Genomic DNA, 461,373 nt, shown 5'->3' on the forward strand with positions numbered 1-461,373 from the left:
GATAACGAAAAACCCCCGAAGCCGGCAGCGGCTTCGGGGGTTTTTCTGTCCTAGTTCCACAGTGACTAAACTGCTGTCTTTAAGTTTACTGATTTTATCGCTTTCCTACAAGTGCATTTTTCACTAAACTTAACATTTCATCCATTAAACAAGATTCAAACCGTCAATGATTCCTTCAGCTGATCTGAAGAACGCTCCCACATTCCTGCATCATGGTTTTTCAGGAAGTCTGCAAGCACACGCTTTGATTTATCGTCCATGTCCTCGACGATGATTTTTCGTTTCAGCGATTTATCCATCCGGTTAACATGCTCCGGAAGCGATTTGTAACCGCGTCTAATTGACCTGTCGACCATCATTTCACATGCCGTCACACCTGCATAGTGAGGACCGTTTTGAGTGGCTTCAATGGTCACCCAAACAAGCCAGTAAGGTTTGGCATTCGGGACTTCCTCTTTAGTCTTTAAAAACTTGATCCCTTTTTCCACTGCACTTCTTGCATGCATCGCGCCGATATCGACCTCTGCTTCACCTGCATCCACATCGATGATGACCGGAGAAATATTATCGAGCGTCAAAACCCCTGCTCCATATCCGCCATGACCTTCTGTAGGGTCGTTTTTTATAATATTGAAGCCGACCTTTTTCTTTGGTTGTTCTTCCATGTTTGTATCCCCCTTTATCGTTTGTCATTCCTTATTATTGATTAAAAAACAAAAGTGAAAAAAATTGACTCAGGATGCCTCCTACAAATTTAATACCAGTATCCATAATCGGTCTGATTGTATAATCGCCCAGCGGTGTGATGATCAGAATCAAAAAAATAAGGGAGCCATATTGTTCATACTGGGTCATTTTTGCCCGCAAGTCAGCTGAAACAAGATCCTGTACGATCCTATAACCATCGAGCGGCGGCAGCGGTATCAGATTAAATACAAATAAAAGGACATTTAAATTTATGAGTATCTTTAAGAACGGCTCGACGAAAAACGGTAAATCAGGTCCAACTCCTGCTGCAAGCAATCCGTAAAAAATCAAAAACCCCAAAATTGCAACAATCAAATTACTGAACGGACCGGCAAAAGAGACGAGCACTCCTGCCAATTTTGGATTTTTGAAATGAAAACGATTAACCGGTACAGGTCTCGCCCAACCAAATCCGGCTATTAATATCAGCAATGTTCCGATCGGATCCAAATGGGAAATCGGATTCAATGTGACTCTTCCTTCATTCTTTGCAGTCGGGTCACCGAACTTATAGGCCACATAAGCATGGGAAAATTCATGAACCGTAAATGCGATTAACAGTGACACAATGACATATGGAAGCTGCTCCAAAGGATAAACCAAAAACCGTTCTATTTGCTCCAAGAATTGCATCGATAGCTTCTCCCCCATTGTTTATTACCGTTAGTATACATCAAAAGTCCAAGAAGTGAAAAAACTCTGACTTCCGTGTCTTGCAATTCTTTTTCCATTGTGAAACACTACAAGATAAGAGAGGAAGGGGGGGAAAAGAGATGCCATATGTAACAGTCAAAATGCTTGAAGGCCGTACAGACGAACAAAAAAAGGCTTTAGTCGAAAAGGTGACTGCAGCCGTTACGGAAACAACTGGAGCACCAGCTGAAGCCGTGACGATTTTCATTGAAGAAATGTCAAAAAATCATTTAGCAGTAGCCGGTGTCCGTAAAAGCGATTTATAAGCTTTACATAATGGGGAAAAGCTAAGCCGTCAATTCGGCTTAGCTTTTGTTTTTAACTGCTCAATATATTCATATGCCTCATCAATTTCTTCAAGCGTATATTTTTGTTTGCTTTTCAGCGTGAAAATTTTCTCGGTGACTTCCTCTTTTTCAAGCGTGTCGAAGTATAACACCGTTGAAACCAGCTCCAAAAACCGGGCATTCTGTTCGTTCATATCCAATAAGCATGCCTCAAGTGCCGGCATCTCCACTTCCTGTATGGATAGGAAATCCTGGCCGGCATCCGTTATCGAATAACAATATTGATAATAGCCTGCTTTTTTTTCCCTCACTTCATTCAAGTAACCCATTTCGCAGAGCTCTTCAATCCGTAAGGTCAACTCCTCCGAATACGGTCCGTAAAAGTGAAATTGAAACTTTTCATGAAATGGGAAGGAAAGCTTCTTCGCGATATAAACGATTTTTTGCAACTTTTTCCGACCCGAGATTTCACCTGCAGTAGAAATTGCATTGATAATGTTTGCATGATCCTTAAACAAGGCTCGTCACTCCTCACCAAAAATGTACCACTTTAATCCGATAGCTCCAAAAGCTTACGAATCTGTTTTTTTATATTTTTCTTCGTAGATTCATCACGCAATAAATCCGCTGGATAATACAACTTATGATCCGTTCTTCTTTTCCCTGAAATTGCATCGACAATTTCGGATTCACGCGATAATTCACGAATTTCGCCATTATTTTTCAGCAAGTGAATCGGCAGTCTCTCCTCTTCCTCACCTGGCCGGTAAAAATCATACGGCAGATCTGATGAAGAATCGACGACAAGATAATAATCCGGATCGATGCCTGCCTTCTTGAATAGCGTCCTTAATTCCATCAACCTGTTCATTTGACTGTTCGATGGATGGAATTCCACATATTTAAATAGTTTACGGTTAACGAAGCGAGTGCATAAATCTTTTAAAATCGCATCGTTCTCCTCTTCCCATGCTTCGAAATAATAGAGCATCACCGCTTCATCCATTTTCAAGTAGTCCGTTAAAGTCACTTCTCCCTTGAACAATGAATAAAAATGGTGCGGTTCTTGAGCAAACTCATAACCGGATTCATATAAATGCTTCGCCCTATGTAGAATCTTGGTAAGTATGACCTCCGCACTTCTCGTAACTGGATGGAAATAAACCTGCCAGTACATTTGGTAGCGACTCATGATGTAATCCTCAACCGCATGCATCCCGCTTTGTTTTATGACGGCATGTTCTTCCCTTGGCCTCATTACACGCAAAAGCCTTTCCATATCGAAATGTCCATAACTAACGCCAGTGAAGTAAGCATCACGCTGTAAATAATCCATTCTATCGGCATCGATCTGACTTGAAATCAGGCTGACTACTAATTTGCCTTTATAGGTTTTCGCTATGACTTCTGCCACTTTTTTAGGAAAATCACGTCCAACTCTAAGGAGGATCTTATTCACTTCCGTATCGCCGAGGATTATTTGCCGCGTGAATTGCTCATGATCCAGGTCAAACACTTTTTCAAAAGAATGAGAGAAAGGACCATGTCCCAAATCATGCAGCAGTGCTGCGCATAAGGATAGTAACCGTTCCTCAGGTTTCCATTCCGGTCTGCCCTCGAAAACATCATCCACGATTCTCCGGACAATCTCATATACTCCAAGCGAATGGCTAAGCCGACTATGTTCCGCACCATGAAAGGTCAAATAAGTCGTTCCCAGCTGTTTGATCCTTCTAAGACGCTGGAATTCCTTCGTCCCTATTAAATCCCATATAACCCGGTCACGAACATGTATATATCGGTGCACCGGGTCCTTGAATACCTTTTCTTCTTGTAATTTTTCGCCGGAATATTCCATGAACTTCCCTCTTTTTCATAATCTCGATGCACTCATTATAGCGTGTTTTGACAAAAAACCCTAACATCCACCTTGCTAGCAAGAGAGGTCCCTTTGTAAGAAAACGGAAGTTTCAGTCTGATTTTGTCTTGAAAATAAGAAAATAAAAAATCACCGCAGTGTGTTGAATTCTGGGTGATGATCACTTGTTCCATTTATCTTAAGCAAACAATCCACTCTACCTATATATCATGGATCCTACTTTAGTTTTTTATTGATTTTATCTAGTAACTCGTCTTCTGTCGGTGCAGCAACTGGACGGTTATTGACAAAGGCAAAAGACTTCTTTCTGCCAGGACCGCAATAGGATTGACAGCCCACTTCAATTTTCGCGTCGGGATCAAGCTTTTCAAGACGCGGGATCAATGTTTTAACGTTTACCGCCAAGCAGTCATCGCACACTCTGAATTCATTGGACATCCTCCGGTCACCATCCTTTCCATGACAAACTATTTTTCATCCATTTATATGACTAAAGGGTATTTTACCGCTTCTACTTATGAATATCAAGAGGGCTTGATCATGTGAATAGGAAAGGGCAGCCACTGTAAAAGGATGTAATTAAACAAAAAACTAGTATCCTTTTAACCTTTTTGTATAAAAAATCCAGATTTTGTCCAAAATGCTAGTAGAACACTCCATAAATCACTGCCACACGATATTTTATATAGTTACTTATTTTAAAAGTTACCAGAAAGGGAGTATGTAGAAATGAAGGTTCGTCAAGACGCCTGGACAGAAGAAGATGATTTACTTTTGGCTGAAACGGTATTGCGCCATGTGCGGGAAGGCAGCACCCAGCTTAATGCTTTTGAAGAAGTAGGAGATAAGTTGAATCGCACCTCTGCAGCATGCGGATTCCGCTGGAATGCAGTTGTCCGCCATAATTATGATAAAGCGCTTTCCCTTGCCAAGAAACAGCGTAAGCAGCGGCAAAGGATCCTTGGAAAAGATCAAGGAGGGAAAAAACGGCTTCTTTATACACCGCCGTCCCCAACGATTTCCGACATAATGGTTCCCCATGTACAAGAAGAGGAACTAGAGGTGAAATCCGAAGTCGATACAACCAATTATGAAGCAGCAGAGGAATTCGTTATGGCTGAAGCCCTCGCTCCTAAGACACAGCACACGCCAGTGACTCTGGAAACGGCCATGAGCCTTGAAGCCGTCATCGCTTATTTGGAATCCATGAACGTCCGCATGCTTCAAGCTGAAGTATTAAAAACCGAAAATGAAAGATTGAAGCTTGAAATTAAAGGACTGAAAAAGCGAAACGAAGATTTGGAGAATAAAATCAGCCACCTGGAACAAAACAGCGGCTTGATGCAGGAAGATTATGAAACTTTGATGAATATCATGAATCGGGCAAGAAAGCTGGTCTTGTTAGAGGAAGAGGAACGTCCGGCAACGAAGTTCAAGATGGACCGGAATGGCAATTTGGAAAAAATGGCCGAATAATAAGATAATGTGGGGTTCAGTTATAATAGATCAACCACATGCCAAAGGCCGTTTCACCCATGTTTATCTAAAAAAAGGGAGCCGACAAGGCTCTTTTTTTTTCATTGTTTCAAGAACTCCGCCTATCATACAGGCCTTTTACAGTTTCAGTGAATGCTAAAGTCGTATTTAATGAAAAAAACCGATCCTGAATTACTGGAACGGTTTCTTTTATATCAATCCTTTAATGCAGCGAATACTTTATCATTACGTTCCACCACTCTTGTCAAGTATGCCTCATACATCGGCCATTCCTGAACGGAAAGAGTGTCAGAGAATATCCTTTCACTATGTTCCTTCAACACATGCAGGAATCTAAGCATAACGTCCTGAATACTCAATTGCACGCCCAACAATTCCGTTAGGGACGCCATTACCGAAGGGACGATATCAGGATAAGCGAATTTGGTTTCTGCATTTCCTTTAGCTGCATCATAAAAACCCTTCACGAGGCTGGCACGTTCAGCCCCGCTTCCATTGACACACAAATAGATTTGCACCGCTACGCCATTGCGGATCCTACGTTGGGATATCCCGGCAAACTTTTGCCCATTAATACTTAAATCATAACTTCCAGGACAATAGGAACCGACGATTTCCCTTGCCTCCATCGTGACCGGGAAATCGGCAAACATCAATTGGACAAGCTCCCACATGGCATCATATCCACGATTGATTTCAATTTTTTGCTCGTTTTCAGGAAAAATGAGCGACAAATTAAGGACACCCTCATCCAGCACGACTGCCAGCCCCCCGGAATTCCTCACGATGGCCTGAAAACCATGTTCTTCTAAATGATCCAACCCCTTTTTAAGAAAAGGCAACTTCGTATCCTGAATACCCATGACGATGGTTCGATGATGTACCCACGCCCTCGCTACGGCCGCTGATTTACCTGACCCTACGGAAGCACAAAATGTATCATCCATCGCAAAGGACTCCAGGGCTGGAAACTGAGGCCCAACGGAAGATTGATCAATAATCCTCCACTCTTGCTGCATTAATAATGAATCTGTTTCACTCATACGAATCTCCCTCTACATTTAATCCTCAGGCTGCCTATTGATACTGCGCCACAAATCCCTGTGCCGCTGTAATGACAGCCAGTTTATATACATCCTCTTCACTGCATCCCCTCGAAAGGTCATTCACCGGACGGTTCAGCCCCTGTAGGATCGGACCGACCGCTTCGAAGGCACCCAAGCGCTGTACCATCTTATAGCTAATGTTCCCTGCTTCGAGACTTGGGAAAATAAAAACATTCGCATCCCCCTGGATAAGGGAGTCCGGCGCTTTTTTTCTTGCTACCGAAGGAACGAAAGCCGCGTCAAACTGAAATTCCCCATCAAGAATGACTTCAGGGGCCCTTTCTTTTGCCAAATCGACAGCATCGGCCACTTTTAAGGTTTCGGGGGATGTTGCGGACCCCTTCGTCGAAAAGCTCAGCATCGCAACACGCGGTTCGATATCGAACATTTGTGCAGTCTTCGCACTTTCGATAGCAATTTCAGCTAAATCTTGGGAATCGGGGTTTATATTGATCGCACAATCCGCGAACACATATTTTTCTTCATCCCGGACCATGATGAATACTCCCGATGTTTTTTGGACGCCTGGCTTTGTTTTTATGATCTTTAAGGCGGGGCGAACCGTATCGGCAGTCGAATGCGTTGCACCACTCACCATTCCATGTGCCAGTTTCATATGGACGAGCATGGTTCCAAAGTAGTTCTCATCCATTAATATTTCACGTGCTTGTACCCCTGTCGCTTTACCCTCACGGACCTTCACGAACGCTTCAACCATTTCATCCATCATGATATAATTCTTCGGATCATATATTTCGATTGCATCAAGGGAGATTTTCATATCTTTTGCCTTCTCTTGAATCAACCCGATATCCCCGATCAATACCGGTGTCACCAGCTTAGCTTTGGCAAGCCTTGCTGCCGCTCCCAAAATCCGTTCATCCAGACCTTCTGGAAAAACGATCTTTAAATTATGCCCCATGACTTTCGCTTCCAGTATTTCAAATAAATCACCCATTGGCTCTTCCTCCTTTTTTAGATACGTTTTCCCTCTTTCCTTCAATATTTAACCATCCGGTGAAAATCCATAGTCGTCTTCTTTTAAGAATACTCTAGCAGCCAGGTAATTTCCAGCCACTTTGGTACCCAGCCAATCCGCCGCAAATTTGAAAATTGTTTGAACACCGAAAAACAGTGATGGTGTTTGCGGGTTGATATAAATTTCCTTATACTGAAACTATGTTATATTAAAGTTATAATAAGACTTAGGAGTGATCGTAATGAGTGAAGCAGCACAAACACTGGACGGCTGGTATTGTTTACATGATTTCCGTCTAATCGACTGGGCTTCTTGGAAAACGTTATCAAGCGACGAACGCCAATTGGCCATCTCGGAATTCCAAGGTTTACTGGATAAATGGAATATGACACAAAGCGACAATGAAGGCAGCCATGCCCTATATTCCATCGTAGGTCAGAAAGCGGACTTCATGCTTATGTTTGCCCGCCCAACCATGGAAGAATTGAATGCAATTGAAAACGAATTCAATAAAACGAAGCTTGCCGAATATACTGTTCCCGCTTATTCATACGTTTCCGTCGTGGAATTGAGCAATTACTTAGCTGGAGGAGATGGTGAGGACCCTTACCAGAACCCTCATGTTCGTTCAAGACTTTATCCGATACTTCCAAAAGCGAAACACGTATGCTTCTATCCAATGGACAAGCGTCGTGATGGCGATGATAACTGGTATATGCTTTCCATGGAAGAGCGCAAAGGCTTAATGCGTTCCCACGGCTTGATTGGCCGCAGTTATGCCGGTAAAGTAAAACAAATCATTTCGGGTTCTGTCGGTTTTGACGATTATGAATGGGGCGTTACACTTTTCGCAGATGATGTCCTTCAATTTAAAAAATTAATCTATGAAATGCGTTTTGATGAAGTGAGTGCACGTTACGCTGCATTTGGTTCTTTCTTTGTAGGCAATATCCTGCCGGAAGAAAACGTACCTTCATTCCTATACGTATAAGACGATGGGCTTCCGGTTTCCGGAAGCTTTTTTTGCGTCCACTCCTTTTTATTTTTCCCCTGCTGTGGAATAAATCCAATCCACATCCCATACATTTTCAATAGTGATGAATTTATTTTTTCACAGTCCCATTCAGCTTCAGGAAAATTGATCAAGTCAATTCCTGACTCCAGCGAGGTGAAGGAACGTTACTTCTATTCATTGGCCGGCAAGAGAATAAGATTTATATCATGAACGGCAGCCGTTATGCATCGCTTAACTTTCATTGTGTTTTTTTAAGCCACCCGGGGATTGTCCAGAAAACATATACAATACTACCGGTCGCTATAAATCGCACAGTTTCTCCCAGTCCACACTCTTGGATTGTCCAAATTCCACAGCATCAACTAAACCTTGAATTTAGGAGGGAATGCAATGTCACAAAATAATCCTTATGGTAACTACCCGTACGGGGGAAGCCCCTATTATCCCTATGAGAATAATGAGCCTGAACTAAGGCAGCAGAATCCTAGCCCGCAACAAGGTTACCCGCAGCAAGGATATCAACAGCAAGGATTCCAGCCACAACAGCCCACTATGGCAGGCACGCCACAACAAATGCCGATGCAGGTGAGTCCAGCCACTTCCGGACCACAGATACCTGGCATGCTCCCGATCGAAGCGTCATACATCGAGAACATCTTGCGATTGAATAAAGGGAAATTAGCCACTGTTTATACAACATTTGAAAACAACAAGGAATGGAATGCTAAGATCTTCAAAGGAATCATCGAGGCTGCAGGACGCGATCACTTGATCATAAGCGACCCTCAAACGGGAAAACGATACTTAATCCCGATGGTATACTTAGATTATATAACGTTTGATGAAGAAATCGAATATGAATATCCATTTGGAGGCGCTGGGCTTGCCACCTATTCGCCAAGGTGAAGAAAATCCAAAAAAAGAAGAGCCTCAGAATCCATTTGATTTTGAGGCTCTTCTTATATTGGAATGAATTTTTTCATTACAAGTATTTATATGCAGCAATGATCATCAAAACCCAAGCAACCAAGAATGAAACCCCGCCAAGCGGTGTGATGGCCCCAAGGACTTTGATTTGCGTAACGCTTAGAACGAATAGGCTTCCGGAAAATAGGATAATTCCTATTAGCATAAGCCAGCCGGACCAGTTGATCAGCGGACTTGAGATTTTCCCAGCCAATAAACCGATTACCAATAAACCCACTGCATGGAACATTTGATATTGAACAGCGGTTTGCCAGGTTTCTAAATATTTATCAGGAATTTTCCCTTCCAGTCCATGTGCGCCGAATGCACCTAGTGCCACAGCAATAAACCCATTCAATGCACCTAAAATGATGAACAGTTTCAATTATTTCGCTCCCCTTCCCTCATTTAAAAATCGAACAAGGACTCCCCATTGGCTTCATCCATTTTAACCGGTTCTACATTCGGTGTAGCCGGCATAACGGGCTGGGTCAATGTGATTGGCTTCGGCATGCTGATGTTCGCCGCTTTTTCATCCACCATTACTTCACAAAGGGACTTAATGGCGATTACATACCCCTGCACCTTATCCTCTGAATTTGCCTGTTTCGCTTTTAAAACAAGCTCTTCGATTTTATCCAACATTTGTCTTGATGAAATATCCAACTTTACCACCTCGTCTATATACAGGTCAAAACTATCATAACTAGCATAGCAAAAATTAGAGAAGAAAACACCTTGCATATTTCCTACCTCTTAATTGGCTTGGCTTGAAATTTCAAACATGGCTGTCCTGAAGAATGAAAGACATCAAGAGAAGGCTGGTTTGATGTTTTAAATTGAAAAGCACGGCAGCCCTTTGGAAAACTGGGATCCCAAGTTATATAGAAATGGTGGCACGCCATACAATTCACCCGTTTCGTTTTCTTGCCCATATCATCGGTTCGAGATTTTCCAATCAATTGGGGATTCCCCCATTTCCACCAGCATTTGATTTGTTGTGGAAAAAGGTTTGGTGCCAAAGAAACCACGGGATGCCGACAGCGGACTCGGATGTACAGACTTAATGATTTTATGACGGGTCTCATCAATTAATGGGATTTTGGTTTGTGCAGGTTTCCCCCACAGGATGAATACAACAGGTTTCGGACGGTCATTCAATAGGCGAATAACTTGGTTCGTAAAGATTTCCCATCCTTTTCCGCGGTGTGAGTGGGCCTCTCCCTCATGGACAGTCAAGACGGTATTCAATAGAAGCACTCCCTGTTTTGCCCATTCGACTAGGTAACCATTATTCGGAACCTCATAGCCCAGATCTGTGTGTAACTCTTTAAAAATATTTCTTAAAGAAGGCGGGATCCGGACCCCCGACTTAACTGAAAAACTAAGGCCATGTGCTTGACCAGGGCCATGGTAAGGGTCCTGTCCAAGGATGACAACCTTTACGTCTTCATAAGGAGTATAGTGAAGTGCATTGAAAATATCGTCCTGATCGGGATGAATGACCTGCTGACTGTACTCTTGCTTTATGAATCCCCTTAACTCCTGGTAATATTCTTTTTTGAATTCCTCTTCCAATAGAGGCCACCAATCATTTGTTAATAACTGCTTTGCCATCTGCCACAGCCCCTCTCCACTTTTTGAAACTATATTATATCAAACTTCATCGCCTTGCCTTTTTCCATAGATTACGATTTATGTTTCTATATACCCCAAAAGTGGGAAAATAGAAAGTTAGCAAGCTAATTTAACCATGTGGAGGATTCCCTATGAAAAAATGGTACAAAAGAAAACGATTTTATCTGCTTATCAGCATTTTGATCGTCCTTGCACTCGTAATCGCCTATAACAGCTACAAGCCTCTCCCCGATGGTATTTCCTATGAAGGAAAGGTTCACCATGTCGAGGATATCGATTTCATCTATGACCTTTCCTATCACGATGAACAAGGGGATCTACAACATGAGCAGCGAATTTTCAAAACCATAAATCAAGCCATAGAAGAGGCTGATTCTTATATCGTAATCGACATGTTTTTGTTTAATGCTTTTTATGATGAAAAGATAAACTTCCCGAAGCTAACCGAGACTCTGAAGGATAATCTCGTTGAACAAAAGAAAAAGAAACCTGGCCTCCAGGTCATTTTCATTACTGACGAAGTGAATACTTCCTATAATGCCTACCAGCTAGAGGCGTTGGAAACGATGAAGAAAAATGGCATTGATGTCATTGTTACCAACTTAGACCGCCTCCGGGATCCGAATCCTCTCTATTCAGGTGTATATCGGACCTTTTTCCAATGGTTCGGTGAAAGCGGGAAAGGCTGGATTGTGAATCCAATGGCTAAAAGCGCACCAAAGGTCACCTTGCGTTCTTATCTTAGACTGATGAATATCAAAGCCAATCACCGAAAAGTGGTCGCTACTGAAAAAACGGCCATCATCTCATCTGCCAATCCTCATGACGCAAGTGGATTCCATTCCAATATTGCATTCCAGATGGATGGGAATATCATCGGGGATTTTGTTAAAGCCGAAGAAGCCGCTTCGAAATTCTCGGGAGGACCGAAGTCATTTCCTGAATTTAAAGGGACATCAGCAGATAAAGGACCGATATCGGTACAACTGCTAACGGAAGGAAAAATTAATAAACATGTCCTTAAGGCAATTAAGGATGCAAAAAAGGGGGACAACATCCATCTTGCCATGTTCTATATTGCTGATCGCGAGGTTGTCGAGGCATTAACGGATGCAGCTAAACGGGGTGTGAAGGTTCAAATGATACTAGATCCGAACCAAAACGCTTTCGGAAGTGAAAAAATCGGGCTTCCCAATCTTCCGGTTGCCGCCGAATTCGAAAAACTGGGGGATGAAAACATCTCGATCCGCTGGTACAAAACAGCTAAAGAACAGTTCCATACAAAGTTGATGATGATCCAAAGAGCTGATGAAACGGTTATCCTTGGAGGATCGGCTAATTATACGTCACGCAATCTAGATGACTATAATCTAGAAGCGAATGTTGAAATCCATGCTCCAAATGATGCGGATGTCTCCAAGGACGTCGATAGCTATTTTCAAAGACTCTGGACAAATCAAAATGGAACATACACGGTGGATTACAGTGAATACCAGAAGAAACTGCCTGTCTTTAAATACTTGACCTACCGCATTCAGAAGGTGTTCCGCTTCACCACTTACTAAAATTTTCTTTTATATAAATGTTTATCAGTGCCCAAATGAGGTTATATATTACTATAGCTGCACAGCAACTGTAATAAACAAGATTCCAATTACCTATATTCAAGAGAATCTCACTAAATTCAAGGAGGAGTTTATATGTATCAAGTACATGTAGTGGAAAACGGTTTACAAGCAAAGGAAAAAATCGATGAATTAGTTACATCAGGTTATACGAAAGACGATGTATATTTGTTTGCCCATGATAAAACCCGTTCAAAACACCTTACCGAGAATACAAATACAGAAGATGTAGGCATGAAGGAACAAGGTTTCCTTGATACCGTCGGAAATCTCTTTAAATCACGCGGAGATGAACTTCGTAACCGAATGAGCAACCTTGGCCTTAGTGATATGGAGGCAGAACGTTACGAGGAAGTGCTTGACGAAGGAAAAGTAGTCATCGTTGCTTCCAAACAAGATAATAAAGACGGGGTTACACACTAATCCCCGCTGACCATTACCCTATATGGATTCATAAAAAAGCGAGGCTCCTTAACCGGCAGCCTCGTTTTTTATACTCATTATCCCAGGATGCTTTGGTACGTGGCCTTTGCATGGACCATGTCCTTCGTACCGTGAATCAACGCCCGGCCATCCTTGAAAATGACGATACGCTCCCCAGCTCTTTCACAAGAGAGAAGAAATGGATTGAATTTCACCAAATAGCCGCTGCCGTCCAGATCTTTGGCCAGTTTCTCTAGTTGAAGTTCCAAAGGTTTTGGCGGCCTTACCTGTACAGTATCCCTCCCGCAAAGAACAGCCGTTTTCGTTGCATTTTCCAGTGTTAAAAAGGGGTATGTCCTCTGCTCTCCGCATGAGAGACAATCTTTCTTTTTTGCTTTTGTCAATTTAACGGTTTGGTATTGATTTCTCCACAGATCAAAAGAAACAAGTGCAGGCCGTACCGATTCCCAATCTTCAACAAGGATTTTCAAGGCTTCGGCAGTTTGGTGTGCCACTACCATCGTTACAGCTGGTGATATGATCCCTCCTGTGTCACAGGTCATTCCTTGAATGGGGATTGCTTTCAGCAAACAGTGCAAACATGGAGTCTGTCCGGGAAGGATCGTCAAAGTCATGCCAACACTCCCCACACATGCCCCATAAATCCACGGTATATGAAGCTTTTGTGATAAATCATTAATGATCATCCGTGTCTCAAAGTTATCGGTTGCATCCAATATCAAATCAACATCACCAAGCAACTGTTCGAGGTTCTGGGCAGTTGCGTCCATGATGATGGCATTCACTTCAACTCCATGATTGATATCAAATAAATGACGCTTTGCCGCTTCTGCTTTTGGCAGTTTTTCCTCGACATCCTGTTCCGTATACATTTGTTGCCGCTGTAAATTACTGGTCTCGACATAATCCCTGTCGACAATGGTAAGCTTTCCTACTCCTGCCCGAGTGAGGGCCTCGGCATTAGCTGATCCCAAAGCCCCTGCACCAAGAAGCAAGACATGCTTCTTCATAATTTTCAATTGGCCCCCTTCACCAATGGGGGCGAATAAAGTCTGCCTTGAATATCGCTCTTTCACCGTGAATCCTCCCTTCCGAACGCTTTAGCCTCCACTTACTGGTGGAATGAAAGCAACTGTATCCCCATCAGATAGAAGCGTGTCATCATCGGCAAATTCTTCATTGACTGCCGTCATCACGGTTTCTAGACCTTCCAATCGAAAATCTACCTTCATTTTTCCTTTTAGCTCCGCCACACTCATTCCATTTCCTTCTATAGAAAGAGTCTCTTTGCCTAGCTCATCTTTCAATTGGGCAAATAAAAGTACATTAATCATCAATATCCCCCTTTTCCGGTTTCCCCGATGGATATGGAACGGTTTCCAACTGGTTTCCTACCCATGTCTCCCCATCTTCCCAGTGTTCTTTTTTCCAGATCGGGACGATTTCTTTAATTCTTTCAATCGCATACCTGTTCGCCTCATATGCATCATTTCGATGTGGCGTACTTACGGCAATAACCACTGCGATATCCGTGATTTCAAGTTTACCTACACGATGGGTGATCGCCGTTTCTGCATCAGGCCAACGTTCCTTGATTTCAGATCCGATTTGCTCCAATTTCTTGATGGCCATCGGCTCATACGCTTCGTAAATTAAGAAGAGAGTCTTTTTTCCTTTCGTCATTTCCCTCACTGTACCAATAAAGGTCGTTACGGCACCTGCATTTCGCTTGACTACTTTATCAATCACTTCCTGGATGACAATCGGCTCTTTTGAAATATTATAATTCATGTCTACCATCCTTTATATATAATTCAGTTTGATCAATATAACCTGCCTCTTGATAATCTTCCTTCGTATTCATATTGAAAAAAAGGTATTGAAAATGTTCAGGATTCTCGCGATATAACTTAAAGTCTGTTTCTTTCATGACTTTCACCGAAATCTTTTCCAAAAATAGACTCATTTTTAATTCATGTTTTAATAAACACTCCGTCAATACAGGAAGACATCTTTTATGGTAAACAGCAAAAAGCGGCTGGAGCCTGCCATTTATTTCTGGAACGACAGCATCGAATTCAGGTTCATGATGGGAGATGATTTCCTTTATGGCTTCTGCACTCACAAACGGCATATCACAGGCTGCAAGAAACTGAAGCTCCGTTTTCGATGAGGTCAACCCTGCATGCAATCCGCCAAGCGGGCCTTGATCTTTATGTAAATCCGGAATGAGCGGAAGTTGCAAAAAATGATATTCTTCAAAAGTATTCGTAATGACCATAATGTATTCTGATACCTTTTTCAATTCGGATGCCACTCTTGAAATGTTCACAACGCCACCTATGGTCAACAGGGCCTTATTCACTCCCATACGACTTGATTTCCCACCAGCTAAAAGCAACATTGTCCATTCCACAAGAATCCCTCCCTTTTTGGGTTTAATCCAGCATAGAACGGTAAAGCTATACTAAATGTGTCCGCTATATTTAAATATTTTAAATCAACTTTGAAAATAATGACACCTTCTCAAACTTTACTTTGTATATCAAAGGATGGAAAGTGGGGTCCAAAGCAAAAGGCAGGCTACCCGTCCATCCGATTTCCAAAATTTCAGGTCCCAAAAATGACTTATGCGTAACCATTGCACTTCTTTCTCTAAGACACTCATAATAGGGTGAAAACTAAGTTTTACATAAAAGAAATTTTGGTATATTCTAAAAATAGGATATTAACTGGTATGCTGATAATATCGAAAACTAATTCTCCTGAGGAGGTCACATAATGACTATGAAAAGAGCTATGACAGTTGCCGGATCTGATTCGAGCGGCGGTGCTGGTCTTCAAGCAGATTTAAAGACATTCCAAGAATTCGGCATTTACGGTATGTCCGCTTTAACGACAATCGTGACGATGGATCCGAAGAATGGCTGGTCGCATAATGTATTCCCTACACCGGTCGAAGTTTTGGAAGCCCAAATCGAAACGATTTTATCAATCGGCATTGACGCAATGAAAACGGGAATGCTTGGATCAGTGGAAATCATTGAACTTGTTGCCCGTAAAATAGACGAGCTGAAGCTGGACAAAGTCGTAATCGATCCAGTTATGGTATGTAAAGGTGAAGATGAAGTATTGCACCCTGAAACGGCCGTAGCTCTGCGGGAACTGCTTGTTCCACGTGCAACTGTAGTCACGCCAAACCTGTTCGAGGCCGCTCAGTTAGCGGGAACGGCGCCTATCAAGACGATTGATGACATGAGGGCTGCAGCTGAGAAGATTCATGCACTTGGTGCAAAATATGTCTTGATCAAAGGCGGTAATAAGCTGGATCTTGATAAAGCCATCGACCTTTTATATGATGGAAAAGAATTCGAAATCCTTGAATCAGAAAAAATCGAAACGACCAATACACATGGTGCCGGCTGTTCTTCTTCTGCAGCTATTGCAGCCCAATTGGCTGAAGGGAAAAGCCCGCGTGAGGCTATCCTCATTGCTAAAGACTTCATTACCGAGGCGGTTCGCCATTCTTGGAAGATGAATGACTATGTCGGACCTGTCAATCATGGTGCATACCATAAATATGGAATTGCGGAAAAAACACAAAAATAAAACATCAATTTTATGGCTGCTCAAATTCATCGAGCGGCCTTTTTCGCTTTTTTTGCTTTTATTTAGTAAAATGGAAAGAAGGAAAAGCTTATCTAGCCGCCCAGTTAAGGAGGAAATTATAGAATGAAACCTATAGACCGTACAGAGGTGCAAAATGCCATTGATTCTTTCGCAGGACAAGATGTATATCTTCATCTTGAAACGACAAATGGCGCCTATGCCACTCATGTAGATGAAGCTTTCTTTTCGGCAGGTGCCTATATTCGTAATGCTTTTATACAGTATGAACATGGGAAGATAGTTGGGGATGGACCCTACCGCATCGGCTTGAAGCTCAATATTGGCTGGGTATATGCAGAAGGCGTTAACCACTTCGAATTGGATGAACAGGGGAGATTGCTATTGGCAGGCCTTGATTTTTCCGGAAAGCTCGCTGTCTCCATGCAGCTCAGTCCCACTCCCTTTGAATGATGACAACTTGCTTGATATATATCATATGATTCCGATGGAAACTCCCATTCACCGATAACCATACTCACTGTAAGTAGAACGGAAGGAGAAATATACCTTGGAAAAAGAACGCCATGTATTAGTTATATTCCCACATCCCGATGATGAAGCCTTCTCGGTCTCCGGAACGCTTGCCCTTCATAGAGAAGCGGGCACTCCTGTCACCTATTTATGCTTAACTTTAGGAGAAATGGGACGTAATTTAGGAAACCCTCCATTTGCAACAAGGGAATCGCTACCTAAAATTCGTAAAAAGGAATTGATCGATGCAGCAAATGCGATTGGCATCCAAGATTTACGCATGCTTGGGTTGCGTGATAAGACGATTGAATTCGAAGATGATGAAAAGCTGACTTCATTATTTACCGATGCCATCAATGAATTGAACCCTTCATTGATCATTACGTTTTACCCAGGATACAGTGTCCATCCAGACCATGAAGCGACAGCACGTGCTGTGGTTCGGGCAGTGGAAAGGATGGAAGAGAAAGAGCGACCTAAACTTCATTGTGTCGCTTTCTCGAATAACTGCATTGACGAATTGGGACAGCCTGACATCATCCAGGATATCTCTGCCGTCGAAGAAAAAAAGGTAGCTGCATTCACTGCCCACCGTTCGCAAACGCAGGCAATGGTGATCGATTGGAAAGAGAAATTCGAAAATCAGGATGCAGATTTTCTGGACTGGATCCGCAAAGAACGATTATGGACCTATAAATTTTAAGAAAACCGCCAATAGGCGGTTTTTTTTTATGGCATAAAAAAAACGCCTGTCGATTACAGGCGGAGAAAAGGGGGATACTTTGGAAAATCAATCATAATATAAGCATCCCCAATATTCTTCATTTTATACAATCCTATTCAAAAAAATTAGGCGGACAAGCGTTTTTCATGCTGCATTTTCGTTCTTGCCGAAGCTTTTTTTCCATGCGCCAAGAAATAAATGCCAATAAGTATGAATGCAAAGATCGACATTCCCATGAATAACCCTTTGAACCCTGTAAATGGAATAAGGAATCCCAATAGGAACGGGCCGACACCAATACCGAAGTCATACATTGTAAAAAACGTGGATGTGGCTAATCCCATCCGATTTGATGGAGCTTCCTTAATCGAAATCGCTTGACAGCTTGATTGGAACGTACCATATCCGACTCCGATTAAGGCGCCGGCAATCAGAAGCGTGATACCGTGATGGGATTGGCTGAGGATGACCATACCGACGGCAAATAGTAAGAGCGATGGGTAAATGACTGCATTTTCCCCCTTCACATCAAACATACGTCCTGTAAACGGACGGGACGCCAAAAGGAATACAGCAAATACGACGAAGAAAAAGCTTGCCGCATCCATTAAATCCATTTCCTTTGCAAAAGACGTTAAATAGGACAAAATGCTCGAATAGGTAAATCCGGCAAATCCGATAAAAATGGAAATGGGCAGTGCCCTTTTCTCAAAGTAATCACTGATTTTAAATCCTTTTTGTGTTGAAGCTCCACCCTTTTCCCCTTCAGGCACATTCATGAATAATGATGCAACTAAAGAAAATGCGGCAAATAAGGAGGCTGCATAGAAAATGATGGAATAACTGAAATGCTGTGTTATCAGCAATCCAATAAACGGACCGAATGCCATTGCCAAGTTTGTACTCATGGCAAAGTAACCTGTACCTTCCCCGCGTCTTTCATTCGGAATGATATCTGCAGCAATCGTTCCAGTCGCCGTTGTGGCAAGGCCAAAAGCAAAACCGTGAATAAGCCGGTCAATCAATAAGAGGGATAAACCATTCACCAGGAAATAGCCAATGGATGCGACCAGGAATAGAACCAACGATCCAAGCAACATTTTTCTGCGGCCAATCTTGTCAATTTTTTTCCCTGCAATCGGTCTGACAAGCACAGCCCCGAGAACAAAAATACTTGAAGCAAGTCCGGCTTGTGCTTGCGACGCATGAAAGTTATCCATCGTGTAAATGGTCAATGTCACCATCAAGACATAAAAAGTTAAAAATAAAAAAAAGTTCGCAGACGAGACAATCAGGAAGTCTTTCGTCCACAGTTTCGGTTTGTGATTCATTTCAATCCTTCTTCCTTACTATTGTTTTAATTTTTCCTTCAGGAAAATCAACGTTCGTAACGTTGCCTCTCGATCCTCTTCAGCCAAACCGCTCATTAATTGAAGTTCAAATTCTTCAACTACCTTTTTGGCCTCGTGATAAGTCCTTAAACCCGACTCCGTTAACTGTATTCTCCGTTCCCGCTTATCTTTCCCTGGGACTTGTTCAATCAAATCAAGTTCTTCCAACCGGTTTACCGTCCTGGTTACCGTCGGTTTCTCCACATCTAGATATGTGCTTATTTCAACAAGTGTAGAACAGCCAAACTGACTCAGATAATATACAATCGACCATTGGGAATGAAAAAGATCAACCTTGGCCAATTGTTCATTTAACTTTTTGGTAAATGACCTCGAAAATTGTAAGTTATGATGAAAAAAACCATTATTAAAGGACAAAGGTATTCCTCCCGCAAAGTAGTTACCTAGGTAACTATACACCCATTCATTAGAAATGTCTAGCTTTCGGCTGAACGTATAATCGTATGCACACTGTTTCCTAATCTTCTCCATTGCTTCAGGACAAAATTCAGGAGGTTCATGCTTTTAATTGGAAGTTTGGAGAGAAATACTGTGTATTTGGAGTAAATACTCGTGGGTTTGGACGTTACTCGTGGATTTGGAGTCGAATACTCGTGAATTTTACGCTTTTACTCGTGAGTTTGGAGCGAATACTCGTGAGTTTCGCGCTTTTACTCGTGAGTTTCGAACGAATACTCGTGAATTTCGCGCTTTTACTCGTGAATTTGGAGCGAATACTCGTGAGTTTCGCGCTTTTACTCGTGAATTTGGCGGAATCGTATGGTTCAAACCTGGGCCATGTCCTGCTCTTCGTGGTCGATGCTTCAAGGCCATAAACAAAAAGGAAACCCCGCTATTAAAAAGCGGAGCTTCCGATATTCGATCCTTGCGTTGCGGAATGATTTCATTCGAACAAATCCACATCTCGGAGTTCTCATGATAACTTCAGGGCATATTTCCTTTTAAGCTAGATAGTGGCAAACGATAAAGTTTATCATCCTTTTCATCAGGATTTCCTCGGCCGTCTGTATTATTGCTTATGAAATAAAGGAATTCCTCATCAACGAATACATCACGTATCCTTCCTGAGCCTGTAATGATATTAGTCAGTTTTCCGCTTTTTACATCATAACTCTTAAGCGCTTCGCCCCTTAAAGCTGCAAAATAGAGCTTTCCGTCAAAATGGGCCATGCCAGATGGAGCCCATGTATTCTCACCGGAATGAATCAATGGTGTTACCATATCAGGTTTTTGCTCTTCGCCCTCTATATCTGGCCAGCCATAGTTCTTACCTGGATCAATTTTATTTAATTCATCGTGTGCTGAATTTCCGTGTTCACTTTCATATAACTGTCCTGCTGCATCCCAGGCCAGACCCTGTGGATTGCGGTGACCGTATGAATAGACGTATGAATTCCCGAAAGGATTATCTTTCGGAATGGTGCCATCCAGGTTCATGCGCAGAATTTTCCCGCCTAAAGAATCCAGGTCCTGTGCGATTTCAGCCTTTCTTGCATCGCCTGTTGTTGCGTATAGCTTATCATCCGGTCCAATCTTGATCCTGCCGCCATGGTGGTAGTCCCCGCTTGGTATTCCGTCGATTAAGGTCTTCATCTCCTGCCATTTATCATCATTTTTTTCTAAAATGACGATTCGATTGATGGAGTCCCCGTCTTCTTCATAGGTATAATAGGCGAAGGCTTGCCCGCTCTTAGAGAAATCGGGAGCTAGCAAAAATCCAAGCAACCCGGCTTCCGCTTTAGCTGACAATGTCTTTTTAAGATTGACCTTTTGCCGTATCATCTTATCCTCGTCCCATTCAACGATTGTTCCTGCCCGCTCTGACACATACATTGTGTCGCCATTCTTCTGGATCGACCATGGGGCCTGCAGGTTCGTTACCAGCACATCCGGGTCTTCCCCTAAAGTGCCCGTCACTTCATTGTCAGGATTCGTCTGGGGTTTGCTGTCGCCATCATTCATGGTACATCCAGTTAAAATCAATGTAGCCATAAGGAAAAAAAAGAGCGATTTTTTCAAAATCTTTCCCCCTTTGATTCATGAGTTTAATAGGCTGACTGTTTAAGCACCTTTAAAATGGCCTCCGCGACACCGGCTTCATCATTCCTGCCAGTTACTTCATCACACAGTTTTTTAATTTCGAGCGGGGCATTTCCCATTGCGACAGACAAACCTACCCGTTCAAACATGGATATATCATTATAATTATCCCCGATAGCCATCGTTTCCTGCATCGAGCCGGATTTTCCATTCACATATGTTTCTAATGCCGTACCTTTTTGGGCTGTTTCACTCATGATTTCCACATTTTCACGACCCGATGAAGTGACTGTAACTCCCTGTCCTTTCAATTTCGAAGCAATTTGATTTAATAAAGTTAAGTCCTTTGAGAAGCTGAGGATTTTATAATATTCCTCATTCGAACGGCTGAATAACTCGGAATAATCGGAAATGGAAGTTACCTGTCCAAGCTGTAAACGCTGCTCTGCATATTTCCGCATGTCCTCAGGGTCAATGTCAGGATTCGCTGTAACGAATACATCAACCAAAACAGATATTGCATTTTCATAGTCTTTAGAATAAATCCCTTGGCTCGTATATATTTCGAAATAAATCCCTTGTTCTTCGAGGAATTCAGCGACCATTTTGGCAGTGGCAGCTGACATTGGATTGGAAGCGGCAATTTTTCCGTCCTCCGTGAAGATGGCCGCACCATTTACACAGATGACAGGGCAAACGATGCCTGCTTCATCCAAGGCGAACCTAGCTTCCACATAAGATCTTCCAGTAGCAATGATCACTTCCACACCCTCGCTTTGCGCCTTCTGGATGGCATGTTTATTTTCCTCACTGACCTTTTGCATTTTGTTTAGCAATGTTCCGTCCATATCAATCGCAATCGTCTTTATCAATTCAATCGGCCCCTTTTTTCAATATAATCCCTATTTTAACCGAAAGATCGTGGATAAACACGTTTAACAAACCCGTATATATTCTTGGTGTGACTTCAGTCATTAAAAAATCCGATTATGTATATAAATAAACTGCACCTAATTAAGATAGGTGCAGTTTGTTTTCTTAATGTAGTATCGTTTTTCTATCGACATCATTGGCCCGTTCAATAATCTGTTCGTGGATGTCTTTTTGAATGTCGTCGATGGCTGTAAAATCCATTGCCTTTACATAAATCTTTTCGAGTTCGTCATGCAGCTCTTTTGCCTTAGCCAGATTTGCTGTCGCTTCATTCATTTTCGTCCGGTACCTAGTGGAAACATCCTTTAACTGTTCTGCATATATTTCATCTGTTCCTGGCAGGATGGCCGTTTTATATATATCAATGATTTCATCCCCTCCACAACTCGGGAAATATTCATGCGGCGATGTGCTGTCAAATATGGCGATTCCAACCTCCCGGACGATTACCATGTCCAAGCTATGCGGATCGAAACCACAATGATATATTTCTACATCAAAGCCTCTTTGCTCCGCCGCCTTTGCAATCTTCTTCAGCATCGTTGATTTACCGGAACCTGGACGTCCCTTTAAAAAGTAACGTTTTTGTATTCCCTCAGTAATATTGGGGATGAAATCAACTGCACCCTTTGGTGTAGCTGCACCTAAGAATCGGTGACGAACATCCGACTTTTTATTAAGGACGATATCTCTATAAAAGCTTTCTATCAATTTATTGGTCAGCCCATTCAATTTTGCGAAATCAATATTTGCCTTATAAATGTCTTCCCATTCATCATGTATTTTCAATGCTTCAGCGAATAAGGCATATGCCTTATCGAAACTCTTGCTTCTCGCATTCGTCAACTTTATGATAGCCGCTCTTTCAGAAGCCAGCTGCTGGGAATCCCAGGCTGCTCCTAGATTGACATATTCCTCAATGGCCCCTGGTGCCTTCGGTTCAATCACATGCGGGGCGGTCCCATCCACGATCCCGATTTTCAAAGCCGGTATGATGATTCCATCAATGGAATCATTATCGGATGAACAATGTAAATACTCGATGTCAAAGCCTTTATCCAGCCATTCTTGGCCGATTTTTTTCATAATAGTCGATTTACCGGAACCAGGTCCGCCTTTTAATATGAATAATCTTTCCAGACCTTTTAAATTGGAATCATATAAGCTATAAAAACCTTTAGCCGTATTGCCCCCAGCAAAATAATTCATCACTTTTCCTGTCACTTTCACACTCTCCCTCACAATACAGATAACTTCAAGACAGCGTATGATGAAAAGACCCAATAGGTGAATACCTAAAGGCAAACATTTTATTTTATGAGGGCTACAGATTCCGCTTGGGTGACTTCCAGGAATTCTGACGGTTTTAATACGATCTGTGTACCGATTTTCCCTCCACTTACAATGATTTCAGGCAGGTTTGTTGCACTTTCATCGATAAAGGTCGGGTATTGCCTTTTCATTCCGATCGGGGAACAGCCTCCCCGAATGTACCCTGTGTATTTTTGCAGATCTTTAACCGCAAGCATTTCAATTTTTTTTGCACCTGCGGCCTTCGCTGCCTTTTTCAAGTCCAGTTCGGTTGCTACAGGGATGACAAATACGTAAAGCTGCTGCGGTCCGTTATGGGTAACAAGCGTTTTAAAAACGGTTTCCGGCGCTTTTCCGATCTTGTCCGCAACAGTGATCCCGTCGATTTTTCCATCGCGGGCATCATAACTCATCATGCCATACTCTATACGTTTGTTATCAAGAATTCGCATTGCATTCGTTTTACTGGCTCCCATAAGAAGATTCCCCTTATCGTTTTCTACCATCTTACCATTTTAAAGACCTGGCAAAAAGAAAAGCACAGTGCTTATTCATCTGTGCTTTCCCTACAAATTATTCTAAATGGCGTCTTTGGAAATCAGCGATCCTCTTGTAGTCGCCTTCCAATTGCCTGCTCACGGATAAATAAATCGACATTAACTCTTCATACACTTTAACGTTCTCTTCGATTGGGATAAGTTCATTCGTTTCACCAACCATACCCTCAACCTCATCAAGGCCTTCGATTTCGCCTAAAGCATATAATCCAAGAACGGCGGCACCTAAGCTCGAACTCTCAAAGCTTTCAGGAATTGTCACGTTTTGATTGAATATGTCAGCCATGATTTGGCGCCAGAGCTTCGACCGGACAAATCCGCCGCTTGCATGAATCTTCTCGGGAGCACCAGTCAGCTCCTTTACAGCAATAAGGACGCTGTACAAATTATACATGACACCCTCCAGCACTGCCCGGACCATATGGTCACGAGTGTGATGAAGCGCCAACCCAAAGAAGGAGCCCCTTGCATCGGCACTCCATAATGGTGCCCGTTCCCCTGCCATATACGGGTGGAATATCAACCCATCTGAACCAGGTGCAATATTAGAAGCCATATCCGTCAGAATCTCATAGGAGTCCTGTCCCGAAGCCTTCGCTTTTTCGATTTCCATACGGCCCAATTGATCGCGGGCCCATCGGAAGGTGATTCCCCCATTATTGACCGGTCCGCCGATTACCCAATGATTCTCAGTAAGGGCATAGCAAAATGTCCTGCCTTTGGGATCGGTAAGCGGCCGGTCACTGACGGTCCTTACCGCACCGCTCGTTCCGATTGTCACTGCCAGAACACCTGGCTTGATTGCGTTTTGCCCCAAGTTGGCAAGTACGCCATCACTCGCGCCAATCACAAACGGAGTACCAGCATGAATGTTCATTTTTGCAGCTAATTCCTCACTTAAGCCTGAGAGGATATGGGTCGTAGGGACAAGCGCCGGCAGCTTGTCAGCCCCGATTCCAGCGATGGTGAGTGCCTCTTCATCCCACTTCAGGTCATTCAAGTTGAACATGCCCGTTGCAGATGCGAGTGAATAATCCATCACATACTCATTGAAAAATTTATAGATGATGTATTCTTTTATTCCTATAAATTTTTCCGTTTCGTTAAAAATCCCGGGATGCTCATTTCTTAACCACATTACTTTCGTGATTGGCGACATTGGGTGAATGGGTGTTCCCGTTCTGTGATACAATTGCATCCCCTGTTCCGAAGCCTTCAATTTCCCCGCATAGGCAACACTTCGATTATCTGCCCATGTAATACTATTCGTCAGAGGGTTACCGTCTTTACCAATTGCGATCAAGCTATGCATCGCCGAACTGAAGGATATGAAGCCTAGTTCTTGCTTTTCTATTCCGCTTGCAATCATAACCTCGCCTATTGCAATGATGACCGCTTTATAAATCTCCTCGGGATCTTGTTCCGCAACGGAAGGAGTTGGACTGTGAAGAGGATATCCCCTCGAACAAGATTGGACAACCTCCCCCCCTTTAGAAAAAAGAACGACCTTCGTACTCGTCGTACCAATATCGATTCCCATCATATAACCTGAATGTCCCATATTTACATCATGCTCCTTTCTCTTAAACAATTGAATTCAATAGTAAGATTAGGATAAGTGAAACGACTGATATAATCGTTTCCATAACCGTCCAAGAATTTAACGTTTGCGCGCCTGTTAAAAAAAGCTTTTTGATCATCCAAAATCCGGCTTCACCCCCATGCATTTTTAAATGCATGGCCGGCTCCAATAATCAAGATGATGGATCCAGTTGGGGCGAGGCAGGGCGGCCATGAATCTGCTTAGCTCTTCTTTATTAAAACCTTTAGCTCAACCTAATGTAAAGAATGAAACTACCACAGAAACATAAGGGGATGATCGGTTTTCCAATGAAGGCAATCACATCATCCAATATTGAATCTTCACCAAACACAGCACCGAAAGCTCCGATCAACATTAGTAAGAACGGCATTAAAATCATGATCAATGTAATGCCGAAACCTGGGTGCTCACGGTTATGTATATTGGAGAATTGATCCGCTGACCACTCGGGTGCTTGTCCATCCATTCTTTTAGATATGCAGGAACCAAAAATAGGACCAGTTAACATGGGAATTCCTATTTTCACACTTGGCCATCGCCTTTCCAGGCATGGTACCTAAACCGACAATGAGTACTATCTAACCAAAATTATTACCTGCCCCTGTCTGAACAGCATCTGCAACATCCGGAATATCCATACGTGCGATAATCCCTAAAACGACGGAGGCGAGAAGTAACGCAATACATGGGTGCCATTTTACTTTGGCCAAGATAATGATCAAGAAAACTAAACATCTTAAATCAGGAAGGGAAAGGAAAGGAATCCATAAAAGTGGGCTCTCAAAGAAAAAAGCATCGAACCAGTTCATTGTGAACTAAACTCGATACCTGATTCAGTCTTGAAATATCATTCACCAATAAAAAGAGGACCGGATCGGTGCTTGATTTCTTCCTCCAGTTGTTCAGGATAAGCAATGAGGAAGCATGTGGATGGTCCTGATGATTTTGCAATATCGACTTTATTACTTATATGCACGGAAACACCTTCACCACTTTGATCCAGATGCCCCCATTCATATGCTATCCCTTTTGAACCGACGGGAAGTGCCTGAACACCTTCCATTTCACAAAGGCTTTTATATAAAGATAACGGCGCGACCCATTCTTGCTGGTCCATTACTTCTTCTCCAACGAGCGGCCTGCCGATCAGAGCTATTTTCCGTAAAGGATGCTGCTTTTTAACGGATTCATTCGTTCGTTTACCGATGACCATAAGTCCAAGTGCTGATTGAAGAAGCGGCATGTTACTTTCAGTGCTGCCTGTAATGGGGAGATCCTCCATTCCCAATTCATTCAGCCCCTTCCTGACACCCCTGGTCAAGTCCTCCCAGGCCTGATCGCCGCAGAAATTATTTAGAACGACGGACACTGGACTCCCGCCAGCGCCCAAACATTCCATAGCGGCAACCCGAAAGGAATAATATCCAACGACCTCATAAGGGACATGGACAAGATCTTTTTCCTTCAGGCCGATTCCGCCGCTATTATCACTTGAAATAATCAAAGAATCTGATTCGGAAAATGGCAAAATCAATGAATCACTCATTCTGCGAGTCCATCTTTAAAAATCATTTTTTTCAAGACAGGCTCCAAGCGTGGCAGTAAAAGGCCAGCCAATGCTACATTTACCGCCGTCGCTGCCGTCAATCCCGGAACCAATAACGTGTAAAAACCAGGGCTGATCAGAAATGCGAAAGGCAGGGCTAAAATGAAGGCATTACCGATAAAGAAGAGGAAAAATGCGCCTATTTTTTTTCCGTTTATATATAAAATGCTAAACATCCATGTCAGGACCGCCATTTCGACCATGATCAAAAAATGGAATGGCCCAAGTGGCATGCCGCCGAATAACGCTGAAATGATATGGCCAAGGCCAGCTACAATAGCCCCCGATACCGGTCCAAGTATGACAGCCGCCAAAAGGGCTGGAAAACTATCCAAGGCGATACTACCGATCGGGGAAGGGATTTTAATCATTGCCCCTACCGCCGATAAGGCAATGAATATAGCAATTGCACTAATTTTTCTTACATCCATGTTTACTCTTTTTCCTTTCTTTTCCCTCCACGGAATACATTTGCGCTGCGGATATATTCCACATCTTTCACACCAAGACGGAAGTTGATCACACGTGCAACAGCAAAGAAGTAATCCGACAAACGATTTAAATATTGAAGTGATAATGGTGAAACGGCCGCACCAGACTTGATCAATGAAACGACCAATCGTTCCGCCCTTCTTGTAACGGTACGGGCGATGTGAATGGTTGCAGCCGCTTTTGAGCCGCCAGGCAGGATGAACTTTTCCAATTCCGGCGCTTCAAGTATGAAGGCATCTATTCGTTCTTCCAAATAGGTAATGGCCTCCTCCGTCAGCTTCTGTGGGGCCTTCTCGGAAACGGTTGCCAAATCACCGCCGCAGTCAAACAACTCATGCTGGATTTTCTCTAGATCGGCCAGTACATCCGTAAATATCGCTGAATCCAATTCTGTCACCGCAAGGCCGATATAGCTATTCACTTCATCGACCGTTCCATAAGATTCAACACGGATGTCATCCTTATCAAGCCGACCTCCGATTACGCTTGTTTGTCCCTTATCCCCTGTACGTGTATAGATTTTCATCCCAATTGCCTCCTCTACTTTATTTGCTGGTTCATTCCATACCAGATGATATCAACGCGGCTGGATATGGATGCTACATCTTGAAAGACCCATCCGCAGGCATCGCGCCATCTGCGATCTTTTGCTTCGATCGGGACAATGCCTTTGGAGATATCAGAACCGATCACAATGCAATTGTGTTCATCCTTTTCTTTCTCCCATATTCGCCAATCAGCCATGATTTCCTTCCATCTTTTTCGAATCGAATCTGAATCCATCTTTTCTGCATCTTTCTGAATCCATGCATCCAACCCTTGCAATACAACAGTCTTGCCTTGAAAACCAATCAATTCAGGCTGTTCTTTTCGATAACCGGATAACCAAAGGACATCATTTTCCAAACCATACAATTGCTTTACCCATTTAGTTTTTCCATTATAGGCGCCTCCTGTAACAAAGTGCAGCGTTCTCCCCTCCTTAAGCTTTCCCGGTCTTCCCATATCAGCTCATAACCCTTGCCATGGGAAATTCCCCAATCAAAAAAGGACTTTTCCTTCGGCGCATGGCGGACCAGTAAATCACGAATTACCCCTCCATGTGTCATTAGGGCAATTCGGTTTTCCTTACAGGCAATCAAATGGTTCCAGCCATTATTCACACGCTCGGAAAATGCCGGATAGCTTTCACCCCCGGGCACAAGGGCCTCCATGGGATGTTCCAGCCAATTAAGATAATCTCGATCTGTCTTCAACTCCTGATATGTCCGACCTTCCCAACTGCCGAAGTTCATTTCACGGAACAAAGGATTTTTGACTGGAACTGCATTTGGAAACAGCAGTCGTGCAGTTTCCACACAGCGGGGCAAATCACTGCTGTGAATTTTTTCATACTTTGGGTAAGAGCCTCTTAATTCCAGTATCTCCTTTTCTCCTTTGATGCTTAATGGGGAATCGGTCCAGCCTAAGTAGGCCTTTCGCTCATTTGCTTCCGTCAGCCCATGGCGAAGTAGTGTAATAGCCACAATATCAGCCATAACCAAAGCTCAACCCCTTCCACGGATGCCCCCAGTACATCCCCCGTTATCCCACCGAACCAACTGACGATTTTACGTTTTATATAAACCAGGAAAAATACCGCAGCCAGACACATGATGAAAAATAAGGTGACAAGCTTAAGATCGATGATCCAGGCAACCGCCAGACTTACAAGAAGGTACAGCCAATAAATGGGCAAACTGCTTTTCTTTACTGCACTTTGAAAAAAAGCACCGAGCCCCTCTTTTTTAGCCAGCGGCATCCGGATGAGCAAATAACCCATCACGCATTTGCTTAAAAGTGGAAGGGCAATGATCAGGAAGTATGTCCATTCATTTACCCTTTCGACAATTTCATAGATAAATAGAAACCGGGCGGCCAATAGGACTATGACGGAGATGACACCGAATGCACCTGTCCTGGAATCCTTCATGATTTCCAATCGCCGCTCTTTATCCTGATAGGAAAAAAAAGCATCACTTGCATCGATCCAGCCATCGAGATGCAAACCTCCCGTTAATGCCATCGTCAAAAACCAAAGGAAAAAGGCAATCGCAAGCGATGACAATGGGGTCCATTCCACGAGCGCATACAAAACACCGCCCAATATCAAGCCTAGCAAAAGACCTACCAACGGAAAGGTTTGAATGGCACGGTGAATATATTTCTTCTCCATCGGAAGCTGCTTCTTTATTGGAAAAACCGTAAAGAACTGCAGGTTAATTAAAAACCCGATCACTCCGCTCATTCCTGCATGCACCCTTTCTTCCGCAATGGAATTCCCGCTTCTACAAGATAGGCTTCATCGGCCTGCCCGACGATCGTTTGATGAAGCTGGCCCAGTGTTTTTCCGTATATATGAAGGAAATCATCCTGGAAAATCGGTTCCTGCACCAATTCATTGCTCACGACTATTAAACAGCTGGATTGTTTTCTTATCTCATTGATTCCGGTTATTATTTTTGAAAAAACGCTATCTAAAAATTCTTCTTCAAGCGGAATACCAGGGCCAAATAGCTCGTTATCAAGCAGGGTTGTCAGACAATCGAGCAGAATGATGGAATCCTGATCAATGTCCTCCCCTATCCTTGTAATATCCGTTGCGTATTCGGAAGTTTTCCAAGCAATCGAGCTGCTTTCTCTATCCTTCCGGTGCCTAAGGATGCGTTCACCCATCTCCACATCACTGTTACGGCCACAGGCTAGGTAATGCAAGTTCCCATCCGTTTGGAGTGCATACTCCAGGGCTTTTCTTTCTGCGAAGCTGCTTTTACCGGAACGGACACCCCCGGTTATAAAACAGAGCCTTGCCTTACCCACTGTCTTACCCCCTCCATCAATGCTTCGTTATCATGTTCACTCTTCACTGCAAACCGAAGCCACCTTCCATCCAAACCGGGAAAATTATAGGTATGGCGCGGTACGATTCCTTTTTTCAGCAAAAAGGGGAAAAGGGATAAGGATTCATCCTTCACCAAATAAAAATTGACTGTGCTATCAGAGACATTCAACCCTTGCTCCTCATAAAACCGGAATAGTTTTTGCTTTTGCCCTGCAATATAGTCTCTTGTCTTTCTCATATAAGCCTCTTCTGCAAGACAGATTTTCCCTACTTCAAGTGCCACATGGTTGACGCTCCAATGCGGTTTATAATTTCTTACCCGTTTTATGATGTCAGGTGCCGCAAGCAAATAGCCCAGTCTCAAACCCGGAATTGCAAAGATTTTAGTCATTGATCTTAGAATGAGTAAATGTGGAAATATTTTGATTAAAGAAGCATAACTAAAGGCATCCTCAGTAAAATCATAAAAAGCCTCATCCAGGACTACCAGGCAGTCCGCCTTTTGGCATTCAATGATCAATTCCCTAACTGCATCCCGCTCAAATGAAACACCCGTCGGATTATTAGGGGTACATAAGAAAATTGCATCATATTCGGGTAATCGGGGAATCAATCGATCCAAGTCCAATTGCCACTCAGGAGCATCAAGCTGGTGAAAATCGACCTTACATCCTGCTGCCAAACAAGCTTCAGCATATTCCGCAAATGCCGGCTGAATGATTAGCACCCTTTTATTGGCTAATCCGTTCGCTACCAACATGATGATTTCAGCACCACCGTTCCCCATCAAAACGGATTGCTCAGGAAGCGCTTCTTTTTTTGCCATTGTTTTTGTCAGTTCAATGGCATGCGGATCTGGGTATTGAAGGATTCCTTCAAAAAACCCAGACCACTGTTCCTTTATGCATAAAGGCGGACCCAATGGGTTGATATTGGCACTAAAGTCGATAATCGATTCAGGCATCTCGATTTCCATCGCTTCGTAAAGATAATGAGGATTAGAGCCATGAGAAGGTAATGTCAAGAATAAGTCCCCCTAGCCATAGCATCAGCAGAAATAGAAAAGATGACCGATGCATGATGGTAATCGTTTTTGGTATATGTTTTGCTTCCAATCGAACAAGCGGAACTCCCATCCTCGCACGGTCGGAAACAATTCCTTTGTACATATTCCGGCCTCCAAGCTGTATTCCCAAAATGGCAGCAACACCTGCTTCACACCACCCGCTATTCGGGCTTGGATGTTTTTTTGCGTCATTGAATAATATCTTCCATCTGGCACCAAATCCATGATAGCCGGATTCCGAGCTCAGCAACATCAGGAATCCGGTGAGGCGGCTGGGAATCCAGTTGACGATATCATCGAGCTTGGCTGAAGCCCAGCCGAATTGCCCATATTTATCATTTTTGTACCCTACCATGGAATCGCAGGTATTAATCGCCCTGTACATCATCGCGAGCGGCGCACCGCCAAATGCTGCCCAGAACATCGGTGCCGTAATCCCATCACTGGTATTTTCCGCTACGGTTTCCACGGTGCCCCTGACTATTTCGGATTCATCAAGATCAGCAGTATCACGGCCAACGATATAGGAAAGCTTTAGCCTCGCTTCAGGTAAATCCCGTTCATTAAGCGGATTGCAAACATCCATCCCAGCTTGCTTCAAGCCCTTCTGAGCTATCGTAGTGGAAATGACAACAGCTTCCCAAAGGATGCCTGCAAGCGGGTGGATCCGATAAGCCAAATAGACGGTAAGACCAGTAATCAATATCACCGCCGATACGACGATGATTAACATGAAGAATCCATTCCGTTTCTTATATGCCCCTTTATTGAATACCAGGTCCAACTTGCTTATCATCGTTCCTATCCATTTGACTGGATGCGGCCAATTTGGCGGATCACCAATTAATAGATCAAGGAAAAACGCCAGCGTAACTGCCAAAAGATGATGATAAATCATAAATCCTCAATCCGTTTCCGAGTATTCTTTACTGCTTCCACTGTACAATCATAAACACCGCGGCTGATCATCTTCCCTAATGGAGTGATGGTGCCCGCATATTGAAGCTTTGCCCCTCTTTGAGTTGCCGCAATCAAAATGCTGTCTGTCGATGTTCCTGTTGCACATGTATTTGTCACCTTATCCATGACATGCAAATCATGAAGTGCTTTTACCTTTGCCTCGGTCGCAGTAACTATGCTGTGGATGAAAGCCTCTTCTGCCAAATGGCCATTTACGAATATCCAAGTATTTATCGTTCCTGGAGCGGAACTCCAAGAATGCCGGTCTGCTAAAGAAGCGTCGATGGCATTGCCTACACCAGCCGTCACGATAATGAAAACCGAGAAATCTTCAGCTCTAAATAGCTTGAAAGCAACCGTGTCGAGAAAGACGGCTGTCATCATCCCTACCGTTTCCTGAGGTTCAAAACCATGAGTCCTTAAATAGTCGGCCATTTCAACATGATGATCCTCGCAATCATAACCATGATGGACGTGCCTATTCACAAAATATTTATGCCAGCCCGTCCCTGAACCAGTCACTCCAGAAGACATCGTTCTAAGCGGAATCGGAGAATCCAATTGAATCATCTCTTGACCGACTGTCAAATAAGAAACATCGATTTCCAATGGGATAAAATCATGGCCATGCTTTTCCGGAACGATGAACATCTGCGGTTTCGGAAGGGCGGGATGTGGATGTTTTTCGATCGTCGTATGATATACATCCTGAATCCGTTCCTGTTGGAGCACTTCGTTCGGCACATCAACAACCTGAATCTGCCCTTTCTCAAGCAACATAAGCCGATCACAATATAATCCAGCCAAATTCAAATCATGAAAAATTGAAATAACGGTCAACTTCTGCTCTTTTGCCATTTTCCTCATTAAATCCAGAAGATCTTTTTGATAGGAGAGATCCAAGTGGTTCGTAGGTTCATCCAAAAAAAGGATTTCCGGCTCTTGGGCAAGTGCCTGTGCCAGCAAGACCCTTTGTCTCTCCCCTCCTGATAATCGTTCAAAATGAAGGTCCTGAAAATCAGCTACTCCCGTTTGTTCCATAACTCGTTGGACAATCGATTCATCTTCTGCGGACCAACTATGGAACCAACCTGATTGATGGGCATATCGACCAAGTGAGACTGTCTCTTTTACTGTATAGGAGAAAGCTAATGAGGAATGTTGAGGGAGCACAGCAATGACCTGTGCAAGTTGTTTTGACGAATAATCCTTCAAATCCCTACCTCTAATGCGTACGCTTCCGCCTTTATAATCGAGCACCCCGCTAAGCATGCTTAAAAGCGTCGTTTTTCCGCTGCCATTTGGACCAAGAATCCCGAATAATTCCCCTTTATGTACATCAAAAGAGACAGAGTCCAAAACAGCTTTGTTATGATATCCACCTGTTAACCCTCTTACTTCAAGCATCCGTTTTTACCCTTCTCTCCGTCTCTTTAATAAAATCAGCGCAAATGCAGGTGCCCCGATAAGTGAGGTGATCACCCCGATCGGCAGTTCCGATGGGGCAATGATCGTTCGTGCCACAAAATCCGCCAATATTAAGAATCCGCTTCCTACCAACAATGACAACGGAAGTAGATGTTTATGGTCAGGCCCCCAAATCTTTCGGACAAAATGAGGAATGACCAATCCTACAAAGCCAATCGCCCCTGAAACGGCAACGGCTGCCCCTGTCAATGTCGAACCGGCTATCAAGATCCACATTTTCCGCCGCTTAACATTCACACCTAAGTGCTTTGCCCGGTCTTCCCCGAAAGTCATCGCATTCAATTCACTTGTATTCATGATCAAAATCAATGATCCAATGATAAAAAACGGCAAAATGATTGCAATGTAATTCCAACCTCGCATTGAAACGCTTCCCATCAGCCAGCCGATGATTTGTCTTAATTCATCACCGGTCAGCGCAATCATCAATGAAATGAAGGCACTTAAAAATGAGCTGAAAATGATTCCCGTTAAAATGATCGTTTCCACTTTCATCGATCGATCCATTTTTTTTGCGAAAGTAAGTACGCAAAGCATCGTGAGCACTGAGCATAAGATGCTCAATGCCGGAAGAGTATATAAACCGATGAACGGCAGTGAAATATTCAAGAATATTGTCAATACGGCGCCGACCGATGCTCCTGATGAAATACCCAATGTGTAAGGATCAGCAAGCGGGTTCCGGAGCAGTCCCTGAAAAGCCGCACCCGCAATCGCAAGTGATGCCCCGACCAAACCCGCAAGCAATACGCGCGGCAGGCGGATGTTCATCACGATATTCGTAAGCATCACATCCGGATCAGCAGAAATCGGCAAATGGAAAATCTCCTTGCCGATTATTTGTATAAGTACGGGAATCGGTACTGGCACCGAACCAAAGGAAATGCCTATCGTCATCGCGAATAACAAAATGAACAACGCAATCAAATAAGCAAACGCCCATTTAGTTGTCAAATTGGTTCGGATAGACTGATTTGGCAAGTTCCTCTACTCCCTCTATTAAACGTGGACCGGAACGGGTTACCAAGTCTGAATGGACATCAAAGACTTGGCCATTCTTAATAGCATTTACGTCTTGCCATCCTTTTCGGCCCGTCACTTCACTCACTGAATCTTTCGCATAGTAACCATATGTTGTAATGATGACATCCGGATTTGCAGCAATCATCGACTCTTCATCAATTTTTGCCCATCCGTCCAATTCAGCAGCAGCATTATCCGCTGATATAATGTTAAGCATCTCATTCATGAAAGTATTTTTTCCTGGTGTGTATATTTCTGGTGAAGGCGAAACTTCCACTAAAACGGTCTTCCTATCCGCTTCCTTTATGGATTTGGCCTTTTCCTGAATGTCCTTGAGCTTCGTTTTCATATCCGTAATGATTTCTTTTGCCTTATCATGTTCTCCCGTTGCCTGTCCAATCATTTCAATAGACTCATAGACTTGGTCAAAACTTTGTGCATCATTGACTACAAGGACATCTATTCCAGCATCCTTAAGTTGCTGTAAACCCTCATTTGAATTATGGGCACTTGATGCATGTGCAAGAACAAGATCCGGTTTCATGGAGACAATCAGCTCCGTGTTCATTTCCATTCCGCCAACTTTTTCAATTTCTTTCGTTTCTTCCGGGTAATTATCATTATCGGATACACCAACGACATTTTTACCCAAACCAAGTGCAAAGACCACTTCCGTATTACTTGGTATCAACGAAACGATTTTCTTCGGTTTTTGTTCTATCGTCACTTTTTCCCCAGTTGCATCTTTAATCGTAATCGGGAAAGCTTCGTGTTGAGCATGATTCGTTTGTTGCTTTTCTTTTCCTTCATCAGCAGCGTCACTGCAGCCAACCATCAATCCTGCAGTAAGCAACATCAACAGTATCAGACCAAAAATCTTCTTCATTTTCATTCCCCACAATCTTTTCATTTAATTTCTTCCCACCTTAATAAAGAAAACGCATTGTTGGAAGATGCCCCAAAACAAAAAGCACCTCCCGTTAAACGGAAGGTGCTTGCATGGCAACAATATCATTACGGACTCTTTCTTAGGGTCTGCCACACACCTTCCCATCCGCGTAGGTTACAGGTGTACGAATTTTGGCAGGTCTCCTGGCTCATGGTCATCGTCAACGGCACCTTCCCATATCTCATACAGTGGTACACAGCCGTCAGCTCCCATATACAGTGGCGGGACCGCGCTGGCATTTCACCAGCTTCCCTTTTAAGTCATTACGACACCAAATCGTTCATATGTATATAATTTTCACTGCCTTCATTATACACCATGTAAGAATCGATTATTATATGATTTTTCTGAACAAGTTCGAAATGAGCCTTCCACCTTCAATGATTTGAAGCATTTTCAACCAGTGACGCAAACCCATCGACTGATAACCCGGGTGAAATCCGAACCCGATGCAGGGCATGCATCCCTTGGTCCCTTGAAGCTCCCCCAGGTTCGGTGGTGACTGCCATCTTGTATCCCGCTTCTTCTGACAGCGCTAGACTCTCTTCATTATACCGGCCAACCGGATAGGAGAGCACTGTCGTGTCCTGGTCGAGCATACGGTCGAATAGCTCTTTCGACTGAACCATTTCCGCTTCTTGCTGCACTGCCGTCATGCGGTTCAGCTCCAAATGGTTGATGGTATGGCTTTCGATCGAAATCCCATTCCTGCTCATCACCAACATTTGATCTTCAGTCAGGTGATGACCTTTATCAATGGACTTACCGATCATGAAGACAGTTGCTTTCATATCATTTTCCTTTAATATCGGAAAAGCCTCTGTGTAGTTATCTGTATAGCCATCGTCAAAAGTAAGCCAGACGCACTTCTCACTTGGCATCCGATTCTCGGTTAAAACGAGGTATGCTTCTTCAGGGGATAATGTATAGTAACCATTCTCCCGAAGCCAAGCCATCTGTGCTCGGAATTCCTCAATTGGAACCCGAAGTCCATTCCCTTCAGAAATGCTGTGATACATCAAGATTGGAAGCTGTACCGCGGACTTGGCCATTATCCAGTCTCCCGTATCGATTTGGCCATCCAAATCCTGACCGGTCCCATTCTCGGCCGCTTCGACCACTTCAATGTCATCTTCCGCAATCGGTGCAGCCGTTTTTATGCCTATACCCTCTACAATCCTTTGTGAACAACCAGGTAAAATTAAAATCCCCAGCAATGCCACCATCCATAAAACTCTATATCTTTTCACTATCATTCCCCTAATTTTTTCTAGTATAATAGTATCAGAATACTATTCGATAATAAAGTATTCCATTTAAAGAATTAATAGGAAAACAAAAGGGCATAGCTACCTGCTGAGCATTTATGAAGATTTTTTTCATAAGTATGTGCTATAAGCTTGAAAAGTTTGCCTATAAGAAATATAATAAATAAGTCGTCGACTTAAATATATGTCCCAGTAGCTCAGCAGGATAGAGCGACAGCCTCCTAAGCTGTAGGTCGTAGGTTCGATTCCTATCTGGGACGCTAATTTCAAAAACCCTGTTACAATGCAGTTTTCTGCATCGTAGCAGGGTTTTTTCTGTGAATCATGGGACCACTAGACATTAGACAAATTTAATCACAAATTCATCAAGCCATATAAATATCAAAAAATCTGAGCCCTTTACAGGACTCAGATTTTTCATTTTGAAGATAACCACTGTTTATATTTACAAATTCCAATTAGCTATACTTACTTTTCAATTAAACCTATCTCATTGATTTTTTCTTCAAAAACAGGTCCGAAACTTTCAGAATAAGTATTCGTTAAATGTCTATTGTCACGGTAAATTATAACATTACCTATAATGGGCTGGAATTTACCGTTTACTTTGAAGTAATCTGTTAAGTCAATTTTATGCAAGGATTTATTCTCTTTTTCAAATTGTCTCCAAAAGCTTTCGTCTTTCTGATTATCTACTGAATTCATTTTTTTTGTAGTTTCTTCTAGTCCATCTGTTTCTAATGATTCCAGCACGTTAAAGCTATATCTTGGATCATCACGAATCGCTAACACTTCAATACCATATTCATCTTTAACATACTGCAGCTGATCGACCATTTGTTGTTGTATTTTATTATTAGGCGAATCAGAAGCTGTGGCGTGAGAAATGACAAGATCTACATCTGCATCCTTTAGATAATCGAGAACATTATTGACCCAGATACCTTTCAAATCATCATCCGCATAACCTGTTGAAAAACGTGTACCTGAACGAGTCATATTCAATACACGATAATTGTCATCTTTTGTTGCTTCTAAAATGGCACCTAACCAATGCTCTGAATGGGAACTGCCGATCAGGGCAATTGTAGCATCGTAATTTTCAGTTTTGCCATATTCCCCAATTTTCAAGTCACTTTCCTTTAACCCTTGGTTACTGCCGTCCAAATGCGCTTTTGGTAAATCATCAAAGACTTCAGAATATGACGGAATTGGTTCTTGATCAGGTATATCGTCAGGGTTTTTTACAGCTAACGCTCCTGGATAATTTTTATCGTTTATATTATTTTCTAGCTTATTTTTATCTATATATACTCCAATTAAAAGAGATGCAATCAAGAGTACATTCACACTGCCCATTAACCCGATTCTCTTGAATGAGAATTTGTTGTCCTTTGAGCTTCGGATTGGTTCTTCTATAAATCGAGTCATTAAAAACGAAAGGGCAATTGATGAAATGATAATAAGAGTTCCAACGATGAACCCTGGAGTTTCCTGGACATTATAACGGTAGAACTCCAATAATACCCAATGCCACAAATAGATTCCAAAGGCTATTCCACCTAGCTTCACCATTACCGGGGAACCTAAAAAGCGTTTGACACCATATTTCGTATCGCGTGTACCAGACAAAACAATGAATAATGCGCAGGTCATTGGCCATAAGGCAATATACCCTGGAAACATTTCAGATACATTGAAGACTATTCCAGTTAAAATTAATCCGATTAATCCCAGCCAGCCTATCACTGTAGCAATATATTTATTTACCTTGATTGATGATAAATTGATGCAGAGCAAACTGCCTAAAGCAAATTCCCACACACGTGTCATCGTAATGAAATAAGCCCATGGCTGATTGACAGAGGTTAAATATATCGAATATATAAAAGAAGAAACAAATAATATGACTAAAATAGCATTGATTAATGTTTTTACTTTAGTTAATTTATATTTTTTTATTAAAAATAAAATTAAAGTGAATACCAAAAACCAGATGATATAAAATTGTCCTTGTATGGACAAAGCCCAAAAGTGCTCAACAGGCGATTTCATTTGGCTAGAATCTAAATAATCCGTGCTCGAAAATGCCAATTGCCAGTTTTGGTAGAAAAACATGGAGGCAAATACTTCATGTATAGTTTTATCTAAAATTGATTTAGGTAATAAAAACCAACTTAAAACGAGAACAATTGCAAGAATAAAAAATACAGAAGGAAGTAATCTTTTCATTAACTTTGTGACATATGGCAGAAAACGATATTCCCCTGTTCGATTAATTGTGGAAACGATTGAAGTGGTAATAAGAAAACCTGAAATTACAAAGAATACATCAACCCCGCCGGAAACACGATTTAACCATATATGATATACCGCTACCAGCAGTGCCGCAACAACGCGTAACCCTTCGATCTCGGGTCTGAATTTACTCTCAATATTAATTAATGGTTGTTTCATTTGATTCTATCTCCTACTTTTTCGTCATGCATACAATTTAAAATTATATCACTTTACAATAATGATTTGTCAATATAGTAGAAAAGGTTCTTTAAATTTCACGAGTTCAGTGCTTCTCCCAACTTATCAACCAGGCCCCCTTACAGAAAATGTACGTTACCTGGATACGAAGCCCTCTCACTTTTCCTTTCATTGAAATAGAACGTTACTTTATAAAAAAGTAAGTCCACCAGGGGCTAACGAAAACGTGGGCATGCTCCAACTGACCGGGTTTATTAAACTGTCAAATTCAAGAACATCCCCGCAAAAAAAACGAACAATACAATTCAAACTGTTTGATTGTAAATGGAGGTTTGTTTTATTACATGGATTTCTGGATAAAATCATGCTTTTTTTAAAATATATGTTTTAACCTGTCCCATCCGGGTATAAAAATACTGTAAGACATTCTCACCAAAGGAGATGATGTGCATGATGAGTACAATCAGAAGCCAATGGAACAAAGAGAATGACGCAGCGGTGTTTAGTCCCGGTGATCAGCGTTAGAGTCAATGGAAGCGTTAGATGATGATCAAGTATGGGAATTACTAGTCTTCTCATCCAAAGGAGGATGATACGATCATGAGTATTTACAGCCTATGGAATCCAGAGAATGATGAAGCAATTTTCAGTCCGGGTGATCAGAAACCATTCAGTACACTCATACGAGTAGATTCGGATAAAAACACACACACTGACAAAACACTTGAATATGAATTACAAGGCACCGTACTGAATGAAGTTTAACAGAAGCAGATATATGGAAAGGGATGGAGCACTCGCTCCATCCCTTTCTGCCGTCATTTTCATTTATATGAATTTCGCCATTTCAAATAACCCCATAAAAAAAGAGCCCTATCACCATGGAGCTAGAGGTGAAGGACTCCTTTCTTTTATTTATCGAATTTCAGTTTTGCCAAGGCATCCGCCAAGGCAGTATTGATCGGCTCTTCTTTATTTTGCTTTTTCATATAATTGGAGACTTCATTTTTGGATACTTTTTGATTTTTATTTTGCCCTCTTCGTTTATTGTAAGAAGAAAGTTTTTCATGAAAACCGCATTTACAGGTGAATGTCTGTGCTTCTCCTTGACCGCGCATTTCCATCTTTTTGTGACATTGTGGGCATCTAGCATTTGTTACACGTGAAACACTTTTTTTGTGGCCACATTCTCGATCTTGGCAGACAAGCATTTTTCCCTTTTTACTATTCACTTCAAGCATCAGCTTACCGCAATCAGGACATTTCGTTCCTGACACGTTATCATGCTTGAATTTTTGGTCACTATTTTTGATTTCATGGACGATATTTTTGGCGTAGGCGCGCATATCGCCGATGAAAGTCTGTTTTGGCAGCTTCCCTTTTGCAATCGCGGTTAGCTTCTGCTCCCATTGAGCTGTCAAAGCTGGAGATCTCAGGTCTTCTGGTGCCAATTGAAGAAGTTGTTTTCCTTTAGAGGTAACATGAAGGCCCTTTCCCCTCTTCTCAATCAGGAAGCTATTGAACAGCTTTTCAATAACGTCAGCACGCGTTGCAACAGTTCCGATCCCGCCAGTTTCACCCAAGGTCTTGATGAGCTCTTTGCTTTCCCCTGCCATGAAACGTGCAGGATTCTCCATTGCCGAAAGAAGCGACCCTTCATTGAATGGTTCCGGCGGTTTCGTTTCACCCTCTGTTTGTTTCACGGTCGAAATGGTTAAATTGTCACCTTTTTGAACGTTCGGAAGCAGTTGCTCTGCAAGGCCATCTTTAGCTTCTTCCTCATCGAATTGGTGATCATAAACTTCCTTCCAACCTGACTTGAGGACGACCTTCCCTTTTGCCATGAACGTCTCCTGCCCCATTTTTGCGGTGATGGTCGTTTGTTCATATTCAAAAGGCGGCATCAATACAGCAAGGAACCTTTTCACGACCAAATCATAGATTTTCGATTCTTTGTCGCTCAGTTTTCCCGGCAGCGGTGTTTGCTCAGTAGGGATGATTGCATGGTGATCGGAAACCTTGCTATCATCCACGAACGATTTATTGACCTTAATCAGGTTGCGCAGAATCCTCGATGCATACTGGGCATATGGCTTAATGCTTACAGCCTGTAATCTTTCTTTTAGCGTATCAACCAAATCCGTTGATAAAAAGCGTGAATCCGTCCTTGGATAAGTCAGGACTTTATGACTTTCATATAAGCGCTGCATGATCGATAGCGTCTCTTTCGCCGAATAGCCGAATTTCTTATTGGCGTCCCGTTGAAGTTCAGTTAAATCATATAAAGAAGGGGCAAAACTTTTCTTATGGGACTTGTTAACTTCAACGACTTCTGCACTCTTCCCCTTCACGGCTGCAAGAACCTTTTCTGCCTTGTTTTTATCGAATGTGCGGATATCTTTTGATTGGGCATCCTGCCAAATCAGGCGCAAATTAGCTTCTGCAATTGCGGAAACGCCATAATATTTCCTAGGCTGGAATTGTTTTATTTCCTCTTCTTTTTTTGCGATCATCGCAAGCGTCGGCGTTTGGACCCTCCCGCAGGATAACTGGGCATTGTGCTTGGTCGTCAGGGCACGTGTCGCGTTCATCCCAACGATCCAGTCCGCTTCCGCCCTTGCTACAGCAGAGGCAAATAGGTTTTCATACTCCTTGCCATCCTTCAGGTTTTTAAATCCATCTTTGATCGCCTTATCCGTTACAGAGGAAATCCAAAGCCGTTTGACGGGCTTCTTTACATTCGCTTTTTCGAGAATCCAACGTGCAACAAGTTCCCCTTCACGGCCTGCATCCGTTGCAATGATGACATCCTTGACATCCTTGCGGTTCAATTGTGTTTTAACCGATTGAAATTGTTTGCCTGATTGCTTGATGACGACCAATTTCAAAGTAGGCGGCAACATGGGCAGGTCCTCAAGGCGCCACGTTTTATATTTTTCATCATAAGATTCCGGATCTGCATGGGTGACCAAATGACCTAGTGCCCAAGTGACGATATACTGTTCGCCTTCAAAAAAGCCATTACCCTTTTTCCCGCAATTCAGCACTTTAGCTATATCTCTTCCGACCGAAGGTTTCTCGGCCAGTACGACTGTTTTACTCATAATAACATCCTTTCGCTTTTAAACTGGTTCCTCTATTATCTCATATAATTTATGACAGGGCGATAATGCACAGCATGGCATTGATAAACAGATCGAACAGGGCTCCCCGCGCCCACATATATGTAAATTAATAGATTAGATAGCAATCCCGTGCAGATTTTAGTATGATGAAACGTAGGGATTTTTTCAAATTAATTGGGAGGTTCAATATAAAATGAGCTTACTTTCTATAGATAAATTAGCACACAGCTTTGGCGACCGTACCTTATTCAAGGATGTATCCTTCCGCCTGATGGCCGGTGAACATGTAGGCCTGGTAGGGGCGAATGGTGTCGGGAAGTCAACGATGATGAATATCATTACAGGACAACTCATCCATGATGATGGCCGGGTGGAATGGACACCTGGTGTCGAATATGGCTATCTTGATCAACATACAATACTTTCTAAAGGTAAATCCATTCGCGACGTCTTAAGGGATGCATACTTACCTTTATTCGAGCAGGAAAAAGCACTTAATGAAGTTACGGAAAAAATGGGTACGGCCACTCCCGAAGAACTTGAAGAACTTTTGGAACAAATGGGTGAAATCCAGGACAAGCTGGAAGCCGGCGGTTTTTACAATCTCGATATTAAAATTGAAGAAGCGGCACGCGGTTTAGGTTTGGATGCAATCGGGTTGGACCGTGATGTCTCTGCCCTAAGCGGCGGACAACGGACAAAGGTATTATTGGCGAAGTTACTATTGGAACAACCGCAAGTCCTGCTGCTCGACGAGCCAACCAACTACTTGGATGTGGAGCATATCCGCTGGCTAAGCAGCTACTTAAAGGAATATCCACATGCATTTCTATTGATATCGCATGATACCGAGTTCATGAACGGCGTCGTCGACGTCATCTTCCATCTTGAATTTTCTAAACTGACCCGTTACACGGCAACTTATGAAAAATTCCTTGAGCTGGCTGAATTGAATAAAAACCAACATATTAACGCATATGAAAAACAGCGCGAATTCATTAAAAAGCAGGAAGATTTCATTGCAAAAAATAAAGCGCGCTATTCAACGACCGGCCGGGCAAAGAGCCGTCAAAAGCAATTGAATCGCATGGAACGCATCGATCGTCCAGAAACTGCAATGAAACCTACCTTCGACTTTAAAGAATCACGTGCGAGCAGCCGTTATGTCTTTGAAGGTGAAGATCTGGAAATCGGATATGACCGCCCATTGCTACCAAAGCTATCCATGACCATCGAACGGGGAGAAAAAATTGCCGTGGTCGGCTGTAACGGGGTTGGTAAATCCACTCTTTTAAAAACGATTTTGGGTAAAATCGATCCTCTAGGCGGTAAAAGATCACTTGGGGACTTCCTTTTTTCTTCTTATTTTGAACAGGAAGTGAAAGCAGGCGATACGACGCCGATCGATGAAGTATGGAATGCATTCCCGCATCTGGACCAACCGCAGGTACGTGCGATCCTTGCCCGTGTCGGTTTGAAAAACGAGCATATTACACGTCCGATGAGCCATTTAAGCGGTGGGGAACAAGCAAAAGTGCGCCTATGTAAACTCATGCTTACCGAAAGCAATTGGCTGTTATTCGATGAACCGACCAACCATTTGGATGTAGTTGCAAAAGAAGAACTGAAACGCGCAATGAAAGAGTATAAAGGAACGATTGTCCTCGTATGCCATGAACCTGATTTCTATGAAGATTGGGTAACCAAGGTATGGGATGTAGAGGAATGGTCGGCCCAAAATTAATTTTTTCAGGGGATGTCGCAGAAGCGGCATCCCCTTTATTATGAAATAAATAAAAAGCTGACTGAAAATGCTCCTTCAGTCAGCTTTCATTTCCTCAATATGCAGCTTAAACTCGTTCCGCCACCAAGGTAAATGTTTTCGGAAGCCCAATATCATGGACTTTATGATTCGGTTCTTCCTCGAGCACTTTAATAACAAGCCCTGATTGACCTATTGACGTTATCAGTTCCCCGATTGTCCATTTACGCTGCACAACTCTTGAAAGGCTCCCTTTTTCCTCATCCGGCATATGCTTCGAAAAGGCGACCTCATTGTTTTCGATTGCCGGAGCGAAATAGTTGCCTGTTATTTTATGTTTTTTACCATTTGAAGTAATGAGCTTTGTTGAAATCGGGTGAAATTCATGCAGGACGAATCGGCCTCCAGGTTTCAGCATCTTTTTAATTTTTTCAAATAAAGGCTGCAGATCTATTAAGTAGTGAAGGACACCGAGCTCCATTAAAACCAAATCCTGATTTCCTGATTCATGCTCGGATGATAATGAAAGGACATCCGAAACGATATACTCGATGGAGACATTGGCCCCACTGGCCAGCTCATTTGCAAACATTGCATTTTCCTGGGAAAAGTCAACTACTTTCACTTCAGCTCCCAATATGGCGAGGGCAACTGCTTTAACACCGTTCGACCCCATCAAATGAGTGATTTTTTTACCGGATGTTTCTCCCAAATATTTATAAAAAGGGTGCAGTCTCCATTTTGGGTTTTGCTTGATTTTCGATGCCAATTCAACGGGATCTCCATAACGATTGACCAGCGCTAAATAATTATTCTGGTTCCACGCCTGTTCATTTTCCGCTGTGAACCCCTTCTGCTCGGCAGATAGGTAAGCATGGATCTCGGAACTGCATTTTCTCATTTCTTCGTCGTATAGATAACTGTATAACGACCTGCACCAAACCTCCTTATCCCCCATCTTGATGGACAAACGATAAGGGTCCGTTTTAATGGTCGTGTTAAACCGGCAGCGCACAGCGGCAGGAATCCCCTCGACATCCATTAGAAAGGAGGCAGTCTCAGGGCTTCTTTCAGGCTTTGTTGGTGCGTATTCGGAAAAAAGATCTAATGCCTCATTAAAGATATCCCATTGTACATCAATATTGATTTTCTTATACTCACCGATGTCCACTCCTTGCACGAACAGAGCGGATCGACCTGTATATTGGTATGGGATGTTAGCTTGATCCAACATGTTCGCCATTAATGTGATTGAATGATAATAACTTGCCTTCATATGAACCTCCTAAACATCAAAAGAACATGACACTTATTCTTCTATAGCAAATTTCAAACCAGTACTCGTAATGGCAATCAGTTCTTCATCATGGCGGTCTATGCCATAAACGAGTAATGTAACGAGCATATATATCGCTCTGAACCGGGCTAAACTCTCTGTTTCCTTTTCGATTTCACCATAGATATCAAAAAAAACCCTGCGCACTTCTTTGGGGAAATAACTGTATAAAAAGGAGAAATCAATGGCTGGATTCCCGACATGAACATCTCCCCAATCAATGATACCCGCGAGAACGCCTTCGTCATCAAGTATAACGTTCCGGATATGAATGTCTCCGTGAACGAGTGAAACCGGATGCTGAACATCCCATTCACCTAAGGTTTCAACAAAATCCTTAACCGCACTCGCCTGTTCAAAGAATCCTAGCTTTAATAGATTCGAGACATTTTCCATTAGCGATTTCTTACGATAGGATACATCAAGCCTCATCATCCCATCAGGCTGCACACCTAAACGCATGGCCCTTTCCACAGGGAAACTGTGAAGAGCCTTCAAAAAATGGGCAAACCTTTTTGCCGATTCAGCCTTATTTGCCACTGATCCTGCTACAGGCAAGTGCCCCTTTACCATTTTATAACCGGTAAAAGGATACGGATACAGTGTACTTGGTTTCCCAAAAAAGATCGGTTCAGGGATAGCAAGCGGAAAAGTGCCTGCAATGGAAGGCAAAAGCTGATTTTCCACCTGAATCAGCGTAACTGCAATAGGGCGGCGGGGAAAACGGAATACAAATTGCCCATTGATTTGTATGACCGTGTTATCGAAACCCTCCCCAAGTTGCTTGATCTCTTTCAACTCGATTTCCGGAAACTGCATCATGATCAATTTCCCTGCTAGCTCCAGCGAAACCGGATATTCTGCCAACCAAGGCTTTTCCACTACCGTCTCCCCCTTTTACCGGTTTCTCCCTCTATTGGGGCTGCTGCCAGATCCACCTCTAAGATTACTTGGCCCTTGTCTACGGCTGTCTCTTTGATCTCCTCGTGGATTGTCACGCCTTGGACCACGGCTGTCTTCCGACCTGCCTCCCCGTGTATCCTCACGTCTAGGTCCACGGCCGTTTTCCATCCGGCCTCCCCGTGTATCCTCACGTCTAGGTCCGCGGCCGTTTTCCACCCGGCCTCCCCGTGTATCCTCACGTCTAGGTCCGCGGCCGTTTTCCACCCGGCCTCCCCGTGTATCCTCACGTCTAGGTCCGCGGCCGTTTTCCACCTGGCCTCCCCGTGGTTTCTCCCTCTCGATTTCACGATTGTCCGCTTGATTTACAGAACGGTGACTGCCTCGATTCGGTCCTCTCGTATCTATCCGTTCCCGGTGTTTCCTTCCCCCTCCCGAACGCGGTCGGCGGGTACCTTCATCAGAAGAGTCTTCATAGCGTTTCCTCTTTTGCCTCACCTCATCGGGTTGGAACATTTTCACTCCTTCAATCGTCCTTCTTTCGATCTTCATGGAGATCCCTTTTTCAATCTCGCTTAAAAGCTGTAAATCCTTCGTTGCTATGAAAGTTACAGCCAAGCCATTCTCACCCGCTCGGCCTGTCCGGCCAATTCGGTGGATGTAACTTTCTGCATCCTCGGGAACATCATAATTAAAAACATGTGTCACACCTTCTACATCGAGTCCTCGTGCAGCAACGTCCGTTGCCACTAAATATTGAAGCTTTGCGTCTCTGAAGTTTTTCATGACACGTTCACGCTTTGCCTGTGAAAGGTCACCATGAAGCTCTTCAGAGTTGAATCCAGCTGCCTTCAAGGCATCATTCAAAACCGAAACGCGACGTTTTGTACGGCAAAATATGATTGCAAGGTATGGCTGTTCTTCTTTGATCATGTTGATTAATGATGACTGTTTGGCACGATCGGTAGTCTCGATGACAAGCTGCCTGATTTTCTCGACCGTTACTTGCTCGGCCTTCACCGCGGCAGTTAATGGTTTAGTCATATAGCGTTTTGCCAATTGATGCACCTGTTCAGGCATCGTCGCTGAAAAGAGCAACGTTTGGCGTTCCTCTGGAAGCTGTCCCATAATTTCTTCGACCTCTGGTAAGAACCCAATATGTAGCATTTGATCAGCTTCATCCAGCACGAGTGTTCCAGTTTGTGATAGATCGATGGTGCCTCTTCGTAAATGATCTAAAAGCCTGCCTGGCGTGGCGACCACCACGGAGATGTTTCTTGTCAGCTTTTTCATTTGTTGCTCGACATCCTGTCCGCCATATACTGCAAGCACTTGGAGTCCTTCCATTTCATTAGAGAATTTCTTCAATTCAGCAGTGATTTGCAAAGCCAATTCCCTGGTTGGCGTGACGATCAGGGATTGTATGTGGGATGCGGCGGGATCTACTTTTTCCAGGATTGGCAGCAAAAATGCCAAAGTCTTCCCTGTCCCCGTTTGAGCCTTCGCGATGACATCCCTTCCAGCAAGGATATCTGGTATCGATTTTTCCTGGATCGGGGTAGGAGTGGTTATTCCTATTTGCTTTAATATCATGTTAATCGCCGGGCTGACGCCAAGGTCGATGAATTCTGTCATGTTTGGGCCTACTTTCTGAATTTCTTCATTTAATTGACTGATAAATCCACTGAAATGGTAACAGCTTCCTTCACTTAATGTCATATTCCTTAGTCTAAGCTAATTGTTAGTATATCATTATCTATTTTCGAGAAAACCTGTACCTTAAAATTTTTCATCCTATTGTACTTTAGTTGTTTTTCTAATATAATTTATAAGATTATTTAATCGAGCTACTTACTTTAAATTAAAGGGTAAGCATCTCATCCTTGTAGATTAGTGCAAGGATTTTTTGTATATAAAAAAGGAGTGACCGCATGTTTAAATTAAAAGAACGGAATTCAAATATTAAGACGGAAGTACTTGCGGGGCTTACAACCTTTTTAACTCTGGCTTATATCATCGTTGTAAACCCAATGATCCTTTCTGATGCCGGCGTTCCATTCGACCAGGCATTCACGGCAACCATAATCGCAATAATAATCGGTACCCTAAGCATGGCCCTTTTAGCCAATTACCCTATTGTCATAGCACCGGCAATGGGATTGAATGCTTATTTTGCATACTCGGTATTGGGAACCCATGATATTTCATACACAGTTGCCTTCTCTGCAGTCTTTGTTACCGGTATCATCTTTATCCTTTTATCCCTGACCTCTTTCCGCTCAAAATTGATCGAGGCCATCCCAAATAACTTGAAGCATGCAATCAGTGCCGGAATCGGTCTTTTCATTACCTTCATCGGACTTCGCTTGTCAGGTGTCGTCACACAGCATGAATCCAACCTGGTTACCCTTGGAAGCTTCAGGGATCCTAATGTGGCGCTTACATTGGTTGGTTTGGTCATAACGATTGTGTTGATCGTTCGTAATGTGCAGGGAGCAATATTCATCGGAATGATCGTGACTGCCATAATCGCCTTCTTTACAGGCCAATTGGAAATTAACGGTCTAGTTTCCACCCCTTCATTACCTGAAGGGATTATAGTCGCCAATCCAATCACATCCATCGCCGATGTCATTAACTACGGCCTTTATGGCGTCGTCTTCTCCATTTTGCTTGTAATGCTTTTCGACACGACCGGTGCTTTATTAGGCATAGTCCGGCAAGCTGGATTGCTGAAGGATAATAAGCTTGAAAAATCCGGCAGTGCCTTCTTTGCGGATTCCATCGGCACTACTGTTGGCGCCATGTTCGGTACAAGCCCGACCGCTGCCTCAGTTGAATCATCAGCCGGTGTAGGAGCGGGCGGCAAGACAGGTTTAACCGCGTTGGTTGTGGCCATCCTTTTCTTAATGACCGCCTTCTTCAGCCCACTGATAGGAGCTGTCTCAAATGTAGCGGCAATCACGGCACCTAGCTTGATCATCGTCGGAAGCATGATGATTAAAAGCATTAATGAAATTGACTGGACACACTTTGATGAATCATTCCCAGCCTTTTTGGTCATTGTAGCCATGCCATTAACATCAAGCATCGCCAACGGGATAGCACTCGGATTCATCTCCTATCCCATTTTAAAAATGGCAAGGGGCAAATTCCGGGAAGTGCATCCGTTCGTGTACATGTTTGCCGTTTTATTCCTTTACCAACTTATTTTCCTGGCTTGATCATTTTAAGAGGGATCCATTGTGGTTCCTCTTTTTTTATAACTCCTGCAAAAAAAAAGAGGATATCCGACATATCGTCAGATATCCTCCTACATGTTCACTGGTTCATTTGATCAAGGAAATCACCCAGGAGATCGTCAAGATTTTCTTCTTCCGGTTCCGATTCTTCCTCTTGTTGTGCCGGTTGATCCAAATTCCAATCAAAGTCATCCAGATCTTTCTTAGGTAAGTCTTCCTTGACCTCCTCCACTACCTTTTCTTCAGGCTCGGCCTGCACATATAGTTCCTCGTTCAGTTCATTATTGTTCAAAGAGGCAAGCAGGGCCGTAGCGCGTAAAGGATCGGATAAAAGGTGGTACATAATCGTTCCAAGCATAGCTTCTGAGTGGGAATGCTTGAGCCAATCACGCTGAGATTTGCTTAGTTTGTTCGGCATGGGCAGGACAATCATTTCCCGATCCTGATGGGAGGATTGCCCGACTCCATCGAGAACATACTCGGCAATTTTACTGGAAAAATTCCTTCTTTCCGTTTCCTTCAATTTCTGCAGCTGTCTTAACGTATAATCTGATACATCCGAAGGGATACGAAAAGTGATGGCTTGTCCTCTTTTAAGTTCAGAAGAAGCTGTTTTTTTCATTCTCTCACCTATTTAATGGAGCCCGTTCTTTGTTCTTTCTTCTTTTGCTGTGACTGATTCTGTTCCTTTGCATTCCGGCGGCGATTAAAATCCGAAATCAATTTATAATAGGCGTTTGCCATCATCCAAACGCTTTCCCGCTCATCTTCGAAAAAGTCTATATTGTAGCCATCGAAATTTTGATTCAATGTTTTCAAGTAATCTTTCAGGACAATCGATCCCCCGCCTACAAAATAGCAGATTTCCGTTTGGGAATTTTTTTGCCATACGTTGCGCAGGTGACGATATTGCTTTTTGGCCAATTCACCTAAAATGCGGTCGACGATATCATGGACGCTTGTCCTGCTTCCGCGAACCATAATATGATTGCGATCATTTTTCTTCGTGATGATTTCAACGACGTCGCGCCTGCTATCCAGCTCGACACCATGTTTCTTCCTGATTTCTTCACGGATCGATTCAAGGGCTTCAGCTACTCCCAAATTAAATCCTTGTGCCTTGTCATCGTCAACTTTACGATTTTTAATGACAGCGATATCCGTCGATAATCCACCGATATCCTGGATGAGTATTCTTCTATCTATTAATTCACGGTTAATGATATTCAAATCTTTATCCATGACCAAATTTATGTATGCAGCAAAGCCCTCTGGATAGACTTTCACTTCATCAAATTTTATATTAACCTTCATGCCTTGGTATTTAGGGGTAATTAAAAATTCCACCTGGTGGACTGAGCCAAGTAATTTCGAGCGGTACCCTACGTCTTTCCCTTCTTTGACCTCCCGAAGTGGCAACCCTGTTCCAAGCGTATAGTTGGCTTCCACTACGTTATTCACTTTTTTGAATGTATCATTGTCCCCCAACTTTGCAGCGTCCAATGCAAGAGCCGCAAAAAGCATGACTAATGTTTGATCTTCTTCCGATTTACTGCTTCCTAAATCCAATTCGGTAGGATTATCACTTTTTGTCGCCAAGTTCCCAACGCGATAAATCGCATTATTGTCTTGCAGAGCCGGTGAATGGACCCTAATATGAATACCTTCCAATGGGTTTTTTTCATCAAGTTCCTCAATCCCGATGACCGGACGGTCTTCTATGTCTTTTGCAATGACGTTCGGTATATAAAGTTCAGACTCTAGCTTTCCAAAAATAGCCTTGATAGCATCATTTCCTACGTCTACTGCTGCGATTCTAGAACTCATCTAAAAACATCCCCTTTTTATAGAAAAAAATTTTAAGTGAAGCATTCCCTTTAAGGATAGAAAAAGTTGCCACGATAGTCAATCCTTCATAAGTTGTAGCTATATTTGTCGAATTGTTTTCAAATTGTTTACAATAGGAACAAGTATGTATACACCTTATATATAGCCACGTGTACGTGTTTGTAAACATGAATACTTTTTTGTGTACATTACAACTATTTTTGTTTACATGTACACGCTCTTGTAAACAAACCAAATAATGTATTTTCTCACTCTTTCTCCTTACAATAATTAGCGGATTTGGGTACGTTACTAAACGGGCGATTCACTAATGAACTGTATAGAGGTATTCAAAGCTGAGAAAAATACAGAAACTTCCCAAATTCGAGAACACTATTGTCGCAAAGCATTAAATTCCCCTTCGTTAAAATAGATACAAATATAACCACTGCCGCCTTAATTGCAGGCGGCGGAATTACAGGGATTACTCAGCTAAACAAGGAATCAAAGTTACATTGATAGAGGCTGGCGATATCCTTAACGAATCAACGGGACACCCACAGCATGGCCTGATTTACGATTTGCATGTTCTCTAAAACATGGTGAAGGGATATATTATGTAGCGAATGCAGAAGGAATGGACTTACCAAAGACTTGGTTGAAGAATATTCCATTGAATGTAATTTGACTGAAATGGATACCTATATTCACGCAAATTCTGATAACTATAAAAGTAAAATCCCAAAAGAACTAAAAGCCTATCGACACTAGCCATTCGCGGGGATTATACAGAAGAAATCCCTTTCTCCATTCCTTGTAAATCTTCCATTAACCAAGGTACAGTTTCACCCCTTTAAAATATTTAACGGCCCTCCTCTTCATGATTCTGGAAGCTGAAAAAGTTTCCACGATAGTCATTGCTTCATTAATAGCAGCTATAACATTCGAATAATTCACAATAGGAGCAAATGCGCATTAGCCTGATATATAGCCATGTGTACACATTTGTAAACATGTATACTTATTTGTGTGCATTGCATCTATTTTTGTTTACATGTATACGTTTTTGTAAACAAACCAAATAATGTATTTTTTTCACTCTTTCTTCTTACAAAAATAAGCGTATAAATGGGGAAATTGGGCATGGTAATAAATGGACAATTTACTAATGAACTGTATGGAGGTATTTAAATGACTGAAACAAATACAGACCTTCCCCGGTTTCCGGAACCCTATTGGCGCAGTGCGTTAACTTTCCCATCTTTTTCTAAACTAGAAACAGATATAAACACTGATGTTTTAATAGTAGGCGGCGGAATAACTGGAATCACTTCTGCTTATCTACTAGCCAAACAAGGTGTTAAAGTCACACTGATTGATGCAGGCGAAATCCTAACTGGAACGACAGGACACACTACAGCAAAAATCACGGCCCAGCATGGCTTAATTTATGACCAATTGATAACTGATCATGGAGAAGAGAAGGCCAAACTTTATTATGAAGCCAATGCAGATGGAATGAAGCTTATTAAAGACTTGGTAGAAGAACATTCTATTGAATGTAATTTGACTGCACAGGATGCCTATGTCTACGCAAATACAGATGAATATAAAATTAAAATTCAAAATGAACTGAAAGCCTATCAAAAGCTAGGCATTCGTGGAGATTATGCAGAGAGTATCCCTTTCTCCATCCCTTCTAAAGCTGCGGTGATCATGAAAGATCAAGCACAATTTCACCCGTTAAAATATTTAACGGCCCTCATTTCGACCATTCTCGAAAGTGGAGGAGAAATTTATGAACGGACAACGGCAATGAAGATTGAAGACGGCGATCCACCAACCGTTCAGACGGATAATGGACATACAATCAAAAGCAATCAGGTAATCGTTGCCTCCCACTTCCCTTTTAATGATGAAAAGGGCTTATACTTTGCCCGTGTCCATGTAGATAGGTCCTATGTGCTTGGAATCAGGACTGAACAGGAATATCCCGGTGGGATGTATTACAGTGCAGACAGCCCTACCCGCTCCCTTCGCTATACGGAATTGGACAATGGGGAAAAACTTATACTAGTCGGCGGCGATGGTCATAAAACAGGACAGGGAGTCTCGATGATCGAGCATTATGAAGCACTGAAGGACTTCAGTTCCCAATATTTCGATGTGAAGGACATTCCCTACCGCTGGTCGGCACAAGATATTGTGACACCGGATAATATCCCCTTCGTCGGACCAGTGACATCCAATAATCCAAATGTTTTGATAGCTACCGGCTATGCGAAATGGGGAATGACGAATGGATCGATTGCAGCCAAGATCTTAACTGACCGGGTTTTGCAAAGGGATAACCGCTATGCGGACTTGTATGACCCAGCCCGGTTAAAAGGCACGAAGAATATAGTCCAAGATAATGCTGATGTAGCGAAGCATTTAATCAAAAGCAAATTGGCCATCATTCATAAAACGCCTGAAGACATAGGTATTGATGAAGGAGCAATCGTGAAGGTGAATGGAGACAAGGCCGGATGTTACCGTGATCATGATGGCCAGCTTCATATTGTCGATTCCACATGTACGCACATGGGGTGTGAAGTTGCCTGGAATAGCGGCGACCGTACTTGGGATTGCCCATGTCATGGCTCCCGCTACTCCATCGCTGGTGAAGTATTGAATGGCCCTGCTGTTGAACCTTTGAAAAAAATACGCTGATGGTCACAGTGATTTTATCTAATAGTCGACTGGGTCCGCTGTTTTCCTTATACTGAAGTTACTGCATGGTTGAATGGTTGCAAATAACTTTGAAAAGGATTGAATTGAAATGAACGGTAAGAATCGGAAGGACATTACCCCAGGTGCCTCTGTGGACATTGTACTTAAAGCAGATCAACGCAGCGGAAAACTGACAAGCGGCACTGTAAAGGATATTTTGACCAACTCAAGCACTCACCCTCATGGAATTAAAGTAAGATTGACTGATGGCCAGGTTGGCAGGGTTCAAGTCATTCATAAGTAATGCGCACTCGGTCCAGGCCGAGTGTTTTTTTGTGATCATTCGACCGAATTAATGACAATGGGATATTTCAATCATCTTTCCCGTTTATAATTCGTACAATAAGGGTGAGATTATCTCTTTTAAAAAAAGGCTGGTGTCAAAATGCAAGAATACAATGCCCCTGATAGGGTTCATTACCGCAACGATGAACATACATTGAAAGTTTCCGGCTCTGGGACACTATCTGCCGCTCCGGATCAAGCCACAATCACCCTAGGAGTCATAACAGAGGATAAGGACCCCCAAAAGGCCCAGCAAGCCAATTCCCAAGCAATCGCAAATGTCATCGCATCACTTAAATCCGCAGGCATTCCCGAAGAGCAATTGAAAACGAGTGATTACAGAATCGATCCGCAATATGATTTTATTGATGGAAAGGAATTGTTCAAGAACTACAAAGTCCAGCACATCATCCAAGCCCAAACGACCGAAATCGAGAAAATAGGCAGCATAATCGACACAGCTGTCAGAAGCGGCGCCAATTCAATCACCAGCATCCGCTTCTCTTTATCCAACCCAGATGCATACTATAACCAGGCACTTTCTCTCGCTTTAAAAAATGCATACGAAAAAGCACTCTCCATGGCCCGAACACTAGGAATCTCATTGAACCCAGTCCCTAATAAGGTTGAAGAGCTATCTGAAACTATAGCACCGATGCTTTACCAAACAAGTACCTTTTCAAAAATGGCGACTACCCCGATTCAGCCTGGTGAATTGAACATCACTGCCTCAGTAAGGGTGGAGTACACGTACTAACACTCAGTAAATTCCATCTTAAAAACCCCCCCTTGTGAACAATGGGGGGGTTACTTTAAAAGACTACCGTCTTATTTTCATGAACAAGGACGCGGTCCTCCAAATGCCATTTAACGGCACGTGCCAGCACCCTGCGTTCAGCTGAACGACCGATTTTCTTCATATCCCCAGCAGAATCACGATGGTCCACACGTTCAATATCCTGCTCGATGATTGGACCTTCATCCAAATCATTCGTCACATAATGGGAAGTCGCACCAATCAGCTTAACACCTCTGTCATAAGCTCTTTCATAAGGCCGTGCTCCAATGAATGCAGGCAAAAATGAATGATGGATATTGATGATTTTGTTTGGATGGGCCGCTACGAAGTCCGGCGTCAATATCTGCATATACCTGGCTAAGATAATAAGGTCCACCTTGAATTCTTCCAGAAGTCCAAGCTGTTTTGTCTCCACTTCCCTACGTATATCCTTATTTGCAGGAATGTAATAAAATGGGATGCCCATCGATTCGACAATTTGCCTCGTATCTTCATGATTACTGATGACCAGCGCAATATCAGCTAATAAATCTCCGCTTTGCCACTCCCATAGCAATTCCAGAAGACAATGCGGTTCCTTGGAAACGAAGATTGCCGTCCGCTTCAGATCACTCACATGGTTAAATGTCCATTGCATCGAGAATGCTGTCGAAACTTCCTGGAATGCCAGTTTCATATCCGCTGCCCTATCCTTCAATCCCGGACAATCGAATTCGATCCTTGTGAAAAAGGTACCGCCCTCAGGATTCATCGAATACTGACTCAATTCAACAATATTTGCATCATATTCTTTTAGAAAGGCAGTAACTGTCGAAACAATTCCTGGCCGGTCCGGACACTTTATAATCAAACGGCCTCTATCTTGATTCTTTTCGCGAAACTCCTGTAACTGTTCTTGCACAAAGTTGCTAACCATTTTCCCAACTGCCCTTCTTCTATTTTGCTATATTATACTTCAATTCAAGGGCAAAATTAAAGTCAGTCCATACAATACGGAATTTTGTTGGCAGACAAATCCTCCAGTTTTACCCCATCCCATTCATTAGATTTGGTTTCGATAGAGTGAATTTTCAAATCCATCTCTAGACCTGAATCTAACTAAATTTCTTACTCCACCATATAATGTTTGTCATTATTTCAGGAAATTACCGGTAATTTGGAAGGAAATGAAGGCAAAGACCGAGAACCTTTATGAAATGCATAGTGAAGGGGATTCTTGAATGAAATGTCGGCCTGATCTGGATACCCTTTTTTATTTCCGTTTTAAATTCCCTAGTTTATGAGGTTATTTCACCGCCTCATAAGGGTATAGACCATTCTATTAGTTTTTTTCAAAGGGGGAAATGAAATTATCATGAAATCATCAGTTACATTCATTGTATCCATTCTGGCTGTTCTCGGTCTTCTGTCCGGCTGTGCTGAAAAGGACCAGCTGGAGGATGGAAGCAAGCTGATCAATAAGGACCAGTTTGTTTTCGCTGCCTCAGGCGAATTCAAGCCATTCAGTTATGTCAATGATGACATGACCGTAACCGGATTCGATATTGAGGTCGGCGATGCAATAGCAAAGGAACTGGACCTGGAGCCAGTACCTAAACGGATAAAATTCAAAGGTATCGTGGAAGGTGTCAAAACCGGTCGGGCAGATGCCGCGGTTGCCAGTCATACAATCAATGAACAACGAAGTAAACATGTTGCCTTTTCGACCCCTTATTACTACTCAGGTCCTCAAATTTTCGTCCGCTCGGATAGTGATATTAAAACGGTCGAAGATTTAAAGGGAAAGGAAGTTGCGGCTTCTAAAGGCTCCACGTACGCAACCACAGCAGAAAAGTATACAACCAATGTAAAAACCTATGACAGTGATATCACCGCCCTGAAAGCATTGAGCGGAGGACGCCATGATGCCGTCATCACCGACTTCGTAACCGGCAAGGAAGCGGCCAAGGAAGGTTTCGACGTCGAAGGAAGGCAATTGATCGAACGAAGCGAGCAGGCCATCGTACTGCCTAACGACAACCCTCAGCTGCTTGCACGTATCAACGAAGCGCTTGAAAACCTCCGGGAAGATGGAACGCTTGCGGAAATCAGCAAAAAATACTTTGGTGAGGACATCACAACCAAGCCTGAATAAAGATTGATAGAAAGGGAGTCATTACATTGCCAAGTTTTTCTCATTTTTTTGATACATTATTTAACTCCTCGGACGTATTCATCCGAGCCATGCTCCTCACATTGGAACTGACGGTAGTCTCCATATTGGTAGGAATCGTCATCGGATTGCTATTTGCACTTTTAAAAATTTCCAACATAAAAATTCTTGCCTGGATTTCGGATACATATGTATTCCTGGTACGGGGAACACCGCTAATCGTACAGATATTCATACTCTATTTCGGTATCAGCAATCTCTTCTTACTGCCGGACTTCTGGGCGGCGTCACTTGCCTTGGCCTTCCATAATGGAGCTTATATTTCTGAAATTTTACGTGGTACGATCCAATCCATCGATAAAGGCCAAATGGAAGCCGGACGCTCCCTTGGCATGAGCAAATCGCTTACATTAAGAAGAATCATCTTACCTCAAGCCTTCCGTCGCGCATTGCCGCCTCTGGGCAACCAATTCATCATCGGGCTGAAAGATTCATCACTGGCAGCCTTCATCTCCATGAATGAGCTGTTTAACGTAGCGACTACGTTAGGTTCGAATAATTTCGATGAAATGACTTATTTACTGATTGTAGCGGTCTACTACTTGATTCTAGTGGCATTCCTGACCATTATCGTCAATTTATTCGAAAAGAAACTTTCCATTAGTGATCGATAGGGGGAATTGAAATGGAACAAAAAGAAATGATTCGCATTAGGAATTTAAATAAATCGTATGGAAACCTGCATGTACTCAAAGATATTGATATGAAGGTACTGGATAGCGATGTTGTCTGTCTGATCGGGCCAAGCGGTTCCGGAAAAAGCACCCTGCTTCGCTGTTTGAATTATTTAGAGAAAAAAGACAGCGGGCAAATCCTCATTGAAGGAACGGAAATCCAACCGAGTACTGATATTAATAAAATCCGCGAGAAAGTCGGAATGGTTTTTCAGCATTTCTACCTCTTCCCGCATATGACCGTGCTTGAAAATGTCATCGAGGCACCGACTCACGTCAAAAAAGTCCCTAAGGCCCAGGCGATCGAAGAAGCAAAAGAATTGCTTGCTAAAGTCGGCTTATCAGATAAAGCGGATGTCTATCCAAGCAAACTCTCAGGTGGGCAGAAGCAGCGTGTCGCCATAGCCCGTGCCCTTGCCATGAAGCCTGATATCCTACTCTTTGATGAGCCTACCTCGGCTCTGGATCCCGAACTTGTCGGGGAAGTTCTTGCCACGATGAAGGAACTTGCCTTGGAAGGGATGACAATGGTAGTCGTTACACATGAAATGAGCTTTGCACGTGAAGTTGGTGATTGGATTGTCTTCATGCATAATGGGAAGGTTGTCGAAAGTGGCCCACCAAAAGAATTCTTCACCAATCCAAAAGAAGAACGGACAAAAGAATTTTTGCAAACGACAGTCTTTTGATTTCCACCCTAAAAACTGTCTATTAGCGAGAATAATTCGTCCTCGAACTTAAATCACCATTATAAGCAATACAGGCGAGACTTCCTGTATTGCTTATTTGTTTTCTATATTCGTGGGATGGATCGTTCCCTAAGTTGCATGAACCAAGTTTCAGGGATATTTTCGCTCTGATTGTATAAACTAAATACTTGATGAATTGTTTCAGATAAACCCTGATTCCGGCTCGAACATGGAAAAATATCTGTATTTATGGTATATATACAGGTAAAATTAAAAGAAGTATATAAATGAAAGAGGTCGAATTCAGTTGGAAAATAACTCTTCGAATTTTATTAAAAATATTATAAAAGATGATCTAGAGTCCGGAAAACATGATCATGTCATCACCCGCTTCCCTCCTGAGCCGAACGGATATTTACATATCGGGCACGCCAAATCAATCATTTTGAATTTTGGGGTGGCTGATGATTTCAATGGGAAAACTAACCTTCGTTTCGATGATACGAATCCATTGAAAGAAGATATTGAGTTTGTCAACTCCATTAAGGAAGATGTAAAATGGCTCGGTTACGACTGGGATAACCTTTTCTTCGCTTCCGACTATTTTGATGAAATGTATAAAAGAGCTGTGCTGCTCATCAATAAAGGTCTCGCATATGTGGACGACCTTAATGCCGACCAAATCCGTGAATATCGCGGAACGCTGACTGAAGCGGGAAAAGATAGCCCCTATCGCAATAGAACTGTCGAGGAAAATCTTGAACTATTTGAAAAGATGCGCAACGGTGAATTCGAAAACGGGGCAAAAGTATTGCGTGCCAAGATCGATATGAGCTCGCCTAACATCAATTTGCGTGATCCCGTCATATACCGTATCTCCCATACTGAACACCATAATACCGGCAACAAATGGTGCATCTACCCAATGTATGCCTTTGCCCACCCAATTGAAGATGCCATCGAGGGAGTCACACACTCCATTTGTACGCTAGAGTTCGAGGATCAACGCCCTCTTTATGACTGGATCGTTGAAAATTGTGAAATGGAAAGCAAGCCAAAACAATATGAATTTGGCCGTCTTAACCTGACCAATACAGTAATGAGCAAGCGAAAACTGAAGCAGCTTGTCGATGAGGGCTTCGTGGACGGCTGGGACGACCCACGGATGCCTACCGTTTCAGGCTTGCGGAGACGCGGGTATACACCCGAAGCAATTCGTGCATTCTGCCAAGAGATTGGCGTCGCCAAAACAAGCGGTGTCGTAGACTCTCAAATGCTTGATCATTTCGTGCGGGAAGACTTAAAGCTGAAGGCTCCACGGACTATGGCTATCCTAAATCCGCTTAAAGTGGTCATCACCAACTATCCGGAAGGCGAGGTAGAGTGGCTGGATGCTGAGGTCAATCCGGAAGTCCCGGAAATGGGCACACGCCAAATCCCGTTTTCACGTGAAATATATATCGAACAGGACGATTTCCTGGAAAACCCGCCGAAAAAGTATTTCCGACTTTTCCCGGGCAATGAAGTCCGTTTGAAACATGCTTATTTCATTAAATGTGAAGAAGTGATAAAAGACGAAGCCGGTAACGTCATTGAACTTCGTTGCACATACGACATTGAAACGAAAAGCGGATCGGGCTTCACTGGCCGTAAAGTAAAAGGTACATTGCACTGGGTCGAAGCTTCACAAGCCGTTTCAGCAGAATTCCGCAACTACCAGCCTTTAATCTTGGATAAGGAAAATGATGAAGAGGAAGAAAAATCATTCCTGGACCGGGTAAACCCTGATTCTATAGAAATTTTACAAGGATTTGTCGAGCCTAACATGAAAGATGTTAAGCCTCAGGATAAATTCCAATTCTTCAGGCATGGCTATTATAATGTTGATTCAAAACTCACTGCGGCCGATCACTTGGTCTTCAACCAAATCGTTGGGTTGAAAAGTTCATTCAAGTTATAGAATCACAGAAAAGAACCAGATTCCTAGCGAATCTGGTTCTTTTTCATTCTCTGCACGTTATGTCATTTTTTCTCGTAAAGTTTGATCCCTTGCTTGGACAGGGCCTGCTTAAGAGTACTATGTGTCGAAACCTGACTAAAATCAAGACCTAACTGAATCGATGTCTGGGCCACTTCGGGACGAATCCCGGAAATGGTCGATTGAATGCCCAACAGGTTCAGGGTACTTATCAATTGATAGATCTGTTGGGCAACCATCGTATCCAATAGGGAGACTCCCGATAAATCGATGAATAAGTGAGTGACATTTTTGCTAATGCATTTGCTTGGAGTCGCATTCAAAATTTCCTTTGCCCGATAGGTATCGATTTCACCGATTAACGGCAATACCGCAATGGCATCAACAATGGGAATGACAGGTGCGCCCAGTTCATTAATCAGCTCCTGTTGAGCTAGTAAACGTTCTTTTGTCAAAAGGTAATACTGCTCTGTGAACTCACGGCTCAATTGGTCGAAGGCACCATTAATGAGCCGGCCCCACCGGATGATTGTATCCTTCGTTATCCCCGTATCGTTTAACATATAATCAGTGATAAAGGCCCAATATGTTTCACGAACCTTATTAAGCGCTTCCAACACTTCGTAAATGGGGGTGTACGATTCAACCCTGCTCTTCGCGACAAGTGTGGCCCACTGCTCCATCGTTGCAATAAAAGCATTTTTATCTTCCAGTAAAGCACTTGTCACTGTCTTGATGGTCAATGTATTCTGTTCTCTAAGAAGCTTTTCTATTTCCCCATTGGAGTCCATTGAATAGATGGATCCAGACTGCTTTTCCCTTAAAGCCAGCCAGTTTTCCGTAATCTTTGATGAATTATCAAGGATATATCGATATAAATTTTCATCTATTTTATCCATTTGTGTTCCCCTATCTCACTAGTTATTTCATTTTAAAAAGTAATAAAAAGTCTCCATATCCCTCTCTCTCCATTTCACTTTTAGGAATGAATCGAAGGGCCGCAGAGTTTATGCAATATCTCTTGCCTTTGGGACTTGGGCCATCAGGAAAAACATGTCCAAGGTGTGAATCGGCGTCCCTGCTGCGCACCTCGGTCCGGGTCATACGGTGGCTGAGATCCATTTTTTCATTGACACTTGCGGACATGACGGGCTTGGTGAAGCTTGGCCACCCACAACCGCTATCATACTTATCCCGTGAACTGAATAGAGGCTCCCCAGAAACGACATCCACATAGATGCCCTCTTCAAAGTGATCCCAATAAGCATTATCGAAAGGCGGCTCCGTGCCATTTTCCTGGGTGACATGAAACTGACTCTCCGTTAAGGTCTTTCTAAGATGTGCATTATCCTTAGGCCAATTTTCTTTAATGAAAGCATCACGGCCTGACCCTTTACGATACAATGCATAGCGAAACTGATTTTTCCGATAGAATTCTTGATGATATTCCTCAGCCACGTAAAATTTCCCCGAGGGTAGAATACCCGTAACGATAGGTTTCTTAAACCGCCCGCTCATCATTAAATCTTCCTTCGATTGTTTTGCCTCCTGTTTCTGACGTTCATTGAGATAGAAAATGGCTGCCCTGTATTGCTTTCCCCTATCCGCGAATTGTCCTTCGTCATCCGTAGGGTCGACTTGGCGCCAGAATATCTCTAATAACGTTTTATAGGAAATGATTGATGGATCGAATACCACTTGAACCGCTTCAACATGATCAGTCGCACCGGTAATCACTTGTTTATAACTGGGCGCGGCAAATTCTCCGCCTGTATAACCTGATGTCACTGAAATAATGCCATCCATTTCATCAAAGGGAGCAACCATGCACCAAAAACAGCCTCCTGCAAAGACAGCCGTTTCTTTTCCAGCCATCGTCATCCTAAAACTCCCCTTTCACGCTTGTCATTTTATGTATTATATACCAGCAAGCCAAACGCCTTCAAATTCAAAAATTATTTTTCTCTTTTTGCTGCACAAATATAAAAAGAGGCACTTAGGAGTAAACCCAAGTGCCCTTTTGTGTTAGATCTTTTAATTAAAGTATCACGCTTACAATGATCGCTGATAGGATGCTGACAAGAGTCGCACCGTATAACAGCTTCAAGCCGAAACGGGCTACAACATTACCCTGTTTTTCATGAAGTCCTTTGACTGCACCGGCAATGATTCCAATAGATGAGAAATTAGCGAATGAAACCAAGAAAACCGAAACGATCCCTATCGTCCTATCGCTCAAGGCTGCTGATGCTTCCCCTAGGCTCAGCATGGCAACGAATTCATTCGTTACCAGCTTCGTCGCCATGATTCCGCCAGCAGTCACGGTTTCTGATATCGGTACACCCATGATAAAGGCAAACGGTGCAAAGATATACCCCATGATGTCTTGGAAGCTGATTCCGAAGATCATGTCGAACACGCTGTTAATTCCTGCGATTAATGCAACGAAACCAATTAACATCGCTGCCACAGTGATAGCAACCTTAAATCCATCCATGATATATTCCCCAAGCATTTCGAAGAAAGACTGCTTCTCTGCCCCTTCCTCAATAGGGAGAATATCCTCTTCATCCGTTACGGTATAAGGATTGATAATGGATGCAATGATAAATCCACCGAACATGTTAATAACAATTGCCGTCACAACGTACTTTGGTTCAATCATCGTCATATATGCACCGACGATCGACATCGATACAGTTGACATGGCTGATGCACAAAGCGTATACATGCGAGATGGCGGAATGGCTCCGAGTTGTTTTTTCAAGGTTATGAAAACCTCGGATTGGCCCACTATTGCTGATGCAACCGCATTGTAAGATTCCAATTTACCCATCCCATTAACCTTACTTAGAACAAATCCAATCCACTTCATGATGAACGGAAGAATCTTGAAGTGCTGTAAAATCCCGATTAATGCCGAGATGAAGACGATTGGAAGAAGGACATTTAAAAAGAATGGCGATGCTCCTTCATTTACAATCCCGCCAAATACAAATGTGATCCCTTCATTTGCCCATTCTAAAAGTTTTCCGAAACCATCGGCAATCGAATTGATGATCACTAAACCAAACTTCGTATTCAATAATAAATAAGTTAAAATAAGCTGAATGACCACCATGAGGATGATCGGTTTAATTTTAACTTTCTTCCGGTCACTGCTGGCTAATAAAGCTAGTCCAAAAACAATAAGCAGCCCTAAAATTGCAATCAGAAATTTCATATATTCTGCCTCCACTAAGGGTGAATTTTATGATCGTGCATTACTAGTAGGTTACCCTCAAAAAAATTATGCAAACGTTTTCTCTTTTATCCAAAATACATGTACGTACCTCTCTAGAAGTCTATATTAAACTAATATTTTTTTAAGTGCAATTATTATTTCCCTTTTTTGAAATAACAATTAGTGACAATAATGGGTTCATGAATTAAAAAAGAAGGCTCCCCTTCGAAAGGAGCCTTCTCTTTCCTCAAGTATTATTGACTTTTTAGGCTGCTGTTTTTCTGGATATCACCGACATCGCTAATCCAGCGCCTCCAACGATAAAGATGATGGTGGATGCGGCCAAGCCACCTGCCCCTTGATAAAAGCCGATCAATTTCCCTGCAAAAGAGTCTCTGCCTTGGAAACCGCCACCGCTTGGCATCTCTCCTGGAGTCCCGGAACCCTTAGGACCGCCTTGCGGAGTGCCCTGCATATCATTTGATGCCGTTCCCGTAGTTGAAGTTGAATCGTTGGTTTCCGTACTGCTATTAGCCGATTCTTCTGTATCATCCGATTCTGTGCTGCGGTCGGCAGGCTGACCCATCATAGCCTGTCGATTCACGGGTTCATTGCCGCTGCCATCCACATACATCATGACCCCGATGACTGCTTGGGCCATTAAAAGGACCGATGCCAATATTCCAACCGAAAAGTGTAACTTACCAAGTCTTTTCATCAATGGTTTTCGCCTCCGAAAATAAATGTATTTATAAGATGATCATCTAAAAAGACCCTTAATTTTTCCTTAAGCAACAAGGAAAAAAGTAAGGGTCCTTTTCGTATTGGATGGCATTATTGTTGGATTAATTTTTCTTTTGATTTCTCGGAAAAGTGATTTCAAACCGGGTGCGTTCATTCTGTTCACTCGTAACCTTGATGTTCCCTTGATGTGTGCTTACAATCCATTTGGCTATGGATAAACCTAAGCCGGAGCCTTCATTTGCTGAACGGGATTGCTCGACTTGATAAAAACGGTTAAAAATCAAGGGGAGATCTTCCTGCGGAATGCCTTCTCCATTATCCTCAACAGTAAGAATGATGGATGAAGCATTCTTGATGCAGGATAGGGAAATCTCCCCGCCTTCCTCGGTAAATTTCATGGCATTATCCACCAAGATCACCAATAGCTGATGAATTCTCTCTTTATCCCCATGAAACACCACCTGTTCAGGAGCATGGCTAATGATTGATTTCTCTTGAAAAGAAGCTATATCCCTATACTGTTCCACGATATCCATTAGTAAATCATCAAGGAAAAAGTTCGATTTCTTAACCTCGATTTGATTCGAATCCGTTCTGGTCAAGGTTAAAAGTCCATTAACAAGCTTATTCAATCGCCGGACTTCTTTAGAAATGATGGATATATCAACGGCCTTTTCCTCGATGGTCGCGTTCGGTGATTGAAATAGCAAATCAGCCCGCGATTGAATGACAGCAAGCGGCGTGCGAATTTCATGCGAAGCATCCGAGACAAACTGCTGCTGCTGATCCCAGGATTTCTTGACAGGGATCAGGGCCCGTCCTGCCAGAAGATAGCCTGCGCCTACCGCCACCAAACTTCCAATCCCTCCACCAACAAACAAGATGAGCAGCAAGCGATCGAGCATTTCTTTTTCTGTATCCACATTCCTGATGAATTGTACGGTCATCTTTCCATACTCCGTATCGACCTTGGTGGAAAGTGCACGGTACGTGTATCCATTCACCGATATTTCTTCAATCTCTTCAAATCTTTCAGGGTAAAATTCCAATTCATTGACCTTATAGAAATTGTCTGCACTTAGTCTTGGCTCAATGATCGTATCATCCGGCCCCCAAATGATGACGCTCGGTCCCGGTCCTAAGAGAAACTCACCTTGCGGACGTCCGCCTGGCCTGCCTCCATTATTGAAATCCCTGTAATCCTGTTGAAGTGAATCATTGACATCCCTATAAATCTGATTTTCCGTATAAAAATAAATTGTTCTGCTTAAAATGGCTATTAAGACAATAAAGACAATAGAATTCAATATGGTTAGTTGAAGGCGTGTTTTTTGGAACATAATGATCCCCTTATGGTTGTTTTAGCATATAACCAATACCCCGGACGGTTTGAATATCTTTATGGTAATTGAAAGGTTCCAATTTTTTTCTAAGGTGATGGATGAACACTTCCACAATGGCAATCGTCGTATCTGAATCAAACCCCCAAATGCGGTCGAAAATCTGCTCACGGGTCAATATTTTCCCATTATTTTGAATTAGGTATTCCAGTAATTCAAACTGTTTCAAGGTCATTTTAATGACCTTCCCATCAATTAAAATATCCTTTTCTTTTTCCAACAGTTCAATATTACGGTATTTCACATGCTGCTCAAGCGATAAAATGCCACTCCTTCGAAGCAGGGCACGAATCCTAGCCTTAAGTTCCGGTGCCTGAAACGGCTTGACTAAATAATCATCGCCACCCATTTCCAATCCTCTGACACGATCCTCAAGTGCATCTTTTGCCGTCAAAAACAAGACACTTGTATCTATTTTTGCTTCCCTGATTTTCCGTACGATTTCAAATCCATCGATTCCCGGAAGCATTACATCCAAAATGATGATATCGTATATACTTTGCTGAGCCATGAATAGCCCATCTTCCCCATTATCCGCAGTATCCACTTCATACTCATCCGTCAGAATCTGTCGGATCGACTCTAATAATGAAACATTATCTTCTACCACCAAAACCTTCATGCAGGGTACCTCCCAACCGCCTCAATAGTGATATATGTTGATTTTATCCTTTTTCATATGCAAAAGAAAGCGGGCTTTTAATCGCCTGCTTTCTTTCAAATTGTGTGTTCATTCGTGACGCAGTGCCTGGATTGGATTTAATTTGGATGCCTTATTGGCAGGAAATACACCAAACATTATCCCGATTAAAATGGAGAATAAGAAAGCAAACAGTGTTACCGACCATGAATAACTGATCGTTAAGCTTGAAAAAACTGAAATCAATTTTGCGATTCCCAATCCGATTCCAACCCCCAACAATCCCCCGAAGCAGCTCAGGACCATCGCTTCAATCAAAAACTGAAGAAGAATCGATTTCCGATTTGCCCCAATTGCTTTTCTAATCCCGATTTCCTTGGTCCTTTCTGATACGGAAACCAACATGATATTCATGATCCCGATTCCGCCCACCAGTAACGAAATACTGGCTATACCGCCAAGCATGAGTGTGAACGTATCCGACACAGAGCTCATTGTATCCATCAGACCTTCTTGATTGGACACCGAATAATTATCACTCTGTTCTGGGAATGATGTGGTCATCGTACCTTGTACCTGGTACATCGCCCTATCCATGATTTTCTCGTTCTCCGCTTTTAAATACACGGTTCCGATTGTTGTGCTGCCTGTAGCCCTTTCGGCAGTGGTGATCGGTGCAATGATTACATCATCCCCGTTCGACCCCATTGAGGTGCCTACCGATTTCAGCACACCAATCACGCGATAGGAAACTCCGCCGATAAGCACTTTCTGGTCCACAGCTTTTTGATTTTCAAAAAGCGTGCTGGCTGTATCCGACCCCAGGACGACGACCTTGGATCTTAATTCCGTTTCCATATCAGTCAAAAATCGGCCTTGACTGAGCTCCAGATCCCTAACCGATAAGTAGGATGAAGTTGCACCGGTCATTGAAACCTGTGCCGAAGCTTCTCCGTTTTTAGCATAAACGCGTCCTGTGACCACAGGCGCCACTTCCGATATCCCGTTCAGCTCTTTAAACTGTTCAATTGTATCATCCGTCAGCTCTAAGGAGTCGGTATCCGTGACACTTACCGTTATCAAGTTCGTTCCAAGGCTATTGATCTCATCCTGAACGGACTGTGAGGAACCCTGCCCGATCGAAACCAGAACGATTACGGAGGCAACTCCAATTATGATCCCAAGCATGGTTAAAAATGCTCTGACTTTATTGGTTTTGATACTGCGTATAGCCATTATCATTGATTCGCTCAGGTTCAATCCAATCACCTCCGTTCTCAAATAGCTGACCATCCTGTATCCGGACGACACGAGTCGCTTCTTTTGCCACTTCCAAGTCATGGGTTATTAGAATGATTGTTTGTCCCTTTTCGTTCAATTCTTTCAGCATCTGCAGCACTTCTTTACTCGTTTTACTATCCAAGGCCCCCGTCGGCTCATCCGCCAATAGAACGGGCGGGTCACCGGCAAGTGCCCTTGCAATCGCAACTCTTTGCTGTTGTCCGCCCGACAGTTGGTTCGGCAGATGATTCTTCCGGTCACTCAGGCCTACCATATCAAGGCATGCATTGGCCACTTTTCTTCTTTCCTTAACGCTTGCCCCTCTATAAACCAGGGGAAGTTCGACATTTTCCAACGCTGTCAGTTTTGCCAACAGGTTAAAATTTTGAAAGATAAATCCTATTTTAATATTACGAATGGCAGCTAACTCATTATCCTTCATCTTTTCCACTTCTTTTCCATCAAGAAGATATTCACCTATGTCAGGCTTGTCAAGGCAGCCAATCATATTCATGAACGTCGATTTTCCTGACCCAGAAGGACCGATGATCGAAATGAAATCGCCTTTATCGATTGTAAGACAGACATCTTGAAGTGCCTTAACCGTTTCACCGCCTAATTCATATGATTTAGACATGTTCCTAATTTCTATGATGGGTTTCGTCATTTTACTGACCTCCCTTGCCGCTTGGCATTCCGCCACCGTTTGGCATCCCGCCGCTCGGCATTCGCATTTCGCCTCCTTGGCCTCCCCTCATTCCTTCACCACCACTTCCAGTCGAGCTTTCATTGATGGTGATGGGCAAGGAAACAAACTGGCCCTCTTCAAGTCCCGAAGTTATTTCAATATACCTATCATTGCTGATCCCAGTCTCAACCGCTTTCTTTGTACTGGCAGTTCCTTCAGTTGTACCGGATTGTTGTATATTTACATATTTCTCTTCACCATCCATTTGGACTGCTTCAATCGGAACATATAAAGCATCTTTAACACTATTCGTCAAAATGCTCACTTCAGTCGACATCCCAATTTTTATATCGCCGGGTTTGTCAATTTTGATCGTAACATCGAACGAAGAAACTCCATTCTCATATGTACCTTCCTTTGCTACACTGGTCACTTCCCCCGTAAACGTTTCATCTTCAAAAGCACTGGCTTTAATTTCAACCGTTTGTCCTTTTTTAACACTTGGAACATCCAATTCATCTACACTGATCGTGGTTTTCAATTTTTTATAATCCGTAACATGTGCCAAAACTTCACCGCTTGATACACGATCGCCTTCTTCAACATCCATTGTTGTAACGGTACCATCGAATGGGGCAGTTATCGGGTCACTTCCATCCGTGAAGGTAATAAGTTCATCACCTTTCTCAACCAATTCATTCTTCTCTACAAGGACTTCATCCACTTCACCCGTTACAGAGGAAGTGATGTCCTCACTATTGATTGCGGCGACCGATCCGGAACCGCTTATTTGAACTTCAAGATCTCCCTTTTCAACTGTTGCGGTCACCGACTTTGCGATGACAGGCTCAGCACTGTCCTTCATGAAAAACCAAGCGCATCCCCCAATCGCCAGCACTAAAACCGTACATATCATTATCCACTTTTTCATCACTTTTCTCCTTTCAGATTTCCTTCATTGAAACCAGTATCGTGAAAGAAGCTTAACTTTTCCTTAATGGCCATGCGTTTGATTTCCATGATCTTCCGTACGCATGGCACACGTCCTTGCTTGTACGAACAAATTAAAACGGTGTCGAACGAAAAAAGATTTAATTTTAGCATTTAAATTTACAATATATTCTGAAAATTATATACTGATACTGTTATCGGAAATTAGTAATGAAATCTAAATCAATGATGATGAAGGGGGAACCAACTTGGCATCAAACGATTCAATCGCTAAGGAAACCGAGGCAAGCGCTTCCACGGACTACACCAAGATCGTCCAATCACAATCTTTTCAAGAACTGTTAAGGAAAAAACGCAATTTCATCGTCCCGCTATCCATCTTTTTCATGGTCTTTTATTTCACCCTACCTATACTAACTTCCTATTCTAAAGTTCTTAACTCCTATGCTTTCGGGGCAATCAGCTGGGCCTGGATTTTTGCCTTCGCTCAATTTATCATGACCTGGACATTATGCATCCTCTATTCGAAAAAAGCTGCGACATTTGACCAATTAGTGAAAAAAATCGTTAAAGAAGCGAAAGGATAAAAGGTGAATTCACAATGAATATACTTGCTTTTATATTATTTCTAATCATTGTCGGGCTAACATTGGTCATTACCTATTTTGCTTCACGGCGCACCAAAACGACCGCAGACTTTTATACGGCGGACAGCAGCCTTACCGGCTGGCAGAATGGCTGGGCCATTGCGGGGGATTATATGTCCGCTGCCTCGTTTTTGGGGATAGCCGGCATGGTCGCACTCTCTGGATTTGATGGTTTTTTCTATAGCATAGGTTTTCTGGTTGCATATCTGGTCGTTCTTTATATCGTAGCCGAACCGCTCCGTAACCTTGGCAAGTATACATTGGCGGACATGATTGCTGCCCGTTTCAATGAAAAGAAAGTACGCGGGGTCGCTGCCCTTAACACCATTTCCATTTCAACCTTTTATATGATCGCCCAATTAGTCGGTGCAGGTGCCCTTATAAAACTCTTACTTGGAATTGATTATCTTTACTCCGTCATCATTGTAGGCATTTTAATGACCGTATACGTCGTATTTGGCGGTATGACGGCCACCAGTTGGGTCCAAATCGTCAAAGCCGTTTTATTGATGGCAGGTACATTCATCATCTCCATCATCGTATTGGCGAAATTCGACTTTAGCGTGATCGAGATGTTCAAGCAGATGAAAACAGCCACTCCTTTGGGCGGGGATTTCCTCAACCCCGGTAACAAATTCAAGGATCCCTTGGATACCTTATCCCTTAATTTAGCGCTTGTACTCGGTACAGCAGGACTTCCTCACATTCTCATCCGTTTCTTTACGGTGAAAGACGCCATCACAGCCCGAAAGTCCGTAGTATATGCTACTTGGATCATTGGCATCTTTTATATAATGACCATTTTCCTGGGATTTGGAGCGGCAGCTTTTGTTGGCTACGACAAAATCATTGGCGCGAATGCGGCTGGGAATATGGCTGCCCCGCTGCTTGCCGAAGCCATTGGGGGTGACTTCCTGTTCGCATTTGTCTCTGCAGTTGCTTTCGCTACCATTTTAGCGGTTGTAGCAGGCCTCGTTCTATCGGCAGCATCTGCTTTTGCCCATGACTTCTATGGCCACATCATCCGGAAGGGCCAAGCCACTGACAAGGAACAAGTCGTTGCTGCTCGTTGGGCATCGATCGGGGTGTCCGTCCTCTCCATCATCCTTGCCTTATTTGCCCAAAACATGAATGTCGCCTTCCTTGTTTCACTTGCCTTTGCTGTCGCTGCCAGTGCCAATCTGCCCATCATTGTCTTCACGGTATTCTGGAAACGTTTTAACACAGCTGGGGCTGTCACGGGCATGTTAGTTGGACTGGTCAGTTCTTTATTGCTTGTGTTCCTGAGTCCCAATGTCTGGTCACCGGTGGAGGGAGCAGCAATATTCGTCGGGGAGCCATTATTCCCGCTTGCCAATCCAGGCATCATCTCCATCCCGATTGGTTTTATCGCAGCCATCGCCGGAACACTTCTGTCAAGCAAGAAAGCTGATGCAAAAAAATTCGACGAAATTTTGGTTACAGCCAACACTGGGATGAAAGATCCTATATAAGCTAGCTTACTTATTATTTTAAAATACTAAAAAGAGAAAGGAGATCAGGGTTCGGCCTGATCTCCTTTCTCTTTATTTAGAAACATATATCAAGAAGATTCCTGCTAACTTCTCAATCTTAACTTCCTTCTATTGTACTTAGTTACTAACTGGTTCATAACTTCTGCAAAGATCAGCCCCATCGCAATGGCACCAGCCAGCATGAAGACCTTGGCGGCCAACTGAACGGCAACATAAAAATCATTTCCGACAAAATGCTTCATCGCATCATAAGACAAACCTCCAGGCACGAGCGGGATGATTCCTGATATATTGAAAATTGTGATCGGCGTTTTATACCTTTTAGCAAAATACTGACTGATAACCGCAACGATAAATGCAGCCGCTAATGTTGCCATGATGCTGTTTATCTCATTTTCAACCAGAAAAAAGTATAAGATCCATCCTAACATCCCCACGAAACCACATTGTAACAATGAATTTTTTGGTACATTGAAGATGACTCCAAAGGCGGCTGAGGCAATGAAACTTGTAATAAGCTGTGCAATCATCATTCTACCTCCCCTTAAATCATAAGAAAACAAACGCAGCCGATATTCCTGCCCCAATGGCTAAAGCAGTCAAACCTGCATCAACACCCTTGGATAGGCCCGAAACCAAATGTCCTGCAATTAAATCCCTTGCTGCATTCGTAATTAACAGCCCTGGCACAAGCGGCATCACCGCTCCAATGATTATCTTGTCCAAATGACTTCCGACTCCAATCTGGACAAAGAACATAGCTGCTAGACCTACGACTAATGAGGCGATGAATTCAGCAAAAAAACGAACTTCCAGTAACCGGTGCAAATAAAACAGGCATGAGAAACCCATTCCTCCAGCTATACAGGACCAGATGAAATCATTCCACTGGCCTTGGAACATGATTAAAAAGCAGCCGCTCGATATAAACGCAGCAAAGACCTGTACCCACATGGGATACCCCATCCCTGCCTTTTCGATTTGTTTTAACTGTAAATAAGCTTCCTCCGGTGTCATTTCCTTGCTGGAAATGCTTCGGGATATACTGTTGACCAGCGTCACCTTATGTAAATCTGTAGATCGTTGGGAAACTCGAATTAATTTTGAAGCCGGGTGCATGCCATCCAGCGAAAAAATAATTCCTGTAGGGGTCGAAAAACTATGTGAGTCACCGCATCCAAACGCTGCAGCGATTCTTACCATCGTATCTTCCACCCGTGAAGTTTCCGCTCCGTTCTGAAGCATGATTTTTCCCGCAAGTAAACATACATCTATAATTTCATTGTATAGTAAACGTTCATCCATTTTATCCTCTCCATCACTTCCTGCATGAGTTTCCCTCTATAACAGATAACGATCATACCAAGTTAAATCCACCTCATAATAGCCCAATTCCCGTGAAAAGGATATAAAAATATTACCTATTTAATTTATCAATTCCATTAACCGCCACTTCAGACTTCCTTAGTACCAGTATTCCCCTTATTTCTTGCCGAAACCGTTTAGTTAACAGAAAGATTCATTTATAACCATAAATAAAAGGAGTGCGGGCACGAACCCTGCATCCCCTTTTTCCCGTCCAGTATGACTATACGCCCTTTTGAATGAAGCAATCCACGGTTTCATTAAACAAATCGCTTTCTTCCATAAATGGACAATGGCAACTATCTTCAAAGATTACTAGTTTGGAATTCGGAATATTTTCATGCAAATGTTCCCCTGCTGCAACAGGAATTACTTTTTCATGCCTTCCAAAACAGAGAAGTGTCGGAATATTGATTTTTGGCAAGAATTCACGATAGTCTACAATCGATTGGTCAAATAGAATGCTACTGGCAATGGATTCCGGCATTTTGGTCACTTCCCTAAGCATCCAGCTTGCATCCCCTACAGATAATTCATTGTTGAACATGGAAGCAAGGAAGCTTTGTAAAAATGGGGCACGATTCGTTTGAATTTCAGTCATGAAGGCAATCAACGTGTCCATATCAAATGCACCGATATTAAAATCGTGCCACTTAAAATCAGAGGCCAATTCATCCACAATCACGGTTGAATGAATATTTCCCTCACCGAATTGCTTAAGATAATCCCAGACGACAAATGCCCCCATGGACCAGCCTACAAGTATGACATCCTTTAACCCCAGTTTACCTATGAATGCATGAAGATCTTTTGCATAAACGGAGACCGTATTTCCGTAATGTACATGGTTTGACTGACCATGGCTTCTTAAATCAAGTAAGATTGTTCTATATTTCTCTGAAAAGTACGGAAGCTGCCTTTTAAAGAACCGGCTGCTCATCCACACACCATGGATAAAAATAACCGGTCTTCCCTGGCCCTTTTCTTCATAAAACAACCGAACGCCCTCTTCCACCTCAATAAATGCCATTCCATCCCTCCTCCACGATATTTTCAAATCCATTCCCTATTATTTATTGCGTTTCATCTTTTAACATTCCTTCCTATAAAAATATATTGTCAAACCTGATTTTAGAGTTGATAATGAAGTATATTTTATTGATATCTTCATCCTGAAAGGACGGAAATTTAATGAAGAGCTTTATCAAAAACTATCGATCCTCTTTAATATTACTGACTGCCATTATTATCGGTGGGATAGCTGGCGTGGTTTTCGGGGAAAAAACCTCGGTCTTACAGCCGCTAGGGGACTTATTCTTAAATCTGATGTTCACGATCATCGTGCCATTGGTATTTTTCAGCATTGCTTCAGCGATTGCCAATATGAGCGGAATGAAGCGTCTCGGAAAAATCATGGGAAGCATCGTTCTCGTTTTCCTGACAACAGCCGCTTTAGCTGCCGTCATTGGATTTATTGGGACAACCATCGTAAATCCGTTGGAAGGCACGGATACGACAGCCATTAAGGAACTGATGGAAAACAGTTCCCCTGAAGAGACCATCGAAGAAGTTTCTTTCTTCAGTCAGCTGGTCAACACTGTAACCGTTTCCGATTTCCCGGAACTGTTCTCTAGAAGCAATATGCTTCAGCTTATCGTTTTCTCGGTATTAATCGGACTTTCCACTGCACTGGTCGGGGAGAAAGCAAGACCGATTACCGAGTTTTTGACAGCGGGTACAGCTGTCATGATGAAGGTCGTCAAAATCGTCATGTACTATGCTCCAATTGGACTTGGTGCTTATTTTGCGGCGATAATCGGGCAGCTTGGGCCGCAGATTTTAGAAGGCTACGCTCGCACTTTCATTCTTTATCTAGTCTTGGCCTTGATTTATTATTTCGGCTTCTTCACTTTGTATGCCTTTATCGCAGGCGGGAAAGATGGAGTTAAACTATTTTGGAAAAACGCCCTGACACCATCCATTACAGCCATTGCAACTTGTTCTAGTGCCGCATCCATTCCAGTCAATCTGGAATCAGTCAAGAAAATGGGCGTGCCTAAGGATATAGCGGAGACTGTCATCCCACTCGGAGCCAACACTCATAAAGATGGTTCGGTATTCGGCGGGGTATTGAAAATCGTTTTCCTTTTCAGCTTATTTGGAAAAGATATGACAAGCATATCAAGCATTTTAAGTATACTGGCTGTTGCCTTTTTGGTTGGAGCCGTTATGGGTGCCATTCCTGGGGGCGGCATGATTGGGGAAATGCTGATTCTGAGTGTATTCGGCTTCCCTGTTGAAGTCCTGCCGATCATTGCCGTTATATCCACGATCATCGATGCTCCTGCCACACTGCTTAACTCAACAGGAAACACCGTTTGTGCCATGCTTGTCACAAGGCTAGTTGAGGGAAAAAAATGGTTAAAACAAGCATTCATTAAAGAAGCTGTATGATTCTTATAACTGACTGGCTCCTGGTTAAAACAGGAGCCAGTTTTTTCATTTTTTCGACTTTCTTTCAAACAGTACTTTAATTGACAAGGGGTTCCTATCCCTTACATAGAATTAAAGACTGAAGGAGGGATTTGAATGTTAATGAAATGTTTACCTGCCGCAATCCTTATCACGGGACTATTATATATTTTTTTTATACCGGAAGAGCCTTTAATCATTAAAATCATGTTCAAGGTCATTCCCATGTTATTAATTTTGCTCTACGCCTTCACAAATGTGGGAAGACGGGATCGATACCAATCCTTCATACTTCTTGGTCTATTCTTTTGCATGCTTGGAGATGCTTTGTTAATCTGGTTCGTCATCGGGCTTTGTGCCTTCTTGATCGGCCACCTTTTCTATATTTCAGCATTCTTTAGACTGTGGAACTTTTCATGGCTCCGATTTGCTGTGATTCTTCCGATTAGCATTTACTCCACTTGGATTGGACGTGAAATTGTACATTCGTTAATCGAAAAAGGTGAACATGACCTCATCATCCCTGTAATCTGTTATGTAACGGTCATCTCTCTCATGGGCTGGGCGGCATTCATGACCGGCAATGCGGCCGTCATCATCGGCGGGGTCCTGTTCGTGATTTCCGACTCCATTTTATCTTGGAACAAATTCATCGATGATGTTGCCTATTCTGGACCACTGATCATGCTTACCTACTATGCAGCCCAGTTTTGCATCGCTAACAGCATTCGCATGAAACCTTCTTTCCAGTTATCGAAAGATTTGCAAAGTGAACGGCCAAACCTTTGAACCCCGAATACCCGTTCGTTTCACATGAAACAATTTTTCATTAAAAAAGGCATCCACAGCTCTAATGGAACTGTGGACACCCTTTTTCAACCTTTAATTTTCTTAATGAAGACTACTTTTAAATAATCGCCTTCCTTATATTCCCTGCTTGTTTTAAAATCAGCCGGTAATGAGAATTGTTCCATGATCTCATACTTTCCATTCATTTCCTTGAAAGCAACATCAATGAAGCTCTTGAATTTTTTCATGTCGAACGTACTGCAATTAGTTGAGGCGATAATGATCCCATTGTCTTCCGTAATGGAAATGGTATCCTTCAATAGATTCGTATAGTCTTTCCCGGCACTAAAAGTAAACTTCTTCGATTTGGCAAAGCTGGGCGGATCAAGGATGACCATTTCAAATTTCAAAGCTTTCTTCACCGCATATTTAAAATACTTGAAAACATCCATCACCACGATATTGTGAGCTTCAGGATCTATGCCATTCACACTGAACTGCTCGATCGTCTTTGGTAAACTGCGATTCGCCAGGTCGACACTCGTTGTTTTAACTGCACCGCCTAAAGCGGCAAACACGGAGAATGCCCCCGTATAGGAGAACATATTCAACACCGTTTTCCCTTTTGAATATTCATCCCGGATTTTCTTTCTGACATCGCGTTGATCAAGGAAGACACCGACCATTGCCCCATCATTCAGATAAACAGCGAAGTGGACTCCATTTTCCTTTACAAGAAGCGGAAATGCCGGCTGTTCGCCCATGACAAAATCGTCTTCATCCACGTACTGCCCCTTTGTATCAAAGCGTTTCTTCTGATAAATCGATTTAACCTCGACCGTTTCCTGCAATGCCTTAATGATGTAGTCTTTAAAGGAATATATTCCCTTGCTATACCAGCTAATGACATAGTGACCATCATAATGATCAATGATTAAACCACCAATTCCGTCACCTTCCCCATTAAACAAGCGGAAAGCGGTAGTCTCCCCATCTTCAAAAAATGACTTTCGGAATTCGCATGCTGCCTGGATTTTGCCGGTAAAGAAGGCTTGATCAATCTTTTCATCTTCTCTTTGGGTCAATACCCAGCCATAGCCCTTATTCTGTTTACCATAATATCCTTTTGCCAGAAACCGGTTGTTTTCATCCACCAAATGCACCAATGACCCCTCTTCCCTAAGGTCATTAAGGTTGGCTATCGACTCTTTAACAATCAAGGGAAAACCCTTGGCGATTTTACTCACGAACTTAGCTTTCACTTTTATATCTATTTCTTTTCCCATATTTATCATCCTATCTATGCATATGCTTTCCTCCCCATTTTACCCTAATCCCTTTATAAATAAAAACCAGCCCGGTTCCTTAACCAGGCTGGTTTCTAGAAAACTTTGATTATGAAACTTCCAAATGAAGATCTCCTGGCTTAACTTTACCCATCATCTTCAATACCCGATGCAATGCAAGTGTGATTAAAGCTGGCAATACCATACCCACTGCCACATAAACCAGGAACGTGTACAACCCCTGACCAGTTATTATGGCAATCGGGGCAATCATTGAACTTAACCCCATGCCTCCAAGCTCATACGGCACTTGAAAATCGAATGCCAAGGTAGCGATAGGCGCACAGATGATTGCAGCTACAAAAGGCGGAACGGCATATAATGGTTTCTTGATTAAGTTAGGAAATTGAACTTTTGGCGTAACGATCATCTGTGCCAGGAACCCGCCCATATCATTATCTTTATAAGACATGACAGTGAACCCTACAAACTGAACGGTACATCCGATTAGAGCTGCAGCACTGGAAACGGGATCTAATTGCAGAGCGATCGCCAGTGCAGCGGAAGACGCCGGTGTCATCAATAAAATGCTCCATACCAAGGCAATGACCATTGAACCGATTAAGGGAGAACCTTCGACCGCAGCGGTGGTTTGGCTGCTTATCCATGTTAGGAGCGGAGTGGTGACAAGAGCCAGGCCATATCCCGAAACTCCACCGACAAGAACTGCTCCCATTGGGATGGCCATGATGTCCAACTTCGTTTTGCCGATTAGGCGCTTACCTATATATGTTGCAATTACTGCTGCCAAGACAGCACTTAGCGGCTGACCCGTAACAATCGTGAAAGCACCCTCAGCAGTTCTGTGAATGGCAGCACCCCCAACAGTACTTGAAGCCATGGCGCTAAAGATAATTAATGAATTTCCACCTAGCTGATATGCGATGCCTGCTCCTAAAGCCGGTGCCAGCAAGACCTTTGCGGCCCCGCCTATTGCCAGGAAGACCTCCCAATCTAAATATCCCCCTATGGATTCAAACAATAACCCGATCCCTAATGTAACCAAAACAGCGTTGGCTATCCCTGTCGATGCCTTGTACATTCGATCGCTGAAGTATTCTTTCCTGCTCACTATATCTCCACTCCTTATTAATTATCAAAATATTCAATTTTGTAAAATGCAAAAAAAATAAAGGTCTTCATTTTAAAAGCCTATTAAGTATATCGCACCGCTTCCTATAACGTCTGCTCGTATAATAACATGAATTTTCTGATAATGTAAGAAGTATTTTATTCTAATAAAATAAAAGCGTTTTCAAAAATAAAGGTTTAACCCATTATTATACAAGAAAATACTAATATTATATTATCCCAAAATAGATTTTCCTTTTTTAGGATGTGCTACATGGAAGATATTTCGAGACATTTGCGACAAAAAAAAAGAACCCGATTCAAGGATTCTCTCACTAGCTGGATATCTCGCTCTAATAGAGACCCACCTTATTCTTATTGAAAACCTTCCAATGTTGCAAAAGTGTCCTTCAAAAATTGGTAAAACAATTTCTCCGTTGGCATAAGTTCCCTATCAGTTGGAACGATGACCCCTACAGCCCTGGTTACCGACGGTTCCTCCAGCGGCAATTTAACCGTAAAACGTGGCAAGCTATCAATCAAGGAAATCTCAGGTATCAAGGTTATACCCAACCCTGCCCCCACCAGGCCTTTTATAGCATCAGTATCTTTTCCTTCAAATGCCACTTCCGGTTCAAAGCCATGAAGTTTGCAAGCTTTCATGACAAGATCCCTTAAAACATAGCCCTTTGGAGATAGGATGAACGGATTTCCTTTAAGCTCATTCAAGCATAGTGATTTCTTCAAGGCCAAAGGATGACTTTCTGGTAAAAGGGCAACTAAGTTCTCAATAAATAGCGTTTCACCTTTGATTTTCTTTTCATTCGTCGGCAGAGGACCGATCAAGGCCATGTTAATATTACCTTTTATTACCGAATCTATCAGGTATCGATATGAGCCTTGTTTCAAAGTGAACTTTGCCTGCGGATAACTTTCCCTGAATTCGGAAATGACCCTTGGCAATACATAAGAAGCCAAACTGCTGGGAAAGCCAATGCGGATTGTCCCTTTTTCTGGATCCAGACTTTCAGCCATCTCACGCTTGGCACGATCGATTATATCCATAGCTTGTTCCATATTCATTAAAAATGTATGTCCTATAGGCGTCAATCTGATCTTTCGGCCTTCCCGGATAAATAGGGGCACACCTAATTCTTCTTCTAAATTGTAGATTTGACGACTGACTGCCGACTGGGCAACATGCAAGTTCACCGCTGCTTCCGTCATATGTTCACGCTTTGCCACTTCAATGAAATATTCGATTTGCCTTAATTCCACTCTAAGCTCCCTCTTCCATATCAAAACAGCATGTTACTTATCTAATATTCAGATTGTTTGTTTTATTTTTAAATTATATCATGAAAGTATCGTATAAAGACTGATATCTTATTCAATTGTATTTTAAGAATAAATTACCTTAAGGGAGAGAGAACAATGACCACTTCACAAGAAGTCGAGCATACGGAATTACAAGTTGCCAAAGAGTTCGTAAGTCAAGTATATGCACAGGTGAAGGAGCGCAATCCCCACGAAAGTGAGTTCCATCAAGCCGTAAAAGAGATATTCCTTTCATTGGTCCCCGTTTTTGCAAAACATCCTGAATATATGAAAAGCGGAATATTGGAGAGGCTGGTTGAACCCGAAAGAATGATCACCTTCCGTGTTTCATGGGTTGATGACCTGGGAAATGTTCAAGTCAACCGTGGTTTTCGTGTACAATTCAACAGTGCAATCGGGCCATTCAAAGGCGGTCTTCGATTCCATCCCACTGTCAATTCCAGCATCATTAAGTTTCTTGGTTTCGAGCAAATCTTTAAAAACTCTCTTACTGGCCAGCCGATCGGTGGGGGAAAAGGCGGATCGGACTTCGATCCTAAAGGAAAATCGGACGCGGAAATCATGCGTTTTTGCCAAAGTTTCATGACAGAACTAGCTCGCTATATCGGACCTGATACAGATGTACCGGCTGGAGATATCGGAGTCGGTGCAAGGGAGATCGGTTACCTGTTCGGTCAGTATAAAAAGATGCAAGGCAGCTACCATGCTGGTGTCTTAACCGGTAAAGGCATAAGTTACGGCGGAAGTTTGGCCCGTACAGAAGCGACTGGTTATGGAACGGTTTACTTCGTCGAAGAAATGCTAAAAGACAAAGGGTTACAATTCCATGGCAGCACTGTCGTTATCTCCGGATCTGGCAATGTATCCATTTATGCCATTGAAAAAGCTACACAGCTAGGCGCAAAAGTTGTTGCATGCAGCGACTCCAATGGCTATATATATGATGAAAATGGTCTGAACCTTGACACAGTTCGACGTCTAAAAGAAGTGGAACGAAAACGTTTGAGCGAGTATGTCGATGCGCACCCGGAAGCCGTATACCATGAAGGAAGCTATGGCATTTGGTCTGTACCATGTGACATCGCACTGCCTTGTGCCACACAAAATGAAATCGATGAAGAAGCAGCAAAATTACTGGTCAAAAACAATGTGAAGGCAGTTGGTGAGGGTGCTAATATGCCCTCAACCCTCGAGGCCATTGATGTATTCCTTAATAACGGCATCCTTTTTGGACCAGCAAAAGCGGCCAATGCAGGCGGCGTTGCCGTGTCTGCACTTGAAATGGCCCAAAACAGTGCCAGAATGCCTTGGACTTTTGAAGATGTCGATGCCAAGCTGCACGAGATCATGAAAAACATCTATAAAAATAGTGTAGAGGCCGCAGAGGCATATGGTGTGCCTGGCAACTTAGTTGTCGGGGCCAATATTGCCGGATTCCTTAAAGTGGCGGATGCGATGCTGACTCAAGGTATACTCTAGCAATCAGTTGATTTAGGAGGCGGTTCCGACAAGGACCGCCTTACTTTTGTAAAAGAGCGTTTTCACTTTCTTATCCCACTCATTCATTTTAATTCAAGCTGGGTATCCACAATTAGATAACATCAATTGGATTAAAAACATTTCTTTCTTACGACAAAAAAGAGTGCCGGAAAAGTTCCGGCACTCTTTTTGTTGAAAGACAATCATTCTTTTGTGACCAATTTCAATGGAACGGATATTGTGTCATCCACTTTGTCACCTTTTAGGATTTTTTCAGCCGCATTAACCGCTTCTTCACCGATAAGTGCCGGTTGTTGGGCGATTGTAGCTTTTAGTTCACCGTTTTCAACTGCTTTCAATGCATCATCATTTCCGTCAAAACCAACCACGATGATGTCTTTTCCTGCTGCCTTGATTGCTTCAATGGCTCCTAGTGCCATTTCATCATTATGGGCGAATACCGCTTGGATGTCTTTATTGCCTTGCAGGATATTTTCCATGACATTAAGCCCTTTTGTCCGGTCGAATTCCGCCGTTTGGCTTGTCAGGACATCTAACTGCTTGTCCGCAATATTGTGGAAACCTTTCCCGCGTTCACGAGTTGCGGATGCTCCGGATACCCCTTCAAGCTCCACTACTTTCGCTTTATCGCCAAGCTCCTTAACTAGATATTCTGCAGCCATTTCCCCGCCAGCCACATTGTCGGAAGCGATGAATGTTTCAATGTCACCTTCGTCTGAAGAGCGGTCAATCGTGATAACTGGAATGCCTGCTTCATTTGCTGATTGAACGGCTGAAGATATTGCCGCAGAGTCAGTAGGATTCACAAGAAGGACATCAACCTTTTGAAGAATTAAATCTTCAATTCCGCTAATTTGTTTTGCCGTATCATCTTGGGCGTCAACAACTGTGACTTTCATGCCTTTTTCTTTTGCTTCTTTTTCAATGCCATCTTTTAAGGAAACGAAGAATGGGTTGTTTAAAGTAGAGATGCTGACTCCGACTTTCACGTCTTTCATGGAGCCTTTCTTTTCTTTTTTATCATCCGATAAACCAGAGTCCATTGAACAGGCAGCCAAGACCATTAAAGAAAGAACCATGATAATTGATACTATTTTTTTCATTGATTACACCTCTTCTTATGATTTTTTACGGTCAAGTAAGACCGCGATTAATATAACTGCACCCTTTACCACTTGCTGGTAGAAAGAGGATACACCAAGTAAATTCATGCCGTTATTCAAGGTACCGATGATCAGGACACCCACCAGCGTACCGAACAACCGCCCTTTACCGCCTGAAAGGCTCGTTCCGCCTAGCACCACGGCTGCAATGGCATCCATTTCATAGGATTGGCCTGCAGTCGGCTGTGCCGAATTCAGACGGGATGTTAAAATGGCACCAGCGATTGCCGCCATCGTACCGGCCAGACCATATATGGCCACCTTGACTCGGTCAACTTTAATCCCTGAAATACGGGAAGCCTTTTCATTTCCCCCAATGGCATATGTTTTACGGCCAAAGGATGTTTTATGAAGCAGGAACCATAGGATCAAGAAAGCGATGACCATCACCACTGCCGGTACTGGAAGTCCCAGGAAGTAACCTCTCCCAAGCATCTGGAACATTTCAGAATCGCCGATTCCAGTAATCGGCTTTCCATCTGTATACACAAGCGTTAATCCCCGGAAAATCGTCATGGTTGCCAGTGTCACGATGAAAGGGGCCATTTTTCCCTTTGAAACGAGGATCCCATTGATTACACCCATTATTGCACCTAGTAGAATCCCTACTAGTATAGCTAAAATCGGATCTAATCCCGAGACCATCATACCAGCCATAAGTGCGCTGGATAGAGCTAAAATGGAACCGACGGACAAGTCGATGCCACCTGTCAATATGATAAAAGTCATTCCAAATGCAATAAGTGCATTGATGGAGGTTTGACGCAATAAATTCAAAATATTATTCGGTTCCATGAATGATGGATTTAAAACGGTTATTACGATAAATAAAAGTACCAGGGCGAGTAACGGACCAAATTTCTGCCAGATCCCGCTTTTCCCTGTAGCCTCAAGTTTCATCCTAGTTCCCTCCTGTCGCCAGAGCCATAATTTTTTCTTGTGTCGCTTCCTGCTTTAACAATTCCCCAGCAATTTCACCTTCGTGAACCACAAGGATTCTATCACTCATTCCAATGATTTCGGGAAGTTCTGACGAAACCATGATGATGGCTATGCCCCGCTCCGTCAATTCATTCATCAATTCATAAATTTCACGTTTCGCACCAACATCTATGCCCCGGGTCGGTTCATCCATGATTAAAACTTTAGGGGAAGTGCCGATCCACTTGGCTATTACCACCTTCTGTTGATTTCCTCCGGATAGATTGCCGATGACCGTTTCGGCAGAAGATGTCTTCACATGAAGTCGCTTAATCATCATTTCGGCAAAGTTCATCTCATCTTCCGTTTTTACGATTCCGCCAGGAGCAAAACTCTTGAGATTCGGCAAGCCGATATTTTCCCTTACAGAAAAGTCCAGGATCAACCCCTCTTCTTTACGATTTTCCGTAATGAAAGCCAGGCCGTGCCGAACTGCATCAGTTGGTTTTCGTATGGAAACTTTTTTGCCTTCAATGGTAATTTCACCACTGTCTATTTGATCGACACCAAATAGGGCGCGCATTATTTCTGTTCTGCCTGCTCCCATTAATCCGGCTACACCGACAATCTCACCTTGCCGAACCGAGAAATGGATATCTTCAAAAAGCCCCTTTTTAGTTAAACCTTTTACATCAAGGACTATGTCTCCAGCATTCGCTTCACGATGAGGAAACCGATCCTCCAGCTCCCGCCCGACCATTTTCTGAACGACTTCATCGAAATTCGTATCTGCAATTCTTTTCGTATCGACTGTTTTACCGTCACGCATTACGGTGATCCTGTCACAAATGGCGAATATTTCTTCCATTCGGTGAGAAATATAAACAAGCGATACTCCCTTTTTGGTAAGTCCCTTCATCACTTCAAAGAGCTTCTCTATTTCTCTATCAGTTAAAGCGGCTGTGGGCTCGTCCATGATGATGACTTCTGCATCCGTCATGAGCGCCTTGGCAATTTCAATCATTTGCTGTTCCCCGACAGAACAAAGTCCGGCTTCCTTATCAAAAGGAAGGGAAATATTAAGTGTTTTAAAAATCTCGTTTGCACGCGCTTTCATTTGCTTCGTCTTCAGGACACCGAAGGCATTCACCATTTCCCTGCCGATAAAGAGATTCTCAAGCACAGTCATTTCCGGCCAAATATTCAATTCCTGACGGATAAAGGCCATTCCCGCCTCTTCCGCTTCCTTTGAATCCTTGAATGAGGTTTCTTTACCGTTAATCTCAATCGTTCCTTGATCTTGTTTGTGCAGCCCGGTCAAAATGTTCATCAAGGTTGATTTCCCCGCTCCATTTTCCCCCATTAGTGCATGTACTTCCCCAGCCTCTAAAGAAAAATGAACACCTTCCAATACCTTGTTTTGACCAAATGCTTTATAAATATTGTGCATTTCGATTTGCATGCTCATCATCTCATTTCTTTAAAAGAATACTCCAGACTGCAATATGCAATTTGAATATGGCGTCGTCTCCCCGGTCCGGATTATTGCTTTCGCGTTACTTGTCAGCCTTTTAAAATCCTCATGGGAAACATATTCAATCGCTGCTCCGAATTGCTGCTCCATGTATTGATGCTGTTCCGGGTTTTTAACCTTCACTTCTGTGGCAGCGATAACTTTTTCAACAACCATATCTTCGTGAACCGCCCGGACGACATCTTGAAATGATGGTGTTCCAGGCGTCAATGCTAAGTCTATCTTGCAAACTCCCGGAGGTACCGGCAGCCCGGCATCACCTACGACAATATAATCGGTATGACCAAGGTCAACCAGGACCTTGGCTATTGAACTGTTGATGATTCCTTGTCGTTTCATGCTTCAAAGCCCCTCTCGACCTCTAATCTTTGCGGCATGCCACCTTGAGCGCCTAACTTCGTCACGGAAATGGAGGCCGCCCGGTTCGCAAATGACAAACATTCGTCAAAACTTTTTCCTTCTGCAACCGCCACGGCAAAGGCAGCATTGAATGTATCCCCTGCGCCTGTTGTATCCACCGCTTCGACTTCAAAGCTTGGAACAACCTTTTCTTCATGTCCGTCAAAATAACGGACGCCATTTTTTCCTTCGGTAATGAATAATTTATTTGGATACTCAGTCAAGACTTTCGTTCTATCTCTCCCATTGAATAGAATCTCGAATTCATGTTCATTCGGAGTAAGGAATGACGCCTGCTGAATGACAGCCTCGCTTAGCTTGCGGGCGGGAGCTGGGTTCAATAGTAATCTCTTTTGAAGCCTGTTGCACATTTCAGCCAGATATTCCACGGTTTCCTCTGGTATTTCCTGCTGAACCATCACGATATCCGATTCCTCTATCACCTTTTTCGCCTTTTGTACATATTCGGGAGTAATGAAATCATTCGCACCTTTAACAACAATAATGCTGTTATCACCTTCCGAAAGGGTAATGTGTGCTGTCCCGGAAGCGGAACCTGTAACCGGTTCCACATACTCCGTATTTACATGATTTTTTTTCAGGTTTTCTAAGATGATCTCTCCATAGACATCATCCCCTACACATCCAACCATTGACACTTCTGCACCAAGACGTGCCGCTGCAACAGCCTGATTGGCTCCCTTTCCTCCAGGGACCGTGATAAATGACTCTCCTAAAACCGTTTCCCCGGCCATTGGCCTCTTAGTCGATGTCACCACTAAATCCATTGAAGAACTTCCCACTACTGCAATTCTAATCATGTCTTCTCCGCCTTCCTTCTCGTTGTTTGTCTCTCCACAAAAGAAACAGGGAGCTTTTTATGTGTTACTTCCATTTTTTCTTGATCGATCTTTTTAATTAGCATTTCTGCCGCTTGTGCCCCCATCTCATAGGCTGGCTGCCGAATTGTCGATAACGGTGGGTGCAATAACGCCGTGAAGGAGATATCATCATAGCCGATCAATTGTATGTCTTCCGGTATTCGTATTCCCCGTTTTAAAATCTCTTGAAGTGCGGCAGCGGCAACAATATCATTACAAGCAATGATTCCATCCGTTTCCGGATATTTCTCGAACAGCTGCTTCACGCAAGTTTGGCCGCCCTGAAGTGTTAGGGATGAATCCATGACTTGCACGTTCACTTTTGCTTGTTTTAATTCCTCCAGTGCTGCCATGTACCGTTCATATACAGGCTTTATTTCTACTGGCCCCCTAATGAGGACGATATTCGTACTGCCTCTATCCAGCAATACGCGTGCTGCCAGTTTACCGCCTGTTTTTTGATCGGAATAAACAGCTGGTAATTTCTCTCCCGTACGGTCGAGAAGGACTACTGGAATATCCAGATTATCGAAATTTTCATTGGCTTCTTCACTAGTGGAAGCAATCATGCCCACTACATTATTTTGCAGAAAAGTGTCAATATATTCTATTTCTTTATCTCTCTTTTCATCACTATTTCCAAAAATTAACCGATATCCAAATTGCTGCAGATAATCCTCGACACCTCTTGCCATTTCTGGGAAGAAGGGATTCGTAATGTCCGGCAAAATCAAACCAACCAATTTGGATTTACGTTTGTAAAGGGATCTTGCCACTTCATTCGGTTTATAATTTAATTTTTCAACAGCTGCCATGACCACCTTTTTTGTGTCCTCATGTGCATAACCACTGCCATTCATAACTCTGGAAACCGTTGCCACAGAAACCCCAGCTTCCTTTGCCACATCCCGAATAGTTGCCAATATATCACCCTCAATAATTTTGTGTAACCGTTTACACATAGCTTATCACCAAATTATATGAACGGCAAGCCCTATTCCGAAGATAATTTTTAGGTAATTCGAACCAAATAGGATAACATAATCTTATTTATGCGTATATTTTATTAACCATTACCGCTTTATAAACTTTATAACAAAGTTGATTGGAACAGGTGTACGAGACTCCTGCGGGAAAAGCGCGTCTGGGGAGACACCGCGGGCTCCGCCATGGAAATCGAGTGCCTGGAGCGGAAATCAACAGTCAATTTGTAAAAGCCAAAAGAAAACTGGCCCAAAAAGTCTGAGCCAGTTTAACTTTATAGCGTTTTTGCAGGTAACTTTTCATAAAGGGCATTATTCACATGCCCGAATTCAGATGCATGCGGACGGTCTTCACCATCGCTATATCCATATTGAAGCATCCGATTTCTATTCAGGCAGAGTTTCGTTAATTTTGGCGCAAAGAAATTGAAAGTATCGAAACGATCCTGTAACATAGGGAATTTTTTCTGATGCGTAAGGATTGTTTGAGCTACGCCTTCCCAAAAAGCATTCTCATCCAAAAGGGACCTCTTCATCAGGAGTGTTGACAAGTAACGGAAATGACAGATGAATAGTCCCGTGAAAATGAATTGAACCAGCCCCTCGGGAGTCTCACTTCTTAGTACTTTCCTTAAATCATCAGGAAGCTTGCTTAATTCAGGAAGCGGCCGATCACTGACGTTCACATCATCCACAAAATCCTTGATGGCCAAACGGTGAGGCTTGTAATCCTTCAAAACTAAAATGGTATTTTGACCATGCGGCGAGAAGACCAATCCATATTGATAGATAAAATGTAGTAATGGTGATAGGATGACGTCGAATAATTGAGCTGTCCAGGCTTCTGCAGTCAATCCCGATTTTTCAATAAGGCTTTCTACATATGGTTTCCCTTTGCTGTCCACATGTAAAAGGGACGCAAGCGTAATGGGCTTTTCGCCATCTTCCATATAAGTGTATATACTTTCTCTCCAAATTCCACCCAGCATCTCTAAATATTGATAGGGTACATTCTCTAGTTTGGAATAATACGGGTGATCAACATTTAAACTGGCCACTTCACCAGGAAGCACTACTTTGCATTGTTCTTTCAAGAATGAATCATTTTCATAAATGTTCTTTATATACGTTGTGATTTTTGGGGCAATGACCGTGCGTTCAGCTGGCAATCCACGGTAGACCAGCGTATTTAAAATGCTCATCGGCAGTTTGACGTGGTGTTTATCCTTATTCGATACATTAACGAATGTACGGATGGATTGTTGCGGCAGATACTTATCAGGACCATTTCCCAAAGCTACTATCAGCCCTTTGGCCAAGTCATCGGTAAAGTTCTGGATGATTACATTCTTCCACTGCCATTCGTGGACTGGGAGGTAGTAATAGTTTTCTGCGTTCAGCCCTTTTTCCGTCAATATCTTTGCAAATGATTTTTGGGTTTCCCCATCCAGTTCATTCTCCATCAATTGCTTATAGGATAACGTTTCGACTGAATTGAACTCACCCCTCGTTTTATGGACGGCAATCCAAGATAGCTGAACTTCCTTCTGGTTTTCTGGAGCGAACTTCAAATAATCATCATAACCGAAACCGATTCTTCCCTTATTATAAGCAATCCAAGGGTGACCGCTCATTTCTCCTTCAAGTAATGCATAATCCAGTTCGACTAAATCATCTGCATCTTGTTCAGGTTTGGATAGCAATTGGAGATCCGCAAGCAGCGTATGATGGAATTCCTTGATTAAATGTCCTGTAGTTTCTGCAGTCATCCCAATTAATGGCTGGATGTCTAAAATGAATTGAATGGCATCATTGGCCTGTGTAAAGCCTTCCTTTTCACATACCTGGATCGACTCGGCCTGTACTTCATAGCTGTCAAAAAGACGGGGCGATGCCAAAAATTGATAAGATTTCCCCTCATTTATTTTTAACTCATATAGGTTTCCCGTTGCATTTTCGTTCAGAATAGCTGGATGGATCATATCTTCATACATATACTCAGAAATCATCTTGGCCAGCAGGTTTTGGTTTACTATCGACCAATTGTTTTCTGAAACCGCCTGTTCCACCTCATTTATGAACTGCATATAATTCTCCCCTTCCCTTCTCTTAGTAAGCCATGACAGGTGTTTTTACACGGAATGACTGAAATGCACCCTTTGGCTCGGATGGATAAACTTCTTTACCTGCCAATTGATTGATGATAATCGAATTTCGGAATGCTCCCAAGCCTAGATCCGGAGCACCCACCCCATGTGTATGTATCTCGCCATTTTGAATGAAAAGGTGATTCAGTGTAGGGATGTCCGTTCCTACACGATAGTCTTTCGTTATTGCAAGACGCCCTAAATCATCGCGGACTAAATGGTCCTCCATGGTTTCAAGGAATGCTGGGAGGGTTGATTTATAGCCCGTTCCTAAAACGATTGCCTCTGTGTCCACATCAAATTCTCTATCTTCTACCCACTGTCGGCATTTCAAACTCCAGCCATCTTCGGCGGGGGTAACGGCCGCAACTTCCGTCATGGCCCGAAGTTCAATGGAAAGTTCGGCATTTCCAATCGATTTTTCATACATTTTGTCAAAAATTGCTGCAATTGTCGTAGCACTGATCCCTTTATACAATAAATCCTGTTTCGGCAGGATTTCATCCTTCTTTTCCTGTGGCAGCCGATAAAAGAAATCAAGGTAATCCGGAGTGAAGTATTCCAAACCGAGTTTAGAATATTCCATAGGGAAAAACCCCTTGGATCTTGTATACCAGTTTAGCTGGTAGCCATTTTCCTCCTGCTCATTTAGCAGATCCAGAAAGACCTCTGCTGCACTCTGTCCAGACCCGACAACCGTTATGGATTTTTTCTTTAAGATATTTGCTTTATTCCGTAAATAATCGGCCGAATGCAGGATGCTCTCTCCCATATATGGATGAAAGGCCGATGGAACAATCGGGGCGCTGCCAATTCCCATGACTACATGGCGGCTATAATAGACTTCGATCTTTTGTGTTTGTGCATCCCTTACACTGATTTGATAGCAGGGTTCACCTTGATCCCCTATATATTCAACCGCCTCCACCGCTTTTCCAAAACGGCAGCTATCAAGTTGATGGGCAGTCCAGCGGCAATAGTCGTTATATTCTTTTCGTGGAATCAAGAATTTTTCAAGAAAGTAGAAATGATAAAGCCGATCATGCCGCTGTAAATAATTCAGGTAACTATATGGGCTTGTCACATCTGCCATGCTAACTAGATCGGCAAAGAAAGGTACTTGTAAAGTTGTCCCTTCCAACAGCATCCCTTCATGCCAATTAAATTCCCGCTTTTTCTCAAAAAAGACGGCATTCAGCTCCGGGGTTTTCTCCAAAAGGGCCGCAAGTCCAAGGTTAAAGGGGCCTATCCCTATCCCTACCAGGTCATAAATAGATTGTTGCTTCTCCATACTTCCACTTCCTCTCGAAGTTCTCCCGTGTACATGACATAAGTAATGCTGTTTTATCAGGGAGCTCAATTTCTTTAATTGGGGTAAACCCGCACTTTTCAAATAAGTAAATCATCTTTGCATTTCGAATATCCGGTTCAGCCATCACTTTTTTTGTATTCGAAGAAAGCAATTGGTATTTCACCATTGCACGTAAAAATGGTAAAGCCAGTCCTTTTCCTAGATATTCCGGATCACCTATGAGTAAATGTATGCCTTGATCTCCCTCTTCGGATTCATAATAATCTTCGATGATATCGCCTTTTACCCAATACGATTCCCAATAGCTCATGGGAATGGAGTCCAGACAGCCTAAATGGAGTGTTTGATGTGTATCAGCCAATGCTTTTTTTAAATGAACGGCGAATTTTTCTTTTGTGAAATTCAAATTCCAGTAGGGTATCACATGACCTTCATGCATCCATTTATGCAATGTATCCAAATCCCTCTCAAATTCAACTTTGACAAATGAAAGCTGTTGATTGCGGTCCTTCAGCATTTCTTCATAACTATTTTTCATAGACGGCCATAACCCCCTGCGCGAACGGATTATCAATCGTTGTATAAACGGATTGTGTCTCTAATGAACCAACAAGCTCATCCATATCATGGAATCGTGTCAGTAAATTAGCCTTACACGATGATTCACGGGCATGAAGCAACTTTGAAACAACTCGTTTCATCCCTTCATCTTCGCTTTCCCTGCTGCATGTTTCCAGTTGTTCCTGAACGAGCTGTAACAGTTTGTTCTCTGATACTAATCCTTCCGTACCAAAATTATTGATTAAGCCTAATAAGTGATTAAAAAAGAAATAGTATTGCAGTCTTTCTTCAGCGACTTCATCAGAACAAATCGTGAAGCTTTTTTCACTTAGTTCAGGCAAGATCTTCAGCAGCCTGTCCACTTTGGACTCACAATAGTAATACCCTTGATTATCCCGATAGTAAAAAGTGGCTGGATAACCATCTTGAAGTTGAATGATGGAGTTTTGTTGATGGGCTTCCAAAACAATCCCATACTCTTCAAAAAGCCAAAGCATCGGTTTTAATGTCATTGACAGATAGGTTTTGAACCAATCCTTACTTACTTCTTCGGTACTGCGGTTTTCTTCGGCTGATAATTTGCGGATGATCGCTCCAAGCCTTGATGGTGCACCATAGGCATTATCCTGACATAAGCCGGCAAGCAGGCTTGCTTGTTTATCGTTTTCATAAAAAGGGTTTTCCCGGATATCGACATCGAATCCCGATTCTTGCTCGGTTGTTTTGATCGTTAGGTAAGCCGGGTCCTTGATGATACGGAAGGAGGGATGCCGTTCTTTTAGATCGTCGCCCACTTTAGAATCTATTAATTTAGCAATTTCCACACCGCGATCCAATTCTTTTTGCAGATTTGAACGTAAGGAATTAGTGATTTTAACCGGAACGGAAAATTTGTACATATATCTCGATGTGGCATTATATACCGTTCTAAAGGAAGAGGTGGCCGTGAATTTTTTCCCAAGCGGTCCTGCATAAACTAGTGTCCCTTGCTCGATCAGCCTCTTGACCTCTTCTTTTTCGATAAGCACTTTTGCCTGGAGCGGATGTGCCGGGATGATGATGAATTTGCTTTCCTTTTTGCAATACGTGCCTCTGAATTCACTGGAAATCTCCAAGTCACCGGCTAATTCCTGTTTAATGATCTCACTTGCCGATCGGACTTCACTGGAATCCTGGATGACAATCGAAGGTTCTGCCAGGAAGTAGTGCAGCTGAAACTCCCCTTTTAATTCGGGTGAATAGATCCATTCTTCCTTTTCTGAAATGCCCTGCTTGCTTTTCGGCGTCGGGTGGAACAGGTGCCCGAATAAAAGTGACTGCTCTGCTTCGATGTAGGTGAAATCAGGACTTTGAAGTGCATCAATGTCTTCCGTCCTTGCTTCAACATACCGTTGAATATTTTGGCTGCTTAGGATGACACGCAGCATCAATTCATCTTCACTATCGCTCCGGCCCTGCTCATTCAATAATTCTTTAGAAACGATCGAGACCATTGTCACGTAATCTAATTCATGTACTTGCTTGGATGCCGTCTGATAGTAAATCGGGAAGTTGAAAATATGACGCCCTGTTTCCGACCAATATTTAAGCGGAACAAGCAATGCAATATCTTGGGACATGAGCTTACTGACTACTAATGAATCCGGGGTCGCCCCATCCAAATTCGGCCAGTTTTTCGTTTCTTCTAAACTGAAATTTCCGGTTTCCCGGAAATAACAATTCAGAAAGCTTTGCATTGTCGCCCTTTCAGCTATTTGCTTACCATTCATCTTCATTCCTCCATTATCTTGAACATTTCACCTAATACTCGGATTTCGTCTAAAATTCCCTCTATGTGTTCAAGGCTTGTCATTGGATTCAATAGTGTCATTTTTAAATATACCTGTCCGTCAAAACGCGTTTTTGCTAAAAATGCCCGTCCGCTTTTCAGTAATTCTTGCTGAATCTGTTTATTTAATAGATTTACTAACTGATCACTTTCTCCCTCGGGATTATAACGGAATACAACCGCATTCAATTCAGGTTCTTTATTTAATACTGTGAACCCTTCCTGCTTATCGATCTTTGCTGCCACTTCACGTGCAAGATGACAAGTATAGTCGATCATTTCGGCAAAGGTATCCAGTCCAACGACCTTCAATGACATCCAGAGTTTCAGTGCGTCGAACCTTCTCGTCGTTTGAACCGATTTATTGACTAAGTGAACCATGCCCTCGGCTTCATCTTCCTGAGGATTCAAGTAATCGGCGTGATGCTGGATATATTGAAATGAGTTGCTGTCAGAGACAAGAAAAGCACCACAACTGATGGGTTGATAGAATAATTTGTGAAAATCAACCGTAATCGAGTCGGCCCGTTCCATTCCGCTGATTAACTCTTTGTAATCCTTACTTAAAATCATTGCGCCTCCATATGCGGCGTCCACATGCAGCCATATCCCATTCTTCCTTGCCGCTTCGGACAATTCGTGTAATGGATCGATTGAACCGAAATCCGTTGTTCCACAAGTTGCAACGATGGCAAATGGCAGTAAGCCCTGTTCCTCTAAAATCGACATTTGATGATTTAATTCATCTATGGACAGACGGTGATTTGAATCCGTTTTAATCGTGACTACAGCCTGTTCACCAAGCCCCAGCTGTGCCGCTGATTTACGGACCGTAAAGTGTGCAGCCTCGGAACATAAGATCCGCAATTTTTTCGCCTCGACTGGCAAACCTTGCTGCTGAACATCCACACCCCAGAAACGCTTACAATAAGCGTCCCTCGCCAATAGCAGTCCCATATAATTAGATTGGGTTCCACCGCTTGTGAAAATCCCATCCGCTTGTTCAGGTAACCCCACCTGGCTGCACAGCCAATCTATTAAACGCTCTTCAACGAAGGTGGCCGCCGAGCTTTGGTCCCATGAATCCATGGATTGATTCAACGTACCTATAATCATTTCGGCAGCCACGGCAGGTATTAATGTCGGGCAATGCAAATGTCCGATACAAGTGGGGCTGTGTACATTGATGCTGTCGTTAATAACAAACTCTGCCAACTCATCCGCTACTGCTTCCATTGTCTTCCCTTTTAGAGAAGCAAGGGACAGCTCGTTTAATCTTGCCTCGATTTCGTACGGTTTTTTCCCAGAGTATGGTAAATTGTTCCCTTTTAAAAAGTCCGTCAGCTTTTTTTCAATGATTTTTAATGACTGGCTATAGTTATTGAAACCTTCTTCGTTATTCAAGAACAATCGAGAATAAGCAAAATCCGTTTTATTTATCATTTCGATCATTGATCATTCACCCTCTTGCAACAGCTACACGAACAGCTTGTTCAAAAATTGCAGTGGCTTCGCGAAGCTGGGATTCCGTTACGATCAATGGAGGCAAGAACCTCACTACACTTCCATGTCTGCCGCCAACTTCCAGTATCAACCCTCTTTGAAAACACTCCTGTTGAATGGCACTGGCAAGTAGCGAATCAGCAGGATGGCTTCCATTCGCATTTTGCGGTTCTTCAGGATTGATCATTTCCACACCGACCATTAATCCCCGGCCCCTGACATCGCCGATCTGCTTAATATCTTTTTGCAAATCTTTAAGAATATCCTTTAAGATTTCTCCCATTTTAGCGGCATGCTCCACAAGATTCGTCTCTTTCATGTATTTTAAAGTAGCTGTTCCTGCTGCCATTGCCATTTGATTTCCGCGGAACGTACCGATATGTGCACCTGGTGACCATAGGTCAAGCTCTTTGTTATAAATCACCACCGATAATGGAAGACTTCCGCCTATTGCTTTGGATAGTACAAGAACATCCGGAATGATTCCTGCATGTTCAAAGGCAAACATTTTCCCTGTACGGCCGATACCTGATTGAACTTCGTCGATAATTAGGGGAATGCCCTTTTCTTTTGTTATTCTCCTGATTTCCTTAAGCCATGGAATTGGAGCTGGAATGGAGCCTCCCTCGCCTTGTACTGCCTCTAAAATCATTCCTGCAGGCGGCAATAATCCGGACTCAGGATCGTTCAATAGATTTTCGATATACTGGCTGCTGATTTTATGGCTTTCTTCTCCGCCTATTCCAAAGGGACAGCGATATTGATAAGGATACGGCAGGAATTGTACATCTGGGATTAACCCTTGTATTTTTTCCTTTGGCTTTGCATTGCCGCTGATTGACATGGTTGCATGCGTTGCCCCGTGGTAAGCCCCTTGGAAGGATAATATGCTTCTATTGCCTGTCGCTGTTTTTACCAGTTTAAGTGCTGCCTCAATGGCGTCTCCGCCAGTAGGACCACAGAATTGAATTTTTGCATTTTTCCTGAATTCCTCAGGCAGGCATTCAAAAATTTCATCGACGAACTGCTCTTTGATCGGCGTCGTAAAGTCCAAAGTATGCAAAGGGCGCTTGTCCTTAAGAATTTTTTCCATTGCCTCCAGCACTGCCGGATGATTGTGTCCCAGCGCTAATGTTCCAGCCCCCGCAAGAAAATCAATATATCGCTTTCCATCCATGTCTGTTAAGTAAATCCCCTCCGCTTGATCGATTGCCATGGGTAATCTTCTAGGATATGATCGGGCATTTGATTCCCTTGTATTTTGTTGTTCCAGTAATTGATCATTTTTTGTAAGCGTGTTAGTTACCATAGTGTACCTCCATATATTGAATTAATTGAGAATAATTATCATTATCATGGAATTCATTTTACTGATAATGATAATTATTCTCAATGAGTAAATCCACTCATTTTTCTGTCATTAAATCCCAATAAAATTAAGAAAAGGTTAAAACTGGGACCAATTCTCTATTTAACTATTGAATATAAAAAATGTTCTTAAGGTTTTATTAAGAGTCTGTTTATAAAGCTGAACGCAGTCAAAGATCAAGGAAAAGGAGGAACGACAATGAACGGTTTAAAAGGAAGGCGGGAACTCAAACATGCAATCACCAAAGCGGATTGTCATTTATTAAGAAAAAATCTGCAAAACTTCATGGCTAATATGGGAAATATTTAATTCATAGTGTTTATTTCGATAACCTTGATAATAAAACCTTGAGGCAAAAAACAGAGGGATTTTATCACAGGGATAAGTTCAGGGCGTTTCCGCCGAGGAGGCTCACCGCCCGGCGGAAAGCGAGCATCTGGAGGGGAAATCAACCACACCGCTTTACTTGGTAAATAGCAACAATGTATGCGAAAACAACCTTTAAAGAAAACGGTAGGCAAACTGCTTTTCTTCGAATTATCTATAGTCTGAGGTATCCCAAAATATTCAGAATACCTTTTTTATTGAATTGGCGTATGTCCTCTTCCGGGTTACTCCTCCACTTTTTATTAATTTTTAGCTGCTAACCAATATAAAATACCCTTATTTGGTATAAAATAGTAAAATAGAGAGGTAAATGAACCTCAATCAAGAGGGTTATTCACTTGTTTATCAATTGAATTTAGGGGGTAAAGATTTCCATTATTACTTTTTCCGATCGTACAGTTTCACTTTTGTTAAAAACGGGTCGGTGTCAGGGGGGAAACGGATGAAAAGAAATCATACGATGATGCAATTTTTTGAGTGGCATCTTGAAGCAGATGGTTCACATTGGGAGAGATTGAAATTTGCAGCCTCCAAGTTGAAAGATATAGGAATTGACTGCGTTTGGCTTCCGCCAGTTACGAAAGGGCAATCCGTTGGGGATAATGGATATGGAATATACGACGGATACGATTTGGGGGAATTTGACCAAAAAGGTACAGTTCGTACCAAATACGGGACCAAAGATGAATTGCTGCAAGCAATAGCCACCTGTCATAACTACGGGCTTTGCGTTTATATCGATTTAGTCATGAACCATAAAGCAGGAGCCGATGGAACCGAAAAATTTGAAGTGATTGAAGTCAATCCAGAAAACCGTATGGAAGATATCTCAGAACCATTTGAAATGGAAGGCTGGACAAAATTCGATTTTCCAGGCCGTAAAAATAAATACTCTGATTTTAAGTGGAACCATACTCATTTTAATGGTACAGACTATGATGCCGAAAACGACAAAATGGGTGTATATCGAATCACAGGCGAAAACAAGCACTGGAATCAGCATGTCATCGATGAATTCGGAAACTATGATTATTTAATGTTTGCCAACATTGATTACAGCCTGCCGGAAGTTCGTCAGGAAATGATTAGCTGGGGAAAATGGATGGTTGATACGTTAAAGTGTGATGGTTTTCGTTTGGACGCCGTTAAACATATCGATTATGAATTCATCAATGAATTTCTCCAAGAGCTCATCCCTTATACAAAGGAACACTTCTTCATGGTCGGCGAATTTTGGAAGGCGGATGTTAAAGCTTGTCAAACATACTTAGAGCAAACCAAGCATGACCTCAACTTGTTCGATGTTTCCCTGCATTATAAATTTCATGAGGCCTCAAACGCAGGAACTGACTTCGACCTCTCAACCATCTTTGATGATACCCTCGTCCAAACCAATCCGGCACAGGCCGTCACTTTTGTCGACAACCATGACTCCCAGCCTCATGAATCACTGGAATCTTGGGTAAAGGACTGGTTCAAACCATCGGCATATGCACTTACCTTGCTTAGACTTTGCGGTTATCCATGTGTCTTTTACGGAGACTATTATGGAATTGGCGGGCCTTCTCCGGTGCCTGGAAAAAAGGACATTCTAGATCGCCTCTTATATGCTAGATATGAAAAAGCTTATGGAGAACAGACGGACTACTTTGATGACCCAAATACGATAGGCTGGGTCCGGCACGGAGTTGAAGAGCTAGAAGGCTCGGGGTGCGCCGTCATAATCTCGAATGGAGATCACAACAGTGAAAAAAGGATGTTCGTCGGTGAACATCGTGCTGGTGAAATCTGGAGTGATTTAACTTGTCATAGAGATGACCACATCACCATTGAAGAAGATGGTTTCGCGACCTTCCCCGTTCATGGGAAAAGCGTTTCGGTATGGGCCTTGAATAATCCACTTTAAAAAGGAAAGCAAAGAACGGCATGTCATTTCGGATATGCTGTTCTTTGCTGAGGACACCACCGTTAAAGATTTGGAAAATAAGTCTGTATGTCTAACATAGGGAAAGATAATTTTTCCATTCCGTTCAATCATGGTAAGATAAGGGAAAAAGGAGTTGAAGGAAAAGTGAAAAATGAAATCATTGAAAGATTCACTTCTTATGTGAAAGTGGATACCCAATCGAATGAGGAAAATCCATCATGCCCCTCTACACCCGGACAGTTGACCTTGGCAAATGCATTGGTCAAGGAACTTCAATCCATTGGGATGAAGGAAGTGACAATTGACCAGAACGGATATGTCATGGCAACATTGCCAGCCAATTCAAATAAGGATGTCCCGACAATCGGTTTCTTGGCCCATGTCGATACAGCAACGGATTTCACTGGAAAAGATGTAAAACCGCAAGTCGTTGACAACTATGATGGCAACGATCTTACTTTACATGAAAAATTGGATGTCATTCTTTCACCTGATGATTTTCCTTCGCTTAAGAACTATATAGGGCATACCTTGATTACAACGGATGGGACAACCCTGTTGGGTGCCGATAATAAGGCTGGAATTGCTGAAATCATGACTGCCATGGATTATTTGATCCAGCATCCGGAAATCAAGCATGGAAAAATCCGGGTTGCTTTTACTCCCGATGAGGAAATCGGCAGGGGGCCCCATAAGTTTGACGTAGATGCTTTTGATGCCCAATTTGCCTACACCGTGGATGGTGGACCACTTGGAGAACTTGAATATGAGAGCTTCAATGCAGCGTCAGCCAAAATCCTGATCAAAGGGACGAATATACACCCTGGTACGGCTAAAGGAAAAATGGTCAACTCCGCTAAAATCGCCATGGAATTCCATAATGAACTCCCAGTGGCAGAAGCACCGGAATATACGGAAGGTTACGAAGGATTTTATCATCTGATTTCTTTTCACGGTGATGTGGAAGAGACCAAGCTTTCTTATATCATCAGGGATTTCGACCGCCAAAAATTCATTGAACGCAAGGAATATATAACAAAAGTAATCGAAGATTTAAAAGAAAAATATGGGCAAAACCGTATTCAGCTTGAATTACACGACCAATACTTCAACATGAAGGAGAAAATCGAGCCCGTGAAGGAAATCGTGGATATTGCCCACGAAGCAATGGAGAAACTCGATATAAAACCGAAAATTTCGCCAATACGCGGTGGTACGGACGGTTCTCAATTATCGTATATGGGCCTGCCAACCCCCAACATCTTCACGGGCGGGGAGAACTTTCATGGTAAATATGAATTTATTTCGGTCGATAATATGATCCTGGCCACCAAGGTGATCGTCGGCATTGCATCGCTTTTTGAAGAAAAAGCAAAGTAGCTTGATAGAAATGCCTTTATTGAAAAACCCCCGACTCCAATTCTGGGGGTTTTTCATCCAATATTAAGCGCGATTCCAGTGACGGTGCTTGGCAATTGCCTCGATAAAGGCAGTACCACTATTCTTATCCGTAACGGCTACAATGCCTGAAGCTGGATCATTGGAAACGATGCCTGCCTTCGATAAGATCTCGGCACCTTCTTTTCCTGCACCAATCGCTTTGAAATGATTATAGGCTTCATCAACAAAGTAAATTGGTTCCTTGGATGCCTTTAAAGCATCGACACTCTCCTGGCCTCCTGCCACATATACAGCATCGAAAAGTACCGAATCGGCTGTCAGGAATGTCTGATTCACCTCGGCCTGCTGTCCTTCAGAACTTGTAATCACTCCACGATTAAGACTGATGATTTCAGCCGTTATCCCTGCCGATTTAAATGATTCCAAGACTTGATTAACCTCTGACCCGTTGAAACCATCTGCAGCCAAGATTGCCACTTTCCTTGTTGCGGCCGTGTTCACTTTCATTTGCTCCTGGCTTAAAGCCGGAGAAGCCAAATCCATTTTGACCTCGCTTTTATTGGCTGGAGGATTCACGCCCACTCCAATGGCGATCGTTTTAGCTAGCTCGACATCTACATTGCTGAACATCTCGACGATTTGCTGCTGAACGTCCTTACTTTTCACTTTTCCCACTTCAAAGTGGAAAGCCTGAATAATATGCTCCTTCTCCACTTCCGTCATGCTATTCCAAAATAATTTAGCCTGGCTGTAATGATCCTTGAAGCTTTCACTGCGTTGTCGGACCTTCCTGCCATCGACTTTTTCCTGGTAATGTGCATAGCCGCCCTCCCCTTCCGAAGCAGGTTCGGGGGAGTTGCCTGCAAGGGAATTTTTGTGGTAGCTGACCTGTCCTGGATTTATTGACATTCGGTGCATGCCATCGCGCTGATTATTATGAACGGGGGCAACCGTCCTATTAATCGGAAGCTCATGGAAATTAGGTCCTCCCAATCGGGATAGCTGGGTATCGGTGTATGAGAATAAACGTCCCTGGAGCAGCGGATCATTTGAAAAATCAATGCCCGGTACGACATGCCCCGGATGGAATGCTATCTGTTCCGTCTCTGCAAAAAAGTTATCCGTATTTTGATTCAATACCATTTTTCCGATTATTTTCACCGGGACCTGTTCTTCAGGCCATAGTTTAGTAGGATCAAGGATATCAAAGTCGAATTTGAATTCATCTTCCTCCTTAATCATTTGCACGCCAAATTCAAATTCAGGATAATTTCCGGTATCTATCGCTTCCCAAAGATCTTGGCGGTGAAAGTCAGGATTCTTCCCTGCAATTTTCTGTGCCTCATCCCAGACAAGGGATTTAACTCCCAGTACAGGCTTCCAATGGAATTTAACGAAATGGGCCACGCCTTGTTCATTTACAAAACGGAATGTGTGGACACCAAACCCTTCCATCATCCGGAAACTTCTCGGTATGGCCCTATCAGAAAGATGCCACATGACCATATGAGCCGTTTCTTCATTGTTGGCGACGAAGTCCCAAAAAGTATCATGGGCAGACGCAGCCTGAGGTATTTCGTTATGAGGCTCCGGTTTAACCGCATGAATTAAATCCGGGAACTTAATGGCATCCTGGATAAAAAATACCGGAATATTATTTCCGACCAAATCATAGTTTCCTTCCTCCGTATAAAACTTTGTCGAAAATCCCCTTACATCACGAACCGAGTCTGCCGATCCGCGGGAACCTGCCACCGTGGAGTAACGAACGAATACCGGTGTCTTGACTGAAGGGTCTTGAAGAAACTTGGCCTTTGTATATTCTCCCATCGGTTCATATACCTGAAAATATCCATGAGCACCAGATCCACGGGCATGGACAATCCGCTCAGGAATACGCTCATGGTCAAAATGAGTCATTTTTTCCCGGAAATGAAAGTCCTCCATCAAAGTTGGACCACGTGTGCCCACCTTTAAAGAATGCTCATCCTCGGAAATACGCAAACCTTGGTTAGTCGTCATCTTTTTCCCATTATCGTCCACTCGATATTGATCCAGCTGTCTCTGCTTACTTTGCTCATCGATTCTTCCGTTTTCATTTGCTTTTGTCATCCCGCTCATTCCCCTCCATGTCTAAGAATTCAGATTAAATCGTGTTGTATGTATTTATTTGATTCAAAATAATTGCATCATCCTTCCTCATATACCACTCTGTTTTGACGGATAAACAGAATTCGGAAAAAGAAAGTTCACGGTAGGTAAAATTATTTTGGGGTAGGTCGAATTCTTCCCGTCCACAGTTTTGAAACACTGGGGACGGAAAGAAAAACATATAAAAAAGAAGCGGGAAGACCGATATTTCGGTCTTCCCGCTTCTTTCCATTCAACACCTTACTTTTTAAAAGCCTCTGAAACCTTCAAAAGTTTCCCTTTTACTTTCGTATTTTTCATCACTTTCAGGACAAGCGGTCCCTTTTCATTCAATATTTCCACATAAGACACATTGTCCTGGATCGTAATGATCCCGATATCCTCTGCATTCACTCCATCAATCTTTGCGATGGTTCCGACAAAATCTACTGCCCTGAGTTTCTTTTTCTTGCCGCCATTAAAATACAGCTTCATGATTTGTTTATTCAACTGTTCACTTTTATCTTTTTTGATTTTTGGACGAGCATCCAGTTTCGCTTCGAATTCCACTTTTTTATTGGAGACTTCCTCTTTTGAGGGAACAGTCATCTTAGGGATTTCAAAACCGATATATTCTTGAATCTCAGCAAGGAATTTATCTTCGTACGGCGTGACAAAAGTAATGGCTTTTCCTTTTTTACCAGCACGGCCCGTTCTTCCAGTTCGATGTACATAACTTTCTTTTTCCATTGGCAGGTCATAGTTAATCACATGGGTTATATTGTCGATGTCAATTCCACGGGCAGCAACATCTGTCGCAACCAAATAGCGGAATTCACCTCTTCTGAATTCATTCATCACTGCAAGGCGATCTTCCTGAAGCATACCGCCGTGAATCATATCACACGGATATTCCAGTTCCATCAGCTGTTCACATACTTGGTCTACCCTATCCTTCGTCCGACAGAAAATGATGCAGCTATCAGGGTTTTCCGTGATGGTGACGTCTCTAAGCAGGGAAAACTTATCGTCTTCCTTCACTTCAATAAGAGCATGTTCAATTTTCTCCGTCGTTACACCCTTTGCTTTGATTTCAATATCCAAAGGATCTTTCATATATTGCTTGCATAGCTTTTTTATACTCTCAGGTAACGTAGCAGAGAACAGCATGGTTACTCTATCTTTCGGAAGCTCTTTAATAATGGCTTCCACTTGTTCGATGAAGCCCATATTCAGCATTTCATCGGCTTCATCAATGACCAAATGAGTTAAACGTTCCAAGGCAAATGTCCCTTTCTCGATATGATCCAGGACACGCCCCGGGGTTCCGACGACTACATGGCTCTTTTGTTTCAATTCCGCTTTTTGGAGTGCGAAAGGATGCTTTCCATAAACCGCAGTAGCCTTTATCCTTTTAAATCTGCCTATATTCGTAATATCCTCTTTTACTTGTACAGCCAACTCACGTGTCGGTGTTAAAATAAGCGCCTGAGGCTTATTCTCCTCCCAATCGACCATTTCGCAGATCGGTATGCCGAATGAAGCGGTCTTGCCACTTCCCGTTTGGGATTTAACGACAAGATCCTTTTTTTCCAGCGCCACTGGTATCACCTCACGCTGTACTTCTGTTGGACGTTGATATCCCAAGCTTTTTAATGCCCTTACAATTTCATCGCTTAATGTATAATCAGTAAAACTCAATTCATTCATATGACAGCCTCTTTTGTGGTTTAGTATGTTGCTTTATTGTTTCCATAATCGTAATTTCCTTATACAAGGTTCTATTATACGCGATATGCATCGATAAACCTTGAAATAACCCAATTCAATTGCCTTATTTCAATATAATGAAACGTTCGGCTTCATTAAAACAATGGTCATCAGGATATCATGATCTGAGATAATCAAAATGGACCCTGCTTCTTTCAATATGCTAAAATATGTATGATATAAAAGCCGAAATAGGTGTAGTTTCTAAACTGATGTCCAAAAGGAGTGCTGATTTATGATAATCGTAACGAATAGAATCAGAGTCAAAAAAGGGATGGGTGCAGTCATGGCCCCAGGATTTACTGCACCAGGTCCACTTGATACTACGGAAGGCTTCGTAAAAGTTGAAGTATTATTAACGCAGAATTTGTCGGAACACGATGAACTGAGCGTTAATATGTACTGGGAAAACCTTGATAACTTTACCGCTTGGAGAAATAGCGATGCATTCAAGGCTGCACATAAACGGCCTGAGCCAGGTTCCGGTGAAGCGAAAAAAGAATCTCCAATTCTAGGCAGCGAGCTTACAACATATGAAGTCGCCTCGGTAAAGGAAATAGCTAAATAATAAAATCACACAAAAAGAGGCCGCAAAATATGCGGCCTCTCAGACTGTAGACAAACTCGATGAAAATCGAGTTTGTCTATTTTTATGGCTTGTACAATTTGGACCTTGATTTCCACTCCAGTCACTCGCTTTCCGCGGGCGGTCGGGGAGCCTCCTCGGCTTTCGCCTGCGGGGTCTCTCCTAGACGCGCATTTCCCGCAGGAGTCTCGTACCTTCCGTTCCAATCAACTTTGTCTTACCTTTTAGATAGAACCTTTTGCCTGGAGTCATTTTTGTTTTAAAATAGAAGTATTAAAACTTGAGGTGATGAGGATGCTTTCTAAACATGATTCTATTCAGCGAGATCAACTTGAAATGATTACTTTAGATCAACTGGTGCCACCGAACCATTTGGTTCGTAAAATAGAGGCTGCCATTGACTTCACTTTCATTTATGACTTGGTGAATGATATGTATTCAGAGATAGGACGCCCAAGTATTGATCTCGTTATTTTAGTTAAACTGACTTTCATTCAATATACCTTCGGTATTCGTTCCATGCGTAAAACGATTGAAGAAGTTGAAACCAATATGGCTTACCGTTGGTTCTTAGGCTATGGTTTCCATGAAAAAGTACCTCATTTCTCTACATTTGGGAAAAATTATGAACGACGCTTTAAAGATACAGACCTGTTTGAACAGATTTTCTATCGCATTTTAATGACAGCTGCTAATAAAAAGTTAATAAGTGCTGAACACGTTTTCGTGGATTCCACACATGTGAAGGCCAGTGCGAATAAACGGAAATTTGAAAAGAAAATCGTTCGTAAAGAAACACGAGCGTATCAAGGACGTCTTCAAGAAGAAATCAATCAAGATCGTGAAAACCATGGAAAAAAGCCTTTTCCACCAGATAAATTTGATAAAGAAGAGACCAAAGAGATTAAAGAAAGTACAACGGATTCTGAGAGTGGCTACTATGTGAAAGATGAACGAACAAAACAGTTTGCCTATTCATTCCACGCGGCCGCAGACCGCAACGGTTTTGTATTGGGAACGATTGTAACACCTGGAAATATACATGACAGCCAGATCTTAGAGCCACTAGTTGAACAAGTGATTGAGAAAGTTGGAAAACCGGAAGCCGTTGCCGCAGATGCAGCTTATAAAACACCAGCGGTTACAAGCTACCTATTTAACAAAGAAATCATACCGGCTTTACCTTATACACGTCCTCGCACTAAAGAAGGATTTTTCCGCAAACAGGACTATGTATACGATGAACATTTTGATTGTTACCTTTGCCCTTCGGGCGAGCTATTAAAGTACTCAACAACAAATAAAGAGGGCTATCGCGAGTATAAATCCCCCAAACACATCTGTGCAACGTGCTCATTTTTATCTCGGTGTACAGAAAGCAAAGACTGTCAAAAAGTGGTGACACGGCATATCTGGCAAACACATGTGGAAGAAGCAGATCATCTGCGTCATCATCAAGATGTAAAACCTATATATGCGAAGCGTAAAGAAACGATTGAGCGTGTATTCGCAGATGCAAAAGAAAAGCATGGTATGCGTTGGACTACTTTAAGGGGACTTAAAAAATTGTCGATGCAGGCGATGCTTACTTTCGCTGCCATTAATTTAAAGAAGATGGCCAATTGGACATGGCGAGGTCCAAAAATGGCATAACATAGTGGGCTCGAAGAGCCCAATCTCTTAACTTTAGGCGAAAATTTAAATGAAATTTCAAAAGGGGTTCAGAATTTTTAAATTCCGAACCCCTTTTGTCTACAAACTGAGAGGCCGCAAAATATGCGGCCTCTTTTTGTTGTTTTCTCTTAGTGAATTACTGGGCTTCAGCTTTCTTGATTTGCTTGCTTCTAAGCTGGCCGCATGCTGCATCAATATCCGTTCCATGTTCTTGGCGGATTTTACAATTTACGCCTCTCTTTTTCAGCGTATCATAAAATGCGAGAACGGACTCTTTTTCACTTCTTTGGTATTGACTATGCTCATCTACAGGATTATATGGAATCAGGTTGACATAGAGCCGATGTTTTTTGTCCTCAAGAAGAGTGGCGAGTTGCTCGGCTTCTTCTTGGTGGTCATTGACATCTTTCAATAGGATATATTCAATCGTAATTCTCCTATTCGTTTTCTCTAAATAATAATCAAGAGATTTCATCAATTTTTCTATCGGGATACCTCGGTTTATTTTCATGATCTGTGTCCTGAGCTCATTATTCGGCGCATGCAATGAGATGGCCAGATTCACCTGTAATTGGGTATCTGTGAATTCATAAATCTTATTGGCAAGACCGCTCGTCGAAACAGTGATGCGCCTGCCCGCTATAGCAAGTCCCTTATGGTCCATGAGCACCTTCAAAAAGTCCAACATATTTTCAAAGTTATCGAACGGTTCGCCAATACCCATTACAACAACATGGCTTACAACATCCTCTTGTTCCAATTTATCCAGATGAAGTTGAACGTTCATGATTTGTTCCACTATTTCCCCGCTGGATAAATCACGGCTTTTGGCCAATAATCCACTGGCACAGAAACTGCAGCCAATATTGCAGCCCACTTGGGTGGTGACACAAACCGATATTCCGTATTTATGTCTCATCATGACCGTTTCGATAAGGTTTCCATCCTGTAATTTAAACAAGAACTTGATCGTGCCATCCGCTGATTCTTGCTTGACGTGCTCAGTCAAAGTCTGGATGACAAAGTGCTCTTCAAGTAATTTTATGCACTCTTTATTAACATCCGTCATTTCAGAGAAACTTGTCACACGTGTTCTATAAAGCCACTCCCAGACTTGGGAAGCTCTGAATTTTTTATGGCCATGATCCGAAAGCCATGATGTCAATTGTTCGAATGTTAAACCATAAATGGACTCTTTATTCATTCGTTACCCTCTTTTCATTACATTAAGATTTAATATGTTAACCCATTAACCTTACGGGGAGTTTCCCCGGAATTAGTTCCATCATTTATGATATGGTTCATTTCTATTTATCCGAAAAGCCCGATATATCTGCTCCACTAGAACCAGTTTCATTAATTGGTGCGGAAAGGTCATTTTCGAGAAGGAAAGGGCGTAATCACTTCTTGATAACACCTCGGTGCCAAGCCCAAGCGACCCGCCAATAATAAACGCAATTTTGCTCTTTCCATAGGTGGCGAGCTGATCCAAATGGGTGGCCAGCTGCTCTGAAGTAAGCTGTTTTCCATTGATCTCAAGCGTAATTACATAGGTGTCCGGACTGACTTTCGCCAGGATTCGTTCACCCTCCTTTTGCTTAACAATGTCCATGTCCGCTGCACTCAGGTTCTCCGGAGCTTTTTCATCCGGTACTTCGACAAGTTCTATATTAGCATAGGCGCTTAACCTTTTTGTATATTCAGCAATTCCTTGCTTTAAGTATTTTTCCTTTAGCTTGCCAACAGTAATAATCGTTATTTTCATATATATCCTCTAGCTTTCATTATGTTTTTACTATCAATTGTTGGATTTGCCTACCTATTATCATACCTTACAGTGGCCTATAAGCAAAACAAGCATATCCTTTCCAATTTTTAATGCTTTTATAATAAAAACCGCTGCCCCTGAAAGCGGCAACGGTAACTTTCATTATTTTATAATGTGTATTGAAGAAATCGTGCGGACTTAGTTCAGATCCGATGAAGAATTATGTTGATTTTCATACAACCAAAAGCTTGAATCTAAACCATCCCACCCGCCGCTTCATTCTTCGGAAAATGTTAAGAACATGTTAAGAACAGGTTACGAACATGTTATCCACAAAAGTTATCCACATATCCACAAAATCTATCCACATCTTGTATGGGAATATTAGTTCCCTACTAGATATATTGCCACGTTTCGACAATATTCACAGGTTGTTGATAACTGATTTTCTTCTGGAACCAGCGTTAAAACAGGATAAGTTTCACATTCGTATACCACTTCATCCAGCGCCATGTCCACGTGTTCCTGACAGCAATATAATTTCATCTTTCATATCTCCTTTCCCACTCATTATTCCCAGCACTTCTATTCACAATTATCCACAAGTTACTTGAGATCTTTAATTTAAGTATATATCCACAGGTAATCGTAACAAAAAATAAGAAAATCGCAAGGAAATAGAAAGGACAGGGGGCATTTTTCCCCCTGTCCTTTTTGTTTTTAAATTTCGCTGCTTGAAAGTTTGACTTCCGTAGTTTCTTTCTTTCCGTCACGGTAATAAATGATTTTAACTTTATCTCCGATTTTCTTTTCGTTGTAAAGGTATTTTCGTAATTCCACGACGTCATGAATTTTTTCATTATCCATTCCAACAACGACGTCAAATTCCTTCAATCCTGCTTTGGATGCTGGAGAATTGCTTTGAACGCCTGTTATTGCAACGCCAGATGTAACTTTCCTTGGTAACTTTAATGTATTTTGTTGATGATATTGGGAAATCTCTTCTACAGATGCCAAGTTCACACCCAAGAAGGCACGTTTCACTTCACCAAATTCCTCTATATCGTTAATAATTGGTATAACTGAATCGATTGGAATGGAAAGACCGATTCCTTCCACTGCATTTTCCGCAATCTTCATCGAATTTATTCCGATGACCTGTCCTGACATATTGACGAGTGCCCCACCGCTATTACCTGGGTTAATCGCCGCATCGGTCTGGATGACCTCCGCATTCCAATCGACTTGCCCGTCCTCATTGATATCCACCTCTATCGTACGCTCCAAGCCTGAGATGATCCCTTGTGTGATCGATCCAGAGAATTGGAGGCCTAATGGATTGCCAATGGCAATTACAGGCTCACCAGGTTTCAATTTGCTGGATTTTCCGAATTCAGCAATGGTTTTGATTTTATCACCATTCACGACAATGACAGCTAAATCTGTCCATGGGTCACTACCTTGTAGTTCAGCTGGCAATTTAGTGCCATCACTTAATGTCACTTCCAGTTCATTAGCGCCTTCAATGACGTGATTATTCGTGACGATATAGGCTTTGCCCCCATCTTTTTTGTAGACGACTCCAGAACCAGTGCCGGCTTCTGCCGAATTATCCCCGGCGTTGCTCCCTTGACTCCAGAAGTTCGTTTCCTGAATGTTAGTTATCCCGACCACTGCGTCACTGGCCTTATCAACAGCATTGGTGACAGCACTTGTTACATCAAGGGTAAGGTTTTGCTGTGACTGTTCCACAGGCCCATTCTCCGTTGATTTCTCCGTTGTAATTTCGTTATCATCGTTATTTAACTGCCCACTTCCCAGTAAAATAAGTAAGGCCCCGATGATGACGCCCCCCAAGCCTGCTAGAAAATAGCCCATATGGCCTTTTTTCCGTTTATTTTGGTTCTCATCATTCTGATCATAATAACCCAAGACCGCTCCATCCTCTCATTTTAGGAATGAATTATAGCAATTCTATTGTTTGGCATCCTCCCTCAATTATACTCAATTACCGAATTTTTTCTAAAAAAATGTATGCTTTTTTTTAGGGTATACAGCCATTTTCCTTTTACTTATACAGTTCTAACCAAACGATACCCCTTTTAATCCGATTCGTAACTTGCGAATCGAATTTTTTAAAAACAAAAAAGGAATGAACAAGGTACCCCTCGTCCATTCCTTTTATTTATAACGTAACAAGTTCCGTTGGTCTTTTCGGATCAGTATCATATAAGGAAAATTGTTCGCCAACGATGATCCCCTTTGTCTTTAACGTCTGTTCCACCGACATTCTTGCTAGATCCTTCATATTGTTATCAAGGCTTAAGTGGGCCAAGTAAATCCGCTTGGTCTTATCACCGGCCACTTCACTCATTGCAAGGGCAGCGTCTTCATTACAAACATGTCCGACATCACTTAAAATCCGGCGCTTGATGCTCCATGGATATTTTCCCATCCTCAGCATGGACACATCATGGTTACTTTCAAATACATAAGCATCGGCATTCGAGATGATTCCTTTCATCCGATCACTTACGTACCCTGTATCGGTGATGACCACAAGTTTCTTATCCTCATGATGAAAGACATAAAACATCGGCTCTGCCGCATCATGTGAAACGCCAAAAGATTCTATATCAAGACTGCCGAACGTTTTGACCTGTTCCATTTCAAATGTGAATTTTTGTTCGGTTGCAATTTCACCGATTGATCGATCCATGGCATTCCATGTTTTTGCATTCGCATATATCGGGAGTTTATGTTTTCTGGCAACCACGCCAAGACCTTTAATATGGTCGCTGTGTTCATGGGTAACTAGGATACCGGATAGCTTCGACATATCACGGCCTATATCCTGAAACAATGCTTCCAGGGCTTTACCGCTTAAGCCAGCATCGACAAGGAATGATTGATCCCCCGTTTCCACGAAAAGGGCATTTCCTGTACTCCCGCTTGCGAGAACACTAAAATGCATTGTCATCTTTACTCACTCCAGTATTTTTTCTTCTGTATTCAATTCAATGACCTCTCCATCAAAGGCATTCACGAAGAGATCCGTTTCGTCATCAATGACCACCCACCATGTTGGCACAAGTAAATGTGACACAGATGTCGTCTGCAGCGAATTATAAAAACCCAGTTGCACATTCGTGACTTTGCTTTTTGGATCAATATCGCCATTCTGATACAATTCTCCAATAGCATTTAAAGCAGATACCAATTCTTTAGGTTTATTGAATTTTTCAATTCCCTCCAAATACATCTGTTCATAGGAAACGATTTCACCCTTCTTATTCAGATATAAAGTGACCTTCCCCTTACTATTATTATAAAACATCTTCTTATCTGCCACTTGATAGCAGATGATGGTCTGGCTGATTTCATCATAGCTCCAAAAATGATACTCACTACCATTTAAAATATACTCCTTCAGGAATATATCAAGGTCTGCAGCATTAATTTCCGATTTCATGCTAACTGGTATCTTAAATGTACCCACAAGCTTCTTATCATCGATGATTTTTGCTTTTTGGTTTTTTAGGTGCTGTATATCCTTCTTCTCGAAATTCTTGCTTTGGGCAATCAGGAATTGATCCTTCAACTTTTGTTTTGGAAGTGGTATTTCTATTGAAATCTCGTCTTCTTTCAAAAGTTCATCCGTAAGGGGCTCCGTAAAGCTTTCTAATTGGGAATCATTAATCTTTTCAAGGAATTGATAAAGAAGAAAAATATTCAAAACGAAGAATACCATGATGAAAATCGACTTTGTATTATTCCAATCCACTTTGATCGCCTCCTTCTTCAAAAGGCACAATAAACCATTTATCGCCTACACGATAATACCAAGTGGGATCGAGTGTAACTAGTGTTACAAGTTTGGAATCGAGGGATTTATTCAATCTATAACCAATCGAGATGTCCTCCACGCTTTTGAAATCGATATTATCTTTCGATTTCAGCTTATTCAATACTTCTTTTCCGCTTGGTAAGATCACTGCCGCTCCTTCTGACGGGAGGACTGAGTCAAGTGAAAAGTATGGGCGGTCATAACTATAAATTTCTTCTTTCCCCCAAATTTGCTCGATTTCTGTCATTCCCGATTCATTGAAGGCCGGATAACCGTTTATGAATAAGCGGAATACCACTCGTTGTTCATTCTCCGACATATAGGCAAAGCGGTAATTGTTATCTTCCCAGCCGGCATGATCATTGATGAAATCGATGCTTTTTTGCAAAAGGTCACTGGAACGGACAAATGGCTTGCTCTTTTGTGCTGGATTGATATAAGAAATTAAGTAATTCTCTTTATTGACCGTCATAAGTCTTGTTCCATCCGTGTATTCCTCACCGACCGAAACGGATTCCTGGCGTACGAACTTCGGATAATTAAATAACGCATTTTTCAAGTTTCCAATATCCAAATCGTCAATATAATATTCAAGTCTGTTGATCTCCACTGGGTTTTCCGGGACGAACAGCGTCCTTTTGCTGTTTATCGTTTCGGCCGTATATTCAGGGTGCTTATCGTATGAACCCCTATAAAATGAATCCATGAAATTCCTTAGTTTTTTAGAGTCGACCATACCTTGATAAATCTTCTCATGATCATAGGAAACAAAATAAACGGGAGATTCCTTACCGCTGATATCCTTTTGTTTAATGATCATTCGATCAAATGAAAATTCAGGCACTTCCTTATCCGTTATATTCAATACCGTTTTATAAAGGGCGATGGGTATATCATCGGAAAATTCGATTTCAATCGACCCATCTTCATGGACAAAATCGTCAAATTTCCTTTGCAGCCTTTTTACGGATACCTCTTTTAAGCCTCTGAAACGCCATTGCGAAAATTCCTTTTCCATTTCATTCATTTCTGCCGGATTGGAAGTCTGGAAATGCTGCCCATTGCCATGGAAAAGGATACTGACTGGTTTAATGACATCACTGACAATCTGGACATCGCTTTTAATCTTTATATAATTCGATTGGTCAAATTGATCATATTCAGGCTCGTACGTCCAAATGCTCCATGTCAAAAAAATGCTTGTCCCAACCAAAATAGTCAGTATGATACTTTTTGCACGTTCAAAATTCATGACCAATCATCCTCTTCTTCCTGTTCGTAAGGAAGTGTAAAGAACACGGTAGTTCCTTTTCCATCCACACTTTCCGCCCATATTTTCCCGCCATGCGCCACGACCATCTCTTTTGCAATGGCTAAACCAAGTCCTGTCCCGCCTAAGTTACGGGCCCTTGCTTTATCCACACGGTAGAAGCGGTCAAATATTTTATCAATGACGTTTTTCGGGATACCCACTCCTTGATCTGTAATGCTCACAATGATAAAGCCATCAGATGCCCTGACGCGGAAAGTCACTTGACCCCCTTCAGGTGAGTACTTTAAGGAGTTGGAGATTACATTATAGAGAACCTGGGTGATTTTATCTTCATCAATATCCACAAAATAAGCTTCCTTCGGCAAATCACGTTTAAACGTTATGTCATCATTTTTCGACATTTCAAAACGATCGATGATGTGGTCATAGAATTTATTGAAATTCACCCAGCCCGTTTTAAGCCTGTAATCTTTACTGTCCATTTTCGAAAGCTGTAACAGATCATTAACAAGCCTGATCATTCGCTCCGTTTCATTTTGGGTAACGCTTAAAAAGGATGGAGCGATTTCCTCGTCCTTCCATGCACCTTCAGCCAATGCTTCCAGGTAACTTCTCATCGTCGTTAACGGTGTTCGCAGTTCATGTGATACATTGGCAACAAACTCCCTGCGTTCGCTCTCGATTTTTTCCTGCTCTGTTATATCATGCAAAACAGTAATCAAACCATTGACGAATCCCGTTTCCTTTTGAATGACCGAAAAGTTTCCTCTCAAAATGAAAGGCCGATTTTTTTTGCTGTAATCAAGGATAATGGACTCTCGCTCTTCCAGTAAATCCTCAAATTTATATTCTTCTTCAAGACCCAAAACCTCAATGATCGGTTGGTTCATGACGGTTTCACTCGAGACATCCAATAATTGTGCCGCCGGTTCATTAATCAAGTTCACCCGACCGCGCCTATCCGTTGAAATTACGCCATCGGTCATATTGGAAAGTACAGAAGAAAGCTTGCGCCGCTCTCCTTCTGTGCTTGATTGCGACTCTTGAAGCTTTTTGGTCAAATTATTGAAAGTGACGGCAAGCTGACCAATTTCATCATCGCCATATACCCTAACTTTTCTGGAGAAATTCCCTTTCGCCATCACCAGGGCCTGTTTTCTCATATCGGACATCGGCCTTGTGATCGTTCGTGCGAGCAGGATCCCCAAGATGGCCGTAATGGCTAGGGCGATGGCCGTACCCGTCATGAAGATGCTATTGATTTCATCCATCTGCTCAAAGACATTTTCCATCTCTGCTATTACATAGACGGCGCCAATGACCTCCCCATTTGCTTCAATGGGTGTCGAAAGGACCCAGAGCCGCCTGCCTGTTTTCTTGTCCCGAAATATATCACTATCTTCTTTTCCATAAATGAGCGTATTCTTAATAAGGACCTCCGTTGTCTTCTTCCCTACAATATCCTGGTTACTTGGAGCTGAAGTCCCGATCACGCGTCTGCTGCGGGTGTCGATGACACGTACTTCCGAAATATCATTCGATGAATTATCCCGGTCTTTCAATATCGTATCAATCGCTTCTTCGAGGGTTGGGTCTTCCTCTCCCCTCTCTTTTTCCATTTCTTCACCAATACTGTAGGTAAGCAGGTTAACGTGGCCTTTTATTGATTTCGTAAAGTTCCCGACAAGATTTTCTTCCAATTCCCCAACAAAATATACCCCGATTATTTGCATAGCTACGAAAATGAGCAATACATAAATCAGAACAAATTTAAAATGAATTGAGCGAAAAAAACCAACCTTTTTCATAGAAACTACTCCTGTTCAGGGTTACGCAGGTAATAACCGACCCCTCTTCTAGTTACAATCCAGCCAGGATGGCTTGGATTGTCTTCAATCTTCTCACGAAGACGTCTGACCGTTACATCGACCGTCCGCACATCACCAAAATAATCATAGCCCCACACGGTTTGTAATAAGTGCTCCCTTGTCATGACCTGACCGATGTGCTTCGCTAAGTAATGAAGCAACTCAAATTCGCGATGCGTTAATTCAATCGTATCGCCCCGCTTGGATACTACATAGGCATCCGGATGGATAGTGAGCGTTCCTATCGTAATTTCCTTCGGTTCATTTTCTTGATCGGGAACCGGAACAGCTTGCTGACGTCTTAGGTTCGCCTTAACGCGGGCAATTATTTCCCGGGTACTAAATGGTTTTGTCACATAGTCGTCTGCACCAAGCTCCAACCCTAAGACCTTATCAATCTCTGAATCCTTTGCCGTTAACATGATGATCGGCGTTTCATACTTCTTCCTTACTTCCCTGCAAACTTCCATGCCATCGCGCTGCGGTAGCATGATATCAAGTAAAATCAAATCGGGTTGCCGTTCTTCTACCATTTTGAGGGCTTCATTGCCATCATAAGCACAAAAAACTTCATAGCCTTCTTTTTTCAGATTGAATTGTAATATATCAGCAATTGGCTTTTCGTCATCCACTACCAGAATCTTTTTATCCATGTACTTATCTCCTTTATAATAACTGAACTGAATCTATTAAAAACCGTGTCCTTATCCGGGACCTTATTCACTTTTCCTTCTGCTTGCACAACGCCGGCAACCTAATTTTAAGCAAAGTTACATATATATACCCAATAAAAGGGGGGCTGAACACCGGAATGAAAGCAAATTGTCTCTATTCTACTTTATCATTTTATAGGCATTAAATCACCTTTTTCCTATTATTCTCATCTATGTATGAAGCAAAGAAGTCTTCGAATAATTTCGAAGACTTCCATCGATTACTGACTTATATAGTTTAGCGGATTAACGAGAGACCCGTTTTTATATATTTCAAAATGGAGGTGGACACCGGTCGAGTTCCCCGTTGAACCCATCATGCCAATTTTCATGCCTTTTTCAATCTTTTGTCCTGCTTGTACATCTATTGAGTCCAAATGGGCATACACTGTCTTATACCCGTTATTATGATTGATCGTTATCTTATTTCCATATCCTCCGGAGTTTCCGGCAGTTTCGATTATCCCATGATCTGCTGCCGTTATCATCCTGGTGGTTGGCCGGGCAATATCTATACCTTTATGCAGTTTCCCCCAGCGCTGACCCTGCTTACTGGAAATATAGCCCCCATCCGCAGGCCAGGAATATGTACCGCTGCCCTGTGAAGGAATGACCTTGGTTCCTTTTCTGGTGATTTCTGTTTTGGCTTTTTCCGTGACTTCTTTTTTTGCAATCGTTTCACTGATTTTCTTTCCATTTGTTTCGGATACATTATAGGTGAACGCAAGAATCCCCTCATTCCCTTTTTGTTCAGTAATGAGCTCGCCCTTTGGAAGTTCGTCATCCTCCTTCACTTTCTTTTCAAAAGGAATCCTCTCTTCCTTATATATTTCTCTTTCTACCCTTACGTTCACAAAGGGGATACGTTGGGTCACATAGAGCCGCTCGCCCTCTTTAACACCTTTGTTCTCATCCTGTCCCGGATTTAGCTCCAGCAGTTGATCCAGGTCCATATCATGCCTAGTGGCAATCGTTTCAAGATCCTCATCTTCCTTAGCCTCATAGATCATCGTCCCTTCCTTTCCTTCTTCTATCATGGAAAGGGTTTCATCGATGCTCTTGATTTTGTCTGGATATACCATTGTCTCTTTAAATGTGACGGGCAGTGAAAATTCGATGTCCAGAATTCTACTTCCTGGCTCTTTTAACGGACCTGCATCTTTTTCACTTTCCTTTTTACCTGATTCATATTCAGCGTATTCCTCTTCATTCACATATAATAGAGTGATTTTCTCCATAACGGCCTCGGCATCTTCCTTTGACGCAACATAAGCGACCGCCTGATTATCTATGTCGATTTCATACGCCTCTGCCTTCACATTCAACTGATCTTGAATTCCCTTAACAGCCTGTTCCTCTTTTACCTCTTCATCGAATACCTCTTCAGGTACAAACATTAGCTGTGTCTCTTTATCGAATGTAAAGTCCGGATAATCTTCCTGTGCTGCCTCTACCTTATCGGCTACGATCTTTTCAATTTCCGTTTCATCCGTAACACTTCCAACGAACTCATCGTTAAGATAAACATGCTGAATGGTGGTTGTAGTTTCCGATATCCCAGCAGCAGTTGCCCGGTTTCCTGCAAGCATTAAAATGACGGAAACCGTCAACAGGATGATCCCCTTGCCCTTTGAGCTAAACATATATTGTCCTCCTTAACGGCTCAGTCACCAATTAAGAAACTAATCAATTTTATTTCGAGAATTATTAGTCCAATTTAAATATCCACATGCATATGACTGATTTCAATAATGATTTTTATCACTCATAACTCTACCATATTAAGAAAAAAAACAAGAAACAGACTTCATAATGTAATGGAACTGTATAAATGGTGACAACATGTACCAATAAATATAGGAATGGGGTAAGTTCAATAAACTGCAGAAAAAGGAGTGGGCCTAGGCCCAGTAAGGTTATAAGCGAGTTATATGCCGAACTGGACACAATTGGTATATTACAAATTGTTAACAATCTATTAACAAGATTTCATTCAAAATACATCTGGAAACAAAACAAAAAACGCCCTAAAAGAAAGGCGTTTATAAAAGGATGGCTCAGGACGGAATCGAACCGCCGACACAAGGATTTTCAGTCCTTTGCTCTACCGACTGAGCTACTGAGCCAAATATTCTATTTTAGGAAAAATAAAATGGCGGTCCCGACGGGAATCGAACCCGCGATCTCCTGCGTGACAGGCAGGCATGTTAACCGCTACACCACGGGACCAGTAAAGCTTTTATATAAAGAAGTGACCCATACGGGATTCGAACCCGTGTTACCGCCGTGAAAGGGCGGTGTCTTAACCGCTTGACCAATGGGCCGGAAAAAATGGTGAGCCATGAAGGATTCGAACCTTCGACCCTCTGATTAAAAGTCAGATGCTCTACCAACTGAGCTAATGGCTCGTACTAATGAAATGTTTCTTTTCAAGATGTTAACTTCTATTGTGACGACGCTTTTGATAATATCATGGTTCATATAGTTTAGGCAATACTTTTTTTGAAATAAAATTATTTTTTTCTTATTTTTTTCATTTTCCAACAGTCTAATCCATTCATTCGGCATCCGGGACCTCCCGAACGTGACATATAATGGATGGATATTAATAACGAAAGAAGAGCCGGCAAAAAAGCCAGCTCCTTTTCAAGAATTACGCTAGACGCCAAGGACTTCTCACGACATTTGTTTGGTTACGGTCAGGACCGACAGAGAAAGTAGTCAAAGGAATGCCAACCAATTGAGATACGCGCTCTACATAGTGGCGAGCGTTCTCTGGAAGCTCATCCAATGATTTGCAACCTGTAATGTCTTCTGACCAGCCTGGTAGTTCTTCATAGACTGGTTTACATTCGCCAATCGCTTTCAAAGTCGCTGGAACTTCATGAATGATCTCGCCTTTGTATTCATAAGCCACACAAATTTTGACCGTATCAAGACCTGATAATACGTCAATTGAGTTCAATGATAAATCGGTAATCCCGCTGACACGGCGAGCATGGCGAACGACAACAGCATCGAACCAGCCTACACGACGCGGTCTGCCTGTAGTTGTACCATATTCACGGCCAACTTCCCGGATTTGGTTGCCGACTTCATCATGCAATTCTGTAGGGAAAGGACCATCGCCCACACGGCTTGTGTATGCTTTACATACTCCAACCACATGGTTGATTTTCGTAGGACCTACACCAGAACCGATTGTAACTCCACCTGCAACCGGGTTAGATGAAGTGACGAATGGGTATGTTCCTTGATCGATATCAAGCATGACACCTTGTGCCCCTTCGAATAATACCCGTTTTCCTTCATCAAGTGCGTCATTCAATACAACGGATGTATCACAAACATATTTCTGCACTTGTTGTCCGTACTCATAGTATTCTTCCAAGATATCTTCAATCTTGAAACCTTCCGTTTCATAGAAACGTTCAAACATACGATTTTTTTCGACAAGATTTTGAGACAATTTTTCCTCGAAAATTTCACGGTCCAATAGGTCTGCCATGCGGATTCCGTTACGAGCAGCTTTGTCCATATATGCAGGGCCGATTCCCTTTTTAGTCGTTCCAATTTTGTTGGCGCCTTTACGGTCTTCTTCGACTTCATCCAATTTAATATGGTAAGGAAGAATGACATGTGCACGGTTCGAAATACGAAGATTATCCGTACTCACCCCGTGGCTATGTAAATAAGCAAGCTCCTCTACAAGAGCTTTGGGATCAACCACCATACCATTTCCAATGACACAAATCTTATCACTATAAAAAATCCCTGACGGAATTAAATGCAGTTTATAGGTAACGCCGTTAAATTTTATTGTATGCCCTGCATTATTCCCACCTTGATAACGAGCGATGGCTTCCGCATTCTGGGATAGAAAATCTGTTATTTTACCTTTACCTTCGTCTCCCCATTGTGTACCGACTACTACAACTGATGACATCTGAATAAAGCACCTCCAAAGGTTCACGTAATACCGATCATTTTAACCGGTTCTTATCAAACAAACCTATTTTATCAATAATCCAAACTGGAAGTCAATACAAAATCCGAACAATATACTTTTTAGTAAATACTTTGTTCGTAAATATAAGAAAATTCTTTCCGGCTTTACATTTGGTTTTGGATTGTCAATCATTATTGTACCCGTTGATTTATTTTTCTATTATCAAAGGCCTTTTCTTTTTCCAAAAACAGAGAAAGCCCGCCATTGCAAAAATGGCAGGCCGTTCCCTATGCGCCGGGAGACATCGAATCATCATCGAAGCGGCGTTCAAGGTTGACGAATTTATTATATTCTTTTACGAATGCAAGCGAAACCGTGCCTACTGGACCATTACGCTGTTTCGCTATAATGATTTCGATAATATTTTTATTCTCGGATTCTTTATCATAATAATCATCACGGTATAAGAATGCGACGATATCGGCATCTTGCTCGATACTTCCGGATTCCCTGATATCAGACATCATCGGACGCTTATCCTGACGCTGCTCCACTCCCCGCGATAGCTGGGAAAGGGCGATGACGGGCACTTTAAGTTCACGAGCGAGCGCTTTGAGTGAACGCGAAATCTCGGATACCTCTTGCTGACGGTTATCGCCTGAACGACCATCGCCTTGAATTAACTGCAGGTAATCGATCAATATCATGCCAAGGCCATGTTCCTGCTTCAAACGACGGCATTTAGAACGAATTTCACCAATCCTCACACCTGGCGTATCATCGATATAAATGCCGGCATTAGACAAGCTTCCCATTGCCATCGTCAGTTTACGCCAATCCTCATCAGTTAAGGAACCTGTCCGTAAATTCTGGGCGTTGATATTCCCTTCAGCACAGAGCATACGCATAACGAGTTGCTCTGCACCCATTTCAAGACTGAAAATCGCTACATTCTCCTCCGTTTTGGTCGCAACGTTTTGAGCGATATTCAATGCAAAAGCGGTTTTACCAACAGAAGGACGGGCCCCCACTATGATGAGGTCATTACGTTGGAACCCTGCTGTCATTCGATCCAGTTCAGCAAACCCTGTCGGTATTCCCGTGACATCCCCTTTACGGGTAGTCAAAACTTCTATGTTATCGTACGTCGCAACCAATACATCCTTAATGTTTTGGAAAGACCCGGAATTCTTACGCTGGGCCACTTCCATGATCGTTTTTTCTGCTTCCCCGAGCAGTTCCTCGACCTCGTCCTCGCGACTGTAGCCTTCCTGAGCGATGTTGGTCGCTGTCCTGATCAAACGACGCAGCAATGACTTCTCCTCGACGATGCGGGCATAATATTCAATATTGGCCGCGGTAGGCACCGATCCGGCCAATTCACTTAAATAAGAAACTCCGCCAACTTCTTCAAGGTTTTTTGTCGCAGCCAATTCCTCTGTCACCGTAATCAAATCGACAGCTTTTCCTTCGTCATTCAATTTAAGCATCACATTAAAGATTTTTTGATGAGAGCTTCTGTAAAAATCCTCCGGAATCAAAACTTCCGATGTAACGGTCAATGAAGAGGGCTCAAGAAAAATGGCTCCTAGCACAGCCTGTTCGGCTTCTATATTTTGAGGGGGAATCCTATCCTGAAATTGTTCTATCATATCTTAAAACCTCCCATTCTAAGAGGATACCTTTTATATGTTTCTAGTAAAAATGAAAAAAGTGAAAGGACTACGTGCCCAATCACATTTTTCGTCTATCTCTATTTTATCAATTTTTCACAGATATGAAACAGCTAAAATTAGTTAATTTCTTTCACATGCACAGTCAGTGTCGCAGTGACTTCAGGATGAAGCTTGACTGGAAGCTTTGTATGCCCTAAAGTGCGGATGCCTTCAGCAAGCTCCATTTTACGTTTATCAACCTTGATACCGTGTTTTTTCTGAAGCTCCGATGCAATTTGTTTAGTCGTGATGGAACCGAATAAACGCCCGCCCTCACCGGCTTTGGCAGATAGTTCAACCGTCAATTTCTCCAGCTGCACTTTCAATTCTTCAGCATGCTGCAGCTCTTCTGCTGCAAGTGATTCTTCTTTATTTTTCTGGGCTTCCAAAGTTTTCACATTTGAATTATTTGCTTCAACGGCCAATCCTTGTTTTAACAGGAAATTATGTGCATAACCATCTGCAACATTTTTAACTTCCCCTTTTTTCCCTTTACCTTTTACGTCTTTCAGAAATATTACTTTCATTCTTTTTGTCCCCCTTCTAAATATTCATCAATAGCTGCTTTCAATCGACTTTCGGCTTCATCAATGGAGCAAACCTGTTGAGTGGCGGCATTTGTTAAATGTCCGCCTCCATTCAACATTTCCATGATCACCTGTACATTGATATCACCTAGAGAACGCGCACTTATGCCAACTGTATCATCAGATCGCTTAGCCATTACGAAAGAAGCCGCTACGCCATCCATGGTCAATAGGGTATCCGCAGCTTGGGCGATGAGCACCTGATTATGAACCTGATCGGTTTTTGCAGAGGCAATGGCAATTCCCTTTTTATAAAAGGTGACTTCCTCAATGAGCTTCGAACGTTTGATATAGGTGTCCACGTCTTCTTTTAAGAATTTCTGGACAAGTACCGTATCAGCTCCATGCGCCCTTAGATAAGAGGCTGCATCGAAAGTACGTGAACCTGTTCTTAAGGTGAAGCTTTTCGTGTCGACGATGATACCTGCAAGAAGCGCCGTCGACTCCAGCATATCAATCTTTGAGCGTTTCGGTTGATATTCAAGCAGTTCGGTTACAAGTTCTGCTGTTGAAGATGCATATGGCTCCATATAGACGAGCAATGAATTCTTGATGAACTCCTCACCGCGGCGATGATGATCGATGACTACAACCTTATCGATCCTATTCAATAACCGCTCTTCAATCACCATGGAAGGTTTGTGTGTATCGACCACAACCAGCAAGGTCTCATCCGTAATCATTTCAAATGCATCATCAGGTGTTATGAACCGGGAATACAGCTCTTCTTTATTTTTGATCTCTTCCATTAAACGAAGGACACTGCTATCGAGCTGCTGGGTATCGATGACAATATAGCCTTCACGTTCATTCATCTGGGCAACTTTCAAGATGCCGATTGCTGAACCGATTGCGTCCATATCCGGGTTTTTATGGCCCATGACAATGACTTTATCGCTATCAAGGACTATATCCTTCAATGCATGGGAAATGACACGTGCACGGACTCTCGTGCGTTTTTCCATCGGATTGGTTTTGCCGCCGTAGAATTTCACTTTCCCATTCGCTTGCTTGATCGCTACTTGGTCACCGCCCCGTCCAAGAGCGAGATCTAGGCTGGATTGTGCAAGCGTACCTAGTTCCGGTAAGGATGACACGGCAGAGCCGACCCCGATGCTCAGGGTCAATGGTACATTTTGCTTGGCCGTCGTTTCCCTGATTTCATCCAAAATCGAGAATTTGCCCTTCTCAAGCTGATGAAGGATATGCTCGTTGAAGACAGCAATGAATCGTTCCGAGGAAACCCGTTTAAAGAAAACGCCATTATCCCTTGCCCATTTATCAAGAAGTGAGGTAACCAAGCTATTGATGCTGCTTTTACGCTGATCATCCATACCCTGTGTCAAATCATCATAATTATCAAGAAGAATGATCGCAATTGCCGTCCGCTCATCTTCATATAATTTCTCAATTTCCACCTGCTCCGTCACATCAAAAAAGTAAAGAAGCCTTTCATCACGCTTATGGACCACCTTGAATTTCCGATCGTGGAGCGTAAGCGTCTCAGTCTCGATCTCTTGCTTGATCAACGGCACTATCGAGTCCGCAACATCGTATAGCGATCTTCCTGCCAAAGAGTCTTCGCTAAAACAAGAAGCCAGGAATGGATTGGTCCATTCAATGTAATAATCCTCATTAAAGAGCATGATCCCAATCGGCATTTCCAATAACGCTTCCTCGCCCACCTTCTTTAAACGATAGGATAAAGTCGTTATATACTCTTCTGTCTTTTGTTGCTTTTTTTCTACCATTCTTAATGTTAAATAAAATAAACCAGCAAGAATCAATAGTCCAACAAGTGCAATAACCCAATTATAATAAGCCAGTACGCCCAAAAGTAAAACGACTGCGGCCAGCACCCCATACAACGGGGACTTAATCGAGTATTCTTTCAAATATGATGGCATAGTTTCAGCTCCTAAAAGCATCTGTTTTACAAAAAGTCTTCTATTCCTTTTTCTTGATTGTCTCCCTAAAAGGAAAGCCTAAATCTATTATACCTAAAAATCGAACAGCCGTCGTAATAATCGGAATCGGCAGCAGCAAAGAAAAAACCACGATTAAAACAGGTATGGCCCTAACCCATGACTTAACATGAGCGATATAGAATATCAGGGAATAACCTTGTAATAAAATGAAGAACTGCAGTATGAAAAATAGGTTCGTTATGGCCATATATACAAAACTGTTCTTGTCCGTATTCACAAAAAGAGCCAGAAGCATCGTAATTAAATAATACCATAAAAGGCTTTTCGGGAGTCGCAGATCTCGAAAATGGGGCCATTTTAACGCCTTATCACTGAATCTCTTCACAATGGGATGCGCTGCAAAGAAAATCAATAAAACCATGATGACGGACATCAAGACGAACAAACTTGGCATCAGCGTGTTCATCATATCGAGTGATTCATACATCCGCTTTTTGACTTGTTCCGTCGGTGCCTGTCCAAAAGAATCCATTATGCCGATAGTATTTTCGATGGACCCCTCAACCATGTCCATCGATTCTTCTATGTAATTAATATCCGTTATCAATACTGAAGCCGCATATATTAATAAAATGCCTCCCAGGAAAACTAGGACTGCGCTTATGAACATAGGTGCCATCGGTTTGTCCTTTTTCAAAAAATAGCCGATCGCGATTCCCGTTGCCCCCATGAGCAAGGTCAGCGGAACAGACAATATCGTCCCGATGAGGATCGACAATAACGAGGCTACGAATAAGTAACCAAGGCTCCACGATAACTTTTGTTTGATTGTGACAAGAATGAATGGAATGGGTAAAAAGAAAGTAGTGAAAATACCCAATAGTGGGATTTGAATGGTGATGAACAATAAAATGCAATATAGTGCCAGAAGGGCTCCGCCCTCGGCAATCCGTCTTCCGCTATTCATCTTTATTTCACCCCCTGTTATTATTGATGTCTTATCTCCATCTTTATATTGTATCCGTTACGGCCAGGATATTTCAAACATCACATTCTTTTTTAGGATATGATTATTTTTTCTGAGGAAAACGTCCGGATAACTTCCTAATGAAATAAAAAAAACCGCAATTCAGCGGTTTTCAGGCATGGGTGACAGCTTATAAAAAAGGCACATTGAGGATAACTCCTCAATGTGCCTTTTTATTATTCACCAGATACATATGGTAGTAATGCCATAGTACGTGAGCGTTTAATAGCAATCGTTAATTTACGTTGATATTTAGCGCTTGTACCAGTTACACGACGTGGTAAAATTTTACCGCGTTCTGAGACGAATTTTTTAAGAAGATCTACATCTTTGTAATCAATTTTAGTGATTCCGTTAGATGTGAAATAACAAACCTTTTTACGCTTACCGCGTCCTTTACGTCCACCCATTGCCATGATAAATTTCCCTCCCTGCTTTTTGAATTTTCATTTTAAACGGCTGTTTAAAATGGAAGATCGTCATCTGAAATGTCGATTGTCTTACCGTCATTTGCAAACGGATCGTCATCTACACGAGTGTAGTTGTTATTGCTCCGTTGATTCTGATTAGGATTTTGTCCATACGAATTGTTGTCATTTCCGTTATTATTGCCATAACTTCTTTGACCCCCACCGTAAGAACCGCCTTCATTTCTTTCACCCGCTGAACTGCTTCGTGGTTCAAGGAATTGAACGCTCTCAGCCAGAATCTCCGTCACATATACGCGTTTGCCGTCTTGTCCTTCATAATTACGTGTTTGGACACGTCCATCCACGCCAGCTAAACTGCCCTTTTTCAAGAAGTTAGCTACATTTTCTGCCGGTTTACGCCAAACTACACAGTTAATGAAATCCGCTTCACGTTCACCCTGCTGATTCGTAAAACTACGGTTCACAGCTAAAGTAAAGGTAGCTACGGGAACTCCATTAGGTGTATATCGTAATTCAGGATCTTTAGTTAAGCGTCCTACCAAAACTACGCGATTCATCATCAGAATCAACCCCTAGGTTTCAATCTTGTTTCATATGAAGCAAGATTAGAATTTATATTAAATATCGGATTATTCTTCTTCTCTAGTAGCCATGTGGCGAATAATGTCTTCACTGATTTTAGCAAGACGATCGAATTCTTGAATCGCAGCACTTTCAGCGTTAACTTTAAGAAGCATGTAGTAACCATCGCGGAAATCATTGATTTCATATGCAAGACGGCGTTTACCCCATTCTTTTGCTTCTACTTCCGCACCATTATCAGAAAGGATTGTGTTGAAACGTTCAACTAAAGCTTTTTTAGCTTCTTCCTCAATGTTTGGACGGATGATATACATAATTTCGTATTTTCTCATCACTGTCACCTCCTTTTGGTCTAAGCGGCCCAATTGGGCAAGGAGCAATTATTTATAATTACTCACAAGATAAAATTATAGCATAGTTAAAGAGGCTTTGCAACGAACGGTTCGACTTTTAATTGTAATCTAATGACCGTTGATTTACACTTCAGGCACTCGCTTTCCGCGGGCGGTCCAGGAGCCTCCTCGGCCCTGCTTTGCTGGGGTCTCTTACCTTCCGTTCCAATCAACTCCTTTTGTCGACAAACTGAAAGACCCTACTTATGAACGGTAGGGTCTTTGATTCTTAAACGTTAAAACGGAAATGGATAACATCGCCATCGTTAACGATGTATTCTTTTCCTTCCAAACGAACTTTACCTGCTTCTTTTGCAGCACCATGACTGCCCGCTTCAAGTAGATCGGTATAAGAAACCGTTTCGGCACGGATGAAACCACGTTCGAAGTCCGTGTGAATGACGCCTGCACATTGAGGTGCTTTCATTCCTTTGCGGAATGTCCAAGCACGCACTTCCTGTACACCAGCTGTAAAATATGTTGCCAATCCAAGCAGGTTATAAGAAGCACGGATCAACTGATCAAGACCTGACTCCTCGATGCCAAGTTCAGATAGGAACATTTCCTTTTCTTCACCTTCAAGCTCTGCAATTTCTTCTTCGATTTTGGCACAAATCACGATCACTTCGGCATTTTCCTTAGCGGCATATTCACGAACTTGCTGTACATATTCATTATCGTCAGCATTCGCCACTTCATCTTCGCTCACGTTCGCCACATAAAGCGTCGGCTTCGCTGTAAGTAAATGCATGCCCTTCACGATTTTTTGCTGTTCTTCAGTGAACTCGACGGTACGTGCAGGCTTTTCATCTTCCAATGCTTCTTTTAAAGCTACAAGGATTTCATGTTCTGCCACAGCGGCTTTATCTTTTTGCTTAGCCATTTTTCCGACACGGTCGATGCGTTTGACAACAGATTCCAAATCGGCAAGGATCAATTCAAGGTTGATGACTTCGATATCATCGATTGGATTCACTTTTCCGGAGACATGGGTAATGTTATCGTCTGCAAAACAACGGACGACTTGACAAATTGCATCCACCTGACGGATATGGGAAAGGAATTTATTACCCAATCCTTCTCCTTTACTTGCTCCTTTTACAATCCCGGCGATATCCGTGAATTCAAATGCTGTCGGAACGGTTTTTTTCGGTTTTACCAATTCAGTCAGTTTTTGCAGACGGTGATCTGGCACTTCCACGATCCCGACATTTGGGTCGATCGTACAGAAAGGATAGTTAGCAGATTCCGCACCCGCCTGAGTAATTGCATTAAATAAAGTGGATTTACCTACGTTAGGCAAACCGACTATACCAGCTGTTAAAGCCATTTATATTTCACTCCTTCAAGATGATTCGTACATATGGGAAAAGAACTGATCTTCTTTAAAGACCCTCCAATTACCTAAACCTTTCCCAATTATAGATTTCGCTTCCTAAAAAGACAAGTAAATCATGAGAAACGCAGGACTGCTTTCACTCAAAAAAAAAAGCATGATCACTCATCATGCTTTTGCAGAACTTTTTTCATTTTCTTCGCGAATTCACGTCGAGGCAGCATCACGCTATGGCCGCACCCTTCACATTTTATCCGGATATCCATACCGAGCCGTATAATTCTCCACTTATTCACTCCACAGGGATGCGGTTTCTTCATTTCCACAATATCTTTAAGTGCAAATTCCTTTTCTTCCATAACCATGAGCCCCCTAATTCCTATGACTCGCTGCCATTGTACGTAGATTTAATCCCACTTGAATCAAGCGCAGCACTTATTTCAATTCTTAATATCCTACTGATTTCAATGTGATGCATCGGCTTTGTTTCCGCCTTAATCCGAAAGACGATTTCTTCAGGACTAATTTTTTCAATTCCCAAAAATTCAGGTGTTTTGATCAATGCATCGTATTTGCCTTCCATACTGTTTAAAAGATCAATCAGCACCTTTTCGGCACGCTCGATCGATCCATCGTTAGGTATGGTCACATCAACGACAGCCATACTATTTAAAATGGAATAATTCGTGACCTGAACGATGCTTCCGTTGGGTATGAAGTGCAATTCACCTGCACCGCTTTTAATTTTCGTTGTACGAAGCCCGATTTCAATGACTTCCCCTTCAAAATTATTGATTTTAATATAATCCCCAACCGAGAAATGATCTTCAAAAATAACGAAAAATCCTGTAATTATATCCTTGACCAAACTTTGAGCACCAAAACCAACTGCCAAACCGAGAACACCGGCACCAGCGAGTAATGGCATTACTTCAATTCCGAAAATTTCCAGAATCATTATCAAGGCAATGAAATTGATGACATAGGTAATGATATTTTCGAGCAATTTAATGAGTGTCGCTTCCCTGCGCTCCGATACCCGAATGGGACTCCTTAAACGTGCTTTGAAAAATTTATTCAGAATAGTCTTTCCTATTCTAATAATAATACGCGATAACAATAGAACAAGGAAGATTTTAATAATCCCCTCGCCCATCAGCAGCCATATCTTTTCATCCAATATCTCTTTTGTAACGTTATCATAAATGCGATCCATATTTTCCTCCTGCCTAATGCAATTAACTGCAAAACTTTTATATCGTCTATATGATTTTTCCCATATAGACGGATTCCTCCACCCTTCATGCATTGATATAACCATGATGTAGAGGATTTTCTCTATTTTATCAATAAATAATGGTTTTTGTACAAAAAAAATTTGGGTATATAGGTAAAAGAATTAGAAGTTTTTTCCCAAATATTAAAGTAATTATTTACTAGAAAGTATAAATGAAAGCAATTGGTAGAGGATAACGGCAATTCATATCCCCTTCACCTGTTTGCCTGTTCTACAAAAAATTCCCTCATCCAGGATGTTAAATACCGTATATTTTCCCCTTTTTATCCGTATACTGTAATACCAAATAAAGTAAAGGAGTTGAGCCGATGAATCTGAATTCTAGTCTATTTAATAATAATAAAAATAGATTGAGTCGCATCCTGCATGAAGATACGGATGCATCCAAACAAATTTCCCAGGAATTAATCAACCTCCTACCAACCGGAAAGCTCCAACCAATCGTCATCGTCTGCATAGGCACGGACCGTTCCACAGGCGATTCACTCGGACCACTTGTCGGCACTCTGCTTAGTGAAAAAGCTGAAAACGGTTCTTCTTCATTCCATGTTCATGGTACTCTGGATGACCCTATACATGCGATGAATTTACAGGAAAAATTAAATGAAATCAAAAAAATGCACGCCAATCCCTTTATCGTCGGAATCGATGCTTGCTTAGGGAAAATGAAAAGCGTCGGAATCGTTCAAATTGGCCAGGGACCAGTGAAGCCAGGGGCTGGGGTCAATAAAGATCTTCCTTCCGTCGGAAATGCACATATTACAGGAATCGTGAATGTAAGTGGATTCATGGAGTTCATGGTCTTGCAGAACACACGTCTTAATCTTGTGCTAAAAATGGCCAAAACCATTGCCGAGGGGATTTATGAAGCACAAAATCATTATCCAGTAAAACCTTCCATCACCCCTTTCACATGGTCATTCAAGCAAGAAAAAACCCTATGATCGGTTTTTTCTTATCATAAAAAAGAAGGAAAGGGCCAATCCCCTTCCTTCTTTTTTATACATAATACATGAGAGTAACCAGAATCGCGGTGATCATTATGCCCGGAAGCAGATTTGCCACCCTTATTTTGGTCAGACCGATAATATTCAAACCAATTGCCAAAATCATGACTCCCCCAGTTGCTGTCATTTCCAGTATAAAGGAATCCATTAAAGCTGTTGGGATCATCGTATTGATCTGCCTTGAGAAAATTGCTATGAATCCCTCATAAAGAATGACCGGAAATGCTGAAAAAAGTACACCTATGCCAAGTGTACTGGCGAGGACCAATGCTGTAAAGCCATCGATGATCGCTTTTGTTATCAAAACGTCATGATCATTCCGGATACCGCTATCCAGGGCACCGATGATGGCCATCGCCCCAATGCCAAATATGAGCGTAGCCGTTACAAATCCCTGAGATATCGAAATTCCTTCCTTCGCTTTCATCCTGCGTTCAAGCCAATTGCCTAAAGAATTTAGCCTAGCCTCAAGATTCATCCATTCACCGAGGACAGCCCCTCCGACAATACTTAAAATGACAACAAGGAAATTATCGCTTTTTAAGCCCATCTGCAAACCTAAGACCATGACGGCCAAACCGATACCGCTCATGACCGTTTCTTTTATCTTTTCAGGTATATGTTGTAAAAACCTTCCTAAAATCGAACCGATTAAAATGCAGGCACCATTCACCAAAGCCCCTAATAATACCATCTCATCCACCTAATTTTCTGCATATGTCGTCACGATCTTTTCATAAAGGGGATCTAAGAGGATAGGTTCTCTTGATCGATCAAGTTCAAAATTCTCTCTAAATCTTCCTTTGAAAAGAATTCTATTTCTATTTTTCCTTTTTTCTTGCTTTGTTTTATCGTTACGCTCGTTCCTAGTCTTTCACGCAGACTTGTCTCCCGTTGCTTTATGAAGATATCTTTTTTTTCTTGTTTCTTAGGTTTAGTTTCACGTGAAACGGTATCATTCAATTGATGAATATATTGCTCTAGCTGTCTGACATTCATTCCTTCTTTGAGGATTTTATCCGCTACCGGCTTAAGCATCTCTTTTTTCTTTAAACCTAGCAATGCCCGGCCATGCCCCATGGAAATTTCCCCGTCGGAGATATATCTCCTAATCCCTTCAGGCAAAGATAGCAATCTAACATGGTTTGCGATATGGGGACGGCTTTTACCCAGCCGATTGGCTAACTGCTCCTGGGTGAATTCCAATTTTTCCAGAAGCGTTTGATAAGCGACAGCCTCCTCGATTGGATTCAAATCTTCCCTTTGCAGGTTTTCCAAAATCGCCAGTTCCATCATCTGCTGTTCGCTCAATTTCCTCACAACGACCGGAACTGTCTTTAAACCAGCTTCCTCGGCAGCACGATAACGCCTTTCCCCAGCAACGATTTCATATCCCTTAATGCTTTCCCGGGCAATAATCGGCTGTAATATCCCATGTTCCATGATGGATTGCTTTAATTCCTCTATAGCTTCAAGCCGAAAGCTCTTTCGGGGCTGATAAGGATTTGGCCTTAATTCCCTTAATTTGATTTCTCGCACGATTTCATCTTTACTGATTTCCCCACTATTGAAAAGTGCGTTAAGTCCTTTGCCAAGTCCTTTAGCCATTTGATACCACTTCCTTTGCCAGTTCTAAATAGACCTCCGCCCCTCGTGACTTTGGATCATATATAATTATCGGTTCTCCATGGCTCGGTGCTTCACTCAAACGGACATTGCGGGGAATGATGGTTTGATAGACTTTATCCTGAAAGTATTTTTTGACCTCTTCTATGACCTGGAGACCTAGATTCGTTCTTGCATCCAACATCGTCAATAGCACACCCTCGATTTTCAAATCATGGTTCAAATGCTTTTGGACGAGGCGGACCGTGTTCAATAGTTGACTCAAACCCTCCAATGCATAGTATTCACATTGTACCGGAATCAAAACTGCATCGGCGGCCGTTAAGGCATTAAGCGTAAGCAAACCCAATGATGGAGGGCAGTCAATCACAATGTAATCATATTGGCCCTGCACCTCTTCTAATGCCCTTTTTAACCGGACTTCCCTAGAGATGGTTGGGACAAGTTCAATTTCTGCACCTGCCAGTTGAATTGTCGCAGGTATGGCATATAGGTTTTCTACCTTTGTTTCCATGACGACGGTACTGGCCTCGATATCATCAACCAATACATCATAAATACATTGTTCCACATCTGCTTTGTCAATACCTGCACCGCTTGTCGCATTTCCCTGCGGGTCAATATCGACCATTAAGACTTTCTGTCCTATGTAAGCAAGACAAGCACTTAGGCTGACAGAAGTTGTCGTTTTTCCAACACCGCCCTTTTGATTGGCAATGGCGAGAATCTTACCCACGAATTCACCCGCTTTCAACTATCTTCATCACGCTTTTATCTATTGATTTTTACCGTAAATCCATTTATTTCTTTCTATTTTATCATGAATGTTACTGGAAGAAATCGTTTTCTGAAATTCCTCTTAAATTTGAAATATATCTAAAAGCATTAAAAATCCGGGAAAAGTGGAATGTTTTTTTTTGTGGAAATACCAGTTTTGATCGAAAATAAAAAAAGCTTGGCAATCGGAGACTACCAAGCGGGTAAGGATAGGGAATCAAGTTTTTTTCTTGGGTATTTTAATCGTGAACTGATAATACTCCTCGAATTCTTCTTCCTCTGCATCCAAATTTATTCCATTGTCTGTAACCATATTGAGTGATTGGCGTATGGTATTCACGGCAATCCTCATGTCTTTACTAAACGCTTTTCGCTTAGGTTTCGGCTTCTGCACAGTACCCGTCAAGAGCTTGACGACCTGCTCTTCGGTCTGTTTGACGTTTAACCCTTTTTCGATGATTTCCAAAAGCAGTTTAAGCTGCTTTTCAGGACTCTTCAACGGTATCAACGAGCGGGCATGGCGTTCCGTAATTTGCTTTTGAAGAAGTGCATCCTGAACCTCCTGGGGCAGCTTAAGCAGCCGTAGCTTATTCGCCACGGTAGATTGTCCTATTCCCAGTCTTTGTGCCAAAGCTTCTTGTGTTAAACTATGCAGCTCCAATAGTTTTCCATAAGCCAAAGCTTCTTCAATCGGTGTCAGTTCTTCACGCTGAAGGTTTTCTATCAGCGCAACGGAAGCCGTTTCTGTATCGGTGAAATCTTTGATTATTGCGGGTGCCAATTCCCAGCCAAGCTTTTGCATGGCCCGAAAACGACGCTCACCTGCAATGATTTCATACTTTCCCTGACCATAAGTCCTTACTACAATTGGTTGAATGATCCCATGTGTATGGATCGTTTGGGCCAATTCGGCAATTTTATCGTCATTAAAAACGGTCCTTGGTTGAAATCGATTAGGCACAATATCAGAAATGGAAATTTTTCTTATCTCTTCATTATTATTGCTAGGTGTCTCCATCTCTAGTTGCTCTTCTTCTTTTTCGCCAAACCCAAAGAACCGCGAAAAAGGATGCTTCATCTTCCTACACCACCTTTTAAAACTCCCAAATAACATATTCTCTATTTAAAGGACAAGTCCTGCATACATTTCCCGACATGGTTATACATATGGCCCTACACTGTAAAAAACATGTCGACTGGCACCATCAAGGCAATAATTTAGGAATGGACGGCCAGTCATGAAAAATATCGGCAGGCTTGCCCAAAATTATTTCCCTGAATCAGCCAGCATAGGGCACAAGTTTAGAGTGAAAATAATAAGGTCATACATTTATAGTAAAAGAAAATAAGGGCAAGTACCAGCCATATATATCTGAATCATCTACGCTTACTATGAAAACTTACTCATCCTACAGAGGTTATTCAATAGGCTGCTTATTCGGTGTCCCTGGTTTTCTCGGGTATTTTTTAGGAGTCTTCTTCACTTTTTTTACAGTAATGATGTTTCTTTCACTATTTTCTTCTGGCAATGTGAAAGGATGAATTTCTTCAATTTTTCCGCCTAACGTAAAAATGGCCTTCTTCCCAGTATCCATTTCATCTTGTGCACTTGCCGCTTTCATGGCAATGAATGTCCCATCCAGTTTAACGAGCGGCAAACATAGTTCACTTAAAACGGACATCCTGGCTACTGCCCTTGCCATGACAATATCATAGGATTCGCGGTTCTCCTGTTTTTGGGCGAAGGTTTCCGCCCGGTCATGATAGAAGGAAACTCCCTTTAATTGCAAGGAATCCGCAAGGTGATTCAAAAAAGAAATTCGCTTATTCAAAGAATCCACAATCGAGACGTGGATATCAGGGAAACAAATCTTCAATGGAATACTCGGAAATCCAGCTCCAGCCCCAACATCGCAAATTCGATATGATTTGTTAAAGTCAAAATAGAAGGCTGCACTGATTGAATCATAAAAATGCTTAAGATAGACTTCTTCTTTATCAGTGATGGCTGTTAAGTTCATCTTTTCGTTCCATTCCACCAATAATCGATAATAAGTGTCAAACTGATCAAGCTGTTGAGGAGAAAGCTCGATCCCTTTCTCCAGCAGTGCTTGTTGGAACTGTTCAATATTCATGTCTTTTCAATCCTTTTCGGGTATTTCCATTACTGAGATACTCTGGCAATCTTTCCTTGTTCCAAATAAACAAGCAAAATGGAAACATCAGCGGGATTCACACCGGAAATTCTTGAAGCCTGAGCTACTGATAGCGGGTGGACCTGCTTTAATTTTTGACGTGCTTCCGTTGCAAGTCCAGAAATTGCATCATAATCGATATTCTCTGGAATCTTTTTATTCTCCATTTTTTTCAGGCGATCGACCTGTTGCAAGGATTTTTCGATATATCCTTCATACTTGATCTGGATTTCGACCTGTTCCGTCACATCATCGCTCAGTTCGTCATCACTTGGCGCCAACTTCTGAATATGGGAATAATCCATTTCAGGCCGTTTCAATAAATCGGAGGCCCGGATTCCATCCTTTAACTCACTGCCGCCACTTGCAGTAATGATTTCTTGTACCTCTTTGGTCGGTTTGATGAAGTTTGATTTCAGTCGTTCCTTTTCCATTTCAACCGCTTCCTTTTTCATAAGGAATCGATTGTAGCGTTCTTCTTTGATCATTCCGATATTGAATCCAATTTCCGTTAAGCGTAAATCGGCATTATCATGACGCAATAATAAACGATATTCTGCACGTGAAGTCAGCAATCGGTATGGTTCATTCGTGCCTTTCGTTACAAGGTCATCAATGAGAACACCAATATAGGCATCCGAACGGCTTAATATCAGTTCTTCTTTACCCAGTGCATTCAATCCTGCATTAATACCGGCCATCAATCCTTGTCCTGCCGCTTCCTCGTAGCCGGATGTCCCGTTAATTTGGCCAGCAGTATAAAGATTTTTGATTTTCTTCGTTTCAAGTGTAGGCCATAGCTGTGTAGGAACGATAGCATCATATTCAATTGCATATCCTGCGCGCATCATTTCCGCCTTTTCAAGTCCTGGAATTGTTTGCAGGATTTTCACTTGCACATCCTCAGGCAGACTTGTAGATAAACCTTGCACATAAACTTCCTTTGTATTGCGGCCCTCAGGTTCCAGGAATATTTGATGCCTTGGTTTATCATTAAAACGGACGACTTTATCTTCAATCGATGGACAATAACGCGGACCGGTTCCTTTAATCATTCCCGAATACATTGGTGAACGATGTAGATTCTCATCAATGAGCTGGTGTGTCCCCTCATTCGTGTACGTTAACCAGCATGGCAATTGATCCGTTATGAACTTTGTCGTTTCATAAGAAAATGCACGCGGCACTTCATCGCCAGGCTGAATTTCCGTCTTGCTGTAATCTATGGAAGAGCTATTCACGCGTGGCGGTGTTCCTGTTTTAAAACGGACCAAATCAAATCCTAACTGCTCTAAATGTTCAGAAAGCCTGATGGAAGGCTGCTGATTATTAGGGCCGCTTGAATATTTCAGTTCCCCTAAAATGATTTCGCCGCGTAAATATGTTCCAGTCGTGATTACGACAGTTTTCGCACGGTACACCGCGCCTGTTTTAGTGATGACACCCGTGCATACGTTGTTTTCAACAATTAATTCCTCTACCATTCCTTGAATCAATGTTAGATTTTCTTGGTCTTCTATCGTCTTTTTCATTTCTTGTTGATAGAGAAATTTATCTGCCTGCGCCCTCAATGCACGAACAGCCGGACCTTTAGCCGTATTGAGCATCCTCATTTGAATATGGGTCTTGTCGATATTTTTCCCCATTTCTCCGCCTAAAGCGTCAATTTCCCTAACGACTATCCCTTTTGCCGGCCCACCAACGGAGGGATTGCATGGCATGAAGGCGACCATATCCAAGTTAATGGTGATCATCAACGTTTTAGCTCCGACTCTTGCCGCTGCAAGGCCTGCCTCACTGCCAGCATGACCGGCACCAATAACAATGACATCATAACTACCTGCTTCGTACTGCATATCCTTTTCCTCCTTTTACGCTTATTTTCCTAAACAAAATTGAGAGAACAATTGGTTGATCAAATTATCCTGAACGCTTTCGCCAATGATTTCTCCGAGTAGCTCCCATGCTTTCGTGAAATCGATTTGAACCAAATCAACCGGTGTCCCCATTCCAATAGCATCGATTGCATCTTCGATAGACTGTAATGCCTGCCCCAGCAAAGCTATATGTCTGGCATTAGAAACATAGGTCAGGTCTCCCGTTTCTAAAGAACCCTCGAAAAATAAAGAAGCGATGGCCTCTTCCAATTCATCGACCCCTCGATCCTCCAGTAACGAAGTCGTAACAACTTTATGGGATGCCGCCTTTTCCTTAACCTTGGCCATATCGATTTTTTGTGGAAGGTCGGTTTTATTGATGATAACGATGACATCCATACCCTCGACCGCTTGAAATAGTTTCTCATCCTCAGTAGTGAAATCATCGGAATAATTCAATACAAGCAATATTAAATCAGCCTCTTTTAATACTGCACGGGACCGTTCAACACCAATTCGTTCGACGATATCTTCCGTTTCGCGAATTCCTGCCGTATCGACAAGTTTAAGCGGTACACCGCGAACATTGACATACTCTTCGATTACGTCACGTGTTGTACCTGGAATATCAGTGACGATCGCTTTATTTTCATGAACTAAGCTGTTAAGCAGAGAAGATTTTCCGACATTAGGGCGCCCTATGATAACGGTCGCAAGCCCATCCCGAAGTATTTTCCCCTGTTGGGCCGTGTGAAGCAGTTTCTCTATTTCTTTCTTCACATAACTGCCCTTTTCCAAAAATAAACGATGCGTCATTTCTTCGACATCATCATATTCCGGATAATCTATATTTACCTCGACTTGAGCGAGGGTCTGTAAAATTTCTTGACGCAGGTTTTGAATTAATTTCGAAAGCCTGCCTTCCATTTGACCTAATGCAACATTCATGGCTTTATCCGTTTTAGCACGGATTAAATCCATAACGGCCTCAGCTTGAGAGAGGTCGATCCTGCCATTCAAAAAAGCCCGTTTCGTAAATTCACCAGGTTCCGCTAAACGAGCACCTTGTGAGAGAATAAGCTGCAATACCCGATTGACCGAAACGATTCCACCGTGACAATTTATTTCAACTACATCTTCTCTTGTAAATGTCTTTGGACCCTTCATGACAGAAACCATGACTTCCTCTATGATTTCACCTGTTTTGGGCTGGATAAGGTGGCCATAATGAATCGTATGTGATTTCACTTCAAGCAATCCTTTTCCACCTGGTCCTTTAAAGATCCTATCGGCTATTTCTATGGCCTCATCACCGCTGATTCTAACGATGGCGATTGCCCCTTCCCCTAAGGGAGTAGAGATAGCGGTGATTGTATCGAATTCCATGCTTTCACCTCTTATATATTGATGGTTCTATTTTTTTCTGCTAATAAAATCGTCGAATCCCTAAATTACTACAATACCACAGTATATTCATGAAAAAAAGTAGATACTCCTCCACTCCAAGAGTTATCCACATGCAATTAATCCATATTCTGTAACATCCATTCTAACTTATCCACATGTGAATAACAAACATTGCCCGCTTCCCTTTCTTCCATTCCTTTTACGGATCAAGAGAAAATAAAAGGAAATTTGTCAGTTATTGTTGAATTGATACTTTGAAAAAACTTTCGACACAACGATTTCATGGCCTAAAAAAAAGAACCCCTGCTTAAAAAGCAGAAGGTTCATTTAAGTGGAGTAATGACCAAGTGGCGATATGGCTCAGTCCCACTTGATGTTGTTTTTATTTTTGGATAATCCAAGAGGGCATTATGGATGACCTTACGTTCATAAGATGGCATCGGCTCGAGTGAAACAGCTTTACCTGTTTTCATGGCTTTATTTGCCATTCTTTCAGCCAATTGGATTAAGGTGTCATTGCGGCGATTTCGATAATCTTCTGCATCTACAGTAATATTCAAATACTGCTTCGAATACCGATTTGCAACAAGCTGAGCTAAATACTGAAGTGAATTTAGTGTTTGACCCCTTTTTCCAATCAATAATGCAATTTTATCACCTGATAAATGGAAAGTTACGTTCTTCCCTTTACGGGTGACATCAATTTGTGCATCGACTCCCATCTCCAAGCTGACTTCCTTCAAAAACCCAAGTGTCTCTTCAATGGGATCTGCAGGCAATGTCACATGGACAATGGCCTTCCTTGCACCAAATAAACCAAAAAATCCTTTTTTGCCCTCATCTTCTATTTCAATCTCCACGCGATCTTTAGTGCTGTTCAGTTGAGCTAAAGCTAAATTTACTGCTTCTTCGACAGATTGTCCTGTAGCAGTTACCTTTTTCACTTTTTCTTTGCCCCTCCCGCGTTTTCCGCAGCTGCTTTTCTAAGATCCGGACCTTTGATGAAATATGTTTGAACGATACCAAAAAGGTTACCAACTACCCAGTAAAGAGAAAGAGCAGCGGGGAAATTAATAGCAAAAACAACAATCATGATTGGCATGATGTAAAGCATCATGGTCATTTGTGCCGCCATTTGTGGATTGGAGTTCATTCCAGCCATGGACATCTTTTGCTGAATAAAGGTCGTGATACCTGCAACGACCGGTAAAATATAATAAGGATCCGGGGAACCTAAATCAAACCAAAGAAAACTATGTAAAGCAATTTCTTCCGTACGGCTGATTGCATGGTAAAATCCGATCAAAATCGGCATTTGCACCAATATCGGCAAACATCCCGCCAATGGATTCACATTATATTTTGAAAATAGAGCCATTGTTTCTTGCTGTAGTTTTTGTTGTGTGGCAGCATCTTTTGAGCTGTATTTTGCTTGAAGTTCTTTCATCTCAGGCTGAATGGCCTGCATTGCTTTCGAGCTTTTCACCTGTTTGATCATTAATGGGAGTAATGCCAAGCGAATGATAAGTGTAACACCGATGATTCCCAAACCATAGTTCTCGCCAAATGCTTCAGAAAGCCAAATGATCAGGGCTGATAATGGATAGACAATGTATGAATTCCAAAAACCTTCACTCTCCGCAGTAATAGGTTCTTTAATTTCCGTACACCCTGCTAACAACATCATTATCGAGGCTAGTCCAATAATGAGTAATATTCGTTTTTTCAACCGTAATTTCCTCCTAACTGCAATCAATCTTTTTTGAAACAATTGTGAACTGTTTATTAGAAGATTTCAAGGAAAAGCCATCCACTTTTTTCCACAGCTTACAATCGGAATTTTCTATGTCATCTTTCTCAAGTAACCACATGATCCGGGGAGTGCTTATTCGATATAAGGGGACTTTATTGGTTTTTCTTTTTAAAGTTTAATGATTTAGAACGTTTCAGGACATGGATCAAGCTGCTTTTCACCTGGAAAAAGTCCATCTCCGCCGCTGGCTTTCGAGCAATCACAATATAATCCTTACCCTCTTCTATATCTTCTTTCAATTCCAAAAACGCTTGCCGTATGTATCTTTTGATTTGGTTCCTAACCACGGCGTTCCCGATTTTTTTACTGACTGAAAGGCCGATCCGAAAATAATCCTGACCCGGCTTTTCAAGGACATAGACAACGAATTGCCGATTAGCAGAAGATTCACCTTTTTTAAACACAAGCTGAAATTCGTCCTCTTTCTTAATCCTTAACTTTTTTTTCATTTTTACACCTTCATTACATGAATTGAGTCTCAGTAAATCCCTTATTTTGCGAAAAAAGACCACTGAGACTTTTCAGTGGTCTATGCAGATAATACTTTTCTGCCCTTACGGCGACGTGCAGCGATTACTCTACGTCCGTTTTTCGTGCTCATACGTGCACGGAAACCGTGAACTTTACTATGTTTGCGGTTATTCGGTTGATAAGTTCTTTTCATTATATGACACCTCCCTGAGGAATAACAGTTAAAGACAGTCTTTACAATTATATAGATGGAGGTTTCTACTTGTCAACCTCATCCATAAAAATATTTCATTTTTAATGCTCAATGTCCAGTAGGCCTTTTTTTACTACCTAGCCTATTGTAAATGATTTTGCTCCGAACTGATATAGAAATTTTTGGGGAAAGGAAAATTTCCATCATTTTATCGATGAGCACAAATATGAAATTCGCATTGAATCATTCCTCGATCGACACAACATTCGACAAATAACTAGGTATGAACCTGAATCATTTTCAATCTGTCTCATGCAGGTCTTCCGGCTTGAACAACTTGGTTCAAGATAATTAATTCGAGCCTGTAATCACGGTCTGTGGATAAAATTCGACATGTTTTTTTCTATCCACAAACCATTTTATAGACTTTTGCACATAACAATGGCCTGTGGAAAAGTTTTTCCCACAAGCTCGGTAAGTTGTGGATAAAGTTTTCTAACCCATTGCAAGACGCCTGATTTTCTGATATTATATTTGTGTTTTCACTCTGAATAACTTTATCAACAGGGAACGTTTATCCACAGACTGTGTATAACTTGTGGATAGTTTATTCGACCTGTGTATATTAATCTGTCCACAGATGGTGGATATTGTCGAAAACCCTTTTTTCTTCTTTATTATATAATTCTTAAAATACCTGTTGATGAATAAACATTCAAATCTGCACTGGCTTACCAGATGTAGTCTGTACAAAAGTTGTACAGCGCAAGATATAGTTTTTTAGGCACTTCACGTAACACAACACAAAATCCCTTATACAGCTCACCGAACCTTTGCTGTCAAAATTAATATCAAGACGGCAATCGATGAGTTTATTTGTGCCTATACATTTAGATACAATTATTAAAAATTTTTTGCAAAGGAGGGATAAGTTTGGATAACATCGATAGCCTCTGGAACCAGGCGCTCGGAAAGATCGAAAAAAAAATCAGTAAACCAAGCTTTGAAACTTGGCTTAAATCAACCAAGGCTTATTTACTGCAAGGTGATACCTTAACAGTCACCGCCCCCAATGAATTTGCCAGGGATTGGCTTGAAGAACGCTATTCCCATCTTATTTCCGATGTATTGTTTGAACTTACCGGTGAGGAATTAGAAGCAAAATTCATCATTCCCCCTAATCAAGAAGATGATGATTTCACCGTTCCTGTTCAGCCTAAAAAGATAAAAAAACAGGACAAAGAGCATGCTGCATTTCCACAGCATATGCTGAATGCGAAAAATACATTCGATACATTTGTCATCGGCTCCGGCAATCGTTTTGCCCATGCCGCGTCTCTCGCTGTCGCAGAAGCTCCTGCCAAAGCCTATAATCCCTTATTCATATACGGGGGGGTAGGTCTTGGAAAAACGCATTTAATGCATGCAATCGGGCATTATGTTCTTGAGCATAATCCGAATGCAAAGGTCGTTTATTTATCATCTGAAAAGTTCACGAATGAATTCATCAACTCGATTCGGGACAATAAAGCTGGGGAATTCCGTGATAGATATCGAAGCGTGGATGTTTTATTAATTGATGATATTCAATTCCTTGCGGGAAAAGAACAAACTCAAGAAGAGTTTTTCCATACATTCAATGCGTTGCATGAAGAAAGCAAACAGATTGTCATCTCGAGTGACCGCCCGCCAAAAGAGATACCTACACTCGAGGATCGCCTCCGTTCAAGGTTTGAGTGGGGCTTGATCACGGATATCACACCTCCTGATCTGGAAACGCGGATTGCCATATTGCGTAAAAAGGCAAAAGCTGAGGGGCTTGATATCCCGAATGAAGTCATGCTCTATATTGCCAACCAAATCGATTCCAATATTCGTGAACTGGAGGGTGCACTTATTCGTGTCGTCGCCTATTCTTCGTTGATCAATAAAGATATAAATGCCGATTTGGCAGCTGAAGCATTAAAAGACATCATCCCTAGCTCAAAACCTAAAATAATCACCATTTTGGAAATCCAGAAGACGGTCGGTGAACATTATAGTGTCAAACTTGAGGATTTCAAGGCGAAAAAGCGGACTAAATCCGTAGCCTTTCCAAGACAGATTGCCATGTATCTTTCCAGGGAGTTAACGGACTCATCCCTGCCCAAGATAGGTGATGAATTTGGAGGTCGCGATCATACGACCGTTATCCATGCGCATGAAAAAATCTCCAAACTCATGCAAACGGATACCCAGCTTCAACGTCAGGTTAAAGAAATCCAGGACCAACTGAGGGTATAATAGATTCTGGATAATGTGAATAACTGACGACTACTTACACACAGTCTGTCCACATGTGGATAGACTGTTTTTCCTTAGGTTTAGTGGACTTATCCACATATCAACAGGCCCTACTACTATTACTACTATCTTTTTTAATAAAAATTATTAATATATATGCCTATTCGGCAATAAAAAAATTGGAGGATGAAACATGAGATTTATAATCCAAAGAGATCGATTAGTTCATAGTGTCCAAGAAGTAATGAAAGCAGTCACATCAAGGACGACGATTCCGATTCTAACGGGGATAAAAATAAGCGTCACTAGTGAAGGTGTCACTCTGACAGGAAGTGATTCAGATATCTCCATCCAATCATTCATCCCTGCTGAGGTTGATGGAGATGAGATTGTTGAAGTTAAAACTAGCGGCGGTATTGTCCTTAATGCCCGTTTTTTCAGTGAAATTGTCAAAAAGCTGCCGATGGATACTGTAGAAATTGAAGTGGAGAATAACTTTCAAACGATTATTCGCTCAGGTAAAGCTGAATTTAATCTAAATGGACTGGATCCTGAGGAATATCCGCATCTTCCGATCATTGAAGAAGAAAATATTTTCAAACTTCCAACGGACCTTTTAAAGACCCTTATCCGCCAAACTGGCTTTGCAGTGTCCACGTCAGAAACACGGCCCATCTTAACAGGTGTAAACTTGAAGGTTCAAGATGACGAATTGACCTGTATTGCAACAGATAGCCATAGGCTTGCAATGAGAACAGCCAAAATAGAAAATAAAATTAACGGTACCTATAGTGTTGTAATCCCAGGTAAAAGTCTGAATGAGTTAAGTAAAATCCTTGATGATACGAACGAACTCATAGAAATCGTCATTACCGAAAACCAAGTACTTTTCAAAGCTGAAAATTTATTGTTCTTCTCAAGACTGCTTGAAGGGAATTATCCCGATACATCACGCTTGATTCCATCTGATAGCAAAACGGATGTGACTGTTCACACTAAAGATTTTCTTCAAGCGATCGACAGGGCTTCTTTATTGGCGAGAGAAGGAAGAAATAATGTCGTCAAATTGACAACCCTGGAAGGCCGTATAATCGAAGTCTCTTCCAACACTCCTGAAATTGGTAAAGTAATTGAAGAGGTTCAGGCAGAAGCCATTGAAGGTGAAGACCTGAAAATCTCATTCAGTGCCAAGTTTGTAATGGATGCTCTAAAAGCATTGGAAGGTTCCGATATAAAAATTAATTTCACAGGTGCAATGCGTCCGTTTGTCATTCGCCCGCTACATGATGATTCCATGCTGCAATTAATTCTTCCGGTAAGGACTTATTAAGCTAAAATAATATTTCAAAAAAATTAAAGGCTTGTATAGCAGGTCTTTAATTTTTTTATATTTAAATATAGGTTTCCAAAGGGTTTTTAGCGTTTTTTCAATGCTGTACGGAACGCTGAATCGCTAAAAACGAGAACTGAAAAAGCTATACTTTGTCTTAATGGGATTAATTTAGTAAAATGAAATATTAAAGACTACTTAAGAAATGAGTGAGGCATGAAATGGACTCCATAAAAATCAATACCGAATATATTACGCTTGGACAATTCCTGAAATTGGCCGATTTAATCCAAAGCGGCGGAATGGCGAAATGGTTCTTAAGTGAATATGAGGTTTACATTAATGGCGAATTAGACGTGAGAAGGGGCAGAAAATTAAGATCAGGTGATAAAATAGAGATTCCTGGATTTGGCACCTACACAATTACAAGCTAAAACATAAGGGAAGAGCGGAATATGTATATTGAAAATATAAGTTTGAAAAATTACCGCAACTATACCGAATTGAATCTGACTTTTGAGAATAAAGTTAATGTAATCCTCGGCGAAAATGCTCAAGGAAAAACAAATGTCATGGAATCCATTTTTGTTTTAGCCATGGCAAAATCCCATCGGACCTCAAATGATAAAGAACTTATTCGCTGGGATGAAGAGTATGCTAAAATAGAAGGAAGAGTTAGAAAGAGAAATACCTCAATACCACTTGAGCTGACCATTTCAAAAAAAGGGAAAAAGGCGAAGTGCAACCATATTGAACAAAGAAAGTTGAGTCAATATGTCGGAAATATGAATGTGGTCATGTTTGCGCCTGAGGATCTTAACCTTGTAAAGGGAAGTCCTCTAGTCAGACGCCGTTTTATAGATATGGAAATTGGCCAGGTTTCTCCCGTATACCTTCATGATATGAGCCAATATCATAAAATACTTCAACAAAGAAATCATTACTTAAAGCTTCTGCAGACCCGGAAACAAACGGATACGACGATGCTTGACGTGCTGACTGATCAATTTATTCAGTATGCAGCGAAAATTGTCGAAAGAAGGTACGAGTTTCTTTTAAAGCTCCAGCAATGGGCAGAGCCGATTCATGCGGGGATCTCCAGAAATCTAGAAGTATTGAAAATCCAATATAAACCGTCGCTTGATGTATCAGAATCTATGGATTTGACGAAAATGATAGAAGTATACACAGAAAAATTTGATAAAATAAAAACAAGGGAGATTGAACGGGGTGTAACATTGGTAGGTCCTCATCGTGACGACCTGGTTTTTTTTGTGAATGACCGCGATGTCCAGACATATGGTTCACAAGGACAACAGCGTACGACTGCCCTGTCTTTGAAACTTGCCGAAATTGAGTTGATCCATGAAGAAATCGGCGAGTATCCCATTTTATTATTGGATGATGTGTTATCGGAACTTGACGATTTCCGTCAATCCCATTTACTGAATACGATACAAGGGAAAGTGCAAACATTTGTGACGACACCCTCCGTTGATGGAATCGATCATCAAACCCTAAGAGAAGCGTCCACCTTTTATGTGAGTCAAGGAAGTATAAAAAAGGTTAAATGATGAGGTGAATGTATGTATCTCCATATTGGTGAAGACATTCTTGTGAAGACGGATGATGTCATAGCCATTTTAGATAAGAAGCTGCTTCAGGCCTCTCCAATCATGAGTGAATTTTTGGAGAAAAAGTCTGATGTAACTTACCATTTAGCAAAAAACTCGGTTAAATCGATTGTAGTGACGGACAAACAGGTATATTATTCACCGCTTGCGTCGTCCACTTTGAAAAAGCGTTCACTGCAATCATCGCTCTTAATCGATGATATAGATATTCTTTGAATTGTAGCTAAACATTATAATTACTCCTGAAAATTGATAAATGCCAAAAGAAAAGTGTAGGTGATACGAATGACAATGGAACAAAAAGAAGTACAAGCTCAGGCATACGATGAGAATCAGATACAGGTTTTAGAAGGCTTAGAAGCAGTTCGTAAACGTCCGGGGATGTATATCGGCTCTACCTCTGCAAAAGGACTTCACCATCTTGTTTGGGAAATTGTCGATAATAGTATTGATGAGGCACTAGCTGGTTTCTGTACGGAAATCAAAGTGACGATCGAAGAAGACAATAGTATAACCGTTGTCGATAATGGTCGGGGAATTCCAGTCGGTATCCATGAAAAAATGGGACGGCCAGCAGTTGAAGTAATCATGACGGTCCTTCATGCGGGCGGTAAATTTGGCGGCGGGGGCTACAAGGTCTCCGGTGGTTTGCATGGTGTTGGGGCTTCAGTAGTTAATGCCCTATCCACAGTATTGGAAGTTTATGTTCATCGTGAAGGTAAAATCCATTACCAGCAATTTAACCGCGGTATCCCTAAAGAAGATTTGAAAATTATCGGGGAAACCGATCATACCGGCACGACTGTACACTTCGTTCCGGATGGTGAAATCTTCACCGAAACCCTGGAATATGATTTCGATACATTAGCCACACGAATCCGTGAGCTTGCATTCCTGAATAAAGGCTTGAAGCTGATCATTGAAGATAAACGTGGGGAAGAAGTGAAAATCAGAGATTTCCACTATGAGGGCGGCATCAAATCTTATGTTGAGCATTTGAACCGTTCTAAAGAGGTATTGCATGAGGAACCGATTTTCATGGAAGGCGAAAAAGATGGAATTTCTGTTGAATTGGCTCTCCAATATAACGACAGCTATATCAGTAATGTCTTTTCTTTCGCCAATAATATCCACACCTATGAAGGTGGTACGCATGAGTCCGGATTCAAGACTGCCTTGACCCGTGTCATCAATGATTATGCACGGAAAAATGGTCTCTTAAAAGAAGCGGATTCCAATTTCTCTGGTGAGGATGTCCGTGAAGGTTTAACGGCAATCATTTCGATTAAGCATCCTGATCCACAATTTGAAGGTCAGACGAAAACCAAACTCGGAAACTCTGAAGTAAGAACGGTTACTGATTCCATTCTTTCGGAAAGGCTTGATGCCTTCTTATATGAGAATCCTGCAGTGGCCCGGAAAATTGTAGATAAAGGGCAAATGGCAGCGAGAGCCCGTTTGGCAGCGAAGAAAGCTCGTGAATTGACCCGGAGGAAAAGTGCTTTGGAAGTATCCAATCTACCGGGTAAATTGGCAGATTGTTCATCTAAGGACCCGGGTATCAGTGAATTGTACATCGTTGAAGGAAACTCGGCGGGAGGCTCGGCTAAACAAGGACGGGACCGCCATTTCCAAGCCATTTTGCCGCTAAGGGGTAAAATCCTGAATGTTGAAAAGGCGCGATTGGACAGAATCCTGCATAATGAAGAAATAGGGACGATCATCACAGCACTCGGAACGGGAATTGGTGATGAATTCAATATTGAAAAAGCTAGATACCATAAAATTGTCATCATGACCGATGCGGATGTGGATGGTGCCCATATCAGAACACTGATGTTGACATTCTTCTACCGGTATATGCGGAAAATTATCGAGTATGGATATATATATATTGCTCAGCCACCACTTTTCAAGATCCAGCAAGGGAAAAAAGTGGATTATGCTTATAATGACCGCGAGCTTGATGAAATCATGGCGAGTTTGCCAAGTACTCCTAAGCCTAACCTGCAGCGTTATAAAGGGCTGGGGGAAATGAACCCAGAGCAATTGTGGGAAACGACCATGAACCCTGAAACGAGAACACTGCTTCAAGTCAGTTTGAAAGATGCTGCCGAGGCAGATGAAACTTTCGAGATGTTGATGGGCGATAAGGTGGAACCGCGACGTAACTTCATTGAAGAAAATGCAATTTATGTAAAAAATCTTGATATCTGATTTTTGACAGGATGCTTTTTACATCCTGTTCTTTAAATAGTGCACGAACAGTTAAATTTTAGATGAGAGTATAAGCTTTTAATAGGAGGTTGGCTCCATGTCAGAAAATGAAAGATCAGGTGTTAAAGAAATAAATATAAGTACCGAGATGCGGACATCGTTTTTGGATTATGCGATGAGCGTTATCGTGTCGCGGGCTTTGCCTGATGTAAGGGACGGTTTGAAACCGGTACACCGAAGAATCCTTTATGCAATGAACGATCTTGGAATGACTTCGGATAAACCATTTAAGAAATCAGCCCGTATTGTCGGGGAAGTAATCGGTAAGTATCACCCGCATGGTGATTCGGCTGTATATGAAACGATGGTACGGATGGCTCAACCTTTTAACTATCGCTATATGCTTGTAGATGGTCATGGGAATTTCGGTTCAGTCGATGGTGACCAAGCTGCCGCAATGAGGTACACAGAAGCGAGAATGTCAAAAATCTCGATGGAGCTACTCCGGGATTTAAATAAAGATACGGTCAATTTCCAGGATAACTACGATGGTTCAGAAAGAGAACCAGCAGTTATGCCTGCCCGTTTTCCGAACTTGTTAGTGAATGGTTCATCAGGAATAGCGGTAGGGATGGCAACCAATATTCCACCACATCAATTAGGTGAAGTAATTGACGGCGTACTGGCATTAAGCAAGAATCCTGAAATTACAATTCCTGAGTTGATGGAGTATATCCCTGGTCCGGACTTTCCGACAGCCGGTTTGATTTTAGGGAGAAGTGGAATCAGAAAGGCCTATGAAACCGGAAAAGGGTCAATCATTCAACGTGCGAAAGTCGAGATTGAAGAGAAACCCAATGGTAAACAAGTAATCCTTGTTAAGGAAATCCCTTATCAAGTGAATAAAGCAAGATTGATTGAAAAAATTGCCGAACTTGCTCGAGATAAGAAAATTGAAGGAATTACCGACTTACGGGATGAATCGGATCGCAATGGCATGCGCATTGTCATGGAGCTTCGAAAGGATGTTAATGCAAATGTCCTTTTAAACAACCTGTATAAGCATACCGCGATGCAGACCACCTTCGGAATCAATCTGCTCGCTTTGGTGGACGGTCAGCCTAAAGTCCTGAATTTAAAACAATGCCTGCGCTACTACTTGGAGCATCAGCAGGTAGTCATACGGCGCAGGACTGAATTTGATTTACGGAAAGCGGAAGCTCGTGCCCATATTTTAGAAGGTTTGCGCATTGCACTTGATAATTTGGACGCAGTCATTACGCTGATCCGCAGTTCCCAAACGACGGACATTGCCCGTGAAGGCTTAATGACACAATTCTCACTTTCCGAAAAACAGGCGCAAGCTATCCTGGATATGCGTTTACAACGCTTGACAGGTCTGGAACGTGAAAAAATTGAAGATGAATATCAGGCATTAATGGCTATAATTGCAGAATATAAAGCGATTCTTGCTGATGAGGAAAAGGTTCTTGAAATTATCCGTGAAGAGCTTCTTGAAATTAAAGAACGTTTTGATGATAAACGGAGAACTGAAATCACATTAGCCGGCTTTGAAAGCCTGGAAGATGAAGATTTAATCCCAGAGGAAAATATAATCGTGACACTTACGCATAACGGTTATATTAAACGCTTGCCTGCAACCACATACCGCAGTCAAAAACGCGGAGGGCGCGGGATACAGGGTATGGGAACGAATACAGATGACTTTGTCGGTCACTTGTTAACCACATCGACTCATGACACTCTATTATTCTTCACCAACAAAGGTAAAGTCTATCGTTCCAAAGGATATGAAATACCTGAATATGGCAGGACGGCAAAAGGATTGCCGCTTATCAACCTGTTGGAAGTCGATAAAGGTGAGTGGGTCAATGCAATCATACCCGTGAAGGAATTTGCGGACGATTGGTATTTATTCTTCACGACCAGACATGGGATATCAAAGCGTACACCTTTGTCGTCTTTTGCAAATATCCGTAATAACGGTTTAATTGCCCTAGGTTTACGTGAAGATGATGAATTGATTTCTGTCCGACTTACGAATGGAGAGAAACAGATCATAATTGGAACGAAGTCCGGGATGATGATCCGTTTCCCAGAGACGGATGTACGGACAATGGGGCGTACTGCAGCGGGAGTGAAAGGGATTTCCTTAGGGACGAATGATGAAGTTGTCGGAATGGAAATTCTTGAAGATGATGAAGAAGTCCTGATCGTTACGAAAAACGGTTATGGAAAACGGACCTCAGCGGAAGAATACCGTATTCAAAGCCGTGGAGGAAAAGGAATAAAAACATGTAATGTCACTGAGAAGAATGGTGAACTTATAGCCGTGAAAACAGTTACGGGTGTAGATGAAGATTTGATGCTTATTACAGCAGCTGGTGTATTGATCCGAATGGAAGTCGAAGGCATTTCTAAAACGGGCCGTAATACTCAGGGTGTTAAGCTCATCCGACTCGAATCCGCTGATAATGAATATGTTTCGACGGTAGCCATAGTAGGAAGAGAAGAAGAAGAAGAAGAAAAAGACATGGAAATAGAAACGGTCACGACTCCAGATTCTGATTCTGAACCTGCTGTAAGTGAAGAAAATGAAAAAACTGAAAAAGATACGGAAGAATAATCTTTTCACAAAAAAGATCCAGGCAATTAAGCTGGGTCTTTTTTTGTGTTAGATGAACTTCAAACTGATCTTATGAGTGTTCGGATTTGAGTAAAAAGACTTATCATATTAAGAGGATTCAAAATGAAAATGCTAATAAATTGAATTTATTTAGGTATTTAATCATAAAAAAGATAGTTTCTACCAGGTTTTTCAAGTAGAATGATACTCACCAATATTACCGAGGTGAAACGTTTTGCTAGTGAAAACTCGCTATTTAATCGAAGGCTGCATCCTGTCAAAAGAGATTAGAGGCCTTTCGAACAGACCCATAATGTATGAAAAAACAATATTGACCCGGCAATTAATCGAAGCTTTGCAAGCCTTTCTAATAACAGAGGTAAGCGTTGAAAAGACTTTGATTGATGGAAAGAGATTTCTGCCGAAAGAAGTAATGGATCCAGAATGGGATGAAACGGAAGAGTCATCGGGTTTTACGGATTTTTATCTTAAGTCAGTACAAACATATAAACGATTATTTAAAAATTGGCAAGCTGGCAGTAAAGTCGAGGTGGCCATGATTCGTTTAATCATGATTCCCCTTATGGATAAGGCTTTAGAGGAACCAGGAAACATTTTGAAGCTGCACCACTATTGCAATAAAGAAGACTATGTATATCATCATGCTATTTCCATTGGATTAATAGGAGGATATATCGCATATAAAATGAAATGCAATAGGGCTGATGTCTACCAAGCTGCAATTGGCGGGTGTCTGGCTGATTGCGGGATGGCAAAGCTGCCACCAAGGTTATTAAATAAAACGGCAAGCCTGACAGCATCTGATTATGAGGAGATACATTCTCATCCTATTTTCAGCTACAAGATGATTAAAGATAGTTCCATCATTAAGGATAGTGTGAAGATTGCCGTTCTGGAGCATCATGGAAGATTAGATGGAACGGGTTATCCCAAAAGGTTGAAAACAAAACCCATGAACTTATTCTCAAAAATGATTGCGGTTGCAGATGTATTTCACGCCATGACTTCCGAGAGGACTTATAGAAAGAAACAGTCTCCGTTTAAGGTATTAGAAATGATCTTACATGATGACTTTGGTAAATTTGATATTGGGGTAGTTAAAACCTTGTTATCAAGCTTCGCTAACTTTTTCATAGGAAGCAGGGTCAAACTGAACAATGGATTCATTGCTGAAATCATTTTTATTGATGCAGGCTCGGAGACAAGACCGGTCATAAAGGTGATGGATAGTGAGCAAATTATCAATTTAGGGATTAATCGGGAATTACATATAGAAGAAATATTATAATGTTTAAAGAAAAAGTTTACTATTAATAAAAGTAAGCTTTTTCAGCTTGATCAGGAGTGCAGCCATAGTATTTGAAATCTATGAATTCATGTATATTTTTTTATTTTAAAATAACTATTGCTTTTATTCCTGATACTAGATATAATAACTAAGTCGACAGCGAAAGAATAAAGTTGTTGACAAAAAATAATATAGTTGATATATTATTAAAGTCGTTTCCAAACGAACGACAATAAATCGCTCTTTGAAAACTGAACAAAACAAAGCGCCAACGTTAAATTTTAAGTGAGCACACACTATTAAAAAAGCAAATGAGCAAGTCAAACATTTCTTCGGAGAGTTTGATCCTGGCTCAGGACGAACGCTGGCGGCGTGCCTAATACATGCAAGTCGAGCGAATCGACGGGAGCTTGCTCCCTGAGATTAGCGGCGGACGGGTGAGTAACACGTGGGCAACCTGCCTATAAGACTGGGATAACTTCGGGAAACCGGAGCTAATACCGGATACGTTCTTTTCTCGCATGAGAGAAGATGGAAAGACGGTTTACGCTGTCACTTATAGATGGGCCCGCGGCGCATTAGCTAGTTGGTGAGGTAATGGCTCACCAAGGCGACGATGCGTAGCCGACCTGAGAGGGTGATCGGCCACACTGGGACTGAGACACGGCCCAGACTCCTACGGGAGGCAGCAGTAGGGAATCTTCCGCAATGGACGAAAGTCTGACGGAGCAACGCCGCGTGAACGAAGAAGGCCTTCGGGTCGTAAAGTTCTGTTGTTAGGGAAGAACAAGTACCAGAGTAACTGCTGGTACCTTGACGGTACCTAACCAGAAAGCCACGGCTAACTACGTGCCAGCAGCCGCGGTAATACGTAGGTGGCAAGCGTTGTCCGGAATTATTGGGCGTAAAGCGCGCGCAGGTGGTTCCTTAAGTCTGATGTGAAAGCCCACGGCTCAACCGTGGAGGGTCATTGGAAACTGGGGGACTTGAGTGCAGAAGAGGAAAGTGGAATTCCAAGTGTAGCGGTGAAATGCGTAGAGATTTGGAGGAACACCAGTGGCGAAGGCGACTTTCTGGTCTGTAACTGACACTGAGGCGCGAAAGCGTGGGGAGCAAACAGGATTAGATACCCTGGTAGTCCACGCCGTAAACGATGAGTGCTAAGTGTTAGAGGGTTTCCGCCCTTTAGTGCTGCAGCTAACGCATTAAGCACTCCGCCTGGGGAGTACGGCCGCAAGGCTGAAACTCAAAGGAATTGACGGGGGCCCGCACAAGCGGTGGAGCATGTGGTTTAATTCGAAGCAACGCGAAGAACCTTACCAGGTCTTGACATCCTCTGACAACCCTAGAGATAGGGCTTTCCCCTTCGGGGGACAGAGTGACAGGTGGTGCATGGTTGTCGTCAGCTCGTGTCGTGAGATGTTGGGTTAAGTCCCGCAACGAGCGCAACCCTTGATCTTAGTTGCCAGCATTCAGTTGGGCACTCTAAGGTGACTGCCGGTGACAAACCGGAGGAAGGTGGGGATGACGTCAAATCATCATGCCCCTTATGACCTGGGCTACACACGTGCTACAATGGATGGTACAAAGGGCTGCAAACCTGCGAAGGTAAGCGAATCCCATAAAGCTATTCTCAGTTCGGATTGCAGGCTGCAACTCGCCTGCATGAAGCCGGAATCGCTAGTAATCGCGGATCAGCATGCCGCGGTGAATACGTTCCCGGGCCTTGTACACACCGCCCGTCACACCACGAGAGTTTGTAACACCCGAAGTCGGTGAGGTAACCTTCATGGAGCCAGCCGCCTAAGGTGGGACAGATGATTGGGGTGAAGTCGTAACAAGGTAGCCGTATCGGAAGGTGCGGCTGGATCACCTCCTTTCTAAGGATAATTACGAGAGCGCTTTTGTTTTGTTCAGTTTTGAATGAGTGATTCATTCAATTAAATAGCAATCCCGCGATAAGCTTGGGAAGCAGAAGCTTATTATTTATGTGAATGGGCCTATAGCTCAGCTGGTTAGAGCGCACGCCTGATAAGCGTGAGGTCGATGGTTCGAGTCCATTTAGGCCCACCATTCCATTTTCCCAAACGGGGCCTTAGCTCAGCTGGGAGAGCGCCTGCCTTGCACGCAGGAGGTCAGCGGTTCGATCCCGCTAGGCTCCACCAATGAAACAATCACGTTGTGATTGGGACAGCTTGTTCCTTGAAAACTAGATAATAGATAGAAGGCAATTAATTTTTTTCAAAGCATCTGTAAGATCTTTTTTAACGGTTAAGTTAGAAAGGGCGCACGGTGGATGCCTTGGCACTAGGAGCCGATGAAGGACGGGACTAACACCGATATGCTTCGGGGAGCTGTAAGTAAGCTTTGATCCGGAGATTTCCGAATGGGGAAACCCACTGTTCGTAATGGAACAGTATCTTTACCTGAATACATAGGGTACTGAAGGCAGACCCGGGGAACTGAAACATCTAAGTACCCGGAGGAAGAGAAAGCAAACGCGATTTCCTGAGTAGCGGCGAGCGAAACGGAATTAGCCCAAACCAAGAGGCTTGCCTCTTGGGGTTGTAGGACACTCAACATGGAGTTACAAAGGAACGGGGTAAATGAAGCGACCTGGAAAGGTCCGTCGAAGAAGGTAAAAACCCTGTAGTTGAAACTTCGTTCCCTCCTGAGTGGATCCTGAGTACGGCGGGACACGAGAAATCCCGTCGGAAGCAGGGAGGACCATCTCCCAAGGCTAAATACTCCCTAGTGACCGATAGTGAACCAGTACCGTGAGGGAAAGGTGAAAAGCACCCCGGAAGGGGAGTGAAATAGATCCTGAAACCGTGTGCCTACAAGTAGTCAAAGCCCGTTAATGGGTAATGGCGTGCCTTTTGTAGAATGAACCGGCGAGTTACGATTTCATGCGAGGTTAAGTTGATAAGACGGAGCCGCAGCGAAAGCGAGTCTGAATAGGGCGAATGAGTATGAGGTCGTAGACCCGAAACCAGGTGATCTACCCATGTCCAGGGTGAAGTTCAGGTAACACTGAATGGAGGCCCGAACCCACGCACGTTGAAAAGTGCGGGGATGAGGTGTGGGTAGCGGAGAAATTCCAATCGAACCTGGAGATAGCTGGTTCTCTCCGAAATAGCTTTAGGGCTAGCCTCAAGATGAGAGTATTGGAGGTAGAGCACTGATTGGACTAGGGGCCCCCAACGGGTTACCGAATTCAGTCAAACTCCGAATGCCAAATACTTATTCTTGGGAGTCAGACTGCGAGTGATAAGATCCGTAGTCGAAAGGGAAACAGCCCAGACCACCAGCTAAGGTCCCAAAGTATACGTTAAGTGGAAAAGGATGTGGAGTTGCTTAGACAACCAGGATGTTGGCTTAGAAGCAGCCACCATTTAAAGAGTGCGTAATAGCTCACTGGTCGAGTGACTCCGCGCCGAAAATGTACCGGGGCTAAACGTATCACCGAAGCTGTGGATTGACACCATTGGGTGTCAGTGGTAGGAGAGCGTTCTAAGGGCGTTGAAGTCAGACCGGAAGGACTGGTGGAGCGCTTAGAAGTGAGAATGCCGGTATGAGTAGCGAAAGAAGGGTGAGAATCCCTTCCACCGAATGCCTAAGGTTTCCTGAGGAAGGCTCGTCCGCTCAGGGTTAGTCGGGACCTAAGCCGAGGCCGAAAGGCGTAGGCGATGGACAACAGGTTGATATTCCTGTACCACCTATACATCGTTTGAACGATGGGGGGACGCAGAAGGATAGGGTAAGCGCGCTGTTGGATATGCGCGTCCAAGCAGTTAGGCCGGAAACGAGGCAAATCCCGTTTCCATTAAGGCGGAGCTGTGATGGCGAGGGAAATATAGTACCGAAGTTCCTGATTCCACGCTGCCAAGAAAAGCCTCTAGTGAGATGTAAGGTGCCCGTACCGCAAACCGACACAGGTAGGCGAGGAGAGAATCCTAAGGTGTGCGAGAGAACTCTCGTTAAGGAACTCGGCAAAATGACCCCGTAACTTCGGGAGAAGGGGTGCTTTTTAGGGTGAATAGCCCAGAAAAGCCGCAGTGAATAGGCCCAGGCGACTGTTTAGCAAAAACACAGGTCTCTGCGAAGCCGCAAGGCGAAGTATAGGGGCTGACACCTGCCCGGTGCTGGAAGGTTAAGGGGAGAGGTTAGCGCAAGCGAAGCTTTGAACCGAAGCCCCAGTAAACGGCGGCCGTAACTATAACGGTCCTAAGGTAGCGAAATTCCTTGTCGGGTAAGTTCCGACCCGCACGAAAGGTGTAACGATCTGGGCACTGTCTCAACGAGAGACTCGGTGAAATTATAGTACCTGTGAAGATGCAGGTTACCCGCGACAGGACGGAAAGACCCCGTGGAGCTTTACTGCAGCCTGATATTGAATTTTGGTACAGCTTGTACAGGATAGGTAGGAGCCTGAGAAGCCGGAGCGCTAGCTTCGGTGGAGGCGTTGGTGGGATACTACCCTGGCTGTATTGAAATTCTAACCCGCGCCCCTTATCGGGGTGGGAGACAGTGTCAGGTGGGCAGTTTGACTGGGGCGGTCGCCTCCTAAAGAGTAACGGAGGCGCCCAAAGGTTCCCTCAGAATGGTTGGAAATCATTCGTAGAGTGTAAAGGCACAAGGGAGCTTGACTGCGAGACCTACAAGTCGAGCAGGGACGAAAGTCGGGCTTAGTGATCCGGTGGTTCCGCATGGAAGGGCCATCGCTCAACGGATAAAAGCTACCCCGGGGATAACAGGCTTATCTCCCCCAAGAGTCCACATCGACGGGGAGGTTTGGCACCTCGATGTCGGCTCATCGCATCCTGGGGCTGTAGTCGGTCCCAAGGGTTGGGCTGTTCGCCCATTAAAGCGGTACGCGAGCTGGGTTCAGAACGTCGTGAGACAGTTCGGTCCCTATCCGTCGCGGGCGCAGGAAATTTGAGAGGAGCTGTCCTTAGTACGAGAGGACCGGGATGGACGCACCGCTGGTGTACCAGTTGTCTTGCCAAAGGCATAGCTGGGTAGCTACGTGCGGACGGGATAAGTGCTGAAAGCATCTAAGCATGAAGCCCCCCTCAAGATGAGATTTCCCATGGCGCAAGCTAGTAAGATCCCTGAAAGATGATCAGGTTGATAGGTCAGAGGTGGAAGCGTGGCGACATGTGGAGCTGACTGATACTAATAGATCGAGGACTTAACCAACGCTTTTTAAAAAATGAAATACCTTCTTATTATCTAGTTTTGAAGGAACAACGTTCCTTTTATGTTTGGTGGCGATAGCGAAGAGGTCACACCCGTTCCCATTCCGAACACGGCAGTTAAGCTCTTCAGCGCCGATGGTAGTTGGGGGTTTCCCCCTGTGAGAGTAGGACGCCGCCAAGCCATTTCAAAGATCAGCCATCCAGCTGGTCTTTTTTCGTCATTCGGGGCAGATCAATCGGCCAATTGGATGTTGGAAGGATCAAAAGTGGAACCTCTCCGACTTAATCCATTCAAATATTAAAAATGGCACCTTAGCTTGGCTTATTTTAAGGAATTGCACAATGCAAGGGTAATCATCATTGGGCATGGTTTTCATCAGTTCTGCCCACCATTCTGTTTCATAACGAGCTATTATGCTAAGGTTATAAGAAATCAAATAATGGATCAAAAGTTCAGGTAATGAAAAAGCTGACGAATCTTTATTGAGTGATAGCATAAACTGTCTTTCCGCCAAATTATACCGTATTGGGGAAGAAGCATTATGAATAGGAATGCCATCAGTTTTTAAATGCAGTGTCCCATGCGCTTCTGAGATACTGTAAACTTGATTCGTTTTAGCTTTCAAAAATTCTTCCATTCGACTGCTGGACATTTGATAGCTATCCAATGTCGTTGAGGGTAGTTGAAAACCATTCGAAGAGGGTAACATGGTGACGAAATTTTTCTTGGAAATGGACCATGTAAAATTTTGCATTTCCGGTATTTCCTTCATCAGCGTTCCCATGGAAAATTTTTCACCCTCCAAATGCTTGATATGAAATAACTTCTCGGCAATGCAAGTGAATAGTCCGTTCTTTTGCGTTTTAACTTCGTCCTTTAAAAATTCATATTGTTGTTTTTTCTTCTTTCTCGTAGTGACCCCATGGGCAAGCATCGAGGTTGATTCCGGATAGTTGGGATCGATCGTGAGCAGACAAGCCTTTAACAATTGGGCGAATCCATAAAATGTTAGGATCGGTTGTATGGAAAGTGGTGCAATGGCAGCCTGATTATAATATGTTTTAGCATGTTCAAGATGGTAAATAAATGGATAACAATTATCATAACTTTTTATTTCCGCTTCTGCTATTTTTTCATGCGTGTAACATTTTTGTAAAAAAAGTTGTGAGGAAGATGCGGAAAAAAAAGGTGTATATTTATCGAAATTATCATTGTTTTCAGGCATTGCAGCGATCCTCCGAATTAATAGAATAATCAAACTTTTATTTCTCTTCTTGACAGTAGTATGTCCTATTGATAACCTACAAATAATATTTTTAAGCAGGAGGGGAAAATAATGTGGGAAAATAAATTTGCAAAAGAAGGTTTAACCTTTGATGATGTCCTATTAATTCCAGCGAAATCAGAGGTTTTACCGAAAGATGTTAACCTTCAAGTCAACTTAGCTGAAAACTTAAAGCTCAACCTTCCTATCATCAGTGCAGGAATGGATACCGTGACAGAAGCTGAAATGGCAATTGCCATGGCTCGTCAAGGCGGATTAGGTATCATTCATAAAAATATGTCTATTGAAGCACAAGCTGAACTGGTGGATAAAGTAAAACGTTCAGAAAGCGGTGTAATTACCGATCCATTTTTCTTAACGCCGGATCACCAGGTATTTGATGCAGAGCATTTAATGGGTAAATATCGCATTTCGGGTGTTCCTGTAGTCAACAATATAGAGGACCAAAAACTTGTGGGTATCATTACAAACCGTGATTTGCGATTTATTTCCGATTTTTCCTTGAAGATTTCCAGTGTCATGACTGTAGAGAATCTGGTCACAGCGCCAGTGGGAACTAACTTGGAACAAGCAGAGAAGATTCTTCAAAAGTACAAGATTGAAAAGCTTCCCCTTGTTGACGATAATGGAGTCCTTAAAGGACTTATTACGATCAAGGATATCGAGAAAGTCATTGAGTTCCCGAATTCGGCGAAAGATAAGCAAGGAAGATTACTTGCAGGTGCTGCAGTCGGAGTGACTAAGGATACAATGAAGCGTGTTGAAATGCTAGTTAAGTCCCATGTCGATGCAATTGTACTTGATACTGCTCACGGTCATTCAGAAGGCGTTCTTGAAATGGTGAAGGAAATCCGCGGGACATATCCTGAATTGACGATCATTGCCGGTAATGTGGCAACGGCTGAAGGGACTAAAGCACTGATTGAAGCGGGTGCCGATGTAGTCAAAGTTGGAATCGGACCAGGGTCAATCTGTACGACAAGGGTTGTTGCTGGTGTAGGTGTTCCACAAATTACGGCAGTTTTCGATTGTGCGACAGAAGCAAGAAAACATGGTAAAACGATCATCGCTGATGGTGGAATTAAATACTCTGGTGATATCGTTAAAGCCTTGGCTGCAGGCGGACATGCAGTAATGCTTGGCAGCATGCTTGCAGGTGTAACTGAAAGCCCAGGCGAGACGGAAATTTTCCAAGGCCGCCGTTTTAAAGTGTATCGGGGTATGGGCTCTGTTGCTGCAATGGAAAAGGGATCTAAAGATCGTTACTTCCAAGAAGATAACAAGAAATTCGTACCGGAAGGCATCGAAGGGCGCCTTCCATATAAAGGACCTCTTTCAGATACCATTTTCCAACTGATTGGCGGCATTCGCTCAGGTATGGGATATTGCGGTACAGCCACATTGGAAGAGTTGAGGGAAAACTCTCAATTTGTCAAAATGACCGGTGCCGGGTTAAGAGAGAGCCATCCTCATGATGTCCAAATTACCAAAGAAGCACCGAACTACTCAATGTAATGAATTTAACATATAATCGTCATTAAAATTTATTATTAAAATAGACAGAGTCTGCGATTACTCTGTCTATTTTTTTTATTTTTTCTGTGATAAACTAGACAAGGTGTCAAGGGAATTACATAAAGTTTCTTCTATGTTATAGAGATTAGCTTAAAAGTTGGAGGTATTGGAAATTGAAAAAAATCAGCAAGATGACCCTCATTTTCACTTTTGTTTTAGTTCTTGTTATGTCGCAATTTGCCTATCAACCGGGGGAAGCTGTTGCTGAATCTGATAATTTAGGTTTAAAAGCAGAGGCAGCCATCGTCATTGATGGTGTAACAGGACAAATCGTGTATGAAAAAAATGCCGATAAAGTATTAGGGATTGCATCCATGTCTAAAATGATGACCGAGTACATCATAATGGAGTCAATCGAAAATGGGAAAATCAGTTGGGATCAAAAAGTTAAAATAAATAAATACGTACATGACCTTTCAAAAGCACCCAATTTGTCGAATGTTGGGTTAACAGAAGGTGAAGATTATACAGTTAAGGAACTATATCAAGCTATGGCCGTCTATTCCGGAAATGCGGCAACAGTAGCTTTAGCACAGTTGGTTTCCGGAAGTGAAAAGAGCTTCGTTAAGTTAATGAACGAAAAAGCAAAGGAATTAGGTTTGAAACACCATAAATTCGTTAATGCCAGCGGTTTGAACAACTCCGATTTATTAGGACAGTATCCTTCCGGTAATGAAGATGATGAAAATATCATGACAGCAAAAGATACTGCCCTTCTTGCTTATCGTTTAATAAACGATTATCCGGAAGTGTTAAAGATCGCCAGCATTCCTAAATTGAAGTTCCGCGATGGAAAAGAATATCCGAACTTCAACTGGATGTTGCCAGGTCTGATATTTGAATATAAAGGCGTAGATGGACTAAAAACGGGTTCTACTGACTTTGCCGGTTATGGACATACAGGGACGGTTATCCGAGACGGTCAGCGCTATATCACGGTGGTTATGAAGTCCACTAATAAAAACGAACGTTTTGCAGATAGCACTAAGCTTATGAACTATGCTTATGCAACCTTTAAAAAGGAAAAAGTCCTTCCAGCCAATTACCAGGTGAAAGGGAAAGAAACACTTTCAGTAGTAAAAGGTAAGGAAAAAAACGTTAAGATTCAATCTGAAAAGGCAATCGAGCTACTTGTTGAAAATGGTGAGAAAGATAACTATAAAACAGATTTAGTGATCGATAAAAAGAAATTGAATGATGATGGCAAGCTTACTGCACCAATCAAAAAAGGTGAAAAGCTAGGTTACATCACAGTCACTCCTAAAAAAGGAGAAGATTACGGGTACATTAACGGCGATCCGGTTAAGGTGAACGTCGTAGCTGCTGAATCTGTTGAAAAGGCAAACTGGTTCGTATTATCAATGCGAGCGGTTGGCGGATTCTTTGGTGACGTATGGAGCAGTGTAGCTTCTACTGTTAAAGGCTGGTTTTAAGTTTCGCGTATAAAACGGTTGCGTAATGTATAAAATTATAGTACATTATGGAAAACAATCTGATTATATAAGAAAGCAATGACAGGATATAGTAACAAGTACTTCTTTCTATAGAGAGCCGATGGCTGGTGGAAATCGGTGTGAGAGTTTTGTGAATCCCTCCTGGAGCAGAGTATGGAAAGCCTTTCGGGTCAGTAAATACTTTCGGTTAAAAGCCGTTATCGAGATAAGTGGTAGGCGTTTTTCATACGCCTTCAACTAGGGTGGCAACGCGGGTTAACTCTCGTCCCTTCTTCAGGGGACGGGAGTTTTTTGCGTTCTTTGATAAATCAACGAACTATTAAGGAGGAACTGAAAATGTTGGATTTGAAATATGTAAGGAATAATTTTGAAGAAGTGAAGCGTGTATTGCAATTTAGAGGAGAAGATTTGACCGATTTAGGTAAATTCGAGGAACTGGATGTAAAGCGTCGGACTTTGATTGCTGATACGGAAAAGCTGAAAAGCCAAAGAAACGAAGTTTCACAGCAAGTGGCCGTATTGAAACGGGAAAAAAAGGACGCAGATCAGTTGATTGCCGAAATGCGTGAAGTTGGTGACCGTATCAAAGGGTTCGATGATGAACTTCGTGAAGTGGAAGCCCAGTTAGAAACATTACTTCTTTCCATTCCGAATATTCCGCATGAAAGTGTGCCTGTTGGTGAGACGGAAGACGATAATGTCGAAATCCGTAAATGGGGAGAGTTACCGGAATTCAAGTTTGAACCGAAACCACACTGGGATGTAGCTGGAGATCTAGGCATCCTGGATTTTGAACGGGCAGCAAAAGTGACCGGAAGCCGATTTGTATTTTATAGGGGTCTTGGTGCTCGATTAGAGCGTGCTTTAATTAGCTTTATGTTGGACCTTCATGTTGAGGAACACGGATATGAAGAAATGCTGCCGCCATATATGGTGAACCGTGCAAGCATGACGGGAACAGGTCAATTGCCAAAATTCGAAGAGGATGCTTTCCGTATCGAAAGTGATGATTACTTCTTGATTCCTACAGCCGAAGTCCCGGTGACAAACTTCCATCGTGATGAAATCATGAGCACGGACGATCTGCCGATAAGCTATGCGGCATACAGCGCTTCATTCCGTTCAGAGGCAGGATCTGCTGGTCGTGATACCCGCGGGTTAATTCGTCAGCACCAATTCAATAAAGTTGAATTAGTGAAGTTCGTGAAGCCGGAAGATTCTTATGCAGAATTGGAAAATCTCACAGGTCATGCCGAAAAGGTCCTTCAATTGCTAGGCCTCCCATACCGAGTGCTGAGCATGTGTACGGGAGATCTTGGATTCACTGCTGCTAAAAAGTATGATATCGAGGTTTGGATCCCGAGTTATGGGACGTACCGAGAAATTTCTTCTTGCAGTAACTTTGAAGCATTCCAGGCTAGACGGGCCAATATCCGCTTCAGACGTGATGCAAAAGGCAAACCGGAACATGTCCATACTCTAAATGGGTCAGGTCTGGCAATCGGCCGTACAGTCGCTGCACTTTTGGAAAATTTTCAGCAGGAAGATGGCAGTGTTATCATTCCTGAAGTATTACGTCCATATATGCGCGGTGTGGAAGTCATTAAACCGTAAGTTAAAAGGAATCAGCTTCTGATTAAAGAGGCTGATTCTCCCTTTTATCTAAGTTTGAAATTATTTTAAAAAAACTTTATAGAGGGCTTGACTTTAATTTTAATTCCATGTAATATAATAAATGTTGATACGGAGGTATACCCAAGTCCGGCTGAAGGGATCGGTCTTGAAAACCGACAGGGGAGTCAAATCCCGCGGGGGTTCGAATCCCTCTACCTCCTCCATAACTTATTAATAACCACAGCGCATAAATTGGATATCGATAAATTCCGTTACAGATATGTAACGGAATTTTTGTTTTCTAATATATTAAAAAACCACCGGATAACCGGTGGTTTTTCTGTTTTACACATTTCGCAATAACTTGGTTTGCTCCATATATTCGGCAATCCGTTTTATAAGAGGTTCGATGCTTGCTTCATCCTGCATAAGGTCATATTCGTTTATATTTAACCGAAGGACAGGGCAGGCGTTGAATTGATCGATCCATTCTTCGTAACGGCCGTGCATTTCCTGCCAATATTCAATTGGGGTATGCTGTTCCATTGGACGGCCGCGCTCTTGGATCCGGTCGAGGATATCATCCAGCGAACCTTCGAGATAGATAAGTAAATCAGGGTGCGGGAAGTATGGCGTCATTACCATGGCGTTGAAAAGGCTTGTATAAGTTTCGTAGTCCACATCATTCATCGTGCCTTTTTCATAATGCATTTTTGCAAATATCCCGGTGTCTTCATAAATGGAACGGTCTTGGATAAAACCGCCGCCATATTCGAAGATCTTTTTTTGCTCTTTAAAACGTTCAGCGAGGAAATAGATTTGCAGGTGGAAACTCCAACGATTAAAATCATCGTAAAACTTATCCAGATAGGGGTTCGTATCAACCTTTTCAAAGGATGTCCTGAATTGAAGGGCATCGGCTAAAGCATTGGTCATGGTCGATTTTCCTACGCCAACCGTCCCTGCTATCGTAATGACAGCGTTGTTTGGAATATTATATTTCTTTCGTAAGTTCATTTGACTTGACTCCTTTGTGCAGGGCATTCTCTATTTGGCTGATTATCGTTTTCAAATCATCCTTGTTCCCGACAAAATCCAGCTCATCTCCGTTGAATGTAAGAACAGGTATGTCAGGGTGCTGTTTCTCAAATGCTTCCATGAACGTTCGATAATCCGCGGATAACTGCTCTAAATAAATGGAGGATATATTTTTTTCGAATTCACGACCTCTTTTGCCGATTCGGGAGATAAGAGTATCAAGACTTGCATTTAAATAAATCACCATATTAGGTTTAGGCATATCACGTGTTAAAATATTGAATATTTCAAGGTACTTATTGTATTGTCCGTTCTTTAACGTTCGTTCAGCAAATATCAAGTTCTTGAATATATGGTAATCAGCCACCACGGCTTGGTTATTAGTAAGATACTTTTTTTCGATATCTTCCAATTGTTTATACCGGTTACACAGAAAAAACATTTCTGTTTGAAAGCTCCACTCATCAATATCTTTATAGAATTTCCCGAGAAATGGATTTTCATCTACAATTTCCTTCAATAATGAAATTTGAAAATGATCTGCGATAACTTTTGCAAGTGATGTTTTTCCCACGCCGATTGGACCTTCGACGGTGATAAATGGGGTGGATTTCATCCAATCTGTCCTCCTTCATGAGGTATCAAGCTGAAATTCCCGGTTATTAGGTTTTTCGCCAAGAGATATTGTATCACAGACTTGGGACTTTAGTGATATTTTTGTCAGGTTGATAAAGAAAGAGAATGAAAGATTGTTTATTGGAGGTGGTATGAGGTTAGTCCCTTATTCGATTGTGCTTAAAAGTCTTCACCATCTTTTATGGATGCCTTGAGAACATGGTTCATCATCTTTAATGCGTAATGATTATCTTCCTTTGATGCAGAAGCGATGCAATCCTTCGGAATCCATAATTTATATTCCCTCATATAGGCGTCATTGGCCGTGAATAGCACGCAGATGTTGCCAGCTATGCCGGTAATGATCAGTGTTTCCACGTTTAAACGTTTAAGTAGTGTATGGAGTGCCGTCCCATAAAATGCAGAATGTTTGGGCTTGATGAGAAAGAATTCGTCCTGTTGAGGTTTTATCCTTTCGATTAATGAGGCATTTCCTTCATTTTTACATTTATCAATAATTTTATCGAAGTCAGCCTGCCATAAATCATAATGGTCGTTGATATAAATGATTGGAAAACCTTTTTCTTTCATTTGCTTTTTTAATTTCAAAATCGGATCGACGATAAGTTTCGTATGTTCAAGGAGCATATTCCCGTATTTGAAATCAAAATCATTGATCATATCAATGATAAGCAATGCAAAAGAAGGTGATTCAGGTCGATTCATGGTATATCCTCCTATATTGTGAGAATTTACTTGCAGCAATTAGGCCGCATGCGTTACTATTCATTAGAACAAGTAGTATGACCTTTATTTTTGTCTTATATTTGTCTGTTTACTCCTACTTTATATGAGGGGGTTTTTTTATGAAGGATGATGTTTATTACATGAATTTAGCTTTAAAGGAAGCAGAAAAGGCGCAGATGTTGAAAGAAGTGCCGATTGGCGCTTTAATCGTAATAGATGATCAAGTTATTTCGACAGGGCATAACCTGAGGGAAACGGAACAGAATGCGACGGCACATGCGGAGCTGCTTGCGATCAATGAGGCTTGCAAGGAACTTGGCAGTTGGCGCCTTGAAGATGCGACATTATATGTGACGCTGGAACCCTGTCCCATGTGTGCTGGGGCCATCTTGCAATCTAGGGTGAAAAGGGTTGTTTTTGGAGCGCATGATCCAAAGGCTGGCTGTGCGGGGACATTCATGGATCTACTTCAAGATGAACGTTTTAACCATCAATGTGATGTAACAAGCGGTGTATTAGGCGAAGAGTGCGGCTGGATATTGACTTCTTTTTTTAAAGAGCTTAGGGATAGAAAGAAAACTTTGAAAAGAGAGCAAGCACTCAAGATTGCCGAAGAAAATAAATAGGGAAAAACGAATGTTGAAAAAAAAGGTTTGCTTCGTTTGATAAATTTGGAATCAAACTGTTCATGAACAACACTTGCGTTTTTTTTGTTACCTTAGTATAATGAATTATGCGTCGTCATGACGCTGTGAAATTGGTATTACTTTTGCCGTGCTAGACGGGGAGGTAGCGGTGCCCTGTACTCGCAATCCGCTCTAGCGAGGTTGAATCCCTTCTCGAGGTTAGCATTCTGTAGGGCCTGCCTTAAGTAAGTGGTGTTGACGCCCGGGTCCTGCGCAATGGGACTCCATGAACCATGTCAGGTCCGGAAGGAAGCAGCATTAAGTGGAAGTTCTCATGTGCCGCAGGGTTGCCTGGGTCGAGCTAACTGCTTAAGTAACGCTTATGGTTGCTAATCGACAGAAGGTGCACGGCAGTTAATTTACATAAACAAAAAACTCATTCGTATCGGGTGGGTTTTTTTTTATGCCAAGAAGGTAAAGTGCTTGGTACTCTTGAAAAAATGAGGCAATGATGAAATTTCTTTTTAGACTTTGAAATTAAGGAAATCAGTAATGTATAATAAACAAGATGGAGAAAAGAAGGAGGGATTTCCGTGGGGTATCAAGCATTATACCGGGTGTGGCGGCCACAACAATTCATTGATGTAGTCGGGCAGGAACATGTAACGAAAACGTTGCAGAATGCCTTGGTCGGGCAGAAAGTTTCGCATGCCTATTTATTTTCCGGTCCACGTGGAACAGGGAAAACAAGTGCTGCCAAAATTCTAGCAAAAGCAGTGAATTGTGAGCATGCCCCGATAAGTGAGCCCTGTAACGAATGTGCTACCTGCCGCGGAATCACCGATGGTTCCATATCAGATGTTATAGAAATTGATGCAGCATCCAATAATGGTGTCGAGGAAATCCGTGACATTCGTGATAAGGTTAAATATGCTCCTAACGCGGTTACATATAAAGTTTATATCATCGATGAGGTACATATGCTTTCACAAGGGGCTTTCAATGCGCTTTTAAAGACATTGGAAGAACCTCCGAAGCACGTGATTTTTATATTGGCGACGACTGAACCTCATAAGATTCCACTAACGATCATTTCCCGTTGCCAAAGGTTTGATTTTAAAAGGATCCAGCCTCAAGATATAGTTGGCAGGATGTCACAAATCATTGAAGAAACAGGTGTTTCATGTGATGAACAAGCCCTGCATATCATTGCGAGGGCAGCCGAAGGCGGGATGCGAGATGCACTAAGCCTTCTTGATCAAGCGATATCCTTCAGCTCGGAGACGGTTACTGTGGAAGATGCATTGACTGTCACCGGCTCTGTGTCACAGGCATTTTTAAGCCGGCTGGCAAAAGCCATATATGATAAAGAAGTAGCGGTGGCACTTGAAGTCCTTGAAGAATTGTTGGCCATGGGAAAAGACCCGGCTAGGTTCATAGAAGACATGATTTATTATTTCCGTGACATGCTTTTGTATCAAACGGCACCGGCACTGGCAGAATCCTTCGAGCGTGTTTTAATAGATCCCCAATTTAAGGAATTGGCAGAAGTCATCTCTTCTGAATCGATTTACTCCATTATTGAAAGCTTCAATCAAACACAGCAGGATATGAAATGGACAAATCATCCAAGGATTTTCCTTGAAGTGGCACTTGTGAAGTTATGTAATGAGCAAAGGCCAAATCAAAGTGATAACGGGCAGCTTCAACAGCTGCTGCAGAAGATAGAAGATTTAGAGAAGAAATTACTTGAAATGCAGAAAAACGGAATCCCGGCAGCCATGACGGAAAAACCTGCAGAGCAGGCTAAGGCGCAAAGGGCCGTTAAAAAAGCGTATAAAGCACCTGCAGGAAAGATCAATCAAGTTTTGAAACAAGCTACGAAGCCAGATCTTAATGCTGTAAAAAGTAAGTGGGGGGAATTGCTTGAACAGTTAGGTCAGCAAAACCAAAAATCATTGGCAGCTTTATTAACGGAGGCAGAACCTGTTGCTGCGTCTACTGAAGCTTTTGTGGTAAAATTCAAATATGATATTCATTGTCAAATGGCAATGGAAAATAACCGTTTCGTGGAAGTGATAGCCTCGATCATGCAGCAATTGACCGGACACCGAATGGAGATAGCTGGAGTTCCGGAGAGCCAGTGGCAAAGGTTGCGGGAGGATTTCATATCGACACAGCAGTTCGACGGTCCAGAAGAAACGGAATCAAAAGAAGAAGACCCCTTTATAGCAGAGGCTAGAAAATTAGTCGGCGATGATTTACTTGAAATTAAAGAATAATTGGAGGTAAGAAGAATGGGTATGCGCGGCGGTAATATGCAGAACATGATGAAACAAATGCAAAAGATGCAAAAGAAGATGGCAGAGGCACAGGAAGAATTAGGTGAAAAAAAGGTTGAAGGAACCGCTGGCGGCGGAATGGTGACGGTCATCGTGACTGGACATAAAGAAATAGTCGATGTAGTCATCAAACCGGAAGTGGTCGATCCGGATGATATCGATATGCTTCAGGATTTAGTCCTGGCTGCGACTAACGATGCTTTGAAAAAGGCGGAAGAACTGACAAACCAAACGATGGGACAATTCACTAAGGGAATGAACCTTCCGGGTATGTTTTAAGCAAGTTCAAAAGAAACTTCCATTCAGGGGGTTTCTTTTGAAATTTTTAGGAGGAATTCGATGCATTATCCAGAACCAATTTCCAAGCTCATTGACAGTTTTATGAAATTGCCGGGGATTGGTCCTAAAACGGCTGCTCGATTAGCCTTTCATGTATTAAGCATGAAGGAAGATACTGTTTTGGATTTTGCAAAAGCACTTGTTAATGCTAAGCGGAATCTTATGTATTGCTCAGTCTGTGGTCATATTACAGATCAAGATCCCTGTTATATCTGCGAAGATCAAAAGAGGGACAGAAGTTTGATTTGTGTGGTTCAGGACCCTAAAGATGTAATAGCTATGGAAAAGATGAGAGAGTTCAATGGTTTATACCATGTACTGCATGGCAGTATTTCCCCGATGGACGGAATCGGTCCAGAAGATATAAATATTCCTGATTTATTAAAGCGCCTGCAAGATGAAACGGTGCTGGAGGTAATTTTGGCTACTAATCCTAACATTGAAGGTGAAGCGACAGCCATGTATATTTCGCGGTTGCTTAGACCATCAGGCATCAAAGTGACCCGAATTGCCCACGGACTTCCTGTTGGCGGAGATTTGGAGTATGCGGATGAAGTGACGCTATCAAAAGCAATAGAAGGAAGAAGAGAAATATAAGATAGCTGGGAGGACTTCACTTGTTCTTTCGTAAAAAAAAGAAACTTCGGAATGAATTCAATGATTCATTAATCGAAGAGCTTGAACATTTGAAATGGAATTGGCATAATCAAAAATCATTACTCGAAAAAAGCGTTGATCCATCTGAGGAAGTAATCGCCCAAACGAGACTGGCGGAAGTGAAATATTTCTACTTATTCAGGGAAGTTAAAAGAAGGAATGTCCGCTTAAAAAGATGATAAGGAAATGGCTGTGAAGGATTGCTGATCCTCATGGCCATTTTTTTCGGTTCTTAATCCATCGATTTCTTCATATAAGTGTAGTACAAGCTTGCGGGGAGGAATGAGTTTGGAACCAGTTGTCTTTGTTGCCGTAATTGGCGGCCTGATTGTAATGCTCCTCATTATCGGGGCGCCATTAAGGCCTGTCCGGTTTATAGGGCAGGGGATTATAAAGGTCATTATCGGTGCAGCATTTTTGTTCTTTTTGAATACACTTGGGAATCAAGCTGGCATTCATGTACCCATCAACCCTGTTACCTCGGCAGTCGCCGGCCTGCTTGGGATACCGGGAGTTGCCGCTTTGGCGGCCATTGGTTATTGGATCATTTAAAGGATATTGCGTCGAAGTCATTCTGATGAAAACCCCAAGGGATATCTCCTTGGGGTTTTCATCATGCTATAGTTTTTTTTAAAAAAACAAATTAAACCATTGACGATAACTCTTTAACCTGATAATATATTAGGAGTCGCCAATAACGACATCATCAATTGCTCAATCGAAAAACAATTTGAAATAATTGTTGACATTAGATTGGGTGAGTGATAAGATTATAAAGTCGCTTACGAAGTAACGACAATAAAATCGCTCTTTGAAAACTGAACAAAACAAAGCGCCAACGTTAAATTTTAAGTGAGCACACACTATTAAAAAAGCAAATGAGCAAGTCAAACATTTCTTCGGAGAGTTTGATCCTGGCTCAGGACGAACGCTGGCGGCGTGCCTAATACATGCAAGTCGAGCGAATCGACGGGAGCTTGCTCCCTGAGATTAGCGGCGGACGGGTGAGTAACACGTGGGCAACCTGCCTATAAGACTGGGATAACTTCGGGAAACCGGAGCTAATACCGGATACGTTCTTTTCTCGCATGAGAGAAGATGGAAAGACGGTTTACGCTGTCACTTATAGATGGGCCCGCGGCGCATTAGCTAGTTGGTGAGGTAATGGCTCACCAAGGCGACGATGCGTAGCCGACCTGAGAGGGTGATCGGCCACACTGGGACTGAGACACGGCCCAGACTCCTACGGGAGGCAGCAGTAGGGAATCTTCCGCAATGGACGAAAGTCTGACGGAGCAACGCCGCGTGAACGAAGAAGGCCTTCGGGTCGTAAAGTTCTGTTGTTAGGGAAGAACAAGTACCAGAGTAACTGCTGGTACCTTGACGGTACCTAACCAGAAAGCCACGGCTAACTACGTGCCAGCAGCCGCGGTAATACGTAGGTGGCAAGCGTTGTCCGGAATTATTGGGCGTAAAGCGCGCGCAGGTGGTTCCTTAAGTCTGATGTGAAAGCCCACGGCTCAACCGTGGAGGGTCATTGGAAACTGGGGAACTTGAGTGCAGAAGAGGAAAGTGGAATTCCAAGTGTAGCGGTGAAATGCGTAGAGATTTGGAGGAACACCAGTGGCGAAGGCGACTTTCTGGTCTGTAACTGACACTGAGGCGCGAAAGCGTGGGGAGCAAACAGGATTAGATACCCTGGTAGTCCACGCCGTAAACGATGAGTGCTAAGTGTTAGAGGGTTTCCGCCCTTTAGTGCTGCAGCTAACGCATTAAGCACTCCGCCTGGGGAGTACGGCCGCAAGGCTGAAACTCAAAGGAATTGACGGGGGCCCGCACAAGCGGTGGAGCATGTGGTTTAATTCGAAGCAACGCGAAGAACCTTACCAGGTCTTGACATCCTCTGACAACCCTAGAGATAGGGCTTTCCCCTTCGGGGGACAGAGTGACAGGTGGTGCATGGTTGTCGTCAGCTCGTGTCGTGAGATGTTGGGTTAAGTCCCGCAACGAGCGCAACCCTTGATCTTAGTTGCCAGCATTCAGTTGGGCACTCTAAGGTGACTGCCGGTGACAAACCGGAGGAAGGTGGGGATGACGTCAAATCATCATGCCCCTTATGACCTGGGCTACACACGTGCTACAATGGATGGTACAAAGGGCTGCAAACCTGCGAAGGTAAGCGAATCCCATAAAGCCATTCTCAGTTCGGATTGCAGGCTGCAACTCGCCTGCATGAAGCCGGAATCGCTAGTAATCGCGGATCAGCATGCCGCGGTGAATACGTTCCCGGGCCTTGTACACACCGCCCGTCACACCACGAGAGTTTGTAACACCCGAAGTCGGTGAGGTAACCTTTATGGAGCCAGCCGCCTAAGGTGGGACAGATGATTGGGGTGAAGTCGTAACAAGGTAGCCGTATCGGAAGGTGCGGCTGGATCACCTCCTTTCTAAGGATAATTACGAGGCGCTTTTGTTTTGTTCAGTTTTGAATGAGTGATTCATTCAATTAAATAGCAATCCCGCGATAAGCTTGGGAAGCAGAAGCTTATTATTTATGTGAATGGGCCTATAGCTCAGCTGGTTAGAGCGCACGCCTGATAAGCGTGAGGTCGATGGTTCGAGTCCATTTAGGCCCACCATTCCATTTTCCCAAACGGGGCCTTAGCTCAGCTGGGAGAGCGCCTGCCTTGCACGCAGGAGGTCAGCGGTTCGATCCCGCTAGGCTCCACCAATGAAACAATCACGTTGTGATTGGGACAGCTTGTTCCTTGAAAACTAGATAATAGATAGAAGGCAATTGATTTTTTTCAAAGCATCTGTAAGATCTTTTTTAACGGTTAAGTTAGAAAGGGCGCACGGTGGATGCCTTGGCACTAGGAGCCGATGAAGGACGGGACTAACACCGATATGCTTCGGGGAGCTGTAAGTAAGCTTTGATCCGGAGATTTCCGAATGGGGAAACCCACTGTTCGTAATGGAACAGTATCTTTACCTGAATACATAGGGTACTGAAGGCAGACCCGGGGAACTGAAACATCTAAGTACCCGGAGGAAGAGAAAGCAAACGCGATTTCCTGAGTAGCGGCGAGCGAAACGGAATTAGCCCAAACCAAGAGGCTTGCCTCTTGGGGTTGTAGGACACTCAACATGGAGTTACAAAGGAACGGGGTAAATGAAGCGACCTGGAAAGGTCCGTCGAAGAAGGTAAAAACCCTGTAGTTGAAACTTCGTTCCCTCCTGAGTGGATCCTGAGTACGGCGGGACACGAGAAATCCCGTCGGAAGCAGGGAGGACCATCTCCCAAGGCTAAATACTCCCTAGTGACCGATAGTGAACCAGTACCGTGAGGGAAAGGTGAAAAGCACCCCGGAAGGGGAGTGAAATAGATCCTGAAACCGTGTGCCTACAAGTAGTCAAAGCCCGTTAATGGGTAATGGCGTGCCTTTTGTAGAATGAACCGGCGAGTTACGATTTCATGCGAGGTTAAGTTGATAAGACGGAGCCGCAGCGAAAGCGAGTCTGAATAGGGCGAATGAGTATGAGGTCGTAGACCCGAAACCAGGTGATCTACCCATGTCCAGGGTGAAGTTCAGGTAACACTGAATGGAGGCCCGAACCCACGCACGTTGAAAAGTGCGGGGATGAGGTGTGGGTAGCGGAGAAATTCCAATCGAACCTGGAGATAGCTGGTTCTCTCCGAAATAGCTTTAGGGCTAGCCTCAAGATGAGAGTATTGGAGGTAGAGCACTGATTGGACTAGGGGCCCCCAACGGGTTACCGAATTCAGTCAAACTCCGAATGCCAAATACTTATTCTTGGGAGTCAGACTGCGAGTGATAAGATCCGTAGTCGAAAGGGAAACAGCCCAGACCACCAGCTAAGGTCCCAAAGTATACGTTAAGTGGAAAAGGATGTGGAGTTGCTTAGACAACCAGGATGTTGGCTTAGAAGCAGCCACCATTTAAAGAGTGCGTAATAGCTCACTGGTCGAGTGACTCCGCGCCGAAAATGTACCGGGGCTAAACGTATCACCGAAGCTGTGGATTGACACCATTGGGTGTCAGTGGTAGGAGAGCGTTCTAAGGGCGTTGAAGTCAGACCGGAAGGACTGGTGGAGCGCTTAGAAGTGAGAATGCCGGTATGAGTAGCGAAAGAAGGGTGAGAATCCCTTCCACCGAATGCCTAAGGTTTCCTGAGGAAGGCTCGTCCGCTCAGGGTTAGTCGGGACCTAAGCCGAGGCCGAAAGGCGTAGGCGATGGACAACAGGTTGATATTCCTGTACCACCTATACATCGTTTGAACGATGGGGGGACGCAGAAGGATAGGGTAAGCGCGCTGTTGGATATGCGCGTCCAAGCAGTTAGGCCGGAAACGAGGCAAATCCCGTTTCCATTAAGGCGGAGCTGTGATGGCGAGGGAAATATAGTACCGAAGTTCCTGATTCCACGCTGCCAAGAAAAGCCTCTAGTGAGATGTAAGGTGCCCGTACCGCAAACCGACACAGGTAGGCGAGGAGAGAATCCTAAGGTGTGCGAGAGAACTCTCGTTAAGGAACTCGGCAAAATGACCCCGTAACTTCGGGAGAAGGGGTGCTTTTTAGGGTGAATAGCCCAGAAAAGCCGCAGTGAATAGGCCCAGGCGACTGTTTAGCAAAAACACAGGTCTCTGCGAAGCCGCAAGGCGAAGTATAGGGGCTGACACCTGCCCGGTGCTGGAAGGTTAAGGGGAGAGGTTAGCGCAAGCGAAGCTTTGAACCGAAGCCCCAGTAAACGGCGGCCGTAACTATAACGGTCCTAAGGTAGCGAAATTCCTTGTCGGGTAAGTTCCGACCCGCACGAAAGGTGTAACGATCTGGGCACTGTCTCAACGAGAGACTCGGTGAAATTATAGTACCTGTGAAGATGCAGGTTACCCGCGACAGGACGGAAAGACCCCGTGGAGCTTTACTGCAGCCTGATATTGAATTTTGGTACAGCTTGTACAGGATAGGTAGGAGCCTGAGAAGCCGGAGCGCTAGCTTCGGTGGAGGCGTTGGTGGGATACTACCCTGGCTGTATTGAAATTCTAACCCGCGCCCCTTATCGGGGTGGGAGACAGTGTCAGGTGGGCAGTTTGACTGGGGCGGTCGCCTCCTAAAGAGTAACGGAGGCGCCCAAAGGTTCCCTCAGAATGGTTGGAAATCATTCGTAGAGTGTAAAGGCACAAGGGAGCTTGACTGCGAGACCTACAAGTCGAGCAGGGACGAAAGTCGGGCTTAGTGATCCGGTGGTTCCGCATGGAAGGGCCATCGCTCAACGGATAAAAGCTACCCCGGGGATAACAGGCTTATCTCCCCCAAGAGTCCACATCGACGGGGAGGTTTGGCACCTCGATGTCGGCTCATCGCATCCTGGGGCTGTAGTCGGTCCCAAGGGTTGGGCTGTTCGCCCATTAAAGCGGTACGCGAGCTGGGTTCAGAACGTCGTGAGACAGTTCGGTCCCTATCCGTCGCGGGCGCAGGAAATTTGAGAGGAGCTGTCCTTAGTACGAGAGGACCGGGATGGACGCACCGCTGGTGTACCAGTTGTCTTGCCAAAGGCATAGCTGGGTAGCTACGTGCGGACGGGATAAGTGCTGAAAGCATCTAAGCATGAAGCCCCCCTCAAGATGAGATTTCCCATGGCGCAAGCTAGTAAGATCCCTGAAAGATGATCAGGTTGATAGGTCAGAGGTGGAAGCGTGGCGACATGTGGAGCTGACTGATACTAATAGATCGAGGACTTAACCAACGCTTTTAAAAAAATGAAATACCTTCTTATTATCTAGTTTTGAAGGAACAACGTTCCTTTTATGTTTGGTGGCGATAGCGAAGAGGTCACACCCGTTCCCATTCCGAACACGGCAGTTAAGCTCTTCAGCGCCGATGGTAGTTGGGGGTTTCCCCCTGTGAGAGTAGGACGCCGCCAAGCCATTTAAAAAGATCAGCCATCTGGCTGGTCTTTTTTTGCATAATGCAAAGAAAAATCATTGGATATAAAGGGATTATCAATTAAGGAAACTTTTATAAAGACATACACGTATTGAAATTCTTCATCATACATTGTTAAAAGCATCCCCGGTTCTCTTAAACTATTTAAATTAATGTATGCGAACAATGGTTTTTGGGGAGAATGCAGGTATGGAGGTGGAGATGTTGGGGACAACAACAACCAAAACAACGGCAGGGGAAACGTGCGCGGTTTGTGAACAAATAAAAGGGATGGGTATACATCTATATACGACTTTTATTTGTGAGGAATGTGAAAGGGATATGATCAGGACGGATACGAATGATCCCAAGTACCAATATTACTTAAAGCAATTAAGAAAAATCACTAATCCTGAAATATTATCATGAAAAAATAGTATGTGGAAAGTTAAAGAGTCAGAGAAAAAAGAAATGATGTGTTTCTTTAATCTCTGATTCTTTTTTTGGTACTTTAGAAGAATGCTTGGCAAGATGCTCCCATGTTACTGTTTGTTTCCTCCAAACAGACATGTTCGGAAACGTATAATTGCCTTTCAGTCGACGCAATATGAGATAAAATTGAACTTATTTGATAAAATGAAAAAATACTATGATATATGAGGGAAAAGAAAAATGAATCAATCACAGACACCGTTGTTCGATGCAATGAGTGCTTTTCATAAAAAAAGGCCAATATCCCTGCATGTCCCAGGGCATAAAAATGGGTGGGTGTTTAATAAAAAGGGCCAAGCCTTATACAATCTCATTCTTGGTATTGACGCCACGGAGATAAGCGGTTTAGATGACCTGCATGCTCCAGAGGGCGCCATTTTACAGTCCGAGCAACTACTCTCTGACCTATATGGGGTAAAGCGGAGTTATTTTTTGGTTAATGGGTCCACCGTAGGCAACATTGCCATGATTCTTGCTACCTGCCGGGAAGGTGATAAGGTCCTTGTCCAAAGAAACTGCCATAAATCGATTTTACATGGGTTGATGTTAGCGAATGTACAACCAATCTTTTTACAACCAGCTTATTATGAGAAATGGGGCATTGCTGGCGGTGTGGGATCAACATTAATTGCAGAAGCCTTGAGTGTACATCCAGATGTAAAAGCCATCATTGTTACCTATCCTAATTATTATGGTCTTGGTGAAGACTTGACGGAAATGGTAAGACTCGCACATCAAAAGGGGATTCCTGTGCTGGTGGATGAGGCACATGGCGCTCATTTTCAGTTGGGAAGCCCATTTCCTAAGCCGGCAATTTTGGCAGGGGCAGATGTCGTTGTCCATTCAGCGCATAAAACACTGCCGGCTATGACGATGGGGTCATTTCTTCATGTTAATTCACCCTTAGTTGATGTCGATCAAGTATCATTTTATTTACAAATGCTTCAGTCGAGCAGTCCATCTTACCCAATTATGGGATCGCTCGACTTGGCCAGGGCCTACTTAGCTGCTTTTACATCAGAAGATAAAATATCCCTTATTGAAAAGATATCAGACTTCAGAGGGGAATTAGGTGCCTTGCAAACAGTAAAGGTGCTGGAGGCGCCACAAGGCACCTTGGCAGACCCGTTGAAAGTGGTCATTCAATCAACAAATGGTTTAAGCGGGTTTGAATTACAGCAGCTATGTGAAGCCAAAGGCATTTTTACGGAATTGGCTGATCCTCATAATTTATTAATGATTTTACCCTTATTAAAAATGGGTACCGAATTTCCTTTTCATGAAATCGTTCAAACTATAAAAAGAGCCACTGAAGACAGAACTGGAAACAAGGAACCAGATCTTGGGGTCCCATGGACTGATGGAAGGTCAATGACAGGACTTGAAATGCCATACTCCGTCATGAAGCATAGTAAATCAAAGCCTGTCACATTACGGGAAGCAGTGGGTGAGGTATCTGCCGAGATGGTCATTCCCTATCCGCCAGGCATCCCTTTAATTATGTCCGGGGAAATGATTACTCCTGAGCATATATACAATCTGAGGAGACTGCGAGAACTGGGATCAAGGTTTCATGGCGGTTCCTCCCTTTCAAACGGAGAATTGATCGTTTATGAAAGCAGGCATTAAAATGATATACTACAAACAAAGAACCTTGGAGGTACATCGATGAAACGTGGTATTTTTATAACAATGGAAGGGCCTGAGGGTGCTGGGAAAACAACAATTACCCAAATGCTTGGCAAGGCCCTGCAACAAGAAGGCTATCAAGTCCTATTAACGCGTGAGCCAGGGGGTGTTCCCATTTCGGAGCAAATTAGGGAAGTGATCCTTAATAAAGATAATACAGCCATGGACTCGAGGACAGAGGCTTTATTATACGCAGCAGCAAGGCGTCAGCATTTAGTGGAAGTGGTCATTCCTGAGTTGGAACGAGGGGGAATTGTCCTCTGTGACCGATTCATAGATAGCTCGTTAGCCTATCAGGGTCATGCTAGGGGTTTGGAAATAGAAGAAGTTTATAATATCAATAAATTCGCAATTGGAGATATGATGCCAGATGCCACGTTCTTTTTTGATATAAACCCGGAAGAGGGATTGAGACGTATCCAGTCCAATGGGGAACGGGAAGTGAACCGTCTGGATCTTGAAGCCCTCGACTTCCATAAAAAAGTTTGTGAGGGGTATCAGTTCATTATAAATAGATGGAAAGACCGTTTCATTATCGTGGATGCAGGCCGGACAATAGATGAGGTTTTTGAGGAAACGAAAGCCAATTTGCTGAAATTTTTAGCGAAAGCAGGAAACTAAATATACAGGTTTCCATATTATTCAACCAATACTATTCCAGACAAGGACTAGTTGCTATAATGGAGTTAGTAAAAATTCAGAGTAACCGGAGGATGATGAGAATGAAAATGATCATTGCTGTCGTTCAAGACAAGGATAGTCATCGCCTGCTGAATGAATTAGTGGAAAATAATCTCGGAACGACCAAGCTAGCCAGCACTGGCGGGTTTTTAAAATCAGGCAATACGACTTTTATGATTGGCACAGAGGATGAACGTGTTGACAAAGCCATCCAGATCATCAAACAGAATTGTCAGTCACGATCCCAGTTAGTATCACCGGTTTCACCGATGGGCGGGAATGCCGAGTCCTATGTACCTTACCCAGTGGAGATTCAAGTAGGCGGTGCGACCATTTTTGTTCTGCCAGTTGAAAACTTTTTACAATTTTAACGGTTAGTTTCAGGGAGGTTCATTATGAAAATCAACTATGATATCCCTATAAAGCTGGATAAATCGCGTCAGGATGCCAAACAGTTTCAAACCGGAAATGGCAGATTTCAACAAATGGTCCAGACACAGGATCAAAAGATGCAAATCCAAACATTAAACCGTTTGTTAGGCGATATTGAAGGGGCGGGTCAGCGTTTAGTTAGGTCACGCACTTTTAGGGAATTGGCAAAATATAAAGCATTGGTGAAACGGTTTGTTAAAGAAGCGGTTGAATATGGATTGGAACTGAAGCAATCCACGAGCTGGAATGAATATGGACAGAGTAGGCCGTTGAAAACCGTGGAAACGATAGATGTAAGATTAGTTGAGTTAAGTGAGGAAATTCTTAATAAAGAGAAAAGCTCGCTTGAAATTTTGGAAATGATAGGCGAAATTAAGGGTCTTCTGATTAATTTATATACTTAAGTGAGTTGATGGTTTTGGATAAAACATGGCGGGACATGAGTCAAATTCAGCCGCAGGTAATGACGATGCTGCAAAATAGCATAACGAAGAAAAGGGTGGCCCATGCGTATTTATTTGAAGGGGAAAAAGGGACAGGTAAGCAAGAGATAAGCAATGCCTTTGCCAAAAGCTTACTATGTGAAGCCCCGACAGCAGGTTATGAGCCATGCGAACTTTGTCGGAATTGCAAACGGATTTCAAGTGGGAATCATCCTGATGTCCATTTAATAGAAAGAGACGGTCTCTCAATAAAGAAAGAACAAATCAAGGGGCTTCAGGAAGAATTTTCGAAAAAAAGCGTAGAGGCGGATCGGAAGGTTTATATGATTGCCGATGCCGACAAAATGTCGGTGGGGGCAGCCAACAGTCTATTGAAATTTTTAGAAGAACCTTCAGCTGATACTGTAGCAATATTGATGACCGAACAGCTTCAGAGGATTCTGCCGACTATATTATCAAGATGCCAAGTGATTTCGTTCAAGCCATTATCTCCTGAGAATGTGAAACGGAAGCTGATGGAACAGGATGTAGAACCACAGCTGGCTTCGGTTATTGCACACATAACACAGAATGTGGAAGCTGGAATCGGGCTTAGTCATGATGAATGGTTTGTACAAGCTCAAAAAATAGTGGTAAAATTATATGAAGTGTTAAAACTTAATTCCTTGAAGGCATTGCTGTACCTTCAGACGGATTGGTTCACACACTTTAAAGAAAGAGAACAGGTTGACAGAGGTCTTGATTTGTTACTTCTTATATATAAGGATTTATTATACATTCAGTTGGACAAAAAGGACTTCGTTGTGTTCCAAAATAAACTGAAGGAATTTGAAACTCACGCTCTTCATCTTTCCCCAAGACGCCTTGCTGAACATATGGGTTGCATTTTGGAAGCAAAAAGGAAGCTGATGTCCAACACGAATCCACAGCTGTTGATGGAACAGCTTGTGCTGAATTTGCAGGAGGGATCATGATTTGTATGATGTTGTAGGTGTCCGTTTTAAAAAGGCGGGCAAAATATACTACTTCGATCCGGGTGAATTCGCAATTCCTAAGGACGATTTTGTAATAGTGGAGACTGTCCGCGGTGTTGAATTCGGTAAAGTCGTTACAGCCCGAAAACAAGTAGATGAAAACGATGTTGTCCTGCCATTGAAAAAAGTACTTCGGGTCGCTGATGCAAAAGATAAGCTGATTGTAGACGAGAACAAGGCGGCTGCAGAAGAGGCTTACTCTATATGTTGTCAAAAGGTTGTGGAGCATAAGCTGGATATGAAGCTGGTTGATGTGTCATATACTTTCGACAGAAATAAAGTCGTGTTTTATTTTACAGCGGATGGTCGCGTGGATTTCCGTGATTTAGTCAAAGATTTAGCTGCCATATTCAGAACTCGCATAGAACTGCGCCAAATTGGGGTAAGGGATGAGGCAAAGATGCTTGGTGGCATCGGGCCTTGTGGCAGAATGCTTTGCTGTTCCACATTTCTTGGAGATTTTGAACCGGTTTCCATCAAAATGGCGAAGGATCAGAATTTATCATTAAACCCTACAAAAATCTCAGGTTTATGCGGTCGATTGATGTGCTGTCTGAAATATGAAAATGATGAGTATGAAAGTGCGAAGGAAATGCTTCCTGATTTAGGTGAAATGATTAATACGCCTGGTGGCAAAGGCAAGGTAGTGGGGCTTAATATTCTAGAACGCGTACTTCAGATTGAACTAATCGAGCAAGAAAGAGTATTAGAGTATACTCTAGATGAGATTCTAAAAGAGGGAGCCGTTTCTATTCAAGCCACAGATTATTAAGGTGGTGGGAGAGCGTGGATAAGAAAGATATTTTTGAGTCGGTGACCAATATGGAAACCCAGATAGGCCAATTATATAAGCAGCTTGGAGAATTGAAGCAGAACTTAGCTGAAATCCTGGAGGAAAATCAGTCGCTCAAGCTGGAGAAAGAGCATTTGCGCCATCGGTTGGGCCTTGTGGAAGTCGAAAGTGCACCTGCTGCAGTAAAGGTCAAACAAAAAGTGAAAAACCGTACCGCAAGTACGGACAAGGTTATGGATATCGGGGAAGGCTATGATAATTTAGCCCGTATCTATCAAGAAGGCTTTCATATTTGCAATCTGCATTTTGGCAGTTTACGAAAAGAAGGGGATTGCCTGTTCTGTTTATCTTTTTTAAACAAGAAGTGATAAAGGAATAATATAAAAGATGTTTCTTTTACGTGATAGATAGACCGTTTACAATATATAGTGATTCGGGGTCTGACGCATACTATGAGTCAGGCCCCTTTTTGTACGATAGTAATGTAGAAGCATGGTCCCTACACATGCTTTTTCGATACATGATTAGGAGGGTAACAGCAATGGTGGAACTTAAAGGCGATGAGCGCCTGGATTATCTATTGGCTGAGAATTTAAGGATCATCCAGAGCCCATCGGTGTTCTCTTTTTCATTAGATGCCGTTTTATTATCAAGGTTCGTAAATGTACCGATCCAAAAAGGGAAAATCGTAGATCTTTGCTCAGGTAATGGGGTCATACCCTTGCTGTTGAGTACAAGAACGAAAGGGACAATTACCGGTGTTGAAATACAAGAGCGGTTATATGACATGGCCCTGAGAAGCATGGACTATAATGGCGTGTCCTCCCAAATCGAGATGATTCATGGGGATATAAAAGAAATTCCAAAACAGATAGGGTATAGCAAATATGATGTCGTAACTTGCAATCCACCCTATTTCCCGACACCATCCATCGAGGAAATTAACAAAAATGAGCACTTTGCAATTGCCCGACATGAAATAATGTGCAATCTTGAGGATGTCATGCGTGTTACAAGCCAGCTGCTGCGTCAAGGTGGGAAAGCTGCATTCGTTCATAGACCGGGCCGTCTGATGGATATTCTGCATTTCATGAGGATGTACAGAATTGAACCGAAGCGGCTGCAATTCGTTTATCCTAAGAGCTCAAAAGAAGCGAATACGATTCTTATAGAAGGGATAAAGGACGGCAGCCCTGATTTGAAGATTCTTCCTCCGCTTGTTGTATATAATGATCAAAATGTGTATAATCCGGAAATCAGAAGGATTCTATATGGAGAGGAATAAGCATTATTTTTATGTTTTGAAGTGCAGGGACGGCAGCTATTATGCAGGGTATACGAATAATTTGCACCGCAGGATTAATGCTCATAATAATGGCAGGGGAGCAAAGTATACACGGGGCCGGACCCCGGTTGAACTGATTTATCATGAGATATTCGAAACACGGACATTGGCCATGCAGGCTGAATATAAGTTTAAGCAATTAACAAGAAAACAAAAGCAAAAGTGGATGGCAAAGGAGGATACATGATATGTGGCAGCAAAAGAGTTTTGAAAAAGAAGGATTGGAGCCAGCTCTATATCTGGTTCCTACACCGATAGGAAACCTTGAGGATATGAGTTTCAGGGCTTTAAGAATCTTGAAGGAAGCGGATGTCATTGCTGCTGAGGACACGCGAAATACGAAGAAATTATGCAACTACTTTGAAATTTCGACACCTATCGTCAGTTACCATGAACATAATAAGGAATATAGCGGGAAGCAAATGCTAGAGAGGCTTCGATCTGGCGAGGTCATCGCATTGGTAAGTGATGCTGGCTTGCCGACGATATCCGACCCGGGATATGAACTGGTCAAAGAGGCCATTGCCGAAAAGTTTAAAGTCATCCCCTTGCCAGGGGCCAATGCTGCATTAACTGCATTGATCGCATCAGGACTGATTCCGCAGCCTTTTTACTTCTATGGCTTTCTACAACGGGGAGCAAAAGAAAAAAAGCAGGAGCTGGAAAAATTAAAAAAAATGGAATCGACTTGGATTGTTTATGAATCGCCACATCGATTGAAAGAAACATTGAAACATATGCATGAAATTTTAGGTGACCGCCGTATAGTATTATGCCGCGAGTTAACCAAGAAATTTGAAGAGTTCATTCGAGGGACTGTGGGTGAAGCATTGACGTGGGCGATGGAATCAGAAATTCGCGGTGAGTTCTGTTTAATAATTGAAGGTGGGCAATGGTCGGAAGATGAACCTGAAGAAGCTTGGTGGACGGTCCTTGACATCGTCGGTCATGTTAATCATTATATGGAAACCAAGCAGTTCACCTCAAAGGATGCAATCAAGCAGGTCGCAAAAGATCGCAATATGCAAAAACGTGATGTATATCAGGCGTATCACATTGATATAAAATAATAATAAACATAAAAAAACTTCCGAAGACCGGAAGTTTTTTATCATTTATTTAGAAGCAGTGAAGTTTTGTTGAATTTCTTGAATAAGTAATTCTGCACCTTCACGACTAAGGATCAATTTACCATTAGCAAGTGTAAGGTTGTTATCGGAAACTTCACCTGTAACTTGGCAAGTCATGTTTGGTTTGTATTTTTTCAAGATGATGCGCTCATCATCAACATAGATTTCAAGAGCGTCTTTCTCAGCGATACCCAATGTACGACGAAGTTCGATTGGAATAACCACCCGGCCTAACTCATCAACTTTACGAACAATACCTGTAGATTTCATTTAAAAAATTCTCCTCTCAGTTACAATCTAGTACCCTATTTCTATTTTTTTCGCCAATATTCGACAAATTTTTTTATAAATTTATAATACCAGCCATTCCCAAATTCGTCAATGATTTATTTTCATTTTTTTGTAAGAAATAGCATGGCTCTTTTCGTGTAACAAAAGGGCTTTTATAGAGAAAAAATCGGTTATATCTTTAAAAATGAGAAATAGCAGGAAACAGAGGACTACTCGCTTCACCACATTTCGACAAAGTATGCATATAAAAAACACACTTCACTATTATATGATTAAATATAATTTAGTTTCAAAACAAAAGTTCTGAATTAAGGATAATTTTCTAAAAAAGTTTACGAATATGTGAGTTGTTGCACAAAAAAAGAAATTTAGGTATATTTTGTTGGGGTAAGAGGTAATGCTGTCATAAGGGAAGTTCACTTCCAGTACCCTTATTGTTAAAATGAAAATTTACTTCTATTTTTTATTCTATTAACATGATGATTAGATTAGTGATTATTGTCGCGCAGAATTGTATATAGCGTTAAAATAGAGATAATAGCTTAAAATATATTCTTATGGCTTGGGCGAGTCCTATAGCCGGTTTTTCAAATGATGAGGAGGGAACGAAGTGCAAGATAAATTAAAAACATTCTATATCACGACACCCATATATTATCCGAGTGGTAATTTACATATAGGGCACGCGTATACGACAGTGGCAGGGGATGCCATGGCTCGTTATAAAAGGATGCGTGGCTTCGATGTCATGTATTTAACAGGAACTGATGAACATGGTCAAAAAATCCAGCGTAAAGCAGCTGAAGATGGAGTCACTCCTCAGCAATATGTCGATAATATCGTATCAGGGATTAAAGAGCTCTGGGAAAAGCTTGATATTTCATATGATGATTTCATCAGGACGACGGAAGATCGCCATAAAGAGGTCGTAGCCAAGATTTTCAAAAGGCTATTGGACCAGGGTGATATATATTTGGACCAATATGAAGGATTATATTGTACACCTTGCGAATCTTTCTTCACGGAACGTCAGGTGGAAGAAAGCAATGGAAATTGTCCGGATTGCGGCAGGCCTGTTGAAAAGGTGAAAGAGGAATCTTATTTCTTTAAGATGAGTAAATATGCGGATCGGTTACTGAAGTTTTATGAGGAAAACCCGGATTTCATTCAACCGGAATCGCGCAAAAATGAAATGATCAATAACTTCATCAAGCCTGGATTGGAAGATCTGGCCGTATCCCGTACTACTTTCGATTGGGGCATCAAGGTGCCGGGAGATCCAAAGCATGTTATTTATGTATGGATTGATGCATTGACCAATTATATAACGGCATTAGGTTACGGGACGGATAATGACTCTAAATACTTGAATTATTGGCCTGCCGATGTACATTTGGTAGGAAAGGAAATCGTTCGTTTCCATACAATCTATTGGCCGATCATGTTAATGGCTCTTGATGTGCCGCTTCCAAAGAAAGTCTTTGCCCACGGATGGCTTCTCATGAAAGATGGTAAAATGTCCAAATCAAAAGGGAATGTAGTTGATCCCGTTACATTGATTGATCGTTACGGTTTGGATTCTTTACGCTACTACTTATTGCGAGAAGTACCATTTGGTTCAGATGGAGTATTTACACCGGAAGGGTTTGTGGAGCGTATCAATTTTGATCTGGCAAATGATTTAGGGAATTTATTAAATCGAACTGTTGCAATGGTCAATAAGTATTTTGATGGTGTGATTCCTAATTACGAAGGATCCAATGGCGAATTCGAAAAGGCTTTGCTTGAAATGAACCAAGATACGGTAGGCAAGTATGAGGAAGCCATGGAAAACATGGAATTTTCAGTTGCACTAACATCCATTTGGCAACTCGTGAGCAGAACCAATAAATTCATTGATGAGACCCAGCCATGGACTCTTGCTAAAGATGAATCAAGGAAAGAAGACCTTGCTAGTGTCATGGTTCATTTGGCGGAATCATTGCGCAGGACGGCAATCCTTTTGAAACCGTTCTTGACGCAAACACCAGAAAAAATCTTTGCTCAGCTTAGCATCAAAGATGATGTGTTAAAATCCTGGGACAGTTTAGCGGAATTCGGTCAAATTCCTGCTGAAACAAAAGTCTTGAAGGGAGATCCGATCTTCCCTCGTCTGGATATGGAAGAGGAAGTTTTATATATTAAAGATCAAATGCAGGGCGGCGCCCCCAAGGCCGAGGAAAAAGTGGAAGAGACGATTCCTGAAGTCGATGAAATCACTATTGATGACTTTACAAAAGTGGAGCTTCGTGTTGCTCAGGTCATGGAAGTTGAGCCTGTAAAGAAAGCGGATAAGCTTCTTAAACTTCAGCTTGATTTGGGTTATGAGAAGCGCCAAGTCGTATCAGGCATTGCACAGCACTATAAACCTGAAGATTTAGTAGGCAAAAAAGTGATATGCGTAACAAATTTGAAACCTGTTAAACTTCGTGGCGAGCTCTCTCAAGGAATGATTTTGGCGGGAAGCCAGGATGGAGTGCTCTCAGTCGCTACAATAGATTCATCGATTCCTAATGGTTCTAAGGTGAAATAAACCGATGAAAACATAAAGGTGTTTCATATGAAACATTTTTATGTTTTTTTCTTTATGCTTTTGGAAAAAGTAATTTAATGCAGGTTCAGGCTCTGCATTTATTTGTTGGACATATAAGAGCCTTTGTAATCTTTTTGTTACCTAAATGTGAAACATAAAACTTTCATTTTTTAATAAAATAGTGCTAGAAAGGGAGAAAAATAATGTTATTTGATACACATGTACATGTTAATGCGGAACAATTCAACGAAGATCTCGAGGACGTAATTGACAGAGCTAAGGAAGCAGGAGTCAATCATATGGTAGTCGTTGGTTTTGACCGGCCAACTATTATAAGGGCAATGGAATTAATAGAAGCTTATGATTTCATGTATGCCGCGGTCGGATGGCATCCTGTGGATGCTATAGATATGACAGAAGAGGACTTACAATGGATCGAGGAATTATCCAATCATCCAAAGGTTGTGGCCATTGGTGAGATGGGTCTGGATTATCATTGGGATAAATCACCGAAAGATGTTCAAATGGAGGTGTTCAGGAAGCAAATCCGACTGGCAAAAAGGGTGGGGCTGCCCATTATCATCCATAATCGGGAAGCGACCGCGGATATCGTGAACATACTCAAGGAAGAAGAGGCATCAAGGGTTGGAGGCATCATGCATTGCTTTAGCGGAAGTGCAGAAACGGCTTTGGAATGCATCAATATGAACTTTTATATTTCATTGGGTGGCCCTGTGACCTTCAAGAATGCAAAAAAACCAAAGGAAGTGGCAGCAGCCGTACCTTTAGACCGTTTACTGATAGAGACCGATTGTCCATACTTGGCACCCCATCCTTATAGAGGGAAGCGTAATGAACCTTCGTATGTGAAGCTTGTTGCTGAACAAATTGCAGAAATCAAACAACTCACATTAGAGGAAGTTTCCCAGGCAACAACGGAAAATGCCAAGAAATTATTCGGCATTAACTGACATTTTTTTTTACAATATCTCCCGGGGTTCATTAGCTAAAATTGATTTTTTCTAAGGTTTCTACAAATTTCACTCCAACTATAGGCTTATTATGTCGAGAAGTCGCCCTTTCCTTTTCAAGGTGAAATATGCATAATAGGTAGTAATTTCCTAAATGAGAAGTGAATGGGTTGACAGCTTGATAACTAAGTCTATATAATCACCGGGAGGAAGGAGGAGTTTTTCATTCTATTAAAAACTATGAAAAACCTTATTCCCAGACCTTTTGGGAAGAAGAGAATGGCAATTGCCATTTTCAGTGCTATTCTTGTTTCTACAGCATTGGGAATACTGATATATCAAGGAACAAAGGATACAGTTACAATCATGCTAGACGGAAAAAAAGAGGTAGTGCGTACACACGCGGCTACTGTAAATGATATGTTGGAAGATTTAGAGATTACCGTTAAAGCCGCAGACTACGTCCACCCATCTAGAACCACCAAGGTAGATGATGATTTAGAGGTGGTTTGGAAGCCTGCACAAAAAATCGTCATGGTACAGGATGGTAAGACGAAGGATGTTTGGTCCACCGCCGATACGGTAGACGAACTTTTAAAAGACCAAAATCTTAGTGTGAAGGAACAGGATAAGATCACCCCTTCGAAAAATACAAAGCTGAAAGCGAATATGGAAGTTGCCATAGACAAAGCCTTTTCACTGAAATTAGTGGTGGGTGGAGACGAAAAGCAGGTATGGTCAACTTCGACTACTGTCGCTGACTTTTTAAAGCAACAAGGAGTAAAACTCAATGATTTGGATCGTGTTGAGCCAGAATTAACCGAAAAAGTTGAAGCTGAGAATACGGTAAACGTAGTTCGAATTGAAAAAGTCACCGATGTAGTGGAAGAACCAGTTGACTTTGCTGTCATAACTAAAAAAGATGACTCTTTATCAAAAGGGAAAGAGAAAATTGTCACAGAAGGAAAAGACGGACTCATTTCCAAAGAATATGAAGTTATTAAAGAAAATGGCAAAGAGGTTAAAAGAGAATTACTTTCAGAAAAAGTGGTTAATAAAAAGCAGGATAAAGTTGTAACGGTCGGAACTCGAACGACGGTTGCCCAAGCATCACGCGGAGTAACTAACGTTAGTTCTTCAAGTGGAAAAGAAATATATGTATCATCAACAGCTTATACTGCCAGTTGTAAGGGCTGTTCCGGTGTCACGTCCACAGGCGTGGATCTAAAGAGCAATCCGGGTGCGAAAATCATCGCTGTCGATCCAAACGTAATTCCTATGGGCTCGAAAGTATATGTGGATGGCTATGGCTATGCAGTAGCTGCTGACAAAGGCGGAGCAATAAAGGGAAATAGGATTGACGTCTTTTTTTCCTCGAAAAATGATGCTTATCGCTGGGGTGTAAAGAGGGTAAAGATTCGTGTATTGGACTAATAAGGTTTCTCTCGCAGGAGATGAATTCGTCTCCTGTTTTTTGCGTTTTATTTTCCATTTGTTGAAAAACCCTAGGTAAAACTGTTTTAATAAGATAGACGTCCCACTATTCCATAAGATTTCAATATGTGCGTGTGAACTTCATAAATGATCTTGACTGGATTCTCTATCCAGAAAATTTTACGGGGGACCGGTTACGTTTATCCAAGAGCTAATCAAAGCGCTTGCGCTTTTCTGTATGGAGGAAACCATGAAAAAGATTAAAGAAATTATCGTTGTAGAAGGAAAAGACGATACGGTAGCAATAAAAAGGGCTGTTAATGCTGATACAATAGAAACCAACGGTTCCGCGGTGAACGAGTCTTGTATTGAGCAGGTGAGGCTTGCACAAAAGACACGTGGAGCCATCATTTTCACAGACCCTGATTTTCCTGGTCAAAAAATCAGGAATATAATTTCAGAACAAGTAAAAGGCTGTAAACACGCCTTTTTAACGAAGAAGGAAGCCCTTCCTAAGTCAGGTAGAGGAATTGGTGTGGAACATGCTTCTCCTGAGGCAATTCGTAATGCTTTAAAGGAAGCCCAATTAATGGATGAAGAGGCTTCAGAAGAGATTTCACAGCAAGATTTAATAGATGCCGGTTTAATCGGGGGATCCGGTGCCAAGGAACGAAGGGAAAAACTTGGATCTATTTTAAAAATCGGGTTTACCAATGGTAAACAGTTATATAAGAGACTAAAAATGTTCCAAATATCAACTGAGGCTTTTGAGAAAGCGATGGTACAGATAATTCAGGAGGAAAAAAATGAATAAGGATATTGCAACCCCTGTCAGAACGAAAGAAATATTAAAGAAATATGGATTCTCCTTTAAAAAGAGCTTAGGCCAGAACTTTTTAATTGATACGAATATCTTGAAACGTATTGTCGAACATGCCAATTTGACAGAGGAAAGCGGCGCCATTGAAATTGGGCCGGGAATCGGGGCATTGACGGAACAACTAGCGAAAAGCAGCAAAAAGGTTGCGGCCTTTGAAATCGATCAGCGTCTGCTGCCCATCTTATCGGATACACTGTCTCCCTATAACAATGTAAACATCATTCACGGGGATGTTCTTAAAGCTGATGTCAAGAAGGTCATCGAGGAGGAATTTGCCGGATTTTCGGACCTGATGGTCGTTGCGAATCTTCCATATTACGTCACGACACCCATCATTTTAAAGTTATTGTCCGAAGACCTGCCCATTAGGGGCATCGTGTGCATGCTGCAAAAGGAAGTGGCCGATCGAATTGCCGCAAAACCTGGGACAAAGGAATACGGTTCTTTATCCATTGCCATTCAATATTATACGGAAGCCGAAACAGTGATGATAGTACCCAAAACGGTATTCATGCCTCAGCCTAATGTTGATTCAGCTGTAATCCGCCTTACAAAGCGCGTGAAGCCGATCGTCGAGGTCCTGGATGAGGATTTCTTATTCACGGTGACCCGGGCGAGTTTTGCCCAGCGCCGGAAAACGATTTTAAATAACTTAACCAGTCAGCTGCCAGATGGTAAAGCGAAAAAAGAACATATACTGGCCGCTCTCGAAGCTGCGGAAGTGGATCCTTCCAGACGGGGGGAAACGCTGAGTATCAAAGAATTTGGCCGCTTAAGTGATGCATTATTGCCGAATTTCAAATAAAGGAAATGTGAAACATTCAAGTCGGAATGGGGTCAATCCCAGCTTCCGGCTTTTTTTATTATGAAATGGGCCAGCCATGAGGGAACGTATCCGAAAATGTAATCAATCCCCGCCTTTCACCATTCAAGAATGGTTCGCATAACTTAAGAATGAAAATAAACTAGGGCGGGCTGAAAATAAGTCTTCTCATGGGGTGGGGCCATGAATATTCAAATAAACGATATTGTTGGTCGGGTTTCTTATAAATGCGACGTATTGTTCCGGGTAATCGATATCCGTGATATTGACGGAAGGCGTCAAGCTGTTCTTTATGGGGAAGATATCCGATTGATTGCAGATGCACCTTTTCAAGATTTAATGATCATTAATGATAATGAAAGAAATGATCGACAAAGGTCGAATGAGGTACTTCAAGAACAATCTTACCGCTTATTAACGCAAGATCTAGAGCTGCAACAACAAAAAAGTGGCTATCAATCAAGTAATGGTTATCGGTACGGCGGTGAATACTTTCAGATACCAGGGCGGGTCCTCCATGTTGATGGGGATGCATCTTACTTAAGGAAATGCATGGATTTATATCAGAAATTCAGTATTCCGGTCAATGGTATCTATTGCAATGAAAAGGAAATGCCCCAAAGAATCGGGGGGCTGTTGGATCATTATCGACCGGACATTCTTGTTGTCACCGGTCATGATGCCTATTCAAAATCAAAAGGGCCGATATCCGATATTAATGCCTACCGTCACTCAAAGGATTTTGTGCAGACGGTTAGAGAAGCGCGAAGGCGAGTTTCTCATTTAGACCAACTGATTATATTTGCCGGGGCTTGTCAGTCACATTTTGAATCGCTGATCCAAGCGGGGGCAAATTTTGCAAGTTCTCCTTCCCGAGTTAATATTCATGCTCTTGATCCGGTATATATCGTCGGAAAGGTAAGCTTTACGCCATTTTCCGATCATATTCATGTATGGGATGTCCTTCGGAATACATTAACTGGAGAAAAGGGGTTGGGGGGAATTGAGACAAAAGGGGTGTTACGGACCGGACTGCCCTTCAAGCCATTTCAGGAAGAATGAACGAGCTGCATTTTGAAAGAATGCAGCTTGCTTTTGGTGGGTAAGAATTCGGATATCGTTACAGAAAAACCGGTTTTTTGTTAAGTGATGTTAGTAAGTAATGATTTAATTACGAAAATTCGGCTTAATAGATAATGGAATAGTTCGTTTACATAATTTTTCATTTCCCAGGATATAATAAAATTGTTCGCGATTTTGCCGAATTTCAGATAAAAATATATTGACTACATTTTTAAGTGCTGATATAATTTATTATTTTGTTTGCGTATATTTGTAAATTGTGATATACTTAACTTAGTGAGGTGGACCGAAAATGCCAAAAACTCTAGCTGATATTAAAACTGCACTTGATTCAAACCTAGGTAAAAGATTGCTCTTAAAAGCAAACGGTGGAAGAAGAAAGACTGTAGAACGATTCGGAACTTTGGCGGAAACTTATCCGGCTGTTTTTGTAATTGAGCTCGACCAAGATGAAAATGCGTTTGAAAGAGTATCTTACAGCTATGCGGATGTTTTAACGGAAACCGTAGAACTAACATTTTTAAACAAACAACAAGAGATGTAACTTAGACGAGGCAGTGAACAACTTTGTTTGCTGCCTTTTGTTTTGTATAGAATACCTGTGAGCTCCAATAAAGGCTTAAAAAGGATGTAATGAAATAGCGTATGATGCAAACACTAGGCATGTGACGGCATGGAAAGGGGTTGCTTCGCTTGAGCAGGAAAAAAGGGATTATGTCAAATGATCTTAAAGAGGAATTGGCTAAAGAACTTGGATTTTACGATGTTGTCCAGAAAGAAGGCTGGGGAGGAATCCGGGCCAGGGACGCAGGGAACATGGTAAAGCTTGCTATCGAAAAAGCACAACGTCAATTGGTGAACAAAGAGTAGATCAAACACTTAATTGCATCATGTCGTCATGTTGAAGAAGCCGGACTCTTTATACAATGTATAGCTCCATTCATTTTTGCTTACATTGTAGTTAAGGAGTCTGGTTTTTTTATGTATCGGTGAATGCTGTATGGATATGTAGCAAGTCTTTTGGGATGCAGGAACCCCAACGTGCCTACATGTGTCTATTCTCCTCTAAGGGTGATCTTAGCTTCATTACATTGAAATTACGATGAAAAAACCTTTAGAATATAAACAAATATGATAGAATAGGACAAGAACTTTTAAGAACGTTAAAGTAGGTGGACATATTGAAGCTTATGGAAAAAGCCCCGGCTAAAATTAATTTGGCTTTGGATGTGCTTTTCAAACGGCCTGATGGATATCATGAGGTGGAAATGATCATGACGACAGTCGACCTTGCCGATAGAATTGAACTAAAGGAAATAAAGGGAAATCATATTCAAATTCTATCCCATAATCGATTTGTTCCGGATGATCATCGGAATTTAGCTTATCAAGCTGCATTTATTCTAAAGGAACGTTTTGGGATCAAAAAAGGTGTTTCCATAACTATAGAGAAAAATATACCTGTGGCTGCAGGACTAGCTGGTGGAAGCAGTGATGCCGCAGCTACCTTGAGAGGCTTGAATAGACTGTGGAAACTTGGTCTTTCCATGGATGAACTTGCGGAAATAGGAGCTGAAATTGGCTCTGATGTTTCATTTTGCGTATATGGAGGAACGGCATTGGCCAGGGGGCGCGGGGAAAAAATCACGCATCTTCCCGCACCGCCAAAATGCTGGGTCATCTTGGCCAAACCGACGATCGGCGTATCGACGGCAGATATATACAAAAGGCTCCAGACGTCAAAAATGGAGCATCCGGATGTACCTGGAATGATTTCGGCTATTATGGAAAACAATTATCACGATGTATGTGAAGGGTTGGGTAATGTTCTGGAACAAGTGACATTGCAGTTATACCCAGAGGTTGCAAACATTAAAGATCAAATGAAGACATTTGGAGCGGATTCGGTCTTGATGAGCGGAAGTGGTCCGACCGTTTTTGGTTTGGTGGAACATGATTCGCGCATGCAAAGAATTTATAATGGACTTCGTGGATTTTGTGACCAAGTCTATGCGGTCCGTTTACTGGGTGATCGAAACAATCTTGAATAGAAACGTACATTAGTGGTATAGTTGCTATATAATATTCGGGAATTAACAAAGGGGGTGTCTCAATGAAATTTCGTCGCAGCGAGAGGCTAGTCGATATGACCAATTATTTATTAGAACATCCAGGGGAACTTGTTTCGCTGACTTATTTTGCTGAAAGATATAGTTCGGCAAAATCCTCGATCAGTGAAGATTTGACAATCATCAAAGATACCTTTGAACAACGGGGGATAGGATCTTTAACAACCGTTCCAGGTGCGGCCGGTGGGGTGAAATATATTGTTTCCATCAAGGAAGAAGAAGCCAATGCCTTCATTGACGGATTATGCGATACGATCGCTAGTCCCGAAAGGTTACTTCCTGGCGGTTATCTATATATGACAGACATATTAGGACATCCGCAAACCGTGAATAAGGTTGGAAGGATAATCGCTTCAATGTATGCCAAGAAAAATGTCTCAGTCATCATGACAATGGCAACCAAAGGGATATCATTAGCATACGCCGTGGCAAATTATTTGAATGTTCCAGTTGTCATTGTAAGAAGGAATAATAAAGTAACGGAAGGTTCTACAGTGAGCATCAATTATGTTTCAGGCTCTTCAAAGCGGATTCAGACTATGGTACTCTCTAAGAGAAGCTTGGTTGAAGGTTCGAATGTATTAATTGTAGACGATTTCATGAAGGCTGGGGGTACCATTAACGGTATGGTCAGTCTATTGGATGAATTTAAGGCAACAGTTGCCGGAATAGCAGTGCTGGTCGAATCCGAACATACTGAGGAGTGCCTTGTCGAGGACTATGTTTCATTAATCAAGTTGACGCAGGTGGTCGAAAGAGACAAGAAAATCAATGTAAGCCGTGGGAATTATTTTACGAAAAAGGAATAGGGGGAATCATTTAATGAAAACGATACATACTGATGAAGCACCGGCAGCGATCGGACCATATTCACAAGGCGTGATCGTGGATAAGTTATTTTTCAGTTCAGGACAGATCCCACTTACTGCTTCTGGTGAGATGGTGACTGGGGATGTAAAGGAACAGACACACCAGGTCTTTAAGAATCTCCAAGCTGTATTGAAAGAAGCTGGGGCTTCATTGGAAACTGTCATTAAGGCAACAGTATTCATTAAAAGTATGGATGATTTCGGTTCGATTAATGAAATTTACGGAGAATATTTTTCTGCTCACAAACCTGCTCGCTCTTGTGTAGAGGTTGCTCGCCTTCCTAAAGATGCACTAGTGGAAATAGAAGTGGTAGCGCTCGTTAAATAAACGGGCGTTTTTTTATTTTTTAGGAAATTCGTAATGGGTATCATCCTGTAATATCAGGGTGATTTTTAGTATTTTTGAAAACTAGGCTGAATTTTCTAAAAAAATTACAGATAATAGAAGGAGTTCACGTTTTTTTGTTGAATATGTACTTTAAGTTTTAACAACAACAAAAAGGGATGGTGAGCTTAAATGGAAGTAACTGACGTAAGATTACGCCGTGTGAATACGGATGGTCGTATGAGAGCTATCGCATCAATTACACTGGATAATGAATTTGTGGTTCATGATATTCGTGTGATCGACGGAAACAATGGTTTATTTGTAGCAATGCCAAGTAAACGAACTCCAGATGGAGAATTCCGGGATATCGCTCATCCAATCAATTCCTCGACACGCGGGAAAATTCAAGAAGCTGTCTTGACAGAATATCATCGATTGGGAGAACTTGAAACTGAATTAGAGGAAGCTGGAGCAGGTGCTTCTTAAAATAACCTTACTTTTAAACTTTAAATTTATAATTCGTGCATCTAGAGCCTACTTCATAAGTAGTGCTCTTTTTTATTTATTCATAAACGGATAAGTTTAGAACCTATTCGCTCATCGCAAAGGCAATTGCTTTAATTATCAAAATTGTAAAATTAAGGTGATATCTTCAAAGTTTAAGTACCCAACCTTTTTATTTTTTAAACCTTTTTGTTCATCCTGAAATTGAAATTCCCTTAAGCGGGATTTGAGGATATCACTTACTCCATCCATCTTATGAGCTGAAGATGAATTGAAACGGTAATCTGGTTTTGGAATGGAAGTTAACAAAGGGTGCAGTACTTTCATATGGCTTGTACATAGGTCTAGCGCGATCATGGCAATGTTTTGGGACAATGGGGCTTGCTGGTGTTATAGAAGGGAGGAGACGTGGTTCCTGTATTATGCCGTTAATGAAAATGACATCGACCATGATTTAAAATAATGCTAAAAGGTCCAATAATAACATTAACAAGGCTGTCGGAAACTGAACTTTTTTTACCTGATTGGTTGACAATTATATGTACTTTTAATTGTTACCTTGAAAAGAATCACTATTTGAGATAATATTTTTAGTGGATAAAAAGGTGAAAATGGAGGCCTGTTATGAGTAATCGCTATGCAATAATATTGGCCGCTGGGCAAGGTACTAGGATGAAATCTAAGCTTTATAAGGTTTTGCACCCTGTTTGCGGGAAACCAATGGTACAACATGTTATCGATCAAGTCAATCAACTTCAAATAGAAGATATTGTTACAGTCATCGGCCATGGAGCTGAAAAAGTACAAGAACAACTTGGTGATTCATGCAAGTATGCCTTACAAGAACAGCAATTAGGTACGGCACATGCTGTAATGCAAGCGGAAAGCGCTTTATCCGTAAAAAGTGGAACGACCCTTGTTATTTGCGGTGATACGCCTCTGATTAAAGCGGAAACGATGAAAGAGCTTATAGCATTGCATGAGCAAAGTCAGGCGAAAGCAACAATCTTAACAGCATATGCAGATAATCCTGCTGGTTATGGAAGGGTCCTTCGCGGTGAAGGCGGTCTTGTAGAAAAAATCGTCGAGCATAAGGATGCCACTGATGAAGAAAGATATGTTAAGGAAATAAATACCGGTACATATTGCTTCGATAATCAAGCATTATTTAGCGCGCTGAAAAAAGTTTCAAATGAAAACGTCCAGGGAGAATATTATTTACCGGATGTTATTGAAATCTTAAAAGAGGAAGGCGAAGTGGTGACGGCCTTCCAATCCAGTGATTTCGAGGAGACATTGGGTGTAAATGACCGAGTTGCTTTATCGCAGGCGGAGCAAATTTTACGGAAACGCATCAATGAAACGCATATGAGGAATGGTGTAACGATCATCGATCCGCTAACTACGTACATTGAAGCGGATGTGCAAATCGGACAGGATACAGTCATTAGCCCTGGATCATTCATTAAAGGAAAAAGTATTATCGGGCAGGATTGCATAATTGGCCCGAATACGGAAATCAGTAATTGTGAAATTGGTGATGGAACGGAAGTCCTCCAATCGGTTGTACATGAAAGCAGTATTGGAAGTTTTGTTAAAATTGGTCCATTCGCACATGTTAGACCTCAATCGGATATTAAGGATTCCGTTAAGATCGGTAATTTTGTCGAAATTAAAAAGACCGTTTTTGGCGAAGGAAGCAAGGCCTCTCACTTGAGTTATATTGGAGATGCAGAGGTTGGGGAGAATGTTAATATAGGCTGCGGATCAATTACCGTGAATTACGACGGGAAGAATAAACATTTGACGAAGATTGAAGACAATGTCTTCATAGGCTGCAATTCTAACCTTGTTGCACCCGTGACGGTAGGAGAAGGGGCATATGTAGCTGCTGGGTCAACCATTACGCAAGATGTACCGCCGGAAGCCCTATCCGTTGCCCGTGCTCGTCAAGTTAACAAAGAAGATTATGTCAAGAATTTGAAATTTAATAAATAACCGACGGAGGTCATCATGTCAAATCAGTATTTAGATCCTAATTTAAAAGTGTTCTCTTTAAATTCAAACTTCGATTTAGCTCAGGAAATTGCAGCTGCAATCGGTGTTGAACTTGGAAAATGTAGCGTAACAAGTTTCAGTGACGGTGAAGTTCAGATCAATATTGAAGAAAGTATTCGTGGCTGTGACGTTTACGTAATCCAATCAACAAGCCAACCAGTCAATGAAAATTTAATGGAACTTTTAATTATGATCGATGCTCTTAAACGTGCTTCAGCTAAAACGATCAATATTGTCATGCCATATTACGGTTATGCCCGACAAGATCGTAAAGCGCGTGCGCGTGAACCAATTACAGCTAAACTTGTCGCAAATCTTCTAGAAACGGCTGGTGCCCACCGTGTTATCACATTAGATCTTCACGCACCACAAATTCAAGGTTTCTTCGATATTCTGATCGATCACCTTGTTGCTGTTCCGATTTTAGCTGATTTCTTCAAGGAAAAAGATTTAAGTGATATCGTCATCGTTTCCCCAGATCATGGTGGTGTAACACGTGCCCGTAAAATGGCCGATCGCCTAAAAGCACCGATTGCCATTATCGATAAGCGCCGTCCAAGACCGAACGTGGCTGAAGTCATGAACATCATTGGTAATATTGAAGGGAAGACAGCAATACTGATTGATGACATCATCGATACTGCCGGGACTATTACACTAGCAGCCAATGCCCTTGTAGAGAATGGTGCTAAAGCAGTGTATGCTTGTTGTACACACCCAGTCCTTTCAGGCCCTGCCATCGAAAGGATTCAAAATTCAACGATTAAGGAATTGGTCGTGACTAACTCGATTGCCCTATCTGAAGATAAGAAAATCGATAAAATTACTGGACTTTCTGTAGCACCTTTGATTGCAGAGGCAATTATTCGTGTGCATGAGGAACAATCAGTCAGCACATTATTCGATTGAAAAAAAATTAACCAAACACGGCGGGCCCAAGGGCTCGCCGTATTTTGGTTTGAAATTTTCAAAAAATATAAATCCGCAGTTGACAGATATGAATACTAATAATAAAATAGCTATACAAATTCACTTCATATTCATGGAATGAAAACCTGTACTAAAGCAAGTGCATATTGGTTAACGCCGATCGGACTACCGAAGGCTCCTTTTCACTTACCATTGAACATTAGGCATCTTTTTGCCCTATTGTCCTATTGGTGGAGAAAAGGAGCCTTTTATTTTTAAATAAATAGTTTAAGAAGGGTGTGCAGAATATGAAGAAAAAACGAAAGATATGGCTGCTGTCCATCTTCAGCATCTTCATGCTGATAGTAAGTGCATGCGGGCAGGAAAAGAACAGTTCCACAAGTGCTGATGCAAAAGAATCGAATAAGACCATCCGAATCGGTTATCAAAAATTCGGGACATTAAATATTTTAAAATCAAAAGGGGAGCTGGATACACATTTAAAGGAAGTGGGTTATACAGTCGATTGGACTGAATTCCCTGCAGGACCTCAACTGCTTGAAGCTTTGAATGTCGGCAGCATTGATTTTGGGCACACAGGGGAGGCACCGCCGATATTTGCACAAGCGGCCAATGCTCCGCTTGTCTATATTGCCAATCAGCCGGCTAACCCATCAGGAGAGGCTATAGTTGTACAAAAGGATTCACCCATTAAAAATGTGAAAGATTTAAAAGGTAAAAAGGTTGGCTTGAATAAAGGTTCCAATGTTCATTACCTATTGGTCAAAGCGTTAGAGGAAGCCGGTCTTACTCTTGATGACATTCAGCCCGTCTACTTGCCACCGGCAGATGCGAGGGCTGCTTTTGAAGGGAACCAAATCGATGCCTGGGTAATATGGGATCCATTTTTATCAGCAGCGGAATTGGAACTTGAAACGAAAACGATTCAGGATGGAGATGGACTGGTGGCGAATCGTGAATTCTTTTTGGCAACTGATTCATTTGCCGGGAATGAAGAGGCCTTGAAGATTATCAAAGAAGAACTGATAAAAGTTGATAAATGGATTGAAGAAAACCCAAGGGACGTCGCTGAGTTTTTATCTCCGGAAATTGGAATGAGTGTGGCGGCATTGGAAAAAACATTAAATAGAAAAGAATATGGACTTGAGGAGATTTCCAATGGGGTTTTGGATGATCAACAAAAGATTGCCGATACGTTTTACAATCTTAAATTAATTCCAAGCAAGATTAATGTTCTGGATGCATCTGCAGATGTTAAAAAAAATTAAGGAGGAAATGAAAATGAAAGTATTTTGGTTTTTACCATCGCACGGGGAAAGTCGCTATTTAGGATCGACAAAGGGAGGGAGGGCAATCACGCTTCCTTACTTAAAACAAATAGCGCAGGCGGTTGATCATTTGGGTTTTGAAGGGGCTTTACTTCCGACGGGACGGTCTTGTGAGGATGCATGGGTAGTGGGCTCTTCATTGATTTCCGCAACGGAAAGAATGAAATTTCTAGTTGCGGTCCGACCAGGTTTAATGTCGCCAACCTTGGCTGCCAGGATGGCTTCGAGCTTCGACCGGCTGTCGAATGGACGTCTCTTGATCAATGTGGTAACTGGAGGGGACCCGGTCGAACTGGCAGGTGATGGCGTATTTCTGAATCATAAGGAACGATATGGGCAAACAGATGAATTTCTTGACATCTGGAGAAAGGAGATGTCCGGGGACAAAGTGGACTTTGAAGGGGAGCACCTAAAGATTGAAGGCGGGGATATTCTGTTGCCACCTGTACAAAAACCGTACCCACCGCTCTATTTTGGAGGTTCATCCGACCCGGCCATCGATATATCAGGAAAGCATATTGATGTGTACTTAACTTGGGGTGAGCCGCCTGTGCAAGTGGCTGAAAAAATTGAAAAGGTACGTAAAAAGGCAGCCGAATATGGACGTGAGGTCAGGTTTGGCATACGGATGCATGTCATTGTAAGGGAAACGGAAGAAGAAGCTTGGCAGGCAGCGGATGAACTCATAAAATATGTGGATGACGAAATGATTGAAAATTCACAAAAGATCTTTGAAAGGTTTGATTCAGTGGGCCAAAAGCGAATGTCGCAACTCCATAACGGAAATAGGGATTCGCTTGAAATCAGCCCTAACCTTTGGGCAGGTGTAGGCCTAGTCCGTGGAGGCGCTGGTACGGCACTAGTAGGGAGTGCAGAAAATGTCGCTGCCAGAATGAAGGAATATGAAGAAATCGGAATAGAATCCTTTGTTTTATCTGGATACCCTCATCTTGAAGAAGCGTACAGAGTTGCGGAATTATTATTCCCTTTACTCCCTGTTGAACAGTTGGAAAGTCCCGTTTCTAAAGCTACGAGCCCATTTGGGGAAATACTGGCCAATGACCACTACCCTACAAAAGGAAGTGAAAATGAAGATGCAGAAAAAATTAAGCAAAAAGTTCAATAGGTTCCACCTCATATCTTGGCTTGTGCCGATTCTCCTTTTGATAACTTGGCAGCTGCTGTCTTTGTGGGGGATTTTGTCGGATCGGATATTGCCTGCCCCGACTGAAGTGTTTCAAGCAGGTGTCGCTTTATTGAAGACAGGTGAACTTATAGATTATATCGGCATCAGTGCCCAGCGTGCCTTCATCGGCTTTTTAATAGGCGGGATCATTGGTTTTGTACTAGGTTTATTAAATGGATTATCATCCATTGCTGAAACCTTATTCGATACCTCACTTCAAATGTTGCGTAACATTCCGCATTTAGCTTTAATACCGCTGGTGATTCTATGGTTTGGTATAGAAGAGGAAGCGAAAATCTTCCTTGTCGCTTTAGGTGTTCTTTTTCCCATATATCTAAATACATTTCATGGAGTGAAATCGGTGGATAAGGGATTGGTCGAAGCAGCGAGGGTTTATGGGTTAAGCGGTATTTCTTTATTCTGGAATGTTATTCTCCCTGCCGCCTTTCCATCCATTTTGGTGGGTATCCGCTTCTCTCTTGGAATCATGTGGGTCACATTAATTGTCGCTGAAACAATATCCGCTAATTCTGGAATAGGATATATGGCTATGAATGCCCGGGAATTCATGAGGATGGATATTGTTGTTCTTAGTATTCTCTTATATGCCTTATTGGGAAAAATATCGGACGTTGCGGCCAAAATGATCGAAAAAAGATGCTTGAAGTGGCATCCATCATACCAATGAGGAGGTCATTAATATGAAAAATGGAAAATCGTTGGAGTTGCAGGGTGTAAGAAAGGATTTTGGGGAGTTTGAAGTATTAAAAGGGATGGACCTCACATTTAAAAAAGGGGAATTCGTAGCCATTGTCGGTAAGAGTGGATGTGGAAAGAGCACATTGCTTCGTCTTGTGGCAGGCCTGGAAAAACCGACGGGCGGGCAGATACTGGTGAATGGAAAGCCATTGAAAGGATTAAATAAATCTTCACGTACGATGTTTCAGGACGGAAGGCTTTTTCCTTGGAAAAAAATCCTTGAAAATATTGGTATTGGCTTGAAAGGGGATTGGAAGCCAAATGCTATGGAATTACTGGAGCAAGTGGGCCTAGCAGACAGGGCAAGTGATTGGCCGTCTGTTTTATCCGGTGGGCAAAAACAAAGAGTTGCATTAGCAAGGGCATTGGTGAACCAACCTGACATTCTCCTCTTGGATGAGCCGTTAGGGGCATTGGATGCTTTGACGAGAATTGGCATGCAAAGGCTGATTGAAGAATTATGGAGGAAAAGGGACTTTACTGCCTTGCTTGTTACACATGATGTTGAAGAGGCCGTGATGCTAGCCGACCGTGTCATATTAATCGAAGAGGGCAAAGTCGTCATGAATAAGGAAATCAATCTGCCGAGACCACGGAAAAAGGATAGTATTCAATACTCATCACTAGCAGCACAAATCCTTGACAGAGTGATGCAAGTTGAGGGGGGAATGGAAAAAAAGGCAATTCACGCTTGAATGAGCGAAAAAAGATTTTGTGGGAAATACCTATGTTTACCATATGTTTATCCCCTTCTTGCTTCCTTCGGATTTTACCTTTCATGTTTAATGATTCGCCATTTAGGGAAATGTTAAATATAGAGAAACTTGTAATTCATATTCAGGAAGGCGGAGGATGTATGAGTAATATATTAGCTGCAAAAGAACGTACGGATTCAAAACACTCTAATTTAAGGAATTTGAGGGAAAGCGGCGAAATCCCTGCGATAGTATATGGCAATAAAAATGACAGTACGGCCATTTCAGTCAATAGTATCGAGCTTCAAAAGACGATCAAGGAAATAGGCCGTAATGGAATCATTTCTTTGGAAATGGAAGGTTCGAGTTATAAAGTCATGCTCTCTGACTATCAAAAGGATCCAATAAAGAACTCCATTTATCATGCAGACTTTTTAATTGTAGATATGTCCGCTCAATTACAAGCGCAAGTTCGCATTAACCTTGTCGGTGTTTGTAAAGGCGTGAAAGACGGTGGGGTCCTTCAGCAGTCACTTCATGAAGTCACGGTTACGGCTAAACCTAATGACATTCCTGACTCCATCGATGTGGACGTTACTGAACTTCAGGTAGGGGATACAATCTACATATCCGATATCCAAACGAAAAAGCAAGTTACAATCGACAATGATGGAGAAGAAGTTGTTGCATCCGTTTTGGCTCCTCGTCAGGAAGAGGAAATAAGTACAGGTGAACAGCAAGATGGCGGTATCCCTGAAAATGAAGAAGGCAGGGAAACCAAGGCATCACAAGAGTCATGATGCCGGGATTAAACAAGTGAATCGTGATATAATAGGCGTAGCTCTTAACGAGTTACGTCTTTTCAATCTCTGGATGCAGCCTTTTAAACCGGACCATTTTTTTCGTAATGGATTCCTTAAATTAGGATTTTTCCTAATTAGTTCTCCTGTCGCTTGCAGGCCAGCTTGAAATTAGGGTACTATTTTTCTAAGGTCAATGATCTTGGAAAAACTTCGTCCCAGCGTAACTCCCTAAATAACCGTAATGACGGAGTGTGAATCATGAAAATTATTGTAGGGTTAGGGAACCCAGGTAAACAGTATGAAAAAACCCGGCATAACGTCGGATTTGAAGTAATAGATGAGTTATCCAAAAGATGGTCGATTCCGCTTGATCAAGCAAAACATAAGGGAATATATGGTGCAGGGATGGTAAAGGGAGAAAAAGTTTTATTGCTTAAACCATTAACCTATATGAATTTGTCAGGCGAATCCATTTCGGCTGTCATGCATTTCTTTAAGGTGGATATCGCGGATGTGGTCATTATCTATGATGACCTTGATTTGCCTCCAGGGAAGCTCCGCCTTCGTCAAAAGGGTAGTGCAGGCGGTCATAATGGGATAAAATCATCAATTGCCCATTTGGGTACGCAAGAATTCAATCGAATCAGAATAGGCATTGGCCGCCCGATTGGCCGTATTCCGGTATCTGATTATGTATTGGGGCGTTTTTCGCCTGAAGAATGGGATCATGTCGGGGCAACGATCGAAAAAAGCGCAGCTTCTTGTGAAGCTTGGATGGAAAAGCCATTTATACAGGTCATGAACGAATATAACCAATAAGCAGAGAGTAGATATAAGTAAAGAATAATATCTTCCTGTTTCGCTGAATAAAACTCCTCTATTTTTGTACATACTAACACTATTACTAAAATAGGGGGTTACCAAATGGCTCTCCATTATCGATGCCGACATTGCGGAACTAAGCTGGGCTCAATCGAGGCACACTCACTGAGTACGGAGCAGTTAGGTTTTAATCAACTTACCGATGAAGAGCGACAAGAGATGATCGTTTATGATTCTGAAGGGGATATGCATGTAAGGGCGATATGTGAAGATTGCCATGAAACGCTGCAAAGAAACCCTGATTTGTATGAAAACGATTATATTATTCATTAGCGGGAGAGGGCTTTGGACAAAATCCAAAGCATTTTTCCGTTTGTCTGGAATACCAGGGCACATAAAATTGCCGTTAATAAAGAGGACGCTTGGTGAAATGGCCAAGTTCAAATAAAAGGATTACAAATGTTTTTCGCACGTTAAAGAGAGGAGGGGAAAGAAAATGAATGGATTGCAGAACTTGTTCTCCAAACAAGATGATGTTCATTCGTTAATAGCCGGCATCGATGAAGGACTTAAGGAGCAGATCGTCTCTGGTCTCACAGGTTCCTCGAGGTCTCTATTGCTGGCTTCCGTATATGAAAAGACGAATAGGCCTATTTTATTGGTTACCCATAATTTATTGCAAGCACAAAAATTCCATGAGGACTTATCCAGTTTCATTCCCGAGGAAGAATTATATATATATCCAGCCAATGAATTGATTGCGGCTGATTTGAGTGTTGCCAGCCCGGAATTAAGGGCCCAACGTGTAGAGGCATTGAACTTTTGGGCGGAGGGAAAGAAAGGGATCGTCATTGCGCCAATTCCCGGGGTGCGTCGCGTGCTTCCTCCGAAGGATATTTGGAAGAGACATCAGCTTATCTTTACTTTAGGGGAAGACATCGAGCTTGAACCAACGCTTAGTAAATTCATTGCCATGGGTTATAACCGGTCTGAAATGGTTGCTTCTCCAGGTGAATTCAGTATCAGGGGCGGTATAATCGATATTTATCCGATCACCGAACCCAATCCAATACGAATTGAATTATTCGATACCGAAATAGATTCAATAAGGACCTTTTCAAGCGAAGATCAGCGATCCATCGAGAAACTCAAGAAAGTGACGATTGGTCCCGTCAGTGAGGCTTTGCTAGAGACGGAGCATATCGAAAGAATCATAACAAGGCTCGAGAGCGGATTAAGTAAAAGCTTGAAGAAACTTAAAGACGAGAAAACCAAGGAACAGCTGGTTCAAACGATCAGTTATGAACTTGAACAGCTGAAAATGGGGAATATACCCGACAAAATCTTTAAATACTTAAGTTTAGCGTATGAAGATCCAGCTAGTTTAATAGATTATTTACCGGTAAATGGTTTGGTTTTCTTGGATGAAATCAGTAGAATCCAGGAAATCAATGATTCTTTGGAAAAAGAAGAGGCTGGGTGGTACACGGATCTTTTAAGTCAGGGACAAATTATCCATGACATCAAATTGGCTCATCCGATGCAGGAATTAATCATGAAATCCAGCAGGCCGTTTGTATACCTTTCATTGTTTTTACGGCATGTACCGCATACGAATCCTCAGAATATCCTGAATTTTGCCAGTAAACAAATGCAAAATTTCCATGGACAGATGAATGTGTTCAAAGCTGAATTGGAACGTTGGAAAAAAGGGAAATATACAGTCGTCATACTTGGACAGGATGAAGAACGGGTAAAAAAGCTGCATTCGGTTTTAGCCGATTATGATATAGAGGCTGCAGAACTGTTTAATGCGGACAGCATTCTTCCAGGTAAAGTACAGATTTTACGCGGCAGTCTAAATAGCGGCTTTGAATTACCTATGCAAAAGTTCAGTATCATTACGGAAACGGAATTGTTTAATAAGAAGTCAAAAAAATCAATACGGAGACAAAAACTATCGAATGCGGAGCGAATCAAGAGTTATTCCGAACTGAAGATCGGTGACTATGTCGTTCATGTTAACCACGGTATCGGTAAATACTTGGGAATTGAAACCCTTACGATAAATGGGGTCCATAAAGATTACCTGAATATTCGTTATCAAGCGGATGACAAATTGTATGTTCCTGTCGACCAAATTGATCTTGTCCAAAAATATGTCGGTTCTGAAGGAAAAGAACCGAAGCTTTATAAGCTAGGCGGAACGGAATGGAAACGTGTCAAAAGTAAGGTTCAATCATCCGTTGAGAACATTGCCGATGATTTAATCAAATTATACGCAGAAAGGGAAGCCGCAAAGGGCTATGCCTTTTCACCTGATGGTGATATGCAGAGGGAATTTGAAACATCATTCGCTTATAACGAAACGGAAGATCAATTACGTTCTATAGTCGAAATCAAAAAGGATATGGAACGGGAACGGCCAATGGATCGTTTATTATGCGGTGATGTTGGATATGGGAAGACTGAGGTGGCCATCCGGGCCGCTTTTAAAGCCATAATGGATGGCAAGCAAGTTGCATTTCTTGTTCCGACCACAATCCTCGCCCAGCAGCACTATGAAACATTAAGGGAGCGTTTTCAGGATTATCCGATTTCGATTGGTCTCATGAGCCGTTTCCGCACTAAAAAACAGCAAACCGAGACGATTAAAGGATTGAAGGCCGGCACAGTGGATATCGTGGTTGGCACGCATAGGATTTTATCCAAAGATATCGTGTACCGCGATTTGGGATTGCTTATCATTGATGAAGAACAGCGCTTTGGCGTTACACATAAGGAAAAAATCAAAAGGTTAAAAACGAATGTGGATGTACTGACATTGACTGCGACACCGATTCCAAGGACCCTTCATATGTCGATGTTGGGCGTGAGGGATCTGTCCGTCATCGAAACACCGCCTGAGAACCGGTTCCCGATCCAAACTTATGTCATGGAGTATAATGGCTCATTGGTAACGGAAGCGATAGAACGGGAATTGGCCAGGGATGGTCAGGTTTATTTCCTTTACAATCGGGTAGAGGATATAGCAAGAAAAGCAGAAGAAATTTCCATGCTGGTGCCCGATGCCCGAGTCACCTATGCTCATGGGCAAATGACAGAGCAAGAGCTGGAAGCCGTCATGTTCGGCTTTTTAGAAGGTGAATATGATGTTTTGGTAAGTACAACCATTATAGAGACGGGTGTCGATATCCCGAATGTCAATACGCTTATCGTGAATGAAGCGGATAGAATGGGACTTTCACAGCTCTATCAGCTGCGTGGACGTGTAGGACGTTCCAATCGGGTGGCATATGCATTCTTCACTTATAGGAAAGATAAAGTGTTGACGGAAGTGGCAGAAAAACGGCTTCAATCCATTAAGGAATTTACAGAATTGGGTTCAGGGTTCAAAATCGCGATGCGTGATTTATCCATCAGGGGAGCTGGAAACATTCTAGGGGCTCAACAACATGGCTTCATCGATTCAGTTGGTTTTGATCTGTATTCACAAATGTTGAAAGAAGCTGTAGATGCGAAACGTAATGATCAGCCAGCCGAAGAAAAGAATACCCTGGAAATTGACGTTGAGGTGGATGCTTATATCCCTGATGCCTACATAATGGATGGACATCAGAAAATAGAAATGTATAAAAGGTTCAGAGGGATTGCGTCGCTTGAAGAAGTGGAAGAATTACAGGATGAAATGATCGATCGTTTCGGAGAATACCCAGAAGAAGTTTCCTATTTATTCATGATTGCTGAAATGAAGGTATATGCTGAAAAGGCCGGAATTGAAAGCATTAAACAATTAAAGCAGGAAATCAGCATTCTCCTTAGGGAAAAGGTCAGCAGCGATGTGGATGGACAAAAGGTGTTCGAGCTGGGATCGAAGTATGGCCGAATGGTGGGCTTTGGCATGGACGGCAATCGAATGAAACTGGTCCTGCACATAAAAGGTGTAGAACAAAGCAAATGGCTTAATATCTTATTTGAGATGACCAAGGGTTTACAGTATGTAAAAAAAGAGACGCAAGCCACTAAAAACTAAAATTGAATGATAGTCCTCTTGAAGAAATTTTTTTAGGTACCATGGTAAAAAAATGCAACAAGAAGAAAAATTTTTTCAAAGTGCATAGAACTTACCATTAGAAAAATACTAAGTACAATAGCTGGTGATGATTTTGCTACAAAATGAGGATTTATCAAATCAATTAGATGAAAGTGAGGCAACATTAGATGAAAGCAACTGGTATCGTTCGCCGAATTGATGATTTAGGAAGAGTCGTCATCCCGAAAGAAATTCGCAGGACCCTCCGTATTCGTGAAGGAGATCCACTGGAAATATTTGTGGATAGGGATGGAGAAGTCATCCTAAAGAAATACTCTCCTATCAGTGAATTAGGCGATTTTGCAAGGGAATATGCAGAAGCACTTTATGATAGCCTTGGAAACCCAGTTATGATTTGTGACAGGGATACTTACATTGCAGTGGCAGGCGGCTCCAAAAAAGAATACTTAAATAAAAGTGTTAGTGACCTGGTGGAAAAAATCATGGAAGAAAGAAATCCTGTCCTGGAGTCTCCAAACGGACAAATTTCATTCGTTGACTCCAATGATGAAGATGTCCAATCTTATACGGCAGCTCCGATCATTGCGAGTGGCGACCCGATTGGTGCCGTCTTGATTTTCTCTAAAGATAGTACCATTGGTGAAGTGGAACAGAAATCGGTTGAAACAGCAGCAAGTTTCCTAGCTAGACAAATGGAACAGTAACCATGGACATGCCATTATAATTTTTAGGTGGAAGGGCAGCAATCGCGCTGTCCTTTTTGCTCTTTCTAAAAGGTTAACCCGATGGGGGCAGACATAAAGAGGCTGAGAATATTCTTCAAGGTGAATATGGAAACTAATTAACAGTATGCGCTGGAATTAAAAATAACCATTGGAATTATGCTATAATAACTACCACATATGAGTGAAAAGGGGAAAAATAATGGCTGAAAAGCCTTTTAAAACATCAAATGAACTTTTCCGGGGAGCGCTGATTTTGAGCGCAGCGGCGATTATCGTAAAAGTATTGAGCGCGGCCTACCGCATACCATATCAGAACATTGCGGGTGACATCGGGTTTTATATCTATCAACAGGTTTATCCCTTCTACGGTGTTGCTTTTACATTATCAACACTCGGCTTTCCGGTAGTCATATCTAAACTTATTGCAGAACGGGACTCCTCCAAACATAACTTTGCGGTCAAGGACATTTTAGTGACTTCATTCGTCGTCTTAAGTTCGATAGGAGTCATGATGTTTGCTGCACTATTCCTTGGAGCTGATTGGATTGCAGGGTGGATGAAGGATCCGCATTTAGCCGGTCTGCTGAGAATCGTTGCCTACTCCTATTTATTAATGCCGATTTCATCTGTGTTAAGAGGCCATTTTCAAGGAATAAACGACATGCTGCCTACGGCAAGTTCGCAGGTCGCTGAACAATGCATCCGTGTGTTGACGATTCTGGTTCTTTCCACAATATTCGTTTCTCAGGGCTATTCTCATTATGTGGTCGGCAAGGGGGCTGTCCTCGGTTCGATCACCGGCGGCATAACTGGACTGGTACTGCTTATTGCTTTCGTTATTTTAAGAGAAGAATGGAAGCTTTTTTTACGAATGAGAATCAAACCTGTAAATTTCATCAAAATCTCCAAAGCCCTGATTTTTCAAGGGCTTGCCTTTTGCATAACTGGCTTGATCCTTATCTTGTTTCAGTTTGTCGATTCATTGCACCTGTATTCCTTACTGAGGGAAACGGGAATGGGGGAAAGGGAAGCAAAAGAATGGAAAGGGGTATATGATCGAGGACAGCCGTTGCTTCAGCTAGGTACAGTCGTAGCCAATTCTTTTGCATTGGCGCTTGTACCTGTAATATCCGGATTCGTTCAGAGGAAAAGTGAGCATGAATTATTGAATAAGATCAAATTGGCGCTTCGAGTAAGTGCGACGATAGGACTTGCTGCTGCGATTGGGCTGGTGGTGACGATGAAGCCTGTCAACCATATGCTGTTCACAGATAACAAAGGGACGATTACTTTAGCAATTTTCTCTTTATCGATCTTATTCACATCCCTCATAATGGCAGAAGCGGCAGTGATTCAAAGTTTAGGCCATTCGTTCGTGCCGGTGATCATCACGATTGTGGGGGTTGGCAGCAAGTGGGCTTTGAACCTTGTTCTAGTGCCCCATTACAAGATCGCGGGAGCAGCCTCGGCAACAGTGCTTGCGTTTATGATCATGTCTGTATTATTTTATGTGGTATTGAGGGTACAGATCAAAAAGCCATTAATTGAAAAGAGGCACGTGTTAATAATTTTGAAGAGTACGGTTTACATGGGTACGGCGGTTGTTTTATTCAATAGTTTATTCGAATTGATGTTATCAGGCGAGAGCCGCTTGTTAGCTACGATCCAAGCTTTGATCGGTGTAGGGATCGGTGCGGCCGTTTTTGTGATGACGGCCATTCGTGCAGGCTTATTTGGTGAAGAAGAACTTTCACTTATACCTGCAGGTTCGAAGCTTAAACGATTTATAATAACGAATAGGAGTATGCGAAATCATGAATGAGATTACGATAATAGGCCTTGGTGCAGGGGATTTAGATCAGCTTCCGCTAGGTATTTATAAAAAATTGATTCAAACGGAACAATGTTTCGTCAGAACGATCGATCATCCGGTAATAAGGGATTTGAAAAAGGAAGGGATAAATTTCACGGCGTTTGACGGGATATATGAAAAGCACGACCAATTTGAAGCTGTATATGAAGAAATTGCCGGAACATTATTACAAGAGGCTTCAAACCGTTCCGTTCTATACGTAGTTCCGGGGCATCCCATGGTTGCGGAAAAAACGGTGCAGCTTTTGCTTGAAAAGGGTCCGGCTCTTGGAATAGCCATTAAGTTGGAAGGCGGGCAAAGTTTCCTTGATCCCTTGTTTCAGGCTGTTAGAATCGATCCGATTGAAGGGTTTCAGCTATTGGATGGAACAGCTCTTTCACCAGATGATTTGCACATTGCCCAGCATATGATAATCGGACAGGTGTATGACGCATTCAGTGCATCCAATGTGAAGCTGACCTTAATGGAAAAGCTACCGGATGATTACGAGGTTTATATTGTTACAGCGGCAGGAAGCAGTCAGGAAAAAGTGACAAAATGCGCCCTCTTCGAACTCGACCGTCAGATGGAGTTAAGTAACTTGACGAGTGTTTATGTCCCGCCTGTTAGCGAAGAAGCTTTACGATATAGGGAGTTCTCTAAGCTGCGGCAGGTCATTTCAGAACTTAGAGGTCCTGACGGATGTCCTTGGGATAAGAAACAAACTCATGAAAGCTTGAAGAAATATCTAATAGAAGAGGCATATGAGCTGATTGATTCCATCGATGAAGAGGACGACGAGGGCATGATTGGTGAACTTGGGGATGTCCTTCTTCAGGTGATGCTTCATTCACAAATTGGTGAAGATGAGGGCATGTTCACGATAGATGATGTGATTGAAGGCATTACGGCAAAAATGATTCGACGCCACCCTCATGTATTCGGAGATGTTAAAGTGAACGGTGAGGAAGATGTATTAGTGAACTGGCAGAAAATCAAAGAAGATGAAAAAGGGAGCGAAACAAAAACTCCGAAATCCATACTGGATGGTATTGAGAAATCGCTGCCAAACTTACTACGGGCCGAAGAGTATCAAAAAAGGGCTGCCAAGGTTGGATTTGATTGGGATGAGGTTTCCGAAGCCTGGAAAAAGGTCAAGGAAGAAGTACAGGAATTGGAAGAGGAAATATTAAGCCCGAACAGGGATGTCGAAAGAATAAAATCAGAGCTGGGCGACCTCTTTTTTGCGCTTGTCAACATTTCACGTTATTATGACATACAAGCGGAAGAAGCCGTCTACAAAGCAAACCGGAAATTCCACCAGCGTTTTACATATATAGAAGAGTGCATTCAAAGGGCAGACAAAAAATTTGAGGATTATACATTGGAAGAACTGGATTCATATTGGGATGAAGCAAAAACTAAAGGACTTTAATTAAGGGAGAGATTTGAATGTCGATGAGATTGGATAAATTCCTAAAAGTTTCAAGGTTGATTAAGCGCCGCACACTTGCCAAGGAGGTTGCGGATAAAGGGAGAATCACGATTAACGGACAACAGGCCAAAGCAAGTTCGAATGTGAAAGATGGCGATGAGTTGACTGTAAGGTTCGGTCAAAAGCTTGTTACGGTACGCGTCGATAAAATTCAAGAAACGACGAAAAAAGAAGCCGCTGCAGATATGTATACCATCGTAAAGGAAGAAAAGCTAGCAGAGGAGTAAGAACAGGCTTGGTTCTAATTCCACTCTTACGGACATACACTTGTACAAAATCAGTGGTACTGTGAGGGATGAAAAAATGAGCCAATATATTGATCCGAATGCTGGTTACACAAAAGGAACGACCCAAGAGCATGATGTAACGATGAAAGGCCGCCGTTTGCTTGATATTACCGGTGTCAAACAAGTTGAAAGTTTCGATAATGAAGAATTTCTGCTCGAAACGTCAATGGGTTTCTTATCTATCCGGGGCCAAAACTTGCAAATGAAGAATTTAGACGTTGATAAAGGCATCGTTTCGATTAAGGGAAAGATTTTCGACCTTGTTTATTTAGATGAGCAATCAGGGGAGAAAGCTAAAGGCTTCTTTGGCAAGTTGTTCAAATGAACTTAACGATCCAATTTTATACGTTGCTTGCGATGATAGGCATGGGCAGTGGCTTTGGAGCTGCCCTGGATACGTATAGCCGGTTCCTGAATCGTTCAGAAAGGAAAAGGTGGGTTGTATTCATCCATGACTTCCTTTTCTGGATCATTCAGGGTCTCCTTATTTTTTATGTTTTGTTTTTAGTGAATGAGGGGGAGTTTCGCCTCTATTTATTTTTGGCCTTATTATGCGGTTTTTCAGCTTATCAAGCACTTTTCAAAGGTTTCTATCAACGTTCTTTAGAGTTTTTGATAATACTTGTGATAAAGTTGGCGAGATTTATAACGAATTCGGTTCACATGCTGATATTTCTACCGATAAAATGGGTATTAGTATCTGTATTGGCCATCATCATCGGGATAAGTAAGTTCGTTTTGGCATTTTTAAAATGGGCGGGAAAAATACTTCTCTTTATTTTGACTATATTCTGGAGACCAGTAAAATGGATTCTGACTTATATATGGAATTTATTGCCGGTTTTTGTTACGAAAAACGTCGGGAAGTTTTATAATAAAGGAAAAGGGATTTTATTGAAAATCAAGAATTCTATATTTAGAACGCTAAATGGATGGAGAAATAAAAAGAAATGAGGAGCGATAAAAAATGAGTAGCCTGCGTAAAAAGAAAGTGGCAAAAATGGAAAATCCCTACGTCGCTCAACAAGAGAAAAAAGTACAAACCGTAGAAAAAAAGAAGCGTGGTCTAATGCGTAGATTAACCCTTTACTCAGTTTTCGCCGCTGTCTTTTTGATTTTTGCTGTTTCCACCCTCATAACGCAAAATGTTGCACTGGATGAGAAAGTTAAACAAAAGGAAGAAATGAAGGGGAAGTTAGCCGAATTGAAAAAAGACGAGACCCTTCTTAAAGAAGAAATCGTAAAGCTTAATGACGACGATTATATAGCGAAAATAGCCAGACGGGATTATTTCTTATCTGAAAAAGGTGAAATCATTTTTACCCTTCCAAAAGGGAAGGAAGATAGTGACTAATATTGACACTGTTTTTTTACTTTCGTTATAATATAATGTGAAGAGATTTTTTTAACATTTCTAAGGAGGAACATTTTTTTTATGTCAATCGAAGTAGGCAGCAAGTTACAAGGTAAAGTAACAGGCATAACTAATTTTGGTGCATTTGTAGAGCTACCTCAAGGTTCAACCGGTCTTGTCCATATCAGTGAAGTGGCTGATAACTATGTCAAGGATATCAATGATCATTTAAAAGTGGGCGATACAGTTGAGGTGAAAGTCATCAACGTTAAAGATGGCAAGATCGGCTTGTCCATAAAAAAAGCGATAGACCGTCCTGAAGCTGAGCAAAAACCTGCATACACACCACGTCCGCGCCAAGGAAGAGGGAATGACAGCCGTTCCAAAGACTTCCGCTCGAAAGGTAATGGTTTCCAGCCTAAAGAAAACTTTGAGCAAAAAATGGCTAAATTCTTAAAAGATAGCGAAGACCGCTTAACGACCCTTAAACGTAGCACCGAAACGAAACGGGGAGGTCGAGGAGGAAGACGCGGATAAAACTGCTGCTGAAAATAATAGTTTAGCAACTTTTCCTGTGAAATTATTCATAGTGTAGATAAAGGCAAGCTTGCTGGCTTGTCTTCTTTTATTTACCAACGACATAAAAAAGCGCCTCTGCACACTTACCGATATAAGTGTGCAGAGGCGCTTTTGATATATGATGACCCGTACGGGATTCGAACCCGTGTTACCGCCGTGAAAGGGCGGTGTCTTAACCGCTTGACCAACGGGCCGTGATTTTCATGAAAAAAGATAGCGGCAGAGGGGATCGAACCCCCGACCTCACGGGTATGAACCGTACGCTCTAGCCAGCTGAGCTACGCCGCCATAATGGTAAGTGCTACTGAAGCACAAGTTATATCTTACAGTCGTGAAGAAAAAATGTCAACAAAAAAAATAAAGTTTGTCGGTTTCCATTTCCTGATTATTTATTCGTGTTATTTTCCGCAAAAATAACCTAAAAACTTTGCTTTTCTTCAAAATAAAAAGAACGCCTGTTTCCGTATTGGGAAAAAAGGGACAAAAACCTGTATACAAATGATTGTTCAAGAAGAATTTCGTCGAACGTTTTTTTTATCCGCTTATAAAATTCTGACAAAAAAATAGATAAGCCCTCTATATAATAAAAACCACTAATACGAATGGGGTGTTGAAATGGAAAAAGTAGAAAGACCTATGATGGAACCTCTTGGAGATGTTCAATTAAAAGAAGCGAAGGCAGGGGCCATCAATTGGATCCAACAACTGCAAATGAAGTCGGAAGACATATTCATAAAAAAAGGTATCTCTTTAGCAATTATCGGTTTTTTATTAGGACGGGCTTTAATTCTTTCGCAGCTTGCACCATTTGGACTTCCGTTTTTCGCAGCTGTTTTTCTCATGAGGCGTGATAGGGCTCCACTGGCTTTATTCGGATTGATTGCAGGTGGGCTGACCGTTCACTATTCGAATAGTTTAGTCATCTTTGCATCGGCGTTCCTGCTCCTGTTATTTCATAAAATCAAGAAGCCCGCCGTGGAAGGACAATTCAAGACCATGTCGATGTACGTCTTTGCTTCACTATTCCTGGTCAACCTGGCGGAGCAATATCTGGTATTTCGAACGATTCAGCTGTATGACTTAATGATGATAGGGGTAGAGGCGGGACTCGCAATGATTTTAACCTTAATCTTCATACAATCCATCCCGATGCTGACCGTTCGGACAAAGTCCCAATCATTAAAGACGGAGGAAATCGTCAGCATCATCATCCTGCTGGCTTCGGTGATGACCGGAACCATCGGCTGGATGATCTACGATTTATCACTCGACCATATATTCTCGCGATACCTGGTCCTCCTCTTCGGGCTGGCAGGAGGGGCCGCCATAGGCTCCACTGTAGGTGTAGTTACTGGATTGATATTCAGCTTGGCAAGTATTGCAAGTCTTTATCAAATGAGCCTTCTCGCATTTTCAGGGCTCCTGGGAGGCTTATTGAAGGAGGGAAGGAAGATAGGGGTTGCTAGTGGCCTCTTGATTGCTACATTACTGATAGGTTTATATGGTGAGGGCACCAATAATATTATGGTGACCCTTTATGAATCACTTATAGCTGTGGCCCTATTTATATTGACGCCGTCATCCATAATCAACAAAATAGCGAAACATATACCGGGAACAGTCGAGAATTCTGATGAACAGCAGCAGTATGCCCGAAAAGTGAGGGATGTCACCGCTCAAAGGGTGGAGCAATTCTCGCATGTATTTGAGGCGCTCTCAAATAGCTTTTCCCAAGTGGATGAAAGGGGGAGATTGGAGGAAGATGAGAAAGAATTCGACTACTTCTTAAGTAATGTAACGGAAAAGACGTGCCAGCTTTGTTTTAAGAAGGAACAATGCTGGTCCAAGAACTTTAATACAACCTATGACGGCATGCAGGAAATTATGCTTCAATTAAGTGAAAATAATGGTCAGCTCCCCCAAAAAACTTCGAAAGAATGGGGGAAATATTGTAGCCGCGGGCCTCAGGTCATTGGGGCGATAGCACAGGAACTTACTTATTTTGAAGCTAACCAAAAATTAAAAAGGCAGGTGAAGGAAAGTCGGAAACTGGTGGCGGATCAACTGAGGGGCGTTTCGGCAGTAATGGATGATTTTGCGAAAGAAATTCAAAGGGAAAGGAAGAATCATCATGTACATGAAGAATCCATTTTGGAGGCCATCCAGGATTTTGGCCTGCACATAGGGCATGTTGAAATATACAGTCTAGAACAAGGAAATGTTGATATAGAGATGAGTGTCCCATACTGCCAGGGCAGAGGGGAATGTGAAAAGTTGATTGCACCCATGCTTTCTGACATTTTAGGGGAAACGATAGTCGTTCATTCAGAAGAGTGTGCAACATATCCAAACGGGCAATGTGAGGTGATATTTAGGTCAGCAAAAAAATTCACGGTCGAAACGGGTGTGGCTCATGCTGCCAAGGGGGGAGGGCTTGTATCAGGAGATAGTTATACGACCATGGAAATTGGCTGCGGAAAATTCGCGATAGCCATCAGTGATGGAATGGGAAATGGGGAAAGGGCCCATTTTGAAAGTACAGAGACATTGAAGCTGCTACAAAAATTTTTACAATCGGGAATAGAAGAAAAAATAGCCATTAAATCCGTAAACTCCGTATTATCTCTACGCACTACCGATGAAATATTTTCGACTCTTGATTTGGCAATGATTGATCTTCAGGACGCAAGGGCTAAGTTTTTAAAAATCTGTTCGATACCGAGTTTCATTAAAAGGGGGGATAAGATAATAAAAATCGAATCAAGTAACCTTCCTATGGGAATCATCCAGGATTTCGATGTTGATGTTGTATCAGAAGAGCTGAAGGCAGGGGACATATTAATCATGATGAGCGATGGAGTGTTCGATGGCCCCGCACATGTCGAAAATATCGAGTTCTGGCTTAAACGAAAAATCAAGGAAATGGAAACAGACGACCCGCAGGAAATCTCTGATTTAATATTGGAAGAAGTCATCCGAACTAAAGGGATCATAGATGATGACATGACAGTGGTTACATCGAAAATTAAGCATAACACACCGAAATGGGCGTCCATTCCCGTTTCTCCAAAACGTAAAAAGGCACAGTAGGGGCCGTTTATATAAATAAATAAATAAAACCAAAATGAGGTGGAGAAATGGAAGACGGATAAAAGGTAAGGGTTGCACTCTTTTCAATCTCTTCACTCCATGATGTGACTTGACGCGATGTCTTTGGCGTATAATTTCCCCTTTTTTAGTCAATTATGGTAACAAATTGATAGGAAGGGAGAGCAAAACATGAAAACAGGAACCTTAAGACAGATTTTGCTTATAACCGACGGATGTTCAAATCATGGTGAGGAACCTTCTGCCATGGCTGAATTAGCAAGGGAGCAAGGCATAACCATCAATGTCATAGGTGTCATGGAAAATGATGTGATAGATGAAAAGGGGCTTAAGGAAATTGAGAAGATTGCAAGTTCCGGAGGTGGCGTAAGTCAAATAGTCTATGCTCAGCAGTTGTCCCAAACCGTCCAAATGGTGACCCAAAAGGCAATGACTCAAACTATACAGGGAGTTATCAATCGTGAACTTCAACAAATACTTGGAGGTTCAAAAACGATGGAGGATCTTCCGCCTGATAAACGAGGAGAAGTGATGGAGGTGGTCGATGAGCTTGGGGAAACAAGCAAGCTCGAAGTATTGATTCTTGTTGATACAAGTGCAAGCATGAAACATAAACTGCCTACAGTAAAAGATTCCTTATTAGATCTTTCCCTTAGTATGAATGCAAGAATGGGTGACAGCCGTTTTTCCGTATTCGTATTTCCTGGGAAAAGAAATGATGTTGAAAAGTTGCTGGATTGGACCCCGAACCTTGAAGCCTTGACGGCAACTTTTCCTAAGCTTAGCACAGGGGGACTCACTCCGACTGGTCCAGCCATTCGTGAAGCTTTGACATATTTCAATAAAAAACGTTCATTGAGGGGATTGTTATCACATGATGATGAACAATACTTTGAGGAATCAATGTAAACTCCTACCTGGCAGTGTTGTCACTGGAAAATGGAATAAAAATGAGTACAAAATAATTAAGGAATTGGGGTGTGGTGCGAACGGGATCGTCTATTTGGTTGAAAGCGGAAATCGTCATTATGCTTTAAAGCTCAGTGATAATGGGACGTCCATTATTTCGGAGATGAATATCCTAAAATCCTTTTCCAAGGTCCAGGGGTCTACCCTTGGACCTTCCTTTTTGGAAGCGGATGATTTCATGAAAACAGGAAAGCAGCTCCCTTTTTATGTCATGGAATATATCCACGGACACGATTTTTTGCGTTTCATCGATAAAAAAGGTTCATCATGGATTGGAGTCTTGATGCTTCAGCTTTTAACAAGCTTGTCTGCCTTGCATGCCAATGGATGGGTATTCGGGGATTTAAAACCTGAGAATTTGATCGTGACTTCACCAGCCTATAAGGTACGGTGTGTGGATGTTGGCGGAACCACCTTAATCGGGCGGTCTGTTAAAGAATTCACTGAGTTTTTTGACAGGGGCTACTGGGGACTTGGTTCAAGAAAGGCTGATCCGCAATATGACTTGTTCGCTGTGGCGATGATTATAATCAATTCAGCCTACCCTGGACGTTTCCACAAGAAAGGGGAGGGGTATAGACAGCTTAACGACCTGATTAAGCAGAAAAAGGAATTGCACCCATATAGGAAGATGCTGGATAAAGCTCTCCGCGGTCAGTATGATTCAGCCCTCCAAATGCGAGAGGATTTGGTCATGGTTCTAAGTAAGCGAAATCATTCGAAGAAAAAGGGCCCGACTCAGGCAGCGGCAGGTCAGCCGCATACAATACAACCTGCAACGAGACAAGCAAGAAGGTCCCAAAACCATTCAAAAAAGAAAAGTGGCGGTTTTTTTGAAACTTTTTTGCTGGTTGCCATCATATCGATGCTCTATGTTCTATACATATATGAACAGTTGTTATGATATAGTTATTAGGTGAATGCCATGGAATAGTTGAAACCATTTCATGATTGAATCGTATAAAACTAATGCCTGTTCATAAAGAAGGAAGATTGTATGTTAAAGGAAAAAGTTCTGAGTACCATTTATAGAAATGAATTGATTAATGAACACTCGAAGTTGCTAATAGGCGTTTCCGGAGGACCGGACTCATTGGTGCTTCTCCATATCCTTAAGGAAATTCAACCTCTTTTTCATTACGAGATGATCGTTGCAAGTGTTGACCATATGTTTCGAGGTGAAGAATCCTATGAGGATTACAAATATGTCGAGCATATATGTAAACGGTGGGGCATTACATTTGAGGGAAAAAGGATCGATGTTCCTGCCCGGATGGAGCAGACGGGGGAAAGTTCACAAGTAACGTCAAGAAAGTCGCGTTTTGCTTTCTATGAGGAAATGATGGATAAACATCGAGCCTCCACGCTTGTCCTGGGGCATCATGGAGATGATCAAATAGAAACGATGCTCATGCGTTTAACAAGAGGGGCGACAGGTAAGGCAAGAGCTGGTATTCCTATAAAAAGACGGTTCCATACCGGGAATCTGGTCAGGCCTTTTCTTGAAATTACGAAAAGCCAAATAATCGAATATGCGAGCCTTCATAATATTGAACCAAGGTTTGATCCGAGCAATGAAACGGGTGCCTATGCAAGAAATCGTTTTAGACATGAAGTCCTTCCATTTTTAAAGAAAGAAAATAGAAAGGTTCATGAGCATTTTCAGCGATTCAGTGAAGAGCTTTATGAAGATGAAGAGTTTTTTTTGAACATGGTTTCAAGCAAAATGTCCGAGGTTTGGATCCAACAGGATAAAGATCAAGCGGTTATTCAGATTGATAAGGTTCTAGCGATGCCTAAACCTTTACAAAGAAGGGCGATTCAACTAATATTAAACTATCTTTATTTGGAGAGACCTTCATCGCTTTCGGCATTACATATTGACCAACTTTTAGTTTTGTTTTTAAATCCTCAACCATCTGCAGAATTGCATCTTCCGGAGGGCCTTATTGCGGAAAAATCATATCAAGCTTGCACTTTTAGATTTTTTCGGCAAAAAAGCCATAAATATTCCCTTAAATTACAAATTCCCGGTGAGACTATTCTTCCGAATGGATATAAGATTAAAGCGCACTATATAAAAGAAGAAATTCCGGTACTTAGAGGAAATCATTCTTTTATTCTTCCCGAATCAGCTGTTCAGTTTCCTCTTACAGTCCGAACCAGGAATGAAGGCGAACGGATAGCCGTCAAGGGATTGGGTGGAACTAAAAAGTTAAAGGATATTTTTATTAATGAAAAGATCCCGATGCTAGAAAGAAATGTGTGGCCGGTCATCATCGATCAAACGGGAACGGCCATTTGGCTACCTGGTTTAAAGAAATCGAATATTGAGCCGGATATTATTTCTGATGAAAAATCTTTAATCTACTTAGAATATAAAAAAGCTTAATTCTTCTTGGGGGGCAATAAATTACAATGACCATGCAAAACGACATTGAAAAGGTTTTAATATCAGAGGAAGAACTTCAAAAAAAAATCAGGGAATTGGGTGCGCAGCTTGAAGATGATTACCAAGGTAAGTTCCCGTTGGCCATCGGAGTGCTGAAAGGCGCCATGCCATTTATGTCAGATCTACTGAAACGTGTGGATACACATCTTGAAATGGACTTTATGGATGTTTCAAGCTATGGTAACTCCACTGTATCTTCCGGTGAAGTGAAAATCATCAAAGATCTTGATACATCGGTTGAAGGCCGGGATATTTTAATCATTGAAGATATTATCGACAGCGGTTTGACTCTTAGCTATCTTGCGGAACTTTTCCGTTATCGAAAAGCAAAATCAATTAAAATCGTTACATTATTGGATAAACCAACAGGCAGGAAAGCGGATATCACTCCGGATTATGCCGGGTTCATCGTTCCGGATGCATTTGTTGTCGGATATGGTCTTGATTTTGCGGAAAAGTATCGTAATCTCCCGTATATTGGCATATTGAAGCCTGAAATTTACTCGAATTAATCGTACTTGTTTGAAAGAGAAGACCAGATAAAAACAGCGGTGTTAAATTATTGTAATTCATTAATTTTGTATGATAGTATTTACTATAGTTTGTTTACCCGTGGGAGGAGGTAAGGGATGAATCGGATCTTCCGTAATACCATATTTTATTTACTGATCTTTTTGGTCATCATTGGGATTGTAAGCATTTTTAATAATAACAATGAACCAACGGAGAAAATGACCCAAGATGAATTCTATAAGCATTTGGAGAATGGGGATGTTACTGCACTGACGATGCAGCCCGAAAGCAGTGTATTTGAAATCACAGGAAAGCTCAAAGGTTATGAGGAAAATAAATTCTTTGTGACGTACGTGCCTTTCAGTGAATATTCTCAAAGCAGAATCAATGATGCCGTAACCAAGTTGGATAAGGACATCATCACTGTTGAACCTCCAGAAAAAACAAGTGGCTGGGTGACATTTTTCACTTCCATCATTCCATTTGTAATCATTTTTATTCTCTTCTTCTTTTTACTTAACCAAGCTCAGGGCGGCGGTGGTGGCCGTGTCATGAACTTCGGGAAAAGTAAGGCGAAATTGTATAATGATGATAAGAAAAAAGTACGCTTCAACGATGTTGCCGGGGCGGACGAAGAAAAGCAGGAACTTGTCGAGGTTGTTGAATTCTTGAAAGATCCTCGAAAATTTGCCGAGCTTGGAGCCCGTATTCCTAAAGGGGTACTTTTAGTAGGGCCTCCTGGTACAGGTAAAACTTTACTTGCACGAGCAGTGGCTGGTGAAGCCGGAACTCCTTTCTTCTCAATCAGTGGTTCTGATTTTGTTGAAATGTTTGTGGGTGTCGGTGCATCCCGTGTTCGTGATTTGTTTGAAAATGCTAAGAAGAATGCACCATGTATCATCTTTATCGATGAAATTGATGCAGTCGGACGTCAACGTGGCGCAGGTCTTGGCGGCGGTCACGATGAACGCGAACAGACATTGAACCAACTTCTGGTGGAAATGGATGGTTTCGGTGGCAATGAAGGAATCATAATCATCGCTGCGACTAACCGTGCTGATGTATTGGATCCGGCATTACTCCGTCCAGGACGTTTTGACCGTCAAATAACGGTGGGCCGCCCTGATGTTAAGGGCCGTGAAGAAGTTCTGAAAGTGCATGCACGCAATAAACCATTAGCAGAAACAGTCGATTTGAAAGCGATCGCTCAGCGTACTCCAGGATTTTCTGGTGCTGATCTTGAAAACTTACTGAATGAAGCTGCGCTTGTAGCTGCCCGTCAAGATAAGAAGAAGATCGACATGTCCGATTTGGATGAAGCTTCCGATCGCGTTATCGCTGGACCTGCCAAGAAAAACCGTGTCATTTCCAAAAAGGAAAGAAATATCGTAGCGTGGCATGAAGCAGGCCATACCATTATTGGATTGGTTCTGGATGATGCCGAAGTCGTTCATAAGGTTACGATTGTCCCTCGTGGTCAAGCTGGCGGTTATGCAGTTATGCTGCCGAAAGAGGATCGTTTCTTCATGACGGAACCTGAGCTTAAAGATAAAATCGTAGGGCTATTGGGTGGTCGTGTAGCCGAAGAGGTCACATTCGGAGAAGTGAGTACCGGTGCCCATAACGATTTCCAACGTGCAACGGGCATAGCTAGGAGCATGGTCATGGAATATGGCATGAGTAAACTCGGACCACTTCAATTCGGTAATTCACAAGGTCAGGTTTTCCTAGGCCGAGATTTCAACAATGATCAAAACTATTCAGATGCAATAGCATATGAAATTGATCTTGAAATTCAACGTATCATCAAGGAAGCTTACGAAAGATGTAAGACGATTCTTACTGAAAATCGTGAAAAACTTGATTTGGTCGCAAAAACCTTGCTTGAAGTGGAAACACTTGATGCTGAACAGATCAAAGGTTTATTCCATAATGGTAAATTGCCAGAACGGGATTATACAGCCCTCAATGGGAATTTAACAACTGATGAGAATGTCAAGGTGAACATCAATACGAAGAAGGAAGAAAAAGAGGCCTTATTAGATCCATTGGATAAGAGAGGACCTGAGGACCTTGAAATAACGGAGGAAGGATTGAATACTCCTCCAATCAAAGAAGGTGCGCCTCAAGACCAGCCGCTTTCCTTCCCGAACGAAGATGACAATAAAAAGTCTTAAGTTGACTGAATTCAAAAGGGTATTTCCGCCTCGGAAATACCCTTTTCTTCACTCTTGAATTAATTATGATGAAGTTTCTGGGTTACCTTTCGAAAAGTGCGACTAATAGCGTGGTAAATAACAGTGTGGTATGATGTTGGAGAATAATTTACCGGAGTGATGAAACGATGATTTTTGTATTGGATGTTGGGAATACGAATACTGTACTAGGCGTATACGATGAAGATATTTTAAAATATCATTGGCGAATTGAGACTAACCGTCACAAGACAGAAGATGAGTATGGAATGGTCATAAAGTCTTTGCTGCAACATGAAGGTCTTTCGTTTGATCAATTTGATGGAATCATCATTTCTTCGGTAGTTCCGCCAATTATGTTTGCGCTTGAACGAATGTGCAAAAAATACTTTGGCATTAAACCGCTTATAGTTGGACCTGGAATAAAAACTGGATTGAATATTAAATACGAAAATCCGCGTGAGGTGGGTGCGGACAGGATCGTTAATGCTGTTGCAGGCATTCAGGAATATGGAAGCCCTCTCATTATCGTGGACTTTGGCACGGCAACTACATATTGCTATATAAATGAGGATAAACAATACATGGGCGGAGCCATTGCCCCGGGTATAAATATTTCTACTGAAGCACTTTATTCAAAGGCAGCCAAACTTCCAAGAATAGAAATCAGCCGGCCAGAAGGGATTATTGGGAAAAATACGGTGTCCGCGATGCAGGCTGGCATTTTGTATGGGTATGTTGGACAGGTAGAAGGAATCGTTAATCGAATTAAGGAGCAAAGTAATCTAGAACCAACGGTAATAGCAACTGGTGGATTGGCTACCTTAATTGCCAATGAGTCTACTGTGATTGACGTAGTGGAGCCATTTTTGACCTTGAAGGGGCTGCAGTTGATTTATAAACGTAATCGTGAGCAAGTGAAGAAGTAACACAAAGTATGAAAGGAGCAAAAATAAATGAAAGATTATCTAATAAAGGCGCTAGGTTATGAGGGACAGGTTCGGGCATATGCTGTTTCAACAACAGACACGGTAGGAGAAGCTCAGCGGCGCCATTATACATGGCCTACTGCTTCAGCTGCCCTTGGACGGGCGATGACGGCAGGTGTCATGATGGGCGGAATGTTAAAAGGTGAAGAAAAGCTGACGATTAAAATCGAGGGCGGAGGACCGATCGGTTCCATACTGGTCGACAGCAATGCAAAGGGAGAAGTCCGCGGATATGTCACTCACCCGCAAACCCATTTTGATTTGAATGAGCAAGGAAAGCTTGATGTAAGGAAAGCGGTGGGTACCGATGGATTGTTGACTGTTGTAAAAGATATCGGTCTTCGTGATTACTTTTCAGGTCAGGTACCGCTTGTATCGGGAGAATTAGGTGAAGATTTCACATATTACTTTGTTACTTCCGAACAGGTGCCTTCATCTGTGGGGGTTGGGGTCCTGGTGAATCCGGATAATTCAATCCTTGCAGCGGGTGGATTCATCATCCAGTTGATGCCGGGTACATCGGAAGATACGATTTCGAAAATTGAAAATCGACTAAGCACGATAACTCCTGTTTCTAAGATGATTCAAAGCGGGATGACTCCTGAAGAAATCCTAACCGAAATTTTAGGTGAGGGCAATGTGAATATACTAGAAAAAATGGATGTCCAATTCTCCTGTCAATGTTCTAAGGAAAGAATTGCAAATGCTTTGATTAGCCTAGGGCAAGCTGAGATTAGGGATATCATTGATACAGAGGGACAAGCGGAGGCACATTGTCATTTTTGTAATCAGACCTACCAATTCTCGAAGGAAGATCTCGAGGAACTAGAAGCAGAAACCAAAAATTAATATACGGGGGATAAGGGTTTGCCAAAACAAAAGCTTCGGGCGATTATTGCTGCCCTTGCCTTGTTGAACCTATTGACTATCATTATCTTTGTCATAAAACCACTAATCATTTCAAAATCCGTCATCGGGGAAGAAACGGCCGCAAAGGTTGGATCTAAGGATATTTCCCGGGACGCATGGATTAATGAGCTCGAAAAAAGATATGGGGAAGATGTACTTGAGGAAATGGTCGATAAAGAGGTCGTGAAACAGGCAGCTGAAAAATATAAAGTGAAAATTTCGGATGAAGAGCTTGATCGGGAACTTAAAATGATGAAAACGATGTATGGGACTGCCGGACAGAACCTTAATAAAAGTAACGATCAACTGAGGCAGGAAATTCAATCGAGTCTCCTCCTCGAGAAGCTCCTAACCAAGGACGTTTCGGTCTCCGAAACGGCAATGCGGAATCATTATGATAATAATAAGGATATCTACAGAATCCCTACAGCTTTCCATATATCCCATATTACCTCGTCTACAAAAAAGCAAGCGGACCAAATCGTACGTGAACTGGAGAAGGGCGTCCCCTTTGATGTCTTAGCGATGGAAAAATCCCTTGATGAATTCACTGCCAACCAAGGAGGCGACATGGGTTATATATCCCAGGATAACGAGAAAGTCTCCAAGGAATACATTACTGCTGCCGAGAATTTGAAGGTGAAAAAGTGGAGTGATCCGATTCAAACGGAAGAAGGCTGGGCCATTATCTATCTGCATGAAAGAATAGAGGGCAAGCAGTATGAATATGATGAGGTTAAAGACAAGATTCACCGCCAAATAGCTCTTGAACAGATTCAGGCACCGGTCTCAGGGAAAATTTTCTGGGACGAATTTGATGTAGAATGGTTTTATGGATTGAAAGAACAAAAGTAGGTCTATGGTTGTGTGAGAAAATTTAGAATATAGTATATAATCATTGACAATGAACTATAAAAACTGGTAACTTTAAATTTATAAAACCAATAAACATACTCGGTATTGAAATGATAAGGAGTGGAGAAAATGGCACGTATAGCTAATTCTGTAATCGATTTAATTGGACAAACACCTATTGTGAAGTTAAACAAGCTTCAAAATGAAAACAGTGCAGATATCTATCTGAAACTTGAGTATTTTAACCCAGGCAGTAGTGTAAAAGACCGTATCGCCCTTGCGATGATCGAAGCGGCAGAAAAAAATGGTACCCTCAAGCCAGGTGATACGATCATTGAACCTACAAGCGGAAACACTGGAATAGGACTTGCAATGGTAGCTGCGGCAAAGGGCTATAAATCGATTCTGGTTATGCCGGAGACGATGAGTTTGGAACGCCGTAACTTGCTTCGTGCTTATGGTGCAGAATTAGTTCTTACTCCTGGACCTGAAGGAATGAAGGGTGCAATTGCAAAGGCGACTGAGCTGTCTAAAGAAAAAGGTTACTTCATTCCACAGCAATTCGAGAATGTAGCCAACCCTGAAGTTCATCGGAACACTACAGGACCTGAAATCGTTGAAGCCTTTGGTGATGAAGGTCTGGATGCATTCGTTGCCGGAATCGGTACTGGCGGAACGATAACAGGTGCTGGTGAAGTCCTGCGTGAAAAATACCCTGACATTAAGATTTACGCTGTTGAGCCTGCGGACTCTCCGGTATTATCGGGTGGGGCTCCAGGACCTCATAAAATCCAAGGAATCGGTGCGGGCTTCGTCCCAAGTATTTTGAACACTGATCTCTATGACGAAATCATTCAAGTCAATACAGAGGAATCGTTTGATTATGCCCGCCGTGCGGCTAAAGAGGAAGGAATCCTTGGTGGAATTTCTTCTGGTGGCGCAATTGCAGCTGCCATTAAAGTGGCTGACAAGCTGGGAAAAGGCAAAAAGGTACTAGCTATCATACCAAGTAATGGTGAACGCTACTTAAGTACGCCATTATATAACTTTGAGTAAGACAAGACACTAAAATTAGAAGCGAAGTTCCTTCCTTAGGGGCTTTGCTTTTCTTTTTGTAGTAAAGTCTGCAGAAGCTTCCCAAATCTTCATGGAACTTGCACTATGCCTATGTAAATGGGTAAACTCATATATATAGATTTCTTTAGGCGAAGGAGAACGTTGGATGTCATTAGCTGGAGCGTCAAAAATAAAATGCGGTTCATTAGATTTGGATTACAGTAATAGAACCTTAATTATGGGTATTTTGAATGTTACGCCGGACTCCTTTTCGGATGGCGGGAAATATAATCGGATAGATGCCGCTTTGAAGCATGCCGAACGGATGGTTAACGACGGAGCTGATTTATTGGATGTAGGCGGGGAGTCCACCCGTCCTAACTATGAGAGGATATCGGATGAAGAGGAAATAGAGAGAGTCGCTCCGATTATTGAAGCCATATCCCGTAATATTGAGGTACCAATATCAGTCGATACGTATAAATCAAGAGTAGCCGAAGCGGCTGTAAAAGCAGGGGCCCATATATTAAATGACATTTGGGGAGGTAAGGCTGATTCCTTGATGTCAAAGGTTGCTGCGGAATATAAGGTGCCTATTATCTTGATGCATAACAGGGATAATATGAGTTATGGACATTTTGTGCGGGATGTACTTCAGGATTTATTCGAAAGTATCATGTTGGTTAAGGATGCGGGAGTCAAGGATGAAAACATCATTCTCGATCCGGGAATCGGCTTTGCGAAAGATTTAAATTTAAATTTGGAAATGATGAGGAATCTTGATAAGCTGGTATCTTTAGGTTATCCTGTACTGCTAGCAACATCAAGGAAGTCCATGATTGGACATGTTCTGGACCTGCCGCCTGATGAGCGGATGGAAGGAACAGCCGCCACGATCTGCCATGGCATTCAACAAGGCTGTCAAATGGTTCGTGTACATGATGTGAAGGAAATGGCACGTACTGCAAAGATGATGGATGCTTTATTAGGAAAAGGTGAATGAAATGGATAAGATATATGTGAATAAAATGGAGTTTTACGGTTATCATGGAGTTTTTCCGGAAGAAACGAAGCTTGGCCAGCGGTTTAAGGTGGATTTGATTGTCCAGACTGATTTAGCCAAGGCTGGGAAGAGTGACAACCTTGAAGACTCCATCAACTATGGTGAGTTATATGAAGTGTGTAAAAGTGTTGTCGAGGGAGTACCTTTTAAGTTAGTGGAGGCTGTTGCTGAAAAAATTGCCTCTGAACTACTTATTAAATATTCTTCCATCGAGAAATGCACCGTGAAGGTTTATAAACCAGATCCTCCAATAGCAGGTCATTATGACTCGGTTGCTATAGAGATTGTAAGGGGACGCTGATTGTGGTAAATATTGCTTACCTTTCAATAGGTTCGAACTTAGGGGATCGCCTTGAAACATTCCAAAGGGCTTTCCAGTTACTGTCTGAAAATCCGCATATCAAGTTGGTGGCCTGCTCTTCTTTATACGAAACAGACCCGATAGGATATGAAGATCAGGACTGTTTTTTAAATGCTGTCCTAAAAGTGAAAACCGATTTAGAACCGGAAAAATTACTTCATGCTTGTATGAAAATTGAACAAGAATTAGGGAGAAAAAGGGAAATTAGGTGGGGTCCCCGTACTTTAGACCTTGACATTTTGTTATATAATCATGAAAATATTGAGACAGAGATTCTTTCAGTCCCGCACCCTCGTATGCACGAGAGGGCTTTTGTTATCGTGCCTTTAATGGAAGTGGACCCTGATATATCACTTCCGCAAATGTATGCACCTTTGAGCGACCTGCTTGAACAGATTTCGGATAAAGAAGGAGTTCGATTATGGAAGGTGAAAAATGGGGAAGGCGTATTCGCGCTTTTCGAAAGTTAAAGGGTTATACCCAGGAGGGATTTGCGAAAGAAATAGGCGTTTCTGTTTCCTTGTTGGGAGAAGTCGAACGAGGGAACCGCAGCCCTTCAGAAGCATTTTTACTGGAAGTGGCGGAAATTCTTCATGTTTCCATTGAGGAGCTTCAGCCACCAGAGGATAAATGAAAGAATGTTATAGGAGGCACACCGTGTTAAAAATAGGCAATATAGAAATGAAGAATCCGGTAGTGCTAGCACCGATGGCGGGAGTCTGTAACTCGGCATTCCGCTTGACCGTCAAGGAATTTGGTGCTGGCCTTGTTTGTGCGGAGATGGTCAGTGACAAGGGAATCGTTTTACAAAATGCTAGAACGATGAATATGCTTTATATAGATGAAAGAGAAAAGCCGTTAAGTCTGCAAATCTTTGGCGGTGAAAAGAAATCTTTGGTCGAAGCAGCACAATTTGTAGATAAAAATACAAATGCTGACATCATTGATATCAACATGGGCTGCCCTGTCCCTAAAATCACTAAATGTGATGCGGGTGCAAAGTGGCTTCTTGATCCAAACAAAATTTATGAGATGGTTTCAGCGGTGGTTGATGCTGTTGAAAAGCCGGTAACGGTGAAAATGCGCATAGGCTGGGATGATGAGCACGTTTTTGCGATTCAAAATGCCCAGGCTGTTGAACGCGCGGGTGGTAAAGCTGTTTCCATGCATGGCAGAACACGAGTTCAATTGTATGAAGGAAAAGCTAACTGGGACATCATCCGTGAAGTGAAGAAATCAATTAATATTCCACTTATCGGTAACGGCGATGTGGAAACTCCACAGGATGCGGAAAGAATGCTCAAGGAAACGGGTGTTGATGGAGTCATGATCGGTCGTGCAGCTCTAGGTAACCCGTGGATGATTTACAGGACTGTGAAATATCTGGAAACTGGTCAACTGATGGATGAACCTTCTGTTCGTGAAAAGATGGAAGTTTGCGTGCTTCATATGGATCGTCTAATCGCGTTGAAAAATGAAAATGTCGCTGTTCGTGAAATGCGCAAGCATGCTTCTTGGTATTTAAAAGGTGTAAAAGGGAATGCTATGGCTCGTAAAGGGATTAATGTTTGTGAAACAAGGGACGATGTTGTTAGCCTTCTATATGGACTTGTTGATGAAATTGAAGCGAAGCAACAAAATATCCAAATGGTCTGATGTTTGACATTACCTTCCTATTTTCCTATAATACGCTTATCTTAAACTGCCAGTAATCCTGGCAGTTTTTATATGTATATAAACGATGTTTTAAGATAAAAAGCTGTTGAATTCCTTTACTTTATGTAAGAATAAATATGTATGCAAAAGAATTTCTGATTAATTATATAATTGCATTTATTAATAAAGATGGAGATGATTTTCGTGAGTCATGAAGAATTGAATGACCAACTGCAGGTAAGGCGCGATAAAATGCAGGCCATGATGGATAATGGACAAGACCCTTTCGGGAGCAGATTCGAGCGCACACATAACACTGAGGAGATAGTCAGTGCTTATGGTGAATTAGAAAAAGAAGATCTTGAAGAAAAAGAAATTGAAGTTACGATCGCTGGCCGTGTCATGACGAAGCGTGGAAAAGGGAAAGCGGGATTTGCCCATATCCAGGATATTAGCGGCCAAATCCAAATCTACGTCCGTTTAGATAACATAGGAGAAGATTCTTACCAAATTTTCAACCAAACGGATCTTGGCGATATCGTAGGGGTAACTGGCGTTATTTTCAAAACGAAAGTCGGGGAACTTTCCATTAAAGCTAAAGAATATGTGTTCCTTGCTAAAGCGCTTCGTCCGTTGCCTGATAAATTTCATGGCCTAAAGGATGTTGAAGAGCGTTATCGGAAGCGTTATGTCGATTTAATTACAAATGAGGAAAGCAAAAACACATTGATCATGCGCAGTCGTATTGTACAAGCCATGAGACGGTATTTGGATGATCATGGATACCTTGAAGTGGAGACGCCTCTACTGCACTCTGTTGCTGGTGGAGCTGCAGCACGCCCTTTCCTTACTCACCATAATGCCTTGGATATGCCTTTGAATTTAAGGATTGCCATCGAACTTCATCTAAAACGCTTAATCGTCGGCGGATTGGAGAAAGTTTATGAAATTGGCCGGGTTTTCAGAAATGAAGGAGTATCTACAAGACACAATCCTGAATTCACATTGATCGAATTATATGAGGCATATGCGGATTACCAAGATATCATGAGTTTAACGGAAAACCTTATTGCCCATATCGCTCAAGAAGTTCTTGGGACAACTACCATCCAGTATGGGGAGTATGAGATAGAGTTAAAGCCGGAATGGAAACGACTTCACATGGTTGATGCTGTAAAAGAATATACTGGTGTGGACTTCTGGACTCAAATGAGTAAAGAAGAAGCCCAGCAGCTTGCTAAAGAAAATGGGATTGAAGTTAAGGAATCCATGGAGTTCGGCCATATCGTAAATGAATTCTTTGAACAGAAGGTAGAAGATAAGTTGATTCAGCCTACATTCATCTATGGCCATCCGGTGGAAATCTCTCCTTTGGCAAAGAAAAATCCGGAAGATTCCCGTTTCACAGATCGTTTTGAGTTATTCATTGTAGGTAGGGAGCATGCAAATGCCTTCACGGAGCTAAATGATCCTATTGATCAACGTCAACGCTTTGAAGCTCAATTAAAAGAGCGGGAGCAAGGTAATGATGAGGCCCATGAAATGGATGAAGATTTCTTGGAGGCGTTAGAATATGGAATGCCACCAACTGGCGGACTTGGAATTGGTGTTGACCGTTTGGTTATGCTATTGACCAATTCTCCGTCTATACGTGACGTCCTGTTATTCCCGTTGATGAGACATCGCTAATATAACCAAAATGAATATTGATTGCAGGCCGAATCCGGATGACTGGGATCATTGGGCGTAGCTCATGATCCTGGTATGTCCCATTCGGTTTTTGTTTTTTTATTATAATTTCATGTCTTTCAATAGAATGGATTCGAGGGCTTGAAAGAAAAACAACATTATCTCAAAAAAACTTTTAAAAAAGTATTGCGCAGTTAACGTAATGGTGTTATATTTATATCTGTCGTTACGAACGAGTTGCAAACAGATTACAAACTTTTAAAAAGTTTTAAAAAAGTTGTTGACTCACGGTAATGAAAATGTTATTATAAATAAGTTGTTTCGAAAGATATTGCTCTTTGAAAACTGAACAAAACAAAGCGCCAACGTTAAATTTTAAGTGAGCACACACTATCAAAAAAGCAAATGAGCAAGTCAAACATTTCTTCGGAGAGTTTGATCCTGGCTCAGGACGAACGCTGGCGGCGTGCCTAATACATGCAAGTCGAGCGAATCGACGGGAGCTTGCTCCCTGAGATTAGCGGCGGACGGGTGAGTAACACGTGGGCAACCTGCCTATAAGACTGGGATAACTTCGGGAAACCGGAGCTAATACCGGATACGTTCTTTTCTCGCATGAGAGAAGATGGAAAGACGGTTTACGCTGTCACTTATAGATGGGCCCGCGGCGCATTAGCTAGTTGGTGAGGTAATGGCTCACCAAGGCGACGATGCGTAGCCGACCTGAGAGGGTGATCGGCCACACTGGGACTGAGACACGGCCCAGACTCCTACGGGAGGCAGCAGTAGGGAATCTTCCGCAATGGACGAAAGTCTGACGGAGCAACGCCGCGTGAACGAAGAAGGCCTTCGGGTCGTAAAGTTCTGTTGTTAGGGAAGAACAAGTACCAGAGTAACTGCTGGTACCTTGACGGTACCTAACCAGAAAGCCACGGCTAACTACGTGCCAGCAGCCGCGGTAATACGTAGGTGGCAAGCGTTGTCCGGAATTATTGGGCGTAAAGCGCGCGCAGGTGGTTCCTTAAGTCTGATGTGAAAGCCCACGGCTCAACCGTGGAGGGTCATTGGAAACTGGGGGACTTGAGTGCAGAAGAGGAAAGTGGAATTCCAAGTGTAGCGGTGAAATGCGTAGAGATTTGGAGGAACACCAGTGGCGAAGGCGACTTTCTGGTCTGTAACTGACACTGAGGCGCGAAAGCGTGGGGAGCAAACAGGATTAGATACCCTGGTAGTCCACGCCGTAAACGATGAGTGCTAAGTGTTAGAGGGTTTCCGCCCTTTAGTGCTGCAGCTAACGCATTAAGCACTCCGCCTGGGGAGTACGGCCGCAAGGCTGAAACTCAAAGGAATTGACGGGGGCCCGCACAAGCGGTGGAGCATGTGGTTTAATTCGAAGCAACGCGAAGAACCTTACCAGGTCTTGACATCCTCTGACAACCCTAGAGATAGGGCTTTCCCCTTCGGGGGACAGAGTGACAGGTGGTGCATGGTTGTCGTCAGCTCGTGTCGTGAGATGTTGGGTTAAGTCCCGCAACGAGCGCAACCCTTGATCTTAGTTGCCAGCATTCAGTTGGGCACTCTAAGGTGACTGCCGGTGACAAACCGGAGGAAGGTGGGGATGACGTCAAATCATCATGCCCCTTATGACCTGGGCTACACACGTGCTACAATGGATGGTACAAAGGGCTGCAAACCTGCGAAGGTAAGCGAATCCCATAAAGCCATTCTCAGTTCGGATTGCAGGCTGCAACTCGCCTGCATGAAGCCGGAATCGCTAGTAATCGCGGATCAGCATGCCGCGGTGAATACGTTCCCGGGCCTTGTACACACCGCCCGTCACACCACGAGAGTTTGTAACACCCGAAGTCGGTGAGGTAACCTTTATGGAGCCAGCCGCCTAAGGTGGGACAGATGATTGGGGTGAAGTCGTAACAAGGTAGCCGTATCGGAAGGTGCGGCTGGATCACCTCCTTTCTAAGGATAATTACGAGAGCGCTTTTGTTTTGTTCAGTTTTGAATGAGTAATTCATTCAAATAGGAAAGACAAGCATCACGATGTGATGTCATTCTTTCTGCATTGTTCTTTGAAAACTAGATAATAGATAGAAGGCAATTAATTTTTTTCAAAGCATCTGTAAGATCTTTTTTAACGGTTAAGTTAGAAAGGGCGCACGGTGGATGCCTTGGCACTAGGAGCCGATGAAGGACGGGACTAACACCGATATGCTTCGGGGAGCTGTAAGTAAGCTTTGATCCGGAGATTTCCGAATGGGGAAACCCACTGTTCGTAATGGAACAGTATCTTTACCTGAATACATAGGGTACTGAAGGCAGACCCGGGGAACTGAAACATCTAAGTACCCGGAGGAAGAGAAAGCAAACGCGATTTCCTGAGTAGCGGCGAGCGAAACGGAATTAGCCCAAACCAAGAGGCTTGCCTCTTGGGGTTGTAGGACACTCAACATGGAGTTACAAAGGAACGGGGTAAATGAAGCGACCTGGAAAGGTCCGTCGAAGAAGGTAAAAACCCTGTAGTTGAAACTTCGTTCCCTCCTGAGTGGATCCTGAGTACGGCGGGACACGAGAAATCCCGTCGGAAGCAGGGAGGACCATCTCCCAAGGCTAAATACTCCCTAGTGACCGATAGTGAACCAGTACCGTGAGGGAAAGGTGAAAAGCACCCCGGAAGGGGAGTGAAATAGATCCTGAAACCGTGTGCCTACAAGTAGTCAAAGCCCGTTAATGGGTAATGGCGTGCCTTTTGTAGAATGAACCGGCGAGTTACGATTTCATGCGAGGTTAAGTTGATGAGACGGAGCCGCAGCGAAAGCGAGTCTGAATAGGGCGAATGAGTATGAGGTCGTAGACCCGAAACCAGGTGATCTACCCATGTCCAGGGTGAAGTTCAGGTAACACTGAATGGAGGCCCGAACCCACGCACGTTGAAAAGTGCGGGGATGAGGTGTGGGTAGCGGAGAAATTCCAATCGAACCTGGAGATAGCTGGTTCTCTCCGAAATAGCTTTAGGGCTAGCCTCAAGATGAGAGTATTGGAGGTAGAGCACTGATTGGACTAGGGGCCCCCAACGGGTTACCGAATTCAGTCAAACTCCGAATGCCAAATACTTATTCTTGGGAGTCAGACTGCGAGTGATAAGATCCGTAGTCGAAAGGGAAACAGCCCAGACCACCAGCTAAGGTCCCAAAGTATACGTTAAGTGGAAAAGGATGTGGAGTTGCTTAGACAACCAGGATGTTGGCTTAGAAGCAGCCACCATTTAAAGAGTGCGTAATAGCTCACTGGTCGAGTGACTCCGCGCCGAAAATGTACCGGGGCTAAACGTATCACCGAAGCTGTGGATTGACACCATTGGGTGTCAGTGGTAGGAGAGCGTTCTAAGGGCGTTGAAGTCAGACCGGAAGGACTGGTGGAGCGCTTAGAAGTGAGAATGCCGGTATGAGTAGCGAAAGAAGGGTGAGAATCCCTTCCACCGAATGCCTAAGGTTTCCTGAGGAAGGCTCGTCCGCTCAGGGTTAGTCGGGACCTAAGCCGAGGCCGAAAGGCGTAGGCGATGGACAACAGGTTGATATTCCTGTACCACCTATACATCGTTTGAACGATGGGGGACGCAGAAGGATAGGGTAAGCGCGCTGTTGGATATGCGCGTCCAAGCAGTTAGGCCGGAAACGAGGCAAATCCCGTTTCCATTAAGGCGGAGCTGTGATGGCGAGGGAAATATAGTACCGAAGTTCCTGATTCCACGCTGCCAAGAAAAGCCTCTAGTGAGATGTAAGGTGCCCGTACCGCAAACCGACACAGGTAGGCGAGGAGAGAATCCTAAGGTGTGCGAGAGAACTCTCGTTAAGGAACTCGGCAAAATGACCCCGTAACTTCGGGAGAAGGGGTGCTTTTTAGGGTGAATAGCCCAGAAAAGCCGCAGTGAATAGGCCCAGGCGACTGTTTAGCAAAAACACAGGTCTCTGCGAAGCCGCAAGGCGAAGTATAGGGGCTGACACCTGCCCGGTGCTGGAAGGTTAAGGGGAGAGGTTAGCGCAAGCGAAGCTTTGAACCGAAGCCCCAGTAAACGGCGGCCGTAACTATAACGGTCCTAAGGTAGCGAAATTCCTTGTCGGGTAAGTTCCGACCCGCACGAAAGGTGTAACGATCTGGGCACTGTCTCAACGAGAGACTCGGTGAAATTATAGTACCTGTGAAGATGCAGGTTACCCGCGACAGGACGGAAAGACCCCGTGGAGCTTTACTGCAGCCTGATATTGAATTTTGGTACAGCTTGTACAGGATAGGTAGGAGCCTGAGAAGCCGGAGCGCTAGCTTCGGTGGAGGCGTTGGTGGGATACTACCCTGGCTGTATTGAAATTCTAACCCGCGCCCCTTATCGGGGTGGGAGACAGTGTCAGGTGGGCAGTTTGACTGGGGCGGTCGCCTCCTAAAGAGTAACGGAGGCGCCCAAAGGTTCCCTCAGAATGGTTGGAAATCATTCGTAGAGTGTAAAGGCACAAGGGAGCTTGACTGCGAGACCTACAAGTCGAGCAGGGACGAAAGTCGGGCTTAGTGATCCGGTGGTTCCGCATGGAAGGGCCATCGCTCAACGGATAAAAGCTACCCCGGGGATAACAGGCTTATCTCCCCCAAGAGTCCACATCGACGGGGAGGTTTGGCACCTCGATGTCGGCTCATCGCATCCTGGGGCTGTAGTCGGTCCCAAGGGTTGGGCTGTTCGCCCATTAAAGCGGTACGCGAGCTGGGTTCAGAACGTCGTGAGACAGTTCGGTCCCTATCCGTCGCGGGCGCAGGAAATTTGAGAGGAGCTGTCCTTAGTACGAGAGGACCGGGATGGACGCACCGCTGGTGTACCAGTTGTCTTGCCAAAGGCATAGCTGGGTAGCTACGTGCGGACGGGATAAGTGCTGAAAGCATCTAAGCATGAAGCCCCCCTCAAGATGAGATTTCCCATGGCGCAAGCTAGTAAGATCCCTGAAAGATGATCAGGTTGATAGGTCAGAGGTGGAAGCGTGGCGACATGTGGAGCTGACTGATACTAATAGATCGAGGACTTAACCAACGCTTTTTAAAAAATGAAATACCTTCTTATTATCTAGTTTTGAAGGAACAACGTTCCTTTTATGTTTGGTGGCGATAGCGAAGAGGTCACACCCGTTCCCATTCCGAACACGGCAGTTAAGCTCTTCAGCGCCGATGGTAGTTGGGGGTTTCCCCCTGTGAGAGTAGGACGCCGCCAAGCAGTTATATATGGAGGATTAGCTCAGCTGGGAGAGCATCTGCCTTACAAGCAGAGGGTCGGCGGTTCGATCCCGTCATCCTCCACCATTTTTACACTTGCCGGTGTAGCTCAACTGGTAGAGCAACTGACTTGTAATCAGTAGGTTGGGGGTTCAAGTCCTCTTGCCGGCACCATTTTCATACAAGCTTGATATAGCATATATAAATAGTTTATATGAGCCATTAGCTCAGTTGGTAGAGCATCTGACTTTTAATCAGAGGGTCGAAGGTTCGAATCCTTCATGGCTCACCATTTTATTATGCGGGTGTGGCGGAATTGGCAGACGCACCAGACTTAGGATCTGGCGCCGCAAGGCGTGGGGGTTCAAGTCCCTTCACCCGCATGTTCGCGGAAGTAGTTCAGTGGTAGAATACAACCTTGCCAAGGTTGGGGTCGCGGGTTCGAATCCCGTCTTCCGCTCCACTATTTATTTATGCCGGGGTGGCGGAACTGGCAGACGCACAGGACTTAAAATCCTGCGGTAGGTGACTACCGTACCGGTTCGATTCCGGTCCTCGGCACCATCTTCATCTTAATATGCGCCCGTAGCTCAATTGGATAGAGCATCTGACTACGAATCAGAAGGTTGTAGGTTCGACTCCCGCCGGGCGCACCATATTTTTTTCGGGAAGTAGCTCAGCTTGGTAGAGCACTTGGTTTGGGACCAAGGGGTCGCAGGTTCGAATCCTGTCTTCCCGACCATGATTTTTTTTGGGGCCTTAGCTCAGCTGGGAGAGCGCCTGCCTTGCACGCAGGAGGTCAGCGGTTCGATCCCGCTAGGCTCCACCAAAAAAACTTGACAAGCCCATTTGGCTTTGATATGATAAGAAAGTTGATTCTTTAAGAAGAGTCAAATTGCTCTTTGAAAACTGAACAAAACAAAGCGCCAACGTTAAATTTTAAGTGAGCACACACTATTAAAAAAGCAAATGAGCAAGTCAAACATTTCTTCGGAGAGTTTGATCCTGGCTCAGGACGAACGCTGGCGGCGTGCCTAATACATGCAAGTCGAGCGAATCGACGGGAGCTTGCTCCCTGAGATTAGCGGCGGACGGGTGAGTAACACGTGGGCAACCTGCCTATAAGACTGGGATAACTTCGGGAAACCGGAGCTAATACCGGATACGTTCTTTTCTCGCATGAGAGAAGATGGAAAGACGGTTTACGCTGTCACTTATAGATGGGCCCGCGGCGCATTAGCTAGTTGGTGAGGTAATGGCTCACCAAGGCGACGATGCGTAGCCGACCTGAGAGGGTGATCGGCCACACTGGGACTGAGACACGGCCCAGACTCCTACGGGAGGCAGCAGTAGGGAATCTTCCGCAATGGACGAAAGTCTGACGGAGCAACGCCGCGTGAACGAAGAAGGCCTTCGGGTCGTAAAGTTCTGTTGTTAGGGAAGAACAAGTACCAGAGTAACTGCTGGTACCTTGACGGTACCTAACCAGAAAGCCACGGCTAACTACGTGCCAGCAGCCGCGGTAATACGTAGGTGGCAAGCGTTGTCCGGAATTATTGGGCGTAAAGCGCGCGCAGGTGGTTCCTTAAGTCTGATGTGAAAGCCCACGGCTCAACCGTGGAGGGTCATTGGAAACTGGGGGACTTGAGTGCAGAAGAGGAAAGTGGAATTCCAAGTGTAGCGGTGAAATGCGTAGAGATTTGGAGGAACACCAGTGGCGAAGGCGACTTTCTGGTCTGTAACTGACACTGAGGCGCGAAAGCGTGGGGAGCAAACAGGATTAGATACCCTGGTAGTCCACGCCGTAAACGATGAGTGCTAAGTGTTAGAGGGTTTCCGCCCTTTAGTGCTGCAGCTAACGCATTAAGCACTCCGCCTGGGGAGTACGGCCGCAAGGCTGAAACTCAAAGGAATTGACGGGGGCCCGCACAAGCGGTGGAGCATGTGGTTTAATTCGAAGCAACGCGAAGAACCTTACCAGGTCTTGACATCCTCTGACAACCCTAGAGATAGGGCTTTCCCCTTCGGGGACAGAGTGACAGGTGGTGCATGGTTGTCGTCAGCTCGTGTCGTGAGATGTTGGGTTAAGTCCCGCAACGAGCGCAACCCTTGATCTTAGTTGCCAGCATTCAGTTGGGCACTCTAAGGTGACTGCCGGTGACAAACCGGAGGAAGGTGGGGATGACGTCAAATCATCATGCCCCTTATGACCTGGGCTACACACGTGCTACAATGGATGGTACAAAGGGCTGCAAACCTGCGAAGGTAAGCGAATCCCATAAAGCCATTCTCAGTTCGGATTGCAGGCTGCAACTCGCCTGCATGAAGCCGGAATCGCTAGTAATCGCGGATCAGCATGCCGCGGTGAATACGTTCCCGGGCCTTGTACACACCGCCCGTCACACCACGAGAGTTTGTAACACCCGAAGTCGGTGAGGTAACCTTTATGGAGCCAGCCGCCTAAGGTGGGACAGATGATTGGGGTGAAGTCGTAACAAGGTAGCCGTATCGGAAGGTGCGGCTGGATCACCTCCTTTCTAAGGATAATTACGAGAGCGCTTTTGTTTTGTTCAGTTTTGAATGAGTAATTCATTCAAATAGGAAAGACAAGCATCACGATGTGATGTCATTCTTTCTGCATTGTTCTTTGAAAACTAGATAATAGATAGAAGGCAATTAATTTTTTTCAAAGCATCTGTAAGATCTTTTTTAACGGTTAAGTTAGAAAGGGCGCACGGTGGATGCCTTGGCACTAGGAGCCGATGAAGGACGGGACTAACACCGATATGCTTCGGGGAGCTGTAAGTAAGCTTTGATCCGGAGATTTCCGAATGGGGAAACCCACTGTTCGTAATGGAACAGTATCTTTACCTGAATACATAGGGTACTGAAGGCAGACCCGGGGAACTGAAACATCTAAGTACCCGGAGGAAGAGAAAGCAAACGCGATTTCCTGAGTAGCGGCGAGCGAAACGGAATTAGCCCAAACCAAGAGGCTTGCCTCTTGGGGTTGTAGGACACTCAACATGGAGTTACAAAGGAACGGGGTAAATGAAGCGACCTGGAAAGGTCCGTCGAAGAAGGTAAAAACCCTGTAGTTGAAACTTCGTTCCCTCCTGAGTGGATCCTGAGTACGGCGGGACACGAGAAATCCCGTCGGAAGCAGGGAGGACCATCTCCCAAGGCTAAATACTCCCTAGTGACCGATAGTGAACCAGTACCGTGAGGGAAAGGTGAAAAGCACCCCGGAAGGGGAGTGAAATAGATCCTGAAACCGTGTGCCTACAAGTAGTCAAAGCCCGTTAATGGGTAATGGCGTGCCTTTTGTAGAATGAACCGGCGAGTTACGATTTCATGCGAGGTTAAGTTGATGAGACGGAGCCGCAGCGAAAGCGAGTCTGAATAGGGCGAATGAGTATGAGGTCGTAGACCCGAAACCAGGTGATCTACCCATGTCCAGGGTGAAGTTCAGGTAACACTGAATGGAGGCCCGAACCCACGCACGTTGAAAAGTGCGGGGATGAGGTGTGGGTAGCGGAGAAATTCCAATCGAACCTGGAGATAGCTGGTTCTCTCCGAAATAGCTTTAGGGCTAGCCTCAAGATGAGAGTATTGGAGGTAGAGCACTGATTGGACTAGGGGCCCCCAACGGGTTACCGAATTCAGTCAAACTCCGAATGCCAAATACTTATTCTTGGGAGTCAGACTGCGAGTGATAAGATCCGTAGTCGAAAGGGAAACAGCCCAGACCACCAGCTAAGGTCCCAAAGTATACGTTAAGTGGAAAAGGATGTGGAGTTGCTTAGACAACCAGGATGTTGGCTTAGAAGCAGCCACCATTTAAAGAGTGCGTAATAGCTCACTGGTCGAGTGACTCCGCGCCGAAAATGTACCGGGGCTAAACGTATCACCGAAGCTGTGGATTGACACCATTGGGTGTCAGTGGTAGGAGAGCGTTCTAAGGGCGTTGAAGTCAGACCGGAAGGACTGGTGGAGCGCTTAGAAGTGAGAATGCCGGTATGAGTAGCGAAAGAAGGGTGAGAATCCCTTCCACCGAATGCCTAAGGTTTCCTGAGGAAGGCTCGTCCGCTCAGGGTTAGTCGGGACCTAAGCCGAGGCCGAAAGGCGTAGGCGATGGACAACAGGTTGATATTCCTGTACCACCTATACATCGTTTGAACGATGGGGGGACGCAGAAGGATAGGGTAAGCGCGCTGTTGGATATGCGCGTCCAAGCAGTTAGGCCGGAAACGAGGCAAATCCCGTTTCCATTAAGGCGGAGCTGTGATGGCGAGGGAAATATAGTACCGAAGTTCCTGATTCCACGCTGCCAAGAAAAGCCTCTAGTGAGATGTAAGGTGCCCGTACCGCAAACCGACACAGGTAGGCGAGGAGAGAATCCTAAGGTGTGCGAGAGAACTCTCGTTAAGGAACTCGGCAAAATGACCCCGTAACTTCGGGAGAAGGGGTGCTTTTTAGGGTGAATAGCCCAGAAAAGCCGCAGTGAATAGGCCCAGGCGACTGTTTAGCAAAAACACAGGTCTCTGCGAAGCCGCAAGGCGAAGTATAGGGGCTGACACCTGCCCGGTGCTGGAAGGTTAAGGGGAGAGGTTAGCGCAAGCGAAGCTTTGAACCGAAGCCCCAGTAAACGGCGGCCGTAACTATAACGGTCCTAAGGTAGCGAAATTCCTTGTCGGGTAAGTTCCGACCCGCACGAAAGGTGTAACGATCTGGGCACTGTCTCAACGAGAGACTCGGTGAAATTATAGTACCTGTGAAGATGCAGGTTACCCGCGACAGGACGGAAAGACCCCGTGGAGCTTTACTGCAGCCTGATATTGAATTTTGGTACAGCTTGTACAGGATAGGTAGGAGCCTGAGAAGCCGGAGCGCTAGCTTCGGTGGAGGCGTTGGTGGGATACTACCCTGGCTGTATTGAAATTCTAACCCGCGCCCCTTATCGGGGTGGGAGACAGTGTCAGGTGGGCAGTTTGACTGGGGCGGTCGCCTCCTAAAGAGTAACGGAGGCGCCCAAAGGTTCCCTCAGAATGGTTGGAAATCATTCGTAGAGTGTAAAGGCACAAGGGAGCTTGACTGCGAGACCTACAAGTCGAGCAGGGACGAAAGTCGGGCTTAGTGATCCGGTGGTTCCGCATGGAAGGGCCATCGCTCAACGGATAAAAGCTACCCCGGGGATAACAGGCTTATCTCCCCCAAGAGTCCACATCGACGGGGAGGTTTGGCACCTCGATGTCGGCTCATCGCATCCTGGGGCTGTAGTCGGTCCCAAGGGTTGGGCTGTTCGCCCATTAAAGCGGTACGCGAGCTGGGTTCAGAACGTCGTGAGACAGTTCGGTCCCTATCCGTCGCGGGCGCAGGAAATTTGAGAGGAGCTGTCCTTAGTACGAGAGGACCGGGATGGACGCACCGCTGGTGTACCAGTTGTCTTGCCAAAGGCATAGCTGGGTAGCTACGTGCGGACGGGATAAGTGCTGAAAGCATCTAAGCATGAAGCCCCCCTCAAGATGAGATTTCCCATGGCGCAAGCTAGTAAGATCCCTGAAAGATGATCAGGTTGATAGGTCAGAGGTGGAAGCGTGGCGACATGTGGAGCTGACTGATACTAATAGATCGAGGACTTAACCAACGCTTTTTAAAAAATGAAATACCTTCTTATTATCTAGTTTTGAAGGAACAACGTTCCTTTTATGTTTGGTGGCGATAGCGAAGAGGTCACACCCGTTCCCATTCCGAACACGGCAGTTAAGCTCTTCAGCGCCGATGGTAGTTGGGGGTTTCCCCCTGTGAGAGTAGGACGCCGCCAAGCCATTTAAAAAGATCAGCCATCCGGCTGGTCTTTTTTTGTTGTTCGTGATTAAAAAAAAGGTTTTTTATTTTCAGGGCCAGCATAGGGCTGGCCTTATTTGAATTGGGCCTAATTTAAAAGTGGTGAAACCTTAAGAGAGAAGAAAATATCAGGTTTTGTATTTATCTTTTTAGGGTATTTATGTAAGATATTTCAATTTTAATGTTCAATGGGGTATGTAACTACATATAATTTGGAGAAAATGGATAATACAGAAAAAGAAAGTGCGTTTAAGTTGCAAAATGCATTATTCCTTGTATAATAATAGTCAAATATAGTCAAAGTCAGAATGGAGGAGGCTGAGTGAGAAACATATCTGATGTTATCGAAACTTATTTGAAGCAAGTACTTGAAATAAGTCAAAAAGATATCTTAGAGATTAAAAGAAGTGAAATAGCAGATAAATTTCAGTGTGTTCCTTCTCAAATCAATTACGTAATCAATACCAGGTTTACCATCGAGAGAGGTTATGTTGTGGAGAGTAAGCGTGGTGGCGGCGGTTATATACGCATCATGAAAGTCGAATCACAGGATTCCGTGCAACTTATCAACCAATTATTATCGCTTATTGGTTCAAGGGTAACCCAATCGATGGCTGAAGGAGTAATTTCAAGGCTGATGAATGAAGACGTCATTAATGAAAGAGAAGCAAAGATAATGATGAGTGTCATAGATAGATCGGTGATTTATATCGACCTACCTGACCGCGATGAGCTTAGGGCAAGAATTTTAACTGCGATGCTTACGACTTTAAAATATAAATGAAACTGGCAGAGGTGATGAACGTTGATTTGCCAAGAATGTCATCAAAGGCCTGCTACCCTGCACTTCACCAAAATCATCAATGGAAAAAAGACAGAAGTCATGATTTGTGAGAAATGTGCCCAAGAAAAAGGTGAAATGTTTATGGATGCAGGTGGACCTGGTTTTTCAATAAATAATTTATTAGCAGGATTGTTGAATATGGAGTCGAATATTCAACAGACAAAGGCAAATGCATTTCCCAAAACGGAAGAGAGGCGTTGCCCGCATTGTCATCGATCTTATAAAGAGTTTGTCCATATTGGTAAGTTTGGCTGTGCCGAATGTTATAAAACGTTCAATGAACAGTTAAATCCCATTTTAAAGAGGGTTCACAGCGGCAATACAGCACATATAGGGAAAATTCCAAAAAGGATTGGTGGCAGCATATATCTTCGAAAGCAAATTTTGGATTTAAAAGAAGTTTTAAAGGTCCACATTGATCAAGAGGAGTTTGAGAAAGCGGCAGAGGTAAGAGATAAGGTTCGTTCCCTTGAAAAAAGGTATGAAGCGCAAGAGGGAGGCGAGGAATTATGAGCTTGGAAAAGTTTGTAGAAAACGCCCTGAGTTCCTGGATGAGTGCCGAAGGGCCGGAAATCGATATTGTATTGAGTTCGCGGATTCGGCTGGCCAGGAATTTTAAAGACTTTACCTTCCCAACCTCCTTTTCTAACGAAGAAGCTAAAAAAATCATTGAATTGGTCAAAAAAAGGATCGAAGAAGAAGTAACCCCGGAGATTGGAAAACTGGAACTTTTAGAAATCGACCAATTACAGCCACTTGAAAAGCGCGTTCTCGTTGAAAAGCATTTAATAAGTCCCCATTTAGTTGAAGATTCAGCGAAAAGCGCATGTCTCCTTTCGGAAAATGAAGAAATAAGTATCATGATAAACGAAGAGGATCATCTCCGTATTCAATGTTTAATGTCGGGGCTGCAGCTAAAGGAAACATTAAAGATTGCAAATGTTCTTGACGATTGGATTGAAGAATCCATAGACTATGCATATGATGAGGAAAGAGGATACCTAACAAGTTGTCCGACTAATGTGGGAACAGGGTTAAGGGCTTCAGTCATGATGCATCTGCCAGGCCTTGTCCTTACACAGCAGATGAATAATATCATACCGGCTATCAACCAATTGGGGTTGGTGGTTCGAGGGATTTATGGAGAGGGCAGTCAAGCCTTGGGGAATATTTTTCAAATCTCCAATCAAATTACTCTTGGAAAGTCGGAAAGGGATATCGTTGAAGATCTAACAAGTGTAGTGCAACAAATCATAGCCCAGGAACGGTCAGCGAGGGATGCATTAGCGAGGACTTCCCACATACAATTAGAAGATAGAATTTTCCGTTCATATGGGATTTTGTCCAATGCCCGCATCATCGAGACCAAGGAAGCAGCTACCTGTATCTCCGATGTTAGATTAGGGATAGATCTTGGGTATATAAAGAATATTTCTAAAAGCATTCTAAATGAGCTGATGATTTTGACGCAGCCGGGATTTTTACAAAAGTACGCAGGTGGCCCTTTAAGACCCCATGAAAGGGATATCCGTAGAGCAGCACTCATTCGGGAACGCTTGAATTTTACGGAATCTTCCTCCTCATAGAGGTCATTGACCTCTTTAGGGAGTATCACATTTCATGTAATAGATATGGAGCAAGAAGAAGCTTCTGTCATAACTTAGTGAATTGCCAGCAATCTTATTCAAAACGAAAATTCTTAAGGAGGAATTCCCTATGATGTTTGGTCGTTTTACTGAAAGAGCCCAGAAAGTATTAGCATTAGCCCAAGAAGAGGCAATCCGTTTAGGTCATAATAATATTGGCACGGAACATATTTTACTGGGCCTTGTCCGAGAAGGTGATGGTATTGCTGCCAAAGCGTTATATGCTCTTGGATTGGGTCCGGATAAGATTCAGAAAGAAGTGGAAAATTTAATTGGCCGTGGACAGGATACGGCTCAAACGATACATTATACCCCAAGAGCCAAGAAAGTCATTGAGCTTTCCATGGATGAGGCAAGAAAATTAGGTCACTCATATGTCGGGACAGAGCATGTACTTCTAGGTCTTATCCGAGAAGGGGAAGGTGTAGCTGCCCGCGTATTGAATAATCTGGGAGTAAGTTTAAATAAAGCGCGGCAACAAGTATTGCAGCTTCTGGGAAGTAATGAATCTGGTGGTCATCAAGGTTCAGCCGCTTCAAATGCAAGCACGCCGACACTGGATGGCCTTGCCCGTGATTTAACGGCGATTGCCAGGGAAGGAAGTTTGGATCCCGTTATCGGAAGAAGTAAGGAAATACAGCGTGTCATCGAGGTATTGAGCCGTCGTACAAAAAATAACCCAGTATTAATCGGTGAACCTGGTGTTGGTAAAACAGCCATTGCTGAAGGGCTTGCCCAACAGATCATCAATAATGAGGTACCTGAAATTTTACGTGATAAACGTGTAATGACACTTGATATGGGTACTGTTGTGGCCGGTACTAAATACCGGGGTGAATTTGAGGACCGGTTGAAGAAAGTTATGGATGAAATACGTCAGGCGGGTAATATCATCCTATTCATCGATGAATTGCATACATTGATCGGTGCAGGTGGTGCAGAAGGTGCCATTGATGCCTCCAATATCCTTAAACCATCACTGGCGCGAGGCGAATTACAATGTATCGGTGCCACGACTTTGGATGAGTACCGGAAGTATATTGAAAAGGATGCTGCGCTTGAACGCCGATTCCAGCCAATCCAAGTCGATGAGCCGACTATTGAGGAATCCATCCAAATTCTCAAGGGGCTGCGTGACCGTTATGAGGCACATCACCGCGTATCGATTACTGACGAAGCGATTGATGCCGCAGTCAAATTATCCGACCGTTATATTTCCGATCGCTTTTTACCGGATAAAGCGATTGACTTGATTGATGAAGCTGGTTCCAAGGTAAGGCTGCGTTCATACACAACGCCACCTAACTTAAAAGAACTTGAAGTGAAGCTGGATGATGTTCGTAAGGAAAAAGATGCTTCCGTTCAGAGTCAGGAATTTGAAAAAGCTGCTTCACTTCGCGATACAGAACAACGCTTAAGAGAACAATTGGAAGAAACGAAAAAAACTTGGAAAGAAAAACAAGGGCAGGAGAACAGTGAAGTGACTGTGGATGACATTGCACACGTCGTATCCAGTTGGACGGGAGTTCCAGTCACTAAATTGGCGCAAACAGAGTCAGACAAACTGCTTAATATGGAGTCAATCCTCCATGATCGTGTAATTGGGCAGGAAGAGGCTGTCATTGCGGTTTCTAAAGCAGTAAGACGTGCAAGGGCAGGATTGAAGGATCCTAAACGTCCAATTGGTTCATTCATTTTCTTGGGGCCTACAGGGGTCGGTAAAACAGAGCTGGCCCGTGCTTTAGCTGAATCCATTTTTGGTGATGAAGATGCCATGATCCGCATCGATATGTCCGAATATATGGAGAAACATTCGACTTCACGTCTTGTTGGATCCCCTCCAGGATATGTTGGATACGAAGAAGGCGGTCAGTTAACGGAAAAAGTGCGGAGGAAACCATACTCCGTCGTTCTGCTTGATGAAATAGAAAAGGCGCATCCGGATGTTTTCAATATTCTTCTTCAAGTATTGGAAGACGGAAGACTGACAGATTCCAAGGGGCGTACTGTCGATTTCAGGAACACCATTCTGATTATGACATCGAATGTAGGGGCGTCTGCCTTGAAAACTGATAAGTATGTCGGCTTTAACATCCAGGATACTGGTCAAGACTATAAAAATATGAAAGGGAAAGTGATGGAAGAACTCAAACGTGCATTCCGTCCGGAATTCCTGAATCGTATTGATGAAACTATCGTGTTCCACTCATTAGAGAAGGATCATTTGAAACAAATCGTTACATTAATGTCAAATCAGCTTACTACCCGTTTGAAAGAACAGGAGATATACTTGGAGCTGACAGATGCGGCTAGAGATAAAATTGCTACGGAAGGTTTTGATCCGGAATATGGGGCACGGCCAATCCGCAGGGCACTTCAGAAGCATGTAGAAGATTATCTATCCGAAGAGTTGCTTAAGGGCAACGTGAAAAAAGGGCAAACGGTCGTAATGGATGTCGTGAATAATGAGTTTGCAATCCGACAAGGCGAGCCTGTTAATGTAAGTGAATAACCTGATCCTAAACTTCGAGGTACACGCAGATTCTATTGCAGTGTACCTCTGTTTTTTATCTATAGGTAGATTTGAGTATAAATGGGATAAGCAGAATGAATATTTTTTTAAAAAAACTTAGCCTTAAGAAGGTTTAAATAAATCCGAGGTATAATATCCTTAATATAGATATTTTTTCCAAAGGAAGAGGAGTAATTTATGGCTGTAAAGAAGAAAACAAAATTTATGTGTCAGTCTTGTGGATACGAGTCACCGAAATGGATGGGGAAATGCCCAGGATGCGGTGAATGGAACAAAATGGTCGAGGAAACCGAAATCGTTAAACCTGCTAGAAAAGGCGCCTTTACCAATTCAGAGGTTAGAGGTTCCGGGGAACGGGAGAAGGCAGCTCCGATAACGACTATTCAATCAGAAAAAGAACCCCGGATTAAGACGGATTTAATGGAATTGAATCGTGCTCTTGGGGGCGGGATCGTACAGGGATCACTTGTATTGATCGGAGGAGACCCTGGTATCGGTAAGTCCACCCTGCTTTTACAAGTATCATCGCAATTGGCGCATAAACAGAAAAAAGTGCTTTATATTTCAGGTGAAGAATCAGTCAAGCAGACTAAATTGAGAGCGGATCGGCTTGGGACCATGTCGGAGAATCTATTCGTTTATGCTGAAACCGATATGGATTATATTCAACAGGCAATTACGGATGTAAAACCGGATTTGGTCATTATTGACTCCATTCAAACGGTATATCATTCGGAGGTTACATCCGCCCCGGGAAGCGTTTCACAAGTGAGGGAGTGCACAGCCTCACTCATGCGCATTGCTAAAACGAACGGAATCGCGATTTTTATCGTCGGACACGTTACAAAGGAAGGGGCCATCGCGGGGCCACGGCTGCTTGAGCACATGGTTGATACTGTATTATATTTTGAAGGTGAAAGACACCATACATATCGAATTATACGTGCGGTTAAAAATCGCTTTGGTTCGACGAATGAGATGGGTATTTTTGAAATGAAAGAACATGGGTTGGAAGAGGTCGCGAATCCATCGGAAATATTCCTTGAAGAACGGTCGCAAGGAGCCTCGGGTTCCACAGTCGTCGCATCCATGGAGGGAACAAGGCCGGTGCTAGTTGAAATTCAAGCATTGATTTCTCCTACGAGTTTTGGCAATCCGAGGCGAATGGCCACGGGAATCGACCACAATCGAGTTTCGCTTTTAATGGCTGTTCTGGAAAAGAGAGTGGGCTTGCTGCTCCAAAACCAAGATGCGTATTTAAAGGTTGCCGGTGGTGTCAAGCTGGATGAACCTGCAATTGATCTCGCTGTCGCAATAAGCATTGCTTCAAGCTTCCGTGATAAACCAACAAACCCTGCTGATTGCATCATTGGTGAAGTGGGGCTGACTGGTGAGGTGAGAAGGGTGTCAAGAATTGAACAAAGGGTGCAGGAAGCAGCAAAATTAGGGTTTGAGCGAGTTATCATACCGGCTAATAATATAGGGGGATGGACCGCGCCGAAAGGTATTAAGATCGTTGGTGTTTCATCGGTTTCGGAGGCTCTTAAACAATCGTTAGGGGGTTAAGTATGACAGATAAAAAAGGGTATGAGAAAACAAAACTGGAAATTCTTCAAATTGTTGCTCCGGGTACCCCGCTTCGGGAGGGGATTGAAAATGTCCTGAGGGCAAACACGGGTGGTTTGATAGTGGTCGGATATAATGAGAAGGTGCGAGTGATCGTGGATGGCGGCTTCGAAATCAACTGCAGCTGTACCCCCAGCACATTATATGAGTTGGCAAAAATGGACGGAGCCATCATTTTAAATGAAACAGCCGATAAGATCATTTTCGCAAATGCCCAGCTAGTACCGGATAACAGTACACCGTCCACTGAAACGGGAATGCGGCATAGGACAGCGGAACGTGTGGCAAGGGAGACCAAGTCGCTGGTCATCGCAATCTCACAACGTCGGAATGTCATCACTTTATATCAAGGCAATTTTCGATACGCCCTTAAAGATATTGGAGTCATACTTGCCAAGGCTAATTTAGCCATCCAGACCTTAGAAAAATACAAGGTGGTCCTGCAGCAGAGCATATCGGTTTTAGGAGCGCTCGAGTTTGAGGAAATCGTTACCTATGCCGACCTTTTGCAAGTATTTCACCGATATGTAATGGTGCTCAGGATCAAGGCGGAGCTATTAACGTACCTTAATGAGCTTGGTACGGAAGGAAGATTGATCCGTTTGCAAATGAATGAAATCCTGGCAGATATTGAAACGGAAGGAAAATGGCTTATCAAGGATTATACCTCCAGTAATGATGAAGATCCCGAGGAAATCATTTTTAGGCTTCAAGAGTTGGCCATGCAGGAAAAACTGGACGAAAGCATTCTTCTAAAGGTGCTGGGCTATAATGGATACATACACCTTGATGAGTCAGTACATCCCCGTGGTTACCGTATTCTTCATAAAATCCCACGCTTGCCGGGTTTGATCATCGAAAATTTAGTGAAACAATTCGGAAGCTTTAGTGAAGTCAATAAAGCTACGGTTGAAAACCTTGACGATGTGGAGGGCATAGGCGAAGTCCGGGCAAATAAAATCAAAGAAGGACTCCGGATTTTAAAAAATCAGCTTGTCACAAATAGAAGGATGTAGGTGCAGCTGGCCTTTTAAAATTCCCCTGAACTTGCATGAAATTGGTTGGTGTTTATTTTTGACACTCAAAACTCAGGGTGCTAGGCTAATATTACGAAAAAGAGAAGAAATCATATTTGTAAATCCACTAATTCCTAAGTGAATTTAACGTATATAATGAAAACGAATTTTCGAAGGTTTCATTTTATTTTATTGGTCAATAATGAGTAGAAGGAGGTGAAAGGGATGTTAAAACGCATTATACAAGCATGCTTCTTAATAGTCGGCGGAACACTTGGTATGTTACTTATTCCAGAATTATTAATTGTTTTACATGCAGATGATATTGCTTTAATAAACAATCCTTATGTAAGTGTACTGTTGGGTGCCATTATCTTTTATCTTATAACTTTTTGGGCAGTAGATCATGTGATCTATTTTATGAAGTGGCTGGAGGAACAGCTTGTAAAGATACCAATTACGGATATTATCTTTGGCAGCGTCGGTCTTTTAGTGGGACTGCTTGCGGCGTTCTTGGTTGGCTCCGCCTTCAGTGCCATCAAGTTTCCGTTTTTTAATACAGTGGTTCCCATCATCCTTACGCTTTTATTTGGTTATCTTGGTTTTCAAGTTGGCTTTAAAAAGCGTGATGAGCTATTGAGTTTATTCACGAAAAGCAATAAGAAAAAGAACACTGATGGTGAAGCGAGCGAAGACGATGAAGAGGGGTATAGCAAGCGGCTGAAGATTCTCGATACAAGCGTCATCATTGATGGCAGAATTGCGGATATTTGTCAGACAGGCTTTCTCGAGGGTACCATAGTCATTCCTCAATTCGTTTTAAACGAACTGCAGCACATTGCCGATTCATCCGATGCTTTGAAAAGGAATCGTGGAAGACGTGGTTTGGATATCTTGAATCGCATTCAAAAAGACCTGCCGATTAAAGTGGAGATGTACGAGGGGGATTTTGAAGACATTCAGGAAGTGGACAGTAAACTAGTGAAACTTGCCAAAATATCGGGCGGAATGGTCGTTACCAATGATTTCAACTTGAACAAAGTATGCGAGTTTCAAAATGTGGCGGTCCTTAATATCAATGACCTTGCCAATGCCGTAAAACCTGTTGTTCTTCCTGGGGAAGAGATGAATGTTCAGGTCATCAAGGACGGGAAAGAGCAGAATCAGGGCATCGCTTATTTGGATGATGGCACCATGATCGTTGTCGAGGGCGGCCGTGACCATATCGGGAAACGCATCGATGTACTTGTCACAAGTGTATTGCAAACTTCGGCAGGCCGTATGATATTCGCTAAACCGAAACTATTAGAAAAAGCATTATAAAGAAGAGTAGGAGAAACCGTTATGTTTTATGAAGTAGTGATACCTGCAGCTGGACAAGGCAAAAGAATGAAGGCGGGCAAGAATAAACTTTTTATTGAACTATCGGGTATCCCGATTATTGTTTATACACTGCGTGTCTTCGAAGAAGATCCTGACTGTCGGGGAATCATCCTTTCGATAAACCCGACAGAAAAGGATTATTTCAGTCAATTGATTGCAGCATATGGGCTTAAAAAGGTCAAGAAACTGGTCGTGGGTGGCAAGGAGCGCCAACAAAGCGTTTATAATGGACTGCAACATGCAGGAGAAGAAATCGTCCTGGTCCACGACGGTGCCCGCCCTTTTATCAATGTTGGGCAAATCAGTGAATTGACTACTGCCGCCTCCCTTCATGGAGGTGCCGTAATTGCAGTGCCCGTTAAGGATACGATTAAAAAAGCGTCAAACAATAAGGTAGTGGAAACAGTGGAACGATCAAGCTTGTGGGCGGTACAAACTCCACAAGCTTTTCGTGTATCCATATTGAAAAGTGCGTATGAACAGGCTGAAGCTGAAGCATTTTTAGGGACGGATGATGCAAGTTTGCTAGAGCGGATCAATGAACAGGTAGTTATTATTGAGGGCAATTATGATAATATTAAAATTACGACTCAGGAAGACCTTTATTTTGCAGAAGCGATTTTACATAAACAACATGGAAAACGATGATTGGGGAGAATGATATGTTTAGAATAGGACAAGGATATGACGTTCATCAGCTTGTGGAGGGGAGACCTTTGATTATTGGCGGGATTACGATTCCGTATGAGAAAGGCTTGCTAGGTCATTCGGATGCGGATGTCCTTCTGCATACAGTTGCTGATGCCTGTTTGGGGGCAATTGGTGCAGGGGATATCGGTAAGCATTTTCCGGATACCGATCCTGAATTTAAAGATGCCGATTCGGCAAAACTGCTGCAGTATATTTGGGCGATCGTAAAAAAAGAAGGATATTCCCTAGGCAATGCGGACTGTACAATCATTGCACAAAGCCCGAAAATGGCACCGTATATTGAGGAAATGCGCGGCAGGATTGCTGAACTTTTAGATGCGTCGATAGACAGAATTAATGTAAAGGCGACCACTACCGAGAAACTTGGTTTTACAGGCAGGAGCGAAGGGATCGCGGCACAGGCTGTGGTTTTATTGGTTAAATCAAACTAATTTCGTTTTTAGAGTGGATGCCTTTATCCCAATGTATTTAAATGATAATATATACAATAGAATAGAACGACTGGGAGGTCTATATATATCATGAGCAGCGATATTCGAGTTCGCTATGCACCGAGTCCGACTGGACATTTACATATTGGTAATGCACGGACTGCTTTATTTAATTATTTATACGCACGAAATAAAGGCGGGAAATTCATCATCCGAATTGAAGATACCGACCAAAAGAGAAATATTGAGGGCGGAGAGGAAAGTCAGCTTAAATATTTGAAATGGCTTGGTATGGATTGGGATGAAGGTGTTGATGTTGGCGGTGAATTCGGACCATATCGTCAATCCGAAAGGAACGACCTTTATCAGGAATTGTATCAAGAGCTTTTAGATAAGGGTTTGGCATATAAATGCTATTGTACGGAAGAAGAGCTTGAGGCAGAACGTGAAGGACAGGTCGAGCGGAATGAAACGCCAAAATATTCAGGGAAGTGCAAGCATTTAACTGAAGAAGAGCAAGCGGAACTAGTGGCCCAAGGAAGAAAACCGAGCATTCGCTTTGCTGTTCCAGCAGGGAAGGTCCTTACTTTCAATGATATGGTTAAGGACGAGGTTTCGTTTGAAGCGGATGGCTTTGGTGATTTTGTCATCGTTAAAAAAGATGGCATTCCAACCTACAACTTTGCAGTGGCCGTCGATGATCACTTGATGAAGATTTCCCATGTCCTTCGCGGTGATGATCATATCTCCAATACCCCAAAACAACTGATGATTTATGAAGCTTTCGGCTGGGAACCGCCGGTATTCGGACATATGACGCTGATTGTAAACGAAAGCAGGAAGAAACTGAGTAAACGTGATGAGTCCATCATTCAATTCATTGAGCAATATGAAGAGCTTGGTTATGTACCTGAAGCTTTATTCAATTTCATTACATTACTAGGATGGTCTCCGGTCGGGGAAGAAGAGATTTTCACGAAGGAAGAATTTATTAATCTTTTCGATGCTGATCGGCTGTCTAAGTCACCTGCGCTTTTTGATAAACAAAAGCTTACATGGATGAATAACCAATATGTGAAGCAACTGGACGGAAATCGTGCAGTGGAATTGTCAATGCCTCACTTAATTAAAGCCGGGAAGGTTTCAGAGACACTGACCGCTGAAGAAGAAGAGTGGGTACATGGACTAGTTTCCCTTTTTCAAGAGCAGATGAGCTATGGAGCGGAAATAGTCGAGCTATCTGAACTGTTTTTCAAGGATGAGGTCGTGTTCGAGGAAGATGCCAAGGAAGTACTGGCTGAAGAACAGGTGCCGGAAGTCATGAAAGCTTTCCTTCAGGAGATCGATGGCCTTGAAGAATTTAACGCAGACGACATCAAGAAGTCGATTAAAGCCGTACAAAAAAGCACAGGCCATAAAGGGAAAAAATTATTCATGCCGATAAGGGCGGCCGTCACGGGTCAAACACATGGTCCTGACTTGCCTAAGGCGATTTCATTACTCGGCAAGGAAAAAATTAAACAGCGTATTCAGAGTATTTTATATTAACAATTTGTCAAAAATGTAATATAGTATTTAATAATCTTACAAAAGAACGCGTAGATGGGGAGAAGTAAGTAAACGAAGCTTTTTAGAGAGAACCATAACCTGCTGAAAGTGGTTCAGGCCTCTCGTTTTCTGAAATGCACCCTTGAGTCCTTTGCTGAACTAACCTATAGTAGGCACAGGCGGAATGCCCTCCGTTACAGGGATTAAAGTTGGGGATGAAAAAACAGGAAAAAGCTTTACCTGATTCGTACATTCCAAACAGAGTGGAACCGCGCTTAAAGCGTCTCTGTCTATTTGGACAGAGGCGCTTTTTTATATGCTTTAAAAGCTTCAAAGGGGATGTTGGAAAATTACGCAACATAGGGGGGAATCATTTTGTTAAAGATGTTTAAAGAAGATATCGAAGTGGTTTTTGATCAAGATCCTGCTGCGCGCAGCTATTTGGAAGTCATATTGACGTACGCGGGTTTACATGCGATTTGGAGTCATAGGATGGCTCACGCACTATTTAAGAAGAAATTCTTTTTCCTGGCAAGAAGTATATCTCAGATCAGTCGGTTTTTTACCGGTATTGAAATTCATCCAGGGGCTACGATTGGCCGTCGTTTCTTCATTGACCATGGAATGGGGATCGTCATTGGCGAAACTTGTGAAATTGGCGACAATGTATCTGTCTTTCAAGGTGTAACCCTTGGGGGGACAGGAAAGGAAAAGGGAAAACGTCATCCTACGATAAAGGATAACGTTTTGATTGCCACAGGAGCAAAAGTGCTGGGTTCCATCACTGTTGGGGAAAACTCAAAAATCGGTGCAGGATCGGTCGTTTTAAAGGAAGTGCCACCAAATTCCACAGTGGTGGGCATTCCAGGTAAAGTGGTCATTCAAGATGGTATCAAAATCAACAAAGATCTAAATCATTGTGATCTTCCTGATCCAATTGCTGATCGCTTTAAGGAATTGGATAGTGAAATCAGGGCCTTAAGAGCGAAGATGGCTGAAGAGAAGCAGAAGGAAAGGAGCCTATAATATGGCGATTAAAATATATAACACAGCTACAAGAAAAAAGGAAACCTTCGTCCCGATGGAAGAGGGAAAGGTGAAGATGTACGTATGCGGACCCACTGTCTATAATTACATTCATATTGGTAATGCAAGACCGGCAATCGTATTCGATACCGTTCGTAGGTATTTGGATTACCGTGGATATGATGTGCAATTCGTTTCGAACTTTACGGATGTGGATGATAAGCTGATTCGTGCGGCAAAAGAATTGGGGGAAGATGTCCCAACCATATCAGAGCGTTTCATCAAGGCTTATTTTGAAGACGTGTCGGCATTGGGCTGCAAAAAAGCCGATGCTCACCCAACCGTAATGGAGAACATGGATGCAATCATTGAATTCATCTCGGCATTAATTGAGAAAGGATTCGCTTATGAATCTGAAGGGGATGTGTATTACCGAACTCGTAAGTTTGAGGGGTATGGAAAACTTTCACATCAGTCCATCGATGAGCTGAGAGTGGGGGCGCGTATTGAAATAGGGGAGAAAAAACAAGATGCCCTTGATTTTGCCCTTTGGAAAACGGCAAAGGATGATGAAATATCTTGGGAAAGCCCATGGGGTAAGGGGCGTCCTGGCTGGCATATCGAATGCTCCGCAATGGTCAAAAAGTATTTGGGCGATACAATCGATATTCATGCAGGAGGTCAAGATCTAGCTTTCCCTCATCATGAAAATGAAATTGCACAATCTGAAGCATTGACGGGTAAGCCCTTTGCGAATTATTGGATGCATAACGGGTATATAAATATTGAGAATGAAAAAATGTCTAAGTCCTTAGGCAATTTCGTCCTTGTGCATGACATCATCCAGAAGCACGATCCACAAGTGTTACGCTTCTTTATGTTATCTGTACATTACCGTCATCCCATCAATTATAGTGAAGAAGTGCTTGAAAATGTAAAGGCGTCCCTCGATCGCTTAAGGACATCTTATCAAAACTTAAAGCATCGCCTTCAAGTTAGTGACGGATTGACTGAGAATAATGATGTTTGGTTAGGGAAGCTGAATGAATTACATGAACAATTCATTAAGGAAATGGACGATGATTTCAACACAGCTAATGCAATATCCATGCTCTTTGAACTTTCCAAACAGGCAAATTATTACTTGATGGAGAAAAACACCGACAAGGAAGTGATTGATGCTTTCCTTGATAAATTCAGCATCCTATTTTCTGTCCTAGGTTTGTCCCTTGAAGAAGATGGGCTTTTGGATGAAGAAATTGAAGGCTTGATACAGCAGAGAATTCAAGCGCGGAAAGACCGCAATTTTGGGTTATCTGATGAAATTCGTGATCGATTGAAAAACATGAATATCATATTAGAGGATACCCCTCAAGGTACAAGATGGAAAAGAGGGTAATTAATGCTTCATTACGATAGTAAGGTAGATGCAAAAATGCTGAACAGTCTTGCTTTAGCATATATAGGTGATGCTGTATACGAAACGTATATACGGCATCACCTCATTCAAAAAGGAGCGGTCAAGCCCAATCTGCTCCACAAAAAAGCTACATCTTTTGTAGCTGCTAAAGCGCAAAATAAAATCATCCACTTTTTCCTGGAGTCAGATTGGTTATCGGAAGAGGAATCCGCTGTCGTTCGGCGCGGCCGAAATGCAAAATCCGGTACGGTACCGAAGAACACAGATGTGCAAACGTATCGCTACAGTACAGCCTTCGAGGCACTTATTGGATTTTTGTATTTATCCGGTCGAAAAGAAAGAATGGAAGAACTCATCAAAAAATCCATTGAATACATTGAAGAAGAAAAGGGGAGTAACCCATGAGCGAAGAATATATCATTGGCAGAAACCCCGTATTGGAAGCACTTCGCTCCGAACGGGATATTAATAAAATTTGGATAGCCGAGGGCTCGCAAAAAGGTTCGATGCAACCACTCATCGGTCTGGCGAAGGAGAAGAAGGTATTCGTCCAAATCGTACCAAAGAAAAAAATTGACCAAATGGCAGAAGGCATCCATCAAGGCGTTATCGCGCAAGTGGCCGCATATGAATATGTGGAGCTGGATGACTTATTCGCAAGAGCGGCTGATCGGGACGAAGCACCTTTTTTCATGATTCTTGATGAAGTTGAAGATCCGCATAATTTAGGTTCGATCATGAGGACGGCTGATGCAGTCGGGGCTCATGGAATCATCATCCCAAAAAGAAGAGCGGTGGGCCTGACGGCGACAGTGGCAAAAGCTTCGACGGGTGCAATCGAATATATTCCGGTAGCTCGCGTTACAAATTTGGCAAGAGCGGTGGAAGAGTTGAAAGAGCGAGGGGTATGGATAGTCGGTACCGATGCGAAAGGCAGCGATGATTACCGTAACATGGACGGAAAGATGCCTATCGGACTTGTTATCGGCAGCGAAGGAAAAGGCATGGCCCGGTTAATGAAGGATAAATGTGATTTTCTCATCCGTCTCCCTATGGCAGGACAAGTAACTTCGTTAAATGCATCGGTAGCGGCCGGTTTATTGATGTATGAGGTTTATAGAAAAAGAAATCCTCTAGGGCAATGATGAAATGAATATTCTGTTGGTGGACGGTTATAACATTATTGGAGCTTGGCCGGAACTGAGAGAATTAAAAGAACGGGATCTTGCTGCTGCAAGAGATCGGCTGATAGAAATGATGGCAGAATATCAAGCATTTACCGGATACCGTGTAATTGTCGTATTTGACGCTCAATATGTTCAGGGAATTGCCCGCATATTCAAAAATCACAAAGTTGACGTAATTTTTACAAAAGAAAATGAAACTGCGGATGAAAGAATAGAAAAGATGGCCATTGAACTGAATAATGTCAAAACGCAAATTCAAGTGGCTACCTCTGACTTCACGGAACAGTGGGTGATCTTTGGCCAAGGGGCCCTAAGGAAATCCGCTCGTGAACTGCTTATTGAAATGGAAGAAATTCAAGGCGAAATTAAGAAAGATGTAAGAAAAACAACGACTATAAGACCCGTGGCCAAAATTCCTTTAAGTGAAGAAGTGGCAGAAATTTTCGAAAAATGGCGCCGGGGTAAAATTTGAACCATTGACGGGTAAAATTTACCTGCTGTATAATATTTCTATCTGAGTCAGGTCAGGGGGATATAATGTGGGTCTCAAATTCGGAATGAAGCTGAACGAAAAGTATCTGCAGTTTGAGGATGATGAATTGATAGGGTTGGTGCACACTGGAGACAGTGAAGCGCTGGATTATTTGATCCAAAAATATCGTAATTTTGTAAGAGCGAAGGCAAGGACTTATTTCTTGATTGGTGCCGATAAGGAAGACATCGTGCAAGAAGGTATGATTGGTTTATATAAAGCCGTCCGTGATTTTAAAGGGGATAAGTTATCTTCTTTTAAAGCATTTGCAGAACTATGCATTACGAGGCAGATCATTACAGCTATCAAAACAGCAACACGTCAAAAACATATTCCGCTCAATTCCTATGTTTCCCTGGACAAGCCCATTTATGATGAGGAATCGGACCGAACTCTAATGGATATCATATCCGGTACGAAAGTTTTGGACCCGGAAGAACTGATCATCAACCAAGAAGAGTTTGACGATATCGAATTAAAGATGGCCGAGCTCCTGAGTGATCTTGAGAGAAAAGTGTTAGCTCTTTACCTGGATGGACAAACCTACCAAGAAATTTCGGAAGAGTTGAACCGGCATGTTAAGTCAATCGACAACGCCCTTCAACGGGTGAAAAGAAAGCTCGAGCGCTATCTGGAAGTAAGGGAAATCAGTTTATAATCCCTCCGCTTTTTCCGCTTAATTTCATCTGTCCCTTCTCCACATGGAAGTTTATTATTCACTAAAATTTTAAATGGATGTTAAGTAACCGAAGTTTTGATTTATTGTGTCCATAATGGGTGAAACCCGCTTTGATATTGACAATAAAAAACAGCCGTGATAAGGTTTTATGGATATAGTAGATAGGATAGGTGTATCTAATGCGAAAAAAAATAGTTCTTGCATGCAATGATTGCGGTACAAGAAATTATAGTTATGAGAGCAAACAATCGACAAGCGGCGAACGACTGGAAATCAAGAAATTTTGCAGTACGTGCAACTCACACTCGATTCATAAAGAAACGAAATAACCGTTTTATAAATAGATTTACAGAAGCTTCTAATGCTTGGAGGTACATTCATGAAACGTTTTACCGAATTTTTCAGCGGAGTCGCTCGCGAAATGCGAAAAGTAAGCTGGCCGAAACGCAAGGAGCTTACCAAATATACAATTGTGGTAGTAACGACTGTATTGTTTATGGCTTTATTCTTTACAGTGGTCGATTTGGGCATTTCCGAATTAATTCGCTTAGTTATTGAATAAGAGATTCGAAAATAAGGTATAATAGTGATAGAATAATATGTGTCAGCAGAAAAGCCCGGAAACGGGTTTTTTAATTTGTCTTTTTTAATAAGTGAATAAGCTCGAAATCGAGCACTGCTGTAATATGAATCATCACAATATTTTCTAGTTAAGTCAGGATGACGCCGGTATGGTTTTTTGGCTAAAACGTTCAAAGATAAAGATTATAAAGAAAATGATTGATTGCAGGGAGGGAAGGACGTTAAAGTCCTAACACATGGAAAAGAATTGGTATGTAGTTCACACCTATTCAGGTTATGAGAACAAGGTTAAGGCTAACTTGGAAAAACGTGTTGAAACTATGGGGATGGAAGACAAGATCTTTCGCGTTGTAGTTCCAGAAGAAGAAGAAACAGAAGTGAAAGACGGCAAAAAGAAAGTGACCAAAAAGAAAGTGTTTCCAGGTTATGTATTGGTTGAAATCATCATGACGGATGATTCATGGTACGTTGTCCGGAATACGCCTGGCGTAACAGGTTTCGTAGGTTCGTCGGGAGCTGGGTCAAAACCGACTGCGTTGCTTCCGGAAGAAATTGAAGTCGTCCTTAAACGAATGGGCGTAGATGAAAGCAAAATCGAAGTTGATTTTGAAATCGGCGACACGGTTCAAGTTAAAGAAGGACCTTTCGCAACCTTTGCAGGGCCAATTGAAGAACTTGATAAAGACAAAGGGAAAGTAAGGGTCCTAGTCAATATGTTCGGTCGTGATACACCGGTTGAACTTGATTTTAATCAAGTGGAAAAATTATAAACGGAAAAAAACTTGAAATTGCCTTTTGAAAGTGGTAAAATTTCAAAGGTCAGTATGTTTCAATTTTTAGGCCTCAACGATACAAGCATTCTTTATTAATAGATAAAGAATTCAAGATGAGTGGGAGGGTATTACCCTATTACCACATCACGGACTTATAAGGAGGTGTGTCTCGTGGCTAAAAAAGTAATTAAAATGGTTAAATTGCAAATTCCTGCTGGTAAAGCGAATCCGGCACCGCCAGTCGGTCCTGCATTAGGTCAAGCTGGTGTAAACATCATGGGATTCTGTAAGGAGTTCAACGCTCGTACAGCAGATCAAGCTGGTCTAATTATTCCTGTTGAAATCACGGTATTTGAAGACCGTTCATTTACATTCATTACAAAAACTCCGCCTGCTGCAGTATTGCTTAAGAAAGTAGCTGGTATCGAGTCTGGTTCTGGTGAACCTAACCGTAATAAAGTTGCTACAGTCAAGCGTGATCAAGTGCGCGAGATTGCTGAAACTAAAATGCCTGACCTAAACGCTGCAAGTGTTGAAGCTGCAATGCGTATGGTTGAAGGTACTGCTCGCAGCATGGGTATTGTCATCGAAGACTAATCCATGTAATTGCTATTTGTTTCTACGGGGTTGCGATTGATACTCGCAACCTTTATTCGTGGGAGGTCATTCCGTTAAAACCACAATTTAGGAGGATTTATATCATGGCGAAAAAAGGTAAAAAGTATCTTGAAGCAGCTAAGCTTGTAGAAGTTTCTAAGGCTTATGCTGTAACTGAAGCAATCGAAGTTGCTAAAAAAGCAAACTTCGCAAAATTCGATGCGACTGTTGAAGTTGCTTTCCGTTTAGGCGTAGACCCTAAGAAAGCTGACCAACAAATTCGTGGAGCTGTTGTTCTGCCGAATGGTACTGGTAAAACTCAACGCGTATTAGTGTTCGCTAAAGGCGAAAAAGCAAAAGAAGCGGAAGCTGCTGGTGCTGACTACGTTGGCGAATCTGACTACATCAACAAAATCCAACAAGGATGGTTCGAATTCGATGTAATCGTTGCGACTCCAGACATGATGGGTGAAGTTGGTAAACTTGGCCGTGTATTAGGACCTAAAGGTTTAATGCCTAACCCTAAAACTGGCACAGTAACTTTCGATGTAACGAAAGCTGTTAATGAAATCAAAGCTGGTAAAGTTGAATACCGCGTAGATAAAGCTGGTAACATCCATGCTCCAATCGGTAAAGTATCTTTCGAAGATGCTAAACTAGTGGAAAACTTCACTGCTATCTATGATACATTATTAAAAGTTAAACCTGCGGCTGCTAAAGGAACTTACATGAAAAACGTTTCTGTAACAACTACAATGGGCCCTGGTGTGAAAGTTGATCCTTCTACTTTCAATAAATAATTGACATACCAAAACTATTATTGTTATAATAAGTTTTGTTGTGAATAAATGAATACTATTTGTACCGTAGACAGTAGGTGCTCATTACGAGCTTAATTCCCTGCCGAGGTAATTCGATAATAATAGTCCTAGACTATGACTTTTGAAATTACTGCCTTCATGTCTGCAATAGAGATGAAGGCTTTTTCTTTGAAACGGTATAAATGTTTTCAAGCAAATCTACAGGAGGTGTAAGGATGAACGCAATTATTGAACAAAAGCAAAAAATCGTTGCTGAGATTTCTGATAAGTTAACTTCAAGCCAATCAACAGTAGTTGTTGACTACCGTGGATTGACTGTTGCTGAAGTAACAGAACTTCGTAAGCAACTTCGTGAAGCTGGCGTTGAGTTTAAAGTTTACAAAAACTCTTTAACTCGCCGTGCTGCTGAAAGTGCTGAACTTGGCGCTTTGAACGAATCATTAACAGGTCCAAACGCAATTGCATTCTCAAATGAAGATGTTATTGCGCCAGCAAAAATCCTTAACGATTTTGCGAAAAAACATGAAGCTTTAGAAATCAAAGCTGGAGTTATCGAAGGAAATGTTGCAACTGCTGAAGAAATTAAAGCTCTTGCAGAACTACCTTCACGCGAAGGCCTACTTTCAATGCTACTCAGCGTGCTACAAGCACCTATGCGCGGACTTGCTCTTGCTACAAAAGCTGTTGCAGAGCAAAAAGAAGAACAAGGCGCGTAAGCTAACCGCTTAACTAGCCTATTGATTCAAAAAAAACCCAACCATTTCGAGGAGGAAATAAAAATGACTAAAGATCAAATCATTGAAGCAGTTAAAAATATGACTGTTTTAGAATTAAACGACCTTGTAAAAGCAATCGAAGAAGAATTCGGCGTAACTGCTGCTGCACCTGTAGCTGTAGCTGCTGCTGGTGGCGTTGCTGCTGAAGAAAAAACTGAGTTTGATGTAATCCTTACATCTGCTGGAGATCAAAAAATCAAAGTTATCAAAGCTGTACGTGAAGTTACAGGTCTTGGACTTAAAGAAGCAAAAGAACTTGTTGACAACACTCCAAAAGCAATCAAAGAAGCTGCTTCTAAAGAAGAAGCTGAAGAAATCAAAGCTAAACTTGAAGAAGTTGGAGCTGGCGTTGAAGTTAAGTAATCTTGCATAAACAAAAAGCTCGCTATCACTGGCGGGCTTTTTTTCTTCATTTTTAAAGGAATGAAGAAAAAAAGCCGTTAATGGTTTGGTAACGAGAGGATTTCGTTATTCGAACATTCCGGCGTGCAAGCAACCATTCTTCAATTCTCTTCTCTCATTAAATCTTCAATATTCCTTTCTGATAGGGGGAGATGACTCTGACAGAGCATTACTACTCACAAAAACCGGATGTCGTAAGCGATCCGAAATTTTGGGATTTCACATTAAGGGGACGTACATTTCGCTTCAAAAGCGATAATGGTGTTTTTTCGAAAAAGGAAGTTGATTTCGGATCGCGTCTTTTGGTTGAGAGTTTTAACCTTGATGAAGCTGTGGAAGGAGATATTCTCGATGTTGGTTGCGGTTATGGGCCAATCGGAATATCGATTGCGGCAGCTTATCCCGATAGAACGATAGAAATGATTGATATAAATAGCCGGGCAGTTGAATTGTCAAAAGAGAATGCGGCTTCTAACGGGATCGCAAATGTGAAGATTTACGAAAGTGATCGTTTTGACAAAGTTGCCTCCAATCAATTCGCGGCAATTCTTACGAACCCTCCCATTCGCGCAGGTAAAAGTGTAGTCCACGAAATTTTAGAAGAAGGCTATCGCAGTTTGGTAGCTGGTGGAGAATTATGGGTTGTCATTCAAAAAAAACAAGGGGCTCCATCCGCAATGGATAAAATGGAGCAATTATTTGGAAATTGTGAAGTGCCCGTTAAGAAAAAAGGTTACTATATACTATTATCCAAAAAGGTTTGACTCTAAATTTTCGCTATGTTAGTATTATAAAATGCATATATATAATTCCGTAACTATGCAATTTTTATACCATTGATGTATAATCAATGGATAATATGGGAAAAATATATAAATAATAGTTCGTTTTATGAGAAATAGTGGTTTTTAAAATAAAAACCATTTTCTTTTTGTCTATGGAAATGATTCCTTTTCCGAGGCAAATGGATCCTTATAACGCTTGATTTAAGGGGTGAATCAGTTGACAGGTCAACTTGTTCAGTATGGACGACACCGCCAACGTAGAAGTTATGCAAGAATCAGTGAGGTTTTGGATCTTCCGAATCTGATTGAAATTCAAACAGCTTCTTATCAATGGTTTCTAGATGTAGGTTTAAAGGAAATGTTCCAGGATATTTCTCCTATTGAGGATTTTACAGGTAATTTATCGTTAGAATTCATCGATTACAGCTTAGCTGAGCCGAAGTATTCTGTGGAAGAAACAAAAGAACGCGATGTTACGTATTCTGCACCACTTCGTGTGAAAGTGCGCCTTGTTAACAAAGAAACAGGGGAAGTGAAAGACCAGGATGTATTTATGGGCGACTTCCCGCTGATGACTGAAACAGGTACATTTGTCATCAATGGTGCTGAACGGGTAATTGTATCCCAATTAGTGCGCTCACCGAGTGTTTACTACAATGGGAAAATGGATAAAAACGGTAAGCTTGGATTCTCTGCGACCGTTATTCCTAACCGTGGCGCATGGCTCGAATATGAAACAGACGCCAAGGATGTTGTGTATGTTCGGATCGATCGCACAAGGAAATTACCGATCACGGTATTGATGCGTGCCCTTGGGTTCGGAACAGATCAAGAAATCATCGATTTGATCGGAGACAACGAATACCTTCGCAACACTCTTGAAAAGGATAACACCGAGAGTGTAGAAAAAGCATTACTAGAAATCTATGAGCGTCTACGCCCAGGTGAACCGCCTACTGTCGAAAACGCGAAAAGTCTTTTAGTATCACGCTTTTTTGATCCGAAACGTTATGATTTAGCTAATGTAGGCCGTTATAAAATCAATAAAAAACTGCATATCAAGAACCGTTTATTCGGACAACGTATTGCAGAGACTTTGATTGATCCTGAAACAGGTGAAATCATCGTTGAAAAAGGGACAATGCTTGATCGTCGGACTCTTGATAGGATCCTGCCTCATATCGAAGGTGGAATCGGATTCAAGACATTCCATCCATCAGGCGGTGTAGTAGAGGAAGAAACTCTTCTTCAACCTATTAAAGTGTTTGCGCCAAACGATGCTGAAGGCGAAAAAGTGATCAATATCATCGGTAATGCCTATGTGACCGACCAGGTCAAAAACATTACACCGGCTGATATCATTTCTTCCATCAGTTATTTCTTTAATTTATTGCATGGTGTGGGAATCACGGATGACATTGACCATTTAGGTAACCGTCGTCTGCGTTCCGTTGGTGAATTGCTGCAAAACCAATTCAGAATTGGTTTATCCCGTATGGAGCGTGTTGTCCGTGAAAGAATGTCCATTCAGGATACGAATACAATCACTCCACAGCAACTAATCAACATTCGCCCGGTCATTGCATCCATTAAAGAGTTCTTTGGAAGCTCACAGCTTTCCCAATTCATGGATCAAACGAACCCGTTGGCTGAATTGACGCATAAACGTCGTCTATCTGCATTGGGACCTGGTGGTCTGACACGTGAGCGTGCTGGCTTTGAAGTACGTGACGTTCATTATTCCCACTATGGCCGCATGTGTCCGATTGAAACGCCTGAGGGACCGAATATTGGTTTGATTAACTCGTTATCCAGTTTTGCAAAGGTTAACCCATATGGCTTCATTGAAACACCATATCGCCGTGTGGACCCTGAAACAGGTAGAATTACAAGCCAAATCGACTACTTAACAGCTGATGAGGAAGATAATTATGTAGTTGCCCAAGCGAATGTACGACTGTCAGATGACGGCTCATTCCTTGATAACGATGTTGTTGCACGTTTCCGCGGTGAAAATACCGTTGTTCCGCGTGACCGCGTAGATTACATGGATGTATCTCCTAAACAGGTAGTATCTGCTGCGACAGCATGTATTCCTTTCTTGGAAAATGATGACTCCAACCGTGCCCTTATGGGAGCGAACATGCAACGTCAAGCAGTTCCTTTGCTGCAACCGGAAGCCCCTCGAGTCGGAACGGGTATGGAGTATGTTTCAGCGAAAGACTCCGGTGCTGCCGTAATCTGTAAACACCCTGGTATCGTAGAGCACGTTGAATCACGTGAAGTATGGGTACGTAGGGTAAGCGAAGTTGACGGACAGCAAGTAAAAGGAAACCTTGATAAATACCGTCTATTAAAATTCATTCGTTCCAACCAAGGAACATGCTATAATCAACGCCCTATCGTAAGTGTTGGCGACAACGTTGTAAAAGGTGAAATTCTTGCTGATGGTCCTTCAATGGAAAAAGGTGAGTTGGCACTTGGCCGTAACGTATTGGTTGCCTTCATGACATGGGATGGATATAACTATGAAGATGCCATCATCATGAGTGAACGTTTGGTTAAAGATGATGTGTACACTTCCATTCATATTGAAGAATATGAATCTGAATCACGCGATACAAAATTAGGGCCTGAAGAAATCACCCGTGATATCCCTAACGTAGGGGAAGATGCGCTTCGTAATCTTGATGAGCGCGGAATTATCCGTGTGGGTGCTGAAGTGAAAGACGGAGACCTTCTCGTTGGTAAAGTCACTCCTAAAGGTGTAACGGAACTGACTGCTGAGGAACGTCTATTACATGCGATCTTCGGTGAAAAAGCACGTGAAGTAAGGGATACATCACTTCGTGTACCTCACGGCGGCGGCGGAATCGTTCTTGATGTTAAAGTATTCAACAGAGAAGACGGCGATGAACTGCCTCCTGGTGTAAACCAACTCGCACGTGTATATATCGTTCAAAAACGTAAAATCCATGAAGGCGATAAAATGGCTGGACGACATGGTAACAAAGGGGTAATTTCCAGGATTCTTCCTGAAGAAGATATGCCTTATTTACCAGATGGCACTCCAGTCGACATCATGTTAAACCCATTGGGTGTACCTTCACGTATGAACATCGGTCAGGTGTTGGAGCTTCACTTAGGTATGGCTGCACGCGCACTTGGCATTCATGTAGCATCTCCTGTATTCGATGGTGCCACTGAGGAAGATGTTTGGGGTACGATTGAAGAAGCCGGGATGTCACGTGATGCAAAAACAGTCCTTTATGACGGCCGTTCAGGTGAAGCATTCGATAACCGTGTATCAGTTGGTGTCATGTATATGATTAAACTGGCACATATGGTCGATGATAAACTTCATGCGCGTTCAACTGGACCTTACTCCCTTGTTACGCAGCAACCACTTGGTGGTAAAGCGCAATTTGGCGGACAGCGTTTCGGTGAGATGGAAGTATGGGCACTTGAAGCTTATGGTGCTGCTTATACATTACAAGAAATCCTAACCGTTAAATCAGATGATGTCGTAGGTCGTGTTAAAACGTACGAGGCGATTGTCAAAGGTGAAAATGTCCCTGAACCAGGCGTTCCTGAGTCCTTCAAAGTATTGATTAAGGAGCTTCAAAGTTTAGGATTGGATGTTAAAATCCTCAATGCCGAAGATCGTGAAATCGAAATGCGTGATTTGGAAGATGAAGATGATGCCAACCAAGCAGACAAATTAAGCCTTGATTCAGAAACTAAGGATATGGTTGCTTCCGAAGTAGGGGCACCTGTCAAAGAATAAAATTAAATATAAACATATCTAGTTATATATTACCTGCTCTGACTGGCAGCGAGATGTTCATTTGAAGATCATGCTGCCTTGTTAGAGCCTTATTGATTCAATCAACCATCATCCGGTGTAAGATTGCCTGATATTTGACGGCAATCAAGGGTTAAACCTGGAGATTAAAAGGGAGGTAGGCCCCTTGTTAGACGTTAATAATTTTGAGTATATGAAAATTGGTCTTGCTTCACCAGACAAGATTCGTTCTTGGTCACATGGAGAAGTTAAAAAACCAGAAACAATCAACTATCGTACGTTAAAGCCAGAAAAAGACGGTTTATTCTGTGAGAGAATTTTTGGACCTCAAAAGGACTGGGAATGCCATTGCGGAAAATATAAACGTGTTCGTTATAAAGGCGTAGTCTGTGACCGTTGTGGTGTTGAAGTCACTCGTGCTAAGGTGCGTCGTGAGCGCATGGGTCATATTGAGCTGGCAGCTCCAGTTTCACACATATGGTATTTTAAAGGAATCCCTAGCCGTATGGGACTTGTACTTGACATGTCTCCACGGGCTTTGGAAGAAGTCATTTACTTTGCGTCTTACGTCGTAACTGAAACGGGCGATACAACTTTAGAAAAGAAGCAGCTTCTTTCCGAAAAGGAATATCGTACATACCGTGAAAAATACGGTAAGAAATTCCAAGCTGCCATGGGTGCGGAAGCTATTAAAAAACTTTTGCAAGATATTGATACGGAAAAGGAAGTAGAGTCGTTGAAAGAGGAGCTTAAAACAGCTCAAGGACAACGCAGAACCCGTGCAATCAAACGCTTGGAAGTGCTTGAAGCATTCCGTAACTCCGGAAATGAGCCTTCATGGATGATCCTTGACGTGCTTCCGGTCATTCCACCGGAACTTCGTCCAATGGTTCAACTTGATGGAGGACGTTTTGCCACATCTGATCTAAATGATTTATATCGCCGTGTTATCAACCGTAATAATCGATTGAAAAGATTACTGGATCTTGGAGCACCAAGCATTATCGTTCAAAATGAGAAACGTATGCTGCAAGAAGCTGTCGATGCACTCATCGATAATGGCCGTCGGGGCCGTCCGGTAACTGGGCCTGGTAACCGTCCGTTAAAATCTTTATCTCACATGTTAAAAGGTAAACAAGGTCGTTTCCGTCAAAACCTTCTTGGTAAACGTGTTGATTATTCTGGCCGTTCCGTTATCGTAGTCGGACCAAACTTAAAGATGTACCAATGTGGTCTTCCGAAAGAAATGGCGATTGAATTATTCAAACCATTCGTTATGAAGGAGCTTGTTCAAAGAGGTCTAGCGCATAACATCAAATCCGCTAAGCGTAAAATTGAACGTTTATCTCCTGAAATTTGGGATGTATTAGAAGAAGTCATTAGAGAACACCCAGTACTATTGAACCGTGCACCGACTCTTCACAGACTTGGAATCCAAGCATTTGAACCAACGTTGGTTGAAGGTCGCGCAATTCGTTTGCATCCGCTCGTATGTACAGCTTACAACGCTGACTTTGATGGTGACCAAATGGCGGTCCACGTTCCTCTATCTTCTGAAGCCCAAGCCGAAGCACGCATGCTTATGCTTGCAGCACAGAACATTTTGAACCCTAAAGATGGTAAACCTGTCGTTACACCTTCTCAAGATATGGTATTAGGTAACTATTACTTAACATTGGAAAGAGAAGGCGCTATCGGTGAGGGTATGATCTTTAAAGATACAAGCGAAGCATTACTTGCATACCAAAACGGATATGTACACTTACATTCCCGTTGTGCCGTACATGCATCGTCACTGAATAATGAAACTTTCACTGAAGAACAAAACGGCCAACTTCTCATTACGACTGTTGGTAAACTGATCTTCAATGAAATTTTACCTAAATCATTCCCGTATATTAACGAACCGACACGATATAATTTGGAAACGAAAACTCCAGAGAAATATTTTGTGGAAAAAGGCGCTAATATCCCTGAATTGATTAAGGCTCAACCTGCTATCGACCCTTTCAAGAAAAAAATTCTTGGAAATATCATAGCGGAAGTCTTTAAACGCTTTAAAATTACCGAAACATCCAAAATGCTTGACCGGATGAAAGATCTTGGATTCAAATATTCGACAAAAGCTGGTATTACCGTTGGTGTGGCTGATATCGTCGTATTAAAAGAAAAACAAGAAATCATCACTGAGGCTCAAACCAAAGTGGATAACGTCTTGAAACAATTCAGACGCGGTCTTATTACTGAGGATGAGCGTTATGATCGCGTCATTTCAATCTGGAGTGCTGCCAAGGATACCATTCAGTCCAAACTTATGGACTCACTGGACCGACGCAACCCGATCTTCATGATGAGTGACTCCGGTGCCCGTGGTAATGCTTCCAACTTTACGCAGCTTGCGGGTATGCGTGGACTGATGGCCAACCCGGCTGGACGTATCATTGAATTACCGATCAAATCAAGTTTCCGTGAAGGTTTAACAGTGTTGGAGTACTTCATCTCTACACATGGTGCGCGTAAAGGTCTTGCCGATACAGCGCTTAAAACAGCCGATTCCGGTTACCTTACCCGTCGACTTGTTGACGTTGCACAAGATGTCATCATCCGTGACGATGATTGCGGAACGGACCGCGGCTTGAAAATTTCAGCTTTGAGAGAGGGTACTGAAATAATTGAGCATCTTGAAGAGCGCCTAATTGGCCGTTATGCAAGAAAAGCGATCAGACATCCAGAAACAAATGAAGTAATCGTGGCTGAAAACGACCTTATTACTGAAGATCTTGCTAACTATATTGAATCACTTGGAATTGAAACAGCATGGATTCGTTCCGCCTTTACATGTAATACCAGCCATGGTGTATGTAAAAAATGTTATGGACGCAACTTGGCTACAGGTCAAGAAGTTGAAGTGGGCGAAGCAGTCGGTATTATTGCCGCTCAATCAATCGGAGAGCCTGGTACACAGTTGACGATGCGTACATTCCATACAGGTGGGGTTGCTGGGGACGATATCACTCAAGGTCTTCCACGTATCCAAGAGATATTTGAAGCGAGAAATCCTAAAGGTCAAGCTGTCATTTCTGAAATCGAAGGAACGATAGTTTCGATTAATGAAATTAGGGATAAACAACAGGAAATCGTTGTTCAAGGTGCTGTTGAATCACGCACGTATACCGCGCCGTACACAGCGCGTTTAAGAGTAACTGTTGATACACCTGTACGTCGTGGTGAAGAGTTGACAGAGGGTTCCATCGATCCGAAAGAATTGCTGAAGGTTACAGACGTGCTTACTGTTCAGGAATACCTGCTTCATGAAGTACAAAAAGTATACCGGATGCAAGGTGTTGAAATCGGTGATAAACATATCGAGGTAATGGTTAGACAAATGATGCGTAAAGTCCGTGTGCTTGATGCAGGTGAAACTGAAGTGCTTCCAGGAACATTATTGGATGTTAACCAGTTCACTACTGCAAACACTGATGCATTGCTGACCAACAAATTACCGGCTACAGGACGCCCTGTATTGCTAGGTATCACAAAAGCATCTCTAGAAACGGATTCCTTCTTGTCTGCCGCGTCATTCCAAGAAACAACAAGAGTCTTGACTGATGCAGCAATAAAAGGAAAACGTGATGAATTGCTTGGGCTTAAAGAAAATGTCATCATCGGTAAACTTGTCCCTGCAGGAACGGGAATGCTTAGATACAGAAAAGCAAACCCTGTCGTTGTTGGAGACGAAAGTGCCGATACTGTAACAGTGGATTAAAGGAAAAAAGGACCAGCTCAATAATTCAAACTGAAAACTCCACTCCTGTTTCCCATTGGAGCTGAAGGATCAGAGTTTATTGAGCTGGTCTCTCTTATTACTCATGGCTGACTGAAAAGCAGTATGAGGATTTGATATATTCCGATAAGGCAAATTGATAATCTTAATAGAATGATGTAAGGAAAACCTTTTGCTTGAATTATTTTTTTGAAAGAAGTTGACAGTATCCGACTAATAATGATACTATAGCAAAGGTGCTCCTATGTTACCCTGTAACTTTGGAGGATATGGACCATGTCTTATGAAAAAGTAATACAGGCAAAGTCAGTGATTATAGGGACGAAACAAGCAGTTAGAGCTCTTAAAAACAATTTAATTCAAGAAGTTATCATCGCTGATGATGCAGATATATACTTGACTGGGCGTGTCGTTGAGACTGCCAAAGAATTGGATGTTCCTATCACATATGTTGATTCGATGAGAATGCTTGGCAAAGCATGTGGTATTGATGTCGGAGCAGCAACTGTTGCCATCAAAAAGTAAAGATGTTTTTGCAATTATATTTGCAAAGACTTTGTTTTTACCCATTTATGAACCACCTGGATGTGTGGTACTAGAAATGAAAACGTGAAGGGAGGAAAAATGTAATGCCTACTATTAATCAATTAGTGCGTAAAGGACGCGAGTCTAAAGAGGTTAATTCAAAATCTCCAGCACTTAACAAAGGCTACAACAGCTTTAAAAAAGCACAAACTAACGTATCATCTCCGCAAAAACGTGGTGTTTGCACTCGTGTGGGTACTATGACACCGAAAAAACCAAACTCCGCGTTACGTAAATATGCGCGTGTACGTTTAACAAACGGTATCGAGGTAACAGCTTATATCCCAGGTATCGGTCACAACCTACAAGAACACAGCGTGGTTCTTATCCGTGGCGGTCGTGTAAAAGATTTACCAGGGGTACGTTACCATATCGTACGTGGTGCTCTTGATACTGCTGGAGTTAACAATCGTATGCAAGGCCGTTCTAAATACGGTACTAAGCGTCCGAAAGCAGCTAAAAAATAATCTTAAACAAAAATTGAACTTTCTTGAAAGGAGGAAATATAATGCCTCGTAAAGGACCTGTAACGAAAAGAGACGTATTACCAGATCCAATTTATAATTCAAAACTTGTGACTCGCTTAATCAACAAATTAATGGTTGATGGACAAAGAGGTAAATCACAAAAAATTCTTTACTCTGCATTTGATTTAATCAAAGAACGTACTGGCAATGAGCCGATCGAAGTTTTCGATCAAGCACTTAAAAACATCATGCCTGTATTAGAAGTAAAAGCACGCCGTGTGGGTGGAGCTAACTACCAAGTACCAGTTGAGGTGCGTCCAGATCGTAAATCGACTCTAGGACTTCGTTGGTTAGTAAACTACTCTCGCCTTCGTGGAGAAAAAACGATGGAAGAGCGTTTAGCTTATGAAATCATGGATGCTGCTAACAACACTGGAGCAGCGGTTAAGAAACGTGAAGATACTCACAAAATGGCTGAAGCCAACAAAGCTTTCGCACATTATCGCTGGTAAGATCAAACACTATAAAATCCTTATAGAAGGAAGGAGAAAGACAAATGGCAAGAGAGTTCTCCTTAGCAAACACTCGTAATATCGGTATCATGGCTCACATCGATGCTGGTAAAACGACTACAACAGAACGTGTTCTATATTACACTGGTAAAATCCACAAAATTGGTGAAACGCACGAAGGTGCTTCACAAATGGACTGGATGGAACAGGAACAAGAACGCGGAATCACGATCACTTCCGCTGCAACAACTGCACAATGGAAAGGTCACCGTGTAAACATCATCGATACACCGGGACACGTAGACTTCACAGTTGAAGTTGAACGTTCTTTGCGCGTACTTGATGGAGCTGTAGCTGTACTTGATGCCCAATCAGGTGTTGAGCCTCAAACTGAAACAGTTTGGCGCCAAGCTACAACTTACGGTGTACCGCGTGTCGTATTCGTAAACAAAATGGACAAAATCGGTGCGGATTTCTTGTATTCAGTTGGAACAATCCACGATCGTTTACAAGCTAACGCTCACCCAGTTCAGTTACCAATCGGAGCAGAAGATCAATTCTCTGCAATCATTGACCTTATTGAAATGAAAACTCATTTCTACGGTAATGACCTAGGAACTGATATCACTGTCGGTGAAATTCCTGAAGAACACCGGGAATTAGCTGAAGAATACCGTGAGAAGTTAATTGAAGCAGTAGCAGAAGTTAATGAAGACTTAATGGAAAAATACCTTGGCGGCGAAGAAATCAGCATTGCTGAATTGAAAGCAGCTATTCGTACAGCAACTGTTAATGTTGAATTCTTCCCTGTTATTTGCGGATCAGCTTTCAAAAACAAAGGTGTTCAATTAATGCTTGATAACGTTATCGACTTCCTTCCATCTCCATTGGATGTACCAGCTATCAAAGGTACATTACCGGATTCAGAAGATGAAGTGGAACGTCATTCAGATGATTCTGAACCGTTCTCTGCTTTAGCGTTTAAAGTTATGACTGACCCTTACGTTGGTAAACTTACATTCTTCCGTGTGTACTCAGGTACATTAGAATCAGGATCTTATGTAATCAACTCAACTAAAGGTAAACGTGAACGTATTGGTCGTATCCTTCAAATGCACGCAAACAGCCGTGAAGAAATATCTACTGTATATGCAGGGGATATCGCAGCTGCTGTAGGATTGAAAGATACTACAACTGGAGATACTCTATGTGATGACAAGAACCAAGTAATTCTTGAGTCCATGGTATTCCCAGAGCCAGTTATCTCACTATCAGTTGAACCGAAATCAAAAGCAGACCAAGACAAAATGTCTCAAGCTTTACAAAAGCTTCAAGATGAAGATCCAACATTCCGTGCGCACACTGACCAAGAAACTGGTCAAACAATTATCGCTGGTATGGGTGAACTTCACTTGGACATCCTTGTTGACCGTATGCGTCGCGAATTCAAAGTGGAAGCAAACGTTGGTGCTCCTCAGGTAGCATACCGTGAAACTTTCCGTGGTTCAGCTAAAGTTGAAGGTAAATTCGTTCGCCAATCTGGTGGTCGTGGACAATTCGGACACGTATGGATCGAATTTGGTCCAAACGAAGAAGGTAAAGGATTCGAATTTGAAAATGCTATCGTCGGTGGTGTAGTACCACGTGAATATATCCCTGCTGTACAAGCTGGATTAGTTGATTCACTTGACCGTGGTGTACTTGCTGGTTACCCGCTAGTCGACATTAAAGCAAAATTATTTGACGGATCTTACCATGACGTTGACTCCAACGAAATGGCATTTAAAATTGCTGCATCGATGGCACTTAAAAATGCAGCATCTAAATGTAAGCCTGTCATCCTTGAGCCAATCATGAAAGTGGAAGTAGTTATTCCAGAAGATTACCTAGGCGACATCATGGGAGATATCACATCTCGTCGTGGTCGTGTAGAAGGTATGGAAGCTCGCGGTAACACGCAAATGGTTAAAGCGATGGTTCCACTATCTGAAATGTTCGGATATGCTACATCTTTACGTTCTAACACTCAAGGACGAGGAACATTCTCTATGCACTTCGATCATTATGAAGAAGTACCTAAGAGCATTTCTGAAGAAATCATCAAAAAAAATAAAGGTGAATAATTGATTTTCATCTCTTATTAAAGTATAACTATCTTATGTAAGCTGTGATGGAAGAATTAGTCTTCTTTCACAGCCCTATATACTTAATCTTTTATTTATAATTTTAAGGAGGAATTCCTAATGGGAAAAGCTAAATTTGATCGTTCAAAACCGCACGTTAACGTTGGAACAATTGGTCACGTTGACCATGGTAAAACTACTCTAACTGCTGCAATCACAACTGTACTTGCTAAATCTGGTGGCGCAGAAGCTCGCGCTTATGACCAAATCGATGGTGCTCCAGAAGAAAGAGAACGTGGTATCACAATCTCTACTGCACACGTTGAGTACGAAACAGCTACTCGTCACTATGCACACGTTGACTGCCCAGGACATGCTGACTATGTTAAAAACATGATCACTGGTGCTGCACAAATGGACGGCGGGATCCTAGTAGTATCTGCTGCTGATGGCCCAATGCCACAAACTCGTGAGCACATCCTTCTTTCTCGTCAAGTTGGTGTACCATACCTAGTAGTATTCATGAACAAATGCGACATGGTTGATGACGAAGAACTTCTTGAATTAGTAGAAATGGAAATCCGTGATCTTCTATCTGAATACGAATTCCCTGGCGATGACATTCCAGTTATCAAAGGTTCTGCTCTAAAAGCTCTTCAAGGAGAAGCTGAATGGGAAGAAAAAATTCATGAATTAATGACAGCTGTTGACGAGTACATCCCAGAACCAACTCGTGACACTGAAAAACCATTCATGATGCCAGTTGAGGATGTATTCTCTATCACTGGTCGTGGAACAGTTGCAACTGGCCGTGTTGAGCGTGGACAAGTTAAAGTCGGTGACGTTGTTGACATCATCGGTTTCAACGAAGAGTCTAAACCAACAACAGTAACTGGTGTTGAAATGTTCCGTAAACTTCTTGACTACGCTGAAGCTGGTGACAACATCGGAGCACTACTTCGTGGTGTATCCCGTGAAGATATCCAACGTGGACAAGTACTTGCTAAACCAGGTACAATCACTCCACACACAAAGTTCAAAGCTGAAGTTTATGTTCTTTCTAAAGAAGAAGGTGGACGTCACACTCCATTCTTTACAAACTACCGTCCTCAGTTCTACTTCCGTACAACTGACGTAACTGGTATTTGTAACCTTCCTGAAGGCGTAGAAATGGTTATGCCTGGAGACAACATCGAAATGACTGTAGAACTTATCGCTCCAATCGCTATCGAAGAAGGTACTAAATTCTCTATCCGTGAGGGTGGACGTACTGTAGGCGCTGGCGTAGTTGCTACAATCCAAGAATAATTGATTCATAAAACAATATTGGAAGGGACGCCTTCCGGGAGAAGCAGATGGGACGCCATCTGCTTTTTTTATTTTTAAAGGATATTCTTTCTTCTATAATATATCTGTTAAAAATGAGGTGCATTTAATGGGTATCTTGAACATTTCCGAAATGAAGAAAATGGATATGAAAGTCCACGTAGAATGTACTTGTAAATACTTGTGATAGTATGTATAATAATAAAAGTGTGTTGCACAAGAAAAATCTAAGTTTAACTTGCATTTAACTTGTGTTATATGTATAATAGACAATGTTGGTCTTTGACTGCGATGATATGGAAGGTTGCTGACACACCCGGCCGCTTTGCCATGGCGAGTGTGTGGGAAATTTCCATTGAGAAGGTCTATTTTAAAATAGGCGAAAAGGAGGGAAAATTATGGCAAAACAAAAAATTCGTATCCGTTTAAAAGCATATGATCACAGAATTCTTGATCAATCTGCTGAGAAAATTGTTGAAACTGCAAAACGTTCTGGTGCGGCTGTATCTGGTCCAATTCCATTACCTACTGAAAGATCGGTATATACGATCCTACGTGCGGTTCATAAATACAAAGATTCTCGTGAACAATTCGAAATGCGTACGCATAAACGTCTAATCGACATCGTTAATCCAACTCCACAAACAGTTGACTCATTGATGCGTTTAGATTTACCATCAGGCGTTGACATTGAAATCAAATTATAATTCATATAAATATGAACAATTACTCTAGGAGGTGTGACTTATGACCAAAGGAATCTTAGGAAGAAAAATCGGTATGACTCAAGTTTTTGCTGAAAACGGTGAACTTATTCCGGTAACAGTTATCGAAGCTGCTAATAACGTGGTTCTTCAAAAGAAAACTGTTGAAACTGATGGCTATGAAGCAGTTCAAGTTGGTTTTGAAAACAAACGTGAAAAGCTTTCTAACAAACCTGAAAAGGGCCATGTTGAAAAAGCAAATACTACTCCTAAGCGCTTCATTCGCGAATTCCGCGGAACGGATCTTAACGAATATGAGATCGGTCAAGAAGTCAATGTAAGTATTTTCGCTGAAGGCGATTTAGTAGATGTATCAGGAATTTCAAAAGGTAAAGGATTCCAAGGCTCTATCAAGCGTCATGGACAATCTCGCGGACCAATGTCTCACGGTTCTCGTTACCACCGTCGCCCAGGTTCAATGGGTCCTGTAGCTCCAAACCGCGTATTCAAAGGTAAACTTTTACCAGGACGTATGGGTGGAGAACAAATCACTGTTCAAAACTTAGCTATCGTTAAAGTTGATGTTGAACGTAACCTACTATTGATCAAAGGTAATGTACCTGGTGCTAGAAAAGCATTGATCAAAGTTAAATCTGCTGTTAAAGCAAAGTAATTTCTAAGAAAGGAGGAGCAATAGAATGCCAAAAGTTACATTGTTCAACCAAACAGGTTCTCAAGTTGGCGACATCGAACTAAATGAATCCATCTTTGGTATCGAACCTAATAATCACGTATTATTTGAAGCAATCATCATGCAAAGAGCTTCCTTACGTCAAGGAACTCATAAAGTTAAAAACCGTTCTGAAGTAGCAGGCGGTGGACGTAAACCTTGGAAACAAAAAGGAACTGGACGTGCGCGTCAAGGTTCTATCCGTTCTCCACAATGGCGTGGCGGTGGTATTGTTTTTGGACCAACACCAAGATCTTACTCTTACAAGTTGCCTAAAAAGGTACGTCGTTTAGCTATTAAATCTGCATTGTCTGCAAAGGCATTGGAAGAGAACATTTTGGTACTTGAAAGCTTGTCTTTCGAAGCTCCAAAAACAAAAGAGTTTGTAGCGGTTCTTAAAAACCTTTCTGTTGACACTAAAACATTAGTGGTTACTGACGGTTTAGATGAGAAAGTTGCTCTTTCTGCACGTAACATCCCTGGTGTTACTGTAGTTGAAGCTGATGGTCTTAATGTTCTTGATGTTGTTTCACACAACAAATTGATCTTGACTAAATCAGCTGTCGAAAAAGTAGAGGAGGTGCTTGCATAATGGATGCACGCGATATCATTAAGCGCCCCGTAATCACTGAACGCTCTTCAGACATAATGGCTGAAAAGAAATATACTTTTGAAGTTGATGTTAGAGCTAATAAAACTCAAGTTAAAGATGCTGTTCAAGAAATTTTCGGCGTTAAAGTTGAGAAAGTAAACATCATGAATTACAAAGGTAAATTCAAACGCATGGGCAAACATGCAGGCTATACTAACAAGCGCCGTAAAGCTATTGTTAAATTAACTGCTGACAGCAAAGAAATCGAGCTATTCGAGGCTTAATTCATTAGAGAAGGAGGGAAATACAAATGGCGATTAAGAAGTATAAACCTACCTCTAACGGTCGACGTAATATGACAACTTCCGATTTTGCTGAGATCACTACAGACAAACCGGAAAAATCATTACTTGCTCCTTTACACAGCAAAGGCGGCCGTAATAACCAAGGTAAGTTAACAGTTCGTCATCAAGGTGGCGGCCACAAGCGTCAATACCGTATCATCGATTTCAAACGGAATAAAGATGGTATACCAGGGCGCGTTGCTACTATTGAGTACGATCCAAATCGTTCTGCAAACATTGCATTAATTAATTACGTTGATGGAGAAAAACGTTATATCCTAGCTCCGAAAAACCTAGAAGTAGGTTTGGAAGTTATGTCAGGTCCAGAAGCTGACATCAAAGTGGGTAACGCTCTACCTCTTATCAACATCCCAGTTGGTACAGTAATTCATAACATCGAACTTAAACCAGGAAAAGGTGGACAATTAGTCCGTTCGGCAGGAACTTCTGCTCAAGTACTTGGTAAAGAAGGTCGTTATGTACTAGTACGTTTAAACTCAGGTGAGGTTCGTATGATTCTTGCTACTTGCCGTGCTTCTATCGGTCAAGTTGGTAATGAACAACATGAACTTATCAACATTGGTAAAGCTGGCCGTAACCGTTGGTTAGGTAAACGCCCAACAGTTCGTGGATCTGTAATGAACCCGAATGATCACCCACACGGTGGTGGTGAAGGTAAAGCGCCAATCGGACGTAAATCACCAATGTCTCCATGGGGTAAACCTACTCTTGGATTCAAAACTCGTAAGAAGAAAAATAAATCCGATAAATTTATCGTACGTCGTCGTAAAAAATAACGGGATTGCACTACGGTTCATATATAGAACCGTAGAACAGTCACGAAGGGAGGTACTCGCATGGGTCGTAGCTTAAAAAAAGGACCTTTTGTTGATGATCATTTATTGGTAAAAGTTGAAAAATTAAATGAAGCTGACAAGAAACAGGTAGTAAAAACTTGGTCTCGTCGCTCAACAATCTTCCCGCAATTCATCGGACACACAATCGCCGTTTATGACGGTCGTAAGCACGTGCCGGTTTATGTAACAGAAGATATGGTAGGTCACAAACTAGGCGAATTCGCGCCTACACGCACTTATAAAGGTCACGCAAGTGATGACAAGAAAACAAGACGTTAATGAGAGGAGGGCATCTCATGCAAGCTAAAGCTGTCGCTAAAACAGTTCGTATTGCTCCTCGTAAAGTGCGTTTAGTCGCAGATTTAATTCGAGGAAAACAAGTAGGTGAAGCAGTAGCGATTCTTCGCTTAACACCAAAATCTGCTTCTCCAGTCGTAGAAAAAATTCTGAAATCTGCTATCGCAAATGCAGAACACAACTACGAAATGGATATTAATAACCTAGTCGTTTCAGAGGCATACGTTAACGAAGGACCAACATTAAAACGTTTCCGTCCTCGCGCTCAAGGTCGTGCGAGTGCTATTAACAAACGTACTAGTCATATTACAATCGTTGTATCAGAAAAGAAGGAGGGGTAATCTGTGGGTCAAAAGGTAAATCCAATCGGTATGCGTATCGGGATAATCCGTGACTGGGAATCCAAATGGTACGCTGATAAAGACTACGCAGTTCTTTTGCATGAAGACATCAAAGTTCGTGAATATATCGCGAAACGTCTAAATGATGCTTCTGTTTCAAAAGTTGAAATCGAGCGTGCAGCTAACCGTATCAATGTATCTGTCCACACTGCTAAACCAGGAATGGTTATCGGTAAAGGCGGTACTGAAGTCGAAGCACTTCGTAAAGCTTTGAACCAGCTGACTGGCAAAAGAGTTCATATCAATATCATTGAAATTAAAAGAGCAGATCTTGACGCAAAATTGGTTGCAGAAAACATCGCTCGTCAATTAGAAAACCGTGTTTCATTCCGTCGCGCTCAAAAGCAAGCTATCCAACGTACTATGCGTTCTGGAGCAAAAGGAATCAAAACTCAAGTTTCTGGTCGTCTTGGCGGTGCTGATATTGCTCGTGCTGAACATTACAGCGAAGGAACAGTTCCACTTCACACACTTCGTGCAGACATAGATTATGCTCATGCTGAAGCAGATACTACTTACGGTAAGCTAGGCGTGAAAGTTTGGATCTACCGTGGAGAAGTTCTTCCTACTAAGAAGAAATCTGAGGAAGGAGGAAAATAATATGTTATTGCCAAAACGCGTAAAATACCGTCGTGAACACCGCGGTAAGATGAGAGGGATGGCTAAAGGCGGCACTGAAGTTCATTTCGGAGAATTTGGACTTCAAGCTCAAGAAGCTTCCTGGATCACAAACCGCCAAATCGAAGCAGCTCGTATTGCGATGACTCGTTATATGAAACGTGGAGGGAAAGTTTGGATCAAAATCTTCCCAAGCAAACCTTACACAGCTAAGCCGCTTGAAGTACGGATGGGTTCCGGTAAAGGTGCTCCTGAAGGTTGGGTAGCAGTAGTTAAACCGGGCAAAGTTATGTTTGAAATCTCTGGTGTATCTGAAGAGGTGGCAAGAGAAGCATTGCGCCTTGCAGCACACAAACTTCCAATCAAATGCAAGTTTGTAAAAAGAGAGGAAATTGGTGGTGAAACAAATGAAAGCTAATGAAATCAAAGATCTAACCACTGCTGAAATTGAACAAAAACTAAAATCTCTTAAAGAAGAACTATTTAATCTTCGTTTCCAGTTAGCTACTGGACAACTTGAAAATACAGCTCGCATCCGTGAAGTTCGCAAATCGATTGCTCGTATGAAAACAGTTGTTCGTCAAAGAGAGATCGGTGTCACTAATCGATAATGAATGGAGGTTTGCAGAATGAGCGAACGCAACCAACGCAAAATCTACACTGGACGCGTAGTATCCGACAAAATGGATAAAACAGTTACAGTAGTTGTAGAAACCTATAAAAAGCATTCTTTATACGGTAAACGCGTGAAATACTCTAAAAAGTTTAAAGCTCATGACGAGCTAAACGAAGCTAAAGCAGGCGACGTAGTACGTATCATGGAAACTCGTCCACTTTCAGCTACAAAACGCTTCCGTCTTGTAGAAGTAGTAGAAAAAGCAGTAATCATTTAATATAGTTCGGATTAAGCTAATTCCGAAGGGAGGTACCGTACATGATTCAACAAGAATCTCGTTTAAAAGTCGCTGACAATTCAGGTGCTCGTGAAGTGCTAACAATTAAAGTCCTAGGTGGTTCTGGCCGTAAAACTGCAAACATCGGTGATATCATCGTTTGTACAGTTAAACAGGCAACACCAGGAGGCGTTGTTAAAAAAGGTGAAGTCGTTAAGGCTGTTGTTGTCCGTACAAAACGTGGTATGCGTCGTCCTGACGGTTCTTACATTCGTTTTGATGAAAACGCATGTGTAATTATCCGTGACGATAAGAGCCCACGTGGAACACGTATTTTTGGACCTGTTGCTCGTGAATTACGTGACAATAGTTTCATGAAGATCGTTTCTCTTGCTCCAGAAGTTCTATAATATGTAAAATTTGTATAAAGCCTTTCAAGGAGGTGCCAAGCTAATGCATGTTAAAAAAGGTGACAAAGTCGTAGTCATCTCTGGTAAGGACAAAGGCAAACAAGGAACAATTCTTTCTGCATATCCGAAACAAAATCGTGTGCTTGTAGAAGGAATTAACATCGTGAAAAAGCATTCCAAGCCATCTCAACTTAATCCACAAGGTGGAATTATCAGCAAAGAAGCTGCTATTCACGTATCCAATGTAATGCCACTTGATCCTAAATCAGGTAAACCGACTCGTGTTGGATATAAGATCGAAAATGGTAAAAAAGTACGCGTAGCTAAAATTTCAGGTGAATCTTTAGATAAATAAGTCATAAATGAAGGGAGGTACACTAAGCAATGAGCCGCCTTAAAGAAAAATTCAAAAGTGAAATTACACCGTCATTGATGGGTAAATTCAACTATCAATCAGTAATGCAAGTACCAAACATTGAGAAAATCGTTATTAACATGGGTGTGGGTGACGCAGTATCTAACTCGAAAGCTTTGGATACAGCTGTTGAAGAACTTACATTGATCACAGGTCAAAAACCAGTTATAACAAAAGCAAAAAAATCAATCGCAGGCTTCCGTTTGCGTGAAGGTATGCCTATCGGAGCGAAAGTTACATTACGTGGAGAGCGTATGTATCAATTCCTTGATAAGCTAGTATCTGTATCTTTACCGCGTGTACGTGATTTCCGCGGCGTTTCAAAGAAATCCTTTGACGGACGTGGAAACTATACATTAGGTGTTAAAGAACAACTTATCTTCCCTGAGATTGATTACGATAAAGTGAGCAAAGTTCGTGGTATGGACATCGTTATCGTAACGACTGCCAACACTGACGAAGAAGCTCGTGAACTACTTACTCAAGTTGGAATGCCGTTCCAAAAGTAATCTCTAAATAAAGGGAGGCGAAATCGTGGCTAAAAAGTCTATGATCGTAAAGCAAAAACGCGAACAGAAGTTTAAAGTACAAGAATATACACGTTGCGAACGTTGCGGACGTCCACATTCTGTATTACGTAAATTTAAACTTTGTCGTATTTGTTTCCGCGAACTTGCATATAAAGGACAAATTCCTGGCGTTAAAAAAGCTAGCTGGTAAAACCCGAGTTTGGGAAGGAGGTAAAATATAATGGTCATGACAGATCCTATTGCAGATATGCTTACTCGCATCCGTAATGCGAATATGGTTCGTCACGAAAAACTGGAAGTTCCTGCTTCAAAGATCAAAAAGGAAATCGCTGAGATCTTAAAAAGTGAAGGCTTCGTACGTGACTTTGAATTAATCGAAGACAACAAACAAGGTATCATCCGTATCTTCTTAAAATACGGTGCAAACAACGAACGTGTTATCACTGGTCTAAAACGTATCAGCAAACCTGGTTTGCGTGTATATGCAAAAACTGGAGAGGTACCACGCGTTCTTAACGGTTTAGGTATCGCAATTGTTTCTACTTCTCACGGAGTTTTAACAGACAAGGAAGCTCGCTCTAAACAAGTTGGCGGAGAAGTTTTAGCATACGTTTGGTAATACATTTTCACAAGAATGGAGGTGCACATTATGTCTCGTATAGGTAAAAAACCTATTGAAATCCCTGCAGGCGTAACAGTTACTATTACTGGAAGTGAAGTAACTGTTAAAGGACCTAAAGGTGAATTAACTAGATCATTCAATCCTGACCTTTCAATCGTTGTTGAAGAGAACGTGTTAACTGTTACACGTCCGTCTGACGAGAAGGCTCACCGTTCTTTACACGGTACTACTCGCGCACTTATCTCTAACATGGTTGAAGGTGTATCAACAGGTTTCGTAAAATCACTTGAACTTATTGGGGTTGGGTACCGTGCACAAAAGCAAGGTAACAAGCTTGTCCTTAACGTAGGATATTCCCACCCTGTAGAAATAGAGCCAGAAGCTGGCGTTGAAGTCGAAGTTCCTTCTAATACAAAAGTAATCATCAAAGGTGCAAGCAAAGAACGTGTAGGAGCTCTAGCAGCTAATATCCGTGATGTTCGCCCGCCTGAGCCGTATAAAGGTAAAGGTATCCGTTACGAAGGCGAATTCGTTCGTCGTAAAGAAGGTAAAACTGGTAAGTAATGCCGCATAAGTAAACGAAAGGAGTGACGTAAATGATTACGAAGCTTGATAAAAATGCTACTCGTCAGAAAAGACATGCGCGTGTACGTGCTAAGCTTTCTGGAACAGAAGCTCGTCCTCGTTTAAATGTGTTTCGTTCAAACAAACACATTTACGCACAATTAATTGACGATGCAAAAGGCGTAACATTAGCAAGTGCTTCAACTCTTGATAAAGAGATCGGTATCGAAGCTAGTAGCAATGCTGAAGCAGCTCAAAAAGTTGGCGAACTTATTGCGAAACGTGCTGTTGAAAAAGGTTTCAAAGCTGTGGTATTTGACCGCGGTGGTTACCTCTTCCATGGTCGTGTAAAAGCATTGGCTGACGCTGCTCGTGAAAACGGCTTAGAATTTTAATGGATAAGGAGGGACATAACAGATGCGTAGCATTGATCCTAATAAATTAGAACTTGAAGAACGCGTAGTTACAGTAAATCGTGTAGCTAAAGTTGTTAAAGGCGGACGTCGTTTCCGTTTCACTGCACTAGTTGTTGTTGGTGATAAAAATGGTCATGTTGGATTTGGTACTGGTAAAGCTCAAGAAGTTCCGGATGCTATCCGTAAAGCTATTGAGGATGCTAAGAAAAATCTAATTACTGTACCAATGGTTGGTACTACAATTCCTCACCTTGTGAACGGTCGCTATGGCGCAGGTCACATTCTATTGAAACCAGCTTCTGAAGGTACAGGAGTAATTGCTGGTGGTCCTGTTCGTGCGGTACTTGAATTAGGCGGAGTTAGCGATATCCTGTCTAAATCACTAGGTACTAATACACCTATTAATATGGTTCGCGCAACAATTGAAGGATTGAAGCAATTGAAACGTGCTGAAGACGTAGCTAAGTTACGTGGAAAATCAGTACAAGAACTGTTAGGATAAGGAGGGAAATCGAATTATGGCTAATAAATTAGAAATTACCCTCACTCGCAGCTTAATTGGTCGTCCTGAAGATCAACGTGTTACAGTTAACACTTTGGGTTTACGCAAAATGCATCAAACGGTTATCCAAGAAGATAACCCTGCGATTCGCGGTATGATTACCAAAGTTGCTCATCTTGTTACTGTAAAAGAACAATAAAATAATTTTTAACTTAACAAGGAGGTGCCAACATGAAACTTCATGAGTTAAAAGCTGCAGAAGGTTCTCGTAAAGAACGTAAACGTAAAGGTCGCGGTATTGGATCTGGTAACGGTAAAACAGCAGGTAAAGGACATAAAGGACAAAACGCTCGCTCCGGCGGCGGTGTGCGTCTTGGATTTGAAGGGGGACAAACTCCTCTATTCAGACGTTTACCTAAACGTGGATTTACCAACATCAACCGTAAAGACTATGCTATCGTGAATCTTGATACGTTAAATCTTTTCGAAGACGGTACTGAAGTAACACCAGCTCTTTTACTTGAGACTGGGGTTGTAAGTAAAGAAAAAGCAGGAATCAAAATTCTTGCCAAAGGAAGCATTGAGAAAAAGCTTACTGTTAAAGCTCACAAATTCTCGTCTACTGCTAAAGAAGCTATCGAAGCTGCTGGCGGTAATACAGAGGTGATCTAATGTTTCGCACGATCTCCAATTTTATGCGCGTGGGTGAAATAAGGAATAAGATTATTTTTACCCTTCTAATGTTAATCGTCTATCGCATCGGTACATTTATACCTGTACCGCATGTGAATGCCGATTTTCTCGCTGAACAGGACCAGCTGAGCGTCATCGGTCTTTTAAATACCTTTGGCGGCGGGGCGCTGCAAAACTTTTCTATATTAGCGATGGGTATCATGCCTTACATCACGGCATCCATCATCGTTCAGCTGTTACAGATGGATGTTGTTCCTAAGTTCACTGAATGGTCTAAACAAGGAGAAGCAGGGCGCCGTAAATTAGCACAATTCACTCGTTACTTCACTATTATCCTAGGATTTATCCAAGCAGTTGGTATGTCTTATGGGTTCAATAATATGTCAGGTGGCCAGTTGATTGAAAATCCTGGAATTGCAACATACTTGCTTATTGCGACTGTCTTAACGGCAGGAACAGCTTTTCTTTTGTGGTTAGGGGAGCTGATCACTGCTAAGGGTGTGGGTAATGGGATTTCCATCATTATCTTTGCTGGTATCGTAGCTAGTTTGCCAAATACGGCAAATCAGATTTACGCCCAACAATTTGAAAATGCCGGTGATCAATTATTCTTACGAATCATAACGATTATCCTCATTGTTTTAGCAGTATTAGCAATCGTGGTTGCTGTTATTTTCATTCAGCAGGCATTACGTAAAATTCCTATTCAGTATGCGAAACGTGCTGCGGTAGGTCGTACACAAATGGGTGGCCAGTCTACTCATTTACCATTGAAAGTAAATGCTGCGGGGGTTATTCCGGTAATCTTTGCAATGGCATTTATCATTACTCCCACTACAATCGCTTCTTTCTTTGGAAAGAACAGCGTGACTAGTTGGATATCAGCAAATCTTGATTATACCAAGCCAATTGGTATGATCATCTATGTTGCTCTTATCATTGCTTTTGCGTATTTTTATGCATTCATTCAGGTAAACCCTGAACAAATGGCTGAGAATTTGAAAAAGCAAGGTGGCTATGTGCCGGGGATTCGTCCAGGTAAGAGTACACAAGAATATTTGACACGTGTTTTATACCGTTTGACGTTTGTAGGCTCCATTTTCTTGGCCATCATTGCCGTTTTACCGGTATTTTTCATTAAGCTTGCTGATCTGCCTCAATCTGCACAGATTGGCGGTACCAGTTTGCTGATCGTAGTGGGGGTTGCCCTTGATACGATGAAGCAGCTGGAATCACAACTTGTGAAGAGACACTATAAAGGCTTTATAAAGTAATGAGTTTTGGGAACGCCTTGTTCCCTTTACCCATTATAGAGTTTGAGGGGGAAGAACATTGAATCTAGTTTTAATGGGTCTGCCGGGTGCTGGTAAGGGCACTCAAGCTGAACAAATCGTAGAAAAATATAATATCCCTCATATCTCTACTGGAGATATGTTCCGAACAGCTATCAAAGATGGAACAGAATTAGGTCTAAAGGCGAAATCATTCATGGACAAAGGCGAATTGGTACCTGATGAAGTTACCATTGGCATCGTACGTGAACGTTTAAGCAAGGAGGACTGCCTAAAAGGATTTTTGCTTGATGGGTTTCCACGTACTGTGGCACAGGCAGAGGCACTTGAAAGCATTCTAACTGATTTAGATCGCAAAATAAATTTTGTCATTAATATCGATGTTGATAAAAACATTTTAATGGAAAGATTGACAGGACGTCGTATTTGCAAATCATGTGGTGCGACATACCATCTTGTATTCAATCCTCCTGCAAATGATGATGTATGCGACCGCTGCGGCGGAGAATTATATCAACGTGCCGACGATAATGCAGAAACGGTTCAAAATCGCTTAGATGTGAATTTGAAACAAACCAAACCACTTCTTGATTTCTACGGAGACAAAGGATACTTGGTCAACATTAACGGACAGCAAGATATTAATAAGGTATTTGAAAATATCGATGTGTTGCTTGGTGCTTTACAAAATTAATCGTTCGTATTGATTTATGAAATTCATACCATTTTTATAACTTACTAGTTAAACTTGGTGCATTCCTATAATACAAAGGGTATAATGGATTTCGCGAGAGCATTCGCACATTTATTAATCAGGTTCTTGTACTTGGTATTCCCTGAATTGGGCGATTACTTTTTAAGTGATCTTCATGGACATATCCGGTCGGCAAAATTGATGAAGAAATGCAGTGACTCTATTGGGATTCCTAAAGAGTCGTGATATAGAGGGTTGAAAGAAGCTATGTCAGGCGTGCGCCTTTCAAACATCTCCCATGCTATTCAAACCTATGTCGAGACTAATTGCTTCTCTATTTCGAGAGTATGTCGGTCACGGAATCGGTCAAGACTTACATGAGGACCCATAAAATCCTCATTTCGGTCCAACTGATAAAGGTCCTCAGTTAAAGCCTGGTTCTACAAAATGGTGAATACTTGATGCAGAATTTTAAGACTTATGAGGATAATTGGACTGTAGTAATGTTGACGGAAAGATGTGCACCTTTAATAGGTTCACGCATAGAGAAGGGAGAATCACTTTAATGGCGAAAGATGATGTAATTGAAGTAGAAGGCACAGTACAAGAGACTTTGCCAAATGCAATGTTTAAGGTAGAATTAGAAAATGGTCATACTGTTTTAGCTCATGTATCCGGTAAAATTCGTATGCACTTTATTCGCATTTTGCCTGGAGATAAAGTTACGGTTGAGCTTTCCCCGTATGATCTAACTCGCGGCAGAATCACATACCGGTTCAAATAATCCGGTTACGCTCCGATCTGTATAAGGAGGTTAGATAGCAATGAAAGTCAGACCATCAGTCAAACCAATCTGCGAAAAGTGTAAAGTTATCCGCAGAAAAGGTAAAGTTATGGTTATTTGCGAAAACCCTAAACATAAACAAAAACAAGGCTAAATAGAAGGAGGTGCACTCAAGCATGGCACGTATTGCTGGAGTAGATATTCCCCGTGACAAACGTATTGTTATCTCATTAACATATATATATGGTATTGGAAAACAAACAGCGATCAAGATTCTTGCAGAAGCAGGCGTTTCTGAAGAAACTCGCGTTCGTGACTTAACGGAAGACGAATTGAACAAAATTCGTGATATCATTGACAAGCTTAAAGTAGAAGGCGACCTTCGTCGTGAAATCTCCCTAAACATCAAACGTTTAATGGAAATCGGTTCTTACCGTGGTTTACGTCACCGTCGTGGTCTTCCTGTTCGCGGTCAAAATACAAAAAACAATGCTCGTACGCGTAAAGGACCTCGTCGTACTGTAGCTAACAAGAAAAAATAATTAGTAAAGGAGGTTACTTTTCATGGCACGTAAAACTAATACACGTAAACGTCGTGTGAAAAAGAATATAGAAACTGGTATTGCTCATATTCGTTCAACATTCAATAACACTATCGTTACGATCACTGACTCTCATGGTAATGCTATTTCTTGGTCAAGTGCTGGAGCTTTAGGATTCCGTGGATCTCGTAAATCCACTCCATTCGCTGCACAAATGGCTGCTGAAACAGCTGCTAAAACATCAATTGAACATGGTATGAAAACTCTTGAAGTTACAGTTAAAGGACCTGGTGCTGGACGTGAGGCTGCTATTCGTGCACTTCAAGCTGCTGGCCTAGAAGTAACTGCAATTAAAGATGTAACTCCAGTTCCACATAACGGATGCCGTCCACCAAAACGTCGCCGTGTTTAATTTTTCTGTATAGATTTTGTATTCCTGTCAATAATGGGATATAATACTGAGTTTGCGTTCTTACAGAGGATTAATTTTCAGTTGTTGCGCACAGCGGGAACGTATACATGGGGAATTTCGGTTTAAGTGACTTCGTTTACTTGCCGGGGTTTTGACGTTTTGAAGGAGGGTTTATTGATGATCGAAATAGAAAAACCAAAAATCGAAACGGTTGAAATCAACGACGATACCAAATACGGTAAATTCGTCGTAGAGCCACTAGAGCGTGGGTATGGTACTACATTGGGTAACTCCTTACGTCGTATCCTTTTATCCTCACTCCCAGGTGCTGCTGTCACAGCTATACAAATTGATGGAGTGCTACATGAGTTCTCAACAATTGAAGGCGTCGTGGAAGATGTAACATCTATCATTCTTAATGTGAAAAAACTAGCTCTTAAGATTTACTCTGATGAAGAGAAGACGCTGGAAATTGACGTTCAGGGTGACGGAGTCATCACGGCTGCTGATATCACTCATGATAGTGATGTAGAAATTCTTAATCCGGATTTATATATTGCTACAATTGGTAAAAACGGTCATATGCGTATGCGTTTATCTGCACGTCGCGGCCGCGGCTACACTCCTGCTGTTCAAAACAAGAGAGAAGACCAGCCAATTGGTGTAATTCCAATCGATGCTCTTTACACTCCAGTTTCACGCGTATCTTTCCAAGTTGAAAATACACGTGTTGGACAGTTGTCTAACTTTGACAAGTTAACGTTCGATGTTTGGACTGATGGCAGTACTGGTCCGCAAGAAGCGGTAGCACTTGGAGCTAAGATTTTAACAGAGCATTTAAATATCTTTGTTGGTTTAACCGATGAAGCTCAAAATGCTGAAATCATGGTTGAAAAAGAAGAAGATCAAAAAGAAAAAGTTCTTGAGATGACGATCGAAGAATTAGACCTTTCTGTTCGTTCTTACAACTGCTTGAAACGTGCTGGAATCAATACCGTTCAAGAGCTAGCTCATAAAACGGAAGAAGATATGATGAAAGTACGTAATCTAGGACGTAAATCACTTGAAGAAGTGAAAGCGAAACTAGAAGAATTAGGCTTAGGTCTTCGTAAAGACGACTGATAACATGGCGGATCAATCCATTATGTTGTGAGCCTTGTTATAGACACACAATATAGAACTTCAACAAAGGAGGGAATCTCTAATGGGTTACAGAAAGTTAGGACGCACTAGCGCACAACGTAAAGCATTACTTCGTGATTTAGCTACGGATCTTATTATCCATGAGCGCATTGAAACTACTGAAGCACGTGCAAAAGAATTACGTTCTGTAGTAGATAAAATGATCACTCTTGGTAAACGTGGTGACTTGCATGCACGCCGTCAAGCTGCATCTTTCATCCGTAACGAAATCGCTGACGCTGAGAATGGCACAGATGCCCTTCAAAAACTATTCAGTGACGTGGCTCCACGTTATGAAGAACGTCAAGGTGGATACACTCGTATCATGAAAGTTGGTCCACGCCGCGGTGACGGTGCACCAGTCGTGGTTATTGAATTAGTTTAATAACAACGATGAAAAAGGGCGGGACAAATGAATATACTCACTTGTTCTATGCCCTTTTTCTTTTTTTATTATAGAAATTCTGTCATCTAGAAATTCGCATTGAGTGTTACGATGGCTGGCGGAACCTGTATTATGCAGGGAGCCTTCACGTCTAGCTCAAGCATCCCTTCCCGCTTTTGACAAGCGATTATAAGATAACCTGTTTTTCGTAACAGGCCCGCTATTAGCTGCTCTTAATTTACCGAAAATTCTTTCGGTGGAAGGGGTGCAGCGTTTTTTTATATTTTCAGAAAGAAAAACTACTGTATATTGATTGAGCAGAGTTTAGTTTAGACGAGTGCAGTCGAGGATGAGGAGGGCCACATAATGAAGAAGCTGGTTTCTTTAAATAATATTGTTTTTAAATATGAGGGTCAGTCTCGAAACGCCTTGGATGATGTTTCTTTTGATATTCATCAGGGGGAGTGGCTTGCGATTGTCGGACATAATGGCTCTGGCAAGTCGACATTAGCAAAGTTACTGAATGGTCTTCAGTTCGCTAACTCAGGTACCATTACGATTAATGATCAACTTTTGACAGAAGAATCCGTTTGGGATGTTCGCCAGAAAATTGGCATGGTCTTTCAAAACCCAGATAATCAATTTGTAGGCACTACAGTTCAGGATGATGTGGCTTTTGGTTTAGAAAACGCCGGTGTTTCTCAGCAGGTTATGGTGGAGCGTGTTCATGGTGCGTTAAATAAGGTTAAAATGAATGCCTTTCTTAATCAAGAGCCGCACCATCTATCCGGCGGTCAAAAGCAAAGAGTGGCCATAGCAGGTGTAATAGCCCTGCAGCCAGACATAATCATCTTAGATGAAGCAACCTCCATGCTTGACCCAAGAGGCCGTGAAGAAGTGCTTGAAACAGTTAGGGAATTGAAACAGGAAAACGAGATCACTGTCATATCAATCACCCATGACCTTGAGGAAGCTGCCAAAGCTGATCGAATGATAGTCATGAACCAAGGTCGGTTATATCGTGAAGGACCGCCTCAGGATATTTTTGAGTTAGAGGAAGAATTGATTGCCCTTGGTCTGGATATTCCCTTTTCAGTGAAACTAACCAAGGAGTTACAAAAAAATGGTGTTCGTGTAGTTGATGGGCATTTGACAGAGGAAGAGTTGGTGAAGGATTTATGCGAATTACACTCGATGATGTAGAATACCGCTATCAGGTGAATACTCCTTTTGAACATCTAGCCCTTCATGATGTCAATATTTCAATGGAGCCGGGAACCTATACCGCAATCATCGGGCATACAGGGTCCGGGAAATCCACGCTACTGCAGCATTTGAATGCTCTTTTAAAACCGACGAAGGGTCGTGTTTTCATTGGGGATCGGACGATTGAAGCCGGAAGAAAAGAAAAGGCTTTGCGGCCAATAAGACAAAAGGTCGGAATAGTTTTTCAGTTTCCGGAACATCAGTTATTTGATGAAACGGTTGAAAAGGATATATGTTTCGGACCAATGAATTTTGGCGTTTCTGAAATCGATGCTAAGAAACTGGCCAGGAAAGCCATCGCGCAAGTCGGATTGAATGAGGAAATTCTTGAAAAATCTCCATTCGACTTATCCGGCGGACAAATGCGACGGGTGGCCATTGCTGGGGTACTTGCCATGGAACCCGAAGTATTGGTGCTTGATGAGCCAACAGCGGGATTGGATCCGCGAGGACGCAAAGAAATCATGGATATGTTTTATGATTTGCATAAAGCAAGGGGCATTTCAACGATTCTTGTAACACATAGCATGGAGGATGCAGCCAAGTACGCGGATGACATCATTATCATGCACAAGGGTACGGTGTTCCAAAAAGGAACCCCCCAGGAAATTTTCTCGGAGCCGGAACAATTAATGGAGCTTGGCCTGGATGTTCCGGATACGGTCCGTTTTCAGCTGAAGCTCCAGAAGGAACTTGGTGTTCGATTTGATCATCCGTGTCTTAATATCAGTGATTTAGCGATAGAAATAGATAAAGCCATGAAACGGGGGAACCGCTGATGCTGGATAAAATGATTATCGGGCGTTATGTCCCTGCAAATTCACTGATGCACAAGATGGACCCAAGGGCTAAATTACTCCTCGTGTTCCTGTTTGTTTGTGTCGTCTTTTTGGCGAATAATGTCGTTTCTTACGGGTTGCTTGCTGTATTCACCATCCTTTTGATCAGTCTTTCCAAAATACCGCTTCGTTATCTTTATAATGGGTTAAAACCAATCTTTTTCTTGATCGTATTCACATTCCTTCTCCATATATTTTTTACGAAAGAAGGGGAATTGCTTTTTGAATACGGTTGGTTTGAAATCTATGAAGGCGGTCTGATTCAAGGTTTTTTCATATCCGTTAGATTTACTTTACTAATCCTTGTTACGTCACTTTTAACTTTGACGACATCCCCGATATCCATTACAGATGGAATGGAAGAGCTGTTGGGACCCTTGAAGAAGTGGAAGATGCCTGTACATGAACTGGCATTGATGATGTCCATTGCCCTTCGATTCATTCCAACGCTAATGGAGGAAACGGAAAAAATCATGAAGGCCCAAACTGCAAGGGGAGTTGATTTTTCATCTGGCCCGATAAAGGACAGGGTTAAATCGATTGTACCGCTGCTTGTTCCTTTATTTGTCAGTTCATTCAAACGGGCGGAGGAATTGGCAACTGCCATGGAGTCAAGAGGATACCGTGGCGGGGAAGGCCGCACGAAATATCGCCAATTGGACTGGAAGACGAGTGATAGTCTTTTGATGGTCTCAATAGGCGTTCTAACGGTCATGTTATTTTTATTACGTTCATAATAAGGAAGAGAACTATGCCAAAATATAAATGTGTGATCGCTTATGACGGCACGGATTTTGCTGGTTATCAGGTGCAGCCAGAGAAACGCACCATACAAAGTGAATTCGAGGCAGTCTTGGCCCAAATGCATAAAGGCACAATCATAAAAGTGACTGCTTCAGGCAGGACAGACTCAGGGGTCCATGCAAAGGGGCAAGTACTTCACTTTGAATCGCCGCTTACATTCCCTACTGAAAATTGGGTAAAGGCCTTCAGTGCCCTTCTTCCGACCGATATCATCGTTCTGGAAGTCGATATCGTGCCTGACGATTTTCATGCGAGGTTCCATACGACGGGGAAAGAGTACCGTTATATCATCGCCCGTTCGAAACTACGGGACCCGTTTCAAAGAAATTACGCCTATCATTATCCCTACCCATTAGATGGGGAGGCGATGAGGGAAGCAATCTCTTATTTGATAGGGACACATGACTTTACAAGTTTTTGTTCGGCAAAAACGGAAGTGGTCGATAAAGTTCGGACCATAAAAGAAATGGATTTTGAAGAGAGCGACGGATTCATGGTTTTCCGCTTCGTTGGCGAAGGATTTTTGTATAATATGGTCCGTATCTTGGTTGGGACGCTCCTGGATGTCGGCAGCGGCAAAATGTCACCCTGTGACATGAGCGGGATTTTGGACAAAAAGGACCGCAGTTTTGCAGGGAAAACTGCGCCTGCCCAAGGATTATATTTATGGAAAGTATTTTACAAATAAATTTTTTCGAAGTGATACCAGTTTTTTTACAACCGGGAAACGGAATGAAATCAGTAATGGAGCGGTTTGGCGCTATACTGATCTTTTCCTGGAGTTGCAGAGAGTGTTTTATAGACAACTTATCCTAGTGTAACATTCCCTTGACAATGAATCTGGGAGAAGTTAATATAATATGGTATGTATTTTAATCCCACGATAAGCCCCGGAAGTTTATTGTGATTGAAAATAAATATAAAAAATTAAAAAGTTTTTTAGGAGGTTAACCATGCGTACGACATTTATGGCGAAAGCTAATGAAGTAGAACGTAAATGGTATGTGATTGACGCTGAAGGCAAAACTTTAGGTCGCCTTTCTACTGAAGTAGCATCCATCTTACGTGGTAAACATAAACCAACTTTTACACCGAACATTGACACTGGTGATCATGTAATTCTTATCAATGTTGAAAAAATCCACTTGACTGGTAAAAAATTGACAGACAAAATTTATTACCGTCACACTATGCATCCAGGCGGTCTTAAAACTAGAACTGCTCTTGAAATGCGTACAAACTACCCTGAGAGAATGCTTGAACTTGCTATCAAAGGTATGCTTCCAAAGAATTCTCTTGGTCGTCAAATCTACAAAAAATTACACGTATACGCTGGAGCTGAGCACCCACACGCTGCTCAACAACCAGAAGTATACGAATTACGCGGATAATTACTAAGGAGGTTACTATCTTGGCACAAGTTCAATATTATGGTACTGGTCGCCGTAAGAGCTCAGTAGCTCGTGTACGTTTAGTACCAGGCGAAGGTCGCATCGTTATTAACGGTCGTGACATCAATGAATATATTCCTTTCGCAGCATTACGTGAAGTTGTTAACCAACCACTAGTTGCAACAGAAACTACTGGAAATTACGACGTTCTAGTAAACGTTAGCGGTGGTGGATACACTGGTCAAGCTGGAGCAATCCGTCACGGTATCGCTCGTGCATTGCTACAAGTTGATCCAGAATACCGTCCATCTCTTAAAACTGCTGGTTTACTAACTCGTGACCCACGTATGAAAGAACGTAAAAAATACGGTCTTAAAGGCGCACGTCGTGCACCTCAGTTCTCAAAACGTTAATTCTATTACCGTTTCAAAGACTCTCAACCACTTTGGTTGGGAGTCTTTTTTTGTCTGATTATGAAACATCAGGCTCCATGGACTTATATTTTAAAAATAATAAAGCATACCCGGGATATCCGGATATGCTTTATTTAAAAGATCCTATTGTTATCGATTTTATTTAAGTTATTCACTTTCACTTTTTTTAATTGCGGCTTTTTTCGGCATAAAGCATGCAAAAATTAACGCCACAAAAGATAGGATTAACATAAAAACATAGGCATCACTTGAGCCGAAGATAGATGCTAATGCCTCTAGTTGTATTGCTGAAATGTTTTCATTTTGCATGGATAGCTCAGAGGCATGTGAAGTTGCTTGCATTGTATACACTGTGATGACAACTGCTGTTCCAATAGCACCTGACAATTGGCGAATGGTATTATTTACAGCTGAACCATGGGAACCCAATTCTCTTGGTAAAGCATTCAGCCCTGCTGTATTTAAAGGCATGGTAATGAAGCTTAATCCAATTCGTAATATAATGGTACGGACCATTATATAGATATAGGTTGTGGATTCGTCTATATCTATGACTCCCCACATCGAAACAATGATTAATATTAAACCTGAAATAAAGAGTGGTTTAGCACCGTGTTTATCATACATTTTACCAGTGACAGGGGACAAGAAGGCATTAATCACAGCTCCAGGCAATAACAGTAAACCTGCTTCAAATGCTGTAAAACCTCGGCCATTTTGCAAGTAAATTGGTAAAAGAATTAAATCCGCATACATAATCATCGTAATTAGTACATTGATGAAAGATGTGAGCGTGAAAACTTTGTACTTAAATACAGATAAATTCAATAATGGATCGCTGGATTTCATTTGACGTAAACAGAATAGAGCCGTCACGATTATTCCGGCGATTATTGCAGTGATGATAACGGGATTATCCCATCCTTTGCTTCCTGCGCTGCTAAACCCAAATAATATGCAGCCAAAACCAATCGTTGATAAAATGACGCTAGAGATATCTAATTTTGCTTTTGTTGTCTCTGCAACATTCATTAAATATTTGAACGCTAGAACAATGACGATTATTATAAATGGGGTTAACCCAATAAATAACCATCTCCATGAAACATATTCAATGATAAAACCAGATAATGTAGGAGCTATGGCTGGAGCAAATATGATTGCAAATCCGATTGTCCCCATGATGCTTCCACGCTTTTCGCTAGGATATAAATATAAAATAACTGTCATCATAAGAGGCATTATAATTCCGGCACCAATTGCTTGAATCATTCTTCCCGTTAACAGCATGCCAAAATTCACCGCGCATGCAGAAAGTGCAGATCCGATTAACAAAAAGAACATCGAGCTAATAAATAGCTGCCTTGTTGTAAACCGTTTCATTAAAAAAGCCGTAATCGGCACTAAAACACCGTTCACCAGCATAAATCCTGTCGATAACCATTGTACAGTCGCGGCCGTAACATGAAATACGTCCATTAAACCACTCAATGCAACATTTAATAAAGTCTGATTTAATGTCGATAAGAAACAGCCGGCAATCAGTACGATTAATAAAATTTTTTTATTTCTTTCTGAAATATCATTTTTCATTCGTTAACTCCTTTATTTTTGACTTGCATTCTCAACATTGTGTCGATAAAATCGATGGTAACAAAAATATATGTTGCTTACCATGAACAGTTTTCTTGAAAATGTTCACTAATCGACATAGGAATATATGCTGTTGAGAAAGTCAAAGAAAATCTATAAAGGAGTTAAAAATGTCTATTAAAGAAGATCCTCGTACAATTCGGTCAAGAGAAATGCTTAAAAACGCTGTCATTGCTCTCTTATCCGAGGACCCTGCCATTTCAAATTTAACGGTCCAGAAAATCGCAGCCAAAGCAGGATTAAACCGAACAACATTTTACCTACATTATCAGGATATTCAAGATTTACTAACGCAAATCACCAATGAGATTTTAAAGGAGCTTTCTGATAAAATTTTTGCTTTGATACATGCGAAAGATTTATCAGAAAAACAACAGCTTACTCAATTACTTGATTATTTATATATCAATCGAAATTATTTACTTATTTTATTTAAGACGAATCAATTTGAGGAACAATTGTTTTCATTATTGAAGCAATTAGTAGAAATAAGAAGGGAGAACACCAAAAAGGATTTGCCTGCTGATTATGTTGACATTAATATTAAAACGGCCTCATTGGTAGGCATTATAATATGGTGGTTAAGAAAGGGGCTTCATTTTAGTTCGGATTATATGGCCAACCAAATTTATTCAATGTACAGAGTGCAATGATTCCAAAACGTTTGAATGAACTTGGGATTTCATCATGTCGTTTATATGCCCGGAAGAAAATATGGCCATATCATTCCATCCATCCCAGTCTTCCAGACTAAATGTAAATGGAACGCAGCGGTGAGGGGGCTTCAGATGTTGGTGATAGTCATGCCCTATTTATTTACATGTGAGTTTATTTATGTAATACAGAATTTTTTGTAAAATCCATATTTATTAAGTTCCTGTTTAGGAGTATGATAATACTAAAAAAGAAAGAGGACTTCATATGGATTCAACATACTCACGGATTGAAACAACTAAAACAAAAACCTTGGTCATCAATGCGCTATTCATTGCATTAACTCTTGTAGCCACAATGTTCATCAACATCAAGCTCCCGATAATGGGTAACTATAGCTGCTTTCGTTTATGGCAAAAAAACAGGAGCGATAGCAGGCGCCTTCGGTATGGCCTTCTTCGATCTTTTCTCTGGTTGGGCAGCATGGGCACCGTTTACATTCGTCATTGTAGGAGCAATGGGCTTTCTAGCCGGCCTTATATCCGAAAAGGTACCGGGCAAAAGAGAATGGGTATACACCATGGCGGTTGCCGTTGCATTGATTATTAAAATCGTCGGCTACTATTTTGTCGAAGTTATCCTTTATGGTAACTGGATACAGCCATTTGGCTCCATCCCCGGAAACTTGATGCAGGTCGTAATAGCTGGAATAATTGTAGTGCCGCTTGCTGGCCGATTAAAGAAAAGAGCTGGACAGATATAAAGTGGAACAAAAATAGGAAGCCATTTCTAACTTTGATTTGCACCACCTTTGGATGTTGTACAGCGCTCTGATCCTCAGGAAGTTTAAAAAGACGGGTATTAAAAGAATTCGCTATTATAAAATGTTATATCATTTGAGGACATCCGTTGACCATGGATGTCCTTTTTATCTTAACAGACCACAAAGCCTGAAGTTATCATGGAGGATGGCTGGCTCAAGTTTAAGAAGGTCCAAATAGACATGCCCAGGGAGCGACCCAAGTCGGCAAGGTCAGCCTCGGGTGGCTGCCTGAGTGGCGTGTTAGTGGAGAAAAATCGAGGTTTTCTAACATTAAGTTTCTTGTGCAGTCTGCACTTTAACAGGTTTCTTATCATATTGCATATCGATATGCTTTTTCAAGTACCCGCCAAACCTATCCTCATTATTTTTTGCCAATGGAATAAATGAATGGTTCAAAATAGAACGCTAAAACTAAATTATGTCTTGGGAAATAATTTTGGGAAATGGGGAATTGCCCCGGAGGTGAATTATGGCTGTGATATTAGGTTTACAGGAGATGCAAAGGGAAAGGCAATTGAAGTTCGAACGTAGGCTGCTCAGGGAACTTTCCATCGAGGACATGAAGGGAAGGATTCAGCGTTACTTCGGCCAGGATTTGATGGATGTTTTGGAGGAAGGCTATTTTGATGTTGCCATAGAGGCTTATTTATTAGGAGCAAACTATAGTAAGTTTGGTTATTATGGTGAGTCGGAAGAAGATGTGAGATCCAGGTGCTGGAAGGAAGAGAAGTTTTTGGTCGATACTCTTTTTAACTTTATTTTGTATTGGCGGGAAGTTACAGCGAATAAAGCTTTCGATGAAGGTTTGTTTTATTGTTGTGAAGGGTTTGTTGGGGATTGGTGGCTGGACGGCTTTAAGACTGGAGAAAAACGATATAAAATGAAACTGCATTAGAAAGGCCAAAATCCCATTCCTTGTTCTAATTTCATGGTTTGTCCCATACTTTTTAGTAGAGAGACCATGGAGGGGGAACGGTCATGCGCAGAAAGCTGAAATATACAGGGATCGCAATGGGATTATTTGTCCTTTTTTTAATTGTGACTTTTAAATTTGTTGAAGATGATTCTTGGGACTCCTGGAACCTTCCGCTGGCAGGTAAGGTCATCATTCTGGATGCAGGTCACGGAGGGATGGACGGCGGGGCAAATGTACAAGAGGTTATGGAAAAGGAAATTGCCCTTTCCGTTTCACTAAAGGTCAGGGACTATTTACAGGAACAAGGTGCCCTTGTCATCATGACACGTGAGAAGGACGAGGATTTGGCACAGGGAAATACAAAGGGTATCCGCCAGCGAAAACAGGAGGACTTACGGAATCGCGTTGAAATGATCAATGATTCGGAAGCGGACTTATTCTTAAGCATTCATTTGAACTCTTTTCCATCAGCGTCATCGAAAGGTGCCCAGACCTTTTATACAAACAGGTTTGAGGAAAATGAACAGGTGGCAAAATTCATTCAGACTGAAATCATAAGAAACCTGGAAAATACAAAGCGTGATGCAAAAACGATTAACCATGTGTATTTGCTGAATTATGCCAAGAAACCGGGAGCGCTTGTGGAAATTGGTTTTCTTTCCAATTCCGAGGAAAGGGAACGCCTTATCAGTGATAAATATCAAGAAAAGGTTGCCAGTTCGATTTATATGGGTATTTTACGATACTTTACAGAGGAAAAACTTTCGGATGAAAAGTGATGTCTGGGTCTTGTAAGGTACAAGGCCTTTTTATTATGGGGAAATCATCAGGTTTCGCATGCGGGGCAGATAATAAGCTTTCTTACAGTAATATGTTATACTGAAAAATGGGAAAATAAAATTCAAAGGGGTGCTCGACTTGTTAACAGAAGAGAAAGTACTGAATTTATTAAAGGATCTTAAAGACCCTTTTCTACATAAAAACCTTGAAGAGACAAATGGAATTATAGAAATCAAAATCAAACCTGAAAAGAATCATGTAAGCGTTAAACTTGCGATTGCAAAAACGGGGACTGCCGAACAAATGCAAATGCAATCGGAAGTTGTGGACTTGCTGAAAACGAACGGAGCGGAATCGGTAGGTATCCGTTTCGCGGAGCTTTCAGACGAGGAGTTAGCCAAGCATCGTGAGAGTATTCCTCAAGATGAAGCAGACCAAGGTTTGCTTGGGCCTAACAGCAAAACACAATTCATCGCGATCGCCAGTGGTAAAGGCGGTGTGGGAAAATCCACGATTTCAGTGAATTTCGCTACTTCACTTGCTCGTTTAGGTAAAAAGGTCGGACTGGTTGATGCCGATATTTATGGATTCAGTGTCCCTGATATGATGGGGATAACAAAAAGACCGGTTGTGCGCGGGGAAAAAATCATTCCTGTAGAACGGTTTGGCGTTCAAGTTATCTCAATGGGCTTTTTTGTAGAGGATAACGCTCCGATCATCTGGAGAGGACCGATGCTCGGTAAAATGCTTAACAGTTTCTTTAATGAAGTGGAATGGGGAGAATTGGATTATTTGGTCCTTGACTTACCTCCGGGTACAGGAGATGTTGCTTTGGACGTTCATACGATGCTCCCTTCATGTAAGGAAATCATCGTTACGACACCGCATCCGACTGCAGCCTTCGTTGCGGCAAGAGCTGGTGCCATGGCCATCAAGACAGAACACGAAGTCATCGGTGTCATAGAGAATATGTCATTCTTCGAAAGTAAAACGACAGGTGAAAAAGAGTACGTATTCGGAAAAGGCGGCGGCAAGAAGCTTGCAGAAGAGCTTCGTACGGAAGTTTTAGGCCAACTTCCCTTGCAGCAGCCAGATTGGAACGAAGAGGACTTTGCTCCATCCATTTACGCAGCGGACCATAGACTCGGCAGGATTTACGAAGATATTGCCAAAAAGGTCATTGAAAAACTACAATGAAAAGAAGGCTGATTCCGATTGGAATCAGCCTCTTTTCATTCTTTTTACTTTTTCTCCTTCTCCACCGCTTTAGTGGCGGCTTTATCCAATTTCTCTTGCATTTTCGCTTGAAGGAGGGGACTTTCCATGGTTTCGATGATCAGCTCTTTATAGACCGACCGCATCTCCTTGGTTTTTAATAACTTATTCATTTCTTTTTCCATATCCGGTTCTTTCATTATTTCCATGAGCATTCCACGATACTGAGGATCAGCAGTTAAGTCCTTCAATACCTTTTTATGTTCGTCTTCCAATGCTTTAGCATAAGCGGAAGCAAATTCCGGGTCATTAAATGTTTTTTTCCAAAATTCCTTCCCTTTATCTGAAGTGACCATATCTTCAATGGATTTCTTAATGTCTTCCGAATCCATAATAAGTTCAGCTTTCGTTTTATCATCAGTAATGATATCCTGGATGGCTTTTTTTCCATCATCTGTCTTCAAGATATCGACAATCATTTTCTTTGTCTCTTCATACTCCATTTTTTCTGCGCCTGCTCCATTTTGGGCACAACCGGAACAAACGAGCAAGAATGACATGAAAAGCAAAGCAACTCCACCTCTCATACGCAGGGCCCCTTTCATCCTTCTTACTGTTAATATGGTTCCAATCGGCGATATTATTCCTTGGTGGAATAAGTGGATTTTTCCAAATTTGGTTGGTACAATTAAGGAAATGAAATAGAAATGTATGGAGGAAAACAATGAACAGCCGTAACTTAGTTAAATTGTTTTTAACAACATTGCTTATAGGTGGTGTAACGGGCGGAGTTGTAGGGTTCTTGGCTCGGTGGAGTGAGTTTAAGCCTTATTTTTCTTCTTTTGAAGTCAGTGCCATCATATCAACTTTTATTTGGTTATTCGGTGTTGGATTAATTTTCAGTGTCATAAGCCAAGCCGGCTTTTTTGCCTATTTAACGATACATCGTTTTGGTCTGGGGATATTTAAAAGCGCTTCCTTATGGAATGCCGTTCAACTTGTACTCATTCTTTTTGTTGTATTCGATCTTGTTTACCTGCGATATCTCAGCTTTGGTTCAGGCGAGGGGATCAGTTCCTACATCGTGTTAGCATTGGTTGTATTGGCCGCAGGGCTTATTACAGCATATTTCAAAATGAAACAATCGAATAAACAGTCGTTCATCCCCGCCTTATTTTTCATGGTCGTGGTCACGGTTTTGGAGTGGATACCTGTCCTAAGTGCCAATGATGAAAGTTGGTTTTACTTCATGCTGTTTCCGTTGTTAGCCTGCAATGCTTATCAATTATTGGTTCTGAGCAAATTGATTCAGCGTTCACAAAGGGAATTGGCCAGTAAAAGAGGGAGTAAGAAAACTCCGGCAAAAGGAAAGATGAAAGCCGGTGAACTAGGGAAAGGCAGCTAACCTATTTGCAAGTGGTCCATACATAAGGAAATTAAAACATAAAAACTGCGTACTAAAGGTTCTGGAGACCATTAGTACGCAGTTTTTTCAGTCAGCGGATTTCCTCACTGCTTGCCGATGAATTGGAAATCATCTCTGAAACGTTAACGAAGTTTAAATTTTTTGATCGAAGTTCACTTAGTAACTCCGGTAAAGCCTTATTCGTTTGTTTTGCGGAGTCTGAAGCATGTAATAAGATGATATCTCCCTTTTGGGCCTTGGTGATGTTCTGAACGATCCGATCCACACCTGGATTGGTCCAATCCTTAGAATCGATGCTCCAATGGACAACGGTATATCCGAAATTCTCGCTAATCTTTAAGAGGCGTTTATCAAAGTGGCCGGTGGGAGCACGTAAAAGTTCTATGTTCTTTATATTAAGTTTTTTAAATGCCTCCTGGGCTTTAGAAATATCCCGGATGATTTCTTGATCTTCCATTTCGGAATAATCTTTATAATCGTAACCAAGCATGCCGATTTCATATCCTTCTTTCGCAATTTCAGCTACAATATCCGGATGACGTTCAGCCCAAGATCCCGCGAGGAAAAAAGTGGCGGATTTAATTTTTTCTCTTTTTAATGTCTCTATTATTGGGGCGGCTTTCTCATCACCCCAGCCAATATTGAACGTGATCGCAACATTCTTTTCCCCTTTATAAACCGCCTTCGGCCCATCCTCTGTAGAAAAAACGGGGGCATGAAGAATGTTTTGTACAAAAAGAAACCAAGCGGTAAAAAGTGCCGTAAGCAAAATTAACGAATAATATTTAATGTTCTTGGCCTGAAGCACCATGAAAAATTTCATTAATCCATCCCCTTGTCCAAAGTACTCTTGTCTTCAAATTTATGCGCGAGGATTATTGTTATGCAAAAAAATCCGTTGGAAATTCATAAAATTGACGGGAATGGGGAAAGCTGTCTGATGGAGGTGTGAACCATGCTCGGTTTATTGATTAATGACAAAGAAAAGATGGAATTGGAGTACCTTTTAAAAAGAGAGATGGATGAAATACTATTCGATTTGCAAGATGACAGAATCGATCACTTAGTCAAAAGGGCAATAAACGAGAAATATAATATTCTTTTCAAGCTGTTTAAAAGGGTGAGCACCGAGGAGGAATGCCTGATGTATATGAGGGGAAAAACGAATTTATCCAAGCGGAACCAGTCATGATATTTAAATGCGAATTATATTCAAAAAATCTATTGACTATTGGTTTGTACGCTGGTATATTATAAAAGTTGCTGCTACGTAATAGCTTTTGAAAAAGAATGAAAAAAACTTTTTTTAAAAAGTTATTGACGAAGTGGTGATAAGGTGTTAAGATATTAAAGTCGCTAAGAGATGCGACAAACAAATTGCTCTTTGAAAACTGAACAAAACAAAGCGCCAACGTTAAATTTTAAGTGAGCACACACTATTAAAAAAGCAAATGAGCAAGTCAAACATTTCTTCGGAGAGTTTGATCCTGGCTCAGGACGAACGCTGGCGGCGTGCCTAATACATGCAAGTCGAGCGAATCGACGGGAGCTTGCTCCCTGAGATTAGCGGCGGACGGGTGAGTAACACGTGGGCAACCTGCCTATAAGACTGGGATAACTTCGGGAAACCGGAGCTAATACCGGATACGTTCTTTTCTCGCATGAGAGAAGATGGAAAGACGGTTTACGCTGTCACTTATAGATGGGCCCGCGGCGCATTAGCTAGTTGGTGAGGTAATGGCTCACCAAGGCGACGATGCGTAGCCGACCTGAGAGGGTGATCGGCCACACTGGGACTGAGACACGGCCCAGACTCCTACGGGAGGCAGCAGTAGGGAATCTTCCGCAATGGACGAAAGTCTGACGGAGCAACGCCGCGTGAACGAAGAAGGCCTTCGGGTCGTAAAGTTCTGTTGTTAGGGAAGAACAAGTACCAGAGTAACTGCTGGTACCTTGACGGTACCTAACCAGAAAGCCACGGCTAACTACGTGCCAGCAGCCGCGGTAATACGTAGGTGGCAAGCGTTGTCCGGAATTATTGGGCGTAAAGCGCGCGCAGGTGGTTCCTTAAGTCTGATGTGAAAGCCCACGGCTCAACCGTGGAGGGTCATTGGAAACTGGGGAACTTGAGTGCAGAAGAGGAAAGTGGAATTCCAAGTGTAGCGGTGAAATGCGTAGAGATTTGGAGGAACACCAGTGGCGAAGGCGACTTTCTGGTCTGTAACTGACACTGAGGCGCGAAAGCGTGGGGAGCAAACAGGATTAGATACCCTGGTAGTCCACGCCGTAAACGATGAGTGCTAAGTGTTAGAGGGTTTCCGCCCTTTAGTGCTGCAGCTAACGCATTAAGCACTCCGCCTGGGGAGTACGGCCGCAAGGCTGAAACTCAAAGGAATTGACGGGGGCCCGCACAAGCGGTGGAGCATGTGGTTTAATTCGAAGCAACGCGAAGAACCTTACCAGGTCTTGACATCCTCTGACAACCCTAGAGATAGGGCTTTCCCCTTCGGGGGACAGAGTGACAGGTGGTGCATGGTTGTCGTCAGCTCGTGTCGTGAGATGTTGGGTTAAGTCCCGCAACGAGCGCAACCCTTGATCTTAGTTGCCAGCATTCAGTTGGGCACTCTAAGGTGACTGCCGGTGACAAACCGGAGGAAGGTGGGGATGACGTCAAATCATCATGCCCCTTATGACCTGGGCTACACACGTGCTACAATGGATGGTACAAAGGGCTGCAAACCTGCGAAGGTAAGCGAATCCCATAAAGCCATTCTCAGTTCGGATTGCAGGCTGCAACTCGCCTGCATGAAGCCGGAATCGCTAGTAATCGCGGATCAGCATGCCGCGGTGAATACGTTCCCGGGCCTTGTACACACCGCCCGTCACACCACGAGAGTTTGTAACACCCGAAGTCGGTGAGGTAACCTTTATGGAGCCAGCCGCCTAAGGTGGGACAGATGATTGGGGTGAAGTCGTAACAAGGTAGCCGTATCGGAAGGTGCGGCTGGATCACCTCCTTTCTAAGGATAATTACGAGAGCGCTTTTGTTTTGTTCAGTTTTGAATGAGTAATTCATTCAAATAGGAAAGACAAGCATCACGATGTGATGTCATTCTTTCTGCATTGTTCCTTGAAAACTAGATAATAGATAGAAGGCAATTAATTTTTTTCAAAGCATCTGTAAGATCTTTTTTAACGGTTAAGTTAGAAAGGGCGCACGGTGGATGCCTTGGCACTAGGAGCCGATGAAGGACGGGACTAACACCGATATGCTTCGGGGAGCTGTAAGTAAGCTTTGATCCGGAGATTTCCGAATGGGGAAACCCACTGTTCGTAATGGAACAGTATCTTTACCTGAATACATAGGGTACTGAAGGCAGACCCGGGGAACTGAAACATCTAAGTACCCGGAGGAAGAGAAAGCAAACGCGATTTCCTGAGTAGCGGCGAGCGAAACGGAATTAGCCCAAACCAAGAGGCTTGCCTCTTGGGGTTGTAGGACACTCAACATGGAGTTACAAAGGAACGGGGTAAATGAAGCGACCTGGAAAGGTCCGTCGAAGAAGGTAAAAACCCTGTAGTTGAAACTTCGTTCCCTCCTGAGTGGATCCTGAGTACGGCGGGACACGAGAAATCCCGTCGGAAGCAGGGAGGACCATCTCCCAAGGCTAAATACTCCCTAGTGACCGATAGTGAACCAGTACCGTGAGGGAAAGGTGAAAAGCACCCCGGAAGGGGAGTGAAATAGATCCTGAAACCGTGTGCCTACAAGTAGTCAAAGCCCGTTAATGGGTAATGGCGTGCCTTTTGTAGAATGAACCGGCGAGTTACGATTTCATGCGAGGTTAAGTTGATAAGACGGAGCCGCAGCGAAAGCGAGTCTGAATAGGGCGAATGAGTATGAGGTCGTAGACCCGAAACCAGGTGATCTACCCATGTCCAGGGTGAAGTTCAGGTAACACTGAATGGAGGCCCGAACCCACGCACGTTGAAAAGTGCGGGGATGAGGTGTGGGTAGCGGAGAAATTCCAATCGAACCTGGAGATAGCTGGTTCTCTCCGAAATAGCTTTAGGGCTAGCCTCAAGATGAGAGTATTGGAGGTAGAGCACTGATTGGACTAGGGGCCCCCAACGGGTTACCGAATTCAGTCAAACTCCGAATGCCAAATACTTATTCTTGGGAGTCAGACTGCGAGTGATAAGATCCGTAGTCGAAAGGGAAACAGCCCAGACCACCAGCTAAGGTCCCAAAGTATACGTTAAGTGGAAAAGGATGTGGAGTTGCTTAGACAACCAGGATGTTGGCTTAGAAGCAGCCACCATTTAAAGAGTGCGTAATAGCTCACTGGTCGAGTGACTCCGCGCCGAAAATGTACCGGGGCTAAACGTATCACCGAAGCTGTGGATTGACACCATTGGGTGTCAGTGGTAGGAGAGCGTTCTAAGGGCGTTGAAGTCAGACCGGAAGGACTGGTGGAGCGCTTAGAAGTGAGAATGCCGGTATGAGTAGCGAAAGAAGGGTGAGAATCCCTTCCACCGAATGCCTAAGGTTTCCTGAGGAAGGCTCGTCCGCTCAGGGTTAGTCGGGACCTAAGCCGAGGCCGAAAGGCGTAGGCGATGGACAACAGGTTGATATTCCTGTACCACCTATACATCGTTTGAACGATGGGGGGACGCAGAAGGATAGGGTAAGCGCGCTGTTGGATATGCGCGTCCAAGCAGTTAGGCCGGAAACGAGGCAAATCCCGTTTCCATTAAGGCGGAGCTGTGATGGCGAGGGAAATATAGTACCGAAGTTCCTGATTCCACGCTGCCAAGAAAAGCCTCTAGTGAGATGTAAGGTGCCCGTACCGCAAACCGACACAGGTAGGCGAGGAGAGAATCCTAAGGTGTGCGAGAGAACTCTCGTTAAGGAACTCGGCAAAATGACCCCGTAACTTCGGGAGAAGGGGTGCTTTTTAGGGTGAATAGCCCAGAAAAGCCGCAGTGAATAGGCCCAGGCGACTGTTTAGCAAAAACACAGGTCTCTGCGAAGCCGCAAGGCGAAGTATAGGGGCTGACACCTGCCCGGTGCTGGAAGGTTAAGGGGAGAGGTTAGCGCAAGCGAAGCTTTGAACCGAAGCCCCAGTAAACGGCGGCCGTAACTATAACGGTCCTAAGGTAGCGAAATTCCTTGTCGGGTAAGTTCCGACCCGCACGAAAGGTGTAACGATCTGGGCACTGTCTCAACGAGAGACTCGGTGAAATTATAGTACCTGTGAAGATGCAGGTTACCCGCGACAGGACGGAAAGACCCCGTGGAGCTTTACTGCAGCCTGATATTGAATTTTGGTACAGCTTGTACAGGATAGGTAGGAGCCTGAGAAGCCGGAGCGCTAGCTTCGGTGGAGGCGTTGGTGGGATACTACCCTGGCTGTATTGAAATTCTAACCCGCGCCCCTTATCGGGGTGGGAGACAGTGTCAGGTGGGCAGTTTGACTGGGGCGGTCGCCTCCTAAAGAGTAACGGAGGCGCCCAAAGGTTCCCTCAGAATGGTTGGAAATCATTCGTAGAGTGTAAAGGCACAAGGGAGCTTGACTGCGAGACCTACAAGTCGAGCAGGGACGAAAGTCGGGCTTAGTGATCCGGTGGTTCCGCATGGAAGGGCCATCGCTCAACGGATAAAAGCTACCCCGGGGATAACAGGCTTATCTCCCCCAAGAGTCCACATCGACGGGGAGGTTTGGCACCTCGATGTCGGCTCATCGCATCCTGGGGCTGTAGTCGGTCCCAAGGGTTGGGCTGTTCGCCCATTAAAGCGGTACGCGAGCTGGGTTCAGAACGTCGTGAGACAGTTCGGTCCCTATCCGTCGCGGGCGCAGGAAATTTGAGAGGAGCTGTCCTTAGTACGAGAGGACCGGGATGGACGCACCGCTGGTGTACCAGTTGTCTTGCCAAAGGCATAGCTGGGTAGCTACGTGCGGACGGGATAAGTGCTGAAAGCATCTAAGCATGAAGCCCCCCTCAAGATGAGATTTCCCATGGCGCAAGCTAGTAAGATCCCTGAAAGATGATCAGGTTGATAGGTCAGAGGTGGAAGCGTGGCGACATGTGGAGCTGACTGATACTAATAGATCGAGGACTTAACCAACGCTTTAAAAAAATGAAATACCTTCTTATTATCTAGTTTTGAAGGAATGAAAATTCTTCAAAAAATGAATATAGTCTGGCAATGATGGCGAAGAGGTCACACCCGTTCCCATTCCGAACACGGAAGTTAAGTTCTTCAGCGCCGATGGTAGTTGGGGGTTTCCCCCTGTGAGAGTAGGACGTTGCCAGGCTATTCATTTAAATCTTTAAATGGGTTTTAGGAAACATTATATTATTCCGCAGTAGCTCAGTGGTAGAGCATTCGGCTGTTAACCGAACGGTCGTAGGTTCGAGTCCTACCTGCGGAGCCATATGCTTCCATAGCTCAGTAGGTAGAGCACTTCCATGGTAAGGAAGAGGTCAGCGGTTCGAATCCGCTTGGGAGCTTCCCAATCTATCTATGAACGCAAAACAGATCGGCCCGTTGGTCAAGCGGTTAAGACACCGCCCTTTCACGGCGGTAACACGGGTTCGAATCCCGTACGGGTCACCATTTTAAATCCGGAGGATTAGCTCAGCTGGGAGAGCATCTGCCTTACAAGCAGAGGGTCGGCGGTTCGATCCCGTCATCCTCCACCATTTCATTCTTTACTTGCCGGTGTAGCTCAACTGGTAGAGCAACTGACTTGTAATCAGTAGGTTGGGGGTTCAAGTCCTCTTGCCGGCACCACTTACAACCATATATTGCGGAGGGGTAGCGAAGTGGCTAAACGCGGCGGACTGTAAATCCGCTCCTTCGGGTTCGGCAGTTCGAATCTGCCCCCCTCCACCATTTTAATAAAATCCTGTGGATTAGTTATATATTCTCTGTATTGGGGAAGTATATGATTACCACCTTTTTATTTTGTTGAATATTAAACATTGCATATCATATATTGGGCTATAGCCAAGCGGTAAGGCAACGGATTTTGATTCCGTCATGCGAAGGTTCGATCCCTTCTAGCCCAGCCATTTGCGGAAGTAGTTCAGTGGTAGAATACAACCTTGCCAAGGTTGGGGTCGCGGGTTCGAATCCCGTCTTCCGCTTAATAAATTTTAAATCCCTTAAAGGGGCCTTAGCTCAGCTGGGAGAGCGCCTGCCTTGCACGCAGGAGGTCAGCGGTTCGATCCCGCTAGGCTCCACCATCAACTACATACACCAAAACTTACGTCTTAAGCCAAAAGTGGTTTAAGACTTTTTTTTGTTTAAGACATGTTTGGGTAAGCTAATCCCCAGAAAGATCTTATTTCACAAATAACATATATGATAGGAACGTGCATCTTTATACATGGGAATGTCGAGTTGAACCAACCGGCATATACGATATAAAATGATGGAAAGGGGGAATTGTATGTCTATTCAGAAAATTTCCGTCATCGGACTGCCTATGGACCTTGGTCAAGCAAGGCGTGGGGTGGATATGGGACCTAGTGCCATTCGCTGCGCAGAGATTATCGAGCGTCTTGAAAAGTTGAATATAGAAGTGGAGGATTTAGGAGATATCATTGTAGGGCGTCCTGAAAACGCAGATGAGCCTGGGACAAATCTAAAAAACCTACAGCTTGTAGCGAAGGGTAACTCCCTGTTAGCAACAAAAGTTGATGAAATAATAGAAGGGGGTTCCTTTCCGCTTGTATTGGGAGGAGACCATTCCATAGCTATAGGTACACTGGCAGGAGTCGCAAAGCACTATGAAAATGTGGGTGTGATTTGGTACGACGCACATGGGGATCTAAATACGGAGGATACTTCACCATCAGGGAATATACACGGTATGCCCCTAGCTGTCAGTATTGGGCTTGGACATCCGGACCTAATCAATATCCATGGTTTTGCTCCAAAAGTGAAACCGGAAAACATCGTAATAATTGGAGCAAGGTCATTGGATGAAGGCGAAAAAGAACTTATCCGTGAGAAAGGGATTAAAGTATACACGATGCATGAGATCGACCGCATGGGAATGACACGGGTGATGGAGGAATGCATTGATTATTTAAGGGAAAGAACGGATGGCGTCCACCTGTCATTGGATTTGGATGGAGTTGACCCTACAGATGCACCCGGAGTGGGGACACCGGTGATTGGTGGTATAAGTTATCGGGAAAGTCATTTGGCCATGGAATTGCTTGCGGAATCCAACTTGATTACATCAGCTGAATTCGTTGAAGTGAATCCAATTTTAGATGAGCGGAATAAGACGGCGATCGTTGCCGTGGCCCTAATGGGTTCGCTATTTGGAGAAAAATTATTATAACCGAAAAAATAAAAGAAACAGTAACCGGCTTGTAATGGGTTACTGTTTTTTATATGCTAGAAGACGTAGGTTTATTTACTAGGGCGTATGTAACAGGAACATATCTATAGATAATTGGTTGCAATCGTAAATCCATATTCACTTGAGGGCACTTCTGTTATTGAGATCTCCATTTTTAGTTAAATGGATGTATTGGATGATTAAAGAATCCAGTTTACTGCTAACTTCAACAACTTCATTATCCACCATCGAAGAACGGGAAGCCAAAAACATCATTTTCTGTCTGTATTGTTCAATATGGACTAAAATTTGTTCTGCAGTCATATAGAGAAACACTCCCTTAGATTTTACAATTTCTTACTATATAGCCCTGTTTTTTTTTTCTTAAACATAAAATGTAAAACTTTGTTAAAATTAATGTATTAAATTTTTGAAACCTTTTAGCTTACGATTCGTAGTAATCGTATAGCCGCATGAGCGGGGGTAATACCGGAAAATGGATGCACTCATTAAAGAGAGAATTAATCAAGTATTAAAGGGAGACCATAATGCATTTGGAGAAATTGTCGAAATATACAAGGACAAAGTGTTCCAAATATGTTTCAGGATGCTCGGAAACAGGCAAGAAGCAGAAGATTTGGCACAAGAGGCCTTTGTAAGGGCCTACGTGAATATTCGAAGTTTCAATATACAAATGAAATTTTCTACATGGTTATACCGGATTGCGACCAATCTTTGCATTGACCGGCTTCGCAAGAAAAAACCGGATTACTATTTAGATGCAGAGGTGGCAGGAACAGAGGGATTGAATATGTATTCCCAAATTGCATCGGATATGGCGAAACCCGAGGAAGAGGTTGAATCTTTAGAACTACAGGAAACCATTCAAGTGGAAATAATGAAATTGCCCGAGAAATACCGGTCGGTAATCGTATTGAAGTATATTGAAGAGTTATCCCTAAAGGAAATCAGTGAAATACTCGATTTGCCTGTCGGTACGGTCAAGACGAGGATACATCGTGGTCGGGAAGCCTTGCGTAAACAACTACGCCATTTATAAAAAGAAGGTGAGAAAAATGAACTGCCATGAGGAAATCATTGAATATATGCATGATTATTTAGATGAGGACATCAAACCGGAGCATAAAGAAGTTTTACGGGAGCACTTGCATAACTGTGCTGAATGCCGGGAGTACTTTCATGAAATGAAAAAGGCGGTCGCTCTTGTACAAAGCACTTCCCATATAAAGGCCCCGGATGACTTTACAGCAAAGGTTATGGCTCAATTGCCAAAGGAAACGAAAACAACAGGTGCCAAACGTTGGTTCAAAAGCCATCCCTTCATGACAGCGGCAGCGATGTTCATCATATTGATGACAGGATCTGTTTTCTCCACTTATAATCAGGACGAACATTTTTCAGTATCAAAGCAGCCTAACTTAGTGGTTGAAGGTGAAACGGTGATTGTGCCTGAGGGTGAGACAATCAAGGGGAATGTGGTAGTTCAAAATGGTAACATTCAAATAGATGGTGAAGTAGAGGGAGATGTGACAGTCATAAATGGGCATAAATATATGTCAAAAGCAGGGAATGTGACTGGAAGCATCCATGTTATTGACCAAGCTTTTGAGTGGATGTGGTATAAAGTAAAGGATACTGCAACCTCGTTGGTTCCTGCTAAAGAGGAGGGAAAGGAATAAGGAATAGAAGCTGGGAGAGGGCACCGTTTTTTCATTTACGGTGACTTCGCTCAGCTTTATTTTTTAAGGGAAGGGGACCCTTTTACATGATTCGTTTTTCCTATGTAAATTTCTCACACTAGTTTTTAGATGTATCATTTAAAAAATGGTATACTATTAAGGTTATCGTATAAAGATTGTAATTTGTATTTGGAGTAATACTGACTGGAGGAAACAACATGTCTTTAACCAACTTGACTGTTTGGGACTATGTAGTAAATTTCATTGATATTCTCCTTGTATGGTTTGTGATATATAAATTGTTAACTATTATTCGGGGTACAAAGGCTATTCAGCTGCTAAAAGGAATTTTTGTAATTGTCATTGTAAAAAGCTTAAGCAACCTGTTTGGTTTCAATACACTCGGATGGTTAATGGCACAAGTCATGAATTGGGGAGTATTGGCGATTCTCGTCATTTTTCAACCTGAACTGAGAAGAGCACTTGAACAATTAGGACGCGGGAAGCTCTTTGCAAGGGGCACCGTTCCGGAAGAGAATCAGCAAGAGCGTTTAGTCGAAGAAATCCTAAAGGCGTCCACCTATATGGCAAAAAGGCGGATCGGAGCCTTGATTACTATAGAAAAAGGTACGGAGCTAGGGGATTATGTTGAAACGGGGATACCTCTAAAATCCTATATTTCTTCAGAACTGCTCATTAATATCTTCATCCCTAATACGCCGCTCCATGATGGCGCAGTTATTTTGCAAAATAACCAGGTGGCAGCTGCAGCTTGCTATTTGCCATTATCAGAGAGTCCATTCATATCAAAGGAACTTGGAACGCGGCATAGGGCAGCCATAGGCATGAGTGAAGTTACGGATAGTCTTACGATTGTCGTTTCAGAGGAAACGGGAGGGATATCCGTCACTAAAAACGGGGAACTTTACCGCGATTTGAATCAAGAATCATTTAGGGCCATGCTTACAAGTGAACTGGTAGTGGAAAACATCAAATCAACTTCCTCAAGCATCTTTAACTGGAGGGGGAAAAAGAATGGATAAATTCACCAATAGCGCTTGGTTTATGAGAATCGTAGCTTTTGCCTTGGCGGCACTTTTATTCATTTCCATTAACTTTGAGATGGAGTCGGATAAGAAATCCCTTGGTTTATCGACTGCCCCTGAAATCAGCACGGAGACCATTGAAAATGTACCGGTCGAAGTGTACTATGACCGTGAGAATCTAGTGGTGAGCGGAGTGCCGGAGACGGTTGATGTTACTCTAAAGGGAGCAAAAAGCTTATTGATCAATGCGAAAAACCAAAGGGACTTTAAAGTGTATGTAGACCTTTCCGATCCTGCAATCTCAATGGGGGACAGAACTGTCACATTTAAAATAAGTGATTTGAATGAAAAGTTAGTGGCTACGATCGATCCGGAATATGCAGAAGTCAACGTTCAGGAACGGGTGACGAAGGAATTCTCCGTTGAAGCCGAGTATAATAGCTCTTTACTTGAAGAGGGATATACCGCTGGCCAGCCAACAGTCAGCCCGAAAACTGTCAAAATAACGGGTGCTAAAGATGCGATTGAACAAATTTCCTATGTAAAGGCAAACCTTGAAATAAGTAAGGGGCTTAATGAAACGGTGAACGGCAAGGCAACAGTAAAAGCCCTGGACAGGGACTTGAATAAGCTGGATGTGACGATCGAGCCATCTACTGTTTCAGTTTCCTTAAAAGTGAGCATTCCTTCCAAGACGGTGTCGATAGCACCGAAGCAAACTGGCAAGGCAAAGGATGGCATCAGGATCACAAGTATGAGTGTCGACCCGAAAGAGGTCACCTTATTTGGTTCGGAAACGGACCTTGAGAAAATAGATGTAGTAAATCTTCCTGTAAATATCTCGAAAGTTGATGGTGATACAGAACTGGAACTCGATCTTGATAAACCGGAAAGTGTACAAAAAATGTCCTTGGGTAAGGCAAAGGTCAAGATTCGTACAGAGAAAGTTGATGTGGATGAAGATAATGCAGAGCCAGTCGTAGAAGAGGAAAAACCAGAAACCGAACAAAAACAAGAAGAAAAAGTAGTCGAAGAAGAAGAGAAAGAAGATGAACCGGCTGCCATAGAGTCTAAAACCTTCAACAATATACAAATAGTGCCTGTGGGCATACAGGATGACCAAAATGCCGAATTGGAATCCGATGTAACCAGCATCACTTTGCTTGGTGAGGCGGATGATTTGAAGAAAATAACTAAAGACGACATTAATCTTACAGTAGATGTGAGTAATTTAGATGAAGGTACGCATGATGTGGATTTGGCGGTAACAGTGCCTGAGGGAGTGGAATGGGAACTGGATTCTAAAACGATTTCGGTCACCATCACACAGAAAGACGAAGAGACATGACCTTCCTTTAACATCATCATTAAATTCAGTAACGATTCGAAGAAGGAGCGATAAAGATGGGTAAATATTTTGGAACAGACGGAGTCAGGGGTATAGCGAATAGCGAATTAACACCGGAGTTGGCATTTAAACTAGGCCGTTTTGGTGGCTACGTGCTTACTAGAAATACAGAAAAACCCAAAGTGCTGATAGGACGCGATACTCGAATTTCAGGTGAAATGCTGGAAGGTGCGCTTGTTGCCGGTCTTTTATCCATTGGAGCTGAAGTGATGCGCCTGGGTGTCATTTCGACACCGGGAGTTGCCTATTTAACAAAGGCCTTAAGTGCTGAAGCAGGTGTCATGATTTCCGCTTCTCATAATCCGGTAGCGGATAATGGGATTAAATTCTTTGGACCGGATGGGTTTAAGTTATCCGATGATCAAGAAGCGGAAATTGAAACACTATTAGATAAGGAAAAGGATGAACTTCCACGCCCTGTAGGCGGGGATTTAGGCCATTTGAACGATTATTTCGAAGGAGGGCAAAAGTATCTCCAGTACTTGAAACAATCAGTGGATGAAGATTTTACAGGCATTCATGTTGCTCTTGATTGTGCACATGGGGCGACATCTGCCTTGGCCATGCATTTGTTTGCAGATCTTGATGCAGACATCTCTACGATGGGAGCATCGCCCAATGGCTTGAACATTAATGATAAGGTAGGTTCCACCCACCCTGAGGCACTTGCTGAATTCTTAAAAGAAAAAGGTGCGGATGTCGGACTTGCATTCGATGGTGACGGAGACCGAGTCATTGCGATAGATGAAAAAGGGAATATAGTGGACGGCGACCAAATCATGTATATCTGTGCGAAATACTTAAAAGAAAATAACCGTCTGAAACAGGGAACAGTGGTTTCTACGATCATGAGCAACCTTGGTTTTTATAAAGGTCTTGAAGAGCATGGTATACAAAGCGCCCAGACGGCAGTGGGGGATCGCTATGTGGTCGAGGAGATGCGAAAAGGCGGCTATAACCTTGGCGGCGAACAATCCGGACATATCATCTTCCTGGATTATAACACGACAGGCGACGGCTTATTGACGGGCCTGCAGCTTGTGAACATCATGAGTGACACCCAAAAAACCTTATCGGAGCTCGCTGGCGAGATGAAGAAATATCCACAAACGCTGATCAATGTCAGAGTTACCGATAAACATGCTGTAACCGATAATGAAAAGGTACAGGAAGTCATCAAGGCAGTCGAAGCGGAAATGAACGGGAACGGTCGTATTTTGGTGAGACCATCCGGTACTGAACCGCTAGTCCGTGTAATGGCTGAAGCACCGACAGCTGAGGAATGCACTAATTATGTAGAGCGCATCGTCGCAGTGGTAAAAGCGGAAATGGGTATGAATGAATAACTAATCCTATGCATAAAAGGAACGAAATTTCCTTTTATGCATATTTTTTATAAAGAAGTTCTTTTTATAGGTCTTGGTAATAAAGAATTGACCTATGTCCCTTGTTTAAGGTATGATTATCCTGATTTACAACAATCGTTGTCATGAAAAGGAGGGTAGACAAGGAACGGATTCATAAAAGCGCCTGAACTAAGTCTGGACGAGAAATGGCTTAGTTGACGAGGAGGAGGTTTATCGAATGATCGGCGGATACCTCCCGGCTGAAGTGCACAGCCGCAGTAATTCCAATCTTAAAACAGTAGGGCAACTTACTGCACAAAGGGTTGGAAATGCACAAAGGGAAAAAGTGCTTTAAAGCATTTCCTTTATAAAAAATATATATCAGAGATGAGGGGGCAGGGATGCCCCCGTGCATTCCTGTTCCCTCGAATCGGTTGGAGGAACAGAAATTATGTGTGGAATTGTTGGATATATTGGACTTAACGATGCAAAGGAAATTTTATTAAAAGGTCTTGAAAAACTTGAATACCGCGGTTATGACTCTTCAGGAATTGCTGTGAGAAATGAAGCAGGCGTTACAATCTTTAAGGAAAAAGGAAGAATCGCGGACCTACGTGGAGCCGTGGATGAAAATACTATGGCGCATACTGGAATAGGACATACACGCTGGGCCACCCATGGTGTGCCAAGCCGTGAAAATGCCCATCCTCACCAAAGTAATTCAGGTCGATTGACTTTAGTTCATAATGGGGTCATTGAAAACTATGCGATTCTAAAACGTGAATATTTGAAGGATGTTGCCTTTAAAAGTGAAACGGATACAGAAGTCATCGTTCAACTCATCGAGAAGTTCGTAAACGAGGGCATGGAAGTGGAAGAGGCATTCCGTCAAACACTCACTCTATTAGAGGGTTCATATGCGATTGCCCTATTGGATGCTGAAAATGATGAAACCATCTTAGTCGCAAAAAATAAAAGCCCGCTGCTGATCGGTGTCGGAAAAGACTTTAACGTTGTCGCTTCTGATGCAATGGCCATGTTGCAAGTCACAGATCAATTCCTTGAACTGATGGATAAGGAAATGGTTATCGTGACAAAAGAAAAGGTAACGATCAAGAACCTTTCCAACGAAGAAGTCATGCGTGCTCCGTACACTGCTGAACTGGATGCAAGTGATATCGAAAAAGGTACGTATCCGCACTATATGCTTAAAGAAGTCGACGAGCAGCCAGCTGTCATACGTAAAATCATTCAAGCATACCAAAATGAAGAAGGTAAACTTGCAATCGATTATAACATTACTGAAGCCGTAAGTGAGGCTGACCGTATTTATATCATCGCTTGCGGAACCAGCTATCATGCAGGGTTGATTGGTAAGCAATTCATCGAAAAAATGACTGAAATTCCGGTTGAGGTCCATGTGGCATCTGAATTCACTTACAATATGCCGTTATTATCGAAAAAACCGTTATTCATCTTCATTTCACAAAGTGGTGAAACTGCAGATAGCCGTGCCGTGTTAGTGTCCATCAAAGCGCTTGGTCATAAAGCCCTGACCATCACGAACGTACCTGGCTCTACATTGTCACGTGAAGCGGATTATACGCTCTTGCTGCATGCTGGCCCTGAAATTGCCGTAGCCTCGACTAAGGCTTATACAGCTCAAGTGGCAGTCCTATCGATCTTAGCGAATGTAACTGGCCAATTCCGTAACATGGAGTATGATTTCGACCTTGTAAAAGAGCTTGGAATCGTTGCGACAGCAATGGAAGCCCTATGTGATTCGAAAGAAGAGATGGAAGACATTGCCCGTGAATACTTGTCCGTTACGAGAAACTGCTTCTTCATTGGCCGTTCCCTTGACTACTATGTTGTGCTTGAAGGGGCCCTTAAGCTGAAGGAGATTTCTTACATCCAGGCGGAAGGCTTTGCTGGCGGAGAGCTGAAGCATGGAACGATCGCCTTGATTGAAGAAGGTACACCTGTCATAGCCCTTGCTACGCAAGCAGGCGTCAACCTAAGCATCCGTGGTAATGTAAAGGAAGTGGTTGCCCGTGGCGCAAACCCTTGCATCATTTCCATGAAGGGGCTTGAAGAAGAGGATGACCGTTTCGTCATCCCGGAAGTGAATGAACTATTAACACCCCTTATCTCTGTTATCCCGCTGCAGCTCATTGCTTACTACGCAGCCTTGCACCGTGAATGTGACGTGGATAAACCACGTAATCTTGCGAAAAGTGTAACGGTTGAGTAAGTCGGAATGAATGCAATGTATGTTTGTAGATTTTAAATAAAGTTATACCGTTTTGAAAAAAGTCGTACTGTTTTTAAAAAAGTTTCACCGTTTCACCCCTTTGGATTAAACTAATCTAAAGGGGTGTTTTTATGTCCAAAAGAACTAGAACATCTAAAATTGATAAGTGGTTAAAAGAAGGACGAGGAACAGGATTCGGAGCAGACTATAAACCTTGGTTGAATATCCAAGACGTTTCTTCATTAGGAAGGTCTACTCGTTTAAAAGGTATTAAAACAGATAGGCAACATGAATTTTTGTCTGACTTAGAACGGCATCGAGCAACACTATTAATCAATAAAATAAGTAATGTTTAAATTAGAATATATTGTTAATTATAAGTCTGTAATCAGATATAATAGACATAGGTAAATAGGATTAAGTACAAGATTGAAAATATATTTTAAATATTATCTAATTTATAAATAGAATTATATGTTGGATGTTTTAGGAGTGATTATCATAGACGAATTATATAGTATAACTATGTTTGAAGCAGGGAATGGAGATAGTTTTTTTGTAAGATGCGAAGGAAAATATATCACAAATATACTAATAGACTTTGGATATAGTAATACATATAAAGATCATATTGAAAAGTATTTAAAAGCTATGGCTATAAACAATGAAAAAATTGATTTGGCCATCATTACGCACTACGATCAAGATCATATAAGTGGGGGTATTCGTTTTTTTGAAGACAATGGATTTTCAGATAAACCTAATATAATAAGTGTGTCCGAGGTTTGGCATAATAGCTATAGACATCTAAATATAAAAGAAAGTGATAAAGAATTAACAAAAGAAGAAAAAGAGTATATCTTAGAAAATTCGATTGTAGTTGAACAGAACCGTAATAAAGGTGCAAATGATACAAGTGCAAAACAAGGTTCTCGCTTAGCTGCCAATTTAAAATATTATGAATACAATTGGAATTCTATGTTTGAAAACAAAGCTATTATGTATAGAGCAAATAATTCAATCATTTTGAATCAAGAAGTAGAAGTTATGGTATTATCACCAACACCTAAAGAAATAGAAAATCTACAAAAAGTTTGGAAGAAGGAACTGAAAAAAAAGTTTCCTACAATAGAGTTAAGTGATGATGAAATATTTGATGATGCTGTAGAATGTATTTCATTGATGAAACGCCCTAAAAGTGTACCATTTATAAAAGATACATCTACATCAATTAATCTAGAAAATTTAGCGGGACGCGAATTTCAAGAAGACACTGATGAAATTAATGCTAGTTCTATAACTTGTATAATTAAATTTAAAGAAAAGAAGATATTAATGTTAGGAGATTCAGTACCTTCCACTATAGAAGCACAATTAAAGCAAATATATCAAGATAGCGATTTCCCAATAATTTTTGACGCAATTAAAGTTTCTCATCATGGAAGCATGAAAAATACCAGTAGTTCATTATTAAAACTTATAGATGCTGAAAATTATTTTATTTCTACAAATGGAAGTGGACATGGCCATCCAGATATTGAAACAATAGCTAAAATATTAACAAGAAAGAATAATGGTATTGTTAGAAAAATACATTTTACACATAAATTTTCTAAATTTGGCTTCTTAGATAGTGAAGAATTGAAGAAAAAGTATAATTATGAGCTACATTATAAAGTGAAGTCTGAAGATACGTTGCAAATTTATTTGTAATTGAAAGGTGTCTATTTTGAATGGATGATATAAAAAGAGCTGTAGCAAAATTAGAAGGTGATGAGAAAGCAACTGCGTTCTTAATTTCCGAAGAATATATGCTAACTTCAAAACATATATTTATACCCAATAATGATTTTAGTACTTATACAATTAGTTTTCCTAATAATAATACCGAAAAAGTGTATACCATTAGTGATATATATTACGAAAAAGATAAAAGCATTAATGAATTAGGAAATGATATAGCAATAATTAAATTGAATGAACCTATTTATGATATTCAACCTTTAGAATTAGATTTCTCAGAAATAAAAATTGATGATGATTGGCAAGCTTATGGTTTCCCAGGATCAAAGAGACCTATTGGTGAGCGTTTTATAGGAAAAGTTAATGATTTATTACACAATAGATTTGATAAGAAATTTGATGTGAATTTACACTGTGAAGTGCCTCAAATCATCGATTCATATTATGGAGTTGAGGGAGCATCGGGTTCTCCAATTATACGAGATGGAAAGGTTATAGCTGTATTTTCAAATCAAAGTGAAGGGGCAATATTAGGGGCTGCTAGTATTAAACGCTCAGAAGAGTTTTTAAAAAAATATGTAACTAATTTAAAAAAAGCCGTTTTAAAATCTATTGCCCAAATAGAAATTGAAAAAGCAATGTCTAATACAGAAAGATTTATAGAAGGATTTCCTGATGAATTACATGAGTTACTGAAGAGAGAATTAAGTGAATTAGAAAGAGAAATTATAGCGGATTTAGAAAAGTTCAATTCATTTTTAGAAAGTTCAAAGTATCCTCTTGCTGAGAAAAATACAAGGTTTATTGGTTTAGATTCTACATTAGAAATTATATTAATGGTTAGATGTATTTATGGAAATGTTCATATTTTAATTAAGGATGACTTTGCTAATCTTCAGGTTAAAACAACAAAAAGTCTAAATATGAATTTTGTATATGCGCAACAAAGAAATCAAATTATGCCAGAAATACTATTAGAAATGCATAATGGAATGATAAATAAATCAGCTGCACAAATTCTAATTGAATGTGATAAGCCTATTCCACCTTATCCAATGATTTTTGATAACTGTAGCAATAGTAAAAGACATAATCTATGTAGATCATGTGGAAAACAATTTGAATTTGAAGGAATTTTGAAAAAATATATTGATACTGAAGATGATGGACTTATTAAAGGTATAGAAAGTAATAACTTTTCTTTATTGAATAAAACAAAAATCATTTGTGCTGAATGTGTTAGAAAAGTACGAGATGAAGCTGAATCTGGAGAAGACTTACAAAGAATGGTGGTAGAAAAAATTTATGATTGAAGATATTGTTAAATATTTTAGGGGAAAGAAAGTTTTTTATGAATTTGAAAATATTGATTTAAATTTATTAAATTATATTTTTGCTTCTCCACAACAAGTATTTGGAATTTCGGTACTAGAAAATGAAATTGATTTAATAACAAATTGGGAAAAGGTAAGTCAGGAGTTTGCGGTTAGAATACAAAGCCAATTAAAAGATACATTATATAACTTAAAGTGGGACATGTATTTAATATTAGTTGTTGAGACAACTATTAGAGAAATAGAAACCTGCAAACAAATTGAAAATGATCGCATGTTCTTTAAAAAGTTTGTAATTTCAAAGGATATGAAGGATTTTATGAAAAAACTACCTATTGATCTGGAAATAGATAATTCAGAGGAGTTACATACTTTTTCTGATAAAGAATTTTTAAGTGAATTAAAGAAGATTATTTCAACTGAAATAGTAGAACGAATAGATTTTACTATATATGAAAATTCTTCTATAGAAGATGTAAACTATAATGTGTTTTTAGAACCATATACACAGAAGGAGTAAAATATGAAAATTACTTCATTAACTATCCAAGCTTTTAGGGGTTTTAATGAGAAAGAAACTTTTAACTTTCAGAATGCTGATATGATTGTTATTTACGGTCCAAATGGGCATGGGAAATCATCCCTTTATGACGCAATTGAATGGGGGTTAACAGGAGGGATTCGCAGATTTGATGATCCAACTCCGGAAAGAAAACGAACACGTTTTATTAGGAATTTGCATACAAACCCAGTTCAAAAAACATTTGTGAAAATAGGAGTCACTTTGGTAGATGGATCTTGTTATTTTGTCGAGAGAGAATGTAATGCGAGTACGCAAGATCGCACTGATTATGGAAAATATGAATTAAGACTATTTGATGAAAATAATCAATTATACTTAAAGGGTGAAGATGCAGAAAATAGATTAAAAAAATGGCTTATCCATCAAGACTGGTTACATAAAATAGATTCTCCAACTACAATGTTAGGTTTGACACATATCTTATCCCAAGAAAAAATTTCAGAATTTTTAAGAGGAATGCAAGAAAGAGATCGATACGATGCAATCTCCACAATTTTTGGAACTGATTATCTAGATAAGTATCGAGAAGGATTTAGAATTACTAGAAATACATTGAATAATGAGTTAGAAAAACTAAAAGTAAAAATTAATGAAAAAAAACCATATCAAAAGAAGTTGGAAGATGAGATAAAGATATTAAATGCTAAAGAATCGAATGATTTAGAGGTAGAGTTTGATAAGGAATTAAAAAATTATTTAAGTCTTTATCCCGAATTGAAAACCTCTAAAGATGACTTAGGAGAAATATTAAAATCTATTATTAATAATCAAAATAAGATAGTGGTTGAAAAAAGAAGGTTTGAAAAAGAAAATCAAATTTTAAAAGATATTAAAGAAAGTTTACCAAAGATACTTATTAATTTAAAAGAGTACGATGCATGTATAGAAGAAGAGAGACTATTAATTAGTTTTAAAAAAAGCGCTTTATCTAAGTTAAAATTAGATCAACTAATATCAAAAGAAAAGGCTATTAAAAATGAAAGAAATGAAATTAACTCATTTAAAGATAAGAAAAAGGATATACAATTAAATTTAGAAACTTTATTAACAAAAAAAGGAATCTTAATATCTGCGGTAAATTTATTAAATATCTCTTTAACTAAAGGGCTATGGAAAGAAAACCTCGATTTCTTATTGGAAATGCGTAATAAAATTGATGAAGAAGAATATAATATTCTTAATGCTATATATATAAAAATGATTGCTGAATTCAAAATGATCGAGGATAGAAATGTTAAAAGTCAAGAATATCGAGTTCAATTAAAATCTCTAGAAAGTTCTTTGGAAGTAATTAAAGAAACAAATGAAATATATAATGATTTTTTATCTTCAGTAAATAAATATATTACAATAATGTCTGAAGAGGATATTAATACTTGTCCTACATGTGGAACAATAGGTGTAAAAAAAGCAGATATTTTGGATAATATTCAAACACAACAACTACAAGTTAATGAAAAATTACCTGAATTAGAGAAACTTGTTTTGCAAACACGACATAAAATAAAAGAGTTTGAAAAAGAAAAGGAAGATTCTATTTTAAAGATAGAAGAACTAGAAAGAAGTATTCAAGAAATATTAAATGAATTTCAAAAAGAAGTAGAATTGTTTGATATTAAGATTTCTACAGAGCAAAAACATCAAGAGACAATGCAACAAAAAATAGATTCGTTAAATTTAAATTTAAATCAATTTGAAGATGAATGCAGACTTTTAGGAATAAAAATAGAAGAAGAAATAGATTTTTTATTAGAAGAAAAAAAATTAAAAGCAATAGAAGAATTAGAGAAAATTCATACTCAGAGAAAGATGAATTTAGAAAAAAGCGAACAACTTGGAAAATTGAAATATAAAGATTACGATATTTCATGTATAGAAGATTATGAGAGAGAGTTACAAAATGTATCTAAGTTACAAGAAAAAGAGATTAAGGTCTTTAAGGAGCTTGTTCAATCTAGTGAATTAATTGATTTTGACAAAGAAAAACTAGAATTAGATATCATATCAACTAAAGTTGAAGCCGAATTATTAAAAAAGCGAGCAAAATTAGATGGTATAGAAGAACTTGAAATGATGAATATTAATTTGCAAAATATGATTGAGTTAAATTCAGAAAAAATGAGATTAATAAAATTACAAGAAGAATTGGCTTTAATAAAAAGTGAAATTGCAGAATTAGTAAATAAAGAAGAAGAAATGAATAATGATATGACGTATTTATTAGAATTAATGAATAAGTCAAATGAAGCTTTATCGTCTTTAAATGAGAAAATGTTTATAAATTTAAAAGAAACCATTCAAACTATTTTTGCACAAATCAATTCTCATCCAATTTTTACAAAACTAGATTTAGAATTTGATAAGTATCGTAATAATAATTGTTTGACGATAAAGGTATCCCAGGAAAATCAAGATAATTTAAAAGCTAATGCTCCTTATGTATTTAGTTCTGCTCAAGTAAATAGTATTGCTTTATCATTGTTTTTAGCAATGTCATTAAAACAAAAGTGGTCTCCATTACAATTAATAGGTATAGATGATCCAATACAAAGTATGGATGAAGTAAATATTATTTCCTTTATAGATTTAATGAGATTATTTATCAAGAAATATGGAAAACAAATAATTATTTCAACTCATGATGAAAGTTTTTATAAATTGATAATTAAAAAGTTTAGATATTTTAATCTAACAAATATTAAATACAAAGATTATGGATATAATGGGCCTTCTTTGGATGTATCTAAAATAGGTTTCGAAAGCGAAAACTATGAGAAAGCTAAAGAGAAACTTAAATTGTTAGATACTAAGTGGGAAAATTAATTTTAATCAATCTTTTTTATAAAATTAGTTTCTATCTAAAATCAAACCCACGTATTTTGATCAAACTTTATTCCACCCCAACAATGTTATGTAGATCTAAATAAAGATTAACTGTTTATAAAGAGTTGCGAAGCTTCACCCCTTTGACTATGATTAGCCATAGGGGTGTTTTTTTATGTCTAAAAGAACGAGAACCTCTCAAGTTGACTAGTGGATTAAAGATGGCCGAGGAATCGGTGTGCAGTGTAAATAAAGCCGTTTAATACATATGGATTATGATTATGATACGGATGAGGGGAAAATGACATTATTCAAAAAAATTTTCAATTTTAGGAGAGAATGACATGGAAGTTTTTGCAGAATTTTTAGCGAAGATTGATGACCCGCAACATCGGGGCCGGACGGAAGAAGTTTTGGCTTGGGTAATTAACAAATATCCAAATTTAATTCCGAAAATCGCGTGGAATCAGCCTATGTTTACCGATCATGGCACATATATCATTGGCTTTAGTGTAGCCAAACATCATTTGGCTGTGGCCCCTGAAATAGCAGGGATTAATCATTTCTCTGATGAAATCGTGCAGGCTGGCTATGATCACACCAAGCAGTTGGTGCGTATCAAGTGGGACCGTCCGGTTGATTACTCATTACTTGAGAGAATGATCGAGTTTAATATTTTGGATAAGGCAGACTGTTCAACTTTTTGGCGGAAATAAAAAATCACTTTATTAAGGGTGAAGTTAATTTTTATCAAACTTTTTACTACATAGATTTTAAAAACAGCTGTCATGCAGCTGTTTTTTATTAATATGATTTTTAAAATCACAAAACCCTTCACGAAATAGGCAGCAGAATGGTGAAAGTCGTTCCCTTATCGAGCTCACTTTTTACGGATATGGTCCCTTCATGCATTTCAATAATCTTTTTCACGATGGATAGGCCTAAACCGCTGCCGCTTTTTGTACGTTCCCTTGCCAGGTCGGCTTTATAGAATCGTTCGAATATATGGAACTGGTCTTTTTCAGATATGCCAATTCCATTGTCGGATATCGTTATGGATGCCAGGTCATCAATCTGTTGTAATCGAATCGTGATCTTTCCACGATGGCGGGTGAATTTGATACTATTGTGTATTAAATTTGTCCATACATGGCTCATTAAATCCTGGTCTGCAAAAATTCGAATCTTTTCTAAAGATATATCCAATTCGAGTTCTTTTTCCAACCACGTCGGTTCACAAGCCAAAATAATGGTTCGTATCTGCTGATCCAGCCGGAAGTCTGTCTTTTCAAAAGGATGATGCTCGGATTCCAGGGATGTAAGCTTTAGAAGGTTATCGCTTAATTTGGATAATCTCCTGCTCTCTGTCTCAATTATATGAAGATAATGATTTCGTTCTTCGATTGTCAGCTTATTATATTGAAGAGCTTGGGCAAATCCTACGATGGAGGTTAGGGGCGACTGTATTTCGTGTGAGACGTTAGAGATGAATTCCTGCCGCATTTCTTCCATTTGCTTCAATTGCTTGGCCATGTGATTGAAGTGGTTAATGATATCGGTCATTTCGTTTTTCCTATCGATTTTAAAATCCAATTGTACATTATAATCGCCATTTGCTATTTTCCTTAAGGCATCAATGATCTCGAGGTAAATATTTGCCCGTTTATTGTGATGGATGGCATGCATAAGATATCCAATGAATATCATGATTGCGATGCTTGTCATGATTGTGGTCAGATACCGAACAAAATCGGGTAACCTTAATGGCAATAGCTCAATGATATAGTACCCGGCCGAAAAGCAAACTGAATTAAACGTAAGAAAAAACAATATGCCAAGCATTTTTTTGAAAAATCGATTGCTTCTCATCTCGTTATCTCCAAACGGTAGCCCAATCCCCAAATCGTTTTAATCCGGAAGGGGAATTCCGATTCCGGAAACCTTTCTCTTACTCTTTTAATATGAACATCGACAGTTCGTTCATCACCTTCATAATCATAGCCCCAAATGTCTTCAATAAGATCTTCCCTGGAAAAAGTTTTTCCAGGATAGCTTGCTAATTTAAACAACAATTCGAATTCTTTTAATGGAATCGTATATTCCTGTTCTTTGAATGACATTTCATGCGTGTTGCGATTCAGCTTTAATTCGCCAATATTTAATGTTTGTGAAATAGTGATTTTATACCGTTTAAGCAATGCCTTTATTCTAAGAACCAATTCGATCGGTTCAAATGGCTTTACAAGATAATCATCTGCCCCAAGGCCGAATCCTTTTACTTTTTGTGTTGTTTCCCCTTTTGCAGTCAGCATTAAAATGGGAATATCACTAAATTCCCTTAACTCTTTGCATAATTGCCAACCATCCATGTTAGGCATCATAATATCGATGACTGCCAAATCAATTTTCACCTTCTCCATTAATTTCAATGCTTGCAGTCCATCTGAGGCTTCATATAAATCAAATCCTTCTTTTCTTAACAACAGGTTTATAAGTTCACGAATATGTGCATCATCATCGACTATTAATATTTTTGTCATCCTTCTTCTTTCCTTTCGGTGAATTAGGCCAGTTCAAGTTTGTGTAACTGCTGTTCTGCAAATTCGCGATATAATGAGTGTGTATTATATAGCTCTTTATGTGTTCCGCTTCCTGTTATTTTGCCTTTTTCGAGGAAGATGATTTGATCTGAACCTATGACGGTTGATAGACGATGGGCGATTACTATTGTTGTTCGACCTTTCATTAAATCATTTAACGCCTGTTGAACCACTTTTTCTGATTTGCTGTCTAGACTGGAAGTAGCTTCATCAAGCATTAATATTTTAGGGTTTCTTAAAAATGCACGAGCGATCGCGATTCTTTGTCTTTGGCCGCCTGATAATTTCATGCCCCTTTCACCAACCTCTGTATCATATCCGTTCGGAAGCTCAGAAATAAACTGATCTGCATATGCCATTTTAGCCACTTTATTCAATTCATCATCCGTTATATCCCCATCGATGCCATAACAAATATTATCTCGAATTGTACCCGATACAATCGGGCTTTCTTGTGAAACATACCCAATCTGGCTTCTCCATGAAAGCAGTGTGAAGTCATTTATGGATTTCCCGCCTATGGAAATGGATCCTTGCTGTGGTTTGTAGAAACGCTCGAATAAAGAGAAAAGTGTCGTTTTTCCGCTGCCGCTTGGTCCGACAATTGCAGTGACCTTACCAGCTTCAACGTTAAAGCTTATATCTTTAAGTACCTGTTCTCCATTATTGTAACTATAGTTCAGGTGATCCACGCTGATAGATTGACTTATATTTTGAACTGGCTGCTTCGCATCTTCTTCCTCCACTGAATCCAATATGGAAATGATGCGCTCTGTTGCACCCGTTGCTTTTTGAAATTGTGTAAAGAAACTGGCTAATTGAGCCATTGGCATGATTATTTGGAAAAGATACATGATGAATGCAACTAGGGCTCCAGCTGTCAGGGCTCCTGAAGAAACACGCATTCCCCCATAACCTAAAATCAGCACGAGTAAGGCCATCATGACAAAACTCATTAGCGGTGCAATCAACGCTTGGATTTTTGCTTCTTTTAATCCGAATTGAAATAACTTATGGATTCCTTTTTTTCCATTTTGATATTCCAAGGCTTCTGCATTCGATGCTTTAACAAGACGTATTTCCGTTAGCACCTGCTGAAGGACTGAGGTGAAGCTTGCTGTCTCATCCTGCATCCCTTTTGAAATTTTATGCATTTTTTTCCCTAGTGGCATTAATATCAAAACAGAGAGTGGAATTGCAATGAACATCAATAATGTCATTTTCCAATCGAGGACGAATAAAACGATCATGGAACCTATGATGGAAATGATTCCAGTAACGAAATTAGCGAGGTGTTCAGAGATTAATCCCTTCACTACAGTTGTATCATTTGTCATTCGGCTGACTGTTTCTCCCGAAGGATGTTCATCAAAATAACTCACGGGCAATACGAGTAATTTTTTCCATAGTTGATCCCGGATACCCGCCACTACAGATTGACCGATCCGATTTAATAAATAGATGGAAAATCCACTGGCCAATGCTTGAACGATGATGGCAAGAACGAGAAGGGTGATCCGTTCAGTGTTTAGTGAGCTGATCGAAAAATCATTAATTAGATTTTTGGTGAATAAAGGGACTAATAAACCTACACCCGTTGTACCAAGGCTTAATGCCAATGCAATCCCTATCATTAGTTTAGAAGGCTTCGTTTGTTGAACTAACCGAATGAACTGGCGCCATCCCTTTTGTTTTTTTTCTTCTGACATATGAAATACATCCTTTCTTGATCTTCATAGGGCAAGTATATAAAGAAGTTATGAATTGAATATGAACTAGTCTTAATTATTCCAAGAAAATTACTGGTGAACTTTTTCTGAATGATAAATTTGAAAAAATATGGCGGACACTTAAAATAGTGTCGGCTCTTTTTAATGAAAATACAAGAGAATTAAATATGCTTTTTTCATGCCCTCATATGCATTTTGAATCCGGGAGTATAGGTAAAAAGATATATTAACATTTTGATTTTTAATGGATTTTTAATAATAAATACCTATATAAGCTAAATACTTACCACATTTAACCGATTAAATATGGAGATACAAAAAACAGTATAAGTTAGGTGGAAAAAATGATTATTTTGAATGAGTCCATTGTGTCGCCAATTCTTCTAAAGGTGTTGGAAGAACAGCAAATTCCAGTGCTGGAACAGGGGCAATGGGGAGACACATTAACATCAGAAAAGCTAAACATTCAAAAGGATACAGAATTTTTCATGTCCATGGAAAAGGACAAAAGAATTCTTACAAACTCTGAAAATGGCATAACATTATTGGGTCATTTTCTACCAAATAGCAATGAGTACATTTGGTCAAAGTTATTGAAGGATAAGAGTCAGGTGCGAAATTTGACGAAATCTTTATATCCTGATTTCTATTTCCAAGATATTGATTTATCTATAATAAGTGACTTGGATAAAAATCAAATACCGTTTCCGGTAGTTATTAAACCCAATATTGGCTATTCGAGTGTAGGGGTCCACAAAGTCAAGAATGAGCAGGATTGGGATATAGCCGTGAATCAGCTTAAAGCGGACTTACTTCATTCGGATGGATTATATGATTCAGAAGTGGTCGGTTCCCAGACCGTTTTAATAGAAGAGTGGATTCAGGGTGAAGAGTATGCCATTGATGGCTATTACAATCAAGATGGTGAACCGGTCATTTTGAATGTCTTCAAACGATTATTCAAGGATGATTACGATACTTCCGATCGAATTTATTATACTTCGAAGTTGGCCATTAACGAAATCTATCATGACGCACTAAAGTTCATGAAGAATATTCAAACGGTCCTTCCACTTAGGAATTACCCTGTGCATTTTGAAATTCGCAAAAAGGAAAACCGGGTGATACCCATTGAAATCAATCCCCTGCGTTTTGCTGGGGCGGGTACAACGGATCTAGGTTACCATGCCTATGGAATGAATATGTATGAACACTATTTTTCAGGAACGAAACCCGATTGGAATCGGATATTGGAAGAGATGGACGATCATATATATAGCTTTTTCTTTGCAGAGGTACCACTGGAAATAAATCCGGAAGATGTTTCATGTATGGATCATGATGGACTCCGTCATGAATTCGAACATGTTATGGAATATAGGCAGCTTCCTTTTCAAAAAGACCGGAGCATGGCAATCATCTTTTATAGAAGTGAGGATTTGAATGAAAATCTCCAATTGCTCCATTTGGACTTAATACCATATTTGACTATAAAACACCTGGTTTTCATCTAAGGGGGCATCGAAATGAGATTTTCAAAGCTTAATCCTAATAAATCTTTGCTGGCAAAACTATTCTTGTTTTATATTATTCCTTTCGTACTTTTCGCAGGGGCCATGGGCCTTTGCTTTTCCTATATTACTAATAAAATGATCAATGAGAATGTCCTTCCGCAATTCGATGAACGCCTTTCTGAAAATGCCCACAGCTTAGCAGCGAGCCTCAATCCCACTTTGATAAACAAAGCTTCGGAACGGGGCGAAGAGATTAGGCGGAAACTAGATGCCTTTGTTGAAGATAAAAAGGGAATTGAATATGTTTATGTGCTGAAGCGGGAGAATGATGCCGACATGATTGCAGCCTTGAACGGCAGCGAGGACTACATGGTCGAATCCCCTTTCACGCCGGAACAGGCAAAATCGATAAATGGAAACGAAGACGTATTAAGTGAAATATATAAAGATAAGTGGGGTACACACAAATCGTACTTTACGCCAATCAAAGGGACGGACGCGATTGTCGGAATCGATATGGATGCAAAATTCATCGATGAATTGAAAAGCACAATGATATTCTATAATATCTTATTTTTTGCAAGTGCCATTATTTTAGGTGTGCTATGCGCCGTTGTCATCGGGAAAAAGATTTCGGGACCCGTCAATGAACTTGTTGGTTACACGAATGAAATGGCAAAAGGGGACTTAAGTAAATCGATTCCCGTTGGTAGACAGGATGAGATTGGCGATCTTTCAAATGGATTCGAAGATATGAGATTAAGTTTGGCCTATATTATCAAGAATGTCCGTGAACACGCTCAAACGATGAATCAAACGACAGTATCCATTCAGCAATCATTTGAAGAGATGGTGGAATCCTATGGCCAGATAGTGACGGGGACAACGGAAGAAGCAAAAGCTTCAGAAGAACGTGCCCATCATATTGACCGAATTTCCAATATGATCAGTGACTTAACGGATACAATCCGTTTAATGAATGAACAAACGAATGAAATGAATGAATTTACCCTGCATACGAATACACTTGCTGAACAAGGAAGTAAACAAGTGCAAGATGTAACGAGCCAGATGGATAAAATCATGGAAAACGGCCAAGCGACTAAAGCCAATTTGGTGAGCCTGGAAGAGGATGTAGTGAAGATAAATGAAGTGATTGGCTTAATAAGGGTGATTGCTTCTCAAACGAACCTGCTATCCCTGAATGCTTCCATTGAAGCGGCACGGGCGGGTGATGCCGGCAGAGGTTTTGCCGTAGTGGCTCAAGAGGTGCAAAAATTGGCTGTGCAAACAGATGAATCCATCGATATCATTTCAGAATCCATCATGCGGATTAATGAACAAACAGCCAAAGTCATCCAAAATAATGATGAAAGTTTTCAGGATATAGTAAATGGTGTTTCCTTAGTGGAAAACAATGGCGAGATTTTCAATAAGATATTTGAATCCGTAGAGAAATTGCTGAAAGGCACGGAACGATTAGCCGTCCATTCGAAAAAAATCAATGAGTCCTCGGATGAAAGCCTCGCATCCATTCAGGAAATTGCGGCGATCTCAGAAGAAGGAGTCGCAACGACGGAGCAAATCTCGGCAGCTGCCATTCAACAAAACACCATAATGACTGGATTGAAGGAACAAAATGAAGAGTTAGCAAAAGAATCGGCCATTTTAGAAGAAATGGTAGAAAAGTTCATTACCGAAAAATGAATATTCGATGTGAACATTTACAAAAACCTCTCTTAACTTTGTTACGGGAGGTTTTTGTAGAGAAAAGGCTTCCATCTGAATTTTTAAACATTATTGATTGGAGCGGGTGTACGAGACTCCTTCGGGAAAAGCGGGCACAAGGGAGACCCCGCAGGTGCTAAGAGATCCGAGGAGGCTTCCGGACCGCCCGCGGAAAGCGAGTACCTGGAGGGTAAATCAACGTTGCGCTATATACCTCCTCAAAAAAATGTAGGCAATGATAAATAACATCAAGTTTGTCTACAGTTTGAAACCTCTTTAACTTTGTAAACGAGAGGTTTTTGTTTGGATGAATGCGTGTGGCAGGTCATGAAGCCATTACCTGAATAGATAGAGACCATTGGTTAATGCTTGATGAATTTAAAGAGTATTAAAAATTCTGGAAAAAAGTTTCCCCAAACTATTTGCAATCGCTACCATTTAATGTTATGCTTAGTCTTAATTATTTTTGTTCGGTACTAAGGATACTAAAAGTACTACTTTTCGTTTTCGATGATGACTTAGAGCAAGGATAGTAATACATTGTGCTTAGATGCACTAGGAGGCAACAACAATGGAACAAGGTAAAGTAAAATGGTTTAACGCAGAAAAAGGTTTTGGATTCATCGAACGCGAAAACGGAGACGACGTATTCGTACATTTCTCAGCTATCCAAAGCGAAGGTTTCAAATCTTTAGACGAAGGTCAAGAAGTTACTTTTGAAGTAGAACAAGGTCAACGCGGACCTCAAGCTTCTAACGTTCAAAAAGCATAATTTCAATAACAAAAAAAGACGGATCCTTGTTATAGGGTCCGTCTTTTTTTGTTTTGTGAAAATACATGACAAAAAACCCTGCTCAACGATGAGCAGGGTAAATGGTACAAGTAAAGTAAAACGCTTAAAAAGGTTTGACTAAGTATATCATAGTTTTTCTAAAAAATACTAAATTAAATATATTATACTTATCAAGGCATCAATAGGAAATTACTAAAATCATTGGATTGAAGGGCCGCGAAGGGATTTATGTCCCTTCTTTTTTTTCGCCTGAAGAATAGAGGTTTCGGTTCAGGAGATTCATGGAGACCTTGAAAAGAGGACAGCCTGCACTTTGTGTTCAGCAAAATTCCAGGGGAAGGGCTGAGAAGTGAAACAAAAAACGATGGCCCACATATAAAGACATATAGGTACTTTCACTAAGCCGCTTTTGAGGAAGGAGAAAAGGCTCTTATACATTCAAATATAGATTTGAATATTCAGGTGATTATGTTATATTATAATCAAACACGGATTTGAATGAGAGGTGTGAGAAGATGACGGAACTGAAAGATATATGTGATGTCCACCTGCATGATGAAGTGAAGGTTAATCGCATTCAAGAGGAAATGAACCAGGTGAATTTATCCAGCATGTCGAAGCTGTTTAAGGTTATAGGCGATGAGAATAGGGCAAAGATAGCTTATGCGCTCTGTAAGGACGAGGAACTGTGTGTGTGCGATCTGGCCAATATTATTGGTGCTTCGATGGCGACTACGTCCCATCATCTTCGTACGCTTTATAAACACGCAATCGTAAAATACAGAAAAGAAGGAAAGTTGGCTTTTTATTCTTTGGATGATCACCATATAAGGCAGTTAATTCTCATTGCACTAGAACATCAGCAGGAGGTAAGGGTCGATGGCTGAGTCCACATTAAAAACATATCGTATCCAAGGTCTATCTTGCACGAATTGTGCAGCTAAATTTGAGAACAATGTCCGGGAACTAGAAGGTGTGGAGGATGCCAAAATCAACTTTGGTGCCTCGAAGATTTCTGTACAGGGCAGTGCGACTATCGAAGAGATTGAAAAGGCGGGTTCTTTTGATAACCTGAGAGTCCGCGGTGAACAGGAACAGGTGAAACAAAAGGAACCATTTTGGAAGCAAAAAGAAAATATAAAAGTGGTGTTCTCGGTTATCCTTTTGCTGATCAGCTGGATTTTGGATAATCGATATGCTGGTGGAAGCATCGTGCCGGTAATCGGTTATGCGGCTGCAATCATAGTTGGGGGATATTCGTTATTTGTCAATGGATTGAAGAATCTTGTCAGGCTTCGCTTTGATATGCACACCCTTATGACGGTTGCCATCATCGGGGCGGCCGTGCTTGGTGAATGGGGCGAAGGGGCGACTGTCGTCATCCTCTTTGCGATAAGTGAAGCACTGGAAAAATATTCGATGGATAAAGCCCGTAATTCTATAGAATCATTAATGAACATCGCACCTAAGGAAGCCTTGATCCGTAGGGGGCATCACGAAATGATGGTTGCTGTTGATGAGATTGAAGTGGGCGACATCATGATCGTTAAACCGGGTCAAAAGCTTGCCATGGATGGCAGGATCATGAAAGGTGCCTCGACACTTAATCAAGCAGCCATTACTGGGGAATCCGAGCCGGTTTTTAAAACGTTTGATGGTGAAGTGTTTGCCGGAACCTTAAATGGTGAAGGGTTGCTCGAAGTGGAGGTCACGAAGCGAGTCGAGGATACGACGATTGCAAAAATCATCCACCTTGTTGAAGAAGCACAGGCTGAAAAGGCACCTTCCCAAGCCTTCGTGGATAAATTCGCAAAATTCTATACGCCGGCCATAATGCTCATTGCCTTGGCCATTGCCGTGTTGCCCCCCATTGTGATGAGCGGGGTTTGGAGTGAATGGATTTACCGGGGGCTGGCTGTACTTGTTGTCGGTTGTCCGTGTGCTTTGGTCATTTCTACGCCCATCGCCATTGTGACAGCTATCGGAAATGCTGCGAAACATGGTGTGCTGATTAAAGGCGGGGTCCATTTGGAGGAAGCGGGAGCCTTAAAGGCGATTGCGTTTGACAAAACGGGTACTTTAACAAAGGGCATACCTGAAGTGACTGATTTCACAGTGTTATCTGCTGAGTTGAATGAACAGGAAGTGCTGGCTATCGCTGCTGCTTTAGAAAGCAGATCACAGCACCCCCTTGCCACGGCCATTCTCCAAAAGGCGGAAAACCACGATGTGGACTATCATTCTTTATTGGTAGAGGATTTTACTGCAATTACCGGTAAAGGTATAAAAGGGAAAATCAATCAAGGAATCTATTACATTGGTAAACCCCACCTTTTTGAAGAAGAGGCAGGCTTAGGCTTCTCTGATGATGTGCTTAAATTAATCAGCGGCTTTCAAAATACAGGTAAGACGGTGATGGTGCTTGGCGATCAAGTGAAGGTCTTGGCGCTCATCGCGGTGTCTGATGAAATAAGGGAAAGCAGTAAGGAAGCAATTCGGAAACTGCATGAATTGGGCATTGAAAAAACGATCATGCTGACCGGGGATAATATCGGAACAGCTAAAGCTATCGGGGCGGCAGCTGGCGTTCATGAGATCGAGGCGGAGCTATTGCCACAAGATAAATTGACCATCATCAAACGATGGAAACAAAAATATGATCGAGTGGCCATGGTAGGCGATGGAGTTAATGATGCTCCGGCCCTGGCAGCTTCCACGGTAGGAATCGCAATGGGCGGTGCGGGTACAGATACGGCCCTTGAAACGGCCGATATTGCCTTAATGGGTGATGACTTATCGAAGCTGCCTTATACAATCAGCTTGAGCCGTAAAACATTAAAAATCATTAAGCAGAACATCACGTTTTCATTGGTGATTAAAATCCTGGCCTTATTATTGATAGCGCCGGGCTGGTTAACACTTTGGATGGCTATTTTTGCCGACATGGGTGCGACGTTATTAGTTACATTGAATAGTCTTAGGTTATTGAGAATAAAGGAATAGAGTAATATGGGCTCCCTGGTGCATCTTAAGGTGAACCAGGGAGCTTTTATTTAGGGACTTTCCAATTGTTTCATGTGAAACTTGAAAAAAGTGATCGGTCCGGTTATTTTTTTGTTGAATTTTCTTTTATAGTAAAAGGAAGTCCGATAAACTTGTGCAGCGAACGTTATGCAAGTAATGTCTGGTGTGCTACAATGTGGCTGGCTTTTAGGCAGTATGATAGGTTTGTTTAAGCAATCTAGGGAGTAAGGTATGTACGGAAGGGATTTGAAATGATGGAATTACAGCAGAGGGCAATCTTGGTTGGAGTTAATCTTAACGGTCAAAAGGATTTTGAGTATTCAATGGAAGAATTGGCCAATTTAACGGAAGCATGTGAGGTAGAGGTTGCAGCGACCATCACACAAAATTTGCATCGGGTGAACTCGTCACATATTATTGGTACCGGGAAGATCGAGGAAGTGAAAAATCTCGTTGAGCATAAAGAAGCGAATGTCGTCATTTTTAATGATCAGCTCTCCCCTTCGCAACTTCGTAATCTGGAGAGGGACATGGATTGCAAGGTGATCGACCGGACAATCTTGATTCTGGACATCTTCGCGCATCGGGCGAAAACGAAGGAAGCACAGCTTCAGGTAGAAGTGGCAAAGCTTCAGTATATGCTCCCGCGTCTCGTTGGTTTGAGGGAGTCATTAGGGCGTCAGAGTGGAGGGGTGGGTACAAACAAAGGTGCAGGTGAAAAGCAGTTAGAGCTTGACCGCAGGAGAATCGAGGAAAATATAAGTGTATTGAATAAAGAACTGGAAGCCCTTGTTGCACACCGGCAAACACAGAGGAAACAGCGGAAAAAGAATGCCATCCCTGTCGTATCCTTAGTCGGTTATACCAATGCAGGTAAATCTTCGATCATGAATGCCCTGATTGAGATGTTCCATCCAACAGCCGAGAAGCAGGTGCTTGAGAAGGATATGCTGTTCGCAACGCTTGAGACATCCGTCCGAAACATCCCGCTTCCGGATAAGAAGGAATTTTTATTGACGGATACGGTGGGGTTTGTGTCCAAATTGCCCCATCATCTCGTGAAAGCCTTCCGCTCCACATTGGAAGAAGTGGTAGAAGCGGACCTGTTGATTCATGTTGTCGATTTTTCCAATCCTGATCATGAGCATCAAATTGAGATAACGGATAAGACTTTAAACGAGATAGGCATTAAAGGGATTCCAACGATTTTTGCTTATAATAAAGCCGACCTTACCGATTTGGATATCCCTCAGGTGAATCGTGGCTCTGTGTATATGTCAGCAAAAAACAAAGTTGGCATCGAGGAATTGATAGATCAAATTCGCAAGCATATTTTTGTCGACTATACTCACTGTGAAATGCTGATTCCATTTGATCAAGGACAGCTGGTTTCTTATTTCAATGAAAATGGTCACATAACCGAAACAGAATATGAGGCAACCGGATATCGAATAAAGCTTGAGTGCAAGAAAACGGATTATGAGAAATATAAACGGTACGTTATTCATCCGGAATGAACCTGCCTGTTGATAAAATGTTAACGGTTTGTTGATAAGTGGAAAAGTCGATTCTTTAATGTGGATAACTTTTGGTGGAATGCCTCCGTTCTGCAAAAACAAAGAGAATAACACCACATAATATGTGAATAAGTTGTGGATAAAGGTGCAAAGACTCAGGAAACCAAGATTTTAGTTTCCGGGTTTTTTTTTATGTGGACAAAGTGTTGATAATTAGGTCTTCAGTACAAACCTTCCGAAGAATATCAATAAGTATGATGAAAAGTGCGTTTGAATGTAGAAAAATGACGATGTTTATCACTTATTGTTAGGAAATATAACATGGTTATTACATATTGCATAGCTAGCACCTGGAAATGCTTTACACTTTGTATAATGTAACTTACTTTTTAACATTATAAAATAAAGAATACTCAATTCTCTTATTTATCATCAGGATTTGAGTTTTTAAGATTAGTAGGGGGGGCTTTTTGTGTTAGAAGGAAGCAGGGACCGAGGCGTGGCCAGTGAGAGAATGATAGAAAATATTAAACAAAACGAGAGAATTTGTCTGGGAAATCGCCATGACTGTTAGTTGAATAATGATGAAAACCATATTAGCAACGCTTTTAATTGTTTAAATAGTAGGACAGTAGAGAGCATGCAATTCCTCCCTTTTTATTTTTCAAAATAAATGTTTGGAAGGAGAAATAGTGAATGAGTATGACAAGCCCGTTAAAAGGTGATCTGGAGATTAACTTTCAGGAAGCGGAGAGGGGGTTATCCCCAAGGGAAGCTTTGGAAGAATCGAATCGATGTTTATACTGCTATGATGCCCCATGCATCCAAGCCTGTCCGACCGGAATAGATATTCCAGGTTTTATTAAGAAGATAGCTTCAGGTAATTTTAAAGGATCGGCCAAGACCATCATGACAGCCAATCCTGTCGGTGCCAGCTGTGCGCGGGTATGTCCGACTGAGGAGCTATGTGAGGGGGCATGTGTCCTGAACCATTCTACAAAGCCAATCATGATTGGCAATCTCCAGCGTTATTCCACAGATTGGGCCATCCATAATAAACAAGCCCTATTCAAGGCCGGAAAGAAGAATGGCAAAAAAGTTGCCATTGTAGGAAGCGGTCCGGCGGGTTTGTCTGCAGCAAGGGAGCTAGCCTTGCTTGGCTACAGTGTAACCATTTTCGAAGCTGAAAAGAATCCAGGCGGATTAAATACTTACGGAATTGTATCGTTCCGTTTACCTCAGAGCATTTCTTATTGGGAAGTTGAACAAGTAAAGAGTTTGGATGTTGATATTAAAACGAATATACGGGTCGGGGTGGATGTTTCCGCAAATCAGCTGACTGCCGACTTTGATGCGGTCATTTTAGCGATCGGCATGTCCGATGTTCCTAAGCTTGGAATTGAAGGGGAGGACTTGGCTGACGTTTATGATGCAATCGATTTCGTAAAAGCAACGAAAACAGGGGCAATCACTGATAAATTCATTGGGAAGAAGATGGCGGTAATAGGGGCTGGAAACACGGCGATCGATGCCGCAACCTGTTCTGTACGCCTGGGCGCCGAACAGGTGAGCATTATTTATCGTCGTACCCAAAAGGAAATGACAGCCTATGATTTTGAATATGAGTTTGCCAAACAAGAAGGTGTCGGGTTTCATTGGCTGACTGCCCCTTCCAGGATACTCTCGGATGAAAGCGGCCAGGTTACGGGCATCGAATGCGTGAAGATGGTGCTTAGCGAGGCGGGGGAAGATGGCCGGCGCCGTCCAGTCCAAATTTCCGGATCAGAGTTCGTCATACCGGTCGATGGGGTCATTCGTGCCATAGGCCAATCCAGATATGTAGGATTGATTGAGCAGTTCGGCATTCAACATGATGATGGTGTCGTAACATTGGAGGGTGATTCCTTCAGAACATCCAATGAAAAGATCTTTGCGTGCGGTGACGTGATCTTCGGAAAAGGACAAGGTGAGGCAATGGTTGTTTCAGCTGCCCAGCAAGGGAAGAAGACAGCCTATGAAATTGACTCGATTTTGATGGGCGAAGCGGTGACATTGCTTAATAACTATAAAAATTAGGAGGCTTATCATGGCTGATTTATCAATTGATCTTGCAGGTATTAAATCTCCCAATCCTTTTTGGCTTGCTTCAGCACCACCTACTAATTCGGGTTATCAAGTCCAGCGCGCATTTGAAGCTGGCTGGGGTGGAGCTGTTTGGAAGACATTGGGTGATCCCATCCTGAATGTTTCATCGCGTTTTGCAGCGGTCAGCTTTAATGGACAGAGAGTTGCCGGGTTCAACAATATAGAATTGATTACGGATCGACCTCTTGAAGTGAATCTGAAGGAAATATATGAAACGAAGAAGAGATTCCCTGATCATGCAATCATTGCATCGGTGATGGTGGAGCCGCAACAGGAAAAGTGGCATGAAATCATCAAACGTATAGAAGATGTAGGGGTCGATGGTTACGAGTTGAACTTTGGTTGCCCGCACGGTATGGCAGAGCGTGGGATGGGAGCTGCTTCGGGACAGGTTCCCGAACTTGTGGAAAAGCAAACATACTGGGCGAAGGAAGCTGCATCCAAACCCGTCATCGTCAAGCTTACACCCAATATAACTGACATTACGGTTACGGCTGAAGCGGCGGTGCGCGGCGGTGCCGATGCAATAAGCATGATCAATACGATCAACAGCTTGGCGGGAGTGGACATCCATTCATGGAATACGATTCCTCATGTAGGCGGCAAGGGCGCTCACGGAGGGTATTGCGGTCCGGCCGTGAAGCCGATTGCCTTGAATATGGTGGCTGAGTGTGCAAGGAATAAAATGATCAATGTTCCCATTTCCGGAATAGGGGGCATTTCAAATTGGCAGGATACTGTGGAATTTTTATTGATGGGTTCGACTGGAGTTCAAATTTGTACGGCTGCCATGCATCACGGTTTTAGAATAGTAGAAGACTTGATTGATGGCCTGTCCAATTACCTTGATGAAAAAGGGATTTCTTCCGTGATGGATATTGTCGGTAAGTCCGTACCGCGTTATTCCGACTGGGGGAATTTAGATCTCAATTACAAGGTTGTTGCGCGCATTAATAATGATGTGTGCATCAACTGCAATAAATGCCATATTGCGTGTGAAGATACATCTCATCAATGTATAGATATGTTAAAGGACACGTCAGGCAGCTCCTTCTTGAGAGTGCGCGAAGAGGATTGTGTAGGCTGTAACCTTTGCTCGATCGTCTGTCCGGTCGATGGGGCGATCGATATGATCGAATTGACAAATGAATTACCGCCAATGACATGGAATGAACGCCAGTCGTTCCTTGGGGGCATAAGCAGTGAAAGTGTTGATTTCGTAAAATGATGGAGGGATTGAAGATGAAGAAAATCATTAAAAATGGAACGATTGCAACCGCTGCAGATACGTATCAGGCGGATATATTGATTGAAAATGAGAAGATTGCAATGATTGGCAAGGACCTGCCTGCTGAAGGGGCTGAAATCATTGATGCAAGAGGGGCTTATATTTTTCCGGGGGGCATTGATCCGCATACCCATCTCGATATGCCGTTCGGAGGGACAACGACGAAGGATGATTATGAAACGGGGACGATAGCTGCTGCATATGGAGGCACGACAACGATCATCGACTTTTGTCTGACCGAAAAAGGGGTGCCGTTAAAGAAAGCAATTGAAACATGGCATGAAAAGGCCAATGAAAAAGCGGCCATAGATTATGGATTTCATTTAATGATCAGTGAGATTAATGATGATGTATTGGCTGAGCTTCCAAGTATCATCGATAATGAAGGGATTTCTTCCTTTAAAGTGTTCATGGCTTACAAGAATGTTTTTCAAGCTGATGATGCCACGCTATACCGCACGTTGTTGCAAGCTAAGGAACTTGGCGCACTTGTCATGGTTCATGCTGAAAATGGTGATGTCATCGATTATCTTACAAAGGAGGCGCTTGCTGAAGGTAACACCGATCCAATTTACCATGCATTGACAAGGCCACCGGAACTTGAAGGGGAAGCAACTGGACGTGCAGCTAAACTGACGGAAATGGCAAATGGTCAGCTCTATGTGGTTCATGTCACCTGTGAAGATGCGGTTGAAAAGATCACTGAGGCAAGAAATAAAGGGGTGGATATTTGGGGGGAGACTTGTCCGCAATATTTGGTTCTTGACCAGTCTTATCTTGAAAAGCCCCATTTCGAAGGATCTAAGTATGTATGGTCCCCGCCGTTAAGGGAGAAGAAAAACCAGGAAGTGCTATGGAATGCTTTGAAAACGGGACAGCTGCAAACCATTGGCTCCGATCAATGCTCTTTTGATTTTAAGGGACAGAAGGAACTTGGGCGTGAAGATTTCACGAAAATACCGAACGGTGGCCCAACGATAGAGGACCGCATGAGCATCCTCTTCTCTGAAGGGGTCATGAAAGAGCGTATTACCTTGAATCAATTCGTCGACATGACCTCCACGCGTGCTGCCAAACTATTTGGATTATTCCCTCAGAAAGGGACGATTGCAGTAGGTTCGGATGCTGATATTGTCATTTTTGACCCTAAAGTTGAAAGGGCCATTTCTGCTGATACCCATCATATGGCTGTGGATTATAATGCGTTCGAAGGTATGGAAATTACAGGTGAACCGGTTTCCGTTTTATCGAGAGGTCAATTCGTCATTAAAGACAAACAATTTGTAGGCGAAGCTGGAAAAGGGCAATTCCTGAAACGGGCAAAATATAATGCGGCGCTGAAGCCGGATACCGGGAAAAAGCTTCCAGTCTAACTTCCGTAAGGAAACTTGCAAATTAATTTAGGGGGATTTTCTATGAGTGAGAAGAAGGATTATTTAAAGTCTCCCGATTTGCTGCCTATACCTCATAGTGAGAAAAATATAAGTGCAGCCGGATTTGGTTTCATTTGGGTGGGCATGGCTGTAGTATTGGCCGCCTTCGCAATCGGTGGGAATGGTGTTCAAAGTTTATCCTTAGGCTGGGTCGTTCTTGCAACGGTCATTGCCTGTGTGGTTCTCGGCTTTTTGATGACAATGACAGGGGATATTGGTGTTGAACATGGAATATCATTCCCAGTCTATATGAGGGCGCCGTTCGGTACGATTGGCACCCACATCCCTTCGGTTGTACGGGGTTTTGTAGCGTCATGCTGGTTCGGCCTCAATACTTACTTTGGAGCCACTGCAATGAACGCTATCTTCACAACCCTTTTTGACTTTGATAATTGGTTTATATGCTTTCTCATTTTTGCCGTTTTACAATTGGTCAACACGGCAATGGGAATAAAGTCGATAGAACGATTCGCCGACTTGGCGGCGCCCGTTATCATTTTAATTTCTGGCTGGATGTATTTCACTTTATCCGATCAGGCTGTGGCCAAAGGAAGAGATGTATGGTCCTGGATTGAAAGTCCGGTCACTGGCGGGGCTGCCGCCACGGCCTTCGTGGTCGTCATCATGGCTAATATGGGGTTTTGGGGCACATTGACTGCAGATATGCCCACGCTTTCCCGCTATATTGAGGCACCAAAAAATGAAAAAAATTGGTTCAAGCGCAATAAGGGGCAAATAATTGGGAATATTATCACCTATCCCATCACGCAGACGTTCATGGTGATTATCGGAGCGGTTTCTTATATGGCTGTTTCCAATTATGATCCTGTAGTTGCCGTACAGGGATCAGCAAGTGGAGTTGCTCTCGGCGTCCTTTTAATCATGATCGTATTCGCTCAATGGTCGACGAATACTACGGCCAATGTCATTCCCGCGGCTACCATTTTCTCCAATGTCATGGGTCCTAAAATGCCATTCTGGGCGGGAGTCGTTGTGGCGGGAGTTATAGGGATAGTAGTTCAGCCATGGAGCTGTTCGGCATCATAATAGAAGTTTTATTAATAATAGGTGGAATCCTGGCATCCATTGTCGGCATCCTTGTAGCGGATTACTATTTCCTCCGTAAACGGAGAGTGAATGTACAAGAACTTTATGAGAGTGAAGGCCAGTATAAATACTTGAATGGAGTGAATTGGGCAGGAATCATTTCTTAGGTGATTGGAGGAATAGGTGCGACGATTTTTTCAAATTATTCGTTTATTATTGGCTTACTTCTCGGCGGTGCAAGTTATTATATATTAGCTAAGTATTGGTGGTTCAAGCGATATGAACAAGCTGAAATCATGGATCCCAGCGATGAGAAATATTTAGGGATTTCCGTTGGCAGGGATTGGAAAATCGAAAAAGGTACAGAACTTGAGGAAGAGATGGTTTTTCCGGCTACAACGGGCAAGGAGAACGTATGAAAAGGGGGGAATGGAAATGTCCGAATATCAAGAGTATCTCTTAGAAAGGGAACAAATCGATTTTTTACTTGAAAGAGGATATCGAATCACCCGGGTTTCCGAAAGTTTAAGTGGAGCTTTTCTCGATTTTGAACTGATTGAAGGAACTAAGCAGGAATGGAAGCAATTGAACATCAAGACCCCGGAAGGAAGGAAATACTTCTCTACATTGCTTGTCAAAAAATTGCATTGAAATGGTTATGGACCGGGCCTATTCCTCACGAATGGGTCCTTTTTCTTGTACCTGCTCGAGCTTTTTGTAGAATTTTGACGTTAGATTTTCTAACAAGTGTCTGGAGATTTAAGGGTTGTCCGTTTATAATAGATTTTAAAGCAGTTTTATAAAAGGATGTGGACGGATGAATACATCGATTACAATCGAGGAAATTCTAACACGCAAGTATTTCAATCTGACGGATATAATTGCAGGTAGCGGTGGGATAAAGCGTCAAGTGAAGTGGGTACACTGTATGGAAGTCACCCAAATCAGCCATTTGTTAAATGGAAATGAACTGATTCTGACTACAGGTTTAGGGTGGAAGGATTGCGATGACACATTTCTATCCTACTTAAGACAGTTAATTGAATGCGATGCAGCTGGACTCTGCATAGAGGTTGGCGCTGACACCATGGCCGTGCCGCAATGTGCCATTGATCTCGCAAATGAACGGCAATTCCCTATCATCCTATTTCATGAAGAAGTTCCTTTCGTAGAAATCACACAGGATATTCATTCCCTTATCATCAATAAACAATATGAGATGATCTCCAACTTAGAAAACTACTCCCAGCAGTTAAATAAAAATCTCCTCGAAATTGACCATTATGAACCAATTCTAAAATTTCTCCACAGCTATTTAAATGTACAGGTTATTCTTATCTTTAATGAAAATGAAATAGCAACCATTCCAAAAACCAAGAAAAAAATAACCTTTCAAATGGTAGCGGACATATACGAAGAGAAGCGGAAATTAAATAAAACCGTTCTTGGACAGCCGATTCAAGTGCTCGGTGAAAATTATGCGGAACTGCTCATTTGCAGCAACGACAGAGAGTTGACTGATTTTGATTCTCTGATCTTGGATCGAACGGCTACCGCATTGGCGCAGCATCTATTAAGGGAGTTATATATAGAAGAAAAGAAAATGTCGGAAGAAAGTAAATGGCTTACAAATTGGATTGAAGGTGAATATAGTGACGAAGCAATCCGGGAGAGGCTTTCCTATCTTGATCCGAAAATGCAGTTGGATGGCGGAATTGTTTGCATTTGCAAACCACACCCAAAATATAATAAAAGTTCCACAAAATTAGATGGAACCTATTTTAAGATAATGTTTAGAACAGTTTTTGAACAGTACGGATTCCAGATATTTTCCATGGAAATACATCAGCATCTTGTTTTTATTTTAGGTGATAATCGTTCATCTGAAGATTGGAAATCAAGGGTCACAAACGCGTTGGATCGAATCATGAAAATGGATGTAAGCGGGCGTAATCGCATGGGTCTGCTTTCCATTGGGTTTGGAAAGCATGTTCAAAGGTTAAGTGAGATTTATAAAAGTTATGAAACGGCCCGTGAGACTTTGCTGCTTCAGGATACACTACCAGAGGATAACAGAAGCTTCTTTTATCAGGACTTACATATGCATCGCATGATTTCGCTCATAAATAAACATGGTAATCTGGGGGAAACGGTGTACGAATATTTAGGTCCGGTCATTGAGTATGACAAGCAAAACAATGGTGAGTTAATGCCTACCTTGAAGACCTATCTTGCTTGTAACGGTTCCAAACAGGAAACATCGAAACAACTATTCATTGTCCGGCAAACACTATATCATAGGCTTGAAAAATTGGAGAAACTGCTAGGTTCAGATTTTATGCGTTCAGATAAGCGTCTAGGCCTTGAATTCATGATTTTTGCATTGGACTTCTTACAATACAGCAGCAGGCAGGTAAGTGGGAAATATGTAGACAAATATATTGGGAGATAAAAAAATAAGAACGGCCGAAGGGTGTCCCGGGGACATCCTTTTTTAATGCAAGAAAGGATTAATGCTGACATCAAAATGGCCTAAATAGCTTCTTGATGTCAGCATCTTTTATTAATATTCATCTTTTTTTGAAAGGCAGCGGTCACATTCCAAGAGGTAGGATTCAGCTTGTTCAGTGATATGGGTCCCGCATTCCGAACATTGTTTAGGTGGCAGAGTCCTGAAGAATTCCAATGGGTTTTTAGTTTGCATGATGATTCCTCCTTATGATTTGGTTTAATTTATTCTTCGTGTTTCGAAAGGCAGCGGTCACATTCCATTAAGTAGGATTCAGCTTGTTCAGTGATATGGGTCCCGCACTCCGAACATTGTTTAGGCGGCAGCGTCCTGAAGAATTCCAATGGGTTTTTAGTTTGCACGATGATTCCTCCTTTTTGATTTGGTTTAATCAGTCTTCGCGTTTGGAAAGGCAGTGGTCACATTCCATTAAGTAGGATTCAGCTTGTTCAGTGATATGGGTTCCGCACTCCGAACATTGTTTAGGCGGCAGAGTCCTGAAGAATTCCAATGGATTTATAGTTTGCATGATGGCTCCTCCTTTTTGATTTGGTTTAATCAGTCTTCACGTTTGGAAAGGCAGCGGTCACATTCCATTAAGTAGGACTCAGCGTGCTCAATAATATGGTCACCGCACTCGGGGCAATGTTTAGCAGGGATATTGTTAAAAAACTCAATGTTTTTTTTCATTTGCATGATATTTCCTCCTTTTTAATGGTAGATATATTTTCCGATCGCTTTATTCTTCACGTTTGGAAAGGCAGCGATCGCATTCCATCAGATAGGAATCTGAGTGGTCCACATGTGTTTCACCACAATCCGGGCAATGTTTAAATGAATCGATTATGAATAAATCTGATTGATTTGCTTGCATGTCTCGCTCCTCCTCTTTATAGTACAGTTTTCGTTGTTTGTTTGTTGTTATAATACAGTATATACCCGAATTTGGAAATTGTATAGGTATTTTACAGAAAATTTGAAATTTTTTTCATGATTAGTGTGGAAACCTTATAGGAAAGGGATTTAACATCAATTTATTTTTGTATTTTTCTTTATGGCAAGTAGAGAATGGAAGAAATAATGCTTTTTATGAAAGGAAAAAACAAAGAGCGAAGTGAAAGGGACAGACAATTTTCAATTGGTTGTGATAGATATAATGTAACAGATGTGGAACAGGAAAGTTCAGTGATCAGTGAATGCCTGTTTCACAGCTATGTAACAAATCAGAGCTTGTTTTAAAATGATGCAAAATTCAAGTGGCAGGGGATTATTTGTAAGTTACTGGGGGAAATGCTTATTTAACAATCAGAAAAAATGTCCGTGTGGTTTTAGTACATCAGTAAAGAGGTAACTTGCTAATAGAAGTACAATCATGGGAGGTAGCATATGTCGAAAGCGATGATTATCATCAATCCATCTTCAGGTAAGGAAAAGGCAGGGAAGATTTTGCCGAAAGCGGAAAAGGCCCTTGGTGAAATTTATGATGAGGTAAGCGTTTGTAAAACGGAAGGAGAGGGGGATGCTACCGATTTTGCTAAGGAGGCCTGTGCAGAAAGGTTCGATGCTGTCATTTCCATGGGTGGGGATGGAACGGTGAATGAGATAGTGAATGGCTTGGGCGAGCAACAACATCGGCCTATTTTCGGAATCATTCCACTAGGAACCATTAATGATTTCGCGAGATCTTTGGGAATACCTTTGGATCCGAATGCAGCCATTGAGATATTAAAGGATATGCATATTAAGGAATCGGATATAGGAAAGATCAATGACCGTTACTTCATGAATGTGTTGGCAGTAGGGGCGATCGCCGAGGCTACCTATAATGTTACCGTCGAACAAAAAACCCGTCTAGGGTCTTTTGCATACTTCATTGAAGGAGCAAAAGCGATCATTAAAAAGACTCCGTTTCCTTTAACGGTTGAACATGATCAGGGAAAATGGATAGGCGAGGCCCATTTACTAATTGCAACAATGACTAACTCTGTCGGCGGTTTCGAACAACTTGCACCAGAGGCGGAAGTAAATGATGGAAAGCTGCACACATTCATCATTAAGGATTTATCTCTTCCTCTCATCGTCAAGATCATTCCCAGTTTAATTAAGGGGGAGATCAAGGGGCATGACGAAGTTGAATATATTAAAACATCCAAGCTCCATTTAGCCACATCAGAGGAATTGGCAGTCAATATCGATGGCGATGAAGGCATCCTTCTTCCCTTCCAGGCAAACGTACTGCACAAACATCTTCGCCTCTTTGTCCCGGGAACTAACTAAGTTTTTTAGTCAAAGCTTATGTGATGTCTTTTCACAAGGCTGTTTTCGCATACTTTGTTGCTATTTACCAAGTAAAGCGGTGTGGTTGATTGCTCCTCCAGATGCTCGCTTTCCGCTGCTCCCGCAGGAGTCTCGCACTTCCGCTCCAATCAACCTTAAATCGTTTTGTTTTAAAAACAACAATCTTTACGAAAAGAGCCTTTCACAAAGACCCTTTTCATTCATCATGCGGGAAAAGCTGATTATGGTTAGCCAATCAGCTTTTTTCTGTTTTATGCGTACCCAAGTTTGTGGATGGAGTGGATTTTGAATACATCCAATCTGATCTTCATGATATTCTAACAGGTATCATTATTCAGGAGGATTCTAGGTTAGAATAGTTAATGCATGAATGAATGGGTATAAATATGTTACGCTTATAGTTATGAGAATAGATGAGAGAGGAAGTTTGATGTTTGTATGGAGTTTTTTCTTGTTATATTAGCCCTTCTTATATTGATTGGAGTGTCTAATATAATTAATCATTTTATACCCTTTATACCTGTACCATTAATACAGATAACACTGGGTGTCATATTGGCACTTTTACCCTTGGGAATGCATGTTGAGATGGAGACGGAATTGTTTTTACTACTATTCATCGCGCCCCTATTGTTCAATGATGGCAAAAATGTACCCCGAACGGCACTATGGAAGCTGAGAGCGCCCATTCTAATGCTTGCACTGGGCCTTGTATTCATAACGGTTTGGGCAGGAGGGTATTTGATTAATTGGATGATCCCTTCGATCCCATTGCCGGCAGCTTTCGCTTTGGCGGCCATTTTGTCACCTACAGATGTTGTGGCAGTGAGCGCTTTGGCGAGTCGGGTCAAGTTACCGAAGAGCATCATGCACCTTCTCGAAGGAGAAGGACTAATGAATGATGCCTCAGGTCTAGTTGCCTTTAAGTTTGCCGTTGCGGCTACAGTCACTGGTGTTTTCTCCTTAGTCGATGCAACCTTCAGTTTCATATGGATTTCAATTGGTGGGTTTGTAGGTGGAGCAATACTTGCTTTCATCATTATCAGGCTTCGTGTTGTTCTTCGCCGTTTAGGGATGGAAGACGTCACGATGCATATGCTGATCCAAATCCTAACTCCTTTTATTATTTTCCTCGCTGTGGAACATTTCCACCTTTCAGGGATTTTAGCAGTCGTGGCGGGGGGAATTGTCCATGCCGTTGAACGAGATCGGGAAATATCACCAACCGTGGAACTTCAGGTCGTTTCAAGAAGTACATGGTCCGTCATTTTATATATATTGAATGGCCTTGTATTCGTCTTGCTTGGCTTGCAAATCCCAAGCGTTGCGAAAATTATCTTTCAAGATCCAGCCTTCAATAATGGACAAGTGATCCTTTATATCGTGGTCATTACACTTTTCCTCTTCGCTTTACGATTCATTTGGCTTACGGCTGCCTGGTCGATTGGCTGGATGACGAAAAAAGCAGGCGCCCAAAAACCGGACTTCAAAGCGGCCGGAATCATTACCATTTCCGGCGTTCGCGGAGCTGTAACTTTAGCGGGTTCGTTTTCGATTCCGTATGTGTTGGCGGATGGAAGTCCTTTTCCTGAGCGTTCGTTAATCATTTTCATAGCAGCAGGAGTCATTTTGCTGACCTTGATTGTTGCGAGTGTATTTCTGCCAATCGTGGCACGGTCCGAAGAAGAGGAAGTGGTGGACAAGCAGGCTGACAAAACGAAAACTGCTGCCATTCACTCACATCAAGCGGCTATTCGGGTGATTGAGTCACAAATGACTGATGAAAACCGGGAAGCGGCTTTAGCAATCATTTCGAGGTACTGTACCAAGATCAATGAATTATCCTATGTAGAACAGGAGAAAGAACCAGCTGCATTAAGGGAAGAAGAGAAGGATCTTCGCTTCAAGGCCCTTGAAGCAGAGCAAAGATTCCTGGATAAGCTCATTAAGGATGAAAAAGTGGACCGGGAGACGGCGTATATATGCAAGGAATACATCCAGCGTATGGAAAGTGCCGTAACAAATCGACTGAAGTTCCGTTTTTTTAGGTCAGTAACGCTTTTCAGAAGAAGTATGCTGAGGGTTTTTAAATTATTTTTCCCTAATAAAAGAGAAATAAGAAAAATCAATCTTGAGAGATTGGAAAAGGTCAGGGATCTTAAAATCAGGATGTATAAAGCTGCCATCCAAGAGATACAGGCCGGAATTACAGCCGATAATCATAAGACATCCTCGATGATCATAGATGAGTATAAAGTGCTTATTTTAAAATGCAAACGTGAAAATAGAGGCCGGACCCCGAGTAAAATGGTCGATTATGAAAAAGAGCTGTTCTATAAAGCGATCCAGGCAGAACGGGACGAAGTGCAGGATATGTTTGAAAAACGAGTAATTTCCCGAGATGTTGCCAACATACTCCGCCAGCAGATCAATTTACGGGAAGCACTAACAATCAATGAAAATGCACATTGATTAACTTAATGAGCACTGCCTGTATATTCGGCAGTGCTCATTGCGGTTTTGTGAAGGGAATATCGGACGGGTCATCGAATCATTAATGTATCCAATAATTGATGATAGAGGGTGTGCTTAATGAACCAGGACAAGGAAAACGAAACCATCATCTTAACGCCTTATTTACCGGAACATCTTCACCAGCTTTCCCAGTTTTATTTACCGGATACACAAACTCCTTTTTCAGCTCTGCCCGAAGTGTCACTGAAATATTGCCGGGAAGATTGCGACAGGCATCCTATCGTAATATTGGCTGAAGGTATACCAGTTGGTTTTTTCGTTTTACACATTGGCGAGAACATCGCCCCTTTCACCAATGATGAAAAAGCGATATTACTCCGTGGATTTCTTGTTGATCAAAACCATCAAGGTAAAGGGGTTGCAAAAAAAGCCTTGCAAATCCTTCCGGAATTCGCAAGAGCGGTTTTTCCAAACAAGGATTCGATCATTCTGGCAGTGAATGTCATGAATGTGATTGCAAAATCGCTATATGCGAAGTCGGGGTATCAGGATACAGGGATCCAAAAAGAAGGCAGAAGCGGGTGGATGGAGATAATGGAGTATCGATTAGATACGATGAACAAGGAAGAAGCGAATAACTAATATTGTTTGATCTAGACTTTTCCAAGAGGAGAAGTCTTTTTTTGTCGAATTTGTTACAGGTTTCTTTACGAAACCAATGAATTAGAAGTGCCGCTTTTAATAATGCCGCGGCCTTATGGTACACTTTAATTAATGTAAAATTCATTAATCGAGGTGTAGTCCTAATGAAAACAGTCGTAGTCGTAGGTGGAGGCATTACCGGTTTATCAACGATGTATTATTTACAAAAAACAGTTAAAGCGAGGAGTCTCTCCGTACGATTGATATTAATAGAAGGAAATGAGGAACTAGGCGGTAAAATAAGGACAGTGCACAATGGTCCATTTAAAATTGAAGCGGGTGCCGATTCGATTGTCGCCCGGAAACAAAATATAAATCCATTTATTAAGGAATTGGACCTAGAGGATCAAGTTGTCTATAATGCAACGGGAAAATCCTTCATCCATACAGATGGGATGCTGAAGGGAATCCCCGAGGATGCCCTATTCGGAATACCAATGAGCCTGGAGTCGCTGGCGAAAAGCGATCTAGTTTCTGCCCAAGGGAAGGTTGACGCCTTAAAGGATTTCTATACAAAAAATGAGACGTTTACGAAGAATGACTCAATTGGTTTATTTCTTGAAAGCTTCTTAGGTAAGGAATTGGTGCAAAAGCAGATATCGCCTGTCCTATCGGGTGTTTATTCAGGAAAATTAAATGAATTGACCATTGCCAAAACACTGCCAGAGATACTGGATTATAAAAATGAATATGGCAGTATAATACGGGGTCTATCGGAAAATAAGCAGAAATACCAAAGCAAGGGAAATAAGAAGTTCCTTTCGTTTAAAAATGGCTTATCAACATTGGTTGATCGAATTGAGGAAAGCCTCGATATGGTGGAAATTTCAAAAGGGGTCAGCGTGGAAAAAATCGGAAGAGGAGATGAAGGATATGAAGGATATATCATTTCATTGGCAAACGGTGAAACGCTGGAAACAGACTTCATCGTATTGAGTACACCGCATACAGTTGCCCAGAAATTATTGGGTGATCGGGAGTTGGATGAGGACTTCGACGGCTTGATCAATAGTTCGATGATTAGCGTTTATCTTGGCTTCGATATCCCGGACAGCAAGCTTCCTAAAGACGGGACGGGTTTCATTGCAGGTGATAATAGTGATTTGATTTGCAATGCATGTACATGGACTAGCCGAAAATGGGAGCATACTTCTGAAAACAGTCAGCTTTTGGTAAGGCTTTTTTATAAAAGCTCTAGTCCGGACTATGAACGCTTACGGTCCCTTACAAATCAGGAGTTGATCCAGGTGGCTTTACGCGACATTAAAAACAGTCTAAGCATTTCCGCGGATCCAGTAACGAATGAAGTGACGAAATGGCATGAAAATATGCCGAACTACCATATTAAACATCCACAAATCGTTCAATCACTGGAGGCGAAAATCTCCGAGAATTATCCAAATGTTTTACTTGCGGGCTGTTCATATAATGGTGTCGGAATACCGGACTGTATTGCTGATGGGGAAAAGAAAGCGCAAGAGATATGTCTGAAGTTGTAAAAGGGGGCTGCCAGGTGGCGGTCTCAGACTGTAGACAAACTCGAGGAAAAATATCATCTACTGTTTTTTGAGTGTTTGTAAAATGGAACGATGAATTCCGCTCCGGGCACTCGCTTTCCGCGGGCGGTCCGGGAGCCTCCTCGGGGTGCACTTGCGCCTGCGGGGTCTCCCTGGACGCGCTTTTCCCGCAGGAGTCTCGTACCTTCCGTTCCAATCAACTTTGTTTTAACTTTTAGCGGTACGATTGCAGCACTTGCTATGATAATAATATCTAAGAATTACAATTGGAAAACATATTGGAAGAGGACACCAAACATATTTGCCGTTCTTTTTTAGCAATGTACGGAAAGAAAGGATCATCAAAGGTTTGACACGTCACATTTGGCAAGAATACGTGGAGGAATCACGAGAGGTAATTATTTCTATACCCTGCTTTGCTTCATTTCCAATAGTAAATCAGAAAGGACAGCCCTGTGGCGGTCCTTTTTTTGCATGACTGGAAATTCCGTTTGAAGTTTCCCGCATTTCCTGTATAATGATATTCGTAAAATTAAACTGGAAGTTTACTTATACAAAACTTTAACTACTGTGGGTTTACTATAAGTAAACCGATTGAGGGTAATGGGATGCAAATTGGAAGAAAAATAAAGAACCTTCGTTTGAAAAAAGGGTTGACCCAGGAAGAATTGGGGGAAAGAACGGATTTAAGCAAAGGGTATATATCACAGTTGGAAAGGGATCTGAGTTCCCCTTCAATTGAAACTCTTTTCAATATTTTAGAAGTACTCGGCTGCAAGCCGAAGCAGTTCTTCGATGAAGAGGATCAAGTCCAAAAAGTGGTTTATGAAGAAGAAGCACAAACATTTTTCATCGATGAAGAACGCGGGTATCAAATCCAGTGGCTCGTGCCTGAATCGAATGAAAAGGAAATGGAACCTATTCGATTGACTCTCCAGGAAAAAGGGGAGTTTAAACAGTTTGAACCATCCCTGTCGGAAACATTCGGTTATGTATTAAGCGGCAGAGTCATTGTAAAGCTTGGTACACATACGTATTTCGTCAAGGCAGGAGAATCGATTTATTTTCATGCTTCAGATGAACATCAAATCATCAATGATTTTGAAGGTCCGTCAGAGTTATTACTCGTGGTGACGGAATCATACTTATAGAATCCAAAACAAATGCAAAGGTTGGAAATTGATGAGTAAGGTAATGGAGAGAGGGAAGAAGCTATGGCAAACGGGAATATAATACGCTTCGATCAGGTTACGAAGCAATTTGATGATGATACGGTAGTTCTCGATAATGTTAGTTTTGAAATCGAGAGAGGGAAGTTCTATACGCTTTTGGGTCCTTCCGGATGTGGGAAGACCACGATCCTTCGCTTGATTGCGGGATTTACGGAAGCCTCCAAAGGTGATATTTACTTTGAAGGAAAAAAGATCAATGATGTGCCAGCCAATAAAAGGCAAGTGAATACGGTATTTCAAGATTATGCACTTTTTCCGCATTTAAATGTGTTTGAAAATGTAGCATTTGGTCTTCGAATCAAAAAAATGAAGAATTCGGAAGTGGAAATCAAGGTGAAGGAAGCCCTCAGTTTTGTCAATTTGGAGGGGTATGAAAAACGGGAGATTAGGGAAATGTCCGGCGGTCAGCGGCAAAGGGTGGCGATTGCCAGGGCAATTGTTAATGAACCGGAAGTTATCCTTCTGGATGAACCGCTATCTGCCCTCGATTTAAAATTGCGTACAGAAATGCAATATGAATTGCGGGAGCTGCAACAGAGGCTTGGAATCACGTTTATCTTCGTCACTCATGACCAAGAGGAAGCATTAGCGATGTCAGATGAGATTTTTGTCCTTAACAAAGGGAAAATTCAGCAAAGTGGAACCCCTACGGATATTTATGATGAACCGCTGAATCGGTTCGTTGCCGATTTCATTGGTGAGTCTAATATTGTAAAAGGAAAAATGATTGAAGATTATCTCGTGGAATTCGTCGGCAGACAGTTCGAATGTGTCGACCAAGGATTGAACAGTAATGAAGCTGTCGATATTGTCATCCGCCCGGAAGATTTAGAGATTACTTCCGTCGACCGCGGAAAACTGCAAGTTCGGGTGGGCTCCCAGTTATTTCGCGGTGTTCATTATGAAATAAGCTGTTATGACCATGATGGGAATGAATGGCTTGTCCAATCAACGAAAAAAGTGGCAGTTGGAGATGAAATAGGTCTTTATTTCGATCCGGAGTCGATTCATGTCATGCGATTGGGTGAGACTGAAGAAGAATTCGATAAGCGTCTGGAAGCGTATCATGATGGAGAAAGTCATGAAGAATAAATTATCCAGGAATATTTACTTCATCCCATATGTCCTATGGATTGCTTTATTCGTGATTGCACCCATTTTGTTAATCCTATACTATTCCTTCTTTGACATTGAAGGCAATCTATCATTGATTAACTATCAAAAGTTCTTTACACCAGTATATTTAACAATGACATTAAGCTCATTTTGGTATGCATTCCTGATTACAGGAATATCCCTTTTAGTCGCTTACCCAACCGCATATTTGTTAACGAAAACAAAGCATAAGCAGCTGTGGCTTTTGCTGATCATCGTCCCTTCCTGGATCAATTTACTTTTGAAGGCTTATGCCTTCATTGGTATTTTTGGCACATATGGTGTGGCGAATGGTTTTCTAGAGGTTGTAGGAATCGGAAAGCAGCAGATTCTCTTTACGGATTTCAGCTTCATATTCGTTTCGGTTTATATTTTCATCCCGTTTATGATCTTACCGATATTCAATGCGCTTGATAAAATGAATCCAACCCTTGTGGATGCGGCTAATGACTTGGGAGCGTCCCGTTGGATGACATTCCGCCGTGTCATTTTTCCATTGACGTTAGATGGTGTAAAGACGGGATGCCAGGTAGTCTTCATCCCGGCACTTTCTTTGTTCATGCTTACAAGACTGATTGCCGGTAACCGCGTCATTACGCTTGGTACGGCTATCGAGCAGCACTTCCTTGTGACACAGGATTGGGGAATGGGTTCCACAATCGCGGTATTTTTGATTATTATAATGTTCCTGATTATGTTTGTAACGGGTAACCGAAAGCAGGGTGTGTAAATTGGGCAATAAATTATCACCAATATCAAAAGCGTTTCTCGTTTTGATTTTTATCATACTCTATGCACCGATTTTCTTTTTAGTCTTTTACTCCTTTAACAGCGGTGGAACGATGTATGACTTTAAAGGGTTCACGATGGAGTGGTACAAGGAACTGTTCCAAGATACAAGGCTGCTGATCATTGTATTGAATACACTTGTGATCGCTTTATTATCTGCACTGATCTCAACGATCATAGGGGTGATGGGGGCGATTGGTATTCGGTCCTTTACGAGCAGTAAAGCTAAGAATACGGTATTATCATTGAATAATGTATTGATTGTCAGTCCCGATGTGATCATCGGTGCTTCCTTCCTGATTTTATTCACAATGGCCGGGATCAAGCTTGGATTCTACTCGGTACTGTTGTCGCATATCGCCTTCAGCATCCCGATCGTAGTGTTGCTGGTCCTTCCGAAACTTCAGGAAATGAGCCCTACTTTAATTGATGCCGCTAGAGATTTAGGGGCAAGCCGGTGGGATGTATTGACGAAGGTCATCCTTCCATACATCTTACCAGGTATCTTTGCTGGTTTTTTTATGGCATTGACATATTCACTTGATGATTTTGCGGTTACGTTCTTTGTGACCGGTAATGGCTTCTCCACTCTTTCTGTGGAAATCTATTCATTGGCCCGCCGTGGGATTTCATTGAATATCAATGCACTATCGACACTGCTGTTCGTCGTGACACTGCTGTTGGTTGTCGTATATTACTTTATAACTCAACGTGTAAGGCAAACGGGAATGGGAGGGAAACGATGAAAAGGCTTGTCCAAATGTTTTTGATCATTTCCCTCATATCCGCTTTGCTGCTATATGCGATTTCAAGATTGAATTCATCGCAGGGGTTTACGAGCAGCAATACGCTTACCATCTATAATTGGGGCGATTACATCGATACGGATCTAATCAAACGTTTTGAAAAAGAAACAGGTATAAAGGTCATTTATGAGACGTTCGATTCGAATGAGGCCATGATGACTAAAATCGAACAGGGTGGTACGACTTATGATATTGCCATTCCGTCTGAGTATATGATCGATAAGATGCGGCAAGAAGACTTGCTGATTCCCTTGGATCATTCCAAGCTTCCGAATTTGAAAAACATCGATGAGCGGTTCATCGACCTGCCATTCGATCCGGAGAATAAATATTCCGTCCCTTATTTCTGGGGAACGGTTGGAATTGTTTATAATTCCAAGATGCTCGGTGGCAAAGAAATAACGGCCTGGTCAGATTTATGGGATAAAGATCTAAAAAATGAAATCCTTTTGACGGATGGCGCTAGGGAAGTGATGGGCATGGGTCTGAACTCTTTGAATTATTCATTGAATGATATAGATGAAGAACACCTTCAAGAGGCAAAATCCAAACTTGATGCCCTCACCCCGAATATTAAGGCGATAGTAGGAGATGAAAGCCGCATGCTATTGGAAGCCCAGGAAGCGGCGATTGGCCTTGTTTGGTCGGGAGTTGCTTCTGAAATCATGGCTGAAAATGAAGATCTCGAATACGTTGTTCCAAAAGAGGGGTCCAATTTATGGTTTGATAATATGGTCATCCCGAAAACAACTAAAAACGTCGATGCGGCTCACCAGTTCATCAACTTCATGCTGGACCCGAAAGTTGCAGCACAGAATGCTGAATATGTAAGTTACTCGACACCCAATAAAGCAGCACTGAAATATATGCCTGAAGAAGTGGTGAAGGACGAACGTTTCTATCCATCGCCGGAATTGACAAAGAAACTCGAAGTGTACGAAAACCTTGGGAAGAAAAACTTGGCCCATTACAACGAACTCTTCCTTGAATTCAAGATGCATCGTAAATAACAAGAAGAAAAGCATGGTGTAGGAATTACACCATGCTTTTTCGTTATGGGTAATGATCAACCAAATCAATTGGTAGCAAGATGAAATACTCTAAAATATCTGTAGGGATATAAGTATGTTAGTATAATGATGGGTCAGTGCATATTGAAAGTTGTAAAATCTTAAGGATTAATTAATATTCACAAGCTATCATGATAGAAAAGTTAAGGGAGAGTATTCATGAAACTATTAAGAAGCACGAAGGCATATATTTGGGCAGGGAGTATTTTGATCATTGCCGGGATCATGGCATTTGCGATGATATCATCAACGGATAAGACAATGGCGAGTATCGATGGCGAGAAAATCAATAAGGATGAGCTGTATGACGCGCTTGTTGCAGGGTACGGAGCAGATACTTTAGACCTGTTAATTACGAATAAATTGGTTGAATTGGAAGCGGAAAAAGCGGGAATTAAAATTAAGGATGAAGAAATCCAGAAAGAAATCGATGTTATGGCTGAGTCCTATGGTGATGAAAAGTCGTTGAAAGAGCAATTGGAAGCAAGCGGCTCTTCCATGGATGCCTTAAAAAAGGACATCGTGGTTTATCTGCAAACGAAAAAACTGGTTGAACCGAGAATTACCGTGACGGACGATGAAATCAGTACGTATTTTGAAGACAATAAAGAAACATTTGATCAAGCTGAACAAGTGGAAGCTAGTCATATTTTAGTCGAAGACGAAAAAACGGCTAAAAAAGTTGCGAAAGAAATTGCAGAAGGCGGTGATTTCGCTAAATTGGCAGCTGAATATTCCATTGATGCACAAACGGCGGATAAGGGCGGAAGCCTAGGGTATTTTGGGAAAGGTGATATGGTGAAAGAGTTTGAAGATGTTGCCTTTGATCTTGATATAAATAAAGTCAGTGATCCAGTCAAATCCGATTATGGGTACCATATCATAAAAGTAACCGGTAAGAAGGAAGCAAAAAAGGCTAATTTAGAAGACAGTAAAGATGTAATTAAAGAAACGCTTCTTTCTGAAAAATTACAAGAGGAATATCCCGTTTGGTTGGCTGAAGTGAAAAAAGACCATGAGATAACGAATAAATTGGAGGACTCTAACTAAGGTTATCAAGTGAAGTAATATATGAAAAAACAAAAGGGTTCCGAAAAATGTACCTTTCATCAAATGATGTTCCCGAACCTATGACCCACAGTTTGTAGACTTCTATCTAAATCTTATAACAGAGTTGATTGGAGAGGAAGATACGAGACTCTTGCGGGAAAAGCGCGTCTAGAGGAGGCTCCACGACCGCCCGGGGAAAGCGAGTGCCTGGAGCGGAAATCAACATCCCAATTGTACAAGCGATAAAAAAAAGCTGAGGCATTTTGCCTCAGCTTTTTTTATATTAGAAGTTGGATGAAATGGATTTTTGATTGGATAATCCTGATTCTTTAACGATTTCATCACTCTCTTTTTCACCTTTATCATTATCGGCTTTCAATGATTGTGAGGGTGTTTCTTTCAGCTGTTTACCGGCAACGACCACTTTTGAGCTGATGTCTTTCAATTCACTTGTTGCATCTTTAGCTGTACCAAGGGCATCAGTGGAGATATCCTTTACTTCGGATACTCTACCCACCACGTCTTCATTAACGGTTTCATATAGTGTTTCAACGTCATTAATTGCCTCTTTAATCGTCTCTGTTGCCCCTTTGACTCCTGATACCATCTGTTCCTTCATTTCGCCGGGATTTTCCTTGACCTGTTCAATCATATTCATGGAGTTGTCTTTTAAAAGGACGGCTGAACGCTTTACTTTATTTCTTGTATTGGAGTCAAGCAAGGTCAACGCACCACCAACAAGCCCCCCAATCAGAATCCCTTTTAAGAGTTTGCTATTCGGTTGAGTTTCGATAGTTGATTGATTTTCGATAGTTGATTGAGTCATTTATAGTTCCTCCTTTAGAATAGTAGATTGTTTGCTTACTTTGGGTTTTCCCTTATTTACCATAAGATAAACTGGAAATAATAAACTATCTTGGGATTGACATAATAAATAAAACAATAGTAATCTACATATAGTTAAATGACTGAACTACTTTTCGGGAGGTACAACGATGTCTAATGACAAAGTTTCTGGATTGATTGATCGATATATGAGGGTTTCCTTCTATGTCAATAAAATGGGTGAGCTTTTAATAAAAGATCAGATTTGTGATGTGCTGACGAATGAACAATATTATACTTTACGGTTCATTCAACAACAGCGGTTGTCTACATCGACGGAAATCAGTGATGCCTTTTATATTAATAAGAGTGCCGTCACGTCCAACATCAACAGGCTGGAAGGCAAAGGATTGATAGAACGGGAACAGGACCTGGGTGACCGAAGGGTCTTTCACTTAAAGCTTTCCAAAGAGGGGGAAGCATTGTTACAGGAAACGGAAAATAAGATTTATAAATTGGTAGAGACCATCATGACGAAATTCGATTATGAAGAGATCGTTAAATTCCTTGATACATATGAGAAGCTTTCACAAATTTTCATTCAAATGAAAAATGAGGAATGGGAGGAAATATAAATGAGGGGGATCATAAAGGGAAGATGGCTGGTCATTATCGTTTGGGTTGCAATGACAGCAGGATTATTGTTTGCGGCACCGAATATGGCGGAACTTGTCCGGAATAAGGGACAGCTGGATGTACCGCCAGAGTATTCCTCCGGGATGGCCAATGCGCTAATGAAAGAGATCCAGGATAAGGATGAGTCACAAGTGGCTCTCGTATTCCATGGTGATAAGAAGTTGACTTCCTCGGAATTGAAAGAGATTGAGACAGCGGTCCAAAAGCTTGAAAAGAATAAAGCGGAGCTTGGTATCAAAGAGGTCATGACCCATTTTAAAGAGCCCTCGCTAAAAGGTCAGTTGGTCTCGGAAAATGAATCAACAGTTTTGACTTCCATCACGATGGTAAAGGGGGACCGAGAAGCTAAGGATGTGATCGATGCCCTTTATAAAGAGTTGGAACAAGTGGATGTCGAGCATTATTACACAAGCAGCTGGATGATCGATGAAGATCTTAATGCCAATTCCCAAGAGGGGCTGAAGAAAACTGAAGGCATCACGGTTGTCTTCATTCTGGCAGTATTGCTGATAGTCTTTCGTTCAGTGGTGACACCGATCATTCCGTTAGTGACAGTCGGTTTCACTTATTTATGTTCACAATCCATCGTCTCATTCCTGGTGGATAAATGGGACTTTCCGATTTCGTCTTACACCCAAATATTCCTGGTAGGTATTTTATTTGGGATCGGGACTGATTATTGCATCCTGCTTCTTAGTCGCTTCAAGGAGGAGCTATCGTCACAGGAGTCCTTGCCTGAAGCAATCGTGGAGACATACCGAACCGCCGGCAAGACTGTCTTCTTCAGTGGGCTGACCGTAATGATTGGCTTTGCGGCAATCGGTTTTTCTACTTTTAAGCTCTATCAATCTGCGGCGGCCGTTGCCATAGGGGTTTTCATTTTAATGATCGCCCTTTATACGATCGTTCCATTTTTCATGGCTGTTCTTGGCAAGAAGCTATTTTGGCCGGCAAAAGGGAAGCTTGAGCATAGTGAAAGTAAACTATGGGGAATTCTGGGTAACTTCTCCTTGAACCGCCCATTGTTGGCGCTTATGATCGTGGCAATCGTCTGTGTTCCCTTTTTGTTTATGTATGATGGGAAGATTTCATATAACTCTCTTGAAGAAGCGGGCGATGATGTTCCTTCCATCATGGCATTTAATATCATTTCCGATGAATTCGGGCCAGGACAATCCATGCCAACACAGATTGTCATAAAAAATGACGAACGCATGGATTCGGAGGATTACATCGCACTTGCTGAAAAAATCAGCCAGGAAGTCGTCAAGGTGGATGAAGTCGATGTAGTTCGTTCCATGACCCGCCCGACAGGTGAACCCATTAAGGACTTATTTGTCGCGAACCAAGCCGAAACTTTGGAAAAGGGAATCGGGGAAGGAAATGAAGGCATTAAACAAATCAGTGATGGATTAAAGACGGCAGGCAGTGAGCTTTCCGATTCAGGACCGCGCTTGAAGCAAGCGACGGATGGAATAGGGGGTCTCATATCAGGAACCAATGAATTAAAGAGCGGCGTAGGTCAGGTGGAGAAGGCGTTAACAAGCATTGAAGCAGGCATTCGCGATGGTTCCTCAGGGACTGGGGATATAAAAAACGGCCTGATTGAGGTCAAGGCAAACTTGGAAAAGCTCGCTGCCGGAAGCGGACAGCTCCTCGAAGGCTATAAACAATCAGCTAATGGGTTAAGTGAGCTCACAGGGGGATACAAAGAGATTCAAATTAACCTTACGGGCGTATCACAAAGCCTTGCTGGTTTAAATCCTTCTTTTGAGCAAATGGAAGCCGCACATCCAGAGTTACAGGCTGATCAGTCCTATCAAACGATCAAGCAAACGGTGCAAGGGGCACAGGGTGGCTTGGAGCCCATGGCAGCAGGCCTTTCGGAACTCAATAGGAATCTTGGTTCAGTATCCGGCGGTTTGAATACGGCGAATCAAAATATGGCAGAGATCGTAAAGGGTCAAACTTCTCTTGGGGAGGGCCTGAACCAATTGATTTCAGGTGTTGACACTTTACAAAAAGGTCTTAGCACGATGGCCAATGGTCAGGGGGAAGTCATAAATAACCTGTCAGGATTTAAAGGAGGACTTACCAGCTTAAGTAATGGGCAGCAAGAGCTCCTAAATGGTTTTTCAAGCCTCGGCGGACAACTTACCGATTTGACAGATGGCTTAAATGAAAGTGCGGATGGTCTGAATGAAGTCCATGATGGACTATCGTCTGCACAGGGTTATTTATCAGGACTGGCAAAAACGGATAAAACTGTAACAGGCATGTACATTCCCAAAGAAGTAGTGGAAAGCGAAGAATTCGGGGAGGCATTGAACGCGTATTTATCTGAAGATGGTAAAATCATGACAATGGATGTGGTATTCAAGGCAAACCCATATTCCAATGAAGCAATCGAGCAAATCGGTTCGATCGAGGCAGCCGTTGAAAGAGTAACGAAAGATACAAAGCTTGAAAATGCGCAGGTGGCGATAGGGGGAATTACAAGTACGCATCATGACTTGGGCATGATGTCTGAGGAGGATTTCTCGCGGACGGTCGTTTTGATGCTGTCGGGTATCGCAATCATTCTCTTTTTTATGCTGCGATCCCTGGTCATGCCGGTCTATTTGATTGTGTCGCTCGTTTTGACTTATTATACAGCGGCCGCCATTACAGAGTTGATTTTTGTTAATATTCTCGGTTATGCTGGCATCGGCTGGGCAGTTCCTTTCTTTGCCTTCGTCATCTTGATTGCTCTTGGCATTGACTATAGCATTTTCTTGATGGATCGCTTTAATGAATGGAAAGATAAACCGGTCAAGGAAGCAATGTTACTGTCCATGAGAAAAATGGGAACGGTGATCATCTCAGCAGCTGTCATTCTGGGTGGAACCTTTGCTGCCATGATGCCAGCAGGAGTTTTATCGCTCTTGGAGATAGCCACTTTAATTTTGGTGGGGCTTGCTTTATATGCGTTTGTCATATTGCCATTGTTTATTCCTGTTATGGTTGCGACGTTTGGTAATGCGAATTGGTGGCCCTTTTTGAAGAATAAGGAATAAAGGAAGGGAAGTACCCATTGAATGAAAGAAGGCATCCGAATGGAATGCCTTCTTTTATATGACTGCTTCACGATGAACATAAAAGCTTATGTATTCCTTTTTGGCTATATCGGTTCATAATTGGGCGATTCTTGTTTTATATTTCGCGATGATCTTTTGATTATGTTCATCTGCCCCTTCGATATTACTGCTAAGGAATACGGGAGGGGTCTCCCCTGTTTCAATAATCGTTTGGATGACTTGCGTGAAAATCATATTGAGGAGAACAGCCCCGATCACGGTCGATCCAGAACCAAAAGATATATTATTTGATTTCAGTAATGTGTCACCTTTGGCAATATGGTTGTCTATGACCAAATCAACGACATCGTGGAGATAATGCTTCTGTTTATGCCGTGAAGGACAACTTTTTGCATACTCCGGTGATGTTAGTCCGATGACGAAGGCCCCTTTTTCTTTAGCGATAGTGGCGACATCTATGGGAACGGGATTTACGCCGGATGATGAAATGACGATACAGACATCACCAGGACGGATATCCTCATCATGCATGAATTTCTCTGATAGGTCATTTTGCCGTTCAAGTTGGGATGACCTTGAAGCTCCCTTAAAAAGCATCAAGTCTTCAACGAAAATAGGACGAATCGCGGCTAACCCACCTGCCCGGTAGAATACCTCTTCGGTCAAAATATGAGAGTGCCCGCTTCCGAATAGATGGATGATTCCATCCGACATCACCGCTTTTGAGATATGGTCCACGGCTTCCCTAATTGACTGCTGTTCCTGTTCTCCCACAATTGTGAGTAAAGCCTGCACTTCTTCAAAGTATGAATTCATATTTGTGACACCCTCCGATTACCTTTGGCAATTAAAAGAATTTAGTGATGAAAATATTCAATTTTATCTGCTTATAGTGATAGTGAACTTATATCTATCCGCACGATATGCCGATTTAACATATTCGAGGGGAGTTCCATCCATTAAGAACGTATGCCTTTGAATGAATAATATGGGTGAGTGCTTTGGAATCGCTAAATGGGTGACTTCTAATTCAGAAGCAATCGACGATTCCAACGTTTGTGTAGCATAGTCTATTTTAAGTTTAACGTAATTCTCTACATATTGGTAAAGAGAGAGGTTAATGATCTCTTCCGTTAACCCTTTAATTAAATTGGCAGACATGTATACGGTCTCGAGGGCCATAGGAACATCATCAGCCAAACGAATGCGTTTTATTTCATAAACGGGAGCATAAAGCGAAATGTGCAATTCACTGGCAATCTTTTTATCAGCCGGAATGATTTCAAAGCTCAGCAGCTTACTGCTTGGATTTAATCCCCTGGCTTTCATGTCCTCGGTGAAGCTGGTCAACCCATTGAGCTGCTGCTCCAGTTTCTTATCGGCGACAAAGGTTCCCCTTCCTTTTTGACGGTATAAGTATCCGTCATTCACCAAATTATTTATGGCTTGCCGGACGGTCATCCGGCTAATTTCGAATTGCTCGGCATATTCACGTTCAGATGGAAGGGCATTGTGGGCTTGGAACTCACCGTTTTCTATTTGTCTTTTTATTTGTTCTTCGATTTGAAAATAAATCGGAAGAGGTGAGTTTTTATCAATCATCGACTTTCGCTCCTTTTAGGGTATTATCACTCCGGATAATGCTTTTTGGTCTGCGATAATTGTAACACTATCATGTTTTTTTAGGATAGATGCAGGGAAGTCCTCGGAAATGTCACCGTGTATCAATTTCTTCAAGGTTTCGGCTTTTTCTTCACCAGATATCAGCAGCAGGATTTCCTTGCTTTTCATGATTGTTGAAATGCCCATCGTAACGGCATGTGTAGGAACTTCGTCTATGGAATCGAAATAACGTGCATTCGCTTGGCGCGTTGAATCTTCAAGTGTCACGACATGTGTACCCGATGTAAATGAAGTTCCAGGTTCATTAAAACCAATATGGCCATTTTGCCCAATACCAAGTATCTGAAGATCAATCCCTCCCACGGAATCAATCATTTCGTCATACCGTTTACATTCCCCGTTAGTATCATCAGCCGTACCATTTGGCAGGTGAGTACGCTCTTTATTTATATTGATATGAGTGAATAAGGAGTCATTCATATAATAATGGTAACTGTTTGGATCATTTGGTTTTAAGCCGACATACTCATCAAGATTAAAAGATGTTACATTTTCATAGGAAGTATGATTATTCACATGATCTTCAATCAAATTATCATACATTCCTTTTGGGGTGCCGCCTGTAGCAAGGCCCAATTTGATATTTGGATTTCCTTTGACTTTTCCGATCACTATTTCTGCAGCTGTCCGGCTCATTTCCATGTAGTCCTGCACTTGTATGATATTCATTATACATTCTCCTTTTTAAAAGCTAAATTTCCTCTGCAGAACGTCATTTCAACGTCCAAGCGGTCATTCAATATTACAAGATCGGCGTCTTTTCCGACCTGGATGCTTCCTTTTCTGTCAAAAATCCGAAGCTGTTTGGCAGGGTTTTCTGCCGTCATTTTTATAATGTCAGTCATGGAACAATCGGTATATTCCAATGTGTTCTTGATGGCATCGTTCATTTTCAATATACTGCCGGCTAGTGTACCGTCTGAAAGCGTTGCTTTCGTTTCGTTTACATACACAGGCTGACCTCCTAAATCATAGGTTCCCTTTTCAAGCCATTTGGCACGAAGCGAATCCGTTATCAAGATCATGCGTTCACTGGTAATTTGGTTATACGCCAGCTTCACCATTTCCGGCCTGCAGTGAATGCCGTCAGCAATAAGTTCAACATATAGCTCGTCACGAAGATAAGCAGCTCCCAAAACACCAGGTTCGCGATGATGGAGTCCCCGCATCCCATTATAAAGATGTGTAACGTGGGTAGTACCTGCATGGATTGCTTCATCTATTTGGTCATATGTTGCATCTGAATGTCCAATGGAGGCGACGACGCCAGTTCCCCTTAAGTGGGCGGCTAGATCTAATCCATTTGGTTGTTCAGGAGCAAGCGTTACAAGCTTGATTTGATTTTTGGCCAGTTCCTGCCACTTTTTAAATAGAGTGACATCAGGATCAATGATATAATCCTCAGGCTGCGCTCCTTTACGGGCCGGTGAAATGAAAGGACCTTCTAAATGGATCCCAACTATTTCAGCGTGTTCTTCAGTTTGATTTTCGATATATTTACCAGCATTAAGAAGGGCAGATTCAATGGCTTCGGTAGATTGAGTCATTGTAGTGGCCAGAAAGCTTGTGGTTCCTTCTTTGGGAAGGGTCCCAGCCATTGTGGATAATGCTTCATATGTGGCATCCATTGCATCGGAATTGGATGCCCCGTGAATATGAATGTCGATGGCACCGGGAATTACCTGATAATCCGGTGAAAGAGTAATTACTTTGGCATCATCGTCCTGTTTATATTGGCTGACTGGACCAACCTCGGCAATTTTTCCATCCACGACTTTAATATACCCATTTTTGTATGTTTCCTTTTCGCCATGAACTATTAGATTATTAATAATGAATGTTTTCATACATAATCTCCTTTATGAAAGTAAAACTTAATGAATGAGTCATTAAATGGTCTCATATATTTTGCCCTCATTTTATCGCTTTTATTAAAAGTTGTCTAGACCAGTTAGGTAGTATAAGGAATAAAAAAGATATTATTGCTTTATTTACAAAGAATATAGTATATTTTCAAGTAAATTGGTATAGACATCTATATATTTTCTGTGCTAGTATAATCCAAAGAAAAGTTATTATATTGATAAAATGAAAACGCTTTATACTTCTCATTCAACAGAATCAATAGAAGAAGTTAGGAACAAGGGAGATGAGTTCGATGTTGAATTTTTTACAAAAGATTGGTAAAGCTCTTATGCTGCCAATTGCTGTTTTGCCAGCAGCAGCTATATTGCTTCGCTTAGGTCAGCCAGATTTACTTGATATTGCATTTATGGCGGCCGCGGGAAAAGCGATTTTTGATAATCTTGCCTTACTATTCGCTTTAGGTATTGCAATAGGATTATCTAAAGACGGTAGCGGTGCCGCGGCATTAGCTGGTCTTGTTGGTTACTTTGTTTTAACGAATGGAACACAAGCAATTAATAAAGATATCGATATGGCTGTTTTAGGCGGTATTATATCGGGTATAGTTGCAGCTCTTCTATATAATAGATACTCCGACATAAGACTCCCTGAATGGCTTGGATTCTTTTCAGGGAAAAGGTTCGTCCCAATCATCACTTCGCTGGCGATGATTATACTTGCGGGAATATTCGGTTTTGTCTGGCCGCCAATTCAAGATGTAATCAATAGTGTTGGAGACTGGATTACAGGTGCAGGGGCATTGGGTGCCGGCGTATTTGGCGTATTGAATCGCTTATTGCTTCCAGTAGGATTGCATCATGTCCTGAATAGTATGGTTTGGTTTGTTTTTGGTGAATACAATGGAGCGACAGGTGATATAAATCGTTTCTTCGCAGGGGACCCGACAGCTGGGCCCTTCATGACCGGCTTTTTCCCAATCATGATGTTCGGACTTCCAGCAGCAGCATTAGCGATGATTGCAGCTGCTAAGAAGGAGAAACGTAAACTGGTAACAGGGATGCTTGTTGGGTTAGCTTTCACTTCTTTTCTTACAGGAATCACTGAACCTATTGAATTTCTATTCATGTTCATCGCACCGGTGTTATATGTAATACATGCCCTTTTAACCGGTGTCTCTATGGCTCTCGCTGTTATGTTAGATATCCATCATGGTTTTGGATTCTCCGCAGGGGCCATTGATTATTTCTTGAACTTCGGCATTGCGCAAAAACCGCTATGGTTAATACCGATTGGATTGGTATACGCGGTCGTTTACTTCGTGATTTTCTATTTTGTCATCAAGATCATGGATTTAAAAACACCTGGCCGTGAAGACGATGAGGAAAATGTGGAAGAAGAAACTATTGTGAAAACAGGGGATAAATATACCGATATGGGATCGCTTTTCATTCAAGATCTTGGCGGTAAAGAGAATATAAAGATAATTGATAACTGTGCAACGCGCTTGCGTTTACAAGTGGCCGATTCAGGAAATGTGAATGAAGCAGCTTTAAAAAGGCATGGTGCGCGCGGTGTCATGAAGTTGAATAAATCGAGTGTACAAGTCATTGTTGGAACGAATGTCGAATTCGTTGCAAATGCAATGAAACAACTTGTCAAAAATGGCGTCGACCCAAGCAAAGTGAAAACAAGTCCAGCTGCACAAGTGGCAGAGGATAAAATGGAAGAAAACCAAGCTATGGGTGCAAATGACTTTGTCCTTCCAATTGAAGGAACCGTTTTACCGATCGAACAAGTTCCCGATCAAGTGTTTGCCATGAAAATGATGGGGGATGGCTTTGCTATCGAACCTGTCAACGGAAAACTAGTATCCCCAATTGATGGGGAAGTTCTAAGTATTTTCCCGACAAATCATGCACTCGGATTGAAAATGGATAATGGTCTGGAAATCCTGATCCATGTTGGGTTGGATACAGTTAAACTAAATGGCGAAGGGTTTACATCTCTTGTGCAGGAAGGTCAAAGAATAACAAAAGGAACACCTCTTTTGGAAATTGATTTAAATTTCATAAAACGGAATGCACCATCAACGGTCACTCCTATTATATTCACTAACTTACCTGAAGGAACGGCAGTGAAGTTGCAAAAGTCAGGGATCCAGAAACAAAATACACCAGATATCATCCGGTTGGAAAAACTATAAAACGTGTCAAAAAAGGGGTGTCGACTTGTCGGCGCCTTTTTTTTATTGGATGAAACTGCTTCTCTGTATACTTCTTACTGTGATAAATTGTCTTAACCAAAACAAATGGGTGTCCCATTGGCAGCAGGATCTATCATGACCCTTGCGTGAATACGAAAGACTTCTTCCAAACGGCAGGTGTAATTATGCCTGGGGTACCTATTTTAATGATATCTTCCTTCATTCTGAACGATATTATGATTTCACTCTGCCTGTTGTGGTCAGTGAGTTACCTGTAAGACCAGACGGAAGTCCATGGCCTTCGCATCGAGGAGCGGAAAACTTTCTGAAATTCATATCTGCCAAGGGGATTGTATTTGAGCTGCCATCGAATATTTGATTTTGATTAGGAAAGGGAGTGTCAAGGTGGTCAAGAGGAGGAAAAACCGTAAAAGGTCATATCGCGTTGACTAGTATGAGGAATATCCATCTGGTTAATTCATTTCTTTGTCCTGCGGCCATATATGATAAAAAAAAGAGCCTGTTCGATTGGAAACAGGCTCTAAAAATTATATTAGGTACTTATAAGACTCAACGAAAAAGAGTCTTAAGCATTCGAGCATATGCCGGTTATTTCTGAAGCATCAACGATACGCTGAACCTCTGATCCTTCAAGTGTCTCTTTTTTCAATAACTCTTCAACGAGCTCTTCATATTGTAAGCGATTCGAGTCAATCAACATTTCCGTTTCAGAAATCGCCTTCGTGAATAATTCCTGCATCTTTTGCTCCTTCTCACCTTTATTAAAGGTGAGGGTAAATCCATCTTGAAGCATTCCGGTATCGACCATTTGTTCAAGCAGATGCTTCGCCTGTTGTACATCTCCGCCTACACCGATGCTATGTTCTCCTAAATACATTCTTTCCGCCACGCCACCTGCTAAGATCATTTTGACTTGATCAAGCAATTCACTGGCTGTTGCCAGATGGAGTTCTTTTGGTATTGGCGCTACATATCCAAGGGCTTCCCCACGCGGAATGATGGTCGCCTTTCGAACGGAACCGGGCTTTGTCAAAGCGGCAATCAGGGCATGTCCACTTTCATGAATGGCCACGCGCCGCTTCGTATCCGCATCATTCAAGGTACGTGATGTCGCTCCAAGTATCGTACGGTCAATGGCGTAATCAAGGTCCTGCTTACGAATCATGTCCTGTTCATTCCTCAGGGCATGACGTGAGGCAGTATCGAACAGGGAGCTTAAGTCAGCGCCGGAGAAACCGGATGTACTTTCAGCCAACTCATCCAGGGAAGCCAGGACATCTGTCGCTAGACGCTTTCCCTTCGTATGGATATCGATGATTTCCTTTCTTCCTTTTGTATCTGGAAGTGGAACTTGGAAAGAAAAATCGATCCTGCCCGGACGTAGAAATGCCTCATCGAGCATATCTTTCCGGTTGGTCGCTGCAATGAATAAAATACCTTCATTTGGATGGCCTCCATCCAATTGCACAAGCAGTTCAGTTAACGTTTTTTCGCCTTCTTCCCCGCCATGAGCTTTCCTTTTACCAGCCAACGCGTCCACTTCATCGATGAAAATAACGGCTGGCGATTGCTTACGTGCATTTTGGAAAAGGCTGCGGACACGGGCTGCACCGACACCAACAAACATTTCGTTGAAGGCTGAACCGCTCGTTGAGAAGAAGTTTGCACCAAGCTCTTTTGCAATTGCCTGTGCAAGCAGTGTTTTCCCCGTTCCAGGGGGGCCATATAATAAAATGCCTTGAGGCGGCTTAATTCCAATTTTAGCTGAACGTTCAGGTTCCTTCAGTGTAGTGAGTGTCTGTAGGATTTCCTGTTTGATTTCGGATTGCAAACCGCCTACATCATCCAAAGTTATCTCTGGCAGGGGTTTTGGGGTGGAAAGGCTTTGTTTTTTACTGCCGATCCGCAATCCGTTCTTTGATTTTTTCTGTATTATGACACCGGTTGTGACGAGAGCCGCCATTAATCCGCCTAAAATCCATAATGCAGATTTATTAGTTGATGAAAAAGAATATTGAACGTTATAAGTTTCGACAAGTTTATTGATCATTTGACTGTTGGGAGGAATATTGGAAACATATTCTCCATCTGGCGTGGAGATGTGAAGAGTGCCATTTCTTTTTTCTTCAATGGTGACAAGGGCTCCATTTTGGGCTTTAATCGTCTTTTCTACCGAAGAAAAGGGAATGACCATATCCTTTGACTGAGTAACAACATACCAACTGACTCCAGCGATTATCACAATGAGAGCCGTAAGGAACGGCAGCAATTTCGAAACTAATTTAGAGTTCGAGTTCAATTTTTCATCTCCTTTAAGAGTATATATCCAGTATAAAATTTTTAAACATGTAATCTATAGGTCTTTGTACCTTAAAATAAAGGTAAATAATGTGAAATGCAAGAAATAATATTTATTATGGAAGATTAATGAGTCCGGAATTTTGAAATATTTAATCTAACCAGCATATTAGACTTTTTAAAAGCGAAATGCTAAAGTGAAAGGGTCTAAGTCATGAAAAAATAAAATGGTAGAAGAGTGTGAAGTTCTATGAGTAAATTTATAAAAGACTATATGATTACGATGAAGGATATCGTTAGAGAAGGGGATCCCATTCTGCGTCAGGTAACGGATGAAGTTAGCCTGCCGATTTCGGATGAAGATCGTGAAACGTTGGAATGCATGATGCAATACCTGAAAAATAGTCAGGATCCAAAACTCCAAAAGAAGTTCAACCTGCGTGAAGGAGTTGGGTTGTCTGCAAATCAGATAGGCTTGAATAAACGCATGTTCGTCATGTATTTTCCCGACGAAAAGGGGAAGCTGTTTGAATATGCCCTTGTGAATCCGAAAATCATCAGTCATTCGGCCACAATGATCTATTTACCGCAAAGTGAAGGCTGCCTTTCTGTCGACCGTGATATTAAAGGATATGTACCGCGTTATGAACGGGTTAAAATTAAAGCGTTGGATGGTAATGGCGAGGAAATAGAGATGCGGCTGAAGGGCTTTGCTGCAATCGTTTTTCAACATGAGTTAGATCATTTAAACGGGATGATGTTTTATGACCGGATCAACACCGAAAACCCTTTCAAGCTTCCGGAAAATGTGGAAGTGAAAAGTCTGTAAGGCCAAAAAAAGGCAAAGCGCCATGCTTTGCCTTTTTTTCGTTATGGCTGAGGAAGAATATCTTCTTCCATATGCTTTTGCAAATCACTGAATATGGCCATGCTCATTTGCTGGTATCCTTCTGAAGTGAGGTGGATGCCATCATCACTAATCAAGCGCCCTAAGTCGCCGGAGGATTTAATATAGGAACGGACATCAATCAAAGGCACCTTCAGTTCCTCTGCAAGGTGTTTCAATTGGCGATTATACATCCCATGCCAATGTTCAATACCACCGACATGGGAAACGAAATGCCCGATCGAATGACCGAACTTATCAGCAATGGATCTGTAATACCTGGCAGGGTCAAGTGGCGGGAGAGTTAAAAGGAATGGTTTTACATGCTTGCCCTGAATCTGCTTGACAAGTTGTGTGATATTATCCAGGTAGCGTTCGATTGGAACGATGGGCTCATGGTCACCTTCTGGATTCTTGGCTACTTCATCCCAATGGAAGTTACAGTCGTTTCCACCGACCTCGATTAATACGATATCGGGATTTTCCGACATGACGTCCTTCTCGATTCGGCTAACCAACAGGTCGGAGTTGTCATTGAAAACCCCTTTATTCAAGACTTCCACGAATGGCAAAGATTCTGTTAGCTTAGCTAAAGAGTTCGGATAATTTTCTTTAATGATGCGAAGGCGCCCCTTAACATAAGAAATGCCCCTTGTTAAACTGTCACCAAAACATACGATTTTCAAACTTCTCACCTCGGTACGTAAATGTGTTACTTATATTTTAGTTGTGGAATGATTTTTCGGCAATCTTCACCTCCCATTAATAGAAGGGAGATGAAAATAACAAAAAGCGCTGCAAGTGCAGCGCTTTTTGTTTATTGTATTGATTCCTTTTTTGAAGCTGTTTCCACTCTTGTTTTTCCCATGAAGAACACAGTGATTGCAGCAAGACCGATCGGAATGAGGGCCAAGGTGAAGATCAATGAAATCGAATCGGACATTGCATGAACGATTTTATCCAGGATAAAGTCCGGAATCTCGGCACGTGCATCCGATTGGAAGAGCTGCCGTGGGTCATCCATCAATCCGGCTGTATCCGGACCTCCTTGCATTCCTTTAAACGCATCCGTCATTTTACTTTGGAATACATTGGTCTGAATCGCTCCATAAATCGTTACACCGAGTGTCATCCCAAATGAACGGAGGAATGAGTTTGTGGAGTTGGCCGACCCCCTGAATCTAGGTTCCAAGTTGTGAATGGACGCAATAGGCAAAAGGGAGAAGGAAAAGCCCATGCCAAATCCAGTCAGAATCATGTACAAAGTTAATAAAGTCCTGCTGGTATCAGGGGTGATGGTCCCTAATAGAAGCATTCCTGCAAAATAACAGATGACGGAAATCGTCATTAAGTTGCGAAAGCTTGTTTTTGTATTGAATATCCCGCCAACTGCACTGCCGAATACTGAACCAAGCATCATGGGAGTGAGGATCAATCCTGCATTTGTTGCGGAACCGCCGTAGACTGCCTGGACGAAAATCGGGATATAGACGGTTAAAATAATGAATGTGCCGCCATAAAGAATGGCTAAAATCTGAGAAGTGGCAAATAATCGCCTTTTAAACAGCCATAATGAAATGATTGGATCTTTTGCTCTTTTTTCGAAAAAGAAAAATGAAACGAAGAAAACCACGAAACTGGCAAACAGGCCTATGATAGGAGAGGAACTCCAGCCATACTCCCCGCCCAGTTCGAGAGCGAACATTAAGCTGATAACGGCAATGACGAGAGTTGCTGCGCCACCCCAGTCAATTTTTTGTTCTTGTGTGTTGGGTGACTCCTTGTAATAATTCCAGATGAAAAATAAAGAAATGACACCAATCGGAACATTGACGTAGAAAATCCAGTGCCAGCTGGAGTATTCAGTAATATAAGCACCTAAAAGCGGTCCCAATACACTTGAAGCCCCAAATACAGCGCCGAAAAGGCCAGTTAATTTCCCGCGTTTTTCAGGTGGGAAAATATCAAAAATGATCGTAAAGGCTATAGGCATCAAAGCGCCTCCGCCTATCCCCTGGATTGCACGGAAGATACTTAACTGCACGATGCTCTGAGCCATGCCGCATAATGCGGAACCGACCAAAAAGACTATAAGTCCAAAAATAAAAAACCGCTTTCTTCCATACATGTCGGAAAGCTTACCGAAAATCGGCATACTTGCCATCGTGGCGACCATATAGGCAGATGTCACCCATACAAACTTATCGAACCCGCCTAAATCAGAAACGATCGTTCCCATTGCAGTCGCAACAATCGTATTATCCATTGCTGACATCAAGATACCCAAAAGTAAACCGGCAACAATGAATTTTTGTTTTTTTTGAACGTTCATTTATTTTCCTCCTTCATATCAACCAGCTAATGAATTTCCTTTACATGGTTGAAGGGTAAACGTTAAGATGAAACAAAACATTTATCTTGAAAATCAAGATAAATTTAAGTGTAAAAGGGGTGGCATTTTATGTCAAGCGATAATGGGGTGAATGCAGCTCTGTTAGAGAGTTTAACACAAAGATTGCAGCGGTATGGTATGAGGTCCGTTTTATTTCAACAAAACATGGCCCAGAAAATAGGGGTATCCCATACGGACTTAAAGAGTGCTGAAATATTGAATGAAACAGGACCGATTACAGCTGGTGAATTATCCAAAATTACAGGATTGAGTACGGGATCGGTTACGGCCCTGATCAATCGCCTTGAGAAATCCGGTTATGTTAAAAGAGAACGAGATCAATTGGATGGAAGAAGGGTCATGATTGTGCCGATACCGGAAAGACAGGAACAGATTAAATTGCACTATCAATCGCTTTCTGTGGCCACCAAGGAGTTATGCTCCGCTTATAATGAGCAAGAGCTAATATTGATCAATGAATTTGTTGTGGATATCACGAAAATCATGGACAAAGAAAATGACAAGTTAATGAGTGAGCGTGAAAGGTAGCTGATTTATAGGCTGCCTTTTTTATTTTTAGCCAGCTGGTGGCTTATCATCCGATAGGAAAAGGAATAAGTTTTTGGAAGAGAATGCATAATGTCATGTTTCCATTAAAATATATATTGATAATGAATTTCATTATCTGCTAATATGAATCTACAAACCATTTCAAAGGGAGAATACAATATGAAGAAAGCAAAAGCGTCATTAGCAGTCTTACTATCAACCAGTCTATTATTTGGCTGTGCGCAGGAAAAGGAAGGAACTAAACCGGCAGACGATAAGGCCAAAGAAGTGAGTGCGAGTAAGCTTGATGGTGTATCTAGCGAGTACCGGGAATATGCCATTGGTGAAATAGAAGAGTTCGTAAACGCAACGGAAGAATTCACTACGGCCGTATCTGCCGGTGATATTGAAAAGGCGAAGGAATTATACGCACCAGCACGGATGCATTATGAGAGAGCGGAACCCATCGCTGAAGTTTTTGGCGATCTTGATCCCAAAATCGATGCGCGTAAAGGGGATGTCAAAGATGAAGAATGGGGCGGTTACCATAAGATTGAAATGGGATTATGGGAAGAAAATACAACAAAAGGATACGAAAAGTATGCAGAGCAATTAATGAGTGATGTTAATTTGCTTCGTGCTAAAGTTGAAACGGTTGAGGTGACACCCGATTTGTTGATCACGGGTGCGGTGGATTTATTGAATGAAGTTTCCACGAGTAAAGTGACAGGAGAAGAGGACCGATACTCCCATACCGATTTATATGATTTTGTGGCAAATGTTGAAGGTGCAGAGAAGATCTATGAACTGCTTACTCCAGCTTTAAAAGAAAAGGATGCGCAGCTTGCTGCGGAAATCCAAAAACGTTTTGACGATGTGTACGGCTTGCTTGAAAAGCATAAGGAAGGGAATGGCTACATCTCATATACGGATTTAAAGGAATCTGAAGTCAAAGAGCTAAGTCAAGCAATTGATGCATTAGCTGAACCACTTTCGCAAATAGGGATTGTAACGGAGGAATCTTAATTGAAAGAACATACACCGAAAGATGAAACCGGACTTTTTACAAAAAAGGTGAGTCGTCGAAATATGTTGAAAACGGCAGGAGTCGGTGGAATCGGAGTCGTGATAGGGGCATCCGGTTTTGGCGGGCTGCTGACACTTTCTGAACAAAAGGCGAAGGGACAAACTAAGGATATTGTTCCTTTTTATGGAGCGCACCAAGCTGGTATCACCACTGAAGCGCAAGATAACCTTTACTTCGCATCATTGGAAGTAACCACGGATAAAAGGTCAGACTTAATTCAGTTATTTAAGGATTGGACAGAGGCTGCGGCTCAGATGACAGCAGGGAATTTGATTGGTGATACATCACTTAATACGAATATGCCCCCAAAGGATACGGGGGAAGTGAAAGAATTATCACCATCCAATTTAACGATCACTTTTGGCGTGGGTCCGACCCTTTTTTCGAAGGATGGCAAAGATCGATTTGGTTTGAATTCAAAAAGACCTGCTGAATTAAAGGACCTGCCCCAATTCCCTTTAGATGCTTTAGAAGAAGAATGGAGCGGTGGGGATATTTGTATTCAAGCATGTGCAGATGATCTTCAAGTGGCTTTCCATGCCGTCCGGAACTTAGTGAGGATCGGCAGGGGGAAAGCGATCATTCATTGGGCACAAACAGGATTTCAACGGACAAAGCAAGCCGATTCACAAAAAACGACACCGCGGAACTTATTCGGGTTTAAGGATGGGACTGTCAATCCGGATACGAATGATAATAATGAAATGAATGAGCATGTTTGGGTGAAGGGTGAGGACGGTCCTGACTGGCTTGTTGGAGGCAGTTATATGGTGGTGCGCCGAATCCAGATGTACATTGAAGTTTGGGACCGGACTATATTGAAAGAACAAGAAAATACGTTTGGCCGTCATCGCGACAGCGGAGCCCCACTAGGAATGAAGCATGAGTTCGATACCGTGGATCTCGAAGCTAAAGACCCAAATGGAAATCGGGTCATTCCAGAAAATTCGCATATGAGTCTTTCCAGGGGGGACGGAAAAGCAAAGATATTGCGGCGTCCCTATTCATATGCAGATGGAATGGATCCTAAAACGGGGAGCTTCAATGCCGGCTTGTTATTCATTTGTTTTCAGCGAAACCCAAGTAAACAATTCATACCCATACAAGAACGACTGGCGAAAAGTGATAAGCTCAACGAATATATCGTTCACAGGGGCAGTGCCATGTTCGCTTGTTTACCAGGTGTGAAAAAGGGTGGCTATATCGGGGATTCCCTTTTTGGATAAATATAATTTCAAATGAGGACGTGAAAATCGCCAGCATGGATATTATCCAGTTGGCGATTTTAGTTCATGAATAAGGAGGGACCACTATGACGGTTTCTAGATGGAAGAGTGGGATATTGGTTTTAGTCGTCAGTCTTTTATTTCTTTCGACTGATATAAAGATGGTTTCGGCGGGTGAAAACCATGATCAGCTTTTTGTTTATATTGGCGATAGTTTAATGAAGGTAAAATCCGGCGACCTTGAGGGAGTATCGAAGAATATCGATCTATTCGAGCAAGATTGGAAAACGATAAAAACGGACAGCGAGAGTGCGAGGAAAGTCGACGAGAAGCTATCCGCTGTAAAAAGTGCTGTGAGCGACCAAGCCTCCACAGGTGAAATCAAAAAGCGATTATCGGCATTATCAAGTACTCTTGTTATTTATGATACAAACGAAAACCCTGTGGACAAGACGGACTATAAAGAACGGTTACAAGCGATACTTCCATTAATAGATAAGTTGGAGGCTTTGATAACTGAAGGTGACATTGATCAAGCCAAAGTTCAATATAACAATCTCCTGAATCAATGGACCGATGCAGAGGTCATTGTCAGGGAGAAAAGTGTTGCTACATATGGTGAGTTTGAAACGAAAATGGCCTTTGTGCGTATAGCGATTACCCAAGACCCACCTGATCCGGAAAAAGCCCAAAAAAATTTAACTGAATTGAAGGGTCTAATCGAGGATTTCCTTGCTGGTAAAGTTGAAGTGGGAAGCCAGAAAAGCACCTATTCACTTGGGGATGTAACAGAACTTTTACAAGGAAGTGCAACGGATATCGAAAAGGATGACATCAATTCTGCCGTTGATAAGCTAAATGAAATCTTAACAATTTGGCCCAATGTAGAAGGGGAGGTTTCCACAAGGGACAGCAAGCTTTACAGCGATATGGAAACGAAAATCCCGACAGCAATCAGCCTATTGCAATCGAAAAAGGTAAAGGCGGATGAAGCAAAGGGAATCGTATCCGATTTAAACACAAGGTTACTCCCTTTAATTGAGGATACGGGTTATACAACCTGGGATGCAGCTCTGATCCTTCTACGGGAAGGGTTGGAAGCACTCTTGATTGTAGCTACATTACTGTCTTTCCTAAAGAAAATCGGGCAAGCGGACAAACAAAAATGGATTTGGACAGGGGTTGCTGCGGGTTTAGTTGCCAGTTCCATATTAGCGGTCATAATCAATATCGTTTTCTCTCAGATCACGGCTGCTTCAAGCCGGGAATATATTGAGGGAATCACTGGTATTATGGCAGTATTGATGATGTTGACAATTGGTCTTTGGCTTCATAGTAAATCGAATGTCCATGCATGGAACCAGTATATCGGCAAGCAAATGAACCAGGCCATTGCGACGGGGAGCATCATCTCATTCGCTTTAATCAGTTTTCTATCCATATTCCGTGAAGGTGCCGAGACGATTATCTTTTATGCTGGAATGGCTCCTTATATGGAATTAAAACAGCTGCTGAGCGGGATTTTCCTTGCCTTCCTCATTTTAGTAGTGATCGGTTTCATCATGCTGCGATACAGTGTGAAATTACCGATGACCCTATTCTTTAAAGTGGCAACGATACTCATATATGCCCTGGCTTTCAAGATTCTTGGAGTCTCTATCCACTCACTTCAGGTTTCTCAAGTGATACAGACAAATACGATCAGCTCTTTCCCATTTGTAGAAACGATAGGTCTTTATCCAACAATGGAAACGCTGGTACCGCAAGGTGTATTATTATTGCTGATTGCATTGGCCACCATTTGGGTCAAAAAGAGTAATTCCACACGTACAACCGAATAATAAAATGGGACTGACGAATGTCAGTCCCATTTTATTTGTGGTATTAACGAATAGATCGGCGATAGGAATAATGCTTCCATTGATAAAGGATAAAGCAGCCGATGCAGAATCCAAGAATGGCCATGAGAGAAGCCATTCCAACCATCAAGGTGAATATATAACCGGTAGCATTCCACCCCAGCAAGAAAGAAGTGAATCCAAGTCCTAAGCAAAAGACTGCTATGGCTTGGTTGAATCGTTGCTGTGAATGATCTTCAGGAATATAATCGGAGGGTTTCTTTTTCAGAAAGAGCTTGGCCAGACGCATCACTGGATTGAAATCAAAGAGCATACCCAAAAGTCCTGCTGTTAAAGGAATCACTAATATCCACATTTGTCCCGTTAATAAGGCGGTGGCTACGCTTAACAAAATGACCCATTGATTCGTTCGTACTAAGGGACGGGGAATGGAACGGATTTCATTCGTCATAATAATACCAACTTTCCTTATGAGTTTTATAATATTTTATCTTTATTATAATCACTTGTGAAGTGGAAAGCTAATAAAATAAAGACAAATCCTACCTTATTTATAATTATTTTAATTTAGTATTGATTATCATTATAAAAGTAGTATAATAAATAACAAGCAATTAAAGTGAGGAGGACAGTATAAATGGTAGCAAAAGTTTGTGAAACATGCGGAACAACAATAAAAAGGCTAAAGCATTCTTCCCTATGCCAATGCGGTCCTAAGATATTGAACAATCAATTCTCAGTTAAAACAAAAAAATAAATCTGTGGATTAAATGATAAAATTAAACCGATTATTCAATTAATCGGTTTTTGTTTTTCCATTGAAGGGTAAAAAGAGGGTAATAAATATTTTTCATTTCAAATAAAATAATGTACGATTGAATAGAGTAAAACGTCATGGAGGAAATGACATGCTTTCAGTTTGTCAAACCATCACGTGACGGTTAGGAGGGGTTATGTTGGGAACGAGACTTTAAAAATTGGCGAGTTGGCGGAAATGGCGAACGTTACGAAACGAACCGTAGATTATTATACGAACCTAGGCTTGCTTAAAGCAGAACGTTCCGCCTCTAATTACCGTTATTATTCAGTCGGTGAACTTGAAAGGCTCCGCCGTATCGAAGGATACAAAAGAGAAAACCTTTCATTGGAAGAAATTAAAGAACTACTTAAAAAGGAAATGGAAGCCGCATCAGCAATTGAGGAAAAAGGTCTTCAACTCAAGAATAAAATGGATGGCCTGAACGAGGAACTTCAAGAATTCATCACCTTGATTGAAAAGGATGGAAAAAGTGAGCTTCTTCTAAAAAAACAGGTATCCAGTGAAAGCATGGCCTTGATCCAATCATTACTATTGTTGCTGGTATGATTAAAATTTATCTCTATAGTTTTATGCACGAAGGTGCATATTAACGAATATAGGCTAAATGGTTTTGGTTCATGTTATAAGGCAAAAATCTCATTTTGAAACGAAAATAACCATTTATACAGGAGGTGCTTGGGATTAAGCCGTACATGTCTAATCCAAAGGTCAGAAGGATTGGCACTATATGGCGAACCCGCACATATTGGAGATTTTTATAAAGTTATTAGCAGTAGCTGTATTAATAGCATTAACCGCTTTTTTCGTAGCATCGGAATTTGCAATCGTTAAAGTCAGAAGTTCCCGAATCAATCAATTAATTGAAGAAGGGCATAGAAATGCCCTCGCAGCCAAGAAAGTGACAACGCATATCGATGAGTACTTATCTGCCTGTCAATTGGGGATTACAGTAACCGCCTTAGGTTTGGGGGTGTTGGGTGAACCGACGGTGGAGGCGATCTTAAAACCATTGTTCACTAAATGGGGATTAGAGGAATCCATAAGTCACATCATCTCGTTCCTGATCGCTTTCGGCTCCGTAACATTCCTTCATGTTGTAGTCGGTGAACTGGCACCAAAAACGGTTGCAATTCAAAAGGCTGAAGAGGTAACCTTGCTTTTTGCAAAGCCGTTAATTCTCTTTTACCGCATTTTATACCCATTCATTTGGTTACTGAATGGTTCTGCTCGTCTTCTGACAGGCATTTTCGGATTAAAGCCAGCATCTGAGTCAGAAATGGCCCATTCCGAAGAAGAGCTGCGCATCATTTTATCGGAAAGCTATAAAAGCGGTGAGATCAACCAATCGGAATACAAATATGTAAATCAGATATTTGAATTTGATGAGCGTATCGCCAATGAAATCATGGTTCCGCGTACGGAAATGACCGTTATCGAAAAAGGCATGCCATTATTGGAAGTTGTTGAACTTATTCAAGAAGAACAATACACAAGGTATCCGGTCATAGACGGTGATAAAGATAATGTTGTGGGAATGGTCAATATCAAGAGACTTTATACAGCGACGATTACAGAAGATAATGTAACAGCTTTGACGGTGGATTCCTTTGTGACACCCATCATCCGTGTTCTTGAAACGATCGCCATTCATGATTTGCTGCTGAAAATGCAGAAGGAACGGATCCATATGGCAGTTTTGACTGATGAATATGGCGGAACGGCCGGTCTTGTAACGGTTGAAGACATTCTTGAAGAAATCGTCGGGGAAATCCGTGATGAATTTGACCAGGATGAACGTCCGCTTATTCAAAAGATTGATGAAGGGCATTATGTATTCGACGCTAAAACATTAGTTGAAGATGTCAATGATACCTTGGCGATCGATTTGCCGGAGGAAGATATCGATACATTGGGAGGATGGTTCCTGACAGGCAGATTTGAGATTGCTATCGGGGATAAAATCGAATACGCCGGATATGAATTTACAGTAAAGGAAATGGACGGCCACCATGTTTTATATGTTGAAGTGAAGAAGATTAAATAAATAGGATCACAATAAAAGCCGAAAGTGGAAACTTTCGGCTTTTATTAATGCTCATTGGTTCGAACAATGACCATCATAACAATGGTTAAAGCAGACTGTTACGTAATTGGAAAATAAATTCCATAAAAAAATACACTGTAGGTAACCATTTTAGCTTGGAAAATGTTAAAATTGACTTTGAGCAATGAATCTATCTATATATATCATTTTAAAGTTTCAATATAAAAAAGTTCTTCAAAAGTAGTACTGATGATAGTATTAAGATTTATTTTGCAAAGCCATTTATTTTTGGCTGATATAAATAAGTATCGAAGGTGGGCGGGAAAATGGGTTTTAAGAAGAAGCAAATGTTGGGATTTGGTTTAATCTTGCTTTTCTTGGCTATTTTACTTTCTTTCATGATGGTTACGCTTAACAATTTAAAGAGCAGCATGACTGAAATAGTTGAAAATCGCTATGAAAAAGTTCAAGATTCGATGGAAATCCGTCAGCTTTTTTCCAGGTCGGACCGTGAAATCCTGTTTGCAGCTAATGATGCAAACAAAGAAGAAAGAGCAGAGAGCCTCGAAATCATCAATGAGAATCATAGTTTGATTGAATCAAAAATTGCTGGGTTATCAGGTACGTTAAATAAGACGAAAGCAAAGCAATTACTGAAAGAGTTCGAGACTCAATATGCTTCTTACTCCATAACGGAGGCTGAGATCATCCAAAAGATAAAGTCGGGAAACCCATCGGATTTAACAAGCCTGATGGTTGATCAAAGGGAAAAACGTACGAAAGTCATCAGTACGATGGACGAATTTAAAGATTACCAAGAAAGCGTCATGAAAGATACATTAAGTAATTCGAAACAAACCTATGAAGATATGATCGGTTTTGTTATTTTTGCGGTTATCCTCAGCATTTTGGTTATTTCCGTAACAGTTGTTTGGATGATTCGCAGTACTTCGAAAGATTTGCAATCGATTACGAATGTCATCAAAAATATCGATTTCAAAAATTTATCGGTCATACCAAGAATTCCGGTTCGAACTACTGATGAAATTAGTGATATAGCGAGATCGTTCAATGATATGGCGGAATCTCTTGAAGACTATAATCGAAAAGAGAAAGATTTCACTGAAAAGATCAGTGAACAGAACTGGATCCAGACCCGTGTGGCGGATATAGCTACCATGTATCAGCGCATTGTTGATGTGGAGGTTCTGGCTGACCGGTTCATTACAAGACTTGCACCGATGATGGGGGCTTCAATTGGAGCTTTTTACGTCAAACGGGGTGAGGGTGTTGATATGCGTTTTGTGAAGCTTGCCAGCTTTGCTGGAGATGGCGAAGATTCGGGTAGACGTGAATTCCGACTTGGCGAAGGGCTGATCGGACAATGCGCCCTTGAAAAGAAATCCAAGGTCATTGACGAAATTCCTGAAGATTTTCAATTGGTTACGACAGGATTAGGGGAAGTCAACCCGAAAAGCATTGTCATTGCGCCAGTCGTTTTTGAGGATGAAGTTGTGGCGATGGTTGAACTGGCGAGTTTGGAGACTTTTACGAAGTTGCAAAAATCTTTCCTGAGCCAGGTTCTTGATACTTTAGGCATCACGATTAATAATGTAGAAGGCCGGATGGAAATAGAGCGTTTATTGAAAGAATCACAAGCACAGACCGAAGAGTTACAGGCTCAATCGGAAGAATTGCAGTCACAATCAGAGGAAATGCAAGCCCAATCGGAGGAACTGCAAACACAGGCTGAAGAGCTGAGAATGATCAATGAACAATTAGAAGAGAGAAATCGTGAAACTGAAGAGAAGTCAAAAGAGCTTCAAGTTGCAAAACAAAATCTTGAAAAACAGGCGGAAGAATTAAAGTTAAGTTCAAAATACAAATCGGAGTTCATGGCAAATATGTCCCATGAATTGCGGACACCGCTCAATAGTATTCTGATTTTATCTGAAATGCTTTCAGATCCAAATGATAGTAAATTAAATGAAGAGCAACAGGAATTCGCTCGTGTCATTAATTCATCGGGCCAAGACTTATTAATGTTGATCAATGACATTTTGGATTTATCAAAAGTTGAAGTCGGAAAACTTGAAGTGGTCTTTGACGAAATGAATTTGAGTGAACTTCCTGAGTTATTGCACCGTAACTTCGATCATGTAGCGAAGAAAAAGAACATTGACTTTATAATAGAAAAAAGTAAAAACGTTCCGGATATTTTCTTTACGGATGAACAGCGCTTCCAGCAAATTTTGAAAAACCTGTTATCCAATGCATTTAAATTCACGGAAAAAGGTTCTGTGTCTGTCCAAATCCAAAAAGCTGATGAAGAAAATGTAGCACAATGGATACAGACAAAAGGGGCTAGCAATTGGGTTGAAATTAAGGTGACGGATACGGGCATCGGAATATCAAAAGAGAAGCAAAAACTTATCTTTGAAGCGTTCCAGCAAGGTGACGGAGCTACGATGAGAAAATATGGCGGTACAGGCCTAGGGCTATCTATTTGCCGTGAATTTGCCAAACTTCTGGGAGGCTGGGTCATTGTAGATAGTGAAGAAGGGCAAGGCAGTACCTTTACTTTCTTTATTCCAAGTATGCCAGAGGGCTTCAAAAATGTCGGCGAAGCAATAGCTGCTGCTCCGGAAGTGGCAGCAGCTAGCCACGATGATTCTACCGCGGCCTTTGGCGGTCAAGGAGAATCGGATGTAGTTATAATGGATGAAGAAGATCGGAATAAGGTCAAACCATTCTGCAATAAAACAGTACTGGTCGTTGATGATGATCACCGTAATATATTTGCTCTGAAAAATGCGCTGAAGCATGAGGGGATGGAAATCCTTACAGCTGAAAACGGCTACGAATGTTTGGAACTCCTTGAAAAAGGAAACGATATAGATGTTATATTGATGGATATCATGATGCCGGGCATGGACGGTTACGAAACGATGACCAGAATTCGCGAGCAAAGTAAGTTCGAGGAACTTCCAATCATCGCGCTAACTGCGAAAGCGATGAAAGGCGATAGGGAAAAATGCCTGAAGGCTGGCGCTTCCGATTATGTCAGCAAGCCGTTGAAACTGGATCAGTTGCTATCCGTCCTAAGAGTATGGCTGACTAATTGATTGATAGTACGTACGGGTAAGGAAGGTTTTGCATGAAGGATACTTTAACGATTGAAGAAAGAGAAGATTTGGAAATTGAATTATTGTTAGAGGCCATTTACACCGTTTCTGGCTTTGACTTTCGCAAATATATGCGTTCTTCAATAAAAAGAAGAGTTGAAAATAGAATGAGACTGGACCATATTCGCAGGATTAGCGGAATGATAGAGATGGTTTTATATGAAAAAGGGTATGTCGAGAAGCTTTTGGGAGATTTTTCGATAAATGTCACTGAAATGTTTCGCGACCCGGAATTTTTTAAAGCCTTTCGTTTAAATATTGTACCGCTCCTGAAAAAACTTCCTGAAATCAGAATTTGGCATGCGGGTTGTTCGACCGGTGAAGAAGCCTTTTCTATGGCGATCATCCTTAAGGAAGAAGGGCTTTATGATAAGGCGAGGATTTATGCCACTGATATGAATGAAGAAGTCCTCCGTCATGCGGAAAAAGGGATATTACCTTTAAATAGAATGCAGTCTTATACGAAAAACTACTTGCAAGCTGGGGGTAACCAGGAATTTTCGGAGTATTATACAACCGATTATCAAAATGCTTATCTTGATTCGGGTCTCCTTAAAAACATTGTGTTTTTCCAGCACAATTTAGTTACTGATGGTTCGTTCAATGAGTTTCATATCATCATGTGCCGGAATGTGATGATTTACTTTACCGGTGAATTACAGACCTATGTTAATCAGTTGTTTTATGACAGTCTTTGTAAAGACGGTTTTCTTGCGGTTGGCAGCAAGGAAACACTGCATACATCATCCTTTTCGGAAGATTATGAGGACTTTGACTCAAAGGAACGAATTTATCGGAAATTGTAAAAAGAAAGAGTCCGCATATAAGCGGACTCTTTCTTTTTAATTCAGTGCATTATTTTTCACTTTTTTTTTGCATATCTATGTTTAAGGTATCGGAAGAAGGGGTATATATATTGAGTTGGTCTCCATGTAAAATCGCTAGCGTGGTTTATCATTATTAAATGAGGCTGAACTTCGTTATAATATAATTGAAAACTCCCTTTTTAAGGAGTTTTAGTAAAGTACAGATCCATAAAAAAAGATAAATGTTGCCGCTCGATATAAGCCAAAAGGGGAATGAAAGAATGACGATTTTAATCGTAGATGATAACCAGGTTAACCTTTTCGTTATAGAGAAAATTCTAAAACGAGCTGGCTATACGGATTTTCTATCATTAACTTCAGCTGTTGAGATGTTTGAATATTTACAGGTGGATAGTCCGCAACCTAAAGAGACTTCAGTTGATATCATTCTGCTTGATATCATGATGCCGGAGATCGATGGGATAGAGGCGTGCAGGAGACTTCAAAGTATTCCTCACCTTAGAGATATACCCGTGATTTTTGTGACCGCCCTTGAAGATTCAAACAAGGTGGCCGAGGCACTTGATGTTGGTGGAATTGATTATATAATGAAGCCTATCAATAAAATAGATTTACTTGCGAGGATTCGCGTAGGGTTAAGACTTAAATATGAAAAAGATTGGCATAAAATGCAGGATGAAAAAATCCGCAATGAATTGGATCTTTCCATGCAGGTTCAAAGCAGCTTATTAAGTGAACCCATTATAAATGACCACTTAACTATAAGGGCATCATACTTACCTGCGAATAAATTAGCAGGGGATATGTACTATTGGCACCGCATCGATGAAAATCGGTATGGGATCATCCTATTGGATATGATGGGGCACGGCATATCCGCCTCACTTGTGTGCATGTTCATTTCCTCTGTATTGAGGGATGCCATAAGGACACATACAGATCCAGTGGCAGTAATAAACGAAATGAATCGCTGGATGAGTACCCTTAATAAAGAAGATAATCAAGTGCATTATTATTTTACCGCGATTTATATGATCATTGATACAGAGCAAAAGACAGTGGAATATGTGAATGCCGGACATCCTCCGGGATTTGCTTTAATGGACGATGGAAAAGTGGCCTCACTTTCAAAAGGGACATGTCCTGTTGGGTTCTTCACCGAAATGAAAATAGAGAAATCCGTCATTCATTATGAAGAGAAGATTCAGCTTATGCTATTTACGGATGGAGTCATGGAAGCAATAGATCGAGAAGGAACTGAAGGACTTGACCAAATAAAAGAAGCGGTCTCGACAAGATGGTTTGATTGTAAAGAATCTCCCCCTATTGATTTTTTGATGTCCCCGGAAATGCAACAAGATCAACCTGATGATATGTGTGTTGTTGTTATACAAGCGAATTGAAGAATGAAGAGGCGGCAGATTATCTGCCGCCTCTTCTCTATAAAAGGGGGTCACTCTTATATGAAATGAGAATGTTCGTTAAGAGAGTGGATTCTCTATTCGGTTATTTGCAATTAACGGTCATTTTTAAATTTACTAATGCCATCTTGGAGATTGCCTTTTAATTTATCAACTTTACCTTCTGCTTGTAAGTGAGGATCATTTTTCGCGTTTCCGACTTGGTCTTTCGTTTCACCTTTAACTTTATTTACAGCACTTTTTACTTTGTCCGATAAACCGCTCATTATGTTACCTCCTTTTTCTTTATATACTATATATACCCATGAAGTGTAAGGGTAAACCTGATTTTTATGGAGTAAGGAGTTTAAGAGGCGATTATTGCCCTTTTGCTTAACCTCTGGATGAACTGATATGACCGATCAATGATATGATCTTTGTCATGATCCAACGAGGCCACATGATATGAGTTTTCAAGGGGAGCCATCTCCTTATCACCGGACATGACAGTATCGTAAATCTGATAGGAACACGAGTCTGGTACAACGTGATCTTCTGGAGAATGGAAGATGAGTATCGGGCACGAAACGTCTACTAGTTTTTGACTGGTATGTTCCATTATATCGAGCAATTGATTAATAGCTTTTGCCGGAACTTGGTCATATGTGATTTCTTTAGTTGTACCGTCTTTTATGTCAGGCTTGCCTTCAGGAATGAAGCGCGGAACCAATTGGTTACGATATTTTTCATATTCAGGAACTTGGAGAGCGGCATTGATGGTAAGAATTCCATCACAAGCAACTTTTGTAGCTAAATCGAGAACAAGGGCGCCTCCCATTGATTGTCCGATGGCAAATACATGGGTGCAGGTTCGTTTTAATTTTTCATAAGCCATTTCAACATCCTGTATCCATTCCTGATAATGACTCGTTTCCATTTCATATTCATACGTTCCGTGGCCCGCCAGTCGAGGAGCGAAGACAGTAAAACCTTTGGCGGCGAATTTTTCACCTAAATACCTTACGCTTTGTGGCGTTCCGTTAAAACCATGGCAAATAAGAATGCCGATAGAATTGCCGGGTAAGAAAAAAGATTCTGCACCTGGTATTACCATTGCTGCTGTCATATTCCCATCTCCTTTAAATTAGCTAAGTTTTATTGATAGAAAGGTTATAAATAAAATTAACTATTCCGATTATTTTACTTGGTTATATAATAGCATAATGAAAATTGTGAAGTCAACTTGGTTATAATCCGATTTCATTATCATTAAGAAGCATTAAAAAAGGATATAAGATACTTATTAGGTCCATTCCATATATCGTTGCCAACCTTTCTACTATATAAGTATTGTCTTGTAATTGTTGATAAACTGAGGAAGCTAATAACCGGTGAAAGATATAAATAAAAGAAATGGGAAAAAGGCGTTGACATTAATGTGAAATGGGATTAATATAAATAAGCACCAACTAAGAGAAACGAAAAACTTCATCACTTTCGGCAGATTGCTGAAAGAAATAACTATTGACTTCTTACTATGAAAATGATAAGATGAAATGGTCGCTGAAAAACACAGCGATTTAAAATAAGTTAAAAACTTCGCAGAAGTTGACAACTAATCAATAAGGTGTTATGATGAATAAACAGCCGTTCGAAAGAACGATTGTGAAATTGCTCTTTGAAAACTGAACAAAACAAAGCGCCAACGTTAAATTTTAAGTGAGCACACACTATTAAAAAAGCAAATGAGCAAGTCAAACATTTCTTCGGAGAGTTTGATCCTGGCTCAGGACGAACGCTGGCGGCGTGCCTAATACATGCAAGTCGAGCGAATCGACGGGAGCTTGCTCCCTGAGATTAGCGGCGGACGGGTGAGTAACACGTGGGCAACCTGCCTATAAGACTGGGATAACTTCGGGAAACCGGAGCTAATACCGGATACGTTCTTTTCTCGCATGAGAGAAGATGGAAAGACGGTTTACGCTGTCACTTATAGATGGGCCCGCGGCGCATTAGCTAGTTGGTGAGGTAATGGCTCACCAAGGCGACGATGCGTAGCCGACCTGAGAGGGTGATCGGCCACACTGGGACTGAGACACGGCCCAGACTCCTACGGGAGGCAGCAGTAGGGAATCTTCCGCAATGGACGAAAGTCTGACGGAGCAACGCCGCGTGAACGAAGAAGGCCTTCGGGTCGTAAAGTTCTGTTGTTAGGGAAGAACAAGTACCAGAGTAACTGCTGGTACCTTGACGGTACCTAACCAGAAAGCCACGGCTAACTACGTGCCAGCAGCCGCGGTAATACGTAGGTGGCAAGCGTTGTCCGGAATTATTGGGCGTAAAGCGCGCGCAGGTGGTTCCTTAAGTCTGATGTGAAAGCCCACGGCTCAACCGTGGAGGGTCATTGGAAACTGGGGGACTTGAGTGCAGAAGAGGAAAGTGGAATTCCAAGTGTAGCGGTGAAATGCGTAGAGATTTGGAGGAACACCAGTGGCGAAGGCGACTTTCTGGTCTGTAACTGACACTGAGGCGCGAAAGCGTGGGGAGCAAACAGGATTAGATACCCTGGTAGTCCACGCCGTAAACGATGAGTGCTAAGTGTTAGAGGGTTTCCGCCCTTTAGTGCTGCAGCTAACGCATTAAGCACTCCGCCTGGGGAGTACGGCCGCAAGGCTGAAACTCAAAGGAATTGACGGGGGCCCGCACAAGCGGTGGAGCATGTGGTTTAATTCGAAGCAACGCGAAGAACCTTACCAGGTCTTGACATCCTCTGACAACCCTAGAGATAGGGCTTTCCCCTTCGGGGGACAGAGTGACAGGTGGTGCATGGTTGTCGTCAGCTCGTGTCGTGAGATGTTGGGTTAAGTCCCGCAACGAGCGCAACCCTTGATCTTAGTTGCCAGCATTCAGTTGGGCACTCTAAGGTGACTGCCGGTGACAAACCGGAGGAAGGTGGGGATGACGTCAAATCATCATGCCCCTTATGACCTGGGCTACACACGTGCTACAATGGATGGTACAAAGGGCTGCAAACCTGCGAAGGTAAGCGAATCCCATAAAGCCATTCTCAGTTCGGATTGCAGGCTGCAACTCGCCTGCATGAAGCCGGAATCGCTAGTAATCGCGGATCAGCATGCCGCGGTGAATACGTTCCCGGGCCTTGTACACACCGCCCGTCACACCACGAGAGTTTGTAACACCCGAAGTCGGTGAGGTAACCTTTATGGAGCCAGCCGCCTAAGGTGGGACAGATGATTGGGGTGAAGTCGTAACAAGGTAGCCGTATCGGAAGGTGCGGCTGGATCACCTCCTTTCTAAGGATAATTACGAGAGCGCTTTTGTTTTGTTCAGTTTTGAATGAGTAATTCATTCAAATAGGAAAGACAAGCATCACGATGTGATGTCATTCTTTCTGCATTGTTCCTTGAAAACTAGATAATAGATAGAAGGCAATTAATTTTTTTCAAAGCATCTGTAAGATCTTTTTTAACGGTTAAGTTAGAAAGGGCGCACGGTGGATGCCTTGGCACTAGGAGCCGATGAAGGACGGGACTAACACCGATATGCTTCGGGGAGCTGTAAGTAAGCTTTGATCCGGAGATTTCCGAATGGGGAAACCCACTGTTCGTAATGGAACAGTATCTTTACCTGAATACATAGGGTACTGAAGGCAGACCCGGGGAACTGAAACATCTAAGTACCCGGAGGAAGAGAAAGCAAACGCGATTTCCTGAGTAGCGGCGAGCGAAACGGAATTAGCCCAAACCAAGAGGCTTGCCTCTTGGGGTTGTAGGACACTCAACATGGAGTTACAAAGGAACGGGGTAAATGAAGCGACCTGGAAAGGTCCGTCGAAGAAGGTAAAAACCCTGTAGTTGAAACTTCGTTCCCTCCTGAGTGGATCCTGAGTACGGCGGGACACGAGAAATCCCGTCGGAAGCAGGGAGGACCATCTCCCAAGGCTAAATACTCCCTAGTGACCGATAGTGAACCAGTACCGTGAGGGAAAGGTGAAAAGCACCCCGGAAGGGGAGTGAAATAGATCCTGAAACCGTGTGCCTACAAGTAGTCAAAGCCCGTTAATGGGTAATGGCGTGCCTTTTGTAGAATGAACCGGCGAGTTACGATTTCATGCGAGGTTAAGTTGATAAGACGGAGCCGCAGCGAAAGCGAGTCTGAATAGGGCGAATGAGTATGAGGTCGTAGACCCGAAACCAGGTGATCTACCCATGTCCAGGGTGAAGTTCAGGTAACACTGAATGGAGGCCCGAACCCACGCACGTTGAAAAGTGCGGGGATGAGGTGTGGGTAGCGGAGAAATTCCAATCGAACCTGGAGATAGCTGGTTCTCTCCGAAATAGCTTTAGGGCTAGCCTCAAGATGAGAGTATTGGAGGTAGAGCACTGATTGGACTAGGGGCCCCCAACGGGTTACCGAATTCAGTCAAACTCCGAATGCCAAATACTTATTCTTGGGAGTCAGACTGCGAGTGATAAGATCCGTAGTCGAAAGGGAAACAGCCCAGACCACCAGCTAAGGTCCCAAAGTATACGTTAAGTGGAAAAGGATGTGGAGTTGCTTAGACAACCAGGATGTTGGCTTAGAAGCAGCCACCATTTAAAGAGTGCGTAATAGCTCACTGGTCGAGTGACTCCGCGCCGAAAATGTACCGGGGCTAAACGTATCACCGAAGCTGTGGATTGACACCATTGGGTGTCAGTGGTAGGAGAGCGTTCTAAGGGCGTTGAAGTCAGACCGGAAGGACTGGTGGAGCGCTTAGAAGTGAGAATGCCGGTATGAGTAGCGAAAGAAGGGTGAGAATCCCTTCCACCGAATGCCTAAGGTTTCCTGAGGAAGGCTCGTCCGCTCAGGGTTAGTCGGGACCTAAGCCGAGGCCGAAAGGCGTAGGCGATGGACAACAGGTTGATATTCCTGTACCACCTATACATCGTTTGAACGATGGGGGGACGCAGAAGGATAGGGTAAGCGCGCTGTTGGATATGCGCGTCCAAGCAGTTAGGCCGGAAACGAGGCAAATCCCGTTTCCATTAAGGCGGAGCTGTGATGGCGAGGGAAATATAGTACCGAAGTTCCTGATTCCACGCTGCCAAGAAAAGCCTCTAGTGAGATGTAAGGTGCCCGTACCGCAAACCGACACAGGTAGGCGAGGAGAGAATCCTAAGGTGTGCGAGAGAACTCTCGTTAAGGAACTCGGCAAAATGACCCCGTAACTTCGGGAGAAGGGGTGCTTTTTAGGGTGAATAGCCCAGAAAAGCCGCAGTGAATAGGCCCAGGCGACTGTTTAGCAAAAACACAGGTCTCTGCGAAGCCGCAAGGCGAAGTATAGGGGCTGACACCTGCCCGGTGCTGGAAGGTTAAGGGGAGAGGTTAGCGCAAGCGAAGCTTTGAACCGAAGCCCCAGTAAACGGCGGCCGTAACTATAACGGTCCTAAGGTAGCGAAATTCCTTGTCGGGTAAGTTCCGACCCGCACGAAAGGTGTAACGATCTGGGCACTGTCTCAACGAGAGACTCGGTGAAATTATAGTACCTGTGAAGATGCAGGTTACCCGCGACAGGACGGAAAGACCCCGTGGAGCTTTACTGCAGCCTGATATTGAATTTTGGTACAGCTTGTACAGGATAGGTAGGAGCCTGAGAAGCCGGAGCGCTAGCTTCGGTGGAGGCGTTGGTGGGATACTACCCTGGCTGTATTGAAATTCTAACCCGCGCCCCTTATCGGGGTGGGAGACAGTGTCAGGTGGGCAGTTTGACTGGGGCGGTCGCCTCCTAAAGAGTAACGGAGGCGCCCAAAGGTTCCCTCAGAATGGTTGGAAATCATTCGTAGAGTGTAAAGGCACAAGGGAGCTTGACTGCGAGACCTACAAGTCGAGCAGGGACGAAAGTCGGGCTTAGTGATCCGGTGGTTCCGCATGGAAGGGCCATCGCTCAACGGATAAAAGCTACCCCGGGGATAACAGGCTTATCTCCCCCAAGAGTCCACATCGACGGGGAGGTTTGGCACCTCGATGTCGGCTCATCGCATCCTGGGGCTGTAGTCGGTCCCAAGGGTTGGGCTGTTCGCCCATTAAAGCGGTACGCGAGCTGGGTTCAGAACGTCGTGAGACAGTTCGGTCCCTATCCGTCGCGGGCGCAGGAAATTTGAGAGGAGCTGTCCTTAGTACGAGAGGACCGGGATGGACGCACCGCTGGTGTACCAGTTGTCTTGCCAAAGGCATAGCTGGGTAGCTACGTGCGGACGGGATAAGTGCTGAAAGCATCTAAGCATGAAGCCCCCCTCAAGATGAGATTTCCCATGGCGCAAGCTAGTAAGATCCCTGAAAGATGATCAGGTTGATAGGTCAGAGGTGGAAGCGTGGCGACATGTGGAGCTGACTGATACTAATAGATCGAGGACTTAACCAACGCTTTAAAAAAAATGAAATACCTTCTTATTATCTAGTTTTGAAGGAACAACGTTCCTTACATGTTTGGTGGCGATAGCGAAGAGGTCACACCCGTTCCCATTCCGAACACGGCAGTTAAGCTCTTCAGCGCCGATGGTAGTTGGGGGTTTCCCCCTGTGAGAGTAGGACGCCGCCAAGCCATTTAAAAAGATCAGCCATCCGGCTGGTCTTTTTTGTTTCATAAGGTCGTGAAAAAAGATGAAAACCTTCAGCTCTGTCCCACTAATGTGTGTATTTTCCTTAAGCAAAACGGACCCTTGAAGCCATTCTTGATCTCACTTTGAGAGAGGGAAATATTTATTGTGAAATGTGTTGACTTTATGGCAGGAAAAGATTAATATAAATAAGCACCAACTAAGAGAAACGAAAAACTTCATCACTTTCGGCAGATTGCTGAAAGAAATAACTATTGACTTCTTACTATGAAAATGATAAGATGAAATGGTCGCTGAAAAACACAGCGATTTAAAATAAGTTAAAAACTTCGCAGAAGTTGACAACTAATCAATAAGGTGTTATGATGAATAAACAGCCGTTCGAAAGAACGATTGTGAAATTGCTCTTTGAAAACTGAACAAAACAAAGCGCCAACGTTAAATTTTAAGTGAGCACACACTATCAAAAAAGCAAATGAGCAAGTCAAACATTTCTTCGGAGAGTTTGATCCTGGCTCAGGACGAACGCTGGCGGCGTGCCTAATACATGCAAGTCGAGCGAATCGACGGGAGCTTGCTCCCTGAGATTAGCGGCGGACGGGTGAGTAACACGTGGGCAACCTGCCTATAAGACTGGGATAACTTCGGGAAACCGGAGCTAATACCGGATACGTTCTTTTCTCGCATGAGAGAAGATGGAAAGACGGTTTACGCTGTCACTTATAGATGGGCCCGCGGCGCATTAGCTAGTTGGTGAGGTAATGGCTCACCAAGGCGACGATGCGTAGCCGACCTGAGAGGGTGATCGGCCACACTGGGACTGAGACACGGCCCAGACTCCTACGGGAGGCAGCAGTAGGGAATCTTCCGCAATGGACGAAAGTCTGACGGAGCAACGCCGCGTGAACGAAGAAGGCCTTCGGGTCGTAAAGTTCTGTTGTTAGGGAAGAACAAGTACCAGAGTAACTGCTGGTACCTTGACGGTACCTAACCAGAAAGCCACGGCTAACTACGTGCCAGCAGCCGCGGTAATACGTAGGTGGCAAGCGTTGTCCGGAATTATTGGGCGTAAAGCGCGCGCAGGTGGTTCCTTAAGTCTGATGTGAAAGCCCACGGCTCAACCGTGGAGGGTCATTGGAAACTGGGGGACTTGAGTGCAGAAGAGGAAAGTGGAATTCCAAGTGTAGCGGTGAAATGCGTAGAGATTTGGAGGAACACCAGTGGCGAAGGCGACTTTCTGGTCTGTAACTGACACTGAGGCGCGAAAGCGTGGGGAGCAAACAGGATTAGATACCCTGGTAGTCCACGCCGTAAACGATGAGTGCTAAGTGTTAGAGGGTTTCCGCCCTTTAGTGCTGCAGCTAACGCATTAAGCACTCCGCCTGGGGAGTACGGCCGCAAGGCTGAAACTCAAAGGAATTGACGGGGGCCCGCACAAGCGGTGGAGCATGTGGTTTAATTCGAAGCAACGCGAAGAACCTTACCAGGTCTTGACATCCTCTGACAACCCTAGAGATAGGGCTTTCCCCTTCGGGGGACAGAGTGACAGGTGGTGCATGGTTGTCGTCAGCTCGTGTCGTGAGATGTTGGGTTAAGTCCCGCAACGAGCGCAACCCTTGATCTTAGTTGCCAGCATTCAGTTGGGCACTCTAAGGTGACTGCCGGTGACAAACCGGAGGAAGGTGGGGATGACGTCAAATCATCATGCCCCTTATGACCTGGGCTACACACGTGCTACAATGGATGGTACAAAGGGCTGCAAACCTGCGAAGGTAAGCGAATCCCATAAAGCCATTCTCAGTTCGGATTGCAGGCTGCAACTCGCCTGCATGAAGCCGGAATCGCTAGTAATCGCGGATCAGCATGCCGCGGTGAATACGTTCCCGGGCCTTGTACACACCGCCCGTCACACCACGAGAGTTTGTAACACCCGAAGTCGGTGAGGTAACCTTTATGGAGCCAGCCGCCTAAGGTGGGACAGATGATTGGGGTGAAGTCGTAACAAGGTAGCCGTATCGGAAGGTGCGGCTGGATCACCTCCTTTCTAAGGATAATTACGAGAGCGCTTTTGTTTTGTTCAGTTTTGAATGAGTAATTCATTCAAATAGGAAAGACAAGCATCACGATGTGATGTCATTCTTTCTGCATTGTTCCTTGAAAACTAGATAATAGATAGAAGGCAATTAATTTTTTTCAAAGCATCTGTAAGATCTTTTTTAACGGTTAAGTTAGAAAGGGCGCACGGTGGATGCCTTGGCACTAGGAGCCGATGAAGGACGGGACTAACACCGATATGCTTCGGGGAGCTGTAAGTAAGCTTTGATCCGGAGATTTCCGAATGGGGAAACCCACTGTTCGTAATGGAACAGTATCTTTACCTGAATACATAGGGTACTGAAGGCAGACCCGGGGAACTGAAACATCTAAGTACCCGGAGGAAGAGAAAGCAAACGCGATTTCCTGAGTAGCGGCGAGCGAAACGGAATTAGCCCAAACCAAGAGGCTTGCCTCTTGGGGTTGTAGGACACTCAACATGGAGTTACAAAGGAACGGGGTAAATGAAGCGACCTGGAAAGGTCCGTCGAAGAAGGTAAAAACCCTGTAGTTGAAACTTCGTTCCCTCCTGAGTGGATCCTGAGTACGGCGGGACACGAGAAATCCCGTCGGAAGCAGGGAGGACCATCTCCCAAGGCTAAATACTCCCTAGTGACCGATAGTGAACCAGTACCGTGAGGGAAAGGTGAAAAGCACCCCGGAAGGGGAGTGAAATAGATCCTGAAACCGTGTGCCTACAAGTAGTCAAAGCCCGTTAATGGGTAATGGCGTGCCTTTTGTAGAATGAACCGGCGAGTTACGATTTCATGCGAGGTTAAGTTGATAAGACGGAGCCGCAGCGAAAGCGAGTCTGAATAGGGCGAATGAGTATGAGGTCGTAGACCCGAAACCAGGTGATCTACCCATGTCCAGGGTGAAGTTCAGGTAACACTGAATGGAGGCCCGAACCCACGCACGTTGAAAAGTGCGGGGATGAGGTGTGGGTAGCGGAGAAATTCCAATCGAACCTGGAGATAGCTGGTTCTCTCCGAAATAGCTTTAGGGCTAGCCTCAAGATGAGAGTATTGGAGGTAGAGCACTGATTGGACTAGGGGCCCCCAACGGGTTACCGAATTCAGTCAAACTCCGAATGCCAAATACTTATTCTTGGGAGTCAGACTGCGAGTGATAAGATCCGTAGTCGAAAGGGAAACAGCCCAGACCACCAGCTAAGGTCCCAAAGTATACGTTAAGTGGAAAAGGATGTGGAGTTGCTTAGACAACCAGGATGTTGGCTTAGAAGCAGCCACCATTTAAAGAGTGCGTAATAGCTCACTGGTCGAGTGACTCCGCGCCGAAAATGTACCGGGGCTAAACGTATCACCGAAGCTGTGGATTGACACCATTGGGTGTCAGTGGTAGGAGAGCGTTCTAAGGGCGTTGAAGTCAGACCGGAAGGACTGGTGGAGCGCTTAGAAGTGAGAATGCCGGTATGAGTAGCGAAAGAAGGGTGAGAATCCCTTCCACCGAATGCCTAAGGTTTCCTGAGGAAGGCTCGTCCGCTCAGGGTTAGTCGGGACCTAAGCCGAGGCCGAAAGGCGTAGGCGATGGACAACAGGTTGATATTCCTGTACCACCTATACATCGTTTGAACGATGGGGGGACGCAGAAGGATAGGGTAAGCGCGCTGTTGGATATGCGCGTCCAAGCAGTTAGGCCGGAAACGAGGCAAATCCCGTTTCCATTAAGGCGGAGCTGTGATGGCGAGGGAAATATAGTACCGAAGTTCCTGATTCCACGCTGCCAAGAAAAGCCTCTAGTGAGATGTAAGGTGCCCGTACCGCAAACCGACACAGGTAGGCGAGGAGAGAATCCTAAGGTGTGCGAGAGAACTCTCGTTAAGGAACTCGGCAAAATGACCCCGTAACTTCGGGAGAAGGGGTGCTTTTTAGGGTGAATAGCCCAGAAAAGCCGCAGTGAATAGGCCCAGGCGACTGTTTAGCAAAAACACAGGTCTCTGCGAAGCCGCAAGGCGAAGTATAGGGGCTGACACCTGCCCGGTGCTGGAAGGTTAAGGGGAGAGGTTAGCGCAAGCGAAGCTTTGAACCGAAGCCCCAGTAAACGGCGGCCGTAACTATAACGGTCCTAAGGTAGCGAAATTCCTTGTCGGGTAAGTTCCGACCCGCACGAAAGGTGTAACGATCTGGGCACTGTCTCAACGAGAGACTCGGTGAAATTATAGTACCTGTGAAGATGCAGGTTACCCGCGACAGGACGGAAAGACCCCGTGGAGCTTTACTGCAGCCTGATATTGAATTTTGGTACAGCTTGTACAGGATAGGTAGGAGCCTGAGAAGCCGGAGCGCTAGCTTCGGTGGAGGCGTTGGTGGGATACTACCCTGGCTGTATTGAAATTCTAACCCGCGCCCCTTATCGGGGTGGGAGACAGTGTCAGGTGGGCAGTTTGACTGGGGCGGTCGCCTCCTAAAGAGTAACGGAGGCGCCCAAAGGTTCCCTCAGAATGGTTGGAAATCATTCGTAGAGTGTAAAGGCACAAGGGAGCTTGACTGCGAGACCTACAAGTCGAGCAGGGACGAAAGTCGGGCTTAGTGATCCGGTGGTTCCGCATGGAAGGGCCATCGCTCAACGGATAAAAGCTACCCCGGGGATAACAGGCTTATCTCCCCCAAGAGTCCACATCGACGGGGAGGTTTGGCACCTCGATGTCGGCTCATCGCATCCTGGGGCTGTAGTCGGTCCCAAGGGTTGGGCTGTTCGCCCATTAAAGCGGTACGCGAGCTGGGTTCAGAACGTCGTGAGACAGTTCGGTCCCTATCCGTCGCGGGCGCAGGAAATTTGAGAGGAGCTGTCCTTAGTACGAGAGGACCGGGATGGACGCACCGCTGGTGTACCAGTTGTCTTGCCAAAGGCATAGCTGGGTAGCTACGTGCGGACGGGATAAGTGCTGAAAGCATCTAAGCATGAAGCCCCCCTCAAGATGAGATTTCCCATGGCGCAAGCTAGTAAGATCCCTGAAAGATGATCAGGTTGATAGGTCAGAGGTGGAAGCGTGGCGACATGTGGAGCTGACTGATACTAATAGATCGAGGACTTAACCAACGCTTTAAAAAAATGAAATACCTTCTTATTATCTAGTTTTGAAGGAACAACGTTCCTTACATGTTTGGTGGCGATAGCGAAGAGGTCACACCCGTTCCCATTCCGAACACGGCAGTTAAGCTCTTCAGCGCCGATGGTAGTTGGGGGTTTCCCCCTGTGAGAGTAGGACGCCGCCAAGCCATTTAAAAAGATCAGCCATCCGGCTGGTCTTTTTTTGAGGTTGATATTTCTTCAGTATCTTTTTATTTAAACCGGTTAAAAAAGTAGTGACTCAAAAGGACCATAAATAAAGTTATATGCCGTATAAATGGTAGGACATACTATAAATGCATCTGAGTTTCTACAGCAATCTGTATTATCCATATCTGTTTAAGACAAAGGGACAGAATTCTTCGTTTCTGTAGGGATATATGTTAAACTTAACGTAGTTCTGAAACTGTCATTGGGGGAATAGCCGATGGATACCTCTGCTAAAGATGAAATGATTTTTTCGTTTGCTGAATGGTTGAGAGACCAAGGCAAATCAGCTAATACGATCAAAACGTATACTGGTGTCCTTTCACAGTTTTGTGACCAGACACAAAAGATATTGATGGAGATTCATTCTGAAGATGTTCAGGGTTATCTTGATTATTTAGAAAATTGCAAGAAAAGCCCGGGAACAATCGAAAAACACTATATCGCCCTAAATGTCTTCTTTAAATTTTTAGGAAAACCGCAAGTAATGCTTTCTGTGGAACGTAAGGTTAAGGAGCACAAGCTTGAGGTACCTGAAACTTTAAGCATCAATGAGCAGCAGATCCTGTTAAGGGATATAGAAGCAGAAGGGAATCTAAGGAACATTGCCATCGTCTACCTTTTGTTACATACTGGAATTCGTGTTTCTGAATTATGTGACTTAAATGGCCGTGACGTCATTATGGAAACAGAGCGAAATTATATACTTGTCAGGAACGCAAAAGGTGAAATCGATAGAACCGTTCCCCTTACACTATCGGCTATACAACATGTAAAAAATTATCTTCATTCTTTAAAAGAAAAAGCCGATCCGTTATTCATCTCAAGCTATAATCAAAGGATCACTCCGAGGTCAGTTCAATATATATTAAAAAAATACAATGTGCATCCACATAAACTTCGACATACCTTTTGCCAAAGGTTAGTGGATAATGGAATAGATATACAAACGATATCAAAGCTTGCCGGTCATAAAGATTTAAACGTAACGAAGCGTTATCTAAAAGAAGAATCGCTGGATCTGGCAAATGCGATAGATCAAACTTTCACCAAACACTAAGCTATAGAAATTAAAAGGGAAAGCGGGTTCTTTCCCTTTTTTTGTTTAAATAAAGTTTTAAAACAAACAAATTTCCTTGGAAATGAAGAATAGGACGTTTTGTCTTATGAGACGGGGAATGTTAAAAGAAGAAGGAATCGGTCAAAAGGGGCCGGAAGTATGAAGGGCTAATATGTTAAGGGCATATTGATCAATTGTTGAATCAAAAAAGAGGGGATTCCTAATATAAGGAATCCCCTCCTTCATTTTCTTTGTTACTTAACTGTTTTTTTCTTCTTTTTACCTATTTTCATTATAACTTCATATACTACCGGCACTATTACAAGTGTTAGCAATGTAGAACTCACAAGTCCGCCGATAACGGTAATTCCCAAACCTTGTGATATTAATCCACTGCCTTCCGCACCGATTGCCAGAGGTATTAAAGCGCCGATTGTGGCAAGGGCAGTCATCAGGATTGGACGCAGGCGGGTGGATCCTGCCTCGAGTAAAGCTTCCCTGGTAGATAGCCCGGATTCTTCATTCTTGATAACACGGTCCACTAATACGATGGCATTGGTTACAACGATACCAATAAGCATTAGGACACCCATCATTGCTGAAACGCTGATGGTCTCACCTGCAACGAATAGCCCTGCCAATGCCCCGATTACCGTAAATGGTAAGGAGAAGAGAATGGCTATAGGTGCTAAACCACCATGGAAAGTAACGACTAGGACAAAGTATACGATAGCAACGGCCGCTAACATAGCGATACCAAGTTGAGTGAATGATTCTTGGATATCTTCCGTCACTCCGCCATAGTCTATAGAGACGCTTGCGGGAAGGTCTAATTTATCAACTTCCTTTTGTACCTCAGCTGTTACTGCTGCCACATCATCCGTTTTGATTGTTGCAGACACGTCGGCATAGATTTTTCCATCGCGGCGGCTGATTGTATCGGAAGCTTTGCCTTCTTCGATTTTCACAAGCTCTTTCAATGGGATTTCCATCCCCATTGGAGAAGAAATTTTCGTATTCTCAAGATCTTTTTTGTCTTCAAATGTCGTTTCTTCTGTCTCGACATATACTTTGACTTCTTCTCCATCTTTCTTAATCGTAGTTATAGCATCATCTTTATTCGTATTGGCAATGGACATACCAATTTGTGCAGCTGTCAGTCCAAGGTCGCTTAGCTTTTCCTGGTCTGCAACTAGCGTATATTGCTCATAAGCATCGGAAAGACTTGTATCAACATCTTTTAAATCTTTATTTTTCTTCATGATATTTTGAATATCATCAATTACCGGTTCAATGTCTTTTTGTGTATTTCCGTAAACAAATAGAGTGGTTTCGTTGCTTGATGTTGACGTGAATTCTTGTTGTTTCCAAGTTCCAGGTGAATCAAGTTCAGTTAAATCCTTTATGACGGTTTCTTTTTTGTCCCCGAAATTTTCGGTGTCTTTATCATAGAGTACATAGAAGAGAGCCGAGTTACTCGAGCCGCCCATCATGCCGCCCATCATGCTTTCACCAAGTGTGTATTGAACAGTCTTCACATCGTCTTTATCCATGAAGTATTTTTCTACTTTTTCTGTTTGTTTTACAATATCCTCTTTTAACTCTCCAGGTGCGGGAGTGTAAGTGACGATGATCGTTTTTTCTTCATCAGCAGGCATGAAGCTGACACCGATGCTTGGGATTAGGAATAAGCTGCCGACCAATAATACAATGGCTGTACCGAAAGTGATCAATTTATGGTTTAACGACCAATCCAATGCTCTTCGGTAGAATGAAGATAGCTTGCTTGGTTTTTCTTCATGTGATTTTAATTCTTTTTTAGATAGTCCCTTTTTAAATAAAGAGTCTGCCATTGCGGGAACAAGTGTGATGGCAATTATTAATGAAGCGACTAATGCAAACACCATTGTTAAGGCGAATGGCATGAATAGTTCCCCGACAGGTCCTGTAACGCTTGCTAAAGGCAGGTATACGGCTACAGTAACGATTGTCGATGAAAGGATAGGGATGAACATTTCCTTAGTGGCCGACCGTATTAATTCGCCGCCTTTTAATTGTTCGCCTTTTAAAGCCATTCTTCTATAAATATTTTCAATGACGACAATGGAGTCATCGACGACTCGGCCAATGGCAACGGTCATGGCCCCCAGTGTCATGACGTTCAATGAAATATCCATTTGTTTAAGCACCAAAAGGGCTGCTAACAGGGATAATGGAATCGAAATGACGGAAATGAGAGTCGTTTTAAAGTTCCTAAGGAACAGCATGATAACAATGACGGCAAACAGACAGCCGAAGAGTGCCTTGCTGATCATGGTTTCAACAGAATCTTTAATCGGTTGGGCTTGATCAAGCGTAGTGTGTACACTTACGCCTTTAAATTCTTCTTTGAAGTTCGAAACTTCTTCTTGTACGTCGTCTACGATTGCAACTGTATCGGCATCAGGCGATCTTGTAACCTGAATCCCAATCGATTCGCTACCGTTTGTTCTTGAAATCGATTCAGCTTTACCGGTGATTTTAACATCGGCAATGTCTGATAATTTGACGTTTGGCAGTTGGGCGGGGCCTGTTGCCATTTCAGGAGATTGAGTGGTTTCCGTTCCGTTTTGTGCTGGCGTTCCTGTTTGAGAGCCGCCTGTTAAAGGGATCTTTATATTTTTCAAGTCTTTTAATGTGGAGATGTTACCATCCACAACAATCGTTTTTTCTTTATCATCAAAGTTATATATGCCAAGCGGCATGTTGACGTTTGCGGCTTGGATAACCTTTTTTACGGTATCTTCATCGAGACCGTATTGAGCCATTTTTTCCTCGTCGAATACAAGGCTGCCTTCATTTACTTGTTGTCCGGAAATTGATACGGATGTCACGCCATCAATTCCTTCAAGTTTAGGGACTAACACCTCTTCAACGTTTTTTGTAAGAGCTGGTAAATCAGAACCTTTATCTGTTACACTGAGTGCGACGACAGGAAAAGCGTTTAATTCTAATTTTGATACGCTTGGGTTATCCACTCCCTCAGGAAGTTCTAATTTCTCTAAAGCTTCTTTCACCTCTTTTACAGCGTCATCCATATCCGTATCATAATCATATTGTAATTGGACGGATGAGGCATTAGCCATGGACGAAGAACTGACTAATTCGACTCCTGGCAAATTTGTTACCTTCTGCTCTATCTGGTCTGTGAGCTTATCTGCTACTTCTTCAGGTGCAGCTCCAGGATATACTGTGGAGATGCTTATTAAAGGAGTCGAGATGCTTGGAATGGTTTCTTGTTTCATGTTTAAACCGGAGTATAATCCAGCTGCAACGATGATGATCGTAAGCAACCAGATTGCCAATTTATTCTTTAATGAAAATTTAATTATTGAATTCAAGCTTGTACCCTCCATACATAAAATTGTGACTAGTCGGTCACAAGCTCAAATATATAGTATATAGATTATGATTGCAACAGATAATATCCGGTAGTGTTAATGTTGTGGTTTCAAGGGTTTTGGGATACAATTTGGAAGAAGTGACCGTTCGGTCACCGACGGATAATTTTAAGGGATAGGATGAATTTGATGAAAGAAAAAAATAAGATGATCATAGATAAGTCTGTAGAGCTTTTCGCGGAGAAAGGCTATCATGCTACTTCCGTTCAGGAAATTGCTGAAAAATGTGGGATAGCAAAGGGGTCTTTTTATAATCATTTTAAATCGAAGGAAGAATTACTGGTGTCCATTTTTAAATTTTATTATGAAGCGTTGACGGACTCATTGCTCGATCTTGAACTGGATGCTTCATTGTCCAGTAAAGACAAATTCATGAGGCAAATCACTGTCCACATTGAGCATATGACGGGAAATACCAACTTGATTCAAATGATGATGCAGGAACAAATGGTTCATATCAGCAAAGAACTAGATAGATTTTTACATTATATCCATGAAGAGGGCTTGATTTGGTTCAAGCGTAAAATCATTGAGTTATACCCAGGACTTTCTGCTGATCTTTTGCCAGATTGCACCATAATTTTGGATTCCCTTTTCAAAGGATATATCGGAATATTGATCAGGAAACAAAATGCTTTCGATGTGGAATTGTTACCTAGCTTCATATTGAACCGGATGGATTCAATCATCGCAAGCCTGCAGAACAATGAAGATCCATTATTGAAACAATTTCCACTACCAGGATGCTCGATGCGGGATTTGAGCCCTAAAGAGGAAATCCATTCGATCATCGTCAGGATGCTGGAAGTGGAAACACGTAAGGAAGAGGGAATGGAAACAAACAAGAATACGGAAGCTTTAAAGGCGATCCAGGAAGAGTTTTCAAAAGTTAGGCCAAATCCCATCATCTTGGAAAGCCTTTTGTTGTTTTTGGAAAAAAATGAAAAAAGAAGTCCCTTGGGTTCGAAGCTTATCTTAATGATGAAGGATTATTTGCTGAATATATGAAGGTTTTACGAAAGGGGCGTATAGCCTCTTTTTTCATTTGTTAATGAGTTTCAAAAGCGGTGGTTAGGAAATTCTTTCAATTATCATCATTAACACCAAATTAGTGTGGGGATTAAATTTGAAGGGAAGGCTTATGTGTTTTTTTTGTATATTCATCCCTTATTTCTGCAATTGTTTCCAAAATAAGATAAAATATATGATGAAATATCATTTTTTTCAGGAGGACCACATATGGTGTACCAGGTCGGATTGTTAAAGGGCATTTTAGAGCCTTATCGGAGTCGTTATCAGCTGCAAAATGCAGAGGCAGTCACAAAGCTTGGATTGAAATTACTATTTTTATATTTTCTTAGTCTAATAATTTTTGCCATCGGGGGATATTTTGGCATTGGTTCAGAATCATTTTCCAAAGAAGTCACGACGATGAGTGCCAATGAATTCGAAGCAGCAAAGTTGCTGATTTTGAGCGGCAATATAGTAACAGGCATACTCACCCCTTCCATATACATATTTTTAGCAGCTCTATTCTTTTGGATCGTCACTGATATCCCATATATAAAATTAGTCATCGTTCAAATGATTCTTTTTGGTTTGCAATTAATGGAAAAAACATTACTGGTTCCTCTATTTGTTTTAATGGATATAGGCAGCGATGCCAATCCTTTTTCATTTGGGATCATCAGTCAGTATTTTCTCAGAAGTGATTATTTCATTCACTTTTTCAGCGAAATCACCATTTTTCAATTTCTTATTATTGCTCTGCAATATTTTTATTTAAAGGAATTTTCAGACCGAAATAATTATTTGGTCCTTTTAATGATTGTTCTATTCTATCTGGCCACATGGTTTGTTAAAGCCTTTTTAGCATACATCCAAGTAGGCGTATTTGTATAAGGCGGGTGAAAAGAATGAGCGGAAAATGGAAAATAGCAGCGGTCTCGATTGCATCGATAGTCTTAATAGCCGTTAACATATACCTTCTTGAAAAAAAAGAAAGCAAAGTGGAACGAACTATTTTCGTTGAAAACTGGACAAAGGTAAAAAAGGATACAATTAGGGATACTATTCAAACAAATGGGGTAATTAAACCTGTAGAAGTGTATGATATCTATTTTGATACCAAGAAAAATGATTTTAAGAAATTCCTTGTAAAAGAAGGCGATACGATTACGGCTGGATCTTCATTGTTTGAGTATGAGACGACCGAACTTGATGCGCTAAAAGCGGATTTAGAAGCGGAAAAAACGGCAGCTGAGGGAGAAATTGCGGGGATTGAAGAATACATAGGCAAGTTGAGGGCATATCAAGGGTCCCTGACCAGTGATTCTGGAATAGCGGCCATTGATGAATCGGTGGAAAAAAACTTGAGTACTGATTTAACCACAAACTCGACGGATCTTATTAAAAGTAACATTGAGCAAGAAATGTACAAGCAGGAACTGGAAAGAAACAGTTTGGATGAAAAAGTGAAAATGCTTGACGCAAAATTGAGTTCAATTGAGGAGCAGTCCAATGCTATCGTGACGACGAGCGAGGCTGATGGTGTAGTTAAAAATATCAATAAAAACCTGAAAAATCCCATCATATCCATTGTTTCTACAAATATGGCAATTGAAGGGCAATTCTCCGAAGAGGAAATGAAAAAGGCTGAAGTGGGCATGACTATAAAAGCAAGTTCCTCTGATTCAAAAAAGGCATTGAAAGGAACGATAGGCCGTATCCATTCCTATCCAGCTGAAGAGCCGTCGTTAAAAAAAGATAACAGATTTCCATTTCAGGCTTTAATCGAACCGGAAGGCGAAGTAACGGAACCTTTGTTAGTGGGATCCAAAGTGGATCTTACTGTAATAACCAATGAGAAAGCCGGTGTACCCTCCGTACCTATAGAGGCGGTGAATTACCAAAAAAATCCTTATATTTACAAATTGACAAAAAAAGGATATGTAGATAAACATTACATTACAAAAGGGCTTAAAGCGGAAGGAAAGCAAGAAATAATAAAGGGGCCGTCTGTAGGTGACGTCATCCTGCTGAAGCCGGATGTGGCAGTGAAGAACCACTCTAATTTTATTACTCCGATTCAATTTGAAAAAGTGAAAGTTCCGACTTATAAAAAATTCACCTCTAGGGAAAAAGTAAGATATCTGTTACTTGGCATTTTGGAAAAATAACCGTTCCTTTAACAAAAGAGGTGATGTCAAATTATTCATTAATTATATCAATATAACTTATTGATCAAAAATTGGGATAGTAATTATAGATATAATAGCGATTAATACAGAATATTCAGACATATTTAAAGATTTTTTATAAACGGATGCGATTAAATATTTACAGATTATCATTTTTAGTATAATATTTTATTATAAGTTAACTCGCTTAATCTTATTCCAAGAACGGGGGACCCATTTTTGTGGATTTTATCCGCTAGGGGTGAATTCAGAAATGAAAGGGCTTTGTGTTTCCAATTCCTAACCCGACAGCTAACCTCGTCAGCGTCTTTAAGGGAACATGTGTGAATATTCACGCCAATAAGAAATCGACACATGAAGTGTCTTTTTTTTCGGCGTAAAGACAGAGTTTTTCAAAAAAAGAAAAATTACTTTCTTTTATTAGTATCTTGTTTCCCTTACCGAGACAAAAATGTTTTTGCATCAAAGACTTTATGGAAGGTGAGGAAAGTAAATGAAGAAATTCAAACTAAGTTTAGCTAGCCAAATTTTTATTGGTTTAATTCTAGGGATTATCGTTGGTGCCATTTTTTATGGTAGTGAGACGGCCCAAAACTTTTTACAACCATTCGGAGACATTTTCCTACGAATGATTAAAATGATTGTAGTGCCAATCATCGTTTCAAGCCTTATCGTTGCAGTTGCTGGTGTAGGTGATTTGAAAGCTGTAGGTAAACTTGGAGCTAAATCAATATCATACTTTGTTGTGGTAACGATGATTGCGATTGTTGTTGGTTTAATATCAGCGAATATCATCCAGCCTGGTGCTGGTGTGAATATGGACAAGCTAGAACAAACTGATATTTCTACCTATGTTGATACAGCCGAAACTAAGCAGCATGAATCGTTCGTGGATACAATCGTTCACATTGTGCCATCCAATCCAGTTAAAGCCATGGTAGAAGGCGATATGCTAGCGATCATTTTCTTCTCCGTGTTGTTTGGACTTAGTATTGCGGCCATCGGTGAAAAGGGTAAACCAGTATTCCGTTTCTTCCAAGGTGTAGCTGAAGGAATGTTCTACCTAACTAACATGGTCATGAAATTTGCTCCTATCGGTGTATTTGCACTAATCGGTGTGACTATTTCCAAATTCGGTTTGGAATCTTTAATTCCGTTAGGAAAGTTAGCGCTTTCTGTTTACGGAACAATGATTTTCTTTGTAATAGTCATTCTTGGTCTTATTGCGAAATTTGTCGGATTCAATATCTTTACGTTGATTAAACTTCTAAAAGAAGAATTGATTCTTGCTTTCTCTACTGCAAGTTCAGAAGCGGTTCTTCCGAAAATCATGGAAAAAATGGAGAAAGCGGGATGTCCGAAACATATTGCTACATTTGTAATTCCGACTGGATACTCCTTTAACCTTGATGGTTCTACATTATACCAAGCGTTAGCAGCTATCTTCATCGCTCAAATGTACGGCATCGACTTAAGCGCATATGAGCAAATTACGCTAATGCTAGTGTTAATGATCACGTCCAAAGGGATTGCTGGTGTACCAGGTGTATCTTTCGTAGTTCTTTTAGCGACATTGGGAACTGTCGGTATTCCTATTGAAGGTCTAGCATTTATTGCTGGTATCGACCGTATTCTTGATATGGGACGTACAGTTGTAAACGTTATCGGTAATTCACTTGCAGCAATCGTCATCTCTAAATGGGAAGGTCAATTCAACCCTCCTTCCAAAAAAGAATTAGAGCAAGTTTCTTAATATAAAAATCCAGAGTGAAATGTCACTCTGGATTTTTTTTTTTGATTTGAAATAAAATGCGCTTTCACTTTTATATTTTGGAACCCTTTTTTTATATAGTGCGAGTGTGGTTCTTCCTGTACCGCATCCGATATCAAGGATTGCATCAACCTGATATAAATATTTTTCAAAAGGCAAATTTCTCTGATTGCCATAGACCTGATCTTTTAGTTGCATCAATGGAAGCGGCATCATGCAAAGGATGAATGACAAAAGCTTTTTTAACTTTACCCAAAATCAATTCCTCCTATTCGGAATTTTTCACTAAAATATGGATTTTGTGAATCGTGTTATGTACATGATGCTGATGATGATTAATGTTGGGTGGTATATAACTTATGTGAAAACCCAAAAGTTTGATAAAATAACATTATTGATTGAGAGCTCGGAGGAGGTCAGGTTATGAAGAATGATAGCAATGATATCTTATATATGTATATGCAGGCTTCCGAACGGTTTGTCCTTTTTAATGGACTCAATTTTCGTGAATTCGTCTATTCGCTGCCATATACCTTGGATTCGATCTTATTATTGAAACATCAATTCGATGGTGGGGAATACAATTTGAATGTCCTGCTAGAGAGCGCTTCATCTGAGGATATTGCAAAGCTCGTTAAAGAAAATGTTCGGGCATATGGAGATTTCTGTTGGGTCGATTTTGAAGAGGCGGAAGGGCTGGATGAATTGGATGGAAGGGAAATAGCGGAACTTTTATATTTAGGACACGCTAAAACCCATCTGAGTCCCCCGTTTTTCCGTAAATTGAATAATCAATTTGTGTACCTTGCCCAGGATGATGGTTGGTTCAATAAAATTTATTTTCGTTCTCTTTCGACATATTATATGATGTTAGGAAGCTTGATTCCGCTAAAGCTGGAGCCATTAAAAGTAGAGAGGACATGGCTTGGAATCAGAAAGAAAAAAGAGCTGACAGCGATTCCTGCAGAAATCATTTCTTCCTTGGCTCATATTCTGGGAGAGGGGCTCGCTTTTTCCTTTCGGGATGTTAAGTATACAAGAACGAAAATTGAGATACCTGCATGGGTCGTAGGGGATTATTTAAACATGGATGAGATGCATGACGACTTTTCGGATAGAGTTATTTATGAGCCCGATGCCTTTATTATCTTCAATCGAAAAGAAAAAGTATGGGAAAGCGTTATTAAAAACACATCATCATCCTGATTATCCCAACTTCCGAGGTTAGTGGATTGGATTATTTGTCATCCTCCAATTTTTTAGGTGTAAGACTTACCATCTCATGCATAAAAGACAAGAGAGGGCGGCTCACAGGACGTGGCGGTGTTATTCTGCGTTCTGATAACGGTAATCATTAGAAAAGCCTCAATGATGGAAGTTTCGCTTTATCCCGCCTTAACAGGCTGTAAGGGAAGCGGAAGGCAAATGTAAAGAAAAAGAAATGTGGTGGCCAACAGCCTGTAAAAGCCCGATTGGCTTAACTAACCATCATTGGAAAAGCCCCAATGATGGAAGTTTCGCTTTATCCGTTTTAGTGTAAAGTGATACAATGAACATGGTTAAAAGAATATTGGAGGGTAATAACTCATGAAAACTAAACTTGGTTTGCTTTATGGTGGAAAATCTGCGGAGCATGAGGTTTCTATGCAGACGGCTTTAGCTGTCATTAAAGCTCTCGATTTAGCAAAGTTTGATATATATCCGATTTACATAACAAAAGAGGGTTCATGGATTAATGGACCAAAGTTAACAGGACCTGCTGAGAATGTGGAGGCTTTAACATTTTCACCGGAAAAATCGAGCTCACCACTTGCCTTGCAGGCACATTCAACTGATGAAGATAGTGAATCAACAGGGTATGACGTAATTTTCCCATTGCTTCACGGACCAAATGGAGAAGATGGGACCGTACAAGGGATGCTGGAACTATTGAACCTTCCTTATGTAGGAAATGGCGTTTTAGCTTCATCAGCAGGAATGGATAAGGTCATCATGAAAAACATTTTTGCCCAGGCGGGACTTCCGCAAGTGAAATACACTTGGTTCATTCGTTCCGAATGGGAGAAGAATACTGAAAGTGCCATTAAAAAGGTAGCGGAGGAATTGGGGTACCCTTGTTTTGTCAAACCTGCCAATTTAGGCTCAAGTGTCGGTATCAGCAAATGTAATGATGCTGATGAACTGGAAAAAGCGGTAGCGGAAGCTTTTCAATTCGATCGGAAGATCATCATTGAAGAAGGGGTCATTGCTCGTGAACTAGAGTTTGGTATTCTCGGTAATGATGAACCGTCTTGTTCAGTGGCAGGCGAAATCATCCCTAAGAAGGATTTTAGCTTCTATGATTATTCAGCAAAATATGTAGACGGTAATTCAGCGATGGTCATTCCAGCGGAGATATCGGAAAGCGAGTATGCAACTTTATCCGAAATGGCCATTACTGCCTTTAAGTCATTGGATTGCTCTGGATTGGTTCGCGCTGATTTCTTCTTAACGAATGAGGGGCAAATTTATATTAATGAAGTGAATACAATGCCTGGGTTTACTCCATTCAGCATGTTTCCGTTATTGTGGAAGCACACAGGTGTCGACTATCCAGCGCTAATTGAAAAACTAGTGAAACTTGCCTTGGAACGTCATCAGGAAAAACAACAAATCAAATATACAGTTTGATCATGCAAGTAATGTAGCAGTAAACTTCACAATCCATCAAACGTTGATTTGATGGATTCCAATCAGCAGGAACCGGTGCGATTTTAAACTGGTTTCTGCTTCGTTTGGTTATTGGAAGTAGAGAGCGATTAACGGTTCGATGAATGTAGGAGGAACAAAATGATAAAGAGAACGTTAAAACAAGTACATGAGATGGCAGAGGGTTTGAATGATATCAGTCCATTCCAGTCCAAAGGAATTAATGGGGTTACCATCGATTCCAGAACGGTTAAGGAAGGATGTTTGTTCATACCGCTTAAGGGTGGGCAGGTTGACGGACATCAGTATGTCAAACAAGCATTGGCGCAAGGAGCTGCTGCTTCTTTTTGGCAAAGGGATGTTCCGAATCCTCCTAATGATTTACCAATAATCATTGTGGAAAATACCGAGAAAGCACTTCAGCAATTGGCGCGTTCTTACCGTCAGCAGTTGAATATTAATGTCATTGGGATAACAGGAAGCAACGGTAAGACGACAACGAAGGATATGACGGCTGCGTTGCTGGCCACTACCTATAAAGTTCATAAAACCAGTGGAAACTTCAATAATCACTTAGGTTTACCACTAACGGTGCTTTCGATGGATGAGGATACTGAAGCAGCTGTTTTGGAAATGGGAATGAGCAGCCGCGGTGAAATTGAGTTTTTATCCAAAATGGCAAAGCCTGATGTAGCGATCATTACCAATATTGGTGAATCACACTTATTGGATTTAGGATCACGCGAGGAAATCGCGAATGCAAAGTTGGAAATTGTCGAAGGTTTGGCGAAAGATGGGAAGCTGATCTATCATGGTGATGAACCATTGCTTCGCAATCGGATCAAAAGCGATTTTCCTGATTTAAATGTAATATCTTTTGGACGTACGAAACAAAATGATTTATATCCACAGACCATAAGCCAAGGGGCAGACCGTACCGCGTTTACAATCGCAAGCGGTGAAAAGGAGATCGATTATGAGATACCCGTATTAGGCAATCATAATGTTCTTAATGCACTGGCTGCCATCTTGGTTGCTAAAGAATTCGATGTGGATGATTCAGCGATCCGTAAAGGTCTGTCAACCATTCAATTAACTAATATGAGGATGGAATTGGTCGAAGGCGCAAAAGGGCAGAAGATCATCAATGATGCGTATAATGCCAGTCCAACTTCAGTTAAGGCAGCAGTGGAATTGGTTGAGGGGTTATCTGGATTCGAGAAAAAGATCCTTGTATTGGGAGATATGTTGGAGTTAGGGCCACAGGAAAAAGACTTTCATTTGAAAATTGGTGAATTGATTTCCAATGAACGGATTGATAAGATCTTCACGTTTGGTCCTTTAGCCGAGTTTATTGCCAAGGGAGCGAGCAAGTCTTTTTCATCGGAGCAGGTTCGTCCTTTTCAAGATAAACAGGAGCTTATAGAGGAACTTAAGTCTTCTACACAGGGAAATGACATCATTCTCGTTAAAGCATCCAGGGGCATGAAGCTGGAGGAAGTCGTTCAAGCCCTACAAAAATAAAAAAGCGTAGAAAGGGCCGTTTCTTTTTGAAAACGGCCTTTTTTTATCGTACTTAAAAAAGTGTCCCTGCAATAATGCAGATGTCATCGTTAATCACTGAATGCCTCATCCTTGAGATCAAAAGCTCCTGAAGAACCTTATTTGTATCGAGATGGACATTTTCAATGAACTCCCTCTTGATATTGTCAGACCGGTCAAAGGCGGAAGGATTGGGCGTTTTAGAGAGTCCATCTGTATAGATGATGAAACGGCTTCCTGGTTCATAATGAAAGACTATTTTTTTTATGGGCAATTCGGGAATCAGTTCGCTTGGGGTGGCCCCTTCGTTTAAATTGAGAATTTGGTTGGTGCTTGGGGAATACAAGAAGGCTGAAGTAAATCCGTAGTTCACATATTCGATGAGTCGATCCTTTGTATTCACATATGCTATGAAAGCTGTAAAGAGAGCATGGTTTTTGTTTTCCCGATTAACTCCTTGAAATAGGTCCCGCATATGTTTGTCCAGTTCCTCTGTTATGAAAATGGGATCTTTTACACGTTTGAATAAGTCGGGGATTAAAGTCCGTATGGACATGTTTATAAGTGCTGTATGGATGCCCTTTCCGAATACATCAATCATTATGAAGCCGTATATCCTGTCATCAACCTCCGTCCAGTAAAATAAATCCCCTGAAAGTTCACTCGAAGGCAGGGAAAGACCTTTGACCTCTATATCTTCATTATTGATCGACAAAGGTAAATTTGAAAGCTGTATGCCCTTTGCAATTCGCAGGCTCCTTGCTGATTTTTGGTGTATCTTTTCAAGCTCTTGCCCCTTCATTTTTGCCGTAAACAGTTGCATGCTGATGTTTTTGAGTGAATTTAATTTAATCCTGACTTCTACTGAATCGGCAGGGATCGCAATGGTTTCATAGAAGGTGTTTTCCGGTAATGCCGGAGGTGTCTCCATTCCTAAAGCGCGATTGTAAATGAATAAGATAGGGATTTCGTGAGATTCAGCTAAGGCAAACAAAGAAGTTTCCTGCCAAGAATCTTTTGATATGTGTAAAGGTAAAATAAATAATGATTTCATTAAGTCCGTTGAATCCTTGAATAGATGACTTTGATTGAGTGGATCCTCCAAAAAGGTGACATTCTTGTTCATTTTCTTTAAGATTCGACCAAAATCCTTGCATAAAGGAACATCTATTGTGAATATATTCATATAACCCCCCGATATTTTGTTGATAGGTCAATCATACTGCATTTAGACTTATTTACTATATTTTTCGGATGAAAAGATGGAATTTTCAAAAAATATATGGTTCTATATACCTGGAAATTCAAAATTGATTCATAATAAGTCCTTTCTTTTTCCAACGGTGGGACCGTGGATGGTGGCCATTCATTCGAACTAATTCTTCCTGAAAAAAGGTTTATTGAAACTATTTGATTTAAACACATATCATGTAAATAAATAGATGTTCGTTTTGCAAAACATTTAAATGGATACAGTAAGTGGTTTAAATGGTCTCATCATAGAAAAGGACTAGGTCACTGAATTCCTCCTGAACTGGAACAGATTCTCCCTTAAAAAACGTTCCAGTCGGTTCAGGGATCTCGCTTTCTTCAGAATTTGTCTGCAGTATGAATCCACTTCTCATGAATGGATTTAGTAACTAAGGTAACTCTATTGATGAACAAATTATGTTGCACAATTATCAGGTGGGACTATCCAATTTCCTCGTTTTTGAAACGATCTAAAGTTTTTAGTAACTCTGAATGGGGCGATATCCTTTATTGCATTAACAGTTTGAAAATGGTAATATGAGTATGAGTTTAAATGTCTTATCATTGATGATTATTTAAATTAATCAGGTTGAGGCAACAAAATTGTATGTTCTTACATGTTTCATGAGTTCATTCTTGAGATTATTTTAGATTAAATAGGCCGCGCGTCTGGTCATATATAAAAGCTGCATCTCTTGGCGGCTTTAGTAGCTATTAGGGAATCAAGCCGCATTATAGCGCTTTTCCACTTCTGCAAATCCTCAACGCACCGGGCCTGTTTTGTATAAGAATCTTGGCTCTCGTCAAGTTTTGTTCATACAGCCTTTTTAAGTCTGATGAATAATAGGTGCAGCAGCCCTCACCTGAATAAAACGGTCAAACACCCGTTTATGCTACTTTTAATTTTCCATATTGAATTTAATTTTGGTTACATGTACTTTTAAAAAGATGAGCGTATGTTAATGATAAGTCTACACGTGCGCGAAAATTAAAAATGCCGGTGAATGTCCGTACTGGTATATTTCCTTTTTAAAAAATCATATTGAGTTCATTTGAACTAAAAGGCAGATACTTTTAGGTGATAATGATAAACTTTTTAGATAAAGTAGAACATCCGTCATGATGATGAGGATTTGAACTAAACATCTGTGCATGATATGCACGTGTAAATTTACGATATAAAAAGGAGTACGAAAACATTGACATTGTTTAGCGAATTAGGTTTAGATAGAACGTCCATGAAATCAATAGAAAAAATGGGATTTGAAGAAGCGAGCCCGATTCAATCCCAAACGATACCTCTAGCACTTGAAGGTAAAGATATCATTGGTCAAGCGCAAACAGGAACAGGAAAAACGGCGGCATTCGGTATTCCATTGATGGAAAACATCGATATTGCTAACGAAAACGTGCAAGGGATTGTCATTGCACCTACACGTGAGCTAGCGATTCAAGTTTCTGAGGAACTTTTCAAGCTTGGTTACGGAAAACGCGCTCGTGTACTTGCGGTTTATGGTGGACAAGATATCGACCGTCAAATCCGTGCTTTAAAGAAAAAACCACATATTATCGTTGGTACGCCTGGTCGTCTTTTAGACCATATCAAACGTAAAAATATTAAATTAGGCGGAGTTCACACTGTAGTTCTTGATGAAGCGGATGAAATGCTTAACATGGGATTCATTGAGGATATCGAATCGATCCTTTCAACGGTTCCTGATGAAAGACAAACATTGCTTTTCTCAGCTACAATGCCTGATCCGATCCGTAAAATTGCTGAAAGATTCATGCAGGAACCCGTTCTTGTCCGTGTAAAAGCAAAAGAAATGACAGTGGATCGTATCGAACAATATTACTTGGAGTTAAAAGAAAGTGAAAAATTCGATACACTTGCACGCCTTTTCGATATCCAAACACCGGACCTTGCTATCGTCTTCGGACGTACGAAACGCCGCGTAGATGAATTGGCATCTGCATTGAATATCCGCGGTTATATGGCTGAAGGCATTCATGGTGACCTTAGTCAGGCAAAACGCCTTTCTGTATTGAAAAAGTTTAAAGACCGCAGCATCGATGTACTCGTTGCTACTGATGTGGCTGCACGTGGACTTGATATTTCCGGCGTTACTCACGTATACAACTTTGATATCCCACAAGATCCGGAAAGCTATGTTCACCGTATTGGACGTACAGGACGTGCGGGTAAACATGGTATTGCCATTACGTTTGTAACACCAAGAGAAAGAGGACAACTGCATGCGGTTGAGCATACAACGAAAAAACGTATGGAGAAACTTAAGACTCCTACGTTAACTGAAGCGTTGGAAGGTCAACAAAAAGCAGTAACGGAAAAAATCCTTAATACAATCGAGAATGATGATTTAACATTATACCTTGGTCAAGCGGAAGAATTATTACAAAAACATAGCGCAGCGGACTTAGTTGCAGCTATGCTGAAATCAATGACAAAAGAACCGGATCAAACGCCTATCAAGCTAACGGAAGAATCTCCATCTCCAATGCGTCGCAACCGCGGTGGCAGCAGTTCTTCTGGTAACAGACAGCGCAATGGCCGCAGTTCTTCAGGCAGAAAAGATTACGGTAGCGGATCAAGCAAACGCCCGGGCGCAAACCGTAAATCGAATGGTTACGGAAACCGCAGCACGAGCCAAAAAAGAGAAAAATCAAATAAGATTTAATTGAATTGGAAATGCCGCTCATTTGAGCGGCATTTTTTTTGTGTGCATTTCCATAATTCAAATGGTATCCGAATGGCTGGTTGGATGGACTGCTCAAAGCCATTGTTTGAAAAGGGGTTAATTTCCAGCATTTAATTATAGTATAATGGATGAAAGCGAAGGATGGATGATGAAGATTCACTAAAAATTACCTGTCGAAGAGGAGAAGAGCATGGAACCTGAAAATCGTATATCGAATAAGGCCTTGACCGTATGGAAAATCGGTGGTCTTATAAGCTGTTCAATAACTTGGATTATAAGCATCGCCGCACTCGTGCTTACAATCATTTTTGATTGGACATATTGGGTGTTTGGAGCGTTGATCATAATTTCGGTAATCCAATCCTATCTGGCCATTTTTCTGATTCCATCGATGAAATGGAAGAGATGGCGTTACGAAGTGAGAAATACCGAAATTGATATCCAAAGTGGCATTTTCGTCATTAAAAGAACACTCATACCCATGATTAGGGTTCAGCATGTGGAAACGAAGCAAGGGCCATTATTAAGGAAATACGATTTAGCCTCCGTTGAAATTTCGACTGCAGCGACCCTTCATGTTATCCCTGCCTTGGACCTAGCAGAGGCAGATGAATTGCGGCACTATATTTCCAGGATGGCAAGTGTGGAGGAAGAAGATGTCTGAACCTAAAAGGCTGCACCCCATAGCTGTATTGCTTAACATAATAAAATCGATTAAGGAGTTAGTCATCCCTTTTTTATTAGTGGTCGTCATTCCTGGGAAGAATGAAGGAATTCCTGGATGGATACAACCGTTGGTCATAGCCATTATTATACTTTTTATTATAGGGAATGCATTCCTTCAATGGTTACGCTTTACATATCGCTTGGAAGAGGGCGAATTCAGAATGGAGTCCGGGGTATTTGTAAGGAAGAAACGGTATATAAAGTATGATCGGATTCATAGCATAGATATTTCGGAGGGTATCGTCCAGCGGATATTCAGCCTGGTGAAGTTGAATATTGAAACCGCAGGCGGGTCTCAGGCCGATGCCGTATTATCAGCCATAAGAAAAAGTGATGCAGATCGAATAAATGCTTTTATTAGTGAGGAAAAAAATGCGAATAATCCTTCTGATAAAGATAAAAATGAAGTAGCGGGTAATGCAAAATCGTCTTCCGTTTTTAAGCAGACGCTGCCGCAACTATTCGTTATGGCTGCCACTTCGGGAGCAGTAGGTGTCTTCCTGTCTGGAGCAATCGCATTTATTTCACAGTTCGATGAAATGATACCTTTTGAGAGGATATTTAAGGATTATGAAGATTTTATTGAAATGGGGACCATCATTCTGACTTTGTTTGCCTTAGTGGCTTTATTGGTGGTTTATGTACTGGCTACATTAAGCATGGTAATTAAATATGCTTCCTTCACCGTAATAAAAACGGATGAGGAAATCGTTATTTCCAGAGGGCTTCTCGAAAAAAGACAGCTGACAATCCCTATCCATAAAATACAAGGTATCCGGATCATGGAGAATTTGATTCGAAAGCCATTGGGCTTGGCGACGGTTTATATTGAGTATGCGGGTGGCAGTATGGAAGATAAAGAAAGTCTATCAATCATGCTGTTCCCTTTAATCAGGAAGAAGCATTTACATGAAAAGATCCTGGAGATTTTACCAGTTTATGAAACAACCACTGAGATGACACCGATACCTAAACGTGCACTTTCCCGGTATGTATTTCACAAGTTTCTATACCTTATCCCGATCATAGGTGCCTTGGTATGGTTTTTCAGACCTTGGGGTTATCTTTCCCTTTTGCTTGTACCGTTGGCGATTTTTTGGGCTTACATGCAATATAGAGATGCGGGATGGAACATAGAAGGGAATTTGTTGATATTGAGCAGTCGCTTTTTTTCAAAGCAAACATTAATCATGCAGAGAAGCAGAATTCAATCAATCACATATAAAAAAAGCTGGTTTCAGAATCGAAAAGAATTAGCTACGATTTCAGCATCGGTTAAATCAGGAATCACTTCCCGGGTCGGCATGGTTGCTGATGTGGAAGAAAAGGATTGCCTAATAATTAAATCTTGGTATTTACCTAAAAAAGCAGTCGACTCCCAATGATTTAAAGGAAGAGTCGGCTGTTTGTCCTACCATTTTTTTCTTAAGTATAATGGAGCTGTTAAAAAGCCGGTTGCCAGTCCAGCCAAATGACCGACAACGTTAACTTGCGGTTGAATGAAAGTCATGATGACGGCAATTCCGGTCAGTGTATATACTGTATTTCTTTCGTTGTTCGTAAAATTGGTTTTATTGAACAGGACAAGATATAGAAAGAATCCGAGTAAACCGAAAATTGCTCCGCTAGCCCCAACGTGGTTATATGTCAGTGGGTTAATTAGGAAGGTTGCGATATTCGCAAGGAGTCCTGTCGATAAAAAGAAGATTGAAAACTTGACGGTGCCAAGTAAGTTCTCTAGGAATGGACCAAAGATGGCAAGTGAGAATCCATTAAACAGTAAATGTGTAAACGTGCTATGTAGAAAGATGGGGGTGATTAAACGCCACCATTGTCCATCAGCGATGTATAAGTTAACACCTGTGCCATAATGAAAGAGTACATTGCCGGGAAATATGGGGAAAAGGACGAGAACGAATGCAATCATCATCATGAGTATGAGCACAGTTACAGCTCGATATGAATTTGTGTATTCGCGGAAGCCTTCTGTTCTTGTAAACATAAATTCCTCCTTATTATCGTTTTTAATTAGATACAATATTATCATTTTCAGGTAAAAGAGTCCTCCTAATGATATGCAACTTATTAAATGAATAGAAGAGGTGTCAAAGTGATTAAAGGTATAGGCGTGGACATTACTGAGCTGGATAGAATGGAAACATTGATTAATCGGCAGCCCCGTTTAAAGGAGCGTATATTAACAGAAAGTGAAATTTTGATTTTCGAAAAGTTAAATGGAAGAAGGAAGGTCGAGTATTTTGCTGGGCGTTTTGCGGCAAAGGAGGCTTTTTCAAAAGCGAACGGAACAGGGATCGGTAAGCACTTATCCTTTTTGGATATTGAAATCATCTCGGATGATAAAGGAAAGCCGATGATTTCGAAGCCGTTTTCTGAAGGGGTCCATCTTTCGATTAGCCACAGCAGGGATTATGCGGTTGCGCAAGTCGTAATTGAAGGGTGAATGGAGTTTTGTCCAATCGGGTCATAAACCTTAAGGTTGTCTCATATACATTTAGTGCTATAGGGAGACAAGGCCCGGTAAAAGGTACATGGCAGAGTAGGTGCTCTCGAAAAGTTTTTAGCCGGATCTTAGAATTGGTCCGTGTCTAAAATACTGAGGAATCTAAGACATCAGTCGAGCCAATGTCCGAATCCTGCCTTTTCCTCTCCCTTTTACGTTCAAATGACAAAAAGGGGTTGAAAAGATGAAGAAGATGGTAATGCTTTTTGCAGGGATCATGCTCTTGCTTGCTCTTTCTGCTTGCGGCCAAAAATCACAGAGTGACGTAGTGAGTGAATTGAATGAGAAGCTTGGCGAAATGAAGGGATATAAAGCTAACGCGAAGATGACATTAAAAATGGGGACGGAGCCTCAAGTGTATAAAGTGGAGATTTGGCATAAGGACCCTTCTTTCTACCGCGTAAATCTGAAAAATGAAGAGAAGGATCAAAGCCAGATGATATTGAAAAATGATGATGGTGTATATGTTTTGACGCCAGCTTTGAATAAAAGTTTTAAATTTCAAAGCGAGTGGCCGGAGAACAGCAGTCAGGCCTATTTGTTCGAGTCGTTGGTGAAAGACATTACGGAAGATAAAAGTGCAACATATAAAGAAACGGATAAACATTATGTCTTTGAAACGAAAACGCGCTACCAAAACAATAAAATGTTGCCATATCAAGAGATTACTATAAACAAAAAAGATTTATCTCCAGTCAGTGTAAAAGTCATGGACCCCGATAAGACTGCATTGGTTCTTGTTGAATTCTCAAAAGTTAAATTCAATACGACTTTCGATAAAGATTCATTTGATATGAAGAAAAACATGACAAGTGCACAACTTGAAGCGCCTGTTATGGCAGAAGTCCAAAATGAGGGGTTTGCGGTGAAATACCCTGAAAATATTGGTAATATGAATTTAACGGAAGAAAAAGAAATTACGACGGAAAAGGGAGAGCGTGTCGTTTTGACCTATGAGGGTACAAAAAGTTTTACATTGGTCCAGGAAAAGGCTGAGGTAGTTCAAACATCCGTTTCGACGAATGTGAATGGAGAACCGGTTGATTTGGGTTATACTGTTGGAGCCATGACAGGAAATACGATTGCTTGGACTTTTGAAGGTGTCGATTATATGATTGCATCAAAGGATTTGACACAGGAAGAAATGATAGAAGTCGCCCGTTCGGTTGGGGAAAATCCAGTCAAATAGGATTACATAACAAGCTGATGTTTCCCGTCTCCTTATGAAGGTTTCTTCTAGGTAGGATAGGCGGGAAAGCAGCTTGTTGACATTTTTAATCCTTCCATTTGATTTCGGCTGGCAGCTAGGTAAATTAGAAACAAGGTGAAAAAGCACTTTATATTTCTAGCCGTTGGTTATAGAATGGTCCTATAATGGAACGAAAACTTCGCTACTGGGAAGAATCTTATTGTGAGTGTAGGAAAGAAGGAAAAGGTCTTGGAAACGAAAACATTTCATCGAGATACATGGGCAGAAGTAAATTTGGATAGTATTTTTGAAAATATTTCTTCAATGAAAAAAAGTTTAAGAAAAGGTGTTAGTCTTTTCGCTGTCGTTAAAGCGAATGCTTATGGACACGGGGACTATGAAGTGGCTAAAACGGCGCTTGAAGCGGGGGCGGATTTTTTAAGTGTCGCTTTTTTGGATGAGGCTCTCGCCTTGCGGAAAAAGGGAATATTGGCTCCGATTCTTGTACTTGGGGCATCGAGGCCTGAAAGTGCAGCGCTTGCTGCCGAGTATGGGATTTCCTTGACGGTTTTCGATGTAGCGTGGTTGGAGAAGGCAAAGGATTTGTTGAAACCGGGACAAGTTTTGCAAATCCATGTAAAAGTGGATAGCGGCATGGGGAGAATCGGCATTCGGGATATAGGACAACTCATAAAAGTGGAAAGTTTGCTTGAGAGGGAAGTTTGTTTCAATTTCCAAGGGATATTCACTCATTTCGCGACGGCGGATGAAATAAAGACCGACTTTTATGAAAAGCAGCTTGCTTTCTTTAAAGGAATGCTTTCAAAATTGACCAGAAAGCCGGAATATGTTCATGCAGCCAATAGTGCAGCTTCTTTAAGGTTCACCGATCCAGAATGGAATGCAATAAGAATGGGGATTTCCATGTATGGTTTGAGTCCCTCCATGGAAATGAAGCCGATATTGCCATTTCCATTAAAACAGGCTATATCATTGAGAACGAAGATGGTCGCGGTTAAACAGCTTTCCAAGGGTGAAAGCGTTAGTTATGGGGCTACTTATACGGCTGAAGGTGATGAATGGATTGGGACTTTGCCAATCGGTTATGCTGACGGCTGGATCCGTAAGCTTCAAGGTCAGGAAGTTCTTGTGGATGGAAAAAGAGTACCCATAGTCGGAAGGATTTGCATGGATCAATGCATGATCAAGCTGCCTGGACCATACCCAGTAGGAACAGAGGTTACATTAATGGGGAATGATGGCGATGAATCGATCACTGTCGATGAGATAGCGGCAAAACTGGAAACGATCAACTATGAGGTAACATGTATGATAGCAGCAAGAGTGCCCCGCATATATATTAAAGACAATCAGATGAATCATGTACGTAATTTCATTTTGGAATGACCGGATTGTAAAAAAATCCTAAGATTGTGAATAAGATTTCCTTTATTATGCTGATAATAAGATTTAGAATAGAATATACTCTTTGCAGATAGGCAATTTAATGGTAATATTGAAAAGGATATATAATAAAGGTGTGTAGTGATGGTGGAGGTGTATGTTTGTGTCTGAATCCAGCGCAACAAGAGAGATATTAATTCGATTACCTCAAAATTTTTTAACAGAGTTAGATGGGTATGCGAGTGAGGAAAATGTGAATCGCAGTGAATTTATTTATCGTGCCACAAAAATGTATCTTCGCGAACGTAAAAAGAAAGAGTTTCGTGAATCGATGAAACGCGGTTATATTGAAATGGCGGCCATTAATTTAACGATTGCTTCTGAAGCCTTCCAGGCTGAATTCGAGGCTGGTCATTGCGTTGAACGATTAGTTAGCGGAGGCTGAGCCATTGATTGTTGTTAAGCGTGGTGACGTATACTTCGCAGACCTTTCCCCGGTGGTTGGTTCAGAGCAGGGTGGGACCCGTCCGGTACTAATTTTACAAAACGATATTGGTAATCGCTTTAGTCCGACTGTGATCGTGGCAGCCATTACAGCTCAAATTCAAAAAGCGAAATTGCCTACACATGTTGAGATTAATGCAAAAAAATACGGATTCGAGCGAGATTCCGTCATTTTATTAGAACAGATCCGGACAATTGATAAGCAGCGTTTAACTGATAAAATTACGCATCTTGACGAACCGATGATGCAAAAAGTCAATGAAGCTTTGCAAATCAGTTTAGGCCTCATTGAGTTTTAAAGAAAATTTTTCCCGTTAAACCGGGCGTTATTATAATACAAATCATTCCTTATGCTATTTTAGATGGCACGATTCCTGCAAATGCGGGAATCGTGTTTTTTTGTGAAATAACAATAACATCAACATATGTCCATAAAACATCAGCAGGAAATATGAGAAAATTGACGAATAAAAACATTATACAGTTAGATATTGAATAGAACGTTCTTTGTTTTTATAGTATCTCCCTAACTTTTCTTTAATTGATGTTTTTCTTACTTGAATTTTGGGTATGTATTTATGTTGTAACTACTTAAAAAAAGCAAAATTGTAGTGGGGGAACTCCAATAAAATCCAGATGGGAATAAGATTACAGTTAGTTAACATCCTTGTGACGAGGACAGGGGAAACATAGCATTTGTGTTAGAATGGGAGGATATTATGAATCAATTGGTTTACGATTTTATTAAGCAAAATCAGGATTACATCCTTACTGAGTGGATGGGCATCATGAAGGAAAGTACGGATGAAAGATTAATTAAAGTCGTCTCAGATCGAATGTTCACGCAAACGAGCAGTGAATTTATAGATATGATCATCACGAACGTTGATAGTAAAACCAAGGAATTCACATTGAAGCTTTCTGATTTTGCCGAGAAAGTCGTCCAATTGGGATGGCCTCTTACTTTCGTCAATGAAGGACTTCATAAATTCACACTAATTGTCATTAATGGAATGGTGGAAAAGGGCCTGGTTACTCCTGATAATCAAGTCAATCTTGTTAATCATTTGGATAAATGGGCCACACCAATAAATAATGAAATAGTCAATATATATACTCAAACTTGGGAAAGAACGGTTTCCATGCAAAAAATAGCGTTGCAAGAACTTTCGGCTCCGCTCATTCCTGTATTGGAAGGCATTACGGTAATGCCGCTGATTGGTACGATTGATACGGAACGTGCCAAACAGATAATGGAAAACCTGTTGACTGGCGTGGTTAAGCATAGATCTGAAGTTGTTCTTATTGATATAACGGGCGTGCCGGTAGTGGATACGATGGTTGCCCATCATATCATTCAAGCTGCGGAAGCGGTCCGATTGGTGGGCGCCAAATGTATACTCTGCGGCATCCGCCCTGAAATAGCCCAAACCATAGTTAATCTTGGAATTAATTTAAATGAAGTGATTACAAAAAATACATTGAAAAAAGGGATAGAAGTTGCGTTGGAATTAACGAGCCGTAAGATCGTAAAGGTGGAGGGATAAGTATGAGGATTCCGATATTAAAGCTTTATGACTGCTTGTTAGTATCTATACAGTGGGAATTGGATGATGTGACAGCCCTTCAATTCCAAGAGGATTTACTGCATAAGATTCATGAAACAAGCGCGAATGGCGTTGTCATAGATATTACCTCAATAGATTTTATTGATTCTTTTATCGCAAAGGTATTAGGCGATGTCTTTAGCATGTCTAAGCTTATGGGGGCCAAAGTTGTAATTACGGGGATCCAGCCTGCTGTTGCAATAACATTAATTGAACTGGGAATTAGTCTCGAAGATGTTCTGACAGCATTAGACTTAGAGAAAGGCCTGGAGAAATTACAACAGGAATTGGGGGATTAAAGAATGGAGTTCCAATCCTGCGTAAAAATCATAAATGAATGGGACATCGTAGCTGCAAGGCAGCTCGGAAGAAATGTCGCTAAAGAGCTGGGGTTCGGTACTGTAGACCAGGCCAGGATCACGACGGCCATTAGCGAATTGGCCCGAAACATATACCTATATGCTGGACAAGGCAGTGTTAGCATAGAAAAGCTAAATATAAATGGGAAGTCAGGATTGAAAATCATTGCAGAGGACCAAGGGCCGGGAATTGAGGATATCCGCAGAGTCATGGAAGATGGATATACCACCTCGGGGGGACTGGGTGCAGGACTTCCTGGAGCCAAACGTTTAATGGATGACTTTGATATTGAATCGATACCAGGTGAAGGGACTAAGATTATCGCAACGAAATGGCTCCGTTAGGGGGGGACTATGGATATTAGGGAGAACATGGAGAAAAAGTATCATGAGGCGCTTTCTACTTATCTTAAAGACAAAAATGAGCAGGCACTCTACCAAGGGCAAAAGATTAGCCGCCTACATATCAAATACAATATATCTCCAGAAGAAATCATCAGTATGCATAAAAATAACTTGATGGAACTTTACCCGGAATTACCGGGAAAAGTATTGGATTCTTTTGATTTTCTGTTAGAAGTCATGATGGGCTATGGCATTGCATACCGTGAGCATCAAAGCCTTAGACATCAGCAGCAGGAACTGAAAACGGAAATCGAGATAGCGGCAAATGTTCAACATACTCTTTTGGAAACGAAAATCCCTGATATCAAAGCTCTTGAAATTGGAGCAATCAGTGTTCCGGCGAGGCAGATGAACGGGGATTACTATCACTTCGTCCAAGATGAAAATGAGCGGTTAGGGGTAGGAATAGCCGATGTCATTGGAAAGGGGATTCCTGCTGCATTGTGCATGTCGATGATCAAATATGCGATGGACAGTCTTCCGGAGCATCGTCATGAACCGAAGAGTGTGCTTGAGAGCCTGAACCGTGTTGTAGAGCATAATGTGGATCCAAGCATGTTCATAACCATGTTCTATGGCTTATATGATCCGCATGACAGGCAATTCTCCTATGCTTCAGCCGGACATGAACCTGGTTTTTACTATGACGCCGCAACGGGTACTTTTAGCGATTTGGATGCAAAGGGCTTGTTGCTTGGAGTCGATAAAAAAACAAGGTATCGCCAATATGAAAAAACGGTGAATCATGGAGACATGATCATTTTATTATCTGACGGAGTAACGGAGTGCCGGACGAATGATGGGTTCATAGAAAGGGAAACACTTATTGGTTTCATTAAAAAGAATATGCATTTGCAAGCCCAGGAAATGGTGAATAATATATATAAACAATTGGAGAAAATGCAGAACTTCCAGCTGAGGGATGATTTTACATTAATAATTTTAAAATCAAATGTTTAGTATTTTTTCTGCTGGGTATAGATATAGGAATGAAGAGGATTTGAAGAGGTGGGTCATTGATGAATATAACTGTAGATGTTAATGAATTGAATTCTGAATTTATTGTAAAACTAAAAGGTGAAATCGATGCATATACTGCCCCGAAATTAAGGGAATCACTATTTCCGATTTCGGAGAAGGATAATGTTTCGATTACTATTGATTTAACTGAAGTTTCTTATATGGATAGTACGGGACTTGGGGTGTTTGTCGGTGCTTTCAAAAGTGTAAGGGCACATAATGGCGAATTCACTTTAGTTGGCTTATCAGAAAGGTTACGACGTTTATTTGATATTACAGGTCTTGCAGATATCATTGATATAAAAAGTGGTACAGAGGGTGGGTTAGAATGAGTCAAGTATATGATTACATCGAAATGAAAATACCTGCAAAACCAGAATTCATCGGTGTCATTCGTTTAACGCTTTCTGGGATAGGAAGCCGGATGGGATTTGCGTATGATGAAATTGAGGATTTGAAAATCGCTACAAGTGAGGCTTGTACAAATGCGGTACAGCATGCATATAAAGATTCTGAAAAAGGTGAAGTGAAAGTAAGTTTCGGCCTTTATCCTGACCGCTTGGAGGTCATGGTTTCTGATAGTGGTAAGAGCTGTAATTTCGAAGAGGTCCGTCAAGGGATCGGACCATACGAAAATGGACAAAAAGTCGAACTTTTGAGAGAAGGAGGCTTGGGTCTTTACCTTATTGAAACTCTGATGGATGATGTGAAAATTCATCAGCATGATGGGGTTACAGTATTTATGACTAAGTTTTTAGAAGGAGAGCAGGTGGAGATGGATGCAAAAACAGTCTCAACCTAACCAGGCACAAAGAGAACAGGTAAATGAATGGATTAGGGCTTACCAGCAGAATCAAGATGAGGAAGCACAGAGCAATCTAGTCATCCATTATAAAAGTTTGGTTGAAACAATCTCCCGTAAGTATGCGAAAGGTAAATCATTCCAGGAGGATATCTCCCAAGTCGGCATGATTGGTTTGTTAGGTGCCATTCGCCGATATGATGAATCTTTCGGTAAGAGCTTTGAGGCATTTGCTGTCCCTACTATAATCGGCGAAATCAAACGGTTCCTGCGTGACAAAACATGGAGTGTCCATGTACCAAGGAGAATTAAGGAACTTGGTCCGAAAATCAGGGTGACTGTCGAGGAATTAACTACAACCCTGCATCGTTCACCAAGAATAGATGAAATAGCCGACAGTATAGGCGTGACTGAAGAAGAAGTTTTAGAGGCGATGGAAATGGGAAAAAGCTATCAAGCTTTATCCGTGGATCACTCTATTGAGGCGGATTCTGATGGGGGTACTGTCACATTGCTTGATATATTCGGGAATGTCGATGAAGGTTTTGAAAAGGTCAATCAGAGACTTGTACTTGAAAAGGTACTCCATGTGCTGAGTGACCGTGAAAAGATGATCATTCAACATACTTATTTAGAGAATTTAAGCCAGAAAGAAGCGGGCGATAAACTGGGGATTTCCCAAATGCATGTCTCAAGGCTTCAGCGCCGCGCGATCAAAAAGCTTCAAGAAGCCATTAATGCTGAAAACTCGGAGTTAATTCAGTGATCAAAGATATTCTGAGGGGAGAAAAAATAGAAGTCCTTGTCTCGCAATCGTCTAAAAACGGGATGGTTTATTGTGGTGATGATTACTTTTTTCTTCATACGAAAGAATACTTTGTCTGTGTATTGGCAGATGGTCTGGGCAGCGGGAAAAATGCTTACGATTCCTCCCATGCCGTCATCGAGGAAGTTAAACGAAATCATGAGTTGGATGTTGAATCCCTAATGGCAGTGTGCAATCAAGTTTTGGTCAATAAGCGGGGAGCAGCCGTTTCCATTTTGAAGATTTTTTATGACAAGAATGAATTTGTATACAGTTCAGTTGGTAACATCCGCTTTTTCCTGTATAACCCCAGTGACGATAAACTCGTTTACCCTTTACCTGTTACAGGGTATTTATCAGGAAGGAAACAAAAATACAGGACGCAGAGATACAAATATGAACCAAATGCAAAATTCATTCTTCATTCAGATGGTTTGGAACTTAAGGGAGCTAAATCCTTTTTGAAAAGGCTGGTCCCTATCGATAAGAACGCCCAATGCATATTAGCAAGCAGTCCATTAACTGCAGATGATACAACGTTCATTTTAGGAAGCTTACTTTCGCCGTAATTCGGAGGTAAGCTTTTTTGTATGGAATTCGCAACTTCATCCCTCATTTGCTAGACTATATATATCAGATCAAAACGTTGGAGGTAGACATAATGATCGTTGTAGAAGATACATTAAAAGAGTTGATTAAACAAATATCAAATGAGCTGACTTTAAAAAATCATCAAGTCCAAAACGTCATACAGATGCTTCAAGAGGGTAATACTGTCCCCTTTATTGCCCGGTATAGAAAAGAAATGACGGGTTCACTTGATGAAGTGCAGATTCGTTCCATTATGGAAAGGTGGAACTATCTAGAAAACCTTGGCCAGAGGAAAGCGGAAGTAACGCGTTCGATTGGTGAACAAGGGAAATTGACGGAAGAATTAACAAGACAAATCGAAAAAGCTACAAAACTGCAGGAAGTCGAGGATTTATACAGGCCGTTCAAACAAAAAAGGAGAACGAAAGCAACGGTCGCTAAAGAAAAGGGTCTTGAACCATTGGCTAATTGGCTTTTGGAATGTCAATTGCATGCTCGGGTTAGTGAAAAAGCTGCAGAATTCATATCGGCAGAAAAAGAAGTTTCATCTATTGAAGAGGCTATTGCGGGAGCGCAGGATATCATAGCTGAACATATTTCCGATGATGCAGAATTAAGGAAGTGGATAAGGGCTGAAATTTTCAAGGCTGGAAAAGTGGTTTCAACCGTGAAAAATGAAGAAAAGGATGAGAAGAAAATCTTCGAGATGTACTATGAATATGAGGAGCCGGTTCAAAGAATCGTGCCGCATCGGGTGTTGGCACTGAATAGAGGTGAAAAGGAAGAGGTTATACGAATCTCCATTCATCCTCGGACTGAAATCATCATTGGTCATCTGGAACGGAAAATCATTAAAAATAACAAATCTGAGGCCCAGGTGGTTCTTAAATCTGCGATTGAGGATGGGCTCAAACGTTTGATCATGCCTTCTGTAGAACGGGAAATCAGAAAAGAGCTGACGGAAAAAGCTGAGGATCAGGCTATCCATATTTTCTCTGAAAACCTCAGGAACCTGCTCTTGCAGCCCCCGCTTAAAGGGAAAGTGGTCCTAGCCTTAGATCCGGCATATCGGACTGGGTGTAAGTTGGCTGTCATCGATGAAACCGGAAAGGTACTCGATATCAGTGTGATCTATCCGCATCCGCCTGCTGCGAAGCTTAATGCTGCCCGTGAAAAAACGATCGAAATACTTCAGCGGTTCTCGGTTGAGATCGTGGCAATCGGCAATGGTACGGCATCGCGTGAATCAGAGCAATTCATCGCAGATACTATAAAAGAAGTGGAAGGGAATATATCATATATAATTGTTAATGAAGCGGGTGCCAGCGTTTATTCAGCCTCGGATATAGCCCGTGAAGAGTTTCCGGATCTTCAAGTAGAACAGAGAAGTGCAGTTTCGATAGGAAGAAGGCTTCAAGATCCCCTTGCTGAACTTGTTAAAATTGACCCCCAATCCGTAGGGGTAGGGCAGTATCAACATGATGTGTCCCAGAAAAAGTTAACGGAATCCCTCACCTTTGTAGTGGAAACAGCTGTTAACCAAGTGGGAGTGAATGTCAATACCGCTTCATCGTCTCTATTACAATATGTAGCTGGTTTATCAAAGTCGGTTGCTCAAAATATTGTGAAGAAAAGGGAAGAGGAAGGGAAGTTTTCAAGCAGGAAGGAATTAAAGAAAATTCCCCGGCTTGGTGCTAAAACATATGAACAATGTATAGGGTTCTTACGTATCATTAATGGAAATGAACCTTTGGATCAAACTGCGATACACCCTGAGAACTATAGTGCCGTGAATAAATTATTAAAGAAAATGGGATTTACATCTGAAGATTTAGGCAGTAACGCATTGAATGAAGAGTTAGGTAAACTGAATCCGGCTGATTTGGTCGATGAATTGGAAATTGGGGAAATTACGATTAAAGATATCATAGAAGATTTGATGAAACCGGGAAGAGATCCTCGCGATGAATTATCAAAACCACTGCTTAAGCAGGATGTACTAAAAATGGAGGATCTGCAAACTGGGATGGAATTACAAGGTACAGTGAGGAATGTTGTGGACTTCGGTGCGTTTGTGGACATCGGTGTCAAACAGGATGGACTGGTGCATATTTCTAAACTGAGCAACCGGTTTGTAAAACACCCATTGGATGTAGTTGCCGTTGGGGATGTTGTGACGGTTTGGGTCGAATTGGTTGACCCCAAAAAGCAAAGGGTATCTTTAACGATGCTCGAGCCAAAGGATCAAAACTAGCCTGTGGTAAGCTCCTTCTATATTAGAAGGAGTTTTTTTTGAAGCGATGCATTTATATTTGGAGCACAGTTGGATTTATACCCTGAGACTTTCTTTCTTTTGATAAAAAAACCAACATTGATTCAACATCTTCACTTGATAATAATCCTTTTCATAAAAGGCTTTGCGGATTTGATTCTGGAACCAATTAGGCATAGCTTTTCCTCCCTTAGTTTCCTATTGTATTATTAGTCTATGTTATAATGGGTTGTCATGTTACCAAAGAAAGGGAGGGGGAAATGGATAATCGGCAATTGCAAAAACTAGTAGAAGAAATTTCGATGAAAGACTTTAAAAAGACATTTAAACACAAAGCCATTTTTAATCCGCGTCTCCGAACAACAGGAGGACGATACTTGCTTCGTTCACACAATATAGAAATCAATAAGAAGTATCTTGATGAACGCGGTGTGGAAGAAATCATTGGAATCATTAAGCATGAATTGTGTCATTATCATTTGCACATCGAGAAGAAGGGGTACCAGCATCGTGATGCGGACTTTAAACATTTACTCAAAATAGTGGGAGCACCAAGATTTTGCGAGCCGCTGCCATCTAACCAATTAAAGAAAAAGATGAATACTATTCAATATAAATGTGAAGACTGTCAGCAGGTATATATAAGAAGAAAACGAATCGACACGACCCGTTTCGTTTGTGGTAAATGCCGTGGATCATTGATTTACCAAGGGTTTAAGGAGTGAATAACAAAATTATAAAAAAATACAAAAGAACTCTTGACTTTAAGTTGTAACCTCTTTATAATCATAAGAGTCGACAAGATAACAACTTGTCTTAACGACAAACACTAAGGTCCTTGAGCGTAAAAAAGGAACCCAATTTTCATTATTCCGCAGTAGCTCAGTGGTAGAGCATTCGGCTGTTAACCGAACGGTCGTAGGTTCGAGTCCTACCTGCGGAGCCATTTTTTTGGGGAAGTACTCAAGAGGCTGAAGAGGCGCCCCTGCTAAGGGTGTAGGTCGCGTAAGCGGCGCGAGGGTTCAAATCCCTCCTTCTCCGCCAGCTGCATATTTTATCAAGGCCCATTGGTCAAGCGGTTAAGACACCGCCCTTTCACGGCGGTAACACGGGTTCGAATCCCGTATGGGTCACTTTCTTATACATTATCATGTTGGTCCCGTGGTGTAGCGGTTAACATGCCTGCCTGTCACGCAGGAGATCGCGGGTTCGATTCCCGTCGGGACCGCCATTTTTTTTTAAAAACACTTGCTAAAATAATATTATCGTGATATAATATTATCCTGGCTGTTAATTAATAATTAGTAATTGTTTATTGGGCTATAGCCAAGCGGTAAGGCAACGGATTTTGATTCCGTCATGCGAAGGTTCGATCCCTTCTAGCCCAGCCATTTTATTTAGAGCCATTAGCTCAGTTGGTAGAGCATCTGACTTTTAATCAGAGGGTCGAAGGTTCGAATCCTTCATGGCTCACCATTTGTTTTCGCGGGTGTGGCGGAATTGGCAGACGCACCAGACTTAGGATCTGGCGCCGCAAGGCGTGGGGGTTCAAGTCCCTTCACCCGCACTGATATTTTCTTCTTGACATCAAGTTGAAAAGGTGTTAAACTTACAAAGTCGCTTTCGCGGTCGTGGCGGAATGGCAGACGCGCTAGGTTGAGGGCCTAGTGGGGGAGACCCCGTGGAGGTTCGACTCCTCTCGGCCGCACCAATAACATCATAGAAATTAGCGCCCGTAGCTCAATTGGATAGAGCATCTGACTACGAATCAGAAGGTTGTAGGTTCGACTCCCGCCGGGCGCACCATATTTTACGGGAAGTAGCTCAGCTTGGTAGAGCACTTGGTTTGGGACCAAGGGGTCGCAGGTTCGAATCCTGTCTTCCCGACCATTCTTTCTTAAAATATTTAAAAATTAAATGCGGGTGTAGTTTAGTGGTAAAACCTCAGCCTTCCAAGCTGATGATGAGAGTTCGATTCTCTTCACCCGCTCCATTATTGCTCTTTGAAAACTGAACAAAACAAAGCGCCAACGTTAAATTTTAAGTGAGCACACACTATCAAAAAAGCAAATGAGCAAGTCAAACATTTCTTCGGAGAGTTTGATCCTGGCTCAGGACGAACGCTGGCGGCGTGCCTAATACATGCAAGTCGAGCGAATCGACGGGAGCTTGCTCCCTGAGGTTAGCGGCGGACGGGTGAGTAACACGTGGGCAACCTGCCTATAAGACTGGGATAACTTCGGGAAACCGGAGCTAATACCGGATACGTTCTTTTCTCGCATGAGAGAAGATGGAAAGACGGTTTACGCTGTCACTTATAGATGGGCCCGCGGCGCATTAGCTAGTTGGTGAGGTAATGGCTCACCAAGGCGACGATGCGTAGCCGACCTGAGAGGGTGATCGGCCACACTGGGACTGAGACACGGCCCAGACTCCTACGGGAGGCAGCAGTAGGGAATCTTCCGCAATGGACGAAAGTCTGACGGAGCAACGCCGCGTGAACGAAGAAGGCCTTCGGGTCGTAAAGTTCTGTTGTTAGGGAAGAACAAGTACCAGAGTAACTGCTGGTACCTTGACGGTACCTAACCAGAAAGCCACGGCTAACTACGTGCCAGCAGCCGCGGTAATACGTAGGTGGCAAGCGTTGTCCGGAATTATTGGGCGTAAAGCGCGCGCAGGTGGTTCCTTAAGTCTGATGTGAAAGCCCACGGCTCAACCGTGGAGGGTCATTGGAAACTGGGGGACTTGAGTGCAGAAGAGGAAAGTGGAATTCCAAGTGTAGCGGTGAAATGCGTAGAGATTTGGAGGAACACCAGTGGCGAAGGCGACTTTCTGGTCTGTAACTGACACTGAGGCGCGAAAGCGTGGGGAGCAAACAGGATTAGATACCCTGGTAGTCCACGCCGTAAACGATGAGTGCTAAGTGTTAGAGGGTTTCCGCCCTTTAGTGCTGCAGCTAACGCATTAAGCACTCCGCCTGGGGAGTACGGCCGCAAGGCTGAAACTCAAAGGAATTGACGGGGGCCCGCACAAGCGGTGGAGCATGTGGTTTAATTCGAAGCAACGCGAAGAACCTTACCAGGTCTTGACATCCTCTGACAACCCTAGAGATAGGGCTTTCCCCTTCGGGGGACAGAGTGACAGGTGGTGCATGGTTGTCGTCAGCTCGTGTCGTGAGATGTTGGGTTAAGTCCCGCAACGAGCGCAACCCTTGATCTTAGTTGCCAGCATTCAGTTGGGCACTCTAAGGTGACTGCCGGTGACAAACCGGAGGAAGGTGGGGATGACGTCAAATCATCATGCCCCTTATGACCTGGGCTACACACGTGCTACAATGGATGGTACAAAGGGCTGCAAACCTGCGAAGGTAAGCGAATCCCATAAAGCCATTCTCAGTTCGGATTGCAGGCTGCAACTCGCCTGCATGAAGCCGGAATCGCTAGTAATCGCGGATCAGCATGCCGCGGTGAATACGTTCCCGGGCCTTGTACACACCGCCCGTCACACCACGAGAGTTTGTAACACCCGAAGTCGGTGAGGTAACCTTTATGGAGCCAGCCGCCTAAGGTGGGACAGATGATTGGGGTGAAGTCGTAACAAGGTAGCCGTATCGGAAGGTGCGGCTGGATCACCTCCTTTCTAAGGATAATTACGAGAGCGCTTTTGTTTTGTTCAGTTTTGAATGAGTAATTCATTCAAATAGGAAAGACAAGCATCACGATGTGATGTCATTCTTTCTGCATTGTTCCTTGAAAACTAGATAATAGATAGAAGGCAATTAATTTTTTTCAAAGCATCTGTAAGATCTTTTTTAACGGTTAAGTTAGAAAGGGCGCACGGTGGATGCCTTGGCACTAGGAGCCGATGAAGGACGGGACTAACACCGATATGCTTCGGGGAGCTGTAAGTAAGCTTTGATCCGGAGATTTCCGAATGGGGAAACCCACTGTTCGTAATGGAACAGTATCTTTACCTGAATACATAGGGTACTGAAGGCAGACCCGGGGAACTGAAACATCTAAGTACCCGGAGGAAGAGAAAGCAAACGCGATTTCCTGAGTAGCGGCGAGCGAAACGGAATTAGCCCAAACCAAGAGGCTTGCCTCTTGGGGTTGTAGGACACTCAACATGGAGTTACAAAGGAACGGGGTAAATGAAGCGACCTGGAAAGGTCCGTCGAAGAAGGTAAAAACCCTGTAGTTGAAACTTCGTTCCCTCCTGAGTGGATCCTGAGTACGGCGGGACACGAGAAATCCCGTCGGAAGCAGGGAGGACCATCTCCCAAGGCTAAATACTCCCTAGTGACCGATAGTGAACCAGTACCGTGAGGGAAAGGTGAAAAGCACCCCGGAAGGGGAGTGAAATAGATCCTGAAACCGTGTGCCTACAAGTAGTCAAAGCCCGTTAATGGGTAATGGCGTGCCTTTTGTAGAATGAACCGGCGAGTTACGATTTCATGCGAGGTTAAGTTGATAAGACGGAGCCGCAGCGAAAGCGAGTCTGAATAGGGCGAATGAGTATGAGGTCGTAGACCCGAAACCAGGTGATCTACCCATGTCCAGGGTGAAGTTCAGGTAACACTGAATGGAGGCCCGAACCCACGCACGTTGAAAAGTGCGGGGATGAGGTGTGGGTAGCGGAGAAATTCCAATCGAACCTGGAGATAGCTGGTTCTCTCCGAAATAGCTTTAGGGCTAGCCTCAAGATGAGAGTATTGGAGGTAGAGCACTGATTGGACTAGGGGCCCCCAACGGGTTACCGAATTCAGTCAAACTCCGAATGCCAAATACTTATTCTTGGGAGTCAGACTGCGAGTGATAAGATCCGTAGTCGAAAGGGAAACAGCCCAGACCACCAGCTAAGGTCCCAAAGTATACGTTAAGTGGAAAAGGATGTGGAGTTGCTTAGACAACCAGGATGTTGGCTTAGAAGCAGCCACCATTTAAAGAGTGCGTAATAGCTCACTGGTCGAGTGACTCCGCGCCGAAAATGTACCGGGGCTAAACGTATCACCGAAGCTGTGGATTGACACCATTGGGTGTCAGTGGTAGGAGAGCGTTCTAAGGGCGTTGAAGTCAGACCGGAAGGACTGGTGGAGCGCTTAGAAGTGAGAATGCCGGTATGAGTAGCGAAAGAAGGGTGAGAATCCCTTCCACCGAATGCCTAAGGTTTCCTGAGGAAGGCTCGTCCGCTCAGGGTTAGTCGGGACCTAAGCCGAGGCCGAAAGGCGTAGGCGATGGACAACAGGTTGATATTCCTGTACCACCTATACATCGTTTGAACGATGGGGGACGCAGAAGGATAGGGTAAGCGCGCTGTTGGATATGCGCGTCCAAGCAGTTAGGCCGGAAACGAGGCAAATCCCGTTTCCATTAAGGCGGAGCTGTGATGGCGAGGGAAATATAGTACCGAAGTTCCTGATTCCACGCTGCCAAGAAAAGCCTCTAGTGAGATGTAAGGTGCCCGTACCGCAAACCGACACAGGTAGGCGAGGAGAGAATCCTAAGGTGTGCGAGAGAACTCTCGTTAAGGAACTCGGCAAAATGACCCCGTAACTTCGGGAGAAGGGGTGCTTTTTAGGGTGAATAGCCCAGAAAAGCCGCAGTGAATAGGCCCAGGCGACTGTTTAGCAAAAACACAGGTCTCTGCGAAGCCGCAAGGCGAAGTATAGGGGCTGACACCTGCCCGGTGCTGGAAGGTTAAGGGGAGAGGTTAGCGCAAGCGAAGCTTTGAACCGAAGCCCCAGTAAACGGCGGCCGTAACTATAACGGTCCTAAGGTAGCGAAATTCCTTGTCGGGTAAGTTCCGACCCGCACGAAAGGTGTAACGATCTGGGCACTGTCTCAACGAGAGACTCGGTGAAATTATAGTACCTGTGAAGATGCAGGTTACCCGCGACAGGACGGAAAGACCCCGTGGAGCTTTACTGCAGCCTGATATTGAATTTTGGTACAGCTTGTACAGGATAGGTAGGAGCCTGAGAAGCCGGAGCGCTAGCTTCGGTGGAGGCGTTGGTGGGATACTACCCTGGCTGTATTGAAATTCTAACCCGCGCCCCTTATCGGGGTGGGAGACAGTGTCAGGTGGGCAGTTTGACTGGGGCGGTCGCCTCCTAAAGAGTAACGGAGGCGCCCAAAGGTTCCCTCAGAATGGTTGGAAATCATTCGTAGAGTGTAAAGGCACAAGGGAGCTTGACTGCGAGACCTACAAGTCGAGCAGGGACGAAAGTCGGGCTTAGTGATCCGGTGGTTCCGCATGGAAGGGCCATCGCTCAACGGATAAAAGCTACCCCGGGGATAACAGGCTTATCTCCCCCAAGAGTCCACATCGACGGGGAGGTTTGGCACCTCGATGTCGGCTCATCGCATCCTGGGGCTGTAGTCGGTCCCAAGGGTTGGGCTGTTCGCCCATTAAAGCGGTACGCGAGCTGGGTTCAGAACGTCGTGAGACAGTTCGGTCCCTATCCGTCGCGGGCGCAGGAAATTTGAGAGGAGCTGTCCTTAGTACGAGAGGACCGGGATGGACGCACCGCTGGTGTACCAGTTGTCTTGCCAAAGGCATAGCTGGGTAGCTACGTGCGGACGGGATAAGTGCTGAAAGCATCTAAGCATGAAGCCCCCCTCAAGATGAGATTTCCCATGGCGCAAGCTAGTAAGATCCCTGAAAGATGATCAGGTTGATAGGTCAGAGGTGGAAGCGTGGCGACATGTGGAGCTGACTGATACTAATAGATCGAGGACTTAACCAACGCTTTAAAAAAATGAAATACCTTCTTATTATTATCTAGTTTTGAAGGAATGAAAATTTCTTCTTGCATTTTGATTTCATACATGTTATGATAGTAAATGTGCAAAAAAAGATTAAATGTTTGGTGACGATAGCGAAGAGGTCACACCCGTTCCCATTCCGAACACGGCAGTTAAGCTCTTCAGCGCCGATGGTAGTTGGGGGTTTCCCCCTGTGAGAGTAGGACGTCGCCAAGCTATAATCTTTGTATTCTTTTTGAGTAATCGGGAATACTATTTTTATAAAAGAAGCATTTATACCGTCGCGGGGTGGAGCAGTCCGGTAGCTCGTCGGGCTCATAACCCGAAGGTCGCAGGTTCAAATCCTGTCCCCGCAATCATGAAAAAAACGAAACCCAGGTTTCGTTTTTTTGTTTTATCCGAAATTAGAATAATTATGTCCTTAACTTATTTGTTTCTTCTTTTGAAACAAGGTAAACTACATATAGAATGGTTTTTGTTCCATAATATTTCGTTTATGGTTCTTGACATGAACTTTAGGACGTTTTCCTAATAATGATAAAGGTGATTGATATATGCAACAGGTTGAATGGATTTCTCAGAATGAGGAAGAAACAGTGCGATTTGCGCAGGAATTGGCACAAAAGCTTTCAAGCGGCGATGTGCTGGCTTTAGAAGGTGATTTGGGTGCAGGGAAGACGGCATTCACAAAAGGATTGGCTCAAGGATTAGGTGTTACCAGAATGGTGAATAGCCCTACCTTTACGATAATAAAGGAATACATGGGACGTTTGCCTTTACATCATATGGATGTATATCGGGTAAGTGAATCGGAAGAAGATTTAGGATTTGAAGAATATTTTGATGGTGATGGTGTGACTGTCGTTGAATGGGCCCATTTAATAAAGGATCACCTTCCGGAGGAAATCTTGACCATTTATATTTATCGCCTGAGCGATACAAGCCGGCGATTTGTTCTGGAAGCCAAAGGCGAACGATATGTAAAGTTATGTAAGGAGATTATTTGATGAAGGTTTTAGCTATAGATACATCGAATTTCACATTAGGGGTTTCCCTGGTAAACGGGAGCCAAGTAATTGGTGAGTATACGACGAACCTAAAGAAAAATCATTCGGTGCGGGTTATGCCAGCAATTGAAACACTGCTGAGGGATTGTGATACTAAACCGAAGGATTTGACTAAGATAGTGGTCGCTCAAGGCCCAGGATCCTATACAGGCGTCAGGATTGGAGTGACGATTGCAAAAAGCTTGGCCTGGACACTTCAGATTCCGTTATCGGGTGTTTCCAGCTTAGAGGTTTTAGCAGCTAATGGACGTTATTTTAACGGGTTGATCTCTCCGTTGTTCGATGCTAGAAGAGGGCAGATTTATACTGGATTATATGAAATGGAAAATAACTCTTTAAAGACAGTCATTGAAGATTGTAATATTTTATCCTCTGAGTGGGCGAATCAATTGATGGAATTAAATCGTCCCGTTTTATTCGTTGGTCAAGATGTGGACATCCACCGGGATGCAATTACGGAAGCTTTAGGCGAATTAGCTGTATTTGCTCCGGTACAGTCATATAACTCAAGACCAAGCGAACTGGCATTCCTTGGTCTTGATAAGACTGAAGTCGATGTTCACCAGTTTGTACCGAATTATATCCGCATGGCTGAAGCAGAAGCTAAGTGGCTTGAACAGCAGGGGAAATAAACAAGGAAAGCGACCGATTATTATGAGTAAAACATTGACGTTCCGAAAGATGAATACGGAAGATATCGACCAAGTGCTAATTGTGGAAAAGCAGTCCTTCACTTTGCCTTGGAGCCGGGAAGCTTTTTTTAACGAACTGAATCATAATCAATATGCTGTATACATGGTGATAGAAGATGAAGGGAAAATTGCCGGTTATTGCGGTGCGTGGATCGTCATTGATGAATCGCACATTACCAATATAGCGATATTGCCAGAATACCGAGGGCAAAAGCTTGGGGAAGCTTTGCTCAGGAAGATGATTGAAATCTCCATATCGATGGGTGTGGTCAGGATGACGCTTGAGGTACGGGTCAGTAATACAATAGCCATTTCGCTTTATGAAAAACTTGGTTTCCAAAAGGGTGGAATCCGAAAAAATTATTATACGGACAATCAAGAAGATGCTTATGTTATGTGGGTGAATTTTTCATGAAAAAAGATCAATTTATATTAGGAATTGAAACGAGCTGCGATGAAACTGCGGCAGCTGTCATAAAAAATGGAACGGAGATACTGAGTAATGTCGTGGCTTCACAAATCGAAAGCCATAAACGTTTTGGCGGTGTCGTCCCGGAAATAGCTTCCCGTCATCATGTAGAACAAATTACGATCGTTCTTGAAGAAGCATTGGTGCAAGCCGGTGTGACATATGAAGACTTGGATGCCATTGCCGTTACAGAAGGTCCCGGACTGGTAGGGGCACTGTTAATAGGCGTGAATGCGGCGAAGGCTGTAGCTTTCGCACATGGAATACCGATTGTCGGCACGCATCATATCGCGGGTCATATCTATGCAAATCGTCTTATTCAGGAGATCGAATATCCTGCGCTTTCTTTAGTCGTTTCGGGAGGCCATACGGAATTGGTCCTTTTAGAGAAACCGGGTACTTTCAAGGTGATAGGAGAAACGCGGGATGATGCAGCAGGTGAGGCATATGATAAAGTGGCCCGAACCTTGGGGCTCCCTTATCCTGGCGGCCCTCATATCGATAGGCTGGCACAAGAAGGTTCACCAACTTTGAAACTGCCTCGGGCATGGTTGGATGGCAGCTATGATTTTTCCTTCAGCGGGTTGAAATCAGCGGTAATCAACACTTTGCATAACGCTGAACAGCGCGGGGAAAAAATTGAACCTAAAGATTTAGCCGCAAGTTTCCAAGCTAGCGTGATAGAAGTGCTTGTTATGAAAGCTGTAAAGGCTGCAAAGGAATATAATGTGAAGCAGGTATTGCTTGCTGGAGGAGTTGCGGCAAATAAAGGCCTTAGGGAAGCATTAACGGAAGCTTTTAAGGATTTACCTATGGATATATCCATTCCGCCCCTATATCTTTGTACGGACAATGCCGCCATGATCGGTGCTGCTGGCAGTGTCATGTTTGAAAAGGGAAAACGATCTGGTTTGGATTTGAACGGAAATCCTGGTTTGGACATTGAAGCATTTTAATTGACGAGAAGACAGGATCCCTCACTTAGGCATCCTGTCTTTTTTACCGTGTTTATAAAAAAATAGAATATTCTGTGGATAAAGTTTTTTTGATGATCATACTGCATGTGTATAAAGTGGGGTTTTTGTGGATAAGTGGATATGTTTCTGTGGATAATGTGCATAACCCAAATTAATGGCTAGTGAGCGGTAAGTGGTTTGTTAACAATTTTGTGGATAACTTTCAAGTGAAGTTTTATTGGAAAAGAAAAAGACCGAGTCAATTAACTCGGTCTTCTGTCATTCTTCCAGTTCAGTCCATTCTTCAAGAAGCTGGTCCAAACTTTCCTGGGCATGATCAAGCTTTGTTTGGACCTCCATTACTTTTTCATGGTCCTGAAAAACATTTGGATCACAAAGGAGATCATTATATTCGTTTATTTCGATCTCAAGAAGCTCCATGGCTGCCTCGATTTCCTCAATGCGCCGCTTTCGCTGGCGTTCAGCTTTTTTTGCTTCTTTATCAATTTTGTAATTTGTTTTTTCTACAGCTGCATCTAAAGTTTTAGCCTGCTCCTGCTGTTCTAGTGCTTGGATTTCCGCCTGCTCCTGTTTCTTCTCTAGATAGTAATCATAATCACCGAGGAATTCCTCGTTGCCGTCTTTGGAGAGCTCTATCACTTTCGTTGCTATCCGATTTATGAAATAACGGTCATGTGAAACGAAAAGAATAGTTCCCGGATAATCGATCAAGGCGTTTTCAAGCACTAATTTACTATCGAGGTCCAAATGGTTCGTTGGTTCATCAAGAATTAAAAAATTCCCTTTTTGCATCATCATTTTGGCAAGGGCAAGCCGTGCCTTTTCGCCCCCGCTTAGTGTGGAAACGGTTTTCAAAACATCGTCCCCGCTAAATAGAAAATTACCGAGTACGGTGCGAATGTCCTTTTCCGGTTTAAGGGGATAGTCGTCCCATAATTCATTAAGTACGCGTTTATTGGAAACAAGGTTAGCCTGTTCTTGATCGTAGTAGCTGACTTCTACGTTCGTTCCAAAACGGTAACCACCAGAAAGTGCAGGCAGCTTAGAAATGATCGTTTTCAATAAAGTTGATTTTCCAACGCCATTTGGGCCAACAAGTGCTATGCTTTCTCCTTTAGTCATCCGGGAATTTATATTCTTTGATACCGTTTCCCCTTCGTATCCAATAGCCAAGTCCTGGAGTTGAAGTACTTCATTTCCGCTTTGCTTTTCAATCTGGAAAGAAAAATTCGCGGATTTTTCATCACCTTGCGGCTTGTCCAATACATCCATCTTTTCGAGCTGTTTGCGTCTGCTTTGTGCTCTTTTCGTCGTGGAAGCCCTGGTGATATTACGTTGGACAAAGTCGCGAAGCTTTTCAATTTCCCCTTGTTGCTTCTCGAACAGTTTCATGTCCCGCTCATAATCTTCCGCTTTTCCCTCTAAGTAAGAACTATAATTACCATGGTATTTTTTCATGTTATTCCGGGAAATCTCATATACGAGGTTTACTACTTTATCTAAAAAATAACGGTCATGGGAAACAATAAGGACAGCTCCCTGGTAGCTTTGTAAATATTGTTCAAGCCAAGAGAGGGTTTCGATATCCAGATGGTTCGTCGGCTCATCCAGAATCAATATGTCCGGTTTCCTTAAAAGCAGTTTCCCTAATGCAAGCCTTGTTTTTTGTCCACCGCTTAAAGTGGAAATGGGGGTAGAATAGTCAAAGTCAGCAAACTGAAGTCCATGCAATACGGAACGGATATCCGCCTCATATTGATAGCCGCCCTTCTCTTTGAATTGCACCATCAAAGTGTCGTATTCATTCAGCACTTTTTGGTAAATTGTTTCGTTTTCAAAGATGTCAGGTCTGGCCATATCAGCCTCAAGGCGACGTAGGTCCTTTTCTTGCTCTATAAGGTCGGTGAATACAGTCAGCATCTCATCCCAAATGGTCAGTTCGGATTCCAATCCCGTATCCTGGGCCATATAGCCGATTGTGACGCCTTTTGGTTTGATTATCTCACCGCCATCATGGGAAAGCTGCCCGGCTATGATTTTAAGCAGAGTGGATTTACCGGCGCCATTTCGGCCGACAAGTGCAATTCGATCTTTATTTTGAACTTCGAGCTTCATATTTGATAAAATAAGTTCAGCTCCATAATATTTCGATAGTTGATTGATTTGTAATAAAATCATAGATTTCACCTCAATTGATTATTGTTAGTGTAACGTATTTTAGTTATTATCGGCAACAGCTTGGTTCCAAGCTTAAACAAAAGCTGTTACATAAAGTGGAATAATAGTGTATGATTTAGGAGGGGTTACTTAAATGGGAGACTTAACGCATTTTAATGAACAGGGCAGGGCCAAAATGGTCGATGTGAGTGCTAAGCCTGAAACAACCCGGACGGCAGTAGCTCAATCGAGCATTTTATTGAATGATGAAATATATGAATTGGTCACGAACCATAAAATGAAAAAAGGTGATGTACTGGCTGTTGCGCAAGTTGCAGGAATAATGGCCAGCAAGAATACATCCAATATAATTCCGATGTGCCATCCCATTGCTCTGCAAGGGGTCAATATAGCCTTTGATTGGGAAAAAGAAGAACAAGGATATAGGCTTACGATTGAAACGGAAGCTAAGACAAAAGGGAGTACAGGTGTGGAAATGGAAGCGTTAACAGCTGCATCCGTGACTGCCTTGACTGTTTATGACATGTGTAAGGCCATTGATAAGGGAATGGTGATCGGGCCTACATTCTTAGTGGAGAAAACAGGCGGAGTGTCCAGTAGCGATTATAAAAGGCAAGTAAAGCAAACAGATAGAGATTAAGTTGAAAAGCATGTGTGAAAGCGGGGAAGAACAATGAACCATGACCCAAAGATACCGCAGGCGACAGCCAAAAGGTTGCCATTGTATTATCGATTTTTAAAGAACTTACATTCCTCAGGCAAACAAAGAGTTTCCTCGGCAGAGCTAAGTGAAGCTGTAAAAGTGGATTCTGCCACAATTCGCCGTGATTTTTCCTACTTTGGCGCGCTTGGGAAAAAAGGCTACGGCTACAATGTCAATTACTTATTATCCTTCTTTAGAAAAACACTAGATCAAGATGAATTGACCAAAGTCGCTTTAATCGGGGTAGGAAATTTAGGAACCGCTTTTTTAAATTACAATTTCATGAAAAATAATAATACAAAAATTGAAATGGCTTTCGAGGTTTCTGAAGAAAAGGTCGGCAAGCGAATAGCTGATGTGCCCATCTATCATATGGATCAAATCGATACATTATTGCAGGAAAATAATATTACTGCGGCTATTTTGACAGTGCCAGCACAGGTAGCCCAGACGATAACCGATCGTCTAGTCAAAGCTGATATAAAAGGAATATTGAATTTCACACCTGCACGGCTGACTGTGCCTCCATCCATAAGGGTTCACCACATTGACCTGGCCGTGGAGCTTCAGTCGCTTATCTACTTCCTGAAACATTATCCTGTAGTGGAAGAAGCCGCATTGGAGGAATGAAAAAAACGCTGCATCATTGCAGCGTTTTTTTATTTTTTCTTATTTTTTTGTGCAGCTTTAATCTTAAAGTGCAGCATGATCATGCGTAATCCCGATCCAAAATCAAGAGTTGCAATAAGGACAAGTATGTAGGCAAAGAGTCCCCATCCGGAAGAATTGACGGTTTGAATCGCGATAGCGGTAAAAAGAGCTCCTAAGCCAGCATAGATGATGCCCATGAATAATGGTGATTGACGTTTCATAATAAACCTCCGATGAAGGCCTGTGCAGTATCTAGCATCTTCTCAATATCCTCCCGATATACCACTTGAAGGATGATAACAAGCGTATTCATTGCAATATGAGCGCTCATGGAAACGAGAATGCGACCTGTTTTCGCATAAAGGAAAGCAAAGGTGAAGCCCATTGCCGTATATAATAGAAGATGTTCAAATTCACCATGCGCCAAGCCGAAAATTACTGAGCTGATTAAAGCTGAAATAAAGAAGTTAAAGCGTTTATGAAGTGACCCGAAAATGATTTTCCGGAAAATTAATTCTTCCAATATAGGTCCAATTACTGAAGTGACGAAAATGACCATGGGGACTTTATAAATGAGTGAAATAAGTTGCTGCGTATTTTCAGATTCAGACTCCACCCCAAGCATTTGTTCAATGCTGCCGGCAATGCTTTGTGCAAAAAGAGCCATGAACACTCCTGCAACTGCCCATAATATGGACATCGGGACGGTAGTTTGATTTCTCGTGTCCAACTGTTCCCTCATATCTTTTTTCATTAAAAAAAGAATCAAGAATAAAGCAGCGAGAAAACTGAAAACTATCCAATATGCTGCAGACTTCACTTCGAGTTCATCGGCCGGCATTCCGGTAGAAGACCCGATAAGCATGAAAATGGGTACCCCAACAATACTGGATAATTGCATGGCAATATAAGTGATGATGACGAACCAATATTCTTTTTTCAAAAATGAAAACTCCTTTTATAGTCACCCATCCCGTTCGGAACGTTCCTGATATGGGGACAATCTATAAACGCATACTCCAAAATGGTATCAAATATTGAGGCAGAACACCACTTAAAGGTACCCCTAACATAACATTTCAATAACCTTGTTAAGGAAATCATTATGTTAAAGTAGTTTACCCTTAATTTATCAGAAATTAATAAAAAATTTTCAATAAGATACTTGCAAAAAAGGCTCGGTTTATTTAATATTATAAATGTGTTAGCACTCGATGATGAAGAGTGCTAATAATCATGAAACAAATTATCAAGAGAATATGAGGAGGTTGTTTCACTTGTTAAAACCATTAGGTGATCGCGTTATTATTGAACTAGTTCAAACTGAAGAAAAAACTGCAAGCGGTATTGTTCTTCCTGATACTGCTAAAGAAAAGCCACAAGAAGGTAAGGTAGTAGCAGTTGGTACTGGCCGTGTTCTTGAAAATGGCGAACGTGTTGCTTTAGAGGTTGCCCAAGGCGATCTAATTATCTTCTCAAAATATGCAGGTACTGAAGTTAAATACGAAGACACTGAATACTTAATTTTACGTGAAAGCGACATTCTAGCTGTAATCGGCTAATTATACATCATACTTAACTGAACGAAAATTTTCTTAAAATTTTAGGGAGGTACTTATAAATGGCTAAAGAAATTAAATTTAGTGAAGAAGCTCGCCGCTCCATGCTTCGTGGTGTGGACGCACTTGCAGATGCAGTTAAAGTAACGCTTGGACCAAAAGGTCGTAACGTGGTTCTTGAGAAAAAATTCGGTTCACCGCTTATCACAAATGACGGTGTGACGATCGCTAAAGAAATCGAATTAGAAGATGCATTCGAAAACATGGGTGCAAAATTGGTTGCTGAAGTAGCAAGCAAAACAAACGACGTAGCTGGTGACGGTACTACTACTGCAACGGTTCTTGCACAAGCGATGATCCGTGAAGGTCTTAAAAACGTAACAGCTGGTGCTAACCCAATGGGTATCCGTAAAGGAATCGAAAAAGCGGTTAATACTGCAATTGCAGAATTAAAAGCAATTTCTCAACCTGTTGAAAACAAAGAATCAATCGCACAAGTTGCTGCCATCTCTTCAGCTGATGAAGAAGTGGGCCAACTGATAGCAGAAGCAATGGAGCGCGTTGGTAACGACGGCGTCATCACAATCGAAGAGTCTAAAGGTTTCACAACTGAATTGGACGTAGTAGAAGGTATGCAGTTCGATCGCGGATATGCATCTCCATACATGGTTACTGATTCAGATAAAATGGAAGCTGTCCTTGAGAATCCATATATCTTGATCACAGATAAAAAAATCACGAATATCCAAGAAATCCTTCCTGTCCTTGAACAAGTTGTTCAACAAGGGAAACCGCTATTATTGATTGCTGAAGATGTAGAAGGCGAGGCGCTTGCAACTCTTGTTGTGAACAAACTTCGTGGAACATTCAACGCTGTTGCGGTTAAGGCTCCTGGATTCGGTGACCGTCGTAAAGCAATGCTTGAAGACATCGCGGCTCTTACAGGCGGCGAAGTGATCACTGAAGAAATCGGACTTGATCTTAAATCCGCAACAATCGATTCATTAGGCCGTGCGTCTAAAGTGGTTGTTACAAAAGAAAATACAACAATCGTTGAAGGTTCTGGAGACACAGCTCAAATTCAAGCTCGTGTAAACCAAATCCGTGTTCAATTAGAAGAAACAACTTCTGAATTCGACCGTGAAAAATTACAAGAACGCCTTGCTAAATTAGCTGGTGGCGTAGCGGTAATCAAAGTCGGTGCAGCTACCGAAACAGAATTGAAAGAACGTAAACTTCGTATTGAAGATGCATTGAACTCCACTCGTGCCGCTGTTGAAGAAGGTATCGTAGCCGGTGGTGGTACAGCACTTCTTAACGTATACAATAAAATCGCTGAAATTCAAGCGGAAGGCGACGTAGCAACAGGCGTGAAAATCGTTCTTCGTGCAATCGAAGAGCCTGTTCGTCAAATCGCTCACAATGCCGGTCTTGAAGGCTCTGTAATCGTAGAGCGCCTTAAAGGCGAAGCAGTAGGCACTGGCTTCAATGCAGCTACTGGACAATGGGTGAACATGATCGAATCCGGTATCGTCGATCCTACTAAAGTAACTCGTTCAGCTCTACAAAACGCTGGTTCTGTAGCAGCTATGTTCTTAACAACAGAAGCTGTTGTTGCTGACAAACCAGAACCTGCTGGCTCTGGCGGCATGGGCATGCCTGATATGGGCGGCATGGGCGGAATGGGCGGCATGATGTAATCATCGCCTAGAACCCTTGGTATATAGGGGTTTGTAAGGTGGAGATTAGTGAAATGCTAACTTTTTGCTAACTTTCAGTTTTTGAAACAAATTTACTTCACCAATTAGAGAAGACCTTTCGTAAGTTCACTGAACTTATGGGAGGTCTTTTCTTCGATATTTTTTGTCATATGAGCGTAAATGTTCATCGTCGTGTTGATGTCTGAATGCCCTAATCTTTCTTGAATCTCTTTTACGCCTGCCCCAGCTTCAATGAGAAGGGATGTATGAGTATGTCTAAAGCTATGGGGTGTAATATGCTTGTCTACATCCATATGCTTCATTAAACGCTGTAAACGCAATACCATTTGCTTCATAACCCTCGGATGACCGATGTTTTCTGCAAAAATGAAATCTTGGTCCTCATATACTAACCGTTGTTTCATTTTCAATTCCATCTGCTCACGCTTGTGTGCTTTGAATAAGGCGACAAGTCCATCGTCAATCATGATTGTCCGGATTGACTTTTTTGTTTTTGGGGTTAGAAGTTGATAACCTGTACTTCTGTTATTTGGATTATAGTATGTCTTGGTGATTCTTATTGTTTTCTTAGTAAGGTCCAGGTCTGTCCATTTTAATGCTAACATTTCTCCCAAGCGCATACCGGTATATGCCAAAGTAGCAAAACATAGATAGTCTAGATATAATCCATGTTCTTTTGTGATACGTAGAAAGGTTTTCAGTTCATTTAACTCAAGAAACTTTCCCTTAACCTCGTCTTCCTCGATATCCTCAACAGTCACATGCTTTTTGGGCATGACAAAACCATAGGTTGGATTTGTCTTTATCAAGTCTTGCCTGATAGCATGCTTGAAGATCATGTTTCCCGTTGTATGGATACTGTCAATATAGTTATGGCTAAATTGTTTGCTTAATTCATCTATGCGAGTTTGGTACATATGCCTTGTAATCTTTTTCAAAGGAGTATTTTGCCACGAAGAGACAAGGTGTTTCATCGCTATCTTGCGCGCTCGAACGCTACTGATTTTTACTTGGTGTTCATAATAGCTTAACCATTCAGTAGCAAATTCTTCAAAGGTTATGTTGCTTTCCTGAAACACTCCACCGTTTGCTATAGCATCTTCTACCTTGTTAGCAGCAAGTTGAGCCTCTTTTTTTGTTTTAAAGCCGGATTTAGTAATTTGTCTCCGTTTGCCGGTTACTGGATCTTTTGCGACGTTAACCATGTAAGCCCATTTGTCACCACGTTTTAAAATGTGCGCCATTAGTTCACCTCCCTTCAATTAATCTTCTAGCAGCAATTCAAGCATTGTTTTAACTTTTTCAATTTCTATTCTAGTTAATACGCGATCTTTATAAAAAATATCATTGGTATCTTGTGTTATTAAATGATGTAAATTAAAGAAATTGCTCTTCAATTCTTCTTCAGTGTATCTCACATATTTTTCCGAACCATTTTCATCAGTCTTTTTATATACAGTTTTCACATTAAAACAAATATTTGTGAATTCTTCCTCGTTGGTTGTAGGGAATTCGTTTGATGTTGCCATATAGCCAGCAGCTCTCATCAATATGAAATAATCAACACCTAAACCATTCGCGATTTTTTTAATCATGTCAGGTTGTGGAGTATCCCTTGAACCATTTTCAATTTGTGAAATGTATGATTGAGAAACGCCAGATTTTTTGCTTACAGTATTAATGGTCATATCATTATCAATTCTTATTTCTTTTATCTTTTTACCGAATGGACTAATTGCTCTCATAATTTACCCCCCCTAATAAAAAAGTATAAAACCGTTATTTAATAAAACCTTCCATCAAAGAAAGATAACACAATAACACAATAACACACAAGTGAAATATTTTTATACACACTTGCAATAACATTTTGGTTATTATATCATGTTTAGTAACAATCTGTTAAATGATTCTTTATTAAATTTAATGATTGTAAAGATAGAAGGAGGAGTAGTTATGATTACTTTAGAGATTAACCAAGAACAGTTGAAAGAGTTGTATCTTAGAAAAGTGGAAGAGCGTCTTGAGGAACTTGAGGCAGAGGTGTTTTTTATGAATTCTAAACAACTAACGTCATATCTCAATATGTCTTGGAATTCAATTTGTACGCACCTTTTATACGAAGAGAACTTTCCTAAAATTCGCCTCGGGAGTAAATGGTTGTTTAAAAGAAAGGATGTTCAAGAATATATGGAAAAATACTACGATAATGTGAGAAATAATGGCGGAGATATTCTGAAATATAAAAGGAAAGGATGAATGTTGTTGTGAGGAGAAACATGCAACCTGATGCGAAGAAAAAAAGCCCATTAGCTCATTGGGGTGAGTTAATAGGCATGAAAAAACATTACACTATTATTTTAAATCGTATCACTCGTTTTATCAATCAAATATGTGAAGAAGAGGGGGATAATCATGTTACACAGCTCTTACGTACGAGAGGTTGAAATGATATTCCCGAACACGAAAATCATAAAATGTCTGGGTTACTCGAATGGAAATACTCATTACAGTACAGCGAAAAAGCCACTTGGCTCCTATATTAATAGAGAGAGCTTAACTGAAACAGAGATTAAAGACCACCTAGCAAGGGGAGGGTGGATCGGTGCTCTAGTACCAAAAGGATTTATCGTTATTGATGTCGATGATGTAGAACACGGTTCTTATTTAATTAAACTTTTAAAGGGCGAAAGAGTTCGACATCACTTAATTAGGACCCCGCGAGGCTATCAGTTCGTGTTTAAGGCGTCATCAACATCAAACAAGCAAGTTAAAATGATTAGTCGATTTTTTACATCACTCGGAATACTTATTGATACACGTGTTGGAACAACGAATAGCTTTATTGTGTTTCCGAGCCAGAATACAGAAAAACGCTTTATTGTTGAGGTTGCAGAAGATTTAGACGAGCTTCCTGTTTACTTAAGACCAGTATGGAATGCCCAGAAAACCAAAGACTATTACTTTGCGATTCCAATGGTAAATGGGTCTCGTAACCAATCACTTTATGACCTTGGAAGACGACTTAAATCTATAAATGTTCCATTAGACCAAGTGAAAAAAAGCATGCTATTAATCTATAAATATTTCTGTATTGACAAGGATCGAAGTTATACATGGGAGGACGTTAAGGCCTCAATAGATAGCATCACTAAGTTAGAACAAACCTCAAGAAAAAAGGAAGAACCTTTAGAAGTAAATAATATCTTCCAATCGTTTGAATTTAAGCTTCCTGATCCTTATCTGAAAAAAGAAGGTTCACTCTACAAAAAAGAAATGAAAAAAATTGATGGTAAATTACAAGAAGTTAGCACTTTTGTGAGTCGGAATGTACCTTACATTACTAAATACTTAGAGCACCTAGAGAGAAGCGAAATATACTATGAAATTTGCTGGAATAACATGGGGAGAGACTTTAACGAAACAGTTGCAGCCAGCACAATTGCTTCAAAACGTGAGATTCTATCTCTAGCTGATAAAGGACTAAGTTGCAATGACTCTAATTCCAAACATTTAATAGAATACTTTGATCTGTTCATAGCAAAAAACGATATTCCAACTGTACAGATTGTTAATCGGCTTGGGCAGATTAAAGGAAAATTCATTCACCCAGTAATATCAAATGAGATTCAGGTACTACCAAATGATGGGGGAGAACTTCAACTACATGAATCTTTTAAGGTAAAGGGGACTGTTGATAGTTGGATCAAAAATGTTTTTAATTTGGTTAAAAATCATCCGAAAGCAGTTCTTCCTATCCTTTCTTCATTTGCTTCTGTGATTTTGCACGAATTTGATATGAAACCCATTGTTATTGATGTATCAGGGGCATCAAGTAGTGGGAAAAGTGGCCTTCTTAGAATGTGTGCATCTGTATGGGGTGATCCTGAAAGATATCTTGGAACATTCAATACTACACTCGTAGCAGTTGAAAGAAGATCTACCTTTTTAAACTCATTTCCTCAAATCCTGGATGATTCAAACGGTGCGAATGAAACTAAAATGATACAACCAATGATTTACCAATACGTTAATAATACAGGAAAGCAAAGAGGAAGCTTGAATGGCAGTCAATACACGGATTCATGGAATTCTTTAATGATTACTTCTGGAGAGAATGAGATCGTAACATATGCAAACGCCCAAGGAGTTCCTGCCCGCGTCATACTAATTTCAAACTTTTCATTTGAAGGAGAAGACCATGATTATTTGAGGAAAGTGTATGATTCGTTTCGAGATAATTACGGAGCAATCGGAATAGAGTTTTTAAAAAGATGGCAGGAAAATCGAGAGCACTATATGAAATATTTTAAAGCATATGAAAAACAATTTTTAGAAATTAGTTGTGATAATAATATTTTAAAGCGGTTATCAAGACATTACTCTTTCATTGTATTTACAGGAAGAGTGTTAAATGAGATGTTTAAAAACGAATCTATTGAAATAAATTTGAGGGATTTAGAAGAACTCTTTGTTGAAATGTCTAAAACAAATAAGGCAATGGACTTGCCAATTGTGGAACTACAAAATGCTTTGGAGGATATTGATGCAAATCGCAATAAACTGTATGCAGATTACGAGCCACAGGGAACAATCAACGCTTTTTTCCATAATGGAGATTTTTACTTTGCACCTGCTTATTTAAAACAACGGTTAGGACTCAACGAAAAGCAAATTCGCTACCTATGGATGAAAAGAGGACTGACTGACACATTTATCAATAAAGACAATGAAGTCGATTACAAAGTCATAAAAAAAAATAAGCGATCGTTTAGAGGCGTATTAGTGAATAGGGAGATCATTGAGCAATTGGGATTTAATTTCAGTTAAACGGATTGGATGATTGGATGGGGTTACAATGGTTACACATAGTTACAAGTTAATGTAGCCCCTTAAGTATTGATAGACCGTGGATTGAAGCCGTTTATGTAAATAGTTACAAGGGTTACAGAGTTATATATTTAGTATATTAATCTAATGTAAGTTTATTATTAGTTAATAGTCCAGTATGTAAAAATATATGTAACTCTGTAACTAGACAGAATAACACCAGTTAAACAGTTATACAGTAGGGATTATAGTGTTACATAGCATTGTATCTGAAAAGGAAATAATGTAACTGTTTTTCTTCTTTTTTATTTAAAATGACAAGGGGGAAACTAATGAATAAGTATAAAGAAGATAATTATAAAACAGTTAGGATTAACCCAAAGGAATATCGTTTTCTAAAAGACTGGGCATATTTTAGTGAATCTACAATTATAGATAGAATTTCGTTTCTAATTAATAACTACAAAAAAGATCTTTTATTAGAAAAAGAGAACACAGTAAAATCAATATACTTTCTCAACAAAGAACATAAGGATAAATTTATGGCATATCTAATGACTTTTCCTTTCTGTTCGTATGAAAATAATTATTTACTAGCTTTTTACACTAACGCAGCAGCAAATATTCCCACTAAAGAAATTATAGAACCTATGAGTTGGACAGGGGAATGGAATAAGGAAAAAACCATGTTCACTCAAAGTGAAAAATTTTTAGCAATGGAAAAAGAAGAGCAACAATATGTTGATTTTGCTATGACTCTCTATGATCATCCAGATCCAGCTAACATCATCAAAAAGCTTGCTGATATAGAACCAGCCAATTTACCTTTAGCACAAGCAATGATTAGACTTAGATTAAATGGGCTTGGAATGTAAAAGGAAATGGGTTTATAGGAAAAGGGTTGCAAAAGACGACGTAAGGAGTTGTCTTTGATTCTTACAGCATCGAGATATCATTGCTTTGTAAAACCAATAGTCAAACGTTTTCGAAAGGTACGGTTGTCGACATGTGCCACTTACTTCGTTGGGTCCTGGGTAAGGGGGAATGGGGGAGTTCTTCCTATTCATTCAAAAATTCTGAGATCGATGGTTTGATAACTCTTTTTTATCGGATCTGACTTTTCTTTTTATTGTTTGGCTTCCCCCTCCCAAAAGTAAAATACGTACACTTAGGTACCTGAAATTGTAAGTATTACGGCAGGGTGGAAGTAGTCATAATTGTGGCCTTGCTGTAATCTCAAACCATATAAAAAGGAGATGCAATCATGGTTAAACAAGTGGTAAACTTGACAAATAAAGAGGGCTTGGAGCTGCTGAAGAAAATAAAAGATCATTCAGAGAAAAAAAGATATCCAGGAGCAGTGACAAAGACAAAAAAAATAGAGCATGATGATCCGACTCCCCCCTTTAAAGGGAAGCAACAAAAAGTACCTGAACAATGAACGCACCCCAATTGTTAGACACCATCTAACAATCGGAGGTGCTATTTTTTATGACAAAATAAAGACGTGCTAAGAGTGCAGGACAGTTAGGCCAATGATCCACTACTTCCAAGTGGTCTGACTGTACGGTAAAATGTAGGATTTTGTACAACCTTGGACGCTGTCCCGGATTTTTATTTTATATTTTTGTGTTACAGAAAAAAACTAACTACTAATTTAGTTGTACTTTTGGATACGTTGTAAAAAGTCCAGAACTGCCGAAAAAGACTTGTTGGTAGACTATTTCACTGAATTTGAGTCTCTAAAAAAAGCACATTTATTACTTATAATTAAGAAGCTATAATTTTAACAGTAGTAGGTAAGAATAAATTGCTAACTGGATGGTTCCCAAAAATTCTTATTAAGACTTATATATTTTGGTTACAGTTATTTATATGTATTGTTTTTGGTATAATATTACTCATATAAAGGTTTGAATAATACATTCTATGAGAGGTGGATTTTGTGAATATAAATAATGAATTAGAATTTGAATGGGAAAATGAATCTCAGTTCGAGGAAGAGGAAGAAGATGTTAATGATGAGGATAATGATAAATCCGAAGAAAAACCATTTGATCCTGATAGGATTCGTGTTGATGTAAAGCCTATTTCTGTCCATCAAATGTTTCAGATGATCGAAACAAATGATGGAGGTCAAATTAATCTAAATCCCGACTTTCAAAGAAGAAAGGTATGGAAAGAACGGAAAAGAAAATCGTTATTAATAGAATCACTAATGTTGAGAATACCTATACCAGTCTTTTATGTTTATGAAGATGAGGAAACAGTTTGGCATGTCGTAGACGGTCTTCAAAGAATGAGTACAATGTATGAATTTATGAAGGGAGAATTTGCACTTACTGGGCTGCAATACCTTACAAATAACAATGGCAAGAAATTCTCAGAACTTGATCAAAAATATAAGAATCGTATAAATACAACAACTTTAACCATAAATGTAATTGATTCATTAACTCCTCCGCAGGTTAAATACGATATTTTCAGAAGAATAAATACTGGTGGCGTTCCTTTAAATTCTCAAGAAATCCGTAATTCAACTGCTAATAAAACTACACGTGACTTTTTTAAAGAGTTAGTATCCCTCGAATCATTTCAATTAGCTACAAATTCAATGAATGATTTAAGAATGCAAGCCCAAGAGTTAATATTACGATTTATTGCATTTTATTTAAAATATAATTTTGAAACTGGAGAAATTTTATATAAAAAAGGTATGGATAGCTTTTTAGATAAAACATACGAAGCTGTTAATAAATTATCGTTTACGGATCTTGACAAAATCAAAAAAAAATTTGATAACGCTATGAAAAATTCTTATCTTTTATTTGATAAATATGCGTTTCGAAGAATTACATACAAAGAATTAAATAATAACAATGAGCCAAAATTGAAACCGATCAATAAATCCCTATTTACTTGTACAAGTATAATATTAGCCTATTATGAATATGAAGAAATTAAAAATTTAAATATCAGGGATGACATGATAAGAAAATTAGCAGCAGAAATGTATAAAAATAAGAATTTCGAAGAATCATTTTCAAAAGGAACAGGTGATTTATCAAGAATCAAAACACAATTTACATTAACGAAAAAAATTGTTAGAGAGGTAATTGAAAATGCTAAGTAAAATACTTATAAATAATTTTAAATGTTTTCAAAACCATGAAATTTCTTTTAAACCGCTAACTATTTTAGTTGGAGGGAATGGGGTAGGTAAATCAAGCGTAATACAATCATTATTGTTATCTAAACAATCTCTACAAAAAATTCAAACAGCTGAAGATGGATTGAGGGGTACAAATTTTGAAATTGAATTAAAGGGACCTTACTTGTTAAATTTGGGGTTTCCGAAAAATGTAATTTCCAGTGATGCAGATTCAAAACAAATAAGCTTTTCTCTTATAAATGATTTAAATGAACAAACAAAATTCGATTTTACTTTCCCTGAAAATTATGGAGAGCATCTATTACAAGGACATGTTTCAAAAGTTGATAACTCTTCATCTATACCTTTACAGAAGGGTTTTAGTTACTTGAATGCAGAAAGATTAGGACCAAGAGTAGGTTTACCATTAGGACCAAACTCTGAATGGAATATCGGGTACAAAGGAGAGTATTCTTCACACATACTATTTCGTGCTGATACTTCGAATAGGAGAGTTCATGATTTACTCAAAATTTTGGGGGATTCCAGTCGATTTTCCAGACAAGTAGAGGCATGGTTACAAGAAATAGTGCCTGATTTACAACTTGACTACAAACTTATTGAGGACGCTAGTTTAGCCTCCATTAAATTCAAAAGCAACTCATTAGATACAGATTTCTTTCCAGCTCCTAATACGGGATTTGGAATTAGTTATACTTTGCCGATAATTATTGCTGGCTTAATTCAATCTTCCGAGGAAAATAGCACTTTGATAATTGAAAATCCTGAAGCACATCTTCATCCTTATGGGCAATCTAGAATTGGCAAGTTTCTCGCTAGAGTTTCAATGACAGGGGTACAAGTCATTGTGGAAACACATAGTGAGCATGTAATTAACGGAGCAAGGATAGAAATGGCCAAATTAGAGAAAAATGAAGATATGAAGGTCAATTTTTTTAATACTATAAACAATAGTATTCAAATACAAGAATTACATATTAACAAAGTTGGAGAATTATCTGATTGGCCTACTGGATTTTTTGATCAGGAACAATGCGACTTAAAAGAATTATTCCAAATGAAAAGGATCAGTAACCAAGAATGAATATTTCAATGATACTAAAAAATGATTCTTTTGTGCATACGGCTAATTTAAATAGTAATCCACTTTATGATCTTTTGATTGATCTTCAAGAGACTAAAGAAATACTCATTAACTTAGGTGATAAAACTTATAGAAATGATAGGTTGTATATGGCGCAATTTTCTTCGGGTGTTGAATTATATAAAATTCTTTTTGATAAGGAGCATCAAAAAGAAGCTGGTATTACTGGTGAAGAAGTAAAAATGTTGAACAAAGTAATTGAACAAAATTCAAGCATTGAAAATGATGAGTACGATAAAATCGTTAACGACATAATACAAAAGCAGGTTAATGAACCTTATGCTTTACTGTGCTTTTATTTAACAAACACGCTACCTTATCATGCAAATACACCCAATACTCTGCTAAATGTCAGAAGAGAACTTTTGCTACTAACAAATGATCTTCAAGATTTCGTTACTGCATGTCCTTTTTGTTTTCCTAACCTACAATTTCATCCTGATCTGGTAAATACTTTAAGGGGTTTGAGTGCTCCCTTTAAGAAATATAAGTTCGAAATTATACGGCATCTTGCAGCTATTAATGATATATTTCATCCTTTATATAAAGAAAATCAGAACGGGGGAATTAACGAAAATTTAAAGGTCTTAAAAGCAGAAGGAGAGTTGAGTTGCTCTTTAGAAGGAAATGCAGAATCAGCTAGAAAACGGCTTACTTTTCAATTTAAGAATAATTTGGATATAGACGAAGAAGTGGTATGCGAGCCTCATACAAAATTAGAAGGAACTAATCAGCCGGGGGACACGGAGTACAGGTATGATAGGATCTATTTTCATGGGGGAAAAGAAAACATTGCTAATGGTAAAACACTTATTGCACATATAGGTGGTCACCTATAAAGATAGATCTACTAGAAATGGAATTTTTATAGGATTTAATGCTTCAGTAGCTATTGAAGTATAAATGAAGTTCAGTTCTTATATCAAGATATTTAGAAGTTGAAAATCAAAATTGATTACTTGTTTAAAGGGAAGGAAATTATAATTGATTTATATGGATATTAAATAGTAAGATAGAAAGGT

Annotated in this window: 408 protein-coding genes, 42 tRNA genes, 24 rRNA genes, 1 other RNA gene, 4 pseudogenes, 2 riboswitches and 3 other annotated features (1 of these 484 only partly in view); of the genes and pseudogenes, 330 read left to right on the forward strand and 149 right to left on the reverse strand. The window is 42.0% G+C overall.

All coding sequences use genetic code 11. The annotated features are described in order from the left end of the window. Positions 1 to 5: the end of a transglycosylase domain-containing protein gene (locus tag JNUCC41_RS08265; RefSeq protein ID WP_192207284.1), read on the forward strand. Its footprint begins 2,062 nt before the window's first position; the window shows 5 of its 2,067 coding nt (coding positions 2,063–2,067); its start codon lies beyond the left edge, outside the window; the stop codon is at positions 3 to 5. 150 nt (positions 6 to 155) lie between these two features. On the opposite strand, the gene JNUCC41_RS08270 is transcribed toward JNUCC41_RS08265, so the two are convergent. Together JNUCC41_RS08270 and JNUCC41_RS08275 are read right to left on the reverse strand one after the other, a co-directional pair. Continuing rightward, positions 156 to 665, reverse strand: a complete 510-nt coding sequence (locus JNUCC41_RS08270; RefSeq protein WP_063589657.1) for a YwhD family protein — start codon at positions 663 to 665, stop codon at positions 156 to 158. Positions 666 to 699: 34 nt separating this feature from the next. Then, on the reverse strand, positions 700 to 1,380 hold the full coding sequence (locus tag JNUCC41_RS08275; RefSeq protein ID WP_228467575.1) for a site-2 protease family protein: 681 nt from the start codon (positions 1,378 to 1,380) through the stop codon (positions 700 to 702). A gap of 140 nt (positions 1,381 to 1,520) precedes the next feature. On the opposite strand from JNUCC41_RS08275, the gene JNUCC41_RS08280 reads away from it, so the two are divergent. After that, a complete protein-coding gene (locus JNUCC41_RS08280; RefSeq protein ID WP_034315897.1) occupies positions 1,521 to 1,706 on the forward strand; it encodes a 2-hydroxymuconate tautomerase in 186 nt (61 codons plus the stop codon). A 29-nt stretch (positions 1,707 to 1,735) separates the two neighbouring features. On the opposite strand, the gene JNUCC41_RS08285 is transcribed toward JNUCC41_RS08280, so the two are convergent. From JNUCC41_RS08285 to JNUCC41_RS08295, 3 genes are all read right to left on the reverse strand, one after another. Further along, the gene (locus tag JNUCC41_RS08285; protein ID WP_076368383.1) at positions 1,736 to 2,245 is read right to left on the reverse strand and encodes a YwgA family protein; all 510 of its coding nucleotides are present in this window, start codon (positions 2,243 to 2,245) and stop codon (positions 1,736 to 1,738) included. A gap of 32 nt (positions 2,246 to 2,277) precedes the next feature. Continuing rightward, positions 2,278 to 3,585, reverse strand: a complete 1,308-nt coding sequence (locus JNUCC41_RS08290) for an HD domain-containing protein (RefSeq protein WP_192207285.1) — start codon at positions 3,583 to 3,585, stop codon at positions 2,278 to 2,280. A 237-nt stretch (positions 3,586 to 3,822) separates the two neighbouring features. Further along, positions 3,823 to 4,044, reverse strand: a complete 222-nt coding sequence (locus JNUCC41_RS08295) for a YuzB family protein (RefSeq protein ID WP_192207286.1) — start codon at positions 4,042 to 4,044, stop codon at positions 3,823 to 3,825. A 291-nt stretch (positions 4,045 to 4,335) separates the two neighbouring features. Here JNUCC41_RS08295 and JNUCC41_RS08300 point away from each other — a divergent pair, with 291 nt between their 5' ends. Then, a complete protein-coding gene (locus tag JNUCC41_RS08300) occupies positions 4,336 to 5,082 on the forward strand; it encodes an RsfA family transcriptional regulator (RefSeq protein WP_192207287.1) in 747 nt (248 codons plus the stop codon). A gap of 215 nt (positions 5,083 to 5,297) precedes the next feature. Here the strand turns inward: JNUCC41_RS08300 and JNUCC41_RS08305 are convergent, their stop codons facing one another. Both JNUCC41_RS08305 and pta read right to left on the reverse strand, forming a co-directional pair. Then, positions 5,298 to 6,146: an octanoyl-[GcvH]:protein N-octanoyltransferase gene (locus JNUCC41_RS08305; RefSeq protein ID WP_192207288.1), complete on the reverse strand. Its 849-nt coding sequence runs from the start codon at positions 6,144 to 6,146 to the stop codon at positions 5,298 to 5,300. 34 nt (positions 6,147 to 6,180) lie between these two features. Next, on the reverse strand, positions 6,181 to 7,167 hold the full coding sequence (gene pta, locus JNUCC41_RS08310; protein WP_192207289.1) for a phosphate acetyltransferase: 987 nt from the start codon (positions 7,165 to 7,167) through the stop codon (positions 6,181 to 6,183). A 262-nt stretch (positions 7,168 to 7,429) separates the two neighbouring features. On the opposite strand from pta, the gene hemQ reads away from it, so the two are divergent. Both hemQ and gerQ read left to right on the forward strand, forming a co-directional pair. Further along, positions 7,430 to 8,179: a hydrogen peroxide-dependent heme synthase gene (hemQ, locus tag JNUCC41_RS08315; RefSeq protein ID WP_063234194.1), complete on the forward strand. Its 750-nt coding sequence runs from the start codon at positions 7,430 to 7,432 to the stop codon at positions 8,177 to 8,179. A gap of 414 nt (positions 8,180 to 8,593) precedes the next feature. Further along, on the forward strand, positions 8,594 to 9,109 hold the full coding sequence (gene gerQ, locus JNUCC41_RS08320; protein ID WP_192207290.1) for a spore coat protein GerQ: 516 nt from the start codon (positions 8,594 to 8,596) through the stop codon (positions 9,107 to 9,109). Between the two features lie 76 nt (positions 9,110 to 9,185). Here the strand turns inward: gerQ and JNUCC41_RS08325 are convergent, their stop codons facing one another. The 3 genes from JNUCC41_RS08325 to JNUCC41_RS08335 form a co-directional block, all read right to left on the reverse strand. Beyond that, positions 9,186 to 9,554 carry a DUF423 domain-containing protein gene (locus JNUCC41_RS08325; RefSeq protein WP_076368389.1) on the reverse strand — a complete coding sequence of 123 codons (369 nt, stop codon included), beginning with the start codon at positions 9,552 to 9,554 and terminating at the stop codon, positions 9,186 to 9,188. Positions 9,555 to 9,577: 23 nt separating this feature from the next. Further along, positions 9,578 to 9,835, reverse strand: a complete 258-nt coding sequence (locus JNUCC41_RS08330; protein WP_192207291.1) for a YwdI family protein — start codon at positions 9,833 to 9,835, stop codon at positions 9,578 to 9,580. 270 nt (positions 9,836 to 10,105) lie between these two features. Further along, the gene (locus tag JNUCC41_RS08335; RefSeq protein ID WP_192207292.1) at positions 10,106 to 10,786 is read right to left on the reverse strand and encodes a uracil-DNA glycosylase; all 681 of its coding nucleotides are present in this window, start codon (positions 10,784 to 10,786) and stop codon (positions 10,106 to 10,108) included. Positions 10,787 to 10,938: 152 nt separating this feature from the next. On the opposite strand from JNUCC41_RS08335, the gene JNUCC41_RS08340 reads away from it, so the two are divergent. Further along, positions 10,939 to 12,372, forward strand: a complete 1,434-nt coding sequence (locus JNUCC41_RS08340; RefSeq protein ID WP_192207293.1) for a phospholipase D family protein — start codon at positions 10,939 to 10,941, stop codon at positions 12,370 to 12,372. A gap of 135 nt (positions 12,373 to 12,507) precedes the next feature. Then, positions 12,508 to 12,855, forward strand: coding sequence for a YflT domain-containing protein (locus JNUCC41_RS08345; protein WP_192207294.1), 348 nt, complete (start codon positions 12,508 to 12,510; stop codon positions 12,853 to 12,855). Between the two features lie 77 nt (positions 12,856 to 12,932). Here the strand turns inward: JNUCC41_RS08345 and JNUCC41_RS08350 are convergent, their stop codons facing one another. Genes JNUCC41_RS08350 through mobA form a run of 4 tightly spaced genes read right to left on the reverse strand, consistent with a single transcriptional unit; the run spans position 12,933 to position 15,292 of the window. After that, a complete protein-coding gene (locus tag JNUCC41_RS08350; protein ID WP_192207295.1) occupies positions 12,933 to 13,952 on the reverse strand; it encodes a MoeB/ThiF family adenylyltransferase in 1,020 nt (339 codons plus the stop codon). Positions 13,953 to 13,976: 24 nt separating this feature from the next. After that, positions 13,977 to 14,210, reverse strand: coding sequence for a molybdopterin converting factor subunit 1 (gene moaD, locus JNUCC41_RS08355; RefSeq protein WP_192207296.1), 234 nt, complete (start codon positions 14,208 to 14,210; stop codon positions 13,977 to 13,979). Next, positions 14,203 to 14,667, reverse strand: a complete 465-nt coding sequence (locus tag JNUCC41_RS08360) for a molybdenum cofactor biosynthesis protein MoaE (protein ID WP_192207297.1) — start codon at positions 14,665 to 14,667, stop codon at positions 14,203 to 14,205. Before JNUCC41_RS08360 ends, moaD begins: the two co-directional genes overlap by 8 nt. Beyond that, complete coding sequence (mobA, locus tag JNUCC41_RS08365) at positions 14,657 to 15,292, reverse strand: molybdenum cofactor guanylyltransferase (protein ID WP_192207298.1); 636 nt, start codon at positions 15,290 to 15,292, stop codon at positions 14,657 to 14,659. Before mobA ends, JNUCC41_RS08360 begins: the two co-directional genes overlap by 11 nt. Positions 15,293 to 15,657: 365 nt before the next feature. On the opposite strand from mobA, the gene pdxK reads away from it, so the two are divergent. The 3 genes from pdxK (at position 15,658) to bshB2 (ending at position 17,719) form a co-directional block, all read left to right on the forward strand. Beyond that, positions 15,658 to 16,485 carry a pyridoxine/pyridoxal/pyridoxamine kinase gene (pdxK, locus tag JNUCC41_RS08370; protein WP_192207299.1) on the forward strand — a complete coding sequence of 276 codons (828 nt, stop codon included), beginning with the start codon at positions 15,658 to 15,660 and terminating at the stop codon, positions 16,483 to 16,485. 123 nt (positions 16,486 to 16,608) lie between these two features. Further along, positions 16,609 to 16,956: a YojF family protein gene (locus tag JNUCC41_RS08375; RefSeq protein ID WP_076368396.1), complete on the forward strand. Its 348-nt coding sequence runs from the start codon at positions 16,609 to 16,611 to the stop codon at positions 16,954 to 16,956. 97 nt (positions 16,957 to 17,053) lie between these two features. After that, complete coding sequence (bshB2, locus tag JNUCC41_RS08380) at positions 17,054 to 17,719, forward strand: bacillithiol biosynthesis deacetylase BshB2 (RefSeq protein WP_098370231.1); 666 nt, start codon at positions 17,054 to 17,056, stop codon at positions 17,717 to 17,719. 146 nt (positions 17,720 to 17,865) lie between these two features. On the opposite strand, the gene JNUCC41_RS08385 is transcribed toward bshB2, so the two are convergent. Both JNUCC41_RS08385 and JNUCC41_RS08390 read right to left on the reverse strand, forming a co-directional pair. Further along, positions 17,866 to 19,071: an MFS transporter gene (locus JNUCC41_RS08385; protein WP_192207300.1), complete on the reverse strand. Its 1,206-nt coding sequence runs from the start codon at positions 19,069 to 19,071 to the stop codon at positions 17,866 to 17,868. A gap of 18 nt (positions 19,072 to 19,089) precedes the next feature. Then, the gene (locus JNUCC41_RS08390) at positions 19,090 to 19,509 is read right to left on the reverse strand and encodes a MarR family winged helix-turn-helix transcriptional regulator (RefSeq protein ID WP_228467576.1); all 420 of its coding nucleotides are present in this window, start codon (positions 19,507 to 19,509) and stop codon (positions 19,090 to 19,092) included. Between the two features lie 151 nt (positions 19,510 to 19,660). Here JNUCC41_RS08390 and JNUCC41_RS08395 point away from each other — a divergent pair, with 151 nt between their 5' ends. Next, entirely contained in the window at positions 19,661 to 20,071 is a 411-nt protein-coding gene (locus tag JNUCC41_RS08395) for a hypothetical protein (protein WP_192207302.1), read from the forward strand. 5 nt (positions 20,072 to 20,076) lie between these two features. On the opposite strand, the gene JNUCC41_RS08400 is transcribed toward JNUCC41_RS08395, so the two are convergent. The 21 genes from JNUCC41_RS08400 to JNUCC41_RS08490 form a co-directional block, all read right to left on the reverse strand. Then, entirely contained in the window at positions 20,077 to 21,171 is a 1,095-nt protein-coding gene (locus tag JNUCC41_RS08400) for a PQQ-dependent sugar dehydrogenase (RefSeq protein ID WP_228467577.1), read from the reverse strand. 26 nt (positions 21,172 to 21,197) lie between these two features. Continuing rightward, the gene (locus tag JNUCC41_RS08405; protein WP_192207303.1) at positions 21,198 to 22,064 is read right to left on the reverse strand and encodes a Cof-type HAD-IIB family hydrolase; all 867 of its coding nucleotides are present in this window, start codon (positions 22,062 to 22,064) and stop codon (positions 21,198 to 21,200) included. Positions 22,065 to 22,230: 166 nt separating this feature from the next. After that, positions 22,231 to 23,349 (reverse strand): PRK06851 family protein, encoded by a 1,119-nt coding sequence (locus JNUCC41_RS08410; RefSeq protein ID WP_192207304.1) that lies wholly within the window; start codon positions 23,347 to 23,349, stop codon positions 22,231 to 22,233. Between the two features lie 86 nt (positions 23,350 to 23,435). Continuing rightward, positions 23,436 to 23,912 carry a Cys-tRNA(Pro) deacylase gene (ybaK, locus tag JNUCC41_RS08415; RefSeq protein WP_063234213.1) on the reverse strand — a complete coding sequence of 159 codons (477 nt, stop codon included), beginning with the start codon at positions 23,910 to 23,912 and terminating at the stop codon, positions 23,436 to 23,438. Positions 23,913 to 24,009: 97 nt separating this feature from the next. Then, the gene (gene gntK, locus JNUCC41_RS08420; RefSeq protein ID WP_192207305.1) at positions 24,010 to 25,554 is read right to left on the reverse strand and encodes a gluconokinase; all 1,545 of its coding nucleotides are present in this window, start codon (positions 25,552 to 25,554) and stop codon (positions 24,010 to 24,012) included. Positions 25,555 to 25,576: 22 nt separating this feature from the next. After that, positions 25,577 to 25,732, reverse strand: a complete 156-nt coding sequence (locus JNUCC41_RS26705) for a GntT/GntP/DsdX family permease (protein WP_353618320.1) — start codon at positions 25,730 to 25,732, stop codon at positions 25,577 to 25,579. An 87-nt stretch (positions 25,733 to 25,819) separates the two neighbouring features. After that, positions 25,820 to 26,122, reverse strand: coding sequence for a GntT/GntP/DsdX family permease (locus JNUCC41_RS26710; protein ID WP_228467578.1), 303 nt, complete (start codon positions 26,120 to 26,122; stop codon positions 25,820 to 25,822). Positions 26,123 to 26,174: 52 nt separating this feature from the next. Beyond that, the gene (locus JNUCC41_RS26715) at positions 26,175 to 26,405 is read right to left on the reverse strand and encodes a GntT/GntP/DsdX family permease (RefSeq protein ID WP_228467579.1); all 231 of its coding nucleotides are present in this window, start codon (positions 26,403 to 26,405) and stop codon (positions 26,175 to 26,177) included. Between the two features lie 38 nt (positions 26,406 to 26,443). Continuing rightward, positions 26,444 to 27,142, reverse strand: coding sequence for an ATP-binding protein (locus tag JNUCC41_RS08430; RefSeq protein ID WP_192207306.1), 699 nt, complete (start codon positions 27,140 to 27,142; stop codon positions 26,444 to 26,446). Then, the gene (locus JNUCC41_RS08435) at positions 27,139 to 27,633 is read right to left on the reverse strand and encodes an ECF transporter S component (protein WP_192207307.1); all 495 of its coding nucleotides are present in this window, start codon (positions 27,631 to 27,633) and stop codon (positions 27,139 to 27,141) included. The genes JNUCC41_RS08430 and JNUCC41_RS08435 overlap by 4 nt, the downstream gene beginning before the upstream one ends. 2 nt (positions 27,634 to 27,635) lie before the next feature. Further along, positions 27,636 to 28,220, reverse strand: coding sequence for a cob(I)yrinic acid a,c-diamide adenosyltransferase (locus JNUCC41_RS08440; protein ID WP_063234218.1), 585 nt, complete (start codon positions 28,218 to 28,220; stop codon positions 27,636 to 27,638). Positions 28,221 to 28,234: 14 nt separating this feature from the next. Beyond that, positions 28,235 to 28,609: a bifunctional adenosylcobinamide kinase/adenosylcobinamide-phosphate guanylyltransferase gene (locus tag JNUCC41_RS08445; protein WP_228467580.1), complete on the reverse strand. Its 375-nt coding sequence runs from the start codon at positions 28,607 to 28,609 to the stop codon at positions 28,235 to 28,237. Positions 28,610 to 28,614: 5 nt separating this feature from the next. Further along, the gene (locus JNUCC41_RS08450; RefSeq protein WP_192207308.1) at positions 28,615 to 29,232 is read right to left on the reverse strand and encodes a histidine phosphatase family protein; all 618 of its coding nucleotides are present in this window, start codon (positions 29,230 to 29,232) and stop codon (positions 28,615 to 28,617) included. After that, on the reverse strand, positions 29,190 to 29,981 hold the full coding sequence (gene cobS, locus JNUCC41_RS08455; RefSeq protein ID WP_192207309.1) for an adenosylcobinamide-GDP ribazoletransferase: 792 nt from the start codon (positions 29,979 to 29,981) through the stop codon (positions 29,190 to 29,192). The genes JNUCC41_RS08450 and cobS overlap by 43 nt, the downstream gene beginning before the upstream one ends. Next, positions 29,978 to 30,553 carry a bifunctional adenosylcobinamide kinase/adenosylcobinamide-phosphate guanylyltransferase gene (locus JNUCC41_RS08460; protein ID WP_192207310.1) on the reverse strand — a complete coding sequence of 192 codons (576 nt, stop codon included), beginning with the start codon at positions 30,551 to 30,553 and terminating at the stop codon, positions 29,978 to 29,980. Before JNUCC41_RS08460 ends, cobS begins: the two co-directional genes overlap by 4 nt. After that, complete coding sequence (cobD, locus tag JNUCC41_RS08465) at positions 30,526 to 31,599, reverse strand: threonine-phosphate decarboxylase CobD (protein ID WP_192207311.1); 1,074 nt, start codon at positions 31,597 to 31,599, stop codon at positions 30,526 to 30,528. Before cobD ends, JNUCC41_RS08460 begins: the two co-directional genes overlap by 28 nt. Next, positions 31,574 to 32,539 carry an adenosylcobinamide-phosphate synthase CbiB gene (gene cbiB, locus JNUCC41_RS08470; RefSeq protein WP_192207312.1) on the reverse strand — a complete coding sequence of 322 codons (966 nt, stop codon included), beginning with the start codon at positions 32,537 to 32,539 and terminating at the stop codon, positions 31,574 to 31,576. The genes cobD and cbiB overlap by 26 nt, the downstream gene beginning before the upstream one ends. Then, entirely contained in the window at positions 32,536 to 34,008 is a 1,473-nt protein-coding gene (locus JNUCC41_RS08475; RefSeq protein WP_192207313.1) for a heme ABC transporter ATP-binding protein, read from the reverse strand. Before JNUCC41_RS08475 ends, cbiB begins: the two co-directional genes overlap by 4 nt. Before the next feature lie 6 nt (positions 34,009 to 34,014). After that, the gene (locus JNUCC41_RS08480) at positions 34,015 to 35,070 is read right to left on the reverse strand and encodes a FecCD family ABC transporter permease (protein WP_076368413.1); all 1,056 of its coding nucleotides are present in this window, start codon (positions 35,068 to 35,070) and stop codon (positions 34,015 to 34,017) included. Further along, positions 35,033 to 35,998 carry an ABC transporter substrate-binding protein gene (locus tag JNUCC41_RS08485; protein ID WP_192208098.1) on the reverse strand — a complete coding sequence of 322 codons (966 nt, stop codon included), beginning with the start codon at positions 35,996 to 35,998 and terminating at the stop codon, positions 35,033 to 35,035. The genes JNUCC41_RS08480 and JNUCC41_RS08485 overlap by 38 nt, the downstream gene beginning before the upstream one ends. A 179-nt stretch (positions 35,999 to 36,177) precedes the next feature. Continuing rightward, positions 36,178 to 36,352, reverse strand: a riboswitch (cobalamin riboswitch). Between the two features lie 86 nt (positions 36,353 to 36,438). Then, positions 36,439 to 37,311, reverse strand: coding sequence for a polysaccharide deacetylase family protein (locus tag JNUCC41_RS08490; RefSeq protein ID WP_228467581.1), 873 nt, complete (start codon positions 37,309 to 37,311; stop codon positions 36,439 to 36,441). A 204-nt stretch (positions 37,312 to 37,515) separates the two neighbouring features. Here JNUCC41_RS08490 and JNUCC41_RS08495 point away from each other — a divergent pair. Beyond that, positions 37,516 to 37,589 (forward strand) — tRNA-Arg (locus JNUCC41_RS08495). Positions 37,590 to 37,797: 208 nt separating this feature from the next. Here the strand turns inward: JNUCC41_RS08495 and JNUCC41_RS08500 are convergent. Continuing rightward, positions 37,798 to 39,786: an acyltransferase family protein gene (locus tag JNUCC41_RS08500; protein ID WP_192207314.1), complete on the reverse strand. Its 1,989-nt coding sequence runs from the start codon at positions 39,784 to 39,786 to the stop codon at positions 37,798 to 37,800. A 621-nt stretch (positions 39,787 to 40,407) separates the two neighbouring features. On the opposite strand from JNUCC41_RS08500, the gene JNUCC41_RS08505 reads away from it, so the two are divergent. Further along, positions 40,408 to 40,572 carry a hypothetical protein gene (locus tag JNUCC41_RS08505; RefSeq protein ID WP_192207315.1) on the forward strand — a complete coding sequence of 55 codons (165 nt, stop codon included), beginning with the start codon at positions 40,408 to 40,410 and terminating at the stop codon, positions 40,570 to 40,572. A 146-nt stretch (positions 40,573 to 40,718) separates the two neighbouring features. Here JNUCC41_RS08505 and JNUCC41_RS08510 read toward each other — a convergent pair whose 3' ends face one another. Continuing rightward, a complete protein-coding gene (locus JNUCC41_RS08510; RefSeq protein ID WP_192207316.1) occupies positions 40,719 to 42,911 on the reverse strand; it encodes a DNA topoisomerase III in 2,193 nt (730 codons plus the stop codon). A 214-nt stretch (positions 42,912 to 43,125) separates the two neighbouring features. On the opposite strand from JNUCC41_RS08510, the gene JNUCC41_RS08515 reads away from it, so the two are divergent. After that, complete coding sequence (locus JNUCC41_RS08515) at positions 43,126 to 44,676, forward strand: ABC-F family ATP-binding cassette domain-containing protein (protein ID WP_192207317.1); 1,551 nt, start codon at positions 43,126 to 43,128, stop codon at positions 44,674 to 44,676. Between the two features lie 106 nt (positions 44,677 to 44,782). Here JNUCC41_RS08515 and JNUCC41_RS08520 read toward each other — a convergent pair whose 3' ends face one another. From JNUCC41_RS08520 to JNUCC41_RS08530, 3 genes are read right to left on the reverse strand one after another with little or no spacing between them, the layout of a single operon-like run. Next, positions 44,783 to 45,970 carry a class I SAM-dependent methyltransferase gene (locus tag JNUCC41_RS08520; protein ID WP_228467582.1) on the reverse strand — a complete coding sequence of 396 codons (1,188 nt, stop codon included), beginning with the start codon at positions 45,968 to 45,970 and terminating at the stop codon, positions 44,783 to 44,785. A gap of 33 nt (positions 45,971 to 46,003) precedes the next feature. Then, positions 46,004 to 46,912, reverse strand: a complete 909-nt coding sequence (locus JNUCC41_RS08525; RefSeq protein WP_192207318.1) for a phosphotransferase — start codon at positions 46,910 to 46,912, stop codon at positions 46,004 to 46,006. Between the two features lie 15 nt (positions 46,913 to 46,927). Further along, positions 46,928 to 48,565 carry a DEAD/DEAH box helicase gene (locus JNUCC41_RS08530; protein ID WP_192207319.1) on the reverse strand — a complete coding sequence of 546 codons (1,638 nt, stop codon included), beginning with the start codon at positions 48,563 to 48,565 and terminating at the stop codon, positions 46,928 to 46,930. A gap of 296 nt (positions 48,566 to 48,861) precedes the next feature. Between JNUCC41_RS08530 and JNUCC41_RS08535 the strand changes: the two genes are divergently transcribed. Further along, complete coding sequence (locus JNUCC41_RS08535) at positions 48,862 to 50,154, forward strand: NCS2 family permease (RefSeq protein WP_192207320.1); 1,293 nt, start codon at positions 48,862 to 48,864, stop codon at positions 50,152 to 50,154. Positions 50,155 to 50,251: 97 nt separating this feature from the next. Here the strand turns inward: JNUCC41_RS08535 and JNUCC41_RS08540 are convergent, their stop codons facing one another. Together JNUCC41_RS08540 and JNUCC41_RS08545 are read right to left on the reverse strand one after the other, a co-directional pair. Next, entirely contained in the window at positions 50,252 to 50,794 is a 543-nt protein-coding gene (locus tag JNUCC41_RS08540; protein ID WP_192207321.1) for a hypothetical protein, read from the reverse strand. An 8-nt stretch (positions 50,795 to 50,802) separates the two neighbouring features. Continuing rightward, on the reverse strand, positions 50,803 to 51,999 hold the full coding sequence (locus JNUCC41_RS08545; RefSeq protein ID WP_057278235.1) for a ParM/StbA family protein: 1,197 nt from the start codon (positions 51,997 to 51,999) through the stop codon (positions 50,803 to 50,805). 1,191 nt (positions 52,000 to 53,190) lie between these two features. Between JNUCC41_RS08545 and JNUCC41_RS08550 the strand changes: the two genes are divergently transcribed. The 3 genes from JNUCC41_RS08550 (at position 53,191) to JNUCC41_RS08560 (ending at position 55,813) form a co-directional block, all read left to right on the forward strand. Beyond that, positions 53,191 to 54,711, forward strand: coding sequence for an FAD-dependent oxidoreductase (locus JNUCC41_RS08550; protein ID WP_192207322.1), 1,521 nt, complete (start codon positions 53,191 to 53,193; stop codon positions 54,709 to 54,711). A 109-nt stretch (positions 54,712 to 54,820) separates the two neighbouring features. Continuing rightward, a complete protein-coding gene (locus tag JNUCC41_RS08555; RefSeq protein ID WP_076368446.1) occupies positions 54,821 to 55,015 on the forward strand; it encodes a YwbE family protein in 195 nt (64 codons plus the stop codon). A gap of 141 nt (positions 55,016 to 55,156) precedes the next feature. Next, positions 55,157 to 55,813: an SIMPL domain-containing protein gene (locus JNUCC41_RS08560; protein ID WP_192207323.1), complete on the forward strand. Its 657-nt coding sequence runs from the start codon at positions 55,157 to 55,159 to the stop codon at positions 55,811 to 55,813. Between the two features lie 55 nt (positions 55,814 to 55,868). Here JNUCC41_RS08560 and purU read toward each other — a convergent pair whose 3' ends face one another. After that, positions 55,869 to 56,771, reverse strand: coding sequence for a formyltetrahydrofolate deformylase (purU, locus tag JNUCC41_RS08565; protein WP_192207324.1), 903 nt, complete (start codon positions 56,769 to 56,771; stop codon positions 55,869 to 55,871). Positions 56,772 to 57,209: 438 nt separating this feature from the next. Between purU and JNUCC41_RS08570 the strand changes: the two genes are divergently transcribed. The 4 genes from JNUCC41_RS08570 (at position 57,210) to JNUCC41_RS08585 (ending at position 61,390) form a co-directional block, all read left to right on the forward strand. Further along, complete coding sequence (locus tag JNUCC41_RS08570; protein ID WP_098370270.1) at positions 57,210 to 57,989, forward strand: transporter substrate-binding domain-containing protein; 780 nt, start codon at positions 57,210 to 57,212, stop codon at positions 57,987 to 57,989. 26 nt (positions 57,990 to 58,015) lie between these two features. Further along, positions 58,016 to 58,681, forward strand: coding sequence for an amino acid ABC transporter permease (locus JNUCC41_RS08575; RefSeq protein ID WP_076368450.1), 666 nt, complete (start codon positions 58,016 to 58,018; stop codon positions 58,679 to 58,681). An 11-nt stretch (positions 58,682 to 58,692) separates the two neighbouring features. Further along, complete coding sequence (locus JNUCC41_RS08580; protein ID WP_286182402.1) at positions 58,693 to 59,430, forward strand: amino acid ABC transporter ATP-binding protein; 738 nt, start codon at positions 58,693 to 58,695, stop codon at positions 59,428 to 59,430. A 307-nt stretch (positions 59,431 to 59,737) separates the two neighbouring features. Continuing rightward, the gene (locus tag JNUCC41_RS08585; protein ID WP_192207325.1) at positions 59,738 to 61,390 is read left to right on the forward strand and encodes a glutamine--tRNA ligase/YqeY domain fusion protein; all 1,653 of its coding nucleotides are present in this window, start codon (positions 59,738 to 59,740) and stop codon (positions 61,388 to 61,390) included. Positions 61,391 to 61,452: 62 nt separating this feature from the next. On the opposite strand, the gene JNUCC41_RS08590 is transcribed toward JNUCC41_RS08585, so the two are convergent. The 9 genes from JNUCC41_RS08590 to JNUCC41_RS08630 all read right to left on the reverse strand — a co-directional run bounded on the left by JNUCC41_RS08590 (position 61,453) and on the right by JNUCC41_RS08630 (position 70,315). Further along, positions 61,453 to 62,307 (reverse strand): STAS domain-containing protein, encoded by an 855-nt coding sequence (locus JNUCC41_RS08590; RefSeq protein ID WP_192207326.1) that lies wholly within the window; start codon positions 62,305 to 62,307, stop codon positions 61,453 to 61,455. 22 nt (positions 62,308 to 62,329) lie between these two features. Beyond that, the gene (gene msrB, locus JNUCC41_RS08595) at positions 62,330 to 63,289 is read right to left on the reverse strand and encodes a peptide-methionine (R)-S-oxide reductase MsrB (RefSeq protein WP_192207327.1); all 960 of its coding nucleotides are present in this window, start codon (positions 63,287 to 63,289) and stop codon (positions 62,330 to 62,332) included. 157 nt (positions 63,290 to 63,446) lie between these two features. Beyond that, positions 63,447 to 64,631, reverse strand: coding sequence for a NupC/NupG family nucleoside CNT transporter (locus tag JNUCC41_RS08600; protein WP_192207328.1), 1,185 nt, complete (start codon positions 64,629 to 64,631; stop codon positions 63,447 to 63,449). A gap of 265 nt (positions 64,632 to 64,896) precedes the next feature. Continuing rightward, positions 64,897 to 65,352 carry a hypothetical protein gene (locus JNUCC41_RS08605; RefSeq protein ID WP_192207329.1) on the reverse strand — a complete coding sequence of 152 codons (456 nt, stop codon included), beginning with the start codon at positions 65,350 to 65,352 and terminating at the stop codon, positions 64,897 to 64,899. Positions 65,353 to 65,476: 124 nt separating this feature from the next. After that, positions 65,477 to 66,715 carry a sensor histidine kinase gene (locus tag JNUCC41_RS08610; protein ID WP_192207330.1) on the reverse strand — a complete coding sequence of 413 codons (1,239 nt, stop codon included), beginning with the start codon at positions 66,713 to 66,715 and terminating at the stop codon, positions 65,477 to 65,479. A gap of 10 nt (positions 66,716 to 66,725) precedes the next feature. Then, positions 66,726 to 67,397, reverse strand: coding sequence for a response regulator transcription factor (locus tag JNUCC41_RS08615; RefSeq protein WP_192207331.1), 672 nt, complete (start codon positions 67,395 to 67,397; stop codon positions 66,726 to 66,728). Positions 67,398 to 67,505: 108 nt separating this feature from the next. After that, on the reverse strand, positions 67,506 to 68,696 hold the full coding sequence (locus JNUCC41_RS08620; RefSeq protein ID WP_353618321.1) for an ABC transporter permease: 1,191 nt from the start codon (positions 68,694 to 68,696) through the stop codon (positions 67,506 to 67,508). Beyond that, positions 68,623 to 69,363: an ABC transporter ATP-binding protein gene (locus tag JNUCC41_RS08625; protein ID WP_286182403.1), complete on the reverse strand. Its 741-nt coding sequence runs from the start codon at positions 69,361 to 69,363 to the stop codon at positions 68,623 to 68,625. Before JNUCC41_RS08625 ends, JNUCC41_RS08620 begins: the two co-directional genes overlap by 74 nt. A 1-nt stretch (position 69,364) precedes the next feature. Continuing rightward, a complete protein-coding gene (locus JNUCC41_RS08630; RefSeq protein WP_192207332.1) occupies positions 69,365 to 70,315 on the reverse strand; it encodes an efflux RND transporter periplasmic adaptor subunit in 951 nt (316 codons plus the stop codon). Between the two features lie 268 nt (positions 70,316 to 70,583). Here JNUCC41_RS08630 and JNUCC41_RS08635 point away from each other — a divergent pair, with 268 nt between their 5' ends. Next, the gene (locus tag JNUCC41_RS08635; protein WP_192207333.1) at positions 70,584 to 70,922 is read left to right on the forward strand and encodes a DUF485 domain-containing protein; all 339 of its coding nucleotides are present in this window, start codon (positions 70,584 to 70,586) and stop codon (positions 70,920 to 70,922) included. Between the two features lie 14 nt (positions 70,923 to 70,936). Then, positions 70,937 to 72,475: a solute symporter family protein gene (locus JNUCC41_RS08640; RefSeq protein WP_098370283.1), complete on the forward strand. Its 1,539-nt coding sequence runs from the start codon at positions 70,937 to 70,939 to the stop codon at positions 72,473 to 72,475. 104 nt (positions 72,476 to 72,579) lie between these two features. Here JNUCC41_RS08640 and JNUCC41_RS08645 read toward each other — a convergent pair whose 3' ends face one another. The 3 genes from JNUCC41_RS08645 to JNUCC41_RS08655 all read right to left on the reverse strand — a co-directional run bounded on the left by JNUCC41_RS08645 (position 72,580) and on the right by JNUCC41_RS08655 (position 74,891). After that, entirely contained in the window at positions 72,580 to 73,029 is a 450-nt protein-coding gene (locus JNUCC41_RS08645) for a threonine/serine exporter family protein (RefSeq protein ID WP_192207334.1), read from the reverse strand. Between the two features lie 16 nt (positions 73,030 to 73,045). Further along, positions 73,046 to 73,801, reverse strand: a complete 756-nt coding sequence (locus tag JNUCC41_RS08650; RefSeq protein WP_192207335.1) for a threonine/serine exporter family protein — start codon at positions 73,799 to 73,801, stop codon at positions 73,046 to 73,048. A gap of 283 nt (positions 73,802 to 74,084) precedes the next feature. After that, a complete protein-coding gene (locus tag JNUCC41_RS08655) occupies positions 74,085 to 74,891 on the reverse strand; it encodes an alpha/beta fold hydrolase (RefSeq protein WP_192207336.1) in 807 nt (268 codons plus the stop codon). A 161-nt stretch (positions 74,892 to 75,052) separates the two neighbouring features. Here JNUCC41_RS08655 and JNUCC41_RS08660 point away from each other — a divergent pair, with 161 nt between their 5' ends. Both JNUCC41_RS08660 and JNUCC41_RS08665 read left to right on the forward strand, forming a co-directional pair. Continuing rightward, positions 75,053 to 76,315: a dicarboxylate/amino acid:cation symporter gene (locus JNUCC41_RS08660; protein ID WP_192207337.1), complete on the forward strand. Its 1,263-nt coding sequence runs from the start codon at positions 75,053 to 75,055 to the stop codon at positions 76,313 to 76,315. A gap of 135 nt (positions 76,316 to 76,450) precedes the next feature. Continuing rightward, a complete protein-coding gene (locus JNUCC41_RS08665) occupies positions 76,451 to 77,122 on the forward strand; it encodes a lysoplasmalogenase (RefSeq protein ID WP_192207338.1) in 672 nt (223 codons plus the stop codon). A gap of 86 nt (positions 77,123 to 77,208) precedes the next feature. Here the strand turns inward: JNUCC41_RS08665 and JNUCC41_RS08670 are convergent, their stop codons facing one another. The 3 genes from JNUCC41_RS08670 to JNUCC41_RS08680 all read right to left on the reverse strand — a co-directional run bounded on the left by JNUCC41_RS08670 (position 77,209) and on the right by JNUCC41_RS08680 (position 80,817). Further along, a complete protein-coding gene (locus tag JNUCC41_RS08670) occupies positions 77,209 to 78,408 on the reverse strand; it encodes a class I SAM-dependent rRNA methyltransferase (RefSeq protein ID WP_192207339.1) in 1,200 nt (399 codons plus the stop codon). Positions 78,409 to 78,517: 109 nt separating this feature from the next. Then, positions 78,518 to 79,510 (reverse strand): PTS sugar transporter subunit IIC, encoded by a 993-nt coding sequence (locus JNUCC41_RS08675; RefSeq protein ID WP_192208104.1) that lies wholly within the window; start codon positions 79,508 to 79,510, stop codon positions 78,518 to 78,520. Positions 79,511 to 79,914: 404 nt separating this feature from the next. Then, positions 79,915 to 80,817: a glutamate biosynthesis transcriptional regulator GltC gene (locus JNUCC41_RS08680; RefSeq protein ID WP_192207340.1), complete on the reverse strand. Its 903-nt coding sequence runs from the start codon at positions 80,815 to 80,817 to the stop codon at positions 79,915 to 79,917. A gap of 156 nt (positions 80,818 to 80,973) precedes the next feature. On the opposite strand from JNUCC41_RS08680, the gene gdhA reads away from it, so the two are divergent. Further along, a complete protein-coding gene (gene gdhA / locus JNUCC41_RS08685) occupies positions 80,974 to 82,356 on the forward strand; it encodes an NADP-specific glutamate dehydrogenase (RefSeq protein WP_192207341.1) in 1,383 nt (460 codons plus the stop codon). Between the two features lie 203 nt (positions 82,357 to 82,559). Here gdhA and rbsB read toward each other — a convergent pair whose 3' ends face one another. The 12 genes from rbsB to JNUCC41_RS08745 all read right to left on the reverse strand — a co-directional run bounded on the left by rbsB (position 82,560) and on the right by JNUCC41_RS08745 (position 96,918). Continuing rightward, positions 82,560 to 83,480 carry a ribose ABC transporter substrate-binding protein RbsB gene (gene rbsB, locus JNUCC41_RS08690; RefSeq protein ID WP_192207342.1) on the reverse strand — a complete coding sequence of 307 codons (921 nt, stop codon included), beginning with the start codon at positions 83,478 to 83,480 and terminating at the stop codon, positions 82,560 to 82,562. 15 nt (positions 83,481 to 83,495) lie between these two features. After that, positions 83,496 to 84,440: an ABC transporter permease gene (locus tag JNUCC41_RS08695; protein ID WP_192207343.1), complete on the reverse strand. Its 945-nt coding sequence runs from the start codon at positions 84,438 to 84,440 to the stop codon at positions 83,496 to 83,498. A 1-nt stretch (position 84,441) separates the two neighbouring features. Continuing rightward, positions 84,442 to 85,923 carry a sugar ABC transporter ATP-binding protein gene (locus JNUCC41_RS08700; protein WP_192207344.1) on the reverse strand — a complete coding sequence of 494 codons (1,482 nt, stop codon included), beginning with the start codon at positions 85,921 to 85,923 and terminating at the stop codon, positions 84,442 to 84,444. 18 nt (positions 85,924 to 85,941) lie between these two features. After that, the gene (rbsD, locus tag JNUCC41_RS08705; protein ID WP_034316088.1) at positions 85,942 to 86,334 is read right to left on the reverse strand and encodes a D-ribose pyranase; all 393 of its coding nucleotides are present in this window, start codon (positions 86,332 to 86,334) and stop codon (positions 85,942 to 85,944) included. After that, positions 86,331 to 87,215, reverse strand: a complete 885-nt coding sequence (gene rbsK, locus JNUCC41_RS08710) for a ribokinase (RefSeq protein ID WP_192207345.1) — start codon at positions 87,213 to 87,215, stop codon at positions 86,331 to 86,333. The genes rbsD and rbsK overlap by 4 nt, the downstream gene beginning before the upstream one ends. After that, positions 87,212 to 88,198, reverse strand: a complete 987-nt coding sequence (locus JNUCC41_RS08715) for a LacI family DNA-binding transcriptional regulator (protein WP_192207346.1) — start codon at positions 88,196 to 88,198, stop codon at positions 87,212 to 87,214. Before JNUCC41_RS08715 ends, rbsK begins: the two co-directional genes overlap by 4 nt. Before the next feature lie 335 nt (positions 88,199 to 88,533). Continuing rightward, positions 88,534 to 90,345: an IucA/IucC family protein gene (locus tag JNUCC41_RS08720; RefSeq protein ID WP_192207347.1), complete on the reverse strand. Its 1,812-nt coding sequence runs from the start codon at positions 90,343 to 90,345 to the stop codon at positions 88,534 to 88,536. 22 nt (positions 90,346 to 90,367) lie between these two features. Continuing rightward, the gene (locus JNUCC41_RS08725) at positions 90,368 to 91,696 is read right to left on the reverse strand and encodes a lysine N(6)-hydroxylase/L-ornithine N(5)-oxygenase family protein (protein WP_192207348.1); all 1,329 of its coding nucleotides are present in this window, start codon (positions 91,694 to 91,696) and stop codon (positions 90,368 to 90,370) included. Beyond that, positions 91,671 to 92,255 (reverse strand): GNAT family N-acetyltransferase, encoded by a 585-nt coding sequence (locus JNUCC41_RS08730; RefSeq protein ID WP_228467583.1) that lies wholly within the window; start codon positions 92,253 to 92,255, stop codon positions 91,671 to 91,673. Before JNUCC41_RS08730 ends, JNUCC41_RS08725 begins: the two co-directional genes overlap by 26 nt. Further along, the gene (locus tag JNUCC41_RS08735) at positions 92,245 to 94,047 is read right to left on the reverse strand and encodes an IucA/IucC family protein (RefSeq protein WP_192207349.1); all 1,803 of its coding nucleotides are present in this window, start codon (positions 94,045 to 94,047) and stop codon (positions 92,245 to 92,247) included. The genes JNUCC41_RS08730 and JNUCC41_RS08735 overlap by 11 nt, the downstream gene beginning before the upstream one ends. 2 nt (positions 94,048 to 94,049) lie before the next feature. Continuing rightward, entirely contained in the window at positions 94,050 to 95,558 is a 1,509-nt protein-coding gene (locus JNUCC41_RS08740; protein WP_228467584.1) for a pyridoxal phosphate-dependent decarboxylase family protein, read from the reverse strand. A 7-nt stretch (positions 95,559 to 95,565) separates the two neighbouring features. Then, positions 95,566 to 96,918 (reverse strand): aspartate aminotransferase family protein, encoded by a 1,353-nt coding sequence (locus JNUCC41_RS08745; RefSeq protein WP_192207350.1) that lies wholly within the window; start codon positions 96,916 to 96,918, stop codon positions 95,566 to 95,568. An 889-nt stretch (positions 96,919 to 97,807) separates the two neighbouring features. Between JNUCC41_RS08745 and JNUCC41_RS08750 the strand changes: the two genes are divergently transcribed. Both JNUCC41_RS08750 and pepT read left to right on the forward strand, forming a co-directional pair. Further along, positions 97,808 to 99,271 carry an alpha-amylase gene (locus JNUCC41_RS08750; protein ID WP_192207351.1) on the forward strand — a complete coding sequence of 488 codons (1,464 nt, stop codon included), beginning with the start codon at positions 97,808 to 97,810 and terminating at the stop codon, positions 99,269 to 99,271. A gap of 165 nt (positions 99,272 to 99,436) precedes the next feature. Further along, on the forward strand, positions 99,437 to 100,672 hold the full coding sequence (gene pepT / locus JNUCC41_RS08755) for a peptidase T (RefSeq protein ID WP_192208107.1): 1,236 nt from the start codon (positions 99,437 to 99,439) through the stop codon (positions 100,670 to 100,672). 63 nt (positions 100,673 to 100,735) lie between these two features. Here pepT and JNUCC41_RS08760 read toward each other — a convergent pair whose 3' ends face one another. After that, complete coding sequence (locus JNUCC41_RS08760; protein WP_192207352.1) at positions 100,736 to 102,805, reverse strand: catalase; 2,070 nt, start codon at positions 102,803 to 102,805, stop codon at positions 100,736 to 100,738. Between the two features lie 279 nt (positions 102,806 to 103,084). Continuing rightward, the gene (locus JNUCC41_RS08765; RefSeq protein WP_192207353.1) at positions 103,085 to 104,533 is read right to left on the reverse strand and encodes a DEAD/DEAH box helicase; all 1,449 of its coding nucleotides are present in this window, start codon (positions 104,531 to 104,533) and stop codon (positions 103,085 to 103,087) included. 295 nt (positions 104,534 to 104,828) lie between these two features. On the opposite strand from JNUCC41_RS08765, the gene JNUCC41_RS08770 reads away from it, so the two are divergent. Continuing rightward, entirely contained in the window at positions 104,829 to 105,161 is a 333-nt protein-coding gene (locus JNUCC41_RS08770; RefSeq protein ID WP_192207354.1) for a heme oxygenase, read from the forward strand. A gap of 312 nt (positions 105,162 to 105,473) precedes the next feature. After that, positions 105,474 to 106,832, forward strand: coding sequence for an IS1182 family transposase (locus JNUCC41_RS08775; protein ID WP_192207355.1), 1,359 nt, complete (start codon positions 105,474 to 105,476; stop codon positions 106,830 to 106,832). A 157-nt stretch (positions 106,833 to 106,989) separates the two neighbouring features. Here JNUCC41_RS08775 and rlmN read toward each other — a convergent pair whose 3' ends face one another. From rlmN to JNUCC41_RS08900, 25 genes are all read right to left on the reverse strand, one after another. After that, positions 106,990 to 108,057, reverse strand: a complete 1,068-nt coding sequence (gene rlmN, locus JNUCC41_RS08780; RefSeq protein ID WP_192207356.1) for a dual-specificity RNA methyltransferase RlmN — start codon at positions 108,055 to 108,057, stop codon at positions 106,990 to 106,992. Positions 108,058 to 108,138: 81 nt separating this feature from the next. Next, on the reverse strand, positions 108,139 to 108,618 hold the full coding sequence (rlmH, locus tag JNUCC41_RS08785) for a 23S rRNA (pseudouridine(1915)-N(3))-methyltransferase RlmH (RefSeq protein WP_098370309.1): 480 nt from the start codon (positions 108,616 to 108,618) through the stop codon (positions 108,139 to 108,141). Between the two features lie 387 nt (positions 108,619 to 109,005). After that, on the reverse strand, positions 109,006 to 109,167 hold the full coding sequence (locus JNUCC41_RS08790) for a CxxH/CxxC protein (protein WP_065310847.1): 162 nt from the start codon (positions 109,165 to 109,167) through the stop codon (positions 109,006 to 109,008). Positions 109,168 to 109,341: 174 nt separating this feature from the next. Next, positions 109,342 to 110,553: a S1C family serine protease gene (locus tag JNUCC41_RS08795; protein ID WP_192207357.1), complete on the reverse strand. Its 1,212-nt coding sequence runs from the start codon at positions 110,551 to 110,553 to the stop codon at positions 109,342 to 109,344. A 253-nt stretch (positions 110,554 to 110,806) separates the two neighbouring features. Next, positions 110,807 to 111,601 (reverse strand): MBL fold metallo-hydrolase, encoded by a 795-nt coding sequence (locus JNUCC41_RS08800; RefSeq protein ID WP_192207358.1) that lies wholly within the window; start codon positions 111,599 to 111,601, stop codon positions 110,807 to 110,809. 6 nt (positions 111,602 to 111,607) lie between these two features. Further along, the gene (locus JNUCC41_RS08805) at positions 111,608 to 112,405 is read right to left on the reverse strand and encodes a two-component system regulatory protein YycI (RefSeq protein WP_192207359.1); all 798 of its coding nucleotides are present in this window, start codon (positions 112,403 to 112,405) and stop codon (positions 111,608 to 111,610) included. Continuing rightward, positions 112,392 to 113,720, reverse strand: coding sequence for a YycH family regulatory protein (locus JNUCC41_RS08810; RefSeq protein WP_192207360.1), 1,329 nt, complete (start codon positions 113,718 to 113,720; stop codon positions 112,392 to 112,394). The genes JNUCC41_RS08805 and JNUCC41_RS08810 overlap by 14 nt, the downstream gene beginning before the upstream one ends. After that, complete coding sequence (gene walK / locus JNUCC41_RS08815) at positions 113,717 to 115,549, reverse strand: cell wall metabolism sensor histidine kinase WalK (protein ID WP_192207361.1); 1,833 nt, start codon at positions 115,547 to 115,549, stop codon at positions 113,717 to 113,719. Before walK ends, JNUCC41_RS08810 begins: the two co-directional genes overlap by 4 nt. 5 nt (positions 115,550 to 115,554) lie before the next feature. Beyond that, positions 115,555 to 116,262: a response regulator YycF gene (yycF, locus tag JNUCC41_RS08820; RefSeq protein ID WP_034316131.1), complete on the reverse strand. Its 708-nt coding sequence runs from the start codon at positions 116,260 to 116,262 to the stop codon at positions 115,555 to 115,557. Between the two features lie 281 nt (positions 116,263 to 116,543). Further along, positions 116,544 to 117,965, reverse strand: a complete 1,422-nt coding sequence (locus JNUCC41_RS08825) for a peptidoglycan DD-metalloendopeptidase family protein (protein ID WP_192207362.1) — start codon at positions 117,963 to 117,965, stop codon at positions 116,544 to 116,546. A 410-nt stretch (positions 117,966 to 118,375) separates the two neighbouring features. Then, positions 118,376 to 118,448 (reverse strand) — tRNA-Phe (locus JNUCC41_RS08830). A gap of 27 nt (positions 118,449 to 118,475) precedes the next feature. Continuing rightward, a tRNA-Asp gene (locus tag JNUCC41_RS08835) sits at positions 118,476 to 118,551 on the reverse strand. A 23-nt stretch (positions 118,552 to 118,574) separates the two neighbouring features. Beyond that, positions 118,575 to 118,646: transfer RNA gene (locus tag JNUCC41_RS08840), tRNA-Glu, on the reverse strand. Between the two features lie 8 nt (positions 118,647 to 118,654). Next, a tRNA-Lys gene (locus tag JNUCC41_RS08845) sits at positions 118,655 to 118,730 on the reverse strand. 245 nt (positions 118,731 to 118,975) lie between these two features. Continuing rightward, positions 118,976 to 120,268, reverse strand: coding sequence for an adenylosuccinate synthase (locus tag JNUCC41_RS08850; protein WP_192207363.1), 1,293 nt, complete (start codon positions 120,266 to 120,268; stop codon positions 118,976 to 118,978). Positions 120,269 to 120,558: 290 nt separating this feature from the next. Next, positions 120,559 to 121,923, reverse strand: coding sequence for a replicative DNA helicase (gene dnaB, locus JNUCC41_RS08855; protein ID WP_063234298.1), 1,365 nt, complete (start codon positions 121,921 to 121,923; stop codon positions 120,559 to 120,561). 140 nt (positions 121,924 to 122,063) lie between these two features. Beyond that, the gene (rplI, locus tag JNUCC41_RS08860; RefSeq protein WP_192207364.1) at positions 122,064 to 122,513 is read right to left on the reverse strand and encodes a 50S ribosomal protein L9; all 450 of its coding nucleotides are present in this window, start codon (positions 122,511 to 122,513) and stop codon (positions 122,064 to 122,066) included. Continuing rightward, complete coding sequence (locus tag JNUCC41_RS08865) at positions 122,510 to 124,480, reverse strand: DHH family phosphoesterase (RefSeq protein ID WP_192207365.1); 1,971 nt, start codon at positions 124,478 to 124,480, stop codon at positions 122,510 to 122,512. The genes rplI and JNUCC41_RS08865 overlap by 4 nt, the downstream gene beginning before the upstream one ends. Positions 124,481 to 124,520: 40 nt before the next feature. Next, positions 124,521 to 125,468, reverse strand: a complete 948-nt coding sequence (locus tag JNUCC41_RS08870) for a YybS family protein (protein ID WP_192207366.1) — start codon at positions 125,466 to 125,468, stop codon at positions 124,521 to 124,523. Between the two features lie 236 nt (positions 125,469 to 125,704). Further along, positions 125,705 to 125,944 (reverse strand): 30S ribosomal protein S18, encoded by a 240-nt coding sequence (gene rpsR, locus JNUCC41_RS08875; RefSeq protein WP_034316147.1) that lies wholly within the window; start codon positions 125,942 to 125,944, stop codon positions 125,705 to 125,707. A gap of 47 nt (positions 125,945 to 125,991) precedes the next feature. Beyond that, entirely contained in the window at positions 125,992 to 126,519 is a 528-nt protein-coding gene (gene ssb, locus JNUCC41_RS08880; RefSeq protein ID WP_034316149.1) for a single-stranded DNA-binding protein, read from the reverse strand. Between the two features lie 69 nt (positions 126,520 to 126,588). Next, positions 126,589 to 126,873, reverse strand: coding sequence for a 30S ribosomal protein S6 (rpsF, locus tag JNUCC41_RS08885; protein WP_053348321.1), 285 nt, complete (start codon positions 126,871 to 126,873; stop codon positions 126,589 to 126,591). Positions 126,874 to 127,162: 289 nt separating this feature from the next. Beyond that, the gene (ychF, locus tag JNUCC41_RS08890; protein ID WP_076368500.1) at positions 127,163 to 128,263 is read right to left on the reverse strand and encodes a redox-regulated ATPase YchF; all 1,101 of its coding nucleotides are present in this window, start codon (positions 128,261 to 128,263) and stop codon (positions 127,163 to 127,165) included. Positions 128,264 to 128,430: 167 nt separating this feature from the next. Further along, positions 128,431 to 128,628 (reverse strand): DUF951 domain-containing protein, encoded by a 198-nt coding sequence (locus JNUCC41_RS08895; RefSeq protein ID WP_192207367.1) that lies wholly within the window; start codon positions 128,626 to 128,628, stop codon positions 128,431 to 128,433. A gap of 20 nt (positions 128,629 to 128,648) precedes the next feature. Next, on the reverse strand, positions 128,649 to 129,485 hold the full coding sequence (locus JNUCC41_RS08900) for a mechanosensitive ion channel family protein (protein WP_192207368.1): 837 nt from the start codon (positions 129,483 to 129,485) through the stop codon (positions 128,649 to 128,651). Positions 129,486 to 129,874: 389 nt separating this feature from the next. Here JNUCC41_RS08900 and yyaC point away from each other — a divergent pair, with 389 nt between their 5' ends. Continuing rightward, the gene (gene yyaC, locus JNUCC41_RS08905) at positions 129,875 to 130,510 is read left to right on the forward strand and encodes a spore protease YyaC (protein ID WP_192207369.1); all 636 of its coding nucleotides are present in this window, start codon (positions 129,875 to 129,877) and stop codon (positions 130,508 to 130,510) included. Between the two features lie 55 nt (positions 130,511 to 130,565). Here yyaC and JNUCC41_RS08910 read toward each other — a convergent pair whose 3' ends face one another. From JNUCC41_RS08910 to rpmH, 11 genes are all read right to left on the reverse strand, one after another. Then, entirely contained in the window at positions 130,566 to 131,267 is a 702-nt protein-coding gene (locus JNUCC41_RS08910) for a DUF554 domain-containing protein (RefSeq protein ID WP_192207370.1), read from the reverse strand. A gap of 53 nt (positions 131,268 to 131,320) precedes the next feature. Next, the gene (locus tag JNUCC41_RS08915; RefSeq protein WP_192207371.1) at positions 131,321 to 132,181 is read right to left on the reverse strand and encodes a ParB/RepB/Spo0J family partition protein; all 861 of its coding nucleotides are present in this window, start codon (positions 132,179 to 132,181) and stop codon (positions 131,321 to 131,323) included. Then, complete coding sequence (locus tag JNUCC41_RS08920; RefSeq protein ID WP_192207372.1) at positions 132,174 to 132,935, reverse strand: ParA family protein; 762 nt, start codon at positions 132,933 to 132,935, stop codon at positions 132,174 to 132,176. Before JNUCC41_RS08920 ends, JNUCC41_RS08915 begins: the two co-directional genes overlap by 8 nt. A 258-nt stretch (positions 132,936 to 133,193) precedes the next feature. Next, positions 133,194 to 134,054 carry a nucleoid occlusion protein gene (noc, locus tag JNUCC41_RS08925; RefSeq protein WP_192207373.1) on the reverse strand — a complete coding sequence of 287 codons (861 nt, stop codon included), beginning with the start codon at positions 134,052 to 134,054 and terminating at the stop codon, positions 133,194 to 133,196. A gap of 340 nt (positions 134,055 to 134,394) precedes the next feature. Further along, on the reverse strand, positions 134,395 to 135,111 hold the full coding sequence (rsmG, locus tag JNUCC41_RS08930) for a 16S rRNA (guanine(527)-N(7))-methyltransferase RsmG (protein ID WP_192207374.1): 717 nt from the start codon (positions 135,109 to 135,111) through the stop codon (positions 134,395 to 134,397). A gap of 29 nt (positions 135,112 to 135,140) precedes the next feature. After that, positions 135,141 to 137,027 (reverse strand): tRNA uridine-5-carboxymethylaminomethyl(34) synthesis enzyme MnmG, encoded by a 1,887-nt coding sequence (gene mnmG / locus JNUCC41_RS08935; protein ID WP_192207375.1) that lies wholly within the window; start codon positions 137,025 to 137,027, stop codon positions 135,141 to 135,143. A gap of 21 nt (positions 137,028 to 137,048) precedes the next feature. Beyond that, positions 137,049 to 138,434, reverse strand: coding sequence for a tRNA uridine-5-carboxymethylaminomethyl(34) synthesis GTPase MnmE (gene mnmE, locus JNUCC41_RS08940; protein ID WP_192207376.1), 1,386 nt, complete (start codon positions 138,432 to 138,434; stop codon positions 137,049 to 137,051). A gap of 344 nt (positions 138,435 to 138,778) precedes the next feature. Next, positions 138,779 to 139,399, reverse strand: a complete 621-nt coding sequence (jag, locus tag JNUCC41_RS08945; RefSeq protein ID WP_192207377.1) for an RNA-binding cell elongation regulator Jag/EloR — start codon at positions 139,397 to 139,399, stop codon at positions 138,779 to 138,781. Beyond that, positions 139,396 to 140,184 carry a YidC family membrane integrase SpoIIIJ gene (spoIIIJ, locus tag JNUCC41_RS08950; RefSeq protein ID WP_076368511.1) on the reverse strand — a complete coding sequence of 263 codons (789 nt, stop codon included), beginning with the start codon at positions 140,182 to 140,184 and terminating at the stop codon, positions 139,396 to 139,398. Before spoIIIJ ends, jag begins: the two co-directional genes overlap by 4 nt. Before the next feature lie 176 nt (positions 140,185 to 140,360). Next, positions 140,361 to 140,717, reverse strand: coding sequence for a ribonuclease P protein component (gene rnpA, locus JNUCC41_RS08955; protein ID WP_192207378.1), 357 nt, complete (start codon positions 140,715 to 140,717; stop codon positions 140,361 to 140,363). 80 nt (positions 140,718 to 140,797) lie between these two features. Further along, the gene (rpmH, locus tag JNUCC41_RS08960) at positions 140,798 to 140,932 is read right to left on the reverse strand and encodes a 50S ribosomal protein L34 (protein ID WP_034316183.1); all 135 of its coding nucleotides are present in this window, start codon (positions 140,930 to 140,932) and stop codon (positions 140,798 to 140,800) included. A gap of 933 nt (positions 140,933 to 141,865) precedes the next feature. Between rpmH and dnaA the strand changes: the two genes are divergently transcribed. The 13 genes from dnaA to rrf (JNUCC41_RS09025) all read left to right on the forward strand — a co-directional run bounded on the left by dnaA (position 141,866) and on the right by rrf (JNUCC41_RS09025) (position 157,734). Next, positions 141,866 to 143,215, forward strand: coding sequence for a chromosomal replication initiator protein DnaA (gene dnaA / locus JNUCC41_RS08965; protein ID WP_057914144.1), 1,350 nt, complete (start codon positions 141,866 to 141,868; stop codon positions 143,213 to 143,215). 193 nt (positions 143,216 to 143,408) lie between these two features. Beyond that, positions 143,409 to 144,545, forward strand: a complete 1,137-nt coding sequence (dnaN, locus tag JNUCC41_RS08970) for a DNA polymerase III subunit beta (RefSeq protein WP_192207379.1) — start codon at positions 143,409 to 143,411, stop codon at positions 144,543 to 144,545. A gap of 221 nt (positions 144,546 to 144,766) precedes the next feature. Further along, positions 144,767 to 144,979, forward strand: coding sequence for a S4 domain-containing protein YaaA (gene yaaA / locus JNUCC41_RS08975; RefSeq protein ID WP_034316192.1), 213 nt, complete (start codon positions 144,767 to 144,769; stop codon positions 144,977 to 144,979). Positions 144,980 to 145,000: 21 nt separating this feature from the next. Continuing rightward, complete coding sequence (recF, locus tag JNUCC41_RS08980) at positions 145,001 to 146,119, forward strand: DNA replication/repair protein RecF (RefSeq protein WP_192207380.1); 1,119 nt, start codon at positions 145,001 to 145,003, stop codon at positions 146,117 to 146,119. A 12-nt stretch (positions 146,120 to 146,131) separates the two neighbouring features. Then, complete coding sequence (gene remB / locus JNUCC41_RS08985) at positions 146,132 to 146,395, forward strand: extracellular matrix regulator RemB (RefSeq protein ID WP_098370330.1); 264 nt, start codon at positions 146,132 to 146,134, stop codon at positions 146,393 to 146,395. Positions 146,396 to 146,470: 75 nt separating this feature from the next. Then, positions 146,471 to 148,396, forward strand: a complete 1,926-nt coding sequence (gene gyrB, locus JNUCC41_RS08990) for a DNA topoisomerase (ATP-hydrolyzing) subunit B (RefSeq protein WP_192208108.1) — start codon at positions 146,471 to 146,473, stop codon at positions 148,394 to 148,396. A gap of 97 nt (positions 148,397 to 148,493) precedes the next feature. Then, positions 148,494 to 151,043: a DNA gyrase subunit A gene (gyrA, locus tag JNUCC41_RS08995; RefSeq protein WP_192207381.1), complete on the forward strand. Its 2,550-nt coding sequence runs from the start codon at positions 148,494 to 148,496 to the stop codon at positions 151,041 to 151,043. A gap of 241 nt (positions 151,044 to 151,284) precedes the next feature. Then, entirely contained in the window at positions 151,285 to 152,352 is a 1,068-nt protein-coding gene (locus tag JNUCC41_RS09000; RefSeq protein ID WP_228467643.1) for an HD-GYP domain-containing protein, read from the forward strand. A 329-nt stretch (positions 152,353 to 152,681) separates the two neighbouring features. Continuing rightward, positions 152,682 to 154,232, forward strand: a 16S ribosomal RNA gene (locus JNUCC41_RS09005). A gap of 116 nt (positions 154,233 to 154,348) precedes the next feature. Further along, positions 154,349 to 154,425, forward strand: a tRNA-Ile gene (locus JNUCC41_RS09010). Positions 154,426 to 154,441: 16 nt separating this feature from the next. Further along, positions 154,442 to 154,517: transfer RNA gene (locus JNUCC41_RS09015), tRNA-Ala, on the forward strand. A 104-nt stretch (positions 154,518 to 154,621) separates the two neighbouring features. Next, positions 154,622 to 157,554 (forward strand): 23S ribosomal RNA (locus JNUCC41_RS09020). Positions 157,555 to 157,618: 64 nt separating this feature from the next. Then, positions 157,619 to 157,734: ribosomal RNA gene (rrf, locus tag JNUCC41_RS09025) — 5S ribosomal RNA — on the forward strand. Together the 16S, 23S and 5S rRNA genes with 2 tRNA genes alongside form the textbook arrangement of a ribosomal RNA operon. Positions 157,735 to 157,813: 79 nt before the next feature. Here rrf (JNUCC41_RS09025) and JNUCC41_RS09030 read toward each other — a convergent pair. Beyond that, a complete protein-coding gene (locus tag JNUCC41_RS09030; RefSeq protein WP_192207382.1) occupies positions 157,814 to 158,779 on the reverse strand; it encodes a YaaC family protein in 966 nt (321 codons plus the stop codon). Positions 158,780 to 158,890: 111 nt separating this feature from the next. On the opposite strand from JNUCC41_RS09030, the gene guaB reads away from it, so the two are divergent. From guaB to JNUCC41_RS09050, 4 genes are all read left to right on the forward strand, one after another. Beyond that, a complete protein-coding gene (guaB, locus tag JNUCC41_RS09035) occupies positions 158,891 to 160,354 on the forward strand; it encodes an IMP dehydrogenase (protein ID WP_063236531.1) in 1,464 nt (487 codons plus the stop codon). A gap of 173 nt (positions 160,355 to 160,527) precedes the next feature. Next, complete coding sequence (locus tag JNUCC41_RS09040; protein ID WP_228467585.1) at positions 160,528 to 161,847, forward strand: D-alanyl-D-alanine carboxypeptidase family protein; 1,320 nt, start codon at positions 160,528 to 160,530, stop codon at positions 161,845 to 161,847. 69 nt (positions 161,848 to 161,916) lie between these two features. After that, positions 161,917 to 162,141 (forward strand) — a binding site (T-box leader). A 63-nt stretch (positions 162,142 to 162,204) separates the two neighbouring features. Further along, entirely contained in the window at positions 162,205 to 163,482 is a 1,278-nt protein-coding gene (gene serS, locus JNUCC41_RS09045; RefSeq protein ID WP_192207383.1) for a serine--tRNA ligase, read from the forward strand. Between the two features lie 131 nt (positions 163,483 to 163,613). Beyond that, a tRNA-Ser gene (locus tag JNUCC41_RS09050) sits at positions 163,614 to 163,706 on the forward strand. A gap of 121 nt (positions 163,707 to 163,827) precedes the next feature. Here JNUCC41_RS09050 and JNUCC41_RS09055 read toward each other — a convergent pair. The 3 genes from JNUCC41_RS09055 to JNUCC41_RS09065 all read right to left on the reverse strand — a co-directional run bounded on the left by JNUCC41_RS09055 (position 163,828) and on the right by JNUCC41_RS09065 (position 165,861). Continuing rightward, positions 163,828 to 164,499, reverse strand: a complete 672-nt coding sequence (locus JNUCC41_RS09055; protein WP_076373259.1) for a deoxynucleoside kinase — start codon at positions 164,497 to 164,499, stop codon at positions 163,828 to 163,830. Beyond that, positions 164,477 to 165,136, reverse strand: a complete 660-nt coding sequence (locus tag JNUCC41_RS09060; protein ID WP_141994800.1) for a deoxynucleoside kinase — start codon at positions 165,134 to 165,136, stop codon at positions 164,477 to 164,479. The genes JNUCC41_RS09055 and JNUCC41_RS09060 overlap by 23 nt, the downstream gene beginning before the upstream one ends. A gap of 179 nt (positions 165,137 to 165,315) precedes the next feature. After that, positions 165,316 to 165,861 carry a cysteine hydrolase family protein gene (locus tag JNUCC41_RS09065; protein ID WP_192207384.1) on the reverse strand — a complete coding sequence of 182 codons (546 nt, stop codon included), beginning with the start codon at positions 165,859 to 165,861 and terminating at the stop codon, positions 165,316 to 165,318. 140 nt (positions 165,862 to 166,001) lie between these two features. Here JNUCC41_RS09065 and tadA point away from each other — a divergent pair, with 140 nt between their 5' ends. The 23 genes from tadA (at position 166,002) to rsmI (ending at position 183,772) form a co-directional block, all read left to right on the forward strand. Beyond that, entirely contained in the window at positions 166,002 to 166,508 is a 507-nt protein-coding gene (gene tadA, locus JNUCC41_RS09070; RefSeq protein WP_192207385.1) for a tRNA adenosine(34) deaminase TadA, read from the forward strand. Between the two features lie 146 nt (positions 166,509 to 166,654). Then, an RNA gene (gene ffs / locus JNUCC41_RS09075) (signal recognition particle sRNA large type) lies at positions 166,655 to 166,919 on the forward strand. Positions 166,920 to 167,101: 182 nt separating this feature from the next. Beyond that, complete coding sequence (gene dnaX, locus JNUCC41_RS09080) at positions 167,102 to 168,790, forward strand: DNA polymerase III subunit gamma/tau (RefSeq protein WP_192207386.1); 1,689 nt, start codon at positions 167,102 to 167,104, stop codon at positions 168,788 to 168,790. Between the two features lie 21 nt (positions 168,791 to 168,811). Beyond that, a complete protein-coding gene (locus JNUCC41_RS09085; RefSeq protein ID WP_076373267.1) occupies positions 168,812 to 169,129 on the forward strand; it encodes a YbaB/EbfC family nucleoid-associated protein in 318 nt (105 codons plus the stop codon). A 60-nt stretch (positions 169,130 to 169,189) separates the two neighbouring features. Next, positions 169,190 to 169,786 (forward strand): recombination mediator RecR, encoded by a 597-nt coding sequence (gene recR / locus JNUCC41_RS09090; RefSeq protein ID WP_034316264.1) that lies wholly within the window; start codon positions 169,190 to 169,192, stop codon positions 169,784 to 169,786. 20 nt (positions 169,787 to 169,806) lie between these two features. Continuing rightward, complete coding sequence (locus JNUCC41_RS09095; protein WP_063236519.1) at positions 169,807 to 170,025, forward strand: YaaL family protein; 219 nt, start codon at positions 169,807 to 169,809, stop codon at positions 170,023 to 170,025. Between the two features lie 103 nt (positions 170,026 to 170,128). After that, positions 170,129 to 170,398 carry a pro-sigmaK processing inhibitor BofA family protein gene (locus JNUCC41_RS09100; RefSeq protein WP_370662507.1) on the forward strand — a complete coding sequence of 90 codons (270 nt, stop codon included), beginning with the start codon at positions 170,129 to 170,131 and terminating at the stop codon, positions 170,396 to 170,398. A gap of 344 nt (positions 170,399 to 170,742) precedes the next feature. Next, positions 170,743 to 172,293: ribosomal RNA gene (locus JNUCC41_RS09105) — 16S ribosomal RNA — on the forward strand. A 115-nt stretch (positions 172,294 to 172,408) separates the two neighbouring features. Next, positions 172,409 to 172,485 (forward strand) — tRNA-Ile (locus tag JNUCC41_RS09110). Between the two features lie 16 nt (positions 172,486 to 172,501). Next, a tRNA-Ala gene (locus JNUCC41_RS09115) sits at positions 172,502 to 172,577 on the forward strand. A gap of 104 nt (positions 172,578 to 172,681) precedes the next feature. Continuing rightward, positions 172,682 to 175,614: ribosomal RNA gene (locus tag JNUCC41_RS09120) — 23S ribosomal RNA — on the forward strand. A 64-nt stretch (positions 175,615 to 175,678) separates the two neighbouring features. After that, positions 175,679 to 175,794, forward strand: a 5S ribosomal RNA gene (gene rrf / locus JNUCC41_RS09125). A gap of 209 nt (positions 175,795 to 176,003) precedes the next feature. After that, positions 176,004 to 176,222, forward strand: coding sequence for a sigma factor G inhibitor Gin (locus JNUCC41_RS09130; protein WP_141993387.1), 219 nt, complete (start codon positions 176,004 to 176,006; stop codon positions 176,220 to 176,222). A gap of 243 nt (positions 176,223 to 176,465) precedes the next feature. Next, positions 176,466 to 177,914, forward strand: a complete 1,449-nt coding sequence (locus tag JNUCC41_RS09135) for an aminotransferase class I/II-fold pyridoxal phosphate-dependent enzyme (RefSeq protein ID WP_192207388.1) — start codon at positions 176,466 to 176,468, stop codon at positions 177,912 to 177,914. Between the two features lie 39 nt (positions 177,915 to 177,953). Then, positions 177,954 to 178,595, forward strand: coding sequence for a dTMP kinase (gene tmk / locus JNUCC41_RS09140; protein WP_192207389.1), 642 nt, complete (start codon positions 177,954 to 177,956; stop codon positions 178,593 to 178,595). Between the two features lie 101 nt (positions 178,596 to 178,696). After that, on the forward strand, positions 178,697 to 179,026 hold the full coding sequence (locus JNUCC41_RS09145; protein ID WP_192207390.1) for a cyclic di-AMP receptor DarA: 330 nt from the start codon (positions 178,697 to 178,699) through the stop codon (positions 179,024 to 179,026). A gap of 24 nt (positions 179,027 to 179,050) precedes the next feature. After that, positions 179,051 to 179,491 carry a YaaR family protein gene (locus tag JNUCC41_RS09150; RefSeq protein WP_192207391.1) on the forward strand — a complete coding sequence of 147 codons (441 nt, stop codon included), beginning with the start codon at positions 179,051 to 179,053 and terminating at the stop codon, positions 179,489 to 179,491. A gap of 8 nt (positions 179,492 to 179,499) precedes the next feature. Continuing rightward, complete coding sequence (gene holB / locus JNUCC41_RS09155) at positions 179,500 to 180,504, forward strand: DNA polymerase III subunit delta' (RefSeq protein ID WP_370662508.1); 1,005 nt, start codon at positions 179,500 to 179,502, stop codon at positions 180,502 to 180,504. A 1-nt stretch (position 180,505) separates the two neighbouring features. Further along, positions 180,506 to 181,336 (forward strand): PSP1 domain-containing protein, encoded by an 831-nt coding sequence (locus JNUCC41_RS09160; RefSeq protein ID WP_061440314.1) that lies wholly within the window; start codon positions 180,506 to 180,508, stop codon positions 181,334 to 181,336. A gap of 50 nt (positions 181,337 to 181,386) precedes the next feature. Next, positions 181,387 to 181,725, forward strand: a complete 339-nt coding sequence (yabA, locus tag JNUCC41_RS09165) for a DNA replication initiation control protein YabA (RefSeq protein ID WP_370662572.1) — start codon at positions 181,387 to 181,389, stop codon at positions 181,723 to 181,725. Between the two features lie 173 nt (positions 181,726 to 181,898). Beyond that, a complete protein-coding gene (locus JNUCC41_RS09170; RefSeq protein WP_192207393.1) occupies positions 181,899 to 182,642 on the forward strand; it encodes a tRNA1(Val) (adenine(37)-N6)-methyltransferase in 744 nt (247 codons plus the stop codon). Next, positions 182,629 to 182,889 carry a GIY-YIG nuclease family protein gene (locus tag JNUCC41_RS09175; protein ID WP_192207394.1) on the forward strand — a complete coding sequence of 87 codons (261 nt, stop codon included), beginning with the start codon at positions 182,629 to 182,631 and terminating at the stop codon, positions 182,887 to 182,889. The genes JNUCC41_RS09170 and JNUCC41_RS09175 overlap by 14 nt, the downstream gene beginning before the upstream one ends. A gap of 1 nt (position 182,890) precedes the next feature. Continuing rightward, a complete protein-coding gene (rsmI, locus tag JNUCC41_RS09180) occupies positions 182,891 to 183,772 on the forward strand; it encodes a 16S rRNA (cytidine(1402)-2'-O)-methyltransferase (protein WP_192207395.1) in 882 nt (293 codons plus the stop codon). A gap of 45 nt (positions 183,773 to 183,817) precedes the next feature. Here rsmI and JNUCC41_RS09185 read toward each other — a convergent pair whose 3' ends face one another. Further along, the gene (locus JNUCC41_RS09185; RefSeq protein ID WP_048689982.1) at positions 183,818 to 184,102 is read right to left on the reverse strand and encodes a transition state genes transcriptional regulator AbrB; all 285 of its coding nucleotides are present in this window, start codon (positions 184,100 to 184,102) and stop codon (positions 183,818 to 183,820) included. 631 nt (positions 184,103 to 184,733) lie between these two features. Between JNUCC41_RS09185 and metG the strand changes: the two genes are divergently transcribed. The 30 genes from metG (at position 184,734) to JNUCC41_RS09335 (ending at position 214,601) form a co-directional block, all read left to right on the forward strand. After that, positions 184,734 to 186,695, forward strand: coding sequence for a methionine--tRNA ligase (gene metG, locus JNUCC41_RS09190; protein ID WP_192207396.1), 1,962 nt, complete (start codon positions 184,734 to 184,736; stop codon positions 186,693 to 186,695). A 203-nt stretch (positions 186,696 to 186,898) separates the two neighbouring features. Further along, positions 186,899 to 187,666, forward strand: coding sequence for a TatD family hydrolase (locus JNUCC41_RS09195; RefSeq protein ID WP_192207397.1), 768 nt, complete (start codon positions 186,899 to 186,901; stop codon positions 187,664 to 187,666). 279 nt (positions 187,667 to 187,945) lie between these two features. Then, the gene (locus tag JNUCC41_RS09200; protein WP_228467586.1) at positions 187,946 to 189,100 is read left to right on the forward strand and encodes a G5 and 3D domain-containing protein; all 1,155 of its coding nucleotides are present in this window, start codon (positions 187,946 to 187,948) and stop codon (positions 189,098 to 189,100) included. 250 nt (positions 189,101 to 189,350) lie between these two features. Beyond that, positions 189,351 to 189,914, forward strand: coding sequence for a ribonuclease M5 (rnmV, locus tag JNUCC41_RS09205; protein WP_192207399.1), 564 nt, complete (start codon positions 189,351 to 189,353; stop codon positions 189,912 to 189,914). Beyond that, positions 189,907 to 190,785, forward strand: coding sequence for a 16S rRNA (adenine(1518)-N(6)/adenine(1519)-N(6))-dimethyltransferase RsmA (gene rsmA / locus JNUCC41_RS09210; RefSeq protein WP_192207400.1), 879 nt, complete (start codon positions 189,907 to 189,909; stop codon positions 190,783 to 190,785). The genes rnmV and rsmA overlap by 8 nt, the downstream gene beginning before the upstream one ends. A gap of 201 nt (positions 190,786 to 190,986) precedes the next feature. Beyond that, on the forward strand, positions 190,987 to 191,865 hold the full coding sequence (gene yabG, locus JNUCC41_RS09215) for a sporulation peptidase YabG (RefSeq protein WP_192207401.1): 879 nt from the start codon (positions 190,987 to 190,989) through the stop codon (positions 191,863 to 191,865). 313 nt (positions 191,866 to 192,178) lie between these two features. Beyond that, a complete protein-coding gene (gene veg, locus JNUCC41_RS09220) occupies positions 192,179 to 192,430 on the forward strand; it encodes a biofilm formation stimulator Veg (protein ID WP_034316343.1) in 252 nt (83 codons plus the stop codon). Positions 192,431 to 192,579: 149 nt separating this feature from the next. Further along, a complete protein-coding gene (locus tag JNUCC41_RS09225) occupies positions 192,580 to 192,756 on the forward strand; it encodes a small, acid-soluble spore protein, alpha/beta type (RefSeq protein WP_034316340.1) in 177 nt (58 codons plus the stop codon). 311 nt (positions 192,757 to 193,067) lie between these two features. Then, positions 193,068 to 193,937 carry a 4-(cytidine 5'-diphospho)-2-C-methyl-D-erythritol kinase gene (gene ispE, locus JNUCC41_RS09230; RefSeq protein ID WP_098372657.1) on the forward strand — a complete coding sequence of 290 codons (870 nt, stop codon included), beginning with the start codon at positions 193,068 to 193,070 and terminating at the stop codon, positions 193,935 to 193,937. 62 nt (positions 193,938 to 193,999) lie between these two features. After that, entirely contained in the window at positions 194,000 to 194,824 is an 825-nt protein-coding gene (purR, locus tag JNUCC41_RS09235; RefSeq protein ID WP_101225907.1) for a pur operon repressor, read from the forward strand. Between the two features lie 13 nt (positions 194,825 to 194,837). After that, positions 194,838 to 195,212 carry a RidA family protein gene (locus JNUCC41_RS09240; protein ID WP_053537019.1) on the forward strand — a complete coding sequence of 125 codons (375 nt, stop codon included), beginning with the start codon at positions 194,838 to 194,840 and terminating at the stop codon, positions 195,210 to 195,212. A gap of 189 nt (positions 195,213 to 195,401) precedes the next feature. Continuing rightward, on the forward strand, positions 195,402 to 195,698 hold the full coding sequence (spoVG, locus tag JNUCC41_RS09245) for a septation regulator SpoVG (protein WP_034316332.1): 297 nt from the start codon (positions 195,402 to 195,404) through the stop codon (positions 195,696 to 195,698). Positions 195,699 to 196,340: 642 nt separating this feature from the next. Continuing rightward, positions 196,341 to 197,714 (forward strand): bifunctional UDP-N-acetylglucosamine diphosphorylase/glucosamine-1-phosphate N-acetyltransferase GlmU, encoded by a 1,374-nt coding sequence (gene glmU / locus JNUCC41_RS09250; protein WP_192207402.1) that lies wholly within the window; start codon positions 196,341 to 196,343, stop codon positions 197,712 to 197,714. A gap of 15 nt (positions 197,715 to 197,729) precedes the next feature. Beyond that, on the forward strand, positions 197,730 to 198,683 hold the full coding sequence (locus JNUCC41_RS09255; RefSeq protein WP_057276495.1) for a ribose-phosphate diphosphokinase: 954 nt from the start codon (positions 197,730 to 197,732) through the stop codon (positions 198,681 to 198,683). A gap of 308 nt (positions 198,684 to 198,991) precedes the next feature. After that, on the forward strand, positions 198,992 to 199,972 hold the full coding sequence (locus JNUCC41_RS09260) for a sulfonate ABC transporter substrate-binding protein (protein WP_192207403.1): 981 nt from the start codon (positions 198,992 to 198,994) through the stop codon (positions 199,970 to 199,972). Between the two features lie 13 nt (positions 199,973 to 199,985). Continuing rightward, positions 199,986 to 201,158, forward strand: coding sequence for an FMNH2-dependent alkanesulfonate monooxygenase (gene ssuD, locus JNUCC41_RS09265; protein ID WP_192207404.1), 1,173 nt, complete (start codon positions 199,986 to 199,988; stop codon positions 201,156 to 201,158). Further along, a complete protein-coding gene (gene ssuC, locus JNUCC41_RS09270) occupies positions 201,121 to 201,906 on the forward strand; it encodes an aliphatic sulfonate ABC transporter permease SsuC (RefSeq protein ID WP_192207405.1) in 786 nt (261 codons plus the stop codon). Before ssuD ends, ssuC begins: the two co-directional genes overlap by 38 nt. Before the next feature lie 13 nt (positions 201,907 to 201,919). Beyond that, positions 201,920 to 202,672 carry an ATP-binding cassette domain-containing protein gene (locus JNUCC41_RS09275; protein WP_192207406.1) on the forward strand — a complete coding sequence of 251 codons (753 nt, stop codon included), beginning with the start codon at positions 201,920 to 201,922 and terminating at the stop codon, positions 202,670 to 202,672. 161 nt (positions 202,673 to 202,833) lie between these two features. Further along, a complete protein-coding gene (locus JNUCC41_RS09280; protein WP_192207407.1) occupies positions 202,834 to 203,472 on the forward strand; it encodes a 50S ribosomal protein L25/general stress protein Ctc in 639 nt (212 codons plus the stop codon). A gap of 261 nt (positions 203,473 to 203,733) precedes the next feature. Then, positions 203,734 to 204,294, forward strand: a complete 561-nt coding sequence (gene pth, locus JNUCC41_RS09285) for an aminoacyl-tRNA hydrolase (protein WP_098372664.1) — start codon at positions 203,734 to 203,736, stop codon at positions 204,292 to 204,294. A 105-nt stretch (positions 204,295 to 204,399) separates the two neighbouring features. Then, positions 204,400 to 204,630, forward strand: a complete 231-nt coding sequence (locus tag JNUCC41_RS09290; protein WP_063574553.1) for an anti-sigma-F factor Fin — start codon at positions 204,400 to 204,402, stop codon at positions 204,628 to 204,630. Positions 204,631 to 204,793: 163 nt separating this feature from the next. Continuing rightward, positions 204,794 to 208,330: a transcription-repair coupling factor gene (gene mfd, locus JNUCC41_RS09295; RefSeq protein ID WP_192207408.1), complete on the forward strand. Its 3,537-nt coding sequence runs from the start codon at positions 204,794 to 204,796 to the stop codon at positions 208,328 to 208,330. 188 nt (positions 208,331 to 208,518) lie between these two features. Further along, on the forward strand, positions 208,519 to 209,055 hold the full coding sequence (spoVT, locus tag JNUCC41_RS09300) for a stage V sporulation protein T (protein ID WP_192207409.1): 537 nt from the start codon (positions 208,519 to 208,521) through the stop codon (positions 209,053 to 209,055). Positions 209,056 to 209,275: 220 nt separating this feature from the next. Then, entirely contained in the window at positions 209,276 to 210,898 is a 1,623-nt protein-coding gene (locus tag JNUCC41_RS09305) for a putative polysaccharide biosynthesis protein (RefSeq protein ID WP_192207410.1), read from the forward strand. Next, the gene (mazG, locus tag JNUCC41_RS09310) at positions 210,891 to 212,363 is read left to right on the forward strand and encodes a bifunctional methyltransferase/pyrophosphohydrolase YabN (RefSeq protein WP_192207411.1); all 1,473 of its coding nucleotides are present in this window, start codon (positions 210,891 to 210,893) and stop codon (positions 212,361 to 212,363) included. Before JNUCC41_RS09305 ends, mazG begins: the two co-directional genes overlap by 8 nt. A gap of 23 nt (positions 212,364 to 212,386) precedes the next feature. Continuing rightward, complete coding sequence (locus JNUCC41_RS09315) at positions 212,387 to 212,650, forward strand: RNA-binding S4 domain-containing protein (RefSeq protein WP_034316386.1); 264 nt, start codon at positions 212,387 to 212,389, stop codon at positions 212,648 to 212,650. 76 nt (positions 212,651 to 212,726) lie between these two features. Next, positions 212,727 to 213,035, forward strand: a complete 309-nt coding sequence (gene yabP / locus JNUCC41_RS09320; RefSeq protein ID WP_034316308.1) for a sporulation protein YabP — start codon at positions 212,727 to 212,729, stop codon at positions 213,033 to 213,035. Next, a complete protein-coding gene (gene yabQ / locus JNUCC41_RS09325; RefSeq protein ID WP_192207412.1) occupies positions 213,032 to 213,664 on the forward strand; it encodes a spore cortex biosynthesis protein YabQ in 633 nt (210 codons plus the stop codon). Before yabP ends, yabQ begins: the two co-directional genes overlap by 4 nt. Before the next feature lie 13 nt (positions 213,665 to 213,677). Next, positions 213,678 to 214,064, forward strand: coding sequence for an FtsB family cell division protein (locus JNUCC41_RS09330; RefSeq protein WP_192207413.1), 387 nt, complete (start codon positions 213,678 to 213,680; stop codon positions 214,062 to 214,064). 81 nt (positions 214,065 to 214,145) lie between these two features. After that, entirely contained in the window at positions 214,146 to 214,601 is a 456-nt protein-coding gene (locus JNUCC41_RS09335) for a S1 domain-containing RNA-binding protein (RefSeq protein ID WP_101225920.1), read from the forward strand. A gap of 164 nt (positions 214,602 to 214,765) precedes the next feature. Here JNUCC41_RS09335 and JNUCC41_RS09340 read toward each other — a convergent pair. Both JNUCC41_RS09340 and JNUCC41_RS09345 read right to left on the reverse strand, forming a co-directional pair. Further along, positions 214,766 to 214,837 (reverse strand) — tRNA-Glu (locus JNUCC41_RS09340). 20 nt (positions 214,838 to 214,857) lie between these two features. Continuing rightward, a tRNA-Met gene (locus tag JNUCC41_RS09345) sits at positions 214,858 to 214,931 on the reverse strand. 327 nt (positions 214,932 to 215,258) lie between these two features. Here JNUCC41_RS09345 and spoIIE point away from each other — a divergent pair. The 98 genes and pseudogenes from spoIIE (at position 215,259) to rpsI (ending at position 297,079) form a co-directional block, all read left to right on the forward strand. Beyond that, positions 215,259 to 217,733: a stage II sporulation protein E gene (gene spoIIE / locus JNUCC41_RS09350; RefSeq protein WP_192207414.1), complete on the forward strand. Its 2,475-nt coding sequence runs from the start codon at positions 215,259 to 215,261 to the stop codon at positions 217,731 to 217,733. A gap of 189 nt (positions 217,734 to 217,922) precedes the next feature. Next, a complete protein-coding gene (locus JNUCC41_RS09355) occupies positions 217,923 to 218,660 on the forward strand; it encodes a VWA domain-containing protein (protein WP_192207415.1) in 738 nt (245 codons plus the stop codon). Further along, positions 218,626 to 219,624, forward strand: coding sequence for a protein kinase domain-containing protein (locus JNUCC41_RS09360; protein ID WP_353618323.1), 999 nt, complete (start codon positions 218,626 to 218,628; stop codon positions 219,622 to 219,624). Before JNUCC41_RS09355 ends, JNUCC41_RS09360 begins: the two co-directional genes overlap by 35 nt. A gap of 93 nt (positions 219,625 to 219,717) precedes the next feature. Continuing rightward, complete coding sequence (gene tilS / locus JNUCC41_RS09365) at positions 219,718 to 221,112, forward strand: tRNA lysidine(34) synthetase TilS (protein ID WP_192207416.1); 1,395 nt, start codon at positions 219,718 to 219,720, stop codon at positions 221,110 to 221,112. Between the two features lie 32 nt (positions 221,113 to 221,144). After that, entirely contained in the window at positions 221,145 to 221,684 is a 540-nt protein-coding gene (gene hpt / locus JNUCC41_RS09370) for a hypoxanthine phosphoribosyltransferase (protein WP_192208112.1), read from the forward strand. A gap of 117 nt (positions 221,685 to 221,801) precedes the next feature. Continuing rightward, positions 221,802 to 223,862 carry an ATP-dependent zinc metalloprotease FtsH gene (gene ftsH, locus JNUCC41_RS09375; protein ID WP_192207417.1) on the forward strand — a complete coding sequence of 687 codons (2,061 nt, stop codon included), beginning with the start codon at positions 221,802 to 221,804 and terminating at the stop codon, positions 223,860 to 223,862. 167 nt (positions 223,863 to 224,029) lie between these two features. Beyond that, positions 224,030 to 224,809, forward strand: a complete 780-nt coding sequence (locus tag JNUCC41_RS09380) for a type III pantothenate kinase (RefSeq protein ID WP_098372673.1) — start codon at positions 224,030 to 224,032, stop codon at positions 224,807 to 224,809. Positions 224,810 to 224,836: 27 nt separating this feature from the next. Next, positions 224,837 to 225,718: an Hsp33 family molecular chaperone HslO gene (gene hslO / locus JNUCC41_RS09385; RefSeq protein ID WP_192207418.1), complete on the forward strand. Its 882-nt coding sequence runs from the start codon at positions 224,837 to 224,839 to the stop codon at positions 225,716 to 225,718. Positions 225,719 to 225,736: 18 nt separating this feature from the next. Next, positions 225,737 to 226,633: a peptidyl-prolyl cis-trans isomerase gene (locus tag JNUCC41_RS09390; protein WP_192207419.1), complete on the forward strand. Its 897-nt coding sequence runs from the start codon at positions 225,737 to 225,739 to the stop codon at positions 226,631 to 226,633. A 129-nt stretch (positions 226,634 to 226,762) separates the two neighbouring features. Next, positions 226,763 to 227,689, forward strand: a complete 927-nt coding sequence (cysK, locus tag JNUCC41_RS09395; RefSeq protein WP_192207420.1) for a cysteine synthase A — start codon at positions 226,763 to 226,765, stop codon at positions 227,687 to 227,689. A gap of 166 nt (positions 227,690 to 227,855) precedes the next feature. Further along, the gene (folP, locus tag JNUCC41_RS09400) at positions 227,856 to 228,692 is read left to right on the forward strand and encodes a dihydropteroate synthase (protein ID WP_192207421.1); all 837 of its coding nucleotides are present in this window, start codon (positions 227,856 to 227,858) and stop codon (positions 228,690 to 228,692) included. A 1-nt stretch (position 228,693) separates the two neighbouring features. After that, complete coding sequence (gene folB, locus JNUCC41_RS09405) at positions 228,694 to 229,053, forward strand: dihydroneopterin aldolase (protein WP_192207422.1); 360 nt, start codon at positions 228,694 to 228,696, stop codon at positions 229,051 to 229,053. Between the two features lie 2 nt (positions 229,054 to 229,055). After that, positions 229,056 to 229,583, forward strand: a complete 528-nt coding sequence (gene folK, locus JNUCC41_RS09410; RefSeq protein WP_192207423.1) for a 2-amino-4-hydroxy-6-hydroxymethyldihydropteridine diphosphokinase — start codon at positions 229,056 to 229,058, stop codon at positions 229,581 to 229,583. Further along, complete coding sequence (locus JNUCC41_RS09415) at positions 229,535 to 229,747, forward strand: helix-turn-helix domain-containing protein (protein WP_192207424.1); 213 nt, start codon at positions 229,535 to 229,537, stop codon at positions 229,745 to 229,747. Before folK ends, JNUCC41_RS09415 begins: the two co-directional genes overlap by 49 nt. 23 nt (positions 229,748 to 229,770) lie before the next feature. Then, a complete protein-coding gene (gene dusB, locus JNUCC41_RS09420) occupies positions 229,771 to 230,769 on the forward strand; it encodes a tRNA dihydrouridine synthase DusB (RefSeq protein WP_192207425.1) in 999 nt (332 codons plus the stop codon). Between the two features lie 189 nt (positions 230,770 to 230,958). Further along, positions 230,959 to 232,458, forward strand: a complete 1,500-nt coding sequence (gene lysS / locus JNUCC41_RS09425; protein ID WP_192208113.1) for a lysine--tRNA ligase — start codon at positions 230,959 to 230,961, stop codon at positions 232,456 to 232,458. A 423-nt stretch (positions 232,459 to 232,881) separates the two neighbouring features. Then, positions 232,882 to 234,432: ribosomal RNA gene (locus tag JNUCC41_RS09430) — 16S ribosomal RNA — on the forward strand. Positions 234,433 to 234,609: 177 nt separating this feature from the next. Then, positions 234,610 to 237,541 (forward strand): 23S ribosomal RNA (locus JNUCC41_RS09435). A gap of 64 nt (positions 237,542 to 237,605) precedes the next feature. Then, a 5S ribosomal RNA gene (gene rrf / locus JNUCC41_RS09440) occupies positions 237,606 to 237,721 on the forward strand. A gap of 10 nt (positions 237,722 to 237,731) precedes the next feature. Beyond that, positions 237,732 to 237,807, forward strand: a tRNA-Val gene (locus JNUCC41_RS09445). Between the two features lie 11 nt (positions 237,808 to 237,818). After that, positions 237,819 to 237,894: transfer RNA gene (locus tag JNUCC41_RS09450), tRNA-Thr, on the forward strand. A 42-nt stretch (positions 237,895 to 237,936) separates the two neighbouring features. Then, positions 237,937 to 238,012, forward strand: a tRNA-Lys gene (locus tag JNUCC41_RS09455). A 9-nt stretch (positions 238,013 to 238,021) separates the two neighbouring features. Continuing rightward, a tRNA-Leu gene (locus JNUCC41_RS09460) sits at positions 238,022 to 238,103 on the forward strand. Between the two features lie 5 nt (positions 238,104 to 238,108). Then, positions 238,109 to 238,183: transfer RNA gene (locus JNUCC41_RS09465), tRNA-Gly, on the forward strand. 12 nt (positions 238,184 to 238,195) lie between these two features. Next, a tRNA-Leu gene (locus JNUCC41_RS09470) sits at positions 238,196 to 238,284 on the forward strand. A gap of 15 nt (positions 238,285 to 238,299) precedes the next feature. Further along, a tRNA-Arg gene (locus JNUCC41_RS09475) sits at positions 238,300 to 238,376 on the forward strand. A 9-nt stretch (positions 238,377 to 238,385) separates the two neighbouring features. After that, positions 238,386 to 238,462: transfer RNA gene (locus JNUCC41_RS09480), tRNA-Pro, on the forward strand. Between the two features lie 11 nt (positions 238,463 to 238,473). Further along, positions 238,474 to 238,549: transfer RNA gene (locus JNUCC41_RS09485), tRNA-Ala, on the forward strand. Positions 238,550 to 238,707: 158 nt separating this feature from the next. Further along, positions 238,708 to 240,257, forward strand: a 16S ribosomal RNA gene (locus JNUCC41_RS09490). 177 nt (positions 240,258 to 240,434) lie between these two features. Next, a 23S ribosomal RNA gene (locus tag JNUCC41_RS09495) occupies positions 240,435 to 243,367 on the forward strand. 64 nt (positions 243,368 to 243,431) lie between these two features. Further along, positions 243,432 to 243,547 (forward strand): 5S ribosomal RNA (gene rrf, locus JNUCC41_RS09500). Between the two features lie 342 nt (positions 243,548 to 243,889). Further along, entirely contained in the window at positions 243,890 to 244,351 is a 462-nt protein-coding gene (locus JNUCC41_RS09505; RefSeq protein WP_048677843.1) for a CtsR family transcriptional regulator, read from the forward strand. A gap of 21 nt (positions 244,352 to 244,372) precedes the next feature. Next, on the forward strand, positions 244,373 to 244,924 hold the full coding sequence (locus JNUCC41_RS09510; protein WP_192207426.1) for a protein-arginine kinase activator protein McsA: 552 nt from the start codon (positions 244,373 to 244,375) through the stop codon (positions 244,922 to 244,924). Next, positions 244,921 to 245,997: a protein-arginine kinase McsB gene (locus tag JNUCC41_RS09515; RefSeq protein WP_192207427.1), complete on the forward strand. Its 1,077-nt coding sequence runs from the start codon at positions 244,921 to 244,923 to the stop codon at positions 245,995 to 245,997. The genes JNUCC41_RS09510 and JNUCC41_RS09515 overlap by 4 nt, the downstream gene beginning before the upstream one ends. Before the next feature lie 130 nt (positions 245,998 to 246,127). Next, the gene (gene clpC / locus JNUCC41_RS09520) at positions 246,128 to 248,569 is read left to right on the forward strand and encodes an ATP-dependent protease ATP-binding subunit ClpC (RefSeq protein ID WP_192207428.1); all 2,442 of its coding nucleotides are present in this window, start codon (positions 246,128 to 246,130) and stop codon (positions 248,567 to 248,569) included. 198 nt (positions 248,570 to 248,767) lie between these two features. Next, on the forward strand, positions 248,768 to 250,156 hold the full coding sequence (radA, locus tag JNUCC41_RS09525) for a DNA repair protein RadA (protein WP_076372905.1): 1,389 nt from the start codon (positions 248,768 to 248,770) through the stop codon (positions 250,154 to 250,156). Between the two features lie 2 nt (positions 250,157 to 250,158). Beyond that, positions 250,159 to 251,232 (forward strand): DNA integrity scanning diadenylate cyclase DisA, encoded by a 1,074-nt coding sequence (gene disA / locus JNUCC41_RS09530; RefSeq protein ID WP_192207429.1) that lies wholly within the window; start codon positions 250,159 to 250,161, stop codon positions 251,230 to 251,232. 225 nt (positions 251,233 to 251,457) lie between these two features. After that, entirely contained in the window at positions 251,458 to 252,555 is a 1,098-nt protein-coding gene (locus JNUCC41_RS09535) for a PIN/TRAM domain-containing protein (protein WP_192207430.1), read from the forward strand. A gap of 21 nt (positions 252,556 to 252,576) precedes the next feature. Beyond that, positions 252,577 to 253,263, forward strand: a complete 687-nt coding sequence (ispD, locus tag JNUCC41_RS09540; RefSeq protein ID WP_192207431.1) for a 2-C-methyl-D-erythritol 4-phosphate cytidylyltransferase — start codon at positions 252,577 to 252,579, stop codon at positions 253,261 to 253,263. Positions 253,264 to 253,277: 14 nt separating this feature from the next. Then, positions 253,278 to 253,757 carry a 2-C-methyl-D-erythritol 2,4-cyclodiphosphate synthase gene (gene ispF / locus JNUCC41_RS09545; RefSeq protein ID WP_134784433.1) on the forward strand — a complete coding sequence of 160 codons (480 nt, stop codon included), beginning with the start codon at positions 253,278 to 253,280 and terminating at the stop codon, positions 253,755 to 253,757. A 90-nt stretch (positions 253,758 to 253,847) separates the two neighbouring features. After that, positions 253,848 to 255,305 (forward strand): glutamate--tRNA ligase, encoded by a 1,458-nt coding sequence (gene gltX / locus JNUCC41_RS09550; protein ID WP_192207432.1) that lies wholly within the window; start codon positions 253,848 to 253,850, stop codon positions 255,303 to 255,305. Positions 255,306 to 255,347: 42 nt separating this feature from the next. Beyond that, positions 255,348 to 255,596 (forward strand) — a binding site (T-box leader). Positions 255,597 to 255,680: 84 nt separating this feature from the next. Beyond that, positions 255,681 to 256,331, forward strand: coding sequence for a serine O-acetyltransferase (cysE, locus tag JNUCC41_RS09555; protein ID WP_228467588.1), 651 nt, complete (start codon positions 255,681 to 255,683; stop codon positions 256,329 to 256,331). 1 nt (position 256,332) lies between these two features. Then, on the forward strand, positions 256,333 to 257,730 hold the full coding sequence (gene cysS / locus JNUCC41_RS09560; RefSeq protein ID WP_192207433.1) for a cysteine--tRNA ligase: 1,398 nt from the start codon (positions 256,333 to 256,335) through the stop codon (positions 257,728 to 257,730). Positions 257,731 to 257,733: 3 nt separating this feature from the next. Continuing rightward, on the forward strand, positions 257,734 to 258,156 hold the full coding sequence (locus tag JNUCC41_RS09565) for a Mini-ribonuclease 3 (RefSeq protein WP_192207434.1): 423 nt from the start codon (positions 257,734 to 257,736) through the stop codon (positions 258,154 to 258,156). Further along, positions 258,153 to 258,896, forward strand: a complete 744-nt coding sequence (gene rlmB / locus JNUCC41_RS09570; RefSeq protein WP_192207435.1) for a 23S rRNA (guanosine(2251)-2'-O)-methyltransferase RlmB — start codon at positions 258,153 to 258,155, stop codon at positions 258,894 to 258,896. The genes JNUCC41_RS09565 and rlmB overlap by 4 nt, the downstream gene beginning before the upstream one ends. Before the next feature lie 4 nt (positions 258,897 to 258,900). Next, a complete protein-coding gene (locus JNUCC41_RS09575) occupies positions 258,901 to 259,410 on the forward strand; it encodes an NYN domain-containing protein (RefSeq protein ID WP_034305067.1) in 510 nt (169 codons plus the stop codon). 85 nt (positions 259,411 to 259,495) lie between these two features. Then, positions 259,496 to 260,128 (forward strand): RNA polymerase sporulation sigma factor SigH, encoded by a 633-nt coding sequence (gene sigH / locus JNUCC41_RS09580; RefSeq protein WP_094246690.1) that lies wholly within the window; start codon positions 259,496 to 259,498, stop codon positions 260,126 to 260,128. Between the two features lie 200 nt (positions 260,129 to 260,328). Then, on the forward strand, positions 260,329 to 260,478 hold the full coding sequence (rpmG, locus tag JNUCC41_RS09585; RefSeq protein WP_192207436.1) for a 50S ribosomal protein L33: 150 nt from the start codon (positions 260,329 to 260,331) through the stop codon (positions 260,476 to 260,478). 50 nt (positions 260,479 to 260,528) lie between these two features. Continuing rightward, positions 260,529 to 260,711 (forward strand): preprotein translocase subunit SecE, encoded by a 183-nt coding sequence (gene secE / locus JNUCC41_RS09590; protein ID WP_076372883.1) that lies wholly within the window; start codon positions 260,529 to 260,531, stop codon positions 260,709 to 260,711. Between the two features lie 256 nt (positions 260,712 to 260,967). Beyond that, positions 260,968 to 261,501, forward strand: coding sequence for a transcription termination/antitermination protein NusG (gene nusG, locus JNUCC41_RS09595; protein WP_048677866.1), 534 nt, complete (start codon positions 260,968 to 260,970; stop codon positions 261,499 to 261,501). Positions 261,502 to 261,675: 174 nt separating this feature from the next. Then, the gene (rplK, locus tag JNUCC41_RS09600; RefSeq protein WP_034305057.1) at positions 261,676 to 262,101 is read left to right on the forward strand and encodes a 50S ribosomal protein L11; all 426 of its coding nucleotides are present in this window, start codon (positions 261,676 to 261,678) and stop codon (positions 262,099 to 262,101) included. 104 nt (positions 262,102 to 262,205) lie between these two features. Next, positions 262,206 to 262,901: a 50S ribosomal protein L1 gene (gene rplA, locus JNUCC41_RS09605; RefSeq protein ID WP_192207437.1), complete on the forward strand. Its 696-nt coding sequence runs from the start codon at positions 262,206 to 262,208 to the stop codon at positions 262,899 to 262,901. 46 nt (positions 262,902 to 262,947) lie between these two features. After that, positions 262,948 to 263,098 (forward strand) — a sequence feature (ribosomal protein L10 leader region). 39 nt (positions 263,099 to 263,137) lie between these two features. Beyond that, positions 263,138 to 263,638: a 50S ribosomal protein L10 gene (gene rplJ / locus JNUCC41_RS09610; RefSeq protein ID WP_192207438.1), complete on the forward strand. Its 501-nt coding sequence runs from the start codon at positions 263,138 to 263,140 to the stop codon at positions 263,636 to 263,638. A gap of 63 nt (positions 263,639 to 263,701) precedes the next feature. Further along, positions 263,702 to 264,061: a 50S ribosomal protein L7/L12 gene (gene rplL / locus JNUCC41_RS09615; protein WP_192207439.1), complete on the forward strand. Its 360-nt coding sequence runs from the start codon at positions 263,702 to 263,704 to the stop codon at positions 264,059 to 264,061. 197 nt (positions 264,062 to 264,258) lie between these two features. Beyond that, positions 264,259 to 264,864 carry a class I SAM-dependent methyltransferase gene (locus JNUCC41_RS09620; RefSeq protein ID WP_192208115.1) on the forward strand — a complete coding sequence of 202 codons (606 nt, stop codon included), beginning with the start codon at positions 264,259 to 264,261 and terminating at the stop codon, positions 264,862 to 264,864. Positions 264,865 to 265,102: 238 nt separating this feature from the next. Continuing rightward, positions 265,103 to 268,672 (forward strand): DNA-directed RNA polymerase subunit beta, encoded by a 3,570-nt coding sequence (gene rpoB / locus JNUCC41_RS09625; RefSeq protein ID WP_192207440.1) that lies wholly within the window; start codon positions 265,103 to 265,105, stop codon positions 268,670 to 268,672. A gap of 184 nt (positions 268,673 to 268,856) precedes the next feature. Next, positions 268,857 to 272,456, forward strand: a complete 3,600-nt coding sequence (gene rpoC / locus JNUCC41_RS09630) for a DNA-directed RNA polymerase subunit beta' (protein ID WP_144553522.1) — start codon at positions 268,857 to 268,859, stop codon at positions 272,454 to 272,456. A gap of 294 nt (positions 272,457 to 272,750) precedes the next feature. Further along, entirely contained in the window at positions 272,751 to 272,999 is a 249-nt protein-coding gene (locus JNUCC41_RS09635) for a 50S ribosomal protein L7ae-like protein (protein ID WP_034305040.1), read from the forward strand. A gap of 104 nt (positions 273,000 to 273,103) precedes the next feature. Further along, a complete protein-coding gene (rpsL, locus tag JNUCC41_RS09640; RefSeq protein WP_034305038.1) occupies positions 273,104 to 273,526 on the forward strand; it encodes a 30S ribosomal protein S12 in 423 nt (140 codons plus the stop codon). Between the two features lie 41 nt (positions 273,527 to 273,567). Next, positions 273,568 to 274,038 (forward strand): 30S ribosomal protein S7, encoded by a 471-nt coding sequence (gene rpsG / locus JNUCC41_RS09645; RefSeq protein WP_048677878.1) that lies wholly within the window; start codon positions 273,568 to 273,570, stop codon positions 274,036 to 274,038. A 44-nt stretch (positions 274,039 to 274,082) separates the two neighbouring features. Beyond that, on the forward strand, positions 274,083 to 276,161 hold the full coding sequence (gene fusA, locus JNUCC41_RS09650) for an elongation factor G (RefSeq protein WP_192207441.1): 2,079 nt from the start codon (positions 274,083 to 274,085) through the stop codon (positions 276,159 to 276,161). A gap of 120 nt (positions 276,162 to 276,281) precedes the next feature. Beyond that, positions 276,282 to 277,469: an elongation factor Tu gene (tuf, locus tag JNUCC41_RS09655; protein ID WP_192207442.1), complete on the forward strand. Its 1,188-nt coding sequence runs from the start codon at positions 276,282 to 276,284 to the stop codon at positions 277,467 to 277,469. A 416-nt stretch (positions 277,470 to 277,885) separates the two neighbouring features. Further along, positions 277,886 to 278,194, forward strand: a complete 309-nt coding sequence (gene rpsJ, locus JNUCC41_RS09660) for a 30S ribosomal protein S10 (protein WP_019244375.1) — start codon at positions 277,886 to 277,888, stop codon at positions 278,192 to 278,194. 40 nt (positions 278,195 to 278,234) lie between these two features. After that, positions 278,235 to 278,864, forward strand: coding sequence for a 50S ribosomal protein L3 (gene rplC / locus JNUCC41_RS09665; RefSeq protein ID WP_192207443.1), 630 nt, complete (start codon positions 278,235 to 278,237; stop codon positions 278,862 to 278,864). Positions 278,865 to 278,889: 25 nt separating this feature from the next. Beyond that, positions 278,890 to 279,513, forward strand: coding sequence for a 50S ribosomal protein L4 (gene rplD, locus JNUCC41_RS09670; RefSeq protein ID WP_192207444.1), 624 nt, complete (start codon positions 278,890 to 278,892; stop codon positions 279,511 to 279,513). Continuing rightward, positions 279,513 to 279,797 carry a 50S ribosomal protein L23 gene (rplW, locus tag JNUCC41_RS09675; protein WP_034305023.1) on the forward strand — a complete coding sequence of 95 codons (285 nt, stop codon included), beginning with the start codon at positions 279,513 to 279,515 and terminating at the stop codon, positions 279,795 to 279,797. Before rplD ends, rplW begins: the two co-directional genes overlap by 1 nt. Before the next feature lie 26 nt (positions 279,798 to 279,823). After that, a complete protein-coding gene (rplB, locus tag JNUCC41_RS09680) occupies positions 279,824 to 280,654 on the forward strand; it encodes a 50S ribosomal protein L2 (protein ID WP_034305021.1) in 831 nt (276 codons plus the stop codon). Between the two features lie 60 nt (positions 280,655 to 280,714). Beyond that, a complete protein-coding gene (gene rpsS / locus JNUCC41_RS09685; protein ID WP_034305018.1) occupies positions 280,715 to 280,993 on the forward strand; it encodes a 30S ribosomal protein S19 in 279 nt (92 codons plus the stop codon). 17 nt (positions 280,994 to 281,010) lie between these two features. Further along, positions 281,011 to 281,352, forward strand: coding sequence for a 50S ribosomal protein L22 (rplV, locus tag JNUCC41_RS09690; RefSeq protein ID WP_034305017.1), 342 nt, complete (start codon positions 281,011 to 281,013; stop codon positions 281,350 to 281,352). 3 nt (positions 281,353 to 281,355) lie between these two features. Further along, a complete protein-coding gene (gene rpsC / locus JNUCC41_RS09695; protein WP_034305014.1) occupies positions 281,356 to 282,012 on the forward strand; it encodes a 30S ribosomal protein S3 in 657 nt (218 codons plus the stop codon). Between the two features lies 1 nt (position 282,013). Next, complete coding sequence (rplP, locus tag JNUCC41_RS09700) at positions 282,014 to 282,448, forward strand: 50S ribosomal protein L16 (protein WP_034305012.1); 435 nt, start codon at positions 282,014 to 282,016, stop codon at positions 282,446 to 282,448. Next, positions 282,438 to 282,641 (forward strand): 50S ribosomal protein L29, encoded by a 204-nt coding sequence (rpmC, locus tag JNUCC41_RS09705; protein ID WP_034305010.1) that lies wholly within the window; start codon positions 282,438 to 282,440, stop codon positions 282,639 to 282,641. Before rplP ends, rpmC begins: the two co-directional genes overlap by 11 nt. An 18-nt stretch (positions 282,642 to 282,659) precedes the next feature. Next, complete coding sequence (rpsQ, locus tag JNUCC41_RS09710; RefSeq protein ID WP_048677887.1) at positions 282,660 to 282,923, forward strand: 30S ribosomal protein S17; 264 nt, start codon at positions 282,660 to 282,662, stop codon at positions 282,921 to 282,923. A gap of 41 nt (positions 282,924 to 282,964) precedes the next feature. Beyond that, a complete protein-coding gene (rplN, locus tag JNUCC41_RS09715) occupies positions 282,965 to 283,333 on the forward strand; it encodes a 50S ribosomal protein L14 (RefSeq protein WP_034305005.1) in 369 nt (122 codons plus the stop codon). 43 nt (positions 283,334 to 283,376) lie between these two features. Continuing rightward, a complete protein-coding gene (gene rplX, locus JNUCC41_RS09720) occupies positions 283,377 to 283,688 on the forward strand; it encodes a 50S ribosomal protein L24 (protein WP_034305002.1) in 312 nt (103 codons plus the stop codon). Positions 283,689 to 283,717: 29 nt separating this feature from the next. Then, complete coding sequence (gene rplE / locus JNUCC41_RS09725; RefSeq protein WP_048677889.1) at positions 283,718 to 284,257, forward strand: 50S ribosomal protein L5; 540 nt, start codon at positions 283,718 to 283,720, stop codon at positions 284,255 to 284,257. A gap of 25 nt (positions 284,258 to 284,282) precedes the next feature. After that, positions 284,283 to 284,468, forward strand: a complete 186-nt coding sequence (locus tag JNUCC41_RS09730) for a type Z 30S ribosomal protein S14 (protein WP_034304998.1) — start codon at positions 284,283 to 284,285, stop codon at positions 284,466 to 284,468. Between the two features lie 30 nt (positions 284,469 to 284,498). Further along, positions 284,499 to 284,897 carry a 30S ribosomal protein S8 gene (gene rpsH, locus JNUCC41_RS09735; protein WP_034304995.1) on the forward strand — a complete coding sequence of 133 codons (399 nt, stop codon included), beginning with the start codon at positions 284,499 to 284,501 and terminating at the stop codon, positions 284,895 to 284,897. 30 nt (positions 284,898 to 284,927) lie between these two features. Continuing rightward, positions 284,928 to 285,464 (forward strand): 50S ribosomal protein L6, encoded by a 537-nt coding sequence (gene rplF, locus JNUCC41_RS09740; protein ID WP_192207445.1) that lies wholly within the window; start codon positions 284,928 to 284,930, stop codon positions 285,462 to 285,464. A 32-nt stretch (positions 285,465 to 285,496) separates the two neighbouring features. Further along, entirely contained in the window at positions 285,497 to 285,859 is a 363-nt protein-coding gene (rplR, locus tag JNUCC41_RS09745) for a 50S ribosomal protein L18 (RefSeq protein ID WP_053349055.1), read from the forward strand. 22 nt (positions 285,860 to 285,881) lie between these two features. Further along, on the forward strand, positions 285,882 to 286,382 hold the full coding sequence (rpsE, locus tag JNUCC41_RS09750) for a 30S ribosomal protein S5 (protein WP_034304987.1): 501 nt from the start codon (positions 285,882 to 285,884) through the stop codon (positions 286,380 to 286,382). Positions 286,383 to 286,398: 16 nt separating this feature from the next. Continuing rightward, positions 286,399 to 286,581, forward strand: coding sequence for a 50S ribosomal protein L30 (rpmD, locus tag JNUCC41_RS09755; RefSeq protein WP_076372857.1), 183 nt, complete (start codon positions 286,399 to 286,401; stop codon positions 286,579 to 286,581). A 32-nt stretch (positions 286,582 to 286,613) separates the two neighbouring features. Continuing rightward, positions 286,614 to 287,054: a 50S ribosomal protein L15 gene (rplO, locus tag JNUCC41_RS09760; RefSeq protein ID WP_034304982.1), complete on the forward strand. Its 441-nt coding sequence runs from the start codon at positions 286,614 to 286,616 to the stop codon at positions 287,052 to 287,054. Beyond that, positions 287,054 to 288,349: a preprotein translocase subunit SecY gene (secY, locus tag JNUCC41_RS09765; protein ID WP_192207446.1), complete on the forward strand. Its 1,296-nt coding sequence runs from the start codon at positions 287,054 to 287,056 to the stop codon at positions 288,347 to 288,349. The genes rplO and secY overlap by 1 nt, the downstream gene beginning before the upstream one ends. Positions 288,350 to 288,407: 58 nt before the next feature. Then, the gene (locus JNUCC41_RS09770; RefSeq protein WP_192207447.1) at positions 288,408 to 289,061 is read left to right on the forward strand and encodes an adenylate kinase; all 654 of its coding nucleotides are present in this window, start codon (positions 288,408 to 288,410) and stop codon (positions 289,059 to 289,061) included. 71 nt (positions 289,062 to 289,132) lie between these two features. Next, a pseudogene (locus JNUCC41_RS26720) lies at positions 289,133 to 289,584 on the forward strand (M24 family metallopeptidase); the annotation flags it as partial. Positions 289,585 to 289,626: 42 nt separating this feature from the next. Further along, on the forward strand, positions 289,627 to 289,845 hold the full coding sequence (gene infA, locus JNUCC41_RS09775; RefSeq protein ID WP_028390440.1) for a translation initiation factor IF-1: 219 nt from the start codon (positions 289,627 to 289,629) through the stop codon (positions 289,843 to 289,845). 40 nt (positions 289,846 to 289,885) lie between these two features. Then, positions 289,886 to 289,999, forward strand: a complete 114-nt coding sequence (gene rpmJ / locus JNUCC41_RS09780; RefSeq protein WP_003156543.1) for a 50S ribosomal protein L36 — start codon at positions 289,886 to 289,888, stop codon at positions 289,997 to 289,999. A 22-nt stretch (positions 290,000 to 290,021) separates the two neighbouring features. Continuing rightward, positions 290,022 to 290,387, forward strand: a complete 366-nt coding sequence (rpsM, locus tag JNUCC41_RS09785) for a 30S ribosomal protein S13 (protein WP_034304978.1) — start codon at positions 290,022 to 290,024, stop codon at positions 290,385 to 290,387. Positions 290,388 to 290,409: 22 nt separating this feature from the next. Then, positions 290,410 to 290,799, forward strand: coding sequence for a 30S ribosomal protein S11 (gene rpsK / locus JNUCC41_RS09790; protein WP_028390438.1), 390 nt, complete (start codon positions 290,410 to 290,412; stop codon positions 290,797 to 290,799). A gap of 177 nt (positions 290,800 to 290,976) precedes the next feature. Then, positions 290,977 to 291,921, forward strand: coding sequence for a DNA-directed RNA polymerase subunit alpha (locus tag JNUCC41_RS09795; protein WP_034304976.1), 945 nt, complete (start codon positions 290,977 to 290,979; stop codon positions 291,919 to 291,921). 82 nt (positions 291,922 to 292,003) lie between these two features. Further along, on the forward strand, positions 292,004 to 292,366 hold the full coding sequence (gene rplQ, locus JNUCC41_RS09800; RefSeq protein ID WP_034304973.1) for a 50S ribosomal protein L17: 363 nt from the start codon (positions 292,004 to 292,006) through the stop codon (positions 292,364 to 292,366). A gap of 363 nt (positions 292,367 to 292,729) precedes the next feature. Then, positions 292,730 to 293,569 carry an energy-coupling factor ABC transporter ATP-binding protein gene (locus JNUCC41_RS09805; protein WP_192208116.1) on the forward strand — a complete coding sequence of 280 codons (840 nt, stop codon included), beginning with the start codon at positions 292,730 to 292,732 and terminating at the stop codon, positions 293,567 to 293,569. Continuing rightward, a complete protein-coding gene (locus JNUCC41_RS09810) occupies positions 293,545 to 294,411 on the forward strand; it encodes an energy-coupling factor ABC transporter ATP-binding protein (RefSeq protein WP_192207448.1) in 867 nt (288 codons plus the stop codon). The genes JNUCC41_RS09805 and JNUCC41_RS09810 overlap by 25 nt, the downstream gene beginning before the upstream one ends. Next, complete coding sequence (locus JNUCC41_RS09815; RefSeq protein WP_192207449.1) at positions 294,411 to 295,208, forward strand: energy-coupling factor transporter transmembrane component T family protein; 798 nt, start codon at positions 294,411 to 294,413, stop codon at positions 295,206 to 295,208. The genes JNUCC41_RS09810 and JNUCC41_RS09815 overlap by 1 nt, the downstream gene beginning before the upstream one ends. A 14-nt stretch (positions 295,209 to 295,222) precedes the next feature. Continuing rightward, positions 295,223 to 295,963, forward strand: a complete 741-nt coding sequence (gene truA, locus JNUCC41_RS09820; protein WP_192207450.1) for a tRNA pseudouridine(38-40) synthase TruA — start codon at positions 295,223 to 295,225, stop codon at positions 295,961 to 295,963. Between the two features lie 265 nt (positions 295,964 to 296,228). Then, positions 296,229 to 296,666 carry a 50S ribosomal protein L13 gene (gene rplM, locus JNUCC41_RS09825; protein WP_034304960.1) on the forward strand — a complete coding sequence of 146 codons (438 nt, stop codon included), beginning with the start codon at positions 296,229 to 296,231 and terminating at the stop codon, positions 296,664 to 296,666. Between the two features lie 20 nt (positions 296,667 to 296,686). Then, positions 296,687 to 297,079, forward strand: a complete 393-nt coding sequence (rpsI, locus tag JNUCC41_RS09830) for a 30S ribosomal protein S9 (RefSeq protein WP_034304957.1) — start codon at positions 296,687 to 296,689, stop codon at positions 297,077 to 297,079. A gap of 168 nt (positions 297,080 to 297,247) precedes the next feature. On the opposite strand, the gene JNUCC41_RS09835 is transcribed toward rpsI, so the two are convergent. Next, positions 297,248 to 298,693, reverse strand: a complete 1,446-nt coding sequence (locus tag JNUCC41_RS09835) for a DHA2 family efflux MFS transporter permease subunit (protein ID WP_192207451.1) — start codon at positions 298,691 to 298,693, stop codon at positions 297,248 to 297,250. A gap of 170 nt (positions 298,694 to 298,863) precedes the next feature. On the opposite strand from JNUCC41_RS09835, the gene JNUCC41_RS09840 reads away from it, so the two are divergent. The 5 genes and pseudogenes from JNUCC41_RS09840 to JNUCC41_RS09860 all read left to right on the forward strand — a co-directional run bounded on the left by JNUCC41_RS09840 (position 298,864) and on the right by JNUCC41_RS09860 (position 303,123). Then, complete coding sequence (locus tag JNUCC41_RS09840) at positions 298,864 to 299,406, forward strand: TetR/AcrR family transcriptional regulator (RefSeq protein ID WP_192207452.1); 543 nt, start codon at positions 298,864 to 298,866, stop codon at positions 299,404 to 299,406. Between the two features lie 268 nt (positions 299,407 to 299,674). Further along, positions 299,675 to 300,170, forward strand: a pseudogene (locus JNUCC41_RS09845) (ECF transporter S component). A 529-nt stretch (positions 300,171 to 300,699) separates the two neighbouring features. Continuing rightward, on the forward strand, positions 300,700 to 301,125 hold the full coding sequence (locus JNUCC41_RS09850) for a DUF2521 family protein (protein ID WP_192207453.1): 426 nt from the start codon (positions 300,700 to 300,702) through the stop codon (positions 301,123 to 301,125). A gap of 83 nt (positions 301,126 to 301,208) precedes the next feature. Further along, the gene (gene cwlD / locus JNUCC41_RS09855) at positions 301,209 to 301,925 is read left to right on the forward strand and encodes an N-acetylmuramoyl-L-alanine amidase CwlD (protein ID WP_192207454.1); all 717 of its coding nucleotides are present in this window, start codon (positions 301,209 to 301,211) and stop codon (positions 301,923 to 301,925) included. Positions 301,926 to 302,064: 139 nt separating this feature from the next. Beyond that, positions 302,065 to 303,123 carry an Mrp/NBP35 family ATP-binding protein gene (locus tag JNUCC41_RS09860; RefSeq protein WP_192207455.1) on the forward strand — a complete coding sequence of 353 codons (1,059 nt, stop codon included), beginning with the start codon at positions 302,065 to 302,067 and terminating at the stop codon, positions 303,121 to 303,123. Positions 303,124 to 303,167: 44 nt separating this feature from the next. Here the strand turns inward: JNUCC41_RS09860 and gerD are convergent, their stop codons facing one another. Next, positions 303,168 to 303,728, reverse strand: a complete 561-nt coding sequence (gene gerD, locus JNUCC41_RS09865) for a spore germination lipoprotein GerD (RefSeq protein ID WP_192207456.1) — start codon at positions 303,726 to 303,728, stop codon at positions 303,168 to 303,170. Between the two features lie 137 nt (positions 303,729 to 303,865). On the opposite strand from gerD, the gene JNUCC41_RS09870 reads away from it, so the two are divergent. Further along, on the forward strand, positions 303,866 to 304,546 hold the full coding sequence (locus JNUCC41_RS09870) for a KinB-signaling pathway activation protein (RefSeq protein WP_192207457.1): 681 nt from the start codon (positions 303,866 to 303,868) through the stop codon (positions 304,544 to 304,546). A 91-nt stretch (positions 304,547 to 304,637) separates the two neighbouring features. Here the strand turns inward: JNUCC41_RS09870 and pdaB are convergent, their stop codons facing one another. After that, on the reverse strand, positions 304,638 to 305,390 hold the full coding sequence (pdaB, locus tag JNUCC41_RS09875; RefSeq protein ID WP_192207458.1) for a polysaccharide deacetylase family sporulation protein PdaB: 753 nt from the start codon (positions 305,388 to 305,390) through the stop codon (positions 304,638 to 304,640). Positions 305,391 to 305,522: 132 nt separating this feature from the next. Here pdaB and JNUCC41_RS09880 point away from each other — a divergent pair, with 132 nt between their 5' ends. The 14 genes from JNUCC41_RS09880 (at position 305,523) to rocF (ending at position 312,930) form a co-directional block, all read left to right on the forward strand. Further along, positions 305,523 to 305,759, forward strand: a complete 237-nt coding sequence (locus JNUCC41_RS09880) for a hypothetical protein (protein ID WP_192207459.1) — start codon at positions 305,523 to 305,525, stop codon at positions 305,757 to 305,759. Between the two features lie 277 nt (positions 305,760 to 306,036). After that, positions 306,037 to 307,587: ribosomal RNA gene (locus JNUCC41_RS09885) — 16S ribosomal RNA — on the forward strand. A gap of 177 nt (positions 307,588 to 307,764) precedes the next feature. Then, a 23S ribosomal RNA gene (locus JNUCC41_RS09890) occupies positions 307,765 to 310,697 on the forward strand. Positions 310,698 to 310,771: 74 nt separating this feature from the next. Next, positions 310,772 to 310,887 (forward strand): 5S ribosomal RNA (rrf, locus tag JNUCC41_RS09895). Positions 310,888 to 310,932: 45 nt separating this feature from the next. Then, positions 310,933 to 311,007: transfer RNA gene (locus JNUCC41_RS09900), tRNA-Asn, on the forward strand. Positions 311,008 to 311,010: 3 nt separating this feature from the next. Then, a tRNA-Thr gene (locus JNUCC41_RS09905) sits at positions 311,011 to 311,083 on the forward strand. 31 nt (positions 311,084 to 311,114) lie between these two features. Continuing rightward, positions 311,115 to 311,189: transfer RNA gene (locus tag JNUCC41_RS09910), tRNA-Glu, on the forward strand. Positions 311,190 to 311,199: 10 nt separating this feature from the next. Further along, positions 311,200 to 311,275, forward strand: a tRNA-Val gene (locus JNUCC41_RS09915). A gap of 15 nt (positions 311,276 to 311,290) precedes the next feature. Further along, positions 311,291 to 311,366, forward strand: a tRNA-Thr gene (locus tag JNUCC41_RS09920). Between the two features lie 18 nt (positions 311,367 to 311,384). Further along, positions 311,385 to 311,468: transfer RNA gene (locus JNUCC41_RS09925), tRNA-Tyr, on the forward strand. A 104-nt stretch (positions 311,469 to 311,572) separates the two neighbouring features. Continuing rightward, positions 311,573 to 311,647: transfer RNA gene (locus tag JNUCC41_RS09930), tRNA-Gln, on the forward strand. Positions 311,648 to 311,650: 3 nt separating this feature from the next. Further along, positions 311,651 to 311,722: transfer RNA gene (locus JNUCC41_RS09935), tRNA-Gly, on the forward strand. A gap of 23 nt (positions 311,723 to 311,745) precedes the next feature. Next, positions 311,746 to 311,821, forward strand: a tRNA-Ala gene (locus JNUCC41_RS09940). A gap of 206 nt (positions 311,822 to 312,027) precedes the next feature. After that, entirely contained in the window at positions 312,028 to 312,930 is a 903-nt protein-coding gene (gene rocF, locus JNUCC41_RS09945) for an arginase (protein WP_228467589.1), read from the forward strand. A gap of 138 nt (positions 312,931 to 313,068) precedes the next feature. Here the strand turns inward: rocF and JNUCC41_RS09950 are convergent, their stop codons facing one another. Next, complete coding sequence (locus JNUCC41_RS09950) at positions 313,069 to 313,254, reverse strand: aspartyl-phosphate phosphatase Spo0E family protein (RefSeq protein WP_192207461.1); 186 nt, start codon at positions 313,252 to 313,254, stop codon at positions 313,069 to 313,071. A gap of 172 nt (positions 313,255 to 313,426) precedes the next feature. Here JNUCC41_RS09950 and sigW point away from each other — a divergent pair, with 172 nt between their 5' ends. From sigW to JNUCC41_RS10010, 12 genes and pseudogenes are all read left to right on the forward strand, one after another. After that, a complete protein-coding gene (sigW, locus tag JNUCC41_RS09955; protein WP_063236211.1) occupies positions 313,427 to 313,990 on the forward strand; it encodes an RNA polymerase sigma factor SigW in 564 nt (187 codons plus the stop codon). Between the two features lie 16 nt (positions 313,991 to 314,006). Next, on the forward strand, positions 314,007 to 314,630 hold the full coding sequence (locus JNUCC41_RS09960) for an anti-sigma factor family protein (RefSeq protein ID WP_192207462.1): 624 nt from the start codon (positions 314,007 to 314,009) through the stop codon (positions 314,628 to 314,630). A 218-nt stretch (positions 314,631 to 314,848) separates the two neighbouring features. Then, on the forward strand, positions 314,849 to 315,673 hold the full coding sequence (cdaA, locus tag JNUCC41_RS09965; protein WP_034304935.1) for a diadenylate cyclase CdaA: 825 nt from the start codon (positions 314,849 to 314,851) through the stop codon (positions 315,671 to 315,673). After that, positions 315,666 to 317,024, forward strand: a complete 1,359-nt coding sequence (locus JNUCC41_RS09970) for a CdaR family protein (RefSeq protein ID WP_192207463.1) — start codon at positions 315,666 to 315,668, stop codon at positions 317,022 to 317,024. Before cdaA ends, JNUCC41_RS09970 begins: the two co-directional genes overlap by 8 nt. A gap of 56 nt (positions 317,025 to 317,080) precedes the next feature. After that, the gene (gene glmM, locus JNUCC41_RS09975; RefSeq protein WP_192207464.1) at positions 317,081 to 318,430 is read left to right on the forward strand and encodes a phosphoglucosamine mutase; all 1,350 of its coding nucleotides are present in this window, start codon (positions 317,081 to 317,083) and stop codon (positions 318,428 to 318,430) included. Positions 318,431 to 318,881: 451 nt separating this feature from the next. Then, the gene (glmS, locus tag JNUCC41_RS09980; RefSeq protein WP_192207465.1) at positions 318,882 to 320,684 is read left to right on the forward strand and encodes a glutamine--fructose-6-phosphate transaminase (isomerizing); all 1,803 of its coding nucleotides are present in this window, start codon (positions 318,882 to 318,884) and stop codon (positions 320,682 to 320,684) included. A 131-nt stretch (positions 320,685 to 320,815) separates the two neighbouring features. After that, positions 320,816 to 321,001: pseudogene (locus JNUCC41_RS09985) on the forward strand (TnsA endonuclease N-terminal domain-containing protein); the annotation flags it as partial. Between the two features lie 175 nt (positions 321,002 to 321,176). Then, complete coding sequence (locus JNUCC41_RS09990; protein WP_228467590.1) at positions 321,177 to 322,397, forward strand: MBL fold metallo-hydrolase; 1,221 nt, start codon at positions 321,177 to 321,179, stop codon at positions 322,395 to 322,397. Positions 322,398 to 322,417: 20 nt separating this feature from the next. Then, positions 322,418 to 323,740, forward strand: a complete 1,323-nt coding sequence (locus tag JNUCC41_RS09995) for an ABC-three component system protein (protein WP_192207468.1) — start codon at positions 322,418 to 322,420, stop codon at positions 323,738 to 323,740. Continuing rightward, positions 323,733 to 324,281: an ABC-three component system middle component 1 gene (locus tag JNUCC41_RS10000; protein ID WP_228467591.1), complete on the forward strand. Its 549-nt coding sequence runs from the start codon at positions 323,733 to 323,735 to the stop codon at positions 324,279 to 324,281. Before JNUCC41_RS09995 ends, JNUCC41_RS10000 begins: the two co-directional genes overlap by 8 nt. A gap of 3 nt (positions 324,282 to 324,284) precedes the next feature. Next, positions 324,285 to 327,167 (forward strand): AAA family ATPase, encoded by a 2,883-nt coding sequence (locus tag JNUCC41_RS10005; protein ID WP_192207469.1) that lies wholly within the window; start codon positions 324,285 to 324,287, stop codon positions 327,165 to 327,167. 344 nt (positions 327,168 to 327,511) lie between these two features. Beyond that, a complete protein-coding gene (locus JNUCC41_RS10010) occupies positions 327,512 to 327,883 on the forward strand; it encodes an iron chaperone (RefSeq protein WP_192207470.1) in 372 nt (123 codons plus the stop codon). Positions 327,884 to 328,001: 118 nt separating this feature from the next. Here the strand turns inward: JNUCC41_RS10010 and JNUCC41_RS10015 are convergent, their stop codons facing one another. The 3 genes from JNUCC41_RS10015 to JNUCC41_RS10025 are packed head-to-tail and all read right to left on the reverse strand — an operon-like array spanning position 328,002 to position 331,476. Beyond that, positions 328,002 to 329,036: a sensor histidine kinase gene (locus tag JNUCC41_RS10015; protein WP_192207471.1), complete on the reverse strand. Its 1,035-nt coding sequence runs from the start codon at positions 329,034 to 329,036 to the stop codon at positions 328,002 to 328,004. After that, positions 329,033 to 329,707 (reverse strand): response regulator transcription factor, encoded by a 675-nt coding sequence (locus tag JNUCC41_RS10020; protein WP_192207472.1) that lies wholly within the window; start codon positions 329,705 to 329,707, stop codon positions 329,033 to 329,035. The genes JNUCC41_RS10015 and JNUCC41_RS10020 overlap by 4 nt, the downstream gene beginning before the upstream one ends. A 23-nt stretch (positions 329,708 to 329,730) precedes the next feature. Then, the gene (locus JNUCC41_RS10025) at positions 329,731 to 331,476 is read right to left on the reverse strand and encodes an ABC transporter ATP-binding protein (protein WP_192207473.1); all 1,746 of its coding nucleotides are present in this window, start codon (positions 331,474 to 331,476) and stop codon (positions 329,731 to 329,733) included. 365 nt (positions 331,477 to 331,841) lie between these two features. On the opposite strand from JNUCC41_RS10025, the gene JNUCC41_RS10030 reads away from it, so the two are divergent. From JNUCC41_RS10030 to JNUCC41_RS10085, 12 genes and pseudogenes are all read left to right on the forward strand, one after another. Then, positions 331,842 to 333,011, forward strand: coding sequence for an ATP-grasp domain-containing protein (locus JNUCC41_RS10030; RefSeq protein WP_192207474.1), 1,170 nt, complete (start codon positions 331,842 to 331,844; stop codon positions 333,009 to 333,011). A 12-nt stretch (positions 333,012 to 333,023) separates the two neighbouring features. Continuing rightward, a complete protein-coding gene (locus JNUCC41_RS10035) occupies positions 333,024 to 334,718 on the forward strand; it encodes a methyl-accepting chemotaxis protein (protein ID WP_192207475.1) in 1,695 nt (564 codons plus the stop codon). Positions 334,719 to 335,310: 592 nt separating this feature from the next. Beyond that, a complete protein-coding gene (locus JNUCC41_RS10040) occupies positions 335,311 to 335,511 on the forward strand; it encodes a cold-shock protein (protein WP_034304915.1) in 201 nt (66 codons plus the stop codon). Between the two features lie 536 nt (positions 335,512 to 336,047). After that, entirely contained in the window at positions 336,048 to 336,419 is a 372-nt protein-coding gene (locus JNUCC41_RS10045) for an ArsR/SmtB family transcription factor (protein WP_192207476.1), read from the forward strand. Further along, entirely contained in the window at positions 336,412 to 338,535 is a 2,124-nt protein-coding gene (locus tag JNUCC41_RS10050) for a heavy metal translocating P-type ATPase (protein WP_192207477.1), read from the forward strand. The genes JNUCC41_RS10045 and JNUCC41_RS10050 overlap by 8 nt, the downstream gene beginning before the upstream one ends. Positions 338,536 to 338,807: 272 nt before the next feature. Then, on the forward strand, positions 338,808 to 340,073 hold the full coding sequence (gene hflX, locus JNUCC41_RS10055; protein WP_192207478.1) for a GTPase HflX: 1,266 nt from the start codon (positions 338,808 to 338,810) through the stop codon (positions 340,071 to 340,073). A 702-nt stretch (positions 340,074 to 340,775) separates the two neighbouring features. After that, positions 340,776 to 342,149 (forward strand): NAD(P)-dependent oxidoreductase, encoded by a 1,374-nt coding sequence (locus JNUCC41_RS10060; RefSeq protein ID WP_430624078.1) that lies wholly within the window; start codon positions 340,776 to 340,778, stop codon positions 342,147 to 342,149. A gap of 10 nt (positions 342,150 to 342,159) precedes the next feature. Then, on the forward strand, positions 342,160 to 343,446 hold the full coding sequence (preA, locus tag JNUCC41_RS10065) for an NAD-dependent dihydropyrimidine dehydrogenase subunit PreA (protein WP_098371750.1): 1,287 nt from the start codon (positions 342,160 to 342,162) through the stop codon (positions 343,444 to 343,446). Between the two features lie 14 nt (positions 343,447 to 343,460). Then, positions 343,461 to 344,879 (forward strand): dihydropyrimidinase, encoded by a 1,419-nt coding sequence (hydA, locus tag JNUCC41_RS10070; RefSeq protein ID WP_192207480.1) that lies wholly within the window; start codon positions 343,461 to 343,463, stop codon positions 344,877 to 344,879. Positions 344,880 to 344,921: 42 nt separating this feature from the next. Beyond that, positions 344,922 to 346,405 (forward strand): annotated as a pseudogene (locus JNUCC41_RS10075) (NCS1 family transporter). Between the two features lie 16 nt (positions 346,406 to 346,421). Then, a complete protein-coding gene (locus JNUCC41_RS10080; RefSeq protein ID WP_192207481.1) occupies positions 346,422 to 346,637 on the forward strand; it encodes a hypothetical protein in 216 nt (71 codons plus the stop codon). A gap of 166 nt (positions 346,638 to 346,803) precedes the next feature. Beyond that, on the forward strand, positions 346,804 to 348,438 hold the full coding sequence (locus JNUCC41_RS10085) for a PucR family transcriptional regulator (protein WP_192207482.1): 1,635 nt from the start codon (positions 346,804 to 346,806) through the stop codon (positions 348,436 to 348,438). Positions 348,439 to 348,549: 111 nt separating this feature from the next. Here JNUCC41_RS10085 and yhfH (JNUCC41_RS10090) read toward each other — a convergent pair whose 3' ends face one another. From yhfH (JNUCC41_RS10090) to yhfH (JNUCC41_RS10110), 5 genes are read right to left on the reverse strand one after another with little or no spacing between them, the layout of a single operon-like run. Then, on the reverse strand, positions 348,550 to 348,690 hold the full coding sequence (gene yhfH, locus JNUCC41_RS10090) for a protein YhfH (protein ID WP_098371755.1): 141 nt from the start codon (positions 348,688 to 348,690) through the stop codon (positions 348,550 to 348,552). A 29-nt stretch (positions 348,691 to 348,719) separates the two neighbouring features. Continuing rightward, positions 348,720 to 348,857 carry a protein YhfH gene (gene yhfH, locus JNUCC41_RS10095; RefSeq protein WP_192207483.1) on the reverse strand — a complete coding sequence of 46 codons (138 nt, stop codon included), beginning with the start codon at positions 348,855 to 348,857 and terminating at the stop codon, positions 348,720 to 348,722. Positions 348,858 to 348,886: 29 nt separating this feature from the next. Continuing rightward, positions 348,887 to 349,024, reverse strand: a complete 138-nt coding sequence (gene yhfH / locus JNUCC41_RS10100) for a protein YhfH (RefSeq protein WP_076372630.1) — start codon at positions 349,022 to 349,024, stop codon at positions 348,887 to 348,889. Positions 349,025 to 349,053: 29 nt separating this feature from the next. Then, entirely contained in the window at positions 349,054 to 349,191 is a 138-nt protein-coding gene (yhfH, locus tag JNUCC41_RS10105) for a protein YhfH (RefSeq protein ID WP_192207484.1), read from the reverse strand. Positions 349,192 to 349,234: 43 nt separating this feature from the next. Continuing rightward, a complete protein-coding gene (yhfH, locus tag JNUCC41_RS10110) occupies positions 349,235 to 349,369 on the reverse strand; it encodes a protein YhfH (RefSeq protein ID WP_192207485.1) in 135 nt (44 codons plus the stop codon). A 512-nt stretch (positions 349,370 to 349,881) separates the two neighbouring features. On the opposite strand from yhfH (JNUCC41_RS10110), the gene JNUCC41_RS10115 reads away from it, so the two are divergent. The 10 genes from JNUCC41_RS10115 (at position 349,882) to JNUCC41_RS10160 (ending at position 361,589) form a co-directional block, all read left to right on the forward strand. Then, positions 349,882 to 350,772, forward strand: a complete 891-nt coding sequence (locus JNUCC41_RS10115; protein WP_192207486.1) for a diacylglycerol/lipid kinase family protein — start codon at positions 349,882 to 349,884, stop codon at positions 350,770 to 350,772. A 459-nt stretch (positions 350,773 to 351,231) separates the two neighbouring features. After that, complete coding sequence (locus JNUCC41_RS10120) at positions 351,232 to 353,265, forward strand: Na+/H+ antiporter (protein WP_192207487.1); 2,034 nt, start codon at positions 351,232 to 351,234, stop codon at positions 353,263 to 353,265. Between the two features lie 120 nt (positions 353,266 to 353,385). Further along, complete coding sequence (locus JNUCC41_RS10125; protein ID WP_192207488.1) at positions 353,386 to 353,910, forward strand: GNAT family N-acetyltransferase; 525 nt, start codon at positions 353,386 to 353,388, stop codon at positions 353,908 to 353,910. A gap of 164 nt (positions 353,911 to 354,074) precedes the next feature. Further along, entirely contained in the window at positions 354,075 to 355,469 is a 1,395-nt protein-coding gene (locus JNUCC41_RS10130) for a protoporphyrinogen oxidase (RefSeq protein WP_192207489.1), read from the forward strand. 626 nt (positions 355,470 to 356,095) lie between these two features. Next, entirely contained in the window at positions 356,096 to 356,638 is a 543-nt protein-coding gene (locus tag JNUCC41_RS10135) for a helix-turn-helix domain-containing protein (RefSeq protein WP_192207490.1), read from the forward strand. Between the two features lie 63 nt (positions 356,639 to 356,701). Continuing rightward, entirely contained in the window at positions 356,702 to 357,811 is a 1,110-nt protein-coding gene (locus tag JNUCC41_RS10140) for an ABC transporter ATP-binding protein (RefSeq protein WP_192207491.1), read from the forward strand. Next, positions 357,801 to 358,604 (forward strand): ABC transporter permease, encoded by an 804-nt coding sequence (locus tag JNUCC41_RS10145; RefSeq protein ID WP_192207492.1) that lies wholly within the window; start codon positions 357,801 to 357,803, stop codon positions 358,602 to 358,604. Before JNUCC41_RS10140 ends, JNUCC41_RS10145 begins: the two co-directional genes overlap by 11 nt. A gap of 1 nt (position 358,605) precedes the next feature. After that, positions 358,606 to 359,409, forward strand: coding sequence for an ABC transporter permease (locus tag JNUCC41_RS10150; protein ID WP_192207493.1), 804 nt, complete (start codon positions 358,606 to 358,608; stop codon positions 359,407 to 359,409). Next, positions 359,406 to 360,479: an ABC transporter substrate-binding protein gene (locus tag JNUCC41_RS10155; protein WP_192207494.1), complete on the forward strand. Its 1,074-nt coding sequence runs from the start codon at positions 359,406 to 359,408 to the stop codon at positions 360,477 to 360,479. The genes JNUCC41_RS10150 and JNUCC41_RS10155 overlap by 4 nt, the downstream gene beginning before the upstream one ends. 219 nt (positions 360,480 to 360,698) lie before the next feature. Then, positions 360,699 to 361,589: a foldase protein PrsA gene (locus JNUCC41_RS10160; protein WP_192207495.1), complete on the forward strand. Its 891-nt coding sequence runs from the start codon at positions 360,699 to 360,701 to the stop codon at positions 361,587 to 361,589. A 283-nt stretch (positions 361,590 to 361,872) separates the two neighbouring features. Here JNUCC41_RS10160 and JNUCC41_RS10165 read toward each other — a convergent pair whose 3' ends face one another. Then, complete coding sequence (locus JNUCC41_RS10165; RefSeq protein ID WP_192207496.1) at positions 361,873 to 362,415, reverse strand: YtxH domain-containing protein; 543 nt, start codon at positions 362,413 to 362,415, stop codon at positions 361,873 to 361,875. Positions 362,416 to 362,584: 169 nt separating this feature from the next. Here JNUCC41_RS10165 and JNUCC41_RS10170 point away from each other — a divergent pair, with 169 nt between their 5' ends. Both JNUCC41_RS10170 and JNUCC41_RS10175 read left to right on the forward strand, forming a co-directional pair. Further along, positions 362,585 to 363,049: a MarR family winged helix-turn-helix transcriptional regulator gene (locus tag JNUCC41_RS10170; protein WP_192207497.1), complete on the forward strand. Its 465-nt coding sequence runs from the start codon at positions 362,585 to 362,587 to the stop codon at positions 363,047 to 363,049. Beyond that, on the forward strand, positions 363,050 to 366,166 hold the full coding sequence (locus JNUCC41_RS10175; protein ID WP_192207498.1) for an MMPL family transporter: 3,117 nt from the start codon (positions 363,050 to 363,052) through the stop codon (positions 366,164 to 366,166). It abuts the gene before it with no gap. A 114-nt stretch (positions 366,167 to 366,280) separates the two neighbouring features. Here the strand turns inward: JNUCC41_RS10175 and JNUCC41_RS10180 are convergent, their stop codons facing one another. The 4 genes from JNUCC41_RS10180 to nagA all read right to left on the reverse strand — a co-directional run bounded on the left by JNUCC41_RS10180 (position 366,281) and on the right by nagA (position 369,717). Then, positions 366,281 to 367,003, reverse strand: a complete 723-nt coding sequence (locus tag JNUCC41_RS10180; protein WP_192207499.1) for an SIS domain-containing protein — start codon at positions 367,001 to 367,003, stop codon at positions 366,281 to 366,283. A gap of 63 nt (positions 367,004 to 367,066) precedes the next feature. Beyond that, positions 367,067 to 367,789 carry a GntR family transcriptional regulator gene (locus tag JNUCC41_RS10185; RefSeq protein WP_098372142.1) on the reverse strand — a complete coding sequence of 241 codons (723 nt, stop codon included), beginning with the start codon at positions 367,787 to 367,789 and terminating at the stop codon, positions 367,067 to 367,069. A gap of 15 nt (positions 367,790 to 367,804) precedes the next feature. Next, positions 367,805 to 368,539, reverse strand: coding sequence for a glucosamine-6-phosphate deaminase (gene nagB / locus JNUCC41_RS10190; protein ID WP_192207500.1), 735 nt, complete (start codon positions 368,537 to 368,539; stop codon positions 367,805 to 367,807). Continuing rightward, positions 368,539 to 369,717 carry an N-acetylglucosamine-6-phosphate deacetylase gene (nagA, locus tag JNUCC41_RS10195; protein ID WP_192207501.1) on the reverse strand — a complete coding sequence of 393 codons (1,179 nt, stop codon included), beginning with the start codon at positions 369,715 to 369,717 and terminating at the stop codon, positions 368,539 to 368,541. The genes nagB and nagA overlap by 1 nt, the downstream gene beginning before the upstream one ends. 311 nt (positions 369,718 to 370,028) lie before the next feature. Here nagA and nagE point away from each other — a divergent pair, with 311 nt between their 5' ends. Next, complete coding sequence (gene nagE, locus JNUCC41_RS10200) at positions 370,029 to 371,939, forward strand: N-acetylglucosamine-specific PTS transporter subunit IIBC (protein ID WP_192207502.1); 1,911 nt, start codon at positions 370,029 to 370,031, stop codon at positions 371,937 to 371,939. 586 nt (positions 371,940 to 372,525) lie between these two features. Here nagE and JNUCC41_RS10205 read toward each other — a convergent pair. Beyond that, entirely contained in the window at positions 372,526 to 374,259 is a 1,734-nt protein-coding gene (locus tag JNUCC41_RS10205) for an AAA family ATPase (RefSeq protein ID WP_192207503.1), read from the reverse strand. A gap of 249 nt (positions 374,260 to 374,508) precedes the next feature. On the opposite strand from JNUCC41_RS10205, the gene def reads away from it, so the two are divergent. Beyond that, positions 374,509 to 375,087, forward strand: coding sequence for a peptide deformylase (def, locus tag JNUCC41_RS10210; protein WP_048688779.1), 579 nt, complete (start codon positions 374,509 to 374,511; stop codon positions 375,085 to 375,087). 41 nt (positions 375,088 to 375,128) lie between these two features. Here the strand turns inward: def and JNUCC41_RS10215 are convergent, their stop codons facing one another. Together JNUCC41_RS10215 and JNUCC41_RS10220 are read right to left on the reverse strand one after the other, a co-directional pair. After that, positions 375,129 to 375,830: an SGNH/GDSL hydrolase family protein gene (locus JNUCC41_RS10215; RefSeq protein ID WP_192207504.1), complete on the reverse strand. Its 702-nt coding sequence runs from the start codon at positions 375,828 to 375,830 to the stop codon at positions 375,129 to 375,131. A 131-nt stretch (positions 375,831 to 375,961) separates the two neighbouring features. Beyond that, positions 375,962 to 377,476, reverse strand: a complete 1,515-nt coding sequence (locus JNUCC41_RS10220) for an MDR family MFS transporter (RefSeq protein WP_192207505.1) — start codon at positions 377,474 to 377,476, stop codon at positions 375,962 to 375,964. A gap of 129 nt (positions 377,477 to 377,605) precedes the next feature. On the opposite strand from JNUCC41_RS10220, the gene JNUCC41_RS10225 reads away from it, so the two are divergent. From JNUCC41_RS10225 to JNUCC41_RS10240, 4 genes are all read left to right on the forward strand, one after another. Continuing rightward, positions 377,606 to 378,085, forward strand: a complete 480-nt coding sequence (locus tag JNUCC41_RS10225; protein ID WP_192207506.1) for a MarR family transcriptional regulator — start codon at positions 377,606 to 377,608, stop codon at positions 378,083 to 378,085. A 180-nt stretch (positions 378,086 to 378,265) separates the two neighbouring features. Further along, entirely contained in the window at positions 378,266 to 379,111 is an 846-nt protein-coding gene (gene efeO, locus JNUCC41_RS10230) for an iron uptake system protein EfeO (RefSeq protein ID WP_192207507.1), read from the forward strand. After that, entirely contained in the window at positions 379,112 to 380,398 is a 1,287-nt protein-coding gene (gene efeB, locus JNUCC41_RS10235; protein ID WP_192207508.1) for an iron uptake transporter deferrochelatase/peroxidase subunit, read from the forward strand. An 86-nt stretch (positions 380,399 to 380,484) separates the two neighbouring features. Beyond that, the gene (locus tag JNUCC41_RS10240; protein ID WP_192207509.1) at positions 380,485 to 382,239 is read left to right on the forward strand and encodes an FTR1 family iron permease; all 1,755 of its coding nucleotides are present in this window, start codon (positions 380,485 to 380,487) and stop codon (positions 382,237 to 382,239) included. A gap of 43 nt (positions 382,240 to 382,282) precedes the next feature. Here JNUCC41_RS10240 and JNUCC41_RS10245 read toward each other — a convergent pair whose 3' ends face one another. Beyond that, complete coding sequence (locus JNUCC41_RS10245) at positions 382,283 to 382,708, reverse strand: DUF4395 domain-containing protein (protein ID WP_192207510.1); 426 nt, start codon at positions 382,706 to 382,708, stop codon at positions 382,283 to 382,285. A 483-nt stretch (positions 382,709 to 383,191) separates the two neighbouring features. Here JNUCC41_RS10245 and JNUCC41_RS10250 point away from each other — a divergent pair, with 483 nt between their 5' ends. From JNUCC41_RS10250 to JNUCC41_RS10270, 5 genes are all read left to right on the forward strand, one after another. Next, positions 383,192 to 383,623: a MerR family transcriptional regulator gene (locus JNUCC41_RS10250; RefSeq protein ID WP_228467645.1), complete on the forward strand. Its 432-nt coding sequence runs from the start codon at positions 383,192 to 383,194 to the stop codon at positions 383,621 to 383,623. A 199-nt stretch (positions 383,624 to 383,822) separates the two neighbouring features. After that, the gene (locus JNUCC41_RS10255) at positions 383,823 to 385,121 is read left to right on the forward strand and encodes a hemolysin family protein (RefSeq protein ID WP_192208119.1); all 1,299 of its coding nucleotides are present in this window, start codon (positions 383,823 to 383,825) and stop codon (positions 385,119 to 385,121) included. A gap of 326 nt (positions 385,122 to 385,447) precedes the next feature. Then, positions 385,448 to 388,246 carry a response regulator gene (locus JNUCC41_RS10260; RefSeq protein WP_192207511.1) on the forward strand — a complete coding sequence of 933 codons (2,799 nt, stop codon included), beginning with the start codon at positions 385,448 to 385,450 and terminating at the stop codon, positions 388,244 to 388,246. Positions 388,247 to 388,278: 32 nt separating this feature from the next. Continuing rightward, complete coding sequence (locus JNUCC41_RS10265; RefSeq protein ID WP_192207512.1) at positions 388,279 to 389,112, forward strand: CheR family methyltransferase; 834 nt, start codon at positions 388,279 to 388,281, stop codon at positions 389,110 to 389,112. Positions 389,113 to 389,393: 281 nt separating this feature from the next. Beyond that, a complete protein-coding gene (locus JNUCC41_RS10270; protein WP_192207513.1) occupies positions 389,394 to 390,536 on the forward strand; it encodes a PP2C family protein-serine/threonine phosphatase in 1,143 nt (380 codons plus the stop codon). A gap of 113 nt (positions 390,537 to 390,649) precedes the next feature. Here JNUCC41_RS10270 and JNUCC41_RS10275 read toward each other — a convergent pair whose 3' ends face one another. Then, on the reverse strand, positions 390,650 to 390,820 hold the full coding sequence (locus JNUCC41_RS10275; RefSeq protein WP_192207514.1) for a CsbD family protein: 171 nt from the start codon (positions 390,818 to 390,820) through the stop codon (positions 390,650 to 390,652). Positions 390,821 to 390,900: 80 nt separating this feature from the next. Continuing rightward, complete coding sequence (locus tag JNUCC41_RS10280; protein WP_192207515.1) at positions 390,901 to 391,659, reverse strand: alpha/beta hydrolase; 759 nt, start codon at positions 391,657 to 391,659, stop codon at positions 390,901 to 390,903. A gap of 637 nt (positions 391,660 to 392,296) precedes the next feature. Here JNUCC41_RS10280 and JNUCC41_RS10285 point away from each other — a divergent pair. The 7 genes from JNUCC41_RS10285 (at position 392,297) to JNUCC41_RS10315 (ending at position 403,604) form a co-directional block, all read left to right on the forward strand. Then, positions 392,297 to 393,847, forward strand: a 16S ribosomal RNA gene (locus tag JNUCC41_RS10285). 177 nt (positions 393,848 to 394,024) lie between these two features. Further along, positions 394,025 to 396,957 (forward strand): 23S ribosomal RNA (locus JNUCC41_RS10290). Between the two features lie 64 nt (positions 396,958 to 397,021). Further along, positions 397,022 to 397,137 (forward strand): 5S ribosomal RNA (gene rrf / locus JNUCC41_RS10295). 509 nt (positions 397,138 to 397,646) lie between these two features. Further along, positions 397,647 to 399,197, forward strand: a 16S ribosomal RNA gene (locus JNUCC41_RS10300). Between the two features lie 177 nt (positions 399,198 to 399,374). After that, a 23S ribosomal RNA gene (locus JNUCC41_RS10305) occupies positions 399,375 to 402,307 on the forward strand. A 63-nt stretch (positions 402,308 to 402,370) separates the two neighbouring features. Further along, a 5S ribosomal RNA gene (rrf, locus tag JNUCC41_RS10310) occupies positions 402,371 to 402,486 on the forward strand. Between the two features lie 278 nt (positions 402,487 to 402,764). Next, positions 402,765 to 403,604: a tyrosine-type recombinase/integrase gene (locus tag JNUCC41_RS10315; RefSeq protein ID WP_192207516.1), complete on the forward strand. Its 840-nt coding sequence runs from the start codon at positions 402,765 to 402,767 to the stop codon at positions 403,602 to 403,604. A 254-nt stretch (positions 403,605 to 403,858) separates the two neighbouring features. Here JNUCC41_RS10315 and JNUCC41_RS10320 read toward each other — a convergent pair whose 3' ends face one another. Then, positions 403,859 to 406,984: an efflux RND transporter permease subunit gene (locus tag JNUCC41_RS10320; RefSeq protein WP_192207517.1), complete on the reverse strand. Its 3,126-nt coding sequence runs from the start codon at positions 406,982 to 406,984 to the stop codon at positions 403,859 to 403,861. 189 nt (positions 406,985 to 407,173) lie between these two features. On the opposite strand from JNUCC41_RS10320, the gene JNUCC41_RS10325 reads away from it, so the two are divergent. From JNUCC41_RS10325 to JNUCC41_RS10355, 7 genes are all read left to right on the forward strand, one after another. After that, on the forward strand, positions 407,174 to 408,052 hold the full coding sequence (locus JNUCC41_RS10325) for a TetR/AcrR family transcriptional regulator (protein ID WP_192207518.1): 879 nt from the start codon (positions 407,174 to 407,176) through the stop codon (positions 408,050 to 408,052). A gap of 231 nt (positions 408,053 to 408,283) precedes the next feature. After that, on the forward strand, positions 408,284 to 408,946 hold the full coding sequence (locus tag JNUCC41_RS10330) for a hypothetical protein (protein ID WP_192207519.1): 663 nt from the start codon (positions 408,284 to 408,286) through the stop codon (positions 408,944 to 408,946). Positions 408,947 to 408,960: 14 nt separating this feature from the next. Next, on the forward strand, positions 408,961 to 410,223 hold the full coding sequence (locus tag JNUCC41_RS10335; protein ID WP_192207520.1) for an efflux RND transporter periplasmic adaptor subunit: 1,263 nt from the start codon (positions 408,961 to 408,963) through the stop codon (positions 410,221 to 410,223). A gap of 195 nt (positions 410,224 to 410,418) precedes the next feature. Continuing rightward, positions 410,419 to 410,565, forward strand: a riboswitch (cyclic di-AMP (ydaO/yuaA leader). A gap of 172 nt (positions 410,566 to 410,737) precedes the next feature. Beyond that, complete coding sequence (locus tag JNUCC41_RS10340; protein ID WP_192207521.1) at positions 410,738 to 411,997, forward strand: cation:dicarboxylate symporter family transporter; 1,260 nt, start codon at positions 410,738 to 410,740, stop codon at positions 411,995 to 411,997. A gap of 441 nt (positions 411,998 to 412,438) precedes the next feature. Further along, a complete protein-coding gene (locus JNUCC41_RS10345; RefSeq protein ID WP_192207522.1) occupies positions 412,439 to 413,221 on the forward strand; it encodes a hypothetical protein in 783 nt (260 codons plus the stop codon). Between the two features lie 381 nt (positions 413,222 to 413,602). Beyond that, positions 413,603 to 414,685 (forward strand): D-alanine--D-alanine ligase, encoded by a 1,083-nt coding sequence (locus tag JNUCC41_RS10350; RefSeq protein ID WP_192207523.1) that lies wholly within the window; start codon positions 413,603 to 413,605, stop codon positions 414,683 to 414,685. A 159-nt stretch (positions 414,686 to 414,844) separates the two neighbouring features. Further along, positions 414,845 to 416,227, forward strand: a complete 1,383-nt coding sequence (locus JNUCC41_RS10355; protein ID WP_192207524.1) for a UDP-N-acetylmuramoyl-tripeptide--D-alanyl-D-alanine ligase — start codon at positions 414,845 to 414,847, stop codon at positions 416,225 to 416,227. A 52-nt stretch (positions 416,228 to 416,279) separates the two neighbouring features. Here the strand turns inward: JNUCC41_RS10355 and JNUCC41_RS10360 are convergent, their stop codons facing one another. Next, positions 416,280 to 417,431: a PP2C family protein-serine/threonine phosphatase gene (locus JNUCC41_RS10360; protein ID WP_192207525.1), complete on the reverse strand. Its 1,152-nt coding sequence runs from the start codon at positions 417,429 to 417,431 to the stop codon at positions 416,280 to 416,282. 1,264 nt (positions 417,432 to 418,695) lie between these two features. Between JNUCC41_RS10360 and JNUCC41_RS10365 the strand changes: the two genes are divergently transcribed. The 3 genes from JNUCC41_RS10365 to JNUCC41_RS10375 all read left to right on the forward strand — a co-directional run bounded on the left by JNUCC41_RS10365 (position 418,696) and on the right by JNUCC41_RS10375 (position 422,327). Next, positions 418,696 to 420,195, forward strand: coding sequence for a degradosome RNA helicase CshA (locus JNUCC41_RS10365; RefSeq protein ID WP_228467592.1), 1,500 nt, complete (start codon positions 418,696 to 418,698; stop codon positions 420,193 to 420,195). 211 nt (positions 420,196 to 420,406) lie between these two features. Beyond that, positions 420,407 to 420,880 carry a PH domain-containing protein gene (locus JNUCC41_RS10370; RefSeq protein WP_192207526.1) on the forward strand — a complete coding sequence of 158 codons (474 nt, stop codon included), beginning with the start codon at positions 420,407 to 420,409 and terminating at the stop codon, positions 420,878 to 420,880. Then, complete coding sequence (locus JNUCC41_RS10375) at positions 420,873 to 422,327, forward strand: PH domain-containing protein (RefSeq protein ID WP_192207527.1); 1,455 nt, start codon at positions 420,873 to 420,875, stop codon at positions 422,325 to 422,327. Before JNUCC41_RS10370 ends, JNUCC41_RS10375 begins: the two co-directional genes overlap by 8 nt. Positions 422,328 to 422,353: 26 nt before the next feature. On the opposite strand, the gene JNUCC41_RS10380 is transcribed toward JNUCC41_RS10375, so the two are convergent. After that, positions 422,354 to 422,944: a rhomboid family intramembrane serine protease gene (locus tag JNUCC41_RS10380; protein ID WP_192207528.1), complete on the reverse strand. Its 591-nt coding sequence runs from the start codon at positions 422,942 to 422,944 to the stop codon at positions 422,354 to 422,356. Positions 422,945 to 423,052: 108 nt separating this feature from the next. Between JNUCC41_RS10380 and acpS the strand changes: the two genes are divergently transcribed. The 14 genes from acpS (at position 423,053) to JNUCC41_RS10450 (ending at position 434,403) form a co-directional block, all read left to right on the forward strand. Then, the gene (acpS, locus tag JNUCC41_RS10385; protein ID WP_192207529.1) at positions 423,053 to 423,403 is read left to right on the forward strand and encodes a holo-ACP synthase; all 351 of its coding nucleotides are present in this window, start codon (positions 423,053 to 423,055) and stop codon (positions 423,401 to 423,403) included. Between the two features lie 244 nt (positions 423,404 to 423,647). Beyond that, positions 423,648 to 424,652, forward strand: coding sequence for a LolA family protein (locus tag JNUCC41_RS10390; protein WP_192207530.1), 1,005 nt, complete (start codon positions 423,648 to 423,650; stop codon positions 424,650 to 424,652). Between the two features lie 222 nt (positions 424,653 to 424,874). Then, positions 424,875 to 426,059, forward strand: a complete 1,185-nt coding sequence (gene alr / locus JNUCC41_RS10395) for an alanine racemase (RefSeq protein WP_228467593.1) — start codon at positions 424,875 to 424,877, stop codon at positions 426,057 to 426,059. Between the two features lie 160 nt (positions 426,060 to 426,219). Next, entirely contained in the window at positions 426,220 to 426,501 is a 282-nt protein-coding gene (locus JNUCC41_RS10400) for a CopG family ribbon-helix-helix protein (protein WP_034306380.1), read from the forward strand. A 7-nt stretch (positions 426,502 to 426,508) separates the two neighbouring features. Further along, positions 426,509 to 426,859, forward strand: coding sequence for a type II toxin-antitoxin system PemK/MazF family toxin (locus tag JNUCC41_RS10405; protein WP_034306610.1), 351 nt, complete (start codon positions 426,509 to 426,511; stop codon positions 426,857 to 426,859). Positions 426,860 to 427,279: 420 nt separating this feature from the next. Further along, positions 427,280 to 428,107 (forward strand): RsbT co-antagonist protein RsbRA, encoded by an 828-nt coding sequence (locus JNUCC41_RS10410; protein ID WP_192207531.1) that lies wholly within the window; start codon positions 427,280 to 427,282, stop codon positions 428,105 to 428,107. A 2-nt stretch (positions 428,108 to 428,109) separates the two neighbouring features. Beyond that, entirely contained in the window at positions 428,110 to 428,466 is a 357-nt protein-coding gene (locus JNUCC41_RS10415; protein WP_076373142.1) for an STAS domain-containing protein, read from the forward strand. Positions 428,467 to 428,469: 3 nt separating this feature from the next. Next, complete coding sequence (locus JNUCC41_RS10420) at positions 428,470 to 428,871, forward strand: anti-sigma regulatory factor (protein WP_048682056.1); 402 nt, start codon at positions 428,470 to 428,472, stop codon at positions 428,869 to 428,871. 9 nt (positions 428,872 to 428,880) lie between these two features. After that, the gene (locus JNUCC41_RS10425) at positions 428,881 to 429,891 is read left to right on the forward strand and encodes a PP2C family protein-serine/threonine phosphatase (RefSeq protein ID WP_192207532.1); all 1,011 of its coding nucleotides are present in this window, start codon (positions 428,881 to 428,883) and stop codon (positions 429,889 to 429,891) included. 59 nt (positions 429,892 to 429,950) lie between these two features. After that, positions 429,951 to 430,283 (forward strand): anti-sigma factor antagonist, encoded by a 333-nt coding sequence (locus JNUCC41_RS10430; protein ID WP_192207533.1) that lies wholly within the window; start codon positions 429,951 to 429,953, stop codon positions 430,281 to 430,283. After that, complete coding sequence (gene rsbW / locus JNUCC41_RS10435) at positions 430,280 to 430,753, forward strand: anti-sigma B factor RsbW (protein ID WP_098372177.1); 474 nt, start codon at positions 430,280 to 430,282, stop codon at positions 430,751 to 430,753. The genes JNUCC41_RS10430 and rsbW overlap by 4 nt, the downstream gene beginning before the upstream one ends. Continuing rightward, a complete protein-coding gene (sigB, locus tag JNUCC41_RS10440; protein WP_034306363.1) occupies positions 430,731 to 431,519 on the forward strand; it encodes an RNA polymerase sigma factor SigB in 789 nt (262 codons plus the stop codon). Before rsbW ends, sigB begins: the two co-directional genes overlap by 23 nt. Beyond that, a complete protein-coding gene (locus tag JNUCC41_RS10445) occupies positions 431,516 to 432,127 on the forward strand; it encodes a PP2C family serine/threonine-protein phosphatase (RefSeq protein WP_228467594.1) in 612 nt (203 codons plus the stop codon). Before sigB ends, JNUCC41_RS10445 begins: the two co-directional genes overlap by 4 nt. A 92-nt stretch (positions 432,128 to 432,219) precedes the next feature. Continuing rightward, the gene (locus JNUCC41_RS10450; protein ID WP_192207534.1) at positions 432,220 to 434,403 is read left to right on the forward strand and encodes a Tex family protein; all 2,184 of its coding nucleotides are present in this window, start codon (positions 432,220 to 432,222) and stop codon (positions 434,401 to 434,403) included. Between the two features lie 75 nt (positions 434,404 to 434,478). Here JNUCC41_RS10450 and cmpA read toward each other — a convergent pair whose 3' ends face one another. Then, positions 434,479 to 434,598, reverse strand: coding sequence for a cortex morphogenetic protein CmpA (gene cmpA, locus JNUCC41_RS10455; RefSeq protein WP_098372179.1), 120 nt, complete (start codon positions 434,596 to 434,598; stop codon positions 434,479 to 434,481). Between the two features lie 83 nt (positions 434,599 to 434,681). Between cmpA and JNUCC41_RS10460 the strand changes: the two genes are divergently transcribed. The 20 genes from JNUCC41_RS10460 (at position 434,682) to tsaD (ending at position 444,372) form a co-directional block, all read left to right on the forward strand. Next, positions 434,682 to 435,146, forward strand: a complete 465-nt coding sequence (locus JNUCC41_RS10460) for a SprT family protein (RefSeq protein WP_192207535.1) — start codon at positions 434,682 to 434,684, stop codon at positions 435,144 to 435,146. A gap of 146 nt (positions 435,147 to 435,292) precedes the next feature. Next, positions 435,293 to 435,367: transfer RNA gene (locus JNUCC41_RS10465), tRNA-Asn, on the forward strand. Positions 435,368 to 435,374: 7 nt separating this feature from the next. Then, a tRNA-Ser gene (locus JNUCC41_RS10470) sits at positions 435,375 to 435,465 on the forward strand. Positions 435,466 to 435,482: 17 nt separating this feature from the next. Further along, positions 435,483 to 435,554, forward strand: a tRNA-Glu gene (locus tag JNUCC41_RS10475). 22 nt (positions 435,555 to 435,576) lie between these two features. After that, a tRNA-Asp gene (locus JNUCC41_RS10480) sits at positions 435,577 to 435,652 on the forward strand. 85 nt (positions 435,653 to 435,737) lie between these two features. Then, positions 435,738 to 435,812 (forward strand) — tRNA-Gln (locus JNUCC41_RS10485). 9 nt (positions 435,813 to 435,821) lie between these two features. Further along, a tRNA-Lys gene (locus JNUCC41_RS10490) sits at positions 435,822 to 435,897 on the forward strand. A gap of 9 nt (positions 435,898 to 435,906) precedes the next feature. Beyond that, positions 435,907 to 435,988 (forward strand) — tRNA-Leu (locus tag JNUCC41_RS10495). A 58-nt stretch (positions 435,989 to 436,046) separates the two neighbouring features. After that, positions 436,047 to 436,132: transfer RNA gene (locus JNUCC41_RS10500), tRNA-Leu, on the forward strand. 18 nt (positions 436,133 to 436,150) lie between these two features. Beyond that, positions 436,151 to 436,227, forward strand: a tRNA-Arg gene (locus tag JNUCC41_RS10505). 7 nt (positions 436,228 to 436,234) lie between these two features. Beyond that, positions 436,235 to 436,311 (forward strand) — tRNA-Pro (locus JNUCC41_RS10510). A 29-nt stretch (positions 436,312 to 436,340) separates the two neighbouring features. Beyond that, a tRNA-Gly gene (locus JNUCC41_RS10515) sits at positions 436,341 to 436,414 on the forward strand. A 95-nt stretch (positions 436,415 to 436,509) separates the two neighbouring features. Next, positions 436,510 to 438,060 (forward strand): 16S ribosomal RNA (locus tag JNUCC41_RS10520). Positions 438,061 to 438,237: 177 nt separating this feature from the next. Next, a 23S ribosomal RNA gene (locus JNUCC41_RS10525) occupies positions 438,238 to 441,169 on the forward strand. 119 nt (positions 441,170 to 441,288) lie between these two features. Further along, a 5S ribosomal RNA gene (gene rrf / locus JNUCC41_RS10530) occupies positions 441,289 to 441,404 on the forward strand. 66 nt (positions 441,405 to 441,470) lie between these two features. Further along, positions 441,471 to 441,544 (forward strand) — tRNA-Met (locus tag JNUCC41_RS10535). A 198-nt stretch (positions 441,545 to 441,742) separates the two neighbouring features. Next, positions 441,743 to 442,195 carry a tRNA (adenosine(37)-N6)-threonylcarbamoyltransferase complex ATPase subunit type 1 TsaE gene (tsaE, locus tag JNUCC41_RS10540; protein ID WP_192207536.1) on the forward strand — a complete coding sequence of 151 codons (453 nt, stop codon included), beginning with the start codon at positions 441,743 to 441,745 and terminating at the stop codon, positions 442,193 to 442,195. Continuing rightward, a complete protein-coding gene (tsaB, locus tag JNUCC41_RS10545; protein ID WP_192207537.1) occupies positions 442,195 to 442,887 on the forward strand; it encodes a tRNA (adenosine(37)-N6)-threonylcarbamoyltransferase complex dimerization subunit type 1 TsaB in 693 nt (230 codons plus the stop codon). Before tsaE ends, tsaB begins: the two co-directional genes overlap by 1 nt. Positions 442,888 to 442,909: 22 nt before the next feature. After that, positions 442,910 to 443,362, forward strand: coding sequence for a ribosomal protein S18-alanine N-acetyltransferase (gene rimI / locus JNUCC41_RS10550; protein ID WP_192207538.1), 453 nt, complete (start codon positions 442,910 to 442,912; stop codon positions 443,360 to 443,362). Beyond that, the gene (tsaD, locus tag JNUCC41_RS10555) at positions 443,359 to 444,372 is read left to right on the forward strand and encodes a tRNA (adenosine(37)-N6)-threonylcarbamoyltransferase complex transferase subunit TsaD (RefSeq protein WP_192207539.1); all 1,014 of its coding nucleotides are present in this window, start codon (positions 443,359 to 443,361) and stop codon (positions 444,370 to 444,372) included. The genes rimI and tsaD overlap by 4 nt, the downstream gene beginning before the upstream one ends. A gap of 279 nt (positions 444,373 to 444,651) precedes the next feature. On the opposite strand, the gene JNUCC41_RS10560 is transcribed toward tsaD, so the two are convergent. Next, a complete protein-coding gene (locus JNUCC41_RS10560; RefSeq protein ID WP_192207540.1) occupies positions 444,652 to 446,571 on the reverse strand; it encodes an ABC transporter ATP-binding protein in 1,920 nt (639 codons plus the stop codon). Positions 446,572 to 446,704: 133 nt separating this feature from the next. Here JNUCC41_RS10560 and moaC point away from each other — a divergent pair, with 133 nt between their 5' ends. Together moaC and JNUCC41_RS10570 are read left to right on the forward strand one after the other, a co-directional pair. Further along, positions 446,705 to 447,211 (forward strand): cyclic pyranopterin monophosphate synthase MoaC, encoded by a 507-nt coding sequence (gene moaC / locus JNUCC41_RS10565; RefSeq protein ID WP_192207541.1) that lies wholly within the window; start codon positions 446,705 to 446,707, stop codon positions 447,209 to 447,211. 33 nt (positions 447,212 to 447,244) lie between these two features. Further along, positions 447,245 to 447,904 carry a redox-sensing transcriptional repressor Rex gene (locus JNUCC41_RS10570; RefSeq protein WP_034306345.1) on the forward strand — a complete coding sequence of 220 codons (660 nt, stop codon included), beginning with the start codon at positions 447,245 to 447,247 and terminating at the stop codon, positions 447,902 to 447,904. Between the two features lie 29 nt (positions 447,905 to 447,933). Here the strand turns inward: JNUCC41_RS10570 and JNUCC41_RS10575 are convergent, their stop codons facing one another. Together JNUCC41_RS10575 and JNUCC41_RS10580 are read right to left on the reverse strand one after the other, a co-directional pair. Next, on the reverse strand, positions 447,934 to 448,146 hold the full coding sequence (locus tag JNUCC41_RS10575; RefSeq protein ID WP_034306342.1) for a YdiK family protein: 213 nt from the start codon (positions 448,144 to 448,146) through the stop codon (positions 447,934 to 447,936). Next, positions 448,143 to 448,868: a CPBP family intramembrane glutamic endopeptidase gene (locus tag JNUCC41_RS10580; protein WP_192207542.1), complete on the reverse strand. Its 726-nt coding sequence runs from the start codon at positions 448,866 to 448,868 to the stop codon at positions 448,143 to 448,145. The genes JNUCC41_RS10575 and JNUCC41_RS10580 overlap by 4 nt, the downstream gene beginning before the upstream one ends. 334 nt (positions 448,869 to 449,202) lie before the next feature. On the opposite strand from JNUCC41_RS10580, the gene groES reads away from it, so the two are divergent. Together groES and groL are read left to right on the forward strand one after the other, a co-directional pair. Then, positions 449,203 to 449,487 carry a co-chaperone GroES gene (groES, locus tag JNUCC41_RS10585; protein WP_034306337.1) on the forward strand — a complete coding sequence of 95 codons (285 nt, stop codon included), beginning with the start codon at positions 449,203 to 449,205 and terminating at the stop codon, positions 449,485 to 449,487. A gap of 59 nt (positions 449,488 to 449,546) precedes the next feature. Further along, positions 449,547 to 451,184 carry a chaperonin GroEL gene (gene groL / locus JNUCC41_RS10590; protein WP_192207543.1) on the forward strand — a complete coding sequence of 546 codons (1,638 nt, stop codon included), beginning with the start codon at positions 449,547 to 449,549 and terminating at the stop codon, positions 451,182 to 451,184. A 104-nt stretch (positions 451,185 to 451,288) separates the two neighbouring features. Here groL and JNUCC41_RS10595 read toward each other — a convergent pair whose 3' ends face one another. Together JNUCC41_RS10595 and JNUCC41_RS10600 are read right to left on the reverse strand one after the other, a co-directional pair. Then, positions 451,289 to 452,449 carry a site-specific integrase gene (locus JNUCC41_RS10595; protein ID WP_192207544.1) on the reverse strand — a complete coding sequence of 387 codons (1,161 nt, stop codon included), beginning with the start codon at positions 452,447 to 452,449 and terminating at the stop codon, positions 451,289 to 451,291. An 18-nt stretch (positions 452,450 to 452,467) separates the two neighbouring features. After that, the gene (locus tag JNUCC41_RS10600; protein WP_192207545.1) at positions 452,468 to 452,950 is read right to left on the reverse strand and encodes a helix-turn-helix domain-containing protein; all 483 of its coding nucleotides are present in this window, start codon (positions 452,948 to 452,950) and stop codon (positions 452,468 to 452,470) included. Between the two features lie 211 nt (positions 452,951 to 453,161). Here JNUCC41_RS10600 and JNUCC41_RS10605 point away from each other — a divergent pair, with 211 nt between their 5' ends. From JNUCC41_RS10605 to JNUCC41_RS10640, 8 genes are all read left to right on the forward strand, one after another. Continuing rightward, complete coding sequence (locus JNUCC41_RS10605; RefSeq protein WP_061142113.1) at positions 453,162 to 453,464, forward strand: DNA-binding protein; 303 nt, start codon at positions 453,162 to 453,164, stop codon at positions 453,462 to 453,464. Between the two features lie 20 nt (positions 453,465 to 453,484). Then, entirely contained in the window at positions 453,485 to 453,652 is a 168-nt protein-coding gene (locus JNUCC41_RS10610) for a hypothetical protein (RefSeq protein WP_192207546.1), read from the forward strand. Next, positions 453,621 to 456,035, forward strand: coding sequence for a DUF927 domain-containing protein (locus tag JNUCC41_RS10615; RefSeq protein ID WP_192207547.1), 2,415 nt, complete (start codon positions 453,621 to 453,623; stop codon positions 456,033 to 456,035). The genes JNUCC41_RS10610 and JNUCC41_RS10615 overlap by 32 nt, the downstream gene beginning before the upstream one ends. 332 nt (positions 456,036 to 456,367) lie before the next feature. Further along, positions 456,368 to 456,910: a hypothetical protein gene (locus tag JNUCC41_RS10620; protein ID WP_192207548.1), complete on the forward strand. Its 543-nt coding sequence runs from the start codon at positions 456,368 to 456,370 to the stop codon at positions 456,908 to 456,910. Between the two features lie 389 nt (positions 456,911 to 457,299). Next, the gene (locus tag JNUCC41_RS10625) at positions 457,300 to 457,476 is read left to right on the forward strand and encodes a hypothetical protein (protein WP_192207549.1); all 177 of its coding nucleotides are present in this window, start codon (positions 457,300 to 457,302) and stop codon (positions 457,474 to 457,476) included. A 504-nt stretch (positions 457,477 to 457,980) separates the two neighbouring features. Beyond that, positions 457,981 to 459,168, forward strand: coding sequence for a DUF262 domain-containing protein (locus tag JNUCC41_RS10630; RefSeq protein ID WP_192207550.1), 1,188 nt, complete (start codon positions 457,981 to 457,983; stop codon positions 459,166 to 459,168). Then, entirely contained in the window at positions 459,158 to 460,291 is a 1,134-nt protein-coding gene (locus tag JNUCC41_RS10635) for an AAA family ATPase (protein ID WP_192207551.1), read from the forward strand. The genes JNUCC41_RS10630 and JNUCC41_RS10635 overlap by 11 nt, the downstream gene beginning before the upstream one ends. After that, on the forward strand, positions 460,288 to 461,190 hold the full coding sequence (locus JNUCC41_RS10640) for a hypothetical protein (RefSeq protein WP_192207552.1): 903 nt from the start codon (positions 460,288 to 460,290) through the stop codon (positions 461,188 to 461,190). The genes JNUCC41_RS10635 and JNUCC41_RS10640 overlap by 4 nt, the downstream gene beginning before the upstream one ends. Positions 461,191 to 461,373 lie beyond the last annotated feature (183 nt).

The sequence above is a fragment of the Brevibacillus sp. JNUCC-41 genome, from assembly GCF_014844095.1.
In the GTDB taxonomy this organism is placed as follows: Bacteria; Bacillota; Bacilli; order Bacillales; family DSM-1321; genus Peribacillus; species Peribacillus aracenensis.

Coding starts and splice junctions, on each gene's coding strand:
- holB (WP_370662508.1), top strand. CDS start 179,500: ATGGTTTTGGATAAAACATGGCGGGACATGAGTCAAATTCAGCCGCAG.
- JNUCC41_RS10085 (WP_192207482.1), top strand. CDS start 346,804: ATGAATACATCGATTACAATCGAGGAAATTCTAACACGCAAGTATTTC.
- JNUCC41_RS08530 (WP_192207319.1), bottom strand. CDS start 48,565: ATGACAGAATTCATCGACCTTGGCGTCAGCCCGGCGATTAACATGATA.
- JNUCC41_RS08290 (WP_192207285.1), bottom strand. CDS start 3,585: ATGGAATATTCCGGCGAAAAATTACAAGAAGAAAAGGTATTCAAGGAC.
- JNUCC41_RS10175 (WP_192207498.1), top strand. CDS start 363,050: ATGAGGGGGATCATAAAGGGAAGATGGCTGGTCATTATCGTTTGGGTT.
- JNUCC41_RS08915 (WP_192207371.1), bottom strand. CDS start 132,181: ATGGCTAAAGGACTTGGCAAAGGACTTAACGCACTTTTCAATAGTGGG.
- JNUCC41_RS08745 (WP_192207350.1), bottom strand. CDS start 96,918: ATGGTAACTAACACGCTTACAAAAAATGATCAATTACTGGAACAACAA.
- JNUCC41_RS10080 (WP_192207481.1), top strand. CDS start 346,422: ATGTCCGAATATCAAGAGTATCTCTTAGAAAGGGAACAAATCGATTTT.
- JNUCC41_RS08560 (WP_192207323.1), top strand. CDS start 55,157: ATGCAAGAATACAATGCCCCTGATAGGGTTCATTACCGCAACGATGAA.
- JNUCC41_RS08650 (WP_192207335.1), bottom strand. CDS start 73,801: ATGGATGAACGTTTACTATACAATGAAATTATAGATGTATGTTTACTT.
- JNUCC41_RS10180 (WP_192207499.1), bottom strand. CDS start 367,003: ATGAATTCATACTTTGAAGAAGTGCAGGCTTTACTCACAATTGTGGGA.
- cysS (WP_192207433.1), top strand. CDS start 256,333: ATGGCGATTAAAATATATAACACAGCTACAAGAAAAAAGGAAACCTTC.
- JNUCC41_RS10225 (WP_192207506.1), top strand. CDS start 377,606: ATGTCAAGCGATAATGGGGTGAATGCAGCTCTGTTAGAGAGTTTAACA.
- cdaA (WP_034304935.1), top strand. CDS start 314,849: ATGTCTTTAACCAACTTGACTGTTTGGGACTATGTAGTAAATTTCATT.
- rplD (WP_192207444.1), top strand. CDS start 278,890: ATGCCAAAAGTTACATTGTTCAACCAAACAGGTTCTCAAGTTGGCGAC.
- JNUCC41_RS08790 (WP_065310847.1), bottom strand. CDS start 109,167: ATGAAATTATATTGCTGTCAGGAACACGTGGACATGGCGCTGGATGAA.
- yhfH (WP_076372630.1), bottom strand. CDS start 349,024: ATGCAAACTATAAATCCATTGGAATTCTTCAGGACTCTGCCGCCTAAA.
- JNUCC41_RS09065 (WP_192207384.1), bottom strand. CDS start 165,861: ATGAATCGACCTGAATCACCTTCTTTTGCATTGCTTATCATTGATATG.
- sigW (WP_063236211.1), top strand. CDS start 313,427: ATGGATGCACTCATTAAAGAGAGAATTAATCAAGTATTAAAGGGAGAC.
- JNUCC41_RS09290 (WP_063574553.1), top strand. CDS start 204,400: ATGGCTCTCCATTATCGATGCCGACATTGCGGAACTAAGCTGGGCTCA.
- JNUCC41_RS10450 (WP_192207534.1), top strand. CDS start 432,220: ATGATCGTTGTAGAAGATACATTAAAAGAGTTGATTAAACAAATATCA.
- JNUCC41_RS08305 (WP_192207288.1), bottom strand. CDS start 6,146: ATGAGTGAAACAGATTCATTATTAATGCAGCAAGAGTGGAGGATTATT.
- JNUCC41_RS10605 (WP_061142113.1), top strand. CDS start 453,162: ATGATTACTTTAGAGATTAACCAAGAACAGTTGAAAGAGTTGTATCTT.
- JNUCC41_RS09535 (WP_192207430.1), top strand. CDS start 251,458: ATGTTAAAACGCATTATACAAGCATGCTTCTTAATAGTCGGCGGAACA.
- JNUCC41_RS10270 (WP_192207513.1), top strand. CDS start 389,394: ATGACGATTTTAATCGTAGATGATAACCAGGTTAACCTTTTCGTTATA.
- JNUCC41_RS09815 (WP_192207449.1), top strand. CDS start 294,411: ATGCTGGATAAAATGATTATCGGGCGTTATGTCCCTGCAAATTCACTG.
- JNUCC41_RS08610 (WP_192207330.1), bottom strand. CDS start 66,715: ATGTTCCAAAAAACACGCCTTCAACTAACCATATTGAATTCTATTGTC.
- tmk (WP_192207389.1), top strand. CDS start 177,954: ATGAAACGTGGTATTTTTATAACAATGGAAGGGCCTGAGGGTGCTGGG.
- JNUCC41_RS10615 (WP_192207547.1), top strand. CDS start 453,621: ATGTTACACAGCTCTTACGTACGAGAGGTTGAAATGATATTCCCGAAC.
- JNUCC41_RS09835 (WP_192207451.1), bottom strand. CDS start 298,693: ATGAAAAATGATATTTCAGAAAGAAATAAAAAAATTTTATTAATCGTA.
- gerQ (WP_192207290.1), top strand. CDS start 8,594: ATGTCACAAAATAATCCTTATGGTAACTACCCGTACGGGGGAAGCCCC.
- rsmG (WP_192207374.1), bottom strand. CDS start 135,111: ATGAATATTGAACAGTTCCAACAAGCACTGCTGGAGAAAGGGATCGAG.
- folB (WP_192207422.1), top strand. CDS start 228,694: ATGGATAAGATATATGTGAATAAAATGGAGTTTTACGGTTATCATGGA.
- JNUCC41_RS10140 (WP_192207491.1), top strand. CDS start 356,702: ATGGCAAACGGGAATATAATACGCTTCGATCAGGTTACGAAGCAATTT.
- JNUCC41_RS08665 (WP_192207338.1), top strand. CDS start 76,451: ATGTTAATGAAATGTTTACCTGCCGCAATCCTTATCACGGGACTATTA.
- walK (WP_192207361.1), bottom strand. CDS start 115,549: ATGAAAAAGGTTGGTTTTTTTCGCTCAATTCATTTTAAATTTGTTCTG.
- rplW (WP_034305023.1), top strand. CDS start 279,513: ATGGATGCACGCGATATCATTAAGCGCCCCGTAATCACTGAACGCTCT.
- JNUCC41_RS10120 (WP_192207487.1), top strand. CDS start 351,232: ATGGAGTTTTTTCTTGTTATATTAGCCCTTCTTATATTGATTGGAGTG.
- rpsJ (WP_019244375.1), top strand. CDS start 277,886: ATGGCAAAACAAAAAATTCGTATCCGTTTAAAAGCATATGATCACAGA.
- JNUCC41_RS08435 (WP_192207307.1), bottom strand. CDS start 27,633: ATGGATGTAAGAAAAATTAGTGCAATTGCTATATTCATTGCCTTATCG.
- JNUCC41_RS10115 (WP_192207486.1), top strand. CDS start 349,882: ATGTCGAAAGCGATGATTATCATCAATCCATCTTCAGGTAAGGAAAAG.
- moaC (WP_192207541.1), top strand. CDS start 446,705: ATGGGAGACTTAACGCATTTTAATGAACAGGGCAGGGCCAAAATGGTC.
- JNUCC41_RS09260 (WP_192207403.1), top strand. CDS start 198,992: ATGAAGAAAAAACGAAAGATATGGCTGCTGTCCATCTTCAGCATCTTC.
- tsaE (WP_192207536.1), top strand. CDS start 441,743: ATGCAACAGGTTGAATGGATTTCTCAGAATGAGGAAGAAACAGTGCGA.
- nagA (WP_192207501.1), bottom strand. CDS start 369,717: ATGAAAACATTCATTATTAATAATCTAATAGTTCATGGCGAAAAGGAA.
- yabA (WP_370662572.1), top strand. CDS start 181,387: ATGGAAACCCAGATAGGCCAATTATATAAGCAGCTTGGAGAATTGAAG.
- lysS (WP_192208113.1), top strand. CDS start 230,959: ATGGAGATGATTTTCGTGAGTCATGAAGAATTGAATGACCAACTGCAG.
- rpsK (WP_028390438.1), top strand. CDS start 290,410: ATGGCACGTAAAACTAATACACGTAAACGTCGTGTGAAAAAGAATATA.
- JNUCC41_RS10640 (WP_192207552.1), top strand. CDS start 460,288: ATGAATATTTCAATGATACTAAAAAATGATTCTTTTGTGCATACGGCT.
- JNUCC41_RS08505 (WP_192207315.1), top strand. CDS start 40,408: ATGAGTATTTACAGCCTATGGAATCCAGAGAATGATGAAGCAATTTTC.
- recF (WP_192207380.1), top strand. CDS start 145,001: ATGTATATTGAAAATATAAGTTTGAAAAATTACCGCAACTATACCGAA.
- JNUCC41_RS08520 (WP_228467582.1), bottom strand. CDS start 45,970: ATGAAGGCAAGTTATTATCATTCAATCACATTAATGGCGAACATGTTG.
- purR (WP_101225907.1), top strand. CDS start 194,000: ATGAAATTTCGTCGCAGCGAGAGGCTAGTCGATATGACCAATTATTTA.
- rsbW (WP_098372177.1), top strand. CDS start 430,280: ATGAGTCAAGTATATGATTACATCGAAATGAAAATACCTGCAAAACCA.
- rpsE (WP_034304987.1), top strand. CDS start 285,882: ATGCGTAGCATTGATCCTAATAAATTAGAACTTGAAGAACGCGTAGTT.
- JNUCC41_RS10045 (WP_192207476.1), top strand. CDS start 336,048: ATGACGGAACTGAAAGATATATGTGATGTCCACCTGCATGATGAAGTG.
- JNUCC41_RS10360 (WP_192207525.1), bottom strand. CDS start 417,431: ATGAATATATTCACAATAGATGTTCCTTTATGCAAGGATTTTGGTCGA.
- JNUCC41_RS10010 (WP_192207470.1), top strand. CDS start 327,512: ATGGAAGTTTTTGCAGAATTTTTAGCGAAGATTGATGACCCGCAACAT.
- JNUCC41_RS09185 (WP_048689982.1), bottom strand. CDS start 184,102: ATGAAATCTACAGGTATTGTTCGTAAAGTTGATGAGTTAGGCCGGGTG.
- JNUCC41_RS10240 (WP_192207509.1), top strand. CDS start 380,485: ATGACGGTTTCTAGATGGAAGAGTGGGATATTGGTTTTAGTCGTCAGT.
- cobS (WP_192207309.1), bottom strand. CDS start 29,981: ATGAGCGGAGTGATCGGGTTTTTAATTAACCTGCAGTTCTTTACGGTT.
- JNUCC41_RS08740 (WP_228467584.1), bottom strand. CDS start 95,558: ATGATCGAAATGATAAATAAAACGGATTTTGCTTATTCTCGATTGTTC.
- rplB (WP_034305021.1), top strand. CDS start 279,824: ATGGCGATTAAGAAGTATAAACCTACCTCTAACGGTCGACGTAATATG.
- JNUCC41_RS09840 (WP_192207452.1), top strand. CDS start 298,864: ATGTCTATTAAAGAAGATCCTCGTACAATTCGGTCAAGAGAAATGCTT.
- JNUCC41_RS10025 (WP_192207473.1), bottom strand. CDS start 331,476: ATGTCAGAAGAAAAAAAACAAAAGGGATGGCGCCAGTTCATTCGGTTA.
- moaD (WP_192207296.1), bottom strand. CDS start 14,210: ATGATTAATGTACTTTTATTTGCCCAATTGAAAGATGAGCTAGGCAAA.
- nusG (WP_048677866.1), top strand. CDS start 260,968: ATGGAAAAGAATTGGTATGTAGTTCACACCTATTCAGGTTATGAGAAC.
- JNUCC41_RS08910 (WP_192207370.1), bottom strand. CDS start 131,267: ATGGTATTATTAGGGGCTTTGGTGAATGGTGCCTGCATTTTAATCGGT.
- JNUCC41_RS10005 (WP_192207469.1), top strand. CDS start 324,285: ATGAAAATTACTTCATTAACTATCCAAGCTTTTAGGGGTTTTAATGAG.
- JNUCC41_RS10325 (WP_192207518.1), top strand. CDS start 407,174: ATGAAAGAAAAAAATAAGATGATCATAGATAAGTCTGTAGAGCTTTTC.
- JNUCC41_RS08850 (WP_192207363.1), bottom strand. CDS start 120,268: ATGTCATCAGTTGTAGTAGTCGGTACACAATGGGGAGACGAAGGTAAA.
- JNUCC41_RS08615 (WP_192207331.1), bottom strand. CDS start 67,397: ATGAAGGTTTTGGTGGTAGAAGATAATGTTTCATTATTAGAGTCGATC.
- JNUCC41_RS10165 (WP_192207496.1), bottom strand. CDS start 362,415: ATGACTCAATCAACTATCGAAAATCAATCAACTATCGAAACTCAACCG.
- yaaA (WP_034316192.1), top strand. CDS start 144,767: ATGGACTCCATAAAAATCAATACCGAATATATTACGCTTGGACAATTC.
- JNUCC41_RS09575 (WP_034305067.1), top strand. CDS start 258,901: ATGAATATTCTGTTGGTGGACGGTTATAACATTATTGGAGCTTGGCCG.
- rnmV (WP_192207399.1), top strand. CDS start 189,351: ATGAAAAAGATTAAAGAAATTATCGTTGTAGAAGGAAAAGACGATACG.
- sigB (WP_034306363.1), top strand. CDS start 430,731: ATGCAAAAACAGTCTCAACCTAACCAGGCACAAAGAGAACAGGTAAAT.
- JNUCC41_RS09635 (WP_034305040.1), top strand. CDS start 272,751: ATGTCTTATGAAAAAGTAATACAGGCAAAGTCAGTGATTATAGGGACG.
- JNUCC41_RS09275 (WP_192207406.1), top strand. CDS start 201,920: ATGAAAAATGGAAAATCGTTGGAGTTGCAGGGTGTAAGAAAGGATTTT.
- JNUCC41_RS10280 (WP_192207515.1), bottom strand. CDS start 391,659: ATGACAGCAGCAATGGTAATACCAGGTGCAGAATCTTTTTTCTTACCC.
- noc (WP_192207373.1), bottom strand. CDS start 134,054: ATGAAGCATCCTTTTTCGCGGTTCTTTGGGTTTGGCGAAAAAGAAGAA.
- gyrB (WP_192208108.1), top strand. CDS start 146,471: ATGGAACAAAAAGAAGTACAAGCTCAGGCATACGATGAGAATCAGATA.
- rsmA (WP_192207400.1), top strand. CDS start 189,907: ATGAATAAGGATATTGCAACCCCTGTCAGAACGAAAGAAATATTAAAG.
- rplO (WP_034304982.1), top strand. CDS start 286,614: ATGAAACTTCATGAGTTAAAAGCTGCAGAAGGTTCTCGTAAAGAACGT.
- guaB (WP_063236531.1), top strand. CDS start 158,891: ATGTGGGAAAATAAATTTGCAAAAGAAGGTTTAACCTTTGATGATGTC.
- rpmG (WP_192207436.1), top strand. CDS start 260,329: ATGCGAAAAAAAATAGTTCTTGCATGCAATGATTGCGGTACAAGAAAT.
- JNUCC41_RS08895 (WP_192207367.1), bottom strand. CDS start 128,628: ATGGAAGAAAAGGAATTTGCACTTAAAGATATTGTGGAAATGAAGAAA.
- JNUCC41_RS10015 (WP_192207471.1), bottom strand. CDS start 329,036: ATGAGAAGCAATCGATTTTTCAAAAAAATGCTTGGCATATTGTTTTTT.
- JNUCC41_RS10635 (WP_192207551.1), top strand. CDS start 459,158: ATGCTAAGTAAAATACTTATAAATAATTTTAAATGTTTTCAAAACCAT.
- tilS (WP_192207416.1), top strand. CDS start 219,718: ATGTTAAAGGAAAAAGTTCTGAGTACCATTTATAGAAATGAATTGATT.
- rnpA (WP_192207378.1), bottom strand. CDS start 140,717: ATGAAAAAAAAGTTAAGGATTAAGAAAGAGGACGAATTTCAGCTTGTG.
- JNUCC41_RS08270 (WP_063589657.1), bottom strand. CDS start 665: ATGGAAGAACAACCAAAGAAAAAGGTCGGCTTCAATATTATAAAAAAC.
- JNUCC41_RS09315 (WP_034316386.1), top strand. CDS start 212,387: ATGAGATTGGATAAATTCCTAAAAGTTTCAAGGTTGATTAAGCGCCGC.
- rplP (WP_034305012.1), top strand. CDS start 282,014: ATGTTATTGCCAAAACGCGTAAAATACCGTCGTGAACACCGCGGTAAG.
- rplF (WP_192207445.1), top strand. CDS start 284,928: ATGTCTCGTATAGGTAAAAAACCTATTGAAATCCCTGCAGGCGTAACA.
- JNUCC41_RS10460 (WP_192207535.1), top strand. CDS start 434,682: ATGGATAATCGGCAATTGCAAAAACTAGTAGAAGAAATTTCGATGAAA.
- spoVG (WP_034316332.1), top strand. CDS start 195,402: ATGGAAGTAACTGACGTAAGATTACGCCGTGTGAATACGGATGGTCGT.
- groL (WP_192207543.1), top strand. CDS start 449,547: ATGGCTAAAGAAATTAAATTTAGTGAAGAAGCTCGCCGCTCCATGCTT.
- JNUCC41_RS10425 (WP_192207532.1), top strand. CDS start 428,881: ATGGATATTAGGGAGAACATGGAGAAAAAGTATCATGAGGCGCTTTCT.
- cysK (WP_192207420.1), top strand. CDS start 226,763: ATGGCACGTATAGCTAATTCTGTAATCGATTTAATTGGACAAACACCT.
- rpsL (WP_034305038.1), top strand. CDS start 273,104: ATGCCTACTATTAATCAATTAGTGCGTAAAGGACGCGAGTCTAAAGAG.
- JNUCC41_RS08440 (WP_063234218.1), bottom strand. CDS start 28,220: ATGAAAATCTATACACGTACAGGGGATAAGGGACAAACAAGCGTAATC.
- JNUCC41_RS10265 (WP_192207512.1), top strand. CDS start 388,279: ATGAAGGATACTTTAACGATTGAAGAAAGAGAAGATTTGGAAATTGAA.
- JNUCC41_RS09060 (WP_141994800.1), bottom strand. CDS start 165,136: ATGAAATCCACCCCATTTATCACCGTCGAAGGTCCAATCGGCGTGGGA.
- rbsB (WP_192207342.1), bottom strand. CDS start 83,480: ATGAAAAAAATAGTATCAATTATCATGGTTCTTTCTTTAATGGTCTTG.
- yabQ (WP_192207412.1), top strand. CDS start 213,032: ATGAACTTAACGATCCAATTTTATACGTTGCTTGCGATGATAGGCATG.
- JNUCC41_RS10370 (WP_192207526.1), top strand. CDS start 420,407: ATGGAACCTGAAAATCGTATATCGAATAAGGCCTTGACCGTATGGAAA.
- JNUCC41_RS10345 (WP_192207522.1), top strand. CDS start 412,439: ATGAAGAATGATAGCAATGATATCTTATATATGTATATGCAGGCTTCC.
- JNUCC41_RS10335 (WP_192207520.1), top strand. CDS start 408,961: ATGAGCGGAAAATGGAAAATAGCAGCGGTCTCGATTGCATCGATAGTC.
- hpt (WP_192208112.1), top strand. CDS start 221,145: ATGCAAAACGACATTGAAAAGGTTTTAATATCAGAGGAAGAACTTCAA.
- JNUCC41_RS10160 (WP_192207495.1), top strand. CDS start 360,699: ATGAAACTATTAAGAAGCACGAAGGCATATATTTGGGCAGGGAGTATT.
- JNUCC41_RS08475 (WP_192207313.1), bottom strand. CDS start 34,008: ATGCTTGAAGTAAGAGGGTTAACAGGTGGATATCATAACAAAGCTGTT.
- JNUCC41_RS08775 (WP_192207355.1), top strand. CDS start 105,474: ATGCTTTCTAAACATGATTCTATTCAGCGAGATCAACTTGAAATGATT.
- JNUCC41_RS09145 (WP_192207390.1), top strand. CDS start 178,697: ATGAAAATGATCATTGCTGTCGTTCAAGACAAGGATAGTCATCGCCTG.
- JNUCC41_RS08295 (WP_192207286.1), bottom strand. CDS start 4,044: ATGTCCAATGAATTCAGAGTGTGCGATGACTGCTTGGCGGTAAACGTT.
- truA (WP_192207450.1), top strand. CDS start 295,223: ATGCCAAAATATAAATGTGTGATCGCTTATGACGGCACGGATTTTGCT.
- folP (WP_192207421.1), top strand. CDS start 227,856: ATGTCATTAGCTGGAGCGTCAAAAATAAAATGCGGTTCATTAGATTTG.
- veg (WP_034316343.1), top strand. CDS start 192,179: ATGCCAAAAACTCTAGCTGATATTAAAACTGCACTTGATTCAAACCTA.
- JNUCC41_RS10050 (WP_192207477.1), top strand. CDS start 336,412: ATGGCTGAGTCCACATTAAAAACATATCGTATCCAAGGTCTATCTTGC.
- JNUCC41_RS10560 (WP_192207540.1), bottom strand. CDS start 446,571: ATGATTTTATTACAAATCAATCAACTATCGAAATATTATGGAGCTGAA.
- JNUCC41_RS08500 (WP_192207314.1), bottom strand. CDS start 39,786: ATGAAACAACCATTAATTAATATTGAGAGTAAATTCAGACCCGAGATC.
- JNUCC41_RS08535 (WP_192207320.1), top strand. CDS start 48,862: ATGTTTAAATTAAAAGAACGGAATTCAAATATTAAGACGGAAGTACTT.
- JNUCC41_RS09565 (WP_192207434.1), top strand. CDS start 257,734: ATGCTTCATTACGATAGTAAGGTAGATGCAAAAATGCTGAACAGTCTT.
- rpmD (WP_076372857.1), top strand. CDS start 286,399: ATGGCTAATAAATTAGAAATTACCCTCACTCGCAGCTTAATTGGTCGT.
- yhfH (WP_098371755.1), bottom strand. CDS start 348,690: ATGCAAACTAAAAACCCATTGGAATTCTTCAGGACTCTGCCACCTAAA.
- tadA (WP_192207385.1), top strand. CDS start 166,002: ATGAAGGATGATGTTTATTACATGAATTTAGCTTTAAAGGAAGCAGAA.
- yhfH (WP_192207485.1), bottom strand. CDS start 349,369: ATGCAAGCAAATCAATCAGATTTATTCATAATCGATTCATTTAAACAT.
- JNUCC41_RS08545 (WP_057278235.1), bottom strand. CDS start 51,999: ATGAGTTCTAGAATCGCAGCAGTAGACGTAGGAAATGATGCTATCAAG.
- mazG (WP_192207411.1), top strand. CDS start 210,891: ATGAATGAGATTACGATAATAGGCCTTGGTGCAGGGGATTTAGATCAG.
- JNUCC41_RS10155 (WP_192207494.1), top strand. CDS start 359,406: ATGAAAAGGCTTGTCCAAATGTTTTTGATCATTTCCCTCATATCCGCT.
- cbiB (WP_192207312.1), bottom strand. CDS start 32,539: ATGATTTATCATCATCTTTTGGCAGTTACGCTGGCGTTTTTCCTTGAT.
- JNUCC41_RS08510 (WP_192207316.1), bottom strand. CDS start 42,911: ATGAGTAAAACAGTCGTACTGGCCGAGAAACCTTCGGTCGGAAGAGAT.
- purU (WP_192207324.1), bottom strand. CDS start 56,771: ATGGTTAGCAACTTTGTGCAAGAACAGTTACAGGAGTTTCGCGAAAAG.
- hydA (WP_192207480.1), top strand. CDS start 343,461: ATGAAGAAAATCATTAAAAATGGAACGATTGCAACCGCTGCAGATACG.
- rplR (WP_053349055.1), top strand. CDS start 285,497: ATGATTACGAAGCTTGATAAAAATGCTACTCGTCAGAAAAGACATGCG.
- JNUCC41_RS08550 (WP_192207322.1), top strand. CDS start 53,191: ATGACTGAAACAAATACAGACCTTCCCCGGTTTCCGGAACCCTATTGG.
- dnaN (WP_192207379.1), top strand. CDS start 143,409: ATGAGATTTATAATCCAAAGAGATCGATTAGTTCATAGTGTCCAAGAA.
- JNUCC41_RS08570 (WP_098370270.1), top strand. CDS start 57,210: ATGAAATCATCAGTTACATTCATTGTATCCATTCTGGCTGTTCTCGGT.
- def (WP_048688779.1), top strand. CDS start 374,509: ATGAGTAAATTTATAAAAGACTATATGATTACGATGAAGGATATCGTT.
- JNUCC41_RS09150 (WP_192207391.1), top strand. CDS start 179,051: ATGAAAATCAACTATGATATCCCTATAAAGCTGGATAAATCGCGTCAG.
- ispD (WP_192207431.1), top strand. CDS start 252,577: ATGTTTTATGAAGTAGTGATACCTGCAGCTGGACAAGGCAAAAGAATG.
- JNUCC41_RS08600 (WP_192207328.1), bottom strand. CDS start 64,631: ATGAAATTTCTGATTGCAATTTTAGGGCTGCTTATTGTTTTTGGACTA.
- JNUCC41_RS09335 (WP_101225920.1), top strand. CDS start 214,146: ATGTCAATCGAAGTAGGCAGCAAGTTACAAGGTAAAGTAACAGGCATA.
- rlmH (WP_098370309.1), bottom strand. CDS start 108,618: ATGAAAATAACGATTATTACTGTTGGCAAGCTAAAGGAAAAATACTTA.
- radA (WP_076372905.1), top strand. CDS start 248,768: ATGGCTGTAAAGAAGAAAACAAAATTTATGTGTCAGTCTTGTGGATAC.
- JNUCC41_RS08870 (WP_192207366.1), bottom strand. CDS start 125,468: ATGAATAGCGGAAGACGGATTGCCGAGGGCGGAGCCCTTCTGGCACTA.
- JNUCC41_RS09280 (WP_192207407.1), top strand. CDS start 202,834: ATGAGTAATATATTAGCTGCAAAAGAACGTACGGATTCAAAACACTCT.
- JNUCC41_RS08675 (WP_192208104.1), bottom strand. CDS start 79,510: ATGTACAAGGCATCGACAGGGATAGCCAACGCTGTTTTGGTTACATTA.
- rplV (WP_034305017.1), top strand. CDS start 281,011: ATGCAAGCTAAAGCTGTCGCTAAAACAGTTCGTATTGCTCCTCGTAAA.
- pth (WP_098372664.1), top strand. CDS start 203,734: ATGAAAATTATTGTAGGGTTAGGGAACCCAGGTAAACAGTATGAAAAA.
- tsaD (WP_192207539.1), top strand. CDS start 443,359: ATGAAAAAAGATCAATTTATATTAGGAATTGAAACGAGCTGCGATGAA.
- rpsQ (WP_048677887.1), top strand. CDS start 282,660: ATGAGCGAACGCAACCAACGCAAAATCTACACTGGACGCGTAGTATCC.
- JNUCC41_RS08760 (WP_192207352.1), bottom strand. CDS start 102,805: ATGACAAAAGCAAATGAAAACGGAAGAATCGATGAGCAAAGTAAGCAG.
- JNUCC41_RS08335 (WP_192207292.1), bottom strand. CDS start 10,786: ATGGCAAAGCAGTTATTAACAAATGATTGGTGGCCTCTATTGGAAGAG.
- JNUCC41_RS09515 (WP_192207427.1), top strand. CDS start 244,921: ATGAGCTTGGAAAAGTTTGTAGAAAACGCCCTGAGTTCCTGGATGAGT.
- rocF (WP_228467589.1), top strand. CDS start 312,028: ATGTCTATTCAGAAAATTTCCGTCATCGGACTGCCTATGGACCTTGGT.
- mnmG (WP_192207375.1), bottom strand. CDS start 137,027: ATGCAGTACGAAGCAGGTAGTTATGATGTCATTGTTATTGGTGCCGGT.
- secY (WP_192207446.1), top strand. CDS start 287,054: ATGTTTCGCACGATCTCCAATTTTATGCGCGTGGGTGAAATAAGGAAT.
- gerD (WP_192207456.1), bottom strand. CDS start 303,728: ATGAGAGGTGGAGTTGCTTTGCTTTTCATGTCATTCTTGCTCGTTTGT.
- JNUCC41_RS10040 (WP_034304915.1), top strand. CDS start 335,311: ATGGAACAAGGTAAAGTAAAATGGTTTAACGCAGAAAAAGGTTTTGGA.
- JNUCC41_RS09360 (WP_353618323.1), top strand. CDS start 218,626: ATGATGATGAACAATACTTTGAGGAATCAATGTAAACTCCTACCTGGC.
- JNUCC41_RS08280 (WP_034315897.1), top strand. CDS start 1,521: ATGCCATATGTAACAGTCAAAATGCTTGAAGGCCGTACAGACGAACAA.
- rplN (WP_034305005.1), top strand. CDS start 282,965: ATGATTCAACAAGAATCTCGTTTAAAAGTCGCTGACAATTCAGGTGCT.
- rplA (WP_192207437.1), top strand. CDS start 262,206: ATGGCGAAAAAAGGTAAAAAGTATCTTGAAGCAGCTAAGCTTGTAGAA.
- JNUCC41_RS08670 (WP_192207339.1), bottom strand. CDS start 78,408: ATGGGAAAAGAAATAGATATAAAAGTGAAAGCTAAGTTCGTGAGTAAA.
- JNUCC41_RS08700 (WP_192207344.1), bottom strand. CDS start 85,923: ATGCAAATCGAAATGCACAATATTTATAAAGCATTTGGTCAAAACAAG.
- JNUCC41_RS09795 (WP_034304976.1), top strand. CDS start 290,977: ATGATCGAAATAGAAAAACCAAAAATCGAAACGGTTGAAATCAACGAC.
- rpsH (WP_034304995.1), top strand. CDS start 284,499: ATGGTCATGACAGATCCTATTGCAGATATGCTTACTCGCATCCGTAAT.
- rlmB (WP_192207435.1), top strand. CDS start 258,153: ATGAGCGAAGAATATATCATTGGCAGAAACCCCGTATTGGAAGCACTT.
- remB (WP_098370330.1), top strand. CDS start 146,132: ATGTATCTCCATATTGGTGAAGACATTCTTGTGAAGACGGATGATGTC.
- cmpA (WP_098372179.1), bottom strand. CDS start 434,598: ATGCCTAATTGGTTCCAGAATCAAATCCGCAAAGCCTTTTATGAAAAG.
- JNUCC41_RS10625 (WP_192207549.1), top strand. CDS start 457,300: ATGGTTAAACAAGTGGTAAACTTGACAAATAAAGAGGGCTTGGAGCTG.
- JNUCC41_RS10375 (WP_192207527.1), top strand. CDS start 420,873: ATGTCTGAACCTAAAAGGCTGCACCCCATAGCTGTATTGCTTAACATA.
- pdxK (WP_192207299.1), top strand. CDS start 15,658: ATGACTATGAAAAGAGCTATGACAGTTGCCGGATCTGATTCGAGCGGC.
- yabP (WP_034316308.1), top strand. CDS start 212,727: ATGAGCCAATATATTGATCCGAATGCTGGTTACACAAAAGGAACGACC.
- rpsR (WP_034316147.1), bottom strand. CDS start 125,944: ATGGCAATGGGTGGACGTAAAGGACGCGGTAAGCGTAAAAAGGTTTGT.
- JNUCC41_RS09355 (WP_192207415.1), top strand. CDS start 217,923: ATGAAAACAGGAACCTTAAGACAGATTTTGCTTATAACCGACGGATGT.
- JNUCC41_RS08340 (WP_192207293.1), top strand. CDS start 10,939: ATGAAAAAATGGTACAAAAGAAAACGATTTTATCTGCTTATCAGCATT.
- JNUCC41_RS08645 (WP_192207334.1), bottom strand. CDS start 73,029: ATGATGATTGCACAGCTTATTACAAGTTTCATTGCCTCAGCCGCCTTT.
- JNUCC41_RS10260 (WP_192207511.1), top strand. CDS start 385,448: ATGGGTTTTAAGAAGAAGCAAATGTTGGGATTTGGTTTAATCTTGCTT.
- rimI (WP_192207538.1), top strand. CDS start 442,910: ATGAGTAAAACATTGACGTTCCGAAAGATGAATACGGAAGATATCGAC.
- rpsM (WP_034304978.1), top strand. CDS start 290,022: ATGGCACGTATTGCTGGAGTAGATATTCCCCGTGACAAACGTATTGTT.
- glmM (WP_192207464.1), top strand. CDS start 317,081: ATGGGTAAATATTTTGGAACAGACGGAGTCAGGGGTATAGCGAATAGC.
- JNUCC41_RS10315 (WP_192207516.1), top strand. CDS start 402,765: ATGGATACCTCTGCTAAAGATGAAATGATTTTTTCGTTTGCTGAATGG.
- spoVT (WP_192207409.1), top strand. CDS start 208,519: ATGAAAGCAACTGGTATCGTTCGCCGAATTGATGATTTAGGAAGAGTC.
- JNUCC41_RS10130 (WP_192207489.1), top strand. CDS start 354,075: ATGAAAACAGTCGTAGTCGTAGGTGGAGGCATTACCGGTTTATCAACG.
- hflX (WP_192207478.1), top strand. CDS start 338,808: ATGATGGAATTACAGCAGAGGGCAATCTTGGTTGGAGTTAATCTTAAC.
- ssuD (WP_192207404.1), top strand. CDS start 199,986: ATGAAAGTATTTTGGTTTTTACCATCGCACGGGGAAAGTCGCTATTTA.
- JNUCC41_RS09870 (WP_192207457.1), top strand. CDS start 303,866: ATGAACAGCCGTAACTTAGTTAAATTGTTTTTAACAACATTGCTTATA.
- JNUCC41_RS08765 (WP_192207353.1), bottom strand. CDS start 104,533: ATGAATGAATTGAGTTTTACTGATTATACATTAAGCGATGAAATTGTA.
- disA (WP_192207429.1), top strand. CDS start 250,159: ATGACAGATAAAAAAGGGTATGAGAAAACAAAACTGGAAATTCTTCAA.
- JNUCC41_RS09305 (WP_192207410.1), top strand. CDS start 209,276: ATGGCTGAAAAGCCTTTTAAAACATCAAATGAACTTTTCCGGGGAGCG.
- JNUCC41_RS09100 (WP_370662507.1), top strand. CDS start 170,129: ATGAGTTTGGAACCAGTTGTCTTTGTTGCCGTAATTGGCGGCCTGATT.
- JNUCC41_RS09055 (WP_076373259.1), bottom strand. CDS start 164,499: ATGAACTTACGAAAGAAATATAATATTCCAAACAACGCTGTCATTACG.
- ychF (WP_076368500.1), bottom strand. CDS start 128,263: ATGGCTTTAACAGCTGGTATAGTCGGTTTGCCTAACGTAGGTAAATCC.
- JNUCC41_RS08810 (WP_192207360.1), bottom strand. CDS start 113,720: ATGAATTTTGAACGTGCAAAAAGTATCATACTGACTATTTTGGTTGGG.
- preA (WP_098371750.1), top strand. CDS start 342,160: ATGGCTGATTTATCAATTGATCTTGCAGGTATTAAATCTCCCAATCCT.
- JNUCC41_RS08640 (WP_098370283.1), top strand. CDS start 70,937: ATGAATATACTTGCTTTTATATTATTTCTAATCATTGTCGGGCTAACA.
- JNUCC41_RS10415 (WP_076373142.1), top strand. CDS start 428,110: ATGAGGATTCCGATATTAAAGCTTTATGACTGCTTGTTAGTATCTATA.
- rbsD (WP_034316088.1), bottom strand. CDS start 86,334: ATGAAACGACAAGGAATCATCAACAGTTCAATAGCCAAGGTCCTGGTT.
- rpmJ (WP_003156543.1), top strand. CDS start 289,886: ATGAAAGTCAGACCATCAGTCAAACCAATCTGCGAAAAGTGTAAAGTT.
- JNUCC41_RS10000 (WP_228467591.1), top strand. CDS start 323,733: ATGATTGAAGATATTGTTAAATATTTTAGGGGAAAGAAAGTTTTTTAT.
- JNUCC41_RS08515 (WP_192207317.1), top strand. CDS start 43,126: ATGAGCTTACTTTCTATAGATAAATTAGCACACAGCTTTGGCGACCGT.
- JNUCC41_RS08360 (WP_192207297.1), bottom strand. CDS start 14,667: ATGAATTATAATATTTCAAAAGAGCCGATTGTCATCCAGGAAGTGATT.
- glmU (WP_192207402.1), top strand. CDS start 196,341: ATGAGTAATCGCTATGCAATAATATTGGCCGCTGGGCAAGGTACTAGG.
- JNUCC41_RS09170 (WP_192207393.1), top strand. CDS start 181,899: ATGGTGGAACTTAAAGGCGATGAGCGCCTGGATTATCTATTGGCTGAG.
- JNUCC41_RS08825 (WP_192207362.1), bottom strand. CDS start 117,965: ATGTTTAGCTCAAAGGGCAAGGGGATCATCCTGTTGACGGTTTCCGTC.
- yycF (WP_034316131.1), bottom strand. CDS start 116,262: ATGGATAAAAAGATTCTGGTAGTGGATGACGAAAAGCCAATTGCTGAT.
- pta (WP_192207289.1), bottom strand. CDS start 7,167: ATGGGTGATTTATTTGAAATACTGGAAGCGAAAGTCATGGGGCATAAT.
- JNUCC41_RS08580 (WP_286182402.1), top strand. CDS start 58,693: ATGGAACAAAAAGAAATGATTCGCATTAGGAATTTAAATAAATCGTAT.
- JNUCC41_RS10060 (WP_430624078.1), top strand. CDS start 340,776: ATGACAAGCCCGTTAAAAGGTGATCTGGAGATTAACTTTCAGGAAGCG.
- JNUCC41_RS08660 (WP_192207337.1), top strand. CDS start 75,053: ATGAAGAGCTTTATCAAAAACTATCGATCCTCTTTAATATTACTGACT.
- gdhA (WP_192207341.1), top strand. CDS start 80,974: ATGACCACTTCACAAGAAGTCGAGCATACGGAATTACAAGTTGCCAAA.
- JNUCC41_RS08345 (WP_192207294.1), top strand. CDS start 12,508: ATGTATCAAGTACATGTAGTGGAAAACGGTTTACAAGCAAAGGAAAAA.
- JNUCC41_RS08800 (WP_192207358.1), bottom strand. CDS start 111,601: ATGACAATGCATTTTAGTGTTCTCGCAAGCGGGAGTACAGGAAATGCC.
- JNUCC41_RS26705 (WP_353618320.1), bottom strand. CDS start 25,732: ATGCATTTAAAAATGCATGGGGGTGAAGCCGGATTTTGGATGATCAAA.
- JNUCC41_RS09135 (WP_192207388.1), top strand. CDS start 176,466: ATGAATCAATCACAGACACCGTTGTTCGATGCAATGAGTGCTTTTCAT.
- rplM (WP_034304960.1), top strand. CDS start 296,229: ATGCGTACGACATTTATGGCGAAAGCTAATGAAGTAGAACGTAAATGG.
- hslO (WP_192207418.1), top strand. CDS start 224,837: ATGAAAGATTATCTAATAAAGGCGCTAGGTTATGAGGGACAGGTTCGG.
- JNUCC41_RS09085 (WP_076373267.1), top strand. CDS start 168,812: ATGCGCGGCGGTAATATGCAGAACATGATGAAACAAATGCAAAAGATG.
- dnaB (WP_063234298.1), bottom strand. CDS start 121,923: ATGATAGAACAATTTCAGGATAGGATTCCCCCTCAAAATATAGAAGCC.
- JNUCC41_RS09195 (WP_192207397.1), top strand. CDS start 186,899: ATGTTATTTGATACACATGTACATGTTAATGCGGAACAATTCAACGAA.
- gntK (WP_192207305.1), bottom strand. CDS start 25,554: ATGGGACATTCAGGTTATATGATGGGAATCGATATTGGTACGACGAGT.
- JNUCC41_RS10185 (WP_098372142.1), bottom strand. CDS start 367,789: ATGATTGATAAAAACTCACCTCTTCCGATTTATTTTCAAATCGAAGAA.
- JNUCC41_RS10340 (WP_192207521.1), top strand. CDS start 410,738: ATGAAGAAATTCAAACTAAGTTTAGCTAGCCAAATTTTTATTGGTTTA.
- JNUCC41_RS09850 (WP_192207453.1), top strand. CDS start 300,700: ATGGCTGTGATATTAGGTTTACAGGAGATGCAAAGGGAAAGGCAATTG.
- JNUCC41_RS08275 (WP_228467575.1), bottom strand. CDS start 1,380: ATGCAATTCTTGGAGCAAATAGAACGGTTTTTGGTTTATCCTTTGGAG.
- sigH (WP_094246690.1), top strand. CDS start 259,496: ATGAAGCTGAACGAAAAGTATCTGCAGTTTGAGGATGATGAATTGATA.
- JNUCC41_RS10575 (WP_034306342.1), bottom strand. CDS start 448,146: ATGAAACGTCAATCACCATTATTCATGGGCATCATCTATGCTGGCTTA.
- JNUCC41_RS10600 (WP_192207545.1), bottom strand. CDS start 452,950: ATGAGAGCAATTAGTCCATTCGGTAAAAAGATAAAAGAAATAAGAATT.
- ftsH (WP_192207417.1), top strand. CDS start 221,802: ATGAATCGGATCTTCCGTAATACCATATTTTATTTACTGATCTTTTTG.
- JNUCC41_RS08555 (WP_076368446.1), top strand. CDS start 54,821: ATGAACGGTAAGAATCGGAAGGACATTACCCCAGGTGCCTCTGTGGAC.
- JNUCC41_RS10170 (WP_192207497.1), top strand. CDS start 362,585: ATGTCTAATGACAAAGTTTCTGGATTGATTGATCGATATATGAGGGTT.
- pdaB (WP_192207458.1), bottom strand. CDS start 305,390: ATGAAATTTTTCATGGTGCTTCAGGCCAAGAACATTAAATATTATTCG.
- rplJ (WP_192207438.1), top strand. CDS start 263,138: ATGAACGCAATTATTGAACAAAAGCAAAAAATCGTTGCTGAGATTTCT.
- secE (WP_076372883.1), top strand. CDS start 260,529: ATGAAACGTTTTACCGAATTTTTCAGCGGAGTCGCTCGCGAAATGCGA.
- JNUCC41_RS08300 (WP_192207287.1), top strand. CDS start 4,336: ATGAAGGTTCGTCAAGACGCCTGGACAGAAGAAGATGATTTACTTTTG.
- JNUCC41_RS10620 (WP_192207548.1), top strand. CDS start 456,368: ATGAATAAGTATAAAGAAGATAATTATAAAACAGTTAGGATTAACCCA.
- rplE (WP_048677889.1), top strand. CDS start 283,718: ATGAGCCGCCTTAAAGAAAAATTCAAAAGTGAAATTACACCGTCATTG.
- yhfH (WP_192207484.1), bottom strand. CDS start 349,191: ATGCAAATGAAAAAAAACATTGAGTTTTTTAACAATATCCCTGCTAAA.
- JNUCC41_RS08695 (WP_192207343.1), bottom strand. CDS start 84,440: ATGAAACTTGAGGCTACAGGGAAAAGCGGGATCTGGCAGAAATTTGGT.
- JNUCC41_RS09970 (WP_192207463.1), top strand. CDS start 315,666: ATGGATAAATTCACCAATAGCGCTTGGTTTATGAGAATCGTAGCTTTT.
- JNUCC41_RS10595 (WP_192207544.1), bottom strand. CDS start 452,449: ATGGCGCACATTTTAAAACGTGGTGACAAATGGGCTTACATGGTTAAC.
- clpC (WP_192207428.1), top strand. CDS start 246,128: ATGATGTTTGGTCGTTTTACTGAAAGAGCCCAGAAAGTATTAGCATTA.
- spoIIE (WP_192207414.1), top strand. CDS start 215,259: ATGGAAAAAGTAGAAAGACCTATGATGGAACCTCTTGGAGATGTTCAA.
- JNUCC41_RS09175 (WP_192207394.1), top strand. CDS start 182,629: ATGGAGAGGAATAAGCATTATTTTTATGTTTTGAAGTGCAGGGACGGC.
- JNUCC41_RS10420 (WP_048682056.1), top strand. CDS start 428,470: ATGGAGTTCCAATCCTGCGTAAAAATCATAAATGAATGGGACATCGTA.
- JNUCC41_RS08540 (WP_192207321.1), bottom strand. CDS start 50,794: ATGAAAAAAACAGCTTCTTCTGAACTTAAAAGAGGACAAGCCATCACT.
- cwlD (WP_192207454.1), top strand. CDS start 301,209: ATGCGCAGAAAGCTGAAATATACAGGGATCGCAATGGGATTATTTGTC.
- rlmN (WP_192207356.1), bottom strand. CDS start 108,057: ATGAATAAAGAGTCCATTTATGGTTTAACATTCGAACAATTGACATCA.
- JNUCC41_RS10390 (WP_192207530.1), top strand. CDS start 423,648: ATGAAGAAGATGGTAATGCTTTTTGCAGGGATCATGCTCTTGCTTGCT.
- JNUCC41_RS09255 (WP_057276495.1), top strand. CDS start 197,730: ATGTCAAATCAGTATTTAGATCCTAATTTAAAAGTGTTCTCTTTAAAT.
- rbsK (WP_192207345.1), bottom strand. CDS start 87,215: ATGATTAGAATTGCAGTAGTGGGAAGTTCTTCAATGGATTTAGTGGTG.
- JNUCC41_RS10030 (WP_192207474.1), top strand. CDS start 331,842: ATGATTATTTTGAATGAGTCCATTGTGTCGCCAATTCTTCTAAAGGTG.
- JNUCC41_RS09200 (WP_228467586.1), top strand. CDS start 187,946: ATGGCAATTGCCATTTTCAGTGCTATTCTTGTTTCTACAGCATTGGGA.
- JNUCC41_RS09880 (WP_192207459.1), top strand. CDS start 305,523: ATGCTCGGTTTATTGATTAATGACAAAGAAAAGATGGAATTGGAGTAC.
- JNUCC41_RS08625 (WP_286182403.1), bottom strand. CDS start 69,363: ATGACGAAACCCATCATAGAAATTAGGAACATGTCTAAATCATATGAA.
- JNUCC41_RS10330 (WP_192207519.1), top strand. CDS start 408,284: ATGGTGTACCAGGTCGGATTGTTAAAGGGCATTTTAGAGCCTTATCGG.
- rpmC (WP_034305010.1), top strand. CDS start 282,438: ATGAAAGCTAATGAAATCAAAGATCTAACCACTGCTGAAATTGAACAA.
- JNUCC41_RS08725 (WP_192207348.1), bottom strand. CDS start 91,696: ATGGAGAAGCAACAATCTATTTATGACCTGGTAGGGATAGGGATAGGC.
- JNUCC41_RS09995 (WP_192207468.1), top strand. CDS start 322,418: ATGGATGATATAAAAAGAGCTGTAGCAAAATTAGAAGGTGATGAGAAA.
- JNUCC41_RS08630 (WP_192207332.1), bottom strand. CDS start 70,315: ATGAAAAAGTGGATAATGATATGTACGGTTTTAGTGCTGGCGATTGGG.
- rpsG (WP_048677878.1), top strand. CDS start 273,568: ATGCCTCGTAAAGGACCTGTAACGAAAAGAGACGTATTACCAGATCCA.
- JNUCC41_RS08730 (WP_228467583.1), bottom strand. CDS start 92,255: ATGAAAAATAGTTATGAAGAAATGCTGAAGGACCGCAATCAACAGCTT.
- ispF (WP_134784433.1), top strand. CDS start 253,278: ATGTTTAGAATAGGACAAGGATATGACGTTCATCAGCTTGTGGAGGGG.
- rplL (WP_192207439.1), top strand. CDS start 263,702: ATGACTAAAGATCAAATCATTGAAGCAGTTAAAAATATGACTGTTTTA.
- JNUCC41_RS10135 (WP_192207490.1), top strand. CDS start 356,096: ATGCAAATTGGAAGAAAAATAAAGAACCTTCGTTTGAAAAAAGGGTTG.
- JNUCC41_RS10350 (WP_192207523.1), top strand. CDS start 413,603: ATGAAAACTAAACTTGGTTTGCTTTATGGTGGAAAATCTGCGGAGCAT.
- JNUCC41_RS08865 (WP_192207365.1), bottom strand. CDS start 124,480: ATGCCATCATATTTGAAAGAATACTCGATTAAGTCCCCGTTGTATGGG.
- JNUCC41_RS10380 (WP_192207528.1), bottom strand. CDS start 422,944: ATGTTTACAAGAACAGAAGGCTTCCGCGAATACACAAATTCATATCGA.
- yabG (WP_192207401.1), top strand. CDS start 190,987: ATGAATATTCAAATAAACGATATTGTTGGTCGGGTTTCTTATAAATGC.
- JNUCC41_RS10035 (WP_192207475.1), top strand. CDS start 333,024: ATGAGATTTTCAAAGCTTAATCCTAATAAATCTTTGCTGGCAAAACTA.
- msrB (WP_192207327.1), bottom strand. CDS start 63,289: ATGACGATGGCTGGAAAAGAAACGGCTGTCTTTGCAGGAGGCTGTTTT.
- rplC (WP_192207443.1), top strand. CDS start 278,235: ATGACCAAAGGAATCTTAGGAAGAAAAATCGGTATGACTCAAGTTTTT.
- efeO (WP_192207507.1), top strand. CDS start 378,266: ATGAAGAAAGCAAAAGCGTCATTAGCAGTCTTACTATCAACCAGTCTA.
- JNUCC41_RS08385 (WP_192207300.1), bottom strand. CDS start 19,071: ATGAATCACAAACCGAAACTGTGGACGAAAGACTTCCTGATTGTCTCG.
- JNUCC41_RS10275 (WP_192207514.1), bottom strand. CDS start 390,820: ATGAGCGGTTTATCGGACAAAGTAAAAAGTGCTGTAAATAAAGTTAAA.
- JNUCC41_RS08770 (WP_192207354.1), top strand. CDS start 104,829: ATGATAATCGTAACGAATAGAATCAGAGTCAAAAAAGGGATGGGTGCA.
- JNUCC41_RS08450 (WP_192207308.1), bottom strand. CDS start 29,232: ATGGCTGATATTGTGGCTATTACACTACTTCGCCATGGGCTGACGGAA.
- mnmE (WP_192207376.1), bottom strand. CDS start 138,434: ATGGAATTCGATACAATCACCGCTATCTCTACTCCCTTAGGGGAAGGG.
- JNUCC41_RS09960 (WP_192207462.1), top strand. CDS start 314,007: ATGAACTGCCATGAGGAAATCATTGAATATATGCATGATTATTTAGAT.
- JNUCC41_RS08430 (WP_192207306.1), bottom strand. CDS start 27,142: ATGAGTGATTCATTGATTTTGCCATTTTCCGAATCAGATTCTTTGATT.
- JNUCC41_RS09415 (WP_192207424.1), top strand. CDS start 229,535: ATGGAAGGTGAAAAATGGGGAAGGCGTATTCGCGCTTTTCGAAAGTTA.
- JNUCC41_RS26715 (WP_228467579.1), bottom strand. CDS start 26,405: ATGAACTGGTTCGATGCTTTTTTCTTTGAGAGCCCACTTTTATGGATT.
- JNUCC41_RS09240 (WP_053537019.1), top strand. CDS start 194,838: ATGAAAACGATACATACTGATGAAGCACCGGCAGCGATCGGACCATAT.
- JNUCC41_RS09810 (WP_192207448.1), top strand. CDS start 293,545: ATGCGAATTACACTCGATGATGTAGAATACCGCTATCAGGTGAATACT.
- tsaB (WP_192207537.1), top strand. CDS start 442,195: ATGAAGGTTTTAGCTATAGATACATCGAATTTCACATTAGGGGTTTCC.
- rplI (WP_192207364.1), bottom strand. CDS start 122,513: ATGAAAGTAATATTTCTGAAAGACGTAAAAGGTAAAGGGAAAAAAGGG.
- ssb (WP_034316149.1), bottom strand. CDS start 126,519: ATGATGAATCGCGTAGTTTTGGTAGGACGCTTAACTAAAGATCCTGAA.
- JNUCC41_RS10125 (WP_192207488.1), top strand. CDS start 353,386: ATGAACCAGGACAAGGAAAACGAAACCATCATCTTAACGCCTTATTTA.
- fusA (WP_192207441.1), top strand. CDS start 274,083: ATGGCAAGAGAGTTCTCCTTAGCAAACACTCGTAATATCGGTATCATG.
- JNUCC41_RS08720 (WP_192207347.1), bottom strand. CDS start 90,345: ATGCAGTTCATAAATGAGGTGGAACAGGCGGTTTCAGAAAACAATTGG.
- nagE (WP_192207502.1), top strand. CDS start 370,029: ATGTTGAATTTTTTACAAAAGATTGGTAAAGCTCTTATGCTGCCAATT.
- infA (WP_028390440.1), top strand. CDS start 289,627: ATGGCGAAAGATGATGTAATTGAAGTAGAAGGCACAGTACAAGAGACT.
- rplQ (WP_034304973.1), top strand. CDS start 292,004: ATGGGTTACAGAAAGTTAGGACGCACTAGCGCACAACGTAAAGCATTA.
- glmS (WP_192207465.1), top strand. CDS start 318,882: ATGTGTGGAATTGTTGGATATATTGGACTTAACGATGCAAAGGAAATT.
- mfd (WP_192207408.1), top strand. CDS start 204,794: ATGAATGGATTGCAGAACTTGTTCTCCAAACAAGATGATGTTCATTCG.
- JNUCC41_RS10020 (WP_192207472.1), bottom strand. CDS start 329,707: ATGACAAAAATATTAATAGTCGATGATGATGCACATATTCGTGAACTT.
- JNUCC41_RS10145 (WP_192207492.1), top strand. CDS start 357,801: ATGAAGAATAAATTATCCAGGAATATTTACTTCATCCCATATGTCCTA.
- rpsS (WP_034305018.1), top strand. CDS start 280,715: ATGGGTCGTAGCTTAAAAAAAGGACCTTTTGTTGATGATCATTTATTG.
- JNUCC41_RS08900 (WP_192207368.1), bottom strand. CDS start 129,485: ATGGATCGCATTTATGATAACGTTACAAAAGAGATATTGGATGAAAAG.
- JNUCC41_RS08590 (WP_192207326.1), bottom strand. CDS start 62,307: ATGGATAAAATAGATGAAAATTTATATCGATATATCCTTGATAATTCA.
- rpmH (WP_034316183.1), bottom strand. CDS start 140,932: ATGAAAAGAACTTATCAACCGAATAACCGCAAACATAGTAAAGTTCAC.
- ssuC (WP_192207405.1), top strand. CDS start 201,121: ATGAAGATGCAGAAAAAATTAAGCAAAAAGTTCAATAGGTTCCACCTC.
- hemQ (WP_063234194.1), top strand. CDS start 7,430: ATGAGTGAAGCAGCACAAACACTGGACGGCTGGTATTGTTTACATGAT.
- tuf (WP_192207442.1), top strand. CDS start 276,282: ATGGGAAAAGCTAAATTTGATCGTTCAAAACCGCACGTTAACGTTGGA.
- rsmI (WP_192207395.1), top strand. CDS start 182,891: ATGTGGCAGCAAAAGAGTTTTGAAAAAGAAGGATTGGAGCCAGCTCTA.
- JNUCC41_RS10245 (WP_192207510.1), bottom strand. CDS start 382,708: ATGACGAATGAAATCCGTTCCATTCCCCGTCCCTTAGTACGAACGAAT.
- JNUCC41_RS09330 (WP_192207413.1), top strand. CDS start 213,678: ATGAGTAGCCTGCGTAAAAAGAAAGTGGCAAAAATGGAAAATCCCTAC.
- JNUCC41_RS10610 (WP_192207546.1), top strand. CDS start 453,485: ATGCAACCTGATGCGAAGAAAAAAAGCCCATTAGCTCATTGGGGTGAG.
- JNUCC41_RS08750 (WP_192207351.1), top strand. CDS start 97,808: ATGAAAAGAAATCATACGATGATGCAATTTTTTGAGTGGCATCTTGAA.
- JNUCC41_RS10220 (WP_192207505.1), bottom strand. CDS start 377,476: ATGAACGTTCAAAAAAAACAAAAATTCATTGTTGCCGGTTTACTTTTG.
- JNUCC41_RS08375 (WP_076368396.1), top strand. CDS start 16,609: ATGAAACCTATAGACCGTACAGAGGTGCAAAATGCCATTGATTCTTTC.
- serS (WP_192207383.1), top strand. CDS start 162,205: ATGTTGGATTTGAAATATGTAAGGAATAATTTTGAAGAAGTGAAGCGT.
- nagB (WP_192207500.1), bottom strand. CDS start 368,539: ATGAATATCATACAAGTGCAGGACTACATGGAAATGAGCCGGACAGCT.
- JNUCC41_RS09130 (WP_141993387.1), top strand. CDS start 176,004: ATGGAGGTGGAGATGTTGGGGACAACAACAACCAAAACAACGGCAGGG.
- JNUCC41_RS10430 (WP_192207533.1), top strand. CDS start 429,951: ATGAATATAACTGTAGATGTTAATGAATTGAATTCTGAATTTATTGTA.
- gltX (WP_192207432.1), top strand. CDS start 253,848: ATGAGCAGCGATATTCGAGTTCGCTATGCACCGAGTCCGACTGGACAT.
- rplX (WP_034305002.1), top strand. CDS start 283,377: ATGCATGTTAAAAAAGGTGACAAAGTCGTAGTCATCTCTGGTAAGGAC.
- JNUCC41_RS08655 (WP_192207336.1), bottom strand. CDS start 74,891: ATGGCATTTATTGAGGTGGAAGAGGGCGTTCGGTTGTTTTATGAAGAA.
- JNUCC41_RS10355 (WP_192207524.1), top strand. CDS start 414,845: ATGATAAAGAGAACGTTAAAACAAGTACATGAGATGGCAGAGGGTTTG.
- JNUCC41_RS08735 (WP_192207349.1), bottom strand. CDS start 94,047: ATGAATGGTAAGCAAATAGCTGAAAGGGCGACAATGCAAAGCTTTCTG.
- recR (WP_034316264.1), top strand. CDS start 169,190: ATGCATTATCCAGAACCAATTTCCAAGCTCATTGACAGTTTTATGAAA.
- JNUCC41_RS09030 (WP_192207382.1), bottom strand. CDS start 158,779: ATGCCTGAAAACAATGATAATTTCGATAAATATACACCTTTTTTTTCC.
- JNUCC41_RS10410 (WP_192207531.1), top strand. CDS start 427,280: ATGAATCAATTGGTTTACGATTTTATTAAGCAAAATCAGGATTACATC.
- yyaC (WP_192207369.1), top strand. CDS start 129,875: ATGAATCTGAATTCTAGTCTATTTAATAATAATAAAAATAGATTGAGT.
- ybaK (WP_063234213.1), bottom strand. CDS start 23,912: ATGGGAGCCAGTAAAACGAATGCAATGCGAATTCTTGATAACAAACGT.
- gyrA (WP_192207381.1), top strand. CDS start 148,494: ATGTCAGAAAATGAAAGATCAGGTGTTAAAGAAATAAATATAAGTACC.
- JNUCC41_RS10570 (WP_034306345.1), top strand. CDS start 447,245: ATGAACCATGACCCAAAGATACCGCAGGCGACAGCCAAAAGGTTGCCA.
- JNUCC41_RS09950 (WP_192207461.1), bottom strand. CDS start 313,254: ATGACTGCAGAACAAATTTTAGTCCATATTGAACAATACAGACAGAAA.
- JNUCC41_RS08485 (WP_192208098.1), bottom strand. CDS start 35,998: ATGAAGAAGATTTTTGGTCTGATACTGTTGATGTTGCTTACTGCAGGA.
- rpsF (WP_053348321.1), bottom strand. CDS start 126,873: ATGAGAAAATACGAAATTATGTATATCATCCGTCCAAACATTGAGGAA.
- JNUCC41_RS09380 (WP_098372673.1), top strand. CDS start 224,030: ATGATTTTTGTATTGGATGTTGGGAATACGAATACTGTACTAGGCGTA.